Source organism: Leifsonia sp. 21MFCrub1.1, from assembly GCF_900107895.1.
Lineage (GTDB): Bacteria > Actinomycetota > Actinomycetes > Actinomycetales > Microbacteriaceae > Leifsonia > Leifsonia soli.
The window spans coordinates 1465045-1926417 of sequence record NZ_LT629867.1 but is presented as its reverse complement, the minus strand read 5'-3'; the positions used below and the strand labels follow the sequence as shown (position 1 = coordinate 1926417).

Annotated in this window: 432 protein-coding genes, 10 tRNA genes and 1 pseudogene (1 of these 443 only partly in view); 207 read left to right on the top strand and 236 right to left on the bottom strand. The window is 70.6% G+C overall.

Annotated elements, in window-relative coordinates; genetic code table 11:
• The 12 genes from obgE to BLW09_RS09040 all read left to right on the top strand — a co-directional run.
• Positions 1–1468 carry the 3' portion of a GTPase ObgE gene (gene obgE / locus BLW09_RS09095; protein WP_089911390.1) on the top strand. It extends 104 nt beyond the left edge of the window, so the window shows 1468 of its 1572 coding nt (coding positions 105–1572); the start codon falls outside the window, past its left edge; it ends in the stop codon at positions 1466–1468.
• Positions 1465–2328, top strand: coding sequence for a glutamate 5-kinase (gene proB / locus BLW09_RS09090; RefSeq protein ID WP_089911388.1), 864 nt, complete (start codon positions 1465–1467; stop codon positions 2326–2328). Before obgE ends, proB begins: the two co-directional genes overlap by 4 nt.
• Before the next feature lie 9 nt (positions 2329–2337).
• A complete protein-coding gene (locus BLW09_RS09085; RefSeq protein ID WP_089911385.1) occupies positions 2338–3618 on the top strand; it encodes a glutamate-5-semialdehyde dehydrogenase in 1281 nt (426 codons plus the stop codon).
• A 53-nt stretch (positions 3619–3671) separates the two neighbouring features.
• Positions 3672–3908 carry a hypothetical protein gene (locus BLW09_RS09080; RefSeq protein ID WP_089911383.1) on the top strand — a complete coding sequence of 79 codons (237 nt, stop codon included), beginning with the start codon at positions 3672–3674 and terminating at the stop codon, positions 3906–3908.
• Positions 3909–3920: 12 nt separating this feature from the next.
• The gene (gene nadD, locus BLW09_RS09075; RefSeq protein WP_020074894.1) at positions 3921–4523 is read left to right on the top strand and encodes a nicotinate-nucleotide adenylyltransferase; all 603 of its coding nucleotides are present in this window, start codon (positions 3921–3923) and stop codon (positions 4521–4523) included.
• A complete protein-coding gene (locus BLW09_RS09070; RefSeq protein ID WP_231947144.1) occupies positions 4520–5995 on the top strand; it encodes a hypothetical protein in 1476 nt (491 codons plus the stop codon). Before nadD ends, BLW09_RS09070 begins: the two co-directional genes overlap by 4 nt.
• 61 nt (positions 5996–6056) lie before the next feature.
• Positions 6057–6434, top strand: a complete 378-nt coding sequence (rsfS, locus tag BLW09_RS09065; protein WP_089911378.1) for a ribosome silencing factor — start codon at positions 6057–6059, stop codon at positions 6432–6434.
• Positions 6435–6515: 81 nt separating this feature from the next.
• Positions 6516–6833, top strand: coding sequence for a TFIIB-type zinc ribbon-containing protein (locus tag BLW09_RS09060; protein WP_089911375.1), 318 nt, complete (start codon positions 6516–6518; stop codon positions 6831–6833).
• Positions 6834–6927: 94 nt separating this feature from the next.
• A tRNA-Ala gene (locus BLW09_RS09055) sits at positions 6928–7003 on the top strand.
• A gap of 106 nt (positions 7004–7109) precedes the next feature.
• Positions 7110–7748 carry a GNAT family N-acetyltransferase gene (locus BLW09_RS09050; RefSeq protein ID WP_089911372.1) on the top strand — a complete coding sequence of 213 codons (639 nt, stop codon included), beginning with the start codon at positions 7110–7112 and terminating at the stop codon, positions 7746–7748.
• Between the two features lie 208 nt (positions 7749–7956).
• Positions 7957–8583 (top strand): MEDS domain-containing protein, encoded by a 627-nt coding sequence (locus tag BLW09_RS09045; RefSeq protein ID WP_089911370.1) that lies wholly within the window; start codon positions 7957–7959, stop codon positions 8581–8583.
• Positions 8576–9586 (top strand): helix-turn-helix transcriptional regulator, encoded by a 1011-nt coding sequence (locus BLW09_RS09040; RefSeq protein WP_089911367.1) that lies wholly within the window; start codon positions 8576–8578, stop codon positions 9584–9586. The genes BLW09_RS09045 and BLW09_RS09040 overlap by 8 nt, the downstream gene beginning before the upstream one ends.
• Before the next feature lie 4 nt (positions 9587–9590).
• Here the strand turns inward: BLW09_RS09040 and BLW09_RS09035 are convergent, their stop codons facing one another.
• The 3 genes from BLW09_RS09035 to BLW09_RS09025 all read right to left on the bottom strand — a co-directional run bounded on the left by BLW09_RS09035 (position 9591) and on the right by BLW09_RS09025 (position 12852).
• Complete coding sequence (locus BLW09_RS09035; protein WP_089911364.1) at positions 9591–10634, bottom strand: redoxin domain-containing protein; 1044 nt, start codon at positions 10632–10634, stop codon at positions 9591–9593.
• Entirely contained in the window at positions 10624–11574 is a 951-nt protein-coding gene (locus BLW09_RS09030) for an alpha/beta fold hydrolase (RefSeq protein ID WP_089911361.1), read from the bottom strand. The genes BLW09_RS09035 and BLW09_RS09030 overlap by 11 nt, the downstream gene beginning before the upstream one ends.
• A 63-nt stretch (positions 11575–11637) precedes the next feature.
• A complete protein-coding gene (locus tag BLW09_RS09025) occupies positions 11638–12852 on the bottom strand; it encodes an epoxide hydrolase family protein (protein WP_089911358.1) in 1215 nt (404 codons plus the stop codon).
• Between the two features lie 241 nt (positions 12853–13093).
• On the opposite strand from BLW09_RS09025, the gene BLW09_RS09020 reads away from it, so the two are divergent.
• On the top strand, positions 13094–14410 hold the full coding sequence (locus BLW09_RS09020; protein WP_231947142.1) for an LCP family protein: 1317 nt from the start codon (positions 13094–13096) through the stop codon (positions 14408–14410).
• Between the two features lie 220 nt (positions 14411–14630).
• Positions 14631–16028: an MFS transporter gene (locus tag BLW09_RS09015; RefSeq protein ID WP_089911352.1), complete on the top strand. Its 1398-nt coding sequence runs from the start codon at positions 14631–14633 to the stop codon at positions 16026–16028.
• On the opposite strand, the gene BLW09_RS09010 is transcribed toward BLW09_RS09015, so the two are convergent.
• Positions 16010–16843, bottom strand: a complete 834-nt coding sequence (locus BLW09_RS09010; protein WP_089911349.1) for a UbiA family prenyltransferase — start codon at positions 16841–16843, stop codon at positions 16010–16012. The two genes, BLW09_RS09015 and BLW09_RS09010, sit on opposite strands and share 19 nt — an antisense overlap.
• Before the next feature lie 73 nt (positions 16844–16916).
• Here BLW09_RS09010 and BLW09_RS09005 point away from each other — a divergent pair, with 73 nt between their 5' ends.
• The 7 genes from BLW09_RS09005 to BLW09_RS08975 all read left to right on the top strand — a co-directional run bounded on the left by BLW09_RS09005 (position 16917) and on the right by BLW09_RS08975 (position 25066).
• The gene (locus tag BLW09_RS09005) at positions 16917–17930 is read left to right on the top strand and encodes a LacI family DNA-binding transcriptional regulator (protein ID WP_089911346.1); all 1014 of its coding nucleotides are present in this window, start codon (positions 16917–16919) and stop codon (positions 17928–17930) included.
• A gap of 155 nt (positions 17931–18085) precedes the next feature.
• Positions 18086–19846, top strand: a complete 1761-nt coding sequence (locus tag BLW09_RS09000; protein WP_089916746.1) for a glycoside hydrolase family 13 protein — start codon at positions 18086–18088, stop codon at positions 19844–19846.
• A 45-nt stretch (positions 19847–19891) separates the two neighbouring features.
• A complete protein-coding gene (locus BLW09_RS08995) occupies positions 19892–21268 on the top strand; it encodes an extracellular solute-binding protein (protein WP_089911344.1) in 1377 nt (458 codons plus the stop codon).
• Positions 21265–22194 (top strand): carbohydrate ABC transporter permease, encoded by a 930-nt coding sequence (locus BLW09_RS08990; protein WP_231947140.1) that lies wholly within the window; start codon positions 21265–21267, stop codon positions 22192–22194. The genes BLW09_RS08995 and BLW09_RS08990 overlap by 4 nt, the downstream gene beginning before the upstream one ends.
• Complete coding sequence (locus BLW09_RS08985) at positions 22191–23186, top strand: carbohydrate ABC transporter permease (protein WP_089911340.1); 996 nt, start codon at positions 22191–22193, stop codon at positions 23184–23186. The genes BLW09_RS08990 and BLW09_RS08985 overlap by 4 nt, the downstream gene beginning before the upstream one ends.
• A 23-nt stretch (positions 23187–23209) precedes the next feature.
• Positions 23210–24409 carry a glycoside hydrolase family 3 N-terminal domain-containing protein gene (locus BLW09_RS08980; protein ID WP_089911338.1) on the top strand — a complete coding sequence of 400 codons (1200 nt, stop codon included), beginning with the start codon at positions 23210–23212 and terminating at the stop codon, positions 24407–24409.
• Between the two features lie 108 nt (positions 24410–24517).
• Positions 24518–25066: a YceI family protein gene (locus BLW09_RS08975; protein ID WP_089911333.1), complete on the top strand. Its 549-nt coding sequence runs from the start codon at positions 24518–24520 to the stop codon at positions 25064–25066.
• A 105-nt stretch (positions 25067–25171) separates the two neighbouring features.
• Here BLW09_RS08975 and BLW09_RS08970 read toward each other — a convergent pair whose 3' ends face one another.
• The 3 genes from BLW09_RS08970 to BLW09_RS08960 form a co-directional block, all read right to left on the bottom strand.
• Entirely contained in the window at positions 25172–26560 is a 1389-nt protein-coding gene (locus tag BLW09_RS08970) for an NAD(P)/FAD-dependent oxidoreductase (protein ID WP_089911330.1), read from the bottom strand.
• Positions 26561–26628: 68 nt separating this feature from the next.
• Positions 26629–28044 carry an aspartate aminotransferase family protein gene (locus tag BLW09_RS08965; protein ID WP_089911327.1) on the bottom strand — a complete coding sequence of 472 codons (1416 nt, stop codon included), beginning with the start codon at positions 28042–28044 and terminating at the stop codon, positions 26629–26631.
• Positions 28045–28046: 2 nt separating this feature from the next.
• A complete protein-coding gene (locus tag BLW09_RS08960; RefSeq protein ID WP_089911324.1) occupies positions 28047–28529 on the bottom strand; it encodes an Lrp/AsnC family transcriptional regulator in 483 nt (160 codons plus the stop codon).
• Positions 28530–28617: 88 nt separating this feature from the next.
• Between BLW09_RS08960 and BLW09_RS08955 the strand changes: the two genes are divergently transcribed.
• Positions 28618–30069: a gamma-aminobutyraldehyde dehydrogenase gene (locus BLW09_RS08955; protein ID WP_089911321.1), complete on the top strand. Its 1452-nt coding sequence runs from the start codon at positions 28618–28620 to the stop codon at positions 30067–30069.
• A gap of 114 nt (positions 30070–30183) precedes the next feature.
• Here BLW09_RS08955 and BLW09_RS08950 read toward each other — a convergent pair whose 3' ends face one another.
• The 3 genes from BLW09_RS08950 to BLW09_RS08940 all read right to left on the bottom strand — a co-directional run bounded on the left by BLW09_RS08950 (position 30184) and on the right by BLW09_RS08940 (position 34015).
• The gene (locus BLW09_RS08950; RefSeq protein ID WP_089911319.1) at positions 30184–31599 is read right to left on the bottom strand and encodes an aldehyde dehydrogenase family protein; all 1416 of its coding nucleotides are present in this window, start codon (positions 31597–31599) and stop codon (positions 30184–30186) included.
• The gene (locus tag BLW09_RS08945) at positions 31596–32759 is read right to left on the bottom strand and encodes an acyl-CoA dehydrogenase family protein (RefSeq protein WP_089911316.1); all 1164 of its coding nucleotides are present in this window, start codon (positions 32757–32759) and stop codon (positions 31596–31598) included. Before BLW09_RS08945 ends, BLW09_RS08950 begins: the two co-directional genes overlap by 4 nt.
• Positions 32760–32836: 77 nt before the next feature.
• Positions 32837–34015 (bottom strand): CaiB/BaiF CoA transferase family protein, encoded by a 1179-nt coding sequence (locus BLW09_RS08940; protein WP_089916740.1) that lies wholly within the window; start codon positions 34013–34015, stop codon positions 32837–32839.
• Between the two features lie 66 nt (positions 34016–34081).
• Between BLW09_RS08940 and BLW09_RS08935 the strand changes: the two genes are divergently transcribed.
• The 10 genes from BLW09_RS08935 (at position 34082) to BLW09_RS08890 (ending at position 50570) form a co-directional block, all read left to right on the top strand.
• On the top strand, positions 34082–34867 hold the full coding sequence (locus tag BLW09_RS08935; RefSeq protein WP_089911313.1) for a FadR/GntR family transcriptional regulator: 786 nt from the start codon (positions 34082–34084) through the stop codon (positions 34865–34867).
• Positions 34860–35576, top strand: coding sequence for a cache domain-containing protein (locus tag BLW09_RS08930; protein WP_089911311.1), 717 nt, complete (start codon positions 34860–34862; stop codon positions 35574–35576). The genes BLW09_RS08935 and BLW09_RS08930 overlap by 8 nt, the downstream gene beginning before the upstream one ends.
• Before the next feature lie 168 nt (positions 35577–35744).
• Positions 35745–36941, top strand: coding sequence for an FHA domain-containing protein (locus tag BLW09_RS08925; RefSeq protein ID WP_089911308.1), 1197 nt, complete (start codon positions 35745–35747; stop codon positions 36939–36941).
• Complete coding sequence (locus BLW09_RS08920; protein WP_089911299.1) at positions 36938–37774, top strand: protein phosphatase 2C domain-containing protein; 837 nt, start codon at positions 36938–36940, stop codon at positions 37772–37774. The genes BLW09_RS08925 and BLW09_RS08920 overlap by 4 nt, the downstream gene beginning before the upstream one ends.
• 136 nt (positions 37775–37910) lie before the next feature.
• Positions 37911–39338, top strand: a complete 1428-nt coding sequence (locus BLW09_RS08915; protein ID WP_089911297.1) for a serine/threonine-protein kinase — start codon at positions 37911–37913, stop codon at positions 39336–39338.
• Positions 39335–45247: an Ig-like domain-containing protein gene (locus BLW09_RS08910; protein WP_089911294.1), complete on the top strand. Its 5913-nt coding sequence runs from the start codon at positions 39335–39337 to the stop codon at positions 45245–45247. Before BLW09_RS08915 ends, BLW09_RS08910 begins: the two co-directional genes overlap by 4 nt.
• A gap of 100 nt (positions 45248–45347) precedes the next feature.
• Positions 45348–46319 carry an AAA family ATPase gene (locus BLW09_RS08905; protein ID WP_089911291.1) on the top strand — a complete coding sequence of 324 codons (972 nt, stop codon included), beginning with the start codon at positions 45348–45350 and terminating at the stop codon, positions 46317–46319.
• The gene (locus BLW09_RS08900; protein WP_089911286.1) at positions 46316–47656 is read left to right on the top strand and encodes a DUF58 domain-containing protein; all 1341 of its coding nucleotides are present in this window, start codon (positions 46316–46318) and stop codon (positions 47654–47656) included. Before BLW09_RS08905 ends, BLW09_RS08900 begins: the two co-directional genes overlap by 4 nt.
• Entirely contained in the window at positions 47656–49965 is a 2310-nt protein-coding gene (locus BLW09_RS08895) for a transglutaminase-like domain-containing protein (RefSeq protein ID WP_089911283.1), read from the top strand. Before BLW09_RS08900 ends, BLW09_RS08895 begins: the two co-directional genes overlap by 1 nt.
• Positions 49962–50570 (top strand): zinc-ribbon domain-containing protein, encoded by a 609-nt coding sequence (locus tag BLW09_RS08890; protein ID WP_172824190.1) that lies wholly within the window; start codon positions 49962–49964, stop codon positions 50568–50570. Before BLW09_RS08895 ends, BLW09_RS08890 begins: the two co-directional genes overlap by 4 nt.
• Positions 50571–50670: 100 nt before the next feature.
• Here BLW09_RS08890 and ald read toward each other — a convergent pair whose 3' ends face one another.
• On the bottom strand, positions 50671–51786 hold the full coding sequence (gene ald, locus BLW09_RS08885) for an alanine dehydrogenase (RefSeq protein WP_089911275.1): 1116 nt from the start codon (positions 51784–51786) through the stop codon (positions 50671–50673).
• Between the two features lie 386 nt (positions 51787–52172).
• Here ald and BLW09_RS08880 point away from each other — a divergent pair, with 386 nt between their 5' ends.
• Genes BLW09_RS08880 through BLW09_RS08865 form a run of 4 tightly spaced genes read left to right on the top strand, consistent with a single transcriptional unit; the run spans position 52173 to position 56355 of the window.
• On the top strand, positions 52173–53387 hold the full coding sequence (locus BLW09_RS08880; RefSeq protein ID WP_089911270.1) for an ABC transporter substrate-binding protein: 1215 nt from the start codon (positions 52173–52175) through the stop codon (positions 53385–53387).
• The gene (locus BLW09_RS08875; protein ID WP_089911267.1) at positions 53387–54586 is read left to right on the top strand and encodes an ABC transporter ATP-binding protein; all 1200 of its coding nucleotides are present in this window, start codon (positions 53387–53389) and stop codon (positions 54584–54586) included. The genes BLW09_RS08880 and BLW09_RS08875 overlap by 1 nt, the downstream gene beginning before the upstream one ends.
• Positions 54587–55507, top strand: a complete 921-nt coding sequence (locus tag BLW09_RS08870) for an ABC transporter permease (RefSeq protein WP_018190862.1) — start codon at positions 54587–54589, stop codon at positions 55505–55507.
• Positions 55504–56355, top strand: coding sequence for an ABC transporter permease (locus tag BLW09_RS08865; RefSeq protein WP_089911264.1), 852 nt, complete (start codon positions 55504–55506; stop codon positions 56353–56355). Before BLW09_RS08870 ends, BLW09_RS08865 begins: the two co-directional genes overlap by 4 nt.
• An 85-nt stretch (positions 56356–56440) precedes the next feature.
• Here the strand turns inward: BLW09_RS08865 and BLW09_RS08860 are convergent, their stop codons facing one another.
• Both BLW09_RS08860 and gabT read right to left on the bottom strand, forming a co-directional pair.
• The gene (locus BLW09_RS08860) at positions 56441–57466 is read right to left on the bottom strand and encodes an asparaginase (protein WP_089911261.1); all 1026 of its coding nucleotides are present in this window, start codon (positions 57464–57466) and stop codon (positions 56441–56443) included.
• Positions 57463–58824: a 4-aminobutyrate--2-oxoglutarate transaminase gene (gene gabT / locus BLW09_RS08855; protein ID WP_089911257.1), complete on the bottom strand. Its 1362-nt coding sequence runs from the start codon at positions 58822–58824 to the stop codon at positions 57463–57465. Before gabT ends, BLW09_RS08860 begins: the two co-directional genes overlap by 4 nt.
• Positions 58825–58861: 37 nt before the next feature.
• Between gabT and BLW09_RS08850 the strand changes: the two genes are divergently transcribed.
• Complete coding sequence (locus BLW09_RS08850; RefSeq protein WP_089911254.1) at positions 58862–59335, top strand: OsmC family protein; 474 nt, start codon at positions 58862–58864, stop codon at positions 59333–59335.
• Positions 59336–59432: 97 nt separating this feature from the next.
• Here BLW09_RS08850 and BLW09_RS08845 read toward each other — a convergent pair whose 3' ends face one another.
• Positions 59433–59660: a hypothetical protein gene (locus BLW09_RS08845; RefSeq protein ID WP_089911252.1), complete on the bottom strand. Its 228-nt coding sequence runs from the start codon at positions 59658–59660 to the stop codon at positions 59433–59435.
• Positions 59661–59727: 67 nt separating this feature from the next.
• Here BLW09_RS08845 and BLW09_RS08840 point away from each other — a divergent pair, with 67 nt between their 5' ends.
• Positions 59728–60201, top strand: a complete 474-nt coding sequence (locus BLW09_RS08840) for a CGNR zinc finger domain-containing protein (RefSeq protein ID WP_089911250.1) — start codon at positions 59728–59730, stop codon at positions 60199–60201.
• Positions 60202–60208: 7 nt separating this feature from the next.
• Here the strand turns inward: BLW09_RS08840 and BLW09_RS08835 are convergent, their stop codons facing one another.
• The 3 genes from BLW09_RS08835 to BLW09_RS08825 all read right to left on the bottom strand — a co-directional run bounded on the left by BLW09_RS08835 (position 60209) and on the right by BLW09_RS08825 (position 62883).
• A complete protein-coding gene (locus BLW09_RS08835; RefSeq protein ID WP_089911247.1) occupies positions 60209–60967 on the bottom strand; it encodes a lysophospholipid acyltransferase family protein in 759 nt (252 codons plus the stop codon).
• A 70-nt stretch (positions 60968–61037) separates the two neighbouring features.
• Positions 61038–61895, bottom strand: a complete 858-nt coding sequence (locus tag BLW09_RS08830; protein ID WP_089911245.1) for a hypothetical protein — start codon at positions 61893–61895, stop codon at positions 61038–61040.
• Between the two features lie 7 nt (positions 61896–61902).
• Positions 61903–62883, bottom strand: coding sequence for an FKBP-type peptidyl-prolyl cis-trans isomerase (locus BLW09_RS08825; RefSeq protein ID WP_089911243.1), 981 nt, complete (start codon positions 62881–62883; stop codon positions 61903–61905).
• 75 nt (positions 62884–62958) lie between these two features.
• Here BLW09_RS08825 and BLW09_RS08820 point away from each other — a divergent pair, with 75 nt between their 5' ends.
• The 4 genes from BLW09_RS08820 (at position 62959) to ispG (ending at position 68191) form a co-directional block, all read left to right on the top strand.
• Positions 62959–64305 carry an aminotransferase class III-fold pyridoxal phosphate-dependent enzyme gene (locus BLW09_RS08820; RefSeq protein ID WP_089911240.1) on the top strand — a complete coding sequence of 449 codons (1347 nt, stop codon included), beginning with the start codon at positions 62959–62961 and terminating at the stop codon, positions 64303–64305.
• 208 nt (positions 64306–64513) lie between these two features.
• Positions 64514–65608 (top strand): 1-deoxy-D-xylulose-5-phosphate reductoisomerase, encoded by a 1095-nt coding sequence (locus BLW09_RS08815; RefSeq protein WP_089911237.1) that lies wholly within the window; start codon positions 64514–64516, stop codon positions 65606–65608.
• Between the two features lie 65 nt (positions 65609–65673).
• Entirely contained in the window at positions 65674–66996 is a 1323-nt protein-coding gene (locus tag BLW09_RS08810) for a M50 family metallopeptidase (protein WP_089911233.1), read from the top strand.
• Positions 66997–67057: 61 nt separating this feature from the next.
• Positions 67058–68191: a flavodoxin-dependent (E)-4-hydroxy-3-methylbut-2-enyl-diphosphate synthase gene (gene ispG / locus BLW09_RS08805; RefSeq protein ID WP_089911230.1), complete on the top strand. Its 1134-nt coding sequence runs from the start codon at positions 67058–67060 to the stop codon at positions 68189–68191.
• Here the strand turns inward: ispG and BLW09_RS08800 are convergent.
• Complete coding sequence (locus tag BLW09_RS08800) at positions 68172–69647, bottom strand: RNB domain-containing ribonuclease (RefSeq protein WP_089911228.1); 1476 nt, start codon at positions 69645–69647, stop codon at positions 68172–68174. The two genes, ispG and BLW09_RS08800, sit on opposite strands and share 20 nt — an antisense overlap.
• 122 nt (positions 69648–69769) lie before the next feature.
• On the opposite strand from BLW09_RS08800, the gene BLW09_RS08795 reads away from it, so the two are divergent.
• A complete protein-coding gene (locus BLW09_RS08795) occupies positions 69770–71536 on the top strand; it encodes a proline--tRNA ligase (protein WP_172824189.1) in 1767 nt (588 codons plus the stop codon).
• 70 nt (positions 71537–71606) lie between these two features.
• Here BLW09_RS08795 and BLW09_RS08790 read toward each other — a convergent pair whose 3' ends face one another.
• From BLW09_RS08790 to BLW09_RS08780, 3 genes are read right to left on the bottom strand one after another with little or no spacing between them, the layout of a single operon-like run.
• Complete coding sequence (locus tag BLW09_RS08790) at positions 71607–72701, bottom strand: FUSC family protein (RefSeq protein WP_089911222.1); 1095 nt, start codon at positions 72699–72701, stop codon at positions 71607–71609.
• A 9-nt stretch (positions 72702–72710) separates the two neighbouring features.
• Positions 72711–73802, bottom strand: a complete 1092-nt coding sequence (locus BLW09_RS08785) for a winged helix DNA-binding domain-containing protein (protein WP_089911219.1) — start codon at positions 73800–73802, stop codon at positions 72711–72713.
• Positions 73803–73860: 58 nt separating this feature from the next.
• The gene (locus BLW09_RS08780; RefSeq protein WP_089911216.1) at positions 73861–74961 is read right to left on the bottom strand and encodes an App1 family protein; all 1101 of its coding nucleotides are present in this window, start codon (positions 74959–74961) and stop codon (positions 73861–73863) included.
• 201 nt (positions 74962–75162) lie between these two features.
• On the opposite strand from BLW09_RS08780, the gene BLW09_RS08775 reads away from it, so the two are divergent.
• The 5 genes from BLW09_RS08775 (at position 75163) to BLW09_RS08755 (ending at position 79415) form a co-directional block, all read left to right on the top strand.
• Positions 75163–75819, top strand: a complete 657-nt coding sequence (locus BLW09_RS08775) for a TetR/AcrR family transcriptional regulator (protein WP_089911212.1) — start codon at positions 75163–75165, stop codon at positions 75817–75819.
• 293 nt (positions 75820–76112) lie between these two features.
• A complete protein-coding gene (locus BLW09_RS08770; protein ID WP_089911209.1) occupies positions 76113–77012 on the top strand; it encodes an ABC transporter ATP-binding protein in 900 nt (299 codons plus the stop codon).
• Complete coding sequence (locus BLW09_RS08765) at positions 77009–77698, top strand: ABC transporter permease (RefSeq protein WP_089911206.1); 690 nt, start codon at positions 77009–77011, stop codon at positions 77696–77698. The genes BLW09_RS08770 and BLW09_RS08765 overlap by 4 nt, the downstream gene beginning before the upstream one ends.
• On the top strand, positions 77695–78435 hold the full coding sequence (locus tag BLW09_RS08760) for an ABC transporter permease (protein WP_089911203.1): 741 nt from the start codon (positions 77695–77697) through the stop codon (positions 78433–78435). Before BLW09_RS08765 ends, BLW09_RS08760 begins: the two co-directional genes overlap by 4 nt.
• A gap of 53 nt (positions 78436–78488) precedes the next feature.
• Positions 78489–79415: an ABC transporter substrate-binding protein gene (locus BLW09_RS08755; RefSeq protein WP_089911200.1), complete on the top strand. Its 927-nt coding sequence runs from the start codon at positions 78489–78491 to the stop codon at positions 79413–79415.
• On the opposite strand, the gene BLW09_RS08750 is transcribed toward BLW09_RS08755, so the two are convergent.
• The 3 genes from BLW09_RS08750 to BLW09_RS08740 all read right to left on the bottom strand — a co-directional run bounded on the left by BLW09_RS08750 (position 79408) and on the right by BLW09_RS08740 (position 81563).
• Complete coding sequence (locus BLW09_RS08750) at positions 79408–80097, bottom strand: DedA family protein (RefSeq protein WP_089911197.1); 690 nt, start codon at positions 80095–80097, stop codon at positions 79408–79410. The two genes, BLW09_RS08755 and BLW09_RS08750, sit on opposite strands and share 8 nt — an antisense overlap.
• Before the next feature lie 144 nt (positions 80098–80241).
• Positions 80242–81198, bottom strand: a complete 957-nt coding sequence (locus BLW09_RS08745; protein ID WP_089911195.1) for a M56 family metallopeptidase — start codon at positions 81196–81198, stop codon at positions 80242–80244.
• A complete protein-coding gene (locus BLW09_RS08740; protein ID WP_089911193.1) occupies positions 81195–81563 on the bottom strand; it encodes a BlaI/MecI/CopY family transcriptional regulator in 369 nt (122 codons plus the stop codon). Before BLW09_RS08740 ends, BLW09_RS08745 begins: the two co-directional genes overlap by 4 nt.
• Positions 81564–81653: 90 nt before the next feature.
• Between BLW09_RS08740 and BLW09_RS08735 the strand changes: the two genes are divergently transcribed.
• Genes BLW09_RS08735 through cydC form a run of 4 tightly spaced genes read left to right on the top strand, consistent with a single transcriptional unit; the run spans position 81654 to position 87545 of the window.
• Positions 81654–83066: a cytochrome ubiquinol oxidase subunit I gene (locus tag BLW09_RS08735; protein WP_089911191.1), complete on the top strand. Its 1413-nt coding sequence runs from the start codon at positions 81654–81656 to the stop codon at positions 83064–83066.
• 13 nt (positions 83067–83079) lie between these two features.
• Positions 83080–84108, top strand: coding sequence for a cytochrome d ubiquinol oxidase subunit II (cydB, locus tag BLW09_RS08730; RefSeq protein ID WP_089911188.1), 1029 nt, complete (start codon positions 83080–83082; stop codon positions 84106–84108).
• A gap of 1 nt (position 84109) precedes the next feature.
• Positions 84110–85804 carry a thiol reductant ABC exporter subunit CydD gene (gene cydD, locus BLW09_RS08725; protein WP_089911185.1) on the top strand — a complete coding sequence of 565 codons (1695 nt, stop codon included), beginning with the start codon at positions 84110–84112 and terminating at the stop codon, positions 85802–85804.
• Positions 85805–85820: 16 nt separating this feature from the next.
• On the top strand, positions 85821–87545 hold the full coding sequence (gene cydC / locus BLW09_RS08720; protein WP_089916738.1) for a thiol reductant ABC exporter subunit CydC: 1725 nt from the start codon (positions 85821–85823) through the stop codon (positions 87543–87545).
• 17 nt (positions 87546–87562) lie between these two features.
• Here the strand turns inward: cydC and BLW09_RS08715 are convergent, their stop codons facing one another.
• A complete protein-coding gene (locus tag BLW09_RS08715) occupies positions 87563–88363 on the bottom strand; it encodes an aminotransferase class IV (protein WP_089911182.1) in 801 nt (266 codons plus the stop codon).
• Positions 88364–88380: 17 nt separating this feature from the next.
• Here BLW09_RS08715 and pabB point away from each other — a divergent pair, with 17 nt between their 5' ends.
• The 5 genes and pseudogenes from pabB (at position 88381) to holA (ending at position 96811) form a co-directional block, all read left to right on the top strand.
• Entirely contained in the window at positions 88381–89784 is a 1404-nt protein-coding gene (gene pabB, locus BLW09_RS08710; protein WP_089911179.1) for an aminodeoxychorismate synthase component I, read from the top strand.
• A gap of 129 nt (positions 89785–89913) precedes the next feature.
• Positions 89914–92538 carry a leucine--tRNA ligase gene (leuS, locus tag BLW09_RS08705; protein ID WP_089911175.1) on the top strand — a complete coding sequence of 875 codons (2625 nt, stop codon included), beginning with the start codon at positions 89914–89916 and terminating at the stop codon, positions 92536–92538.
• 198 nt (positions 92539–92736) lie between these two features.
• A complete protein-coding gene (locus BLW09_RS08700) occupies positions 92737–93357 on the top strand; it encodes a ComEA family DNA-binding protein (protein ID WP_331712814.1) in 621 nt (206 codons plus the stop codon).
• A pseudogene (locus tag BLW09_RS19195) lies at positions 93357–95513 on the top strand (ComEC/Rec2 family competence protein); the annotation flags it as partial. The gene BLW09_RS08700 and the pseudogene BLW09_RS19195, both read left to right, overlap by 1 nt.
• Positions 95514–95770: 257 nt before the next feature.
• Entirely contained in the window at positions 95771–96811 is a 1041-nt protein-coding gene (gene holA / locus BLW09_RS08690) for a DNA polymerase III subunit delta (protein WP_231947138.1), read from the top strand.
• A gap of 94 nt (positions 96812–96905) precedes the next feature.
• Here the strand turns inward: holA and rpsT are convergent, their stop codons facing one another.
• Complete coding sequence (rpsT, locus tag BLW09_RS08685; protein ID WP_089911166.1) at positions 96906–97166, bottom strand: 30S ribosomal protein S20; 261 nt, start codon at positions 97164–97166, stop codon at positions 96906–96908.
• 150 nt (positions 97167–97316) lie between these two features.
• The gene (locus BLW09_RS08680) at positions 97317–98198 is read right to left on the bottom strand and encodes an NAD-dependent epimerase/dehydratase family protein (RefSeq protein WP_089911163.1); all 882 of its coding nucleotides are present in this window, start codon (positions 98196–98198) and stop codon (positions 97317–97319) included.
• 88 nt (positions 98199–98286) lie between these two features.
• Here BLW09_RS08680 and BLW09_RS08675 point away from each other — a divergent pair, with 88 nt between their 5' ends.
• The 4 genes from BLW09_RS08675 to hemW all read left to right on the top strand — a co-directional run bounded on the left by BLW09_RS08675 (position 98287) and on the right by hemW (position 103367).
• A complete protein-coding gene (locus BLW09_RS08675; RefSeq protein WP_089911161.1) occupies positions 98287–99507 on the top strand; it encodes an amidohydrolase in 1221 nt (406 codons plus the stop codon).
• 56 nt (positions 99508–99563) lie between these two features.
• Positions 99564–101414, top strand: coding sequence for a translation elongation factor 4 (lepA, locus tag BLW09_RS08670; protein ID WP_089911158.1), 1851 nt, complete (start codon positions 99564–99566; stop codon positions 101412–101414).
• Between the two features lie 70 nt (positions 101415–101484).
• A complete protein-coding gene (locus BLW09_RS08665; protein WP_089911155.1) occupies positions 101485–102132 on the top strand; it encodes a DUF1990 family protein in 648 nt (215 codons plus the stop codon).
• Positions 102132–103367: a radical SAM family heme chaperone HemW gene (gene hemW / locus BLW09_RS08660; RefSeq protein WP_089911154.1), complete on the top strand. Its 1236-nt coding sequence runs from the start codon at positions 102132–102134 to the stop codon at positions 103365–103367. Before BLW09_RS08665 ends, hemW begins: the two co-directional genes overlap by 1 nt.
• A 26-nt stretch (positions 103368–103393) precedes the next feature.
• Here hemW and BLW09_RS08655 read toward each other — a convergent pair whose 3' ends face one another.
• Complete coding sequence (locus tag BLW09_RS08655; RefSeq protein ID WP_089911153.1) at positions 103394–103780, bottom strand: DUF4870 domain-containing protein; 387 nt, start codon at positions 103778–103780, stop codon at positions 103394–103396.
• 114 nt (positions 103781–103894) lie between these two features.
• Positions 103895–104410, bottom strand: coding sequence for a DUF4870 domain-containing protein (locus BLW09_RS08650; RefSeq protein ID WP_089911151.1), 516 nt, complete (start codon positions 104408–104410; stop codon positions 103895–103897).
• Positions 104411–104570: 160 nt separating this feature from the next.
• Here BLW09_RS08650 and hrcA point away from each other — a divergent pair, with 160 nt between their 5' ends.
• From hrcA to leuA, 15 genes are all read left to right on the top strand, one after another.
• Positions 104571–105593, top strand: a complete 1023-nt coding sequence (gene hrcA / locus BLW09_RS08645; protein WP_089911149.1) for a heat-inducible transcriptional repressor HrcA — start codon at positions 104571–104573, stop codon at positions 105591–105593.
• A gap of 57 nt (positions 105594–105650) precedes the next feature.
• Positions 105651–106766 (top strand): molecular chaperone DnaJ, encoded by a 1116-nt coding sequence (gene dnaJ / locus BLW09_RS08640; protein ID WP_089911146.1) that lies wholly within the window; start codon positions 105651–105653, stop codon positions 106764–106766.
• A gap of 6 nt (positions 106767–106772) precedes the next feature.
• Positions 106773–107501 carry a 16S rRNA (uracil(1498)-N(3))-methyltransferase gene (locus BLW09_RS08635; protein WP_089911143.1) on the top strand — a complete coding sequence of 243 codons (729 nt, stop codon included), beginning with the start codon at positions 106773–106775 and terminating at the stop codon, positions 107499–107501.
• A gap of 141 nt (positions 107502–107642) precedes the next feature.
• A complete protein-coding gene (locus BLW09_RS08630) occupies positions 107643–108011 on the top strand; it encodes a histidine triad nucleotide-binding protein (protein WP_089911142.1) in 369 nt (122 codons plus the stop codon).
• Positions 108001–109092 (top strand): PhoH family protein, encoded by a 1092-nt coding sequence (locus tag BLW09_RS08625; protein ID WP_089911139.1) that lies wholly within the window; start codon positions 108001–108003, stop codon positions 109090–109092. Before BLW09_RS08630 ends, BLW09_RS08625 begins: the two co-directional genes overlap by 11 nt.
• A gap of 7 nt (positions 109093–109099) precedes the next feature.
• Positions 109100–109561, top strand: coding sequence for an rRNA maturation RNase YbeY (gene ybeY / locus BLW09_RS08620; RefSeq protein WP_089911136.1), 462 nt, complete (start codon positions 109100–109102; stop codon positions 109559–109561).
• A gap of 8 nt (positions 109562–109569) precedes the next feature.
• On the top strand, positions 109570–110991 hold the full coding sequence (locus BLW09_RS08615) for a hemolysin family protein (RefSeq protein WP_089911133.1): 1422 nt from the start codon (positions 109570–109572) through the stop codon (positions 110989–110991).
• Positions 110988–111881, top strand: a complete 894-nt coding sequence (era, locus tag BLW09_RS08610; protein ID WP_089911129.1) for a GTPase Era — start codon at positions 110988–110990, stop codon at positions 111879–111881. Before BLW09_RS08615 ends, era begins: the two co-directional genes overlap by 4 nt.
• 89 nt (positions 111882–111970) lie before the next feature.
• A complete protein-coding gene (locus BLW09_RS08605; protein WP_089911127.1) occupies positions 111971–113833 on the top strand; it encodes a sensor histidine kinase in 1863 nt (620 codons plus the stop codon).
• On the top strand, positions 113830–114522 hold the full coding sequence (locus BLW09_RS08600; RefSeq protein ID WP_089911123.1) for a response regulator: 693 nt from the start codon (positions 113830–113832) through the stop codon (positions 114520–114522). The genes BLW09_RS08605 and BLW09_RS08600 overlap by 4 nt, the downstream gene beginning before the upstream one ends.
• A gap of 129 nt (positions 114523–114651) precedes the next feature.
• Positions 114652–115407 (top strand): ABC transporter ATP-binding protein, encoded by a 756-nt coding sequence (locus tag BLW09_RS08595; protein WP_089911120.1) that lies wholly within the window; start codon positions 114652–114654, stop codon positions 115405–115407.
• Complete coding sequence (locus tag BLW09_RS08590) at positions 115404–116849, top strand: ABC transporter permease (RefSeq protein WP_089911118.1); 1446 nt, start codon at positions 115404–115406, stop codon at positions 116847–116849. The genes BLW09_RS08595 and BLW09_RS08590 overlap by 4 nt, the downstream gene beginning before the upstream one ends.
• A gap of 177 nt (positions 116850–117026) precedes the next feature.
• Positions 117027–118268, top strand: a complete 1242-nt coding sequence (locus BLW09_RS08585) for an alpha/beta hydrolase (RefSeq protein WP_089911114.1) — start codon at positions 117027–117029, stop codon at positions 118266–118268.
• Positions 118265–120751 (top strand): bifunctional lysylphosphatidylglycerol flippase/synthetase MprF, encoded by a 2487-nt coding sequence (locus BLW09_RS08580; RefSeq protein WP_089911111.1) that lies wholly within the window; start codon positions 118265–118267, stop codon positions 120749–120751. The genes BLW09_RS08585 and BLW09_RS08580 overlap by 4 nt, the downstream gene beginning before the upstream one ends.
• A 138-nt stretch (positions 120752–120889) precedes the next feature.
• The gene (leuA, locus tag BLW09_RS08575) at positions 120890–122662 is read left to right on the top strand and encodes a 2-isopropylmalate synthase (RefSeq protein ID WP_089911108.1); all 1773 of its coding nucleotides are present in this window, start codon (positions 120890–120892) and stop codon (positions 122660–122662) included.
• Between the two features lie 139 nt (positions 122663–122801).
• Here leuA and BLW09_RS08570 read toward each other — a convergent pair whose 3' ends face one another.
• Positions 122802–123563 (bottom strand): trimeric intracellular cation channel family protein, encoded by a 762-nt coding sequence (locus BLW09_RS08570; RefSeq protein ID WP_089911105.1) that lies wholly within the window; start codon positions 123561–123563, stop codon positions 122802–122804.
• 153 nt (positions 123564–123716) lie between these two features.
• Between BLW09_RS08570 and recO the strand changes: the two genes are divergently transcribed.
• From recO to BLW09_RS19265, 4 genes are read left to right on the top strand one after another with little or no spacing between them, the layout of a single operon-like run.
• Complete coding sequence (gene recO / locus BLW09_RS08565) at positions 123717–124457, top strand: DNA repair protein RecO (protein ID WP_089875707.1); 741 nt, start codon at positions 123717–123719, stop codon at positions 124455–124457.
• Positions 124454–125278 (top strand): isoprenyl transferase, encoded by an 825-nt coding sequence (locus BLW09_RS08560; RefSeq protein WP_089911103.1) that lies wholly within the window; start codon positions 124454–124456, stop codon positions 125276–125278. The genes recO and BLW09_RS08560 overlap by 4 nt, the downstream gene beginning before the upstream one ends.
• Before the next feature lie 29 nt (positions 125279–125307).
• A complete protein-coding gene (locus tag BLW09_RS08555; protein WP_089911100.1) occupies positions 125308–125979 on the top strand; it encodes a DsbA family oxidoreductase in 672 nt (223 codons plus the stop codon).
• Positions 125976–126098 carry a hypothetical protein gene (locus tag BLW09_RS19265; RefSeq protein ID WP_269457908.1) on the top strand — a complete coding sequence of 41 codons (123 nt, stop codon included), beginning with the start codon at positions 125976–125978 and terminating at the stop codon, positions 126096–126098. The genes BLW09_RS08555 and BLW09_RS19265 overlap by 4 nt, the downstream gene beginning before the upstream one ends.
• A gap of 51 nt (positions 126099–126149) precedes the next feature.
• On the opposite strand, the gene BLW09_RS18915 is transcribed toward BLW09_RS19265, so the two are convergent.
• Positions 126150–127031 (bottom strand): endonuclease domain-containing protein, encoded by an 882-nt coding sequence (locus tag BLW09_RS18915; RefSeq protein WP_157696921.1) that lies wholly within the window; start codon positions 127029–127031, stop codon positions 126150–126152.
• A gap of 118 nt (positions 127032–127149) precedes the next feature.
• Positions 127150–127668 carry an aminoacyl-tRNA deacylase gene (locus BLW09_RS08545; RefSeq protein ID WP_442911290.1) on the bottom strand — a complete coding sequence of 173 codons (519 nt, stop codon included), beginning with the start codon at positions 127666–127668 and terminating at the stop codon, positions 127150–127152.
• Positions 127669–127701: 33 nt separating this feature from the next.
• On the opposite strand from BLW09_RS08545, the gene dusB reads away from it, so the two are divergent.
• The 11 genes from dusB (at position 127702) to BLW09_RS08485 (ending at position 141586) form a co-directional block, all read left to right on the top strand.
• On the top strand, positions 127702–128892 hold the full coding sequence (gene dusB / locus BLW09_RS08540) for a tRNA dihydrouridine synthase DusB (RefSeq protein ID WP_089911090.1): 1191 nt from the start codon (positions 127702–127704) through the stop codon (positions 128890–128892).
• 1 nt (position 128893) lies between these two features.
• The gene (locus BLW09_RS08535) at positions 128894–130186 is read left to right on the top strand and encodes a deoxyguanosinetriphosphate triphosphohydrolase (protein WP_442911289.1); all 1293 of its coding nucleotides are present in this window, start codon (positions 128894–128896) and stop codon (positions 130184–130186) included.
• 118 nt (positions 130187–130304) lie between these two features.
• Positions 130305–131687, top strand: a complete 1383-nt coding sequence (locus tag BLW09_RS18910; RefSeq protein ID WP_157696920.1) for a DUF4282 domain-containing protein — start codon at positions 130305–130307, stop codon at positions 131685–131687.
• Between the two features lie 120 nt (positions 131688–131807).
• On the top strand, positions 131808–133676 hold the full coding sequence (gene dnaG, locus BLW09_RS08520; RefSeq protein ID WP_089911081.1) for a DNA primase: 1869 nt from the start codon (positions 131808–131810) through the stop codon (positions 133674–133676).
• Between the two features lie 208 nt (positions 133677–133884).
• Positions 133885–135513, top strand: a complete 1629-nt coding sequence (locus tag BLW09_RS08515) for an ABC transporter substrate-binding protein (RefSeq protein ID WP_089911078.1) — start codon at positions 133885–133887, stop codon at positions 135511–135513.
• A gap of 95 nt (positions 135514–135608) precedes the next feature.
• Positions 135609–136706 carry an ABC transporter permease gene (locus BLW09_RS08510; RefSeq protein ID WP_089911074.1) on the top strand — a complete coding sequence of 366 codons (1098 nt, stop codon included), beginning with the start codon at positions 135609–135611 and terminating at the stop codon, positions 136704–136706.
• 1 nt (position 136707) lies between these two features.
• Positions 136708–137778 (top strand): ABC transporter permease, encoded by a 1071-nt coding sequence (locus tag BLW09_RS08505; protein ID WP_089911072.1) that lies wholly within the window; start codon positions 136708–136710, stop codon positions 137776–137778.
• Positions 137775–139463, top strand: coding sequence for a dipeptide ABC transporter ATP-binding protein (locus tag BLW09_RS08500; protein WP_089911069.1), 1689 nt, complete (start codon positions 137775–137777; stop codon positions 139461–139463). Before BLW09_RS08505 ends, BLW09_RS08500 begins: the two co-directional genes overlap by 4 nt.
• 10 nt (positions 139464–139473) lie before the next feature.
• Complete coding sequence (locus tag BLW09_RS08495) at positions 139474–140406, top strand: ATP-binding cassette domain-containing protein (RefSeq protein WP_089911067.1); 933 nt, start codon at positions 139474–139476, stop codon at positions 140404–140406.
• Complete coding sequence (locus BLW09_RS08490) at positions 140403–141434, top strand: D-isomer specific 2-hydroxyacid dehydrogenase family protein (RefSeq protein WP_231947137.1); 1032 nt, start codon at positions 140403–140405, stop codon at positions 141432–141434. Before BLW09_RS08495 ends, BLW09_RS08490 begins: the two co-directional genes overlap by 4 nt.
• 79 nt (positions 141435–141513) lie before the next feature.
• A tRNA-Asn gene (locus BLW09_RS08485) sits at positions 141514–141586 on the top strand.
• Between the two features lie 85 nt (positions 141587–141671).
• Here the strand turns inward: BLW09_RS08485 and BLW09_RS08480 are convergent.
• The 3 genes from BLW09_RS08480 to BLW09_RS08470 all read right to left on the bottom strand — a co-directional run bounded on the left by BLW09_RS08480 (position 141672) and on the right by BLW09_RS08470 (position 143906).
• On the bottom strand, positions 141672–142334 hold the full coding sequence (locus BLW09_RS08480) for a response regulator (RefSeq protein WP_089911064.1): 663 nt from the start codon (positions 142332–142334) through the stop codon (positions 141672–141674).
• Positions 142331–143611 (bottom strand): histidine kinase, encoded by a 1281-nt coding sequence (locus tag BLW09_RS08475; protein WP_089911061.1) that lies wholly within the window; start codon positions 143609–143611, stop codon positions 142331–142333. The genes BLW09_RS08480 and BLW09_RS08475 overlap by 4 nt, the downstream gene beginning before the upstream one ends.
• 94 nt (positions 143612–143705) lie before the next feature.
• Entirely contained in the window at positions 143706–143906 is a 201-nt protein-coding gene (locus tag BLW09_RS08470) for a hypothetical protein (protein WP_089911058.1), read from the bottom strand.
• A 238-nt stretch (positions 143907–144144) separates the two neighbouring features.
• Between BLW09_RS08470 and BLW09_RS08465 the strand changes: the two genes are divergently transcribed.
• Entirely contained in the window at positions 144145–144456 is a 312-nt protein-coding gene (locus BLW09_RS08465) for an SHOCT domain-containing protein (protein WP_089911055.1), read from the top strand.
• A gap of 131 nt (positions 144457–144587) precedes the next feature.
• Entirely contained in the window at positions 144588–145463 is an 876-nt protein-coding gene (locus BLW09_RS08460; RefSeq protein WP_089911052.1) for a sensor histidine kinase, read from the top strand.
• A gap of 12 nt (positions 145464–145475) precedes the next feature.
• Here BLW09_RS08460 and def read toward each other — a convergent pair whose 3' ends face one another.
• Positions 145476–146042 carry a peptide deformylase gene (def, locus tag BLW09_RS08455; protein ID WP_089911049.1) on the bottom strand — a complete coding sequence of 189 codons (567 nt, stop codon included), beginning with the start codon at positions 146040–146042 and terminating at the stop codon, positions 145476–145478.
• 40 nt (positions 146043–146082) lie between these two features.
• Here def and BLW09_RS08450 point away from each other — a divergent pair, with 40 nt between their 5' ends.
• From BLW09_RS08450 to BLW09_RS08430, 5 genes are all read left to right on the top strand, one after another.
• A complete protein-coding gene (locus tag BLW09_RS08450; protein ID WP_089911046.1) occupies positions 146083–147048 on the top strand; it encodes a multidrug DMT transporter permease in 966 nt (321 codons plus the stop codon).
• Positions 147049–147141: 93 nt separating this feature from the next.
• Positions 147142–148395, top strand: a complete 1254-nt coding sequence (locus tag BLW09_RS08445; RefSeq protein WP_172824188.1) for a glycosyltransferase — start codon at positions 147142–147144, stop codon at positions 148393–148395.
• Positions 148396–148414: 19 nt separating this feature from the next.
• Positions 148415–148488 (top strand) — tRNA-Ile (locus tag BLW09_RS08440).
• A gap of 87 nt (positions 148489–148575) precedes the next feature.
• Positions 148576–149136 carry a hypothetical protein gene (locus BLW09_RS08435; protein ID WP_089911043.1) on the top strand — a complete coding sequence of 187 codons (561 nt, stop codon included), beginning with the start codon at positions 148576–148578 and terminating at the stop codon, positions 149134–149136.
• Between the two features lie 123 nt (positions 149137–149259).
• A complete protein-coding gene (locus BLW09_RS08430; protein WP_089916724.1) occupies positions 149260–149853 on the top strand; it encodes a 4'-phosphopantetheinyl transferase family protein in 594 nt (197 codons plus the stop codon).
• Between the two features lie 27 nt (positions 149854–149880).
• On the opposite strand, the gene BLW09_RS08425 is transcribed toward BLW09_RS08430, so the two are convergent.
• The 4 genes from BLW09_RS08425 to BLW09_RS08410 form a co-directional block, all read right to left on the bottom strand.
• Positions 149881–151185 (bottom strand): M1 family metallopeptidase, encoded by a 1305-nt coding sequence (locus BLW09_RS08425; protein WP_089911040.1) that lies wholly within the window; start codon positions 151183–151185, stop codon positions 149881–149883.
• A complete protein-coding gene (locus BLW09_RS08420; RefSeq protein WP_089916722.1) occupies positions 151182–155153 on the bottom strand; it encodes a Pls/PosA family non-ribosomal peptide synthetase in 3972 nt (1323 codons plus the stop codon). The genes BLW09_RS08425 and BLW09_RS08420 overlap by 4 nt, the downstream gene beginning before the upstream one ends.
• Positions 155154–155257: 104 nt before the next feature.
• On the bottom strand, positions 155258–155620 hold the full coding sequence (locus tag BLW09_RS08415) for a hypothetical protein (protein ID WP_089911037.1): 363 nt from the start codon (positions 155618–155620) through the stop codon (positions 155258–155260).
• Positions 155621–155684: 64 nt separating this feature from the next.
• Positions 155685–156164, bottom strand: coding sequence for an NUDIX domain-containing protein (locus tag BLW09_RS08410; protein ID WP_089911035.1), 480 nt, complete (start codon positions 156162–156164; stop codon positions 155685–155687).
• A gap of 76 nt (positions 156165–156240) precedes the next feature.
• Here BLW09_RS08410 and BLW09_RS08405 point away from each other — a divergent pair, with 76 nt between their 5' ends.
• Positions 156241–156699, top strand: a complete 459-nt coding sequence (locus BLW09_RS08405) for an NUDIX domain-containing protein (RefSeq protein ID WP_089911032.1) — start codon at positions 156241–156243, stop codon at positions 156697–156699.
• A gap of 83 nt (positions 156700–156782) precedes the next feature.
• Here BLW09_RS08405 and BLW09_RS08400 read toward each other — a convergent pair whose 3' ends face one another.
• Positions 156783–157118, bottom strand: coding sequence for a hypothetical protein (locus BLW09_RS08400; RefSeq protein ID WP_089911028.1), 336 nt, complete (start codon positions 157116–157118; stop codon positions 156783–156785).
• Between the two features lie 128 nt (positions 157119–157246).
• Between BLW09_RS08400 and BLW09_RS08395 the strand changes: the two genes are divergently transcribed.
• Together BLW09_RS08395 and BLW09_RS08390 are read left to right on the top strand one after the other, a co-directional pair.
• Positions 157247–158953: a bifunctional 3'-5' exonuclease/DNA polymerase gene (locus BLW09_RS08395; protein ID WP_089911025.1), complete on the top strand. Its 1707-nt coding sequence runs from the start codon at positions 157247–157249 to the stop codon at positions 158951–158953.
• A gap of 67 nt (positions 158954–159020) precedes the next feature.
• On the top strand, positions 159021–159869 hold the full coding sequence (locus BLW09_RS08390; RefSeq protein WP_089911022.1) for a DUF1684 domain-containing protein: 849 nt from the start codon (positions 159021–159023) through the stop codon (positions 159867–159869).
• A gap of 83 nt (positions 159870–159952) precedes the next feature.
• On the opposite strand, the gene BLW09_RS08385 is transcribed toward BLW09_RS08390, so the two are convergent.
• Entirely contained in the window at positions 159953–160534 is a 582-nt protein-coding gene (locus BLW09_RS08385; RefSeq protein ID WP_089911019.1) for a PadR family transcriptional regulator, read from the bottom strand.
• A gap of 186 nt (positions 160535–160720) precedes the next feature.
• Here BLW09_RS08385 and BLW09_RS08380 point away from each other — a divergent pair, with 186 nt between their 5' ends.
• Positions 160721–161224, top strand: a complete 504-nt coding sequence (locus BLW09_RS08380; protein ID WP_089911016.1) for a DUF3145 domain-containing protein — start codon at positions 160721–160723, stop codon at positions 161222–161224.
• A 114-nt stretch (positions 161225–161338) separates the two neighbouring features.
• Here the strand turns inward: BLW09_RS08380 and BLW09_RS08375 are convergent, their stop codons facing one another.
• From BLW09_RS08375 to aceE, 6 genes are all read right to left on the bottom strand, one after another.
• Positions 161339–162574, bottom strand: a complete 1236-nt coding sequence (locus tag BLW09_RS08375) for a beta-ketoacyl-[acyl-carrier-protein] synthase family protein (RefSeq protein ID WP_089911013.1) — start codon at positions 162572–162574, stop codon at positions 161339–161341.
• A 110-nt stretch (positions 162575–162684) separates the two neighbouring features.
• The gene (locus BLW09_RS08370; RefSeq protein WP_018190963.1) at positions 162685–162936 is read right to left on the bottom strand and encodes an acyl carrier protein; all 252 of its coding nucleotides are present in this window, start codon (positions 162934–162936) and stop codon (positions 162685–162687) included.
• 46 nt (positions 162937–162982) lie between these two features.
• A complete protein-coding gene (locus BLW09_RS08365) occupies positions 162983–163987 on the bottom strand; it encodes a beta-ketoacyl-ACP synthase III (protein ID WP_089911010.1) in 1005 nt (334 codons plus the stop codon).
• A 20-nt stretch (positions 163988–164007) separates the two neighbouring features.
• Positions 164008–164928 carry an ACP S-malonyltransferase gene (locus BLW09_RS08360; protein ID WP_089911007.1) on the bottom strand — a complete coding sequence of 307 codons (921 nt, stop codon included), beginning with the start codon at positions 164926–164928 and terminating at the stop codon, positions 164008–164010.
• 84 nt (positions 164929–165012) lie between these two features.
• Positions 165013–166212 carry a PucR family transcriptional regulator gene (locus BLW09_RS08355; protein WP_089916720.1) on the bottom strand — a complete coding sequence of 400 codons (1200 nt, stop codon included), beginning with the start codon at positions 166210–166212 and terminating at the stop codon, positions 165013–165015.
• Positions 166213–166235: 23 nt separating this feature from the next.
• Entirely contained in the window at positions 166236–168962 is a 2727-nt protein-coding gene (gene aceE, locus BLW09_RS08350) for a pyruvate dehydrogenase (acetyl-transferring), homodimeric type (RefSeq protein ID WP_089911004.1), read from the bottom strand.
• A 200-nt stretch (positions 168963–169162) separates the two neighbouring features.
• On the opposite strand from aceE, the gene BLW09_RS08345 reads away from it, so the two are divergent.
• Together BLW09_RS08345 and BLW09_RS08340 are read left to right on the top strand one after the other, a co-directional pair.
• On the top strand, positions 169163–169633 hold the full coding sequence (locus tag BLW09_RS08345; RefSeq protein ID WP_089911002.1) for a peroxiredoxin: 471 nt from the start codon (positions 169163–169165) through the stop codon (positions 169631–169633).
• 51 nt (positions 169634–169684) lie between these two features.
• Positions 169685–169757 (top strand) — tRNA-Val (locus BLW09_RS08340).
• 37 nt (positions 169758–169794) lie between these two features.
• Here the strand turns inward: BLW09_RS08340 and BLW09_RS08335 are convergent.
• Positions 169795–170406, bottom strand: coding sequence for a TetR/AcrR family transcriptional regulator (locus BLW09_RS08335; RefSeq protein ID WP_172824187.1), 612 nt, complete (start codon positions 170404–170406; stop codon positions 169795–169797).
• A gap of 99 nt (positions 170407–170505) precedes the next feature.
• Here BLW09_RS08335 and BLW09_RS08330 point away from each other — a divergent pair, with 99 nt between their 5' ends.
• The 7 genes from BLW09_RS08330 to BLW09_RS08300 all read left to right on the top strand — a co-directional run bounded on the left by BLW09_RS08330 (position 170506) and on the right by BLW09_RS08300 (position 177971).
• A complete protein-coding gene (locus BLW09_RS08330; protein ID WP_089910996.1) occupies positions 170506–171822 on the top strand; it encodes an MFS transporter in 1317 nt (438 codons plus the stop codon).
• A 53-nt stretch (positions 171823–171875) separates the two neighbouring features.
• The gene (locus BLW09_RS08325) at positions 171876–174164 is read left to right on the top strand and encodes a glycoside hydrolase family 3 C-terminal domain-containing protein (RefSeq protein ID WP_089910992.1); all 2289 of its coding nucleotides are present in this window, start codon (positions 171876–171878) and stop codon (positions 174162–174164) included.
• Positions 174165–174246: 82 nt separating this feature from the next.
• On the top strand, positions 174247–174999 hold the full coding sequence (locus tag BLW09_RS08320; RefSeq protein WP_089910988.1) for a methyltransferase: 753 nt from the start codon (positions 174247–174249) through the stop codon (positions 174997–174999).
• Between the two features lie 51 nt (positions 175000–175050).
• The gene (locus tag BLW09_RS08315) at positions 175051–176118 is read left to right on the top strand and encodes a zinc-ribbon domain-containing protein (protein WP_089910985.1); all 1068 of its coding nucleotides are present in this window, start codon (positions 175051–175053) and stop codon (positions 176116–176118) included.
• A 139-nt stretch (positions 176119–176257) separates the two neighbouring features.
• Positions 176258–176686 carry a VOC family protein gene (locus BLW09_RS08310; protein ID WP_089910982.1) on the top strand — a complete coding sequence of 143 codons (429 nt, stop codon included), beginning with the start codon at positions 176258–176260 and terminating at the stop codon, positions 176684–176686.
• A gap of 23 nt (positions 176687–176709) precedes the next feature.
• Entirely contained in the window at positions 176710–177264 is a 555-nt protein-coding gene (locus BLW09_RS08305) for a universal stress protein (protein ID WP_089910980.1), read from the top strand.
• Between the two features lie 50 nt (positions 177265–177314).
• Positions 177315–177971 carry a YrhK family protein gene (locus tag BLW09_RS08300; protein WP_089910977.1) on the top strand — a complete coding sequence of 219 codons (657 nt, stop codon included), beginning with the start codon at positions 177315–177317 and terminating at the stop codon, positions 177969–177971.
• A gap of 27 nt (positions 177972–177998) precedes the next feature.
• Here BLW09_RS08300 and BLW09_RS08295 read toward each other — a convergent pair whose 3' ends face one another.
• Positions 177999–178223, bottom strand: coding sequence for a hypothetical protein (locus BLW09_RS08295; RefSeq protein ID WP_231947136.1), 225 nt, complete (start codon positions 178221–178223; stop codon positions 177999–178001).
• 117 nt (positions 178224–178340) lie between these two features.
• On the opposite strand from BLW09_RS08295, the gene BLW09_RS08290 reads away from it, so the two are divergent.
• Positions 178341–179228, top strand: a complete 888-nt coding sequence (locus tag BLW09_RS08290) for a class II glutamine amidotransferase (protein WP_089910971.1) — start codon at positions 178341–178343, stop codon at positions 179226–179228.
• Between the two features lie 22 nt (positions 179229–179250).
• Here BLW09_RS08290 and BLW09_RS08285 read toward each other — a convergent pair whose 3' ends face one another.
• Together BLW09_RS08285 and BLW09_RS08280 are read right to left on the bottom strand one after the other, a co-directional pair.
• On the bottom strand, positions 179251–179739 hold the full coding sequence (locus tag BLW09_RS08285) for an FBP domain-containing protein (RefSeq protein ID WP_089910968.1): 489 nt from the start codon (positions 179737–179739) through the stop codon (positions 179251–179253).
• A gap of 252 nt (positions 179740–179991) precedes the next feature.
• Positions 179992–180402, bottom strand: a complete 411-nt coding sequence (locus BLW09_RS08280; RefSeq protein ID WP_089910965.1) for a hypothetical protein — start codon at positions 180400–180402, stop codon at positions 179992–179994.
• Positions 180403–180582: 180 nt separating this feature from the next.
• On the opposite strand from BLW09_RS08280, the gene BLW09_RS08275 reads away from it, so the two are divergent.
• On the top strand, positions 180583–180972 hold the full coding sequence (locus BLW09_RS08275; protein WP_089910963.1) for a RidA family protein: 390 nt from the start codon (positions 180583–180585) through the stop codon (positions 180970–180972).
• Between the two features lie 73 nt (positions 180973–181045).
• On the opposite strand, the gene BLW09_RS08270 is transcribed toward BLW09_RS08275, so the two are convergent.
• The gene (locus BLW09_RS08270) at positions 181046–181258 is read right to left on the bottom strand and encodes a hypothetical protein (RefSeq protein ID WP_089910960.1); all 213 of its coding nucleotides are present in this window, start codon (positions 181256–181258) and stop codon (positions 181046–181048) included.
• Positions 181259–181470: 212 nt separating this feature from the next.
• Between BLW09_RS08270 and BLW09_RS08265 the strand changes: the two genes are divergently transcribed.
• From BLW09_RS08265 to BLW09_RS08250, 4 genes are all read left to right on the top strand, one after another.
• Positions 181471–183336, top strand: a complete 1866-nt coding sequence (locus BLW09_RS08265) for a bifunctional diguanylate cyclase/phosphodiesterase (protein WP_089916717.1) — start codon at positions 181471–181473, stop codon at positions 183334–183336.
• A 193-nt stretch (positions 183337–183529) separates the two neighbouring features.
• A complete protein-coding gene (locus BLW09_RS08260; RefSeq protein ID WP_089916714.1) occupies positions 183530–184273 on the top strand; it encodes a class I SAM-dependent methyltransferase in 744 nt (247 codons plus the stop codon).
• Positions 184274–184364: 91 nt separating this feature from the next.
• A complete protein-coding gene (locus BLW09_RS08255) occupies positions 184365–184727 on the top strand; it encodes a YciI family protein (protein WP_089910958.1) in 363 nt (120 codons plus the stop codon).
• A gap of 315 nt (positions 184728–185042) precedes the next feature.
• Entirely contained in the window at positions 185043–185408 is a 366-nt protein-coding gene (locus tag BLW09_RS08250) for a VOC family protein (protein WP_089910955.1), read from the top strand.
• 16 nt (positions 185409–185424) lie between these two features.
• On the opposite strand, the gene BLW09_RS08245 is transcribed toward BLW09_RS08250, so the two are convergent.
• Genes BLW09_RS08245 through BLW09_RS08235 form a run of 3 tightly spaced genes read right to left on the bottom strand, consistent with a single transcriptional unit; the run spans position 185425 to position 189347 of the window.
• A complete protein-coding gene (locus BLW09_RS08245) occupies positions 185425–186663 on the bottom strand; it encodes an acyl-CoA dehydrogenase family protein (protein ID WP_089910953.1) in 1239 nt (412 codons plus the stop codon).
• Positions 186664–186720: 57 nt separating this feature from the next.
• Positions 186721–187929 carry an acyl-CoA dehydrogenase family protein gene (locus BLW09_RS08240; RefSeq protein WP_089910952.1) on the bottom strand — a complete coding sequence of 403 codons (1209 nt, stop codon included), beginning with the start codon at positions 187927–187929 and terminating at the stop codon, positions 186721–186723.
• Complete coding sequence (locus tag BLW09_RS08235; RefSeq protein ID WP_089910949.1) at positions 187926–189347, bottom strand: LLM class flavin-dependent oxidoreductase; 1422 nt, start codon at positions 189345–189347, stop codon at positions 187926–187928. The genes BLW09_RS08240 and BLW09_RS08235 overlap by 4 nt, the downstream gene beginning before the upstream one ends.
• 184 nt (positions 189348–189531) lie before the next feature.
• Here BLW09_RS08235 and BLW09_RS08230 point away from each other — a divergent pair, with 184 nt between their 5' ends.
• The 3 genes from BLW09_RS08230 to BLW09_RS08220 are packed head-to-tail and all read left to right on the top strand — an operon-like array spanning position 189532 to position 192630.
• Positions 189532–190866, top strand: a complete 1335-nt coding sequence (locus BLW09_RS08230) for an ABC transporter substrate-binding protein (RefSeq protein WP_089910947.1) — start codon at positions 189532–189534, stop codon at positions 190864–190866.
• Positions 190863–191804, top strand: coding sequence for a carbohydrate ABC transporter permease (locus tag BLW09_RS08225; RefSeq protein WP_089910944.1), 942 nt, complete (start codon positions 190863–190865; stop codon positions 191802–191804). Before BLW09_RS08230 ends, BLW09_RS08225 begins: the two co-directional genes overlap by 4 nt.
• Positions 191797–192630: a carbohydrate ABC transporter permease gene (locus tag BLW09_RS08220; RefSeq protein WP_089910940.1), complete on the top strand. Its 834-nt coding sequence runs from the start codon at positions 191797–191799 to the stop codon at positions 192628–192630. Before BLW09_RS08225 ends, BLW09_RS08220 begins: the two co-directional genes overlap by 8 nt.
• A 1-nt stretch (position 192631) precedes the next feature.
• On the opposite strand, the gene BLW09_RS08215 is transcribed toward BLW09_RS08220, so the two are convergent.
• A complete protein-coding gene (locus BLW09_RS08215; RefSeq protein ID WP_089910936.1) occupies positions 192632–193438 on the bottom strand; it encodes an SRPBCC domain-containing protein in 807 nt (268 codons plus the stop codon).
• 76 nt (positions 193439–193514) lie between these two features.
• Here BLW09_RS08215 and BLW09_RS08210 point away from each other — a divergent pair, with 76 nt between their 5' ends.
• Positions 193515–193982, top strand: coding sequence for an SRPBCC family protein (locus BLW09_RS08210; RefSeq protein WP_089910934.1), 468 nt, complete (start codon positions 193515–193517; stop codon positions 193980–193982).
• 24 nt (positions 193983–194006) lie between these two features.
• Here the strand turns inward: BLW09_RS08210 and BLW09_RS08205 are convergent, their stop codons facing one another.
• Positions 194007–194450, bottom strand: coding sequence for an ester cyclase (locus tag BLW09_RS08205; RefSeq protein ID WP_089910932.1), 444 nt, complete (start codon positions 194448–194450; stop codon positions 194007–194009).
• Positions 194451–194527: 77 nt separating this feature from the next.
• Between BLW09_RS08205 and BLW09_RS08200 the strand changes: the two genes are divergently transcribed.
• Positions 194528–195139 carry a TetR/AcrR family transcriptional regulator gene (locus tag BLW09_RS08200; protein WP_089910928.1) on the top strand — a complete coding sequence of 204 codons (612 nt, stop codon included), beginning with the start codon at positions 194528–194530 and terminating at the stop codon, positions 195137–195139.
• A gap of 25 nt (positions 195140–195164) precedes the next feature.
• On the opposite strand, the gene BLW09_RS08195 is transcribed toward BLW09_RS08200, so the two are convergent.
• The 10 genes from BLW09_RS08195 to BLW09_RS08150 form a co-directional block, all read right to left on the bottom strand.
• The gene (locus BLW09_RS08195; protein WP_089910925.1) at positions 195165–195407 is read right to left on the bottom strand and encodes a hypothetical protein; all 243 of its coding nucleotides are present in this window, start codon (positions 195405–195407) and stop codon (positions 195165–195167) included.
• A 276-nt stretch (positions 195408–195683) separates the two neighbouring features.
• A complete protein-coding gene (locus BLW09_RS08190) occupies positions 195684–196091 on the bottom strand; it encodes an arsenate reductase ArsC (protein ID WP_089910922.1) in 408 nt (135 codons plus the stop codon).
• 52 nt (positions 196092–196143) lie between these two features.
• Positions 196144–196941, bottom strand: coding sequence for an NAD(P)H-binding protein (locus tag BLW09_RS08185; protein ID WP_231947135.1), 798 nt, complete (start codon positions 196939–196941; stop codon positions 196144–196146).
• 161 nt (positions 196942–197102) lie between these two features.
• Positions 197103–198701, bottom strand: a complete 1599-nt coding sequence (locus tag BLW09_RS08180; protein WP_089916712.1) for an MFS transporter — start codon at positions 198699–198701, stop codon at positions 197103–197105.
• Positions 198698–199585 (bottom strand): DUF5996 family protein, encoded by an 888-nt coding sequence (locus BLW09_RS08175; RefSeq protein WP_231947134.1) that lies wholly within the window; start codon positions 199583–199585, stop codon positions 198698–198700. Before BLW09_RS08175 ends, BLW09_RS08180 begins: the two co-directional genes overlap by 4 nt.
• Positions 199586–199620: 35 nt before the next feature.
• On the bottom strand, positions 199621–200115 hold the full coding sequence (locus BLW09_RS08170) for a MaoC family dehydratase (RefSeq protein WP_089910917.1): 495 nt from the start codon (positions 200113–200115) through the stop codon (positions 199621–199623).
• Positions 200112–201077, bottom strand: a complete 966-nt coding sequence (locus BLW09_RS08165) for an alpha/beta hydrolase (RefSeq protein WP_089910915.1) — start codon at positions 201075–201077, stop codon at positions 200112–200114. Before BLW09_RS08165 ends, BLW09_RS08170 begins: the two co-directional genes overlap by 4 nt.
• An 18-nt stretch (positions 201078–201095) precedes the next feature.
• Entirely contained in the window at positions 201096–201809 is a 714-nt protein-coding gene (locus BLW09_RS08160; protein ID WP_089910913.1) for an alpha/beta hydrolase, read from the bottom strand.
• 76 nt (positions 201810–201885) lie between these two features.
• Positions 201886–202809, bottom strand: coding sequence for a helix-turn-helix domain-containing protein (locus BLW09_RS08155; protein ID WP_089910910.1), 924 nt, complete (start codon positions 202807–202809; stop codon positions 201886–201888).
• Positions 202810–202968: 159 nt separating this feature from the next.
• Entirely contained in the window at positions 202969–203553 is a 585-nt protein-coding gene (locus tag BLW09_RS08150; RefSeq protein WP_089910907.1) for a TetR/AcrR family transcriptional regulator, read from the bottom strand.
• Between the two features lie 84 nt (positions 203554–203637).
• On the opposite strand from BLW09_RS08150, the gene BLW09_RS08145 reads away from it, so the two are divergent.
• Entirely contained in the window at positions 203638–204564 is a 927-nt protein-coding gene (locus BLW09_RS08145; protein WP_089910905.1) for an AraC family transcriptional regulator, read from the top strand.
• A 58-nt stretch (positions 204565–204622) separates the two neighbouring features.
• Complete coding sequence (gene panD / locus BLW09_RS08140) at positions 204623–205033, top strand: aspartate 1-decarboxylase (protein WP_089910902.1); 411 nt, start codon at positions 204623–204625, stop codon at positions 205031–205033.
• Positions 205034–205060: 27 nt separating this feature from the next.
• Here the strand turns inward: panD and BLW09_RS08135 are convergent, their stop codons facing one another.
• From BLW09_RS08135 to BLW09_RS08125, 3 genes are all read right to left on the bottom strand, one after another.
• On the bottom strand, positions 205061–205303 hold the full coding sequence (locus tag BLW09_RS08135) for a hypothetical protein (protein WP_089910899.1): 243 nt from the start codon (positions 205301–205303) through the stop codon (positions 205061–205063).
• A 44-nt stretch (positions 205304–205347) separates the two neighbouring features.
• On the bottom strand, positions 205348–206574 hold the full coding sequence (locus BLW09_RS08130; RefSeq protein WP_089910897.1) for a hypothetical protein: 1227 nt from the start codon (positions 206572–206574) through the stop codon (positions 205348–205350).
• A gap of 99 nt (positions 206575–206673) precedes the next feature.
• Positions 206674–207342: a GAP family protein gene (locus BLW09_RS08125; protein WP_089910894.1), complete on the bottom strand. Its 669-nt coding sequence runs from the start codon at positions 207340–207342 to the stop codon at positions 206674–206676.
• Positions 207343–207493: 151 nt separating this feature from the next.
• Between BLW09_RS08125 and BLW09_RS08120 the strand changes: the two genes are divergently transcribed.
• Positions 207494–208009, top strand: coding sequence for an MBL fold metallo-hydrolase (locus BLW09_RS08120; protein WP_089910891.1), 516 nt, complete (start codon positions 207494–207496; stop codon positions 208007–208009).
• A gap of 75 nt (positions 208010–208084) precedes the next feature.
• Here BLW09_RS08120 and BLW09_RS08115 read toward each other — a convergent pair whose 3' ends face one another.
• Positions 208085–209749, bottom strand: a complete 1665-nt coding sequence (locus BLW09_RS08115; protein WP_089910888.1) for a SulP family inorganic anion transporter — start codon at positions 209747–209749, stop codon at positions 208085–208087.
• 171 nt (positions 209750–209920) lie between these two features.
• On the opposite strand from BLW09_RS08115, the gene BLW09_RS08110 reads away from it, so the two are divergent.
• Both BLW09_RS08110 and BLW09_RS08105 read left to right on the top strand, forming a co-directional pair.
• Entirely contained in the window at positions 209921–210484 is a 564-nt protein-coding gene (locus BLW09_RS08110; protein ID WP_089910886.1) for an ATPase, read from the top strand.
• Positions 210481–211344, top strand: coding sequence for an alpha/beta hydrolase (locus BLW09_RS08105; RefSeq protein ID WP_089910883.1), 864 nt, complete (start codon positions 210481–210483; stop codon positions 211342–211344). Before BLW09_RS08110 ends, BLW09_RS08105 begins: the two co-directional genes overlap by 4 nt.
• Positions 211345–211371: 27 nt before the next feature.
• On the opposite strand, the gene BLW09_RS08100 is transcribed toward BLW09_RS08105, so the two are convergent.
• Entirely contained in the window at positions 211372–212043 is a 672-nt protein-coding gene (locus BLW09_RS08100) for a GAP family protein (RefSeq protein WP_089910880.1), read from the bottom strand.
• 209 nt (positions 212044–212252) lie between these two features.
• On the opposite strand from BLW09_RS08100, the gene BLW09_RS08095 reads away from it, so the two are divergent.
• From BLW09_RS08095 to BLW09_RS08085, 3 genes are all read left to right on the top strand, one after another.
• Positions 212253–212582 (top strand): YciI family protein, encoded by a 330-nt coding sequence (locus tag BLW09_RS08095; RefSeq protein WP_089910877.1) that lies wholly within the window; start codon positions 212253–212255, stop codon positions 212580–212582.
• Positions 212579–213796 carry an RNA polymerase sigma factor gene (locus BLW09_RS08090; protein ID WP_172824186.1) on the top strand — a complete coding sequence of 406 codons (1218 nt, stop codon included), beginning with the start codon at positions 212579–212581 and terminating at the stop codon, positions 213794–213796. The genes BLW09_RS08095 and BLW09_RS08090 overlap by 4 nt, the downstream gene beginning before the upstream one ends.
• A 91-nt stretch (positions 213797–213887) precedes the next feature.
• Positions 213888–214331 carry a VOC family protein gene (locus tag BLW09_RS08085; protein ID WP_089910874.1) on the top strand — a complete coding sequence of 148 codons (444 nt, stop codon included), beginning with the start codon at positions 213888–213890 and terminating at the stop codon, positions 214329–214331.
• Positions 214332–214362: 31 nt separating this feature from the next.
• On the opposite strand, the gene BLW09_RS08080 is transcribed toward BLW09_RS08085, so the two are convergent.
• The 3 genes from BLW09_RS08080 to BLW09_RS08070 all read right to left on the bottom strand — a co-directional run bounded on the left by BLW09_RS08080 (position 214363) and on the right by BLW09_RS08070 (position 219038).
• The gene (locus tag BLW09_RS08080) at positions 214363–215004 is read right to left on the bottom strand and encodes a GNAT family N-acetyltransferase (RefSeq protein WP_089910871.1); all 642 of its coding nucleotides are present in this window, start codon (positions 215002–215004) and stop codon (positions 214363–214365) included.
• Between the two features lie 131 nt (positions 215005–215135).
• Positions 215136–216608 carry a cardiolipin synthase gene (gene cls, locus BLW09_RS08075; RefSeq protein ID WP_089910867.1) on the bottom strand — a complete coding sequence of 491 codons (1473 nt, stop codon included), beginning with the start codon at positions 216606–216608 and terminating at the stop codon, positions 215136–215138.
• An 84-nt stretch (positions 216609–216692) separates the two neighbouring features.
• The gene (locus tag BLW09_RS08070; protein ID WP_089910866.1) at positions 216693–219038 is read right to left on the bottom strand and encodes a HelD family protein; all 2346 of its coding nucleotides are present in this window, start codon (positions 219036–219038) and stop codon (positions 216693–216695) included.
• A gap of 214 nt (positions 219039–219252) precedes the next feature.
• Between BLW09_RS08070 and BLW09_RS08065 the strand changes: the two genes are divergently transcribed.
• The gene (locus tag BLW09_RS08065) at positions 219253–219867 is read left to right on the top strand and encodes an N-acyl homoserine lactonase family protein (protein ID WP_089910863.1); all 615 of its coding nucleotides are present in this window, start codon (positions 219253–219255) and stop codon (positions 219865–219867) included.
• A gap of 354 nt (positions 219868–220221) precedes the next feature.
• Here BLW09_RS08065 and BLW09_RS18905 read toward each other — a convergent pair whose 3' ends face one another.
• Positions 220222–220503 carry a hypothetical protein gene (locus tag BLW09_RS18905; RefSeq protein WP_157696919.1) on the bottom strand — a complete coding sequence of 94 codons (282 nt, stop codon included), beginning with the start codon at positions 220501–220503 and terminating at the stop codon, positions 220222–220224.
• Positions 220504–220829: 326 nt separating this feature from the next.
• Here BLW09_RS18905 and BLW09_RS08060 point away from each other — a divergent pair, with 326 nt between their 5' ends.
• On the top strand, positions 220830–221555 hold the full coding sequence (locus tag BLW09_RS08060; RefSeq protein ID WP_089910862.1) for an alpha/beta fold hydrolase: 726 nt from the start codon (positions 220830–220832) through the stop codon (positions 221553–221555).
• A 162-nt stretch (positions 221556–221717) separates the two neighbouring features.
• Entirely contained in the window at positions 221718–222359 is a 642-nt protein-coding gene (locus tag BLW09_RS08055) for an HdeD family acid-resistance protein (RefSeq protein ID WP_089910859.1), read from the top strand.
• Positions 222360–222473: 114 nt separating this feature from the next.
• Here the strand turns inward: BLW09_RS08055 and BLW09_RS08050 are convergent, their stop codons facing one another.
• Positions 222474–224468 (bottom strand): S9 family peptidase, encoded by a 1995-nt coding sequence (locus tag BLW09_RS08050; RefSeq protein ID WP_089910856.1) that lies wholly within the window; start codon positions 224466–224468, stop codon positions 222474–222476.
• Positions 224465–225235: an SDR family oxidoreductase gene (locus tag BLW09_RS08045; RefSeq protein ID WP_089910853.1), complete on the bottom strand. Its 771-nt coding sequence runs from the start codon at positions 225233–225235 to the stop codon at positions 224465–224467. Before BLW09_RS08045 ends, BLW09_RS08050 begins: the two co-directional genes overlap by 4 nt.
• A gap of 106 nt (positions 225236–225341) precedes the next feature.
• Between BLW09_RS08045 and BLW09_RS08040 the strand changes: the two genes are divergently transcribed.
• From BLW09_RS08040 to BLW09_RS08025, 4 genes are all read left to right on the top strand, one after another.
• On the top strand, positions 225342–225851 hold the full coding sequence (locus BLW09_RS08040) for an NfeD family protein (RefSeq protein WP_089910851.1): 510 nt from the start codon (positions 225342–225344) through the stop codon (positions 225849–225851).
• Complete coding sequence (locus tag BLW09_RS08035) at positions 225848–226840, top strand: SPFH domain-containing protein (protein ID WP_089910848.1); 993 nt, start codon at positions 225848–225850, stop codon at positions 226838–226840. Before BLW09_RS08040 ends, BLW09_RS08035 begins: the two co-directional genes overlap by 4 nt.
• Positions 226837–227586: a glycerophosphodiester phosphodiesterase family protein gene (locus BLW09_RS08030; RefSeq protein WP_089910845.1), complete on the top strand. Its 750-nt coding sequence runs from the start codon at positions 226837–226839 to the stop codon at positions 227584–227586. Before BLW09_RS08035 ends, BLW09_RS08030 begins: the two co-directional genes overlap by 4 nt.
• Before the next feature lie 110 nt (positions 227587–227696).
• Entirely contained in the window at positions 227697–228068 is a 372-nt protein-coding gene (locus tag BLW09_RS08025; RefSeq protein WP_089910842.1) for an RNA polymerase-binding protein RbpA, read from the top strand.
• A 37-nt stretch (positions 228069–228105) separates the two neighbouring features.
• Here the strand turns inward: BLW09_RS08025 and lnt are convergent, their stop codons facing one another.
• The 10 genes from lnt to BLW09_RS07975 all read right to left on the bottom strand — a co-directional run bounded on the left by lnt (position 228106) and on the right by BLW09_RS07975 (position 238451).
• Positions 228106–229674 carry an apolipoprotein N-acyltransferase gene (gene lnt, locus BLW09_RS08020; protein ID WP_089910839.1) on the bottom strand — a complete coding sequence of 523 codons (1569 nt, stop codon included), beginning with the start codon at positions 229672–229674 and terminating at the stop codon, positions 228106–228108.
• Between the two features lie 80 nt (positions 229675–229754).
• Positions 229755–232187 carry a DEAD/DEAH box helicase gene (locus BLW09_RS08015; RefSeq protein WP_089910836.1) on the bottom strand — a complete coding sequence of 811 codons (2433 nt, stop codon included), beginning with the start codon at positions 232185–232187 and terminating at the stop codon, positions 229755–229757.
• Between the two features lie 22 nt (positions 232188–232209).
• Positions 232210–232962: a twin-arginine translocase subunit TatC gene (tatC, locus tag BLW09_RS08010; protein WP_089910833.1), complete on the bottom strand. Its 753-nt coding sequence runs from the start codon at positions 232960–232962 to the stop codon at positions 232210–232212.
• 43 nt (positions 232963–233005) lie between these two features.
• Complete coding sequence (gene tatA / locus BLW09_RS08005; protein ID WP_089910830.1) at positions 233006–233302, bottom strand: Sec-independent protein translocase subunit TatA; 297 nt, start codon at positions 233300–233302, stop codon at positions 233006–233008.
• A 4-nt stretch (positions 233303–233306) separates the two neighbouring features.
• Entirely contained in the window at positions 233307–233666 is a 360-nt protein-coding gene (locus BLW09_RS08000; RefSeq protein WP_089910828.1) for a hypothetical protein, read from the bottom strand.
• A 29-nt stretch (positions 233667–233695) separates the two neighbouring features.
• Complete coding sequence (locus BLW09_RS07995) at positions 233696–234670, bottom strand: helix-turn-helix transcriptional regulator (protein WP_089910825.1); 975 nt, start codon at positions 234668–234670, stop codon at positions 233696–233698.
• Positions 234663–235739, bottom strand: coding sequence for a helix-turn-helix transcriptional regulator (locus BLW09_RS07990; protein ID WP_089910821.1), 1077 nt, complete (start codon positions 235737–235739; stop codon positions 234663–234665). The genes BLW09_RS07995 and BLW09_RS07990 overlap by 8 nt, the downstream gene beginning before the upstream one ends.
• Positions 235740–235760: 21 nt before the next feature.
• Entirely contained in the window at positions 235761–236678 is a 918-nt protein-coding gene (locus tag BLW09_RS07985; RefSeq protein ID WP_231947133.1) for an FKBP-type peptidyl-prolyl cis-trans isomerase, read from the bottom strand.
• 40 nt (positions 236679–236718) lie between these two features.
• Positions 236719–237729 carry a tRNA (adenine-N1)-methyltransferase gene (locus tag BLW09_RS07980; protein ID WP_089910815.1) on the bottom strand — a complete coding sequence of 337 codons (1011 nt, stop codon included), beginning with the start codon at positions 237727–237729 and terminating at the stop codon, positions 236719–236721.
• A complete protein-coding gene (locus BLW09_RS07975) occupies positions 237726–238451 on the bottom strand; it encodes an HAD family hydrolase (protein ID WP_089910813.1) in 726 nt (241 codons plus the stop codon). Before BLW09_RS07975 ends, BLW09_RS07980 begins: the two co-directional genes overlap by 4 nt.
• Positions 238452–238538: 87 nt before the next feature.
• Between BLW09_RS07975 and BLW09_RS07970 the strand changes: the two genes are divergently transcribed.
• Positions 238539–239474, top strand: a complete 936-nt coding sequence (locus BLW09_RS07970; protein ID WP_089910810.1) for a proteasome assembly chaperone family protein — start codon at positions 238539–238541, stop codon at positions 239472–239474.
• Positions 239475–239567: 93 nt separating this feature from the next.
• Here the strand turns inward: BLW09_RS07970 and BLW09_RS07965 are convergent, their stop codons facing one another.
• Both BLW09_RS07965 and BLW09_RS07960 read right to left on the bottom strand, forming a co-directional pair.
• A complete protein-coding gene (locus tag BLW09_RS07965) occupies positions 239568–240431 on the bottom strand; it encodes an undecaprenyl-diphosphate phosphatase (protein WP_089910807.1) in 864 nt (287 codons plus the stop codon).
• 21 nt (positions 240432–240452) lie between these two features.
• Positions 240453–241772, bottom strand: a complete 1320-nt coding sequence (locus BLW09_RS07960) for a M20/M25/M40 family metallo-hydrolase (protein ID WP_089910802.1) — start codon at positions 241770–241772, stop codon at positions 240453–240455.
• 133 nt (positions 241773–241905) lie between these two features.
• Here BLW09_RS07960 and BLW09_RS07955 point away from each other — a divergent pair.
• The 4 genes from BLW09_RS07955 (at position 241906) to BLW09_RS07940 (ending at position 245191) form a co-directional block, all read left to right on the top strand.
• Positions 241906–241990, top strand: a tRNA-Leu gene (locus BLW09_RS07955).
• Between the two features lie 77 nt (positions 241991–242067).
• Positions 242068–243051: a cation diffusion facilitator family transporter gene (locus BLW09_RS07950; RefSeq protein WP_089910799.1), complete on the top strand. Its 984-nt coding sequence runs from the start codon at positions 242068–242070 to the stop codon at positions 243049–243051.
• A 39-nt stretch (positions 243052–243090) separates the two neighbouring features.
• On the top strand, positions 243091–244092 hold the full coding sequence (locus BLW09_RS07945) for a helix-turn-helix transcriptional regulator (protein WP_089910797.1): 1002 nt from the start codon (positions 243091–243093) through the stop codon (positions 244090–244092).
• A gap of 10 nt (positions 244093–244102) precedes the next feature.
• Complete coding sequence (locus tag BLW09_RS07940) at positions 244103–245191, top strand: VIT1/CCC1 transporter family protein (protein ID WP_172824185.1); 1089 nt, start codon at positions 244103–244105, stop codon at positions 245189–245191.
• A gap of 9 nt (positions 245192–245200) precedes the next feature.
• Here the strand turns inward: BLW09_RS07940 and BLW09_RS07935 are convergent, their stop codons facing one another.
• Positions 245201–245707 (bottom strand): DUF1707 domain-containing protein, encoded by a 507-nt coding sequence (locus BLW09_RS07935; RefSeq protein ID WP_089910794.1) that lies wholly within the window; start codon positions 245705–245707, stop codon positions 245201–245203.
• Positions 245708–245824: 117 nt separating this feature from the next.
• On the opposite strand from BLW09_RS07935, the gene BLW09_RS07930 reads away from it, so the two are divergent.
• Complete coding sequence (locus tag BLW09_RS07930; RefSeq protein WP_089910792.1) at positions 245825–246115, top strand: DUF6504 family protein; 291 nt, start codon at positions 245825–245827, stop codon at positions 246113–246115.
• 54 nt (positions 246116–246169) lie between these two features.
• Entirely contained in the window at positions 246170–247012 is an 843-nt protein-coding gene (locus BLW09_RS07925; protein ID WP_089910789.1) for a DUF3097 domain-containing protein, read from the top strand.
• A gap of 16 nt (positions 247013–247028) precedes the next feature.
• Here the strand turns inward: BLW09_RS07925 and BLW09_RS07920 are convergent, their stop codons facing one another.
• Positions 247029–247460: an NUDIX hydrolase gene (locus BLW09_RS07920; RefSeq protein WP_089910786.1), complete on the bottom strand. Its 432-nt coding sequence runs from the start codon at positions 247458–247460 to the stop codon at positions 247029–247031.
• A gap of 123 nt (positions 247461–247583) precedes the next feature.
• Between BLW09_RS07920 and BLW09_RS07915 the strand changes: the two genes are divergently transcribed.
• The 5 genes from BLW09_RS07915 (at position 247584) to BLW09_RS07895 (ending at position 255414) form a co-directional block, all read left to right on the top strand.
• Positions 247584–248276, top strand: a complete 693-nt coding sequence (locus BLW09_RS07915) for a hypothetical protein (RefSeq protein WP_089910783.1) — start codon at positions 247584–247586, stop codon at positions 248274–248276.
• Positions 248277–249938 (top strand): DNA polymerase Y family protein, encoded by a 1662-nt coding sequence (locus BLW09_RS07910; protein ID WP_089910780.1) that lies wholly within the window; start codon positions 248277–248279, stop codon positions 249936–249938.
• Between the two features lie 15 nt (positions 249939–249953).
• Positions 249954–253346: an error-prone DNA polymerase gene (locus BLW09_RS07905; RefSeq protein ID WP_089910777.1), complete on the top strand. Its 3393-nt coding sequence runs from the start codon at positions 249954–249956 to the stop codon at positions 253344–253346.
• 147 nt (positions 253347–253493) lie between these two features.
• Positions 253494–254159 carry a 7-cyano-7-deazaguanine synthase gene (locus BLW09_RS07900; protein ID WP_157696918.1) on the top strand — a complete coding sequence of 222 codons (666 nt, stop codon included), beginning with the start codon at positions 253494–253496 and terminating at the stop codon, positions 254157–254159.
• A gap of 4 nt (positions 254160–254163) precedes the next feature.
• A complete protein-coding gene (locus BLW09_RS07895; protein ID WP_089910771.1) occupies positions 254164–255414 on the top strand; it encodes an MFS transporter in 1251 nt (416 codons plus the stop codon).
• Positions 255415–255436: 22 nt separating this feature from the next.
• On the opposite strand, the gene BLW09_RS07890 is transcribed toward BLW09_RS07895, so the two are convergent.
• From BLW09_RS07890 to BLW09_RS07880, 3 genes are read right to left on the bottom strand one after another with little or no spacing between them, the layout of a single operon-like run.
• Positions 255437–256270, bottom strand: coding sequence for an AMP nucleosidase (locus BLW09_RS07890; protein WP_089910768.1), 834 nt, complete (start codon positions 256268–256270; stop codon positions 255437–255439).
• 30 nt (positions 256271–256300) lie between these two features.
• Positions 256301–257056, bottom strand: coding sequence for a VIT1/CCC1 transporter family protein (locus BLW09_RS07885; protein ID WP_089910765.1), 756 nt, complete (start codon positions 257054–257056; stop codon positions 256301–256303).
• A 51-nt stretch (positions 257057–257107) separates the two neighbouring features.
• A complete protein-coding gene (locus BLW09_RS07880; protein WP_089910762.1) occupies positions 257108–258880 on the bottom strand; it encodes a DEAD/DEAH box helicase in 1773 nt (590 codons plus the stop codon).
• A 160-nt stretch (positions 258881–259040) separates the two neighbouring features.
• Here BLW09_RS07880 and BLW09_RS07875 point away from each other — a divergent pair, with 160 nt between their 5' ends.
• Positions 259041–259829, top strand: a complete 789-nt coding sequence (locus BLW09_RS07875) for an SGNH/GDSL hydrolase family protein (protein ID WP_089910759.1) — start codon at positions 259041–259043, stop codon at positions 259827–259829.
• Positions 259830–259862: 33 nt separating this feature from the next.
• Here BLW09_RS07875 and BLW09_RS07870 read toward each other — a convergent pair whose 3' ends face one another.
• On the bottom strand, positions 259863–261119 hold the full coding sequence (locus BLW09_RS07870; protein WP_231947132.1) for a D-alanyl-D-alanine carboxypeptidase family protein: 1257 nt from the start codon (positions 261117–261119) through the stop codon (positions 259863–259865).
• Positions 261120–261138: 19 nt separating this feature from the next.
• A complete protein-coding gene (locus BLW09_RS07865; RefSeq protein ID WP_089910753.1) occupies positions 261139–261963 on the bottom strand; it encodes a TrmH family RNA methyltransferase in 825 nt (274 codons plus the stop codon).
• Positions 261964–262039: 76 nt separating this feature from the next.
• Between BLW09_RS07865 and BLW09_RS07860 the strand changes: the two genes are divergently transcribed.
• Positions 262040–262885 (top strand): Sir2 family NAD-dependent protein deacetylase, encoded by an 846-nt coding sequence (locus BLW09_RS07860; protein WP_089910750.1) that lies wholly within the window; start codon positions 262040–262042, stop codon positions 262883–262885.
• Positions 262886–262921: 36 nt separating this feature from the next.
• The gene (locus BLW09_RS07855; RefSeq protein WP_089910748.1) at positions 262922–263521 is read left to right on the top strand and encodes a histidine phosphatase family protein; all 600 of its coding nucleotides are present in this window, start codon (positions 262922–262924) and stop codon (positions 263519–263521) included.
• A gap of 85 nt (positions 263522–263606) precedes the next feature.
• On the opposite strand, the gene BLW09_RS07850 is transcribed toward BLW09_RS07855, so the two are convergent.
• On the bottom strand, positions 263607–264680 hold the full coding sequence (locus BLW09_RS07850; RefSeq protein WP_089910745.1) for a glycosyltransferase family 4 protein: 1074 nt from the start codon (positions 264678–264680) through the stop codon (positions 263607–263609).
• The gene (locus BLW09_RS07845) at positions 264677–265600 is read right to left on the bottom strand and encodes an alpha/beta fold hydrolase (protein ID WP_089910742.1); all 924 of its coding nucleotides are present in this window, start codon (positions 265598–265600) and stop codon (positions 264677–264679) included. Before BLW09_RS07845 ends, BLW09_RS07850 begins: the two co-directional genes overlap by 4 nt.
• Before the next feature lie 198 nt (positions 265601–265798).
• Here BLW09_RS07845 and treS point away from each other — a divergent pair, with 198 nt between their 5' ends.
• The 3 genes from treS to BLW09_RS07830 all read left to right on the top strand — a co-directional run bounded on the left by treS (position 265799) and on the right by BLW09_RS07830 (position 268698).
• The gene (gene treS / locus BLW09_RS07840; protein ID WP_089910739.1) at positions 265799–267508 is read left to right on the top strand and encodes a maltose alpha-D-glucosyltransferase; all 1710 of its coding nucleotides are present in this window, start codon (positions 265799–265801) and stop codon (positions 267506–267508) included.
• A 116-nt stretch (positions 267509–267624) separates the two neighbouring features.
• Positions 267625–268311, top strand: a complete 687-nt coding sequence (locus tag BLW09_RS07835) for an exonuclease domain-containing protein (RefSeq protein ID WP_089910736.1) — start codon at positions 267625–267627, stop codon at positions 268309–268311.
• 69 nt (positions 268312–268380) lie between these two features.
• The gene (locus BLW09_RS07830) at positions 268381–268698 is read left to right on the top strand and encodes a DUF4190 domain-containing protein (RefSeq protein WP_089910733.1); all 318 of its coding nucleotides are present in this window, start codon (positions 268381–268383) and stop codon (positions 268696–268698) included.
• A 60-nt stretch (positions 268699–268758) separates the two neighbouring features.
• Here the strand turns inward: BLW09_RS07830 and BLW09_RS07825 are convergent, their stop codons facing one another.
• The 3 genes from BLW09_RS07825 to glgA all read right to left on the bottom strand — a co-directional run bounded on the left by BLW09_RS07825 (position 268759) and on the right by glgA (position 271187).
• Positions 268759–269010, bottom strand: coding sequence for a type B 50S ribosomal protein L31 (locus BLW09_RS07825; protein WP_089910730.1), 252 nt, complete (start codon positions 269008–269010; stop codon positions 268759–268761).
• A 155-nt stretch (positions 269011–269165) separates the two neighbouring features.
• Entirely contained in the window at positions 269166–269966 is an 801-nt protein-coding gene (locus tag BLW09_RS07820; protein ID WP_089910728.1) for an ABC transporter ATP-binding protein, read from the bottom strand.
• Positions 269967–269996: 30 nt separating this feature from the next.
• Complete coding sequence (glgA, locus tag BLW09_RS07815; protein ID WP_089910726.1) at positions 269997–271187, bottom strand: glycogen synthase; 1191 nt, start codon at positions 271185–271187, stop codon at positions 269997–269999.
• A gap of 47 nt (positions 271188–271234) precedes the next feature.
• Here glgA and BLW09_RS07810 point away from each other — a divergent pair, with 47 nt between their 5' ends.
• A complete protein-coding gene (locus BLW09_RS07810; RefSeq protein ID WP_089910722.1) occupies positions 271235–272479 on the top strand; it encodes a glucose-1-phosphate adenylyltransferase in 1245 nt (414 codons plus the stop codon).
• Complete coding sequence (serB, locus tag BLW09_RS07805; RefSeq protein ID WP_089910720.1) at positions 272476–273138, top strand: phosphoserine phosphatase SerB; 663 nt, start codon at positions 272476–272478, stop codon at positions 273136–273138. Before BLW09_RS07810 ends, serB begins: the two co-directional genes overlap by 4 nt.
• A gap of 80 nt (positions 273139–273218) precedes the next feature.
• Here the strand turns inward: serB and fabG are convergent, their stop codons facing one another.
• Entirely contained in the window at positions 273219–273929 is a 711-nt protein-coding gene (fabG, locus tag BLW09_RS07800; protein WP_089910718.1) for a 3-oxoacyl-ACP reductase FabG, read from the bottom strand.
• An 89-nt stretch (positions 273930–274018) separates the two neighbouring features.
• Between fabG and BLW09_RS07795 the strand changes: the two genes are divergently transcribed.
• From BLW09_RS07795 to BLW09_RS07785, 3 genes are read left to right on the top strand one after another with little or no spacing between them, the layout of a single operon-like run.
• The gene (locus BLW09_RS07795; protein ID WP_218857024.1) at positions 274019–274327 is read left to right on the top strand and encodes a DUF3099 domain-containing protein; all 309 of its coding nucleotides are present in this window, start codon (positions 274019–274021) and stop codon (positions 274325–274327) included.
• 5 nt (positions 274328–274332) lie between these two features.
• Positions 274333–274563 (top strand): hypothetical protein, encoded by a 231-nt coding sequence (locus BLW09_RS07790; protein WP_172824184.1) that lies wholly within the window; start codon positions 274333–274335, stop codon positions 274561–274563.
• Positions 274560–275423 carry an SURF1 family cytochrome oxidase biogenesis protein gene (locus tag BLW09_RS07785; protein WP_089910712.1) on the top strand — a complete coding sequence of 288 codons (864 nt, stop codon included), beginning with the start codon at positions 274560–274562 and terminating at the stop codon, positions 275421–275423. Before BLW09_RS07790 ends, BLW09_RS07785 begins: the two co-directional genes overlap by 4 nt.
• 98 nt (positions 275424–275521) lie before the next feature.
• Here the strand turns inward: BLW09_RS07785 and BLW09_RS07780 are convergent, their stop codons facing one another.
• The 6 genes from BLW09_RS07780 to sufB form a co-directional block, all read right to left on the bottom strand.
• Positions 275522–277120, bottom strand: a complete 1599-nt coding sequence (locus tag BLW09_RS07780) for an ABC-F family ATP-binding cassette domain-containing protein (RefSeq protein ID WP_089910709.1) — start codon at positions 277118–277120, stop codon at positions 275522–275524.
• Between the two features lie 102 nt (positions 277121–277222).
• The gene (locus BLW09_RS07775; protein ID WP_089910706.1) at positions 277223–277552 is read right to left on the bottom strand and encodes a metal-sulfur cluster assembly factor; all 330 of its coding nucleotides are present in this window, start codon (positions 277550–277552) and stop codon (positions 277223–277225) included.
• A gap of 23 nt (positions 277553–277575) precedes the next feature.
• The gene (gene sufC, locus BLW09_RS07770; protein WP_089910704.1) at positions 277576–278367 is read right to left on the bottom strand and encodes a Fe-S cluster assembly ATPase SufC; all 792 of its coding nucleotides are present in this window, start codon (positions 278365–278367) and stop codon (positions 277576–277578) included.
• Positions 278368–278369: 2 nt separating this feature from the next.
• A complete protein-coding gene (locus BLW09_RS07765; RefSeq protein WP_089910701.1) occupies positions 278370–278699 on the bottom strand; it encodes a non-heme iron oxygenase ferredoxin subunit in 330 nt (109 codons plus the stop codon).
• A complete protein-coding gene (gene sufD / locus BLW09_RS07760) occupies positions 278699–279925 on the bottom strand; it encodes a Fe-S cluster assembly protein SufD (RefSeq protein WP_089910698.1) in 1227 nt (408 codons plus the stop codon). Before sufD ends, BLW09_RS07765 begins: the two co-directional genes overlap by 1 nt.
• Positions 279922–281340 carry a Fe-S cluster assembly protein SufB gene (gene sufB / locus BLW09_RS07755; protein ID WP_089910696.1) on the bottom strand — a complete coding sequence of 473 codons (1419 nt, stop codon included), beginning with the start codon at positions 281338–281340 and terminating at the stop codon, positions 279922–279924. Before sufB ends, sufD begins: the two co-directional genes overlap by 4 nt.
• Positions 281341–281668: 328 nt before the next feature.
• On the opposite strand from sufB, the gene BLW09_RS07750 reads away from it, so the two are divergent.
• Positions 281669–282610 (top strand): COX15/CtaA family protein, encoded by a 942-nt coding sequence (locus BLW09_RS07750; protein WP_089910693.1) that lies wholly within the window; start codon positions 281669–281671, stop codon positions 282608–282610.
• Here BLW09_RS07750 and BLW09_RS07745 read toward each other — a convergent pair.
• Together BLW09_RS07745 and BLW09_RS07740 are read right to left on the bottom strand one after the other, a co-directional pair.
• Entirely contained in the window at positions 282584–283144 is a 561-nt protein-coding gene (locus tag BLW09_RS07745; protein WP_089910690.1) for a GNAT family N-acetyltransferase, read from the bottom strand. The genes BLW09_RS07750 and BLW09_RS07745 overlap by 27 nt on opposite strands.
• A gap of 86 nt (positions 283145–283230) precedes the next feature.
• The gene (locus BLW09_RS07740) at positions 283231–284151 is read right to left on the bottom strand and encodes a heme o synthase (protein WP_089910687.1); all 921 of its coding nucleotides are present in this window, start codon (positions 284149–284151) and stop codon (positions 283231–283233) included.
• A gap of 304 nt (positions 284152–284455) precedes the next feature.
• Here BLW09_RS07740 and tkt point away from each other — a divergent pair, with 304 nt between their 5' ends.
• Genes tkt through pgl form a run of 6 tightly spaced genes read left to right on the top strand, consistent with a single transcriptional unit; the run spans position 284456 to position 292605 of the window.
• On the top strand, positions 284456–286546 hold the full coding sequence (tkt, locus tag BLW09_RS07735; RefSeq protein WP_089910684.1) for a transketolase: 2091 nt from the start codon (positions 284456–284458) through the stop codon (positions 286544–286546).
• Positions 286547–286574: 28 nt separating this feature from the next.
• Positions 286575–287705, top strand: coding sequence for a transaldolase (gene tal, locus BLW09_RS07730; protein WP_089910681.1), 1131 nt, complete (start codon positions 286575–286577; stop codon positions 287703–287705).
• Positions 287702–289312, top strand: coding sequence for a glucose-6-phosphate isomerase (locus BLW09_RS07725; RefSeq protein WP_089910678.1), 1611 nt, complete (start codon positions 287702–287704; stop codon positions 289310–289312). Before tal ends, BLW09_RS07725 begins: the two co-directional genes overlap by 4 nt.
• A 25-nt stretch (positions 289313–289337) precedes the next feature.
• Positions 289338–290879: a glucose-6-phosphate dehydrogenase gene (zwf, locus tag BLW09_RS07720; RefSeq protein WP_089910676.1), complete on the top strand. Its 1542-nt coding sequence runs from the start codon at positions 289338–289340 to the stop codon at positions 290877–290879.
• The gene (locus BLW09_RS07715) at positions 290876–291838 is read left to right on the top strand and encodes a glucose-6-phosphate dehydrogenase assembly protein OpcA (RefSeq protein ID WP_089910673.1); all 963 of its coding nucleotides are present in this window, start codon (positions 290876–290878) and stop codon (positions 291836–291838) included. The genes zwf and BLW09_RS07715 overlap by 4 nt, the downstream gene beginning before the upstream one ends.
• On the top strand, positions 291835–292605 hold the full coding sequence (pgl, locus tag BLW09_RS07710; protein ID WP_089910670.1) for a 6-phosphogluconolactonase: 771 nt from the start codon (positions 291835–291837) through the stop codon (positions 292603–292605). The genes BLW09_RS07715 and pgl overlap by 4 nt, the downstream gene beginning before the upstream one ends.
• Here the strand turns inward: pgl and BLW09_RS07705 are convergent.
• From BLW09_RS07705 to polA, 23 genes are all read right to left on the bottom strand, one after another.
• Positions 292586–293020 carry a hypothetical protein gene (locus tag BLW09_RS07705; RefSeq protein ID WP_089910667.1) on the bottom strand — a complete coding sequence of 145 codons (435 nt, stop codon included), beginning with the start codon at positions 293018–293020 and terminating at the stop codon, positions 292586–292588. The two genes, pgl and BLW09_RS07705, sit on opposite strands and share 20 nt — an antisense overlap.
• A gap of 131 nt (positions 293021–293151) precedes the next feature.
• A complete protein-coding gene (locus BLW09_RS07700) occupies positions 293152–293517 on the bottom strand; it encodes an RNA polymerase-binding protein RbpA (RefSeq protein WP_018191138.1) in 366 nt (121 codons plus the stop codon).
• Between the two features lie 26 nt (positions 293518–293543).
• Positions 293544–293789, bottom strand: coding sequence for a preprotein translocase subunit SecG (secG, locus tag BLW09_RS07695; protein WP_018191139.1), 246 nt, complete (start codon positions 293787–293789; stop codon positions 293544–293546).
• A gap of 70 nt (positions 293790–293859) precedes the next feature.
• Complete coding sequence (gene tpiA, locus BLW09_RS07690; RefSeq protein WP_172824183.1) at positions 293860–294663, bottom strand: triose-phosphate isomerase; 804 nt, start codon at positions 294661–294663, stop codon at positions 293860–293862.
• On the bottom strand, positions 294651–295868 hold the full coding sequence (locus tag BLW09_RS07685; protein ID WP_089910661.1) for a phosphoglycerate kinase: 1218 nt from the start codon (positions 295866–295868) through the stop codon (positions 294651–294653). Before BLW09_RS07685 ends, tpiA begins: the two co-directional genes overlap by 13 nt.
• 15 nt (positions 295869–295883) lie before the next feature.
• Positions 295884–296888, bottom strand: a complete 1005-nt coding sequence (gene gap, locus BLW09_RS07680) for a type I glyceraldehyde-3-phosphate dehydrogenase (protein WP_089910658.1) — start codon at positions 296886–296888, stop codon at positions 295884–295886.
• 104 nt (positions 296889–296992) lie between these two features.
• Entirely contained in the window at positions 296993–297619 is a 627-nt protein-coding gene (locus tag BLW09_RS07675) for a superoxide dismutase (protein WP_089910655.1), read from the bottom strand.
• Between the two features lie 107 nt (positions 297620–297726).
• Positions 297727–298707, bottom strand: a complete 981-nt coding sequence (whiA, locus tag BLW09_RS07670; RefSeq protein WP_089910652.1) for a DNA-binding protein WhiA — start codon at positions 298705–298707, stop codon at positions 297727–297729.
• A 55-nt stretch (positions 298708–298762) separates the two neighbouring features.
• Positions 298763–299656, bottom strand: coding sequence for an RNase adapter RapZ (gene rapZ, locus BLW09_RS07665; protein WP_089910649.1), 894 nt, complete (start codon positions 299654–299656; stop codon positions 298763–298765).
• A gap of 34 nt (positions 299657–299690) precedes the next feature.
• Positions 299691–301682: an excinuclease ABC subunit UvrC gene (gene uvrC / locus BLW09_RS07660; protein WP_089910646.1), complete on the bottom strand. Its 1992-nt coding sequence runs from the start codon at positions 301680–301682 to the stop codon at positions 299691–299693.
• A gap of 8 nt (positions 301683–301690) precedes the next feature.
• Positions 301691–304603 (bottom strand): excinuclease ABC subunit UvrA, encoded by a 2913-nt coding sequence (gene uvrA, locus BLW09_RS07655; RefSeq protein ID WP_089910643.1) that lies wholly within the window; start codon positions 304601–304603, stop codon positions 301691–301693.
• A gap of 202 nt (positions 304604–304805) precedes the next feature.
• On the bottom strand, positions 304806–305390 hold the full coding sequence (locus BLW09_RS07650) for a hypothetical protein (RefSeq protein WP_231947130.1): 585 nt from the start codon (positions 305388–305390) through the stop codon (positions 304806–304808).
• Positions 305387–306793, bottom strand: a complete 1407-nt coding sequence (locus BLW09_RS07645; protein ID WP_089910640.1) for a DUF58 domain-containing protein — start codon at positions 306791–306793, stop codon at positions 305387–305389. Before BLW09_RS07645 ends, BLW09_RS07650 begins: the two co-directional genes overlap by 4 nt.
• The gene (locus BLW09_RS07640) at positions 306790–307875 is read right to left on the bottom strand and encodes an AAA family ATPase (RefSeq protein WP_231947128.1); all 1086 of its coding nucleotides are present in this window, start codon (positions 307873–307875) and stop codon (positions 306790–306792) included. Before BLW09_RS07640 ends, BLW09_RS07645 begins: the two co-directional genes overlap by 4 nt.
• Positions 307865–308518: a hypothetical protein gene (locus tag BLW09_RS07635; protein ID WP_231947126.1), complete on the bottom strand. Its 654-nt coding sequence runs from the start codon at positions 308516–308518 to the stop codon at positions 307865–307867. The genes BLW09_RS07640 and BLW09_RS07635 overlap by 11 nt, the downstream gene beginning before the upstream one ends.
• Positions 308515–309258, bottom strand: coding sequence for a DUF4129 domain-containing protein (locus BLW09_RS07630; protein ID WP_231947124.1), 744 nt, complete (start codon positions 309256–309258; stop codon positions 308515–308517). Before BLW09_RS07630 ends, BLW09_RS07635 begins: the two co-directional genes overlap by 4 nt.
• Before the next feature lie 75 nt (positions 309259–309333).
• Complete coding sequence (uvrB, locus tag BLW09_RS07625; RefSeq protein ID WP_089910635.1) at positions 309334–311400, bottom strand: excinuclease ABC subunit UvrB; 2067 nt, start codon at positions 311398–311400, stop codon at positions 309334–309336.
• A 61-nt stretch (positions 311401–311461) separates the two neighbouring features.
• Positions 311462–312067, bottom strand: a complete 606-nt coding sequence (gene coaE, locus BLW09_RS07620; RefSeq protein WP_089910632.1) for a dephospho-CoA kinase — start codon at positions 312065–312067, stop codon at positions 311462–311464.
• Between the two features lie 115 nt (positions 312068–312182).
• Positions 312183–313625: a 30S ribosomal protein S1 gene (rpsA, locus tag BLW09_RS07615; RefSeq protein ID WP_089910628.1), complete on the bottom strand. Its 1443-nt coding sequence runs from the start codon at positions 313623–313625 to the stop codon at positions 312183–312185.
• A 107-nt stretch (positions 313626–313732) separates the two neighbouring features.
• Positions 313733–314716: an epimerase gene (locus BLW09_RS07610; RefSeq protein ID WP_089910626.1), complete on the bottom strand. Its 984-nt coding sequence runs from the start codon at positions 314714–314716 to the stop codon at positions 313733–313735.
• On the bottom strand, positions 314713–315399 hold the full coding sequence (locus BLW09_RS07605; RefSeq protein WP_089910623.1) for a DUF4166 domain-containing protein: 687 nt from the start codon (positions 315397–315399) through the stop codon (positions 314713–314715). The genes BLW09_RS07610 and BLW09_RS07605 overlap by 4 nt, the downstream gene beginning before the upstream one ends.
• A gap of 19 nt (positions 315400–315418) precedes the next feature.
• Entirely contained in the window at positions 315419–317092 is a 1674-nt protein-coding gene (locus tag BLW09_RS07600; protein WP_089910620.1) for a DUF885 domain-containing protein, read from the bottom strand.
• Between the two features lie 118 nt (positions 317093–317210).
• Complete coding sequence (gene polA / locus BLW09_RS07595) at positions 317211–319889, bottom strand: DNA polymerase I (protein ID WP_089910617.1); 2679 nt, start codon at positions 319887–319889, stop codon at positions 317211–317213.
• A gap of 58 nt (positions 319890–319947) precedes the next feature.
• Between polA and BLW09_RS07590 the strand changes: the two genes are divergently transcribed.
• Positions 319948–320352 carry a hotdog fold thioesterase gene (locus BLW09_RS07590; RefSeq protein WP_089876069.1) on the top strand — a complete coding sequence of 135 codons (405 nt, stop codon included), beginning with the start codon at positions 319948–319950 and terminating at the stop codon, positions 320350–320352.
• A 68-nt stretch (positions 320353–320420) separates the two neighbouring features.
• Here the strand turns inward: BLW09_RS07590 and BLW09_RS07585 are convergent, their stop codons facing one another.
• Positions 320421–321026, bottom strand: a complete 606-nt coding sequence (locus BLW09_RS07585; RefSeq protein ID WP_089910612.1) for an ANTAR domain-containing response regulator — start codon at positions 321024–321026, stop codon at positions 320421–320423.
• A 38-nt stretch (positions 321027–321064) separates the two neighbouring features.
• Between BLW09_RS07585 and BLW09_RS07580 the strand changes: the two genes are divergently transcribed.
• Positions 321065–321147, top strand: a tRNA-Leu gene (locus tag BLW09_RS07580).
• Between the two features lie 5 nt (positions 321148–321152).
• Here BLW09_RS07580 and BLW09_RS07575 read toward each other — a convergent pair.
• Positions 321153–321653: an FBP domain-containing protein gene (locus tag BLW09_RS07575; RefSeq protein ID WP_089910608.1), complete on the bottom strand. Its 501-nt coding sequence runs from the start codon at positions 321651–321653 to the stop codon at positions 321153–321155.
• A gap of 84 nt (positions 321654–321737) precedes the next feature.
• Here BLW09_RS07575 and BLW09_RS07570 point away from each other — a divergent pair, with 84 nt between their 5' ends.
• Entirely contained in the window at positions 321738–322061 is a 324-nt protein-coding gene (locus tag BLW09_RS07570) for a thioredoxin family protein (protein ID WP_089910604.1), read from the top strand.
• A gap of 20 nt (positions 322062–322081) precedes the next feature.
• Here the strand turns inward: BLW09_RS07570 and BLW09_RS07565 are convergent, their stop codons facing one another.
• Positions 322082–322858: a hydrolase gene (locus BLW09_RS07565; RefSeq protein WP_089910601.1), complete on the bottom strand. Its 777-nt coding sequence runs from the start codon at positions 322856–322858 to the stop codon at positions 322082–322084.
• A 97-nt stretch (positions 322859–322955) separates the two neighbouring features.
• Here BLW09_RS07565 and BLW09_RS07560 point away from each other — a divergent pair, with 97 nt between their 5' ends.
• Together BLW09_RS07560 and BLW09_RS07555 are read left to right on the top strand one after the other, a co-directional pair.
• Positions 322956–323987 carry an LLM class flavin-dependent oxidoreductase gene (locus BLW09_RS07560; RefSeq protein WP_089910597.1) on the top strand — a complete coding sequence of 344 codons (1032 nt, stop codon included), beginning with the start codon at positions 322956–322958 and terminating at the stop codon, positions 323985–323987.
• 154 nt (positions 323988–324141) lie between these two features.
• Positions 324142–325080, top strand: a complete 939-nt coding sequence (locus tag BLW09_RS07555; protein WP_089910593.1) for a hypothetical protein — start codon at positions 324142–324144, stop codon at positions 325078–325080.
• Between the two features lie 128 nt (positions 325081–325208).
• Here BLW09_RS07555 and BLW09_RS07550 read toward each other — a convergent pair whose 3' ends face one another.
• The gene (locus BLW09_RS07550) at positions 325209–325676 is read right to left on the bottom strand and encodes a VOC family protein (protein WP_089910590.1); all 468 of its coding nucleotides are present in this window, start codon (positions 325674–325676) and stop codon (positions 325209–325211) included.
• Between the two features lie 109 nt (positions 325677–325785).
• Here BLW09_RS07550 and BLW09_RS07545 point away from each other — a divergent pair, with 109 nt between their 5' ends.
• Positions 325786–326574 carry an SGNH/GDSL hydrolase family protein gene (locus BLW09_RS07545; protein ID WP_089910587.1) on the top strand — a complete coding sequence of 263 codons (789 nt, stop codon included), beginning with the start codon at positions 325786–325788 and terminating at the stop codon, positions 326572–326574.
• Positions 326575–326674: 100 nt separating this feature from the next.
• Here the strand turns inward: BLW09_RS07545 and BLW09_RS07540 are convergent, their stop codons facing one another.
• Positions 326675–329107, bottom strand: a complete 2433-nt coding sequence (locus BLW09_RS07540; protein WP_089910584.1) for a phosphoketolase family protein — start codon at positions 329105–329107, stop codon at positions 326675–326677.
• 139 nt (positions 329108–329246) lie between these two features.
• Here BLW09_RS07540 and BLW09_RS07535 point away from each other — a divergent pair, with 139 nt between their 5' ends.
• The 4 genes from BLW09_RS07535 (at position 329247) to BLW09_RS07520 (ending at position 332194) form a co-directional block, all read left to right on the top strand.
• On the top strand, positions 329247–330131 hold the full coding sequence (locus tag BLW09_RS07535; protein WP_231947122.1) for a L,D-transpeptidase family protein: 885 nt from the start codon (positions 329247–329249) through the stop codon (positions 330129–330131).
• 25 nt (positions 330132–330156) lie between these two features.
• Positions 330157–330606: a hypothetical protein gene (locus BLW09_RS07530; protein WP_089910582.1), complete on the top strand. Its 450-nt coding sequence runs from the start codon at positions 330157–330159 to the stop codon at positions 330604–330606.
• A 72-nt stretch (positions 330607–330678) separates the two neighbouring features.
• Entirely contained in the window at positions 330679–331248 is a 570-nt protein-coding gene (locus BLW09_RS07525) for a GNAT family N-acetyltransferase (RefSeq protein ID WP_089910580.1), read from the top strand.
• 58 nt (positions 331249–331306) lie between these two features.
• The gene (locus BLW09_RS07520; RefSeq protein ID WP_089916698.1) at positions 331307–332194 is read left to right on the top strand and encodes an EamA family transporter; all 888 of its coding nucleotides are present in this window, start codon (positions 331307–331309) and stop codon (positions 332192–332194) included.
• 12 nt (positions 332195–332206) lie between these two features.
• Here the strand turns inward: BLW09_RS07520 and BLW09_RS07515 are convergent, their stop codons facing one another.
• The 11 genes from BLW09_RS07515 to BLW09_RS07465 all read right to left on the bottom strand — a co-directional run bounded on the left by BLW09_RS07515 (position 332207) and on the right by BLW09_RS07465 (position 347403).
• Positions 332207–333124 (bottom strand): ABC transporter permease, encoded by a 918-nt coding sequence (locus tag BLW09_RS07515; RefSeq protein ID WP_089910578.1) that lies wholly within the window; start codon positions 333122–333124, stop codon positions 332207–332209.
• Positions 333111–334046, bottom strand: a complete 936-nt coding sequence (locus tag BLW09_RS07510) for an ABC transporter ATP-binding protein (protein WP_089910575.1) — start codon at positions 334044–334046, stop codon at positions 333111–333113. Before BLW09_RS07510 ends, BLW09_RS07515 begins: the two co-directional genes overlap by 14 nt.
• A complete protein-coding gene (locus tag BLW09_RS07505) occupies positions 334043–335095 on the bottom strand; it encodes a LolA family protein (RefSeq protein WP_089910573.1) in 1053 nt (350 codons plus the stop codon). Before BLW09_RS07505 ends, BLW09_RS07510 begins: the two co-directional genes overlap by 4 nt.
• Positions 335096–335557: 462 nt before the next feature.
• Positions 335558–336973 carry a pyruvate kinase gene (gene pyk / locus BLW09_RS07500; protein ID WP_089910569.1) on the bottom strand — a complete coding sequence of 472 codons (1416 nt, stop codon included), beginning with the start codon at positions 336971–336973 and terminating at the stop codon, positions 335558–335560.
• Positions 336974–337053: 80 nt separating this feature from the next.
• Positions 337054–338511, bottom strand: coding sequence for a glutamate synthase subunit beta (locus tag BLW09_RS07495; protein WP_089910566.1), 1458 nt, complete (start codon positions 338509–338511; stop codon positions 337054–337056).
• A gap of 42 nt (positions 338512–338553) precedes the next feature.
• Positions 338554–343131: a glutamate synthase large subunit gene (gene gltB / locus BLW09_RS07490; RefSeq protein ID WP_089910563.1), complete on the bottom strand. Its 4578-nt coding sequence runs from the start codon at positions 343129–343131 to the stop codon at positions 338554–338556.
• 173 nt (positions 343132–343304) lie between these two features.
• Positions 343305–344306, bottom strand: coding sequence for a prolipoprotein diacylglyceryl transferase (gene lgt, locus BLW09_RS07485; RefSeq protein WP_089910560.1), 1002 nt, complete (start codon positions 344304–344306; stop codon positions 343305–343307).
• Between the two features lie 87 nt (positions 344307–344393).
• Positions 344394–345191: a tryptophan synthase subunit alpha gene (gene trpA / locus BLW09_RS07480; protein ID WP_089910557.1), complete on the bottom strand. Its 798-nt coding sequence runs from the start codon at positions 345189–345191 to the stop codon at positions 344394–344396.
• A complete protein-coding gene (trpB, locus tag BLW09_RS07475; RefSeq protein ID WP_089910555.1) occupies positions 345188–346399 on the bottom strand; it encodes a tryptophan synthase subunit beta in 1212 nt (403 codons plus the stop codon). Before trpB ends, trpA begins: the two co-directional genes overlap by 4 nt.
• Positions 346399–347169 (bottom strand): indole-3-glycerol phosphate synthase TrpC, encoded by a 771-nt coding sequence (gene trpC, locus BLW09_RS07470; protein WP_089910552.1) that lies wholly within the window; start codon positions 347167–347169, stop codon positions 346399–346401. The genes trpB and trpC overlap by 1 nt, the downstream gene beginning before the upstream one ends.
• Before the next feature lie 3 nt (positions 347170–347172).
• On the bottom strand, positions 347173–347403 hold the full coding sequence (locus BLW09_RS07465) for a DUF6704 family protein (protein ID WP_089910548.1): 231 nt from the start codon (positions 347401–347403) through the stop codon (positions 347173–347175).
• Between the two features lie 399 nt (positions 347404–347802).
• On the opposite strand from BLW09_RS07465, the gene BLW09_RS18900 reads away from it, so the two are divergent.
• From BLW09_RS18900 to BLW09_RS07455, 3 genes are all read left to right on the top strand, one after another.
• Complete coding sequence (locus tag BLW09_RS18900) at positions 347803–347967, top strand: hypothetical protein (protein WP_157696917.1); 165 nt, start codon at positions 347803–347805, stop codon at positions 347965–347967.
• A gap of 35 nt (positions 347968–348002) precedes the next feature.
• Complete coding sequence (locus tag BLW09_RS07460; RefSeq protein ID WP_089910545.1) at positions 348003–349838, top strand: alpha/beta hydrolase; 1836 nt, start codon at positions 348003–348005, stop codon at positions 349836–349838.
• An 83-nt stretch (positions 349839–349921) separates the two neighbouring features.
• On the top strand, positions 349922–350371 hold the full coding sequence (locus BLW09_RS07455) for a hypothetical protein (RefSeq protein WP_157696916.1): 450 nt from the start codon (positions 349922–349924) through the stop codon (positions 350369–350371).
• A 100-nt stretch (positions 350372–350471) separates the two neighbouring features.
• On the opposite strand, the gene BLW09_RS07450 is transcribed toward BLW09_RS07455, so the two are convergent.
• From BLW09_RS07450 to BLW09_RS18895, 38 genes are all read right to left on the bottom strand, one after another.
• Positions 350472–351185, bottom strand: coding sequence for a Trp biosynthesis-associated membrane protein (locus BLW09_RS07450; protein WP_231947120.1), 714 nt, complete (start codon positions 351183–351185; stop codon positions 350472–350474).
• Between the two features lie 11 nt (positions 351186–351196).
• Positions 351197–352729, bottom strand: a complete 1533-nt coding sequence (locus tag BLW09_RS07445; protein WP_089910536.1) for an anthranilate synthase component I — start codon at positions 352727–352729, stop codon at positions 351197–351199.
• On the bottom strand, positions 352726–353109 hold the full coding sequence (hisI, locus tag BLW09_RS07440; protein ID WP_089910533.1) for a phosphoribosyl-AMP cyclohydrolase: 384 nt from the start codon (positions 353107–353109) through the stop codon (positions 352726–352728). The genes BLW09_RS07445 and hisI overlap by 4 nt, the downstream gene beginning before the upstream one ends.
• A complete protein-coding gene (gene hisF, locus BLW09_RS07435) occupies positions 353106–353870 on the bottom strand; it encodes an imidazole glycerol phosphate synthase subunit HisF (protein ID WP_089910530.1) in 765 nt (254 codons plus the stop codon). The genes hisI and hisF overlap by 4 nt, the downstream gene beginning before the upstream one ends.
• On the bottom strand, positions 353870–354709 hold the full coding sequence (gene hisG, locus BLW09_RS07430; RefSeq protein WP_089910527.1) for an ATP phosphoribosyltransferase: 840 nt from the start codon (positions 354707–354709) through the stop codon (positions 353870–353872). Before hisG ends, hisF begins: the two co-directional genes overlap by 1 nt.
• Positions 354710–354773: 64 nt before the next feature.
• Entirely contained in the window at positions 354774–355037 is a 264-nt protein-coding gene (locus BLW09_RS07425; RefSeq protein ID WP_089910525.1) for a phosphoribosyl-ATP diphosphatase, read from the bottom strand.
• A gap of 56 nt (positions 355038–355093) precedes the next feature.
• Positions 355094–355783, bottom strand: a complete 690-nt coding sequence (rpe, locus tag BLW09_RS07420; protein WP_089910522.1) for a ribulose-phosphate 3-epimerase — start codon at positions 355781–355783, stop codon at positions 355094–355096.
• Positions 355784–355792: 9 nt separating this feature from the next.
• Positions 355793–357232, bottom strand: a complete 1440-nt coding sequence (locus tag BLW09_RS07415; RefSeq protein WP_089910519.1) for an RsmB/NOP family class I SAM-dependent RNA methyltransferase — start codon at positions 357230–357232, stop codon at positions 355793–355795.
• Positions 357229–358173 (bottom strand): methionyl-tRNA formyltransferase, encoded by a 945-nt coding sequence (fmt, locus tag BLW09_RS07410; RefSeq protein WP_089910516.1) that lies wholly within the window; start codon positions 358171–358173, stop codon positions 357229–357231. Before fmt ends, BLW09_RS07415 begins: the two co-directional genes overlap by 4 nt.
• Before the next feature lie 112 nt (positions 358174–358285).
• Positions 358286–360352: a hypothetical protein gene (locus BLW09_RS07405; RefSeq protein ID WP_089910514.1), complete on the bottom strand. Its 2067-nt coding sequence runs from the start codon at positions 360350–360352 to the stop codon at positions 358286–358288.
• A 2-nt stretch (positions 360353–360354) separates the two neighbouring features.
• Entirely contained in the window at positions 360355–361548 is a 1194-nt protein-coding gene (gene metK / locus BLW09_RS07400; RefSeq protein ID WP_089910511.1) for a methionine adenosyltransferase, read from the bottom strand.
• Between the two features lie 60 nt (positions 361549–361608).
• Positions 361609–362931 carry a bifunctional phosphopantothenoylcysteine decarboxylase/phosphopantothenate synthase gene (locus BLW09_RS07395; RefSeq protein ID WP_089910508.1) on the bottom strand — a complete coding sequence of 441 codons (1323 nt, stop codon included), beginning with the start codon at positions 362929–362931 and terminating at the stop codon, positions 361609–361611.
• Positions 362932–363013: 82 nt separating this feature from the next.
• Positions 363014–363277, bottom strand: a complete 264-nt coding sequence (gene rpoZ / locus BLW09_RS07390) for a DNA-directed RNA polymerase subunit omega (RefSeq protein ID WP_089910506.1) — start codon at positions 363275–363277, stop codon at positions 363014–363016.
• A gap of 103 nt (positions 363278–363380) precedes the next feature.
• Positions 363381–364325: a guanylate kinase gene (gmk, locus tag BLW09_RS07385; protein WP_089910503.1), complete on the bottom strand. Its 945-nt coding sequence runs from the start codon at positions 364323–364325 to the stop codon at positions 363381–363383.
• Positions 364318–365280, bottom strand: coding sequence for an orotidine-5'-phosphate decarboxylase (pyrF, locus tag BLW09_RS07380; RefSeq protein WP_442911288.1), 963 nt, complete (start codon positions 365278–365280; stop codon positions 364318–364320). The genes gmk and pyrF overlap by 8 nt, the downstream gene beginning before the upstream one ends.
• Positions 365277–368564: a carbamoyl-phosphate synthase large subunit gene (gene carB / locus BLW09_RS07375; protein WP_089910497.1), complete on the bottom strand. Its 3288-nt coding sequence runs from the start codon at positions 368562–368564 to the stop codon at positions 365277–365279. Before carB ends, pyrF begins: the two co-directional genes overlap by 4 nt.
• On the bottom strand, positions 368564–369742 hold the full coding sequence (carA, locus tag BLW09_RS07370; RefSeq protein ID WP_231947116.1) for a glutamine-hydrolyzing carbamoyl-phosphate synthase small subunit: 1179 nt from the start codon (positions 369740–369742) through the stop codon (positions 368564–368566). The genes carB and carA overlap by 1 nt, the downstream gene beginning before the upstream one ends.
• 1 nt (position 369743) lies before the next feature.
• Entirely contained in the window at positions 369744–370316 is a 573-nt protein-coding gene (locus BLW09_RS07365) for a PH-like domain-containing protein (RefSeq protein ID WP_231947115.1), read from the bottom strand.
• The gene (locus BLW09_RS07360; RefSeq protein WP_089910488.1) at positions 370309–371625 is read right to left on the bottom strand and encodes a dihydroorotase; all 1317 of its coding nucleotides are present in this window, start codon (positions 371623–371625) and stop codon (positions 370309–370311) included. Before BLW09_RS07360 ends, BLW09_RS07365 begins: the two co-directional genes overlap by 8 nt.
• Before the next feature lie 2 nt (positions 371626–371627).
• Entirely contained in the window at positions 371628–372599 is a 972-nt protein-coding gene (locus BLW09_RS07355) for an aspartate carbamoyltransferase catalytic subunit (RefSeq protein WP_089910485.1), read from the bottom strand.
• Complete coding sequence (gene pyrR / locus BLW09_RS07350; RefSeq protein ID WP_089910482.1) at positions 372596–373177, bottom strand: bifunctional pyr operon transcriptional regulator/uracil phosphoribosyltransferase PyrR; 582 nt, start codon at positions 373175–373177, stop codon at positions 372596–372598. Before pyrR ends, BLW09_RS07355 begins: the two co-directional genes overlap by 4 nt.
• Before the next feature lie 330 nt (positions 373178–373507).
• On the bottom strand, positions 373508–374263 hold the full coding sequence (locus BLW09_RS07345; protein ID WP_089910479.1) for a DsbA family protein: 756 nt from the start codon (positions 374261–374263) through the stop codon (positions 373508–373510).
• 14 nt (positions 374264–374277) lie between these two features.
• Positions 374278–374691: a transcription antitermination factor NusB gene (gene nusB, locus BLW09_RS07340; protein WP_089910477.1), complete on the bottom strand. Its 414-nt coding sequence runs from the start codon at positions 374689–374691 to the stop codon at positions 374278–374280.
• Positions 374692–375255 carry an elongation factor P gene (gene efp, locus BLW09_RS07335; RefSeq protein WP_089910474.1) on the bottom strand — a complete coding sequence of 188 codons (564 nt, stop codon included), beginning with the start codon at positions 375253–375255 and terminating at the stop codon, positions 374692–374694. It abuts the gene before it with no gap.
• A 106-nt stretch (positions 375256–375361) separates the two neighbouring features.
• Positions 375362–375799 (bottom strand): type II 3-dehydroquinate dehydratase, encoded by a 438-nt coding sequence (locus BLW09_RS07330; protein ID WP_089910471.1) that lies wholly within the window; start codon positions 375797–375799, stop codon positions 375362–375364.
• A 1-nt stretch (position 375800) separates the two neighbouring features.
• Positions 375801–376184, bottom strand: a complete 384-nt coding sequence (locus BLW09_RS07325) for a hypothetical protein (protein WP_089910468.1) — start codon at positions 376182–376184, stop codon at positions 375801–375803.
• Positions 376181–377260 (bottom strand): 3-dehydroquinate synthase, encoded by a 1080-nt coding sequence (aroB, locus tag BLW09_RS07320; protein ID WP_089910464.1) that lies wholly within the window; start codon positions 377258–377260, stop codon positions 376181–376183. The genes BLW09_RS07325 and aroB overlap by 4 nt, the downstream gene beginning before the upstream one ends.
• Positions 377257–377775, bottom strand: coding sequence for a shikimate kinase (locus tag BLW09_RS07315; RefSeq protein ID WP_089910461.1), 519 nt, complete (start codon positions 377773–377775; stop codon positions 377257–377259). The genes aroB and BLW09_RS07315 overlap by 4 nt, the downstream gene beginning before the upstream one ends.
• A gap of 4 nt (positions 377776–377779) precedes the next feature.
• Positions 377780–378988 (bottom strand): chorismate synthase, encoded by a 1209-nt coding sequence (gene aroC / locus BLW09_RS07310; RefSeq protein ID WP_089910458.1) that lies wholly within the window; start codon positions 378986–378988, stop codon positions 377780–377782.
• A gap of 39 nt (positions 378989–379027) precedes the next feature.
• Positions 379028–380281: a shikimate dehydrogenase gene (locus tag BLW09_RS07305; RefSeq protein ID WP_089910455.1), complete on the bottom strand. Its 1254-nt coding sequence runs from the start codon at positions 380279–380281 to the stop codon at positions 379028–379030.
• Positions 380274–381917, bottom strand: coding sequence for an endolytic transglycosylase MltG (mltG, locus tag BLW09_RS07300; protein ID WP_231947113.1), 1644 nt, complete (start codon positions 381915–381917; stop codon positions 380274–380276). The genes BLW09_RS07305 and mltG overlap by 8 nt, the downstream gene beginning before the upstream one ends.
• Before the next feature lie 2 nt (positions 381918–381919).
• Positions 381920–382387, bottom strand: coding sequence for a Holliday junction resolvase RuvX (gene ruvX / locus BLW09_RS07295; RefSeq protein ID WP_172824182.1), 468 nt, complete (start codon positions 382385–382387; stop codon positions 381920–381922).
• Between the two features lie 6 nt (positions 382388–382393).
• Positions 382394–385048, bottom strand: a complete 2655-nt coding sequence (gene alaS, locus BLW09_RS07290; protein WP_089910451.1) for an alanine--tRNA ligase — start codon at positions 385046–385048, stop codon at positions 382394–382396.
• Between the two features lie 45 nt (positions 385049–385093).
• On the bottom strand, positions 385094–385285 hold the full coding sequence (locus BLW09_RS07285; protein WP_089910448.1) for a hypothetical protein: 192 nt from the start codon (positions 385283–385285) through the stop codon (positions 385094–385096).
• 57 nt (positions 385286–385342) lie between these two features.
• Entirely contained in the window at positions 385343–385726 is a 384-nt protein-coding gene (locus BLW09_RS07280; RefSeq protein WP_089910445.1) for a DUF948 domain-containing protein, read from the bottom strand.
• A gap of 159 nt (positions 385727–385885) precedes the next feature.
• Positions 385886–386509, bottom strand: coding sequence for a 30S ribosomal protein S4 (gene rpsD / locus BLW09_RS07275; RefSeq protein WP_018191226.1), 624 nt, complete (start codon positions 386507–386509; stop codon positions 385886–385888).
• Between the two features lie 190 nt (positions 386510–386699).
• A complete protein-coding gene (locus BLW09_RS07270; protein WP_089910442.1) occupies positions 386700–388040 on the bottom strand; it encodes a replication-associated recombination protein A in 1341 nt (446 codons plus the stop codon).
• Between the two features lie 327 nt (positions 388041–388367).
• Complete coding sequence (locus tag BLW09_RS18895; RefSeq protein ID WP_157696915.1) at positions 388368–388883, bottom strand: hypothetical protein; 516 nt, start codon at positions 388881–388883, stop codon at positions 388368–388370.
• A gap of 234 nt (positions 388884–389117) precedes the next feature.
• Here BLW09_RS18895 and BLW09_RS07265 point away from each other — a divergent pair, with 234 nt between their 5' ends.
• The 3 genes from BLW09_RS07265 to BLW09_RS07255 all read left to right on the top strand — a co-directional run bounded on the left by BLW09_RS07265 (position 389118) and on the right by BLW09_RS07255 (position 391941).
• Complete coding sequence (locus BLW09_RS07265) at positions 389118–389891, top strand: peptidylprolyl isomerase (RefSeq protein ID WP_089910439.1); 774 nt, start codon at positions 389118–389120, stop codon at positions 389889–389891.
• Positions 389892–389969: 78 nt separating this feature from the next.
• Positions 389970–391199 (top strand): DUF349 domain-containing protein, encoded by a 1230-nt coding sequence (locus BLW09_RS07260; protein WP_172824181.1) that lies wholly within the window; start codon positions 389970–389972, stop codon positions 391197–391199.
• 127 nt (positions 391200–391326) lie between these two features.
• On the top strand, positions 391327–391941 hold the full coding sequence (locus BLW09_RS07255; protein ID WP_089910432.1) for a type IV toxin-antitoxin system AbiEi family antitoxin: 615 nt from the start codon (positions 391327–391329) through the stop codon (positions 391939–391941).
• Here BLW09_RS07255 and BLW09_RS07250 read toward each other — a convergent pair.
• The 11 genes from BLW09_RS07250 to pdxS form a co-directional block, all read right to left on the bottom strand.
• The gene (locus tag BLW09_RS07250; protein WP_089910429.1) at positions 391920–394169 is read right to left on the bottom strand and encodes a RelA/SpoT family protein; all 2250 of its coding nucleotides are present in this window, start codon (positions 394167–394169) and stop codon (positions 391920–391922) included. The two genes, BLW09_RS07255 and BLW09_RS07250, sit on opposite strands and share 22 nt — an antisense overlap.
• Before the next feature lie 69 nt (positions 394170–394238).
• Positions 394239–394607: a rhodanese-like domain-containing protein gene (locus BLW09_RS07245; RefSeq protein WP_089910426.1), complete on the bottom strand. Its 369-nt coding sequence runs from the start codon at positions 394605–394607 to the stop codon at positions 394239–394241.
• 9 nt (positions 394608–394616) lie between these two features.
• The gene (gene secF / locus BLW09_RS07240; protein ID WP_089910424.1) at positions 394617–395636 is read right to left on the bottom strand and encodes a protein translocase subunit SecF; all 1020 of its coding nucleotides are present in this window, start codon (positions 395634–395636) and stop codon (positions 394617–394619) included.
• A complete protein-coding gene (secD, locus tag BLW09_RS07235; protein WP_089910421.1) occupies positions 395636–397366 on the bottom strand; it encodes a protein translocase subunit SecD in 1731 nt (576 codons plus the stop codon). The genes secF and secD overlap by 1 nt, the downstream gene beginning before the upstream one ends.
• Positions 397367–397428: 62 nt before the next feature.
• Positions 397429–397827 carry a preprotein translocase subunit YajC gene (gene yajC, locus BLW09_RS07230; RefSeq protein WP_425561387.1) on the bottom strand — a complete coding sequence of 133 codons (399 nt, stop codon included), beginning with the start codon at positions 397825–397827 and terminating at the stop codon, positions 397429–397431.
• Positions 397828–397907: 80 nt separating this feature from the next.
• Entirely contained in the window at positions 397908–398945 is a 1038-nt protein-coding gene (gene ruvB, locus BLW09_RS07225) for a Holliday junction branch migration DNA helicase RuvB (RefSeq protein ID WP_089910414.1), read from the bottom strand.
• The gene (gene ruvA / locus BLW09_RS07220; RefSeq protein ID WP_089910411.1) at positions 398942–399550 is read right to left on the bottom strand and encodes a Holliday junction branch migration protein RuvA; all 609 of its coding nucleotides are present in this window, start codon (positions 399548–399550) and stop codon (positions 398942–398944) included. The genes ruvB and ruvA overlap by 4 nt, the downstream gene beginning before the upstream one ends.
• Positions 399547–400137 carry a crossover junction endodeoxyribonuclease RuvC gene (ruvC, locus tag BLW09_RS07215; protein WP_172824304.1) on the bottom strand — a complete coding sequence of 197 codons (591 nt, stop codon included), beginning with the start codon at positions 400135–400137 and terminating at the stop codon, positions 399547–399549. Before ruvC ends, ruvA begins: the two co-directional genes overlap by 4 nt.
• 15 nt (positions 400138–400152) lie before the next feature.
• Positions 400153–400917, bottom strand: a complete 765-nt coding sequence (locus BLW09_RS07210; RefSeq protein ID WP_089910407.1) for a YebC/PmpR family DNA-binding transcriptional regulator — start codon at positions 400915–400917, stop codon at positions 400153–400155.
• An 85-nt stretch (positions 400918–401002) separates the two neighbouring features.
• A complete protein-coding gene (pdxT, locus tag BLW09_RS07205) occupies positions 401003–401614 on the bottom strand; it encodes a pyridoxal 5'-phosphate synthase glutaminase subunit PdxT (RefSeq protein WP_089910404.1) in 612 nt (203 codons plus the stop codon).
• A 2-nt stretch (positions 401615–401616) separates the two neighbouring features.
• Positions 401617–402522, bottom strand: a complete 906-nt coding sequence (gene pdxS / locus BLW09_RS07200; protein ID WP_089910401.1) for a pyridoxal 5'-phosphate synthase lyase subunit PdxS — start codon at positions 402520–402522, stop codon at positions 401617–401619.
• 104 nt (positions 402523–402626) lie between these two features.
• Between pdxS and BLW09_RS07195 the strand changes: the two genes are divergently transcribed.
• Together BLW09_RS07195 and pdxY are read left to right on the top strand one after the other, a co-directional pair.
• Positions 402627–403937 carry an aminotransferase class I/II-fold pyridoxal phosphate-dependent enzyme gene (locus BLW09_RS07195; protein WP_089910398.1) on the top strand — a complete coding sequence of 437 codons (1311 nt, stop codon included), beginning with the start codon at positions 402627–402629 and terminating at the stop codon, positions 403935–403937.
• A gap of 28 nt (positions 403938–403965) precedes the next feature.
• A complete protein-coding gene (gene pdxY / locus BLW09_RS07190) occupies positions 403966–404817 on the top strand; it encodes a pyridoxal kinase PdxY (protein WP_089910395.1) in 852 nt (283 codons plus the stop codon).
• Positions 404818–404895: 78 nt separating this feature from the next.
• Here the strand turns inward: pdxY and BLW09_RS07185 are convergent, their stop codons facing one another.
• Together BLW09_RS07185 and thrS are read right to left on the bottom strand one after the other, a co-directional pair.
• Complete coding sequence (locus BLW09_RS07185) at positions 404896–405540, bottom strand: HIT family protein (RefSeq protein ID WP_089910393.1); 645 nt, start codon at positions 405538–405540, stop codon at positions 404896–404898.
• Complete coding sequence (thrS, locus tag BLW09_RS07180; RefSeq protein WP_089910390.1) at positions 405528–407510, bottom strand: threonine--tRNA ligase; 1983 nt, start codon at positions 407508–407510, stop codon at positions 405528–405530. Before thrS ends, BLW09_RS07185 begins: the two co-directional genes overlap by 13 nt.
• A gap of 174 nt (positions 407511–407684) precedes the next feature.
• On the opposite strand from thrS, the gene BLW09_RS07175 reads away from it, so the two are divergent.
• Positions 407685–408044 (top strand): hypothetical protein, encoded by a 360-nt coding sequence (locus BLW09_RS07175; protein ID WP_157696914.1) that lies wholly within the window; start codon positions 407685–407687, stop codon positions 408042–408044.
• Positions 408045–408066: 22 nt separating this feature from the next.
• On the opposite strand, the gene BLW09_RS07170 is transcribed toward BLW09_RS07175, so the two are convergent.
• Entirely contained in the window at positions 408067–409140 is a 1074-nt protein-coding gene (locus BLW09_RS07170; RefSeq protein ID WP_089910385.1) for an alkene reductase, read from the bottom strand.
• A 187-nt stretch (positions 409141–409327) separates the two neighbouring features.
• On the opposite strand from BLW09_RS07170, the gene BLW09_RS07165 reads away from it, so the two are divergent.
• Entirely contained in the window at positions 409328–409945 is a 618-nt protein-coding gene (locus tag BLW09_RS07165) for a GNAT family N-acetyltransferase (protein ID WP_089910382.1), read from the top strand.
• 3 nt (positions 409946–409948) lie between these two features.
• Here BLW09_RS07165 and BLW09_RS07160 read toward each other — a convergent pair whose 3' ends face one another.
• The gene (locus BLW09_RS07160; protein WP_089910379.1) at positions 409949–411271 is read right to left on the bottom strand and encodes a wax ester/triacylglycerol synthase domain-containing protein; all 1323 of its coding nucleotides are present in this window, start codon (positions 411269–411271) and stop codon (positions 409949–409951) included.
• An 84-nt stretch (positions 411272–411355) separates the two neighbouring features.
• Here BLW09_RS07160 and BLW09_RS07155 point away from each other — a divergent pair, with 84 nt between their 5' ends.
• A complete protein-coding gene (locus tag BLW09_RS07155; protein WP_089910376.1) occupies positions 411356–411814 on the top strand; it encodes a GyrI-like domain-containing protein in 459 nt (152 codons plus the stop codon).
• Between the two features lie 37 nt (positions 411815–411851).
• On the opposite strand, the gene BLW09_RS07150 is transcribed toward BLW09_RS07155, so the two are convergent.
• Both BLW09_RS07150 and BLW09_RS07145 read right to left on the bottom strand, forming a co-directional pair.
• Positions 411852–412538: a BON domain-containing protein gene (locus BLW09_RS07150; protein WP_089910373.1), complete on the bottom strand. Its 687-nt coding sequence runs from the start codon at positions 412536–412538 to the stop codon at positions 411852–411854.
• A gap of 172 nt (positions 412539–412710) precedes the next feature.
• Positions 412711–413142: an Hsp20/alpha crystallin family protein gene (locus BLW09_RS07145; RefSeq protein WP_157696913.1), complete on the bottom strand. Its 432-nt coding sequence runs from the start codon at positions 413140–413142 to the stop codon at positions 412711–412713.
• A 304-nt stretch (positions 413143–413446) separates the two neighbouring features.
• Between BLW09_RS07145 and BLW09_RS07140 the strand changes: the two genes are divergently transcribed.
• Together BLW09_RS07140 and BLW09_RS07135 are read left to right on the top strand one after the other, a co-directional pair.
• Complete coding sequence (locus BLW09_RS07140; protein WP_089910367.1) at positions 413447–413860, top strand: hypothetical protein; 414 nt, start codon at positions 413447–413449, stop codon at positions 413858–413860.
• Positions 413861–413862: 2 nt separating this feature from the next.
• Positions 413863–414306 carry a GNAT family N-acetyltransferase gene (locus tag BLW09_RS07135; protein WP_089916690.1) on the top strand — a complete coding sequence of 148 codons (444 nt, stop codon included), beginning with the start codon at positions 413863–413865 and terminating at the stop codon, positions 414304–414306.
• Positions 414307–414315: 9 nt separating this feature from the next.
• On the opposite strand, the gene BLW09_RS07130 is transcribed toward BLW09_RS07135, so the two are convergent.
• Positions 414316–414639 carry a hypothetical protein gene (locus BLW09_RS07130; RefSeq protein ID WP_231947112.1) on the bottom strand — a complete coding sequence of 108 codons (324 nt, stop codon included), beginning with the start codon at positions 414637–414639 and terminating at the stop codon, positions 414316–414318.
• Between the two features lie 86 nt (positions 414640–414725).
• On the opposite strand from BLW09_RS07130, the gene BLW09_RS07125 reads away from it, so the two are divergent.
• Both BLW09_RS07125 and BLW09_RS07120 read left to right on the top strand, forming a co-directional pair.
• Complete coding sequence (locus BLW09_RS07125; RefSeq protein WP_089910359.1) at positions 414726–415091, top strand: hypothetical protein; 366 nt, start codon at positions 414726–414728, stop codon at positions 415089–415091.
• A 91-nt stretch (positions 415092–415182) separates the two neighbouring features.
• Entirely contained in the window at positions 415183–415461 is a 279-nt protein-coding gene (locus BLW09_RS07120) for a hypothetical protein (RefSeq protein ID WP_089910357.1), read from the top strand.
• A gap of 120 nt (positions 415462–415581) precedes the next feature.
• Here the strand turns inward: BLW09_RS07120 and BLW09_RS07115 are convergent.
• The 3 genes from BLW09_RS07115 to BLW09_RS07105 all read right to left on the bottom strand — a co-directional run bounded on the left by BLW09_RS07115 (position 415582) and on the right by BLW09_RS07105 (position 415890).
• Positions 415582–415653 (bottom strand) — tRNA-Val (locus BLW09_RS07115).
• Positions 415654–415679: 26 nt separating this feature from the next.
• Positions 415680–415750, bottom strand: a tRNA-Cys gene (locus BLW09_RS07110).
• 67 nt (positions 415751–415817) lie between these two features.
• Positions 415818–415890: transfer RNA gene (locus BLW09_RS07105), tRNA-Gly, on the bottom strand.
• Between the two features lie 169 nt (positions 415891–416059).
• Between BLW09_RS07105 and BLW09_RS07100 the strand changes: the two genes are divergently transcribed.
• The 3 genes from BLW09_RS07100 (at position 416060) to BLW09_RS07090 (ending at position 417353) form a co-directional block, all read left to right on the top strand.
• Positions 416060–416135: transfer RNA gene (locus BLW09_RS07100), tRNA-Val, on the top strand.
• 156 nt (positions 416136–416291) lie between these two features.
• Entirely contained in the window at positions 416292–416696 is a 405-nt protein-coding gene (locus tag BLW09_RS07095) for a hypothetical protein (protein ID WP_089910354.1), read from the top strand.
• A 42-nt stretch (positions 416697–416738) separates the two neighbouring features.
• Positions 416739–417353, top strand: coding sequence for a hypothetical protein (locus BLW09_RS07090; protein ID WP_089910351.1), 615 nt, complete (start codon positions 416739–416741; stop codon positions 417351–417353).
• Between the two features lie 88 nt (positions 417354–417441).
• Here BLW09_RS07090 and BLW09_RS07085 read toward each other — a convergent pair whose 3' ends face one another.
• Positions 417442–418113, bottom strand: a complete 672-nt coding sequence (locus BLW09_RS07085; RefSeq protein ID WP_089910348.1) for a helix-turn-helix domain-containing protein — start codon at positions 418111–418113, stop codon at positions 417442–417444.
• Positions 418110–419609: an APC family permease gene (locus tag BLW09_RS07080; RefSeq protein WP_231947110.1), complete on the bottom strand. Its 1500-nt coding sequence runs from the start codon at positions 419607–419609 to the stop codon at positions 418110–418112. Before BLW09_RS07080 ends, BLW09_RS07085 begins: the two co-directional genes overlap by 4 nt.
• 195 nt (positions 419610–419804) lie before the next feature.
• Between BLW09_RS07080 and BLW09_RS07075 the strand changes: the two genes are divergently transcribed.
• The 3 genes from BLW09_RS07075 to BLW09_RS07065 are packed head-to-tail and all read left to right on the top strand — an operon-like array spanning position 419805 to position 423900.
• A complete protein-coding gene (locus tag BLW09_RS07075) occupies positions 419805–421307 on the top strand; it encodes an APC family permease (RefSeq protein WP_089910343.1) in 1503 nt (500 codons plus the stop codon).
• An 11-nt stretch (positions 421308–421318) separates the two neighbouring features.
• Positions 421319–423328 (top strand): primary-amine oxidase, encoded by a 2010-nt coding sequence (locus BLW09_RS07070; protein WP_089910340.1) that lies wholly within the window; start codon positions 421319–421321, stop codon positions 423326–423328.
• Positions 423325–423900, top strand: coding sequence for a hypothetical protein (locus tag BLW09_RS07065; protein ID WP_089910338.1), 576 nt, complete (start codon positions 423325–423327; stop codon positions 423898–423900). The genes BLW09_RS07070 and BLW09_RS07065 overlap by 4 nt, the downstream gene beginning before the upstream one ends.
• Before the next feature lie 103 nt (positions 423901–424003).
• Here BLW09_RS07065 and BLW09_RS07060 read toward each other — a convergent pair whose 3' ends face one another.
• Both BLW09_RS07060 and BLW09_RS07055 read right to left on the bottom strand, forming a co-directional pair.
• On the bottom strand, positions 424004–424840 hold the full coding sequence (locus tag BLW09_RS07060) for a hypothetical protein (protein ID WP_089910336.1): 837 nt from the start codon (positions 424838–424840) through the stop codon (positions 424004–424006).
• 11 nt (positions 424841–424851) lie between these two features.
• A complete protein-coding gene (locus tag BLW09_RS07055) occupies positions 424852–425085 on the bottom strand; it encodes a PLDc N-terminal domain-containing protein (RefSeq protein WP_089910333.1) in 234 nt (77 codons plus the stop codon).
• A 126-nt stretch (positions 425086–425211) separates the two neighbouring features.
• On the opposite strand from BLW09_RS07055, the gene BLW09_RS07050 reads away from it, so the two are divergent.
• Positions 425212–425559: a hypothetical protein gene (locus BLW09_RS07050; protein ID WP_089910330.1), complete on the top strand. Its 348-nt coding sequence runs from the start codon at positions 425212–425214 to the stop codon at positions 425557–425559.
• Between the two features lie 10 nt (positions 425560–425569).
• On the opposite strand, the gene BLW09_RS07045 is transcribed toward BLW09_RS07050, so the two are convergent.
• The 5 genes from BLW09_RS07045 to BLW09_RS07025 all read right to left on the bottom strand — a co-directional run bounded on the left by BLW09_RS07045 (position 425570) and on the right by BLW09_RS07025 (position 430202).
• Positions 425570–426052: a type II toxin-antitoxin system PemK/MazF family toxin gene (locus tag BLW09_RS07045; protein ID WP_425484713.1), complete on the bottom strand. Its 483-nt coding sequence runs from the start codon at positions 426050–426052 to the stop codon at positions 425570–425572.
• Positions 425967–427211: an ammonium transporter gene (locus tag BLW09_RS07040; protein WP_089910324.1), complete on the bottom strand. Its 1245-nt coding sequence runs from the start codon at positions 427209–427211 to the stop codon at positions 425967–425969. Before BLW09_RS07040 ends, BLW09_RS07045 begins: the two co-directional genes overlap by 86 nt.
• Positions 427212–427343: 132 nt before the next feature.
• Entirely contained in the window at positions 427344–428627 is a 1284-nt protein-coding gene (locus tag BLW09_RS07035; RefSeq protein ID WP_089910322.1) for an ammonium transporter, read from the bottom strand.
• A 206-nt stretch (positions 428628–428833) separates the two neighbouring features.
• Entirely contained in the window at positions 428834–429268 is a 435-nt protein-coding gene (locus BLW09_RS07030) for a SufE family protein (RefSeq protein ID WP_089910319.1), read from the bottom strand.
• A gap of 34 nt (positions 429269–429302) precedes the next feature.
• Complete coding sequence (locus BLW09_RS07025; protein WP_089910317.1) at positions 429303–430202, bottom strand: sulfurtransferase; 900 nt, start codon at positions 430200–430202, stop codon at positions 429303–429305.
• A 137-nt stretch (positions 430203–430339) separates the two neighbouring features.
• Between BLW09_RS07025 and zapE the strand changes: the two genes are divergently transcribed.
• Positions 430340–431395 (top strand): cell division protein ZapE, encoded by a 1056-nt coding sequence (zapE, locus tag BLW09_RS07020; RefSeq protein ID WP_089910314.1) that lies wholly within the window; start codon positions 430340–430342, stop codon positions 431393–431395.
• 58 nt (positions 431396–431453) lie between these two features.
• Here zapE and BLW09_RS07015 read toward each other — a convergent pair whose 3' ends face one another.
• On the bottom strand, positions 431454–432683 hold the full coding sequence (locus tag BLW09_RS07015; RefSeq protein WP_089910312.1) for an alpha/beta hydrolase family protein: 1230 nt from the start codon (positions 432681–432683) through the stop codon (positions 431454–431456).
• A gap of 100 nt (positions 432684–432783) precedes the next feature.
• Between BLW09_RS07015 and BLW09_RS07010 the strand changes: the two genes are divergently transcribed.
• From BLW09_RS07010 to BLW09_RS06995, 4 genes are all read left to right on the top strand, one after another.
• Entirely contained in the window at positions 432784–433395 is a 612-nt protein-coding gene (locus tag BLW09_RS07010; protein WP_089910308.1) for a DUF3000 domain-containing protein, read from the top strand.
• Entirely contained in the window at positions 433388–434584 is a 1197-nt protein-coding gene (locus BLW09_RS07005; RefSeq protein ID WP_089910305.1) for an HRDC domain-containing protein, read from the top strand. The genes BLW09_RS07010 and BLW09_RS07005 overlap by 8 nt, the downstream gene beginning before the upstream one ends.
• 73 nt (positions 434585–434657) lie before the next feature.
• Positions 434658–435866, top strand: coding sequence for a thiolase family protein (locus BLW09_RS07000; RefSeq protein ID WP_172824180.1), 1209 nt, complete (start codon positions 434658–434660; stop codon positions 435864–435866).
• 7 nt (positions 435867–435873) lie between these two features.
• Complete coding sequence (locus tag BLW09_RS06995; protein WP_089910299.1) at positions 435874–438012, top strand: 3-hydroxyacyl-CoA dehydrogenase NAD-binding domain-containing protein; 2139 nt, start codon at positions 435874–435876, stop codon at positions 438010–438012.
• A gap of 91 nt (positions 438013–438103) precedes the next feature.
• On the opposite strand, the gene BLW09_RS06990 is transcribed toward BLW09_RS06995, so the two are convergent.
• From BLW09_RS06990 to dut, 13 genes are all read right to left on the bottom strand, one after another.
• Positions 438104–439084 (bottom strand): aldo/keto reductase, encoded by a 981-nt coding sequence (locus BLW09_RS06990; RefSeq protein WP_089910296.1) that lies wholly within the window; start codon positions 439082–439084, stop codon positions 438104–438106.
• Positions 439081–439482, bottom strand: coding sequence for a MerR family transcriptional regulator (locus BLW09_RS06985; protein ID WP_089910293.1), 402 nt, complete (start codon positions 439480–439482; stop codon positions 439081–439083). Before BLW09_RS06985 ends, BLW09_RS06990 begins: the two co-directional genes overlap by 4 nt.
• Before the next feature lie 50 nt (positions 439483–439532).
• Positions 439533–440267 (bottom strand): ABC transporter permease, encoded by a 735-nt coding sequence (locus BLW09_RS06980; protein ID WP_089910290.1) that lies wholly within the window; start codon positions 440265–440267, stop codon positions 439533–439535.
• Positions 440264–440986 carry an ABC transporter ATP-binding protein gene (locus BLW09_RS06975; protein WP_089910287.1) on the bottom strand — a complete coding sequence of 241 codons (723 nt, stop codon included), beginning with the start codon at positions 440984–440986 and terminating at the stop codon, positions 440264–440266. Before BLW09_RS06975 ends, BLW09_RS06980 begins: the two co-directional genes overlap by 4 nt.
• Positions 440976–442616 carry a hypothetical protein gene (locus tag BLW09_RS06970; protein WP_157696912.1) on the bottom strand — a complete coding sequence of 547 codons (1641 nt, stop codon included), beginning with the start codon at positions 442614–442616 and terminating at the stop codon, positions 440976–440978. The genes BLW09_RS06975 and BLW09_RS06970 overlap by 11 nt, the downstream gene beginning before the upstream one ends.
• Positions 442591–443403, bottom strand: coding sequence for an SAM-dependent methyltransferase (locus BLW09_RS06965; RefSeq protein ID WP_157696911.1), 813 nt, complete (start codon positions 443401–443403; stop codon positions 442591–442593). The genes BLW09_RS06970 and BLW09_RS06965 overlap by 26 nt, the downstream gene beginning before the upstream one ends.
• Complete coding sequence (locus BLW09_RS18890; RefSeq protein WP_157696910.1) at positions 443403–443546, bottom strand: hypothetical protein; 144 nt, start codon at positions 443544–443546, stop codon at positions 443403–443405. Before BLW09_RS18890 ends, BLW09_RS06965 begins: the two co-directional genes overlap by 1 nt.
• A gap of 248 nt (positions 443547–443794) precedes the next feature.
• On the bottom strand, positions 443795–445747 hold the full coding sequence (dxs, locus tag BLW09_RS06960) for a 1-deoxy-D-xylulose-5-phosphate synthase (protein ID WP_089910278.1): 1953 nt from the start codon (positions 445745–445747) through the stop codon (positions 443795–443797).
• A 204-nt stretch (positions 445748–445951) separates the two neighbouring features.
• Positions 445952–448780 carry an aconitate hydratase AcnA gene (acnA, locus tag BLW09_RS06955; RefSeq protein ID WP_089910274.1) on the bottom strand — a complete coding sequence of 943 codons (2829 nt, stop codon included), beginning with the start codon at positions 448778–448780 and terminating at the stop codon, positions 445952–445954.
• A gap of 139 nt (positions 448781–448919) precedes the next feature.
• A complete protein-coding gene (locus BLW09_RS06950) occupies positions 448920–451301 on the bottom strand; it encodes an HAD-IC family P-type ATPase (protein WP_089910272.1) in 2382 nt (793 codons plus the stop codon).
• Positions 451302–451337: 36 nt separating this feature from the next.
• A complete protein-coding gene (locus BLW09_RS06945) occupies positions 451338–452135 on the bottom strand; it encodes a DUF3159 domain-containing protein (protein ID WP_089910269.1) in 798 nt (265 codons plus the stop codon).
• A 9-nt stretch (positions 452136–452144) separates the two neighbouring features.
• Positions 452145–452822, bottom strand: coding sequence for a DUF3710 domain-containing protein (locus tag BLW09_RS06940; protein ID WP_089910266.1), 678 nt, complete (start codon positions 452820–452822; stop codon positions 452145–452147).
• Positions 452819–453277 (bottom strand): dUTP diphosphatase, encoded by a 459-nt coding sequence (dut, locus tag BLW09_RS06935; protein ID WP_089910263.1) that lies wholly within the window; start codon positions 453275–453277, stop codon positions 452819–452821. Before dut ends, BLW09_RS06940 begins: the two co-directional genes overlap by 4 nt.
• A gap of 40 nt (positions 453278–453317) precedes the next feature.
• Between dut and BLW09_RS06930 the strand changes: the two genes are divergently transcribed.
• Complete coding sequence (locus tag BLW09_RS06930; RefSeq protein WP_089910261.1) at positions 453318–453764, top strand: DUF3093 domain-containing protein; 447 nt, start codon at positions 453318–453320, stop codon at positions 453762–453764.
• Positions 453765–453775: 11 nt separating this feature from the next.
• Here the strand turns inward: BLW09_RS06930 and BLW09_RS06925 are convergent, their stop codons facing one another.
• Positions 453776–454069, bottom strand: a complete 294-nt coding sequence (locus tag BLW09_RS06925; RefSeq protein WP_026307201.1) for a DUF4193 domain-containing protein — start codon at positions 454067–454069, stop codon at positions 453776–453778.
• A gap of 203 nt (positions 454070–454272) precedes the next feature.
• Between BLW09_RS06925 and sepH the strand changes: the two genes are divergently transcribed.
• Positions 454273–455421 carry a septation protein SepH gene (gene sepH / locus BLW09_RS06920; RefSeq protein WP_089910258.1) on the top strand — a complete coding sequence of 383 codons (1149 nt, stop codon included), beginning with the start codon at positions 454273–454275 and terminating at the stop codon, positions 455419–455421.
• A 27-nt stretch (positions 455422–455448) separates the two neighbouring features.
• Here sepH and BLW09_RS06915 read toward each other — a convergent pair whose 3' ends face one another.
• Positions 455449–456573 (bottom strand): alkaline phosphatase family protein, encoded by a 1125-nt coding sequence (locus BLW09_RS06915; protein WP_089910255.1) that lies wholly within the window; start codon positions 456571–456573, stop codon positions 455449–455451.
• A gap of 84 nt (positions 456574–456657) precedes the next feature.
• Between BLW09_RS06915 and BLW09_RS06910 the strand changes: the two genes are divergently transcribed.
• Positions 456658–459144: a DNA gyrase/topoisomerase IV subunit A gene (locus tag BLW09_RS06910; protein ID WP_089910252.1), complete on the top strand. Its 2487-nt coding sequence runs from the start codon at positions 456658–456660 to the stop codon at positions 459142–459144.
• 107 nt (positions 459145–459251) lie between these two features.
• Here BLW09_RS06910 and BLW09_RS06905 read toward each other — a convergent pair whose 3' ends face one another.
• Entirely contained in the window at positions 459252–461351 is a 2100-nt protein-coding gene (locus tag BLW09_RS06905) for a DNA gyrase/topoisomerase IV subunit B (protein ID WP_089910249.1), read from the bottom strand.
• Between the last annotated feature and the right edge of the window lie 22 nt (positions 461352–461373).

The following is a 461373-nucleotide window of genomic DNA, read 5'->3' as shown; positions in this document are numbered from 1 at the left end:
CGACGGCGGGAACGGCGGCAACGGCGGCGACATCGTCCTCGTCGCCGACCCGCAGGTGACCACCCTGCTCGGCTACCACCGCCACCCGCACCGCTCGAGCGACAACGGCGGCTTCGGCATGGGCGACCACCGCAGCGGCCACACCGGGGAGGACCTCGAGCTGCCCGTCCCCGTCGGCACCGTCGTCAAGGGCGCGGACGGCGAGGAGCTCGCCGACCTGACCGAGCCGGGGATGCGCTTCGTCGCGGCCCCCGGCGGCGTCGGCGGTCTCGGCAACGCCGCGCTGGCGAACCCGAAGCGCAAGGCGCCGGGTTTCGCCCTGCTGGGAACTCCCGGGTGGGAGGGCGACATCCAGCTCGAGCTGAAGACGGTCGCCGACATCGCGCTCGTCGGCTACCCGTCCGCGGGCAAGTCGAGCCTGATCGCCGCGATGTCCGCCGCGAAGCCCAAGATCGCGGACTACCCGTTCACCACGCTCCACCCGAACCTCGGCGTCGTGCAGGCGGGCGACGTCCGCTACACCGTCGCCGACGTGCCCGGCCTGATCGAGGGGGCGAGCGAGGGACGCGGTCTCGGCCTGGAGTTCCTCCGCCACGTCGAGCGCTGCTCCGCCCTCCTGCACGTGCTCGACTGCGCGACGCTGGAGCCCGGGCGCGACCCGCTGAGCGACCTCGACGTCATCCTCGGCGAGCTCGCCGCCTACCCGGTCCCCGAGGGTCAGACCCCGCTCCTGGAGCGCCCGCAGCTCATCGCCCTGAACAAGATCGACGTGCCGGACGCCCGCGAGCTCGCGGACTTCGTCCGCCCGGAGCTCGAACAGCGCGGCTACCGCGTCTTCGAGATCTCGACGGTCAGCCACGAAGGGCTCCGTCCGCTGTCGTTCGCGCTGGCCGAGATCGTCGAGCAGGCGCGTGCGGAGCAGGCCGCGCTGGAGCAGGCGCGTCCCCGCATCGTCATCCGCCCGAAGGCGGTCGACGACTCCGGATTCGTCGTCAAGGTCGAGGGCGGCACCGACGGACCGGTGTACCGCATCCTCGGCGCGAAGCCGGAGCGCTGGGTCGCGCAGACCGACTTCGCCAACGACGAGGCCGTCGGCTTCCTGGCGGACCGCCTCGCGAAGCTCGGCGTCGAGGACCAGCTGGTCCGCGCGGGCGCCGTGGCCGGATCCACCGTCGTCATCGGCCGCGACAACGGCGTGGTCTTCGACTGGGAGCCCACGCTCACGTCGACCGCCGAGCTGATCACGTCGCCGCGCGGAAGCGATGTCCGCCTCGACACGAACGCGCGCCCGACCCGTGCGCAGCGGCGCGAGGACTACTTCGAGCGGATGGACGCCAAGGCCGAGGCCCGCGAGGAGCTCCTGCGCGAGCGCGCGGCCGGCCTCTGGCAGGACGACAGCTACGACGACAACGTGGTGCACAGCGCGGCCGACCGCAGCCGTGGAGACGAGGAGACCGCAGAGGAATGACCATCGACGACCGCAGCCAGATCCCCTCCGCCCGACGGATCGTCGTCAAGGTGGGCTCTTCGTCCATCAGCGGCGAGAACGCGGGTCAGATCGTGCCGCTGGTCGACGCCCTCGCCGAGGCCCACGGCCGCGGCACGCAGGTAATCCTGGTCTCGTCCGGCGCCATCGCGACGGGCACCCCGTTCCTCTCGCTCTCCGAGCGCCCCACCGACCTCGCGACGCAGCAGGCGGCCGCCGCGGTCGGGCAGACGGTGCTCATCTACCGCTACCAGGACAGCTTCGACCGCTACGAGATCGTCGCCGGCCAGGTGCTGCTCACGGCGGGCGACATGGAGAACCCGACGCACCGCAGCAATGCGAAGCGCGCGATGGAGCGGCTGCTCGACCTGCGCATCCTGCCGATCGTGAACGAGAACGACACCGTCGCCACGCACGAGATCCGGTTCGGCGACAACGACCGCCTGGCCGCTCTGGTCGCCCTGCTCGTGGATGCGGACCTCCTGGTTCTGCTGTCCGACGTGGATGCGCTCTACACCCGTCCGCCGCACGAGCCGGGTGCCGAGCGCATCGAGGTCGTCGGCTGGGACGACGAGCTGGAGGGTGTGGAGATCGGGTCGACCGGCCTCTCCGGCGTCGGCAGCGGGGGAGCGGTCACCAAGGTCTCCGCCGCCCGGCAGGCCGCAGAACGCGGCACCGCCGTGGTGCTCACCGCCACCTCGCTGGTGTCGCAGGCGCTGCGCGGGGAGCGGGTCGGCACGTGGTTCGCCCCGGCGCCCGACGCGTCGGCCGCTTCCGTCCCCGGCTCCGGGCTCTCCACCGGTTCGACGGCGGCCGTCACCTCCGACGCCGCGGCGTCCTAGAATCGACGCATGTCCTCGCTGACCGGTGCGCTGCCCACGGCCGCGCTCTCCCTGCACGAACGTCTCGCCGCCGCCAAGACGGCGTCGCGCGACCTGGCGATCGCCGACACGGACCGCAAGAACCGCGCACTGCGCGCCATCGCCGACGGCGTGCTGGCCGCCTCTGCCGACATCCTCTCCGCCAACGAGCTCGACCTGGCGAACGGCCGCGAGAACGGCCTCACCACCGGTCTGCTCGACCGGCTGACCCTCACCCCGGCGCGCCTGCAGGGCCTGGCGGACGCGGTCCTCCAGATCGTCGGGCTGACGGACCCGGTCGGCGAGGCCGTCCGCGGCAGCTCGCTGCCCAACGGCGTCAAGATCACGCAGGTGCGCGTGCCGTTCGGCGTCGTCGGCGCGATCTACGAGGCGCGCCCGAACGTCACCATCGACATCGCCGCGCTCGCGATCAAGAGCGGCAACGCCGCGGTGCTGCGCGGTGGCAGCGCGGCCATCGAGACCAACCGCGTGCTCGTCCGGGTGATCCAGCAGGCGCTGGCGAGCGCCGGCCTCCCGGCCGACGCCGTCCAGACGATCGACGACTTCGGCCGAGAGGGCGCCGCCGAGCTGATGACGGCGCGCGGCTTCGTCGACGTGCTCATCCCGCGGGGGAGCGCCGACCTCATCCAGGCCGTCGTGACGCAGTCGACGGTCCCCGTGATCGAGACCGGAGCCGGGGTCGTCCACGTGGTGCTCGACGAGTCGGCCCGTGAGGACTGGGCCGTCGACATCGTCCGCAACGCCAAGGTGCAGCGGCCGAGCGTGTGCAACGCGGTCGAGACGCTGCTCGTGCACCGCGCGGCCGCCGAACGGCTGCTGCCTCCCGTGCTCTCCGCGCTCCGCGCCGAGGGCGTCACGATCCACGCCGACGAGCGCGCCCTGCCGTTCGCTCCGGACGCGGTGCCGGTGACGGACGAGGACTACGCCACCGAGCACATGAGCCTCGACATCTCGGTGAAGGTGGTCGACGACCTCGACGAGGCGATGGAGCACATCCGCCGCTACTCCACTCAGCACACGGAGTCGATCATCACGAACGACCTGCAGAACGCCGAGCGGTTCCTCGCCGAGGTCGACTCCGCGGTCGTGATGGTGAACGCGTCGACGCGCTTCACCGACGGCGGCGAGTTCGGGTTCGGCGCAGAGGTCGGCATCTCGACGCAGAAGCTGCACGCGCGCGGGCCGATGGGCCTCCCCGAGCTCACCAGCACCAAGTGGATCGTCCGCGGGTCCGGCCAGGTCCGGGCGTGACCGACCGCTAGACTTGACGACGGGCCGACGGCCCCGAGAAAGGATCACGCACGATGACATTCCTGACGACCGTCCTCGCCGAGGCGGAGACCCACGTCGAACTGCCGATGCCCACCTGGGCGTTCGGCGCGATCGCCATCGTCATCTTCATCGCACTCGTCTTCGTCGTGTGGAGCTTCCGGGATGTCGCCAACCGGCACAGCCACCGCTCCGCTCCCGACGCCGCCGCCCACGCGGGCGCTCCGGGCGCCACGCACCACGGCACCGGCCACCCGACGCAGGGGCACTGAGCCGACCCGGGCATGGAGCTGAAGGAGACGGGCCGGCCGCGGATCGGTGTGATGGGCGGCACGTTCGACCCCATCCACCACGGCCACCTGGTCGCCGCCAGCGAAGTCGCCCAGTCGTTCGACCTCGATGAGGTCATCTTTGTCCCGACCGGCCAGCCCTGGCAGAAGGGCGCGGTCACCCCGCCGGAGCACCGCTACCTGATGACGGTGATCGCAACCGCATCCAACCCGCGGTTCACCGTCAGCCGCGTCGACATCGACCGGGTCGGCCCCACCTACACCATCGACACGCTGCGCGATCTGCACCGCGAGCGGCCGGACGCCGAGCTGTTCTTCATCACCGGTGCCGACGCCATCGCGCAGATCCTCAGCTGGCGCGACGTCGCGGAGCTCTGGGAGCTCGCGCACTTCGTCGCTGTGAGTCGCCCGGGACATGACTTGAGTATTTCTGGATTGCCGGAGCAAGACGTAAGCTTGTTGGAAGTTCCGGCCCTGGCGATCTCGTCGACCGATTGCCGGAGCCGGGTGAGCAGGGGATTCCCGGTGTGGTACCTGGTGCCGGACGGGGTTGTTCAATACATCTCCAAACACCATCTGTATCGGAGCGTGGCATGACATCGTGGCCTGAACAGCCGCCGACGGGCCAGCCGCAGACGCGGCGACAGGCGAGGGAGTTCGAGCGCTCCGCTTCCCGACGTGCCGGAACGGCCGAGCCCACTCCCGGCGGCCAGATCCCCGAGATGACCACGACGGCGCCTGCGCGCCCGGCCGACGACGACGCGGCCCAGCGCGCTGACGGCCAGAAGCCGGACAACCAGAAGCCGGTTGACCAGAAGCCCGACGCCCAGAAGCCGGTCGACCAGAAGCCGGTCGAGCAGAAGCCCGAACTCGCGCAGTCCGACGCTCGCGCGTCCCAGCCGGAAACCCCGGCCATCCCGGCCAGCGCGTTCGCCGAGCCCGGGGTGTCGTCGCCGTCGCGCGACGCGTTCGACCTCTTCCGTCAGGGCCCGGACACCACGCAGCCCGAGCCCGTGACCCAGCCGATGGCCATCCTCCAGCCGACGACGCCGCCTCCCGCATCCGCTGCGGCGCCGAGCGCGCCCGCGGGCACGCCGGCCGCCGGTTCGGAGCGCACGCTGACGCGGCGTGAGCTCCGCGCGATGCTGCAGGCTCAGGAGGCGAACGCACAGGCCAACCACGCCCCCGTCCCGGGCGAGCAGGTGTTCCCGGTGTCGTTCACGTCCGGCCCCGAGGAGTCGGGCGCGGCGAAGCCCGGCACGGCGGACTCTTCCGCTGAGCGTCCCGCTCCGGCAGCCGCCGATCCGCTCTCCGCCGACCTCGCGACGCCCGCTCCGACCAGCGAGAAGTCGGCCTGGCCACTCGCTCCGCTCACGCCGTCGTCGGCGCCGGGCGCCTCGCGCTCCGGGCAGTCCGAGACCACGGTCACGCAGAGCTCGACGTCGCCGTTCGCCGCCTTCGGGTCGACCGCCGCGCCGAAGGCCGAGGTTCCCGTGCCGGAGGCTCCCGCGACGCCCGCTGCGGCGAACTCGTCTGCCGCACCGGTGAAGGACGCCGAGGCCTCGGACTCGGCTGCCCAGGAGCGTCGGCCGTTCACGCCGCCGACCGGGCACTGGTCGACGGCCGCCGAGCTCGACGACCAGAACCAGCCGATCATCTCGCGGAACGTCGCGCAGTCGACAGCCGCGACGACGACGAACGCGCTCATCCTGCCCGTCATCCCGCAGCCCGACACCCGGGCTCCGCTGACGAGCACGGGCGAGATCCTCGTCACCGGTTCGATCGACCTGCCCCGCGGGATGGGAGCCACCGGCGCCCACCCGGACCGCATCGACTCCGCCGATCTCGACCGTCTGCTCGACGGCGAGGAGAACGAGTTCAACACGTCGGAGGTGCAGCCGGTCCGTGCGTCGCGCGCGATCAGCACGCACACCTCCACCCGGGGCGTCATCGCCCCGCCCAAGAAGCGCGGCAACCTGTTGCCCGTGATCCTCATGGTGACGGCGGGCGTCCTGGCGGTCAGCGTGACCGCCCTGCTCGTGGCCGCGTATGTGCTGAAGGTGTTCTGATCATCCGCACCTGCACCGCTCTTCTCGCACCGACCGCGTATCCACGACCGGAGGACCTTCCGTGACCGCATCCCAGCACGCCCGGGAGATCCTGCAGGTGGCCGCCGCCGCCGCCGACTCCAAGGGCGGACAGGACCTCGTCGCCCTCGACGTCTCGGGCCCGCTGCCGCTGACCGACGCGTTCCTGCTGGTCAGCGGACGGGTCGAGCGCAACGTCATCGCCATCGCCTCCGAAGTGGAGGACCGCCTCAACGACGCGGGCGTGAAGACTCTGCGCCGTGAGGGCAAGGGTGAGGGGCGGTGGGTGCTCCTCGATTTCGGTGATCTCGTCGTGCACGTCTTCCACGAGGAGGACCGCATGTACTACGCGCTCGAGCGCCTCTGGAAGGACTGCCCGACGCTGCCGATCGAGCTCCCGGTCCACGAGAACGCGGAGTAGTCCTCCTGCCGGGAGCGGACTCCCAGCTTTCTGTCGGGTCCACCTGAGAGCTCTCTCATGGAGGCTCGCTTGGATGGACGCATGAAGTGTCCCACCGACAACGCGACCCTGGTCATGAGCGAACGCAACGGCATCGAGATCGACTACTGCCCGGAGTGCCGCGGCGTCTGGCTCGATCGTGGTGAGCTCGACAAGATCATCGACCGCGCCGGGACCTCGGCTCCGGCCGCGCCCGGTCCCGTGGCCGCCGCGCACCCGCAGGCCGCCCCACAGGCGTACGCGCCGCCGCAGCCGTACGCGGAGCCGCAGTACCGCGAGCCGCGCTACGGCGACGCGGGTTACGGCCAGCGCCCGTACCGGAAGAAGAAGGAGAACTGGCTCAGCGAGCTGTTCGACTGAGGCGAGCCGCGCTCAGTTTTTTCTGGCGGGCGCGATGTAGTAGTCTGAATGAGTTGTTCCGGGAGGTCCGAAAGGCCCGAACGGAGCGCACTCTGGGTCTGTGGCGCAGCTGGTAGCGCACCTGCATGGCATGCAGGGGGTCAGGGGTTCGAGTCCCCTCAGATCCACCAAAAACGTCATCGCGACGTGACAGAAGGCCGGCCTGAAAGGGCCGGCCTTCTGTGTTTCCGAGGCGGCTGATGCTGGGCAGCGCGGCGGCACGCTACAGTCGCCGTCATGGACACACGGATCGCCGGCCCGGCCGACGCGGACGCCATCACGACGACGGTCGCCCTGGCCTTCCGGGACGACCCGGTGTGGGGTCCGGCGCTGGAGGCGCCCGACGGCGGGACCGCGCACCTGGAGCGGTTCTGGCGGTACTTCGTGGAGGGTGCGATCGGTCAGGGAGCCGTGTCGATGCAGGACGGCCCGTCCGGGGAGGCGGCGACGGTCGCCGTGTGGCTCCCGCCCGGAGTGGACGAGCTGACCGACGAGCAGGAGGCGGAGGTGGATGCGCTCCTGGCGAGCACCCTCGCCCCCGAGCGGTTCGACGCCTACCAGCGGTTGTGGCAGCGGTTCGACGAGACGCATCCACATGGCGAGGCGCACATGTACCTGAGCCTGCTGGCGACGCATCCGGCCCATCGCGGACGGGGGATCGGTCAACGCCTGCTCGCCGAGAACCTGGCGCGGTTCGACGCGGAGGGCCTTCCGGCGTATCTCGAGTCGACGAACCCCGCCAACGATCATCGGTACCGGCGTGCGGGGTTCCGGCCGGTCGGCGGGTTCGTGTCCGTCATCGACGGGGCAGCCGTGACCACGATGTGGCGCGATGCGGGAGGCGGCGCCGACGCAGGCGTCGGCGCCGAGCGCTGAGACTCAGCGCAGGCGGCGCTCCTCCTCCTGCTCGAGGCGCTCCTTCTCGGCGTCCTTGGCCTCCTGCTCCTTCTGGATCTCTTCTTCGTGCGGCGTCTTGTTCGTCATGAGGCGAGCGTAGCCGCACCGGGAGGGTGCGCGGAACGGTCGGTGGTCGTTGTGCGGGCGAGCGCGGCTGGGCTATTCTCCCGGTCGGACGGAGTCGACGATGGCAGCGGAGATCCCAGGCGGACCGCACCCGGTCACCTTCGCGGGCGGGGTGCTCGACCGCTACCGACATGTCTGCGCGTTCGTGAACGGCCGGGCGGAGGCCGATGCCGTGCTCGACCCGTTCGTCCGGGACGGGGTGGATGCGGGGGACCGCCTGCTGTACCTGGTCGACTCCGCGGCTCCGGGTGCGCCGCTGCGCCGTCTCCGGCGCTTGGGCTTCGACACCGGCGCACTGCTCGAACAGCGGCGCTGCGAGGTGCGGACGTGGGCCGAGACGTACCTGCGCACCGGCGATTTCGACCAGATGGACATGCTGGAGCAGCTGGATGCCATGCTCGGGACCTCGCCGGCCCCGCGCATCCGGCTGCTCGCCGACATGGGCTGGGCCGCCCGGCGGGACGGCGTCGCCGGCACCCTGATCGAGTTCGAGGCGCGCGCGAACTTCCTGCACGCGCGCCACCAGCACGTGGTCATCTGCGCCTACGACACGTCGCTCTTCGACGGGGCGTTCATCGTCGACATCCTGCGCACGCATCCGATGGTGGTGATCGGCGGGATGCTGCAGGAGAACCCGTTCTTCGTCCCGCCTGACGACTTCCTGCAGGAGCAGGCGGCGCATGGCTGACGCACCCGGGTCCACGACGGTCGGCGCCGACGATCGGAGATGGATGCGCGACCTCGGGGCGATGCTCGCCCTGCCTTCGCTGTGGGTGGATCATGCGCCGTCCGAGATCGCCGACGGGCTGCTGAGCGTGCTGGTCGGTGTGCTGCGGCTGGAGGCGGCGTTCGCGCGGTTCGAGGTCCCCGGCGGCGGCGACCGGCTCGAGGCCTGGCGGCCGACCGGCCGACCCGCGCCGGACTCCCTCGTGGACGTCCTGCGGTCCGGCCGTGCGTTCCCGGAGAGCGGCGGGCCGGAGGCGGGCCCCACCGGCTTCGTCACGGCGGCCGTGCGGACCGCCGAGGTCGGCGCGACCGCGACCGGCAGGATCACCCGTGTCGCCGGGGTGACCCTCGCGCTGCCCTGGGAGTCGGCGCGCGTGCTGGTCGCCGCGGACCGATCCGACTTCCCGACGGAACGCGAAACGCACCTGCTGCGGGTCGCCGTCGGGCAGGCGGCGATCGCCCTGCACACGTCGCGGCGCCTGTCGGCCGAGCAGAGCGCCCGCCGGGCGGCCGAGCGGGCGCTCGACCGGCAGACGCGCTCGCTCCACGCACTGCTCGACGAGCTCGCACCGGCGCTCACGAACGCGACGCGGCGGGTCCGCCAGGCCGCGAAGGATGCGGCAGAGCGGGATGGGGCCGAGCGGGATGCGGCCGAGCGGGATGCGGACGCGCGTCCGCTGGTGGCGATGCGTGAGGGAGGCTCCGCGATCCTGCGCGGGTCGCCGCTCGATCCCGCCCCGCCGGTCGGCGGCGCGGACGACGCACCGCTCGACACGACACTGACGCGTCGGGAGCTCGAGGTGCTCGGCCTCCTGGCGCAGGGTCTCAGCAACAAGGAGATCGCGGGAGTGATGTGGCTGAGCGACCGCACGGTCGAACGCCACATCACGAGCCTCTACCGCAAGATCGGCGTCGTCCGGCGCAGCGAGGCGACGGCCTTCGCGCTCCGCCACGGGGTGGTCTGACGGATCAGCCGAAGGTGAAGCAGTAGGCCTCGAGCCCGGCGCGGTCGAACTCCAGCCGGAGCACCGCGTCCTGCACGCGTCCGGTCTGCCGGATCAGCTGGAAGGTGTCCTGGCGGTCGACGACGCCGCGCCCGTCCGCATCCACATCGGTCCCGTGCGCGTCGCCGGGCGGCCGGCCGTCGAGCAGCACGCGGAACGGGATGCTGCTGCCGGAGGGTGTCGGTCCCATCACGAGGTTGGCGTCGCGCGCGTGGAAGGCGAACGAGACGCTTCCACCCGCCCGATCGAGCACGGCCGCGTGCCGCGCGTGCGTCCAGCGACCGGTCAGATCCCAGCCGTTGAGCGGAAGCGCGCGTGAGTCCGCGTAGTCCTCGCTGCGGTCGTAAAGGTCGGCCGACTCCGAGACGAAGCCGCTGCTCTGGCCGTAGCCGAGGTACGTCTCGGGGGAGCGGAGGTCGCGCCAGTCGGCCGCCACCTCCAGACCGTGCGGCTCCACCATCACGAGGTTCAGGTCGAGGCCGGGCGCTCCTGCGGCGATCAGGAGGCGCTGGATCATCATCTCCGTTCGCTCGTACTCGCCCTCCCCGAAATGGTGGAACCGCAGCCTCCCCTCGGCGTCGGCCAGGTAGGCAGCGGGCCAGTAGTGGTTGGCGAAGTCGTCCCAGACGCCGTACTCGTCGTCCACCGCCACCGGGTACGCGACGTCGAGGGCGGCCGTGCGCGTGATCACGTTTGCGCGGTCGTGCTCGAAGCCGAACTCGGGGGTGTGCACGCCGACCACCGTCAGCCCGGAGGCGGCGTACTTCTCGTGCCAGGCCCGCAGGTAGGGGAGGGTGCGGAGCCAGTTGACGCAGGTGTACGTCCAGAAGCTCACCAGCACGACCCGCCCGCGCAGCGCCTCGGGCGTGAGCGGCTCGGTGTTCAGCCACCCGGTCGCGCGGGCGAAGGAGGGGAGCCGGCCCTCGTCGGGCAGGGGCTCCTCGTCGCCCGCGAGGCGGTGCGCGATGGTGCGGAACAGGCCGCGGTCCCGGTCCCCGTCAGCCGACATGACCGCTCGCCGTTCCCGTCCCCGATGCCCCGGCCGCGGGGACGTCGGCCATCCGCGCCACGTCGATCACGGCGTCGGCGAACGCGCGCGGCGCTTCCTGCGCCAGGTTGTGCCCGACGCCACCCGTGATCGCGCGGTGCTCGTACGGCCCGGTGAAGCGGTCGCGGTAGGCGGCGGGATCGAGGTGGAAGGCGCCGTTCGCGTCGCCCTCCAGGGTGATCGCGGGCACGGCGATCACCGGGCGGGCGGCGATGCGGGACTCCACCTCGTCGAAGCGCGGGACGCCATCGGCCAGTGCGAGCCTCCACCGGTAGTTGTGGATGACGATGTCGACGTGATCCGGGTTGGCGAACGCGGGTCTGCTGCGCTCGAAGGTCGCCGCGGCGAAGTCCCAGCGCGGCGATGCGGTTCGCCAGATCAGCCGCGCGAACTCGTCGCGATAGCGCTCGTAGCCGCGCCGGCCCCGCTCGGTGGCGAAGTAGAACTGGTACCACCAGGTCAGCTCGTCCACAGGAGGGAGCGGGTTCGCGTTCGCCGCCTGACCGGCGACGAGATAGCCGCTCGCCGTCACCTGGCCGGTTATGCGCTGCGGCCAGAGTGCCGCGAGGATGTTGGTCGTCCGCGCGCCCCAGTCGCAGCCTCCCACCAGCGCCCGCTCGATGCCCAGCGCATCCAGCAGGGCGATCGCGTCGGTGGCGAGGGCGGCGGGCTGGCCGCTCCGCACGGCGCCGGGATCGCGGAACGTCGTCGTGCCGTACCCGCGGAGGAACGGCACGACGACGCGGAACCCGGCGCCGGCGAGCACGGGGACGACCTCCTCGAAGCTGTGGATGTCGTACGGCCAGCCGTGCAGCAGCAGCACCGCCGGGCCGTCCGCCGGTCCGGTGTCGACGTATCCGACGTTCAGCTCGCCGGCATCCACCTGGCGGATATCGCCCATTCCGTCCATCGTCCCCGCTCCCGTCGTCTCGTGCGCCTGGTCCGATCCTGCTCCTTCCGCGGCTCAGCGCAGAGACCGGAACGTGGCGCGGACCTCCTGCGAGAACAGCTCCGGCTGCTCCCATGCGGCGAAGTGCCCGCCGCGGTCGAGCCGGTTGAAGTGGATCAGGTTCGGGTAGGCGGCCGTCGCCCAGCTGCGCGGCGCGGCATAGATCTCGTCCGGGAACACGCTGACGCCGGTCGGGAGGGTGACGCCCTTCGGTGCGAAGAACGCCAGCTTGCTCTCCCAGTAGAGCCGGGCGGAGGAGACCGCGGTGTTGGTGAGCCAGTACAGCGTGACGTTGTCGAGGATGTCGTCCCGCGTCAGCCCCTCCGTGCCGCCCGCGAACACCCGGGCGATCAGGTCGTAGCTGCGGGCGTCGTGGTCGAGCATCCACGCGGCGAGCCCGACGGGGGAGTCGGCGACCCCGTACAGGGTCTGCGGCCGGTTGCCCATCTCCTGGGCGTAGGCGAGGCCGTGCGCGTAGAAGAACGCGAGCTGGTCCCAGGCGCCGCGCTCCTCCGCATCGAGGTCCGCGGGCGGCGGCTCGTGGGCGTCGAGCGCCTCCTGGATGGCGGGCGGGATGGTCGCGGGCATGTTCGTGTGGATCCCGACGAGCCCGGGAGGGGCGAGCAGAGCCAGCTGCTCCGTCACGGCGTTGCCCCAGTCGCCGCCCTGGGCGACGTAGCGGTCGTAGCCGAGCCGGCGCATCAGCTCCGCCCAGGCCCGGGCGATGCGGATGGGGTCCCATCCCGTCGTCTCCGGCTTGCCGGAGAACCCGTGGCCGGGAAGCGACGGGATGACCAGGTGGAAGGCGTCGGCGGCGTCCGCTCCGTGGGCGGTCGGATCGGTGAGCGGTCCGACGATCTTCAGCTGCTCGATGACGGAGCCCGGCCAACCGTGCGTGACGATCATCGGAAGCGCGTCATCGTGCCGCGAGCGGATGTGCAGGAAGTGGATGTCGAGGCCGTCGATCTCGGTGACGAACTGGGGGATGTCGGCGAGCCGCGCCTCGACGGCCCGCCAGTCGTGCTGGTCGGCCCAGTAGTCGGCCAGGGCGCGGACGACCTCCAGCTGCACGCCCTGCGAGCTGTCGTCGACGGTCTCGCGCTCCGGCCAGCGGGTGGCTCGGATCCGCCTGCGGAGGTCGTCGAGCTCGCCGTCGGTGGCCGTGTAGTGGAAGGGCCGGATGTCCGCGCTCGCGCTCCCGGCGTCGCTGCGGTGTTCTGCGATGGTCATGGTGGCTCCTCGGAGGGGTTCTCGGCGGTCGAGCGGCCGTCGCGAGACGATGGTGACGCCGGGGGATCACGCCCGGCATCGGGGAGAACACCCAACGCGACGCGGCGGCGCCGCCGAGTGGCGGGAACCCCTCATCGGACGCGGGATGTGAACGTCCTCATCCCGTGTGCGCGCCTCGCAGCGGCCGGAAAGGCGGGGTCGCTAGGATTTCAGCAACGTTCACCGAGACCGAGGGATGCCGATGACCGATCTGCCGCGACGGCATCAGCGCGCCCGGGGGCCGGAGGGCGTCCGCCACGGTCGGCTGCCGCGACGGCGAGCGGGGATCGCCGTCCTCAAGATCCTCGCGGGTGCGCTGGTGGTCGCCGTCGTCAGCATCGGCTCCGTTGCGGCATACGCGGTGTGGGATGTGACGCGCTCGATCAAGACCGGTGTCCACCTCCAGGCGCTCCCCGGGCAGACGCCGATCCCGCAGGACATCCCGAACGTCGGGGCGCTGCCCGGCGGCGTCAACCTGCTGCTCGCGGGCACAGACAGCCGGAGCGATCTGGGCGGGATCTACAACAGCGCGGACGAGCAGGATGCCAGCAGCGGGGCCGGCAACAACGACGTCACGATGCTGTTGCACATCGCGCAGGACCACAAGAGCATGATGGTCGTCAGCTTCCCGCGCGACCTCATGGTGCGCATCCCGGACTGCCCCGGCCCGAACGGCGGGACGATCGACGGCAGCTCGTACGCCCAGTTCAACACAGCGCTGTCCCGCGGCGGCCTGAACTGCGTGGTGGCGACGGTCTCGAAGATGACCGGGCTGAGCATCCCGTTCGCCGCGGTCATCAACTTCAACGGGGTCAGTGCGATGTCCGACGCCGTCGGCGGTGTGACGGTGTGCCTGGCGTCGCCCGTCACGGACAAGTACACGAACCCGCCCCTCGACCTGCCGGCCGGTCAGAACACGATCGTCGGGGATGTGGCGCTCTCCTTCCTCCGCAGCCGTCACGGCGTCGGCGACGGCAGCGACCTGGGCCGCATCTCCAACCAGCAGGTCTTCCTGTCGGCCCTGGCCCGCAAGGTCGTCGACGGCGGAGTGCTCTCGAACCCGGTGCAGCTGTATGCGCTGGCCAAGGCGGCGGTGAGCAACATCACGCCGTCCGACACGCTCACGAACCCGACGACCCTTGTGCAGATCGCGCTGGCGCTGAAGGACACAGGACTGCAGAACATGGTGTTCGTGCAGTACCCGGCCGTGACCGACCCGGACAACCCCAACCGCGTGGTGCCGCAGGTGTCGGCGGCGAACGCGCTCAACCAGGCCCTGGTGAACGACCAGCCGGTGAAGCTGACCGGCTCGACGGGACGCGCCGCCGAGGACCCGACCGCGACGGCCTCGCCGCCGCCGACCACGGGAGGGCAGCCGTCCCCGGCCACGCCGGGAACCCCGGCGGCCCCGGCGACGCCGGGAGCAACGGATCCTGCTGCGGGCGCAGCGGTCGAGCTGCCGTCCACCATCACCGGTCAGACCGCCGCCCAGCAGACCTGCACCAAGGGCAACGACTAGCCGCGCCTTTTGACGCGAACGGAGGACTTCGCGTCCGCGACGGCCCCGGCCTCCTCCGTTCGTGGCGAAACGCCACCCCGGCCGCCGCATCCACCTCCCTTTCCCGCGGGCGAGCGCCGCCGGCCGATCGCGGAAACGGAGGATGTGCGCCCCTCCGTCCGCCGCGCGCGGGGGTCCGCCCGCGGTTGCCACGATCCCGGCGACGCCGTTGAATGAGTCCATGACCAACGTGCGGATCGAGCGGATGTCGTCGCTCCAGCTGAGAGTGCTCGTCATCGCGATCCTCGCGAGTTTCGTCGCCTTCCTCGACGGGGCCGTCATCAACGTCGCGCTCCCGGCGATCTCGCGGGAGCTCGGCGGCGGGCTCCCGCTGCAGCAGTGGGTCGTCGACGGCTATCTGGTGACGCTCGGCTCCCTCATACTCATCGCAGGCTCCCTCTCCGACGTCTTCGGCCGGAAGCGCGTGCTCTACGCGGGCCTGATCGGCTTCGGCGTGACGTCGCTGATGTGCGCGTTCGCGCCGACCGGCGTGTTCCTGGTGATCGCCCGCGCGCTGCAGGGCGTGGCCGGTGCACTGCTCGTGCCCAGCTCCCTCGCGATCATCATCTCCCGCTTCGACGGCGCGGCCCAGGCAAAGGCCATCGGCCGGTGGACGGCGTGGACCGGTGTCGCGATGATCGCCGGCCCAGTGGTCGGCGGCATCTTCGTCGACACGCTGTCGTGGCGGTGGGTGTTCGTCATCAACGTCATCCCGATCGCGATCACCCTGATCCTCATGATGACGCTGAAGGGCGAGGACAAGGGGATGGGCGGCCGGGTCGACTACGCCGGCGCGATCCTCGGGTCGGTCGGCCTCGCGGGAACGGTGTTCGCGCTGATCGAGCAGGGGACGTACGGCTGGGGGAGTCCGCGGGTCTGGATCCCGCTGGTCGTCGGCATCCTCAGCCTGGTGGCGTTCTTCATCGTGGAGACGCGCGTGAAGCAGCCGATGCTCCCGCTCGGGCTGTTCAGCGTCCACAACTTCTGGGTCGGCAATGTCTCGACGTTCTTCGTCTACGGGGCGCTCTCGTTCGGCCCGCTGATCGTCACGCTGTACCTGCAGCAGGTGGCCGGGTTCTCGGCGATCGCCGCCGGATTCGTGTTCATCCCGTCCACGTTGTGCATGCTGCTGCTCTCGGGCCTGTTCGGCGGGCTCGCCGGCCGCTACGGGCCGCGGCTGTTCATGGCGATCGGTCCGATCATCGCGTCCGCCGGCTTCCTCTGGCTGCTGATGATGGGCACGGACGTCGACTACTGGACGACCCTGCTCCCCGCGGTCCTGCTGTTCGGCGTCGGCCTGTCGATCACCGTCGCGCCTCTGACCAGCGCGATCCTGGGCGCCATCCACCCCGAGCAGGCGGGCATCGCATCGGCCGTCAACAACGCGGTGTCCCGCATCGCCGGGCTGCTCGCGGTCGCCGCCGCGGGCATGATCATCGGCGGCACGCTCGATACCGAGGGACTCCACCGGGCGATGATCGCAGCGGCCGCGCTGCTGCTCGTCGGCGGCGTGGTGTCGGCCATCGGCATCCGCAACAAGGCGCCGGTCGCGGACAAGATTCAGACCGTCACGGACTGACCGGACAGCGCCAGCATGGCGACGTCCACGATCGCGCACGTCATGATGAGCTTCATCAGCAGACGCGTTGGACTCCTCCGGAGCAGCAGCACGACGCCGGTGACGGACGCGGCGAGTCCGATGACCAGTCCCACGATCAGGAGCGGTCGCACCGGGAACCCCGGCCCGACGGTGATGAGCACGGTCGCGACGGCGAGGGCGGCGAAGGCGAGCAGTCCGCTGAGCCGTGCACCGAGTCGGTGCGGGAGGCCGCTGATGCCGGTGCGGGCGTCGTCCTCCAGGTCGGGCAGGACGTTGGTCACGTGCGCCGCGACCCCGAGCAAGGCGCCCGCTGCGAACACCCACCACTGCGGAAGCGCCGGCTGCTCCTGGCCCAGCGTGGCGATGGCGGGGAGCACGCCGAACGAGACGGCGAACGGGACGAACGAGGCCACCGTCGACTTGAGGCCCAGGTTGTAGGCCCAGCCGCCGGCGATGGCGACGACGTGGGCGACGAGCGCTCCGGGCCCGAGGGGGATGGTCAGCAGGACGGCAGCGGCCAGGGCGACGAAGGCCGACACCCGGACGGTCGCGATCGACACATCCCCGCGCGCGGCCGGCTTGTCGCTGCGCTCCACCGCGCGGTCGCGGGCCGCGTCGAGCCAGTCGTTGCTCCAGCCGATCGACAGCTGGCCGCAGAGGATGGCGAGGGCGAGGAGCAGGAGACGGCCGGGCGGATACCCCAGCCCGACGCCGAGCAGCGTTGCGATCACGGTGACGACGACGGTCGGCCCCGGATGGCTGGCGAGCAGGAGGGAGAGCACCTTCTTCGCCATGCCGTCATCGTATCCCGCAGCTCCCCTGCAAACTACTTGCGTTGATCTGCAAGCTTTTGCGTACACTGTCGTCATGTCGAAACGACTCGCCGAAGTGGCGCGCAAGGTCGGTGTCAGCGAAGCCACCGTCAGCCGCGTCCTCAACGACAAGCCCGGAGTGTCGGATGCCACCCGCCAGGCGGTGCTGACCGCTCTGGATGTGCTGGGCTACGAGCGGCCGACCAAGCTGCGGGGGGAGCGCGCCCGGCTCGTCGGCCTCGTGCTTCCCGAACTGCAGAACCCGATCTTCCCCGCCTTCGCCGAGATCATCGGAGGGGCGCTGGCGCAGAACGGCTACACGCCGGTGCTCTGCACCCAGACGGCCGGCGGGATCTCGGAGGCGGACTACGTGGAGCTCCTGCTGCAGCAGCAGGTCTCCGGCGTCGTCTTCGTCGGCGGCGCCTATGCCCAGCAGGATGCGGACCACAGCCACTACGGCCGGCTGACCGACCTGCATCTGCCGACCGTGCTCGTCAACGCGCCGGTCGACTCGCTGCGGTTCGCGACGGTGTCGTGCGATGACACGGTGGCGACGACGCAGGCGCTGACGCACCTGCGGTCCTTGGGGCACGAGCGGATCGGGCTGCTGCTCGGCCCGCGCGACCACATCCCCTCGCAGCGCAAGCTCGCGGCGGCCCGCCGGATCGCGGCCGAGCGGGGCGAGGAGCTGGACGGGTCGCTCGTGGTGCACTCGCTGTACTCGCTGGAGGCGGGGCAGGCGGCGGCGACGCGGCTGCTCGCCGCGGGCGTGACGGCGATCGTGTGCGCGAGTGATCCCATGGCCCTCGGCGCGATCCGGGCCGTCCGGCGTGCGGGGCTGTCGGTGCCGAGGGACGTGTCGGTGGTCGGCTACGACGACTCCGCGCTGATGAACTGCACCGAGCCGCCGCTGACCACGATCCGCCAGCCGATCGAGCCGATGGGACGAACCGTGATCGAGCTCCTGCTCCGCCAGATCTCGAGCGATTCGGCCATCCGGGACGAGCTGTTCTTCGAGCCGGAGCTGGTGGTGCGGGGGTCCACGGGGCCTGCTCCGCACTCCCACTGACCCGCAAGCGTACGCAAAAGTGCGCAAACCAATTACGTATTGTTGAGTTCTTGCGTCATTCTGTCGCACTAGCTACATTTCGGTGAACGACGACGGCGCCGCGGTGTCCGTCGCGACGACAGACGACCGAAGGACTCAGCGTGGACCTCACCGTGATGGACGGCGGCACCGCCGCACCCGGCGCCCCGGCCGCCGCCCGCGTCTCCGCCTCTCCCGAGCCGGCGATCTCCGGTGCGACGGCCGCCACCGGAGCGACGCCCCCGTCCGACGACCCGCAGTGGTGGCGCAGCGCGGTCATCTACCAGATCTACCCCCGCAGCTTCGCCGACGGGAACGGCGACGGCGTCGGCGACCTCGCCGGCGTGCGCGAGCACCTGCCGTATCTCGCCGACCTCGGGGTCGACGCGCTGTGGTTCACGCCCTGGTACGACTCGCCGCTGGCGGACGGCGGGTACGACGTGGCGGACTACCGCCGCATCCACCCGGCCTTCGGCGATCTGGCGGAGGCGGAGGCGCTGATCGCGGACGCGCTCGCCCTGGGCATCCGCACCATCGTCGACGTCGTGCCCAACCACGTGTCCGACCGGCATCGCTGGTTCCAGGAGGCCCTGGCGGCAGGGCCCGGATCGCCGGAGCGCGAGCGCTTCTGGTTCCGGCCCGGCCGCGGCGACGACGGCTCGCAGCTCCCGACGTCCTGGCCGTCCAACTTCTCGGGCGACACCTGGACGCGCACGATCAACCCCGACGGGACGCCCGGCGAGTGGTACCTGCACCTGTTCAGCCCGCAGCAGCCGGACCTCAACTGGGACCACCCGGACGTGCGGAGGGAGCACGAGGACATCCTGCGGTTCTGGTTCGACCGTGGCGTCGCCGGCGTGCGCATCGACTCGGCCGCGCTGCTGGTGAAGGACCCGGCCCTGCCCGAACTGCCCGAGCATCCGGGCGCGGGGGAGCACCCCACCCAGGACCGCGATGAGCTCCACGAGATCTACCGCGGCTGGCGCGCCCTCGCGGACGGCTATCCCGGGACGCGCGTGCTGGTGGGCGAGCTCTGGCTGCCCGACATCGACCGGTTCGCGCTCTACCTGCGGCCGGACGAGCTGCACACCGCCTTCAACTTCGACTTCCTGGCGCGACCGTGGGATGCCGCCGAGCTGCGCGCCTCGATCGACGAGACGCTCGCGGCGCACGCCCCCGTCGGCGCCCCGAGCACCTGGGTGCTCTCGAATCACGACGTCACCCGTGCCGTGACGCGATACGGGCGCGAGGACTCGTCGTTCGCCTTCGCCACGAAGCGCAAGGGCACCCCGACCGACCTCGCCCTCGGGACGCGCCGCGCCCGCGCCGCAGCGCTCCTCACCGCGGCGCTGCCCGGCTCGCTGTACATCTACCAGGGCGACGAGCTGGGACTGCCGGAGGTCGAGGACCTCCCCGACGAGCTCCGCGAGGATCCGATGCACGAACGCTCCGGCGGCGTCGACCCGGGCCGGGACGGCTGCCGCGTGCCCCTGCCGTGGCGCGGAACGCGGCCGCCGTTCGGTTTCAGTCCCGACGGCGCCTCGGCCGAGCCGTGGCTTCCGCAGCCGGCCGGCTGGGCGGGCCTCACGGTGCAGGCGCAGCAGAGCGACCCGGCGTCGATGCTCTGGCTCTACCGGCAGGCGCTCCGGATCCGCCGCGCGGAGCCCGGACTCGGCGACGGGCCGCTGACCTGGCTCGACGCGGCCGACGGCGTCCTGGCGTTCGCCCGCGGCTCGGCGTTCGTGAACGTCACCAACCTCTCCGCTGCTCCGGTCGACCTTCCGGAGCACCAGGCGATCCTCCTCAGCAGCCGTCCGCTCGTCGACGGCAAGCTGCCACCCGACTCGACGGCCTGGCTGCGGACGCAGCACCGGCCGGCGGGGCACCTCACCACCTGAACGCACCATCCACGCACTGCACCATCACTCGAAAGGGTCCAGACAATGAAGTCATCACTCAGGATCGCGGCCGTTGCCGCGGTCACCATCGCCGGAGCGGGGCTCCTGGCCGGATGCTCGTCCTCCGGCGGCGACTCCGGCGACGGGAAGGTCCACATCACCGTCGCCAGCCTCATCCCCGGCAGCGACAAGGCCGCCTTCAAGGCCTTCGACGACCGCGTCAAGGAGTTCGAGAAGGCCAACCCGACGATCGACATCACGTCGGAGGAGTACCAGTGGACGGGGCCGACGTTCGCGACGCAGCTCGCCGGCGGCACCCTCCCGGACGTCTTCAACGTGCCGTTCACCGACTCCCAGTCGCTGCTGCAGGCGGGTCAGCTCGCCGACATCACCGCCGAGGTGAAGAAGCTGCCGTACGCCGACAAGTTCAACGAGAACGTGCTCGCCGTGGCGAAGTCCGGCGACAAGATCTTCGGCATCCCGTACGGCCCCTACGCGATGGGTCTGTCGTACAACCGGGAGATCTTCCAGAAGGCCGGGCTCGACCCGGACAAGCCGCCGACGACCTGGGATGAGGTGCGCTCAGCGGCGAAGACCATCTCGGAGAAGGTGCCGGGCGTCGCCGGCTACATGCAGATGACGCAGGGCAACACCGGAGGCTGGGAGCTGACCACGACGGTGTACGCGCGCGGCGGCCGGATGGAGACCACGGACGGCGGCAAGACCACGGTCACGACCGACAACCCGGTTACCAAGGAGGCTCTGCAGTGGCTGCACGACCTCCGCTGGGAGGACAACTCGGTCGGGAGCAACTTCCTGCTCGACTGGAGCGGCATCAACCAGGCGTTCGGCGCCGGGCAGATCGCCATGTACCCGTCCGGCTCGGACGTGCTGACCTCGCTCGTGCAGCAGAACGCGGTCGACCCGAAGAACTACGGGCTGACCATGCTGCCGATCGACGCGTCGAACGCCGACGCCGGGGTGCTCGCGGGCGGCAACGTCGCGGCGGTCAGCCCGAAGTCGTCGCAGGCGCAGAAGGAGGCCGCGGTGAAGTGGATCGACTTCTACTACATGCAGAAGCTGCTCAACCAGGACCAGGCGGTCGCCGACGCGAAGGTGCTGGTGAAGTCCGGCCAGCCGGTCGGGGTCCCGACGCTGCCCGTGTTCGACAAGGCCACCTACGACCAGAACATGGAGTGGATCAAGGACGAGATCAACGTGCCGCAGCAGAATGTGGCTCCGTTCACCGACAAGATCTTCGACGCGAACCTGGTACCGGAGCCCAACAAGCACACACAGGAGCTGTACGGCGCCCTCGACTCGGTCGTCCAGGCCGTGCTGACGGACAAGAACGCGGACATCGACAAGCTGCTCAGCAAGGTGGACAGCGACATCCAGAAGCTCGTCGACGCCGACAAGTGACTACACACGATCGACAGCTGAGCCGTCCCCGCCGCACGCCCGTGACCTGGGTGCGCGGCGGGGGCCTCAGCTCGCTGCTCTTCCTGCTGCCGATGCTCGTGATCTTCGGCATCTTCTCCTGGTGGCCCATCGTGCGGAGCGTCGTGATGAGCTTCCAGCACACGAACCTGGTCAGCGCGCCCACCTGGGTCGGCTGGGACAACTTCGTGCAGGTGGTGAACGATCCGCTGTTCTGGACCGCTGCCGGCAACACCGCGTGGTTCGCCTTCCTCGCGCTGCTGCTCGGCTATCCGATCCCGCTGATCGCGGCGGTGCTGATGAGCGAGGTGAAGCGGGCGAAGGGGCTCTACAGCGCACTCGCCTACCTGCCGGTGGTCGTGCCGCCGGTGGTGGCGGTGCTGCTCTGGAAGTTCTTCTACGACGCGCGCCCGGACGGCGTGTTCAACACCATCCTCGGCTGGGTCGGCATCCCGCCGCAGCCGTGGATCCAGTCGGCAACGCAGGCGATGCCGTCGCTCGTGGTGGAGGCGACCTGGGCGGCCGCGGGAGGGACGATCATCATCTACCTCGCCGCGATCACCGGCGTGGCGCCCGAGCTGTACGACGCGGCCGAGGTCGACGGCGCAGGCATCTGGCGCAAGATCTGGCACGTCACGCTTCCGCAGCTGCGCAGCGTCCTGCTGATCACGCTCATCCTGCAGATCATCGGCACGGCGCAGGTGTTCCTGGAGCCGTTCCTCTTCACCGGGGGAGGCCCGGTCGACTCGACCGTCACCATCCTGCTGCTCATCTACCGGTACGCGTTCCAGAACTCGCTGGGCGGCGACTACGGCGCCGCCACCGCGCTCAGCCTGATGCTCGCGGCGTTCCTCGCCGTGCTGTCGCTCGTGTACTTCCGCCTCACCAAGTCCTGGAGCCAGAATTGACGACCTCGACCGAACTGCCGCGCGAGGCCGCGGCCGACGCGCAGGAACTCCTCGTGCCTGCTCCCCAGGAACGGGCGGGACGCCCGCGGCGGCCGCGGCGCGGACGGGAGGACGCGGGCGACCGCGGCATCCTCTCCCGCTCGGATCGGCGCAAGCCGGGCGTGCGGTGGAGCGCGCGCTTCATCCACGGCGCGCTGCTCGTCGTGCTCGTGGTCGTCGGCCTCGGTCCGCTGCTCTGGCTGGCGAAGTCGGCGATCACCCCGACGGAGGACACCCTCCGGACGCCGATGGCGCTGTTCCCGAACGGCGTGGACTGGGCCAACCTGTCGGCCGCGTGGTCCACCGTCCACATCGACGTGCAGTTCATGAACACGATCTGGGTCGCCGCCGGGTCCTGGGCCGCACAGATCATCGTGGCGACGACCGCCGGGTACGCGCTGAGCGTGCTGCGGCCGAAGTACGGCCGGGTGCTCTACGGCCTGATCCTGACGACGCTGTTCGTCCCGTCGGTGGTGCTGCTCGTTCCGCTGTACCTCACCATCCTGAACCCGCCGCTGCTCGGGCAGTCGCTCATCAACACGTTCTGGGCGGTGTGGCTGCCGGCCGGCGCCAGCGCCTTCAACGTCGTGCTGGTCAAGCGGTTCTTCGACAACCTCCCGCGCGAGATCTTCGAGGCGGCGCGGACGGACGGAGCCGGGCCGTTCCGCCTGTTCTGGTCGATCGTGCTTCCGATGTCGAAGCCCATCCTCGGCGTCGTCTCGGTGTTCGCGATCATCGCCGCATGGAAGGACTATCTGTGGCCGCTGCTCGTGCTGCGCGACCCGGCCATCCAGCCCCTGTCGGTGCGGCTGCCCACGCTGCAGGCGGCGATCCAGCTGGATGTGTACCTCGCCGCGCTGGCGATCTCGACACTCATCCCGATCGCCCTGTTCCTGGTGTTCCAAGGGCTGTTCCTGCGGAGCGCCGGGCTCGGCGGAGCCGTGAAGGGCTGACGTCGCTGGGTTAGCATCGAGGGATGCGCGCAGCCCGACGCCGGATGCCCGCGGCTCTCGCCGGGGTGATCTCGGCGACGCTCCTCGCGGGGGTGCTGAGCGGATGCGTGGGCCCGGCCCCGGCGCGCACGACGGCGGGGGCGACGGCGGGGACGCGCACCGCCGCCGCATCCCCGAGCCCGTCGCCTGCGGCGACCGTCGACCTGGTGGAGGCGTACGCCCGCCAGCGTCTCGCCAACCTCACCCTGCGGCAGAAGGCCGCGAGCCTCTTCATGCTGCACCTGCCGGGAACCGACCCGGCGGCACTCCGCGGATACGTCGACCGGTACGGCGTCGGCGGCATGATCCTGATGGGCGACAACATCCCGTCGACCCCCGCCGAGCTGGCCGCGCAGACGGCCGCGATGACGGCGTCCGACCCCGGCCTGCCTCCGCTCATCGCCGTGGACGAGGAGGGCGGCGACGTCACCCGGCTCGGCTGGGACGACCAGCCCGGCGCCGACACCCTCCGCGACCAGGACCCGGCCGCGACGCGCGCTGCCTTCGCCCGCCGTGCGACCCTCCTGAAGCAGGCCGGGATCTCGGTGAACTTCGGAACCGTGGCCGACGTCACGGCCGACCCCAACTCGTTCATCGCCGACCGGGTGCTCGGCACGGAGCCCGGCGGAGCCTCCGCCCGGGTCGCAGCCTCGGTGGCGGGGGAGCGCGGGACGGTGCTGAGCACCCTCAAGCACTTCCCCGGGCACGGCGAGAGCGAAGCGGACTCGCACCATGCGGTGCCGGCGACCGCGGTCGGCAAGGACGAGTGGTCGGCGCGCGACGCGCCTCCGTTCCGGGCCGGCATCTCCGCCGGCGCCGAGTTGGTCATGTTCGGGCACCTCGCCTACACGCAGGTGGATGCGGCGCCCGCCTCGCTCTCCGCCGCCTGGCACCGCATCCTGACCGACGACCTGGGTTTCCGTGGAGCGAGCATCACCGACGACCTGCGGATGCTGCAGGACACCGGGTTGCCGCAGTACCAGGACGCGGGGGCGAACGCGGTGCAGGCGATCGCGGCGGGCAACACGATGGTGCTCGACGTGCTGCCGGCCGGAAGCGATCCGGATGCGCTGATCGACGCGGTCGTCGCGGCCGTGCAGCAGGGCCGCATCCCGCTCGCCCAGCTCGATGCGGCCGCGCTGAAGCTGCTGGAGCTCCGCCGGTCGGTCGCCACGGAAGAGTGACGCGTCAACTTTTTTCGCGTTTCGCGGAATAGTCCGGAGATCAATGCGCTTGCATGTATTCGACGCGGGGCGGAAGGGCCGCCCGGCGCGCGACTTCTAGGAGACACCGTGACCATCGAGATCCCCGGCTACAAGGCAGGCACCTGGACCATCGACCCCGCGCACAGCGAGGTCGGCTTCAGCATCCGTCACCTGATGATCAGCAAGGTGAAGGGCGTCTTCGAGAACTTCGACGCCACCTTCGTGACCGCCGAGAACCCGCTCGAGTCGAAGGTCACCGCGAAGGCCGACGTCGCGTCCATCAACACCAAGGACAAGAACCGCGACGCCCACCTCCGCACCGGCGACTTCTTCCTCGCCGAGGAGCACCCGACGATCGACTTCGTCTCGACCGGCGTGCGCCACGAGAACGGCGAGTTCCTCGTCGACGGCGACCTGACGATCAAGGGCGTCACCAAGCCGGTCACCTTCGAGTTCGACTTCGGCGGCTTCGGCCAGGACCCGTACGGCAACTACAAGGCCGGCGCGACCGCGAAGACCAAGATCAACCGCGAGGACTTCGGCCTCACCTACAACGCTGCGCTCGAGACCGGCGGCATGCTGCTCGGCGACGAGGTCACCATCACCCTCGAGCTCCAGGCCGTCCTCGCCTCCTGACCCTGAGCTCCCAGCCGCCCACCGTCGAGTACGCATTCTTTGCACACGACACGCCGCGCGTGCGTGCAAAGTTCGCGGACTCGACGGTGGGGCGCAACCCGGGGGTCAGTGGCCGATGAGGGGGCCGAGGGTGCGGGAGACGACGGAGGGGCGACGCGTGACGGACTCCTCCAGGTCGGCGGACTCCATGGCGACGAGGCCGGCGTTCGCGCCCGCGAAGCGGAGCGGTTCCGGCTCCCAGCGCGGCGACCGGTGGCCCACCCACGGGAGCGCCGTCAGGTCCGTTCGCGACTCCGTGAGCAGGTCCGCCAGCGTGCGGCCGGCCAGGTTCGTGGTGCTCAGGCCGTCCCCCACGTACCCGCCCGCCCACGCCTCGCGCGCATCCCGGTCGTAGCCGACGCTCGCGTGCCAGTCCCGCGGCACCCCGAGCGGCCCGCCCCAGTGGTGCGTGATCCGCGCGCCCGCGGAGTCGGGGAAGAGGTCGTGGAGCGTGTGGATGAGGTGGCCGCGCACGCGCGCCGAACGGTCGTACTCCGGCCGGATGGCGCTCCCCAGGTGGTACCGTGCCCCGCGACCGCCGAAGGCGAACCGGTTGTCGGCGGTCCGCTGCCCGTAGACGATCAGGTTGCGGAAGTCGGTGAACGTCTGTCCGTGCTCGATGCCGATCCGCTCCCACGTGGAATCGGGCAGCGGCTCCGTCGCGATCATCAAAGAGTAGAGCGGCAGGATGCGCCTGCCGACCTGCGGCAGCTGCGAGCCGTAGCCTTCCGTCGCGTTGACGACGGTCCCGGCCCGGACCGTGCGCGCTGAGCCGCCCGAGCGCACCTGCACGTTCCCGGCGTCCCAGGAGAGCACCTCGGTGCCCTCCGCGATGGTCGCCCCGCGGCGTTCGACGACCCGGGCGAGGCCGCGCACCAGTTTCGCCGGGTGGATGCGCGCGCACGCGGGCGTGTACGTCGCCGCCAGCGCATCCCGCACGCCGAAGCGCGACCGGACGGTCTCGGTTCCCCAGAGCGCGACGCGGTCGACGCCGTAGCGCTCCGACTCCTCGAACTCGGCCCGAGCTGCGGTCAGCTGCGGCTTCGATCGCGCGAACGTCACCGTCCCGCCCCGGGCGAAGTCGATGTCGATGCCCTCGGCGTCGGCGACCCGGCCGACCTCGTCGACCGTGTCGACCATCGCCTGGCGCATCCCGACCGCGGCATCCCGGCCGTACCGCTTCTCGAGCTTGGAGGCGGACCAGGGGAAGAGCGAGGAGCACCAGCCGCCGTTGCGGCCGGACGCGCCGAAGCCGGCGACCTCCTTCTCCAGCAGCAGGATGCGCAGCGATGGATCGCGTTCTTGCAGGTAGTAGGCGGTCCAGAGACCGGTGAGCCCGGCGCCGACGATCGCCACATCCACGTCGGTGTCGGCGTCGAGACCCGGCCGCGGACGGAAGCCGTCCTCCTCGGCGGCGATGGAGTCGAACCAGAAGCCGACCGTGCGGTAGTCCATTGCGCTCCTCTCGTTAAGGCGCGAATCCGGGACCACGTGCGCGGTCCCGGATTCGTCCTTTGGGGGTCTTACAGGTGGTTCGAGGCCTCCGTGAGCACCGACTCCAGGATCTGGCGGATCTCGACGAACTCGCTCGGGCCGATGGTGAGCGGCGGGGCGAGCTGCACGACGGGGTCGCCGCGGTCGTCGGCGCGGCAGTACAGGCCGGCGTCGAAGAGGGCCTTCGACAGGAACCCGCGGAGCAGGCGCTCCGCCTCGTCGTCGTCGAACGTCTCCTTGGTGTTCTTGTCCTTCACCAGCTCGATGCCGAAGAAGTAGCCGGCGCCGCGGACGTCGCCGACGATCGGCAGGTCGAGCAGCTTCTCGAGCTCGGCGCGGAACAGCGGCGAGTTCTCGCGGACGCGCTCGTTGAGCTTCTCCTCCTCGAAGATGTCGAGGTTCTCCAGCGCCACCGCGGCCGAGACCGGGTGACCGCCGAAGGTGTAGCCGTGGTAGAACGACGTGTTGCCGTGCTTGAAGGGCTCGTAGATGCGGTCGCTGATGATGGTCGCGCCGATGGGGGAGTAACCGCTGGTCATGCCCTTGGCGCAGGTGATCATGTCCGGCACGTAGCCGTACTCGTCGCAGGCGAACATGTGGCCGATGCGTCCGAAGGCGCAGATGACCTCGTCGCTGACCATGAGGACGTCGTACTTGTCGCAGATCTCACGCACGCGCTGGAAGTAGCCGGGAGGCGGCGGGAAGCATCCGCCCGAGTTCTGCACGGGCTCGAGGAAGATCGCGGCGACGGTGTCAGGACCCTCGAACTGGATCATCTCCTCGATGCGGTTCGCCGCCCAGACGCCGAAGGCTTCGAAATCGTCGGTCGGCGCACCCATCTCGCCTGCGCGGTAGTAGTTGGTGTTCGGGACGCGGAACCCGCCGGGGGTGAGCGGCTCGAACATCTCCTTCATGGCCGGGATGCCGGTGATCGCGAGGGCGCCCTGCGGGGTGCCGTGGTAGGCGACGGCGCGCGAGAGCACCTTGTGCTTGGTCGGCTTGCCCTGCAGCTTCCAGTAGTACTTGGCGAGCTTGAACGCGGTCTCGACCGCCTCGCCGCCGCCGGTGGAGAAGAAGACGCGGTTGAGGTCGCCGGGTGCGTACGACGCCAGCCGGTCGGCCAGCTCGATCGCGTTCGGGTGGGCGTACGACCAGATCGGGAAGAACGCCAGCTGCTCGGCCTGCTTCGCCGCCGTCTCGGCGAGACGCTTGCGGCCGTGGCCCGCGTTCACCACGAACAGTCCGGAGAGCCCGTCGATGTACTGCTTGCCGTGCGAGTCCCAGATGTGGTGCCCCTCGCCGCGCGTGATGATGGGGACGCCGTGGCCCTCTTCCATCACCGACTGACGGGCGAAGTGCATCCAGAGGTGGTCGCGCGCCTTCGCCTGCAGCGCCGCCTCATCGGCCGTGATCGGCTCGCCGAACGTTTCTACGGTTGTCGTCATGGTTATCGCGTTCCCCAGTTGTAGAACTGTTTGTGGAGTTTCAGATACACGAACGTCTCGGTGGAGAGCACGCCCTCCAGCGTCCGGATCTCGGAGTTGAGCATCGTGATGAGGTCGAGGTCGTTCTCGCACACCACCTCGGCGAGGATGTCGAAGGTGCCGGCTGTCAGCACCACGTAGTCCACCGCCGGCATGGCCGCCAGCTTGTCGGCCACCGCACGCGTGTCGCCCGTGCAGCGCACGCCGATCATCGCCTGACGGTAGAAGCCGAGCTGCATGGGGTCGGTCACGGCCACGATCTGCATCACGCCCGACTCGGTCAGCTTCTGCACGCGCTGGCGCACGGCCGCCTCGCTGAGACCGACGGCCTTGCCGATCTCCGCGTACGACTTGCGGCCGTCGACCTGCAGTTGCTCGATGATCGCCTTGGAGACATCATCGATCGCCGCAGCCTTCTGGCCGTTCGCTGCCCGAGGGGTACTCATGGAGCGATTCTGTCAGTGGATTGGATGTCTGGCAAGCGATTCCGCACGAATTTGCCCGTTTCGCTGACGAAATCAGTAGGCTGCCGCCATGACAGCTCGTGAACGCTCACCACGTGAACTGAAGAACTTCATCGACGGCCGCTCCGTCGAAGCCCGCGGCACGGACGCCATCCCGCTTATCGATCCCGCGACCGAGGAGGTCTACGCCAGCGCGCCCGTCTCCACGGAGCAGGACGTCGCCGACGCATACACCGCCGCCGAGCGCGCCTTCCGCACCTGGGGCCAGACCACACCGGCCGAACGCCAGCTGGCCCTGTTCCGCATCGCCGATGCGATGGAGGCGCGGGCGGAGGAGTTCGCCGACGCCGAGTCGCAGGACACCGGCAAGCCGCGCGCCACCCTGGTGGAGGACGAGATCCTGCTGTCGGTGGATCAGATCCGCTTCTTCGCCGGGGCGGCGCGCAACCTGGAGGGGCGGTCGGCGGGGGAGTACATGCCGGAGCACACCTCGTTCATCCGCCGGGAGCCGATCGGTGTGGTCGGACAGGTCACGCCCTGGAATTACCCGCTGAACATGGCGGTGTGGAAGTTCGCGCCGGCTCTCGCCGCGGGCAACACGACCGTGCTGAAGCCGTCGGACACGACTCCCCTGTCGACCCTACTGCTGGCGGAGGTCGCCGCGGAGTTCCTGCCCGCCGGCGTGCTGAACGTCGTGCTGGGCGACCGGTCCACCGGCGCTGCGATGACCGCGCATCCCATCCCGCAGCTCATCTCGATCACCGGGTCGGTGCGGGCCGGGATGGAGGTGGCGCGCGCCGCGTCGTTCGACCTCAAGCGGGTGCACCTCGAGCTGGGCGGCAAGGCGCCCGTGATCGTGTTCGACGACGCCGACATCGAGAAGGCGGTCGCGGGGATCGTCGCGGCCGGGTACTTCAACGCCGGTCAGGACTGCACGGCTGCCACGCGCCTGCTGGTTCAGGATGGCATCCACGACGAGTTCGTCGCGGCGCTCGCGCAGTACGCCGGGGAGAACGCGCGCACCGGCGCGCCGCGCGAGGACGGCATCCTCTACGGTCCGCTGAACAACGCGAACCAGCTGGCGCAGGTGTCCGGGTTCGTCGACCGGCTGCCGGACCACGCCACCGTGGAGCTGGGCGGTCACCGCCAGGGCGACCGCGGCTACTTTTGGGAGGCCACGATCGTGTCGGGGCTGCGGCAGGACGACGAGGCCGTGCAGAACGAGATCTTCGGCCCGGTTCAGACCGTCCAGCGGTTCGCGGACGAGACGGAGGCGCTCGCGAACGCCAACGGCGTGAAGTACGGGCTCGCGTCGTCGGTCTGGACGAAGGACCACGGACGGGCGATGCGGTTCGCCAAGGGGCTCGACTTCGGCTGCGTCTGGATCAACACGCACATCCCGATCGTCGCCGAGATGCCGCACGGCGGGTTCAAGCACTCCGGCTACGGGAAGGACCTGTCGGCCTACGGCTTCGAGGACTACACGCGCATCAAGCACGTCATGTCGTACATCGGAAGCTAGGTCAGGTCGGCGGGACCGGAGGCGCCACATCCTGACCTCGCCATCAGCTCCGGACTTTTTCGCCCCTGCCGCGGCGTGTCGGGCGGAAAAAGTCCGGAGCTGTTCGCTGGGGGGTCAGGAGTCTCGACGGGGGATGCCGAGCGGGTTGCCGTCGCGGAGCTCGGGCGGGAGCACGTCCTGCGGGGCGTCCTGGTAGGCGATCGGCGTGAGCCAGCGGCGGATCGCCGTCGCGCCGACGGACGTGTGGATGCTCGCGGTCGTCGACGGCCATCCGCCGCCGTGGTGCTGCGCCCAGCCGATGGCGACGCCGGTCGGCCAGCCGTCGAACAGGAGGCGACCAGCGACGGCGCTGAGGGAGGCAGCGAGAGACGTCACATCCTCGCCGGCGCCGCGGTGGATGGTGGCGGTCAGGGAGGGCTCCAGCGCCCCCAGGAGCGCGGGCAGGTCGGCGTCGGCGAAGCGCACCAGCACGGTCACCGGGCCGAAGCACTCGGCCAGGAACGGTGCGGGGCCGGCCAGGAACGCATCCGCGTCGACGAGCACGACGGCAGGTGCGGATTCCCCGGGCGCGGCCTCCCCACGGAGCACCTCGACCGTGCTCCGGGCGGAGAACGCGGCGACGCCGGCGGAGAAGGCGTCCGTCATTCCCGGGGTGAGCTGGCGGCTCGCCGGCGCGTCGCCGAGAGAGCCGCGGACGGCCTCCTCGACCCCGCCGCCGGCCGGGACGAAGACGAGCCCCGGCTTCGTGCAGTACTGCCCGGCGTCGCGGGTGAACGAGCCGACCAGCCCCGCTCCGATCGCCTCGGCCCGTTCCGCGGCGGCGGCCCGTGTCACGACGACGGGGTTGATGCTGCCGAGCTCGCCGTAGAAGGGGATCGGGTCCGGCCGTGAGGCTGCCAGGTCGAACAGGGCACGGCCGCCGCGCGGCGAACCGGTGAACCCGGCCGCCCGCACCAGCGGGTGGCGCACCAGCGCGGTGCCCGCGTCCATCCCCTCGACGAGTGAGAACCAGCCGGGAGGCAGGATGCGCGCGGCGAGTGCCGCCGTCCGGCGGGAGAGCAGCGGGTGACCCGGATGCGCCTTGACGATCACCGGGCAGCCGGCGGCCAGCGCCGACGCCGTGTCGTTGCCCAGAACGGAGAAGGCGAACGGGAAGTTCGACGCCGCAAACACGGCGACCGGCCCCAGCGGGCGCAGGATGCGGCGGAGGTCCGGCCGCGGCGGGATCAGCGACGGGTCGGGCGACTCGACGACGGCCTCGAGGTACGCGCCCTCGCGGATCACACCCGCGAAGAAGCGCAACTGCGCCGCCGTCCGTGTGATCTCGCCGTCCAGCCGGGCGGGGGAGAGATGCGTCTCCTCGTGGGCGAGGCCCGCCAGTTCGGCGCGGTCGTCGTCCAGGGCGGCAGCCAGAGCGTCCAGCCACCCGGCCCTCTGCTCGCGGGTCGACGGCGTCGCCGCGGCACGGGCCGCGGCGACCGCCGCATCCGCCACGGCGGCGGCGCCGGCGGTGGAGGCATCCGTGCTCATGCGAACGCCGCCAGGCCGGTCAGCGCCCGGCCGAGGACGAGCGTGTGGATCTCGTCCGTGCCCTCGTAGGTGCGCACCGACTCCAGGTTGGCCATGTGCCGCATGACCGGGAATGCGTTCGTGATGCCGTCGCCGCCGAGGATCGTGCGGGCCTCGCGGGCGATGGCCAGCGCCTCGCGCACGCTGTTCAGCTTGCCGACGCTGATCTGCGTCGGGGTGAGCCGCCCGGCCTCCTTCAGGCGACCCAGGTGCAGCGCAAGCAGCATCCCCTTCTCGTACTCCACCAGCATGTTCGCCAGCTTCTCCTGGATCAGCTGGTTCGCACCGATGGGACGCCCGAACACCGCGCGCGTGGTCGCTCGCCGGATGGACACCTCCAGGCAGTCGCGGGCGGCCCCCATCGCTCCCCAGACGATGCCGTAGCGGGCCTCGTTGAGACAGGAGAACGGTCCGGAGAGGCCGCGTGCCCCGGGGAGGAGAGCAGAGGACGACAGGCGGACCTCGTCCAGCACGATGTCGCACTGCACCGAGGCGCGCATAGAGAGCTTGCCGTCGATCGCGGTCGCGGCGAACCCGGGAGTGGAGGTCGGAACGAGGAACCCGCGGACGCCGTCGTCCGTGGCCGCCCAGACCACCGCGACATCCGCGAGCGCGGCCAGACCGATCCACCGCTTTGCGCCGCTGAGCACCCAGTCGTCGCCGTCCCGCCGGGCCGTCGTGCGCATGGCGGCGGGGTCGCTGCCGCCCTCCGGCTCGGTCAGCGCGAAGCACCCGATGCGCTCCCCGCGCGCCATCGGCGGCAGCCACTCGGCCTTCTGCTCGTCGGAGCCGAACTTCGAGATCGCGCTCATCGCCAGGGAGCCCTGCACCGACACGAAGGTGCGCCAGCCGCTGTCGGCGGCCTCCAGCTCGTGGCAGACGAGCCCGTAGCTGACGGCGCCGGCTCCCGCGCATCCCTCGTCCTGCAGGTGCATGCCGAGCACGCCGAGCGCTCCCAGCTCCGCCACCAGTTCACGGCGGAAGTGCTTGTCCTCGAAGTCCTGCTCGATGACCGGCCGGATGCGCTCGGTCGCGAACGCGCGGGCGCGATCGCGCCAGCCGCGCTCCTCGTCGCTGAGCAGGTGGTCGATGCTGAACGCCTCGTCGAGCGTCGTCGTCACGGTGGGTCCTTTCGCCGGTCCATCGGGGTGGTGCGGGTAGTGCGGTGTGGTGTGGTGCGGCGCGGTGTGGTGCGGGGTCAGTCGGCCTCGTCCGCCCAGCGCGCGTCGTGCGCACCGAGGAGCGGGGGCGGGGTGCGGTGCGCGGCCGGCGCGGTGTCGAGCCGGATGGGCGTCGCGGGCTGCCTTGATGTCCGTCCCGTGCCCGGGTCGACGGTCGTCACGATCGGCTGCAGCCCCAGCGATTCGGCGAAGGCGAACGCCTCCCCGATGTCGTTGACGAGCCCGGCCGGAACCCGGGCGAGCGTGAGCGCATCCACCCAGTCGGCGGCGGTACGCGCGGCGAGCAGCGGTTCGAGGAGGCCGCGCAGCGCTTGCCGGTTGCGCACGCGCTGCTCGTTGGTGGCGAAGCGCTCGTCGTCGGCGAGTAGCGGCCGGCCGAGGGCGCCCGCGAATGCGGAGAACTGGCGGTCGTTGCCGACCGCGACGACGAACTCGCGATCCGCCGCGCGGAACAGTTCGTACGGCGCGATGCTCGGGTGCGCATTGCCCAGCCGGGCGGGGGAGCGGCCGGTCGCGAGCGTGCCGGACGCCTGGTTGGTGAGGGCGGCGAGCAGCGATCCGAGCAGGTCGACATCCACCCGGGAGCCGCGGCCCGTCGCGTCGCGCTGCCGCAGGGCGAGCAGGATGCCGGAGAACGCGTTGAGCCCGGTGAGCACATCCACCAGGGCGACGCCGACCTTGCTGGGCTCGCTGTCGGGCGCTCCGGTGATGCTCATCAGGCCGCCGACCGCCTGCACCAGCAGGTCGTAGCCGGGGAGGGCGGCTCCCGCCTCGCGGCCGAAACCGGTGATCGAGCAGAACACCAGGCGCGGGTTGGAGGGTCTGAGGCTCGCTTCGTCGAGGCCGAAGCGCTCCATGACGCCGGGCCGGAAGTTCTCGACCACGAGGTCGGCCGTGCGCGCGAGGCGGCGCGCGGTCGCGAGTCCGTCGGGCGTCGCGAGATCGCAAACGACGGAGCGCTTGTTGCGGTTGACCGCGCCGAAGTAGGTGGACTCGCCCGCGTCGTCCACCGGAGGCCGCCACGCACGCGTGTCGTCGCCGCCGGGGCTCTCGATCTTGATCACGTCGGCGCCGAAGTCGGCCAGCATCATGGTCGCGTACGGACCGGCCAGCACGCGCGAGAAGTCGGCGACGCGGATGCCCTGCAGGACGCCGGCGCCCGGCCGCTCGGGAGTGGGGATGCGGCCCTCGGGCATGCTGGCTTCTTCGCTCGACACGAATTCATCCTATAGCGAATGATTCACTCGCGATATCGTGGAGCCGTGACGATCTCGATGCGCGACGCAGCCCGCACGGGCCGTGCAGCGCCGGGCGCGCGCGACGCGGTGTTCGCGCAGCTGGACGACGCCGGGCGCGCGGAGCAGGTGGCGAGGCGGCTGACGGATGCGATCGTGCTCGGCGTGCTCTCCTCCGGCGAGCGGCTCCCCAGCGAGGCCGAGCTCGCCCGCCGGTTCGGTGTCGCACTCGTGACCGCGCGCGAGGGTCTCGGGATGCTGCGCAGGGCCGGGCTCGTGGAGACGCGCCGCGGGCGTGACGGCGGCAGCTTCGTCATGCGTCCCGGCGACGCGGACGACAGCCACGTGACCGCCCGGTTGCGCGGGGTGTCCCAGGTCGAGCTCGGCGATCTCGCGGTCTACGTGACGGCCATCGCGGCCGGCTGCGCCGATCGCGCGGCCGAGCGCTCGACCCCGTCCGACGACGCCCGGCTTCGCGCCTGGGTGGCGGATGCCGACTTCTCCCAGGCCGGCGAGGCGCGGAGGAACGCCGGCGGGTTCCTGCTCGAACTCGCCGTGCTCAGCCAGTCGGCCCGGCTGGTGCGCGAGCAGCTGCGACTGCAGGCCGAATTCGGTCCTCTGCTCTGGCTCGGGATGCGCGATCCGGCGATCCGGGCTTCCGCCGCTGCGGCCGCGACGGCCGTCGCCGAGGCCGTCGCCGCGCGCGACGGTGCGGCGGCACGGGCGCACATCAGCGACCTGCTCGGCGAGGTCGCCCGCTGGCTGCTCGCCGCGAAAGCCAGGATCGAGCGGGAGGGGACGATCGATGGCTGAGCGGACGACGATGGCCGTCACCGGGACTCCTGCTGCCGCCGGGCGCGTCTCGGAGCTCTTCGGCCGCATCCACGAGACCCTCTCGGGCTGGCGGGAGGCGATTCTCACCGGCGAACAGGACGGAGCGCTCTCGCTCGACGACCGGGTCGCAGCCCTGGTGCTCCCGGCCCTCGCGGAGGACGACCCGCTGCTCATCGGCGCGGGCTTCGTGGCGGCGCCCGAGCCGACCGGCGCAGGCGACGTCCGGTTCTCGTGGTGGCTCGGACCGCTCGACGACAACCCCGTGTTCGGCGCGACGCGCGCGCCATCGAAGTTCGACCTCGGCGCGCGCTCCTACTCCGATTACCTGCGCGACTTCGCGTCCCTGGAGTGGTTCAGCGTCCCGCAGTCGACCCACCGCACGCACATCACCGGCCCGTACGTCGATCACCTGTGCGCGTGCGACTACATCGTCACGGTCACGTCACCGGTCGAACGCGACGGGCGCATGCTCGGCGTCGTCGGCCTCGACCTCTCCGTGAAGCGTCTCGAGCGGGAGCTGCTGCCCGGGATGCTCGCGTGCAGCCGGCCGCTCGCCCTCGTCAACGAGCACGGGAGGGTGACGGTGTCCACGGATCCGGCCGTGCTGGTCGGGACGGTCCTGCCGGCCGCGCCCGATGCCGTCACGTGCCCCGGCACGACCTTCCGTCTCGTGGAGACCGGCGCCTGACCGGCCCCCGACCGCCGGCTGACCTGCCGCTGACGGGCCGCTGACCGGCGGCGTCCGGCCTCGGAGAGGCGGCCGGCGGGCTACACTCGCAACCACGCGCGCTTCGCGCGACCCCCGGCAGACGACGTCCGCCGGGACGACCCCGTGAGCCACCAGGAGGAGCCGACGATGACTGGCGGCTTCATCCGGTACGCGCCGACGGCCGGTCCGTCGCGGTGGCTGCTCATCGCGGGCCGCCGGTTCGTCGCAGCAGTCGAGAGCACGGCCTCCGACGAGATCGTGGATGCGGTGTACTGGCTGGCCGACTCGGAGTTCGCGACGATCGAATCCGTCGTCGGGGCGTTCCCGCTCGCCGGATCGGACAGCGTCCGATCGTTCGCCGTGGCGGAGATCGCCGAGCCGAACGCCGCGGGCGAGGTCACCGTGACAGCGGTGGTCCGGGGCTCGGCGGCTGTCGATGTGTTCTCGGTCGGCGGTGCACGCCGGTTCTCGGCGGGAGGCGTCCAGCCGTGGGTGCTGGCCGAGTTCCGCACGGTGACCGGCCTCGTGCTTCAGGGCGACGACGCGCCGACCGGCCCGGTCGCCCGCCTCTCCATCGGCTCGCTGCCGCTGCGCGTCGGCGTGACCGACGGCGAGCTGCTGACGTGGACGCTGCAGCCGATCGAGCGCGCGGAGCGCAGTCGTGAGGCCCCGGCTCCGGCCGCCGCGGTCTCCGGCCCTGCCGCGGAGGAGACCATCATCCGCGCCCGCAACCAGAGCTCGAGCCTGTTCGGGGGCGCGGACGCCCCGGCGGAGGTCGCTGCGGCGTCCGAGATCGTGCCGCCGCACGCCCATCCCGCCCCGCACGAGCTCCCGGGCGCCGTCGACATCGACGAGTCCGTGACCCCGCCCGCCGCAGCCGTCGCTCCGGCGCCCGAGCGCGACACGCCGATCGCGCCCGCTGGGCCGCTCACCGTCCGCACCGACGAGGTGTTCCCGCCGACCGAGCCCGTCGTGCTTCCCCCGCCGCGCGCGACCTTCGCCGCCCGGATCCCGTCGGGGGACACGATCGCGCTCGACGTCCCCGTCCTGATCGGCCGGCGGCCCGCTCCGCAGCGCGTCGATTCCGGCGCGGAGCCGCGGCTCGTCACGGTGCCGTCGCCCACCCAGGAGGTCTCTTCGACGCATGTCCGCATCGAGCAGTCGGGGGACGCGGTCGTCGTCACCGACCTCCGCTCCACGAACGGGACGCTCGTGACCGGTCCCGGCGGCGCCCGCCGGCTGCGTCCGGGGGAGTCGTCCGTGGTGCTCGCGGGGGCGAGGGTGGAGATCGGCGACGGTAATATCATCGAGATCACCGCCCGCAGAGACGAAGGACGCGAGTGACCCAGATCGGTCGCAGCAGCAGACGCCACACCGTGGCCGTCCCCGGCGATCCCGACGCACGCATCAGCCTCGCCTGGGCCGCTCTGAGCGACACCGGATACCGGCGGAGCGTGAACGAGGACAGCCTCCTCGCGCGTTCCCCGATCTTCGCGGTGGCCGACGGGATGGGCGGCCACACCGCAGGAGACTTCGCCAGCACGGCGGTGGTCACGCGCCTGGCCGAGAAGGTGAAGGCGGACTTCGTCGGAGAGATCGCCCTCACCGAGGCGCTGCGATCGGCGGTCGATGACATGACCCGGGGCGTCGGCCAGACCGACCTCGGGACGGGCACCACGGTCACCGGGATCGCCCTCACCCTGGTCGACGGCAACCCGTACTGGCTCGTGTTCAACATCGGCGACTCGCGGGTGTACAGCTACCGCGACGGGACGCTGGAGCAGCTGACCGTCGACCATTCGATCGTCCAGGAGCTGCTGGACGCCGGAGCCATCACCCCGGCGGAGGCCGAGGTGCACCCGCACAGCAACGTCATCACGCGCGCCGTCGGTTTCAACGAGGATCCGGTGCCCGACTACTTCCTCCTGCCGATCGTCGCAGGCTCCCGGCTGCTGGTGTGCTCGGACGGCCTGACGAAGGAGCTGACCGAGCACGGCATCCGCTACTTCCTCGGAGAGGGCTCCTCCCCGCTCGACGCCGCCCAGCAGCTGATGGATGCGGCGCTCGGCAACGGCGGGCGCGACAACGTGACCGTCGTGGTCGTCGACGTGCTGGCGACCCCGGAGTCCGGAGCACACCGCGAGGGCGTCTCCCGCCGGGCCGCTCGGCGCCACTGATTCTGTCCCCCGACTTGGGGGTGAGCGAGTTGTCCCCAGTGCGGGTCCCGGCCGGTCGGGGGCGGTATCCGGCTGCCTACAATTGTCAGACGCTTCGCACCGGCGAACGCGTCTCATCGACGAACGGGAGGAGCCGATGGCCCGGCGTTTGCCGTCCCAGCCGCCGAACCTCCCGGGTTTCTCCTACGTCCGGGTGCTGGGTTCCGGCGGCTTCGCCGACGTGTTCCTGTACGAGCAGAACATGCCGAGGCGCCAGGTCGCGGTCAAGGTGATGCTCGCCGAGGTGGTCACCAGCCAGGTCAAGCAGATGTTCCAGGCCGAGGCGAACCTCATGGCGCAGCTGAGCACCCATCCGTCGATCCTCACCGTCTATCAGGCGAGCGTCTCCTCCGACGGCCGGCCGTACCTGGTGATGGAGCTCTGCTCCGCCGCGATCGGACAGCGTTACCGCACGGAGCCGCTGTCGGTGCCGGAGGCGCTGAGCGTCGGCGTGCGCATCGCCAGCGCGGTCGAGACGGCCCATCGGGCCGGAGTGCTGCATCGCGACATCAAGCCGTCGAACATCCTGAGCACCGCCTACGGGCATCCGGTGCTGAGCGACTTCGGGATCGCCGCAACGCTGAGCGAGGCCGACGTCACCGAGGCGATCGGCCTGTCCATCCCCTGGTCGGCGCCCGAGGTCCTGCTCGACGAGACCAGCGGCACGATCGCCAGCGAGATCTGGTCGCTCGGGGCCACGCTGTACTCGCTGCTCGCCGGGCGGTCGCCGTTCGAGGTGCCCGGCAAGGAGAACACGTCCGCCGAGCTCATCCAGCGCATCACCAAGAGCCGGCCGCTGCCGATCGGGCGGGCCGATGTCCCGGCGCGGCTGGAGCAGGTGCTCATGCGGGCGATGTCGCGACGGCCCTCCCAGCGGCAGAGGAGCGTGCTGGAGTTCATCCGCGAGCTGCAGGCGGTGGAGACCGAGCTCGGCCTGCCGCAGACGCCGATCGAGGTCGCGATGGACGACTGGGCGCTGGCGACCGCCGGCGATCCGGAGGACAGGACCCGGGTGAAGGGCGTGGTCGCGGTCGACCCGGGTGCCCGCCGTCGCCGGCGCCGCGCGGCTCCCGTGTCCACGACGGTCACCCGCGCACCGACCCGCACCGTCGTGCGCGAGAGCGGGAGTGCGCAGACGCCGCAGCAGGCCGCGCCGGCGAAGACCTCCCGCGCGCTCGTGCTCTCCCTGGTCGCGTGCGCCGTGCTCGTCGTCGTGCTCGCCGTGACCGCATCGATCGTGCTCGTGCGAGCGGGGGCGAGCGACGACATCCCGACGGTCCGCGATCTCAGCGGCCGGGTGGCCGGCAGCACCATCGTGTTCACCTGGAGCGACCCGGGGCTGCAGGAGGGCGACACGTACCAGGTGACGGTCGACGACCAGCCGCCCAGCAGCCAGCACGCGACGGAGTTCCGCGTCGACGCGAAGTCGGGTGAGACCGTCTGCGTCACCGTGACGGTGAACCGCGACGGCAAGACGGGCACGCCGAGCGGCCAGAAGTGCGTCGAAGGGACGGGCGGGACGTGACCCGCCTCGGCGCCATCGGGTCGTGGCTCGCCGCGCACAAGTCCGTCGCGGCGACAGCCGTGAGCGGGACGGCGGTGGCCGCCCTGGTGACGACCCTCGCGGTCGTCTCGGGGGGCTACAGCGCGCAGCACCTCCGGCTCGACGACGCCTCGGTCTGGGTCGCGAGCGACGCCAAGAAGTCCCTCGGCCGGGCGAACACGGAGATCGACAAGCTCAACTCGGTGGTAGCCGGAACCGGCGAGGCCCTGGACGTCGTCCAGGACGGCACGGACGTCCTCCTCCTCGACCGCGAGGCGAACACGATCGCGGTCGTCGATCCGGCGACCGCGGAGGCGGGCAAGTCGGTGGCGCTGCCGCCGCGTTCTCCGCAGGTGTCGCTCGCGGACGGTCACGTCGCTCTGCTGTCGCAGACCACCGGGCAGCTGTGGCTGACCGGTGTCGACCAGCTGAAGGACTTCAACTCCGGCTCCGCGGCGACGATCGACCTCGGCGGCCGCGCCGTGTCCGCCATGGACCCGTCCGGCGTGCTGTTCGCGTACCAGCCGTCGACCAAGTCCCTGGTGCGCATCGGCCTCGACGCCGCCGAGCCCTCGACGACGACCGAGACGCTCCGCACCCGGGGCGACGGCGCCGACGTCTCCCTGACCTCCGTGGGAGGCCACTGGGCCCTGCTCGACCCGTCGCAGCGCACGCTGACGCTCGAGGACCGCACGGTGAACCTCGCCGCCTTCCTCCCCGAGGGGGACGAACCGGTGCTGCAGCAGCCGTCGGAGCACGGGGATGCCGTGTGGATCGCCTCCACCGCCGGGCTGATCCGCGTGCCGCTCGCCGGCGGCCCTGCCACGCGGGCGCTCGCTCGCGACTCCGGCGCCCCGGCCGCGCCCGTGACCGTCGACGGGTGCACCTACGCGGCCTGGAACGACGGAACGGCCTGGCGCACATGCTCGGCGTCGGGCGCGGGGGAGCGGTCGACGCTCGACGGCGTGCCGTCCGGTGCGGTGCTCGGCTTCCGCGTGAACGGGAACCGCGTCGTGCTCAACGACGGCCGCTCCGGTGTCTCCTGGGCGGTGCAGAGCGGCAACGCCCGCATCGACAACTGGGACGAGCTGGTCTCCAAGAAGACGACGCAGGAGCTCGTCGACCAGACCAAGCAGGACGATGCCCCGCAGTTCGAGAAGCAGGAGCAGCCTCCCGTCGCCGTCGACGACTCGTTCGGCGCCCGGCCGGGACGCGTGACGCCGCTGCCCGTCCTGCTCAACGACTACGACCCGAACGGCGACGTGCTGACGATCGACTCGTTCACGGCGGTGCCCGCGAGTCAGGGCTCGATCGAACTCACGAACGCCGACCAGCAGCTCCAGCTGTCGCTTCCGGACACGGCCACCGGCACGATCGCCTTCGACTACACGATCTCGGACGGCCGCGGCGGGACGGCGACGGCGCACGTGACCGTCGCGGTGCGGACCGCGGCCGAGAACAGCCCGCCGGTCTGCGTCCGCAACGCCAAGGCCGTCGTGCAGTCCGGCGGCCGCGTGTCCGCACCGGTGCTCGGCGACTGCTACGACCCGGACGGCGACTCCTTCTATCTCGCCGGCGCGTCCGTTCCCGCTCCCGACGCCGTCACGTTCACCCCGCAGGGTCAGATCGCCTACTCCGACCACGGCGACGGCGAAGGCGTGAAGGATGTGGCCCTCACCCTCTCGGACGGGCGGGCCGAGGCGGCCGGCCTGCTCGCGGTGACCGTGCGCGCGCCAGGACAGGTGCCGATCATCGCCGATCCGTTCGCCGTCGTGGCCTACCAGAGCCAGGAGGTGACGGTGTCGCCGCTCGACCACGTTCGCGGCGGCAACGGCACGGTGCGCCTCAGCACCGTCCCCACCAAGGCGGACGCGACGATCACCCCGGACTATCAAGGAGGCACGTTCCGCTTCGAGTCCGACCAGGCCGGAACGCACAACATCGAGTATTCGGTGACCGACGGCCTCGTGACGGCGACCGGCGTCGTCCGGGTCGAGGTCAAGGCGCCCCCGGGGGCGAAGACCGCGCCGATCGCGGTGCCGCACACCGCGTTCATCCGCGAGCAGTCGACGCAGGACGTCGACGTCCTCTCGACCGACATCGACCCGTCGGGCGGCGTGCTGCTGGTCACGGGCGTGACCGAGCCGGAGGCGGCGACCGGTGTCCGGGTCCAGGTGCTGCAGCAGCGCACCCTCCGCGTCACCCTGAGCCGGCCGCTCGAGGGTCCCGTCGACTTCCACTACCGGCTCAGCAACGGCCTGGCCGAGACGATCGGGACGGTCACCGTCGTCCAGCTCCCGCCGCTCACGGTCCATCAGCCGCCGATCGCCGCCCCCGACAGCGTCTCGGTCCGGGTGGGCGATGTGGTCGACATCCCGGTGCTGGCCAACGACGTGCAGCCCGACGGCGACAAGCTGACCCTCGACCCGACCCTGGCGACACCGCTCCCCAGCGGCGCCGGCCTCCTCTTCGCCAGCGGCGATCACCTCCGCTACCTCGCGCCATCGAAGCCCGGCAACTACACCGCGGCATACAAGGTGTACGGGGCGGACGGCCAGTGGGCGACGGCCGAGGTCACGATCGCCGTGCGCGAGCGCGACGCCGCGACCAACAACCCGCCCGTTCCGAAGACCGTGACCGCGCGCGTCCTCGCGGGAGACACCGTCCGCATCACCATCCCGCTGTCCGGCATCGACCCGGACGGCGACTCCGTGCAGTTCATCGGGCAGGAGACGAACCCGCAGAAGGGCGCCGTGATCGCCTCCGGTCCGGACTGGATGGACTTCCAGGCCGGCGACTACGCCGCAGGCACCGACACCTTCACCTACGCCGTGGTCGACGCGCTCGGCGCCCGCGCGACGGGCACGGTCCGGGTGGGCATCGCCGCCCGGGTCGAGGGCGCACGGAACCCGGTCGCGGTCGAGGACGACGTGACGGCGCGTCCGGGACGGACGCTGTCGGTGCAGGTCCTCGCCAACGACAGCGACCCCGACGGCAGCCCGCTCAGCGTGACCGCGGTCACGTCGCTCGACGGCAAGGCCAAGGCGAAGATCAGCGGCGACGTCGTCACCGTAACGGCGCCCCAGGCCGAGGGAGCCTACGGCTTCCTCTACACGATCCAGAACGAGCGCGGAGGCACCAGCCAGGCGTTCCTGCGGCTCACGGTCGACCCGAAGGCGCCGCCCGCGCGTCCGGTCGTCTCCGACACGACCCTCGGACTCTCCGACATCCTCGGCAAGGACCGTGTCGATGTGAACGTGCTGGCCAACGTGTTCTTCGCCGATGGCCCGGTCTCCAGCCTGAAGCTCTCGCTGGTGCCCGGTTACACGAGCGATGCGCAGGTCACGTCCTCGAAGCGGTTGCGGATCGCGATCGGCGCGAAGAGCCAGGTGGTGCCCTTCCGTGTCGCGAACCCGGAGGACGAGAGCGTCGTCGCCTACGGCTTCGTGCGGGTGCCCGGCTACGACGACGCCCTGCCCCAGCTGAAGCGGGGTGCGCCCAAGCTGACGGTGGTCAGCGAGAAGACCCTGACCATCCACCTCAACGACTACATCGTCGCGGTGGGCGACAGGAAGGTGCGGCTGACCGACGCGGCGACCGTGCGCGCCACCCACGCGAACGGCGACGACCTGGTGGCCGGGAGCGACACGCTCCAGTTCACGTCGTCGCCGCGCTACTTCGGGCCGGCCTCCATCTCGTTCCAGGTCACCGACGGAGCGAGCGCCAGCGACCCGAACGCCAACGTCGCGACCATCGTGCTCCCGATCGAGGTCACGCCTCGCGAGAATCAGCCGCCCGTGTTCACCGGCGCGCTCATCGACTTCGAGCCCGGCCAGACGAAGACGATCGACCTCACCAAGGTGACCAGGTACCCGTACGCCAAAGACGTCGGCGAGCTGGTCTACTCCATCCAGGATCCCCGTCCCGATGGCGTGTCCGCCTCCCTGAGCGGGCAGAAGCTGACGGTGAGCGTCGCCGCCGACGCGGTCAAGGGCACGCGCCCGTCGCTCTCGATCGGGGTGAAAGACGCCGTCAACGCCGGCCAGGCCGGTCGCATCGACATCTCGGTCGTCCCGTCGACGCGTCCGCTGGCCAGCCCCCAGCCGGACCGCGTGATCGCTCCGCGCGGGCAGACCTCGACAGTGGATGTGCTGGCCAACGACGGCGCGACCAACCCGTTCCCGGGCAAGCCTCTGCGGGTGGTCGCGGTCCGCGGTCTGGGGACCGGACTGCCGGACGGCGTCAGCATCACCCCGAGCGCCGACAACTCGGAGCTGCAGATCACGGTCTCCCAGACGGCTGCCGCGGCCGATACGACCCTGCAGTACGAGGTCGCGGACGCCACCGGGGATCCGGACCGCTATGTCTGGGGCACCGTGACGGTGTCGGTGCAGGATCGCCCGGCCCCGGTGTCCAATGTCCAGGTCGGCACGATCGCCGACCGCAGCCTCACGCTGACGTGGATCCCCGGCGCCTTCAACAACTCGCCGATCACCGGTTTCGAGGTGACCATGGCGTCCGCAGCGAGCGGCGCCGTGCTCTCCACCACCCCGTGCGCCACCACGACGTGCGCGATCACGACGCCGGGCAACGGGTCCTCCAACGCCGTCACCCTCAGCGTGCGCGCCAGGAACGCGCTCGGGCTCTCCGACCCGACGGCCTACGCCGAGGCGGTGTGGTCCGATGTGGTGCCGAACGCCCCTTCCGGCCTGTCGTCGACACCGCTCGACCAGGGGCTCCGCGTCACGTGGTCGAAGCCCGCGGACGCCGCGGGCGCGAGCCCGATCAGCTCCTACGTGGTGTCGGTGGGCGGCGTGACCAAGGCTCTGCAGGTCTCGGGGTCGGACCCGGTCGGCACCCGGTACGCGCTCAACGTCACCGATCCCGGCATCGCGAACGGAGCGTCGATCGGATACACGGTCGCCTCCCGCAACGACTTCTACCAGGGCCGGACGACGTGGAATCAGAGCCAGGGGAGCGGCATCCCCGCGGGAGCGCCGACCACGACGGGCATCGCCCCGGTGGCCACTCCGAACACGACCGACGGCACCAGCGTGACGCTCAGCTGGTCCAACGTCTTCGGCGACAACGGTGCGGCCGTCTCCGCCTACTACGTCGCGGTGTTCCAGGGCGGCAACCCCACCTTCTGCCGGGTCGACGGCGTCGAGGACGGGCAACCGGCGCTGAGCACCGGAGGACTCGGCCGCGTTCAGGGCGGTAGCACCACGTTCGACGGGCTCAGCCCGAACCGCAGCTACAACTTCATCGTCTACGCCTACAACGGCCAGGGCTGCACCCCGGCCGCGATCGTGAGCGCGACGCCGCGCCAGGCTCCGGGCGCGGTGAGCCAGATCGCGGTGAACGGGCGGGTGCAGAGCGGTGACACCGTCGACTTCCGGGTCTCCGTGTCCTACCGCGCGGGCGGCGGGTCCAGCCCGGTCTTCGACTACCAGCTGCTGAGCGGGACCGCCGTCGTCGACTCCGGTCAGCTCGCCGGCACCACCGGGATCCTCACCGGCTCCAACGGAAGCCACTACGGCGTACCGCTGACCGTGAAGATCACCCGCGTCTGCGAGAGCTACCCGGACAGCGCTCCGCTCTGCTCCGATCAGTCGGCCACGCAGGACCTGGGCGTCGCGGTGAGCCTCGCCATCGGCGGCGGCCGATACGACCCCGCGAGTCACGTGTTCACCTGGACCAGCTGGCCGACCGGTCAGTACGACGCCGTGACCTACAGCTGCGACGGGACCACTCAGCTGCCGATGCCGGCGGCGGGACAGACCGCATCCTGCACCGCCCCGGCGAACGACCCGTCGCCGACGCTGGTCGTGCGGGTCGTCAGCGGTTCCGACACGTACAGCCAGCCCTACCCGGGATCGAGTCTGCAATGAGTTCGGGACGCCATACTGATGAGATGTGCCGCTCCGTGCGGCCCGCATCCCCTTCCCAGCGGCCCGACCGGCCGCGCCCCGAACCGAAAGAGGCCGGAGCATGACGATGACCCCCGAGCAGGCAAGCTGGTTCTCCGGAGTCTTCGATCGTCTCGTCGGGAACATCGACCGGGTCCTGCTGGGCAAGACCCACGTGATCCGGCTGGCTCTCACCGCGCTGTTCAGCGAGGGCCACCTCCTCCTGGAGGACTTCCCGGGGACGGGCAAGACCTCGCTCGCGCGCGCGATCGCCGAGAGCGTGCGCGGGACGACCAACCGCGTCCAGTTCACTCCCGACCTGCTGCCGGGCGACATCACCGGCGTCAACATCTACGACCAGCGGAGCGGCGCCTTCGAGTTCCACCGCGGCCCGGTCTTCGCCAACATCGTCCTCGCCGACGAGATCAACCGCGCGAGCCCCAAGACCCAGTCCGCTCTGCTCGAGGTCATGGAGGAGCAGCAGGTCACGGTCGACGGCGTGCGCCATTCGGTGGGTGCGCCGTTCATGGTGATCGCGACCCAGAACCCGATCGAGCAGGCGGGCACCTACCGGCTCCCGGAGGCGCAGCTCGACCGCTTCCTGATGAAGGCGTCGATCGGCTACCCCGACCACGAGGCGACCCTGCGCATCCTGGAGGGGTCGGAGCGCCGCGCCCACGAGGTCGTCGTGCCGGAGGTGATCTCGGCCGCGACGGTGGTCGAGATGGCCACCATGGCCCGCGGCGTCCACGTCGACCCCACGATCAACGACTACGTGTCACGCCTGGTCGAGGCCAGCCGGACCGCCGACGAGATCAGGCTCGGCGTGAGCGTTCGCGGGGCGCTCGCCCTGCTGCGCGCCGCCAAGACCATGGCCGCCGCATCCGGTCGCTACTACGTCACCCCGGACGACGTGAAGGCTCTTGCAGAGCCCGTGCTCGCCCACCGCCTCGTGCTCGACCCGGAGGCCGAGTTCGAGGGCGTCAGCGCCTCGAGCCTCATCGGGCAGCTGTTGATCGAGACCCCGCCGCCGAGCGATCGGGCCGCCGTGTGACCACCGTCACCCGTTCGCAGACCGAGCTCACCAACGCGCGCGCCCGCATCGTCGGCGAGCGCGATGGCGTCCTGGCCGACGCGATCGTGTGGGTCGTCCGCACCTCGGCGACGGCAGCGCGCGCGGTCGCGACCGTCGCCCGGCGCATCAGCGCCGTCGTCACCGCGCTCGGCTGGTCGATGCTGCTGCTGGCAGCTCTCGCGCTGACCGTGGGATACGTCTTCGGCTGGGTCGAGGCGGTCGTGGCCGGGTGGACCGCCCTCGTGCTCCTCGTGGTGGCGTCCGGCTATCTCATCGGCCGCACCGCCTACGATGTCGGCCTCTCGCTCCCGGCCAACCGGGTCGTCGTGGGGGATAGGGCCCCCGGCGAGGTGGCGGTGCGCAACACCCTCCGCCGCGGGCTTCCCGGCGTGCGGGTCGAGGTGCCCGTCGGTCAGGGGCTCGCCGAGTTCGCCGCGCCGCCGCTCGCTGCGGGCGAGGAGCACTCGGACGTGTTCGTCGTGCCGACCACCCGGCGCGGCATCGTGCCGATCGGACCGGTCCGGACGGTCCGCGCCGACCCGATCGGGCTGCTCCGCCGCGAGGTCGTCTGGGCGGACTCACTCGACCTGTTCGTGCATCCCCGCACCATCGCCATTCCCAGCATGAGCACCGGGTTCGTCCGCGACCTCGAGGGATCGCCGACCCGCGACCTGACGGCCAGCGACATCGCCTTCCACGCGCTCCGCGAGTACGTCCCCGGCGACGAGCGGCGCTACATCCACTGGAAGTCGACCGCGAAGACCGGCAGCTACATGGTCCGCCAGTTCGAGGAGACCCGGAGGAGCCACCTGCTGGTGGCGCTCAGCCTGTCGGCGGCCGACTACGCCACCGAGGAGGAGTTCGAGCTGGCCGTGAGCGTCGCCGGGTCGCTCGGCGTCCGCGCCATGCAGGACTCCCGCACGGTCTCGGTCGTCGCCAGCGCGGAGACGCCCGACTTCGCCAAGCGTGTCGTGTTCAGCGCCCGACGCCTCAGCACGGTGAACAGAGGGCGGCTCCTCGACGATCTGGCGGGCGTCGAGACCGCGGTCTCGGCCCTGCGGCTTCCGGAGCTCGCGCAGGTGGCGTCCGATGGAGCGGCGGGCATCTCCATCGCGTTCCTGATCTGCGGTTCGACCCCGACGGCCGCGCAGCTGCGCGCCGCGGCCGGGCACTTCCCGCTCGGGGTGGACGTCGTCGCCATCGTCTGCGACGAGGGAGCCGTGCCGTCGATGCGCCGGGTCGCCGACCTCAGCGTGCTCACCATCGGCTACCTGGAGGACCTCCAGCGCAGCCTCGCCAAGAGGCTGGCGCTCTGATGCCCGCCCGCCGCTCCGCCGCCTCGCTGATCGACGTCGCCTTCGCCGTCGTCGCCGTGGCGCTCGGCGCCTGGTCGTTCTGGCCGATCCACCAGTCGCCCGAGTTCGTCCTGATGCTGGTGGTGACCCTGCTGGCCGGCACGGCGGTGGCCGTGGCGGGATGGGCGTTCCGGCTGCCGAGCATCGCGGTCGCCGGGCTGATCGCGCTGGTGTTCCTCGGGCTCGGGGTGCAGCTCGCGGTCCCGTCCGAATCGGCCGCGGGCGGGCTTCTGCCGACGGGGCCGGGTTTCGTCGATCTGGTCCAGGGCACCTGGCTGAGCTGGAAGCAGCTGGTGACCATCAGCATCCCTGTCGGGTCGTACCAGGCGCTCCTGGTGCCGGCGTTCCTGCTGACACTGCTGGCCACCGTCCTGACGGTCACGATCGCGCTCCGGTCGTCGCGGCCGGAGCTGGCCGCCGTCCCGCCGGTGCTGCTGTTCGTCGCGGGCATCGTGCTGGGCTCTTCGACGTCATCGCTGCCGCTCCCGCTGCTGTTCGCCCTCTTCGTCGTGCTCCTCTCGTGGCTGATCCGCTTCCGGCTGCGGCGCAGGGCGGCATCCCTCCGCACTCTGCGGGAGCAGAGCGGCCTGCTCGTCGAGACACGGCGTGAGCGGCGCTCGACAGCCCTGCTGACGACGGCGGGCGCGACCGTGATGCTGCTCACGGCGGCCGCGGCGGGGATCGCAGCGGCCGCGCTGATCCCGCCGGCCGGCGCGCGGCAGGTCGCGCGCACCGCGGTCGAGCAGCCGTTCGACCCGCGGGAGTACCCCAGCCCGCTGAGTGGATTCCGCTCCTACCTCGAGCCGGCGCGTGCCGACCGGGCCATGCTGACCGTCACGGGGCTCCCGGCCGACCGTCGGCTGCGGATCGCGACGCTCGACACCTACGACGGCGTCACCTACGCGGTGGGCAGCGGAGACGAGACCAGCGCATCCGGCTCGTTCACGCGCGTGCCGTACCGCATCGACCAGAGTGCGACCACGGGCAAGCGGACGACGACGAGTGTGGTGGTCCGCGACTACCGCGGCCCGTGGCTTCCCGGGAGCGGACAGCTGGAGCAGGTTCGCTTCAGCGGGGCGGACGCCCAGCGGCTCGCCGGAGCGTTCTTCTACAACGACGTGACCGGCACGGGCGCCGTCACCACGGCCCTCCGCAGCGGCGACATGTACACCGAGGAGACGGTCGTCAAACCGCAGCTGAAGCCCGACCAGCTGGAGAAGGTGCAACCGGGGACGGACTCCGTGCCGCGCCCCCGCGTCATCCCCGACGAGCTGGCGTCCGTGCTGCAGAAGTACACCTCCGGTGTCAGCGGCGCCGGGCCGAAGCTCGCGGCGGCGCTGCGCGGCCTCGCCCAGGACGGCTATATCAGCCACGGCATCGGCGCGGACGAGCCCGCCAGCAGGTCGGGACACGGCGCCGACCGGATCACCGAGCTGCTGACCGACGTCCCCATGCTCGGCGACCAGGAGCAGTACGCGGTCACCGCAGCGCTCATGGCCCGGCAGCTCGGCTTCCCCGCGCGAGTGGTCGTCGGATTCGTGGCGCCGGCGGACACCACCGGTCCGAACCTGACCTTCGTCGGCTCCGACATCTCCGCCTGGATCGAGGTGCAGACCACCTCCGGCTGGGTGACCGTCGACCCGACGCCTCCATTGCGTCCGGTCCCGCCGAAGCAGCCGGACCAGCCCACCCAGATCTCCCGGCCGCAGACCAACATCCAGCCCCCGGTAGACGAGAACCCGCAGCGCAACGACGAGCCACCGCAGGCGCAGGTCGACCCTTCCGACCAGCCGCAGCCGAACCCCGTGCTCGAAACGCTGCTCGCCGTCCTGGCGGTCGTGGGATGGACGCTGCTTGTCCTCGCACTCGTCGCCTCGCCGTTCCTGGCCGTCCTCGCCGCGAAGTGGCGTCGCCGCGCGCTGCGCCGATCGGCGCCGACCGCGCGCGAGCGCATCGTCGGCGGGTGGCGGGAGTTCGCCGATGCGGCCGTCGACCACGGCTACGAGCCGCCGCCCGCCGCGACGCGGGTGGAGTTCGCCGACACCATCGGCGGGTCGCGCGCCGGCGCGCTCGCCAAGGTCGCGGACCGCGCCACGTTCAGCGGCATCGCTCCGACGCCCGCGGAGGCAGAGACGGTCTGGAAGGCGGTCGACGAGCTCCGCTCGCAGCTCGCGAAGCGCGACACGCGCTGGAAGCGGCTGCTCGCTGCCGTCTCGCTGCGGTCGCTCGGCTACCGTGGGAGACGGAACCGGAAGGGGCGGGAACGATGAACTGTCGGGTGTGCGGAGCAGAGCTGGCCGAAGGCACGCTGTTCTGTCCGCTGTGCGGCAGCTCGGTCACCTCGTCACGGCTGCGTGCTCCGGAAGTCGCGGACCCGCGGCCATCGGACACCTCGATCATCTCCGACCGCCTCGCCGAGCCGCGGCCCGCTCCCGCGGTCGCCGGGCGGTTCCCGGAGGACGTCCTCCTCGATGAGGACGGCCTGCCGCCGACCCAGGCGATGACGATCGTGCCGGTCGAGGAGGCGCCGCCCGTCCACCCGCCTGCGCACCGGACGTACACGCTCAGCTTCTCCACCGGCGACGTCGTCGAGGTGTCCGGCTCCGGGCTCATCGGCCGGCGTCCGATCACGCAGCCGGGGGAGCACATCGACCAGCTCGTCGTCGTCTCGGACCCCGGCCGCAGCGTCTCCAAGACGCACCTCGAGTTCGGCCTCGAGGGCGACGAGCTGTGGATATGCGATCGCTACTCCGGAAACGGCACGGTCGCGCATCCGCTCGGCGGTGTGGCGCGCCAGTGCGAGGCCGGCCGGCGCTACCGCGTCACCCGTGGAACCCGCGTCGAGATCGGCGACCACTGGTTCGACGTCTCCTGACCTCGTCCGCCCCGCCCCGCTCCCTCCACCGTTGAGTACGCAAAAACTGCACGTCTCCCCGTGGGAATCCGTGCAGTTTTCGCGTACTCGACGGCGGAGGTCAGGCGAGGGCGTCCGCGATCGAGCTCGCGTCGAGGCCGTGCGCGGAGGCGACGCCCTCGTTCGTGACCTTCCCGTCGTGGACGTTGAGGCCGAGCGCGAGGGACGCATCCGCCCGCAGGGCCTCCTGCCAGCCGCGGTTCGCGATGGCGCGGGCGTAGGGGAGCGTCGCGTTGGTCAGCGCGTACGTGGAGGTGTGGGGGACCGCACCCGGCATGTTCGCAACGCAGTAGAACAGCGACTGGTGCACCGTGAAGGTGGGATCGGCGTGCGTGGTGGGGTGGGAGTCCTCGAAGCAGCCGCCCTGGTCGACGGCGATGTCCACGAGCACGCTGCCCGCCTTCATCCGCGACACCATCTCGTTGGTGACGAGCTTCGGCGCCTTCGCCCCGGGGACCAGCACGGAGCCGATCACGAGATCCGAGGCGACGACCGCCTTGTCGATCTCGAAGCTGTTCGAGGCGATGGTCTTGATCCGGCCGGCGTACAGGGCGTCGAGTTCGCGCAGGCGCTGGATGTTGGTGTCGAGCACCGTGACCTCCGCGCTGAGGCCGACGGCGACCGAGATGGCGTTCGTCCCGGCGACGCCGCCGCCCAGGACGGTCACGACGGCCGGGTGCGTGCCGGGGACGCCGGGGACGAGGAGGCCGGGGCCGCCGTTCGGCTTGAGCATCGTGTTCGCGCCGACGATGGGTGCGAGCCGGCCGGCGACCTCGCTCATCGGGGCGAGCAGGGGGAGCGCGCGGGTCGGCAGCTGCACCGTCTCGTACGCGATGGCGGTCACGCCGCCGTCGATCAGTGCCCGGGTGAGTGCTTCGTCCGCCGCGAGGTGCAGGTAGGTGAAGAGCACGAGGCCCGGCCGGAAGTGGCCGTACTCGCTCTCGATCGGCTCCTTGACCTTGAGGATGAGGTCGCCGGCCGCCCAGGTGGCCGCGGCATCCAGCACGATGGTCGCGCCGGCTCCGGCGTACAGCTCATCCGGGATCGACGACCCGACGCCCGCGCCGGATTCGACGAAGACCTCGTGACCGGCGCCGACCAGGTCGTGCACACCGGCCGGCGTGATCGCCACCCGGAACTCGTTGTTCTTGATCTCGCGGGGGATCGCGACCTTCATGGGGCTCCTTCGACACTTCGACGTGGTGGTTCGCTCTCACCATAGCGGGGTTCACGGAGGATTTCGACTGAATTCTGGATGAAGGAGTGCTGATTTCGCGGACAGGAGCCGTCCTCGCAGACGGTTTCCGCAGCGGGCGCGCAGCGGCGGTGGTCGACGATGCCCGCTCGAGGCGGCAGACCACCCCGTCTGCGGTTTCCCGGGCGATTCGACCGATCCGACACGGATTTCGTAAAGATTGTGTTTCCGAATAGATGATCCGGCCACTTTCTGATGCGGATCGCAACGGTTGTGTGCCAGGATCGGGTCCACCGCGACGGCACATCGGTGTGCCGCCGAAACGCCGTCGCCCGTGGTCCGAGTTCGATCCCCCAAGGAGCACTCCAGTGAAACCGAGCAACCTTCCGCAAGACCCGAAGATCCGCCAGCTCGTGCAATCGGCCCGTGCGTCGCAGCTCACGCGGCGCGGCCTCCTCGCCGGTGCGGGAGCCGGCGCGACGGCCCTCGCCCTCGCCGCCTGCTCCACGGGCGGAGGGAAGAGCAAGCCGACCCCGGCCAAGGACCAGTCGGCGACCGACAAGTCGCTCACCTGGGCGAACTGGCAGGCCTACCTCGACCAGGACGACGCGGGCAAATACCCGACGCTCGAGGCGTTCGAGAAGCAGAGCGGCCTCAAGGTCAAGTACGACGTGGCCGTCGACGACAACAACACCTACTACGCGAAGGTGAAGGACCAGCTCGCCCTCGGCAAGGACATCGGCGCCGACACCGTCTGTCTCACCGACTGGATGATCGCGCGGTGGATCCGCCTCGGCTACGTCCAGACGTTCGACGAGTCCGCGATCCCCAACAAGAAGAACCTGGTGTCGAACCTCCAGAACGTCGATTTCGACCCGGGACGCAAGAAGTCGCTGCCGTGGCAGAGCGGGTTCGCCGGCATCTGCTGGAACAAGGAGAAGCTCCCGGGCGGTCTGAAGTCGGTCGACGACCTCTGGAAGCCCGAGCTCAAGGGCAAGGTCGGCGTGCTCAGCGAGATGCGCGACACGATGGGCCTCATCCTCATGCAGCAGGGCGTCGACATCTCCAAGGACTTCAGCGACGCGGAGTTCGAGAAGGGGATCGAGAAGATCACCAAGGAGGTCAGCGACGGCCAGATCCGCAACATCAAGGGCAACTCGTACCTCAACGACCTCAAGTCGGGCGACACGCTCGCCGCGATCTGCTGGTCGGGCGACATCACCCAGCTGAACGCCGAGGCGGGCGACAACTGGCAGTTCGCCATCCCCGAGGCCGGCGGCACCCTGTGGAGCGACAACTTCGTCATTCCGATCGGCTCGTCGCAGAAGGCCAACGCCGAGAAGCTGATCGACTACTACTACCAGCCCGAGGTCGCCGCCGAGGTCGCCGCCTGGGTGAACTACATCACCCCGGTCGAGGGCGCAAAGGCGGAGGCCGCCAAGATCGACCCGAAGCTCGCGGAGAACCAGCTGATCTTCCCCGACGAGCAGACCCTGTCGAAGGTGAAGATCTTCCGGTCGCTGACCCCGGCCGAGGAGCAGAAGTACCAGGCGGCGTTCCAGAAAGTGATCCTGGGGGCCTGATGCCGAAGGGAGTGTTCGCCGAGTCCGGCGCCGACCTGCGCCTGGAGGGCATCAAGAAGAGGTTCCCCGGCTTCACCGCGATCGAGGAGCTCGACCTGACCATCCCGGCCGGTTCGTTCTTCGCTCTGCTCGGCCCGAGTGGATGCGGCAAGACGACGACCCTGCGCCTGGTCGCCGGCCTGGAGGAGCCGACCGAGGGGCGCATCCTCATCGGCGGTCAGGATGTGACGCGCACCAAGCCGTTCCAGCGGCCGGTGAACACCGTGTTCCAGAGCTACGCGCTGTTCCCGCACATGACCATCCTGGAGAACGTCGCGTTCGGGCTCCGGCGCCGCCGTATCGGCGACCCGGTGGCCAAGGCCCACGAGGCGCTCCGGCTGGTGGAGCTCGACCACCTGGCGGCCCGCCGCCCCGCGCAGCTGTCCGGCGGTCAGCAGCAGCGGGTCGCGCTCGCCCGCGCCGTGGTGAACCGGCCGGCGCTGCTGCTGCTCGACGAACCGCTCGGCGCGCTCGACCTCAAGCTCCGCAGGCAGATGCAGCTGGAGCTGAAGTCCATCCAGACCGAGGTCGGCCTGACCTTCGTCCACGTCACGCACGACCAGGAGGAGGCCATGACGATGGCCGACACCGTCGCCGTGATGAACAAGGGCAGGATCGAGCAGATGGGGTCTCCCGAGATCCTCTACGAGCTGCCCGCGACGGTGTTCGTCGCCAACTTCCTCGGGCAGTCGAACCTGTTCGCCGGCCCCGTGCAGGAGTCGAGCGGCGAGACCATCGGCGTCGACGTCGGCGGGGAGCGCATCCAGGTGCCGACGTCGCGCGCCCAGCGCACCAGCGGCTTCGTCACGGTCGGCGTGCGTCCCGAGAAGCTGACCCTGCACGAGACGCCGGAGACGATCCCGTCCGGAGCCAACCGCCTCGGCCCCGGCCGCGTCACCGACGTCTCGTTCAGCGGCGTGAGCACGCAGTACCTGGTGGACGTGCCCGGCCTCGGGACGATCGTGGTGTTCGCGCAGAACACCACGAGCGGACCCGTCGCCTCCCTCGGCGCCGAGGTCTGGGTTGCGTGGGACGCCGGGCACACCTTCGTGCTCGCCGACGAACCGCCGGCGGACGGCCGGTTCTCCGACGACGCAGACACACAGGCGATCGCCGCGCAGGCGCGCGAGCGGATGCTGACGGAGCTGGAGGAGGCGTAGATGGCCCTCGCCGCGTTCACGGGGGCGCCGCCGACGCAGGATCAGGAGCCTGCGGTCCGCCGCAAGAGCGGCATCGCGCTCGTCCTGCTGCTCCCCGGTGTCCTCTACCTCGTCCTGTTCTTCCTCACGCCGCTCATCTCGCTGATCATCACGTCCTTCCAGGCGCCGGTCGTCGACGGCGACATCGGGCAGTACCAGACCGCGTTCCAGTGGTCCAACTACACCGACTCGCTCGCCGAGTACTGGCCGCAGGTGCTGCGCTCGTTCGTGTACGCGCTGATCGCCACGGCGGCGGCGCTGCTGATCAGCTACCCGCTCGCCTACTTCATCGGCGTGAAGATGCGCGGCCGTCCCGTGCTGCAGAACCTGCTGATGACCCTGGTGATCGCGCCGTTCTTCATCAGCTTCCTGCTGCGGACTCTCGCCTGGAAGGCCATCCTGAGCGACGACGGCTGGATCGCCAGCTCGCTCAAGGCGGTCTCCATCCTCCCGCCGGACGCGCACATCACCGGGACGCCGTTCTCGGTGATCTTCGGTCTGACGTACAACTTCATCCCGTTCATGTGCCTCCCGCTGTACTCGACGCTGGAACGGCTCGACATCCGGCTCCTCGAAGCCGGACAGGACCTGTACGCCAGCCCGTGGACGACGTTCCGCAAGGTCACGGTGCCGCTGTCGATGCCGGGCATCGTCTCGGGGACGCTGCTCACCTTCATCCCCGCGGCCGGCGACTACATCAACGCGTCGCAGGACTTCCTCGGCGCCGCGGACACGTCGATGATCGGAAACGTCATCGAGAGCAACTTCCTAGTGCTGCAGAACTATCCGACGGCGGCGGCGATGTCGGTCGTGCTGATGGCCGTCATCCTGGTGATCGTCGGCGTCTACGTGCGGCGGAGCGGAACGGAGGAGCTGCTGTGACCACGATGGCGACGCCCACCGACACCAGCACGCCGCCGACCGCGGCGAATGGCCGGCGGCGGTACAAGGGGATCGGGCTCGGCGTCTACGCGTTCCTCGCCCTGGCGTTCCTGCTCATCCCGATCGTCTACACGTTCGTGTTCTCGTTCAACGACGCGATCAAGAACAACATCGCCTGGCGCGGGTTCACCCTCCGCAACTGGACGAACGTCTGCGACGCGGCCGGCATCTGCGACGCGTTCATGGCCAGCATCATCATCGGCATCATCTCGACCGTGGTCGCGACGGTGCTCGGCACGATGATCGCGATCGCGCTGATGCGCTACCGGTTCCGCTTCCGGTCGCAGACCAGCCTCCTGCTGTTCCTGCCCATGGCGAGCCCCGAGGTCGTGCTCGGCGCCGGCCTCGCCGCCCAGTTCCTGAGCCTCGGCGTCAACAAGGGCTTCATGACGATCATCATCGCCCACGTGATGTTCTGCATCAGCTTCGTCGTGGTGACGGTGAAGGCGCGCGTCGCGTCGCTCGACCCGGCGCTCGAGGAGGCCGGACGCGATTTGTACGGGTCGCCGAACGCCGTGTTCTGGCGCATCACCTTCCCGTTGCTGCTCCCGGGCATCGCGTCCGCGGCGCTGCTGTCGTTCTCGTTGAGCTTCGACGACTTCATCATCACGAACTTCAACGCGGGGGCGGTGACGACGTTCCCGATGTACATCTACATCGCGGCGTCCCGCGGCATCCCGGCGCAGGCCAACGTGATCGCGAGCGCGGTCTTCATCCTGACGATCCTCGTGGTGCTGATCTCGCAGCTCACGGCCGCCGCCCGAGCGAAGCGTCTCGCCCGCCAATAGCCCGCTCCCCACCGTCGAGTACGCAAAAACTGCACGCTTGTTCCCTCCAAAGCGTGCAGTTTTTGCGTACTCGACGGTGGGTGTCTCAGGCGTAGGAGGCGCGGATTGCGCCCACGGGCTCGCCGCGGCCGAGCACGGCGAGGTCGAGCTTCGGTGCGACCCGGTCGACGTCCTCGTGCGTGAGCGCGCCGGCGTCCGCCAGCAGCCGCAGCGCGACGATGGAGGCGGCGCGCAGGCTGCCGTCGAGCACCTTCAGCGTCACGGTCGTCCCGTCGGGAGCGGCCATGACCATCACGCCCTCCGCTCCGCCCTTGGCGAAGACCCCGAGCTCGTCGATGACGACCGTGTTCGCGCGTCCCGGTCCGTCGATCGCCCAGCCGTCAGCGAGCACCGCGTTCTTGAGCAGCGCGGCGTTGCGGAACAGCGCGAACGGCGATCCCTCCGACGCGGTCGCGATGCGCTGGATGCCGCGGGCCAGGGCGATCAGCGACATCGCGTGCACCGGGGCACCGCATCCGTCGATCCCGGTCGCGACGACCTTCTCGCCCGTGAAGCGCTCGACCGTGTCGCGGATGTGCTGCTGGATGGGATGCTGCGGGTCGAGGTAGCTCTCGGTCGGCCAGCCGTTCACCCGGCAGGCGAGCAGCATCGCGGCGTGCTTGCCCGAGCAGTTCATGTACAGGGGATGCCTGTGCTCGCCCGCGCGGACCAGGTCGTCGCGCGCGGCCGCATCGAGCGGCCAGTCGGCCGGGCAGCGGAGCGCGTCCTCCGTCAGCTGCGCCTGCGCGAGCAGCTTGCGCACCACCGAGAGGTGGGCCGGGGTGCCCGCGTGACTGGCGGTCGCGAGCACAGCGCTCGCTCCCTCCAGCGGCACGCCGGCGCCCATCACGGCCACCGCCTGGAACGGCTTCATGCTCGACCGGGGGAACACCGGTTTGTCCGGCGCTCCGAGGGTGCGGACGACGTCGCCCTCCGGCCCGAGCACGACCGCCGAGCCGGCGTGGCGCGACTCGACGAATCCACTGCGCTCGACGACCGCCAGCTCGACGGCCTCCGCCGTGCTGAACACCGCCGGCGACGCCGTTCCGGGAGTCTGCGGTTCGGCGCTCACAGTGCGGCGATGGCGTCGTCGATCACCGACACGGCGTCGGCGATGAGCTCGTCGGAGACGGCGAGGCTCGGGAGGAAGCGGAGCACGTTGCCCCAGGTGCCCGCGTTCAGGAAGAGGATGCCCTGCTGGGCCGCCGCCTGGATGATCGCATTGACGGCCTCGGGGTTGGGCTCCTTGGTCGTCTGCGCGGTGCCGGGCTTGACGAGCTCGACGGCGATCATCGCGCCGATGCCGCGGACGTCGCCGATGATGTCGTACTTCTGCTGCAGCTTCTCGAGCGCCGGCTTGAGCGCGTTCTCGATGCGCTTGCCCTCGGCGAGGAGGTCGTTGCGCTCGATGGTCTCGAAGACGGCGACGGCGGCCGCCGCGGCGACCGGGTTGCCGCCGAAGGTCCCGCCGAGACCGCCGGGCTGAGCGGAGTCCATGATCTCGGCGCGGCCGGTGACGGCGGCAAGCGGCAGGCCGCCGGCGATGCCCTTTGCGCTGAGGACGAGGTCGGGGACGACCCCGAAGTGCTCGCTGGCGTAGAACGCCCCGGTGCGCGCCATCCCGCTCTGGATCTCATCCGCGATGAAGACGACGCCGTTGGCCGTGCACCATTCCTGCAGGGCGGCGAGGTAGCCGTCGGCGGGGACGATGAAGCCGCCCTCGCCCTGGATCGGCTCGGCGACGAGGCAGGCGAGGTCGGAGGCTCCGACGACCTTCTCGAGGTACGCGATGGTGCGCGCTGCCGCCTCGGCGCCGCTCAGTCCGTCACGGTAGGGGTACGAGTTCGGCGCGTGGTAGACGTCGCCGGCGAACGGGCCGAAGCCGGTCGCGTACGGCATGGCCTTGTAGTTCATGGCCATCGTGAGGTTGGTGCGGCCGTGGTACGCGTGGTCCAGGACGGCGACGGCACGGCGGCCCGTGTGCTTGCGGGCGATCTTGACGCCGTTCTCGACGGCCTCCGCGCCGGAGTTGACCAAAACGGTCTTCTTCGCGTGGTCGCCGGGGGTGTGCTCGGCGAGGAGCTCGGCCACCCGCACGTACTCCTCGTACGGAGTGATCGTGAAGAGCGTGTGGATGACGTCCTGCAGCTGCCCGGCGGCGGCCTCCACGACCGCGGTCTCGGTGTGGCCGACGGTCGTGACCCCGATGCCCGCGCCGAAGTCGACGAACTGATTGCCGTCGACATCCACGAGGATGGCGCCGTTGGCGCGCGCGATGTACACCGGCAGGGCGGAGGAGACGCCGGTCGGCACGACGGCCAGGCGTCGCTGGTGCAGCTCCTGCGACTTGGGGCCGGGTACGGCCGTGACGATGCGGCGTTCTTGTGGAACGGAGTAGACGGGCGCGGGGGTGCTCACGGTGTCAGTCATGGTCTTCCGAGTCTAGCCGCGGTGCGAGAATCGGAGCATGAAGCTCGAGCACGCGTACGCGATCGACCTGCAGTGGACCGGCAACCGCGGGACGGGCACCAGCGGCTACAAGGACTACGGGCGCGACCATGTGGTGAGCGCCGAGGGCAAGCTGCCCATCGAGGGTTCGGCCGACCGCGTTTTCTTCGGCGACCGCGACCGCTGGAACCCGGAGGAGCTGCTGCTCGCCGCGCTCGCCCAGTGCCACATGCTGAGCTACCTCGCGGAGGCGGCGGGCGCCGGGGTGGTGGTCGTCGGATACACCGATGCCGCGACCGGCACCATGGAGCAGACCGGCAACGGGGGCGGCCACTTCACCGAGGTGACCCTGCGCCCGCGCGTGACGATCGAAGATCCTGCGCAGGCCGAGCTCGCCGCATCCCTCCACGCTCCTGCCTCGGAGAAGTGCTTCATCGCCGCGAGCGTGAACTTCCCCGTGCACCACCGCCCCGAGACCCTCACCCTCGCCTGAGCCTCCCGCCCCACCGTCGAGTCCGCGAATTTTGCACGCGGCACGCCGTGGGTGCGTGCAAAGATCGCGGACTCGACGGTGGGGGCGGGGACGAGGGTCAGGCGCAGCCGAGGCGCGGGGCGGGGGCGGCGGGTGCAGCGGGGGTGGCGGCCTGCGGCGGCTCTGCGGCCGCCCAGCGGCGGATCGCCGCGCGCCAGCGGTCGTCGCGCGTGAGCGGGGGCGGCTGGACGACGCCCGAGTCGCGCTGCGCCTGCAGCACAGCCTCCTCGCGCTGGCGCTCTGCGAGATCGGCGACGGAGATGGACCAGAAGAACAACGGATGCATGATAACCACCTATCTGCGTTGACAGGTTACAGGCTACCGTAACCCGCTATTCGGTTACAATGGTTACATGCGTACGAATGCTCCCGAGCTCGGAGCCGAGCTGCTGGTCTCCTTCCTCAACACGCTCGACGTGGAGGACGACGTCGACCAGCTGGCCGACGACGCGGGTCACCGCCGCTGGGCGGCCGAGCACGGCCTGGAGCCGGGCGACCGGACGACCGCCCAGAAAGCCCGGGATGCGCTCCGGGCCGTCGTGGACGGCGATGCCGCCGCCCTCCCGGCCCTCCGGCTCCCGGTCGTCGCCGCACCCGGCTCCGTCGACTTGAGCCCGCGCACCTCCGCGGACGCGGCCGTCGCGAGCGCCCTGGTCCTCAGCGTCCAGGGCAAGCTCGGCCGCGTGAAGCTCTGCGGGGGAGAGGACTGCCGCTGGGCGTTCTACGACGCCTCGCGGAACGGCTCGCGGCAGTGGTGCAGCATGGAGGTGTGCGGCAACCGGCAGAAGGCGCGCACCTACCGCTCGAAGGATCGCGACGGATCCTGACCCGACGCTAGAGGCGCTCGGGCCGCAGCGCGCGCTTGACCCGCTCGACGGTGTTCGCGGGAGGCGCCTCGTTGTACGCGTTGGCGAGCTCTTGCCCGGTGAGCTCGTGGATGGCCGCCATGATCGCATCCGTCGCCTGGCGCCGGGCGCGCCCCGAGTCGGCCGGACCGAAGTGCGACAGGTCGATGGGCGTACCGAATGTGACCGTGATGCGGTGCGGCTTCGGGAAGCGCGCCCCGACCGGCTGCATCTGATTGGTGCCGATCAGCCCGACCGGGACGACGACGGCGCCGGTGGTCAGCGCCAGCCAGCCGATCCCGGTGCGGCCGCGATAGAGCCGGCCGTCGAGCGACCGGGTGCCCTCCGGGTACAGCGCGAACGCGGCACCTGTCTCGATGATCTTGCGGGACTGGTCCAGGGCCTCCTGGGCGGCGGCGCCGGCACCGCGCTTCACACCGACGGCGCCGATCGCGGTGAAGAAGGCGCGGGAGACCCGTCCCTTCAGACCGGTGCCCTCGAAGTAGCTGGACTTCGCGAGGAACTGCACCCGCCGAGGCGCCGTCATCGGGATCACGACCGAGTCGATGAACGACAGATGGTTGCTGGCGAGGATCACCGCTCCGTGCTTGGGCACGTTGCGCTTGCCGATCACCCGCGGCCGGTACACCAGCTTCAGGAGGGGTGCCATCAGGACGCGGCCGAGGAAGTACAGTGCGCCGGGCCTCTTCACCTCGGCGGCACCGTCGTCCGGATCGTCGATGCTCACCTCTCGAGGTTAAGTGCGGCTGTATGCCGACGCAGGCATGTATCGGCCGTCCTCGCCGACGGCGTCCCGGTCACGGCATGATCGGGTTCTTCTCGGGGCAGCCGAAACCCGCGGTGTAGATCAGGCAGCCCTCGACGAACCCCGTGTACCGCACGGCCAGTGGGGTGCCGAACCACGAGGTGTAGATGCGCGAGAAGTTGAGGTTGCCATAGGCCGCGCACGTTCCGCCGTCGCCGCCGAACGAGGTCTTCAGCGTCTGCGCGTTCGGCTGGTACGGCGTGTAGTTGTACAGGTTGGCCGTGGCCTGGTTGAGGATGCTGACGCTGCCGGCGCCGCACGTCGCGTCCGGGTGGTACTGGATGCGGTTTCCGCCCACCTTGTAGCGCCAGTCGCCCGGATGCACGGTGTACTCGCGGAACTGCCAGGCGGCCCGGTAGACCTGGTTGAAGAATCCGAAGTAGCGCGCGTCGCAGTCGGCGGTGTCGGGGCAGCCGTACCCGGTGGCCTTCTGGTAGCCGGACGCGCTGGGCGCGGTGAGCAGGGACTGCTCCTTCTGCAGCAGCACGAGCAGCACCCGCGGGCTGATCGTGCACGCTTTCGCCACCCGCGCGATGATGCTGCTCGCCCGTTCGTTCGCGCGCGCCGGCATGGCCGTGCACCGGTCCTCCGAGGCCTTCTGCGCGGGCGCGTCCATCCGGAAGTCCGACAGGCAGGGCGAGTCGTCCTTCGGGCGGCAGGTGCGGTCTTCGAGGAACGTCTGGATCTGCCCGGCCGTCATCGCATCCGGGTTGTAGAAGCTGTCGTCGCTGATGATGTAGCCCGGATAGAACGGCGTCGGCGGCTCGGCGACCGCGGCAGCGGGCACCAGCGCGAGCGCCACCGCGGCGGCGGAGGCCGCGGCGATCACACGCAGGCGGGGGAGCCGCATGGTCGTCCTAGCGGGTGGTCTTCAGGATGTCGACGACGAACACCATGGTGTCGGTCGCGGTGATCTCGCCGGATCCCTGCGCGCCGTACCCGTCGGCCGGCGGGACGATCGCGATGACCTGCGAGCCGACCTTCTGGCCTTCGAGCGCCTTCTTGAAGCCCGCGACGACGCCGGTCGTCTGGAAGGTAGCGGGTGCGCCGCGGCTCCAGCTGGAGTCGAACATCTTGCCGTTCTTCCACAGCACGCCCTTATACTGCACGGTGACCGTGTCGCCCGGCTGCACCGTCTCGCCGTCGCCCTGCTTGAGCACTGCGACCTTGGTCTCCGTCGGCGGGTCCGCCTTCGGGATGGTGATGTCCGGCTCGCCGGTCTTGGCGTTCAGCTTGACGGTCGGGAAGCCCTCGGTCGGTGCGACGGCTTTGCCGTTCGCGCGCGTCGGCGGCAGGTCGACGACGTCCGCCACGAACACGACGCTGTCCTTGTCGGTGAGGCTGAGCTTGGAGAGGTCGGTGTTGCCGAAGGCGGCCTTCGCCGGGGAGGTCAGGACGACTCGCGATCCGACATGGAGGCACTCGACCGCGCGAACGAGGCCGGGGACGTATGCCTTGTCGTCGACCTGGATCGTCGCGGGGGCGGTCCCGTCGAAGCCCTGCGCGGCCGTGAGCTCCTTGCCGGTGGTGCCGTTGTAGGCGGCGAGCGCGATGTCGACGCTCGACCCTCCCTTCGCCTCGGCGCCCTTGCCGGTGATCACGACGGTGCGTTCCATGTCGGTCGCCTTGAGCGGCGAGGGGATGGTCACCTTCGGCGTCGCGCGGAAGTCGCCCGTCACCTTCACCGACTTCGACGCGTCGCCGGACTTCAGGTTCTGGCAGGCGTTTGCGGCGGGCGTCGATGTCGGCGCCGGTGAACCGGAGCTGCACGCGGCGAGCCCGGAGACGAGCAGGGCCGCCGTCGCGGTGGCGGTCAGGGCCTTGAGAGAGGTACGCACGGTCGTCCATCCTGCCCTATCCGCCTCCGCCGAAGCTGACAGCCGGTCATGGGAGTGCTGGATGCGCCACCTACGATGGACGACATGACCCGCGAATTCTCCGTGCCCCAGTCCCGTCATCTCGTCACCGAGCTGCCCGGCCCGCGCTCGGTCGAACTGCAGCAGCGCCGGGTCGCCGCGGTCAGCCGTGGCGCCGGAACGCTGGCCAACATCTACATGGAGTCCGGGTCCGGCGCGATCCTGGTGGACGTCGACGGCAACCGGCTCATCGACCTCGGGTGCGGGATCGGCGTGACCACGATCGGCCACGCGCATCCCGCCGTCGCCGCGGCCGCCGCAGAGCAGGCCGCCAAGCTGACCCACACGCTCTTCACGGTCACGCCCTACGAGAACTACGTCGCCGTCGCCGAGAAGCTGGCCGAGATCACGCCGGGCGACTTCGAGAAGCACAGCATCCTCGTCAACTCGGGTGCGGAGGCGGTCGAGAACGCCGTCAAGATCGCGCGCAAGTACACGGGCCGTCGCGCGATCGCGACGCTCGACCACGCCTTCCACGGCCGCACCAACCTGACCATGGCGATGACGTACCGCCCCTGGCCGGAGCGCGCGGGCATGGGGCCGTTCCCCGGCGAGATCTACAGCCTCCCGATCAGCTACCCGTTCCGCGACCCCGAGGGGATCACGGGCGAGGAGGCCGCGGAGCGCACGATCGACTACATCCGCACCCACATCGGTGCGACGGAGCTGGCCGCCCTGTTCGTCGAGCCCATCCAGGGCGACGGCGGCATCATCATCCCGGCGCCCGGCTACTTCGCGCGCCTGGCAGAGTTCTGCGCCGAGAACGGCATCGTGTTCGTCGCCGACGAGATCCAGGCAGGGATCGGCCGCACCGGCACGTGGTACTCGATCGAGCACCACGGCGTCGTGCCGGACCTCGTGACCAGCGCGAAGGGCATCGCCGGCGGTTTCCCGCTGGCAGCGGTGACCGGCCGTGCCGAGATCATGGATGCCGTCCAGCCCGGCGGGATCGGCGGCACCTTCGGCGGCAACCCGGTGTCGACCGCTGCCGCCCTCGCGGTGTTCCAGGCGTTCGAGGACGAGGACCTCCTCGCTGAGGCCCGGCGTGTCGAGAAGGCCCTGTGGTCGCGGATCGGCGACTGGGCCGACCGCTTCCCGGTCGTCGGCGAGGTGCGCGGCAAGGGCGCCATGTTCGGCATCGAGCTGGTGGTGCCGGGGACGAAGAAGCCCAACCCCGAAGCCCTCGCCGCGGTGCTCGGCCACGCGACCCGCAACGGCGTCATCCCGCTCGACGCGGGCAGCTGGGACAGCGTGCTCCGACTGCTCCCGTCGGTCGTCATCAGCGAGGAGCTCATCGACGACGCCGCGACGGTGCTCGAGGAGGCGCTCGGCCGGCTCGGCTGAGTCCCGCGGCGTCCGCCGGACGCTGCGGAACGGGGGGAGGCGTACCCGTTCTCCCCGAGGCTGGAAAGGGAGGCGGATCGAGCCGACACGCCGGTCGCGGGCGGTGAATGGAGGAGCCTCGGGCCGTGCCCGTGGCGTGCGTCCTCCGTTTTCGCACGGAGGCGGCTGACCGGGACGCGCGCAGCCCGCCGGCCGCACCGTGCGTACGATGTCCCTCGTGCGCAGAGTCATCATCCTCGGGTCCACCGGCTCCATCGGAACGCAGGCGCTCGACGTCGTCGCGGCGAACCCGGACCGGTTCCGCGTCGTCGGGCTGAGCGCCGGGCGCAATGCGGACGAGCTGGCCGCGCAGGCGGAGCGCTTCGGCGTGGTCGACACCGCGCTGGGCGCCGACGACTCCGAGCTGCTGGTGCGCTCGGTGGAGGCGGATGTCGTCCTGAACGGCATCACCGGCTCCGTCGGACTGGGACCCACCCTGGCGGCGCTCGAGGCGGGCGCGATGCTGGCCCTGGCGAACAAGGAGTCGCTGATCGTCGGCGGGGGACTGGTCAAGCGCGCGGCCGCGCCCGGCCAGATCGTCCCGGTCGACTCCGAGCACTCCGCGATCGCGCAGGCGCTCCGCTCCGGCACCCGCGAGGAGGTCCGGCGGCTCGTGCTCACGGCGTCCGGCGGCCCGTTCCGCGGTCGCTCGCGGGAGTCCTTGCGCGATGTGACCCCGCAGCAGGCGCTCGCGCATCCCACCTGGGACATGGGGCTCGTCGTGACGACCAACTCATCCACCCTCGTCAACAAGGGCCTGGAGGTCATCGAGGCGCACCTGCTGTTCGACGTGCCCTACGACCGGATCGACGTGACGGTGCACCCGCAATCCGTCATCCACTCGATGGTCGAGTTCGTCGACGGGTCGACGATCGCGCAGGCGTCGCCGCCCGACATGCGGCTTCCGATCTCGCTCGGTCTCGGCTGGCCCGACCGTGTTCCGGACGTTGGAACCCCGCTCGACTGGACCTCGGCGCACACCTGGTCGTTCGAGCCGCTCGACGACGAGGCGTTCCCCGCCGTGTCGCTGGCGAAGCGGGTCGGGCTGCAGGGCGGGACCTATCCCGCCGTCTTCAACGCCGCCAACGAGCAGGCGGTCGCCGCGTTCCACGCCGGCGCGATCGGCTATCTCGACATCGTGGGCACCGTGGAGCGCGTCGTCGATGCGCACGTGCCGTCAGGGGAGCTCACCCGCGAGTCGCTGGTCGAGACGGAGCGCTGGGCGCGGACCAAGGCCGACGCGCTGATCGCCGCGCGGTCATAGCCGTCACCGAGGCGGCTCGCGGCCTGTTCCAAGGCGGCCGCCGTTAGCCTGAGGTCGTGGATTCCGTGCTCCTCTTCGTCCTGGGCGTCGTCATCATTCTGATCGGCGTCGCTCTGTCGATCGCGCTGCACGAGATCGGGCACCTGGTTCCGGCCAAGCTCTTCGGCGTCAAGGTGACGCAGTACATGATCGGATTCGGCAAGACGCTCTTCTCGTTCCGCCGCGGCGAGACGGAGTACGGCGTGAAGGCCATCCCGCTCGGCGGCTACATCTCGATGATCGGGATGTTCCCTCCGGGGAAGGAGGGCGGCCGCGGGCGCAATGCCACCACCGGATTCATGCAGCAGATGGTTCAGGACGCCCGTGTCGCCAGCTCCGAGACGGTCGCCGTGGGCGAGGAGGAGCGCACCTTCTACCGGCTGCCGGTGTGGAAGCGCATCGTCATCATGTTCGGCGGCCCGTTCATGAACCTCCTCATCGGCGTGGTCTTGTTCGGTGTGCTCCTGATGGGCTTCGGCGCGCCGCAGAGCTCGACGACGGTCGCGACGGTGAGCCAGTGCGTGCTGCCGGCGTCGAGCACCGCCAAGACTTGCCCGGACGGCGCGCCGCAGGGTCCGGCGGCGGCTGCGGGTCTGAAGCCCGGCGACACGATCGTCAGCATCGACGGTCAGAAGATCAGCAGTTGGGACCAGTCCACGGCGATCATCCGCACGTCCGCCGGCCGCACCCTCACCGTCGTGCTCAGCCGCGACGGCGAGGAGCGCACGGTGCAGATCACACCGGTCGTGAACACGGTGGCCAAGACGGATGCGAACGGCGCCGTCGTGAAGGATGCAGCGGGCGGCATCGAGACGCTGAAGGTCGGGTTCGTCGGCATCGGACCCGTGGCGAAGCTCGTGCCGCAGCCGATCACGGCCGTGCTCCCGGCGGTCGGAGCCCAGACCGGCGCCGTGTTCAACGTCTTCCTCCACCTCCCGCAGCGCATGGTCGACGTCTGGAACGCCGCCTTCGGCTCCGGCGAGCGCGATCCGAACGGTCCCATCAGCGTGGTGGGCATCGGCCGCGCCGCGGGTGAGATCACCGCGCTGGACGGTGTACCAGTCACGGACAAGGTTTACGCGATGATCTCGATACTCGCGTCCCTCAACATCGCCCTGTTCGTCTTCAACCTCGTTCCGCTGCTTCCGCTCGACGGCGGTCACATCGCCGGAGCCCTCTGGGAGGGTCTGCGGCGCACCGTCGCGAAGGTGTTCCGTCGCCGCGACCCCGGTCCGGTCGACATGGCCAAGCTCATGCCGCTCACCTTCGCGGTCGTCATCGTGCTCGGCGGGATGAGTGTGCTGCTGATGTACGCGGACATCGTCAAGCCCGTCAACCTCTTCGGCTGACGTCCAGCCGGCTCTCACCCTGCCGCGTAGGATTGAGCGCGTGGCAGCAATCAATCTGGGGATGCCCAAGGTCCCCGAAACCCTCGCACCCCGTCGCAAGTCCCGTCAGATCCGTGTCGGCAAAGTGCTGGTCGGCGGCGACGCCCCGATCAGCGTCCAGTCGATGACGACGACGCCGACGACCAACATCAACGCCACCCTGCAGCAGATCGCCGAGCTCACGGCGTCCGGCTGCGACATCGTCCGTGTCGCCGTCCCGAGCCGCGACGACGCCGAGGCGCTGCCGATCATCGCCAAGAAGAGCCAGATCCCGGTCATCGCCGACATCCACTTCCAGCCGAACTACGTCTATGCGGCCATCGACGCCGGGTGCGCGGCCGTCCGCGTGAACCCCGGCAACATCCGCAAGTTCGACGACCAGGTGGGCGAGATCGCCCGCCGCGCGAAGGCCGCGGGCGTCTCGTTGCGCATCGGCGTCAACGCCGGCTCGCTCGACCGCCGCCTGCTCGAGAAGTACGGGAAGGCGACCCCGGAGGCTCTCGTCGAGTCGGCCGTCTGGGAGGCGAGCCTCTTCGAGGAGCACGACTTCCACGACTTCAAGATCTCGGTCAAGCACAACGACCCCATCGTGATGGTGAAGGCGTACCGGATGCTCGCCGAGCGCGGTGACTGGCCGCTCCACCTCGGCGTGACCGAGGCCGGCCCGGCGTTCCAGGGCACCATCAAGTCGGCGACCGCGTTCGGCATCCTGCTCGGCGAGGGCATCGGCGACACGATCCGTGTCTCGCTGTCCGCTCCTCCGGCCGAAGAGGTCAAGGTGGGCCTGCAGATCCTGCAGTCGCTGAACCTGCGCGAGCGCAAGCTCGAGATCGTCTCCTGCCCGAGCTGCGGCCGCGCCCAGGTCGACGTCTACTCGCTCGCGGACAGCGTCACCGAGGGTCTGCAGGGCATGAGCGTTCCGCTCCGCGTTGCCGTCATGGGCTGCGTCGTGAACGGCCCGGGCGAGGCCCGCGAGGCCGACCTCGGCGTCGCCAGCGGCAACGGCAAGGGCCAGATCTTCGTCAAGGGCGAGGTCATCAAGACCGTCCCCGAGTCGGAGATCGTCGCGACGCTCATCGAGGAGGCGAACCGCCTCGCCGAGGAGATGGAGGACCGCCCCTCGGGCGAGCCGACGGTCAGCGTCGGCGCGCACTGAGCGGCGGAGCCGCGGCGGACGGCGTCGCGTCCGCCGGCTCGAAGCCGACCTTCCCGGTGGGGATGTCGGCGGCCGTGACGCGCAGCCGCACACGGTCGCCCGGCGTCACGCCGTCCCAGCGGGGGACGGAAGCGGTGACGGCCGGGTCGTCGAGCTGAACGAGGACGGTTCCGTTGCGCACGGCGAGCACCGTCGCGTCGAGGACGGCGCCGATGCGCGAGCTGAGGAGCGCCGCCTCGACGCGGTCGACGGCCCCGGAGTCCAGCTGTGCGGCGAGCCGGTTCGACGCCCCCATGATCGACGGCAGCTCGCCGAGTGACGACCGCGCCCACTCCGGCACCGGCAGCCCGGCGCACAGCGCATCGCAGATGACGAGCCCCCAGCGGTCGACGAGCCGGCGGAGGGGAGCCGTGACGTGGGCGTACGGGGCGGCGATGGCGGACTGCTGCGGGTCGGCGGGCGGCTCGCCGTCCAGGACGACGTAGCCCGCCCCGCGGAACAGCGTGGTCGCGGCCTGCAGCACGGCGGCCGCGCGCGGCTCGGCACGATCGAGGGAACGGAGGTATTCGCCGTACGGCACGCGCTCCGCCCACGGCAGGCCGAGCGCGACGGTCTGCGTCCGGAACGCGGCGAACGCGTCCGGCGATGGCGCGGGCATCGTGCGCAGGATGCCGACCCCGGCCTCGAGCATCAGGGAGGCCGCCGCCATGCCGGTGAGCAGCGAGAGCTGCGCGTTCCACTCCTCGACCGGCAGCGTGGCACGGCGCTGCAGCGTGTAGGCCCCGTCGCGGAAGACGATCTCCTCGTCCGGGGTGTTGAGGCTCGCGCCTCCGCGCTCCCTCTCGCAGGCGATCCGGAGGGGGCCGAGCTCGCTCAGCAGGGCGAGCTCCTGCGGCGCGGAACCGTCGTCGATCGCGGCCTGCGCCTCCTCGTAGCTCCACTGACGACGCGAGCGGATGCGCGCGCGCGACACCTGCGCCGCGGTCGCGTGTCCGCCTCCATCGAGCGCGATGTCCCAGACGAACGCGCCGCGCACGACGTCGGGGAGCAGCGACCCCGCGTCCTCGCCGATCGCCGCCGGGTGCAGCGGGACGCGGCCGTCCGGCGCGTACAGGGTCTGCCCGCGGTGCCGCGCCTCCGTGTCCACTGCGCCGTCCGGACGGACGAGGGAGGGGACGTCGGCGATCGCGTAGAGCACCCGGAAGCCGCCGGGGGTGCGTGCGAGATGCAGGGCCTGGTCGAGGTCGGTGGACCCGGCGGGATCGATGGTGAGGAACGGCACATCGGTCAGATCCGCGTCCGGCAGGGGATGCGCGGCGGCGGCGGAACGCGCCTCGGCCTCGACCGGCTCGGGGAAGGCGTCCGGCAGGCCGAGCTCGTGCCGGAACGCCGCGAGCGAGGCGGCGAGGGGAGCGGCGGAAGCGGAATCGACGACGCGGGTCCGGCGGTCGGGCATGCCGCCACCCTAGCCTCCGCGCCCGACGGGACGGATCCGTCCACAGCTGCACACCTGCGCGGACTCTCCCCAGGCGCCGGCCACCGGCGTGCGCCCCGTCGCCCGCCCTCTAACATGGAACGGTGCCTACACGCTTGAGCAACTACTTCCTCCGCACCCTCCGTGAAGACCCCTCCGACGCCGAGGTCACCAGCCACCGCCTGCTGGTCCGCGCCGGATACATCCGCCGTCAGGCGCCGGGGATCTTCGCGTGGCTGCCGCTGGGGCTGCGCGTGAAGGAGAAGATCGAGCGCATCATCCGCGAGGAGATGGCGGCCGCCGGGGCGCACGAGGTGCACTTCCCCGCGCTGCTGCCCCGCGAGCCCTACGAGGCGACGGGCCGGTGGGAGGAGTACGGCGACGGCATCTTCCGGCTCAAAGACCGCAAGGACGCCGACTATCTGCTCGCTCCGACGCACGAAGAGGTCTTCACGCTGCTCGTGAAAGACCTGTACTCGTCGTACAAAGACCTCCCGCTGACGATCTTCCAGATCCAGGACAAGTACCGCGACGAGGCACGTCCGCGGGCCGGCCTGCTGCGCGGGCGCGAGTTCACGATGAAGGACGCCTACTCGTTCGACTACACCGACGCGGGCCTCGACACGAGCTACATGGCGCAGCGCGACGCCTACGAGCGCATCTTCACGCGGCTCGGGCTGTCGTATGTGATCGTCCAGGCCGACGCCGGCGCCATGGGCGGCTCGCGGTCGGAGGAGTTCCTGCACCCGACGGTGGTCGGCGAAGACACGTTCGTGCGCTCGCCCGGCGGCTACGCGGCCAACGTCGAGGCGTTCACCACGCTGGCGCCTCCCACCCGCTCCTACGAGAAGCTGACGCCCCAGGAGGTGCTCGACACCCCGGGCACGCCCACCATCCAGTCGCTCGTCGAGCTGGCCAACGAGAAGCACCCCCGGCCGGACGGCCGCTCGTGGACGGCCGCCGACACGCTCAAGAACGTCGTGCTCGCCCTGACGCACCTCGACGGAACGCGCGACCTGGTGGTCGTCGGGCTGCCCGGCGACCGCGAGGTCGACATGAAGCGTGCGGAGGTCGCCTTCGCGCCCGCCGAGGTCGAGGCCGCGACGGACGAGGACTTCGCCAGGCACCCCGGCCTCGTCAAGGGCTACATCGGCCCCTGGTCGCCCGAGGGCGCCGTTCTGGGCGAGGAGTCCGCGACCGGCATCCGCTACGTCGTCGACCCGCGCGTGGTGGACGGCTCCGGTTGGATCACCGGTGCGAACATCGACGGAAAGCACGTCTTCGGGCTCGTCGCGGGCCGCGACTTCGGCTGGGACGGCGTCGTCGAGGCCGCCGAGGTCAAGGCGGGCGATCCCGCGCCGGACGGCTCCGGCCCCGTCGAGCTCGCCCGCGGCATGGAGATCGGCCATGTCTTCCAGCTCGGCCGCAAGTACGCGGAGGCGCTCGGCCTCAAGGTGCTCGACGAGAACGGCAAGCTCGTCACCGTCACCATGGGCTCCTACGGCATCGGCGTGACGCGCATCCTCGCGATCATCGCGGAGGAGAACAACGACGAGCGCGGCCTGGTGTGGCCGGAGTCGGTCTCGCCGTTCGATGTGCACGTGGTCGCCACCGGCCGTGACCAGGTCGCCTACGACCTGGCGGAGGAGGTCATCGCGCAGCTGGAGGACGCCCGTCTCGACGTGCTCTACGACGACCGCCCGAAGGTGTCGCCGGGCGTGAAGTTCGGCGATGCCGAGCTGATCGGCGTCCCGCGGGTGCTGGTCGTCGGCCGCGGAGCAGCCGATGGGGAGGTCGAGCTGTGGAACCGCCGCACCGGCGACCGCCGCACGCTGCCCGTCGCGGAGGCCGTCGCCGAGCTCACGGCGTAGCGCACGCTGCGTCCCGGCTCACGCCGGGTCCCTCGGCTCCCGACGCCGAACCGCGCCGCGTCGCATCGGGTCAGCCGGTCGACGCGTCGTCGCCGGCGATCTCGACGTGGATGCGGCGGAGGTCCTCCACGAGCGAGCCGATCAGCACCCAGTGCCGGGGGTCCGGCGTCGCGACCGTCAGCGGCGCCGTGAGCACGGGGATGCCCGCCGTCTCGGTCCCCGGCTCGACGATCGGCTCGTCCGGGTCGCGCGCCAGCAGCCGGAGGTCGTGGGCGGCCCTGTGCAGCTCGTCGGCGATCGCGTGGATGGTCGGCTCGCCCGCCAGGCTGTCGTCGTAGTGGTCGTGGTAGGCGCGCGTCATCCCGAGCGTGCGGTTGATCAGCGGTCGCAGCCGATCGAAGAGCTCCTGGTCGTGCTGCAGGAACACCCGATGCTTGCGCTGTCGCGGGTTCAGCGACAGGCTCTCGTCGGCCGCGGTCAGCGCCGCCTGCGCCTTGGTCTCCATCGGGCGGAGCAGGCGCGCTTCGATGAGGAGCGCATCCAGCTCGGCGCGCGTCTGCTCCATGGTCAGCGCGGTGGCGAGCCGGTCCAGGGTGGATGCGATCTCACGACCGAGCGCGATGACCGCCTGGCGTGCCGGCGCCGTCAGCACCGGCGGGACGACGGCGACGTTGACGACGACGCCGATCACCGCGCCGATCACCGTCTCCACGATCCGGGCGAGCGCGTACTGCGGGTCGGAAGCGCCGATCGCGAGCACCAGCATCGCGGTGATGGGCACCTGGTTGGCCGTTCCGGGCGTCAGGCGGAGCGCCCAGGCGAGGAGGACGGAGACGACGACCGCGAGCAGCACGATCCAGCTGTTCGTCCCGAACGCCAGACCGATGAGGTAGGCGATCACGACCCCGACGATCACACCGATCGAGCGCTCGATCGCGCGCCCGACGGACTGGTTGACGCTCGGCTGGACGACGAGCAGCGCGGCGATGGTCGCGAAGACCGGCAGCTCGCCGTGCACGAAGATGCTCGCGACCGTCCAGGCCAGGATCATCGCGACAGCCGTCTTCACCACCTGCAGGAAGGGCGCGCGCGTCGAGGTGCGGATGGTGGCGGGGAGGGCGATCCCCGCCGGGAGCCGGCGTCCGGACGATCTGGTGCGTGCCACCCCTCAACGCTACCCGGCGGCGTACGTCGCGTACGCCCGCGCGGACCGCTGCAGCTGCGTCTCGCGGGCGGCGCTCAGCGACGAGAACGGCTGGGGCGTCACCCGGCCGCCCTCGCGTCGCCAGGTTCCGACGACCCGGCCGGCGGCCACGATGATCGGCTGGAAGATGCCGTTGTTACCGGGGACGATCAGCTCCCAGTGCTCGTCGTCGAGGATGGGCGTGCGGTCCTGATAGCCGAGCAGGTATTCGTCGAAGGCGGGCAGGAGGTGCACGGCATCCTTCTCGGAGCGTGTCGGCGGTGCGGAGGCGGCGCGGTCGGCCAGCTCCGCCGTCAGCAGGTACTCCACACCGTCGACCTCGAGTGTGGTCAGCGCGTCCCCGAGCACGGAACGCGCCGTCTTCGCGAGCGCGACCGTCCCCTTCGTCCACCACACGAAGTCCTTGACGGTGGCCGGACCGTGGCCCTCCAGGTACCGGAGGAGGAAGCGCGCAGCCGCCTCGTCCGGTTCGAGGGCGGGAGGCGGGGGAGCCCACTCGTCGAGCAGCACCAGCGCCTGCGTCGGATTGCCGTTGGCGGAGCGGACGACGGGACCCCAGCAGAGCAGGCCGGTCTGGGCGAGGAAGTAGATCAGGTGGTAGCCGCGCTGCCCTGTCGTCGTCAGCCCTGCGCCCTCCCACAATTGCATCAGCTCGGCGCGGCCGATGCTTCCTCCGCCGGTGAGCGCTGCCGTGACGACGTCGGCGGCGCGGGCGAAGTCCGCGGCGGTGAGCTCGAGTTGCTGCTGGCGCCGCGCGAGACCGGCCACGATGCGGTCGGTGGTCACCGAGAGCATCCAGCGCAGGTCCTCCGGCGGGACGAAGTGCAGGGTGCCGCGCATGGGCCAGGAGCGGATCACGAGTCCGGCGTCGAGCGCGGCGAGGACGTCGCTCTGGGTGGCGCCGGTCGTCCGCAGCGCGAGCGCCCAGCAGCCGGCGGCGAAGTCCTGGCCCTGGAGCGCGAGCAGCCGCCGGGCCACGGAAGCGGGGTCGGGTTCGCGCGGCCCGTCGATCGCCTGGGCGAGCCGGCGGAGGCGGAGCAGGTCGGAGCGGCGGGCGGGCATGGCAGCCAGCATGCCAGGGACCGCCGACGCGCGCGAACGGCCGCAGGCGCGCGAGCGCCTAGCGCAGGAGGCCGAGCTCGGTCAGCTGCTCGCTGAGACCGGCGCCGTCGGGCGAGTACACCCACGGCGTGCCGGACAGCTCCGCGTGCTTGTCCGCCTTGGACCGGCCACCGGCGAGCACAGCCTCGCCGCTCGACAGCTGGCGGATGGCAACGGCGGCGACGTTCTCCGGGTGCTCGGTGGTGAATTCGCCGTAGAGATCTTCGTCGTGCTGACCGTCGTCGCCGATGAGCAGCCACCGGAGGCCGGGGAACTCCTCGGCCAGGCGGGCGAGGCTGGTGCGCTTGTGCTCCCGCCCGCTGCGGAACCAGCGGTCGTGGGTGGGGCCCCAGTCCGTCAGAAGCAGCGGGCCGGCGGGGAACAGGTTGCGGTTCAGGAAGCGCGTGAGCGTCGGCGCGACGTTCCAGGCCCCCGTGGAGAGGTAGATAACGGGCGCACCGGGGTGGGAGGACGCCAGCCGCTCCAGCAGGACCGCCATGCCCGGCGTCGGCACGCGCGCGTGCTCGTCCAGCACGAAGGTGTTCCAGGCGGCGAGCAGCGGGCGGGGGAGCGCGGTGACCATCACCGTGTCGTCGACGTCGGAGATGATGCCGAAGGTCGCCTTCGGATCGACGATGAACACCGGCGCCTCGAAGACGCGGGCCGACTCCGCGGTCGACAGCGTGACGGTGTGCCAGCCGGGAGTGAGGTGGACGGGGATGACCGTGTCGATGACGCCGCCGCGGTCGGTGACGACCTCGTGCCGGTCGCCCTCGACCTCGACGGTCACCGTCGTCTGTGCGAGCGGGACGCTGACGAACGAGCGCCAGCCGCGGACCGACTCCTCGCGCTTGCGGTGCAGGCGTTCGGCACGGCTCCCCGGTCGCGGGTCCTTCGCGAGCACGACCCGGCCGAGGATGCGCACCCAGGTCGGCGCGCCGTAGCCGGTGTACGGCACGACGGTCGCCAGGAATCCGCGCTTGCGGGCCCGGCGGGCGCGGAACTCGTGGAAGGCGTCCTCGATGCGGGCGGCGCGGTGCATGATCGGCTCGACCGCTGCGCCGCGACGGACGACGGAGTCGCCGGAGACGTGCTCGGGGCGCGATTCGGGGGAGGGCATCTGAGTCATTTTCTCATGGAGTGAACGTGCACACGAATGCATCCCCCAGATCTGGGGGACTTTTCTGCGGCGCGTCGAAGGGTAATGCCCAGCGGAAGTGAGGTTTCCACGAATATGATCCCGTTAGTGCGACGGTGATAGCGTCGCCGGGCTGGGGACCCGCACCACCACCTTGTTCGAGAGAAAGAAGGAGCCGCCCTCGTGCCCATCAACGATCTGGTCGCCGGCCAGAACACCGTCGGAGCGCCGCTCGTGCGCACGGAGCCGATCCAGGAGCGCAGCGCCGCACGCATCGACGCCCTCCTGGACGCCGCCGCCGAAGTGGTCGACGAGATCGGCTTCGATCGACTCACCACCGCCATGGTGGCCGAACGGGCCGGCGCATCCATCGGGACCGTCTACCGCTATTTCCCCGACCGCATCGTGCTGCTGCAGGCGCTGCGCGACCGGGCTCTTCTCCGCTACCGCCGCTCCGTGGTCGAGGCGATCGACGCTCAGTCGCCGGAACACTGGTGGAACGCCGTCGAGTGCGCCATCGACGCGTTCGTCGAGATGTTCCGCACCGAGCGCGGCTTCCGCATCATCCGCTTCTCGGGCGCCGAGCGTTCCGGTGCCGGCGACGACGACGTCGTGCAGGACACCGGCTTCGCCCACCAGTTCGCCCAGATCCTCGCCGACGAGTACGGCTTGCCGGCCGGCGACGACCTGTCCTTCCGGCTCCAGGTCGTCGTCGAGATCATGGACTCCCTGATCACGCGGGCTTTCGTAGAGGACCCGAACGGCGACGAGCGGTACATCGCCGAGGCCAGGACCGTTGCCCGCGAGTACCTGGAGCGGCGGTTCGGCCCCGAGTCCTGACGCGGGGAACGCCCGCAGACACGGATCCGGTGATCCGCTCCCGCGGGAATGTCGGTGGTCGGTGGCAGGTTGCCATCCACACGGACGAGTGCTCCGAACAAGGAGCGCGCGAGCCGAACGGCCGTGACACCGACAGAAGGGGGGCCGGCAGTGCGACCGACCCTGAATGCCACAATTCGACGCATTCCATTGCGCAAACGGCCGGACGCTGTTTGGCTGGTTGAGATGGCAGCATCAGCCCCCGCATCCCGCGACTCCGACTTCGCAGCGACCCCGGCGACGGGAGCGCGCTCGTGATCGAGTTCCGCGACGTGACGAAGCGCTTCCCGGACGGGACGCTCGCCGTCGACCATTTCTCCCTGGTCATCCCGTCCCGCAAGATCACCGTGCTCGTCGGCTCCTCCGGGAGCGGCAAGACCACGATCCTCCGGATGATCAACCGGATGGTCGACCCGACCTCCGGGCAGGTCGAGATCGACGGCGAGGACGTGCTGTCCCTGAAGCCCGTCGCCCTGCGCCGGTCGATCGGCTACGTGATGCAGAACTCCGGCCTCCTGCCGCACCGCAAGGTCGTCGACAACATCGCCACCGTCCCGCTGCTCAAGGGCGTGAAGAAGAAGGATGCGCGCGAGCGCGCCCTCGAGCTGATGGACACCGTCGGTCTCGAGCGCTCACTCGCCGACCGGTATCCCAGCCAGCTCTCCGGCGGCCAGCAGCAGCGGGTCGGCGTCGCCCGCGGGCTCGCGGTCGACCCGAACATCCTGCTGATGGACGAGCCGTTCGGCGCGGTCGACCCGATCGTGCGCGACGATCTGCAGAACGAGCTGCTCCGCCTGCAGCGCGACCTGGACAAGACCGTGGTGTTCGTGACGCACGACATCGACGAGGCGTTCAAGCTCGGCGACCAGGTCGTGATCTTCCGGAAGGGCGGCATCGTCGCCCAGAAGGGCACCCCGGCCGAGATCTTGGCCGACCCGGCCGACGAGTTCGTCGCGTCGTTCGTCGGGGCCGACCGCGGTCGCCGGGCGCTGCACGTCGAGGAGACGCCGACCGGTTCGGTGCTCGTCGACAGCGACGGCCGCGCAGCGGGCGTCCTCTCCGGTTCGCCGCGTGGCGGTGCCGGTACCTTCGAGGCAAAGGCCGCGACCGTTCCGGTCGCGGGTGCTCCGGCGCAGGGTGAGGACGCGTCGTGAGCTTCTTGTGGTCGAACTTCGGCCAGGTCTGGAATCTCACGGTCTCCCACGTGTGGCTGAGCGCAATCCCGATCGTCGTCGGTCTGGTCGTGTCGCTGCCGATCGGCTGGGTCGCCAACCGCTACCGGCTGAGCCGTGGCGTGCTGCTGACGATCGGCGGCATCCTCTACGCCATCCCGTCGCTTCCGCTGTTCTTCGCCATGCCCGCGCTGATCGGCACGCAGATCCTGTCGCCGCTCAACGTGGTGGTGGCGCTGAGCATCTACGCCCTGGCGCTCATGGTCCGGACGACGGCGGATGCGCTCGGGTCCGTCCCGGGTGACGTCCTGCAGTCCGCGACCGCCGTCGGATTCTCGGGCTGGCGCCGGTTCTGGTCGGTGGAGCTCCCGCTCGCCGGCCCGGTGCTCCTGGCCGGGCTCCGGGTGGTGTCGGTCAGCACGGTCAGTCTGGTGAGCGTCGGCGCCCTGCTCGGCGTGCCGAACCTGGGCTTCCTGTTCACCGACAGCCTCAACCGCTACTACCCCGAGGAGGCGGTCGTCGGCATCGTCGCGATCATGATCCTCGCGCTGGTGTTCGACCTGATCCTGGTCGGTCTCGGCCGGCTGCTGCTGCCCTGGACGCGCGCCGACCGCCGCGCGGCCCGCCTCAGCCGTCGCGCGGCGATGAAGGCGGTGACCGGCGCATGACCGATATCGTCGCCGCCTTCGGGTGGATCTTCGACCCGGCGAACTGGGCCGGTGCCAGCGGCATCCCCGCCCGCCTCGGCGAGCACATCCTGTACTCCCTCCTGACGCTGCTGCTCGCCGCGGCGATCGCCCTGCCCATCGGCTTCGCGATCGGGCACACCGGGCGATTCCGCGGCCTGGCGGTCGGCGTCTCGGGAGCACTGCGCGCCCTCCCGACGCTCGGACTCGTCATCTACCTGGCGCTGATCACCACGAACCTGACGATCGTTCCGCCGCTGATCGCGTTGACCATCCTCGCCATCCCGCCGATCCTGGCGGGGGCGTACTCCGGACTCGAATCGGTCGACCGCGCGCCGATCGACGCCGCCCGCGCCATCGGGATGACCGGCTGGCAGGTGTTCACCAAGGTGGAGCTGCCGCTGGCGCTTCCCCTGGTGATCGGCGGCATCCGATCCGGAGCGCTGCAGGTGATAGCGACGTGGACGGTCGCGGCCATCCTGCCGGTGGGCGGTCTCGGCCGTTTCCTGTTCGACGGCATCGCCGTGCAGAACTATCCCGAGATGCTCGGCGGCTCGATCATCGTCGTGGCGCTCGCCCTGGTGTCCGACGGCCTGTTCGCCCTCACCCAGCGGCTCGTCGTGCCGCGCGGCGTCCTGGCCGGCCGGGTCCGCGACTCGGCGGAGGGCGATACGCGACACACCGCCCGCGTCGCTCCGGAGAGCGCCTCGGCCGCCTGACCAAGACTTTTCATCCCGCACACGAAGAGAAACACACCGAGAGAAGAGAGATCATGTTCGCATCGAAGAAGAGCCGCCTCGCAGCCGGCGTGCTCGCCGCCGGGGCGCTCCTTGCGCTCAGCGCGTGCTCGTCCGGTGGCGGCGCGTTCAGCAGCGACTCCGCCTCGTCCTCCAGCGACACCGTCACGGTCGGTTCGGCCGCGTTCGGCGAGTCCGAGATCCTCATGCAGATCTACGGCCAGGCGCTCGAGGCCAACGGCGTGAAGGTCGCATACAAGCCGAGCATCGGCCAGCGCGACGTCTACCTGAAGGCGCTGCAGGACGGCTCCATCGACCTCATCCCCGAGTACAGCGGCAACCTGCTCCAGTTCTACGACAAGAACAGCACCGCGACCTCGAGCGACGACGTCTACGCCGGGCTCAACGACGCCCTGCCGAAGGGCTTCGAGGTGCTCGACCAGTCCGAGGCGCAGGACGCCGACTCGTACAACGTCACCAAGGAGTTCTCCGAGAAGTGGGGCGTCACCAGCCTCGATGACCTCAAGAAGGTCACCGACCCGCTGACCGTCGGCGCGAACCCGGAGTTCGCGACGCGTCCGTACGGCATCCCCGGCCTGAAGTCGGCGTATGGCGTCACCGCGACGCTCAAGCCGATCAGCGACTCCGGCGGACCGCTGACCGTCGCCGCCCTCAAGAACGGCGATGTCCAGCTGGCCGACATCTACACGACGACCCCGGCCATCAAGGACAACGGCTTCGTCACCCTGAAGGACCCGAAGAGCCTGATCGCCGCGCAGAACATCGTGCCGCTGATCAACAGCTCCAAGGCGTCGGACAAGGTGAAGGAGGTCCTGAACAAGGTGTCGAAGGAACTCACCACCGCCGACCTCATCGACATGAACGGCGAGAACCAGGGGTCGAGCAAGACCCAGCCGGATGCGGTCGCCAAGAAGTGGCTGCAGGACCACCCGATCAAGTAGCGGATCGGTCAGCACCATCAAGCGGCGGCTCGGGTTCCCGGGCCGCCGCTTCCATGTGCCGGCCCTCGCGCCTGCCGAGCACTTTCTTGACGACGAAGACCGCGACGACGAAGAGGGCGATGACAGCGACGAACGCGTATCCGGCCCAGTGGAGCTCCCGCGACAGTTCGCGGTAGCCGCCGGCCGCCGCCGATCCGACGCTCACGTATGCGAAGGCCCAGAGCACGCACGCCGGGGCCGTCCAGGCCATGAAGGTGCGGTACCGCATCGGGCTCATACCCACCGTGAGCGGGATGAGCGAGTGCAGCACTGGCAGGAACCGCGACAGGAAGACGGCGATCCCGCCGCGACGCGCCAGATACGCCTCCGCCCGGTCGAAGTTGCGCGTGCCGATGCGGCGGCCGAGGCCGCTGCTGCGGATGCGGGGGCCGAACCAGCGCCCGAGCGCGAAGCCCAGGGATTCGCCGCACAGCGCCCCGACGACCACCACGACGACCAGGGCGATGTACTCGACCGGATTGGCGACGCCCGTGCTGGCGACGAGCACGATCGTGTCGCCCGGGACGATGAGCCCGATGAGGATCGAGGTCTCGAGCAGGATGCCGAGGCCGGCCAGCAGCGTCCGGAGGACCGGGTCGACGCTCTGCACGAGGTCGAGCACCCAGGTCAGTGCGTCGTTCATGTCGTCCCTCCGGGCTGCGGCATAGCGGAAGCGTAGCGGCGCGGCCTGGCTCCTCCCTGGATCGTCGCTGCACCCTCCCCGCACGAGCACCGAGATTTGGCGCAAATCTCGGCCAGGGTGGGCCGGGCGGGTGGGGCGGGGCGGTCAGGTGGTGAGGATGACGACCGGGGGGACGATCACCAGGAGCACGGTGGTGAGGATGACGGCGGCGCGGAGCGCGGGGCCGACGGTCCGCCGGCCGTCCGTCAGGCGGTTCTCGCGGGCGACCAGAGCCGCCCGTCGCTGCTCCGGCGTGCGGCGATCCTTCGGTGCGCCGAGAACGGCGCCCGCCTGTCCCGTCTCGTCGACGAGGCGGATCGCCCCGGCGAGCACACGGTCTCCCGCCTCGTGGCGAGCGGTGTCGTCGGCGAGCATCTCCAGGAGCAGTGCAACCGCGTCCTGCGCCCGGGTGGCGATCGGGAACCAGGGGAGGGCGCGCTTCCACGAGCGGAACGCATCGAGCAGCAGGTGGTGCTTCTGGCGCAGGTGGGCGCGCTCGTGGGCGACCACCGCATCCAGCTGATCGGGGGAGAGCAGCGCGATCATGCCCTCGGAGAGCACGGTGACGCTGCGCGCGCCCGGCAGGCAGTAGGCGGCGGGGGCCGGGTGGTCGATCACGCGCGTCGTCGGAGCGTCGGGCAGCGGGGAGGACAGCAGGCGCAGCAGCTCCATGTGCCGGTGCCGCTGATTGCGGCTGCGCACGGACGTGAGCGCGAGGTTCAGGAGGAGGTGCGCCGTCAGCAGGACGGCCGCGCTCAGCAGGAACGCGTTCAGGAGACTGGCATCGGCGGGAAGCGGCCCGTGGAAGAGCGACCCGGCGGCTCCCTGGATGCGCGACCAGAGGTCGTCTCCGAACGGCTGCAGGCCCGCGAGGAGCAGCGAGCCGATCATGGAGATGCCGCCCGCGAGCGCGATCGACTGCCAGAGGGCGACGGCGAGCACGGGCGCGGCCGACGGCCATTTGGCTCGCGCGAGCAGCAGCGGGACCGGCCACGCGAGCGCGATGGCCAGAGCGCCCAGGAAGATCGCGCCGGCGAGCCCGGCAGCGGGGTCGCTGCTCACACGCTGCGGGCGTCGAGCAGGCGGCGCAGCACCTCGGCTTCCGACTCGTCGACGGATCCGACGAAGTAGGCGAGCGCCTGGGTGCGGTCGGAGGACGACTCGAGCACTTCGCGCATCAGATCGGCGACGTGACCGGCGCGGGACAGAGCAGCGTGGTACACGTGCGGACGCGCGTCGCGGTCGCGGCTGACGAAGCCCTTGGCCTCGAGCCGGGAGAGCACCGTCAGGATCGTCGTGAGCGCCGGAGCCTTGCCCGTGTCGCGGGTGGCCGCTAGCTTGTCGCGTAGCTCACCCGCCGTGACGGGCGCGTCGCCGTCCCACAGGGCGTCCATGACGGCCCGTTCGAGTTCTCCGAGATTGGCCACGCATCCAGAGTAGCGCGAACAGGCTGAGAATGTTCTACACTTCGTAGAAGTTCAGTTCTACACTGTGTAGAAGAGGCGAAGGGAACTCACGTGAACGAACTGCTGGACCCGCTCCTACTGGCACGCTGGCAGTTCGGGCTCACCACGATCTACCACTTCCTGTTCGTGCCGCTGACGATCGGCCTGGTCACCTGCACCGCGATCTTCCAGACGGCCTGGTACCGCACCGGCAAGCCGCACTACCTGCAGCTCACCCACTTCTTCGGCAAGATCTTCCTCATCAACTTCGCGATGGGCGTGGTGACCGGCATCGTGCAGGAGTTCCAGTTCGGCATGAACTGGTCGGACTACTCCCGGTTCGTCGGCGACATCTTCGGCGCTCCGCTCGCCCTGGAGGGCCTGCTCGCGTTCTTCCTGGAGGCGACGTTCATCGGGCTGTGGATCTTCGGCTGGGACCGCCTCCCGAAGGGGCTGCACCTGGCGACGATCTGGATCGTGTCGGTGGGCAGCATCCTCTCGGCGTACTTCATCCTCGCGGCGAACGCGTTCATGCAGAACCCGGTCGGCTACCACATCAACGCGGCGAAGGGCCGGGCAGAGCTCACCGACCTGTGGGCCGTGCTGACGAACAAGGTGGCCCTGGCCGCCTTCCCGCACACGATCTTCGGCTGCTTCATGGTGTCCGCCGGCCTCATCATCGCCGTCGCTGCGTGGCACCTGTCGCGGAACAACCACCTGGAGACGATGCGGCCGGCGCTGAAGTTCGGCCTGTGGCTGATGATCGGCGCCGGGATCGGGACGGTCCTCAGCGGCGACCAGCTCGGCCTCGCGATGGTCGAGACGCAGCCGATGAAGATGGCGGCCGCGGAGGCGCTGTACAAGACATCGACAGGGGCCGACGCCTCGTTCTCGATCTTCACCCTCGGCACTCCGGACGGCGTGCACGAGCTGTTCTCCATCCGTGTGCCCTACCTGCTGTCGTTCCTGTCGACCCACAGTCTGAACGGCACGGTCGAGGGCATCAACGACCTGCAGGCGCAGTACACGCAGCTCTACGGCCTCGGCGACTACACGCCCACCATCTGGATCACCTACTGGGCCTTCCGCTGGATGATCGGCCTCGGGATGCTGCACGTCGCCATCGCGGTCGTCGGCCTCTGGCTCACCCGCAAGGGACGCATGCCGACCCGCGCCTGGCAGTGGCGGATCGCGATCTGGGCCATGCCGTTGTCGCTGCTGGCGATGATCGTCGGCTGGATCTTCACCGAGATGGGCCGCCAGCCCTGGATCGTGTTCAGCCTCATGAAGACGGCCGACGGCGTCTCGCCCGGGACGACGGGACTCGAGGTGCTGATCTCGCTCGTCGCCTTCACGGCCATCTACGGCACCCTCGCGGTGGTCGAGTTCAAGCTGATCAAGCGCGCCGCCCAGAAGGGTCCTGAGCCGATCGAGAAGCATCTCGACGACGCCGGCGAGCCCATCCCCGTCGCAACGGTCTACTAGGAGGAGCACGACAATGGATCTCGCAGTTCTCTGGTTCGGCATCGTCGCCTTCTTCTTCGTCGGCTACTTCGTGCTCGACGGCTTCGACTTCGGGGTGGGGATGGCGCTGCCGTTCCTCGGCCGCGACGACGTCGACCGCCGCGTGATGATCAACACGATCGGTCCGGTCTGGGACCTCAACGAGACGTGGGTCATCGTGGGCGGCGCCGCGCTCTTCGCCGCGTTCCCCGAGTGGTACGCCACCCTGTTCAGCGGCTTCTACCTGGCGCTGCTCCTCATCCTGCTCGCGCTGATCGTCCGCGGTGTGTCGTTCGAGTACCGGCACCAGCGGGCGGGCGCGCGGTGGAAGAAGTGGTTCGACGGGATGATCATCGTCGGCTCCGCCGTCCCGGCGTTCCTCTGGGGGGTCGCCTTCGCCAACATCGTCCAGGGCGTCGCGCTGAACGCGAACCACGACTACACCGGGACGCTGTTCGACCTCCTGAACGGTTACGCGATCGTCGGCGGCCTGACCACCCTCCTGCTGTTCTTCACCCACGGGGTCGTGTTCATCTCGCTGAAGACGGACGGCGACCTGCGGGCCAGGGCGCGCCGCCTCGCCACACGCTCGGGCGCCGTCGCGATCGTCGTCGCAGCGGTCTTCCTCGGCTGGACGGCGGTCTCGCACTTCTCGCCGGTGTTCCTCGCGCTCGCGATCTTCGCGGCCGTCGCGCTCGTCGCCTCGTGGATCGCCAACCTGCGCGGGGCGGAGGGGTGGTCGTTCGGCTTCATGGCCGCGACCATCGCTCTGGCCGTCGTTTCGCTGTTCGCCGCGCTGTTCCCGGACGTGATGCCCTCGTCGCCCAACCCGGAGAACAGCCTGACGATCGCGAACGCGTCCAGCTCGCAGACCACGCTCACGATCATGACCTGGGTCGCGGCGATCTTCCTCCCGCTGATCCTGGTGTATCAGGGCTGGACCTACTGGATCTTCCGCAAGCGCGTGACGCGCGACCACATCCCGCAGGAGGCCGCGGACGACCAGCGAACCGTGACGGCCTGACGTGCGCCCGCTCGACCCCCGCCTCCTGCGGTACGCGCAGGCGACCCGCGGCACGCTCGTCGCGGGGGCCGGACTCGCCGTGGTGCAGACCGCGTGCGTCATCGCGTTCGCCTGGCTGGTGACCCAGCTGGTGGTGCGGTCGATCGCGGGCGAGTCGCTGGCCGCGCTCGCCCCGACGATCGGCCTGCTCGGCCTCGTCGTGGTCGTGCGCGCGGCCGTGCTGTGGGCGGTCGAGTCGGTGTCGTCCCGTGGGGGCGCCCGCGCGGTGGGTCAACTGCGGGAGCGCCTGGTCGCCGCCGTCGGACGGCTCGGCCCCGGCTGGGTCGCACGCCGCAGCACGGCCGAGGTCACCCTCGTCGCCGGCCACGGCATGGATGCGCTCGACGGGTATTTCGCGAAGTACCTGCCGCAGCTCATCGGCACCGCCATCGCGACGCCGCTGCTCGTGCTCACCATCGGGTGGCGGGATCTCACCAGCGGGATCATCCTCGTGATCACCCTGCCGCTCATCCCCGTGTTCATGGTGCTCGTCGGCTGGGCGACGCAGGCTGCGCAGAAGCGGCAGTGGCGTGCGCTGTCGACGCTTTCCAGCGGATTCCTCGATGTCGTCGCCGGCCTCTCCACGCTGAAGCTGTTCGGGCGCCAGCATCGCCAGGAGGCGCGCATCCGCCAGGTGAGCGAGCAGTACCGCGTGCACACCATGCGGGTGCTGCGGATGTCGTTCCTCTCCGGCTTCGTGCTGGAGCTGGCCGCCAGCCTGTCCGTCGCGGTGATCGCCGTCACCATCGGTCTGCGCCTGCTGGGCGGCTCGATGGACCTCTCGGTCGGGTTGTTCGTGCTGCTGCTCGCTCCCGAGGCGTTCCTGCCCCTGCGCAACGTGGGCGCGAGCTACCACGCGGCGGCGGAGGGGATCGAGGCGGCGTCGAACGCGTTCGCCGTCATCGAGGCGGCGGAGGCCGTGCCCGAGGCCGCTCCGGGCGCGGACCCGGCCGCCGGCACCGGTCTGGTGCTCCAGGATGTGCGGATCGCCTACGACGGACGCACGGTCGTCGACGGCTTCGGTGCCGAGGTTCCCCCTGGCACCTTCGCCGTGCTGCGCGCGCCGAGCGGAGCGGGCAAGTCGAGCCTGATCTCCGGGGTGCTGGGGTTCACGGACGCCGAAGGACGCATCCTCGCGGGAGGAAGGACCGATGCCGCCGGGCGGCGCGAAGCGATCGCCTGGGCCGGACAGCGGCCCGGTCTGCTGGCCGGGAGCATCGCGGCGAACGTCGCGCTGGGCGACGCGCGCGCCGAACAGGCAGCCGCCGAGGACGTGCGCGTGGCGGAGGCGCTGCGGGATGCGGCCGCCGACGAGCTGGACCCGTCGTTCGTGCTCGGCCCGGGCGGCTCCGGTCTCTCCGGCGGGCAGGCGCAGCGGGTCGCGGTGGCGCGGGCGCTCTATCGCCTCCGCGCCCGCGGCTGCCCTGTGCTGATCCTGGACGAGCCGACCTCGGCGCTCGACGCCGAGACGGAGGCGCGCGTGCTGCGGTCGGTGCGGCACGCGGCCGACGACGGGGCGGCCGTCCTGGTCCTCAGCCACCGGCCCGCGGTGGCGGAGGCGGCGGATGTCGTCCTCACACTGCCGGCGAGGGACGCGGACGAGGTCCCAGGGGCCGGCGTCCCGGTCGAGACGAGCGAGGTGTCCCGTGTCCGCTGAGTCGTCGCAGATCCCGATGTCCGGACCGGGCGCCCGGGTCGCCGCGGACCCGGCCGAGGTGCGCCGCATCCTCCGGCTGGCGGTCCCGTCCCCGGGCCGGCTGTGGACGGCTATCGGGTTCGGTGTGCTGAGCGGCGGGAGCGCCGTCGCCCTGCTCGGCGTGTCGGCCTGGCTGATCACGCGCGCGTCGGAGCAGCCGGCGCTGATGTACCTGTCGGCGGCGATCGTCGGCGTCCGGGCGTTCGCGCTCGGGCGCGCCTTCTTCCGGTACCTGGAGCGGCTGGCCGGCCACGATGCGGCGTTCCGGCAGCTCGGGACGGTGCGGTCGCGTCTCTACGCCCGGCTCGAACCGCTGGCGCCCGACGGACTCCGGGGTGTGCGGTCGGGCGACCTGCTCGCCCGGTTGGCGGACGACGTGGACGAGCTCCAGAATCTGGCGCTGCGGGTCATCCAGCCCCTGGTCAGCGCCGGGCTCGTCGCTGTGGGGAGCGTGGTCGCGGCGTTCCTGATCCTGCCGGCGGCGGGCGTCGCGCTGCTGGTCACCCTCGCGGTGGCCCTGGTCGCCGGCCTGCTGGTGAACCGGTGGGTCGCCGGCGCCGCGGAGCGTCGCATCGCGCCCCTTCGGGCCGAGCTCAACGACGCCCTGCACGACCTGGTCGCCAACCTCGACGTGCTGACCGCTTTCGACGCGCTCCCCGCCGCGCAGGAGCGCGTCCGCGTGGCCGGCGAGCGGCTGACGACCGCGTCGCGCACCCGCGCCGTGGGGCTCGGCGCCACCGCGGGCGCGGTGTCCCTGCTCGCGGGCGCGGCGACCCTCTTCGGGCTCGCGGGAGGCATCCCCGCTCTGGCGGGCGGCTCGCTCAGCGCGCCAGGGCTGGCCGTGGTCGCGCTGCTCCCGCTCGCCGTGTTCGAGGTCTTCGGCACCGTCCCTCTGGCGTTCGGCGCCTGGCGGCGCGTGCGGGCGAGCGCCGAGCGGATCGCATCCGCGGCTCCGGTCGCGGTGCCGGACGGCGTACCCGTGGATGCGGCGGGCGCGCTCGACGCGGTCGCGATCGTCGGGGCGGACGCATCCGGCGGCGTCCCCGGCGTCCGGCTCGACGCCGTGTCGGCGCACTGGCCGGACGACGGCCGGGAGGTGCTGCGCGACCTCACGCTGCGGCTGAAGCCGGGGGAGCGCGTGCTGCTGACCGGCCCGACCGGCGCGGGCAAGACGGCGCTCGCCCACGTCCTGACGCGGCTGATCGACCACACCGGCGAGTACTCGATCGACGGCGTCCCGGCGCGCGACCTGCGACAGGACGACGTGCGGCGCATCGTCGGCCTGGTGGAGCAGCGTCCCTACCTGTTCCACTCCGATCTCCGCCAGAACCTCCTGTTCGCCCGCGAGACGGCGACCGATGACGACCTGCTCGCCGTGCTCGCCCGCGTCGGCCTGCGCGATTGGGCGCTCGCCCGGGGCGGGCTCTCGGAACCCGTCGGCGAGCGCGGCGCCCTCGTCTCGGGCGGCCAGGCGCAGCGCATCGCGCTCGCCCGGGCGCTGCTGGCCGACTTCCCGGTGCTGGTGGTCGACGAGCCGACGGCCAACGTCGACAGCGCCGTGGCGGACGCGATCGTGCGGGATGTCCTGCGGACGGCGGCGGAGGACGGCCGCACGGTGCTCCTGATCTCGCACACGGAGGTGCCGACCGACCTCGTGGATCGGGTGGTGCGGCTGGAGGACGGGGCCCTGGTCGGGGCGTGAGGCGGCAGGCCGCCCGCTCAGGGCAGCGGCCGCGCCAGCGCCACGAAGCGGGCGCGCCAGGCTTCGGTCCGTGCGGGATCCTGGGCGAGCGGAGGCCCGCCCACCCACGCGGTGACGGCCCGGATGCCGTGCAGGGCGTTCACGGCCCACAGCACCGCGCCCTCCAGCTCGGACGGCCGCACGGCCACATCCTCGACGGGGACGCCGAGCGCAGCGGCGATACCCCGCACGGTGCGCGCGGCGACGCTGTCGACCCGGGGCAGCGAGAACGGCGGGGCGAACAGCGCGTCCCCGCGCCACCAGAGCAGAGCGGTCGTCGTGCCGTCGGACACCCGGCCGTCGTCGAGGATCACCGCCTCCTGGGCGCCGCGCCGCTGCGCCCGCTGGCGGAGCGCGCTGAGCCGGTCGAGGTCCGGTCCCTTCAGGTGCGGGACGGTACGCGGGTCGGTGTCCGCGGTCACGACGACCAGCTCGGAGGTGAGCGGCGGCGCCGTGCGGAGCCGCAAGCGCAGCCGGAGGGCGTCGCGCGCCGTGACGAGTTCGAACCGGGGGAACCAGGCGCCGTCGCGCGGCAGGGAGCCGATGGCGGCATCCCAGAACGCATCCAGCTCCGCGCGGTCGGCGAATCCCTGCTCTCGTGCCGTCTCGGCGAACCGGGTGCGATGCAGCCCGAGCGCCAGCACCCGGCCGTCGCGCACCAGGAAGGAGTCGGCGGCCAGCAGCCCGGTCTCCGTCAGCTCGCAGTCGTCGCGCGGGCGGAGCTCACCGTCCGCCCAATCGGCGAGGGAGCTGACCGGTCCGGTGCTGCGCGCGTCCACTCGCCTAGGCTAGTCCGGTGCTCACCCCGCTCCGCGTGCAGCCGCTCGACACCTGGGTCGATCCGGCCGATGCCTTCGCGACGCTCTTCGGCGGGCCGGGCGGAGCGGATGCGGTCTGGCTCGACAGCGGACCGGACGCGGTCGCCGGCAGCTCTTTCATGGGCACCGGCCGGGTGCGGATGTCCGCATCCGTCGCCGACGGAACGGTGACCGTCGACGGCGTGACCCGGCCCGGTGAGGTGCTGGATGCGCTCCGCGCCGACCTCGCCGCGCGTCGCGGTGGCGTGCCGGTGTCCACGTCCGTGCCGATCGGCTGGTGGGGGCGGATCGGCTACGAGGCCGGTGCGGCGCAGGCCGGCGCCCCGATCGCCGCCCAGCGGGACGGGTCGCCCGCTGACGCATCCCTGCTGTTCGTCGATCGCGCGCTCGCCTTCGACCACGCCGCTCGCACCGTCACGGTCGTCGCGCCGGACGACGCCGACGGGACGGCCTGGATCGACGCAGCGGTCCGGGCGCTGGCCTGCGCCGGTGGTGCCGCGGATGTCTACGCGGCCGCGCATCCCGTCCCCTCCGCCGCAGCGCACTGGCGTCACGACGACGAGGCGTACCTGGCAGCGATCCGGGCGTGCCAGGACGCGATCCGCGCGGGGGACGCCTACCAGCTGTGCCTCACCAACAGCGCGACCGCGCGCAGTTCCGCCGACCCGCTCGCCGTGCACCTGCGGCTGCGGCGGGCGAGCCCCGCGCCGTTCGGCGGCTTCGTCCGGATCGGCGGTGAGTCGCTGGTGAGCTCGTCGCCGGAGGAGTTCCTGCGCGTCCACCCGGACGGCCGGGTGCGCACCAGGCCGATCAAGGGGACACGGCCGCGCGGCGCCACGGTCGCCGCCGACCTGGAGCTGCGCGGGGAGCTGGAGGCGAGCGAGAAGGAGCGCGCCGAGAACGTGATGATCGTCGACCTGATGCGCAACGACCTCGGGCGGGTGTGCCAGGTCGGTTCCGTGGAGGTCAGCCACCTGCTCGCGGTGGAGAGCTACGCGCAGGTGCACCAGCTGGTCTCGACCGTCGAGGGGCGGCTGCGGCCGGGGCTCGGCGCGGTGGATGCGGTGGCCGCGTGCTTCCCGGCCGGCTCGATGACCGGCGCCCCCAAGCTGAGCGCCATGCGCATCCTCCACCGGCTGGAGGAGGGTCCGCGCGGCGCGTTCGCCGGCTGCTTCGGCTTCTTCGGGGTCGAGGGGGATGCGCACCTGGCGATGGTGATCCGCAGCATCCACCTCGCCGGGGGCGGGGTCACGATCGGCGCGGGAGGCGGCATCACGGCGCTCTCCGTCCCGGAGGAGGAGCTCGCCGAAGTGCAGGTGAAGGCGGCCGCTCTGCTGGCGGCGGCCGGGCTGACCGCGGAGCGCACGCCCTCGGCGAACTGAGGGCGCGCTGGGAACGGACTGGACGCCTCCGACGTTTAGTAGTCTGGAGTACCGGGCGCGCGCCGCCCGTCCTCTTCCGTGCCGCCAGAAATCCCGACGCGGCACGACGGAACCGAGATTGAGAGTCACGTGGCACACGAGCACGACGCAGCCGGCACCACGGCAGCGAGCACACCCCAGCAGACCGGTCGCGCGCACGACGAGCGCGCCGCATACGATTTCGCCGCCATCCAAGACAAATGGCTCCCGGTCTGGGAAGAGCTCCGGCCGTTCGCGACGGACGACCCCGCTGACACCCGCCCGCGCAAGTACATCCTCGACATGTTCCCCTACCCGTCCGGTGACCTGCACATGGGTCACGCCGAGGCGTACGCGCTGGGCGATGTCATCGCGCGGTACTGGCGTCAGCAGGGCTTCAACGTGCTGCACCCGATCGGATGGGACTCCTTCGGCCTGCCCGCCGAGAACGCCGCCATCAAGCGCGGCCTCGACCCCGCGGGCTGGACGAACGACAACATCGCACAGCAGAAGGCGAGCATGCGCCGCTACGCGCCCAGCTTCGACTGGGACCGCGTGCTGCAGACCTCCGACCCGGCCTACTACCGCTGGAACCAGTGGCTGTTCCTGAAGCTGTACGAGAAGGGCCTGGCCTACCGCAAGGCGAGCCAGGTCAACTGGTGTCCGTTCGACCAGACCGTGCTGGCCAACGAGCAGGTCGTCGGCGGCCGCTGCGAGCGCTGCGACAACCTGGTCACCAAGAAGAAGCTGACCCAGTGGTACTTCCGCATCACGGACTACGCGGACCGCCTGCTGGACGACCTGAACCAGCTGGAGGGCGCCTGGCCGTCCAAGGTCATCTCCATGCAGCGCAACTGGATCGGGCGCTCGACGGGCGCCGACGTCACGTTCCGCATCGAGGGCCGTGACGAGCCGGTGACCGTGTACACCACGCGGCCGGACACGCTGTACGGCGTCACGTTCATGGTGGTCGCCCCGGACTCCGACCTGGCCTCCGAGCTGGTGGAGGGCGCACGGCCCGAGGTGCGCAAGCGCTTCGACGACTACCTGGACGTGGTGCGCGGCACCACCGAGATGGACCGTCTGAGCACGGAGCGCGAGAAGACCGGCGTGTTCCTGGAGCGTCACGCGATCAACCCGCTGACGGGGGAGCGCATCCCGATCTGGGCAGCCGACTACGTGCTGAGCGACTACGGGCACGGCGCGATCATGGCCGTCCCCGCGCACGACCAGCGCGACCTCGATTTCGCGCGCGCCTTCGATCTGCCGGTGCGCGTCGTCGTCGACACCACGCAGCCCGTCACCGGCGCGATCCCCGTCATCCACACCGACCCGGAGACCGGCGAGCCGATCTTGCCGGACGAGGCGGCGCTCGAGAACCCGTCCGAGACGGGTGTCGCGCTGACCGGCGAGGGGCGCCTGATCAACTCGGGTCCGTTCGACGGCCTGAGCAAGTCCAACGCCATCCGTCGCGTGACGGAGGCGCTGCAGGCGTCGAACCTGGGTGCGCCGGCGAAGAACTTCCGCCTGCGCGACTGGCTGATCTCGCGGCAGCGCTACTGGGGCACCCCCATCCCGATCATCCACTGCGAGCAGTGCGGCGAGGTTCCGGTGCCCGAGTCCGAGCTGCCCGTGCTGCTGCCGCCGGCCGAGGGTCTCGACCTGCAGCCGAAGGGCACCAGCCCGCTGGGCGCTGCGACCGACTGGGTCAACGTCTCCTGCCCGAACTGTGGCGGCCCCGCCACGCGCGACACGGACACCATGGACACGTTCGTGGACAGCTCGTGGTACTTCCTGCGGTTCCTGTCGGCGAACGACTCCACCCAGGCGTTCGACCCTCGCGAGGCGGAGAAGTGGGCGCCGGTCGACCAGTACGTCGGCGGCGTGACGCACGCCATCCTGCACCTGCTGTACGCACGGTTCATCACGAAGGTGCTGTTCGACCTGGGCTACATCAGCTTCACGGAGCCGTTCACGGCGCTGCTCAACCAGGGCCTGGTGCTGATGGACGGCTCGGCGATGTCGAAGTCCCGCGGCAACCTGGTGAAGCTGTCCGAGCAGCTCGACGAGCACGGTGTCGACGCGGTGCGTCTGACCATGGCGTTCGCCGGCCCGCCGGAGGACGACATCGACTGGGCGGACGTCTCGCCGTCGGGGAGCGCCAAGTTCCTGGCGCGCGCCTGGCGCATCGCGGACGACGTGACGAGTGCGCCGGACGTGGTCTGGAAGACGGGCGACCCGGCGCTGCGCCGTGCGACGCACCGGTTCCTGGCCGATGCCCCCGGCCTGATCGAGTCGTTCAAGTTCAACGTCGTCGTCGCCCGGCTGATGGAGCTGGTCAACGCGACGCGCAAGACGATCGACTCCGGTCCGGGCGCGGGAGACGCGGCCGTGCGCGAGGCCGCGGAGGTCATCGCGATGGCGCTGAACCTGTTCGCCCCGTACACCGCGGAGGACATGTGGTCGAAGCTCGGCTACGAGCCGTCGGTGGCGCTGGCGCAGTGGCGCAAGCCCGACCCGACGCTGCTGATCGAGGAGTCGGTGACCGCCGTGGTCCAGGTGGACGGCAAGGTGCGCGACCGCCTGGAGGTCTCGCCGAAGATCGCGGCGGACGATCTGGAGTCGCTGGCCCGCGATTCGGAGGCCGTGCAGCGATCGGTCGGCGACCGCGAGATCGTCAACGTGATCGTGCGCGCGCCTCGTCTCGTCAACATCGCCACGAAGCCGCGCGCCTGAGAGCTGCGCCCGCCTGAGCGGGCGCGACGACGGAAGCGCCGGGTTGTTCACAGCCCGGCGCTTCCGTCGTCTCTCCACGGAGTCGACGCGGGGCGACCCTCCGGCAGCGCTGCTTCCTAGCGTGGAGGCATGCGACACCGCGCCGACCCTTCCGCCGTCGGTCCTGCCGCGCCCGAGAGTGCCGACGACCGTCGCTCTGTGCGCATTCGCGTCGGGGTGGGGGCGGCGGTCGCGCTGGCGATCGTCGCTGCGGTGGTCGCCGTCCTGGTGTCGGCGACCGCCCAGCAGGGGAGCTCCGTCGATCTCGGAACGCCGGTGCCGTCGTCGGCGGGGGCGACGGATGCGGCGGCGACCGCGACCGCCGGCGGGCGTCTGCTCCTCCACGTCACCGGCGCGGTCCGCGATCCGGGCATCGTCGACCTCCCCGCCGGGTCCCGCGTGCTGGATGCGGTGGCCGCCGCCGGGGGAGCCGCCGACGGCGCCGACATCGCCGCCCTGAACCTCGCTCGGCCTGTCGCGGACGGCGAGCAGCTGGTGGTTCCCCGGGTCGGCGACCCTCCGTCGGCTGGTGGTGCTGGTGCGGGTGGCGTGCCATCGGGGTCGGGGCCGGCCGGTTCCGCATCCGGAGCGCCGCTGAATCTCAACACGGCCACACCGGCCGAGCTGGAGACGCTTCCCCGGATCGGTCCGGCGCTCGCCCAGCGGATCGTCGATTGGCGTGCCGCGAACGGGCGGTTCGGTGCGGTCTCCGACCTCATGAAGGTCTCGGGGATCGGCCAGAAGCTGTTCGACGGCCTCAAGGATCGCGTGGTGGTCTGATGCCCGACCTGCGACTCGCCCTGCCCGCCTGCGCGCTGTGGATCGCCGTGGCCGTGCTGGTCGGCGTGCCGGACGCGGCCGTCGGCGTCGCGCTGGCGTGTGCCGGGGGCGTCGTCGGTGCCGTGGCCGGGAGCGTCGGCGCGTCCGTCGTGCGCCGTCGGTGTGCTGCTGGTCCGCTTCGTCGCTCCCTTCCGCTCGTGGCCCTGGTGCTCGCAGCGGTCGCCGTCGGATCGGTGGCGGTCGCGGCTCAGTCGCCGTCACGGGCATCCGGCGGGCTGGATGCGGCCGTGGACGCATCGGAGACGGTCACACTCCTGGTGCGGATCGACCGGACGCCGCAGCGGGTCGCTGCGGGCTTCGACGGCGGCGCGCGCTGGAGCCTTCGGGGAAGGATGGACGGCGGTACGACGTCGCGGCCTGACGCAGTGCCCGTCACCGTGCTCTTCGGAGGCACCGAACGGGAGGCGCGCGCGTGCGCCTTCGGAGCGGTCGTGCGCGTGACCGGGGCGGTCACGAGCGCCGAGCCCGGTGAGCCGACGACCTATACGGTCAGCGCCCGTGACGATGTGGCCGTCGTCGCGCCGCCACCGCCCTGGCTGGGGTGGGCCGCGGTCGCCCGTGAGACGTTCGCCCTGGCCGCCGCGGCGACTCCCGGTGACGGCGGCGCCCTGCTGCCCGGGCTCGCGATCGGCGTCGAGACCGCCGTGTCCGTCGACCTCGACGATGCGATGAAGGCGGCATCGCTCAGCCATCTCACCGCGGTCTCCGGGGCGAACTGCGCCCTCGTCATCGCCCTGGTGTTCGGGCTGGCCCGGCTCGCCGGCCTGGGCAGGCGATCCCGGGTCGTGGTGGCCGCTGTCGCGCTGGCGGGGTTCATCGTGCTCGTCGGACCCGGAGCGAGCGTCATCCGCGCGGCCGTCATGGCGGCCGTTCTGCTGATCGGCCTGGCGCGCGGCCGGGCGGCGGACGGGGTACCCGCTCTGGCGTTCGCGATGATCGTGCTGCTGGTGCACGATCCCTGGATCGCGCGCGACTACGGCTTCGCGCTCTCGGTGCTCGCGACGGGCGGGTTGCTCGTCCTCGCCGGGCCGCTGAGCCGCGTCCTCGCACGCTGGATGCCACGGGCGGCGGCCGTCGCCGTCGCGGTTCCCACCGCGGCGCAGCTCGCCTGCCAGCCGGTGCTCCTCCTGCTGGCCCCGACGCTGCCGCTCTACGGCGTGCCCGCGAACCTGCTCGCCGAGCCCGCAGCGCCGGTGGCCACGATCCTCGGATGCATCGCGTGCGCCGTGCTCCCGTGGGCGCCCGGGCTCGGCCAGGTGGTCGTCTGGCTGGCATGGCTGCCCTCCGCGTGGATCGCGCAGGTCGCGGTGTTCACGAGCCGTCTCCCCGGCGTCGCAGCACCGTGGGCCCCCGGGCTTGCCGGGGTGCTGTTGAGTGCCGCGGTCGTCGTGGCGGTCGCCATCGTCGTCCTGGGGAGGAGGTCGTCGCGGGCAGCGTCGATCGCCTCGGTCGTCGCGGTCGTGGCCCTGTGCGTCGGTGCGGTGGCCTACGTCGGCGCTCTGGGAGGTGGTCTGGTCGGTCGTGCTCTTGCCCTTCCCTCGGACTGGCAGCTCGCCGCGTGCGATGTCGGGCAGGGGGACGCGCTGCTGATCCGGGACGGCGACGCCGTCGCCATGATCGATGTGGGGCGCGAACCGGAGCCCGCGGCCGCCTGCCTCGACCGCCTCGGAATCGGTCGGCTGGATCTCCTCGTACTGACCCATTTCGACGCCGACCACGTCGGAGGGCTGTCCGGCGTGGCCGACCGGGTCGGGCGGGCGATCGTCCAGCGGCCCGTGCGCGACGCGGACGAGCGCACGCTCGCCACCCTCCGGGCCAGCGGGGTGCCGACCGAGCAGGGTCGCACCGGACTGTCCGGTCGCCTGGGTGAGCTCACCTGGCGCGTGCTGTGGCCGCCCGCTGCCGCGAGCGGCGAAGCCGGCACCGGGAACGCGGGCAGCATCACGGTGGAGACCGACGGCCACGGGCTGCGCGCGCTCTTCCTCGGCGATCTGGGCGAAGAGGCACAGGATGCGCTGGTGGCGAGCGGCGCCGTGCGCGCAGTGGACGTCGTCAAGGTCGCGCATCACGGTTCCGCCGATCAGAGCGCCGACCTCTACCGGCGACTGCAGGCGAGGCTGGGACTGCTCTCGGTAGGCGCCCGAAACGGCTACGGACATCCCACAGCGACCGCGCTCCGCCTGCTGGCCGAGAACGGGTCCGCCGTCGCCCGCACAGACGACCAGGGGATGCTCCTGGTGTCGGCCGGATCATCCTCGGGATCGGGACAGTCGTCCATCCGGCTGTGGAGCGAGCGAACCCCGGACGGCACTGACAGTGGCCGCCCCTATCCTGGATACGGACGAGGAGGAACGTGGCCACACGAAGCAGCAGCAGAACCGGCGCAGGCAAGACCCGCGCCGCCGCGAGCGCGATCCCGCAGCTTCCGTGGAACCAGGTGCGGGCGGCGCCCGTCGTCCTCGTCACGGGGGCCGAGGGGTTCCTCGCCGACCGTGCGGTGCGCACGCTCCGGGATGCGCTCAAGGCCGAAGACCCCAGCCTCGAGGTCAGCGACCTCCATGCGGGCGACTACGCGCCCGGCGAGCTCCTCACGCTCGCGAGCCCCTCCCTGTTCGGCGAGCCGCGCATGATCCGCGTCGAGGCCGTCGAGAAGCTCAACGACGCCTTCCTCTCGGACATGCTGGCCTATCTCGAAGCGCCGGCCGACGGCACGGTCGTGACGTTGCGTCACGGCGGAGGGGTCCGCGGCAAGAAGCTGCTCGACGCGATCCGTTCCGGCACCGGCGGCGGCATCGAGGTGGTGTGCACCGAGCTGAAGAAGGACGCGGAGAAGTACGACTTCGCCCAGGCCGAGTTCGCGGCGGCGGGCCGGAAGGTGACCCCGGGCGCGCTTCGGGCGATCACCTCGGCGTTCTCCGACGACCTCGCCGAGCTCGCCGCCGCCTGCCAGCAGCTGCTCTCCGACTCGTCGGAGCAGATCACCGAGGCCACCGTCGACAAGTACTACGGCGGCCGGGTCGAGACGAACGCGTTCCAGGTCGCCGATGCGGCGATCGCCGGCCGCCATGGCGAGGCGCTCGTCACCATGCGGCACGCTCTCGCGTCGGGCGCGGACCCGGTGCCGATGGTGGCCGCGTTCGCGAGCAAGATCCGCACCATGGCCAAGATCTCCGGCGCCCGGGGCGGATCCGGCCAGCTGGCTCAGCAGTTCGGGCTCGCACCGTGGCAGGTCGACCGCGCCCGCCGCGACCTGCAGGGGTGGACGGAGGACGGGCTCGGGCGCTGCATCGAGCTCCTCGCCGAGACCGATGCCAACGTCAAGGGCGGCGGACGCGACCCGGTGTTCGCCCTCGAGCGGATGATCCGCATCGTGAGCGCGCGCGGGCGCGGCTGACCGCACCGCGCAGACGCAGAGAGCCCCCGCCCGGACCGAAGTCCAGGAGGGGGCTCTCTCGCGGCGCGGGACAGGTCCCGCTGGCGGTCGTCGCTTAGAGCGCGGCGACCTGCTTGGCGATGGCCGACTTGCGGTTCGCCGCCTGGTTCTTGTGGATGACGCCCTTGCTGGCCGCCTTGTCGATCTTCTTCGCAGCGACACGCAGCGCCGCGGTCGCCTTGTCCTTGTCGCCCGCCGTGACGGCCTCACGGGTGGCGCGGATGGCGGTCTTGAGCTCGCTCTTGACGGCCTTGTTGCGCTCCTGCGCCTTCTTGTTGGTGCGGTTGCGCTTGATCTGCGACTTGATGTTTGCCACGAATGGTCACTTTCGTTCTGAATGAGTTAGGGATGTGCCGCTCAGCGGAGAGGGCGCCTTGCGGCGTTTCGTGCGGACACATCCACACGCAAGCCAACAAACAACATTACCAGCGCGGACCGCCCTGCGGCAAAACGGTGCGGATCGCGGTCACACGCGCGCGGGTGCATACGACCCGACGAGCAGCTCCTCGAGCAAGGTCGGTCCGTTCGGCTCCCAGCCCAGGTCGATCCGCGGACGCGTCCCGCGCGCCTGCTGGTCGAGCAGCAGGGCGTCCGCGAGCGCCTCCCCGAGCCGGCCGCGCGACTCCTCGACGGACTCGGCGGCGACCCCTCCTGCGATCCCGGCCGCCTGCGCCGCCGCCTCGCCGAGCTCGCGCACGGTCGGGTTCTGCCCGCCCGCGCCGATGTAGGTCGCTCCCGCGGCGCCCTGCTCGAGCGCGAGGACGTACAGGGCGGCCAGATCGTCGACGTGCACGGTCGCCCAGTGCTGCGAGCCGTCGCCGATGAGCCGCAGAGCGGGCACGGCGCCGGAGCCGCGCGGCGCATCCACGATCACGTTGGCCAGGCCCTTGCCGTGACCGTAGACGATCGACGGGACGACCAGCGTGCCGCGCACGCCATCGGCCTCGCGGACGAGCTGCTCGGCCGTTGCGCGCCACGCCGTGAGAGCCGGCGGCTGCGCGGGGGAGTCCTCGGTGATGTCGTCGTTGTCGCCGTACGTCCAGATGCCGCCGGTGTGGACGAAGGGCTTCCCGGTGCCGGCGAGCCCCGCGAGCACGGCGGGCACGAGCACCGCGTCGACGTCCTTCGAGGAGGCCAGGTGGATGACGCCGTCGCTCTCGCGCGCCGCACGCTCCACGAGGCCGCTGTCGGCGGCGTCGCCGACGAGCGGGGTGGCGCCGGCAGCGCGCACGGTCTCCGCCTTCTCGTCGTCGCGGACGAGAGCGGTGACGCTGTGACCCTCGTCGAGGAGACGGGGGAGGACAGAGGATCCGATGAAGCCGGTCGCGCCGGTGAGCAGGATGTTCATATCGTCCACAACACGACCGTCGCGCGAACATTCCCCAGGCCGGTCGTCCCGGGCGGACCGCCCCGAGCGGCGCGCGTAGGCTCGTCGTATGACCACCTCTCGCATCGCCATCGTCAACGGTTACGTCGTCCCCGTCTCCCAGGAGCCGATCGAGAACGGGGTCGTCCTCGTGACGGACGGCGTGATCGAAGCGGTCGGAGCCGCCCCGGACGTCGCCGTGCCGGAGGGCGCGACCGTGGTCGATGCCGCAGGCAAATGGGTGCTTCCCGGGTTCATCGAATCCCACGGACACGTCGGCATCCACGAAGAGGCCAACGGTCCCGCCGGCGACGACACCAACGAGATGACGACGCCCAACACGGCGGCCGTCCGCGCCATCGACGCCATCAACATCGATGACGAGGGCTTCCGCGACGCTCTCTCGGGAGGGGTGACCTCGGTCGTCGTCAAGCCGGGATCGGGCAACCCCATCGGCGGCCAGACGGTCGCGATCAAGACATGGGGCGGCCGGATCATCGACGAGCAGGTCATCCACGAGGCGGTGAGCGTCAAGTCGGCCCTCGGCGAGAACCCGAAGCGGGTCTACGGCGCGAAGAACGCGACGCCGAGCACACGGCTCGGGGTCGCCATGATCATCCGCGAGGCGTTCATCGCCGCGCAGAACTACCGGGTGCAGCGCGAGAACGCCGACCTCGAGGGCAAGCCGTTCGAGCGCGACCTCGCGAAGGAGACGCTGGTGCGCGTGCTCGACGGCGAACTCGCCTGGGATCAGCACACGCACCGCCACGACGACATCGCGACGGCCCTCCGCCTCGCCGACGAGTTCGGCTACCGGCTGGTGGTCAACCACGGCACGGAGGCGCACAAGATCGCCGACGTGCTGGCCGAGCGCGACATCCCGGTCATCTTCGGTCCGATGTTCACCTCCCGCTCCAAGGTCGAGCTGCGCGACCGCGCCATCGCCAACCTGGCGACGCTGGCGCAGGCCGGCGTCCGGGTGGCGATCACCACCGATCACCCCGTGGTCCCGATCAACTTCCTCGTCTACCAGGCGGCACTCGCGGTGAAGGACGGCCTGCCGCGGCAGACCGCCCTGGAGGCGCTCACGGTCAACCCGGCAGCGTTCCTCCGCCTCGACGACCGCGTCGGCTCGCTCACGCCGGGCCTCGACGGCGATGTGGTGGTGTGGTCGGGCGATCCGCTCGACGTGAACTCGCGCGCCGAGCGCGTGTTCATCGGCGGTGCCGAGGTGTACCGGTTCGAAGACGGGCGCGGGCAGGTGGTGGAGCGCTCCGAGCGCTTCGCCTGACCGGACCGCCCACCGGTGCGTCGGTGGGCGGGGGTTCGTGGAAGAATGGCCGGACGATGTCACCACGAGCTCTCCAGGCCCTCGAGCCCGCCGCGACCGACCCGGCCTCCATCCGCAACTTCTGCATCATCGCGCACATCGACCACGGCAAGTCGACCCTGGCCGACCGGATGCTGCAGATCACCGGCGTCGTCGCCGAGCGGGACATGCGCGCCCAGTACCTCGACCGCATGGACATCGAGCGCGAGCGCGGGATCACGATCAAGAGCCAGGCGGTCCGCATGCCGTGGCAGGTCGACGGCGACACCTTCGCGCTCAACATGATCGACACCCCCGGGCACGTCGACTTCACCTATGAGGTCTCGCGCTCCCTCGCCGCCTGCGAGGGCGCCATCCTGCTCGTGGACGCCGCTCAGGGCATCGAGGCGCAGACGCTCGCGAACCTGTACCTGGCGCTGGAGAACGACCTCACCATCGTCCCCGTGCTCAACAAGATCGACCTTCCCGCTGCCGACCCGGACAAGTACGCGCAGGAGCTCGCCAGCCTCATCGGCGGCCGGCCCGAGGATGTCCTCCGTGTGTCCGGCAAGACCGGCATGGGCGTCGAGGCGCTGCTCGACCGCGTCGTCGCCGAGATCCCGGCCCCGGTCGGCAACGCGGATGCTCCGGCGCGCGCCATGATCTTCGACTCCGTCTACGACAGCTACCGCGGCGTCGTGACCTATGTCCGCATGGTCGACGGCAAGCTGCAGCCGCGCGAGCGCATCCAGATGATGTCCACGCGCGCCACCCACGAGATCCTCGAGATCGGCGTCTCCGCCCCGGAGCCGACGCCGTCGAAGGGCCTGGGCGTCGGCGAGGTGGGCTACCTGATCACCGGCGTGAAGGACGTGCGCCAGTCGAAGGTGGGCGACACGATCACCACCGCGTCGAAGCCGGCCACCCAGGCGCTCCCCGGCTACACGGAGCCGAAGCCGATGGTGTTCTCGGGGCTGTACCCGATCGACGGCAGCGACTACCCGGAGCTCCGCGAGGCCCTCGACAAGCTGAAGCTGTCGGACGCCGCGCTCGTCTACGAGCCCGAGACCTCTGTCGCTCTCGGCTTCGGCTTCCGCTGCGGCTTCCTCGGGCTCCTGCACCTGGAGATCATCACCGAGCGGCTGTCGCGCGAGTTCGGCCTCGACCTCATCACGACCGCGCCGAGCGTGATCTACGAGGTGACGACCGAGGACAAGAAGACGGTCACCGTCACCAACCCGAGCGAGTTCCCCGGCGGCAAGATCGAGAAGGTCGAGGAGCCGGTCGTCAAGGCGGCCATCCTCGCCCCCAAGGACTACGTCGGCGTCATCATGGAGCTCTGCCAGAGCCGCCGCGGCTCGTTGCTCGGCATGGAGTACCTGGGCGAGGACCGCGTCGAGATCCGCTACACCATGCCGCTCGGCGAGATCGTCTTCGACTTCTTCGACCAGCTCAAGTCGAAGACCGCCGGCTACGCTTCCCTCGACTACGAGCCGTTCGGCGAGCAGGAATCCGACCTGGTCAAGGTCGACATCCTGCTGCAGGGCGAGACGGTGGATGCGTTCAGCGCCATCGTGCACCGCGACAAGGCGTACGCCTACGGCACGATGATGGCGTCCCGCCTGCGCGAGCTGATCCCGCGCCAGCAGTTCGAGGTCCCGATCCAGGCCGCCATCGGCGCGCGCATCATCGCGCGCGAGAACATCCGCGCGATGCGCAAGGACGTGCTGGCCAAGTGCTACGGCGGTGACATCACCCGCAAGCGCAAGCTCCTCGAGAAGCAGAAGGAGGGCAAGAAGCGCATGAAGATGGTCGGCCGCGTCGAGGTCCCCCAGGAGGCCTTCATCGCCGCGCTCTCCGGCGACACGGAGAAGAAGGACAAGAAGTAGGGCGTCCGCGTCCGCCGGCCTCGCGAACACCCGTTTCGCGAACCCGCTCGGCATAGCGGATGATGAATCTATGCGCCGCTCGACGTTCACCGACCAGCCCGTCACGTACGGGGCGGTCGGCGGCACCCAGGCGGCGGATCTGCTGTACTACCCGCCGAAGGGCTACAAGCCGCTGGAGCGCAGCGTCCGCCTCGGCAGCGGGGACGAGCGGTTCGAGACCGCCGCGACCGCTCTCATGGCGTGGGGCGTCCAGAAGGGCAGCGGCATCCAGGTGACGGATGTGCACGAGGGCACCGGCGTCCAGTACGAGGGCGTCGAGTTCGGCCCGGACGGCACCCCGGTCCGCATGCGTGAGAACCGGACGGAGGAGGACGTGTTCTCCGACGACGGGACCCCCTTCGTGCGCAACGGGATGACCGCCGTTCTCAAGATCCCCTTCGGCCCGTTCCGGGTGTCCGCACCGGTCCGCGTCGTCTACGTCGTCGACGAGCCCCACCGGCGCGGGTTCGCCTACGGGACGCTGCACGGGCATCCCGAGAGCGGCGAGGAGATGTTCCTGGTCGAGCAGCGCGACGACGGGACGGTCTGGTTCGTGCTCCGTGCGCTGTCGCGGCCGTCGAACGCCTTCTACCGCGTCGTCGCGCCGGTGCTGGCCATGGTGCAGCGCCGCTACACGGCGAAGTACCTGCGCGCGCTCCACCCCGTGCGGTCCGCCTGATGCCGAGCATCCTGCCGGTCGGCGACCCCGCGCCCGCCGACGGCCTGCTGTCCGCGAGCGCAGCCGACGGTGCGGGCGAACGCGACTTCGGCGTGTACCTGCACGTGCCCTTCTGCCGGGTGCGCTGCGGGTACTGCGACTTCAACACCTACACGGCGACCGAGCTGCGCGGCGTATCCCAGTCGGACTACGCCGGCCATGCCGTCCGCGAGGTCGGCTTCGCAGCGGAGGCCCTGCGGGCGAGCGGAGTGCCGGAGCGCCGGGTGTCGACCGTGTTCTTCGGCGGCGGCACGCCCACGCTGCTCCCGCCCGGCGATCTGGCGGCGATGCTCGGTGCGGTGCGCGACGCCTGGGGACTCGCCGACGGCGCCGAGGTCACGACGGAGGCGAATCCCGACTCGGTCGACGCGGACGATCTGCAGCGCCTCGCCGACGCCGGATTCACCCGGGTGTCGTTCGGGATGCAGTCCGCCGTGCCGCACGTGCTCGAGACGCTCGAGCGCACGCACGACCCCGCGCGCATCCCGCTCGTGGTCGGCTGGGCGCGCGAGGCGGGCCTGCAGGTGAGCCTCGACCTGATCTACGGGACGCCAGGGGAGTCGCTCGACGACTGGTCGCGCAGCCTCGACACCGCGCTGGCCTGCGAGCCGGACCACCTCTCGGCGTACGCCCTGATTGTCGAGCCGGGCACGAAGCTGGCGCGACAGATCCGGTCGGGCCAGGTGCCGGAGCCCGACGACGATCTCGAAGCGGACATGTACGAGCTGGCCGACCAGCGCCTGTCCGACGCCGGCTACGACTGGTACGAGGTCAGCAACTGGGCGACCGACGCCTCCCATCGGTCGCGGCACAACCTCGCGTACTGGCTCGGCCACGACTGGTGGGGTGTCGGACCGGGCGCGCACAGCCACGTCGGCGGCGTCCGCTGGTGGAACGTGAAGCACCCCGCCGCGTACGCGCAGCGCGTGCTCGCGGGGGAGTCGCCGGCCGCCGGGCGGGAGACCCTCGACGCAGAGACCAGGCGGGTCGAGCGGGTGCTGCTGCTCTCGCGCATCCGCGACGGACTGCGCACGGCCGAACTGGGCGACGCCGGGCGGCACGAGGTCCCCGGCTTGATCGCCGACGGCCTCGTCGACGGAAGAGCCGCCCTCCGCGGGTCGATCGTGCTGACCCTGCGGGGGCGGCTCCTGGCCGACGCCGTGGTGCGCCGGCTGCTGGCGGACGAGGCCGCCTGACGGTCGCGTACCGCCGATGGTCCGCTCTAGCTGACGAACCGGATGGCGAGCGGGTACGTGTAGTACTCGCCCTGGTTGGCCTTCACGGCGGCGATGATGCTGAACACGATGTTGAGCACCCAGGCCGCGATGATCACGAAGATGCCGATGACCACGATCGTCAGGAGGCCGCCGACGACGTAGGCGATGAAGATGGTGATCTGGAAGTTGAGTGCTGTGGCGGTGTGGGCGCGGACGAACGGTCCGCGGTCCTTCAGCACCAGGTAGCCGATGAGCGCGGGGATCCAGTTGAACAGGATCCCGCCGATCTGGACCAGTGTCGCCCACAGCTTCTCGTCGGCGGGGCTCAGCTGCTGCGCGCCGCCTCCGTAGGGCTGCTGGGGCGGCGGCGGCGGCGGGGGTGTCGCGGACATGGCGCGGTTCTCCTCAGAAACGGGGGATGGACGTGTTCGGCCCCCAGCCTAGGGCGCGCGGCGCGGGGCTGAAAAGGGCCTGAACGCGCCGATGCCCCGGCTGGGGGCCGTCCGTCACTTGATGAAGCGGAAGTTCACCGGGTAGCGGTAGGTCCCGCCGCTGTTCACGCGGACGAAACCGAGGATCGAGAACACCAGGTTGATGATGTACAGCGCCCACGGGATGAGCAGCCCGAAGAGCAGGTAGCCGATGCCGTAGGTGAAGCTGCCGATGATGATCCCGATGATCTGCGAGGCGACCCAGGCGATGATCCAGGTGATCTGCCAGTTGAGGGCCTCCTTGGCCTCCTGGTTGGTGAGCCGTCCGCGATCCTTGAACACGAGCCAGATGATCAGGGACGGGAGGATCCAGAGGATGCCGCCGAGGTGGGCGAACGCTGCCCACTGCTTGTCCTGCGCGGCGTCGAGCGGGGCGGCGGGGGCAGCGGCGTACGGCTGCTGCGCTCCGGCGGGCTGAGCGTACGGCTGCTGGGGCGGGATGTTGGAGGAGGGCTGCTGGGGCGGAACGCCGCCGGGCTGCTGCGGGGGCACGCCACCCGCGGGGTCGGTGGGCTGGTTCGGGTCGGTCATTCGGCGGAACCCTTTCGTGATCGGCTGCGACGGTGCGTCGAACCGGTGTGCATACGGTACTGCTGCCGTGTCACAGGCAGCAATCATCCTCGCCGCGTTTCGACGCGGTAGGATTGGCACTCAAGAACAGCGAGTGCTAATCGGTCGACGGGAGGCGGAGATGGTCTCGGAACGCAGCCTCGAAGTGTTGCGCGTCATCGTCCAGGACTACGTGGCGTCGCGCGAGCCGGTCGGCTCGAAGAGCATCGTCGAGCGCCACTCCTTCGGGGTGTCCGCCGCGACCATCCGCAACGACATGGCGCTGCTCGAGGAGGAGGAGCTCATCGCGGCTCCGCACACGTCCTCTGGACGCGTCCCCACCGACAAGGGCTACCGCCTCTTCGTCGACCATCTGGCGGAGATGCGGCCGCTCACGTCGGCGCAGCGCACGGCCATCGAGACGTTCCTCGGCCAGTCGGTCGACCTCGACGACGTGCTCTCCCGCACGGTCCGGCTGCTCTCGCAGCTGACCAACCAGGTCGCTCTCGTGCAGTACCCGTCGGTGGCGCGCTCGCGCATCCGTCACATCGAACTGGTGGCGCTCGCGCCCCACCGCCTGCTCAGCGTGCTCATCACCGACTCCGGCGCCGTCGAGCAGCGCGTGATCGAGCTCCCGGCCGACCTGAGCGACGAGGATGTGGCCGAGATCCGCGGGGCGATCAACGGCGCTGCGGCCGGCCTGACGCTGTCGGAGGCGGCCAACCGGCTGCGCGACCTGCCCGACGCGCTCACCGAGCGCACGCGCGCTCTCGTCGAGCCCGTCGCCGGCGCCCTGCTCGACCAGATCGCGGCCAATCGGCAGGAGAAGCTGGTGATGGCGGGCGCCGCGAACCTGGTGCGCACCGAGCTCGACTTCCCCGGCACCATCACCCCAGTGCTCGAGGCGATCGAGGAGCAGGTCGTCCTGCTCCGGCTGTTCGACGAGATGGCCACCGACCAGCACGGCGTCGCGGTCAGCATCGGCCGCGAGAACGCCGGTTTCGGGCTGACGGAAGCATCCGTGCTCTCCAGCGGTTACAGTGCGGCGGGATCGGATGTGGCCCGCGTCGGCCTCCTCGGTCCGCTCCGCATGGACTACTCGGGCAACATGGCCGCGGTCCGCGCGGTCGCCCGCTACCTCTCCCGGCTGCTCGGCGACCAGTAGGCCGCCGCCGCATCCGGCGATCACCACACGCGACGAAAGAAGAAGGAACAGCCCCACGTGGCCGACCACTACGAAGTCCTCGGCGTCGAGCGCGACGCCAGCCCCGACGAGATCAAGAAGGCGTACCGCCGGCTGGCGCGCGAGCTCCACCCGGACGTGAACCCCAGCGCCGAGGCGCAGGAGCGCTTCAAGCTCGTGACGCACGCCTACGACGTGCTCAGCGACCCGCAGCAGCGGCAGCAGTACGACCTGGGCGGCTCCGGCGGCTTCGGCGGCGGCGCCGGCGCGGGCGATTTCGCCGGGTTCAGCGACATCTTCGAGACGTTCTTCGGCGGGGGAGGCGGCGCCACGCGCGGTCCGCGTTCGCGCCGGGAGCGCGGACAGGACGCCCTGCTGCGCGTCGAGGTGGACCTCGACGAGGTCATCTTCGGCACGCACCGCGACCTGGAGGTCGACACGGCCGTCGTCTGCGAGACCTGCAACGGCTCCTGCTGCCAGCCGGGCACGCAGCCGGTGACGTGCGACATCTGCCACGGCACGGGCAGCATCCAGCGCTCGGTCCGATCGCTGCTCGGCAACGTGATGACCTCGAGCCCGTGCGGCACCTGCCGCGGGTACGGCACCGTCATCGCGACGCCCTGCGTCACCTGCCAGGGCCAGGGCCGCGTTCGCGCCCGTCGCACCGTTCCCGTCGACATCCCCGCGGGCGTCGACACCGGCCTCCGTCTCCAGATGCCCGGCAGCGGAGAGGCCGGCCCCGCCGGCGGCCCGAACGGCGACCTCTACCTCGAGATCAAGGTCAAGCACCACGACGTGTTCAGCCGCGACGGCGACGACCTGCTCTGCACGCTGGAGCTGTCGATGACGGATGCGATCCTCGGCACGACGGCGACCGTGAAGGCCCTGGACGGCGACATCCGCCTCGAGCTCAAGCCCGGCACGCAGTCCGCCGACATCGTCACGGTCAAGGACCGCGGGATCACGCACCTGCGCGGCACGGGCCGTGGCGACCTGCGCGTCGGCATCCAGGTCGTGACCCCGACGAAACTCGACCACAAGGAGAAGGACCTGATCAAGAAGTTCGCGGCCGTCCACAAGGGACCGGAGCCGTCGCTGGCCCGCTTCCAGCAGGGGCTGTTCGCGAAGCTGCGCGACCGGTTCCTGAACCTCTAGCCGGCGATGGCCTCCCTGTACCTGCGCGAGGATCTCGACGATGTCGAGGTCGGCGCCCGGCTGTCGCTCAGCGGTGCCGAGGCGAAGCACGCGGCGACGGTCAACCGCACGCGCCCGGGCGAGTCGGTGCTGATCGGCAACGGGCGGGGGCTCGTGGCCTCGGGCGAAGTGCTGGTGTCGACGAACACCGAGCTGACCATCGACGTCGACTCGGTGTCACGAGTCGAGCGCGCGACGCCGACGATCACGCTGGTGCAGGCGCTCGCCAAGGGCGACAGGGACGAGCTCGCGATCCAGGCCGCGACGGAGCTCGGTGTGGATGCGGTGGTGCCGTGGGCCGCATCCCGTTCGGTCTCGCGCTGGGAGGGCGCCAAGGTCGCGAAGGGCCGCGAGCGCTGGGCCGCGATCGTGCGGGAGGCGTCGAAGCAGTCCATCCGCGCCTGGACGCCCGAGGTGCGCGAGCTCGCGACCACGAAGCAGGTGGCCGCCCTGGCCGCGGACGCGCGCGTGCTCGTCCTGGAGCCGGACGCCGACGCTCCCTTGACGGGGGTCGAACCGGACGGGCGCGACCTCGTCCTCGTCGTCGGTCCCGAGGGCGGGATCGCGCCGCACGAGCTGGCCGCGTTCCGCGACGCGGGCGCCGAGCTCGTCCGCCTCGGCTCCACGGTGCTCCGCACCTCCACCGCGGGCCCCGCCGCCCTCGCGGTGCTCAACGCATCCCTCCGCCGCTGGTGACCCCCACCGTCGAGTCCGCGATCTTTGCACGCTCAGACCGCAGTTCGCGTGCAAAGTTTGCGGACTCGACGGTGGGCGGAGAGTCGACGGTGGGCGGACAGAGCTCGGTGGGGCGTCGGAGGGGGCGAATAGGATAGGGGTATGGCAGAGACGGAGCGTTCGATCTTCTCCCGCATCATCGCGGGCGAGATCCCGGCCGACGTGGTGTACGACTCGGAGCGCCTGATCGCGTTCCGCGACATCGCGCCGAAAGCCCCCGTGCACCTCCTCGTCGTGCCCAAGACGGAGCAGTACCGCGATGTCGTCGAGCTCGCGGCCGGCGACCCCGAGCTGCTGGCCGAACTGGTCGCGACGGCGAAGCGCCTCGCCGACGAGCACGGAGACGGCGACTTCCGCCTGATCTTCAACACGGGCGAGCGCGCGGGTCAGACCGTGTTCCACGTCCACGCACACGTACTGAGCGCCCCGGCCGGCAGCCCGGGCCTCGAGGAAGGAAGCCTTGCCCTCTAGCGAATCCACCGCCTCCGGAGCGACTCCGGGCGACGGCGCCGAGGTGCGCCTGAGCGTCGACGGCGTGCAGATGGTCCGCCTTCTCGGACCGCAGGATCGCCTGCTCACCACGCTGGAACGGCAGTACCCGCTCGTCAGCGTCCACGTGCGCGGCAACGAGATCGCACTGAGCGGCGACGCCGGGCAGGTGGCCGAGGCGCGCCGCCTCGTGGAGGAGCTGCTCCAGATGGTGCGCAACGGCCAGGACCTCTCCCCGGCCGAGGTGACGAGCTCGGCGCGGATGATCGGAACCGACCTCAACCTCAGCCCGTCCGACGTGCTCGGCCAGGCCATCCTGACCGCCCGCGGCAAGAGCATCCGGCCGAAGACGCTGGGTCAGAGCCAGTACGTCGACGCGATCGACCGCAACACGATCGTCTTCGGCATCGGCCCCGCCGGCACCGGGAAGACGTACCTGGCCATGGCGAAGGCCGTTCAGGCGCTGCAGCGCAAGGAGGTCAACCGGATCATCCTGACGCGCCCGGCCGTGGAGGCGGGGGAGCGCCTCGGCTACCTGCCGGGCACGCTGACCGACAAGATCGACCCGTACCTGCGCCCGCTCTACGACGCGCTCAACGAGATGATGGACCCGGAGCTCGTCCCGAAGCTGCTCGCGGCGGGGACGATCGAGGTCGCACCGCTCGCGTACATGCGCGGCCGCACCCTCAACGACTCGTTCATCGTTCTCGACGAGGCCCAGAACACCACGCCGGAGCAGATGAAGATGTTCCTGACCCGTCTGGGCTTCAACTCCAAGATGGTGGTCACGGGCGACATCACCCAGATCGACCTGCCGAACTCGGCGAGCGGCCTGCGCCTGGTGACGCGTGTGCTCAACGACATCGACGACATCCACTTCGCCCGCCTGACGAGCGAGGACGTCGTCCGGCACAGCCTGGTCGGGCGGATCGTCGACGCGTACACCGAGTACGACGCGCGCCAGCAGGCGCGCCACTACGAGCGCGAGCAGGCGGCCGAGTTCGCCAACCGCGCCGAACGCCGCTCCGGCGGACCCCGCGACCACCTCCCGAAGCGACGATAGGCCCGCAGTGAGCATCGAGATCAACAACGAGTCGACCATCGAGGTGGACGAGGCCGCCCTGCAGCGCCTCGCCGGCTACGCGTTCGACATCCTCCACGTCCACCCCGACGCAGAGCTCGCGATCGTGCTGGTCGACGAGGCCGCCATGGAGCAGCTGCACGTGCAGTGGATGGACGAGCCGGGCCCCACCGACGTGCTCAGCTTCCCGATGGACGAGCTGCGACCGGGAACCGAGGAGGAGCCGTCGCCGGCCGGCCTCCTCGGCGACGTCGTGCTGTGCCCGCAGGTCGCCCAGGTGCAGGCGGAGACCGCCGGGCACTCGCTGATGGACGAGCTGCTGCTGCTCACGACGCACGGCATCCTGCACCTGCTCGGCTTCGACCACGCGGAGCCGGCCGAGGAGCGCGAGATGTTCGCCATCCAGCGCGACATCCTCGTCGGCTTCGCGCGCTACGACCGACAGCGGTAGGGGGCGGGATGCTGCAGGCGCTGTTCTTCATCGTCGCGTTCCTGCTGGTGGCCTTCGGCGGCCTGATGGCCGCTGTCGACTCGGCTCTCGCGGTGCAGTCGCGCGCCGACATCGCCGACCTGGCCGAGACGTCGCGGGCGAAGAAGTCGCTGCGGGCGATCGCGGAGGACCCCGGCGCGTACTTCAACGCGATCAGCTTCACGCGCATCATCGCCGAGACGACCGCCGCGGTGCTGGTCACCCTCGCCTTCGAGCAGATCTTCGAGCAGTGGTGGATCTCCCTGATCCTCGCAGCCCTGATCATGACGGCGGTGTCGTTCGTGCTCGTCGGCGTCAGCCCGCGCAGCGTCGGCCGGGCGAACTCCACGCTGCTGCTGCGCCTGACCGCGCCGATCGTCCGTTTCGTGCGCGTCGTGCTCGGCCCCATCCCGGGCGGCCTGGTGGCGCTCGGCAACCGCGTCACGCCGTCCCGCGCGCGCTCCGCGCCGGTGACGAGCGAGGAGCAGCTGCTCTCGATCGTCGACGAGGCGACCGAGTTCGACGTGCTCGAAGAGGATGACCGCGAGCTCATCCACTCGATCTTCGAGTTCAACGCGACGGTGGTGCGCGAGGTGATGATCCCGCGCACGGACATGGTCACGGTGGACTCGACCGCCGGACTCGGCACCGCGATGGGGCTGTTCTTCAGCACCGGCGTCTCCCGGATGCCGGTGATCGACGGCGGCGACCCGGACGAGGTGGTCGGCATCCTCTACCTGCGGGACGCCGCAAAGCTGAGCTTCGAGCGCCCCCTCGGCGCCGACGAGCTCACCGTGCGCGACCTGGCGCGCCCGGCGCTGTTCGTGCCGGAGTCGCAGAAGGCCGACGCCCTGCTCGCCCAGATGCAGCGCGAGTCGAACCACCTGGCGATGGTCGTGGACGAGTACGGCGGCATCGCCGGACTGGTCACCCTCGAAGACCTCATCGAAGAGCTGGTCGGCGACATCTCCGACGAGTACGACCACGAGGTCGCACTGATCCAGGCGATCGGCGAGGGGCGCTACCGCATCGCGACGCGCCTGCCCATCGACGACCTCGCCGAGCTGTTCGACACCGAGATCGAGGAGGAGGACGTCGACAGCGTCGGCGGCCTCGTCACCAAGGCGCTCGGCCGGCTGCCCGAGGTCGGCTCGGCGGTCACGGTCCACGGGCTGCGCTTCACCGTCGACCGCATCGAGGGCAGGCACAAGCACGTCGCCACCGTGATCGTCGAGCGGGATGCCGCGCTCCTTCCCGCGGCGGACGACGAGACCGCAGGCTCCCGCGACGACGACCGCCGCGGTGGGCGCCACGACCGGCACGGCGACACGCGACACGGCGAGAACCGCCACGGCGACGCCGGCGATTCCCGCCGCAGCGACACACGACACACCCAGGAGAGCAGATCGTGACCGAGTACCACGCCGGATTCGTCTCGTTCGTCGGCCGCCCCAACGTGGGCAAGTCGACGCTGACCAACGCGCTCGTCGGCGAGAAGGTCGCCATCACGAGCTCGAAGCCGCAGACCACGCGACGCGCGATCCGCGGCATCGTCCACCAGAAGGACGGCCAGCTCATCCTGGTCGACACCCCGGGCATCCACCGGCCGCGGACGCTCCTGGGCGAGCGGCTGAACACGCTCGTGCAGTCGACCCTGGGCGACGTCGACGTGATCGGCTTCTGCGTCCCCGCCGACGAGAAGATCGGCCCGGGCGACCGGTTCATCAACGAGCAGCTGGATGCGTTCCCGCGCGCCAAGAAGGTCGCGATCGTGACCAAGGTGGATGCGGCGGGCAAGGCCCAGGTCGCCGAGCAGCTGCTCGCGGTGTCGGCGCTGCGCGAGTGGGAGGCGATCGTCCCCGTCTCCGCCGTCAGCCACATCCAGCTGGAGACGCTGACCTCCGAGCTGATGAAGCTGCTGCCGGAGTCGCCGGCGCCGCTGTATCCGGACGAGGCCATCACGGACGAGGGTCTCGAGGACCGCATCTCCGAGTACATCCGCGAGGCCGTGCTGGAGGGCGTCGAGGACGAGCTGCCGCACTCGCTCGCTGTCACCATCGACGACATCGTGGAGCGCGACGACAAAGACCTGGTCGAGGTCTACGCCAACCTCTTCGTGGAGCGCGACAGCCAGAAGGCGATCGTCATCGGCAAGGGCGGCAGCCGCATCCGCGACGTCGGGGCCGCCGCGCGGGTGCCCATCGAGAAGCTGCTCGGACGCCACGTGTTCCTGTCGATCCGGGTGAAGGTCGCGAAGGACTGGCAGCGCGACCCGAAGCAGCTGGGGCGGCTCGGGTTCTAGAGGCGGCTCGCCCGGGCCGCCGTACATCCCGAGGATGATTCCGGTGCACGGATGCGCGACCGCGCGGGCGCTGACCGTACGGTAGAAGCATGCCCGACCGCCGCCGACTGCTGAGCGCGCTCGCCCCGCACCGCTGGGTGCTGGAGCCCGCGCTGGCCGTCGTGCTGTTCGCGGCGTGGCTGCTGACCGGCCTGCCGTACGACCTCTCGGCGGGGCTCGCCCTCGTGTTCTACTGCGGCGCCGTTGCGCTGTCGCGCATCCTGCCCGGTGTCGCGCTCGGGCTGCTGTGGGTCGCCGTGCTGCTGGAGCTGACCGAGCAGGAGTCGCTGGATGGCGCCTTCCGCGTGATCTCGGCGGTCGCCGTGGTCGCCGCGCTGGTCGGTGCCGCTGCGCACGGCGGGCGGGTGCTCCGCTGGCTGGACTTCTCGTCCGCCATCCTGCTCGCCCCGGCGGTCGCGTACCTGTTCACGGTCCGCGGCGACCTGAAGTTCCCGCGGTTCGGACCGGTCATCGGCGGCTACTACACCAGCCAGGGCGTCGGGTTCCTGCTGATGAGCCTGCTGCTGGCGGTCATCTTCGTCGCCGCGTGGCTGCTCGGATTCCTGGTCGCACGACAGCGGGCGGCGAACGTGGTCGCCTCGGGCGCGCGCGGGCCCTCCGTCCTGGTCTGGCTGGCCTCCAACGGCGGCATCGAGTCCGCCGAGGACGATCCGACGCGGCCGGAGCTCGTGCGGCGCCTCACGCGCGCGCAGCTGACGACCGACGTCGCCGGTGCCATCGTCTTCGCCGTGTTCGCCCTGGTCGTCGCCGGCGGCGACCGTGCGGCCTTCCTGGTGACGATCGCCTTCGCCGTGGCGGTGGCGCTCCGGCGGATGTCGCCGGCCGTCGCGCTCTCCATCGCCTGGCTGGCCGCTGTCCTGCAGATGACCACCGGCCACAGCATCCTGGTCAGCAACCTCGGCGTGCTGATCGTGCTGTACGCCACCGCCGCGTACGGCGACCGGATCGTCCGCGCGGCGGGCCTCATCTCGGCCGGTATCGGAGCGCTGGTCGCCGCCCTGTACCTGACCGTGACGGCCGCCGTCGCCCAGGGGTACTACGACCTGCTCTCCAGCGCGATCGCCAGCGTCGCGCTGCAGTTCGCGTTCCTATTCGTGGTCAGCATCACCGTGCTCGGGCTGTCGTGGGTGCTCGGTCTGCTCATGCGCACGTGGCGCAACGCCCGCGTCGCGCGCCGCGCCAGGGCCGAGGCCGAGCTCGACCGCAACCGCGCGGTCGAGGACGTGGTGGTCGAGCAGGAGCGCACGCGCATCGCCCGCGACATGCACGACGTGGTCGCCCACTCGCTCGCGGTCGTCATCGCGCAGGCGGACGGAGCGCGCTACGCCCGGCGCACCGACCCGGAGGCAGTGGACGAGGCGCTGGCGACCATCGCATCCACCGCCCGGTCCGCGCTCGGGGACGTGCGGGTGCTGCTCGCGGAGCTGCGCCAGTCGCATCCCGCCGCTCGTGAACCGGGCGCGCACGACGGACCGCAGCCCACGTTGGCCGACCTCGACCAGACGGTCGAGCACATCCGCTCGGCGGGGCTCGACGTCGAACTGGAACGGCGGGGGAGCGTCGCGACCCTCGGCTCGGCGCAGCAGCTCGCCGCGTTCCGCATCGTGCAGGAGGCGCTGACGAACGCCCTCCGCCACGGCGACACCAGCCGGCCGGCGAGTGTGCTGCTCGCCGAGTCGTCCGCCGACCGCAACCCCGGAATCGTCATCACCGTGAGGAACACCATGAGAGACACCGCCCTCGAACCGACCGCGACGGGCTCGCTGCCCCGGATCGGGCACGGACTGCCCGGGATGCGCGAGCGCGCCTCCCTCGCCGGAGGATCGCTCACCGCGGGGCCGATCGACGGGGAGTTCGTCGTCACCGCCTTCCTCCCAGGGGCGGCCGCGTGAGCGGCGCGACGCTCGAGGCGGCGCCCATCCGGGTGCTGCTGGTCGACGATCAGCCGCTCTTCCGCGCGGGCGTGCGGATGCTGCTCAGCTCGCAGGACGATCTGGAGTTCGCCGGCGAGGCGGGCAACGGGCAGGAGGGGGTGCGCCTGGCCGCGGAGACCCGTCCCGATGTGGTGCTGATGGACATCCGGATGCCGGTGATGGACGGCATCGCCGCGACCAGCGCGATCATCGCGGATGCGGAGCGCGCCGGCCGGTCGGCGCCCCGCATCGTGGTGCTGACGACGTTCGACCTCGACGAGGCGGCGGCGCGGGCGATCCGCGGAGGCGCGAGCGGGTTCGTGCTGAAGGATGCGGAGCCCGAGTTCCTGCTCGCCGCGATCCGGACCGTCCACGCGGGCAGCGCCGTGATCGCCGCGGGGGCGACGCGGGAGCTGTTCGAGTACTTCTCGTCCGCGCAGCCGGTGCGTCCCGAACCGCCGGAGTTCGCCTCCCTGACGTCACGGGAACGCGAGATCTTCGTTCTCGCCGCGCGCGGCCTGAGCAACGCCGAGATCGCCGGGTCGGAGTTCCTGAGCGAGGCGACGGTCAAGACGCACATCTCGCGCATCCTCGCGAAGCTCGGGCTGCGCGACCGCGTGCAGATGGTCGTCTACGCCTTCGAGCACGGGCTGACCGCGGCCGAATAGCCGGCTCCCGGCCGGGACGCCGCAGCGCGCGGGCGCGCCCGGGTGCCATCCCGCGTCATCCTCAGGGAGGACACAGGATCGCTCCACCGCCCGATCCGGGCGCGGAGACGCGTCCCTAGCGTTGAGGGCATGGAGCTGACTCTCACAGAAACGGTGGCGCGCGTCGAAGCGGCCACGAAGACCTACGGCACGGGCGCTGGCCGGGTGAACGCGCTCGACGGCGTCACCTTAGGGATCCCGGCAGGCCGGTTCACGGCCGTCATGGGGCCGAGCGGCTCCGGCAAGTCGACCCTCATGCACGTCATGGCCGGACTCGACTCCGTGACCGGCGGCCGCGTGTTCCTCGGCGACACCGAGATCACGCACATGGGGGATGCGGAGCTCACCCTGCTGCGCCGCCGTCGGATCGGCTTCGTCTTCCAGTCCTTCAACCTCGTGCCGACCCTCGACGTGCGGGGCAACATCCTGCTGCCGTTCGAGCTCGACGGCCGCCGGCCGACCCGCGAGCAGAGCGAGTGGATCGACCACCTGGTCGACACCCTCGGCCTCGGCGGCCGCCTGACCCACCGACCGCACGAGCTGTCCGGCGGTCAGCAGCAGCGCGCGGCGATCGTCCGCGCCCTCGCGACGCGGCCCGACCTCGTCTTCGCGGACGAGCCGACCGGCAACCTCGACTCCCGGACGGGCCGCGAGGTGCTCGGGGTGCTCCAGGAGGCCGCGCGGACGTTCGGGCAGAGCATCGCCATGGTGACCCACGACCCGGTGGCGGCGAGCTACGCCGACCACATCGTCTTCCTGGCCGACGGCCGGGTCGCGGCCGAACGCGCGCAGTCGCCGGCCGAGGAGATCTCGTCGTTCATGCTCGGGATGGAGGCTCACGCGTGAGCCGGCCCTTCTCGGCCTTCCGGGCGAATGCGCGCGACCACCGCGCGGGCATCCTGGTCGCAGCGCTCAGCTCGGCTTTCGGCGTCGCCCTCGTCGGCGGGGTGGATGTGCTGGCGGCGTTCATCGGCGGATCGTCGATGGGGGAGCGAGCCAGCGTCCAGCTCGCCCTCGCGATCGTCGCGGGCATCTTCTTCGTGGTCGCGGTCTACGTCGGCGCCATCGTCACGACGAACACCTTCGCCACTGTGATCGCCGGCCGCACCCGCACCATCGCCCTGCTGCGGCTGATCGGCTCCAGCGCCCGGGCCCAGCGTCGCTCGGTCGCCGGCGAGGGTCTCGCGGTCGGCCTGATCGGCGCCGCCGTCGGCGGGGCGGCCGCCGCCGTGCTCTCGCTGCTCGCGGTGCGCCTGCTCGTCATGACCGGCGTGCTGCCCGAGGCGCAGTACCCCGTGCTCAGCCTCCTGATGGTGCCTCCCGCGGTGGTGGTCGTGCTCACCACCTGGCTCGCCTCGTGGGTGGGCAGCCGCCGGGTGCTCGCGGTGACGCCGGTGCAGGCGCTGGGCGCCGCCCAGGAGCGTCCCGCCGCCGCTGTGCGCAGCCGCGGACGGCTCGCGGTGTCGCTCGTCCTCATCCTGTCCGGAACGGCCCTGCTGGTCCTCGGGTTGCTCCTCGGCACGGGCACCTTCGTGCGCGTCAGCGCGGCGCTCGCCCAGCTGTCGTCCTACGGTGTGCTCGTCGCGCTGCCCGGCGGCATCCTCTCCTTCACGGGGATCGTGCTGGCCGCGCCGTTCTTCCTGCCGGCGGTGCTGCGCGCGATCGGACTGCTCCTCGGCCGCGGCGCCGCCGGACGTCTGGCCGCGGCCAATGCCGTGCGCAACCCCGAGCGGAGCTCCCGCACCGCGATCGGTCTCGTCATCGGGGTGACGCTGATCACGATGTTCGTCGTCGCGGCATCCACCTGGCAGCAGTTGATCCGCGATGCCCAGGCGAACGAGCCGGGGATGTACCAGGGGGCCGACGAGATCATCGGCGGCACGATGACGGTGTTCACCGTCCTCGTCGGATTCTCCGCGATGATCGCGGCGTGCGGCGTCGTCAACACGCTCTCGCTGAGCGTCCTGCAGAGGGGCCGGGAGCTCGGGCTCCTGCGGGCACTCGGCTTCACTGCCGCCCAGGTGCGTCGGATGGTGCTCGCCGAAAGCGCGCAGCTGACCGTCGCCTCTGTGCTGACTGGGCTCGCGCTGGGAACCGTCTACGGCTGGATCGGCGCGCAGTCCCTGCTCGGGATGATCCCCGGCGGAGGCGTCCTCGCGCCCGTCCTTCCCTGGCCGTTCCTGGCCGCGATCGTCCTCGGGGCGGCTGTCCTCGCCGTGGTCGCCGCGCTCGCGCCGACCCGCCGGGCCACCCGCGTGTCGCCCGTCGCGGCCCTCGCCGTGGAGTGACACACCCTGGTGGTTGCCTGAACTCTCACAGAGCTTCAGCTATCGATGAACTGATACCGGAATAATGAGGCGTCCGCCCCGTCCCGCTCCCCGGGCCGCCCCCGAGAGGATCCCTCCCTGAACTGGCTGAACACGCTGAGGATCGACAAGCCGCCGTTCCTCATCACGCTGGATGTCGTGGCGGCACTCCTCGCGCTCTACCTTCTCGCACGGCCCACCTGGCGCCGGACCCTGGCCGGGCTGATCGCCGCGCTGGCCGGGGGCCTGGCCGGATGGTTCCTGGTGTGGCTGGTCACCGACGTCTTCGACGTGTTCGGCGTCGCCCTGACGCCGGTGACGACGCTGTGGACCGCGCTCGGCTTCGGCGGCGTCAGCCTCGCGGTGGCGAACCTGTTCCGCTCCCGCTGGTGGCGCAAGGTGGTCGCGATCGTGAGCATCCCGGTGTTCCTCGCGGCGGCCTTCTGCGGCATCAACGCGGACTTCGGCGCGTACCGCGATCTCAACGACGTGCTCGGGGTGGTGCCGTACGGCGCTCTCCAGCTGCACGCGGAGAAGGGGGAGGTCGTTGCCGGGACCGACTGGAAGGCGACCACGACTCCGGCCGCCGCGGGCGAGCTCCCGGCGAAGGGCGAGGTCGGCACCGTCCGCATCCCGGCGACCGAGTCGCGGTTCCCCGCCCGAAAGGCCGTCGTCTACCTCCCGCCCGTCGCGTTGACGGCGAACCCGCCGGCGCTGCCGGTGATGTACGCGCTCTCGGGCCAGCCGGGCGCCCCGGCCGACATGTTCACCGCCGGGGGACTGGCGCGGGCGATGGATGCATTCGCCGCCCAGCACGACGGTTACGCCCCGATCGTGGTCGCCGCCGACCAGCTGGGGGGACCCGGTCGCAATCCGATGTGCGTCGACTCCGCGGATTACGGGAACTCGGCGACGTATCTGCTGACGGATGTGCGGAATTGGGTGCGTTCTCACCTGCGAGTGAGCAGTGACCCGGCAGGATGGAGCGTGTTCGGCTACTCGCAGGGGGCGACCTGCGCGGTGCAGTTCGCGAGCGGGCGGCCGGACCTGTTCGGATCGGCGCTCGCGTCGTCGAGCGAGCTGGGACCGACACTGGGGAATGAGGCACTGACCATCAGCACGGGATTCGGTGGTTCGAAGCAGGCGTACGAGAAGGCGCAGCCGGCCGCGATGATGAAGGCGAACACGCCGTATCGCGACTCGGTGATGGTCTTCGGCGCAGGAGCCGACGACGCGAAGTACTCCGGGTTCGCCCGCACGCTGTACGAGGACGCACAGCGGGCGGGGATCCGCGCCGAGCTGCTCAGTTCGCCGGGCACGGCGCACGACTGGAAGACGGTGCGCTACGTGCTGGCGCACGGCTTCCCGGCGATCGCGCGGCAGCTGGGGCTGGGGTCGTGAAACCGGCCGCTCTCGCCCAGCGCGCCGGCCGCCTCATCGCGAGCCACCCGTTCACGACCGGGGTGACGCTGCTCATCCTCGTGCTCGCGCTCATCACCGGGCCCGTGCGCGGGCCGCACCGCCCGCTCCGCGGCTGGCTGGGTGCCGGAGCCGTTCAGCTGCTCGACGGCCACTGGTGGTCGCCGTTCACGGCCGTGCTCTTCACCGACGACCTGCTGGAGCTGATCGTCGTCCTGGTGCTGACCGTCCTGCTGGTCGGCGTGTCCGAACGGCTGATGGGCACCTGGCGCACGGCCCTCGCGTTCTTCGGCACCGCCGCCGTCGGCATCGTCGTCGGCGCGCTGGTGCAGGTGGCCGCGAACGACATCGGCGAGCTGTGGGCGCGGAACGTCCACGGACTGCTCGTGCTCGACGCGTTCACGGCGATCGGCGGGACGATCATGACCGCGAGCGCGTTCGCCGGGACGCTCTGGCGGCGCCGCATCCGCGTGATCACGCTGCTCGTCGCGATCATGTACCTCCTGTACTCCGGGATGCCGTCGGACCTCTACCGTCTGCTCGCCGTGCTCACCGGACTCGCGCTCGGTCCGCTGCTGCGGCAGACGAAGGTCACGGGCGGATGGCTGCGCAGCTCGCACCACGAGGTCCGGGTGCTGCTCGCCTCCGCTCTGACCATCACCGCCGTCGGACCGGTGATCGGACTCCTCGGCTCGACGCGGTACGGGCTGCTGTCACCGGTCGGCCTGCTGTTCAGCAACGAGGCCCCGAGCGCGACATCGGTGGTCGAGCGCTGCCAGGCGTTCGCCGTGACCCGGGAGTGCTTCCGCGAGCTGACCCTGGAGCGGATCAACGGTCTCGGCCCGGTGCTGCTCTCGGTGCTCCCGCTGCTCGTCCTGCTCGTTGCGGCGTACGGGCTCCTCCGCGGACGCCGGTTCGCGGTGTGGCTCGCGGTCGCCGTGAACGGACTGCTCGCGCTGCTCTCCGCCCTGTACTACGGCATCCTGCCCATCGCGTCCGCCCGGCCGTCGGTGTCGCCGCGGTACTGGGAGGTCACGTTCATCCTCGCGCTGTCGACGCTCGTGCCGCTCGCGATGGCGGTGCTGCTCGTGGTCTTCCGCCGTCACTTCACCGTGATGCCGTCGGCGAAGGCGGTGCGGAGATACCTGCTCCTGCTGCTCGGCACCGGTGTCGGCCTGGTCGCGATCTACGTCTTCGTGGGGTGGCTGCAGCGCGACACCGGCTTCACGCGTCCCATCGACGTCAGCGACCTCCTGGCGGATGTGCTCGAGCGCTTCGTGCCGGTGAGCTTCCTGCGGCGCGAGCCGGTCCAGTACCTGCCGACGACCCCCCTCGCCACCATCGTCTACCACAACATCGGAACGGTGTTCTGGCTCGTCGCCATCATCGGTGCCATCCCCGCCATGCTCGGGCGCGGGCTCCGGCGGCGCGGCACGACGGAGGATGCGCACGTGCGCGAGCTGCTGCACCGCGGCGGAGGCGACGCGATCTCCTTCATGGCGACGTGGCCGGGCAACTCGTACTGGTTCGACCCGATCGGCGGCGGCGCGATCGCCTACCGGGTGGAGGGGCGCGTCGCGCTGACCACGGGCGGGCCCTTCGGAGCGCTCGGCCCGCACGACGGCGCCATCCAGGGCTTCGCGCGCTTCTGCGACGACAACGGCTGGATCCCGGTGTTCTACAGCGTGGAGGCGCGCTACACGTCCCTGTTCGAACGCCTCGGCTGGTCCACGATGACCGTCGCGGAGGAGACCGTCATCCGTCCGCAGCTGTGGGCGACGACGGGCAAGAAGTGGCAGGACGTCCGGTCGTCGATCAACCGTGCCCAGCGTGCGGGCATCCGGGCGGAGTGGACGACGTTCGCCGCCCTCCCGCTCACGTCGGCCGTCCAGCTGTCCGACATCTCCGAGCAGTGGGTGGCCGAGAAGGACCTCCCGGAGATGGGGTTCACCCTCGGCGGGCTCGACGAGCTCCGCGACCCGGAGGTGCGGCTGATGCTGGCGGTGGACGAGAACGGCCGGATCGAGGCCGTCACCAGCTGGCTGCCGAGCTACCGCGCCGGTGTGGTCGTCGGCTGGACGCTCGACTTCATGCGGAGGCGCCCCGACAGCATCAACGGCGTGATGGAGTTCCTCATCGCCGAGGCCGCGACACGGATGAAGGACGACGGCATCGAGTTCATGTCGCTCTCCGCCGCGCCGCTCGCCCACACCGCGGCCACCCCGGACGGCGGCAAGGACACGATGGACCGGGTGCTCGGCTACCTCAGCTCCTCCCTCGAGCCGGTGTACGGTTTCCGGTCGCTGCTCAAGTTCAAGCAGAAGTTCCAGCCGGAGCTTCACCCGCTGATCATGGCCTATCCGGATCCGGTCGCGCTGCCCGCGATCGGCATCGCGCTGGTGCGCGCGTACCTGCCGGAGCTGTCCGTCCGGCAGGCCGCGACGTTCGTTCGGGGGCGCGGCTGAGCCGCGCGTGGTACCCTCGACCCTGTGTACGGTCTGCTCCTCCTTAGCTGCCGCGACGAGTCCTAGATCCGGGCCTCACTCGTCGCGGAGTTCGTCGTCGGCTCTCCACACCACACGAGCAGAGGATTCCTGAAGACCATGAAGAACACACAGGCGCCGAGCGCCATGCCGATCCACCGATACCGGCCGTTCCACGAGCAGATCCGCGTCGACCTGCCGGACCGCACCTGGCCGTCGAAGCGCATCACCCAGGCGCCCCGCTGGTGCGCCGTCGACCTGCGGGACGGCAACCAGGCGCTCATCGACCCGATGAGCCCCGAGCGCAAGCGCATCATGTTCGACCTGCTGGTGCGGCTGGGCTACAAGGAGATCGAGGTCGGCTTCCCGTCCGCGAGCCAGACCGACTTCGACTTCGTGCGCAGCCTGATCGAAGAGGGCGCCATCCCGGACGACGTGACGATCCAGGTGCTGACGCAGTCGCGCGAGCACCTGATCAAGCGCACGTACGAGTCGCTGGTCGGGGCGAAGCAGGCCATCGTCCACCTCTACAACTCCACGAGCATCCTGCAGCGGGACGTGGTGTTCCGCACCGACCAGCAGGGCATCATCGACATCGCGCTGAACGGCGCGCGGCTCTGCCGCCAGTTCGAAGAGCTGGTGCCCGGAACGACCATCTACTACGAATACTCGCCCGAGAGCTACACCGGCACCGAGCTGGAGTTCGCGGCCGACATCTGCAACCAGGTGCTGGAGGTGTTCGAGCCGACGCCGGAGCGGAAGGTCATCATCAACCTGCCGGCGACGGTCGAGATGGCGACGCCCAACGTCTACGCCGACTCGATCGAGTGGATGTCGCGGCACCTGAACCACCGCGAGAACGTCATCCTGTCGCTCCACCCGCACAACGACCGCGGCACGGCCGTGGCCGCCGCCGAGCTCGGGTACATGGCCGGAGCGGACCGCATCGAGGGGTGCCTGTTCGGCAACGGCGAGCGCACCGGCAACGTCGACCTGGTCACCCTGGGCGTCAACCTGTTCACGCAGGGCATCGACCCGCAGATCGACTTCAGCGACATCGACCAGATCAAGCGCACCGTCGAGCACTGCAACCAGCTGCCCGTCGGCGAGCGCAGCCCGTGGGGCGGCGACCTGGTCTTCACCGCGTTCAGCGGATCGCACCAGGACGCCATCAAGAAGGGCTTCGAGGCCATGGAGGCCGAAGCTGAGCGCACCGGCACGCCGGTCGACGACCTGGTCTGGGCCGTGCCGTACCTGCCGGTGGACCCGAAGGACCTGGGCCGCAGCTACGAGGCCGTCATCCGCGTCAACTCGCAGTCCGGCAAGGGCGGCGTCGCCTACCTGCTGAAGACGGACCACTCGCTCGACCTGCCGCGCAAGCTGCAGATCGAGTTCTCCGGAGTCGTTCAGGCGAAGACGGACGCCGAAGGCGGCGAGGTCACGAGCGACCAGATCTGGGCCGTGTTCCAGGACGAGTACCTGCCCGCGCCGGCCTCCGACCCGGACGCCAAGTGGGGCCGCTTCGAGCTGGGCAGCACGACGACCTCGAACGAGACGGGCGAGCATGTGGTGCTCACGGTGACCCTGCGCGACGGGGACACCGTCTCGAAGGCCACCGGTGAGGGCAACGGTCCGATCGCGGCCTTCTTCGACATCCTGCACCAGCACGGCGTCGACGCCCACCTGTACGACTACTCGCAGCACACGCTGTCGGCGAGCGAGTCCGCCCTCGCGGCGGCCTACGTCGAGGTGGATGTGGACGGCCAGCGCCGCTGGGGCGTCGGCATCGACGCGGACACCACGACGGCGTCGTTCAAGGCGGTCGTGTCCGCGGTGAACCGCGCGGTGCGTTCGACCGCTGGTCACGAGGCTCAGGAGCTCGTCTCCGCCTGACGCGCGTCCTCACGGAACCCGACATCCGCACCGGATGTCGGGTTCCGTCGCATCCGGGTCCGTGAGATTTGCGCCACATCGCGCGAAAGACGCCCCGATTCCCGAGATTTGCGCCAAATCGCGGGAGGAGGAGGGGCGTTCAGTCGCCCTTGTCGATGCGGTAGCGCGGGATCGCGCCGGTCTCGGTGCGCTCGTCCGTCTGTGCCGCGGTCTGACGGCGGGTGAACCGTGGCCACCGCATCCGGGGGATCCGGCCCAGCTCGCGCTGCTCCGGCAGACTCCAGCCGAAACGGACGGCCAGCAGCCGGATCACGAGCGTCACCACGACGCAGACGACCGCCGACGGGATCAGCGGGACGCCGACGTCGACCATCACCACCAGGACGATCGTCCCGGCTCCCGCCGCGACCGCGTACAGCGAGCCGACGTGCATCAGCGCGATCGGGAGGTTCAGCAGCATGTCGCGGAGGATCGAGCCGCCCACTGCCGAGACGACCCCGACGAAGACCGCAGGCACCTCGGGCAGACCGAGCGACAGCGCCTTGCTGGCGCCGATCGCGCCGAACAGCCCGATCGTCAACGCGTCGAGGAAGGTGATCAGGGGATCGAGCCGGCGGAAGAGCCGCACCAGCAGCATCCCGAGCAGCGCCGCGACCACGGTGATCGGCAGGTACCAGTTCGACTGCAGGGCGACCGGGGTGACGTTGAGCAGGATGTCGCGGAGGAGTCCGCCGCCGACGCCCGTGGCGACGCCGATGATGGCGACGCCGAGCAGATCGAGCCGGCGGTCGCGGAAGCCGGAGGCGAACATCGCGCCCTGCAGACTGCCAACGCCGACGGCGATGAGGTCGCCCCACAGCGGGATCGACAGGGCGCCGATGTCGACGGGGGTCGTGGTCACCCCCCATGTGTATCACGCGCGCGCGGTGGAGCTCAGGGGCAGCGCGGAGCGATGCCGCGACCCCAGCGCCGAGGGAGCCTGCGACCGAGGTAACCGTAAGTGCCGCGCCCGCCGCATCCGCCGCACTGTCAGCCGGGCGCGCGATACTGGAGTGTGCCTGTCTACCGTGATGAAGCCGTCGTGCTCCGAACCCACAAGCTGGGCGAAGCCGACCGCATCGTCACCATGCTCAGCAGGCAGCACGGCAAGATCCGTGCGGTCGCGAAAGGCGTGCGGCGCACGGCCTCCCGGTTCGGATCCCGGCTGGAGCCGTTCATGGTGGCCGACGTCCAGCTCTACGAGGGGCGCAGCCTCGACGTGATCACGCAGGCCGAGACTCTGGGCGCGTACGGAGCGCTCATCGCCGACGACTACGCCAGCTACACCGCGGCGAATGCCATGGTCGAGACGGCAGACCGGCTGACGGACGCCGAGCCGTCCATCCAGCAGTACCTCCTGCTCGTCGGCGCGTTGCGGTCGCTCTCCCGGCGGGAGCACGGCGCAGGCCTGACCCTCGACTCCTACCTGCTCCGCGCGCTGTCCCTCGCCGGATGGGCGCCCAGTTTCCAGGACTGCTCGCGCTGCGGCGCGCCCGGCCCGCACACGTCCGTCGTCGTCCAGCTCGGCGGGGTGGTCTGCGCGGACTGCGCTCCGCAGGGAGCCCCCAAGGTCGACGCCGACACGATCGCCCTGCTCGGCGCACTGCTGTCGGGCGACTGGGAGGCGGCGGAGGCGGCGCCCGACATCACGCGGAACCGGGCGAACGGCGTCGTCGCCGCGTACACCCAGTGGCATCTCGAACGCGGGCTGCGCTCGCTCCAGCACGTTCAGCACGACCAGAAGGCGAGTGGATGAGCCCCAAGCCGTACACGCACAAGGACGCGGTCGAGTACCGCCCGCTCGACTGGACCGGCGTGTATCCGCCCGCGTTCCCGGCCGGGAGCGTGCCGTCGCACGTCGCGATCGTCATGGACGGCAACGGCCGCTGGGCGAACCGCCGGGGCCTCACGCGCATCGAAGGGCACCGGGCGGGGGAGGCCGCGCTGCTGGATGTGGTGGCCGGCGCCATCCAGGCGGGCATCAAGCATTTGAGCGTCTACGCGTTCTCGACCGAGAACTGGAAGCGGTCGCCCGACGAGGTGCGCTTCCTGATGGGATTCAACCGGGACGTCCTGCACCGCCGCCGCGACCAGCTCAACGAGTGGGGCGTGCGGGTGCGCTGGGCGGGGCGGAAGCCGCGGCTGTGGTCGTCGGTCATCAAGGAGCTGCAGTTCGCCGAGCAGCTGACTGCGGGCAACGACGTGCTGACGCTGACGATGTGCGTCAACTACGGCGGCCGGACGGAGATCGCCGACGCCGTGCGCTCGATCGCCGACGAGGTGGCGGCCGGGCGGATGCGGCCGTCCGCGGTGAGCGAGAAGACCATCCAGCGTCACCTCTACCTGCCGGACATGCCGGACGTCGACCTCTTCGTGCGGAGCTCGGGGGAGCAGCGCACCAGCAATTTCCTGCTGTGGCAGAGCGCGTACGCCGAGATGGTGTTCCTCGACACGCTCTGGCCGGACTTCAGCCGCACCGATCTGTGGGATGCGGTGGAGCTGTACCTGCGCCGCAACCGCCGGTTCGGCGGGGCGGTGGACGCCCCGACGGCCGAATCCGCATCCACCGCGGAATAGACCGCAGCGGCGTGCGCGTTGCCTCTGAGGTGAGCGAACCCATCAAGATCGACATCTGGTCCGACATCGCGTGCCCCTGGTGCTACATCGGGAAGCGGAAGTTCGAGGCAGGGAGCGGCCTGTTCGCCGGCGCGGGCGACGGACGCGACGTCGAAGTCGAGTACCACTCCTTCGAACTGTCCCCGGACACGCCCGTCGACTTCGACGGAAGCGAGATCGACTTCCTCTCCGGCCACAAGGGTCTCCCCGCCGAGCAGGTGGAGCAGATGCTGGAGCGCGTGACGGGCATCGCCTCGTCGGTCGGGCTCGACTACGACTTCGACCACCTCAAGCACACCAACACCGTCAAGGCCCATGAGCTGCTGCACTTCGCCAAGGCGAACGGCAAGCAGCTGGAGCTGGCCGAGCGCCTGTTCCGCGCGTACTTCGTCGAGGGGCGTCACGTCGGTCGCATCGCCGACCTCGCCGATCTGGCGGCCGAGGTTGGCCTGGACCGGGAGGCGGCCCTCCAGGCTCTCGAATCGGAGCAGTACTTGGAGGACGTGCGCGCCGACCAGGCGACGGCCGGCGAGTACGGCATCAACGGCGTCCCGTTCTTCGTCATCGACGGGAAGTACGGCGTGTCGGGTGCGCAGGACGCGCAGACCTTCGCGCAGGTGCTCGAGCAGGTCTGGTCGGAGCGCGCGGCGGTGACCGCGTGACCGGCGCGGAGCCGGCCGCCGCCCCGGCCGCGGCGGCCGCGACCCCTGCGCGCCCCACGCTCATCCCGCTGGGCGGCGACGCCGCCCTCTGCGAGGGCGACACCTGCGTCCTCCCGTGATCTTGTTGACGCAACACGCCGTCGGAGCGTGATCCGCGACGGCGAGTCGTGTCATGTGGATGCCAGGGCGAGCCGGATACGGCGGATTGCCTCCACGGCGTTGCTGGACATGTGGGATTTGTTGATCCGCACGACCTCCCATCCGAGCGAGCGGATGCGCCACAGACGATCCACGTCGATGTAGTACTGCCGCGCATCCGTCCGGTGGTGGTCGCCGTCGTACTCCACGACGACGCGAGCGCTCGGAAATACCAGGTCGCCGTGCGCGGCGGCCTCCCCGTTCGCCCCGAGGATCCGGTAATCGACCGCGGGCTCGGGAAGCCCGGCGTCGACGATGGCGAGGCGAAGGATCGTCTCCATCGGAGACTCGGTGCGCGGCCGCACCCGCGACGTCGCCGAGCGGAGCCGGCGTATCCCCGGCCGACAGGGGCTCGCATCCACGGCGAGGACGAGATCGTCCACCGTCGCGAGCGGGTTCCGCTTCGCCAGCAGCGCATCGCCGAGCACGACCAGGTCGCGCTCCTGCAGCACGGACGCCATCTGACACCAGGTCTCGACCGGAGAGGAGACGGGGAGTCCGTGCAATGACACGATCGCGTCATCCGGCTGGCGAGTCTGGTGACCTCGTACTCCGACGTGGCGAGGAGCGCGCATCGGCGCTCGCGCCGACACATGCAGGGGGTCGGCATCCGTCATCGCGGCCGGCAGAGGGAGCCCGTGCAACAGTGCTGCCGTCACATGGCTGAAGAGCATCCGGGGGCCCATGGCGGGCAGGAAAGCGCGACACCGATCGATCAGATCCGTGGCCGGAGTCATGGCCCTGACGCCATGGTGCGGCTTCAGCAGGTCCGATCGGCGCAGGCGCGATCGCGAGACGCCCGCGACGCGAGCGTCCCAGGTCGAGAAGTTGTCGCCGAGTTGGAGGTCGTGCATGACGTCATGCTGTCAGCGGCCGGTCCCCGGCGTCCGGAACTCTCCACAGCCCACCCACCTGGTTGACGCAACACGCCGTCTCAGCCCTGGCCGCAACGGCGTGTTGCGTCAACCAGGGTTACTCGGGGTCGGTGATGTCGGCGACGGTCGCGTCGAAGCCGGCGATGAGGGCGTCCGCGTCGACGAAGAGGGAGTAGCCGTGCTCGCCTGCGCCCATGGAGACCCGGCGGCCGGGGATGGTGGCGTCGGCGATGACGGGCCAGGCGGTCGTGCTGCCGAACGGGGTGATGGTGCCGCGCTCGTAACCGGTGGCCGCGAACGCGACCGAGGCGTCCGGGAGCTGGAGCTTGTTGACCTGCAGCACGGAGCGCAGCTTTGGCCACGCGATCTTGCGCCCGCCGGGCACGAGTGCGAACACGAAGGTGTCGTCGCTGCGCTTCACCACGAGGGTCTTGACGATGTCGCCCGGCTGGATGCCGAGCAGCTCTGCGGCCTCCTCGAGGCTCCGTGCGGCGGGACGCTCCACGATGTCGACGTCGATGCCGCGGGCCCGCGCGTCGACGGAGACGCGCTCCCGTCCGGTGCTCACAGTTTCGCCAACGGGGGAGTTGTCCACGGATTCGGGGCTCTCGGCCATAGCTCAGCACGCTTTCTGGGAGAATCGAGTGAGATGTCTACCACTGCCACCCTAAGCCACGCGCCTCAGCTGACCATCGGTCCGCTGGGGCTCGACGTGCCGGTCGTCCTCGCGCCGATGGCCGGGATCACCAACACGGCGTTCCGCCGTCTCTGCCGCGAGTTCGGCGCCGGTCTCTACGTCAGCGAGATGATCACGTCGCGCGCGCTCGTCGAACGCACCCCGGAGTCGCTGCGCCTCATCACGCACCACGAGTCGGAGACTCCGCGCTCCATCCAGCTCTACGGGGTCGACCCGGTGACTGTGCGCGAAGCGGTGACGATGCTCGTCGCCGAAGACCGCGCCGACCACATCGACCTCAACTTCGGCTGCCCGGTGCCCAAGGTCACCCGCAAAGGCGGCGGCGCCGCGCTTCCCTGGAAGCTCGGGCTGTTCCGCGAGATCGTCGAGGGCGCCGTGCAGGCTGCCGGCGACATCCCGCTCACGATCAAGATGCGCAAGGGCATCGACAGCGACCATCTGACCTACCTGGAGGCAGGGCGCATCGCCGAAGGGGCGGGCGTCGCCTCGATGGCGCTGCACGCCCGCACGGCGGCGGAGTTCTACTCCGGCCACGCCGACTGGTCGGCGATCGCGAAGCTCAAGGAGACGGTGACCTCGACGCCGGTGCTCGGCAACGGCGACATCTGGTCGGCCGCCGACGCGATCCGGATGGTGGAGGAGACGGGCTGCGACGGCGTCGTGGTCGGCCGCGGCTGCCTCGGGCGGCCCTGGCTGTTCGGCGATCTCGCCGCCGCCTTCCGCGCGCGCGCAGGCGAGATCTCCGAGGCGGAGGCGCAGGCGGCGCAGGCCCACCCGACGCTCGGCCAGGTGGCCCAGACCTTCCGGCGCCACGCGGAGCTGCTCGTCGAGTTCTTCGACAGCGAGGAGCGCGGCTGCCGCGACATCCGCAAGCACGTCGCCTGGTACTTCAAGGGCTACCCGGTCGGCGGCGACCTGCGCGCGAGCCTCGCGACCGTCGACACGCTGGAGCACCTCGACGAACTGCTCGCCACGCTCGATGCCGACCAGGAGTACCCGGGCGAAGCGGCCGAGGGTCAGCGCGGCCGGGCCGGCTCGCCGAAGCGGCCCGCTCTGCCGGACGGCTGGCTGCAGAGCCGCGAGCTCGACGGTGCGCAGCGCGCCGAGGTCGCCGACGCGGAGGTGCACAACAGTGGTGGATGACGTGGCAGCGAGCACGGGCGCACCCGCCGTGCCGACCGCGGAGGCCTCCGCAGAAGACGGGTATTCCGAGCACGACCGGGAGCGCTGGCTGCCCGAGCAGCACTCGAACCGGCGCAGCGACTTCGCCCGCGACCGGGCCCGTCTGCTGCACTCCAGCGCGCTCCGCCGTCTCGCGGCGAAGACCCAGGTGCTCAGCCCGACGGCCGGGCTCGACTTCGCGCGCAACCGGCTGACCCACTCGCTCGAGGTCGCGCAGGTCGGCCGCGAGCTCGCCAACAGCCTCGGCCTCGACCCCGACATCGTCGACACCGCCTGCCTCGCCCACGACATCGGGCATCCGCCCTTCGGCCACAACGGCGAACGCGCGCTCAACTCCTGGGCCGACGACATCGGCGGCTTCGAGGGCAACGCGCAGACGCTGCGGCTGCTCAGCCGGCTCGAGCCGAAGGTGTTCGGGCGGGACGGCCGGCCGTACGGGCTCAACCTGACACGCGCCAGCCTCGACGCGAGCTGCAAGTATCCGTGGCCTGCGGCGTCCTCCGTCGCCGATCCGAGCGGGCGGGCCAAGTTCGGCTTCTACGCCGACGACCGCGCCGTCTTCGAGTGGATGCGCCAGGGCGCTCCCGAGCGCCAGCGCTGCATCGAGGCCCAGGTCATGGACCTCTCCGACGACATCGCCTATTCGGTGCACGACTTCGAGGACGCCGTGGTCAACGGCTACATCGACGTCGCAGCGCTCGGCAGCCGGGTCGATCACGAAGACCTCGTCCAGTCCATGCACGAGTGGATCGGCGGCGAGGTGAGCCACCAGGAGCTCATCGAGGCGTTCGACCGCCTCGACAGCATGGACATCTGGCTCGACGGCTGGGACGGTTCGCGCCGGTCGCAGGCCCGGCTGAAGAACCTCACCAGCCAGCTGATCGGCCGCTTCGCCCACGCCGCCGTCCACGCGACCAAGGAGGCCGCGGGCCGCGTCGACCTCATCCGGTTCGGCGCCGACGTCGTCGTCCCGACGGGAATCCAGGCCGAGATCGCGGTGCTGAAGGGCATCGTCGCGACCTTCGTGATGTCGCGCAACACGCGGCAGCCGATCTATGCACAGCAGCGTCAGATCCTGACAACGCTCGCCGACCTGCTCTACCAGCGCGGTCCGGCGGAGCTTGATCCGGGATTCGCCGAGGACTGGCGCGCGGCCGGCACGGACGAGGAGCGCAGACGCGTCGTCGTCGACCAGGTGGCCAGCCTCACGGACCAGTCCGCTCTCAGCTGGTACGAGCGTCTCGTGCAGCACTGACGCCGCATGAGCGGGCAGCGGCGCGGAACCGCTGTGAAGGGCACCATGCGCCGCGCGCCGGGCTTGTATACGGAGGCGCAGTGCAGAATGCTGGGAGTCAGGCTTCGGGAGGAGACGAATGAGCACCGCACTACCACCGTCCGACGGCGACCGCCCCGCAGAGGGGGAGTCTCCGGAGACGGCCGGCACCCCTCCGGAAGGGGCCGGGACCGCAACGCCCAGGGCGCGCGGGGGTGCGACTGCGGGTGCGGCCAGGACGCCGCGGGCGAACGGATCCTCCACCGCCCGGGCGGCGAAGACCTCGGCCAAGACGACCCCGAGGGCCTCGGCGACCCCGAGGGCCTCGACGGCGGCGAAGGCCTCGACGCCGGCGAAGTCTCCTGCGGGTAAGGCGGCCCCGGCGAAGACGACACCCGCCGAAGACGCTCCGGCGAAGACGACATCGGCCGGTGCGCGCAACGCGGGCAGCGCCAGTCCGGCCGCTGAGCCGAGTGAATCGACCGCCGCGGCGACCGGGCGCTCCGCGGGTTCGACCGCACGAACGCCCGCTGCCAAGAAGCCCACCACTTCGCGGACCCGCCGGACGACGGCGAAGTCCGCGCCGATCGCGCCAGAGGGCGAGGCTCCCGACATCATGGACGCGACCCTCGGCGCCCGCGAGCCGCTGGCGCGCACCACGGGCGCGGGCAGGAGCCGGAGCACATCGGCGCGCGACACCTCCACCTCGCCGGCCGAACCGCTGATCGAGGAGACTGCCGAGGGTACGCCGAGCACCGACAGCACCGACACATCCGGAGCCGCGGAGACCAAGCGTCTCCCGACCGCCGAGGAGCTCTACGCGCGTCCCGCGACCGCCGACACGGTGGCGGAGGCGCCCGCCGGCGCCGCGGTCGCATCCGCTGATGCCCCGACCGAGCGGATCGCCGCCGACACGACCGACACGAATCAGGAGGCCGCTGTGGACACGACAAAGGCAGCTGCGACGGACGTCCAGGCCACCGGCGCTGCTGGATCGCCGGCTGCGCCGTCCGAGGCACCCGCGCCGCCCGCCGCCGACGCATCCGCTCCTGTCGACGAAACGGCACCGACCGCACCCGACGCCGCACCCGGCGACCCCGCTGCCGGCCCCACCGCCGCCCAGCAGGCGGGCCGAGGCCGCACGGTCGGCTCCCTCGCCGACCGGCTCGACGACTCCCGGTTCTTCTCGTCGCTGTTCGATTTCACGTTCACCAACTACGTCACGCGCAAGCTCGCCGGTCCGGTGTACGTCGTCGGCCTGGTGCTCATCGCGCTCGGCATCATCGTCGGCTTCGCCAACTCGCTCACGTCCGCGATCGCGACGCACGCGCCGATCGGCGCATTCGTGTTCCTGTTCGGGGTGCTCATCACCCTGGTCGGGGCCATGCTGAGCGTGCTGCTGCTGCGCGTGGGCATCGAAGTGTTCTGCGCCATCATCGAGATCGCCCAGAACACGCGGCGTCGCCGTCCGCCGGGGGAGTGATCCCGTCCTCGGGCGAATCGCCCGCTCGATCGTCGTCGGATGATCGCCGCCGGATGATGGTCGGCGTCGGGTTTCGCCGTTCGGGCCGGAGCGTCGGTCCGGCTCACTAGAATCGAGAGCATGGCCGGCCGGATTCGACAGAGTGACATCGAAGAGGTCAAAGCCCGCACCAACATCGGCGACATCGTCGGCGACTACGTCAGCTTGAAGACCGGCGGCGTCGGCGCGCTCAAGGGGCTCTGCCCGTTCCACGACGAGAAGAGCCCCAGCTTCTACGTGCGGCCGGGGGTCGGCCGCTACCACTGCTTCGGCTGCGGCGAGGGCGGCGACGTCTACGAGTTCCTGCTCAAGATGGACCACGTCTCGTTCACCGACGCGGTCGAGCGGCTCGCGGCCCGCATCGGCTACCAGCTCCACTACGAGGAGGGCGGCGGCGGTCCGTCCGAGAACTCCGGCAACCGGGCCCGCCTGCTCGCGGCGAACGCCGCGGCGGAGGAGTTCTTCCGCGACCGGCTGTCCGCTCCGGACGCCGACCCCGGCCGCCGCTTCCTCGGCGAGCGCGGCTTCGACGCTGCGGCCGCCGCGCACTTCGGTGTCGGATTCGCCCCGAAGAGCTGGGACGAGCTGACCAAGCACCTGCGCGGGAAGGGCTTCAGCCAGGAGGAGCTGCTGACGGCCGGTCTGGTCACCCAGGGCGACCGCGGCGTCTACGACCGGTTCCGCGGCCGGCTGATCTGGCCCATCCGCGACGTCACCGGGCAGACGATCGGATTCGGAGCCCGCCGCCTGCTCGACGACGACAAGGGCCCCAAGTACCTGAACACCCCCGAGACGCCCGTGTACAAGAAGGCGCAGGTGCTCTACGGCCTGGATCTCGCCAAGCGCGACATCTCGCGACAGGACCAGGTCGTGGTGGTCGAGGGCTACACCGACGTCATGGCCTGCCATCTGGCCGGCATCACGACGGCCGTCGCCACCTGCGGCACCTCCTTCGGCGTCGACCACATCAAGGTCATCCGCCGGGTGATGGGCGACGACAACAGCCAGGGTTCCGTCATCTTCACCTTCGACCCGGATGCCGCAGGGCAGAAGGCCGCATCGCGGGCGTTCGGCGAGGAGCAGCGGTTCTCCGCGCAGACCTACGTCGCCGTCGGGCCGGACGGCCTCGACCCCTGCGACCTGCGACTGGCCCAGGGGGATGTGGCGGTGCGCCGGATGATCGACGCGCGCAAGCCGATGTTCGAGTTCATGATCCGCCGCACGGTCGAGCGGTTCGACCTCGACTCGGTCGAGGGCCGCGCCGCGGCGCTGCGCGCGGGGGCTCCGATCGTCGCGACGATCCGCGACCCCGCCTCCCAGAACGGCTACACGCGCGAGCTCGCACGGCTCTCCGGCGCTGACCTGCAGGATGCGATCCGCGCCGTCCGCGCCGCCCAGCGGGGGTCAGGGTCGCGCGACGGCTCCCGCGACGACAGCCGCGGCCGCTCGTATGCCGGCGACGGCGGGTCCGGCGCCGCGGAGCAGCCGCGCCCTCTGGCGCAGGCCGATCTCACCGACCCGACGCAGCGGACCGAGCGGGAGAGCCTCATGGTGCTGCTGCAGCTCCCGGGCGAGGTGGGCCGCGATCGCGCAGCCCGCGCCGTCCAGGTCCCGTTCGTGAATCCCACCCACGCCGTCGTGCGCGACGCGATCGCCAGCCAGCTCGCGACCCTCGAACAGCCGGGATGGGTGGACCGCGTGCTCGCCGAGGTCCCGCAGGCGTACGCGCCGACGGTGAACGCCCTGGCGGTGGCCGAGCTCCCGCAGGGCGGCGACCCCGGCCCGTATGCGCGGTCCATCGTCGACGGCCTGATCGACCGCGATCTGCTGCGGGAGAAGGCGGAGCTGACGTCGCGCCTGGGCCGTACGGAGGACCCGGAGCTGCGGCGCCAGATCTCGCTCGCCATGGTCGCGATCGAGACCGAGCGGCGCCGCCTGCGCGGCGAATAGCCGCGCGGAACGGCCGTCTGCGGAATCCGCTGATGAATGCCGGCATAAGCGCTCTTTTGTTGCGTCCGTGTAAAGATCGCGCCCGGATCCGCATCCGAATGCAGGAACAACGAGCATTCCGTGCTAGGAAAGTTCTCACGCGAACGGCGATCCCGCACGCCTGCGACGACGCCGCTCCGCATCCCACACCAGGAAGAGGTATTCGGATATGACATCCGCACACAACGGCGGTCGGCGCCTGCTCGCCGTATCCGCCGCGTTCGCGGCCGCGGCACTGGTGCTCGCCGGCTGCGACGGGAGCAACAACGGCTCGGGCGGCGGCGGTGGCGCCATCACCATCGGCACCACCGACAAGATCACGTCGATCGACCCCGCCGGTTCCTACGACAACGGCTCCTTCGCCGTGATGAACCAGGTGTACCCGTTCCTCCTGAACACCCCGTACGGCAGCCCCGACGTCAAGCCGGACATCGCCGAGAGCGCGGACTTCACCTCGCCGACCGAGTACACGGTCAAGCTCAAGCCGGGCCTGAAGTTCGCGAACGGCCACGACCTGACCTCGTCGGACGTGAAGTTCACCTTCGACCGCCAGATCAAGATCAACGACCCCAACGGCCCGGCATCGCTGCTGGCCAACCTGGACAGCGTCTCGGCTCCGGACAAGACGACCGTCGTGTTCAAGCTCAAGGTGCCGAACGACCAGACCTTCCCGCAGGTGCTCTCCAGCCCCGCCGGTCCGATCGTCGACGAGCAGGTCTTCTCGGCCGACAAGGTCACGCCCGACAACACCATCGTCAAGGGCCACCCGTTCGCCGGCCAGTACGACATCACGAGCTACGACTTCAACAACCTGATCGCCTACAAGGCCTACTCGGGCTACAAGGGCCTCCTCGGCAAGCCGGCGACCGACAAGGTCAACGTCAAGTACTACGCGGAGTCGTCGAACCTCAAGCTCGACATCCAGAAGACCGCCATCGACGTCGCCTACCGCAGCCTCTCGGCCACGGACATCGCGAGCCTCGAGGGCAACAACAAGGTGAAGGTCGTCAAGGGCCCGGGTGGCGAGATCCGCTACATCGTGTTCAACTTCAACACCCAGCCGTTCGGCGCGACCACCCCGGAGGCCGACGCGAAGAAGGCCCTCGCGGTGCGCCAGGCGGCCGCCGACCTGGTCGACCGCGCGGCGATCGCGGACCAGGTCTACAAGGGCACCTACACCCCGCTGTACTCGTTCGTCCCGGACGGCCTGACCGGCGCCACCACGGTGCTCAAGGACCTCTACGGCGACGGCAACGGCGGACCGAGCCTCGACAAGGCCAAGCAGGCCCTGCAGGCGGCCGGTGTCACCACCCCGGTGTCGCTGAACCTCCAGTACAACCCCGACCACTACGGCCCGTCCTCCGGTGACGAGTACGCGCTGGTCAAGGAGCAGCTGGAGAACGGCGGCCTGTTCAAGGTGAACCTGCAGTCCACCGAGTGGGTGCAGTACTCGAAGGACCGCACCGCCGACGTCTACCCCGCGTACCAGCTCGGCTGGTTCCCGGACTACTCGGACGCCGACAACTACCTGTCCCCGTTCTTCATCAAGGACAACTTCCTGGCGAACCACTACGACAACCCGGAAGTCCAGGACCTCATCGCCCAGCAGGCGGGCACGACCGACAAGGCCGAGCGCACCAAGCTGATCGAGGAGATCCAGGCCAAGGTCGGGGCGGACCTCAGCACGCTGCCGCTGCTGCAGGGCTCGCAGGTCGCGATCGTCGCGAAGGGCGTCTCCGGCGCCGACAAGACGCTCGACCCGTCCTTCAAGTTCCGCTACGCGGCGCTCTCGAAGTAACGCGGCCCTGAGCCACCAGCTCTGAGCCGAACCGGGGGGTGGCTCGCTCACGGAGCGAGCCGCCCCCTTTCCACGAACCACCACGATTGGCTTCCATGACAGCGACTGTCAGCGCTCCGGCGGCCGGGACCGCCCCGGGTCCCGACCGGACGAAGGCGAAGCGGCGATCGGGAGGCGGCCTCGGCCGCTACATCCTGGTGCGCGCCGTCCTCATCATTCCCACCATCTTCATCCTCGTCACCACCGTCTTCTTCCTGATGCGGTCGACGGGCGACCCGATCACCGCGGCCCTCGGCGGCAAGCTGCCTCCGGCGCAGCTGGCGCAGCGGGTCCACGAGGCCGGCTACGACCGGCCGATCCTCGTCCAGTACTTCGAGTACCTCGGGCAGATCCTCCGCGGCGACTTCGGCACCACCTTCACCGACAACCAGCCCGTCACGCAGGTCCTGCTGACGTACGGCGCCGCCACGCTGGAGCTCGCGTTCTACGCGCTCGTCGTCGCGTTCATCGTCGGCATCCCGTTCGGGCTCATGGCCGCGTACTTCCGTGACAAGGCCCAGGATGCGACCCTCCGCGTGCTCGCGATCCTCTGCTACGCGACGCCGGTGTTCTTCGTCGGCCTCGTGCTGAAGCTGGTGTTCTCGATCTGGCTGGGCTGGCTCCCGGTCTCCGGCCGTGCGTCCACCAGCTCCGAGCTCGAGATGCAGACGCTCGACAACAAGACGGGCATCTACCTCATCGACGCGTTCCAGACCGGCGACCCGGCCGTCATCGGCGACGTCCTGCTGCACGCCATCCTCCCGGCCATCGCGCTCGGCCTGCTCACCGCCGGGGTCTTCCTCCGGCTGGTGCGCACCAACGTGATCGGGACGCTCTCCACCGACTATGTCGACGCCGCCCGCTCGCGCGGTGTGCGCGAGTCCCGGCTGCTGCGCAAGCACGCCTACCGGCCGGCGCTCATCCCGATCATCACCGTCATCGGCCTGCAGATCGCGCTGCTCCTGGGCGGCGCGGTGCTGACCGAGACCACGTTCGAGTGGAAGGGCCTCGGCTTCCAGCTGGTGCACTACCTGCAGGCGCGCGACTTCGTCGCCGTGCAGGGCATGGTCGTGCTGCTGGCGATCGTGGTCACCCTCACCAACTTCATCGTCGACGTCATCGCGGCGCTCATCGACCCGAGAGTGAGGTACTGAGATGTCGACAGCGGCTCTCACCACCCGCAAGCGCTCGCTCTGGGAGCGCCTCCCCGTCGTCCACCAGCTGCGCCAGAGCGTCGGCCTGCAGCGCGGGATGCTCGTCGTCGGCCTCGTCATCACGGCGCTGTTCATCCTGCTCTCGGTCTTCGCCCCGCTGATCGCGCCGTACGGGTTCGCCCAGCTCCGCGCGGACGGCATGCCGTTCGGCGCGCAGCAGCCGCCGAGCGCCGCGCACATCTGGGGAACGACCTCCGGCGGCTACGACGTGTTCTCGCGCGTGATCTGGGGAACGCAGACGGCGATCCTCGTCATCATCGTCGCGGTCATCCTGTCGATCTTCGCCGGCGTCCTGCTCGGGCTCGTCTCGGGATACTTCGGCGGCTGGCTCGACCGCGTGCTCGTCGTCATCTGCGATGCGATCTACGCGTTCCCGTCGCTGCTGCTCGCGATCGTGATGGCCATCGCGATCAGTGGCGGCCAGTCCAGCCTGTGGGGCGGCATCCTCGCGGCGGCGATCTCGATCACGGTCGTGTACATCCCGCAGTACTTCCGGGTGATCCGCTCGGAGGTCGTCCGGATCAAGGCCGAGGCGTACGTGGAGTCGGCGCGCGTCGTCGGCGCGAGCAACAGCCGGATCATGTTCCGTCACGTGCTGCGCAACTCGACCAGGACGCTACCGCTGATCTTCACCTTGAACTCGTCGGAGGCCATCCTCACCCTGGCGGGCCTCGGCTTCCTGGGCTTCGGCATCGAGCCGACCGCCGCGGCCGAGTGGGGCTACGACCTGAACAAGGCCGTGGACGACGTGACGAGCGGGATCTGGTGGACCTCCATCTATCCCGGCCTCGCGATCGTGCTGGTCGTGCTGGGCATCACCCTGGTGGGCGAGAGCCTCAACGACCTGGCCGACCCGCGCCTGCGCGGGCGGCGTCGGGCGGCGGCCGCGTCGGGCGAGGTCGCCGAGACCTCGGTCGTGCCCGGCGGAACCCTCACGGCGGGACCCGGCGGGGTCGACGGCCTCGAGGGCGGGGAATCGTTCGACGAGCACGGAATCGAGGTGCGTCCATGAGCGACGTGGTACAGATCAAGGACCTCTCGGTCTCCTTCTCCACCGACGCGGGCGCCGTGAAAGCGGTCGACGGGGTGAGCCTCAGCGTCGCTCCCGGCGAGGTGCTGGCGATCGTCGGGGAGTCCGGGTCGGGCAAGACCGTCACCGCGAAGACCATCCTCGGGCTGCTGCCCGAGACAGCGACGGCGTCCGGCGCCGTCATCCTCCGCAGCCGCGACGGCCAGACCGAGGCGGACATCATCTCGATCGGCAAGAACAAGCTGCGGGAGGTGCGTGGGACCGATGTCGCCATGGTGTTCCAGGAGCCGTCGACGGCCCTGAACCCGGTGTATCCCGTCGGCTGGCAGATCGCCGAGGGCCTGCGGGCCCACGGGAAGCTGTCGAAGAAGGAGGCCCGCGAGCGTGCGGTCGAGATCCTCGGCCGCGTCGGCATCCCCGAGCCGGAGAAGCGGGTCAAGTACTACCCGCACCAGTTCTCGGGCGGCCAGAAGCAGCGCATCGTCATCGCCATGGCACTCGTGCTCAACCCCGGCCTCATCGTCGCGGACGAGCCGACCACGGCCCTGGATGTGACGGTGCAGGCCGAGATCCTCGACCTGCTGCGCCGGTGCCGCGACGAGTTCGGCGCCGCCATCGTGCTGATCACGCACAACATGGGCGTCGTCGCCGACCTCGCCGACCGCGTCGCGGTCATGTACCAGGGCAAGCTGGTCGAGCAGGCGGATGTGCGGACGCTGTTCTCGTCGCCGCAGGCCGAGTACACGCGCGCTCTGCTCGCCGCCGTGCCCAAGATCGGCCAGGGCCTGGTGGCAACGCAGGATCGTGCCATCGCGCGGGCCGAACGGCCGATCGAGGCGCCCGTTGTGCGGGCGCGCGACCTGCGCATCCAGTATCCGGGCCGGCTCGGCCGCCCTGGCTTCGTGGCCGTCGACGGCGTCTCGTTCGAGATCCGCCCGGGCGAAGTGCTCGGTCTGGTCGGCGAGTCTGGGTCGGGCAAGACGACCATCGGGCGGGCGATCGCGGGGCTCAACCGGGTCACGGGCGGGTCGCTCGAGGTGCTCGGCCTGGAGATGAACGGCGTCCGCGAGCGGCGCTTCCGCAAGGTGCGCAGCGAGATCGGCTTCGTCTTCCAGGACCCGGCATCGAGCTTCAACCCGCTGCTCACCATCGCCGAGTGCGTGGCAGAGCCGCTGGTCGTGCACGGCCGGGCGAGCTCCGCCGGAGAGGCCCGGCGTCGCGTCGACGAGCTGCTGGAGGCGGTGCAGCTGCCCCGTGCCTACGGCGATCGCTACCCGCACGAGCTGTCCGGCGGCCAGCGTCAGCGTGCCAGCCTGGCGCGGGCGCTCGCGCTCGAGCCCAGCCTCCTCATCGCCGACGAGCCGACCTCCGCGCTGGACGTGTCGGTGCAGGCGCGCGTGCTGGAGCTGTTCGCCGATCTTCAACGGGAATTCGGATTCGCGTCGCTGTTCATCAGTCACGACCTGGCGGTCGTCGACCTGCTCGCCGACCGGATCGCGGTGCTGCACCGCGGGAAGCTCGTCGAGGAGGGGACCGGCGTCGAGGTGCTCGGCAGCCCGCGCGAGGCGTACACCCAGCGGCTGCTCGCCTCCTTGCCTGTTCCCGATCCGATCGAACAGGCCGACCGGCGCGAGGCGCTGCGACAGTTGCAGGGGGAGAGCGCCTAGGGTCGAAGACGTGAGTCCCGTCCCCGCCATCGTCGTCAGCGACCTGTCCGTCGAATATCCAGCGCGGGGGCCCAGTGCGTCGTGCGTGGCCCTGCGCGGGGTGAGCTTCCATCTCGAGCAGGGCCAGGTGCTCGGTGTGCTGGGCGAGACCGGTTCCGGGAAGAGCACGCTCGCGCAGGTGCTCGCCGGCCGGGTGCTCCCCGCACGCGCGTCCGACCCAGGGCCGCGGATCAGCGGGGGTGAGGCGTCCGTCCTCGGCCACCCGTTGCGGAAGGCGCGCAAGCGCGACCTGGCCGAGGTGACCTTCCACGTCGGGTACCTGCCGCAGGAGGCCGCGGCGACGTTGGAGCCGTCGCTGAGCGTGCAGGACAACGTCACCCTCCCGATCTTCGAGCGCGACGAGCGCTACCCGCGGCGCACGGCGGGAGCCCGAGCGGCGACCATGCTCGACACCGTTCACCTGCCGCTCAGCGTGCTCAACAAGTACCCGTACGAGCTGAGCTCCGGGCAGCGGCAGCGCGTCGCCCTGGCGCGTGCGCTCGTGCTCGGCCCCAGCATCCTGGTCGCCGACGAGCCGACGGCCGGGATCGACGCGACGGTGCGCGACGCGGTGATCGACCTGCTCGGCCAGCTGCGCGGGCATCCCGACTTCTCGGCGGTCGTGGTGAGTCACGACCTCGCGGTGCTGCGCCGTGCCACCGACGTCTCGCTCGTGCTGCAGGGCGGTCGTCCCGTCGGCTACGGGCCGATCGAGGAGGTGCTCGCCGACCCGACGCATCCGTTCGTCGCCGGTCTGGCGCGGGCGTTGAAGCCCCCGGCTCGGCGCACCGAGCGGCGTCTGCAGCGCGGAGCGGCCCGCCGGGCTGCGGTGGCGTCGGAGAGCGCGGGAGCGACGGAGCAGACCGGAACGGTCGACGAGCGCGGAGGGGTGGAGACGCGATGAGCGCGGACGGAATGGACGAGACGGAGCTGGGCGAGTCCCGCTCGCATCACACCGCGGTGCTGGCGGTGGAGGCGACCGCGCTCCCGGAGGATCAGCGGCCGGAACCCGGGCCGATCGCGGTGCTGCCGCAGCCGTCGCAGCGGTTCGTGGATGCCGTGGAGTCGGCCGGCGGGACGGTCGAGCCGCTCTCCGCCCGAACGCGCGGCGTGGTCTGGTTGTCCAACACGCAGGCGGCGGACTTCCCGGCGGTGCTGCACGCGCATCCCGGCATCGGCTGGGTGCAACTGCCCTGGGCGGGTGTCGACGCGTTCGCCGACGTGCTGGCGACGGAGGATCGCCCCGGCCTGATCTGGACCAGCGCGAAGGGGGCGTACGCCCAGCCGGTCGCCGAGCACGCCCTGGTGCTGAGCCTCGCGCTGCTGCGGGTGATCCCGAAGCGGGTGCGCGCGCGGTCGTGGGCGACGGAGCAGGAGGGCCGGTCGCTCTACGGCCTCGACGTCGCGATCGTCGGCGCCGGGGGCATCGCCATCGAGCTGATGCGGCTGCTGGAGCCGTTCGGCGTGCGCGTGACGATCGTGCGGCGCAGCGCGTCCCCGGTCGAGGGCGCCGTCCGCACGGTCACGGCCGACCGGTTGACCGAGGTGCTGCCGTCGGCGGATCTCGTGGTGGTCGCCGCCGCCCTCACCGGCGGAACGCGTCACCTGTTCGGCGCGGAGCAGTTCGCCGCGATGAAGGACACCGCCTACCTCGTCAACATCGCCCGCGGCGGACTGGTCGACACGGATGCGCTGCTCGCCGCGCTCCGCTCCGGCACGATCGCGGGGGCGGGCATCGACGTGACGGACCCGGAGCCGCTGCCCGACGGGCACCCGCTGTGGGACGAGCCGAACGTCATCATCACGCCGCACCAGGCGGACACCCCCGAGATGACAGCCCCGCTGCTCGCCGAGCGCATCCGTCTGAACGTCCGTGCCTTCCTCGACGACGGCCGTTTCGTGGGCGTCGTGGACCCCGCGGCGGGGTACTGAGCCTGGACGCGCGCGGGATGCAGCCCCGATTTCTCCCGCGGCCGCGACTCTTGCTAGAGTAGCTTCGCTGATCAAGCATTCCTCGATAGCTCAATTGGCAGAGCAGCCGGCTGTTAACCGGCAGGTTCTTGGTTCGAGTCCAAGTCGGGGAGCGTTGTGAACCCCCGGCCTTCTTCGGAAGGCCGGGGGTTTTCGTCGCTGCCGGTGGCTGTCCCGCCGGCCGGATCTCCCGCTGGCCTACTGCCAGCCGGGCTGGACCAGGCCGGTCTCGTAGGCGAGGACGACGAGGTGCACGCGGTCGCGCGCATCCAGCTTGGTCATGATCCGTGAGACGTGGGTCTTGGCGGTGAGCGGGCTGAGGAAGAGCCGTTCGCCGATCTCGGTGTTCGTCAGGCCGTGCGCGACGAGCGTCAGCACCTCGCGCTCGCGCTCGGTGAGCTGTGGCAGCGCCGCGGCGTCCGGTGCGGGCCGCAGGCCGCTCGACACGCGCTCGATGAGCCGGCGCGTCACACCGGGCGAGAGCAGCGCGTCGCCGTCGGCGACGACGTGCACGGCGCGGATGAGCTCGACGGGCTCGGTGTCCTTCACCAGGAACCCGCTCGCGCCCGCGATGATCGCCTGGGCGACGTACTCGTCCAGCTCGAAGGTCGTCACGATGACGATGCGGGTGCCGGACAGCGCGGGATCGGCGACGATCTCGCCGGTCGCCCACAGCCCGTCGCCGTCGGGCATCCGGATGTCCATGAGCACGACGTCGGGATGGGTCTGCCGCACGAGGTCCACCGCCGCGCGGCCGGTCCCGGCCTCTCCGACGATCTCGACATCGTCCTCGGCCTCCAGCAGGGCGCGGAAGCCGGCACGGACCAGCAACTGGTCGTCCGCGAGCAGCACCCGGATCACGACGCGGCCGCCGTCGGCGCGGTGCGCGGGGAGGAGACGGGGATGCGCGCCTCCACGAGAAGCCCTCCGCCCTCGGCCGGTCGCACGTCGAACCGGCCGCCGAGCAGCTCGGCGCGCTCGCGCATCCCGACCATGCCCCGGCCGCCGCGACCGACGCCGGCCGCCGCGAACTCAGCGGAGGTGCGGCCGTCGCCGCTCGCGGTCGGCAGCCCGCGGCCGTCGTCGCGGATCGTCAGCACATACCAGCCGCCGGTCTCGGTGAGGCTGATCGCGACGTTCGCCGCCTGCGCGTGCCGGCCGACGTTCGTGAGCGACTCCTGCACGATCCGGTACAGCGCGAGCTGGGTGGCCGCGGACGGCGTCGAGGTCAGGTCGGTGCTGTACGCGACCTGCAGGCCGGCCTTGCGGTAGGTCTTCACCAGCTCGGGGATGCGGGCGAGGTCGGGCTCGGGGGATCGCGCGGCCTGCTCCTCGGTGCCGCGGAGGAAGCCGAGGACGCCGCGCACCTCCTCGAGGGCCTGGCTGCTGGTCGTCTTGATCGCCTCCAGGCTCTCCCTGGCCTTCTCCGGCCGCGCGTCGAACAGGTGGAGGCCGACCCCGGCCTGGACGCTGATCTGCGAGAGGGAATGAGCCAGCACGTCGTGCAGTTCGCGGGCGATGCGGAGTCGCTCGGCCTCCGCGGCGGCCTCGCGTCGCGAGGCGATCTGGCGCGCCACCTCGCGGTAGCGCTCCCGCCGGTTGCGCAGCGCCTCGCCGACGCCGAGCAGCAGGCACAGGATGAGCGTGATGATGAGGGGCCGCAGCATCGCGGCCGGATCCCCGCGCAGCAGGTACGCGGCAACGGGGCCGACGATCGCGAAGCCGGCCAGCGTCCACCAGACCCACACCCGCGCGCCGCGCACCACGGCGGTCACGACGGCGAAGGCGAGCGGGACGGCCGAGAACGGCGGTCCGGTGGTCACTGCGATCGCGGGGGCGCAGAGCACGGCGATCGCGACGACGGAGGGCCCGGGATGACGGCGCGCGACGAGCAGGACGAAGGAGGCGGCGAAGGCGAGAACCGAGAACGCGAGGGTCAGCGGGTCGTGCGGGGCGTCGCGGGCCGCGATGGCGATGCCGGGCAGCTGGAGAAGCGCGGCGACGACGACGGCGAACCAGCGGGCGCCGCGCGGGCGTCCGCGCTCCGTCCAGGGCGTGCGCTCCCAGCCGGGCGGCTCGGCGGGGGTGTCGCCGAAGCGCGCGCTCGCGCCCGGATCCGGGGGCGCGTTCCAGGGCATCTCCTCATGCTAGCCAGGGCACCCCGGTGCAGCGTCCCCCGCCGGGAGTCTCGCGGCTACTCCGCGGGGAGTACGCGGCCGGCGCGGAGCCCGCTCACGGGTTGTGCTCGGCGTCGAACCCGCCGTCGTCCGGCTGCTGGTCGAACAGGTGGCCGAAAGTCGGGCCGCCGAACGCCGTCAGCCCCGCCTCGCGCTCCAGCGACTCGCGGTTCTGCGCTTGATCGTTCTCGTAGTCGTCGACCGCGTCGTCCGGCCGTTCGTCGTCGCCTGCGTGGCGGCCGTCCTCGTGCACCATGCGGGCATCGTACGGCCGCGAACCGTCTCCGCGACAGAGTGCGTCTCTCGTCCTGAGGTCGCGAGATTCGTGCCGAATGTGCGCTTCGGATGCCGCTGAGCGCACATTCGGCACGACTGTGCTCCCGGGGGAGTAGGCCGGAACGCACCCCGGGGCGGATTCGGGCGAGGGGCGAGGCGGCGAGGCTGTGGGTGTCGGTCCGCGACAGGCGCGGATCACTCACGATTGGACACGCATCATGCTCAGCTCACTGGCCACCGTCGTCGCCGCCGCACCGTGCGCCGTCGCCTACGGCCCGCCGTTCGTCGGCTGGTGGTGGATCTTCATCCCGATCTTCTGGATCCTCGTCTTCGTCCTCCTCTTCGGGTTCGCCGGCCGACGCTGGCGCCGCGCCGCCGCCGCACGCGGCGGATACGACGGCTGGGGCCCGAACGGAGGCGTCCGCTCCGCCGAGAAGACCCTCGCGCAGCGCTATGCCAACGGCGACATCGACGAGCAGGAGTACCGGGCGCGGCTGGAGGTGCTGCGCGCGAACCGCGACGGCGCCTGACCGAGACCCAGCTCTCCCCAGACGGGCCCGACGCGGAGTTCTCCACAGCCGCGTCGGAGCCCCGTCCGTCGTCGTGCGCGGCCCGGTAGTATCGACCGGGCCGCGCAGCCGCGCGGCGGAAAGGACGGGCGATGGACCCCATGCTGCTCGCGGCCGTCGTGCTCGGCATCGGAGCGCTCGTCTTCCTCGGTCTCTGGCTGTGGGAGCGGCGCCGCCGGATGCGCCTGCGCGACACCCGCCAGGAGTCGGAGTGGGACCGCATCGACCGCGAACTCGACCTCGCCGAGCAGGCCGGCCGGTTCCGCATCATCGGCGACCTGGGGGATGTGGCGATCCAGTCCGTCTCCCGGCTCGTGACCCAGGCCGAGGGTGTCCGCTATTCGGCCGCGGCCGACCCCGCCGCGGCGGTCCGCTCCGCCGGGGTGCTCGAGACGTCCGCGCGCGACGCGCTGGCCGACCTCCGCCGCATCCAGGCCGTCGCGCGCGAGGCGCAGGACGCCGCATCGCCCCAGCCCAGCCTCCACTCGGCGCGCGACCTGTTCCGCGTGATGCGGGACGCCGGGCTCGCCGTCACCTTCACGGAGAGCGGTGAGCGCTTCGAGCTGCGGCCGGGCGCGGAGCTCGCCGTCTTCCGCATCCTGCAGACCAGTCTCGAGAACGCCCTCAAGCACGGCGGAGCGGGGACGAACGCGGCGGTCGCCTTCGCCTGGACGCCGGAGGGTCTGGCCGTCAGCGTCGAGGACGACGGCATCCGCGCGGCGGCCCGCCGGCTCGGGCTCGACCGGGAGGGCGTCGACCAGGCGACCGCCTACACGATCGCCGACGACGTGCGCGCGCTCACCGAGCACTACGAGGGCGCCGGCATCATGGAGATGCGCGACCGTGCGGCGCTCTTCGGCGGGACGCTGAACGCGCAGACCGTCGCCGGTGTCGGGTTCACGCTGTCCGTCGTCTTCCCTGCGCTGCGCCACCACAACGGCATCCACGGGGTCGACCTGCGGCGCTGACCGCGTCCGGCGTCAGTCCTCCAGGTGGTCGCGCCCCGGCAGCCAGCTCAGTCCGGGAACGCCCCAGCTGTTCTTGCGCTGCGTCTTCAGCGCCGCCTTGCCGTAGGGATGCGTCAGCCGGTCCACGTAGAGCACGCCGTCGAGGTGGTCGTACTCGTGCTGGAAGATCCGGGCGAGCCAGCCCTCGGCGTGCACCTCGTACTCGGCGCCGTCCAGGTCGGTCGCCTGCAGGATCGCGCGCTCGGCCCTCCGCAGCGGGAAGCGCTCGCCCGGGAACGACAGGCACCCCTCCGACTCGGTGTCCTCATCCAGCTCGCCGACCGGCAGCGGGCTCAGCCACAGCGTCGGGTTGATCGCGACGCCGCGGTGCAGGACGTCGTCGTCGTCCGCCCACCCGTAGACGAACAGGCGGAGCGGCACACCGACCTGCGGTGCGGCGAGCCCGACGCCGGGGGCCTCGTCCATCGTCTCGAACATGTCCGCGACCAGGGTGCGCAGTTCGTCGTCGATCTCGGCGACGGGAAGGGCGGGGGAGTGGAGGACGGGGTCACCGGTGATTCGGATGGGGATGACGGCCATTCAGCAAGACTATCCGGATCATTCCCGGTAGGGTCGTGGGGTGGGAACGGAACTGATGGACGCGTTCGACCTGTCGTATCAGCCCAGCCAGCTCCTGGGCATCCCGGTCGCGCTCGTCGGTGCCTGCTTCCTCTCCGTTGGCGCGCAGCTGCAGCACCACGGCGTCGCAAAGGTCGAGTCGATCGCCGGCCACGCGGACGGCGGTCTCAGCGGCCGTCAGATGGGTCGCCTGCTCGCCCGCCCGTCGTGGGTGATCGGCACGCTGCTCCTCGGTCTCGCCATCGTCTTCCAGCTCGTCAGCCTGAAGCTGTCGCCGATCATCCTGGTGCAGCCGCTCGGCGTCGTCGGGCTCGTCATCACCAGCATCCTCAACGCCCGGGTGAGCGGGGTGAAGCTGAATCACCAATCCGTGATCGCCGTCACCCTCTGCGTCAGCGGGGTGGGGGCGTTCGTTCTGCTGGCCGCCGTGTTCGCGCGGGATCTGCCGGTCACCAGCCAGGCGCTGGTCGTCATCCTGATCATCCTTGCCGTCGTGCTGATCGCGTTCGGCACGCTGTTCTGGTTCCTGCGCCACCGGTTCAAGGCGATCATCTACATCGTCGGCGCCGGCGTGCTCTACGGCTTCGTCGCCACCCTGGCGAAGGTCGCGATCGACCGCATCTCGAACCAGGAGTGGGACTGGCTCCTGGTCGCCTGCATCGTCGCTCTGCTGCTCGCGGCGGTGCTCGGCGCCTACTTCGTGCAGAACGCCTACTCGTCCGGCCCGCCGGACCTCGTCATCGCCGGTCTCACCGTCATCGACCCGCTCGTGGCCGTCACCATCGGCATCCTCGTCCTGAACGAGGCGGCCGGTGCTCCGTGGTGGGCCATGGTCGGCTTCGCGCTGACGGGAGCCGTCGCCATCCTCGGCGTGTTCCAGCTCGCGAAGTACCACCCGCAGAGCGCGACGGACGCGCCGGTGGCCGACCGCATTGCGGACGTCGCAGAGCAAAGCCGCTTAGACTAGGGCGTTGAACGACCGGGCGCGACCATCTGCCCGGGCCGCGAACACCGTCGCCGGATTCGCCATCCGAAGCCCACGACCGAGGGAACGAACCACGTGCCTGACTCGAGCGGACCGCATCCGACCCCTGCCGCCCCGGCCGAGAAGAAGCCGCTGACCATCGTGATGGGGTGCGACACCTTCGCCCCCGACGTGAACGGCGCCGCCCGTTTCGCCGAGCGCCTCGCCGCCGGCCTGGTGGAGCACGGCCACGACGTGCACGTCGTCGCCCCGGCCGCGAGCCGCAGGCACGGCACCTGGATCGAAGAGCACGAGGGCCAGAAGATGACGGCCCACCGTCTCCGCAGCTGGCGCTGGTATCCGCACGACTGGCTGCGCTTCGCCCTTCCGTGGATGAGCAAGGCCAACGCCCGCCGCATCCTCGACGAGGTGAAGCCGGATGTCGTCCACTTCCAGTCGCACATCGTCGTCGGCCGCGGGCTCGCTGCGGAGGCCGAGAAGCGCGGCATCCGCATCGTCGCGACCAATCACGTCATGGCCGACAACATCGTCGAGTTCACGCTTCTGCCGAAGTTCCTGCGCAAGACCTTCGTGAAGCTCGCGTGGGCGGACGCCCGCAAGAGCTTCGACCGCGCCGAGTCGGTGACGACGCCGACCCGCAAGGCGGCGGAGTTCCTGGAGGCGTCGACGGGTCTGCGCGGCGTGCACGCCGTGTCGTGCGGCATCGACGCCCACAACTACACCCCCGACTTCACGCCGCGCACGGGCAACCGCATCCTCTTCGTCGGCAGGGTCACCGGCGAGAAGCAGATCGATGTGCTGCTCAACGCGGTCAAGCTGCTGCCGGAGAGCCTGGATGCTCGCCTGCAGATCGTCGGCGGCGGCGACCAGCTCAAGAACCTGCAGTCCATGGCCGAGACCCTCGGCATCGCCGACCGCGTCGACTTCCTGGGCTATGTGAGCGACGAGGAGCTGCGCCAGGCGTATACGCGGGCGACCGTCTTCGCGATGCCGTCGATCGCCGAGCTCCAGTCGATCGCGACGATGGAGGCGATGGCCTCGGCCCTTCCCGTCGTCGCCGCCGACGCCATGGCCCTCCCGCACCTCGTGCACGAGGGGGAGAACGGGCACCTGTTCCGCCCGGGCGACGCACAGGATCTCGCGGACAAGCTGGAGAGCGTGCTCACCCTGCCGCAGGAGGAGCTCGATGTGCTCAAGCGCGCCTCCCTCCGCATCGTCGCCGCTCACGACATCCAGACCACGATCAGCACCTTCGAAAGCCTGTATCGTGGGGAGCCGGTGGCCGAGCCGGTGACGGATGCGGCCCCCAGCGTGCCCGCTCCCGAGTGACCGGAGCCGGCGCACGATCGGGGCGGTAGCTCAGCTGGTCAGAGCAGGGAACTCATAATTCCTCGGTCACGGGTTCAAGTCCCGTCCGCCCTACGTCCGCGAGGCCGTTGCATCGCCCGCAGGCACCCGAATGGTTCAATCCCCTAGCTATTCCGGGAGCCGGGGGTACCGTGACACGGCATGAACACAACCGGATGGATCGTCCTCATCGTCGTCGTGGTGGTCGTGATCGTCGTGATCGCCATCGTCGCCGCCACGGTGGGCCGCAACCGCAAGCGCGAAGCCGATCGGCACAAGGCGGAGGAGATGCGGCAGTCGGCCGCCCAGACCGAGCTCGAAGCGCGCGAGCGCGAGGCGAAGGCCGCACGGGCCGCCGCCGACGCGAAGCAGGCAGAGGTCGACGCCGAACGTCTGCGGCGTGAGGCGGAGGAGCGGCAGAGTGCCGCAGCTGAGGCCCGCACCGAGTCGGAGGAGGCGCTGCGCCGCGCCGACCACGTCGACCCGGACGTGCGGACGGACCGCAACGGCAACCGCATCGACGACGGGTCGCGCGCCGACGCTGCGGCACCGCCCGCGGCCGCTCCGGCTCCCGCATCCGGGACCACCGCCGCTCCGGCAGCTCCGGCTCCGGAGGCGGCCCCGGTCCAGGACCCAAACGCTGCAGCCGACGACTCCCCGCGCCGGGCGGCGCGGCACGAGGCTCCCCGATTCGACGACGGCACCGGCGGCCCCGCCCGCTGATCCCGTCACCAGGCTGCGGGCCGTCGGAAGCGAGACCGGCGGCCCGCACTCCCATCCCGGCATGCGCGGACGAACGGTGCCGAGCGCGCTAGCATCGTGACGACCCGACGGGAGGGAGGCATCGTGCCCGCTCTCGTCGTCGTCCCGCACCGGTCAGTGGACGCCGCCCTCGTCACGAGCGTCGCCTCCCGGCTGTCCACGGGCGACTGCGACCGCCTTTCGTCGTTGCACGCCGACCTCGACGGGCTGGCCGCGTTCGTGGCCGGCCGTTCCGCCCTTCAGCAGGCGCTGGACCAGGCGGGTGCCGATGGCGCCGCGATCGACGCGACGTGCCCGGACTGCGGGCTGTCGCATGGCCGTCCGGTCGTCGCGGGGGCACGACGGCCGTGGTTCGTGTCGCTGTCGCACGCCGGCGGGCGCGCGTTCGCGGTCGCCTCCCGGCGTCCCGTCGGGATCGACGCCGAGACGCTCGACGAGCTGCGTCGCCGCGCCGACGCGATCGACGACCTCGCTCCCGGTGGTGGCGACCCCGGCCGCCGGTGGACGGCCGTCGAGGCCGTGCTCAAGGCCGAGGGGAGCGGACTGCGCCTTGGTCCGGATGCGGTGCGCGTCGCGCGCCTCTCCGCACGGCTGGACGGCCGTCGCTACGCCCTGCGGACCGCGCAGGTGGACGACTGCCTGGTCACGGTGGCGACGGGTCGTCGGCGCGGCGCCTGATCGCTCGGCCGCTCGGCGTCCAGCCGCTCAGTGCCCCAGCGCGGGCAGCTGCGGCCGCCGCAGCCAGGCGTCGAAGAATGCGGCGAGCGGCTCCTCCGAGAACCGCTCCGCGAGCGCCTCGAAGTCCGCGCTGGTGACCGTCCGGAAGCGGTTCTCGCGCGTCCACGTCCGCAGCAGGCCGAAGAACATCTCGTCGCCCAGCCGCATCCGCAACGCGTGCAGCAGGCACGCCCCGCGCTTGTAGACCCGGTCGTCGAACATCGAGTCCGGGCCGGGGTCGCCGAGGACGAGCGCGCCCGGCTTGAGCCGGAGCGCGGCGTGGTGGATGCGCGCGTGCGCCGCCGCCGACATGCCGCCGGAGACCTCCGACCACAGCCACTCCGCGTAGCAGGCGAAGCCCTCGTTGAGCCAGATGTCGCGCCAGGAGGCGAGACCGACGCTGTTGCCGAACCACTGGTGCGCCAGCTCGTGCGCGACGAGCCGCTCCGACCCGCTGCGGCCGTCCGCGTGGGAGGAGCCGAAGGTCGCCATCGCCTGCGCTTCGAGCGGGATCTCGAGCGGGTCCTCCGTGACCACAACCGTGTAGGACGGGAACGGGTACGGGCCGAACAGGTCCTGGAAGCTCTCCAGCATCCGGCCGACGGGCTCGAAGTCGTGCAGCACGCGCTGCGCAAGGGCCGGCGGGTACGCCACCACCCACTCCACTCCGGCGGACCGGCGCGGTTCGAGCGTGTAGCGGCCGATCTGGACGGCGGCGAGGTAGGTCGCCGTCGGCTCCTCGCGCTCGAAGGTCCAGGTTCCACGGCCGCCGCTCACGCTGTGCCCCGTCGGTTCGCCCGTCGCGAGGACGGTGTACGCCTGCTCCGTCGTCACGCGGATGCCGTACGCGGCACGGTCGGAGGGCCGGTCGTTGCACGGGAACCAGCTCGGCGCTCCCGACGGCTGCGATGCCACGATCACGCCGTCGGTGAGCTCCTCCCAGCCCAGCGCTCCCCACCGGCTGCGGCGCGGCACGGGCGAACCGTCGTAGGCGATCTCGACCACGAACTCCGTGCCGGCCGCGATGGGCGCGGCCGGGGTGATCCGCAGATGCGTCGGACTCTGGGTGAAGCGGGCGCGCTTCTGACCGTCGACGCGCACCTTCTTCGCCTTCAGGTGGACGAGGTCGAGGACGATCGCGGCGAGCGGCACCTCGGCGCGCGCGCGGATCGTCGCCGTCGCATCCAATCGGTTCGTCGCCACCCGGTAGTCGAGGTCCAGGTCGTACCGGAGGACCGAGAAGTCGTCGGTGCCGGAGCGCGGGAGGTAGACGTGCGGTGATCCGTCGGTCATCCGCCGGCCCGCGCCCGGTACTCGCGCACGACGACCTCGCGCCACGGACCGATCGGGTTGCCGCTCCAGCGGCTGCCCGCGGGCACCGTCTCTCCGCGCATCACGAGAGAGGCGGGCCCGACGGTCGCGTCGGCGCCGATGTCGGCGGCGGGCAGGATGACGCTGTGCGGCCCGAGCGTTCCGCCGCGTTCGATGGTGACCTGGTCCATGCTCATGATTCGATCATGGAACAGGTGCGTCTGCACGACGCAGCCCCGATTGACGGTGGATGCGTCGCCCAGCGTCACCAGATCGGCCTCCGGCAGCCAGTAGCTGTCGATCCACACGCCGGAGCCGATGCGGGCGCCGAGGCTGCGCAGCCACCAGACCAGGGCGGGAGTTCCGGAGGCCGCCCAGGCGAACCAGGGCGCCGCCACCATCTCGGTGAAGGTGTCCGACACCTCGCTGCGCCACACGAACGACGACCAGAGCGGATGCTCGCCCGGCTTCAGCCTCCCGATCAGCGCCCACTTGGCCGCGGTGCTGAGCGCGGCCGCGACGGCGCCGGCGGCGAGCAGCACGGGTCCGCCGAGCACGATCGCCCAGACCGGACCCCAGGCCGCCTCCGCGGCGCCCAGTGCGATCACGACCGCCAGCCCGATGGCGTAGGTCACGATGACGGGAACGATGCGCAGGAGCTCCCAGGCGGTGCGCGCGACGCGCAGCCGCGTCGGCGGATCGAAGGTGCGCGTGAGGTCGGCGTCCTGCGTCTGGCGGCGCAGCTTCACCGGCGGCGAGCCGAGCCACGAGGTCCCGGCCTTCGCCTTCCGCGGGGCGAACGACAGCACGGCGACCAGACCGTCGCGCGGCACGCGATTCCCTGCGCCGGCCATGCCCGAGTTGCCGAGGAAGGCGCGGGCGCCGATGTCCACCGCGGCGATGCGGACGTAGCCGCCGCCGAGCTCGTACGAGGCCACCAGGGTGTCGTCCGCGAGGAAGGCGCCGTCGCGGATGCGCGTCATGCGGGGGAGGAGCAGCACGGTCGACGCCTCGACGTCGCCGCCCACCCGCGCTCCGAGCATCCGCAGCCAGACCGGGGTGAACAGGCTGGAGTACAGCGGGAACAACACCGTGCGCGCCTGGTCGAGCAGGCGCTCCGTCGACCACGCCTGCCACCCCGTGCGGCTGCGGACGGGGAATACGCCCTCGCGCATCCCGATGCCGAGCAGGCGGACGAGCACGACGACCAGCGCCGCCAGCACCACGCCGGAGACGAGCGTCGCGGGGACCAGCCCGGCGGCGGCGCCCCCGATCACGTCGCCCCAGCCGGTCGCGCCGCGGAGGAACGCGGCGACGACCGCCGCCCCCGCCGCGAGCGCCACGACCGGCACCAGGGACACCACGACGGACGACAGGGCGTAGGCGGCGAGCCATCTGGTCCGGCGCTGCGGGCGCTCCTGCGGCCACCAGTCGTGCGCCCGCCCGATACGCACGGCCGGGGAGCCGGACCAGTTCTGGCCGGCCGGCACGCGCCCGAACACCGCGGAGCCCGGGGCGACGGTCGCATTGCGTCCGATCTTCGTCCCCGGCATGAGGGAGCTCCTGGCTCCGACCGAACTGCCCGCTCCGATGCGGATCTCACCGATCCGCACGACGTCGCCGTCGATCCAGTACCCGGCCAGGTCGACCTCCGGCTCGATGGAGGCGCCCGCTCCGATGCGGAGCATCCCGGTCACCGGCGGCAGCGCGTGCAGGTCGACCCCGCGGTCGATCGTCGCACCGAGCGCGCGGGCGTAGTAGAGGATCCACGGGGCGCCGGCGAGGCTCGCGGCGCCGATCTGGTGGGCGACCTGCTCGGCCAGCCACAGCCGGAGGTGGACACCGCCGCCGCGGGGATGATCGCCGGCCCGCACCCCGAGGAGGAGCAGCCGGGATGCGACCACCGAGATCGCCATGCGGCCCCACGGCGTCACGAACACGAGCAGGCCGGCGACGAGCCACACCGGGTCCGCCGCCGGGAGCACGTCGAAGCCGCCGAGCGGCCGAAGCAGGGCGGAGGCGGTCAGCAGGTACAGCAGCCAGCGGATGCCGCCCAGGATGAACAGCGGGATGCCCAGAACGGTCTGCAGCGCGCGCATCCGCAGCGGAGTCGGCGGCACCACGTGCGTGGATGCGGCGGACGACGACGGCGAGCTCTCCGCCAGCGCCTGCGCCATCGCGCCGAAGCGCGGCGTCGCATACACATCCGCGACGGTGATGTCCGGATGCCGGCGTCGGATCAGCGACACCAGCTGCGCCGCGGCCAGCGAACCGCCGCCGAGGTCGAAGAAGTTGTCGTCGGAGCCGGTGACCGGGAGCCCCAGGACGCTGCGCCAGTCCGCTGCGAGGGCCGAGGCGACGGGATCGTCGGTGGTCACGCCATCGGAGCCGGTGTCCTCCAGCGGCCACGGCAGAGCGGCCTTGTCGACCTTGCCGGAGGTGCGCACCGGCAGCTCGTCCACCACGGCGAGGAGGGGCACGAGAGCGGCAGGCAACGTCTCGCGCAGGTGGGCGAGCGAGGCCGCACGGTCGAAGACGGCGGTGTCCGGCACCGCGAGATAGCCGACCAGGACATCGTTCCCGGCGGCCGACCGCCGAACGGCTGCGGCGGCCCCGGACACTCCGGGGAGCTGCTGCAGTGCGGCCTCCACCTCGCCCAGCTCGATCCGCCGCCCGCCGACCTTGACCTGGTCGTCTGCGCGGCCCAGGTAGAACAGCCCGGCCGGGTCGAACCGCACCAGGTCGCCGCTGCGGTACGCCCGATCCCAGCCGAGGGTCGGCATCGGCGCGTACTTCTCCGCGTCCTTGGCCGGATCGAGATAGCGGGCGAGGCCGACCCCGCCGATCACGAGCTCTCCGCTCTCGCCGTCGGCGACCGGGCGGCCCTCCGCATCGACGACCGCGAGGTCCCAGCCGTCGAGGGGCAGCCCGATCCGCACCGGCTCCCCGGCGGTCAGCGTGGCCGCGCAGGCGACGACGGTCGCCTCCGTCGGGCCGTAGGTGTTCCAGACCTCGCGGCCGGCGACGGCCAGCCGGCTCACCAGTTCGGGAGGGCAGGCCTCGCCGCCGAAGATGAGCAGCCGGACGCTGTCCAGCGCATCCACCGGCCAGAGCGCGGCCAGGGTGGGGACGGTGGAGACGACGGTGATCCGGCGGGCGGACAGCCACGGGCCCAGGTCCATGCCGGTCCTCACAAGCGCACGGGGAGCAGGCACCAGGCAGGCGCCGTGCGCCCAGGCCAGCCACATCTCCTCGCAGGAGGCGTCGAACGCCACCGAGAGACCCGCGAGCACGCGGTCCTGCGGGCCCACCGGCTCGTCCTGCAGGAACAGCCGCGACTCGGCATCCACGAAAGCGGCAGCGGACCGGTGACGGACAGCGACGCCCTTCGGGGTGCCGGTCGAGCCGGAAGTGAAGATGATCCAGGCGTCGTCCTCCGGCCCGGGCGGGGCGACGACCGGAAGCGCGGCCGTCGAGGGATGCGGCGCGTCGCGGAGCACCTGCCGCGGCTGATCCTCGCCCGCCAGCACGAGGCCGCCGTCCGTCAGGACCGCACGGACGGCGGCCTCGCCGAACACCAGATCGGCGCGCTCCTGCGGGTCGTCGGCATCCACGGGGACGTATGCCGCGCCGGCGGCGAGCACGCTCAGGATCGCGAGGTACAGTTCGCGGCTGCCCGAGCTCATCCTCACGCCCACCCGGTCCCCCGGCGAGACGCCGTTCTCGTGCAGGCGCGCGGCGCCCGCGGCGACCCGGGCGAGGAGTTCGCGGTAGCTCAGCGCGCCGGTCGCGTCCTCCAGCGCGGAGGCGTCGGGGAAGCGGCGCGCGGTCTCGGTCAGGATGTCGATCAGCGTCCGCGCGGGAGGCGCGTCCTCCGACCGCAGCAGCAGGCCGGTCCGGGGCAGCCCGGCGGCCGGCACCTCGCTGCCGGGCACGTCGCTGGCAGGCACGTCGCTGTCGGGCACGTCGCTGTCGGGCACGTCGGTCAGGGGATCATCGGCCACGGCCGCACGCTACGGGCGCCGGGTAAAGCGCCGGTGAACGGACGCCGCGATCATCCCTCGCCCAGCGCGTGCAGCAGCTGGGCCTTGTTCATCCGCGAGTACCCCTGGATGCCGCGCGCCTTCGCCCGGTCGCGCAGCTCACGGAACGTCGGGATGCCGGTGCTCGACGCGGGCGCCGCGACATGCTCGACGATCTGCTTCGCCGAGGTGCGGGCGTCGTCCGCGGTCTTCTTCGCCCGGCGGACGGCCTTCTTGGCGTCCTTCGCGGCCTGCTGGAGGCGGTCGGCCAGGTCCTCCGCATCCCGCCGTGTCTTCTTGTCGAGCTTCTTGACCGCCTGCTCCGCTTCGCCGACGGCGACCCGCGCCGCGTCGAGCGCCTTCTCGGCTGCCTTCTCGGCCTTGCTCTTCGCCACAGCCCCTCCTTCGGGTTCCGCCCCCTGATGGGGCCTACCCTACGGCGCGCGGAGCCTGCGCTGACTAGTGGATTTCCGCGTCGTCGTCGAGGTGGGCGAGCAGCGCGTCCAGAATGGGCCGCTGGGCTTTCGTCAGCTTCGTGCGGGCGTCGTCCACCGAGAACCAGCGCGCGTCGTCGACCTCGGGGAACGTGCGCATCCGGCCGGAACGCGGAGGCCATTCCAGCTCGAACGTGTTGCTCCGGACGGCCTCCGGGTCGAACTCCGCTTCAGCCGCGAACACGACGATCGTCTTGCCGGATCCGCGGAAATCGCCGAGCGCGACATAGTCGGCGTCCGGAGCGGGGGAGCCGATCTCCTCGGCGAACTCCCGGCGGGCGGCGGACAGCTCGTCGCCCCGGTCGTCGGCCTCCACGATGCCCTTCGGCAGCGACCACGCGCCCTCGTCCTTGCTCGCCCAGAACGGACCGCCCATGTGGGCGATCCAGACCTCGACGGCGGCGCGGCGACGGTACAGCAGGAGGGCGGCGCTGCGGACGGGCATGCCTCCAGCCTCCCACGCCGCGTCGCCGGATGACAGCGCGGTGAAAGCGGCGCCGCGCGGCGACTAACGTGGAGACGTGGACTCGGGAGACGCGTGGGTGGAAGGGCCGGACGGCCAGCGGTTCTGGGGCCGGTTCGGCGCCGCCGGGCTGCTCGTGCACGACCTGCGGCGCGGGATCCTGCTGCAGCACAGGGCCGACTGGAGCCACTTCGGCGGCACCTGGGGCCTGCCCGGCGGTGCACGTCACGCGGGGGAGAGCGCCGTCGAGGGCGCGCTGCGCGAGGCGGCGGAGGAGGCGGCGGTGCCGCCCGACGCCGTTCACGTGCTGTTCGAGAGCGTGCTCGACCTCGGATTCTGGTCGTACACGACCGTCGTCGGCCAGGCGGTGCGGCCGTTCGAGCCGCACATGGCGGACGTCGAGAGCATCGAGCTGCGCTGGGTGCCGGTGAACGAGGTCACGGCGCTGCCGCTGCATCCCGGCTTCGCTGACGCGTGGCCGCAGCTGCGCGCGCGGCTCACCGCCCTCTCGGACTGATCGCCCCGCCAACGGCTCCTGAGTTTTTCGGGTCGACACGCGGGCGCGTGGCGTAAAAACTCAGGAGCTGTCGGCTGCGGGGCTCAGGAGGCGACGCGCGGCCAGAGCAGGGAGGAGGCGACGTCGTCGCAGCCGTCCGGCAGGCCCGAGTACGGCGCAGCGCCCGGATACGGGACGGTGCCGGCGTAGGCCGGCGCTCCGGGATACCCCGGCCGCCCGCGATACGGGACGTCCGCTCGGGCGAACAGCCGGTCGCCGCGGACGGTCCCCAGATAGTCGCCGTCGGGCGTGACGGCGTCGTGGTCCCCCCAGGGGAACCAGCCGATCCACTCGCCATCGGGGTTGAAGAGGTCGCGGGAGGTCAGGTCGCTTCGGAACGCGATCCAGACCCCCTGGCTGTCGTGCAGGTAGACGGTCATCGTCGATCATGCCTTTCGGGTCGGCATCGTCGTTCCGTGAATTATCCTCAGATACGCACGCGCACGCAAGCATTCGGCGTCGGCCCGTGTCGGCGGTCCGTGTCGGCGGTCGCAGCGAGAATGGGAGGGTGCACATCCTCCTCGAGCGCGTCGGGCGCGGCGACGTCCGCGCGACGTGGCTCGACCCGTCGCGGGAGGGTGTGCTGGAGCGGACGGAGACGCTCGCCCTCGCCGGACTGCCGGCGCTTGTCCGAGCGGAGGAGGCCGGGGCCCCGGGCTCCGCCGACCGGCCGCGGTGGGTCTGGGACGACACGCGAGCCTGGTACCCCGCTCTGCTGTCGGCCGGTGTGCGGGTGGAGCGCTGCGTCGATCTGCGACTGTGCCACGTCATCCTCCGGGGCTCCACGCTGACGGCGGCGACGCCCCTGGCCCGCGCCGACCCCGGCCCGTGGGATGCGGTGGTCGAGCCGGAGGCGGAGGCGCCGGCAGTGCACACCGCGCTCTTCGACCTCGACGAACCCGCGGAGGCGACTGTCGCGTCCCCGGCCTCCGTCCGCGACGAGTTCGCCGCGCAGGAGGAGGCCGTCGCCTCCAGCGCCGACCCGCGCCGCCTGCGGCTGCTGCTCGCCGCGGAGTCCGCCGGGGCGCTGATCGGCGTCGAGCTGCAGTATGCGGGCCTCCCGTACAGCGCCGAGCGGCACGACGCGCTGCTGACCGGGCTGCTGGGCCCGCGGCCCGCGTACGGCCGCCCCGCCGTGCTGGAGGGCCTCGTGCGCGAGCTGCGGGAGCAGCTGGAGGCGCCCGACCTCAATCCCGACAGTCCGCCCGACCTGCTCAAGGCCCTGCAGCGCGCCGGCATCCTGGCGACCTCCACCCGGTCGTGGGAGCTCCGCCGGATCGAGCATCCCGTGATCGACCCGCTGCTCCGCTACAAGAAGCTGTCGCGGCTGCTCACCGCGAACGGCTGGACGTGGCTCGACGCCTGGGTGCACGACGGCCGCTTCCGGCCGGACTACGTGCCGGGCGGGGTGGTGACCGGTCGCTGGGCGACCCGGGGCGGAGGCGCCCTGCAGCTGCCCCGGCAGGTGCGCGGAGCCGTCGTCGCCGACCCGGGCTGGAAGCTGGTGGTGGCGGATGCGGCGCAGCTCGAGCCGCGCGTCCTGACCGGCCTCTCCGGCGACGAGGCGATGGCCGCCGCCGGCCGCGGCAAAGACCTGTACGAGGGCATCGTCGCGTCGGGTGCCGTCGACGCGCGCGCCCAGGCGAAGGTCGCCATGCTCGGAGCGATGTACGGGGCGACGACGGGGGAGAGCGGCCGGTTGATGCCGCGGCTCACCCGCGCTTTCCCGCGTGCAGTGCGACTGGTGGAGGATGCGGCGCGCGCCGGGGAGCGCGGCGAGAAGGTCACGTCCCGGCTCGGTCGCAGCTCGCCTTTCCCCGGCGGCCGGTGGGCGGAGGTGCAGTCGGCGGCATCCGCGGCCGATGCGACCGAGGCCGACGAGCGTCGTGCCCGGGGCCTGGGCCGAGACTGGGGCCGATTCACCCGCAATTTCGTTGTCCAGGCCAGCGCTGCGGAGTGGGCGCTGTGCTGGATGGCCGAGCTCCGCAACCGGCTGACCGCCCTCGCGCCGGGCGCCGCGCTCACCGCTTCATCGCACCTCGTGTATTTCCTGCACGACGAGGTCATCGTCCACACCCCCGAGGAGCTGGCAGACGAGGTGGCGGCGGCCGTGCGCGCGTCGGCCGAGCAGGCAGGGCGGCTGCTGTTCGGCGCGTTCCCGGTGGAGTTCCCCGTCACGGCCGCGATCGTCGACAGCTACGCTGAGGCGAAATGACCTCCGCCCCGGAATGCCCGAGTGTCGGAGTTGGTTGTCACCTCCGACCTGACCGAGGATGGAGACCATGACCGACACCGCCGCAGCCGCCCCGACCGATCCGAACGCCGTCCTCGCCCGCTACCGCGCCCGCCGCGAGCAGGCCGTGACCGCGCCGCAGGGCAACCTGGCGCTGGTCAACACCCAGTGGATCACCGGAGAGCCGGACTCGGAGCAGCCGATCTGGGGCGTCCCCGGGCTCTGGTCCCCGCTTCCCGCCGGCCAGTCGGGTCTGAAGGTCACCGCGGCGGCGACCGACAACATCTTCGTCGACGACGTGCTGGTCGACGGCTCGGCGATCGTCCGAGGCAAGGACGACCCCAACCCGGGGAAGATCCGGTTCAGCGACACGGTCAGCGGCTTCGTCATCGCCAGCGAGGACGGCGACTACGCCCTGCGCGTGTGGGACGCGAACTCGGAGGCGATCCAGGAGTTCGGCTCCATCGACGCCTTCCCGTTCAACCCGGAGTGGATCATCACCGCATCCTTCACGCCGATCGAGGGCGGCAAGACGGTCGGCTTCGAGCACCTCAAGGACGACGGTGCGACCCGCGACATGGTCATCCCCGGCGAGATCACCTTCACGAAGGACGGCGTCGACTACAACCTCGCCGCCTTCAAGGCCGGGCGCGCCCTGCAGCTCGTCTTCGCCGACACGACGAACGGCGACAGCACCTACTCGGTCGGCCGGTTCCTGTTCGTGGTGCCGAACGAGGACGGCACGGTGACGCTCGACTTCAACCTCGCCGTCCTGCCGCCGTGCGCGTTCAGCTACAACTTCAACTGCCCGCTCCCGCCGGCGCAGAACCGCTTCGCGGTGCCGATCGAGGCCGGCGAGAAGAACGTCCTGAACAAGCAGGGCGAGCTGCTCCACTGATCGACGGCTCCGGCCGCTGCCGCTGCGTGCGTCAGGGGGCGAATCTCCGACGGTGGCGATGACGTGGCGGGCCGGGCGGCCGGCTACTCGGTAGCGCGAGCGGCCGACTCGGCGGCCGGCCTGCGGCCGCGGCGGGGGCGTTCGGGGGAGCGGGGCTGAACCAGTGCGCCGGGATGTGCGCGCAGCGCGGTCGCGACCTCGTCCAGCCACTCGATCGCCGCTCGTGCGCCCAGCTCGGCGGCGCGGTTCGCCGCGAGGAGCGCGCGCGAGTCGGCCTCGTGGGTGAGGTAGCGGATCTTCTCGGCGTATGCGGCGCGGTAGCCGTCGACGACCGCCAGCGCATCCACGCCGTCGAGCGACGCGGCGATCAGCACCTGGTCCTGCATCTCGTCCCAGTCGGGCCGGCTGTCGGCCGGCGCGCCGCTGAGCCAGGCGGCCGCCGCCTCCCGGCCCGCTTCCGTCAGCTCGTACAGGGGCAGGCCGTCGTCGGTCGAGCCCGCCGAGGCGACGAGTCCCTGATCCGTCATCCGGTCGAGGGTCGAGTACACCTGCCCGGGGTTCAGCTGCCGACGGTGCGCAGCGCGGCACAGGAACTCGCTCTGCAGCTGCGAGCCGTACGCCGCGCCCTGCGTGAGGAGCGCCAGGAAACCGTTCTGGACCGACATACTCGGTATGCTATTCGGTCCGGTGTTCGCCGGGCGAGCGAATCGCCGAATCACAATCTTGTAACTCCCCGCGGTTCTCGGGCATAATCGTGGCAACGCGCGCGAGCGCTGACGCAACTTCACACGCCGAAGATTCCATCCGTTCCTGGTCGTAGGGGAAGACGCACCAACGAACGGAGGAGAACCATGTCGGCACACGTCGCTCGAGGGGTGCTCTACGTGCACTCCTCTCCCAGCGCGCTCTGCCCCCACATCGAGTGGGCGGCGGGTCGCGCTCTCGGTCGTGCGGTGAACTTCACCTGGGAGACGCAGCCCGTGCTGAAGGGCTCCCAGCGCACGGAGTTCTTCTGGGACGGCCCTCCCGGCACCGGCGCGCGCCTCGCGTCCGCCCTGCGCGGCTGGGAGCACCTGCGCTACGAGGTCACCGAGGACGCCGGGCACGGCACCGACGGCGGCCGGTGGATGCACACGCCCGATCTCGGGATCTTCTTCGCCCAGGTCGACACGGCCGGCAACATGGTCGTGCCGGAGGACCGCATCCGCTACGCCATGGAGATCGCCGGAGCCAACGCGCTGGAGTTGCACCGCGAGCTCCGGCTGGCCCTCGGCCAGGCGTGGGACGACGAGCTGGAGCCGTTCCGGCACGCGCATGACGACACGTCGGTCATCTGGCTGCACAACGTCGGCTGACCGCGCACCGGCTCCCGCGGCGGGCCCGGCATGGCCGCCCGCCCGCGGTGACACAGAGAAGGCCCCGCTCGTGAGAGCGGGGCCTCCTCTTCTATCCGGTGTGCGAAGCGCGGCTCAGTAGCTGCGGAACGCGGCGACGGCGTTGTGGCCGCCGAAGCCGAACGAGTTGCTGATGACGAGCTGGGCTCCGTCGCCGAGGGGCTGGGGCTCGCTCTTCACCTGCAGCGGGATGGCCGGGTCCATCTCGGTGATGTTGATGGTCGGCGGGGCCTGACGGTCGCGGATCGCGAGGATGCTGAACACGGCCTCCAGCGCTCCGGTGCCGCCGAGGAGGTGTCCCGTGGAGGCCTTGGTCGCCGACACCGGGATGGTGTGGACGCGCTCACCGAACACCTCGCGGAGGGCGACGTACTCGGACGGATCGCCGACCGGGGTGCTGGTCGCGTGGGCGTTGATGTGGGTGACGTCGTCCGGAACCGCACCGGCCCGCTCGAGCGCGATGTGCACGGCACGGCTGGCGCCGCGGCCCTCGGGGTCGTTCGCGGTGATGTGGTACGAGTCGGCGGTCACACCGCCGCCGGCGAGCTCGGCGTAGATCCGGGCGCCGCGCGCGAGGGCGTGCTCCTCGGTCTCGAGCACGAGGCTGGCCGCGCCCTCGCCCATGACGAAGCCGTCGCGGTCGACGCTGTACGGCCGGGAGGCGTGCGCCGGGTCGTCGTTACGGCGCGAGAGCGCCTGCATCGACGAGAAGGATGCGACGGTGATCGGGTGGATGGCGGACTCGGTTCCACCGGCGATGACCACGTCCGCCAGACCCTGCTGCAGGTGCTCGTAGGCGTTGACGATCGACTCGGTGCTGGAGGCGCACGCGGAGGCGACCGTGCGGGCATAGGCGCGTGCCTCGAAGTGCATCGAGACCGCGGCGGACGCCGCGTTCGGCATGAGCATGGGGACGGTCATCGGCAGGACGCGGCGCGGGCCGCGCTCACGCAGCGTGTCCCAGGCGTCGAGCAGCGTCCACACGCCGCCGATGCCGGTGGCGTAGTCGACGCCGAGGCGCTCGGGAGCGACATCCGGACGGCCGGCGTCCTCCCAGGCCTCCATGGCGGAGATCAGGGCGAACTGGCTGGACGGGTCGAGGCGCTTGGCGACGGGTCGTTCCAGCACCTCCTCCGGCCGCACGATCGCCTCGGCGGCGAACGTGACGGGGAGCTCGTACTGGGCGACCCAGTCGTGCTCGAGGGTGCGGGCGCCCGAGACGCCGGCGAGCAGAGCGCTCCAACTCTCGGGGGCGGTGCCACCGAGGGGCGACGACGCGCCCATCCCGGTGACGACGATCTTCTTGGTCATAACGGCAACTCTCCTGAATGAGGATCGCGGCGAACGGTCAGAGCGCTGCCGCACGCGCGGGCGGCGACACGGTCGTGCGCCGCCCGCGCGGAAGAATCCTGGCTCTGCGCCTAGGCGTTCTGCGCCTTGACGATGAACTCGACCGCGTCTCCGACGGTCTTGAGGTTCTTGACCTCCTCGTCGGGGATCTTCACGTCGAACTTGTCCTCGGCGTTGACCACGATGGTCATCATCGAGATCGAGTCGATGTCGAGGTCGTCGGTGAACGACTTGTCCAGCTCAACCGTGTCGGTCGCGATGCCGGTCTCGTCGTTGATGAGCTCGGCCAGGCCGGCAAGAACTTCTTCGGTGGACAATGCCATGGTTTTTCTCTCCTTGAGGGGGGTGTCGTTGTGACCGGGAAACAGTCTAGGGCAGCACGACGACCTGCGCGCCGAACACCAGACCGGCCCCGAAGCCGATCTGGAGCGCCAGGCCGCCGCTCAGCTCCGGGTGTTCCTGGAGCAGTCGGTGGGTCGCGAGCGGGATGGATGCGGCGGAGGTGTTGCCCGTCGTCTCGATGTCGCGTGCGATCGCGACGGTGTCCGGCAGCTTGAGCTGCTTGGCGAACTCGTCGACGATCCGCATGTTGGCCTGGTGCGGGATGAACGCGGCCAGCTGGTCGGGGGAGACCCCGGCCTCGTCGAGCGCCTGCTTGGCGACCTTGGCCATCTCCCAGACCGCCCAGCGGAAGACCGTCTGACCTTCCTGGCGGAGCGTCGGCCAGGGCTTCTCGCCGTCGCGGAACTGGGTGAGCGTGCCGTCCATCCCCACCGCGTCGGCCTTGGAGCCGTCGGAGCCCCACACGGTCCTCGCGATGCCGGGGTAGTCGCTCGGGCCGATGACGACGGCGCCGGCGCCGTCGCCGAGCAGGAAGGAGATGGTGCGGTCCGTCGGGTCGACGACATCGGACAGCTTCTCGGCGCCGACCACGAGCGCGTAGTGGGCCGCGCCCGTGCGGATCAGCGCATCCGCCTGGGCCACCGCGTAGGCGTAGCCCGCGCACGCCGCGTTCATGTCGTACGCGGCAGCCGGGTTCGCGCCGACGCGGTCGGCGAGGACGGCCGCGAGCGAGGGGGTCTGCTGCGCGTTCGAGATGGTGGCGACGATCACCACGTCGATGAGCGCCGGGTCGACGCCGGACTTCTCGATCGCCTCCTTCGAGGCCTCGGTGGCGAGGTCGACGGCGAGGAGGTCGTGGCTCGCGCGGGTGCGGGTGACGATGCCGGTGCGCTGCCGGATCCACTCGTCGGACGAGTTGATGGGACCGACGAGGTCGTCGTTCGGCACGACGAGGTCGCCGCGCGCCGCGCCGATCGAGAGGATGCGGGTGTACTGCGGGCCGTGCGACTGCTGCAGGGTGGGGTGGGTCATCGGGGGAGCTCCTTGCGTCCTTACGCGGCCTGGTCGATGAGGTCGAAGGCGGCCGGCAGGTCGTCGGGTGTCTTGATCGCGACGGTCGGAACGCCCTTCAGCCCGCGCTTGGCGAGGCCGACGAGGGCTCCGGCCGGTGCGACCTCGATCAGGCCGGTGACGCCGGCCTCCTCGAAGGCCTTCATGTCGAGGTCCCAGCGCACCGGCGACGACACCTGGCCGACCAGGAGGCGCAGGAACTCGGCGCCGTCGGTCACCTCGGATCCGTCCTTGTTGGTCCAGAGCCGCAGGGTGGGGTCGTTCGTGCGCAGGGTGGAGGCGAACTGCTCCAGCGCCGGGACGGCGGACGCCATGTAGCGGGTGTGGAACGCGCCGGCGACCTGCAGCGGGATGACGCGGGCGCGGGCCGGCGGGTTCTCCGCCAGCTGGGCCAGTGCATCCAGAGCGCCGGCGACAACGATCTGGCCGCCGCCGTTGTAGTTCGCGGGGGAGAGGCCCAGCTCGTCGAGCCGGGCGAGCAGCTCGGCCTCGTCGGCGCCGATCACGGCGCTCATGCCGGTCTGCGTCTCGGCGGCCGCACGGGCCATGGCGGCTCCGCGCTCGCGCACGAACGCGACGGCGTCGGTCTCGCTGAGGACGCCGGCGCCCGCGGCAGCGGTGAGCTCTCCGACGGAGTGGCCGGCGATCCCGCCGACACGATCGCGGCGCCCGTCGGCAAGCAGCGCGGAGAGCGTCAGCAGTCCGGCGGAGACGATGAGCGGCTGCGCGACCGCGGTGTCGCGGATGGTGTCGGCGTCGCTGACGGTTCCGTGCGCCACCAGGTCGATGCCGACCGCGTCGGAGATGCCGGTGAGCTGGTCGCGGAACGAGGACTCGCTGAGCCAGGGGTCCAGGAAGCCGGGGGTCTGGGATCCCTGACCCGGGCACACGATGACGATCACGGTTTCCAGTCTGCCAATCTTCCGCCAGGCGGATGTGTCGGATGGATACGAACTATTCGAAGATGCTTTGTGGTTGTCTACAACTCAGCCGCCGCGGCGGGGCGAGTCGGGCTCGTTGATCGAGCCGACGATCAGCGCCGCCTGCAGGATGAGGGCCTCGCGGGCGCCGGTGGCATCCCAGCCGATGACCTCGGAGACGCGCTTCAGGCGGTAGCGGACGGTGTTCGGGTGCACGAACAGCTCGCGGGCCGTCGCCTCGAGCGACCGGCCGTTGTCGAGGTAGCACCAGAGCGTCGTCAGCAGCTCGGTCGAGTAGCCCTGGAGCGGCCGGTAGATGCGGCTGATCAGGGTCGCGCGGGCCAGCCCGTCGCCGGCGAGGGCGCGCTCCGGGAGCAGGTCGTCCGCATGCACCGGGCGCGGGCAGTTGCGCCAGGCGCGGGCCACCGCGAAGCCGGCCAGGGCGGCCTTCGCGCTCTTGGACGCATCCACCAGGCTCGGGACCTCGTGGCCGAGCACCAGGTGGCCGGGGCCGAAGCCGGGCTCGAGCTGCTGGGCGATCTCCATGAACGACACGATGGGCGCCGGGCCGATCGCATCCTCCGGCGTACTGTTGCTCGGCCAGGCGCGGCCGATCACGAGCACGAGCCGGCTGCCCTGCACGCCGATCAGCACGTCGGCCGACATGTGGCGGGCGGTGCGGCGCAGCTGGTCGACGTCGAGCATCTTCGGCGCCGTCCCGACGAGGACGCTGACCTCGCCGTGGCCGTGCCAGCCGAGCGCGGCGATCCGGCTGGGCAGCTCGTCGTCGTACTCGCCGGTCAGGATGCTGTCGACGACCAGCGCCTCCAGACGCGCGTCCCACAGCCCACGGGCCTCGGCGGCACGCGCGTAGACATCGGCCGCCGCGAACGCGATCTCGCGGGAGTACAGCAGGATGGCCTCCCGCAGATCCTCCCCGCCGCCGCTCTTCACGCGCTCCTCGACCACCTCGACGGTGATCTTGATGAGCTGGAGCGTCTGCTGCAGGCTCACGCTGCGCAGCAGCTCGCGCGGGGCCGCGCCGAACACGTCGGCGGCGATCCACGGTGTGGAGCGCGGATCGTCGTACCAGGAGATGAACGACGAGATGCCCGCCTGCGCCACCAGGCCGACGGCGCTGCGCCGGCCCGGTGGCATGTCGCGGTACCAGGGAAGGGTGTCCTCGAGCCGCTTGAGCGTGGTCGTCGCCAGCTCACCCGAGATCTTGCGCAGCCACGCGAGCGTCTCGGGCTTCGTCCTCTCCACCTGGCCGCCTGCCACGGGAGCCGTTACGCCTCGCCGCCCGCGCTGCCGGTGGTGCCGGCGTTGACGTCGTGCAGGAGGTACTTCTCGATCGCCCAGGCGGGTGCGTTGGGGTCGACCTTGCCCTGCGCGGCGAGGAGCTCCAGCGTCCGTACCACCATCGACGGTCCGTCGATCTTGAAGAACCGGCGGGCGGCGGGGCGGGTGTCGGAGAAGCCGAAGCTGTCGGCGCCCAGGGTCGCGTACTCGCCGGGGACGAACTGACGGATCATGTCCGGCACGGCGTGCGAGTAGTCGGTCACCGCGACGAACGGGCCCTCCGCCTCCTGCAGCTTGCGGGTGACGTACGGCACCTGCTTCTCCTGCTGCGGGTAGAGGAAGTTGTGCTCCTCGGCGGCCAGGCCGTCGCGGCGCAGCTCGCCCCACGAGGTGACGCTCCACACATCGGCCGAGACGCCCCAGTCCTGCGCGAGCAGGTGCTGCGCCTCCAGCGCCCACGGCACCGACACGCCCGACGCGAGCAGCTGGGCCTTCGGGCCTTCGCCCGCGCCGGCGCGCAGCTTGTAGACGCCGCGGACGATGCCGTCCACGTCGACGCCCTCCGGCTCGGCCGGCTGGACGATCGGCTCGTTGTACACCGTGAGGTAGTACATGACGTTCGGGTCCGGGTGGTTGCCGCCGTACATCCGCTCGAGGCCGGCGCGCACGATGTGGCCGATCTCGTAGCCGTACGCCGGGTCGTACTGGACGACCGCCGGGTTCGTGGAGGCGAGCAGCGGCGAGTGGCCGTCGGCGTGCTGCAGGCCCTCGCCGGTGAGCGTGGTGCGGCCGGCGGTGGCGCCGATCAGGAAGCCGCGCGCCATCTGGTCGCCCGCCGCCCACAGGGCGTCGCCCGTGCGCTGGAAGCCGAACATCGAGTAGAAGACGTAGACCGGGATGAGCGGCTCGCCCTGCGTGGAGTACGACGATCCCACGTTGGTGAACGCGGCGAGAGCGCCCGCCTCGTTGATGCCGACGTGGATGATCTGGCCCTGCGGGCTCTCCTTGTAGGCCAGAAGCAGTTCGCGGTCGACCGAGGTGTAGTGCTGGCCGTTCGGGTTGTAGATCTTCGCGTTCGGGAAGAAGGCGTCCATGCCGAAGGTGCGCGCCTCGTCCGGGATGATCGGGACGATGCGGTGGCCGAAGTCCTTCGAGCGGAGCAGGTCCTTCAGCAGGCGGACGAACGCCATGGTGGTGGCGACCTCCTGCGTTCCCGAGCCCTTCTTGGAGATGGCGTACGCGGAGTCGTCCGGCAGGTTCAGCTGGGTGTACTTCGCGCGGCGCTCCGGAACGTAGCCGCCGAGCGCGCGGCGCCGGTCGTGCAGGTACTGGATCGCCTCGTCGTCCGCGCCGGGGTTGTAGTACGGCGGCAGGTACGGGTTCTCCTCGAGCTGGGCGTCCGTGATCGGGATGCGCATCGCATCCCGGAACGTCTTCAGGTTGTCCAGCGTCATCTTCTTCATCTGGTGGGTCGCGTTGCGGCCCTCGAACGACGGACCGAGCCCGTAGCCCTTGATGGTCTTGGCGATGATGACGGTGGGCTGGCCCTTGTGCTCGGCGGCCGCCTTGAACGCCGCGTACACCTTGCGGTAGTCGTGGCCGCCGCGCTTGAGGTTCCAGATCTGGTCGTCGCTGTAGTCCTTGACGAGCTCCAGCGTCCGCGGGTCGCGGCCGAAGAAGTTCTCGCGGACGTAGGCGCCGCTCTCGGTCTTGTACGTCTGGTAGTCGCCGTCCGGCGTCTCGTTCATGAGGTTGACGAGGGCGCCGTCGGCGTCGCGGGCGAGCAGGTCGTCCCACTCGCGGCCCCAGATGACCTTGATGACGTTCCAGCCGGCTCCGCGGAAGAAGCTCTCCAGCTCCTGGATGATCTTGCCGTTGCCGCGGACGGGCCCGTCGAGGCGCTGCAGGTTGGCGTTGATGACGAACGTGAGGTTGTCGAGCTTCTCGTTGGCCGCGACCTGCAGCTGACCGCGCGACTCGACCTCGTCCATCTCGCCGTCGCCGAGGAACGCCCAGACGTGCTGGTCGGAGGCGTCCTTGATGCCGCGGTTGGTGAGGTACTTGTTGAGCTGCGCCTGGTAGATCGCGTTGATCGGGCCGAGACCCATCGACACCGTCGGGAACTGCCAGAACTCAGGCATGAGCCGCGGGTGCGGATAGCTGGAGAGACCGCCGCCCGCGTGCGACTTCTCCTGGCGGAAGCCGTCGAGCTGGTCGGCGCTCAGGCGCCCCTCGAGGAAGGCGCGGGCGTAGGTGCCGGGGGAGGCGTGGCCCTGGATGAAGATCTGGTCGCCGCCGCCCGGGTGGTCCTGGCCGCGGAAGAAGTGGTTGAAGCCGACCTCGTAGAGCGCGGCGCTCGACGCGTAGGTCGAGATGTGGCCGCCGACGGCGATGCCGGGGCGCTGCGCACGGTGGACGAGCACGGCGGCGTTCCAGCGGATCCACGCCCGGTAGCGGCGCTCGATCTCCTCGTCGCCGGGGAATTCGGGCTCGTTCTCCGGAGAGATGGTGTTGATGTAGTCCGTCGTCGGGACCATCGGCACACCGACGTGCAGTTCCTTCGAGCGCTTGAGCAGGCTGAGCATGATCTCGCGAGCACGCTCATGGCCATGGGCCGCAACCAGTTGGTCGAGGGATTCGCGCCACTCGGCGGTCTCCTCCGGGTCCGAATCGATGTTATTCATCGAGTACGGGTCCTGGTCGTTTACAGTCACCCTCGACCTCTTTCTTGTGTCGGATGGATCGTGGACAAGCCGGAGCGCTGTCGGGTCTCGACAAGCGCGGGCACCATCGACCAGCCTAGCCTCACTCCGCCGGTGTGCGTGACCGTCGCTTGGCACTCCCGGGAGGCCGGTCTATGCTGTGTGCTCGTGCCTGCGCGCGAGCCACGTCGCGCCGGCGGGAAAGGACTTCGATGGCACTCGAGAACGACACCCAGGCTCCCGACTTCGAGCTGCTCAACCAGTACGGCGAGACCGTCCGGCTGAGCGACTTCCGGGGACGGAAGGCGGTGGCGCTGGTCTTCTTCCCGCTCGCGTTCTCCGGCACCTGCACGGGGGAGCTGTGCGCACTGCGCGACAACCTCTCGCTGTTCGAGGACCACCGCGTCGAGCTGCTGGGCATCTCCGTCGACTCCAAGTTCACGCTGCGCGCCTGGGCCGAGCAGGAGGGCTACTCGTTCTCTCTGCTTGCCGACTTCTGGCCGCACGGCGAGATCGCCAAGGAGTACGGCGTCTTCCTGCGCGAGAAGGGTTTCGCGAACCGCGCGACCTTCCTCATCGACGAGCGCGGCATCATCCGCGCGTCGTTCATCACCGCGCCGGGCGAGGCCCGCTCGATCGACGCCTACCGCGCGGCGCTCGACCACCTCCCCGCCCACGTCTGACGCCCTCCGCTCTCGCTTGGTGAGGGGTTCGGTAGGGTGGAAGAGCGTCACGGGCCTTTAGCTCAGCTGGTAGAGCGCCACGTTTACACCGTGGATGTCGTCGGTTCGAACCCGGCAGGGCCCACCGTTTCCGCGTCGAGCGTCGGTTCGAAGCTGAGCCCTCAGGCAGGGCCCACTCCCGCGGACGTGGGGGCCAGCAGCTCGAAGAGGGCGTCGACCGTCGCGGCCATGTCGACCGAGGGGTCCTGCATCCACTGCAGCTGCATCCCGTCGGAGACCGCCTGCAGGATGCGCGCGAGCGTGTCCGCGTCGACGGCCGGAGTCGTCGCGCCCTCCGCGCGCCGACGCTCCAGCGCGGTGGCGAAGGTGCTCCGCAGCGCCGCGCTGCGTTCGACGAAGTAGTCGTGGGCGGGATGCTGCGGATCGGCGGCGTCGACCGCGAGCCGGGAGAACAGCTGGACGAGCCCCGGCACTTCCGCGTTGTGCCGCACGATTGCGACGTATCCCGCGCGGATATCCTCCAGCGGACCATCCCCGTCCGCCTCGCCGAAGCGGCGGCTGTCGACCTCGTCGCGCTTGCGGAGGATGGCCGTGAACAGCTCCTCTTTGCTGTCGAAGTAGTGGAGGAGGCCGGCCTGACTGAGGCCCACCGCATCCGCCAGCTCCTTCACCGACGCTCCGCGGATGCCCTCGCGAGCGATCACCTCGAGCGCACGCTCCAGGATCTCGTCCCGCTTCGCCACGCCTTTCGCGTAGGAACCTCGTCGTGCCATGCCTCCACCATAAACCGAACAGCGCTTGCTTTCTGAAAACCGAGTGACGTATGGTTTTCCCACCGTCCACGGTGGATGGTGAGAGGAACCCCTTCGACAATGACGTCAGACACCTCCGTTCCGCTCGGCGAACCCGCCGCCGAGCCGACACCGATCACGACCAACACCTTCGTCGGCACCGCCTCCGGCAACGACGACCCGCCCGCGCCCATCACAGGCCTCCGCCGGCTGATGGTGTGGATCATCCCAGCCAACCTCGGCATCTATCTGATCTGGGGCGCACTGCCCGGCATCCTCCTCCCGCAGCAGATCACGCAGCTGTTCGGCGAGCAGGACAAGGTCGCCAACCTCACGATCGTTGCGACCATCGGTGCGTTCGCGGCCATGATCGCCCAGCCCATCGCCGGCCAGATCTCGGACCGCACGCGCTCGCGCTTCGGGCGCAGAGCGCCGTGGATCCTCCTCGGCTCGCTCGCGGGCGGCCTGTCGCTGATCGGCCTCGCGTTCGCGAACTCGCTCGTCGGCGTGATCATTGCCTGGACCCTCGTCCAGGTCTGCTACAACTTCGCCCAGGGCCCGCTCACGGCGGTCATGCCCGACCGGGTGCCGCTGAAGCGCCGCGGCACGTTCGCCGCCCTCTCCGGAATCGGCCTGATGGTGGGCGCACTCGGCGGCCAGATCGTCGGTTCGCTGTTCTTCAACAGCATCGCGGTCGGGTATGTCTTCTTCGCCGTGTTCTCGCTGGTCGTCCTGACGCTCTTCGTGGTGGCGAACCCCGACTACTCGAGCCGGGCACTCGAGCGGGAGCCGTTCACCCTGGGCGAGTTCCTCCGGACCTTCTGGGTCAACCCGATCGCGCATCCCGACTTCTTCTGGGCGTTCACGGGGCGGCTGCTGCTCTACACCGGGTACTTCGCCGTCACGGGGTACCAGCTGTTCCTGCTCACCGACTACTTCCATGTCGCACACCCGGAGCAGGTCATCCCGCTGCTCGGGTTGATCAGCCTCGCCGGCATCATCGTCTCGACCGTGATCTCCGGCCCGCTCTCCGACCGCTTCGGTCGTCGCAAGCCCTTCGTGTTCGCCTCTGCCGCCGTCGTCAGCGTCGCCTTCCTGCTGCCCTGGCTCTGGCCCGACCTGACCGCCTGGTTCATCATGACGGCCATCTCGGGATTCGGCTTCGGGATGTTCCAGGCAGTGGATACGGCGCTGATGAGCGAGGTGCTGCCGTCGGCGAAGTCCTTCGCCAAGGACCTCGGGGTCGTCAACATCGCAGCGACGCTGCCGCAGACCCTCGCGCCCGGTGTCGCGGGCGCGATCGTGCTCGCGTTCGGATACGCCGGGCTCTTCCCCATTGGGATCGTCCTCGGCATCCTGGGGGCATTGGCCGTCTGGCCCATCAGGGCGACCCGCTGACCTCGACCGACTTCTCTGCCTCACTGCTCCACGCATCACACGGAAGGAAACCCATGACAGACACGACCACGGCGGCCACCACCGCCGACATCTCCGGGCTCAGCGTCCAGGAGAAGGCCTCGCTCACCAGCGGGGAGGGCTTCTGGCGCACGAAGGCCGTCGGCGACATCCCGTCCGTCATGCTCACGGACGGGCCGCACGGGCTCCGCAAGCAGCGCGAGGGCGGCGACCACCTCGGGATCGGCGACAGCGTCCCGGCGACCTGCTTCCCTCCGGCCGTCGCCCTCGGCTCCTCCTGGGACGTGGAGCTGGTCGAGCGGGTCGGCACCGCGCTCGGCGTCGAGTCGTCCATCGAGGACGTCGCCGTCATCCTGGGCCCCGGCATCAACATCAAGCGATCCCCGCTGTGCGGCCGCAACTTCGAGTACCTCAGCGAGGATCCCATCGTGTCCGGTGTGCTGGGCGCCGCCCTGGTGCGCGGCATCCAGTCGCAGGGCGTCGGCGCGTCGCTCAAGCACTTCGCGGCCAACAACCAGGAGGACGACCGGATGCGCTCCTCGTCCGATGTCGACCCCCGGCCGCTGCGGGAGATCTACCTTCGCGGCTTCCAGCGGGTGGTGGAGGATGCGCAGCCGTACACCGTGATGTGCTCGTACAACCGCATCAACGGCGTGTTCGCATCCGAGAACCGGTGGCTGCTCACCGACGTGCTGCGCGGCGAGTGGGGCTTCGAGGGCCTGGTCGTCTCGGACTGGGGAGCGGTCGTCGACCGCGTCGCCGCCCTCCGCGCCGGTCTCGACCTGGAGATGCCCGGGAACGCCGGCCTGAGCGACGCCGCGGTCGTCGCGGCGGTCGGCGACGGGACCCTCGACGCGTCGGTGCTGGATGCGTCCGCAGCCCGGGTGGCGGCGCTCGCGACCCGCTGGGCGGCGACCGGCCGCGTGGAGGGTCCGCTCGACGTGGACGCCCACCACGCCCTCGCCCGCGAGGCGGCCGCGCGCTCCATCGTCCTGCTGAAGAACGACGCCCCGGCCACCGGCGACGCGCCGCTTCTGCCGCTCGCCGCCGGCCGCTCGATCGCGGTCATCGGCGCGTTCGCCGAGAAGCCGCGGTACCAGGGCGCCGGTTCGTCGATGATCCACCCGACCCGCCTGGACGACGCGCTCACCGCGATCCGTGCGGCGGCCGGCGATGTCGCCTACGCCCCCGGCTTCTCGCTCGCAGCCGAGGTGGACGCGGAGGAGTCGACGCGGCTGCGCGACGAAGCGGTCGCCGCGGCGTCCGCGGCCGACATCGCGGTGGTGTTCGCCGGCCTGCCCGCCCGGCTGGAGTCGGAAGGCTACGACCGTGACGACATCGACCTTCCGGCGGACCAGCTGGCCGTCATCGACGCGGTCGTCGCCGCCAATCCGCGAACCGTGGTCGTGCTGTCCAACGGCGGTGTCGTGACGCTCCCGTTCTCGCAACGGGTGCCGGCCATCGTCGAGGGCTGGCTGCTCGGCCAGGCGGGCGGCTCAGCCACCGCCGACGTGCTGTTCGGCGCTGTGAACCCGTCGGGCAAGCTCACCGAGACCGTCCCCCTAAGGCTGGAGGACACCCCCGCCTTCCTGAACTTCCCCGGGGAGGAGGGGCACGTCCGCTACGGCGAGGGACTGTTCGTGGGCTACCGCTGGTACGACGCGCGCCGGATGCCGGTGGAGTACCCGTTCGGGCACGGGCTCTCGTACACGGCCTTCCGCTATGGCGATGCGAGCGCTTCGGTCACGGCCCGGGGCGACATCCGGGTGCGGGTCACCGTGACCAACACGGGGGAGCGGTCCGGACGCGAGGTCGTCCAGGTGTACACAGCGCTGCCGGGATCGCGCGTGCAGCGTCCGCCGCGCGAGCTGAAGGGCTTCGGCTCGATCGAGCTCGAGCCGGGGGCGACGGGCGAGGTCGCCGTGACGATCCGGCGGGAGGATCTCGCGTACTGGGACGTGCGAGCCGACCGCTGGGTGGTCGAGGGCGGCGAGTACGCGATCGAGGTGGGCGCGTCGAGCCGCGATCTCCGCGCGACCGTGACCGCCGCGGTGGACGGAGACGAGGTGCGGCTGCCGCTGACCCGCGAGTCGTCGCTCGGCGAGGTGCTCGCGCATCCTGTCGCCGGGCCGATGGTCCAGGGCGCGCTGGCCGGTATGTCCGAGCTGTTCGACGGCGCGTCGTCCATCATGCCGGAAGGTGTGTCGATGGAGCGGATGATGGCGTCGTTCCCGATCGGACGCGTCGGCATGATGTCCGGCGGCCAGGTGACGCCCGAGATGATCGACGGGCTGCTCGCTGCGGCGAACGCTCAGCAGCAGTGACCTCGCGCCCCGGCCCGTCGAGTGCGCTCGGCGGACCGGGGCGTCGCGGTGCCCGGGGGCCGGGCGTGGATAGGCTGGCCGCATGCCCGAGGGACCGTACCGCTGGTTCGTCTACGCCGAGATCGCGCTTGCCGTCGTGACCTTCGTCGCACTCCTCTTCATCGTCGCGCCGTACGGCGGCCGGCACGGGCGCGCCGGTTGGGGGCCGACGGTGCCTGCGCGGGTCGGCTGGGTCGTCATGGAGGCGCCCGCGTCCATCCTCTTCGTGGTGTTCTACCTGCTCGGATCGCACCGCTTCGATCTCGTGCCGCTGCTGTTCCTCGCGCTCTGGCTGGTGCACTACGTCTACCGGGCGTTCGTCTACCCGTTCTTGATGCGCTCGGGGTCGCGCATGCCGGTGCTCGTGATGCTGCTGGCGATCGGGTTCAACCTCCTGAACGCGTGGGTCAATGCGCGCTGGATCTCCGAGTACGGGAGCTATCCCGTGTCGTGGCTGGGGGATGGGCGGTTCTGGCTCGGCGTCGTCCTGTTCGCGGCCGGGTTGACGCTGAATGCGCGCTCGGACCGCACGCTGCGGCTGCTGCGGCGGTCGGGAGGCGGGTACCGCATCCCGCAGGGAGGCGGGTTCCGCTACGTCTCCAGCCCGAACTACCTCGGCGAGATGGTCGAGTGGACGGGATGGGCGATCGCCACGTGGTCGCTCGCCGGCACCGCGTTCGCGCTGTACACGTTCGCGAACCTCGCGCCGCGGGCGTTCGCGAACCACCGCTGGTACCGGGAGACCTTCCCCGACTATCCCCCCGAGCGCCGCGCGCTCCTCCCGTTCGTGCTCTGAGCCCCCGCAATGACGGTGGTGCGTCCTACCCTCGGGGTGAGGAGGGATGCCGTGCCGGAGAGCGTCGAGCAGTGGTGGGCGCGCCGCCAGTGGTCGAAGGGCGTCGCCGTGCCCTACGAGGTCGGGCGCTACCGCACCGACTGGGAGCGGTACCCGGTGCTGGTCCGGCAGTACCATCCCGACCTCAACCACGGGATCACCCTCACGCAGGTTCCGCCCGCGGCCGACGTCTACCTGGTGTGGGAGTGCGACTCCGGCCACCGGTTCGTGGCCACCCCCGAGGAGCAGCGTGGCCGCCCCGGCGGCACGCGGCGCCGCTCGGCGTGGTGCCCGCGATGCGCCGAGGCCGCCGTCGCGAAACCGGTGCGGGCGGCGGAGCCGGATGCCGGACTCCACCCGTGCGGTCACGCCCGCGACCTGCGACGCATCGAGAACGACCCGCAGGATGATCGTTGCTACCTCTGCCGCCGGCTCGATCGCGAAGCGCTGACGCGAGAGCAGCTGGTGAGCATGGCCGCCCCCGGATCGCGCGTCGCCGTGTCGAACGCGAACAGCACCGCCGGCACGTACGCCTGGCAGTGCACGGCGGGGCATCCGTCGTACCAGACCAGCATCGAGCGCATCCTCGGCGGCCGGAGGTGCCCGATCTGCCGCCATGCCCGGGCCGGAGCGGATGCGGTGCCGGTGGGCGAGGCGTTCGTCAGCCGCTGGGCCCCTGCGCCGGCATCGGCAGCGGAACCCGAGCTCAAGAGACGGCTCGGCGAGCGGCTGGACATCGACCTCTCCCCGAACGCGGTTCGCGTCGCGAAGCCCTTCCACTCGCACCTCGAAGTGTGGCCCGACATCCTGCTGCCGGAGCTCCGCGTCGCCATCGAGTACGACACCACGGGCCGGCACGGCCTCGAGCACGTCGGCCCGCGCGAGGCCTCGGACCGCCGCAAGGACCGGCTGCTCCGCGCCGCCGGGTGGGAGGTTGTGCGCGTCCGCTGCGGAGCGCTGCGGCCGATCGGCCCCTACGACGTGCACGCGGGCGGAATCACCGACGCGCTGGTGGAGCGGATCGTCACCCGGCTCGGCGAGATCCGGGGCGACCTGTTCGTGGCGGCGTACCTGCGCTGAGGGCCTGCGCTGAGTACCTGCGCGGAGTACGCATGCCTTCTCGCGCGCGAAGGCTCTGGTATCCGGCTGCGGCTGCTCGCTACGCTGGGCGGCGAACCGGCAGCCACCGGCTCTCCGGAGCTCTCACGAGGAGGACACCATGCCGTCGACACTCAACCCGTACCTCAACTTCCGTGCGTCCGCGCGCGAGGCGATGGACTTCTACCAGTCCGTCTTCGGCGGAGAGGTGCAGCGCAGCACCTTCGCCGATTTCCAGATGGCGCAGGACCCGGCCGACAACGACCTGATCATGCATTCGCAGCTGCAGACCCCGGGCGGCTTCACGCTCATGGCTGCTGACGTGCCCGCGCACATGGACTTCACGCCAGGCAGCGCGATCAGCATCTCGCTGAGCGGCGACGACGAGGCCGAGCTCACCGGCTACTGGGAGAAGCTCGTGGACGGCGGCACGGTGGTCGAACCGCTCAACAAGGCGCCGTGGGGGGACAGCTTCGGGATGGCTGTCGACCGCTTCGGCGTTCAGTGGCTCGTCAACATCGCCGGGGCGCCGCAGGCGGCGGGAGCCTAGGCGCGCGGCGGGCGGAGGCCGAGATGGCGGAGCCGGGCGGCCCGGACGCGGGTGCCGGGCCCGAAACGGAGAGCGATGCCCCGGACCTCCAGGGTGCGGTCATCGTCGGTGTGCACCGGGGGCAGGACCGGGCCGTGCTGGATGAGGCGGCGCGGCTGGCGGTGGAGTTCGGGCGTCCGCTGCTGTGCGCGTACATCTCGGAGGACAGCTACCTGACCGAGTGGGACCCGTCCGATGTCGCACAGGAGTCGCTGCATCCCACCGAGGTCGGGGCCGGAGAGGGCGAGGCGGTGCTGGCGCTGTCTGCCGCGATCGGCTCGGCGCTCGACGAGAAACCCGAACGGCCATCGAGCTGGGCCCTCCGGCTGCTCGCCGGCGACCCGGCCAAGGCGCTGGGGAGGCTGGCGGCCGAGGTCGACGCCCGTATCATCGTGGTCGGCACCCACCGGCGCGGCTTCTCGCACACCCTCGAGAACTGGCTGGCCGGGTCGGTCGGAGCCCACCTTATGCACGATCAAACGGTCCCGGTGGTCGTGGTCCCCGTGTCGAAGGACCGCAGCGAGCCGACGCTCGCGTGAGTCGAACGATGCCCTGCCGCCGCGTGCCCCTCGGGTCCTAGGCTTCGACCATGTCGGCAGAGCGTGCCATCCGACTCCGGCGGGAGGCCTGGGGATTCGCGATCGGGTCGTTGTTCTTCCTGGTCGGCGCGGTGCCGTACTACCAGAAGGCGGTGGGGCCGGTGGCCGCCGCCGTCACCTTCTTCGTCGGCGCCCTGTTCTTCACGGCTGCCGCTTTCATCCAGCTCGCGCTCAGCGGGCGCAAGCCTCCGCGGAGCGGGGGCGAACGTCCCGACCTGTTCGACTGGTGGGCCGCCGCCATCCAGTTCGCCGGCACGCTGTTCTTCAACGTCAGCACGACCGAGGCGCTCATCACCGCGGTCAGAGATGCGGCCCGCGTGGGGGACGGCTGGAGACCGGACGCCTTCGGCTCTATCTGCTTCCTCGTCGCGAGCGCTCTGGCCGTCGTCGCGACCGTCGACCGCGACCGCCTCTGGGATCCACGCGCCCGCACCTGGCACGGCACCTGGCTGAACCTGATCGGCTCGGTGCTGTTCGCGTTCTCCGCCGTCGGGGCCTACGTCATCCCGTCGACCGGCACGCTGGTCAGCCTGTTCTGGGCGAACGCCGGCACATTCCTCGGCGCCGCCTGCTTCCTCGTGGCGGCGGTGCTCAGCCGGCGGTCGATCCCGGTGCGGCAGCGGCGTCGTGCGGTCGCCGCGCGATGACTTCCGCCGCGCCATAAGCGCCGCCGTTCAGGAGCGCAGGGCGTCGAGAGCGGCCTCGAAGGAGCGGAAGTACGTGCGCTGCCCGGGCCGGCCGATCCGCGTCACCTCGAACATCCCGTCCAGCTGCAGGATGAAGCCGACAACGGTCGGAGCGCCCAGTTCGGCGGACCGGGTGTCGCTCACCCGCCACTCGCGGCTCGAGATCTCCGTCGCCTCCAGCGCCTGGCGGACGAGGCGTGCGCGCGTCTTCATGGCACCAGCCACGTGGACCGGGCGTTCCACGACCATCCCTTGACAGCTCCTGGGCGCCGTGATCAGCCTGCGCACCGGGCCGAAGTGGTGTATTCCCGCGGGCGCGGGAGCGGGGCTATGGTCAAGCCGTCCGCAGGGCCCACCACGTTCGAGGAGGTCGTCATGTGCCGCTGGCTCGCATACTCGGGGGAGCCCCTGAAACCCGCCGTCCTCATCCTGGACGCGCAGCATTCGCTGGTCGCCCAGTCGCTCAACTCCCCGCTCGGGGCGGAGACGGTGAACGGGGACGGGTTCGGCTTCGGCTGGTACCCGGAGGACGCGGGCAACGGGAACATCCCCGCGCTGTTCCACAGCATCGAGCCCGCCTGGCATGACGAGAACCTCCGCGAGCTGACCAACGCCATCGCCAGTCCGCTCTTCTTCGGTCACGTGCGGGCCGCGGCCGGACCGCCCATCCAGCAGTCGAACTGCCACCCGTTCCGCCACGAGAACTGGCTGTTCATGCACAACGGCTTCCTCGACGGTTTCTCGGTCATGAAGCGCGATCTCGCGTTCGCCGTCGATCCCGAGCTGTTCCCGCTCATCCAGGGCACGACCGACACCGAGACCCTGTTCTATGTCGCACTGACGATGGGGCTGATGGACGACCCGGTCGCCGCGCTCGGACGGGCACTGCGGTTCGTGGAGGAGACCGGGCGCAAGCACGGCATCCGATTCCCGGTGCAGGGGACCTTCGCGGTCTCCGACGGGTCGCGGATGTGGGCCTTCCGCTACTCGACCTCTCAGCGCAGCCGGTCGCTGTTCCACTCGGTCGCCGTGCCGGAGCTGCGGGAGATGTTCCCGGACGCCGCGCGGCTGGAGCTGTTCGGCGACCACGCCAAGGTCGTGGTCTCGGAGCCGCTCAACGACATGCCCGGCGCCTTCGTGGAGGTGCCGGAGAACACCGTCGCGGTGCTCGACGACGACGGCTACCGGCACGAGCCGTTCCTGAGCGAGGCGGCCTGACGGGGCCGCCTCGCTCAGGCCGTCACTCGTTGACCATCACCTTCCGGACGAACGCGTCGACGTGCTCGCGGAGCGCCTCGATGCGCGCCTGGCGGGCCGCCTCGACGTCGAAGCCGACGTAGGCGGTCGGCGGCCGCTTGCGCACGTTGGCCGAGCACTGGAACTCGGCACAGACCAGCGTGCCCAGGGTGTTGCCGTTGCGGCCGGCCTTCCCGGCGCGCTTCGCGATGAAGAAGAGCACGTCGTTGGGCAGGTGCACGTCGTCGCACCAGGAGCACTGCGGGCGCGACCGGACGCGGCCCTCCGCCTGCCGGAGGAGGACGCCGACGGGTGCGCCGTCGACCTCGGCGACGACGTACCCGAAGGCCGGGAGCCTGCGGTCGCGCCAGCCGAGGAAGTCGATGTCGTCCCAGGCAACCTGCGCCAGGTCGGGAAGGGTGAGTTCCTTGCGCTCGCGCTGGGACGCGTTGACGAAGGAGGAACGGAGCTGCTGCTCGGTCAATGGATGCATGAATGAACGCCTGACATGTCGTGGAATCGTCATCGGTCGAACCGATGGGAAGGGTCCGCTCCGCGGGCATGCCGCAGCAGCGGTACGCGCCGACGGCGCGCAGGATCACCGAAACAGGGTCAGAACGCTCTGACGCCGGCGCTCAGCGCGCCGACGACCTCCAGACGCCCGGTGGCCGCGGAGGCGGCGAGGGGCAGCGAGACGAGCGGGTTCACGCCTCCACTCTATCGAAGGCTGTCAACCCGGCGCCGGTCAGGCCCGACGGAAGTGCGGGCGCGCCGCCGGCAGCCACATGAGCACACCGGCCGCGATGACGATGAGCACGACGAGGATCCCGAGCAGGTCGCCGGTCAGCAGCGATGAGATGAGGCTGAGCAGGACGACCGCGCCGATGACGGTGAGCACGATGCGCGCCCAGTTCGCGCCCTTGAGGAGGAACACGGCGAGGAAGACGCGGAGCGCGGCACCGATGAGGGCGCCTCCGACCGCGCCGGCCACGACTCCCGCCGCATACGGGGTGTCGGAGGTCGGCCCGGCGAACAGGCCGGGTGCCATCAGCGCGAACGCGATCAGGCTCACGACCGTGCTGGCGATCCAGAGCCAGAAGGACGCGGTGACGACGGTCGGGGCGGTGCGGGCGGCGGCGGAGAGCGGCTGAGACACGGTGGTTCCTCGGGGTCGGGACGGTTGCGGCGGAGCGCGTCGTCCGCCGTTCTTCTTTCCTATCGGCAGGCGCGCCGTCTCCGTCAGCAGAGGGGGAACACCCGTACCCGACGGGAGAGGCGGCATCCCCGGTGTCGGGCGTCGGCGTCAGACTGGAGACCTCACCGGAGAGGACGCGCCATGACCGAGACACCGACCCCCGTCGACCCGCCCGGGCTGTACCGCAGCCCGGCTTTCGCTCAGGGGATGATCGTCCCGCCGGGCCCGCTGCTGTTCGTCGGCGGACAGAACGGGGTGGATGCGGAGGGCGCCCTGCTCGACGGCCTCGCCGCGCAGACGGAGCAGGCGCTGCGCAACCTCCTGGCCGTCCTCGCCGAGGCGGGAAGCGGTCCGGAGCAGGTGGCGAAGCTCACCATCCATCTGGCCCCGGGAATCGACCCGACCGATGCGTACGGGGCGACGCGGGCCGTCTGGGGCGACCACCGGACGGCGGTGACGGTCCTGGCCGTCGCTCCCGCCCGGCCGGGGGCGCTGGTGGAGATCGACGCGGTCGCAGCCGTTCCGCGCTAGCTCGGCTACTGGCCCCGCTCGGCTACTGGCCCCGCTCGGCTACTGGCCCCGCTCGGTTACTGGCCCCGCTCGGCTACTGACCCCGTTCGTCTGGGCCGTCGAACTCGGACAGCTCCTCGACGACCACGTCGCCCTCGAGCGCGGTGTCGTCACGGCCCTCGTCGGCCGCGTCGTCGCCGGTCGGGCCGCGGAAGGCGCCGGTCCCTTCGTCGAGGGTGCCCTGGCCGTCGGGGTAGCCCGCGTCGTCCGGGTACTCGGAGCGGTCGGTGTTCGCTGTCTCGTCCATGTCGTCCTTCCGTGTCGTGTAGGTATCATCCACCGCCGGGGCTCCCCGGCACACCCCCGGACGGCGCGTCGCGCGACGTCGGAACGGAGGGGAGGTGCGGCGGGTCTGCGCCCACCTGGGTCACGGGCCGGCCGGGACTGGGTTAGGGTCGTGTGGTGGTGGATGGTGGTGTGGTTCCCGACGCGTCGGAGCTTCGGCGGCTCGAAGAGTGCGTGAAGGAGCCGATCCGTACGCCGGGCCGCATCCAGTCGTTCGGGATGCTGCTGGTCGTCAACGTCGCGACCTACGAGATCGTGACCGCGAGCGAGAACGCGGCGCACTGGCTGGGCCGTTCCGTCTCGGAGCTCGGCAGCCCCACCCTCGAATGGAGCATCGCCGCGGAGACGCACGGCGACCCGGTGCGCGTCGACCTGCAGGGCGAGCCGTACGACGCGGTGACGCACCGCCTCGGCACGCAGGTCGTCATCGAGCTGGAGCCGGCGACCGGCACCCCGGACCTCCCGACCGCCTCCGTCGTCGGTGCCATCCGGTCGCTGGGGCTCGTCGCGAGCGCGGAGGAGCTGCGCCAGGCAGCGGCCGAGGAGGTCAAGCGGATCAGCGGGTTCGACCGCGTCATGGTCTACCGCTTCTTCGACGACGGCCACGGCGAGGTCGCCGGTGAGGCGTCCGAGGCCGACATGGAGTCGTACCGCGGCCTGCACTTCCCGGCATCCGACATCCCGCAGCAGGCGCGCTCGCTCTACCTGACCAAGCTGTCACGGCAGATCGTGAGCACGGAGGACCCGGGAACGCCGCTGGTCTCCGTCGACGAGAACGTGCCGCCGCTCGACCTCAGCTGCGGGGAGCTGCGAGCCGTGTCGCCGCATCACCTGCAGTTCATGCGGAACATGGGGCAGGCGTCCACGGTCTCCTTCTCGCTCATCGAGGACGACCGGCTGACCGGCATGATCACCTGTGCGCACCGCACCGAGCGACGGATGCCCATCCTGCTCCGCCGCGCTCTGGAGGTGCTGGCCACGCAGCTGACCCTGCAGCTGACCGCGCTCGAGTCGATCGCCCGGCTGCGCCGCGACCTCACCATCCGCGAGCAGCGGGCGGCGGTGCTCGCGGGCATCCCGTCGTCCGACGACGCTCTTCTGACCCTGGTCGATGGCGGCGCCGAGCTGTGCCGGCTGGTGGGCGCCGACGGCGCCGTGCTGGCTCTGGACGGCGTCAGCCGCAGCATCGGCGATGTCCCGCAGATCGACCGCAGTCTGCTGCTCTCCGCCGTCGGCATCGAGCCCTTCCACACGAGCGAACTGCAGCGCACCCATCCCGCTCTCGCCGCGCTGATGCCCGGGTTCGCCGGACTCCTGGTCGTCCCGGTCGGAGCCCACGGCGTCCTGCTGTTCTTCCGCCACGAGGTCACGCAGGTGATCCGCTGGCTCGGCGACCAGACCCCGGAGAACCGCGACACCGCGCTCTCGCCCCGCAACTCCTTCTCGGAGTGGCGGCAGAGTGTGGAGGGCACCGCGCTGGCCTGGGGGTCGATCCCCGAGGAGGGGCGCGAACTCGGGCGCGACCTGGCCAGGGCACTCGACCGCCGCCAGGAGGCGCGACTCGCCCAGCTGGCGCTGATCGACCACCTGACGGGGCTGCACAACCGCCGTTCCCTGGAGCACCGCCTCGAGTCGGCGGTCGTGGATGGGCAGGACGGCGTGCTGCTCTTCCTCGATCTCGACGGTTTCAAGGCCGTCAACGACCGGCACGGCCACGAGACCGGCGACGCCGTGCTGCGGGCGGTCGCCGAGCGTCTCACGGGCGGCAGCCGGGCGTCGGACGTGATCTCGCGTCTTGCGGGCGACGAGTTCGTGGTGCTCAGCGTCGGGGTCGCCCAGGAGGACGGCGAGCGTTTCGCGGCGCGGCTGGTGCGCGAGATCGCCCAGCCCATCGACACCGCTCGCGGTCCGATGACCGTCACGGCGTCGTGCGGTGTGCTCCCGCTCGGAGCGGGGCTGACGGCGAAGCAGCTGCTCGACGCGGCCGACGCCGCCATGTACCGCGCGAAGAAGCAGGGACGCAACCGCGTCTCCCTCTGATCCGTGGCCGGAGCGGCGCCGGCGCGTGCCCCGGCACTGCCGCATCCGCCGTCTTTCGCGGTCGCCCGCGCATCCGGCACGATGACCGTGCGCATGGTGGGGGAGACGGGATCCGTGCGCAGAGGTGCCCGGCGCTCTCCGTCGCGGCGGGCACCTCGCCACCTCGGCGCTGCGCGCGGGTATCGTCGGGCGCATGCCCGACCCGATGCACTTCGATCGGCACGCCGACCTGTATGAACGCGCCCGGCCGCCGTACCCCGCTGCGTTGTGGGAGCGGCTCGATGCGCTCGGGCTGCTCGTGCCCGGCGCTCCCGCGCTCGACCTGGGCGCCGGAAGCGGGCAGGCCACGCGGGGTCTGGTCCGGTCCGGGATGGAGGTGACCGCGGTCGAGCCGGGCGCGGCTCTGGCGGCACGGTTGCGGGAGCGGCTTCCGAACGTGCGGGTGATCGTGGCGTCGGCGGAGGAGACGGTCCTCCCCACCGCCGCCTTCGAGCTGGCGACCGTCGCGACCGCGGTCCACTGGTTCGATCTCGGCGTGGTGCTGCCGAAGCTGCACGCCGCGCTGAGGCCGGGTGGCCGCCTCGCCGTATGGCGCAACGCGTACGGGGACGCCTCGGTGCCGCAGACGGCCTTCCGTGAGCGCGTGCAGGCGATCGTCGATCGGCGAAGCGCTCCGCCGCGGCCGGGACCCGATGAGTCGCAGACGTCGGAGTGGGCACGACTGCTGGAGGCGGGAGGGCTGTTCCGGGCAGCGCACGTCGAGGAGTTCGCCTGGGCGGTCGAGCTGGACGAGGAGGGCGTCCGCAGCCTGTTCACCACCTTCAGCGACTGGTCGGAGAGCGAGGCGGACCAGGCCGCGCGCGCGGTCCGCGATCTCGGCGGCACGGTCATCGAGCACTACCGGACGCCGCTGATCGTCCTCGACCGCGTCGCCTGACGCCGAGCGGATCCGCTCGATGCTGTCGATTTCGGGCGCACCCGTTCGACGCCTGGTTGGAAGATGATCCGAGAACAAGGAGGCAGGGCAGATGAGCCAGTTCATCATTCTCATCCAGGGGGACGCGAACCGCTGGAAGACGATGTCCGCGCAGGAGCGCGACGAGATCGACACCGCGCACCGGGAGTTCTGGCAGAAGGCCGGGGATGCCGTCGTGGCGTCCGGAGAGCTCCAAGGGCCGGAGACGGCGGTGACCGTGCGACGCGGCGACGACGGGCAGCCGGTGGCGGTCGACGGTCCGTTCACCGAGGCGAAGGAGGTCGTCGGCGGGTTCTACGTCATCGACGTCGCGGACCGGGAGGCCGCCGTCGCGCTGGCAGCCGGTCTCGCCGAGGCCCGGCACGACCACAGCGGAGTCCAGGTGCAGCCCCTCGTCGACCACAGCGCGGGCTGAGCGCCGCACGCGCCGGGTGAATCGCGCCGGGTGAATCGCACTGTCCGCATCGCGCTGCGCGCTTCGAGGGGGGAGAGGGGTTTCCCGGGATGCCGTTCCTGCCGCGTCGGGTTGAGACGTCTTCGCTAAGAATTCGTTTCCGCGTCGGTCCGGCATCCCCGGGCCTCGACAACGCTAACCCGCGGGCACTTCTGTCCTCAATTCGGAGGACAGAAACCGTCAAGAGTTGACGGGGGACGGCTGTTCCGGGTGGGGGCGGGCGTCGCATCCGGCTGTTCGGTTGCTAGCCTGAACGCCGAGAGCGAGGAGGTCGCGATGGGCGTCGAAGGCATCGGCGGGCTGTTCATCCGCAGCCGGGATCCGGAGGCGCGCGCGGAGTGGTACCGCCGGCATCTGGGCATCGCGGCAGGCTCGGACAGCGTGTGGGAGCAGCAGGCCGGGATGACGGTGTTCGCGCCGTTCCCCGCCGACTCCGACTACTTCGCGGCCGATCAGCCGTTCCTGCTCAACCTGCGCGTCACCGGGCTGGACGAGCTGGTGGCGGCACTGGAGTCCGACGGGATCGCGGTCGAACGCAGAGCCGAGTGGGACGGCGAGTACGGCAGGTTCGCCCGGCTGCACGACCCGGAGGGTCTGCCCATCGAACTGTGGGAGGCGCCGGCGGAGGACGCCGGCGCCTGATCGTGCGGGCCGCGCGTCAGCTCGCGGTGCCGATCTGCCAGATGTACGGCGGGACCGTGCCGTTGACGCTCCAGTCGCCGACGATGCGCGCTTTGTAGACCCACGGGTTGTGCGAGGCGACGGTGCGGGCGTTGCGCCAGTGCCGGTCGAGTCCGGCCGCGCGGCTGACCGCGGAGGCGCCCAGCGTGTCGAAGAGGCGGGTCGCGGCGAGCGGGACCGACTGGCTGAGCACGATCTGCGCCTGCGCAGAGGCGATCTCCGCACGCACATTGGCCGCGTCGTCCTCCGCGCTGCCACGCAGGGATGCGGTGGCGGCTGCGGCGTCGAGGGCGTCGCCCACGGAACGGACGAGCGACCGGGCGGTGAACGCGACGGCCGAGATCTCGCCGATCACGGCCTGCAGCTGCCCGTCGTCCTTCGCCAGCGGCGCGAGGCCGTGGCTGTACACCCGCGTGCGGGCGCGCAGCGCTTCGCCGGCCTCCCGCTCGGTCGCCTGGGCGATCCCGGCCAGGACCGTCACGAGCACCCACTGGTAGAGAGCCGTCTGGTAGCGGAACCGATCGGCGAACCGGAAGACGTCGCCCGCTTCGGCGACGGCGTCGTCGAAGACGGCGGTCCCGGTGCCGGTCAGCTGCTGGCCGAAGCCGTCCCAGTCGTCGCGCACCGACACTCCCGGCTGGTCGACCCGCAGGAGGACCGTCGCGTCGGAGCCGTCGGCGTCCTTCGCGGTCGCGTCGATCCAGTCGGCGTACAGGCTGCCGGTCGTGTAGAACTTGCGGCCGTCGACGCGGGGGCCGTGCGGGGTGCGGCGGATGCGGGTGCCGGAGTCGCCGAGCCCGACCGAACCGGTCTCGCTCCACGCGTTCCCCACGATCTCGCCCGCCGCGAACCGCGCAAGCCAGGTGTCGCGCGCCGGGGACGCGGGAGCGGTGAGGCGGTCCTCCACGAACGCGAGGTGTCCGCGGAAGATCTGCGGCAGGTTGGAGTCCGCGGCCGCCAGCTCCACCAGCACCTCGCCGAGCTCGGCGAACGACAGCCCGGCGCCGCCGTGCTCGCGGGGCACGCGCAGGGCGCCGAATCCCGCGTCAGCGAGCTCGCGCACGACGCCGGTCGGCAGCTCGTGCTCCCGCTCCCGGCGCGATGCCGTGCTCCGCAAGCGCTCCAGGATCGGCTCCAGCCGTTCGAGAGCCCCGGCGGCGGTCGCGGGCGGGGCGAGCCGAGAGCCGGCCGGTGCGGTGGTCGTCGTGTCGGTCATGTCGCTCCGTTCAGGTGCGGGTGGATCAGGTGCAGGGCGGATCAGGTGCGGTACGGATCAGGTGTACAGGGAGATCGGCTGCAGGTCGCCGTTGACGTAGTACGCGCCGACCTCGAGCTTCTTGTAGTCGACCGGGTCGTGGAGCGTGTGGGTGCGCACATTGCGCCACCACAGGTCGAGTCCGACCGAGGCACGAGCGGAGCTGGAGCCGGTGACCTCGAACACCCGCGTCGTGACCTCGATCGAGACTTCGGTGGAGACCACCTTCAGCCGCGCGATGCGCTGGGCGAGGCGGCCGCGGTCCTCCGCCGTGACGTTCTCGCCCGCGTCCACGACGGCGTCGAACTCGCGGCCGACGGCGTCGGCGAGGGCCTCGACGGCTTCGATCCGGGACAGCAGCTCGCCGAAGACACGGAGGACGAACGGGTCCTCCGCGTAGCGGTCCACCCCGGAGAGGAACCACGAGTTCGTCCGCGCGAGGGTGAGCTCGCGTGCTTTCGCGAGCGCGCCCTCCGCGATGCCGAGGTAGAGGTTGCCGAAGGCCAGCTGGATGCCCGGCGTGATCAGGGTGGAGAACGGCTCGTCGCTCAGCTCCCCGAGGATGTCGGCCTCGGCCACCGCGACGCCGTCGAAGCTGACCGACCCGCTCGCCGACAGCCGCTGGCCGAGCGCATCCCAGTCGCCGTGGTACCGGATGCCGGGCCGGTCGTGGTCGAGCAGCACGAACACCGGCGTGCCCGCCCGGTCGCCGCCCGCGATCGTCGCGGCAGCGAGCACGATGTCGCCGGCGGAGGCGCCCGTCGAGAAGCGCTTGGTGCCGTCGAGCCGGTAGCGGCCGTCGCCGAGATCGGTGAGGGTGAGGTCCGGGTCGACGGGGTTCACCGAGTCGCCCCACACCCAGCGTCCGTCGATCGTCCGGCGATAGAGCTCCGGTTGCCGCTCCGGGGCGACCGCGAAGCCGATGTTGCCCGAGTTGATGTAGTGGTACGCGAGCACCTGCGCCACCGAGGCGTCGGCGCGCGACAGGATGCGGATGACCCGGAAGGCCGTCTCCCAGTGCGCTCCGCCACCGCCGAACTCCGCCGGGTCGAGCAGGTTGACGAGACCCGCATCGCGCAGGAGCTCCAGCTCGGCCGTCGGGTCGAGATTGGCGCGGTCCCGGTCGAGGGCGTCGACGGCGAGCCGCGCTGCGGCCTCGGTCGCGACGGCCTCCCAGTGGGCGAGCTCGGCGGCGTCGGCCTGGCCGGTCCAATAGCTGCGGGTCATGCTGCTCCTTCGGTCACGCGCCCGCGTCGGTCCGCGGCGCTCGGGCGGTCGCGGTAGGCACCGCGGTAGGCGTGCGCGGGATGCCAGGCGGGCACGACGGCGTCGCCGGTGCCGTTGAGGCGCCCCCGCAGGGTCGATCCGGGCTGGTCGTCGAGACGGCCGCGGGCGCGGAGCTCCGGGACCACCAGCTCGACGAACTCCTCGAAGCTCCCGGGCGTGACCACGTACGCCAGGTTGAATCCGTCGATGCCGCCGACGTCGATCCACCGTTCGAGCTCGTCGGCCACGCTCGACGGGCTGCCGACGATCACCGGGCCGATGCCGCCGATGCCGACGTACTCCGCGATGTCCCGCGCGGTCCACCGGCGATCCGGGTCGGCCGTCGTGAAGATCGACAGCGCGGAGCGGGCCGCGTCGGTGTCGATGTACTGCAGCGGCTCGTCGAGGGGGAGCTGCGACAGGTCGAGCCCGGACCAGCCACCGTAGAGCGCGAACGCGCCCTCCGTGGAGACGTACGTGCGGTACTCGGCCAGCTTCGCCTGCGCCTCCTCGTCGGTCGGCGCGACGATCACGGTCGCCAGCGTGAGGATCTTGACGGTGTCGGCCGGACGGCCGATCGCGGCGGCGCGGGCGCGGATGTCATCCGTCGCCTTCCTGGTCAGCTCCGGCGTGAGCCCGTTGATGAAGATCGCCTCGCCGTGCTTGGCCGCGAACTCCCGCCCCTTCGGCGACGCGCCGGCCTGGAACACGACGGGCGTGCGCTGCGGACTCGGTTCGCTCAGGTGGATGCCGGGCACCCGGTAGTGCTCGCCATCGTGCTCGATCGGGTGCACCAGGGCCGGGTCGGTGTAGACGCCGGATGCGCGGTCGCGGAGCACCGCGCCGTCCTCCCACGACCCCTCCCACAGCTTGTACGTGACGTCGAGGAATTCCTCGGCGATCCCGTACCGGTCGTCGTGCGCGATCTGCGTACGCAGACCCAGGTTGCGCGCAGCGGAGTCGAGGTACGAGGTGACGACGTTCCAGCCGATCCGGCCCTTCGTCAGATGGTCGAGCGTCGAGAACCGGCGAGCGAGCAGGTAGGGCTGCTCGTAGGTGGTCGCGACGGTCACTCCGAAACCGAGCCGCTCGGTGACGGCGGCCATCGCGCTGATCTGCGCGACCGGGTCGCCGAGCGGCACCTGCGCCGCGTCGAGCAGGGCGGGGGCGGCGGAGTCGCGGTAGACGTCGTACACGCCGAGCACGTCGGCGAGGAAGAGCGCGTCGAAGCCGCCGCGCTCGAGCGTCCTGGCCAGCGAGGTCCAGTAGTCGAGGTCGGTGTAGCGGTGCGCTTGATTGTCGGGGTGGCGCCACAGCCCGGGTGCCTGGTGGGTGACGCAGCTCATATCGAACGCGTTGAGGATGATTCGCTCGGCCATAGGTGCGGAACGCTAGCGGTTCGCACGGCAGCGGGCCAGCGCATGTGACGCCAGGTTGCGGCGCCGTAGCACGGCGTCACACTCGCTTGCGGCAAGGCCGGGGGAGTCCCTACCGTGACGACCCCCGGCATCCGGTACCCACCCTGCGATTCCCCCGTTCGATTTCCCCTCCCGAGGAGCATCCATGACATCCCGACGACGTTCCGCAGCCGCGGTCGCCGCCCTCGCCGCCGCAACGCTCGTGCTGGCGGGCTGCGCCGGCGCCTCGAGCGGCTCCGACGCCTCCACCGCATCCGGTGGCAAGAAGTTCGCCGGTCAGACGCTGACCGTCGAGATGATCTCGTCGCACGAGGGCGCGGCCAAGTGGCTCGCCGCCGAGTTCAAGAAGGAGACCGGCGCCACGGTCAAGACCGTCATCGTCCCCTACGACGAGATCGGATCGAAGATCGCGCTCGACCAGCAGTCCGGCGCGAACACGATCGACGCGGCCGCGCCCTGGTACGTATCGCTCGGCGATCTCGCCGCGGACGGCGCCATCCAGGACCTGTCGTCCTGGATCAAGGACGATAAAGCGCTGGACACCTCCGACTTCATCCCGTCGATCTACGACGCGTACAGCAAGGTCGGCGACAAGCGCTACGGCCTCCCGTTCGACGGAGACACGCACGTGCTCTTCTACAACACCGAGATCCTGGCCAGGAACGGCATCCAGGCGCCGCCGAAGACCTGGGACGAGTACCTGCAGGACGTCAAGACGATCACGGCCAACGAGTCGGCGCAGGGCGTGTACGGCGCCGCCGTCTTCGGGCAGAAGTCCCCGCTCATCCTCGGCGCGAGCTACGCCAACCGGCTGGCGGGGTTCGGCGGCGAGTTCCTCGACGACACGGGGAAGCCCGCCCTCGACTCCGCGGCCGCGGTCCAGGCCGCGCAGGCGCTGGTGGACGTCGACAAGTACGCCCTCCCGACGCCGGCCGAGACCGACTTCGGTGCGGGAAACAGCGCCTGGTTCGCCGGAAAGGTCGGCTTCATCGAGAACTGGACCGACCTCGGCGTCCGCTCGGAGGACCCGGCGAGCGACTCGAAGGTCGCGGGCAAGTGGGGTGTCGTGGCTCTGCCGACCGGTGGATCCAACACGACCTCCCGCGCATCGCTGGTCGCCGGCTTCACCTGGGTGATCACCGCGAACACGAAGAAGGCCGACCTCGCCAAGGCGTTCATCCAGTTCGCGACCTCGTCCAAGGTCAACGCCCAGCTGCTCGTCGCATCGCCGCCCACCGGGATCGACCCGAACCGGAAGAGCTCGCTGAACGACGCGACCTACGGCAAGGACTTCCCGACCATCCAGAACGTCAACAAGGCGACCCTGACGGGCTCGCTCGCCTGGCCGACCGGGAAGCACGCGACCGAGCTGGCGCAGGTGCTGACGGACGGCCTCGCCAAGCTGCTCGCCGGGCAGGGCGGCACGGCGAAGCAGACGATGGACGACATCCAGAAGAAGTGGGAGAGCATCCTTCAGTGACCGAGGTCACACTCGTCACCGACGCCGCCCCCCGGGCCGCCACGCGCACACCCGCGCGGCGCGGCCGGGCGGGCGGCGCCTGGGTGCGCCGGACGATGGTCGCCCCGACCGTGCTCGCAACGCTCGTGCTCGGGGCGTACCCGCTCGTCTTCATCGTGCTGACCGCGCTGTCGGAGTCGTCGCTCGGCCGTCCGCTGCAGAGCTGGGTCGGAACGGCCAACCTGACGGACGCGCTCACCGACGGCGACGTGACCGCATCGCTCGCGCGCAACGTCGTCTACGCCGTCGTGGTCTCGGTGGCGAGCGCCGTGCTCGGTGTCGTCACGGCGCTCGCGCTGCGCAGCGCGACGAGCCGCGGCTCGCTCAGCCGCACCCTCCTGCTGCTGCCGCTGATCACCCCGCCCGTGATCGTCGGGGTGCTCTGGAAGCTGATCTTCAACCCGTCGGGCGGCCTGCTCAACACGCTGCTGAGCCTGCTCGGGTACCACGGGGCGCCCGTCGCCGTTCTCTCGTCGCCGGGCTGGGCGCTCGTCGGGATCGGCGTCGCGGATGTGTGGGAGTGGACGCCGCTGATCGCGCTCCTCGTCTTCGCAGCCCTCCTCGGACAGGACCGCGAGGTCGCCGAGGCCGCGGCACTCGACGGCGCGCACGGGTTCCGCTTCTTCCGCAGCATCACGCTGCCCGCCATCGCGGGCACTATCGCCGCGGCCTTCCTCATCCGGCTGGTGCTCGCGTTCAAGGTGTTCGACCTCGTCTTCGTGCTGACCTCGGGAGGACCCGGCACTTCTACGAGCATGCCCGCCTACCTGATCTACCAGGCCGCCCTGCAGCAATTCGACCTCGGAAGGTCGTCGGCGATCACCCTGCTGCTCGCGGTGGTCGTGACCGTCGTGACCCTGCCCGTCATCCTCATCGCCCGGAGGCTCCACCGTGACTGACCGACTGCTCGCCGGCTCCCGCGACCGCCGTCCCGTCGCCGCGGTCGTCGTGCTCGTCCTGGTGCTCGCCGGGACCCTCGTCCCGATCGCCTACTTGGTGTCGGTGTCGCTGATGTCGCGCGCGGACGTGGGAGCCGGTCTCCTCGTCCCGGCGCATCCGCAGCCGCAGAACTGGGCGAACGCCCTCTCCGGCGGCCTGCTGCAGGGGGTCGCCAACTCGCTCGTGGCGGCTCTCGCCGGGGCCGCGCTGACGCTCGTGATCGCGGTCCCTGCGGCGTGGGCGATCACCCGCTATCGGGCGGGAGGGCGGACCCTGGCCGCGACCGTGCTGAGCCCGTGGCTGCTGCCGCCGATCGTCGCCGTCATCCCGCTGTTCACGCTGTTGCGGACGCTGTCGCTGAACAACACGCTTCCTGGGCTGACCCTGGTCTACGCCCTCTCGAACGTCGCGGTCGCCGTCTGGCTGCTCGAAGGCTTCACCCGGCGCATCCCCGCCGAACTCGACGAGGCCGCCCAGCTGGACGGCGCGGGAGGCTTCCGCGTGCTGGTCAGCATCGTCACCCCGCTGCTCGCCCCGGCGCTCGTCGCGGTCGGGATCATCGTCGCGGTGCTCAACTACAACGAGTTCCTGCTTGCCGCATTCCTCACCCAGTCGCCGGACTCCCAGACGCTGCCGGTCGTGCTGACGCTCATGCTGGGGGAGCGGATCACCGACTACGGCAAGCTCGCGGCGGCCTCGGTGATCGGGCTCATCCCCGTGTTCGCGGCCGCCGCGTTCTTCCAGCGCAGGCTGGTCTCGGGGCTGACCGCCGGGTCCACCCGGTGAGTCACGCGCGGCGCGCCACCACGTCCGCCAGGGCGTCGAGCAGCTGCGTCCACCCCGGTTCGAGGCCGGCGATCATGGGGGCGGCTGCAGCATCCGCGCGGGCGACCCGGATGGTGAGCTCCATCCGGCAACGCGTCCGGCCCGACAGGGTCAGCTCGTGCACTGCGTCGAACAGCGGCTCTCCGTCGGCACCCAGGGGCGCGAGCGTGAACTCCAGGCGGCGTCCCGGCTCTGCGGCGCTGACCGTGCCGGCCGAGGCGTAACGCGCGCCGTCGGCCTCGCGCAGCCGGAGCTCGACATGGCCGCCGGGAATCGCATCCAATCGGCTGTGCTCCACCTCGAAGTGGCGGGGAGCCCACCACTGGGCGAGGAGACGGGGATCGGTCCACGCCTCCCAGACCCGTGCCGGCGGAGCGGGGATGGTGCGACGGAAGCGCAGGATGGTCGCGTGACCGGCCGGGTCGTCGGAGATCCGCGCCTCGGTTGCCGCTATCGCGTCTGCATATCGCTCGAGGGCGACGTCGTCCGGAGTCGCCACCGACAGACCGCCGAGCCAGGCGGCGACCTCGTCGAGGGCGGCGCGGTTCAGGTATGCGAGTTTGCGCCGGCCCAGCCGGTGGATACGCACCACGCCGGCTGCTTCGAGTGCCTGGAGGTGCTTGGTCGTCTGAGGCTGGAGGGCGCCGAGGACGGCGGCGACCTCGCCGATCGTGTGCGGGCGGATGGCCAGCGTCTCGACGATCCGGAACCGCGTCGGTTCTGCGAGCACCGCGAGGATCGCGTGCACTCGGTCGCTTTCGACCGCCATCCGTTCCTCCGATCGATCAGTGCTTGACACATTCGTCGGCACGAATATATCGTGCGATCAAACGAAGGAGCAAATCATGGAAGCGATCGAACGGATCATCGCAGCACCAACAGAGACGGTCTGGGAACTGTGGACCACCCCGCAGGGCATCGGGCGCTGGTGGGCGCCGGACGGCTTCCGCACCGACGTGTCCGCACTCGACCTGCGGCCCGGGGGTGAACTCGTCTACACGATGACGGCGACGGCGCCCGAGCAGGTGGCTTTCATGGAACAGAACGGGCTGCCGCTGAGTACGGAGTCCCGCAAGACCTTCACGACTATCGAGCGGCCGACGCGGCTCGGGTATCGCTCCCTGATCGACTTCGTGCCCGGCCATGAGCCCTACGAACAGCTGACCGAGATCGAGCTCGAGCCCGTCGACGGCGGGACGCGCGTGATCATGAGGGTCGAGCCGCTGCACGACGATGTGTGGACCGAGCGCCTCCTGGCCGGCCGGGCGAACGAGCTGGACAACCTCGCACGCCTGGTTGACGCGGGGGAGTAGGTCGCCGGGCGAACGCGGCGCTGTTCACTGAGGCTGAGGGACCTCGATACGGCCGAGCTGGAGTAGGATCGCGAAGCGGTCGGGCACGCCCCAGTGTTCGACGATCCGCCCCTCAGCGACCCGTGCGACGTCGATGACGGTGAAGTGCACCGGCCGCGCGGTCGGCGCTCCGAGGAAGGGCCCCGTGTTGGTTCCGGAACCTTCGGCGCGCACCCAGACGATGTCGTCACGTTGAGCCCAGTCCCCGATGGTGAATCGGAGGTCCGGGAATGCCGTGTGTACGTCGGTCATGCCCTTCTTGACCTTGGCGATGGCTTCGGCGCCGGTCCCGGACAACCCGAGCTGGTGCTCGATCAGGTCGGGGGAGCACAGCTCGTCGACGATGTCGGTGCGGCCCTGGGCGAATCCCTCGTGGAGCATCCGCTCCAGGAGGACGACCGCGGCGGGTTCTGCGTGTGTGGTGATCATGGGAGACTCCCTCGTCTGCATGGATGCTGCGTTCACTGCAGTAGTACTGCATTGACTGCACCATTAGTATCGATCTCGTGAACGCCGAGGTCAAGACCGCATCCTCCTACCGTCAGGAGCAGGCGCAGCAGACGCGCTTCCGCATCGCGTCGGCCGCCCAGTCGCTGTTCGCACGCGACGGCTACGCCGTGACCAGCATCGAGGCGATCGCGAAGGAGGCCGGCGTCGGCACCCGCACCGTCTACGCCGCGTACGGGGCGAAGCGCGAGATCCTCAATGTGATCTGCGAGCTCTGGCTGGAGCGGGCGCGCGCCCGCGAGCTCGCGCGCGAGATCCTCGAGCTCACCAAGCCGGGGGAGCGGGTTGCGGGGGCGGCCCGCTGGTTGACGGTGCTGTACTCGACCGATTTCGACGTCGTGCGCATCCTCGACTCCGCTCTGGACGAGGATGCGGAGACTCAGGCCCTCCTGCGCTCGAAGCTCCGCGCGCGCAACCGCGTGATGGACGGCCTGATCGCCTCCGTGGAGGACGCGTTGGTCGTTCCCCTGGCCGAGGCCCAGGCGGTGTACCGCGCGTTCGCCGCGAGCGGCGTCTACCTCGAGCTGGTTGTCAACGCCGGGTGGACGCCGGAGCACTTCGAGCACTGGCTGGCGGCCACGCTCGCCGGTCAGCTGCTCGGAATGCGGTAACCGAGTCCGGTCGTCGCCCGCGCAGTCAGCGGTTGCGCGGGTCGCTCGGGCCGCCGCGCGTCCCCTTGTGCCCTTCCTCGATGATCCGCACGTCGTGCACGGTGACGCTCTCGGTCATGAGCAGGTCGAGCGAGGTGACGAACAGCCGCCCGATCTCCTCGGGCGTCACGTCCGGTCCGGGGACGTCGACGCGGAACCCCTGCGCCTGCAATCCGCCCTCATTCGAGAACGTCACCTCGGCGTCGAACACCGCGCGATACTGCGTCATCGTCCCCTCATCCCTCTCGTCGAGGCGAGCCTAGCCTCCGCCGATGCGCGGAAAACGGAGGACATCCCGCCTCCTGGACGGGCGGACGTCCTCCGTTCCGGCATCTCGGCGGCGTGTCGCCGCGGCATCCCCTCCGTTGAGGTTCGAGTGCGGGAACGGAGGAGATTCGGCAGCCAGACCCCGTGAAACGCCGGAAACGGAGGGGATGCGGGCGAGCGTGCTCGGCATCCCCTCCGTTTCCGACCGCGCCGGTCGCGGCACGGCGGGGATGCCGGCTCAGGCGACGGGCAGCAGCTCCGCGATGAGGGCCTCGACGCGTCGCTTGATCTCGTCGCGCACCGGACGCACCTGCTCCACGGGGAGCCCGGCCGGGTCGGTCAGGTCCCAGTCCTCGTAGCGCTTGCCGGGGAAGATCGGGCAGGTGTCGCCGCATCCCATCGTGATCACCACGTCCGACTCGCGCACGGCGTCCGTCGTCAGGATCTGCGGAGTGTTCCCCGCGATGTCGATGCCCTCCTCGGCCATCACGGCCACGGCGGCGGGATTGAGCCGGTCGGCGGGCTCGGAGCCGGCGGACAGCACCTCCACCCGGCCGCCCGACAGCTCACGGAGGTAGCCGGCGGCCATCTGGGAGCGACCGGCGTTGTGGACGCAGACGAACAGGACGGTGGGGCGGTCGGACACGGCGCTCTCGCAATCTCTCGGTCACCGTAATCATAGATGACCATCGATGCTTTCAACCAGAATGCACGGCCGCAGCGGCGACCGAGGCGACCCCGCGCGGTTCGCGTCCGAGGAGCCGGCGCAGGTCGTCCGTCTCGTGCCCGAGCACGCCCGCGGCCGCTGCCGCGTGCAGCGGCCCGAGGGGGCCCACCGCGTCCGGAGTGACCTCCCCGCTCTCGACCGGGCGTCCGAGCAGGCCGCTCAAGATCGCGGCGAGGGCGGGGTAGGTCCAGGCCGGTCCGCGCAGCTCCCAGAGGGCCTGTACCGGCGGAGCGGCGACCACGCGCGCGGCGGCCTCGGCGAGGTCGGCGATGGATGCGGTCGCCAGCGGGCGGGATGCGGTGGCCGACAGGATCACCCCGTTCCGCGCGTGCTGCAGGGCCGTCGTCACGAACGGATCGGTATAGAAACCGTTCCGGAGGATCGTCGCCCCGCCGCGCTCGCGCAGGGCCGCTTCCGTCGCCGCGTGGGCGGGGTCGTGATCGGCTCCGTGGACGCTCGTGTAGACGATGTGCTCGATGGATCGGGAGGCCGCGATCACGTCGCGGTGCTGCCGGAGGCGTTGCTCGGGGTCCAGCGTCGGACTGGAGATGAACAGCAGACGGTCGATGCCGCGGAATGCCGCGGCGAGGGCGGCGGGATCCGCGTAGTCGGCGAGCCGGGCATCCACCCCGGTCCGCCGCAGCCGGGCGGCCGCGCCGGGTGTCCGGACGAGAGCATGCACGCTCCCGGCGGGGTGGAGGGCGAGCAGGGATCGGACGGCCGCGCCGCCGAGGCGGCCGGACGCGCCGGTGATCAGGATGTGGGTCATGACGTGCTCCTTCACGAGACGACGAAACAGGGTGGCGGGGGAGGGAGTCGGGGACTCCCGGCCGTCACGAGACCGTCGTCGCGCGCACGCGCGGGCAGAGGACCGTCAGGCGCCTGCGGGGATCACGGTGTGAAGAATCATCCGCTGCCGAGGCTAGCGCATCACAGGATGTGGAAGTAGTGCCGCTCGACCGGATCGCTGCTGCTCAACGCCCGGGCGGCCTCCCACAGCTCCCGGTCGCGGCCGGTGAACCGCTGCGTCCTCTGGCGGGTGAATTCGCCCCAGGAGGGCACCAGGAACGTCTCGAGCATCGTGCCGGGATGGTCGCCGCTGCGGTAGAGCCGCCAGCGGTACCCGCCGGTGCGTCGCCGGGAGTCGGCCACCTGACGGATGGCCTTCTCGAATGCGGGGCGATCGGCGTCGCTCACGCTGTACGAGACCTCGATCAGCACCGGGCCGTCGGTCGGGTCGGGCTCGAAGACCAACGCGGGCTCCGGCCAGGAGTTCGCGAGGGTCCGGTCGACCGTCGCCGTGCCAGGGAGGAGCGGGAGCGCACGGACACTGACCGCCACGACGACCAGCAGGACGGCCGAGACCACGAGCGCGGTGGTGGTGCCCGTCAGCTGCGCCAGCACGCCGAACAGGTACGACCCGACCGCCATCGCGCCCATGAAGAACAGGATGTACACAGCGACCGCGCGCGAACGCACCCACTGCGGGAGGGTCAGCTGCAGAGCGGCGTTCAGCACGGTGAGCGTGCCGATCCAGGCGAGCCCCGCCACCGTCAGCACGATCAGCGCCAGGACGAACGGCGCGAACGCGGCGGCGACCGTTCCCAGCGCGAAGAGGAAGGCACTCGCGGCGATCACCACGTTGTCGCTGAAGCGCTTGCGCGCGAGCGGCAGCAGGAAGACACCGGCGACGGCACCGACACCGAGTGCGCCGAGCAGCAGACCGTATCCGCTGGAGTCGAGTCCCAGGCGGGTCGCCGTGAGGGGGAGCAGCGCCCACAAGGCGCTCGCGGGGAAGGCGAACAGCACCGAACGGAGCAGGATGCGTCGAACGAGGTGCGCCGACAGCGTGTACCGGACGCCCGCGCGCAGGGCCGGGCCGAACCGCTCCCGGTCGTCGAGCCCCGGCTGCGGCGGGCGCCGCCACCAGATCAGCGCCGCGACGGCGCCCAGGAAGCTCACCGCGTTGATCCCGAACACCACCGGCGTGCCGAACAGCGACAGCACGACGCCGGCGAGCGCCGGACCGATCGCGCGAGCGCCGTTCACCGTCACACCTCCGAGCGCGGCGGCCGCCACCACCTGCTCGCGCGGGACGAGCTCGGGCTGGATGGCCTGCCAGGCCGGAGAGGTCAGCGTCGACGCAACCCCGAGGAGCAGCGTGAAGCCGAGCAGCACGGGAGCATTGAGCGTGCCCGCCGCGGCGACCACGGTCAGGGCGATGGCCAGCACCGCGCTGACCGCCGATCCCCAGATCAGCAGCTTGCGGCGGTCGAAGGAGTCCGCGAGCACCCCGGCGGGGAGCGAGAACACGACGGCGGGGATCAGGCTCGCCGTCTGCACCAGCGCGATCACCAGGCTGTCCGCGTGCGACTCGACCAGGAACCACTGAGCGCCGACGGTCTGCATCCAGGTGCCGATGTTGCTGCCGAGCTGCGCGAACCACAGCACGCGGAACACCGAGATCGCCATGGGCGCCCAGGGCGACAGGGATGCGGGGGGCGCCGTCCTGCTCGCCGACGACGTCATCGGACGGTCACGGGAGACGCGACCGTGGCATCCGGCGCCGGCCACTGCCCGAGGTCGGCCGCCGCCTGGTACGTCGCCTCGAGAAAGGCGCGGACCAGGCCGTCGGGGTCGGCGGAGCGCCGGACGTTCTCGTACGGCAGCAGGAACTCGCCCAGCTCGTCGCTGTAGAAGGCGCCGTCGGGCATCGGCGTGCGCTCGAATCCCACCGGAGCGGGATACGCGTACGAGTAGAACGCCCCCTCGGCGCCGCCGCCCGGCCAGAACCCGGCGCTGCTGAGCTCGTGCGAGTACCCCTCCAGCATCACGCTGTCCGGGCAGTTCGGCGCACCGCCGGGATGCGGCGGCGCGACCCGGCCGGAGAACCGGGTGACCGCCAGATCCATCGCCCCCCAGAAGTAGTGCACCGGGCTGACCTTGCCCGTGAAACCCGAGCGGAACTCCAGCAGCATCCGCTGGGCGTCGATCAGCTGCCGCCAGAACGCCCGCGCCTGCTCCGGCTCGTAGGTGCAGTGCTGGGTGTCGTCGGCGAAGGGGATGGCGACGGCCACCTCGTTCGGGACCGCGTGGATGTCGACGGCCACCCCGAGGTCGGCGAGCGCCTCGCGCGTCGCGGCGTAGAACGAGGCGACCGAGTTTCCGGCGAGCGCGAAGCGGCGGAAGCCGCCGTCGCTAGTGCGCAGCACGAGCTCGTGCTCCACGAAGTCGAATTCGATGTCGAGGATCCCCGACGGGATCGGGATGGGGCCGGTGCCGAGTCCGCGGGCGCTCAGGTAGAGCGTGACGTGCCACCAGTGGTTGACCGGCGGGGTCAGCGCCATCCGGATCTTGCCGACGATCTGCGTCCACATGTGGATGGTGTCGCGCGTGGCGGTCCAGCTGTCCACGGGAAGCTGCACCCGCGGCTCGGCGACCGGCCCCATCATGCCTCCGCCGGCTGCGGGCTGCGCCGCAACAGGTAGGTGTGCTCGCCGGAGAGGACGACCTCCGACCGTTGATTGTGCACGGTCACCGCTGCGGTGACGATTCCGTTGGGGCCATCCGGTGTCAAGGCGGTGATCTCCAGTTGCGAGTAGAGGGTGTCGCCGGCGTGGACCTCCTGGAGGAAGCGCGCCGAGAGCCCGGTGAACGCGATGAATACCTCTCCGATGATATGCGGGAACAGGGTCGCTCCGGGCGCGGTGAACGCGAGCACCTGCAGGCCGTGGACGACGGGCGCGCTGTGGCCGTGCGCCTTCGCCCACACCTCGTCGTAGTGCACGGGGTGGTTGTCCGCCGACACCGCCTGGAACGCCGACGCATGGGCGTCGGTGAGGGTGCGGCTCGGCGCGCGGAACACCTCGCCGACCGCCAGCTGCTCGAACGTGCGCGGCTCGACGATGGCGAAGTCGAGCGGGTCGAACGTCCCGCCGCTCATGCCGCGAGCCGTTCGCTCAGGAAGTCGACCGCCTGGGCGACGGCGGCGCGCGCCTGCGGTGTGTCGTGCATGCTGTTCACCATCACGAAGTCGTGGATGATGCCCTCGTACCGCACGCCGGTGACCGTGACGCCCGCGCGGCGGAGCTTCGCCGCGTACGCCTCGCCCTCGTCGCGGAGCACGTCGCACTCGGCGGTGACGACGAGGGCGGGCGGCAGCCCGGCGAGCTGCTGCTCCGTCGCCCGCAGGGGAGACGCGGTGATGCTCGCGCGCTCCTCGTCGTCCGTCGTGTACTGGTCCCAGTACCAGCGCATCGCATCCCGGGTCAGCCAATAGCCGTCGGCGAACTCGCGATACGACCCGTCGTCGAACGCGGCGTCCGTCACCGGATAGAACAGCACCTGGCCACGGAATGCGACATCGCCGCGCTCCTTCGCCATCAGCGTGACGGCGATGGCCATGTTGCCCCCGGCCGAGTCGCCGGCGATCGCGACGCGGGAGCCGTCCAGCCGCTCGTCCGCGCCATGCTCCACGACCCAGGTCGCCACGGCGTACGCCTGCTCGTTCGCGACCGGGTAGTGGACGTCGGGGGAGCGCGTGTACTCGGGGAACACGATCGCCGCTCCCGTTCCGACCGCGAGGTCGCGCACCAGCCGGTCGTGGGTGTGGGCGTCGCCGAACACCCAGCCGGCGCCGTGCGTGTAGACGACGACCGGGAGGGGGCCGGCCGAGGCCGGCGGCCGGACGATCCGGACCGGCACCGAGCCGGTCGGGCCGCCTGCGACGGTGATCCACGTCTCGTCGACCGCGGGCTTCGCGATCTCCGAATCCTGCACGTGGTCGACCGCTGTCCGTCCCTCCTCGGGAGAGAGCTGGTACAGGAACGGCGGTGAGACGGTGGCCTCGCAGAACGCCTGAGCCGCCGGTTCGAGCGCGTAGCCGTGCGGGTTCGCGGTGGTCATACTGATCGCGGCTGTCGCTCAGGCCAGCTCTGCGGCGGCGTCGGAGATGACCTTCGCCACCTCGGCGGGGTGCGAGCGCATCACGAGGTGCGGGGCGTCGATCTCGATCACCGAGCGCAGACCGGCGCGCTGGTAGCCGAAGCGCTCGACGTCGGGGTTGATCGTGTGGTCGGCCGACGAGACGATGCCCCAGCCCGGCTTCGTCTTCCAGGCAGCGACCGGCGCCGTCTCGCTGAAGGCCAGCGCAGCGAGCGGTCGCTGCGACGCGGCGAGCACCTCGCTGACCTCTCGGTCGACGCCGGCGGCGAAGACGTCGGGGAACGCCTCCACCTTCACCGACACGTCGTTGCCGGGCTCGGAGCCCTCGATGGGGAACGGCGTGTAGACCAGGTTGGCGGCGAGGTCGGAGTCGGGGAAGCCGCCCTGCAGCTGCCCGAGGCTCTCGCCCTCGTCGAGCGCATATCCGGAGATGTAGACGAGCCCGACCACGTTCTCGGCCGCGCCGGCGACGGTGATCACGGCACCGCCGTAGGAGTGGCCGGCGAGGAGGACCGGGCCATCGATCTGCTCGACGACCGAGCGGATGTACGCGGAGTCTCCGAGGAGGCTGCGGTTCGGCACGGCGGGAACGCGCACCGTGTAGCCCTGATCGAGCAGGATGCGGGTGACGGGAGCGAAGCTCGCCGCATCGGCGAAGGCTCCGTGGACGAGGACGATGGTGGGTGCGGTCATGGCGACGATCCTTCCGTTGGGGGGTTCGAGCGCCACGCTAGGGCGGCCCTGCCGGCCTGTCGTGGCCCTCTCGGGGTCACGGTCGCGGCAGCGGGTCCTCCTCGATGAGCTCCTCCGGAGTCGGATCGTCGCCGTCGGCGGCGGCCAGCGCGCGATCGACGCCCAGCTTCGCCTGGAGGTACGCGATCGCCGCGGCCGCCGGGGAGGCGGGGTCGCCGAAGAAGGTGGTCAGGTACTGCCCGCCGCCCGGGACCTCGAACGTCTGCCAGCGGAACGGGATGTAGCCGAACGGCTCGACCTGGACGAGCGCCACGCCGCGCCGCTGCGGGCGCGCCTCGTGGCTCGCCCACACCTCCCGGAACGCGCGGGACCGCGAGGACAGCGCCGCGACGAGGAGCTGGAGCCGCGGATCGTCGGGCTCCGCGTGGTAGCGGAGGCTCGCGACCGCGGCCCGCACGGCCCGCTCCCAGTAGTCGCGCCGGTCGTCTCCGGCGGCCAGCGCTGCATCCACGATCGCCTCGACCATGTTCGCGCCGGGCCGCAGAGACAGCGGGATGAACGCGCGGCCCAGTGGGTTGACCGCCAGGACGTCCTGGTTGCGGTCCACCACGTACGCGGGCGCGACCGTCCACTGATCGAGCAGCACGGTCACGCTGTCCAGCACGTCCTCCGCGCTGTCGCCCCTGGCCGGCGGGCACTGGTCGGTGCGCCCGGGCGGCACCGTCTGGCCGGCGAGCCGGAACAGGTACACCGTGGCATCGGCGTCCAGCTGCAGGGCGCGCCCCAGGGCGAGCAGCACCTGCGGCGACGGCTGGTGGTCGCGGCCCTGCTCCAGCCGCAGGTAGTAGTCGGGACTGATGCCGGCCATCCCCGCGACCTCCTGACGGCGGAGGCCCCGCACTCTGCGGCGCGCGTCCGCACGGAGGCCCGCGTCCTCCGGTGTCAGAGCGTCACGGCGGGCACGGAGGTAGGCGCCGAGGGCGGCGTGGGAGTCGCTCATGCGCGGAGGCTCCTGTCGGGGATGCACCGTACTGGATTCACCACTCCAGATTGTCCCAGACGGGCGGCTCCGGGCGCCAGGTCTGCGCGATGGGCCGATTCCTCTTGGCCCGAACCGCAGCGGCGAAGGGGCCGGCCGGGTCGAAACAGACGGCCCGGATCAGGCCGCCTGCAGCGCGGGGGACAGGTGGGCCAGCGACGACGCGGCGATGCTCTCCAGCCGCTCCGGGGCACCGTCGACTCGGCTGAACTGGATGAGGCCCTGCGAGACGAGGACGATCTCAGCGGCGAGCGTCGCCCGGCCGGCCTCTGGGACGCCCTCCCGCGCGAGACGATCGTCGACGATGGCCTCCATCGCCGCGATGGTGCGTGCGCAGGCGGCGGCCACCTCCGGCCAGTCGCGGCCGAGCTCGGCGAGGCTGTTGAGCATCAGGCATCCCCAGCTCGGCTGGTGGGCGGCGCAGTCCTCCACCACGGCGCGGAAGAACCGCCCGACGGCCTCCTCGGCCGTGCTGCCCTCGGCCATCGCGCAACGGACCAGGTCGACCCGGCCATCGCAGTAGCGCTCGAACAGCAGCAGGAACAGCTCGGGCTTCGAGCCGTACGCGGCATAGATGCTGCCGTTGCCGACGCCCGCCGCCTCCGCCAGATCGGACATCGAGGTCGCGGTGTAGCCCTTTCGCCAGAAGACGGCCGTGCTGCGCGCCAGAAACGCATCCTCGTCAAACTCTCGACGGCGAGCCATTGCTCGAGCCTAGCAATCGGGGTCGTCCGGGGCGGAATCGCGGCGGACATGCGATCCTGGGTGCGACGATCTCGCGGAGGGACGATGCGACTGCCGACCGACCCGACGTGCGTGCTCGTGCAGATGCACGCGACCACGCACGCGGAGACTGCCGTCTATCGACGCATGCACCGGCACTCGTTCGGTCACGTCGGCCTGTCGCAGATCGCCTCCGTGGCGCAGAGCGTCGAGGCACGGCTGGACGAGGTGCCGGCGCGGGCGATGGAGAGCACTCAGCTGCAGCTCGTGCACAGCGGGAGCCTCATCCTGGAGCAGGGCGGGACGCAGACCCGATTCCGGGCGGGGGAGGTGGCGCTGTACGACGCCAGCCGGCCGTTCTCCTTCATCTACCCGGAAGAGTTCCGGACGACCATCGTGCAGGTTCCGACCGTCCTGCTCTCCGCGGGCGGCGTGCTCCCCGGCTCCCTCGACGCTCGGAGCATCAGCGCGGGATCGCGCGGCCGCCGGATGCTCGAAGGACTCCTGCTCGGCGCTCTGGAGCGGGGTCCGGGCCGCTCTCCGGGCCCGGCGGGCGACGCGACGGCGCTGTCGTCCGAACTCGTCCGGGCTGCGCGGCTGCTGGTCCACGAGGAGCTCGGTACGACGGCCGACCGGCACCCGTCCTCGGCCGATCTGCGCCGTGAGGCGACGGAGCTCCTGCACCGCCGGTACACCGAGCCGGGACTGACGGCGGCCGCCATCGCGGCTGACCTCCACGTCTCGCTCCGCACGCTGTTCGCCGCCTACGAAGGCGCGGACGAGTCGCTGGCGTCGACACTGCGCAGCATCCGCCTCGCCGCTGCCGAGCGGGTGCTGCTCACCACGCGGCTGCCCGTCTCCGATGTCGCCCGCGGCGTCGGCTACGCGGACGTCACGGCGTTCATCCGCGCCTGGAAGGCCGCAACCGGGCTCACGCCCGCCCGCTGGCGGCGGCTGCGCACCGGCTGGGACCGCGCGGACGGGCGCGGCTGATCCGTCGCGGGAATGCCGCCGCCCGGACCTGGTTGGCCGGATCTGATTGGATGGGCACGTGCTCCGAACGATGTTCAAGTCGAAGATCCATCGCGCCACCGTGACGCACGCCGACCTCCACTACGTCGGTTCGCTGACGGTCGACAGCGATCTGCTGGCCGCCGCCGATCTGCTGCCGGGGGAGCAGGTCGCCGTGGTGGATGTGACCAACGGCGCGCGCTTCGAGACCTACCTGATCGCGGGGGAGGCCGGCAGCGGCGTCATCGGCGTGAACGGCGCGGCGGCGCACCTGGCGGAGGTCGGCGACACGGTCATCGTCATCTCGTACGCACAGCTCGAGGACGCCGAAGCTCGCGTCTTCGTCCCGACCGTCGTGCACGTGGATGCGGACAACCGGATCGTCGCGATCGGCGACGACCCCGCAGAGGCCCTCACGCCCGGAGCCGCGCGGCCGCCGCTTGCGCTCTGACCGCGCTCAGCGAGGGTCCGGCCCGCTTCACGGCTCGTCGTCGACAGGGTCGCCGTCGTCGTCCATCCGGTCCACCAGCCGATAGACCGCGCGGCGCGGCCAGTCGGTGCTGTCATCGAGGACGAAGACCTCCCAGACCTCGACGTCCCGGTAGCGCGCTCTGCCCCGCAGCGCCGCCGGCGGCTCACCGGGGCCGGCCGTCAGCCGGATCACCGCGTCGACCAGGCCCGGCCGCTGCATCACCGCTTCGAACGTGACGTCGCCATCCATGTCTGCACCCTAGGGATGCGGATCGGTTCCGGAAAGCCAGTCGCTCAGCGGCACTGCCCGGCGACGGCGATCTGCTGGTCGGATGGGCGGCCGTACGCCTCGATGCCCGAGCCGGGCACGTCGAATCCCATCGCGATCGCCCAGGCGGTCGCCCACATCTCGTCGTCGCGGTGGAACGTCGGTCCGTCGAACAGGGTCTTGCACTCCGGGCGGACCACCTGGGCGTGGCCGACCTCGTGCGTGATCAGCGCCTTGGCGTTGACATCGCCGTCGGCCCAGCCCTCCTGCAGGCTGAAGTTGAGGTCGATGGTCGCGCACCCGCCGTCGTCCTCGTGGTACAGCGTCGTTCCGGAGTACCAGCCCTCGCCGAGGCCACTGACCTTCTCGTGCCACTCGACATCGAGCGTGACCCCGTGAGCGATGGAGCGGGCGTAGGCCTCCATCTGCGCGCGCACCGGATAGGCCGGGTCCTGTTTCGCGGCCTCGCCGGCGGCCTGCGTCGCGTTGACCCCGTCGATCGCAGAGATCACCCGCAGGAGGCGGGTGCCGTCGACGACCGCTGCTCCCGACCCGTCCGCTTTCCCGTCGTCGATGGCGTGCCGCAGGGCGACCTTGCTCTCGTAGGTCGCGGAGGTGTCCGCCGTGAGGACCTGCTCGCCGTGCGCGGCGAGGTCGCCCGAGACGGCCAGCGCGCTCGCCGTCAGCGCCTTCTGCGCCGAGGTCAGCGTTTTCAGCTCCGCAGCCCTGGCGCGCTGGGTCGCCCGCTCCTGTTTGGCGAGCTCAAGCGTGTGCTGGACGTCGGCGGAGACGCTCCACGGCATCAGGTCCGGACTGCCCACCGGCACGTCGGGAGCATCGAACGGCGTGTAGGTCAGGCCTTTCGATGTCTTCGTCAGCGTCGCCTGCGCGTCGGACAGGGCTGTGGCGGTGGCCTCCGGGAGGTAGTCGGGCCGCGGCTGCGCACTGAACCCGGACAGCGACTGCAAGGTGGCACGCGCCTTGTCGATCGCCGCTCCCCGGCGGTCCGTGACATCGCCCAGCGAGGTGGAGGCCGCGACCAGCTCACGGTGCGCCTGCGACTCGGCCTCCGCGGCGAGCGCGCGCCAGCCCCATCCCGCCCCCGCCGTCGCTCCGGAGATGAGCAGCAGGGCCGCTGTCGCGACCACCCAGAACCGACCGCGACGGGGAGCGTGAGGGGCCGTCGGCGGTTCGCTCTCCGCCTGCGGCGGAACGTCCTGGGGGAGGGGGCGGCTCTGTCGGTCGTCGCTCACGGGGGTCCTCTCGCCTCCGGCCAGAATGCATGCATAAATGCACGCGCCACTCTACGGGGGATGTGCGCCTCCGGCACGACCGGATGCCGCCGGCCCGGCTCAGAAGCGCGAGAGACCGTTGCCGATGATGACCGTGCCGATGACGGTCGCCACGATGATCGCGACCGTTGTGTCGTTGCGCAGCAGCCAGCGCTCCGTCGCGGCGAGCGCCGGCCGGGCCGTGTCCGGCCGGATCAGCGCGAACAGCGCGGGGCCGCCGACGGTGCTCCCGCCGATCAGCACGTAGATCGCGATCACGACGATGTCCTCCGGCAGCGGCAGCTGCGCCGGGCCGATCGCGAGGCCGGCGGCGATGGCGAGCAGCACGGACTTCGGGCGGAGGTTGAGCGCGAACCCGAGGCCCAGGGCGGGCAGGGAGCGCATCCTGCCGAGCGCCACCATCCAGCGCGGCGGGGTGTCGCGTTCCGTCGCCTGCGGGTGCCGCCGCACCTCGATGACCGCGTACACCAGCAGTGCCGCGCCGACCAGGATCTCCAGGACGCCGACGACCGGTTGCGGCCCCACGGACGTGGTGCCCGGAATGGCGTGCAGGAAGATCGCGAAGAGCGACGTGATCGCGATGAGACCGACGACGTATCCGACGACGAACAGCGTCGGCACCCACGGGCGGTCGGCGGCGAGGAGGAGCACCAAGACGGCCAGGATCGGGACGGAACTCAGCGCGACCGCGACGGCCAGCGGCAGCAGTTGCCCGATGACGCCCAGCATGCGACTCCTTTCACCGGAGAGCCCGCCGCGAGCCGGCTGCCTCTGCGCCGTGCCGCACCGCCGAGGGTACGGCAGCGGGCATCCCCGTGGACAGTCACGCGTGGTCCGGGATCGCAGCGGGAACACCGCTCCGGCGTGCGAAGCTGAGCGCATGGACCTTCTCACCGACGGCGTGTACCGCCTCCGGAAGGCGACGGGAGCCAACGCCTACCTCATCCACACGGGCGACGCCTCCGTGGTCGTCGACACCGGAACGCCGGGCGGAGCGGACGCCCTCGTCGCGGAGGTCCGGGAGCAGCACGGTCTCGGCTCCGTGTCCGACATCGTCCTCACCCACTACGACCCGGACCATGCCGGTTCGGCCGCGGCTCTGCAGCGGGAGACCGGCGCGCGGGTCTGGATCGGTGCGCGGGATGCGGACATCCTGCGCGGCCGGACGGCGGCGCCCACGCGGTTCCGCCGCTTCCTGGCGCGCATGTGGCGCCGCAGCGCTGTGCCGGAGAACCTGCGCGAGCTGCCGGACTCGGGGGAGACGGAGATCGTCCCCGGCGTGCGGGCGATCGCCGCGCCCGGTCACACGCCCGGTCACGTCATCGTCGAGTACCGCGGCGTCGTGTTCGCCGGCGACGCCGTGCTCGTCTCGAAGGGCCGCCTCACCACCCCCTGACCCACCGTCGAGTACGCACAAATTGCACATCGTGGCGTGCGAAAGCGTGCAGTTTGTGCGTACTCGACGGTGGGGTCAGTCGCGGGCGACGGTGCGCCGGGCATCGGACCAGGCTTGCTGGACGGTTTTGCCGATCCACTCGGTGCCCTGGTAGACGTTCTCCTCGCCCAGTTCGTGGAGGAGGCCGCTGGCGTCCAGTTGCCGATGCACGGCGGCCTCGCTGACGACCAGTTTCAGCTGGGACCCGGATGCGGCCAGGCTGCGCGCATAGCGGCGGAGGGAGTCGATGAGGGCGAGATCGAGCTCGTCCGTTCCGCGCAGCCGGATGATCACCACCGAGCCGGCCGTCGCGTCGTCGACGCTCGGCAGTTGCCGCTCGAAGGACGGGGCGCTCGCGAAGAACAGACTCCCGTACGGCTGCAGCACGATGACCTGCCGGACGCCGACGGTGGCCGGCGGGTCCGACTCTCGCATCCGGCCGCTCTCGTCGAGGTGCACCTGCCGCACCCGCAGGCGGTTCGACTGACGGGCGACGAAGAGGATGATGCCCAGGCCGACACCGGCCAGCACGGCGAACTGCAGCGGGATGACCAGGGTCAGCACGAAGGTGACCGTCATGACCGCGGTCGGCAGCACGCCGCTCCTGACCACGGAGTAGACGCGGCTCGGCTTGATCGCCGCGAAGCCGATCATGATGAGCAGCCCGGCGAGCGCCGGCATCGCCGTGAGCGCGACGATGCCCGATGCGAACACGATCACCAGCGCCATGGTCGCGCCGGCGACGAACAGCGCGAGCTTCGACCGCGCGCCGGCGGCGACCAGCAGCGCGGAGCCCGACATCGAGCCGCCGACCGGCATGCCCCGGAACAGCCCGGAGACGATGTTGCCGACGCCCTGCCCGATGAAGTCGCGTGATGAGTTCGCCGGGCGTCCGCTCGCCGTCGGGATGCCCGCGGACACGCCGGCGCCCTGGATGAGTCCGACGAGCGCCAGCGATACCGCGGGGATGAGCAGGTACGGGATGTCCTCGATCGACGGGAGCGTCGGGAGCGGCAGCCCGGCCGGCACCGCGACGATGTCGCCGAGCAGCGGCACGCGGGCATCCACCCACAGGTTGAGCAGGGCGGCCGTCAGCGATCCGACCACCACGGCGATGACGAGTCCGAACCCGCCGACGGGCGTCCGCTGCAGGACGACGATGGTGAGGATCGTGACCGCGCCGACCACAACGGTCGGGATGCTCCACTGCGGGATGTGCCTCAGCAGGTCGATCGAGCGCGTCACCCGGTTGGCGCCCTCGCCGGAGTACCCGGTGAAGGCCGACAGCTGGCCGAGGACGATGTTGACGCCCACCGCCGTGATGAACCCGGTCATGACGTCGGCCGGGACGAAGCGGATCAGCCGGCCGCCCTTCAGCAGCCCGGCGATGCACATCACCAGCCCGGTCAGCAGGGCGAGCGTGAAGAGCGCCCGGTCCGGGTCGGGCCGTGACGCGAGGTCCGCATCCTGGATGACGAGGGCCATCGCGCCGGTCGCCTGCACCGCCATGAACGTGCTGCTGGTGAGCACCGCCGCTCCGACCATCCCGTACAGGTAGGCGTAGAGGCCGGCGAGAGGATTGACGCCCGCGAGCAGTCCGGACGCGAGGCCGTCCGGCACGCTCTCGATGCCGAGGACGATCCCGGCGATGGCGTCCTTGACGATGTCACGGCGACGCAGCCGTCGCTTCTTGGCGCGCACAGGCCACAGGGTAGCGACGGCGGGCGCTCACGGCTGGACAGCAGTTGGGCGGGTGGATGCGCGCCAGGGCCAGCGGCTGGGGTAGATTCCCAGGGTGCCGACCACCGCTGCGCTCGAACCGGAGACCACGACCGCCCCGGCGCTGGGTGGCGGGATGCGGTGGCTCAGCCGATGACGACGTCCGCGCTGCTGATCGGCGGCCGCTCCGGCGTCGGGAAGTCGACCGTCGCTCTGGCCATTCACGACCTCCTGTCCGCTGCCGACGTCGCACACGCGATCATCGAGGGCGACAACCTCGATCTGGCGCATCCGGCGCCGTGGACCACCTATCCGGAGGCGGAGCTCGCCGAGCGCAACCTCGCCGCCATGTGGTCCAACTACCGGGCGCTGGGATACCGCAGGGTCGTGTACACGAACACCGCGGCGCCGGTCACCATCCCGCAGCTGCACGCTGCGCTCGGGGAGGACGCGGAGGTCGCTGCGGTTCTCCTGCAGGGGAGTGACGAGGCGGTCAGGGTGAGGTTGACGCAGCGCGAGCGCGGCGCATCCCTCAATGCGCACCTCGCGCGCAGCGCGACCGCCGCGGTCCGGCTGGAGGCGGACGCCCCCGCGAGCGTCGTGCGCATCGACACGACGGGACGGACGCCGGAGGAGGTCGCGATCGACGTTCTCCGCGCCGCGGGCTGGATTCCGTCCGATGCGACGGCGCAACGCCGGGGAGGCGGTCAGCCGTGACGACGGACGTTCCGTACCGCTCGCTTCCCGTCGACCAGGGTGACGTCCGCTACCTCCCCGGTCCGGACTCGTCACGCCGGGACGACGTCCCTGCGGGGGCCACGACTCGTCTCGAGCTGCAGGGTGCGAGCAGCTTCCCCGGCACCCGCCGCAGCATCTGGGTCCATGTCCCGCAGGCGGTCGACCCGGATGCCCCCGCTCGCGTCATGGTGTTCAACGACGGCTGGTGGTATCTGGACCCGGACGGTGATGTGCGCGGCGGCGTCGTCCTGGACAACCTCGTCCATGAGGGAGCGATCCCACCTCTGATCGGGGTCTTCGTCGACCCCGGGATCAGGGAGGACGGCGAGAAGAACCGCAACCGGGAGTACGACGCCTTCGACGCCCGCTACGCCGACTTCCTGGCGGAGGAGGTCCTCCCGGCGGTGGGAGAGCATCACCTGCTGTCCGAGCGCGCCGCCGACCGGGGCATCTGCGGCGGGAGCTCGGGTGGAAACGCAGCGTTCACGGCGGCCTGGTCGCGGCCGGACCGGTTCGGCCGGGTGATCGCCTTCAACGCCAGCTTCGCGCAGATGCCCGGCGGCAATCCGTATCCCGCCCTGCTCGCAAGCGAGCCGCCGCGGCCGCTGCGCATCCTGCTGCAGGCCGCGCACCGCGATCTCGGCTGGAACGAGCGGACCGGCAACTGGTTCGCCGAGAACCTGCGCGTCGCGGCCGCCCTCGCCGAGGCGGGATACGACATGCGCCTGGTCGTGGGCGACGGCGGCCACAGCGCGAATCACGGGGGAGTCCTGCTGCCCGATGCGCTCCGCTGGCTGTGGAGGCCGGCGGGTCAGCCGTCTAAGGTCCTGCCGCACTGATGAACGGGCGGTGCCGAGCCGCGGAGGTCAGAACCGTCCGAGCCCCTTGCCGATCAGCACGACGCCGATCACCAGGAGCAGCACCGCCATGATGGTGGCGTTGTTGTGGAGCAACCACGTGCGGAGGGCGTCGAGCGGCCGGGCCATCCGCGCCGAGGCGGCCAGGTAGGCGATGACCGGGACCGCAACGGTGGATGCCGCGATCACGGTGTACACGATCACGGCGACGACGGACTCGGCCGTCGTGTCCGCATCCGACCCGATGGCGACGCCCGCGGCCGCTCCCATCAGGAGGTTCTTCGGGTTGAGGGCGGAGAGCAGGAACCCCAGCCAGAGCGCACGGCCGGCCGTCAGCGTGTCGATGGCCGCCATCCACTTCGGCAGTGCCGGATCGGCGCCGGGCGCGGGCCGGGAGCGCCACTGCCGGACCGCGAGCACGAGCAGCAGCAGGCCGAGGACGATCGTGATCGTTCCCGCGATCGGCTTGGATTGGTCCCCGTCGCCGCGGGGGAGCACCGCGGAGAGGAGGGTGAACACGACGACCGCGACGACGATGCCGACCACCCAGCCGACGAGGAAGCCGACGCTCGTTCCCCGCGCTCTGGGGGAGAGCAGCATGAGGATCGCCGCGATGATCGGGATGGGGCTGATCGCCACACCAAGCGCGAGGGGGATGACGTCGCCGATCACCGGTCCCATGGATCTCCCGCCTTCCCGGCGCGTCGTCGGACGGAGGGTGCCACGCGCCGTTGCTCCACAGTGTGGGGGATGCGGGGGCACCGCAGCTAGCCGGAAGAACTGCGCCGCTGTGAGGCAACGCGCTGTCGAAACACGCCGCGCACGTTCGTCGCAGGGGTGACACCGCCCGCACCAGGATGGGCGGAACACAGCAGGGAGAGGATAGGCGCATGCAGTATCTCGTGAACGTCATCGACAGCCGAAGCAATTCGGGCACAGAGGAGGAGGCGGTCGCCATCGACGCCTTCAACGACACGCTGCGCGCGGGCGGCCACTGGGTGTTCGCCGGTGGACTCGCCGATCCGTCCGTCTCGACCGTCATCGACGGCCGCGGCGACGAACCGGTCTTCACCGACGGCCCGTTCGTCGAGGCGAAGGAGTGGGCGGCCGGCTTCTGGCTCATCGAAGCACCCGACCTGGATGTCGCCCTCGCGCTGATGGCGGAGGGCTCGAGGGCCTGCAACCGCCGGCTCGAGGTGCGACCCCTTCTCGTCGTGTGACCACCGCGCACGACGCCCTCACCCGGGCCCACCGCGACGAGTGGGCGCGGGTTGTCGCCACCCTCGCGAAACGGTTCGGCAGCCTCGACCTCGCCGAGGATTCGGCCGCGGAGGCCTACGCGACCGCCGCCGAGCGGTGGCCGGCGGACGGCATCCCCCCGAATCCCGGCGCCTGGCTCACCACCACCGCCACGCGCAAGGCGATCGATCGCATCCGCCGCGAGAGCACCCGCGACGCCCGTCACAGGGAGGCGCACCTCGTGCACGACACCCGGCCGGAGCCCGTCGGCCCGGTCGACGACGACCGGCTACGGCTGATCTTCACGTGCTGTCATCCGGCTCTGGCCCCGGAGGCGCGCGTCGCGCTCACGTTGCGCATGGTCGGCGGCCTCAGCGTGCCGGAGATCGCCCGGGCGTTCCTCGTCCAGGACACGACGATGGGCGCGCGCATCACCCGGGCCAAGGCGAAGATCGCGGCGGCGAACATCCCGTATCGCCTGCCGACGGCGGAGGATCTGCCGCGGCGCGTGGCCGGGGTGCTCACGGTGCTGTTCCTCATCTTCAACGAGGGATACCTCGCCTCGGGTCCCGACACCGCCCCCGTGCGGCGGGAGCTCACGCGGGAGGCGATCCGGCTCGCCCGCCTCGTCCACGAGCTGCTGCCCGACGACGGCGAGGCGACCGGCATGCTGGCACTGATGCTGCTGATCGAGGCGCGCAGCGATGCCCGCGTCTCCTCGACCGGGGAGCTCGTGCCGCTGGGGGAGCAGGACCGCGGCACATGGGATGCGTCGCTGATCGCCGAGGGCCACGCGCTGGTGCGCGAGCGGCTGGCCTCCGGTCAGGCGCCCGGCCGGTACCAGCTTCTCGCCGCGATCAACGCCGTGCACACCGACGGCGAGGCGCCGGACTGGTCGCAGGTCGTCGCGCTGTACGACCAGCTGGCCGTGCTGGACCCGTCGCCCATCGTCGGGCTGAACCGCGCGGTCGCCGTCGGGGAGAGGGACGGTCCCGCCGCCGGTCTGGCCCTCGTGGACGCACTCGATCCGCTGCTGTCGGGCTACCACCCGTTCCACGCGGCGCGGGCGAGCCTGCTCGTGCGGCTGGGACGGGAGGGGGATGCGCGCGCCGCGTACGAAGCCGCACGGGCGCTCACCGAGAACTCGGCCGAGCGCGCCTACCTGACCCGCCAGCTGGCCCGGCTCTCGACCTGACCTCGCTGCCCACCCGCCCGTATCTCCATCCGCACCCCGGTACCATGGCGCGACATCCGCATCCCATCGATCGACCTCCCGAGGAGACCCCATGCCCATCGCCCTGGACAACGTCGGCATCGCCGTGGACGACATCGAAGCGGCGATCGCCTTCTTCACCGACCTCGGCCTGACCGTGCTCGGCCGCGACACGGTGAGCGGGGAGTGGGCGGACACGGCCGTCGGCCTCGACGGCAACCACGCCAAGATCGCGGTTCTGCAGACCCCGGACGGCCACGGCCGTCTGGAGTTCTTCGAGTACCTGCACCCGGATGCGATCGCGACCCGTCCGACGCTCCCGAATGAGATCGGGATGCACCGCGTCGCGTTCTCCGTCGACGACATCGACGAGTCCCTGGCGATCGCCGCGCGGCACGGCTACCACCCGCTCCGCGGCGTCGCCACGTACGAGGACATCTACAAGCTCACCTACCTGCGCGGCCCGAGCGGCATCCTGCTGATGCTCGCGCAGAAGCTCACGCCCGCCGGCGACTGAGCAGTACGGCGATCCGCCGACTCGCCGGGCGCTACGTCCCCTGGCGGAGTCGAGCGGTCGGCACCTCGGGAATTCCGGCGCTCACCGCCGTCAGGACGACGGTCACCCTCCGCCCGGTCTCGTGCGCGGCAACGAAGCCGAGGCGCGCCGCGAGGGCGGCGGACGTCTCGTTCGTGCGGTCGATCACAGCCGTCACGATCGCGGCTCGCAGCTCACGGAAGGCGAGTCCGAGCATCGCCCTCGCCGCCTCCGTTGCGTAGCCGTGGCCACACGCGCTGGTCAGCTGAAGCCAGCCGATCTCCGCCGTCCGCGTCTCCGCCGCGGTCGTCCGCAGATGCAGGGAGACGTCGCCGATGACGTGGCCATCGCGTTCGACCGCGAGCACGAGGAGGTCGCCGGGCACCGAGAGCGACACATGGCGCGTGCGATCCCGGAGGTGCCGGAGCGCTTCCCTTTCCGTGCGGAGCGGCCAGCCGAGTCCGCACCGGATCCTCGCGTCCGCTTCGATGCGCATCCAGTCGGCGACGTCCGTCAGCCGATACGGGCGGAGCAGCAGTCGCGGTGTCCGCAGCTCCCGCGCGACGACCGGCGCCCGGAGGACGGGAGGCTCGCGCAGCGCGCGGAGGGACGCCAGCAGCCGTCCACCCGACGGATCGTGCGACAGGGCGATCATCGGCCGCCTCCTCTCGGATGCGACGCTACGACGCGAGTCGATGACGCGGCTGCGAGACCCCGGTCCTCGCCTGAGAGCGCCACCAGTCGTTCATAGCGCGGACGCAGGCGGGCACCCCGCGGAGGTCGCACCTACTGCAGCGCGGAGGTGAGCCGGGCGACCCCGTCCAGGAAGGTGGCCGACCTCGGCTCCCGCTTCCACTCCTCGAGCGTCAGCTGCCTGCCGGCGTCGCGGTAGCCCTGCTCGACAGCCCGCATCTGCTCGACGAACGACCGGCCGTACACGAGCAGCGTCACCTCCGAGTTCAGCGCGAACGAACGGATGTCCATGTTGCTCGACCCGATCACGGCGACGTCGTCGTCGATCGAGAGGTGCTTCGAGTGCAGGATGTACGGCGCCGGGTACAGCCAGATCTGCACACCCGCGCGCAGCAGCGGCTCGTAGTACGACCGTTGTGCGTGCCACACAGCGCCCTGGTCGCCGACCTCGGAGACGAAGAGCTGCACCTCCAGCCCGCGCTGGCACGCCGTCGTAATGGCATACATCATCGCCTCGTCGGGCACGAAGTAGGGGCTCGTGATGATGACCTTCCGCTGTGCCGACGTGACCAGCGTCAGGAATTGGCGCAGGTTGTTCTCCTCGCCGTATCCCGGTCCGCTCGGGACCACCTGGCAGACGAGCGCGTCGGGGGAGGGGTCGGCAGGCACATCAACGGCCCTCACCTGCGCATCCGCGCCGAGCAGCTCGCCGGTCTCGAGGTACCAGTCGGAGAGGAACACGGCGTTCGTCTCGGCGACGACCGGCCCGGTGACCCGTGTCATCAGCTCCTGCCACTGCAGACCGCGCTTCAGGTTCTTGGGGGTGTTGTAGCTGCGGTCGATGAGGTTCTGCGACCCCATGTGGGCGACGAGGCCGTCGACGACCACGAGCTTGCGGTGGTTGCGCAGATCGGGCCGCTGGTATTCGCCGGAGAACGGGCGGACCGGGAGCATCCAGCTCCACGTCACGCCGATCCGGTCGAGCTCGGCGAACGTCTTGTCGCTGTCGACGGCCCGGCGGGAGGCGACGTAGTCGGCGAGGAGGCGGACCGTCACCCCGCGCTGCACCGCGCGTTCCATCGCCGCGAAGAACGGCTTCGTCGTCGCATCCCACGACACGATGAAGAACTCGACGTGGACGAAATGTGCGGCCCTCTCGATATCCGCGGTCATCGCGTCGATCGACGCGCGGTAGTCGCCGATCAGCGTCGCCGCGTTGCCGCCCACCGCCGGAAGGGCGCCGAGCGCGCGGTTCTGCCGCACGAGCGACGCGAACCAGTCCGGCCAGGAGCCGCGCCCGTCGACGAGCTCGATTCCCTGAGCGCGGTCCGTGATGATGCGGTTCAGCTCATCCTGCTTCTCTCGCCGCTTCTTCGGCAGACGAGGATTGCCGATGAGCAGGAACAGCAGGATGCCGATGAACGGGATGAGGAAGATCGCCAGCAGCCACGCCATCGCAGCCGTCGGCTTCCGGTCGCGCGGCACGATGATGAGGGCCGCGATGCGGATGGCGAGGTCGGCGAGGATCAGGATGCCGCCGAGCAACGAGAGCTGATCACCGTTCATTCGGCCGCCTTCCTGATCCGGGCCGGCACGGCGGCCGGCCGGATGGTCGTCCGAAGTATCGCAGCGGGGGAGCGGGGCGGGAAGTCAGCGGTCGGACGGATCCAGGATGACGAGTTCGCCGGTCGTCCGCGTCATGGCCACGTAGCGGTCGACCGCCGACTCGATGTCCGTCGCGCGATCGCGCGGGATGCCGCGATGACGTTGACCGGATTCCACGAGGAGCACGAGGTCGAATTCGAGCCCCTTCGCCTCGACGGCGCTGAGCGATCGGACACGCGGCATCCCCGCGTAGGCGTCGTCCCCGATGACGCAGGCGGTGCCCTCCGCGTGGGCATCGAGCCACTCCCGGAGGATGCGGTCGCGGTCGGTCGCCGGCTCATGCCGCACGGGGATGCCGTTGTCGCGGACCGATGTGGGGACGTTGGCGTCGGGCAGCACGGCGCGGATCACCGGTGCGGCGTGCTCCATGACGGCGACCGGTGTCCGGTAGTTGACGGACAGCGTCGCCACCGTCGCACCTGGCAGCCCGACCTCGGCGAGGCGCTCGGTCCAGCTTTCCGGGAAACCGTGCCGTGCCTGCGCACGATCGCCGACGACCGTGATGCTGTGCGAAGGAACGCGCCGGGTGACCATCGCCCACTCCGCCGGCGTCAGCTCCTGCGCCTCGTCCACGATGATGTGCGCGAACGGGCCGGCGAGGAGCTCCGTCGATGACGCGGCCGGGCCGTTGTTCGTGTCCAGCGCACTGCGGAGGTCCTGACTGCGCAGCATGGACATCGTCTTGAGGTCGGAGTCGTCGGTCGCGATGAGGTCGTGGATGACATCGTCCATCACCGCACGGTCGGCGGCCGCCCGCGCTGCGTCCGCGCGGCGGCGGCGATCCCGCTCGGGATCACCCGCGCGTTGCACGGCCGCATCGAGCAGCGGGAGGTCGGACACCGTCCACGGGTCGGCCGGCGATCTCTGGAGCAGTGCGGCCTGGTCGGTGGTCAGCCACGGCGCGCAGCGCAGCAGCAGGGCGTGGGAGTTCCACAGCCTCCGGACGATCGCAGCCGGGTCGAGGAGCGGCCACACCGTGTCGAACACCGCAGGGAGGTCAGTGTCGTCGGTCAGCGCGCGACGGATCGCGTCGGCGTTCGTCCGTCCGCCGGCCTGTCCGTAGGCGTCGAACTCCTCCTCGTCGTCGAACCCCCAGCGCAGGGCGTCGTCTTCCCGGGCGGCGGTTGCCGCGTCGTCCCATCCCGCATCGCCCCATCCAGCGTCGCCCCAGCGTTCGCCGCTCCACCGGCCGGGACGCCCGGTGTCGTCCTCGCCGTTCCGGTTCGAGACGATGTCGACGAGGATGTCGAGCAGTGCCTCCCAGATCTCCGCCCGAGCGTCGTTGTGCGGCGCGGCCGGGTCGGCCGCGCCGAGCGCCTCGGCCCACTCCCTCTGACCGATGCGGAGCTCGCCCCACGGAGTGTCGAGCACGGTCGGACGCGATGGCGGGCGCTCGGCGAGCCTGATCGCGGCCTCGACGGCCCCGGGCATCCGGCGGTCGCCCTTGAGCAGCGCGACGCGGCGGTCCGGCTCCGGCACGGCTTGTGCCCCCTCCGGCACGAGGTCGGTGAGCGTGCAGGTTCGCACGCCCTCCTCGCCGAGGCCCGGCAGGATGTCGGCGACATAGTCCGTGTAGGCGTGCGACGGGCCGACGAACAGCACGCCCCCGTGCCCGCTCTGCAGCCGCGGCTCGGAGTAGAGGAGATAGGCGGCGCGGTGCAGCGCGACCACCGTTTTTCCCGTGCCCGGCCCGCCGTCGACCACGAGGACGCCCTGCCCGTCGGCGCGGATGATCGCATCCTGGTCCGCTTGGATGGTGCCCAGTACATCCCGCATCCGGGGCGTGCGACTCGCACCGAGGCTGGCGATGAAGGCGGACTGGTCGTCGAGCGCCGCGGGGGAGGAGGCGTCGGACTCCGTGAACGTCTCATCCCAGTAGTCCGTCACACACCGGTCGCTCCAGCGATAGCGGCGCCGGGAGGTCAGCCCCATCGGTTGCGCGAGCGTGGCACCGAAGAACGGCTCGGCCGCCGGGGTGCGCCAGTCGACCAGCAGCCGCTCGCCGTCGGCGTCCGCCAAGCCCACGCGACCGATGTAGATCGTTCCCGTGCCGGTCAGCACCCGCCCGATACAGAGGTCGGCCCCGAACCGGCGCAGCAACCGTGACCGCCGGTTCAGCCGGACGATCTCCACCTCGCGCTCGTTGGCCTCCTGCCCGTTGCCGCCGGGTGTCGCCAGCAGCTCGGCGAGGCGCCCGCCGACCTCCTCGCGTTCGGCTGCCAGGCGCGCCTCGATCCGGGCGAACCGGCGCACGTCGTCGGCGATCAGCTCGGGTGCGGCCTTGGCCGGATGTGCGTCGAGGCAGAAGGGGGTCGGGAGGGCACGGGTCATCGCGGTCCAATCGAGGGAAACGGGAGAGGGGAGCGTCACCGGGACGACGACGGTGCTCGTCGCACTGTGCCTGCCGTCCCGTGGGTATCGGTTGCGAGACTGCATTCTGCCCGACAGGGGGTCTCTTGCGGCAAGCCCCCTGGCGTGATATATTCTGGAATTGCGAGGTGATATTCCTCGGCTTTTTTGTGCCCGATCACGGTACTGTGACCGCATGACACCGTCCGTCACCGTCACTCCGGTCCGCGTCGCCAGCCTTCTGGTGGGGGAGGACGAGCGGCTTCCGGTGTTCGTCCACCTCATCGACCACCCGGACGGCCGCATCCTGGTCGACACCGGGCTGACCGCCCTGCACCCCGCCGTCGCCGACATGGACCCGCAGCTGGAGCCGTTGAGCGAGAACTCGGCCGTCGACCTCGACAGCATCAGCGCGGTCGTCAACACGCACCTGCATTTCGACCACTGCGGCGGCAACCACCTCTTCCCGGGCCGCCCGATCCATGTGCAGCGCACGGAACTCGAGGATGCCCGCACCCAGGACGACTACACGATCCCGGAGTGGGTGGATGCGCCCGGCGTCGCGTACGCGCCGGTCGACGGCGAATGGGAACTGCTGCCCGGCATCCGGCTCGTCCCGGCACCCGGGCACACCCGCGGCTCGCAGATCGTCGTCGTGGAGACGGGGGAGCGCCCCATCGTCATCGCCGGCGACACGGCCGTCTGGTTCGGCGAGCTCGACGCCCCGGAGACCGAAGGTCAGCTCCTCATCCGCTCGCTCGACCCGCAGCAGGTGTGGCTCGCGCACGCGACGGAGCCGTGGTCCGCGTGACGCGGTGACCAGGGGAGAAGTGCGGCGGCACCTGTCGCCTCGGCTGCTCGTTTCCGATGATGCGTGAGGTGCGGCGTGCACCGACGCGGGTCTGCGAGCGCGACCTGGGACCTAGGTCTTCAGTGATGGGCGTGAAAACTTCGCCCGCGTGCTCCCAGAGCGGCCACGGGTTCGTTCCATCCAAGTAGAAGCGAACGTGTCGCCTGAGCGCTTCACCGTGCGCGGCCCATTCGCGTTCCTGCTATGCCTGTCGCAGGTCGTGGAGACGCAAGCGCATCCGACTCGGCGGCCTGCCCGCCGCACGCGAGTGAGGCCCGGCGAAAACCACCCGGCCTCACTCTTGGGCGTCGAGGGCTAGACCTGCTCAACCCGAGCGGACAGCGTCTCCCGTTGTCCGTCGAGTTCAGTGCTTCGGCGCAACCCCACGCGCGCCAGGTAGTGATCGATGTAGCCAGTGAGTTCTCCTGGTTCTTCACTCAGTGCAGGAGACTCGTGTGCGAGCGGCCGGTCGTGAGCCAAGGAGTAGAGGAACACGTCCCAGTGCTGGTACCCATCTCCAGCGAAGGACCTCTGTGCCTCGACTCGGGCGATGGCGGCAATTTCCGCTGCATCGAGTTCGAGGATCGGCTTGACCACGAACTAACCTTACGCTCAGAACCGGATCACGTCGGTCGGGTTGCCGGAAGAGCAGTACCCGTTGGTTGTGAGCACGTTTCCGGACGCCATGGCGGTGAGGTTTGTGCCCGGAAGCGCCTGCCCGATCACAGGCTTCACAACGGACCAGGTCTGGCTACCCCAGGGTGCAAGGCCAGTCGTGTCCGTGCGGATCGAGATCCGCGTCGCCCATTCGGAGACGGACGATTCAGAGAGAATTCGCTTGCCGCCCAGGATTAGCGCAGGCTAGCCTGCCGCCAATCGCAGGCCAACCTGCTGACCAACGACAGAGCGAATAGGAGAATGTCATGCCGTCACCAACGATCGTCCTCGTCCACGGAGCGTTCGCCGACGCCGCCAGCTGGGCGCCCGTCACCCGCCTTCTGCTCGATCGAGGCCACACCGTGATCGCACCACCTTTGTACATGCGCAGCCTCGCTGCCGACGCCGCATCCTTGCGGGCTCTCGTCGAGCACATCGACGGACCCGTCCTCCTCGCGGGCCACTCGTACGGGGGAGCGGTCATCACGATCGCCGGTGAGGCGGCCAACGTCGTCGGGCTCGTCTACGTATCCGGCTACGCCCTCGATACCGGAGAGACGATCTCGAAGCTGCAGGGAGGATTCCCCGATTCGGAGCTCATCGCGAACCTCGTCTTCACGCCGTTCCCCATTCCAGGCCAGGAGGACGGCTCCGACGTCTCCGTGAAGATCGACGCGTTCCCGCACATCTTCGCCGCGGGCCTCGACCCGCGTGTCAGCGAGGTCCTCGCTGTGTCCCAGCGACCGCTGGCGGCATCCGTGTTCGCCGAAGAGGCGTCCGCGGCCGCATGGAAGACCAAGCCGGCGTGGGGGATCGTCTCGGCTGATGACCACACCATCAACCCGGACGTCGAACGCTTCGGCTACACCCGGGCCGGCATCGCCGACGTCACCGAATTGAAAGCGCCGCACCTGGTCATGCAGACGAACCCGCAGGACGTCGTGGATGTCATCGAACGCGCCGTGGGCGGCAGTGGCGGTGCGCAGGGCTGAGCGAGCACTCCGTCGTCCTCTACCTGACATAATGTGCATTATCAGCGCAACGATATCCGAAGCGACACGGCGCATCCGTACTCCTGACACCGCCCATGCGGCGCGCTAGTGTCAGCAGCGAACGGCCAGGAGAACGGCCGCCTCTCTCGAAGGGATGACGCGATGAGCGCTACAGATCCGACCGACCCGCTGCTGCACGAATTCTCGCTGGACGCCCGGCAGATGACCCGTTCTGCCATCAACGCCATCCGCACGGCGCTCGGCGTCAGCGGCGCCGTTGCACTGATCCTCGGCATCGTCCTGCTGTTCTGGCCCGAGAAGACTTTGTCCGTGCTGGCGATCTTCCTGGGGATCTATTTCCTGGTCGCGGGCATCATGCGGCTCGGGATCGGCATCTTCAGCCGCGGGATGCGCGGCGGCTCCCGAGCGCTCAACATCATTCTCGGAGTCCTGCTCATCTTCGCGGGAATCGTCGCCCTGAAGAACGTGACCGCTGCGGCCGTCACACTGGTGATCTTCGCCATCGCGTTCATCGGCGTCGGCTGGATCATCGACGGCGTCATGGCGCTGGCCGAAGCCGGCCGCGCCGCGTCGTCCGGATGGGCCATCGCGTTCGGCATCCTCAGCATCATCGCCGGGATCGTCGTGCTGGTGCTGCCGGCGTCGTCCGCGGTGTTCCTGCTGTTCTTCGCGGCCTTCTCGCTGATCGTCCTCGGCGTCATCGGGATCGTGCGGGCGTTCACGTTCGGCCGCGAGGTGCTCAAGGAGACCGACTCCCCTGCCGCGACTCCGCGCGTCGCCTGATCGTATACGATCCAGCGCGTTAGTTTCGGCACGAATGTGCGGAAAGGCGCGCCCAGAACGCACATTCGGCACGAATCGCGCCCCGGAAACGGGGTGCGATTCGTGCCGACGTGGTCAGTGGTGGTTGCTGCGGCTCGGCAGGTGCTCCGCCCACCAGTCGAGGATGATCTCGAAGCGCTCCCGGCGGTGGCGCGGGCGGCCGCTGCGGCTCAGCTCGTGGTCTTCGCCCGGGAAGACCACGAGCTCCGTCTCCACTCCCCTGCGCTTGAGCGCCGCGTAGTAGCGCTCGGCCTGCCCCAGCGGGCAGCGCAGGTCGTGGGATGAGTGCAGCACGAGCGTCGGCGTCCGCACCTGATCGACCAGGGCCTGCGGGCTCTGCGACCGCATCAGCTCCGGGTCGGTCCCGGTGTACTCGTCACCGAAGAAGCTGCCGATGTCGCTGGTGCCGACGAACGCCTCCGGATCGAGGAATCCCCGCTCCACGATCGCCGCGGCGAAGCGGTGGTCGTGCGCGATGGTCCACGCCGTCAGGTAGCCGCCGTAGGAGCCGCCCATGATCCCGACGCGCTCGGCGTCGAGGCCGGGCACCTGGGCGATCGCGCCGTCGAGGAAGTCGAGGACGTCCGTCAGGTCGACCGTGCCCATCCGCTGGCGGATCACCCGGCCGTGCTCCTGCCCGTACCCGGCGGAGCCGCGCGGATTGGACATGACGACCGAGTACCCCGCCGCGGCGTACACCTGCGCCTCGTCGAACAAGGCGTGCGTGTATGCGGCGAACGGGCCGCCGTGGATGGTCAGGAGCACGGGATGCGGCCCATCGCCCTCCGGGACGAGCACCCAGCCGTGAACGGGGTAGCCGTCGCGGCCGGTGATCGTCAGCTCACGCGGCTCGATGACGCCGGCTGAGCGGAGCGGCGCCGAGAAGTCGGTCAGCCGGCGCAGGCCGGCCGCCTCCACCACGGCGACATCTCCCGTGGTCAGAGCGTCGGCGAACGCGACGACGACGGTGTCGCCCGCCGCATCCACGCCGCTCACGACCGTGTGATCGTCGGTCAGCCGGCGGCTCTCCCCCGCGGCCGTCACCTCGGTCAGCACCAGGGCCCCGTGGCGGCGGTCGAGGACGAGCACCGCGTCGTCTCCGCTCGGTGCGATGTCGGACTCGGTGAAGTCGACGGACTCCGGGTCGGTCAGACGTCGCGGCGCCGCGCCCGCGGCGTCGATCACGTAGAGGGCGGCGTTCTTGGCGACGAAGTCACGGCCGGTCTGGCCGACATCCTGAGCGGTGAAGAACAGCGCGCCGCCCGGAGCGTAGTGCGCCGCGATCACGCTGTACGAGCCGTGGGAGCCGGTCAGGTCGCGCGGCTCTCCCCCGTCGGCCGGGACGACGAAGACGTTCGACCGCAGGTCGAGGTCGCGGCTGGCGTGCCGTTCCGAGACGAAGGCGATGCTCCGCCCGTCGGGCGAGAACGAGATCGCGCCGTCGTCCCACGGGCCGTCGGTCACCTGACGCGGCTCCGCGACCGCGGGTGCGGGGTCCGTCGAGCCGTCGGGGTTCGGTGCGGGAGACGGGACGGGCGCCGCCCAGACGTCCGGAACCGGCACGGTGAAGACGTGGGCGCGCCGGTCGGTGATGTAGCCGAGGCCGTTCGCCTGATATTTCAGCGTGTCGAAGCGGCGAGCGGGCTCGCCGTTCGGGTCGATGCCGTCGACCGTGCCGTACCGGCCCTGCTCGGGCACGCGGCTCACGAAGGCGATGGTGCTGCCATCGGGCGACCAGGCGAACTCCGAGACGCCGAGCGTGCGGTCGGTGACCGCGACGGGTTCTCCGCCCGCGGCGTCCACGACGTACAGCTGCGCCGGCTTCTTCGGCGCTGCGCGCAGGAACGCGAGCAGGCGCCCGTCCGGCGAGAACCGCGGAGCCGTGTCGCGGAACCCGCGGGTCAGCAGCCGCGGGGCGGCGTGACCGGTGAGAGGGATGCTCCACAGCTGCCCGACGGTGGCGTCGGCTTCCAGCGATGGCCGGGTCACCGACACGACGGCTCGCGTGCCGCCGGGGTGGACGGTCGGCGTCGAGACGCCGGTCAGCAGACCGAGATCGGCGGGCTTCACTCGACGACCGGCGTGAAGCTCGACACGTCGCCGACGAGGCGCGTGTGGTCGGCCGGGATGGGATCGACGACGGCGGAGGCGACCTCGGCCGCGAACTCGCTGACGTTGTACAGGCGCCCGGCGGCCTCCTTGCGGGCGTCGATGGCGCCCGGGTTGAGGCGGTTGAGGAGGGTCGCCGTGATGGTGCCCTCGATCATGTCGCCCGAGACGACGACGAACTCGACGCCCTTCTCGGTGAGCGACGGCAGCAGCTCCCGCAGCGCGTCCTCCCCCGCCCGCTTGCTCAGCGCGACGGCCTCGTACTCGGGCATGGTCGGCGTCGTCCGGATGAAGTGCGCCTGGTGGCTGGTGACGAACACGACGCGTGCGCCGTCGCCGAGCAGCGGGAGGGCCGCGGTGAGAGTGTTCACCTGGGCGTCGCGGTTGAGCTGCATCGCGTAGTCCTCGGCCATGCCGGACTCCATGCCGCCCGAGGCGTTGAGCACCAGGATGTCGAGGCCGCCCCAGGCGTCGGCGACGGTCCGGAACATGGCCGCGACGGACTCGGGGTCCGTGAGGTCGGCGCCGACCGCGATGGCCGTCCCGCCGCTCTCCACGATCGAGTCGACGAGCTTCAGAGCCCGCGCCTCCTTGTTGCGGTAGTTGATGACGACACTCGCGCCCGCCTCGGCGAGGTACTGCGCGGTGTCCGCGCCGATCCCGCGCGACGAGCCGGTGACGAGGGCGCGCTTGCCCGTCAGCGAACCAGGTGAAAGGGGGTTTGCCACGAAAACTCCTCGGCGTCGATGTCTGCACCCTGAGACTACCAAGCGGGTTGGAATCGGCGTGGGCCGCACCTGATACGGTCGGAGAAAGCAGTGAAAGGGGGACGTCATGGACATCACGTCCTTCGCCTGGATCGTCTGGCTCGTCCTCATCCTGATCTTCGTGATCATCGAGATGCTGACGCTCGACTTCGTCTTCCTGATGATCGCCGTCGGCAGCTTCGGCGGCCTCGTCTCCGGCCTCGCCGGAGCACCCTGGTGGCTGCAGCTGATCATCGCGGCGATCCTCTCCGTCGTGCTCATCTTCTTCATCCGTCCACCGCTCCTCCGCGCGCTGAAGCGCGGGGGCGACCCGGCGAAGAGCAACATCGACCGCCTGATCGGGATGGGCGGCGTCGTCGTCTCGACCGTCACCCGCACCACCGGCCTGGTGAAGCTGCAGATCGGCGAGACCTGGACTTCCCGGCTCGCCGGCGCGCCCCTCCCGGGCGATGGCCGGGAGGAGCTCGTCCCCGGGGAGCATGTGGTCGTGGTCTCGATCGAGGGTGCGACCGCCGTCGTCGCCCCCGCACCGGTCTCCGCAGGCAGCGACGGCCTCACCGAGAGGATCACCCCGTGAACGATCCGAGCCAGCTGGTCCTGACCATCGTGGTCAGCGTCATCGTCCTGATCATCGCGATCTTCGTGCTGGTCACGCTGTTCCGTGCGATCCGCATCATCCCGCAGGCGCGGGCCGGCGTGGTCGAGCGGCTCGGCCGGTACCACAAGACGCTGATGCCGGGGCTCAACGTCGTCGTGCCGTTCATCGACAAGGTGCGACCGCTGATCGACATGCGCGAGCAGGTGGTCTCCTTCCCGCCGCAGCCGGTCATCACCGAGGACAACCTGGTGGTCTCGATCGACACGGTCGTCTACTTCCAGGTGAACGATGCGCGCGCCGCGACCTATGAGATCGCCAACTACCTGGGCGCGGTCGAGCAGCTGACCACCACGACACTGCGTAACGTCGTCGGCGGCCTGAACCTCGAGGAGGCGCTCACCAGCCGCGACAACATCAACGGACAGCTGCGCGTCGTGCTCGACGAGGCCACCGGCAAGTGGGGCATCCGGGTGGCGCGCGTGGAACTCAAGGCGATCGAGCCGCCGCTCTCCATCCAGGACTCCATGGAGAAGCAGATGCGCGCGGAACGTGACCGCCGCGCTGTCATCCTGACGGCCGAGGGCACGAAGCAGTCCGAGATCCTCAACGCGGAGGGTCTGCGGCAGGCCGCGATCCTCAAGGCGGAGGGTGACGCCAAGGCGGCGGTGCTCCGCGCCGAGGGCGAGGCGCAGGCGATCACGACGGTCTTCGGGGCGATCCACCAGGGCAACCCGGACAACCTGCTGCTCGCCTACCAGTACCTCCAGACGCTGCCCAAGCTCGCGGAAGGCCCGGCGAACAAGCTGTGGATCATCCCGAGCGAGCTGACAGAGGCCCTCAAGGGCATCGGCCAGGCCTTCGGGCCCGGAGCCGGGACGCCGCGCCCGGACGCGGCCGGAAGCACGGATTCCGCCGGCGCGCCCGGCCCGGCCGCACCGACCGGGCCGGCGGCACCGACCGCGCCGTGACGTTCCTCGACGGGGCCGGGACGCGCATCATCGCGCATCGCGGCCTGGCCCTCGATGCGCCCGAGAACACGCTCCTCGCCTTCCTGCGCGCGCTCTCGGCGGGCGCGACGCACCTCGAGACCGATATCCACGCCTCGGCGGACGGCGAGGCCGTCATCGCGCACGACCCGGACCTCGCCCGGGTCGCCGGGCGGAGCGTCGCGGTCGGCCAGCTGACGATGCGGGAGCTGCGGCGCATCGACCTCGGGCACGGGCAGGGCTTCTGCTCGCTCGCCGAGGCGCTCGACGCCTTCCCGCACGCGCGGTTCAACATCGACGTGAAGGATGCGCGCGCCGCCGAGCCGGCCGTCGCCGCGATCCGGGACGCCCGGGCGACGGAGCGCGTGCTGATCACCAGTTTCTCGACCGAGAGGAGGCGGGCCGTCGCCGACGCCCTTCCTGGAGTGGCCTCCTCCCCCGCCGTCCCCGAGTTCGCCCCTGCGCTGGTGGGCGCCCGGCTCGGCATCGCTCCCCTGGTCCGGCGCGCCCTGCGCGGCTTCGTCGCCGTCCAGGTCCCCGAGCGTCGCGGACCCGTCCGGATCGTCACCCGGCGCACGGTCGAACGGTTCCATGCCGCCGGAGCCGAGGTGCACGTCTGGACGGTGAACGACCCCGCCGACATGCGACGGCTGCTCGACTTGGGGGTCGACGGCATCGTCACCGACCGCTGCGACCTCCTCAAGACCGTGGTCGCGTCGCGGCGCTGAAACCCGGCGACTCTGAGAGGCCACTGGGAGAAACGCTCCCCTGGAAAGAGAATCCCCAGCTTGACCGTTTATAACAGTGAGGATTCGCGCGCACTAGAGGAGACCACACAATGGCAGATCGAAGCTTGCGCGGCATGAGAATCGGCGCCCAGAGCCTACAGAGTGAAGAAGGCGTCGTCTACTCTCCGCGTTCCCGTTACAACTACCTGTGCCCGACCTGCGGCAAGGAGACCGATGTCGTCTTCTCGGCCGAGGCCGAGGCCCCCGAGACCTGGGAGTGCAAGCACTGCGGCCAGGAGGCTCGCCTGCTGATCGGCGACACCCCCGTCGAGGTCGACCACTCCGACGTCAAGACGCCCCGCAGCCACTGGGACATGCTGCTGGAGCGCCGCACCCGCGCCGAGCTCGAGGAACTCCTCGAGGAGCGCCTGCAGTACCTGCGCTCGCGTCGCGGAACGAGCGAGCACAAGCACACCGCCTGACCGTCAGCACCACCTGACTCAGGACACCGGGCCGTTCTCACCTTCGCGGTGGGAGCGGCCTTCTCGTTGCCGGGAGCGGGCTGCGCCGCCCCGTGAATGCGGCCGCCAGCCCGAACAGACCGAGGCCGGCGACGAGGAACTCGATCCCCCGGCTGAGCAGCGTCGCCGGCGTCGTGGTCGTGCCGAGCGGTACGTCCGCGACCATGTGTCCCGGTTTGAACGGCGGGATCGAGCTGATCGTTCGTCCATCGGGTCCGATGATCTGGCTGCTGCCGACCGTCGAGATGTTCACCAGCGAGCGTCCCGCCTCGATCGCGCGCAGCCGGGCGATCGCGAGCTGCTGCTGGTTCTCGTCCGTCTCGCCGAAGTCCGCGTTGTTCGTCTGGGCGAGGATCACCTGCGCTCCCCCGTTCATCATGTCGGTGAGCAGCTGGTCGTCGACGATGTCGAAGCAGATGGAGATCCCGGCCCGGACGCCGCCGACGTCGAAGACGTTGTCGCGCGTCCCCGGGGTGTAGTCACGCCCGATCAGGTCGATCAGAGCGGGGGCGAATGGACGCCAGAACGCGCGGTCGGGGACGTACTCGCCGAACGGCACCGGGTGCTTCTTGTCGTAGTAGTCGACGGCGCCGTGCCCGGCCACCCACTGCAGCGACGTGTTGTAGAAGCGGTCGTCGCGCGACGTGATCGTGCCGACGACGAACGGGGCGCCGAACTTCCGGCTGAGCGCATCCAGGATGGCCGCGTTGTCCGGGTCGCGCGTCGGGTCGGGCAGCGCAGACCCCTCCGGCCAGACCACCATGTCGACCTTGTTCGCGCCGGAGACCTGCGACGACGGGATGCGCAGCGTCTCCGCCACCTGGGAGGCGAACACCGCACCGACGGGAGCGTCGTCGAAGTATCCCGCCGGGCCGTTGCCCTGCACGGCGGCGATCCGCGTCGTCCCGTCGGTCGTCGCGGGCCAGGCGGGGATCGCGAACACGAGCGCGACAGCCACACCGGCGAGCAGCCAGCGCTGCACCGCACGTACGTCCAGAGCCCCGGGCAGCTCCACCAGGAGGGCGACCAGCCACACCATCACGAAGCTCACCCCGGAGATGCCGATCCAGGCCACCATCGGAGCCAGCGGGCTCTGCGACTGCGACTCGGCCACCCGCCCCCAGGAGAAGCCGCCGTACGGCCAGTTTCCCGTGACGTACTCGCGCAGCACCCAGAGGCCGCCCACGATCACCGGCAGCAGACCGAGCCGCCCGAGCAGCGTCGGGAAGGACCGCGGCACCCATCGGTACGCGAGCGTGATCAGGATGCCGCCGACGCCCCAGAACAGCGCCTCGAGCGTCGAGAGCGCGACCCAGGGCACCGGGCCCAGGTAGAGCGCCGTCCAGGAGACGTGGACGAGGTAGAACGCCTCCCCCGCGACCCAGCCGATCAGGAAGGCCGGCCCGGCGCGGCGTCCACGTTGCGCGAGCAGCACCATCGCGATGCCGACGAAGGTCAGCGGCCACCAGTCCTTGTCCGGGAAGCCCGCATCGAGCACCGGGCCGGCGGCCGCAGCGAGCAGCACCGCGAGCCAGAGCGGGAACGGGGCTCGCGGGACGGTCTGCACGAAGGGAGAGCCTAAAGCATCCGCGTGTGGGGTCTGCTCAGGAAGCGCGGCCCCGACGACGGGGCCGCCGGCGAGCCGTGTCACGCGACCGACGAGTACGCCACGATGCCGCGGCGGATGGACTCCAGCGCCTGCCGGGCCACCCGCCCGACGTTGCCCTGGGCCACGAGCGACAGCTGATCGAGGAGGTCGATCGTCTGCTTCGCCCAGCGGACGAAGTCGCCCGCCGCCATGTCGGCCTCGCTGAGCACCGCATCCAACCCGGAGCCGCGGGACCACATCCACATCGCCAGCGACAGCGCGGTCGACGGAGGTTCGCTGCCGGGGAGCCGGTTGTCCTGCTCCAGGTCGTCGAGGGTGCTCCACAGCGTCGTCGTCTTCTCGAGCGCCGGGCGGAACGCTCCGCGCGGCAGGGTGCGGTCATTGGCCAGGCCGTCGTCGCGCCGGGGCTCGAAGACCAGAGCGCAGGCCATGGCCGCGAGTCCGGGGGCGTCGAGGTCCTTCCAGGCGTTCCTGCGCAGGCACTCGGCGACGAGCAGATCCCGCTCGCCGTAGATGCGCTTGAGCGTGCGGCCGTGGACCGTCAGCTCGGTCTCGCCGTTCTCCTTGGTCAGGTAGCCGAGCTCGAGGAGCACCTCGGACACCCGGTCGAAGACCTTCGCGACGGCGCCGGTGCGCGATTGGATCTGCGACCGCAGCCGATCGGTGTCGCGCTTCAGCTTCCACCAGCGCTCGGCCCAGCGTGCGTGCGCCTCACGTTCCGGGCAGCGGTGGCAGGGGTGGTCCTTCATGCGTTTGCGCAGCGCCGCCAGCTGCCTCTGCCGCTTCTCCCGCTCGCTGTTCGACGCCGACTCGATGCGGGAGCCGGAGCGCTCCAGGTCGGTCAGCTCGCGCCGGATGGCGAAGTACTCGCGGAAGTCTCCGAGGTGGCAGGTCATCGCCTCCTCGTAGCCGGCGAGCGACTGCTCTTGCTGCAGAGCCTTCCGCGCCAGGTCGACCACCGCGCGGTCGGCCTGGAACTGGGCGAACGACGACTCGAGGATCTCGCGGGTGCGGGGCCGCCCGAACTGGTCGATGAGGTTGACGGCCATGTTGTAGGTCGGGCGGAAGCTGGAGTTCAGCGGATAGCTGCGGCGGGAGGCGAGGGACGCGACCGACTGCGGATCGAGGCCGTCCTCCCACTGGATGACGGAGTGACCCTCGACGTCGATTCCGCGTCGGCCGGCGCGCCCGGTCAGCTGCGTGTACTCGCCCGGCGTGATCGGCACCCGGGCCTCGCCGTTGAACTTCTCCAGCTTCTCCAGCACGACCGTCCGGGCGGGCATGTTGATCCCGAGCGCCAGCGTCTCGGTCGCGAACACCACCTTGACGAGCTTCCGGCGGAACAGCTCCTCGACGACCTCCTTGAAGGCGGGAAGAAGACCAGCGTGGTGCGCGGCGACGCCGCGCTCCAGCCCTTCCAGCCACTCCCAGTACCCCAGGACCGCGAGGTCTTCGTCGAGCAGCGTCCGGCACCGGTCCTCGACGATCTCGCGGATCTCGTCGCGCTCGTGCTTCTCGGTCAGGCGCACCCCGGCCCGGAGCACCTGCCGCACGGCCTGGTCGCAGCCGTTGCGGCTGAAGATGAAGAAGATCGCAGGCAGCAGGTTGCGGTCGTCGAGCAAGGCGACGAGTTCCGACCGGCTCATCCGGAAGGAGTCGGGACGGCCGCCCTTCGAGTGGTACCGGCCGACATCCCGCATCTGCCGGCTGCTGAGCACCCGGCCGCCGTAGCGCGCCATCTGCACGAGCTCCGGGTTGACGCGGTTCGTGGTGGCGAGCCCCGACGAGTCGAACAGGTCGATCAGCTTCGACCGCATCAGGATGTGCTGCTCCAGCGGCACCGGACGCTCCTCCGACACCACGACGTCCGTGTCGCCGCGGACCGCCTGCAGCCAGTCGCCGAACTCCTCCGCGTTCGAGACGGTGGCGCTGAGCGACACCATCCGGACCTCGGACGGCAGGTGGATGATGACCTCCTCCCAGACGGCGCCGCGGAACCGGTCGGCCAAGTAGTGCACCTCGTCCATCACGACGTAGGCGAGGTCGGTGAGCAGGTCGGAGTCCGCGTAGAGCATGTTGCGGAGCACCTCGGTCGTCATGACAACGATGCGGGCGTGGGAGTTGATGTTGGTGTCGCCGGTGAGGAGCCCGACCGACTCCGCACCGTACGCCTCGACGAACTCCTGGAACTTCTGGTTCGAGAGCGCCTTCATCGGCGTCGTATAGAAGACCTTGGCGTTGGCCTCGCGCATGGCGAGGAACACGGCGAACTCCGCCACGATCGTCTTGCCTGCGCCGGTCGGGGCGGCGACGAGAACGCTGCGCCCGCGCTCCAGAGCCCCGCACGCCTCGCGCTGGAACGGGTCGAGGTCGAACCGGAGGCCCTCGCGGAAGGTCTCGAGCAGCGGCTGGCGGGCCCGGTCGCGCGAGGCGGCGAACCGCTCCGCCGGTGAGAGCGTCTGGTCGGTCACTCCCCCAGCCTATGCCCGTGCGTCAGGCGGCGAGCTCGGCCTCGAGCCGCAGCTCCCGCTTCGCGGCACGGCGGTCGTGCAGCCACGCGACGCCGTAGGCCGCGAAGTACAGCGCGACCATCGGGATGGCCAGCAAGAACATCGAGAGCACGTCGGCCGCGGGCGTCGCGATCGCGGTGAACAGCGCGATCAGGATGAGCGCCCACCGCCACGAGGCGATGATCGACTTCGCGCTGAGCACGCCGACGAAATTCAGCAGCACGAGGAACACCGGGAGCACGAACGCGATGCCCACGGCGATCACCAGCTTCAGGATGAAGTCGAAGTAGGTCTTCGCCTGGATGATCGCGGAGTCGGGCTCCGGCGCGAAGCTCGTCAGCAGGCTCACGATGTGCGGGACCAGCAGCCAGCCCGTCACGCCGCCCGCGATGAAGAGCGGGACAGCGGTGAAGAAGAAGCCGAAGCCGTAGCGGAGCTCCTTACGGGTCATCGCCGGCACGAAGAACGCCCAGATCTGGTAGAGCCAGACCGGGCTGGAGATGATCGCACCGATGGTGATCGCGACCTGCATCTTGAGGTCGAACGCGCCGGTGATGCTGTCGTAGTTGAGCATGGCCTCGCGGCCCTGCTGCTTCGCGATGTCCGTGATCGGACCGCGGAGCGCATCCATCACGTAACCGCTGAGGAACCAGCCGACGACGGCACCGCCGACCAGCGCCAGAGCGGAACGGAAGAGGCGTTTGCGAAGCTCGATGAAGTGCTCGGCGAGCGTCATCCGTCCTTCGCGGCTCTTGCCTCGCTTCGTGGAGGCCACCGGACTAGGACTTCGGGTTCGACTCGGTCGAGGGGTCGACCGGCGTCGGAGCCGGGGTGCTCTGAGCAGCCGTGTTCTGGACCGCCGTGTTCTGGGCGGTCGTGTTCGTCGGGGTGCCGTCGGCGGCCTGGTCGGACTTGCCGTCCTTGCCGTCCTTCTTCAGCTCGTCGACCTCGCCCTTGAAGATCCGCATCGACTGGCCGATGCTCTTGGCGAGCGCCGGAAGCTTCGGCGCACCGAAGAGCAGCAGGATCACGGCGAGGATGATGAGCAGATGCCATCCGGTCAGTCCTGCGAACATGAGATCAGGTCCTTCTCAAAAGGTGGGCGAAGCGAGCGGGCACCGTCTCCGGGTCCACACTGACGAGTAGTCTACCGCGCCGGACGCGGGCGTCCCTGCGAGCTTGCCGGGCATAGGCGCGCTCGATGAGGTGCTCCTGCCGCTCCGCACGGAGCTCGTCGGCGTCCGCCAGCACGGCCGGCGCGAAGGTCTCGTGGAGCTCCTCCGCGCGGCGCGACAGCACCTCCGTCTTCTCCAGGAGGGCGGCGGCTTCGCGGCCGGCGGCGACCACCTTGCGGAACAGCCACCAGGCGAAGAACGCGAGCATGCCGAGGAGACCGAGCACGAGCACGATCCAGATCACCAGCCACGACCACCAGGGCACGGCCTCAGCCTACCCGCCTCGGCCGGCGGTCAGAGGTAGCGTTCGACGCCCGCACGGGCCCAGCCGGCGACGACCTGGCGCGCCTCGGGCGGGTCGAGGACCGTCAGAACGCCCGACAGCCCGGCGACCAGCCGCTTGAGGCCGTGGAAGTGCGCGACCCGGACGCTCGTGCGGATGATGCCGTCGCGCTCCTCGCGCACGGCGCCCTCGGGGATGTAGTCCTCGATCAGCGGGATGGCGGAGGCGGACACCTCCACCGTCACCAGCTGGTCCTCCGGCGTCCCGGTGAACAGCGTCTCGGGGAGCTTCACGTCGCCCGGCCGGTAGGTGATGGCCTCCTCCGTCGCGACCAGATCGTCGATCCGATCGAGGCGGAAGGTGCGGATGGCCGTCCGCAGGTGATCCCAGCCGCGCAGGTACCAGTCCTGGTCGACGGACTCGATGCGCAGCGGGTCGACGCGACGCCGTTCGCGTTCTCCGCGCGAGCTGAGGTAGTCGAACTCGAGCTGCACGCCCGCGATCACCGCATCCCGGATCGTGGCGAGGGTCTCGTCGGTCTCGGACCGCGCGACGGCCAGCTGGCTCGGCGCGGCTGATGCACCGCGGGCGAGCTTCGCCATGAGCGAGCCGATGGCGTCGCGGTCGGCGTTCTCCGGCAGGGCGGTCAGATACTGCAGCCCGGCGATGAGGGCGGCCGCCTCCCGCGCCGAGAAGCGCGGCGAGTCGTCGATCGCGACCTGGTGGGTCAGGACGATCTGGTCGTTCTCCTCGAAGTCGTCCCAGGCGATGTCGAAGAGGTCGCCCGGCTGGTACGCGTTGGTCTCGCCCGGGATGCCGGAGACCGCGATCAGGCGGACCGCGTCGCGCAATTGCTCCTGATCGACGCCGAAGTGCTCGGCCGCCTCCGCGACGCTCACGCGATCGCGGTCCATCAGGTAGGGCACGAGGGCGAGCAGGAAGGCCAGCTTGTCCTGCGCCTGCATGGGCTTCCGGCGCTCAGCCATCGTGCGCCTCCCCCTGCTGTCCCTGTGCGGCGTCGGCCGGAGCCGTGTGCGCGGCGACCGTCGCCTGGAGCCGCTGCAGCACCTGCTCGCGCAGCTCCGGCGGAGAGAGGACGAGCACCTCTGGCCCGAACGACGCCAGCTGGTCGGCGAGGATGTTGATGTCGGAGAAGTTCACGGTGAGCCGGACGGGCTCCCCCTCGGCGCCGACGGGGACGGCGTCGCCGTACCGCTTTCCGAGGCGGGTGGCCGCATCCGTGCCGGCCGTCACCTCGATCTCGGCGACGTTCGACTCCCAGATGCGCTCGAGCTCCAGGAGCGCCCGCTCGGCGAACGCCTCGCCGTCGACCCGGTACTGCTCCGGATCGAACACGCGGGAGGTCAGCCTGACCGGCCCGACGATCCGCGACAGCAGGAAGGTCCGCGAGCCGTTCGCATCCTGGTCGATGCCCTGCAGATGCCACCGGCCCTGGTGCTGGACGAGCGACAGCGGCGCGACCGTGCGCTGGCGGGAGGCGCTCTCGCCCGGCTTGAGGTACGGGAACTGGACCATGGCGTGCCGTTCCAGCGCCTGGCTGAGCGGCTCGAAGGCGCTCTCGCGCACGCGCAGCCGCGGCGCGTAGCCGACGACTGGGTCGTCCGCCTCGACGCCCAGCGACCGCAGTTTCATGAGCGCGCGCCGGGACTCCCCCGACAGCGACCCCTCGCGCCACACGGCAGCGGCCAGTCCGAGGAGCGTCAGCTCCTCCGGCGAGAAGCTGACGTCGGCCGGGAGGTCGTATGCCCCTTTGGGAATGCGATAGCGGAGCAGCTGGTTGTTGCCGGACGCCTCGGGGGCCTCCACCGTCTCCAGCGGGACGCCGAGCTCGCGGATGTCGTCCTTGTCGCGCTCGAACTGCCGCTCCAGGCTGCTGTTGTCGCCGTGCGGCTCATAGCGCTGGCGATAGCCCTGGACGGTCGACAGGATCTCGCTCTTGGTCAGGCCGTTCTCGGTCGCGAGCAGCGCGAGCACTAGGCTGAACAGACGCTCCTCGACCGGGACGCGCGCGGGCGAAGAGGAGGAACGGGACACCCGTCCATCCTAGTCCGCGCGCTAGCGGATCCCGAGGATGTCGACCACCCAGGCGGAGGCCGCGACCTGTCCCTCTGCGGGGGCCTCGATGACCACCTGCGAGCCGACCTTCTTGCCCACCAGCTCGGCGAGGACCTTCTGCGGAAGGGCCTGGTTGAGCTGGCTGGCACCGGTGTCGAGCTTCACGAAGTCCGGCGACCCCGACTGCCAGCTCGAGACGATGACGTTCTTGTCCTCCCAGCCCACGGCCGTGTACTGGAGGATGGCGAACGAGTCCTTCTTGACCGTCGCTCCCGACCCGGCCTTCAGCTCCTCGCTGCGGACCTTCGTCGGCGCCGAGCCGGAGGACGGGATCGTGATGCCCGGCTGCCCGGTCGGCGCCAGCACGACGGTCGGGAATCCGGACACCGACGGACGGACGGCGCCGTCGGCCTTCGCCAGGTACGCCTTCAGGATGTCGACCACGATCACACCGGAGCTGGTCGCCCCGGTGCCGCCCGCGTCCTTGGGCGAGATGACCACGGCGACGCGCGAACCGACGGGGGCGCACTGGAGGCCCTTGCTCAGCGCGGCGTTGCCGGAGCCGAGGGCGAGCGGGTAGGTGTCGCCGCTGCCGTAGGACGTCTGCTGCACCTGACCGGTCTTGCCGTCGAGGATCGTGTACTGCATCTCGATGACCTGGCCCTTGTGGACCTGCTCGCCGGTGCCCTCGGTGATGATGGTGCGCTCGGACTTCGTCGTGTCGAGCGGAGTCGGAACCGTGATCTTCGGCTTCGAGCCGATCTTCCCCGTCGCCTCCACGAGTTGGGAGGCCTTGCCGGAGGGCAGAGCGGTCGAGCAGTCGTTGTTCGGGTCGGTCGAGCATCCCGTGAGGACAGCGGCCACGAGGCCGACGGCGACCACGACAGCGGACGTTCTTCCGATGGTGACTCTGCGCACGTGTTCTCTTTCGGTCGGGGCGTTGGAGGGCCAATTCATGCTAGCCGACGCCCGGAGCGTCCTCGTCCGTGTCCCGGCCCTTCGCGAGTTCCGCGCTCGTGGCGGCCTCGCGCATCCGCTTGCGGAGGCTCTTCGGGCTGGACTGCCGCTCACCGAGGGCGCCGGGGGTCCAGGCCTCGACATCCTCGTCGGAGTAGTCCGACTTGGACGGACGGCGCTTCAGCTCGGGCAGGACCGTCCCCGGCGCGAGCCGGCGGGCGGTGATGAGGAACCCGGTGTGGGCGATCATGCGGTGGTCGGGACGGACGGCCAGCCCCTCGACGTGCCAGCCGCGGACCATCGTCTCGTTCGACTGTGGATGCGTGTAGTCGCCGGAGGCGCGGATGGCCTCGGCCACGCGGGACAGCTGGGTCACCGTGGCGACGTAGCAGATCACGACGCCGCCGGGCTTGAGAGCGGCGGTCACCGCATCGAGCGTCTCCCACGGCGCCAGCATGTCGAGCACCACGCGGTCCACCGTTCCCGGCTCGACCGCGGCGGGAAGCGCATCCTGCAGGTCGCCGACGGTCAGCGTCCAGTTGCCGGGATCGCCGCCGAGGAACGTGGCCGCATTGTCGCGAGCGACGTCGGCGAACTCCTCGCGGCGCTCGAACGAGAGCAGGCGCCCCTCCGGTCCGATCGCGCGGAGCAGCCACAGCGAGAGCGCGCCGGAGCCGACACCGGCCTCCACCACCGTCGCCCCGGGGAAGATGTCCGCCAGCGCCAGGATCTGCGCCGCGTCCTTCGGATAGACGATGGCGGCGCCGCGCGGCATGGACATGACGAAGTCGGTGAGGAGCGGGCGGAGCGCCAGGTGCTCGACGCCCGCGTTGTTCGTGACGACGGAGCCGTCGGGCAGCCCGATGATGGCGTCGTGCGGGAGGACGCCGCGGTGGCTGTGGAAGAGTTTCCCCGGCTCCAGCGTGATGGTGTTCATCCGGCCCTTCGGACCGGTGAGCTGCACGCGGTCGCCCGCGCGGAACGGTCCGGAGCTGCGCCGTGTCTCGTTCATCGGGTGGCCGCCCCACGGCGGGCGCGGGCGACGGAGAACAGATCGTCCGCGGTGCGTCCGTCGAGCGTCGGCCACAGCGTGTGCTCCTCCGATTCGGGCAGCGGCACGATGTGCGGCACTCCGATGGTGGTCGCCCCCGCAGCCACGGCCGAGGCCAGGCCCACCAACGAGTCCTCGACGGCCACGGTCTGGCGGATGTCCACCCCGAGCAGCTCGGCGGCGCGCAGGTACGGTTCCGGAGCCGGCTTCGGCTCGTCCACCTCGTCACCGCTCACGATCACGTCGAACGCGTCGAACGGCATCTGCGCGACGATCTGCTCCGCCATCCTGCGGACCGACATGGTCACCAGGGCCGTCGGGACGCCGCGCTCGCGCAGCGCCTCCAGCAGCTCGCGGGCACCCGGGCGCCACGGCACGCCGTCGGCGTCCAGCTTCTGCTGGACGCGGTCGGTCAGCCACTCCACGATCTCGTCCGGCTCCATCGCCACACCGCGGGAGCGGAGGATCTCGGCGGAGTTCCAGAGGCCGAGGCCGACGAGCAGCAGACCGTCGTCGTGCGTCCAGGTGCCGCCGAACGAGTGCACCAGCTCCACCTCCGACGCCATCCAGTACGGCTCGGTGTCGACGAGGGTGCCATCCATGTCCCACAGCACGGCGGCGGGCACGTCGCCGGAGCCGGTGTCGGTACGGGTATGTTCGCTGCGGGGGGAAGACGCGGTCACAACGGGCAAGTCTATCGGGAGAGCCGCGGGCCTATCCTGGATGGATGGCGCCCCGACCGGACGCCGGGAAGGACGAGGGACAGCTTCGTGACAGACGGACAGAACATCCTCGGCGGGCGCATCCTCGTGGTGGCCTTCGAGGGATGGAACGACGCGGGCGAGGCGGCCAGCGGCGCAGTCAAGACGCTCAAGGAGCAGCTCGACGTCGTTCCGATCGCCGAGGTCGACCCCGAGCTCTACTTCGACTTCCAGTTCAACCGACCGGTGGTGACCGACGACGACGGCCGCAGGCGCCTCATCTGGCCCTCTGCGGTCATCTACGGTCCGTCGCTCCCCGGGCGGGTCGGAGAGGACCTCGCCGGCGACGCGGAGCTCACCGTCACGGGCGACAACGCGGGCAACATCTTCCTGCTGCTCGGCACGGAGCCGTCGCGCAGCTGGCGCAGCTTCACGGCCGAGATCATGGACGTGGCGCTCGCCGCCGACATCGGAGCCGTCGTCTTCCTCGGCGCGATGCTCGCCGACGTCCCGCACACCCGGCCCATCTCCGTCTTCGCGTCCAGCGACAATGCGGCGGTGCGGGCGGAGCTCGGCCTCGAGCGCTCCACGTACGAGGGGCCGGTCGGCATCCTGAGTGCGCTCGCCGAGGGAGCGGAGGACGTCGGCATCCCGACCATGATGATCTGGGCGTCCGTGCCGCACTACGTGCACAACGCGCCCAGCCCGAAGGCCGTGCTCGCGCTGATCGACAAGCTCGAGGAGCTCGTGGATGTGACCATCCCCCGCGGCACGCTCGTCGACGAGGCCGCGGCCTGGGAGTCCGGGATCGACGCGCTCGCCGCCGACGACGAGGAGATGGCCTCCTACATCCAGCAGCTCGAGCAGGCGCGCGACACCGTCGACTCGCCCGAGGCGAGCGGCGAGGCGATCGCGCAGGAGTTCGAGCGGTACCTGCGCCGCCGCGGCGACGGCCGCGACGGCGGCACGGCCGGGCGCGCGCCCGACGACCCGCGCCGCGGCTGAGGCGCCGGGGCGTCCCGGCTCAGACCTCGCCGGTCGTGAGCACCGCGCTCGTGAGCGCCGCGCTCGTGAGCCCCGCGCTCGTGAGCACCGGGGTCACGCCTGCAGCACGCCGGTGGCCAGCAGGATCATCAGCAGGACGCCGAGGGCGATGCGGTAGATCACGAACGGCAGGAAGCTGCGGCGCGAGATGTAGCCCATGAAGAACGCGATCACCAGCAGGCCGACGACGAACGCGACGACCGTCGCGGCCGCGGTCTCCACCGGACCGAACACCTCGGGCGTGCAGGTTCCTGCCTTCGCGAGCGCCTCGGTGCACGGCTCCTTGACGGCCTTGTAGAGCTGGTAGAAGCCGCTGCCGAACACCGCGGGGAGCGCCAGCAGGAACGAGTACCGTGCCGCGGCGCGGCGCTGGTAGCCCATGAACAGCCCGGCCGTGATGGTGCCGCCGGAGCGGGAGACGCCCGGGATGAGCGCGAGCGCCTGGGCGAGACCGAAGACGATGCCGTCGATCCAGGTCAGGTCGCGCAGCCTCTTGCGCTTCGCCCCCACCCAGTCGGCGATGCCGAGCAGGATGCCGAACACGATGAGCGTCGTCGCGACGATCCACAGCGAGCGGAAGACCGTCTCGATCTGGTCCTGGAAGAACAGGCCGAGGACCACGATCGGAACGCTGCCCAGGATGACGAGCCAGCCCATCCGCGCGTCGGGGTCGTTGCGCGGGATGCGCCCGAACAGCGCCCGGAACCACTGCGCGATGATGCGCGTGATGTCGCGCCAGAAGTAGAGCAGTACCGCCGCTTCCGTTCCCAGCTGGATGATCGCGGTGAAGCGGGCGCCGGGGTCGGCCCCGGTTCCGAGCAGCTCGCCGACGATGCGGATGTGCGCCGACGACGAGATGGGGAGGAACTCGGTGAGCCCCTGCACGAGGCCGAGGATCAGGGCGTTGATGAAGTCCATACGTTGCGTCGAATCCCGGGGTCAGTAGGCGCGGAGCAGGTCGCGGAGCACGGTCCTACCGAACACTAGCGCGTCGAGCGGGACGCGCTCGTCCACCCCGTGGAACATGCCGGGGAAGTCGAGGTCGGCGGGCAGCCGGAGCGGCGCGAAGCCGTACCCGGTGATGCCGAGCCGGCTGAGTGCCTTGTTGTCGGTGCCGCCGGAGAGGAGGTACGGGAGCACGGGCGCGCCCGGGTCGTGCTGCTCCAGCGTGCCGGTGATGGCGTCCACCAGTCCGCCGTCGAACTCGGCCTCGAGCCCGATGTCGCGGTGCATCACCTGGATCTCGATGTCGTCGCCGATGAGCTCGCGGACCCGGGAGAGCACGGCATCCTCCTCGCCGGGGAGCGTGCGGATGTCGATCAGCGCCTCCGCCGTGTCCGGGATGACGTTGTGCTTGTAGCCGGCCTCGAGCAGGGTCGGGTTCGTCGTCGTCCGGAGCGTCGCGAGGATGAAACCGGCGGCCGTCCCCGTGCGGATCACGACCTCGTCCGGCCCGATCCGCTGCGGGTCGACGTCCAGCAGCCGGCCGAGCTCGCCGATCAGCCGGCTCGTCGTCGCCGTCAGCTGGACCGGCCAGTCCTCGCGGCCGAGCGCCACGACGGCCTCCGCGAGCTTCGTGATGGCGTTGTCGCGGATGAGCCGCGACCCGTGCGCGGCGCGGCCGCGCGCGATCAGCTTGATCCAGACGAGCGACTTCTCCCCCGTCTGCAGCAGGTACGCGCGCCGGCCCGCGAGGTCGATCGAATAGCCGCCGACCTCGCTGATCGCCTCGGTCGCGCCCGCGAACAGCTCGGGATGCGTGTCGACCAGGTGGTGCGACCCGCGGCGGCCGCCGTCCTCCTCGTCGGCGAAGAACGCGACGACGAGGTCGCGCGCCGGGCGCTCCCCCGCGCGCAGGATGTCGCCGACCGCGGTCAGGATCATCGCATCCATGTTCTTCATGTCGACGGCGCCACGGCCCCAGAGCAGGCCGTCCTTGATCTCGCCGCCGAACGGGTCGACCGACCAGTTGCGCGGATCGGCCGGCACCACGTCGAGGTGACCGTGCACGACGAGAGCGGGCTTGCCCGGATCGGCGCCGGCGACGCGGGCCACCACACTCGCGCGGCCCGGGTCGGACTCGAACACCCGCGGCTGCAGGCCGAGCTCGACCAGCTTCGCCTCGACGTACGCGGCGGCCTCAGCTTCGCCGTTCGAGCGGCCCTCGCCGTAGTTCGTCGTGTCGAACCGGATGAGGTCTCTGGCGATGATCGCGGTCTCGTCGAGGTCGGGCTCGGTCGCGCGGAGTTCGTCGGTCATCCCACCACGCTACCGGGCGCATCCGGTCGCCGCCCCGCCACGCCCGAGGTGTGTGGACGAGTGATCCTGTGTGGAGAATCCGTGCTATCGTCTTTCTTCGGCAGCCGGAGAAGTTCGGCGGCCGTCTCACCTCGTCCGGGTGGCGGAAATGGCAGACGCGCTAGCTTGAGGTGCTAGTGCCCGTATAGGGCGTGGGGGTTCAAGTCCCCCCTCGGACACAGAACCGCGGAAGCGGACGGAAGGCCCCGGTCACAGCGACCGGGGCCTTCCGCATACCCGGGACTATGGTGTCGCCATGCCCCGCAGCAAACGATCGTCGAGCCTCTTCACGGTGCTGCTCGCCTTCGCGGCGAACATCCTGGTCGCGATCGCCAAGACCATCGCGGCCGTGATCACGGGGTCGGCATCCCTGGTGGCCGAGGCCGCGCACTCGTGGGCCGACGCCGGCAACGAGATCTTCCTCATCCAGGCCGAACGCTCCGCCGTGCGCCCGCGCGACGCGTCGCACCCCGGCGGGTACGGCCGCGACGCCTACGTCTGGAGCCTGTTCGCCGCCGTCGGCCTGTTCACCGCAGGCGCCGTCGTCTCCGTCATGCACGGCGTGCAGGCCCTCGGCTCGACGGAAGCGGATTCGGACTACCTCGTCGGCTATCTCGTGCTCGCGGCGGCCTTCGTCTTCGAAGGCATCTCGTTCCTCCAGTCGTACCGGCAGGCGCACGCGAAGGCCGACTCCTCCGGCACCGGGACGTTCGAGCACGTGTTCAGAACGTCGAACCCGACCCTGCGCGCGGTGTTCGCGGAGGACTCCGCCGCTCTCGTCGGTCTCGTGATCGCCTTCCTCGGGCTTCTGCTGCACGAGCTCACGGGCAATCCGTTCTGGGACGCGCTCGGATCCATCCTGATCGGCGTGCTCCTGGCGGTCGTCGCGGTCGTCCTCATCGAGCGCAACCGCCGGTTCCTGCTCGGGCAACCCGGCTCGGACCGCGCGTGGCAGGTCGCGCTCGGCGCGCTGCTCGCACACCCCGAGGTCGAGACCGTGACGTACCTGCACCTCGAGTACGTCGGCCCGGAGCGCTTCTATCTCGTCGCCGCTGTCGATCTCGTCGGCAACGACCGCGAGTCCGACGTCGCCGTCGACCTCCAGGCCGTCGAGGCGGCCCTGGAGAGCTCCGAGTGGGTCACGGAAGCCGTCATCACGCTGTCCCGGCCCGGTGCCGTGCCCCTCAGCGTCACGTCCTCCGGAACCGGAGCCGAGGCGGACGTGGCCGCAAATAGCTAGCGGTCAGTTTCCGACCGCAAGCCTGTGCAGAATGGGGGCATGGCAAGTACCGGCTCCCGCTCGCTCCAGCTCCTCTCTCTCCTCCAGTCCCATCGGTACTGGCCCGGCCAGGAGCTCGCCGACCGTCTCGGCATCTCGCCGCGCACCCTGCGCCGCGACATCGAGCGCCTGCGCGACCTGGGATACCCGGTCGACGCCACCCGCGGCGTGTCCGGCGGATACCAGCTCGCCGCCGGCGCGTCCCTGCCTCCGCTGGTCGTCGACGACGACGAGGCCGTTGCGCTCGCCGTCGGCCTGCGGACCGCCGCGCAGAGCGGAATCGCGGGCGTCGACGAGGCCTCGGTGCGGGCCCTCGCCAAGGTCGTCCAGGTGATGCCGCCGCGGCTGCGGCGCCGGGTCGACGCGCTCCGGATGACGACGCTGTCCACCACGTTCGGGCCGACGCCGCAGACCGACCCCGGCATCCTCACCGCCTTCGCCCAGGCGTGCCGCGACGAGGAGCGGATCGAGTTCGCCTACGTCGCCCGCGACGGCCAGGCCTCCAGGCGCACCGTCGAGCCGCACCGGCTCGTCTCCGTCGAGCGCCGCTGGTACCTGGTCGCCTACGACCTCACCCGCTTCGACTGGCGCAGCTTCCGCCTCGACCGCATCGCCGATCCGCACCCGACCGGCGCCCGATTCCGACCGCGGGCCCTCCCTGCGGAGGATGCGGTCGAGTACGTCCGGCAGTCGCTGCACAGCGCGGTGGAGCCGATGATCGTCGACGCCGTCGTCGATGCGCCCAACGACCGCGTCGTCGACGTGCTCGGGCGATGGGCGACGGTCGACGACCGCGGCGACGGCACCTGCGCCGTCAAGATCACGGCGGACAGCGCGGAGTGGGCCCTCTTCGGGCTCGCGGCTGTGGACGCGCCGTTCCACATCCTCGGCCCGGAGGAGGCGGTGATCGCCGCGGCCGACTGGGGCGAGCGCTTCACCCGCTCCGCACTGGCGCTCACCGCCGAGGCAGCCACCCCGACCGGCCCCGCCACCACCTCGTAGACTGGAGGGGATGACGACAACAGCCCGAACCCCGAGCCCCGCCGACATCAGGCGGTGGCGCCGCTACCTGGCCGACGAGCGCGCGGAGGCCTCCGTGTACCGCGATCTCGCCAGCCGCCGACAGGGCGAGGAGCGCGAGATCCTGCTCGCGCTGGCCGAGGCGGAACGCCGGCACGAGCAGCACTGGGTCGACCTGCTCGGGACGCAGGCCGGCCGGCCGCTGAAGGGCGACATCCGCACCCGTCTGCTCGGCTGGCTCGCCCGCCGGTTCGGCTCCGTCTTCGTGCTCGCCCTGGCGCAGCGCGCCGAGGCCCGCTCTCCGTACGCGGCAGACTCCGACGCCACGCCGCAGATGGCGGCCGACGAGCAGGTGCACGAAGAGGTCGTCCGCGCCCTCGCGGCCCGCGGCAGGCAGCGGCTCTCCGGAACATTCCGCGCCGCCGTCTTCGGCGCGAACGACGGCCTCGTCAGCAACCTGGCCCTCGTGCTCGGCGTGAGCGCGAGCGGGGTCCCCACCCAGGTCGTGCTCCTGACCGGCATTTCCGGCCTCCTCGCCGGAGCGCTCAGCATGGGCGCGGGAGAGTACGTGTCGGTGCGGTCGCAGCGTGAGCTGCTGGAGGCATCCACCCCGAACCCCGCGACAGGCTCGGCCCTGCCCCACCTCGATGTCGACGCGAACGAGCTCACGCTGGTCTACCGCGCGCGCGGCATGACGCCGGAGGCGGCGGCGGACCACGCACGCGAGGTGCTGTCGACCCTCCAGGCGGTCACCTCCCCCATTCCCCTCGGCCCGGCGGTCGACGAGGACGAGCACGAGGCGATCGGCACGGGATGGAACGCGGCCCTCTCGAGCTTCTGCTTCTTCGCCTCCGGGGCGCTCATCCCGATCCTGCCGTTCCTGTTCGGGCTGACGGGGACCGCGGCGATCGTCGTCTCCGCACTGCTCGTCGGGATCGTGCTGCTCGGCACGGGAGCGGTCGTCGGGCTGCTCTCCGGTGCTTCCCCGTTGAAGCGGGCGATCCGTCAGCTGCTCATCGGCTACGGAGCGGCCGCGGCCACCTATCTCCTCGGTCTGCTGTTCGGCGCCACCGTCGGCTGAGCCGGCCGGCTAGCGCCGACGGCCGCCGTCGGTGCCGTAGGCGACGGCGCCGACCAGCGGGATGAGCAGGAACCAGAGCCACGAGTACTGGTACCCCCATGCCATCCCGGTGAGGAAGAACAGGATCACCGACACGAACGGGATGATCGAGACCGCCAGGAGTCCCCAGCGGGAGGACGGCTCGCGGCCGCCCTGGCCGTACGGCTGCGGCTGAGCGGGATACGACGGAGCCGGATACGGCTGACCCGGATAGGGCTGGCCCGGCTGTGCACCCGCGGGGGCGGCGCCCCCGGGCTCGGCGGGCCCGTCCAGCCGCAGACCGCCGGGGAGGTCCGCGAAGAGCGGAGCCAGGTCGCCCCGCGTCACCGCGGAGCGGGCCGCGGCGGAACGCGTCTGCAACTCCTGATCGGTGAGCCGCCCCTGGGCGGCATGGGCCTGCAGGGCTGCGACCGCGCGCTCGCGCTCATCGTGGCTGAGGCGCAGTGACGCGCCGGAGGGATCCGTGATGTCCGACATAGACGCCAGTATGGCAGCGACGCGTCGCATCCACGATGGTCATCGCGGGGGGTGCGATGTCGCGGACCGCGGGTACACTCTCTTTCGAACATACGTTCGACAGACGAGGTGAGCAGCATGACCGAGATCGACGAGACGGTCGCCGTCTGGACGACCGACGAGGGCGTCCCCACCCGGCTCGTGTGGAGATCCACGCGGTACCGGGTCTCCGACACGCCGACGGTGTGGGCGGAGGTCTGCACCTGGTGGCGGCCGTTCGGCGAGCACCGCTACCCGATCGGCAGCGTCCCGCGGTCGATCGGCGGCTGGCGGTTCCAGGGCACGAGCGAGGACGGCGTGGCGCACGTGTTCGACGTGCGCCACGATGCGACCGGGCGGTCGTGGCGGCTGGTCCGCGTTTTCGACTGATCGCAGCGTGGCTCGCACGCCCTGCGCATCCCGTCGCATAGCCTCCATCGGGTGATGGACGACCGCTACGGATCCGATGTGCTCGCCGGCGACTGGCGGCAGGCCGGGAGGAAGCCCGTCCCGACCGTCGAGGCCGTGAAGGATCTGGTGCTGGAAGATGCGGCATCCGGCTTCTGCGGCGCCGTCACGCGGCTCGAAGCGCAGACTGTCGAGCTCGAGGACTACTTCGGCAAGAAGCGCGTCTTCCCGCTGTCCGGCTCGTTCCTCATCGACGGGGAGCCGGTGCGCCTGGTCGTCCCGTCACGTGCGCCCGCCGGTCCGACGCGGACGGCATCCGGATCGTTCGCGGTCGGCGACCAGAAGGCGCGGGTCGCCCGCGCCAGCCGGATCTTCGTCGAGGGCCGCCACGACGCCGAACTGGTCGAACGGGTCTGGGGCGACGACCTTCGCGTGGAAGGCGTCGTCGTCGAGTACCTCGAAGGCGTCGACGATCTCGACGCGATCGTCCGCGAGTTCCAGCCGGATCGTGGCCGGCGCATCGGCGTCCTGGTGGACCACCTGGTCCCCGGATCGAAGGAGAGCAGGATCGCGGAACAGGTGGCGCGCGGACCGTACGGCGCCCACGTCCTCGTCGTCGGCCATCCGTACATCGACATCTGGCAGGCGGTGAAGCCGCAGCGGGTCGGCCTCGAAGCCTGGCCGAGCATCCCGCGGTCGGTCTCCTGGAAGCACGGCATCTGCGCCGCCCTCGGTCTCCCGCACGAGACGCAGGCCGACATCGCGCGCGCCTGGAAGCGCATCCTCGGCCGGGTCCGCTCCTACACCGACCTCGAGCCGGAGCTGCTCGGCCGCGTCGAGCAGCTGATCGACTTCGTCACCGAGCCGCCGGGGCGGTAGGCGCGACCCGCACTGCTCACCAGCCGTATTCGGTGTACGACTCCCCGCGCACGAGCGCGTCGATGCCGTGCCGGATCACCGGGATGACGTCGTCCGGCAGCGCGCGCACCGGCGCCCAGACCAGTTCGGATGCCTTCTCCGGCTCTCCGATCGCCGGCGTCGCACCCGGCGGGAGCGCGGCGGTGAAGAAGAAGTCGATGTAGGCGTCGCCGTCCGCGCGGCCGTGCTGGACGAGAGCGAGCCGCACGTCGCCGCGGGCGAAGGCGATTCCGATCTCCTCTCGCGCCTCACGGAGCACGGCGGCGGTCGCCGACTCCCCCGGCTCGATGTGGCCCGCGGGGAGCGAGAGCTCGCCGTCGCGATAGCCGGTGCCCGCACGGCGCTGGAGCAGGATGCGGTCGACGTCGAACAGGCACAGGTACACGGCTGCGGGGTAGGTCGGGCGCATGTGCCCAGTGTGCGCCGTCGGCTGTCGGTCGGGTGGCGTACTGTTCTTCTCCACAGGTGGCGCTCGTCCACACACCCGAAATTTCCATTTGCGTTGTTCGAACATACGTTCGAAAATAGACGTATGTCCCTCGCAGCTCCGCACCTCGCCGAACCGGTCGCCGACCGGGCGCAGGTGCACGAGCTGCAGACCCGCATCCGGCAGATGCAGGCGACCAAGCTCGAGAGCCGGACCCTGCAGACGCACCCGGCGCTCTCCCCCCTCCTGCCGGGAGGCTCGCTCAAGGCCGGGGCCGCGTACTCGGTCCGCGGGTCGACGACGCTGCTGATGGCCATGCTGGCCGGTCCCAGCGCGGCCGGGGCGTGGTGCGGCGTCGTCGGGATGCCCGATTTCGGCGCAGAGGCTGCCGGGCGGTTCGGCATCGACCTCGAGCGCCTCGTGCTGGTGCCGCATCCCGGGGAGCATTGGCTGACCGTGACCGCGGCGGTCGTCGATGTGCTCAGCGTCGTGGTCGTCGCGCCGCCCGCCCGCGCGAAGGACGGCGACGTCGCCCGGCTCACCGCCCGGCTGCGGCAGCGCGAGGCGACCCTCATCGTCGCCGGCGACTGGCCCCAGGTCGAGACAACCCTCACCGTCGCGCGCAGCGGGTGGGACGGACTCGGCACCGGCAACGGCTATCTCTCGTCCCGGCGGGTCACCGTGGAGTCGGCGCCCCGCGGCGGGACCGGTCCCCGCCGTACCGCCGAGCTGTGGCTGCCGGCCGTCGACGAGAGCTTCCGCACCTCCGGGCCGACGCGGCTCGAGGCGGTGAGCTAGATGGCGAGCGGAGCACGCGAAGCCGTCGTCACCCGGGCGATCGTGCTCTGGTGTCCCGACTGGCCGGTCATCGCTGCGCAGCAGGCGCTCGAGCTGGCGGTCGATCAGCCGCTCGCCCTGGTCGAGAAGGGCGTGGTCTTCGCGTGCTCTCCCGCAGCGCGTGCCGACGGGGTGAAGCGCGGACTGCGGATGCGCGAGGCGCAGGCGCGCTGCCCTCAGCTGGAGGTGCTGCCCTACGATCCGGTGCTCGATGCGCGTGCGTTCGAGCCGGTGCTCGCCGCGATCGAGGAGATCACCCCCGGTGTGCAGCCGGTCCGCCCGGGCACGTGCGTGCTCCGGGCCCGCGGGCCCGCACGCTATTACGGCGGCGAGGAGCAGGCGGCCGCTGAACTGCTGCGCTGCCTGGAGGGGCTCGGGCTCCCGGACGCGCGGGTCGGGATCGCCGACGGTCCTTTCGCCGCCGAGCAGGCCGCCCGCTCGACCGGGGCCGCCCGGCCGCTCGGCGGCGCTCCCTCCGCCGGCGCTCCGACGACCGGTGCCGCCGACGCCGCGCACGACCCGGTCCCGCACTTCTGGGCCCGCAGCCGCGTTCGCATCATCCCGTCCGGCGACTCCCCCGCGTTCCTGGCACCGCTCCCGGTCGCCCACCTGGGCTTCGCCGAGCTCACACCGCTGCTGCGCCGGCTGGGGCTGCACACGCTCGGCGACATCGCCGCGCTCTCGCGCGTAGACATGCGGGAGCGGTTCGGCGAGCGGGGAGAACTCGCGCACACCCTGGCCAGCGGGCTCGACGGAACGGCGGTGGTGCCGCGCACCCCGCCGAAGCAGCTCGACCGCTCCATCGATTTCGAGCCTCCCCTCGACCGCGTCGACCAGGTGACCTTCGCCGTGCGCGGCACGGCCGAGCAGTTCATCGGCGGGCTCACCAAGGCCGGGCTGGTGTGCACCTCGCTCCGGGTGGAGGTGACCGACGAGTCCGGCCGGGTCAGCGAGCGCATCTGGCTCCATCCCCGGCTGTTCTCCCCGCCCGACGTGGTCGACCGGGTCCGCTGGCAGCTGCAGGGCTCCGGCGCGATCGACTCCGGACTGGCGTCGCCGATCTCCCGGGTGGTCCTCGAGCCGGAGGCGGTCGACGACATCGGCCACCACGAGGACGGGCTGTGGGGCGGTGGAGCCGACGAGCGCATCCACCACGGCCTCACCCGCGTGCAGAGCATGCTCGGCCACGAAGCGGTGGTCACGGCGACGATCGGCGGCGGCCGCGCCCCCGGCGAACGGCAGGTGCTGGTGCCCTGGGGCGACCGGCCGGTGGGGGTCGCCCGGGCCGACCAGCCGTGGCCGGGATCCCTGCCGGCACCCGCGCCGTCGACGGTGTTCGAGGTCCCGCGTCCCGTCGCGGTGCTCACCGAGCAGGGGGCGCCCGTCGAGGTGACCGACCGCGGAGACGTGACCGCGCCGATCGCCCGGTTCTCCCCCACCGGCCAGGCGCGGGACGCCCGGCCGGTCGACTCCTGGGCCGGCCCCTGGCCGGTGCGGGAACGCTGGTGGGACGCCACGCTCTCGCGAGCGATGCACCGGTTCCAGCTGGTCGACGCCGACGGCACCGCCTGGCTGCTCGCGCTGGCCGGGTCCGGCTGGTTCGCGGAGGCACGCTATGACTGAGCGAGGCGATGCCTGATGGGGTGGAACAACCCTCCGATCCCGTGGGCCGAGTTCGAGCGTCGGCTCTCCGGGCGGCGCACCGCGCAGCAGGCCGACGAACGCCCGTCCTCCCGCAAGCGGCAGAAGTACGTTCCGCAGGCGATCCCGGAGACGCCGGAGGACGCGGTCCCCTACGCCGAGCTGCACGCGCACAGCAACTTCAGCTTCCTCGACGGCGCGTCCTCTCCCGAGGAGCTGCTGGAGGAGGCGACGCGGCTGAACCTGCACGCGCTCGCCCTCACCGACCACGACGGCATGTACGGCGTGGTGCACCTGGCCGAGGCGGCCGAAGCGTACGACCGCGTGAAGACCGTGTTCGGGGCCGAGCTGTCGCTGTCGCTCACCAAGCCGCAGAACGGCGAGCCCGATCCGGAGGGCAGCCACCTGGTCGTGCTCGGCCGCCGGCAGGAGGGCTACCACCGGCTCGCCGCCGCGATCACCGCAGGGCAATTGGCCGGTGAGGAGAAGGGGCGGCCGGTGTACCGGCTCGACGAGCTCGCCGAGCAGTCCGGCGGTGAGTGGATGGTGCTGACCGGATGCCGCAAGGGCGAGGTCCGGCTGACCCTCGCCGAGCACGGGGAACGCGCAGCGGAGCGCGAGGTCTCCCGGCTCGCCGAGCTGTTCGGCCGCGACAACGTCCTCGTCGAGCTGATCGACCAGGGGGCCCCGCGCGACTCGACCGACAACGACATCCTCACCCGCATCGCCGGGCGGCTCGGGCTGCCGACGGTGGCGACCAACAACGTCCACTACGCGAGCCCCGCGCAGTACCCGCTGGCGACCGCCGTCGCGGCGGTGCGCGCCCGGCGCAGCCTCGACGAGCTCGACGGCTGGCTCCCGGCCGCCGGCGCCGCCCACCTGCGCAGCGGGGCGGAGATGGCCCGCCGGTTCGCGCGCTACCCCGGTGCCGTCGAACGGACCGTCGAGATCGCCGACGACCTCTCCTTCCGCCTCCGCAGCGCCCGTCCCCGGCTGCCGAAACAGGACGTCCCGGAGGGCCACACGCCGATGAGCTGGCTGCGCGAACTCACCTGGCGGGGCGCGGCCGAACGCTATCCCGACCTCGACCGCAACCCGGCGAAGCGCGAGCGCATCGAGCGCGAGCTGGATGTGATCGAGGCGAAGGACTTCCCCGGCTACTTCCTCATCGTCCACGACATCGTCCGGTTCGCCCGCAGCCGAGGCATCCTCTGCCAGGGCCGGGGGTCGGCGGCGAACTCGGCCGTCGTCTACCTGCTCGGGATCACCGCCGTCGACTCGATCAAGTACGACCTGCCGTTCGAGCGGTTCCTGTCCAGCATGCGCGAGGAGGAGCCCGACATCGACGTCGACTTCGACTCCGACCGCCGGGAGGAGGTCATCCAGTACGTCTACGCCAAGTACGGCAGGCACAACGCGGCGCAGGTCGCCAACGTGATCACCTACCGCCCCAAGAACGCGGTGCGCGACATGGCGAAGGCGCTCGGCTACTCCACCGGCCAGCAGGACGCCTGGAGCAAGCAGATCGACGCGTGGGGAACGGTCCAGACCAGCGACGACCACGACATCCCGGACGACGTGGTCGGGCTCGCACAGCAGGTGCTCAAATTCCCCCGGCATCTCGGCATCCACTCGGGCGGAATGGTCCTCACCGACCGGCCCGTCGGCGAGGTCTGCCCGATCGAGCACGCGCGCATGGAGGGCCGCACGGTGCTGCAGTGGGACAAGGACGACTGTGCGTGGATGGGCCTGGTCAAGTTCGACCTCCTCGGCCTCGGGATGCTGTCGGCGCTCGACTACTCGATGCGCACCATCGAGGCATCGCTGGGCGAGAAGTGGACGCTGGAGAGCATCCCGAAAGAGGAGCAGGGCGTGTACGACATGCTCTGCCGGGCCGACTCGATCGGCGTCTTCCAGGTGGAGAGCCGCGCCCAGATCGGAACCCTGCCGCGTCTGCAGCCGCGCAGCTTCTACGACCTCGTGATCGAGATCGCGCTCATCCGCCCCGGTCCCATCCAGGGCGGAGCGGTGCACCCGTACATCCGCCGGAAGCTGGGCAAGGAGCCGGTCACCTACCTGCACCCCGCGCTCGTTCCCGTGCTGGAGCGAACGATGGGCGTCCCGCTGTTCCAGGAGCAGCTGATGCAGATGGCCGTCGCGGTCGGCGACTGCACGGCGGAGGACGCCGACCTGCTGCGCCGCGCGATGGGATCCAAGCGCGGGGTGGAGAAGATCGAGGCGCTCAAGGCGAAGCTGTACGACGGGATGGCGAACAACGGCATCACCGGAGCCGATGCCGACGCCATCTACGAGAAGATCGAAGCGTTCGCCAACTTCGGCTTCGCCGAGAGCCACGCGATCAGCTTCGCGCTGCTCGTCTACGTCAGCTCCTGGATGAAGCTGCACTACCCCGGCGCCTTCCTGGCCGGGCTGTTGCGCGCCCAGCCGATGGGCTTCTACTCGCCGCGCACCCTCACCGCCGACGCGCGACGGCACGGCGTCGTCGTGCACCGCCCGGACATCCAGCGCTCCGGCGTCTTCCCGCTCCTCGAGCCGCTCGACGACCCGGATGCGCGGCGGGGGCCGACCGGCTCCGATCCGTGCCTGCAGACGGAGCAGCCGCCGATCGATCCCTTCGACCCGGCCGTCCCGCTCGACTTCGCCGCGCACCGCCGCGACGCCGGCCACGCGGTCCGGCTGGGCCTGGCGGCGGTCACCTCGATCGGCGAGAAGGTGGCGGAGCGCATCGTCGCCGAGCGGGAGGCGTACGGCCCCTACCGCGACCTCGGCGACCTCGCCCGGCGCACCGGCCTCACCACCGGCCAGCTGGAGGCGCTCGCCGCCGCCGGCGCCTTCGACGGCTTCGACCTGAGCAGGCGGCAGGCGATCTGGGAGGCGGGCAACGCCGCCCAGGAGCGGCCGGAGTACCTGGCCGGCACGGCGATCACCGTCCAGCCGCCGCTGCTGCCGATGCTGTCCCCCGCCGAGCAGCTCGCCAGCGACCTCTGGGCGACGGGGATCTCGACCGACGACCATCCCATCCGCTTCCTGCGTCCGGCGCTCGCCGCCCGCGGCGTCCGCCCGGCCGACACGCTCGCCGCCGGCGAGTCCGGTCGCCGCATCGAGGTGGGCGGCGTGGTGACCCACCGGCAGCGACCCGCCACGGCGGCGGGGGTCACGTTCCTCAACATCGAGGACGAGACCGGGATGGTGAACGTCGTGTGCCCGGTCGGCGTCTGGAACCGCTACCGCCGCGTGGCCCGCCAGGCGCCGGCGATGATCATCCGCGGCATCCTGGAGCGCAGCGAGGAAGGCGTCGTCAACGTGATCGCCGACCGCCTCGAAGCACTCGACACCGGAATCCGCACCGTCTCGAGGGACTTCCGGTGACCACCTCACGCCCGGCACGACCTGACCACGACACTATGAACGCAACATAATACATTTATAGGTCGCATCATGCATTGCAGTGAGTGCGCGAATCATGCGAACGTCTCCTTGCCGGTAACGGCGCCTACTACGCAAGGAGACCAACATATGACAGCTGTGATGCTTTCCGGTGGCCCAGACTCCACCGTCCTGACTTACGAACTCGTCCGAGCCGGTACGCGGCCATTGGCCATCGTGTTCGACCTCGGAGATGAGGAGGCGCCCCGAAGCGTCATCTTCGCTCGGCGCATTGCTGCAGACCTCGACCTGGAGATCCTGGAGGTCGACCTCGCCGCCGGCATGCGCGACGCCTACCGGAAGCCCTTCCCGCAGTTCTTGCGGGCGGCGCAGGTGATGTCCCATGAGATCGAGCCCTTCGGCTCGGGTGTAGCGCTCAGCATCGCGGCGTCGCTCGCCGCTTCCCGAGGCCATTCCGAACTCCACTACGGCGTCCACCGCGACGACACGATGTACCGCGACAACAACGCGGAGTACTTCTCGCTGTTGAGCCGTGCGATCTCCATCGAGACCGGCCGTCGGTTCGACATTCGTGCACCATTCCTCAACAGGACGAAAGCCGAGGTCCTTCAGCACGGCGCGCGCCTCGGCGTTGACCTTTCAGGAACCTGGAGCTGCGCTCACGCGGGCGCCATCCAATGCGGCACATGCCTCCCGTGCACCCTGCGGCAGGAGGCCTTCTCCGCCGCCGGGCTCACCGATCGGACCGCGTACTCCCACGAGCGCCTCACCCCGCCGACGCTCGTCACGACGTGAGATCATGGCGCTCACGCTCTCTCCACTGCGGAACAGGCGCTTTCGACGGCTCCTCTGCGCACAGGCATTTCCCTGGCTGACGGCGAACGGCGCCACCATAGCCGTCGTCTTCGCCGTGCTGGACGGGAGCGACGGAGCGGTCGGGGCTGGGCTCGTGCTGGCCGCACGGGCCCTCCCCGCCCTCCTTCTCGGTTTGGTCGGCGGAGTCATCGCGGACCGCTGGAGCAGGCGGACGGTCGCCGCCGTGTGCGCCGCGGGCATGGCTGTCGCTCAATCCGCGGTGGCAGCGCTGATCTGGACGGGCGGCACGGGAATGCTCATCCCGCTGCTCCTCGTCGTGTTCGCGGCAGGGTCGGCGCAGTCGCTCGGCGCCTCCGCTCTCTTCGCGATGCCGCGCGAGTGCCTCCGCGACGACGAGCTCGCTCCTGCGCAAGGCATCCTGCGCTCCCTACGGAACGCCCTCGGAATCATCGGACCGGCAATCGCCGGCATCGTGATCGCATCGGGAGGGACGATCGGGATCCTGCTCGCTGACGCATGCGCATCCGTGCTCTCGGCGATCCTGCTCGCATCGCTCCCCGCACGGGCGACCGCAGGCCCCCCTGGGCCGCAGAACGCCGGAAGGCCGAGCGCCATCGCTCAACTCGCCCACGGATGGCACGCGTTCGTCGGACGGCGGTGGCTCGTGATCAGCGTTGCGGCCTTCGGGGCAGCCATGTTCGCGTGGTCCGGAGGCTATGCCGTCCTCGGTCCGCTGAGTCTCCGGCGCCTGGACGATGCGGCCGGCGTCTGGGGTCTCATCGCTGCGGGGCTCGCCGGAGGGTATGTGACGGGCTCCGTCCTGGCCATCACCTACCGTCCCAGCAGGCCCGTCTCGTGGAGCCTCTCCTGGCAGGCCGCGTCTGCACTCCCCCTCGTGCTCCTGGCCGCCGACGCCGAGCCCTTCCTGCTCGTGATCAGCGCACTGATCGCGGGATTCGGTCTCGAGCAAGCCGGGGCCGTCTGGGCGGCGGCGATGCAGGAGCACGTCCCTCCCGAAGAGCTCGGTCGGGTGTCCTCCTACGATTACGTCGCCTCATTCGGGCTGGTGCCGTTCGGCTATGCCCTCGCCGCCCCCTTCGCAGAGCTCGTGTCGGCGCCCGTCGCCCTCGGAGCGGCCGCACTCCTCATCGCCGCCCCGTGCATTGCGGCCGCCCTGTCACCCTCCACCCGCGCTGTACGCCACGGCAGCGCGGAGTTGACGCGCGCGTCCTGACAACCAGCGCAGGCGGATCCCGTCACTCGTCGAATCGCAGGTGCCGGACGCTGCGGCCGTTCCTCCGCACCAGCCGGAGGGCCTCGACGCCGATCCGGATGTGGCGCTCGACGAAGTCGCGCGACACGCCCTGGTCGCTCTCCGCGGTCTTCACGCCCTCCGGGGTCATCGGCTGATCCGAGATGAGCAGCAGCGCCCCGCTCGGGATGCGGTTGGCGAAACCCGCCGCGAACACGGTCGCCGTCTCCATGTCGACGGCCATGCAGCGCGTCCGCTTGAGGTACTCCTTGAACGTGTCGTCGTGCTCCCACACCCGCCTGTTCGTGGTGAACACGGTGCCCGTCCAGTAGTCCTGCTGGAAGTCGCGGATGGTCGACGACACGGCGCGCTGCAGCTGGAAGGCCGGAAGGGCGGGCACCTCCGGTGGCAGGTAGTCGTTCGAGGTGCCCTCGCCGCGGATGGCCGCGATCGGAAGCACGAGGTCGCCGAGCTTGTTCTTGCGCTTCACCCCGCCGCACTTTCCGAGGAACAGCGCCGCCTTCGGACACGCAGCGGTGAGCAGGTCCATGATCGTCGCCGCGTTCGGGCTGCCCATCCCGAAGTCGACCATCGTGATCCCGTCGGCCGTCGCGTTCGGCATCGACCGGTCGAGCCCGCGCACCTCTGCTCCGTACCACTCGGCGAAGCGCTGCACGTAGTCGCTGAAATTCGTCAGCAGGATGTACTCCCCGAACTCCTCCACCGGAGTGCCCGTGTAGCGCGGAAGCCAATCGCGGACGATCGCCTCCTTGTCCTTCATGCCGCCCTCGCCGGGCATCACGTTCGCCGCAGCCTCGCGGTCCTGCGCATCCACCATCCTGTGTCCCCCTCCGTCGTGCGGCGTCGGTCAGCCGGCGACGTTCGTGCCGAGCAGCGAACCGACGATGAAGGTGGCGGCCAGGGCCAGCGCACCGCCCACCACCACCCGGACCATGGCGCGACCGCGGGAGCTGCCCCCGATCCATGCCGCCACGTATCCCGTGACCGCCAGCGCCACGAGCACCGCAACGAACGTGACCGGGATGCGCAGCGTCGCGGGAAGCAGGATGGTCAGCATCGGCAGGATGGCGCCGCAGGTGAACGCCACGGCCGACGCGAGCGCCGCATGCCACGGGCTGACCACGTCGTCCTGGTCGATCCCGAGCTCGGCGGACAGGTGGGCGGCGAGGGCGTCGTGCGCGGTCAGCTCGACGGCGACCTGACGCGCCGTCGCCGGGGTCAGCCCCCGCTGCTCGTACAGGCCCGTCAGCTCCTCCAGCTCCTGCTCCGGCATCTCCGCCAGCTCCCGGCGCTCCTTCGCGATGAGCGATCGCTCGCTGTCGCGCTGGCTGCTCACGGAGACGTATTCGCCCAGAGCCATCGAGATCGCCCCGCCGACGAGCGCCGCCAGCCCCGCCGTGACGATCGCCGGGACGGAACTCGTCGCGCCGGCGACGCCGACCACCACCGCGGCGACCGAGACGATCCCGTCATTCGCCCCGAGGACGCCCGCGCGCAGCCAGTTCAGCCGCTGCGCCATGCCTCCGCGGTGCGGCTCGTCCGGATGCGCACCCTCCGGCGCCGTACCCTCCGGACTCCGGTCACCCGCTCCTGTATCGCTCATGGGCTCAGCCTAGGAACCCCGACGGGCGACCGCCAGCAAGGTTCGGCGACCCTAATGAGCGCCCAGCCGCTTCCGCAGGAAGTCGATCCTCGCCTGAAGCTGGGTGACACTGGCCTGCGCGACCGCCGGTCCGCCGCAGACCCGCCGCAGCTCGGCGTGGATGAGGCCGTGCGGCTCCCCCGAGTTCTTCGAATACAGCCCGACGAGGCTGTTCAGCAGCTGGCGCTGCTCCTTCAGCGTCCGGTGCAGCGTCGGCGGCGGATGCCCCTCCGCGGTCGGCGGCCGGGACGAGTGCCGGCGCGCCTGTCGTTGCTGCCGCTGCAGCAGAAGCTCGTGCACCTGCTCCGGCTCCAGGATGCCGGGGAGGCCGATGAAGTCGAGCTCCTCGTCCGTGCCCGGTACCGCGAAGCTGCCGAACTCCTTGCCGTCGTACAGCACGCGGTCGAAGTTGGCCTCCGACCCCAGCGCCTCGAACGCGAACTCCTCCGTCAGCGCCTCCGACGCGCGTTCCTCGCGATTCGCGTCGGCCACCATCGCGTCCTCGGGGTTCCACAGGTCGCCCTCGGTGTTCTCCTCGACGCGGTCGAGCGCGTGGTCGCGTTCCAGCTCCATCGCGTTCGCCAACGCCATCAGCGTCGGCACGTTCGGCAGGAACACGGATGCCGTCTCGCCGCGGCGCCGGGCGCGCACGAAGCGGCCGATCGCCTGCGCGAAGAACAGCGGGGTGGATGCGCTGGTCGCGTACACGCCGACGGCCAGCCGCGGCACGTCGACGCCCTCCGACACCATGCGCACCGCGACCATCCACCGCGAGTCGCCCTGCGCGAACTCGGCGATCCGGTCGCTGGCCTCCTTCTCGTCGGAGAGCACGACCGTGACCGGCTCTCCGCTGATCTGCTGCAGCAGGTCGGCATACGCCCGCGCCGCGTAGTGGTCCGTCGCGATCACCAGACCGCCGGCGTCGGGAATGGAGTTGCGCACCTCGGTGAGACGGCGGTCGGCCGCGGCCAGCACGGCCGGGATCCACTCGCCGCGCGGATCGAGCGCCGTCCGCCACGCCTGCGATGTGATGTCCTTCGTGTTGCCCTCGCCGAGCCGCGCCTCCATCTCGTCGCCTGTCTTGGTGCGCCAGCGCATGTGCCCGGCGTAGACCATGAAGATGACGGGACGGACGACGCCGTCCTCGAGCGCGCGGCCGTAGCCGTAGTTGTAGTCGGTGACCGACGTCCGGATGCCCTGGCGGTCGGGCAGGTAGGTCACGAACGGGATGGGCGCCGTGTCCGAGCGGAACGGCGTACCGGTGAGCGAGAGCCGCCGCGTCGCGCGCTCGAAGGCGTCGCGGATGCCGTCTCCCCAGCTCAGGGCGTCACCGCCGTGATGCACCTCGTCGAGGATCACCAGCGTCTTGTACGCCTCGGTGATGTCCTTGTGCAGGCTCGGCCGCATGGCCACCTGCGCGTAGGTCACCGCGGCTCCCCGGTAGTGCCGTGCATAGCGGCCATCGGAGTTCTTGAAGTCCGGATCGAGGTGGAGGCCGACCCGGGCCGCCGCCTCCGCCCACTGGCGCTTGAGGTGCTCGGTCGGCGCGACGACGGTGACGCGCTCGACGACCCGGCGCGACAGGAGCTCCGTCGCGAGCCTCAGCGCGAAGGTCGTCTTACCGGCGCCCGGCGTCGCCGCCGCGAGGAAGTCGCGCGGCTCGTGGACGAAGTACGCATCGAGCGCCTCCGCCTGCCAGGCACGCAGCTTGCCCGCGGTCCCCCAGGCGGCGCGCTCCGGGAAGGACGGCGACAGGTGCTCCGCGGCGAAGCTTCCCGCGTGCACGCCCGGGCGTTCGATATCTCCGCGCTCGATATCACCGCGCTCGAGACCACTGAGTTCGGGGTCACCGGAGGCCTCTTCCGGCTGGGGTGCTGCTGACGTCTCCACTTGGATCAAATCTACCGGAGCCCGCCGACACCGCCGTCCGATGCAGAATGGAGCAATGGCGGAAGCACAGCATCCCTGGTCCCGGTACGTCGCCCTCGGAGACTCGTTCACCGAAGGCATCGGCGATCCGGAGCCGGGGAGCCCAGGCGGCCACCGCGGCTGGGCGGATCGCGTGGCCGAGGTCCTGAGCAGGCAGACCGACGACTTCGCGTACGCGAACCTCGCGGTCCGCGGCAAGCTGATCCGCCAGATCCTGGACGAGCAGGTGGATGCGGCGGTCGCCCTCCGGCCCGACCTCATCACGATCTCGGCGGGCGGCAACGACGTCATCCGGCCGGGGACCGACCCCGACCAGATCGCGCTCCTGTTCGACGAGGCCGTCTCGCGGCTGAGCGTCGACGGCGCGACGATCGTGGTGTTCACCGGAGTCGACGTCGGCTTCTCGCCCGTCTTCCGCGGCATCCGCGGCAAGGTCGCGATCTACAACGAGAACGTCCGCGCCATCGCGGCGCGCTACGACTGCATCGTCGCCGACCAGTGGTCGCTGACCGAGATCCAGGACCAGCGGATGTGGGCGCCCGACCGCCTGCACCTCGCGCCGCTCGGCCACCACACCGTGGCGCGGATGGTCCTCGCCGCGCTCAACGTGGAGAACGACCTGCAGCCGCTGCAGCCGGAACCGCTCCCTCCGCGCACCTGGCGGCGTGCCCGCGCCGAGGACCTCTCGTGGGCGCGCGAGTACCTCGTGCCGTGGGTCCTGCGCCGCATCCGGCACCAGTCGTCCGGCGACCATGTCACGCCGAAGCGGCCGCAGGCGGGTCCCTTCCTGATCAGCGGCGACTGACCCGGCGTTCCGAGGCGGTGCTCCGGTCAGCGGCTAGGTGCCGAGGCCGCCCGGGTGCGCCAGCCGCCAGCCGAATCCCGGGTCCGGCACATCGCGCGCCAGCGCGAGCGGCACCGTGGCGGTGGTCCCGTTCAGGGTGAACGTGCCCTGTCCGAGGATGTCGCCCTTGAATCCGGACGACAGCGGTCGGGTCTGCAGGTCCACCCCGATCGGCGTGTCCGACCACACCAGGAACGACTTCGTCTCGGTCGCGACCAGCTTCGATGTCGCTCCCCAAGCGGTGGTGTACGTCCCGAACACCTGGCCCTTCTCGACCGGCGTCACCTGGTGGAAGCCGTTCTTCATGCTGGTGAGGAGCGCCTGGACACCCGCCCACAGGTCGTCGTGGGTGGGCGCGCCGAGCACGACGCCGAGCACCCGCACCTTCGTCGCACCGACCGGGAGCTCCGCCGAGAAGAGCAGGCAGTTGCCCGCCTCGTCCGTGTTGCCGGTCTTGATGCCGTCCATCCCCTCGAATCCGAGGAGGGTGTTCGTGTTGTCCTGCGACCCGGCTCCCGGCAGGTTCGCGTTCTTCTGCGAAACGATCGACGACAGCGCGGGCGACGCCAGCACGAGTTTCCCGATGCCGATGAGGTCCTTCGTCGTGCTCACGTTGCCGGGGTCGAGGCCGTCCGGGGTCGTGATCTTCGTTCCGCTGAAGCCGTTCTTCGCGAGCCAGTCGTTCGCGGCGGAGACGTAGGCGCTCGTCGAGCCGTACGCCCAGTTCGCCAGCGAGATCGCGTAGTTGTTCGCGGAGGGCAGGAGCATCGCCTCCAGCGCCTGCTTCTCGGTCATCGAGGTGCCCGCGACCACCGGCGCCCACGAACCGCCGGCCGCGACGACGTCGTGCCAGATGTTCACGTCGCGCTGCGTGAACGCGATGTCCGGACCCTGCTCGTCGCCGTTCAGCGGCTTCTTCTCCAGCACCACGAGTGCGGTGATGGTCTTCGTGACGCTGGCGATCGGCACGCTCGCGTCGCTGCCGTGCGACGCCGAGGCGCCCGGGTAGTCGGGGGCGACGATCGCGGACGAGCCGTACCCGGGCCACGCCAGCTGAGCGGCCGGCTGGACCAGCTGCTTGCCGTGCGCGGTGACGGCGGCTGTCGCCGGGACCGGTGCGACCAGCGACCCGACAACGTAGACGAACGCGAGGAGGACGGCGATCACGGTTCCGAAGACGACGATCCGGCGCCGGCGGTACACCGTCCGCGAGACACGGCGCGGCGGATCGACGAGAACTTGCTGGGGCACCCTCGGATTTTAGCGGCGGCTATCCCTGCTGCGGCTGAGAACGCGCGCGGAGCGCCCACAACGCAACCGCGGATGCCGACGCCACGTTGAGCGAGTCGACGCCGTGCAGCATCGGGATGGTGACGACGGTGTCCGCCGCCGCCAGGGCCCGGCGGCTCAGCCCGTCCCCCTCGGCTCCGAACACCATCGCGACGCGCTCCGGCGGGTCGGCCGCATAGGCGTCGAGCGTCACCGCATCGTCGGACAGCGCCAGCGCTGCGATGTCGAACCCCGCATGGTGCAGCAGCGGAACGGCGTCGTCCCACTCGGGCAGCCGGGTCCACGGCACCTGCAGCACCGTGCCCATCGACACGCGGACGCTCCGGCGGTACAGCGGATCGGCGCACCGCGGAGTGACCAGCACGGCGTCCGCGCCGAGGCCTGCGACCGAGCGGAAGATCGCGCCGACGTTGGTGTGGTCGACGATGTCCTCCAGCACCACGACGCGCCGCGCATCCCGCAGCAGGTCGGCGGGATCGGGCAGCGCCGGGCGGTGCATCGCCGCGAGGGCGCCGCGGTGCAGGTGGTAGCCGGTGAGCCGCTCCAGCACGGCCGCGTCGCCGACGAAGACCGGGACGTCGGGGTACGGAGCGAGCAGCGGCTCCAGGTCCGCAAGCCACTGCTCCTGCAGCAGCACGGACCGCGGACGGTGCCCGGCGGCCAGCGCGCGGGTGATCACCTTCGTCGACTCGGCGATGTACAGGCCGCCCTCCGGCTCGGTCACCCGCCGCAGAGCGACATCGGTGAGGCGCGAGTAGTCGGCGAGACCGTCGGCCTCCAGGTCGTCGATGCGGTGCAGGAGCATGGCTCTACACTGCCAGCCGCACGAAACAAATCGGAAAACTGGGGTGTTTAGACTCAGAGAGGATCTGGAGGTGCCTGTGACCACGCTGACGACCGAGCTCCCGCCGGAGCTCGCCCGCGGGATCGACCAGACCGTCGAGCTGCTCTCCGGCCGCCGTTTCGCCGTTCTGACCGGTGCCGGCGTGTCCACCGACTCCGGCATCCCGGACTACCGCGGCGAGGGCGCACCGCAGCGCACGCCGATGACGTTCCAGCAGTTCCTCGCCGACGACCGCTTCCGCAAGCGCTACTGGGCGGGCAGCCACCTCGGCTACCGCCGCTTCGCCGCCGCGCAGCCCAACGACGGCCACCGCGCCCTGGCGGCTCTGGAGTCGTCGGGCGCCGCGAACGGCGTCATCACGCAGAACGTCGACGGCCTGCACAAGCAGGCGGGGTCGCGCAAGGTCGTCGACCTGCACGGCGCGATGGACCGCGTCCTCTGCCTCGTCTGCGGCCAGATCTTCGCGCGCGAGGCGATCACCTCCCGCATCGACGCCGCGAACCCGTGGCTCGACACGGAGGGCGCCGTCGAGATCGCGCCGGACGGCGATGCCGTCGTCACCGATATCGACGCCTTCGTCGTCCCGGACTGCACCGTGTGCGGCGGACGCCTGAAGCCGGACGTCGTGTTCTTCGGCGAGTTCGTGCCCGCCGAGAAGTACCGCGAGGCCAGCGCGCTGGTCCGCTCGGCGGAGGCCCTCGTGATCGCCGGGTCGTCGCTTGTCGTCAACTCCGGCATCCGCCTGCTCGAGGAGGCCAGGCGCCGCCGCCTCCCGATCGTCATCGTCAACCGCGGCGCGACCAAGGGCGACGGTCGCGCGACCATTAAGCTGGACGGTGGGACGACGGAGACACTGGTCGAATTGGCCGAACGGCTGGCCTGAGCCGACGGCGCGCGTCCCGGTGACGAAAGGACGCGTGTGACCTTCATCTCGCTGGTGCGGCACGGCCAGACCGACTGGAACCTCGCGAAGCGCATCCAGGGCTCCAGCGACATTCCGCTCAATGCGACGGGCCGGGACCAGGCGGAGGCGACGGGACGCGCGCTCGCGGGCGGACGGTTCGACGCGATCTACGCCAGCCCCCTCTCGCGGGCGCTCGACACGGCGCGCATCATCGCCGGCCACGTCGGGCTGGGCGAGCCGGAACGCCTGCCGGCCGTCGCCGAGCGGCAGTACGGAGAGGCCGAGGGGCTGACCGGCGAGCAGATCCTGGCCCGCTGGCCGGACGGCATGCCCGTGCCGGGTCGCGAGACCCGCGACGAGGTCGTCGCCCGCGCCCTTCCCGCGCTCCGCGAGCTCGGGGAGCGGCACCCCGGCGAGAATCTCATCGTGGTCAGCCACGGCGGCGTCATCTCGTCGCTCGTGCGCCACGTCACCGACCACGCGCTGCCCGGACCGGGCGAGCTCATCCCGAACGGCTCCGTGCACCGCTTCCGCTACGACGACGGCGATCTGACGCTCGACCGCTTCAACCTCGGTCCGGAGGACCGCGACCTGTTCACCGCCTCCGTCATGTGACGGAACGCCACCCGGCCGCATCCAGGGGTCGCAACACGCCGTTCTGACCCGCCGATTACGGCGCGCCGCGACCCACAGACGACCGTCAGCGCGACGCGACGCCCTCGAGCACCGTGAGCAGCCGCTCCGCCGACGCGTCCCAGGTGTACCGGGCGGCCTGGGCGCGCGCGGCCGCCGACCGCGCCGCCCACACGCCGTCGTCCTCCAGGTGCCGGATGCGCGCGGCGAGCTGCTCCGGTGCGTCCGCGTCGAAGTACAGCGCGGCCTCCCCGCCGATCTCGCGGAAGATCGGGATGTCACTGACGACCACCGGCGTTCCGAGCGTCATCGACTCCACGAGCGGGATGCCGAACCCCTCGTCGTGCGACGCGGTCACGAGAGCGGTCGCCGCGGCGAGCGTCTCCGCGTAGTCCTCGTCGCTGGCGCCGTCGTGGAAGACGATCCGCGCCCCCGGGGCGAGCTCCGTCAGGCGCCGCCGTTCCGCATCCGTCACCCGGCTCATCAGGTGGAGCGTGTAGTCCGGTAGCAGCGCGGTGGCGCGCACCAGCGTGTCCACGTTCTTGTACGGCATGAACGAGCCCATGTAGACCAGGCTCCTGCTCTCCGCCGCCGTGCGCTCCGCCCGCCCTGGCGCGAGCTCGGGCATGTCGGCGGCGTTCGGGACGACGTGCACCGGCCGCTTGGTCAGACGGTGCTCGGCGATCAGCCCCTTCGTCGTCTCCGACACCGTGACGACGGCGTCCGATCGGTTCAGCAGGAGGCGCTGCGGCCACCAGGCCAGGTGGTACAGCCGCCAGAGTCCCCGAACGAACGCCGGCAGGTCGCGCGGCGGCGTCGGGTGCCGGTAGTAGATCAGGTCGTGGACGGTCAGCACGAGCCGGTACTTCCGGCCGAAGCCGCCCATCGTCTGCATCGGCGTGAAGACCACGTCCGGCCTGAGGCGGTTGACCGTCCGGGCGACCCACGGCTCCCCCACCGACGTGGGTGCGGGGATGATCTCCCAGGGCAGATCGGGCAGCAGGTCCAGCTGGCGGTGGTCGCTGATGAGCATGGTCACCGGGTGCAGCTTCGCCAGGGCCGTCACGAGCCCGGCGGTGTAGCGGCTGATGCCGTCGTGCCGGCCGATGCGGGTGTAGCGGCAGTCGAACAGGATCCTCACGGTCGCTCCTCCGCGAGCTCGGCGACGAACCGCTGGATGGCGCGGGCCGCGGCCGCCGGGGTCTCGTAGTGGATGAGGTGGCCGACCTCCGGGATGACGACGAGCTCCGCCGCCGGGAACACCGTCTGCAGGCGGTACTCGGCGATGATGGGCGTGATGTCGTCCTTCTCGGCGGCGACGAGCAGGGTGCGCTCCGGGATACGCGCCGCGTACTCGCTGACGTCGTGCGCGACGGAGGCGCGGAACGCCTCGAGCACGACGCGCCGGTCGCTGAACGCGGAGAAGTAACGGTCGTGCTGGTCGTGGATCCAGCGCCGCAGCGCCGGCTCCCTCGTCTTCGCCATGGCCATGCTCATCACGCGGACGATCACGCGGTTGCGCAGCAGCGCGAACCCGAGCCGCTCGGGGAGCACCGAGGCGAGCCAGTAGTAGAACACCGCGAGCCGCGTGAACACACCGCGCGGGCCCTCCAGGGCGGGCTGGCCGATCGGGTTCACCAGCACGACGCCGGCGGGACGGTCGGCGTCCGCTGCGGTGTCCGCATCCGCCAGCGCACCGGCGACGACGATGGACCCGAAGGAGTGGCCGAGCAGCACCACCCGGCCGCTCAGCCCCGACGCGTCGACGAAGGCGCGCAGCCAGCGGCCGTAGCCGGCGATGTCGTGCGCCGCCTCGGTCATCGGCGTCGACGCACCGAAGCCCGGGAGGTCGGGCGAGATCATGCGGATGCCGTGCAGTTGCGCGACCACCGGCTCCAAGCCGTGGTGATCGCCTCGGAAGCCGTGCACGAGCACCAGGGTGGTCGTCGCATCCCGGTCGCCGTAGTCCCAGCACCGCGTGGTCGAGCCCAGGACCGGGACCGCCTCTTCGCGCACGGGCACCCGCTCCAGAGCGGCGGCGTAGGGTGAGGAGACAGTCATCGCTCCCCAGTCTAGGCAGGACTGGACAGGGCACCGCTCGCACGCCCTAGACTTCACTGGATGTAATCGCTTGCACCGGATGCCGCTCCCCCGGCGGCCCGTCCGGCACCACTCGATGCATCACGCACCGTCCATGCACCGCCCCCGCTTCATCCCGCTCCGGCACCGCCCCCGAACCACCCCGCCAGAAGGAGAACCGTGAGTTTCACCGCGCCCATCACGCTGCCCGGGCTCGCCCTCGATCGGCAGTGGTACCGCCGGTCGGTCTTCTACGAGGTCATGGTCCGCTCGTTCGTCGACAGCAACGGCGACGGGTCCGGCGACATCGCGGGACTGACCTCGAAGCTCGACTACCTGCAGTGGCTCGGGATCGATGCGCTCTGGCTCCCGCCGTTCTTCCAGTCGCCCCTGCGCGACGGCGGCTACGACGTCTCCGACTTCACGTCGATCCTCCCGGAGTTCGGCACGATCGACGAGTTCCGCGAGCTCGTCACCAAAGCCCACGAGCGCAACATGCGCATCATCATCGACCTGCCCATCAACCACACCTCCGACCAGCACGAGTGGTTCCAGCAGTCGCGCTCCGACCCGGAGGGGCCGTACGGCGACTTCTACGTGTGGAACGACACGGACGACAAGTGGCCGGACATCCGCATCATCTTCGTCGACACCGAGGACTCCAACTGGGCGTTCGACGAAGCCAGGCGGCAGTTCTACTTCCACCGCTTCTTCTCGCACCAGCCGGACCTCAACTTCGAGAACCCGGCCGTGCACGAGGCGATGTACGACGTCGTCCGGTTCTGGCTCGATCTCGGCGTCGACGGCTTCCGGCTCGACGCCATCCCCTACCTCTACGAGTCCGACGAGGGCAACGGCGAGGGCGAGCCGAAGACCCACGAGTTCATCATCAAGCTGCGCGAATGGGTCGACCGCGAGTACCCCGGCCGCATCATGATCGCCGAGGCCAACCAGTGGCCGCGCGAGGTGGCGGCGTTCTTCGGCAGCGAGGAGGAGCCGGAGTGCCACATGGCCTTCGACTTCCCGGTGATGCCGCGCATCTTCTACGCGCTCCGGTCGCAGCAGGCCAGCGAGCTCGTCCGGGTGCTGTCCGAGACGACAGACGTGCCCGACGGTGCCGCCTGGGGCGTGTTCCTGCGCAACCACGACGAGCTGACGCTCGAGATGGTCAGCGAGGAGTACCGGCAGGCGATGTACGGCTGGTACGCCTACGACCCGCGGATGCGCGCCAACATCGGCATCCGGCGCCGCCTCGCGCCGCTGCTCGACAACTCCCGGGCGGAGCTGGAGCTGGCCCACGCGCTGCTGTTCTCGCTGCCGGGCAGCCCGTTCCTGTACTACGGCGACGAGATCGGGATGGGCGACAACATCTGGCTGCCGGATCGCGACAGCTCGCGCACGCCGATGCAGTGGACGCCCGACCGCAACGCCGGCTTCTCCAGCGCCGACCCGGGCAAGCTGTACCTTCCGGTGGTCCAGTCGCTGGTGTTCCACTACAACCAGGTCAACGTCGAGGCGCAGCTCGCGCAGTCGCGGTCGCTGCTGCACTGGATCCGCAACGTGATCCACGTGCGGAAGGCGCATCCCGTGTTCGGGCTGGGCGACATCCGCGTGCTGCCGACGGACCACGAGTCCGTTCTGGCGTTCGTGCGCTCGTACGAGGGCAGCGGCACGCACTTCGGCGACCAGCCGGAGGACGTGCTGTGCGTGTTCTCGTTCGCGCACAATCCCGTGTCGGTCACGCTGGAGGCGCCCGAGTTCGCCGGCCGCACGCTGTACGACCTGTTCGGAGGCGCGGAGTTCCCGACCGTCGCCGACGACGGCCGCTTCACGCTGACCCTCGGCACCCAGAACTTCTACTGGCTGCACATGGAGCCGCGCCGCGACTGACCCGTCCCCCTCCCGAGCTGCGACATCACGTCACCACTCGACCCGGATACCGGCAACGACTCACGACTCGGCGCGCCATCCACGGGGATGACGGTGGGTCGGCTTAGCGTGAGGGCATGAGCACGTGGCACCAGCGACTCGGGGTGTTCGACCTCGAGACCACCGGAATCGACGTCGAATCGGCCCGGATCGTCACCGCCCACGTCGGCCTCCTCGACGAGACCGGTGAGGTGCTGCACCGCCGCGACTGGCTGATCGACCCGCAGGTCGAGATCCCGGCCGAGGCGACGGCCGTCCACGGCATCACGACCGAGCGCGCCCGCGAGCACGGGATGGATGCGGCCAGGGCGGTCGCGGCGATCGTCGCGCAGCTGCGCAGCCTGTTCGATCGCGGCATCCCCGTCGTCGCCTACAACGCGCCGTACGACTTCACGCTGCTCGACCGCGAGGCCCGCCGCCACAGCGTCGCCCCGCTCGTCTCCCCCGGCCCCATCATCGACCCGCTGGTCATCGACAAGGCGGTGGACAAATACCGCCGCGGCAAGCGGACGCTCACGGTCACCGCGACCCACTACGGCGTCGACCTCCTCGCCGCCCACGACGCCGGAGCCGACGCCATCGCGGCCGGCCGGGTCGCGCAGGCGCTCGCCCGCATCCACGCCGAGGCCCTCGCCCTGGAGGCCGCTGAGCTGCACCGCCGCCAGGTGGACTGGTGCCGCGAGCAGGCCGCCGACTTCCAGGAGTACATGCGCCGGGAGCGCGACCCCGGGTTCACGACCTCGGGCGCCTGGCCCATCCGCTGAACCCCGGCTGAGCTGCCACCCGCATGCGGGGGCTTCTGCACGCGCCGCTGGGCCGCTAGATTGTGCCGCATGAGCGACTCCAACCTGAACCCGCAGCCCCTCCCGCCGCAGCAGCCCGCCGGCTACCAGCAGCAGTACCAGGGCGCGCAGCCCGGCTGGAACACCATGTCGATCGTGGCCTTCATCCTGTCCTTCTTCGTCAACATCGTGGGCATCATCCTGGGCTTCATCGCCCTCAACCAGATCAAGCGCACCGGCGAGCAGGGCCGCGGCCTCGCGATCGCCGCCATCATCATCGGCTTCGTCTCGGTGGCCTTCGGCATCATTTTCGCCATCATCTTCTTCGCGTCGCTCGGCGCCGCGATGAGCAACTACAACTACAACTGACCGCCCGCCGCGGAACGACGAAGGCCCCCGTCCAGAGGACGGGGGCCTTCGCGGTGCGGCTTACTTGCCGAAGCTCTTGTAGCGCGAGTTGAACTTCTCGACGCGGCCGGCCGAGTCCATGATGCGCTGCTTGCCCGTGTAGAACGGGTGCGACTCGGAGGAGATCTCGACGTCGATCACCGGGTAGGTGTTGCCGTCCTCCCACTTGATGGTCTTGTCGCTCGAGACGGTGGAGCGGGTGAGGAACGTCGCACCCGAGGCCAGGTCGCGGAAAACCACCGGGGCGTAGTCGGGGTGGATGCCAGTCTTCATCAGGACTTCCTTGTTGCAGCTAGTAGTCGGTTCGGTCGTGTCCGCGCAGACCGCGTGGACGGGAAGCTTCAGACCCGCGAGCCCGGGATCGCAGCCATGACGGCGCGAACGGTTCGGGGACCAGCTATCGAGTCTAGCAGATCGCGGGCGGGCGATCAGCCCTCGACGCCCTGGCGCGCCCGGGCGGTGTAGCGGCCGTCCGACTCCGTGATCTCCACGTCGATGTCGAAGGTCGCACTGAGGTTCTCGCTCGTCAGCACATCGCCGATCGGGCCCTGGGCGGTGATCTCGCCGTCCTTGAGCAGCAGCGCGCGGTTGAACGCCTGCGGGATCTCCTCGACGTGGTGCGTGACCATCACGATCGCGGGTGACTTGGGGTCGCTGGCGTACCCGCCGAGCAGCTGAAGCAGCTCCTCGCGACCGCCGAGGTCGAGGCTCGCCGCCGGTTCGTCGAGCAGCAGGATCTCCGGATCCGTCATCACCGACCGGGCGATCTGCACCCGCTTCTGCTCGCCGTCGGACAGGCTGCCGAAGGTGCGCTCGGCGAGGTGGTCGAGGTGCCATTCGGAGAGCACCCGGTGGGCACGGCGCTCGTCGATGTCCTCATACAGCTCGTTCCAGCGGCCGGTCACCGCGTACGCGGCGGTCATCACGACATCCAGCACGCGCTCGTTCCGCGGGATGCGCCGGGCGAGCGCGCTCGAGGCGAAGCCCAGCAGCGGTCGCAGCTCGGCGAGGTCGGTGTGGCCGACCGACTCCCCCAGCACGACGGCCTCTCCCGAGCTCGGGTGCAGAGCCGCCGCGGCGATCTGCAGCAGGGTCGTCTTCCCCGCGCCGTTCCTGCCCAGGATGACCCACCGCTCGTCCGGTTCGACCGTCCAGTCGATACCCTTCAGGACGGGGTTGCCGTCCCGCACAACGGACACGTCGGAAAGTCGGAGAACGCTGTCGGCCATAACCTCCAGCCTAGCGTCGCCGGGCGCCCCTCAGTGACGACCGGCGAGGGAGCGGTACACGTCCCGGGTCTGCTCCGCGATGGCCGTCCAGCTGAACGAGGTCTCCGCCCGCTCACGCCCTGCGCGGCCCATCTCGGCCGCTCGCGCCGGGTCGGAGGCCACCTCGGTGAGTGCCGCCGCGAGGTCGGCGACGAAGGCGTCCGGGTCGGTCGGGGTGCCCGTGCCGTCCTGCAGCTGCCGGATCGGCACGAGTCGTCCCGTCACGCCGTCCACGATGACCTCGGGGATGCCGCCGGTGGCCGTGCCGACCACGGGCAGCCCGCAGGCCATCGCCTCCAGGTTGACGATCCCCAGCGGCTCGTAGATCGACGGGCAGACGAAGACGGTGGATGCGGTCAGCGCGATGCGGAGCTCGTCGTTCGGGAGCAGGCGGTCGATCCAGACCACGCCGTCGCGCTCACGCTGCAGCTCCTCCACGAGCCCGGTCACCTCGGCCAGGATCTCCGGCGTGTCCGGAGCGCCGGCGCACAGGATGACCTGCACCTCGGGCGGCAGCATCCTGGCCGCCCGCAGCAGGTAAGGCAGCCCCTTCTGGCGTGTGATGCGGCCGACGAAGATGACGGCCGGGCGGTCGGGGTCGATCCCGAGGGCTCGCGCGCGGTCGTCGTCGCGCAGCGGCTGCCAGCGCTCGAGGTCGATGCCGTTGTAGATGGTGACGACCTTGGTCGGGTCGAGCTCCGGATACGAGGCGAGGATGTCGCGGCGCATCCCGTCGCTGACCGCGATCACGGTGTCGGCGGCCTCGAACGCGGTCTTCTCGATCCAGCTGGACACGCGGTAGCCGCCGCCGAGCTGCTCGGCCTTCCACGGCCGGAGCGGCTCCAGGCTGTGCGCCGTGACGACGTGCGGGACGCCGTGCAGCAGCTTCGCCAGGTGGCCGGCGCCGTTCGCATACCAGGTGTGCGAGTGGACGACATCCGCTCCCCCGCAGTCCTGCGCCATCTGCAGATCGACGCCGAGCGTGGCGATCGCCCCGTTGGCGTCGGCGAGTTCGGCGGGCACGCGGTAGGAGGCCGTATCCGGCTCGTCCCGCGGCTCGCCGAAGGCGCGGACGATCACCTCGGTGTCGGTCCGCAGAGCCTTCACGAGCTCGGTCACATGGACCCCGGCCCCGCCGTAGATGTCCGGCGGATACTCCCGGGTGAGCAGATCGACGCGCATGTCCGAAACGCTAGTACAGCGATCAGTTCGCCTCTACTGTTGTGGACATGGCATCAGGCAAGAAGATCTTCGGCATCGTCCTCGCGGGCGGAGAGGGAAAGCGGCTGATGCCGTTGACGGCGGACCGGGCGAAGCCCGCCGTCCCGTTCGGCGGGCAGTACCGCCTCATCGATTTCGCCCTGTCGAACCTGATCAACTCGCAACTGCGCCAGATCGTCGTCCTCACCCAGTACAAGTCGCACAGCCTCGACCGCCACGTGTCGCAGACCTGGCGCCTCGACGGCATCACCAACTCGTACATCGCGTCCGTCCCCGCTCAGCAGCGGCTCGGCAAGCGCTGGTTCTCCGGGTCGGCGGACGCCATCCTGCAGAGCCTCAACCTGCTGCGCGACGAGAAGCCGGACATCGTGGTCGTCGTCGGCGCCGACCACGTGTACCGGATGGACTTCGCCCAGATGATCGAGGCGCACATCGCCTCCGGGGCCCCGGCGACGGTGGCCGCGATCCGCCAGCCGATCGGGCTCGCGGACCAGTTCGGCGTCATCGAGGTCGAGCCGGAGCGCACCGACCGCATCGGCGCGTTCCGCGAGAAGCCGCGCGACCCGATCGGCCTGCCCGACTCGCCCGACGAGGTCCTCGCCTCCATGGGCAACTACGTCTTCGACGCCGATGCGCTCATCGACGCCGTGGTGCGCGACGGCGACCGCCCCGACTCCAACCACGACATGGGCGGCGACATCATCCCCGACTTCGTGGCGCGCGGCGAGGCGGCGGTCTACGACTTCAACAACAACGACGTCCCCGGATCGACCGACCGCGACCGCTACTACTGGCGCGATGTCGGGACGATCGACTCGTTCTTCGAGGCCCACCAGGACCTCATCTCGGCCCTGCCGGTGTTCAACCTGTACAACCGGTCCTGGCCGATCTTCAGCCAGGTGCTCAACTCCCCGCCGGCGAAGATCGTGCGCGACGGACGCGGCGCCCTCGGCACGACCATCGACTCCATCGTCTCGCTCGGCTCGGTGATCTCCGGCGCCCACCTCGAGCGCAGCGTCCTCGGCCCGTGGGCGAAGGTCGACTCCGGCGCGAAGGTCGTCGACTCGGTCGTCTTCGAGCGCGCGATCATCGAGCCGAACGCGTTCGTCGGCCGCGCCATCCTGGACAAGGACGTGGTGGTCGCCGAGGGCGCCCAGATCGGCGTGGATGCGGATCGCGACCGCGCCAGGGGCTTCACCGTGACCGACTCGGGCATCACCGTGGTCGGCAAGGGCGTCCACGTCGTTCCATGACGACCGAACAGCACCCCAGGTCCGCCTCCGTCCTCGTCGTCCTCGACGCCGACTCCACGCTGCTCCAGGACGAGGTCATCGAGCTGCTCGCCGATGAGGCGGGCTCCCGTCCGGAGGTCGCCGAGATCACCGAGCGCGCCATGCGCGGCGAGCTCGACTTCGAAGAGAGCCTGCGCGAACGCGTCCGCACCCTCGCGGGCCTGCCCGCCGCCGTGTTCCAGCACGTCGGTGAGCGCATCCGGGTGACCGAGGGCGTCCCGGAGCTCATCGCCGGGGTCCAGGCGGCGGGCGGCGTCGTCGGCGTGGTGTCCGGCGGCTTCCACGAGCTGCTCGACCCGATCGGCGAACGCCTCGGGCTCGACCACTGGCGCGCCAACCGGCTCGTGGTCGAGGACGGTCGGCTCACCGGCGAGGTCGACGGACCGGTGGTGGATGCGGCGGCCAAGGCTCAGGCGCTGCTGCTCTGGGCCGCCGACGCCGGCGTGCACCTGCGGCAGACGGTGGCCATCGGCGACGGAGCGAACGACCTGCGGATGATGGCGGAGGCCGGCCTCTCCGTCGCCTTCAACGCGAAGCCGCGGGTGCGGGCGGAGGCCGACCTGGTCATCGACCGGCCGGACCTCTCGCAGGTGCTCCCCCTCCTCGGCCTCCGCGGCTGAGCTCCCAGCCGACAGCTCCTGAGTTTTTCGGCCCGACACGCCGGTCGTGGGCCGAAAAACTCAGGAGCTGTGTGCGTGGGTCAGTGCCCCATCCCGAGACCGCCGTCGACGGGGATGACCGCGCCGGAGATGTAGCCGGCGTCGTCTCCGGCGATCCACGTCACGACCTTCGCGACCTCCGAGGCCGACGCGAAGCGGCCGGCCGGGATGCTCTTCTTGTACTCTGCCTGCTGCGCTTCGGGGAGCGCCGCCGTCATGTCGGTCTCGATGAACCCGGGCGCGACGACGTTCGCGGTGATGCCGCGCGCGCCCAGCTCCCGGGTGATGGACCGCGCCATGCCGACCAGCCCGGCCTTCGACGACGCGTAGTTGACCTGCCCGGCGCCGCCCAACAGGCCGACGACGCTGGAGATCAGGACGATCCGGCCGAACCGCGCCTTCAGCATCCCCTTGTTCGCCCGCTTCACGACACGGAACGCGCCGCCGAGGTTCGTCTCGACGACCGAGTCGAACTCCTCGTCCGTCATCCGCATCAGCAGCGTGTCCTTGGTGATGCCCGCGTTCGCGACGACGACCTCCACCGGACCGAGCTTCTCCTCCACCTCGGCGAAAGCGGCATCCACGGAGGCGGTGTCCGTGACGTCCGCGCGCACCGTCAGCGCGCCGGCCGGGCCCTCGCCGGACCGCGCGGTGACCGCCACCCGGTGGCCCTGGGCGACGAACTCCTCGGCGATGGCGTAGCCGATCCCCCGGTTGCCTCCGGTGACGAGGACGGTGCGTGGCGTGGTCATGCGATTCCCTTCAGGAAGACGGCTTTCTGCAGATTCGACCCCAGCAGGGCCGAACCCAAGTTTATGGACGTACGCTGGAGGCAACGCACATGAAGAAGCCCTCAGCACCGTCGATCACGAGTCTCCCCCTCTCTCCCGATGAGGAGCGACGGCACCGGATGATCAAGTATTCGGTCGCCATGGGCGTCCGCGTGCTCTGCCTCGTCGCCGCTGTGATCGTCCCCGGCTGGTGGGCCGCCATCCCGCTCGTCGGAGCGATCTTCCTGCCCTACTTCGCCGTGGTCATCGCCAACGTCTCGGTGGAGCAGGGTCGAGTCGCCGTTCAGCGTCCAGGCAGTATCGTTCCAGTTGCGCCCACTCCGCAGGCGCCGAAGGACGAGCCGCGGGAGGGCCAGTGATCGGGATGGGCGAGCCGGAGCCCCTGACGTGCTCGCGCGCCGGCTGCCGGGAGACCGCATCGTGGCGCATCGAGTGGCGCAACCCCCGCATCCACTCGGCCGACCGGGTGAAGGTGTGGCTGGCCTGCGACGAGCACGTCGACTACCTGCGCGAGTTCCTGGCCGCACGCGACTTCCCGCTGCGCGTCGTGCCGGCCGAGGGATCCGAGGTCGCCGCCGAGAGGCCGATCGCGTGACCGGATCGACGACCGGAGGGTGGCGCTTCGCGTTCTCCCGCCGCTGGCTCGGGTACCTGGCGTTCGCGATCGTGTTCGCCATCGCGTGCGGCTTCCTCTCCAACTGGCAGCTCGCGCGCAGCAAAGAGGCCGCTGCCGCGAACGCCCTCGTGACGGCGAACTTCGACCAGGCTCCCGTTCCGCTCGCCGACGAGCTGCCGACGCTCGGCTCGTACTCGCCGAAGCAGGAGTGGAAGCGCGTCACCGTGACGGGCACGTACGAACGCGACAAGCAGCTGCTCGTCCGCAACCGCCCCTTCAACGGCAACCCCGGATTCGAGGTCCTGACGCCGCTCCGCACAGCCGACGGCTCGCTGTTCATCGTGGACCGCGGCTGGGTCCCCACCGGCAACACCACGGACTCCCCCGACCACGTTCCGGCCGCGCCGCCCGGCACCGTGACCGTTGTGGCGCGGTTGAAGGCCAGCGAACCGGCCATCGCCGGGCGCACGGCGACGGGCGATCAGGTGGGCACCATCCAGCTCTCCGTCGTCGAGCAGAAGCTCGGAGGGGCCGACGTCTACACCGGCGCCTACGGGCTGCTCGACAGCGAGGACCCGGCCCCCGCCACCGCGCCGACGCCGACCGTGACCAGCCCGCCGACGCAGGATGAGGGCCTGCACTGGTCGTACATGATCCAGTGGATCATCTTCGCCCTGATCGGATTCTTCGGCCTCGGCTACGCACTGGTCACGGAGTACCGCAAGCGCAACTCCGAAGACCCCGCAGAACGCGAGCGCGCTGCGGCCCGCGAGCGGCGCCGCCGCGCGAAGCGCACCGACGCCGACGTGGAGGACGAACTCCTCGACGCCGCGCGCTGACCCTCCCCACCGCACGCCGCCGTCGAGTACGCACAAATTGCACGCCCCAGGGCCTCTGGGCGTGCAATTTTTGTGTACTCGACGGGGGCGCGGAGGGGTCAGGCGAGAGAGATGAGGTCGAGGTAGTCGCGCGACCAGTGGTCCTCGACGCCGTCGGGGAGGATGAGGACGCGCTCCGGGTTCAGCGCCTCCACCGCTCCCTCGTCGTGGCTGACCAGGACGACCGCGCCCTCGTAGTGCGCCAGCGCATCCAGGATCTCCTCGCGGCTCGCCGGGTCGAGGTTGTTGGTCGGCTCGTCGAGCAGCAGCACGTTCGCGCCGGAGACGACGATCATCGCCAGGGCGAGCCGGGTCTTCTCGCCGCCGGAGAGCACGCCCGCCGGCTTGTGCGCGTCGTCCCCCGTGAACAGGAACGAGCCGAGCACCCTGCGGGCCTCCGTCTCGGTGAGCGACGGCGATGACGACACCATGTTCTGGAGCACGCTGCGCTCGACGTCGATCGTCTCGTGCTCCTGGGCGTAGTAGCCGACCCGCAGTCCGTGGCCGGGCTCGACCTGCCCGGTGTCGGGCTTGTCGACGCCCGCGAGCATCCGGAGGAGCGTGGTCTTGCCCGCACCGTTCAGCCCGAGCACCACGACCTTCGAGCCGCGGTCGATGGCCAGATCGACGGCGGTGAAGATCTCCAGCGAGCCGTAGCTCTTGGACAGGTCGCTCGCCTGCAGCGGCGTGCGGCCGCACGGCGCCGGTGTCGGGAACCGCAGCTTGGCGACCCGGTCGACCTGGCGCACGTCCTCCAGCCCGGCGAGCAGCTTCTCGGCACGCGCGACCATCTGGTGCGCCGCCGCGGCCTTCGTCGCCTTCGCGCCGAACTTGGCGGCCTGCAGCTGCAGGGCGCCCGCCTTCTTCTCGGCGTTAGCGCGCTCCTTCTTGCGGCGCTCCTCGTCGGCGGCGCGCTGACGCTGGTAGTTCTTCCAGCCCATGTTGTAGATGTCGATGACCTGGCGGTTCGCATCCAGGTAGAAGACCCGGTTGACCGTCTCGCCGACCAGTTCGACATCGTGCGAGATGACGATGAAGCCACCGGTGTAGTTCTTCAGGAACTCACGCAGCCAGATCACCGAGTCGGCGTCCAGGTGGTTCGTCGGCTCGTCCAGGATCATCGTGCGGGCATCGGAGAACAGGATGCGCGCCAGCTCGATGCGCCGGCGCTGGCCGCCCGACAGCGTCTTCAGCGGCTGGTCGAGGATGCGGTCGGGCAGGTTGAGATTGGAGGCGATGGATGCGGCCTCGGCCTCGGCGGCGTACCCGCCGAGCAGGTGGAAGCGCTCCTCCAGCCGTCCGTACTTCTTCATCGCCGCTTCGGACACGGCGGAGTCGGTGCTCGCCATGTCGACGGTGGCCTGCTGCATCCCGAGGACGATCGAGCCGAGGCCCCGGGCGTCGAGGATGCGCGTGCGAGCCAGGTCGTCGAGGTTGCCGGAGCGGGGATCCTGCGGCAGGTAGCCGAGCTCGCCGGAGCGGTCGACCTTTCCGGCGGTCGGCAGCAGGTCGCCGGCGAGGACCTTGGTGAGCGTCGTCTTGCCGGCGCCGTTGCGGCCGACGAGTCCGATCTTGTCGCCGTCGGCGACGCGGAAGCTCACGTCCTCCATCAGAAGGCGTGCGCCAACGCGCAGCTCCAGCCCCTGCACGGCAAGCACGTCGTTCTCTTCTCTACTCGGTTCTCAGCAAACAGTTCCGGACTTTTCGGCCCGACACGCCACGGCGCGGTCGAAAAAGTCCGGAACTGTTGGAAGGGGGGTTCAGATGGCGAAGCCGAGGGCGCGCATCATGTCGCGCCCGTCGTCGCTGATCCGCTCGGGACCCCACGGCGGCATCCACACCCAGTTGATGCGGAAGGCCTCGACGATCCCGTCGAGCGCCTCAGCCGTCTGCTCTTCGAGCACGTCGGTCAGCGGGCAGCCGGCACTGGTGAGCGTCATCGAGATGATGAGCGCGTTGTTCTCGTCGTCCCAGGCCAGATCGTAGATGAGGCCCAGGTCGACGACGTTGATCCCGAGCTCGGGATCCATGACGTCCTTCAGCGCCTCTTCGACCTGGTCGAAGAGCGCGGGACTCAGAGTGGCGGGCATGGTGGGATTCTACCTCTCGAAGCTCAGGAACCGACCTCGGCCGCCGATGCGGCCGCGGGCTCGGGGGCGTCGACGTAGCGGTCGTAGCCCTCCTCCTCCAGGCGGTCGGCCAGCTCGGGGCCGCCCTGCTCGGCGACGCGGCCGGCGACGAACACGTGCACGAAGTCCGGCTTGATGTAGCGGAGGATGCGTGTGTAGTGCGTGATCAGCAGGATGCCGAGCCCGGTGTTGGCCTTCGCCCGGTTGACGCCCTCCGACACGATCTTGAGCGCGTCGACGTCGAGGCCGGAGTCGGTCTCGTCGAGCACGGCGAACTTCGGCTTGAGCAGCTCCAGCTGGAGGATCTCGTTGCGCTTCTTCTCGCCACCCGAGAAGCCCTCGTTGACGTTGCGCTCGGCGAACGACGAGTCCATGCGCAGCGCGCCCATCGACTCCCGGACGTCCTTCACCCAGGTGCGGATGGACGGCGCCTGGCCGTCGATCGCCGTCTTCGCGGTGCGGAGGAAGTTGGTGTTGGTCACGCCGGGGATCTCGACCGGGTACTGCATGGCGAGGAAGAGCCCGGCGCGGGCGCGCTCGTCGACGGTCATCGCGAGGACGTCCTCGCCGTCGAGCGTGATGCTGCCCTGGGTCACCGTGTACTTCGGGTGACCGGCGATCGTGTAGGCGAGGGTGGACTTGCCGGAGCCGTTCGGGCCCATGATCGCGTGGATCTCACCTTCGTTGATGGTGAGGTCGACGCCGTTCAGGATGGGCTTGGTGCCCTGGTCCGTCTCGACGGTGACGTGGAGGTCGCGGATCTCGAGGACTGACATGGTTACTTGTTCACTTTCGGGGCGCTGGGGTCGATGAAGACGTCTCCGTCGATGATCTCGACGGGAAACACGGGGACCGGCTCGTAGGCCGGGAGGTTGAGGGGCTTGCCGGTGACCAGGGAGAACTGGGAGCCGTGGGCCCAGCACTCCAGGGTCTCGTCCTCGACGAAGCCCTCGGAGAGCGAGATCTCGCCGTGGGTGCAGGTGTCGCCGATGGCGTGCACCGCACCGGACGAGTCCTTGACGACGGCGATGGGGACGCCATCGAGCACGACGCGGGTGGCCTGGTTCTCGACCAGCTCCGCGACGGCCGCGACGCGCTGACCCGCCATCAGTTCTCGGCCCCGGCGTTCGGCGCGGACGGCGTCGACGCGGTGACCGTCGCCGACTCCAGCTCGTCCTCGATCTTGGCCTGCAGGCGCTCCTGGAGCGCCGGCGAGCCGATCTGCTGGACGATCTCGGCGAGGAAGCCGCGCACGACCAGACGGCGCGCCTCCTCCTCCGGGATGCCGCGGGACTGCAGGTAGAACAGCTGCTCGTCGTCGAACCGGCCGGTGGCGCTCGCGTGACCGGCCCCGAGGATGTCGCCGGTCTCGATCTCGAGGTTCGGCACGGAGTCGGCGCGGGCGCCGTCGGTCAGGACGAGGTTGCGGTTCTGCTCGTAGGTGTCGGTGCCGACGGCCGACGGGCCGATCAGCACGTCGCCGATCCAGACCGTGCGCGCGCCGGCGCCTTGCAGCGCACCCTTGTAGGTCACGCGGCTGCGGGTCTCGGGGCCGTCGTGGAAGACGTACACCTGCTGCTCGAGGTGCTGGCCGGCGTCGGCGAAGTAGGCGCCGAGGAGTTCGGCGTCCGACCGGGCGCCCGCCAGGTGGGCGGACGGGTTGAGCCGGACGACCCCGCCGCCGAGCGTGACGGCCACGTGCTTGATGCGCGCGCCCTCGCCCAGTTCGGCGAAGTGGGCGGCGACGTGGAGGGAGTCGTCGTCCCACTCCTGGAGCGACACGACGGTGAGGTCGGCGTCCTTCCCCAGCAGGAACTCGACGTTCTCGGTCAGGTGCGCCGATCCGGTGTTCTGCAGGATCAGCGTCGCGACCGCTCCGGGGGCCACCTCGACGACCGTGTGCGCTGCGCGCGCCGGTCCGCCGAGGGCGGAACGGGTGAGCGTCACCTCGCGGCGGTCGCCGCTGAGGTCGGCTCCGATGGTCACGAGCAGGGCCTGCTCGAAGGCCGTCCAGGCGTTGGCGGACGCGCGGTCCTCCGGCTTCCCGCCTGCGCCGATCCTTGCGTCGTCCCGCGTGATCCACGCGGTGGTCACGCCGGGAGCGGCGGTCACGTCGTACACATACGGCGAGCCGTCCAGCTCACCCGTGATGAGCTCCTGGAGCCGCGCGACGGGCGTGTACTTCCACATCGGCTCGCGACCGGTCACCGCGGGGAAGTCGGAGACCTCCGTCGAGGTGAACCGCTCGGCACGGCTCTGGACGGGGACGGGCGCGCGCAGGTGCTTCGGGGCGGGGGCGGCCGTGTCGGTCGTCGTCGTCTCGATCTGCGTCATCCGACAGAGCCTTCCATGCCCATCTCGATGAGCTTGTTGAGTTCCAGTGCGTACTCCATCGGGAGCTCGCGGGCGATCGGCTCGATGAAGCCGCGGACGATCATCGCCATGGCCTCGTCCTCCGGGAGCCCGCGCGACATCAGGTAGAACAGCTGCTCCTCGCTCACGCGCGACACGGTCGCCTCGTGGCCGAGCTGCACGTCGTCGACGCGGATGTCGATGGCCGGATAGGTGTCGGACCGCGAGATCGTGTCGACGAGCAGCGCGTCGCAGCGCACAGTGTTGGCGGAGTGGTGCGCGTTCGCGTCCACCCGCACCTCTCCGCGGTAGCCCGCGCGCCCGCCGCCGCGTGCGATCGACTTGGAGACGATCGACGACTGCGTGTACGGAGCCATGTGGATCATCTTGGCGCCGGCGTCCTGGTGCTGACCGGGGCCGGCGAAGGCGACGGACAGCGTCTCGCCCTTGGCGTGCTCGCCCATCAGGTAGATCGACGGGTACTTCATCGTCACCTTGGAGCCGATGTTGCCGTCGATCCACTCCATCGTCGCGCCCTCGGCCGCGGTCGCCCGCTTGGTGACGAGGTTGTAGACGTTGTTGGACCAGTTCTGGATGGTCGTGTAGCGGACCCGCGCGTTCTTCTTGACGATGATCTCCACGACCGCGGAGTGCAGCGAGTCCGACTTGTAGATCGGCGCCGTGCAGCCCTCGATGTAGTGGACGTAGCTGCCCTCGTCCGCGATGATCAGGGTCCGCTCGAACTGGCCCATGTTCTCCGTGTTGATGCGGAAGTAGGCCTGCAGCGGGATCTCGACGTGGACGCCCTTCGGCACGTAGACGAACGAGCCGCCCGACCACACAGCGGTGTTCAGCGCGGCGAACTTGTTGTCGCCCGCCGGGATGACCGTCCCGAAGTACTCCTCGAAGATCTCGGGGTGCTCGCGGAGCGCGGTATCGGTGTCGAGGAAGATGACGCCCTGCTGCTCGAGGTCTTCGCGGATCTGGTGGTAGACGACCTCGGACTCGTACTGCGCGGCGACACCGGCGACGAGACGCTGGCGCTCCGCCTCCGGGATGCCGAGCTTCTCGTAGGTGTTCCGGATGTCCTCCGGGAGGTCTTCCCAGCTCTGCGCCTGCTTCTCGGTGGAGCGGACGAAGTACTTGATGTTGTCGAAGTCGATCTCCGACAGGTCGGCGCCCCAGGTCGGCATGGGCTTGCGCTCGAACAGCTGGAGGGCCTTGAGGCGGCGTTGCAGCATCCACTCGGGCTCCTTCTTGAGCGCCGAGATGTCTTTCACCACCTCGGGCGAGAGACCGCGACGAGCGGTGGACCCCGCGGCGTCGGAATCCGACCAGCCGAACTCGTACTGCCCCAAAGAGGCGAGCTCAGGCCGATCGATCAGGATGTCTGACATATCTACCTCGTTTCCTTCCACTCGTAACCGGATATCAGTCCGGCTCATTCCCCTCGGAGAACACGGCTCACGCCGGTCGCCCCTGAGCGTCCTGATTGTGCGGGTGGCGGTGACTGCGTACCAACACGTGCGTACCTAGACTGTTCGGAGAGACGGGCCACGATGCCCCGGCGATGGACGGAGAAACCGGCCGCGCCACGCGCTGGGATGCGCGTTCCTCGAACCCACCAATTCTACAGGTGCGGCGCGGTATTAGTAGAGGCGCGCCTGCGCATTGCCCGAGTATCCGCAACCGGCCCCGCCGATCCGACCGAGAGAGTCCCGAACCATGAAGCGCATCATCGCCTGGCTGCCGGATCGTGTCGACGGACGGCTGAAGGCGATCGCCTGGGTGTATCTGGTCGGCCAGGTCGTCCTGGTCGGGACCGGCGGCCTCGTGCGGCTCACGGCCAGCGGCCTCGGCTGCCCCACCTGGCCCAAGTGCACGAGCGACTCTCTCGTGAACACGCCGGAGATGGGCGTCCACGGCTTCATCGAGTTCGGCAACCGCGTCCTCAGCGCTCTGCTCGCGGTGGTCGCCATCGTCGCGTTCCTGGCCATCCTCCGGATGCGGAAGCAGCGCCCCGACCTGTTCTGGCTGACCCTCATCGCCGGCCTCGCCATCCCCGCGCAGGCGGTCATCGGCGGGCTCAGCGTCCTGAGCGGCCTGAACCCCTACGTGGTCGGGCTGCACTTCGTCGTCTCGATCGCGCTGGTCGCGACCTGCACCGCCTTCGTCTTCCGCGTCTACGCCGTCCCGGGCCCGCGCGTCCGTGCCGTCCCCGGGTGGTTCGCGGGCGTCGCCCACCTCACCAGCGCCGTCGTCGCCGTCACGATCCTGGTCGGCATCCTCACCACCGGCAGCGGTCCGCATGCCGGAGACGCGAACGCCCCGCGGAACGGGCTGAACCCCGAGATCCTGCAGCATGTCCACGCGATCCCCGCGTACGTCACCTTCGCGCTGACCCTGGTGCTCGTCGTGGGGTCCTTCCGGTCTCGCACCACCCAGGTGCACCGCTTCACGCAATACCTGCTCGCCGTCGAGCTGGTGCAGATCGTCGTCGGGCTCATCCAGGCGAGCACGGGGCTGCCGGGCATCCTGGTCGGCATCCACATGACCCTCGCCGCGCTGCTGGCCTCAGCGATGACCGCGGTCATCCTCTCGCTCAAGGCTCCGGCGGCGGCGCTGGACGTGCCGGAGGGGTCAGCGGCCGACGCCGTCGCGGCTTAGCCGGCCGACGCGCGCCTCGCGCGTCTCTCCGTTCAGGCTGACGACCGAGCGCATCCCGTCGCCGAAGCCGAAGCCGACGGCCTCCGCGAGCCGCCTGCTGGACTCGTTGCCGGGCACGTACTCCCAGTTCAGGCGGTCGAATCCCAGCCCATCGGGGTCGAGCGCGTAGCGGGCGACGGCGCCGAGCGCCTCCCGCATGTAGCCCTGCCCGCGCGCCCACGGCCCGGACCAGCAGCCGAGCGAGGCCGAGCCGGGGTGCTCGTCTTTGCGCACCTCGAGCGCGCCGAGGAGGCGGCCGTCGCCGCGTGCCCGAACAGCCCACACGGTGTACTGGCGGCTCGCCAGCCCGTGCGGGCAGTAGCTGCGCACGAAGAACTCCGCGCTCTCGCGGGTGTATGGCGACGGCAACGGCACCCAGCGCTGGGTCTCGGGGTCCTGACAGGCGGCCAGCACGTCCGGGACGTCGTCGTCCGTCGGGGCGTCGAGCACGAGGCGGGGCGTCGCCAGACGCATGGTCAGCACCGGTGCCGTCATGCGCACATGCTAGAGCCAGGCGGACCTTCGTGGCACGGGTTTTCGCGTACGGACTCCCCGGCGGGCGCTGTCAGCCGCGGCCGCGCTCAGAACGGCAGCAGCGGGTCGATCGCGACGGCGAGGAAGATCAGCGTCAGGTAGGCGATCGAGCCGTGGAAGACGCGCATCGGCGACACCGTCTCGTGACGGATCGCGAGGTTGTACAGACGGTGCGACTCGTAGATGAACCAGCCGCCGGCGACCAGGGATACGGCCGTGTACAGCAGCCCCATCCCGGCGACCGGGATGAGCAGGAGCGAGCACGCCACCATGGCCCACGCGTACAGGATGACCTGGAGGCCAACCACGGCGCGCCCGCGGACCACCGCGAGCATCGGCACGCCGGCCTCCTGGTAGTCCGACCGGTACTTCATCGACAGCGGCCAGTAGTGCGGCGGCGTCCAGAGGAAGATGATGCCGAACAGGATGACGGGCGCCCAGTCCAGCGAGCCGGTCACGGCCGCCCAGCCGATCAGCACGGGCATGCAGCCGGCGACGCCGCCCCAGACGATGTTCTGCGGCGTGCGGCGCTTGAGGATGAGCGTGTAGAAGACGACGTAGAGCAGGATGGCCGCGACCGAGAGCGCGGCGGCGAGCCAGTTCGTGAAGAATCCGAGCACCAGCACCGAGGCGATGCCCAGCGCCCAGGCGAAGACGAGAGCCTCGCGGTCGGACAGCTCGCCGGTGACGAGCGGGCGGTTCTTCGTGCGCCGCATGACGCGGTCGATGTCACGGTCGATGTAGCAGTTGAAGGCGCCGGCGGACCCGGCGCTCATGTAGCCGCCGACGACCGTGGCGAGCACCAGCCACAGGTTCGGGATGCCGTGCGCGGCGAGGATCATCGTCGGGACGGTCGTGACCAGGAGCAGTTCGACGACCCGCGGTTTGGTGAGGGCGACGTACGCCTTCACCTTGCGAGCGACGCCGATGCGGCCCGGTTCGACACGGCTCTCTACAGCGACGTCCATTGCTCCTCGTGATGTGTCGGCGGATGTACTCAGACGGTATCCGATTCTACGTCACGTCGAGGACCGGCCGACCGGGTACCCCGTGTACGCCCCTGGCACAACCGGCTGGGGGAACACCCCACGTTTCGTGCGCGTTACCTATACTTGGAGGTGCTCGCCAGCCGAAGCCCTGTTCCGGCCGCACTCTTTGTAGGACGGTGACGGAGGAATGGCTCGGCGCCGATGACGTCCACGGCGCGCACTACCTCAACCGGTGCGGGTTCCACGACGACCCTCACCACATCGACGAAGGGTCAGTTTTCACGTGGCAGCACTGCAGTGGGATCCCATTGACAACAAGGCAGTAGACACGGCGCGCGTCCTCGCGGCCGACGCGGTGGAGAAGGTGGGCAACGGGCATCCCGGCACCGCCATGAGCCTCGCCCCCGCGGCCTACCTGCTGTTCCAGAAGGTGATGCGCCGCGACCCGCGCGACCAGCACTGGCTCGGCCGCGACCGCTTCATCCTCTCGGCGGGCCACTCGTCCCTGACCCAGTACATCCAGCTCTATCTGGGCGGATACGGTCTCGAACTCGACGACCTGAAGAAGCTCCGCACCTGGGGCTCCCTCACCCCCGGCCACCCCGAGTACGGACACACCGACGGCGTGGAGATCACCACAGGACCTCTCGGTCAGGGCATCTCCTCCGCCGTCGGTTTCGCTTATGCGGAGCGGTTCGAGCGCGGTCTGTTCGACCCGGACGCCGCTCCCGGCACCAGCCCGTTCGACCACTACGTCTACGTGATCGCCTCCGACGGCGACCTCGAGGAGGGCGTCAGCTCCGAGGCGTCGTCGCTCGCCGGCCACCAGGAGCTCGGCAACCTGATCGCGATCTACGACAGCAACCAGATCTCGATCGAGGACGACACCGACATCGCGTTCACCGAGGATGTCAAGGCGCGGTACGAGGCGTACCACTGGGACGTCCAGGTGGTCGACTGGAAGAAGACCGGCGTCTACCGGGAGGACGTGCAGGAGCTCTACACGGCCATCGAGAACGCCAAGGCGGTCACCGACAAGCCGTCGCTGATCATCCTCAAGACGATCATCGGCTGGCCTGCGCCGAAGAAGCAGAACACCGGCAAGATCCACGGTTCCGCGCTGGGCGCCGACGAGCTGCGTGCGGTCAAGGAGGTGCTCGGCTTCGACCCGGAGCAGACCTTCGAGGTCGCCGACGAGGTCATCGAGCACACCCGCAAGGCGATCGAGCGGGGAGCCGCCGAGCGCGCCGAGTGGCAGAAGGGCTTCGACGCCTGGGCCGAGGCGAACCCCGAGCGCAAACAGCTGCTCGACCGCCTCCTGTCGGGCGAGGCGCCCGACCTCGAGAGCGTCATCCCCGTCTTCGAGCCGGGCAAGGACGTCTCGACCCGCGCCGCGAGCGGCAAGGTGCTGAACGCCATCGCTCCTGCCATGCCGGAGCTGTGGGGCGGTTCCGCCGACCTCGCCGAGTCGAACAACACCACCATCGAGGGCGCCCCCTCGTTCGTGCCGAGCGAGCGCTCGACCCACGAGTGGACGGGCAACCCGTACGGCCGCGTGCTGCACTTCGGCATCCGCGAGCACGCGATGGCCGCGATCATCAACGGCATCGTGCTGCACGGACCGACGCGTCCGTTCGGCGGCACGTTCCTGATCTTCAGCGACTACCAGCGCCCGTCGCTGCGTCTGTCTGCCCTGATGGACATCCCGTCGATCTTCGTCTGGACCCACGACTCCGTGGCGCTGGGCGAGGACGGCCCGACGCACCAGCCGATCGAGCAGCTCTCGACACTGCGCGCCATCCCCAACTTCACGGTCGTCCGCCCCGGCGACGCCAACGAGGTGGCCTGGGCCTGGAAGACCATGCTGGAGCGCCGTCAGGGCCCGGCCGGCATCGCGCTGACCCGCCAGAACATCCCGGTGTTCGAGCGCGGAGAGGGCGAAGCAGAGGGCGACACCCTGGCGTCGGCGAAGAACGTCGCGAAGGGCGCGTACATCCTGGCCGAGGCGCCGGGCGGCACGCCGGACGTGATCTTCATCGCGACCGGCTCCGAGGTCCAGATCGCACTGGAGGCCCGCGAGGAGCTGCGCGGCGAGGGCATCAACGCCCGCGTCGTCTCCGCCCCGAGCCTCGAGTGGTTCGCCGAGCAGCCCGCCGAGTACCGCGAGAAGGTGCTCCCCGAGGCCGTCAAGGCCCGCGTCTCGATCGAGGCCGGTCTGGCGCTCGCCTGGGACAAGATCGTCGGCGACCACGGCCGCAGCGTGTCGATCGAGCACTTCGGTGCGTCGGCCGACTACAAGACGCTGTTCCGCGAGTTCGGCATGACCACCGAGCACGCCGTGTCCGCAGCGAAGGAATCGCTCGCGTCGCTCTGAGCGCGGGCACAAGAGGAGATAAGAGAACATGACCGACACAACCGCCACCGCCGCGACCCCCACGGCCGCACTGTCCGCAGCGGGCGTCAGCATCTGGCTGGACGACCTGTCGCGTGAGCGCATCAACACGGGCAACCTGGAGAAGCTCATCGCCGAGAAGAACGTGGTCGGAGTGACCACGAACCCGACGATCTTCGCCGCCGCCCTCTCCAAGGGAGAGGCCTACGACGAGCAGGTCCGCCAGCTCGCCGCCGCCGGCCTGGACGTCGACGACGCGATCTTCGAGATCACCACGGACGACGTCGCGAAGGCGAGCGACATCTTCCACAGCGTCTACGAGCGCTCCAACGGCGTCGACGGCCGCGTCTCCATCGAGGTCGCCCCGGCGCTCGCCCACGACGCGAAGGCCACCATCGCGGCCGCGAAGAAGCTCTCGGACAAGATCCAGAAGCCGAACGTCATGATCAAGATCCCGGCGACGGTCGAGGGTCTCGAGGCCATCACGGAGACCACCGCGGCCGGCATCAGCGTCAACGTGACCCTGATCTTCAGCCTCGAGCGCTACCGCGCCGTCATCGACGCCTACCTCACCGGCCTCGAGAAGGCCAAGGAGGCGGGCATCGACCTCTCCGGCATCCACTCGGTCGCCTCGTTCTTCGTCTCCCGCGTCGACACCGAGGTGGACAAGCGCCTCAGCGCGATCGGCACGGACGAGGCCGAGGGCCTGAAGAGCAAGGCGGGCATCGCCAACGCCCGCCTCGCGTACGAGGTGTACGAGCAGCAGTTCGCCACCGAGCGCGCGAAGCTCCTCGTCCAGGCCGGCGCGAACGAGCAGCGTCCGCTGTGGGCCTCCACCGGTGTGAAGGACCCGAACCTGCCCGACACGCTGTACGTCGAGGCGCTCGTCGCCCCGAACGTCGTGAACACGATGCCCGAGAAGACGCTCGACGCGACCTTCGACCACGGCCACATCACCGGCGACACCGTCACCGGCACCTACGCCGAGTCGAACGACGTGCTCAACAAGCTCGCCGACCTCGGCATCAGCTACGACGACGTCACCGAGACCCTCGAGCGCGAAGGCGTCGAGAAGTTCAACGTCTCGTGGGGCGAGCTCGTCGAGACCGTGAAGACCGCCCTCGAGGGAGCCGCCAAGTGACGTTCCGCATCCACGTCACCGGTCCGGCGGCGGAGGCCGTCCGCACGGTGGTGCCGCAGCTCGTCGCCGACAAGGTGGCGTCCGGCATCACGGCGCTCGACCCGGCCCTCTGGGGCCCCGCCGCCGAGGCCGAGGCGAGCAAGCGCCTCGGCTGGACCGAAGCCGTCGCGATCTCGCGCCCCCTGGTCCCCGAGATCGTCGCCCTGCGCGACGAGCTGCATGCGAAGGGCGTGAACCACATCGTCCTCGCCGGCATGGGCGGATCCTCGCTCGCTCCCGAGGTCATCACGCGCACCGCCGAGGCCGAGCTCACCGTGCTCGACTCGACCGACCCCGGCCAGGTGCTCTCCGCCCTCCGCGACCGGCTGGAGGCCACCGCCCTGGTCGTGTCGTCCAAGTCGGGCTCGACGCTCGAGACGGACAGCCAGCGCCGCGTGTACGAGAAGTGGTTCCAGGACGCCGGCATCGACCCGCGCGAGCGGATCGTCGTCGTCACGGACCCCGGCTCGCCGCTCGACCAGTCGGCCCGTGAGGCCGGCTACCGCGTGTTCAACGCCGATCCGAACGTGGGCGGCCGCTACTCGGCGCTCACCGCGTTCGGCCTCGTCCCCTCCGGCCTCGCCGGCGTGGACATCTCCGAGCTCCTCGACGAGGCCGACGCCACGTCGATCGAGCTCGCGGTCGACAACGAGCAGAACCCGGGCCTCGTGCTCGGCGCCGCGATCGCCGGCACGAGCCCGCTCAAGGACAAGCTCGGCATCGTCTCCGACGGCACCCACATCGTGGGCTTCGCCGACTGGGCCGAGCAACTGATCGCTGAGTCCACGGGCAAGGAGGGCACCGGACTGCTTCCGGTCGTGCTCGACAAGCTCGCCCCCGAGCTCGAGTCGAAGCCGGCCGACCTGCAGGTCGTGCGTCTCGTCTCGAACGCCGAGGCCCACCACCTCTTCCCGGCCGACCGTCACGAGGGCGAGATCCTCGTCTCGGGCAGCCTCGGCGCCCAGATCCTGGTCTGGGAGTACGCGGTCGCGGTCGCCGGGCGCCTGCTCGGCATCAACCCGTTCGATCAGCCGGATGTGGAGGCGGCGAAGGCCGCCGCGCGCTCGCTGCTCGACAACCGCCCGGAGCCCGCCGCCCCCGCGTTCACCGCGGGCGGCATCGAAGTCCGCAGCACCGGTTCCTTCCTCGGCGGCGCCGGGACCCTGGACGCCGCGGTGGATGCGCTCCTCGCCCAGCTCGGACCGGACGGCTACGTCGCGGTCCAGGCCTACGTCGACCGTCTCGCCCTCCCCCAGCTCGCGGGCATCCGCGACCTCCTGGCGGCGAAGGCGAACCGGCCGGTCACCTTCGGCTGGGGACCGCGCTTCCTGCACTCGACGGGTCAGTTCCACAAGGGCGGTCCGGCGGTCGGCGTGTTCCTGCAGATCACGGCGACGCCCTCCGAGGACCTCGAGATCCCCGGCCGTCCCTTCACCTTCGGGCAGCTCATCCAGGCCCAGGCCGCCGGCGACGCCAGCGTCCTCGGCGACCACGGACGCCCGGTGCTGACGTTGACGCTCACGAACCCCGAGGCGGATGTCGTCTCGCTGTTCGAGGCCGTCAACTGAGCCGTCGATAAAGGAGATCACCCACGTGTCACCGGTGGAAATCACCCCGGAGTTCAACCCGTTGCGGTTGCCCTCCGACCGCCGCCTGAACCGCATCGCCGGGCCCAGCAGCCTCATCATCTTCGGCGTGACAGGCGACCTGTCGCGCAAGAAGCTGATGCCGGCCGTGTACGACCTCGCGAACCGCGGCCTGCTGCCGCCCGGGTTCTCGCTCGTCGGGTTCGCCCGGCGTGACTGGGAGGACCAGGACTTCGAGAAGGTCGTGTACGACGCGGTCAAGCAGTACGCCCGCACGCCGTTCGACGACGACGTATGGCAGCAGCTCGCACAGGGCATCCGCTTCGTGCCGGGCGAGTTCGACGACGACGAGGCGTTCCAGCGCCTCAAGCAGACCGTCGAGGAGCTGGACAAGGAGCGCGGGACCATGGGCAACCATGCGTTCTACCTGTCCATCCCGCCGAAGGCGTTCCCGATCGTCACCGAGCAGCTGAAGCGCTCCGGCCTCGCCGACCAGTCCGGCGACGGCTGGCGGCGCGTCGTCATCGAGAAGCCGTTCGGTCACGACCTGCAGTCGGCGCGCGAGCTCAACGCGGTCGTCGAGACGGTGTTCCCGCCGGACTCGGTGTTCCGGATCGACCACTACCTCGGCAAGGAGACGGTCCAGAACATCCTGGCGCTGCGCTTCGCGAACGAGCTGTACGAGCCGATCTGGAACGCCAACTACGTCGACCACGTGCAGATCACCATGGCCGAGGACATCGGCGTCGGCGGCCGTGCCGGCTACTACGACGGCATCGGCGCTGCCCGCGACGTCATCCAGAACCACCTGCTCCAGCTCCTCGCCCTCACGGCGATGGAGGAGCCCATCTCGTTCAACGCCACAGACCTGCGCGCCGAGAAGGAGAAGGTGCTCGCCGCCGTCCGGCTGCCCAAGGACCTCGCGAAGTCGACGGCCCGCGGACAGTACGGGCCCGGCTGGCAGGGCGGCGAGAAGGTCCCTGGCTTCCTGGAGGAGGACGGGATGAACCCGCACTCCACCACGGAGACCTATGCGGCCATCAAGCTGGAGATCGGCACCCGCCGCTGGGCGGGCGTCCCGTTCTACCTGCGCGCAGGCAAGCGCCTCGGCCGCCGCGTCACCGAGATCGCCGTGGTCTTCAAGCGTGCACCGCAGCAGCTCTTCGCGGAGTCGCAGACCAGCGCGCTCGGCCAGAACGCGCTCGTGATCCGCGTGCAGCCGGACGAGGGTGTGACCATCCGCTTCGGCTCGAAGGTGCCCGGCGCCGGCATGCAGGTGCGCGACGTCAGCATGGACTTCGGCTACGGCCACGCCTTCACCGAGGCCAGCCCCGAGGCGTACGAGCGGCTCATCCTGGATGTGCTCCTCGGCGACCCGCCGCTGTTCCCCCGCCACGAGGAGGTCGAGCTCTCCTGGAAGATCCTCGACCCGATCGAGGACTTCTGGGCCACGCAGGGCCAGCCCGAGCAGTACCGCCCCGGAACCTGGGGCCCGAAATCGGCCGACGAGCTCCTCGCCCGCGACGGCCGCGTCTGGAGGCGTCCATGATCGTCGACCTTCCCGCGACGACCGTCAGCAATATCTCGAAGGCGCTCGTCAAGATCCGTGAGGAGGGCGGCGCCGTCGCCCTCGGCCGCGTGCTGACCCTCATCATCGCGACCCACCTCGGGCAGGAGGAGGAGGCCATCGAGGCCGCCAACGACGCCTCCCGCGAGCACCCCATGCGCGTGATCGTGGTGTCGACCGAGGAGGAGCGGACCCACAACGGCGACGGCCGGCTCGACGCGCAGATCCGCGTCGGCGGCGACGCCGGGGCCAGCGAGGTCATCGTGCTCCGCGCCTACGGCGAGACGGCGAGCGACGAGGAGGGACTGGTCACCGGCCTTCTCCTCCCCGACGCCCCCGTCGTCGTCTGGTGGCCGGGGATCGCTCCCGAGAAGGCGTCCACCTCTCCCCTGGGCCGCATCGCGACCCGGCGGATCACGGACGCCTCCGCGCAGCCGAACCCGCAGGAGTTCCTGTTCCACCTGGGGAAGACCTATGCCCCCGGCGACACGGACTTCGCCTGGACCCGGCTGACGCTGTGGCGCGCTCAGCTCGCCGCAGTGCTCGACCAGCCGCCGTTCGAGCCCATCATCGGCGTCGACGTGGCCGGAGCGGCCGACTCGCCGTCCACGCTGCTGCTGGCCGCCTGGCTGCGACTGCAGCTGCAGGTGCCCGTGAAGTACGACCTCGCCTCGCGCGCGATCGGCTCCGGCGGCATCCACGGCGTCACGATGGAGCGCGCCTCCGGCGTGATCGAGCTGCGACGCGAGGTGCCCAACGTGGCACGTCTGTCGCAGCCCGGCCAGCCGTCGCACGACCTCTCCCTGCCACGCCGCAGCCTGCGGGACTGCCTGGCGGAAGAACTGCGTAGGCTGGACCCGGACGACCTCTACGGCGAGGTCATCACCAAGGGTCTCGCACTGCTGGAGACCTCCGACGAAGGAGCAGGCGCCAGGGCATGACGAACGAACGGCGGGTGCTCGTCCACCCCGACAAGGAAGCACTCACCGCGTCTGTCGCGGCGCGCTTCCTCACCAAGACGATCGACATCGTCGACGACCAGGGGGCGGCGAACATCGCGCTCACCGGCGGCACGATGGGCATCGCGGTGCTGGAGGCGGTCAACGCCTCCCCCGCCCGCGACACCATCGACTGGTCGAAGGTGCACTTCTGGTGGGGAGACGAGCGGTTCGTGCCGCGGGACAGCCCCGACCGCAACGAGCGCCAGGCCCGCGAGGCCCTGCTCGACCACATCGCGGTCCCGCCGGAGAACGTGCACCCCTTCCCGTCGTCGGATGAGACCCCGGACATCGACGAGGCCGCCCGCCTGTACGCGGCGGAGCTCGAGGCGTTCGCCCACGAGGGCTGGCCGGTTCCGAAGTTCGACATCACGTTCCTCGGTGTCGGGCCGGACGGCCACATCGCGTCGCTGTTCCCCGACCGTCCGGGGATCCGCGAGGAGAAGGCGTCGGTCATCGCCGAGCGCGACTCGCCGAAGCCGCCGCCGCAGCGGCTGAGCCTCACCCGCCCGGTGATCAACTCCTCCGACCGGATCTGGCTCGTGCTGTCCGGCACAGACAAGGCCAGCGCCCTCGGCCTCGCCCTCGCCGGCGCCAGCTACACCGAGGTCCCGGTCGCGGGGGCGAAGGGTCGCAAGCGCACCGTGTTCTTCGTGGACAAGGATGCGGCGGTCGACGTTCCCGAGAACCTCATCGCACCCAGCTACTGACCCGCTCCCGCAGCGCGTCCAGCCGCGCGCAGGGCGCTCCGGTCAGCGGTCCGCGACGTCGGATCGCACGCCGGTCGTGCCCTGCCGCGGCGATGCGACGATCGAACGCGTGCGTCAGCAGGTGCAGGTAGAACGCGAGGAGCCGCGCCGCCTCGTCCCGCACCTCCGCCTCCCGGCCGGCGAGGTCGAGTTCGTCGATCCAGCGCTGCAGTTCCGCGAACGACACCCGCAGCCGAAGCGCCAGACGCGCATCCGCCGCCGTCGTCGCGTCGATGTCGTCGCAGCGCGCGAGCAGGACGTCCGCCTTCTCGGCGGCGTCCACGGCCTCTCCCAGGAGCGCCAGCAGGCTCAACCGGCCGACCTCGTCACCGAGGGCGCGCGGCGTGTCCGCCTGCTCGTCCCGTGCTCCCCGCATGCCCCGCAGTCTAGTCCCGGGATGTGCGCCGCATCGCGGCTCTGCACGGCAGCGTGAGAACCGCGATCCGCCGACGGGCAGTGAACGACGAAGGCCGCCCACCCGCAGGTGGACGGCCTTCCTGAGATGACTCAGTTCGTGGTCGGACGACCCCGGCGGGCGCGCAGCTGGTTGAGGGCGTCCTCGAGCAGCTGCTCGGCCTCCTCCTCGCTGCGGCGCTCCTTCACGTACGCGAGGTGCGTCTTGTAGGGCTCCGTCTTGGCGACCGACGGCGGGTTCTCCTTGTCGCGGCCGGCGGGCAGGCCCGTCGACGGCGAGTCGATGATGTCGGGGATCTCCTCCTCGGGGAGGTTCGCCGCGAAGTACCGGACCGTCTCGTTGCCGAGCGCGTCCCAGTACGAGATCGCGACGCGGTCCGCGTGGAAACCGCGGTCCTGCTCGCCCATGGGGCCTGCGCCGACGCGCGAGCCGCGGATTGCACTGCCTCCGGATGCCATGCAGTCTCTCCTTCTTCAGTGTGCGCTTACGCGCTGAACTTCGTGATCAGACCGAGCACGACGATGCAGGTGATCCAGATCAGGCCCAGGATCACGGTGATGCGGTTCAGGTTGCGCTCGGCGACACCGGACGCACCCAGGTTGGACGTCACACCACCGCCGAACATGTCGGACAGACCGCCGCCGCGACCCTTGTGCAGCAGGATGAGCAGTGTCAGCAGGAGGCTGGTGATGCCGAGCAGCACCTGCAGGACGACCTGGAGAATCAGCACGTGGAACCTTTCGGGGAGCGTCCGGGCCGCGCCCGGGAAGACCAACGACCAGTATAACCGGCGGGAGCCGTCAGAGGCCGACGTGCTTCTGGTACCGGACGATCGCGGCGAACTCGTTCACGTCGAGGCTCGCGCCGCCCACCAGGGCGCCGTCCACGTTCGGCTCGCGCATGAAGCCGGCGATGTTGCCCGACTTCACCGAACCGCCGTAGAGGATTCGCGTCTTGCCCGCGACATCGTCGCCCAGGACCTCGGCGATCACCGCTCGCAGCGCAGCGGCGACCTGCTCCGCCTGCTCGGGCGTGGCGGCCTGGCCGGAGCCGATGGCCCAGACCGGCTCGTACGCCACCACGAAGTCGGCGGCCGAGTCGACTCGCGACAGCGCTGCACGGAGCTGGGCGACCGGGACGGCGCTCGCGCCGTGGGTCTCCAGGTCTTCCGCGGTCTCCCCCACGCAGATGATCGGGGCGATGTTGTGCGCGATCGCCGCAGCCACCTTGCCGGCGACCTGCTCGTCGGTCTCGGCGTGCAGCGTACGGCGCTCCGAGTGCCCGATGATGACGTACCGCGACTCCAGCGCCTCGAGGAACGCCGCCGAGATCTCGCCCGTGTATGCGCCGGACTCGTGCTCCGAGACGTCCTGCCCGCCGAACGCGAGCGGCAGCTTGTCGGCCGCCACCAGCGTCTGGACGCTCCGCAGGTCGGTGAACGGCGGGAACACCGCCACCTCCACGGCCGAGAAGTCGTGGTTCGCATCCTTCAGCGTCCACGCGAGCTTCTGCACGAACGCGATCGCCTGGAGGTGGTCCAGGTTCATCTTCCAGTTGCCGGCGATGAGCGGCACGCGCCGCACCGTTGGGCTCACTGCTGCCATCCGAGGACCTCCAGTCCGGGGAGTCGCTTGCCTTCGAGGAACTCGAGGCTCGCGCCTCCGCCCGTCGAGATGTGACCGAACTGGTCGTCGCGGAAGCCGAGCGCACGCACGGCCGCTGCCGAGTCGCCGCCGCCGACGACGCTGAGGCCGTCCACCTCGGTGAGCGCCTGCGCGACCGCCTTCGTGCCCGCCGCGAACGGCGCCAGCTCGAACACGCCCATCGGGCCGTTCCAGAACACGGTGCGCGCTGCGCGGACGTACTCCGAGAACAGCTCGGCCGTCTCCGGTCCGATGTCGAGGCCGAGGCCCTTTTCGCCCCAGTCGGTGTCCTCGATCGCGTCCACCGGGCGCACCACGTGCTCCGCGTCGGCGCCGAACTTCGAGGCCACCACCACATCGCGCGGGAGCACCAGCTCGACGCCGAGCTCCTCGGCCTTCGCCAGGTAGCCCTTCACGGTGTCGATCTGGTCGGCCTCGAGCAGGCTCGATCCGACCTTCATGCCCTTCGCCGCGAGGAAGGTGAACAGCATCCCGCCGCCGATGAGGAGCGAATCGACCTTCGGCAGCAGGTGACCGATGACACCGAGCTTGTCGGAGACCTTCGAGCCGCCGAGGACGACCGCGTACGGCCGCTCCGGGTTCTCGGTCAGCCGGTCGAGCACCTCGAGCTCGGCCTGGATCAGCGTCCCGGCCGCGCTCGGCAGCAGCTGGGCGAGCTCGTAGACGCTCGCCTGCTTGCGGTGCACGACGCCGAAGCCGTCCGAGACGAAGGCATCGCCGAAGGCGGCCAGCTTCTCGGCGAAGGCGCGGCGCTCTGCCTCGTCCTTCGAGGTCTCCCCCTGGTTGAAGCGGAGGTTCTCCAGCAGGGCGACGTCGCCGTCCTTCAGGCCGTCCACGGCCTCCTGGGCCCCGCCGCCGACGGTGTCCTTGGCGAAGGTCACTGGCGCGCCCAGCAGCTCGGAGAGCCGCTGGGCCACCGGCGCCAGGCTGTACTTCGCATCGGGGGCGCCCTCCGGGCGTCCCAGGTGGGAGATGACGACCACCTTCGCGCCCTGGTTGATCAGGGCGTTCAGCGTGGGAATCGACGCTCGCACGCGACCGTCGTCCGTGATCTTCGACCCCTCGAGGGGGACGTTGAGATCACAGCGGACGACGACCCGCTTGCCGGCGAGCGAACCGAGTGAGTCGAGAGTGCGGAGCGTCACGTCGGTTCCCTGCGCTTAGAGGCGCTCGGCGACGTACTCGGTCAGGTCGACGAGACGGTTGGAGTAGCCCCACTCGTTGTCGTACCAGCTCGAGAGCTTCACCTGGTCGCCGATGACGCGCAGCAGACCCGAATCGAAGATCGAGGAGTGCGGGTCGGACACGATGTCGGTGGAGACGATCTCGTCCTCGGTGTACTTGAGGATGCCCTTGAGCGGGCCCTCTGCGGCCTTCTTGTACGCCGCCTTGACCTCGTCGACCGTGACCGGGCGAGAGGCGGTGACCGTCAGGTCGGTGATGGAGCCGGTGGGGACGGGGACGCGCAGCGCGAAGCCGTCGAGCTTGCCCTTCAGCTCCGGGAGGACGAGGCCGATGGCCTTCGCCGCACCGGTGGAGGTCGGGACGATGTTGATCGCGGCGGCGCGGGCACGGCGCAGGTCGGAGTGCGGGCCGTCCTGCAGGTTCTGGTCGGCGGTGTAGGCGTGGACCGTGGTCATCAGACCGCGCTCGATGCCGAACTCGTCGTTGAACACCTTGGCGAGCGGCGCGAGGCAGTTCGTGGTGCAGGACGCGTTGGAGATGATGTTGTGCGACGCGGGGTCGTAGAGGTGCTCGTTCACACCCATGACGAACGTGGCGTCCTCGCCCGTCGCCGGCGCGGAGATGATGACCTTCTTGGCGCCCGCCTCGATGTGCTTGCGCGCGTCGTCCGCCTTGGTGAAGCGGCCGGTCGACTCGATGACGATGTCGACGCCCAGGTCGCCCCAGCCGAGGTTGGCAGGGTCGCGCTCGGCGAGGACCTTGATCGGCTTGCCGTTGACGACGATGTTGTCGCCATCGAGCTCCACGGTGGCGTCGAGCCGGCCCGTGATGGAGTCGTACTTGAGCAGGTGCGCGAGCGTCTTGTTGTCGGTGAGGTCGTTCACCGCGACGATCTCGAGGTCGCTGCCCTTCGCCAGGGCCGCGCGCAGGTAGTTACGACCAATGCGACCGAACCCGTTGATTCCGATCTTTACGGACACAGATGTCTCCAGTTACTCGATGGGCGCCGGACGGCGCACTTTGTCAGGTGTTGATTGCGGACGGCGGCGTCCCGGGAGGGTTCCCTCCCGGGACGCCCACCCGCCTACGACAGTAGCAGCAGACCCGCGGTCTTCTCACGCGCCCGGACGAAGCGGGCGTCGACATCGCCCCAGTTGGTGATGTTCCAGAACGCCTTCACGTAGTCGGCCTTCACGTTGACGTAGTCGAGGTAGAAGGCGTGCTCCCACATGTCGAGCATCAGGAGCGGGACGGTCGCAGCGGCGAGGTTGCCCTGGTGGTCGTACAGCTGCTCGATGATGAGCTTCTGGCCGAGCGAGTCCCAGGCGAGGATCGACCAGCCGGAGCCCTGGATGCCGAGCGCCGACGCCGTGAAGTGGGCGCGGAACTTGTCGAACGATCCGAAGAACTCGTCGATCGCGGCGGCCAGCTCGCCGGTCGGCTTGTCGCCGCCGTCCGGGGAGAGGTTGTTCCAGAACACGGTGTGGTTGACGTGGCCGGCGAGGTTGAACGCGAGGTCCTTCTCGAGCTTGTTGACGTAGGTCAGGTCGTCGGCGTCGCGCGCCTCGGCCAGCTTGGCGATCGCGGTGTTCGCACCGTCCACGTACGTCTTGTGGTGCTTGTCGTGATGCAGCTCCATGATCCGTCCGCTGATGTTCGGCTCAAGAGCCGAGTAGTCGTACGGAAGGTCCGGCAGCGTGTAGTCAGCCATTACTCATCTCCACTGTTGTTGTGATTCGAGCGACTCGTCGAGTCTGGTAAGGGCAACCCGGGCGGCCGTCGGATGCTTCCTTCCGGCCGCACGTTCCCTGTCGAAACTTACACCTCGTCCAGATCGGCGGGGAGGCTCGCCTCCGTGCCGGGGATGCCGAGGTCGCTTGCGCGCTTGTCCGCCATGGCCAGCAGGCGGCGGATGCGGCCGGCCACCGCGTCCTTCGTCATCGGCGGGTCGGCGTGGTGGCCGAGCTCGTCGAGGCTGGCGTCGCGGTGCGCGAGGCGCAGCTCCCCCGCGTAGCGCAGGTGCTGCGGAACCTCGGGGCCGAGGATCTCGAGGGCGCGCTCCACCCGGGCGCACGCGGCGACGGCGGCCTGGGCCGACCGCCGCAGGTTCGCGTCGTCGAAGTTGACCAGCCGGTTGGCGTTGGCGCGCACCTCGCGGCGCTGCCGCAGCTCCTCCCAGTTGGCGACGGTCTGCGCCGCGCCCATCGCGACGAGCATGGCGCTGATCGCCTCGCCGTCGCGGATGACGACACGGTGCACACCGCGCACCTCGCGGGCCTTGGCCGAGATGCCGAGGCGACCGGCCGCGCCGACGAGGGCCATGGCGGCCTCGTTGCCGGGGCAGGTCACCTCGAGGGCGGCGGAGCGGCCGGGATCGGTCAGCGAGCCGTGCGCGAGGAAGGCTCCGCGCCACACGGCGGCGAGCTCGTCGCGCGAGCCGGTGGTCAGACGGTTCGGGAGGCCGCGGATCGGCCGGCGCCGCGCATCCAGCAGGCCGGTCTGGCGGGCGAGCGTCTCGCCGCCGTCGAGCACGCGCACCAGGTACTGGCTGCTGCGGCGCAGGCCCGACGCGGAGATGACGGACACCTCACTGCGGACGCCGTACAGCTCGGCGAGGTCCTTGCGCACCCGCCGGGCGAGCTCGGGGGTGTCGAGCTCGCTCTCGACCGCGATGCGGCCGCCGATCAGGTGCAGACCGCCCGAGAACCGGAGGATGGTGGCCAGTTCTGCTGCCCGGACCGTGGTCTTGCTGACCTCGACCTTCGTGAGCTCGTCCTTGACGTCGGCGGTGAGAGCCAATCGGATTCCTTACTGTCTCAAGGCAGGGGTGATGCCGTGGAGGGGAAGGCCGTGATCATTCACGGCCGAGGTCGCGGTGCTTGGTGTTGACCGACAGACCGGGGAAACTCCGCAACCGCGCCGCGAGCTCTTCCGCAATCGCGACGGACCGGTGCTTTCCGCCAGTGCAGCCTATCGCGATCAGAGCGTGACGTTTGTTCTCGCGCTGGTATCCGGACATGATCGGGCGGAGCGCGGAGACGTACCCCTGGACGAACTCCTCGGCCCCGTCCTGCGCCAGCACGTAGTCGCGGACGACCTCCTCCAGCCCCGTGTGCGGCCGCAGCTCGGGGTTCCAGAACGGGTTGGGGAGGAAGCGCGCGTCGGCCACCATGTCGGCGTCGGCCGGCAGCCCGTACTTGAACCCGAAGCTCATGACCGTCACCTGCACGTCGGCCGTGTCCTCCGCCGCGAACGTGTCGGTGATGTTGGTCGCCAGCTGGTGGATGTTGAGATCCGTGGTGTCGACGATGATGTCGCTCGACTCCCGGATCTCGCGCAGCCGCGTCCGTTCCGCGGAGATGCCGTCGAGGATGGTGCCGTCGCCCTGCAGCGGGTGCGGCCGGCGCACCTGCTCGAACCGGCGGACCAGCACCGCGTCCGAGGCCTCGAGGAACAGCACGCGCACCTTGGTGCCCTCGCGGAGGCTCTGGATCATCTCCCGCAGGTCGGAGAAGAAGTTGCGTCCGCGCACGTCGACGACCGCGGCGATGCGCGGAAGACCCGACTCCGCGCGGTTCGCGAGTTCGATCAGCGGGCGCAGCATCTGCGGAGGGAGGTTGTCCACGACGTACCAGTCGAGGTCCTCCAGCGCATTGGCGACCGTCGAGCGGCCGGCGCCCGACATCCCGGTGACGATGAGGACTTCCTGCTGCTCGGCGTTTGCGACTGTGTCGCCGTCGGTGGCCATCGTCCGGTCTCCTCCGTTGTGGTGTGCCCCCAGCCTAGCGACTGCCGCCCTCGGAGAGTCGCTCGAAGATCGCCGTCGCGAGGGTCGGGCCGACCCCGCGCACCTCGGCGATCTGCTCGGGCGTCGCCTTCCGCAGCTGGGTCACGGAGCCGAAGTGCTTCAGCAGCTCCTTGACCCGCGACGGGCCGAGGCCGGGGATCTCGCCGAGCACCGTCCCGATGTCGCGCTTCCGGCGTGCCCGCTGGTAGGTGATCGCGAACCGGTGTGCCTCGTCGCGCAAGCGCTGGATGAGGAACAGCGCGTCGCTGTTGCGCGGAAGGATCACCGGGAAGTCGGAATCCGGCAGCCAGATCTCCTCCAGGCGCTTCGCGATGCCCGCGAGCTGGATGCCGGTGACCCCGGACTCGTCCAGCGCGCGCTTGGCCGCGGCGACCTGGGGCTGCCCTCCGTCCACGATGAGCAGGTTCGGCGGGTAGGAGAACTTGCGGCGGCGGCCCTCGGCCGCGTCCACGATCTGGTCGGCGCCGGCCGCGCCCTCCGCGTCGAGCGCCGTCTCCTCGTCGGCCGCGGAGTCCTCGATCACCGGTGAGCCCGCGCCGGCGGGCGCATCCTTCAGATAGGCCAGCCGGCGCGTGATGACCTGGTAGATCGACTCCGTGTCGTCCGTCGACTCGGGGATGCTGAACCGCCGGTACTGGTCCTTGCGGGGCAGGCCGTCCTCGAAGACGACCATCGACGCGACGATGTTCGTTCCGCTGAGGTGCGACACGTCGTAGCACTCCATCCGGAGCGGGGCGTGGTCCATGCCGAGGGCGTCCTGGATGTCGTTGAGCGCCTTCGACCGCGCCACGAAGTCGGAGCTGCGCCGGGTCTTGTAGAGGATGAGCGCGTTCTTCGCGTTCATCTCGACCGTCTGCGCGATCGCGGCCTTGTCGCCGCGCTGCGCGGTGCGCAGTTCGACGCGGCCCGTCAGGCGGCCCCGGGCGGCGGACGGGTCGGGCGTCTCCCGGCGTCGCTGGGTGAGCCACTGCTCGAGCTCCGCGGTGTCCTCCGGCAGCTCGGGCACGATGATCTCGCGCGGTGGCGCGTCCGGCCCGTCGTACGCGTTCTGGACGACGGTCTCGACTAGCTCGCCGAGCTCCATGTCGAGCTCCTTGTCGACCACCCAGCTGCGCACACCGCGGACGCGGCCCGCGCGCACGATGAACTGCTGCACGGCCGCGGCGAGCTCGTCGTGCGCGATGCCGAAGACGTCGGCGTCGATGTTCTCCGGAAGGACGACGGCGCTCTTGCCGAGCACGCCCTCGAGAGCCTGGATGGCGTCCCGGTGACGAGCGGCGGCCTCGTAGTCCATCGTGCCGGCCGCCTGCTTCATCTTCTCGTTCAGATCGCGCAGGTAGCCGCTGTCGTTCCCGGCCATGAACGAGGCGAAGTCGATGGCGAGCGACTTGTGGTCGCCCGGCGAGATCCGGCCGACGCAGGGAGCAGCGCACTTGCCGATGTCGCCGAGGAGGCACGGCCTCCCGGTGAGCTCGGCGCGGCGGTACACGCCGTCGGAGCAGCTCCGCATCGGGAAGGCCTTGAGCATCAGGTCGACCGTCTCGCGGATCGCCCAGACCTTGGTGTACGGCCCGAAGTAGCGCGCATCCTTGATGTTGCGGTTGCGCGTGATCATGACCCGCGGGATGCGGTCGCCCAGCGTCACGGCCAGGTACGGGTACGTCTTGTCGTCCCGGAACTTGACGTTGAAGGGCGGGTTGAACTCCTTGATCCAGGTGTACTCCAGCTGGAGGGCCTCGTACTCGGTGCCCACGACCGTCCACTCGACGCTCGCCGCGGTGGTGACCATGCGGCGGGTGCGCTCGTGGAGGCTGCGGAGCGGCTGGAAGTAGTTGCTCAGCCGCGCGCGCAGGTTCTTCGCCTTGCCCACGTAGAGCACCCGCCGGTTCTTGTCGCGGAACCGGTACACCCCGGGCTGCGTCGGGATCTCGCCGGCCTTCGGCCGGTAGCTGACGGTGTCTGCCATCGCGCCTCTTACGCGGCGCCCCGGGCGGACTCGCCCTGCAGGATCTCCTTGAGGAAGAAGCCGGTGTGGCTGCCCGGGGTCTCCGCGACCTTCTCGGGGGTCCCCGTCGCGATGACCTCGCCGCCGCCGGCGCCGCCCTCCGGACCCATGTCGATGATCCAGTCGGCCGACTTGATGACGTCGAGGTTGTGCTCGATGACGATCACCGTGTTGCCCTTGTCGAGCAGCCCGTTCAGCACCAGCAGCAGCTTGCGGACGTCCTCGAAGTGGAGCCCGGTGGTCGGCTCGTCGAGCACGTACACGCTGCGGCCGTTGGAGCGCCGCTGCAGCTCGGTCGCGAGCTTCACGCGCTGCGCCTCTCCGCCGGAGAGGGTCGTCGCGCTCTGCCCGAGCCGGACGTAGCCGAGGCCGACGTCGACGAGGGTCTGCAGGAAGCGGTGGATGGCCGAGATCGGCTTGAAGAACTCCGCCGCCTCGCTGATCGGCATGTCGAGCACCTCGGCGATGTTCTTGCCCTTGTAATGCACGGAGAGGGTGTCGCGGTTGTACCGGGCTCCCCCGCACACCTCGCACGCCACATAGACGTCGGGCAGGAAGTTCATCTCGATCTTGATCGTGCCGTCGCCCGAGCACGCCTCACAGCGTCCGCCCTTGACGTTGAAGCTGAACCGGCCGGGCAGGTAGCCGCGGGCCTTCGCCTCCGGCGTCTCGGCGAACAGGGTGCGGATGCGGTCGAACACGCCCGTGTAGGTGGCCGGGTTCGACCGCGGCGTCCGGCCGATCGGCGCCTGATCGACATGCACGACCTTGTCGAGGTTCTCGAGCCCCGTGACGGTGCGGTGCTTGCCCGGCACCTTGCGGGCGCCGTTGAGCTTGTTGGCCATCACCCGGTACAGGATGTCGTTGACGAGCGACGACTTGCCGGAGCCGGAGACGCCGGTCACCGCCACGAACGTGCCGAGCGGGAAGTCGACCGTCACCTTCTTCAGGTTGTTGGCCTCCGCATCCACCACGCGGATCATCCGCTTCTTGTCGATCTTGCGTCGCTTCGACGGGATCGGGATCTCGCGTCGCCCGGCGAGGTAGTCGCCGGTCAGCGAGTCGGTGTTGGCGAGCAGGTCGTCGTACGAGCCGGAGTGCACGACGTGGCCGCCGTTGACGCCGGCGCCCGGGCCGATGTCGACGATCCAGTCGGCGGTGCGGATGGTGTCCTCGTCGTGCTCGACGACGATCAGGGTGTTGCCGAGGTCGCGCAGGGCGACCAGCGTGTCGATGAGCCGCCGGTTGTCGCGCTGGTGCAGGCCGATGCTCGGCTCGTCGAGCACGTACAGCACGCCGGTCAGGCCGGAGCCGATCTGGGTCGCCAGACGGATGCGCTGCGCCTCGCCGCCCGAGAGCGTTCCCGCGGCGCGCGCCAGATCGAGGTAGCTGAGGCCGACCTGGATGAGGAAGTCGAGGCGGACCTTGATCTCGCGCAGCACCTGCGCGCCGATCTTCTGCTCGCGCTCCGTCAGGTGCAGCTTCTCCATGAACGAGCGGGCGTCGCTCAGGCTCAGCAGGGAGGCGTCCGCGATGCTCTTGCCGTGCACGAGCACGGCGAGGACCTCGGGCTTGAGCCGCTTGCCGCCGCAGACCGGGCAGGGGACCTCGCGCAGGTACTCGGACCAGCGGGCACGCTGCGTGTCCGTCTCGGCCTGCAGGTACTGGCGCTCGATGTAGGGCACGACACCCTCGAAGCCGGAGGTGTAGGACATCTCGCGGCCGTAGCGGTTCTTCCACCGCACCTTGACCTCGAAGTTGTCGCCGCGCAGAACGGCCTCCCGCACGTTGGCCGGAAGCTTCTTCCACGGCGTCTTGAGCGAGAACTTGAGGTCGCGGGCGAGGCCGTCGAGCAGCTTCTCGTAGTAGTTGAAGAGGCCCTTGCCCTGCGTGGTCCACGGGACGATGACGCCCTCGGCGATGCTGAGCTCGTCGTCGCCGAGCAGGAGCTCCTCGTCGACCGACATGCGGGTTCCGAGGCCGGAGCACTCGGGGCACGCGCCGAACGGGGCGTTGAACGAGAAGGTGCGCGGCTCGATCTCCGTCAGCTGGATCGGGTGACCGTTGGGGCACGACAGCTTCTCGCTGAAATTCTGCCAGGCGGCCGGGCCCTCGCGGTCGACGTAGTTGACCTGCACGAGGCCGTCGGTCAGGCGGAGCGCGGTCTCCAGCGAGTCCGTCAGCCGGCCCAGGATGTCCGGCCCGGCGACGAGGCGGTCGACGACGACCGAGATGTCGTGCTTGTACTGCTTCTTCAGCGTCGGCGGGTCGGAGAGCTGCACCTGCTCGCCGTCGACGAGGGCGCGGGAGTACCCGCTCGCCGCCAGCTCCTTGAAGAGGTCGACGAACTCGCCCTTCTTCTGCGAGACGACGGGGCTGACGACCATGTACCGGGTGCCGGCCTCCAGCTCCATGAGCTGGTCGGCGATCTGCTGGACGGTCTGGCGCTGGATGCGCTCACCGCAGATCGGACAGTGCGGGACGCCGATGCGCGCCCACAGCAGGCGCATGTAGTCGTAGATCTCGGTGATCGTGCCGACCGTCGACCGCGGGTTGCGGTTGGTCGACTTCTGGTCGATGGACACCGCCGGGCTCAAGCCCTCGATGAAGTCGACGTCCGGCCGGTCGACCTGGCCGAGGAACTGACGCGCATAGGCCGACAGCGACTCGACGTAGCGGCGCTGCCCCTCCGCGAAGATCGTGTCGAACGCGAGCGACGATTTGCCCGAACCCGACAGACCGGTGAAGACGACCATCGAGTCGCGCGGGATCTCGAGGTCGACGTTGTGCAGGTTGTGCACGCGCGCTCCACGCACGCTGAGGTGCGACCCCGTCACTCTGCTGATGTTGCCGGACTCCCCGTCGACCCGATCGCTGTTCACTCGTCCGCTGCTCACTCGCTCTATTCTCCGCCATCCGTGCTGGGAAATCGGGGCTGTTCGCCCACCGCGCACCCGTTCGCCAGGTCGAACGTGTGTTCGATTCTACCCTGGACGGCACCGTGATCCCGTGCAGGCGCGAGTCTAGGCGCGACCACCGACATTCCAACCCTCCACGGCGGATGCGACGGTCGCGGGCCGTCGCTCAGCGCGGTGCGCGCCGGAGGAGCGCGGGGAGCAGGAGTCCGACGAGCGCCGCGAGAGCGAGCCCGGAGACGACCGCGAGGATCGGGACGTCCGGGCCGGCGGCTCCACCGCCCGCACCGCCGCGGAGAAGGAGCAGCACGACCGTGGCGAGCTGGACCGGCGCCTGGACGATGGCGAACCGGCGGAGCGAGGGAAGCAGCACCGTCGGCTGCAGGCGCGCCGCGGCGGGCAGCGCGAGCATCCACCCGGCCAGCAGATGCATGGCGTGCGCTCCGGCGATCACGGCGAGCAGCCGGGGCGTCAGCGTGCCGGGCCCCGCCAGGGATGACAGCAGCAGCGCGCCGATCAGCACCCACGCGGTGAGCCAGCGCGGTCGCCACACCGAGACGCCGACGAGGACGGCCGCGATGACCGTCCACGGGCCCTCGGGCACACCCACCAGCACGAGGGGCAGCGCGATCGCGGCGAACAGCGCGCGCACCGACCAGGCGGGGACCGTGAACAGTCCGAGCACCGGAGCCGGGGCCGACGGCTCCTCCGCTGTGGTGGAGCCGGCCGGCAGCCGACCGCCGTCGCGGCTCACCGTCTCCCCCGCCCCGAGACGCGCCCCGGCCCGGAGGCCAGCGCGCGCAGGGCCGCCTCGCGCAGCGCCGGATCCTGCCAGACGAGCAGCTCGACGCCGCCCGCCTGCAGCTGTTCGAGCCGCAGAGCGCGCTCCAGCTCGATGGCGCGCAGGGCCAGACGGTCGCGCGCAGGCAGTTCCCGCCCATCCCGCGCGGGAAGCACGTCGACGGCGATCACCCGGTGCCCGGCGGCGCGCCAGGTGAGGGCGAGCGCGACGGGCTGGTCGTCGAGGAAGGTCGACAGCACGAACACGATCGACCCTGGCGCCAGCCGCGGGGAACGGACCCGCGTGAACGGCGCCCCGTTCGCCGCGGTCGCCTCGATCGCACGCAGCACACGCTCCCTGTGGCGCGCCCCGGGCCGCGGAGGGAGGACGCGTCGCGGCTCCCCCAGGTCGTCGAAGCCGACCCGGTCCGCCGCACCGGCGTATGCGGCGGCGAGCGAGGAGGCGGCCTCCCGGGCGAGATCGAGCGACGACACGGACGGCCGGGGGTAGGCACGCGGCCAGTCGGCGACGACGGCGCTGACGTCGTCGCGCGCGTCCAGCACCAGGTGCACGGCCGCGTCGGAGGTCGCCGTCGTGCGCCGGACGTACAGGTCGGCACCGCGCCCGGCACGCGCCGTCGCCTTCCAGTCGATGCGCCGCAGACGGTCGCCGGGATGGAACAGGTCGATGTCGCGGAACTCGCCCCCGTCCCCGGGGCGGGTGGAGATGTGCTGGCCGGTCAGCCCGAGCAGCCGCGCGGGCAGCGGCAGGCTGCGCAGCGGCGCGCGCCGCGGGCGCACCACCCGCTCGACCCCGGCCTCGTCGGAGGGGAGGCTCACCCAGGCCGCATCCGCTCCGATGGCCCGCACCTCCACCGCCGCGACGCGCTGCGGCCCGGAGTGGACGATCGGGACCGCGCTCCGCAGCTCGGCGGCGGCCCGCGGAGTGACCACCGCATCCACGGGCGCGGCGCCGCCGAGGCCCAGCCGCAGGTGCAGGGCGTCCGGGCGCTGCGTCGCGGAGGCGGCGACGAGGATGTCGATGGCCGTGCCACCGACGCGCCCGGCTGCATCGCCGTCACCGCCTGCGTGCGTCGTCACCGCGGTGGTGATGTCCACGGCGTCGTCCCGTGCCTCCGTCGGCGCGGGAGCCGCACCCTCCGTGGTCTCGGGCCGTCCGGGGGTCTCGACCGCCGCCGGCCTGCGGTCCCAGTCCCAGGCCGCGCAGAGCAGCAGTGGGATGCCGACAAGCGCCGGCTCGAACCGCGACATCACGAAGGCGGCGGCGACACCCACCACTCCGACCACGATGGCGCCGGCGACAGCCGGGCTCGGCATCCACCGGGCCCGCGTCGTCGTGGCGGCGCGCTCGATCACCGCACGCTGCCGTCCTGCGCCGGCTCGGACGCGTCCGCGCCTCCGCGCACGGCCGTGCCGACGGCCGGAGGCCCCGGCACGGTGTTGACCACCTCGGCGACGACCTGCTCCGCCCGCACGCCGCCCGTCCACGCCTGCACGGTCAGGGTGAGCCGGTGGGCGAGCACCGGGACGGCGACGGCCTTGACGTCGTCGGGGATGACGAAGTCGCGCCCGTCGAGGACGGCCAGGGCCCGCGCGACGAGGAGGAGCCCCTGCGACCCGCGCGGCGACGCGCCCACTTCGACGGACCGGTGCCTGCGGGTGGCCGCGGCGAGGCGGACGCAGTACGCGGCGATGTCCGCATCCACGTCCACCGACTCCACCCCCGCCTGCATCGCCGCGAGCGTCGCGGAGTCGATCACGGCCTCGACCGTTGCGACCTCGTGCCGCCGGGCCACGCGGGACAGCAGGACGCGCGACTCGCCCGCCTCGTCCGGGTAGCCGACGGCGAGACGCACCATGAACCGGTCGAGCTGCGCCTCGGGTAGTGCGTAGGTGCCCTCCGACTCGATCGGATTCGCCGTCGCGACGACGTGGAAGGGCGTCGGGAGCGGGAAGCTGCGGCCCTCGACCGAGACCTGCCCCTCGGCCATCGCCTCCAGCAGAGCCGACTGCGTCTTCGGCGACGTGCGGTTGATCTCGTCGGCGAGGAACAGCCCGGTGAAGACGGGACCGGGACGGAACTCGAAGTCGCCGCTGCTCGGAACGTAGACGAACGACCCGGTGATGTCGGACGGCAGCAGGTCCGGCGTGCACTGCAGCCGGCGGAAGTCCAGCCCGACGGCCGCGGCGATGCTCCGCGCGGCGAGGGTCTTGCCGAGGCCGGGGACGTCCTCGAACAGCACGTGGCCGCCCGCGAGGATCGTGGCGAACGCGATCCGCAGCGGGCCGCGCATCCCGACCACGACGCTGCCGACCCGCTCCAGGACGTCTGCGCCCAGCCGTGCGACCTCGGCCACGGGCAGCGGGGCCGGAGGCGGGGTGGGTGCGGACGTCGTGAAGGCAGACGGCGTGGATGCGGCGTTGTGATCAGCGGGCACGGGGCGGCTCCTCGAGCGAGTGGGCGGTGGACGAGCGGGCGGTGGACAGGCCGGCGGTGGACGAGCCGGCGGTGGACGAGCGGGTGGCGGAGACCAGGCGTTCGAGCCGGTCCAGGACGGCGGCGATCTGAGCGGTCCGAGGCGAGGTGACCGCCGAGCCCCGACGGAGGAGGGCGAGCACGTCCGCGCCGAGGAGCGCCTCGATCTGCGCATCCGCCGCCCGATCCTCCAGGTCGAGTCCGCGCAGGCTGAGCGCACGTTCGGCGACCGCCCGCAGCGCGCGCAGGCCCTCGGGCGATGCGCGTCCTCCGCGGGAGCCGAACGACCAGCCGAGGGCGACGATGTCGCGCCGCGATCCCGGCCGGGGTGGCGGCGCCGACTGCTCCCAGGTCAGGTCCGCGGCTTCGCCCAGGGCCGAGAGACAGGCCGAGAAGGCGAAAGCGGCGACGCCGAGGCCGGCGGCGTGGGCCTCGTCCATCCCCAGCGACCACGCCGTCAGGCCGATCGCGAGACCCAGCAGCGCACTGAGGATGAGACGGCGCAGCATCCGCGGCGGCAACCGCCTCCCGCGCGGCACGGGCGCCGGCCGGTCGTCCCGGCGCTGTGCGGCGCGCTCGGCGCGGCCCGACACGCGCGCGTTCATCCGCGGCCGCCGTCCCGAGCGCGCGACCCGGCGGCGGAGCCGACGCTCCAGGACGCGCGCAGCGCCTCGACCGCCGCGCGGGCGGCTGCGACATCGGCGGCGGTCACCGGTGCGCTGCTGAACCGTGCTCGGAGGTACAGGGCGAGGAACCGGGACGCCGCGTCGCGGTCGGCCGCGACGCGCGCGACGACGCGGGCGGCGAACTCCGCGGGCGTCTCGGCGGGGAGGCGGCGGACGCCCGAGTCGGCTGCGCCCTCCTCCAGCCCCACCCAGGCGGCCTCGATCGCGTCACGCGGCTCGCGCGGCTCGGCGAGCACCTCGGCGGCTCGCTCCAGCCCGCGGCGCACCTGCTCGGGCTCCGGCTCCGGGCCCTGGTCCGCGTGCGTCTCGGACGTCTCGGCCACCCCGACCGTCTCGAGCGGCGGCAGCTCGAGCGGCGGTGCCGCTCGTCGCCGGAGGCGCCACAGCAGGGCCAGGCCGATCACGACGGCGAGGATCACCAGCGCGACCAGCAGCCAGGACAGGTCGATCCGGACCTCGTGCGGCACGCCGCGCGGCTCCGGACTGCCCGACTGCTGGGGTGCGGGAGCCTGGGAGCGGACGGGCGCGGGCGGCAGGAACATCCGCGGGCCGCTGAACCGGGGCGCACCCTGGAACGCCACCGCCACGAGCACGACCGCCGCGAGCACGACGCCCACGGCGAGCGTCCACCGCCGCCGTCCGCCCGTCTTCGTGGTCACCCTGCCACCGTAACCCGCACGGACGACCGACGGCGCCTCCTGACCGCGCCTTCCGGCCGTGCGGCCGGGCGCCGGTCAGCCCAGGTGCCCGGCCTTCTCCATCTGCCGCAGGTCGCGCTTCAGATCGGAGAGCTCGTCGCGCAGGCGTGCGGCCAGCTCGAACTTCAGCTCGCCCGCCGCGGCCAGCATCTGCTGGTTGAGGTCGGCGATCAGGCCCTCGAGCTCCGCCGCTCCCTGTGCCGCGATGCCGCCGTTGCGGAGATTCGGCGTCGGGCTCTTGCGCTTCTGCTCCCGGCCGGCGAGCATCCGGGCGGTGTCCGCCTCCTCGCGCGCCAGCACGTCGGTGATGTCGGCGATCCGCTTGCGCAGCGGCGTCGGATCGATGCCGTTGACCCGGTTGTACTCGATCTGCTTCTCGCGCCGCCGGTCGGTCTCCTCGATCGCGCTCTTCATGGAGTCGGTGAGCACGTCCGCGTACATGTGCACCTGGCCGGACACGTTGCGGGCCGCACGCCCGATCGTCTGCACCAGCGACGTCGAGGATCGCAGGAAGCCCTCCTTGTCGGCGTCGAGGATGGCGACGAGCGACACCTCCGGAAGGTCGAGGCCTTCGCGCAGCAGGTTGATGCCGACCAGCACGTCGTACACGCCCGCGCGGAGCTCGGTCAGCAACTCCACCCGGCGCAGCGTGTCGACATCCGAGTGCAGGTATCGCACTCTGACCCCGGCCTCGGCCAGGAAGTCCGTCAGCTCCTCCGCCATCTTCTTGGTCAGCGTCGTGACCAGCACGCGCTCGTCGCGCTCCACCCGCAGGCGGATCTCCTCCAGCAGATCGTCGATCTGGCCCTTCGTCGGCTTGACCACGATCTCGGGATCGATGAGGCCGGTGGGGCGGATGATCTGCTCGACCACGCCGTCGGCGATGCCGAGCTCGTACTTGCCGGGCGTCGCGGAGAGGTACACGGTCTGCCCGACCCTGTCCTTGAACTCGTTCCACTTCAGCGGGCGGTTGTCGAGCGCGCTCGGCAGCCGGAACCCGTGCTCGACCAGCGTGCGCTTGCGGGACGCGTCGCCCTCGTACATGGCGCCGATCTGCGGAACCGTGACGTGCGACTCGTCGATTACGACGAGGAAGTCGTCCGGGAAGTAGTCGAGCAGGCAGTGCGGGGCTTCGCCCGGTGCGCGGCCGTCGATGTGGCGCGAGTAGTTCTCGATCCCCGAGCAGAAGCCGATCTGCTCCATCATCTCGAGGTCGAACTGGGTGCGCATCCGCAGGCGCTGTGCCTCGAGCAGCTTGCCCTCGCGCTCCAGCTCCTGCAGCCGCTCGTGCAGCTCCTCCTGGATGGTGCCGATCGCGCGCTGCATCGTGGCCGGGCTCGCGGCGTAGTGCGTCGCGGGGAACACGGACACCGCATCCATCTTCGTGATCACGTTGCCGGTCAACGGGTGCAGCGAGTAGAGCGCTTCGATCTCGTCGCCGAACAGCTCGATGCGGATCGCGTTCTCTTCGTAGACCGGGATGATCTCGATCGTGTCGCCGCGCACGCGGAACTTGCCGCGCGAGAAGTCGACGTCGTTGCGCTCGTACTGCATGTTCACGAACCGGCGGATCAGGGCGTCGCGGCCGACGTTCTGCCCCACCTGCAGCGCGACCATCGCCTCCAGATACTCCTCCGCCGCACCGAGGCCGTAGATGCACGAGACCGTCGACACCACGACCACGTCGCGCCGGCTCAGCAGCGAGTTGGTGGTGGAGTGCCGCAGCCGCTCGACCTCGGCGTTGATCGACGAGTCCTTCTCGATGAAGGTGTCCGTCTGCGGCACGTACGCCTCGGGCTGGTAATAGTCGTAGTACGAGACGAAGTACTCGACGGCGTTGTTGGGCAGGAGCTCGCGGAACTCGTTGGCGAGCTGAGCCGCCAGCGTCTTGTTGTGCGCGAGGACCAGCGTCGGGCGCTGCACCTGCTCGATGAGCCACGCTGTGGTCGCCGACTTTCCGGTACCCGTCGCGCCCAGCAGCACCACATCGGTCTCACCCGCGTTGATGCGGGCCGACAACTCGGCGATCGCCTGCGGCTGGTCGCCGCTCGGTGTGTATTCGCTGACGACCTCGAAGGGACGGACGGAGCGCGTGGGAAGCATGTCCCCAGTCTAGGAAGGACCACCGACACTGCGGCCCGCTCTCGCTCACAGCGGAACGGCGTCAGCCCGCCGGCCGGCGCAGCTCGTCCCAGAGCGCGTCGACCTGCTCGATGGTGTGCTCCAGCGTCCCGCCGGTGTCGATCACGACGTCGGCGACGGCGAGGCGCTCGGCGTCGGAGGCCTGCGAGCGGATGCGGCGCTCGGCCTCGGCGCGATCCATCCCGCGGAGCCGGACGAGCCGGTCGACGCGCGTCTGCTCGTCGGCATGGGCGACGACGACACGGTCGAAGGGGTACGCGTTGGCCGACTCCACCAGCAGCGGGACGTCGTAGACCACGATCGCGTCCGGGTCGCGCTCGGCGGCCGCCCGGAACCGTGCGGTCGACTCCTTCAGCACGGCCGGGTGCGTGATGCCGTTGAGGGCCGCGAGGGCCTCCGGGTCGCCGAAGACGATCGCGCCGAGCGCCGGGCGGTCGAGACGGCCGTCGGCGTCGATCACCCCGTCGCCGAACCGGCGCGCGATCTCCGCCAGAGCCGGGGTGCCCGGCTCGACCACCTCGCGGGCGATGCGGTCGGCGTCCACCACGACGGCGCCGTGCGACGCGAGACGGGAGGCGATGGTCGATTTTCCGGACGCGATCCCGCCCGTGAGTCCGATCAGCTGCACGTGCCCAGCCTAGCCAGGCCGACGCAGGGCGACCGCATGCGCGCGTCATGCATCCGGATCACCGGAAACGACGAAGCGGCCGGCCCCGAAGGACCGGCCGCTCGTCAGAGGATGCTCAGTTGTTGGAGCTGAGCTTCTCGCGCAGAGCCGCGAGCGACTCGTCGTCGGCGAGGGTTCCGCCGGTGCCCGAGTCGGAGGTGTAGGTCGACGTGCCGCTGTCGGCGGCAGCCTCCTCGAGGCCCTTCGCAACCTGGCGCTTGTGCGCCTCCCAACGAGCCTGGGCGGCAGCGTACTGCTGCTCCCACTCGTCGCGCTGCGACTCGAAGCCTTCCTTCCACTCGTTGGTCTCCGGGTCGAAGCCCTCCGGGTACTTGTAGTTGCCCTGGTCGTCGTACTCGGTGACCATGCCGTAGAGGGCCGGGTCGAACTCGGTGCCCTCGGGGTCGACGCCCTCGTTGGCCTGCTTGAGGCTCAGCGAGATGCGGCGGCGCTCCAGGTCGATGTCGATGACCTTGACGAACACCTCGTCGCCCACCGAGACGACCTGCTCGGCCAGCTCGACGTGCTTGCCGGACAGCTCCGAGATGTGCACGAGGCCCTCGATGCCGTCCGCGACGCGGACGAACGCACCGAACGGAACCAGCTTGGTGACCTTACCCGGTGCGACCTGACCGATCGCGTGGGTGCGGGCGAAGACCTGCCACGGGTCCTCCTGCGTCGCCTTGAGCGACAGCGAGACGCGCTCGCGGTCCAGGTCGACCTCGAGGATCTCGACGGTGACCTCCTGGCCCACCTCGACGACCTCGGAGGCGTGCTCGATGTGCTTCCAGGAGAGCTCCGACACGTGGACGAGACCGTCGACGCCGCCGAGGTCGACGAACGCACCGAAGTTGACGATCGACGAGACGACGCCCTTGCGGACCTGGCCCTTGTGCAGGTTGTTGAGGAACGTGGTGCGGGACTCCGACTGGGTCTGCTCCAGCAGCGCGCGGCGCGAGAGCACCACGTTGTTGCGGTTCTTGTCGAGCTCGAGGATCTTGGCCTCGATCTCCTGACCCAGGTACGGGGTGAGGTCGCGGACGCGGCGCAGCTCGATGAGCGACGCCGGCAGGAAGCCGCGCAGGCCGATGTCGACGATCAGGCCGCCCTTGACGACCTCGATGACCGTACCGGTGACGACACCGTCGGCCTCCTTGATCTTCTCCACATCGCCCCAGGCGCGCTCGTACTGCGCACGCTTCTTGGACAGGATGAGGCGACCCTCCTTGTCCTCCTTCTGGAGAACGAGTGCCTCGACGGTGTCGCCGACCTCGACGACCTCGCTGGGGTCGACGTCGTGCTTGATGGAAAGCTCACGGGAGGGGATGACGCCCTCCGTCTTGTAACCGACGTCGAGGAGGACCTCGTCGCGGTCGATCTTGACGACGGTGCCTTCGATGAGGTCTCCGTCGTTGAAGAACTTCAGCGTCTTTTCGACCGCGGCAAGAAAGTCCTCAGCAGATCCGATGTCGTTGACGGCGACCTGCTTGGGTGCCTTGTCGGTCGTTGCGGTTGTCATGTAGTGGGTGCTCCGTAATGGACAGGAATCAGGCCGTCGCGGTGTTCTTCTGATGTGTTTCCGCGAACGGCAGGCGGATAGGGATGTCACACAAGTGACGTTCTAGTCTACCGGGCTGCGGACGCGTGCAGCAAGCCGCGGTCGGAGAGGATGTCGCGGAGCGCCGGCGCGAGGTCCGGGTAGGCGAAGGTGTAACCCGCGTCGAGCAGGCGTTCGGGCACGACCCAGCGGCTTTTCAGCACCAGCTCGGTCTCCGTCCGGATCGCGATGGAGCCGAGTTCGAGCATCCACCGGTGGGCCGGCAGCCCGATCGGACGGCCGAGCAGGCGGCGCAGCTCGGCCATCAGCGTGCGGTTGTCCGTCGGGTTCGGCGCGGAGATGTTGACCGGTCCGTCGAGGTCGGACCGCCCGCGCAGGAACTCGATCGCCCCGAGCACGTCGGCGATGTGGACCCAGCTGAAGCGCTGGCGGCCGCCACGCGCCCGGAACTCGTGGAACGTCCCGGCATTGCGGCGCGCGGTCGTGGCGAACCACGGCCCGTCGATCTGGGGACCGCCCAGCCCGAACCGGGTCAGATTGACCAGCGGCGTGAGCGCGCTGCCGTCGCCGAGCACGATCGCCATCCGCAGGGCGACGCGTCGGGTTCCGGGGAGATCCCCCTCGAACAGCTCGCGCTCCCAGGCCTTCGCGACCTCGACCGAGAAGCCCGTCCCGAGCTCCCCCGTCGACTCGGTCATCGGGCGGTCCTCGGCGTGACGGTAGATGGTCGCGGTGGAGGCGTTGAACCAGACCGGCGGCGGCGCGTCGCTCTGCGCGATCGCCTCCCGCACGGCGCGGGTCGTGGCGAGCCGCGACCGGAAGATCTCCGCACGATTGGCATCGCCGTAGCGGCAGTTGACGCTCTTCCCGGCGAGGTTGATCACCGCGGCGGCGCCGGAGACCGCCGCGCGCAGACCCGCCGCGTCGTCCCACCGCACGTCGGGGCCGGAGCGGCCGATGAGGACCACCTCGGCTCCCGCAGAACGGTAGTGCTCCTCCAGGTAGCGCCCGACGAAACCGGACGCCCCCGCGATGACGATGCGCTCTTTCACTCCGATGACTCCCCCGATTGTGTGCGTGCCCGTCTGTGTTCCTGTGTCGCGCTGTGTTCCCGCGTCGCGGCTGCCCGCTCGATGCTGTACCGGAACCGCCCCCGGTACTGGTAGATCCTGCCGATCAGCGGCGCGCGGACGACGATGGACACCCGTTGCTGCTCGTGCTGGTCGTCCCACTGCTCGGTCAGCGCGACGACCGGGGCGAGCGGATCCGGGATGCGCACCCGCCGGCCGCGGACGACGAGCCACACGGCGGTCGAGCGCAGCCGCAGACCGCCGTCCCTCACCGTCGCCGCGAAGCGCGCCTCCGCCCGGACCGGATCGCCGAGGCGGTCGACGATCGCGCCACCGTCGACGCGGATCACGTCCGACATGGTCGCGTGGCCGGAGCGCAGCAGGAACGTGCGCGCCGCCGCGACCGCGGGCTGCCCGAACGGTGCGCCGACGGAGCGGTTCTCGACGGTGAATGGCACCTCGCGCTCCCAGACCGGGAACATGACGTGCGATCGAGCGAACACGGCGAGCACCGGCCACAGCCACCGCCGCGGCGTTCCGACCGTCTCGAACACGCCCGTCCCCCGGCCGACCGCGCCGGCCGGGATGGCGTCGAAGTACGCCCGCAGTCGCGGATGCAGCTCGTCGAACGCCGCGCCCAGCGCGGCGCGGTACGGGGAGGTCACCGAGAAGAGGGTGCGCCGCTCAGTCGAGCAGCGCCGCCTTCAGCGTGTCGAGGCCGACGCCGCCGATGTCGAGGGCCTTCTTGTGGAACGCCTTGATGTCGAACGACGCGCCCTCGCGGCGGGCGTACTCGTCGCGCAGCTGCTCCCAGATGCGCTGGCCGATCTTGTACGACGGCGCCTGCCCGGGCCAGCCCAGGTAGCGGTTGACCTCGAAGCGGACGAAGCCGTCGTTCATGTTGACGTTCTCGCGGAGGAACGGGAACGCGTCCTCTCCCGTCCACGCCCGCGAGCCGTCCGGCAGCGGCTTCTCGAGGTGCACGCCGATGTCGAGCACGACGCGCGCCGCGCGCATGCGCTGCCCGTCGAGCATCCCGAGCCGGTCGGCCGGGTCGTCGAGGTAGCCCAGCTGCTCCATCAGCCGCTCGGCATAGAGCGCCCAGCCCTCGGCGTGCCCGGACGTGCCTGCGATGCGGCGCCACGAGTTGAGCTGTGCCTTGTTGTAGGTCGCCTGCGCGATCTGCAGGTGGTGGCCGGGGACGCCCTCGTGGTACACGGTCGTCAGCTCGCGCCAGGTGTCGAATTCGGTCACGCCCTCGGGGACGCTCCACCACATCCGGCCCGCTCGCGAGAAGTCGTCGCTCGGTCCGGTGTAGTAGATGCCGCCTTCCTGCGTCGGCGCGATCATGCACTCGAGGCGGCGGATCTCGGCGGGGATGTCGAAGTGCGACTTCCCGAGCTCTTCGATCGCGCGGTCGCTGGTCTCCTGCATCCAGCGCTGCAGCGCATCGGTGCCGTGCAGCTTGCGGCTCGCGTCGCCGTCGAGGAACTCGATCGCCTCGAGGACGGTCGCTCCCGGCTTGATCTCGCGCGCGATCGACTCCTGCTCCGCACGCATGCGGGCGAGCTCCTCGATGCCCCACTCGTACGTCTCGTCGAGGTCGACGGTGGCGCCGAGGAAGCTCCGGGAGGCCAGCGCGTACAGCTCGCGGCCCACGGCGTCCTTCTCGGGGGCGTGCGGGGCCAGCTCGTTCTCGAAGAAGTCGGCCAGCGTGGCGTACGCCTGCGCGGCCTCCTTCGCGCCGTCCGCCAGATCGCCCTTCAGCGACCCGGGAAGCGTGCCGTTGAGCGGCTTCGCGTCGCCGGTGAACTCGAAGAAGAAGCCCGTGTCGGCGACCTGCTTCCGAGCCTGCGCGAGCACCTCGCGCACCTGACGGATCGCCGGGACGTTACCCGCTGCGATGCCGCTGCGCAGGGTCTCGATGTAGCCGTTCATCGCGGCCGGGAGGTTGTGGAGGCGCTTGGCGACGTTGGCCCAGTCGTCTTCGGTGTCGGTCGGCACGAGGTCGAAGATGTCGCGCAGCTCCTGCGGCGGCGACGCGATGACGTTGAGGTCGCGCTGGGCGAAGCCCGCCTCGTGCTTCTCGACGGTGAGCTGCAGCTCACGCATGAGATCCATCTTCGTGACGCGGTCGATGTCGTCGACCGGCTCGGCCGCTTCGATGCGGGCGAGGGTCTCTCTGACTTTGCCGATGGTGTGCTCAGCACCGGCCGGCGAATAATCGGCGTACTCGCCCTCGCGGCCTGGGCGGCCGAGCCAGACGTGGAACTCCGGGTACAACTCGAGCTGGGTGTCGACCCACTCCTCGGCGATCGTGTCGACCGGAGTGGGTTCGCGCTTCTGATCGTTGGTCATGATCCGACCCTATCGAGGAGGCGGCGGCCCGGTCACGGTGTGATCGAGTGCGCACCTCGCCGAGTCGTGAGTAGATGCGCGAATTCGGGACGAGTTGCGACATGATGTCGCAACTCGATCAGTGCGCGGCGGCGTCCCAGTTCGAGCCGCGGCCGACCTGCACGTCGAGCGGCACGCGGAGGTCGGCGGCGCCCGCCATGCGGGCGCGCACGATCGCCTCCAGGGCGTCCCACTCCCCCGGAGCCACCTCGAAGATGAGCTCGTCGTGCACCTGCAGCAGCATGTGAGACTCGAGGCTCTGGTCGATGATGTCGCCGGCGATCCCGAGCATGGCGACTTTCATGATGTCGGCCGCCGAGCCCTGGATGGGCGCGTTCAGCGCCTGCCGCTCCGCGTTCTCCCGGAGCACCCGGTTGGTCGACGTCAGGTCGGCGAACGGGCGACGGCGGCCGAAGATGGTCTCGGTGAAACCGTCGACACGCGCCTGCTCCACGACGTTGCGCAGGTAGTCGCGCACCGCGCCGAACCGCTCGAAGTAGTCGGTCATCAGCTGGCGCGCCTCGGAGGTCTCGATGCGCAGCTGCTTCGAGAGGCCGAACGCGCTCAGGCCGTAGGCCAGACCGTAGGACATCGCCTTCACCTTGGTGCGCATGGCGGACGTGACCTCGGACGGGTCGACACCGAACACGCGGGCGCCGACGAACCGGTGAAGGTCCTCCCCCGCGTTGAACGCCTCGATCAGACCGGGGTCTTCCGACAGGTGCGCCATGATCCGCATCTCGATCTGCGAGTAGTCGGCCGTGAGCAGCGTCTCGAAGCCATCGCCGTGGCGGAACGCCGAGCGGATCTCGCGCCCCTCCTCCGTGCGGATCGGGATGTTCTGCAGGTTCGGGTCGTTCGACGAGATACGGCCGGTGCTCGTGCCGGTCTGGTCGTACGTCGTGTGGATGCGGCCGTCGCCCTCGACGGAGCGCTCCAGCGTCTCCACGATCTGCTTCAGCTTGGTGGCGTCGCGGTGCTGCAGCAGCAGGCCGAGGAAGGGATGCGGGTTCTTCTCCTGCAGGTCGGCGAGCGATCCGGCGTCGGTCGAATAGCCGGTCTTCGTCGCGCGCGTCTTCGGCATCCCGAGCTCCTCGAACAGCACCTGCTGGAGCTGCTTCGGCGAGCCGAGATTGATCTCGTGGCCGATCTGCGCGTACGCCTGCGCGGCGTAGTCGTTGGCCTTGTCGGTGAGCTCTCCGCGGAGCCGGGCGAGCACCTCGGAGTCCATGGCGACGCCGGTGAGCTCCATCTCGGCGAGCACGGCGACGAGCGGCAGCTCGATGTCGTCGAGCACCGCGCGCGTGCCATCGTCGAGGGCGATCATCTGCCCCTCGGCGACCCGGCGGATGTACCACGCCTCGGTCGCGGGGCTCACGGCGTCGTTGATCGGGACGAGCTGGTTCGGGTCCGAGACCGGGAGCGTCTCGCCGAGGACCTCGTACACCTGCTCGGCCAGCGACTGCGGGGCGGCACCGGGCTTCACGAGCCAGGAGGCGATGCGCGTGTCGAACGCCAGCCCGTCGACCACGAAACCGGCCCGGCTGAGCGCCTTGAACTGCGGCTTCGCGTGGAAGAAGTACTTGGGCGCGCTGCTCGCGAGCCACTGCTCGAGCGCTTCGTAGTCCTTCCGGCCGGCGACCCACGGCACATACACCGTGTCGGCGGCGGCGGCGGCGGCCAGGCCGAAGCCCGTGATGCCCGCAGGCCCGAGCTCCAGCTGGACGGCGACCGCCGCACCGTCGGCGGACGCGCGGGACAGCCAGTTCGCGAGCTCCTCGTCGACCATCGTGCGGACGGCCGGGGCGCTCACGGCGCCGGCGTCGCCGACCTCGACGGCGGACGCGGCGCCGTCGAGCATGCCCTCTTCGGCCGCGGTCTTCATCAGGCGGTCGAGCAGGGTCTTGAACTGGAGCCGCGCGAAGATGTCGCGCACCGCGTTCTCGTTCAGCGGCTTGCGCTCCAGGTCGTCAAGCGCGACGGGGAGCTCCACGTCGTCGAGCAGCTGGTTGAGCCGGCGGTTGCGGAGCGCGTTCTCCTTCTGGTCGCGGAGGTTCTGCCCGACCACGCCCGTGATCTCGTCGGCGTGCTCGACGATGTTCGCGACCGTTCCGTACTTCTGCACCCACTTGACGGCGGTCTTCTCGCCGACCTTGTCGATGCCGATCAGGTTGTCGCTCGTCTCGCCGACCAGGGCGGCGATCTCGGGGTACTGGTGCGGTTCGATGCCGTACTTCTCGCGCACGGCCGCCGGGTCGTACACCTTCAGCTCGGAGACTCCGCGCACATTCGGGTACAGCAGGGTCACGTCGTCGTTGACCAGCTGGATGGTGTCGCGGTCGCCCGAGACGAGGAGAACGCGGTACCCCTCATCCACCCCGCGGCGGGCGAGCGTCGCGAGGATGTCGTCGGCCTCGTAGTCCTCCTTCGCGATGGTCGTGACGTTCATCGCGTGGAGCGCCTCTTCGAGCAGCGGGACCTGGCCGGCGAACTCCGACGGCGTCTCGCCGCGCGTGCCCTTGTACTCCGGGTACTCGCGCGTGCGGAACGAGTAGCGGGAGATGTCGAACGCGACCGCGATGTGCGTCGGCTTCTGCTGCTGGAGCAGGTTGATGAACATCGCGATGAAGCCGTGGATCGCGTTCGTGTGCTGACCCTCGCGGTTGACGAAGCTGTCCACCGGAAGCGCGTAGAAGGCCCGGAAAGCGAGCGAATGGCCGTCGATCACGAGGAGGGTAGGCTTTTCGGAGTCTGACACCAGGCAAGCCTACAAGGGGCCGGTGACACTCCAGACGACCCGTCGAGAGAGGCCGAGGATGACCGAAGACGCGCTCGCGTACGTGCAGCAGAGAGGGCTCGGCCGGCTGGCCGAGAAGATGGGCATCGAGATCATCGAGTTCAGCGTTGAGCGCTCCGTCGCGCGCATGCCCGTCGAGGGGAACACCCAGCCTGCTGACCTCCTGCACGGCGGCGCGTACGTCGTCCTCGGCGAGTCGCTCGGCTCGATGTCGGCCAACCTCTACGCCGGCGAAGGGCGCCTGGCAGTCGGCATCGAGATCAACGCATCGCACACCCGGTCGGCCACGAGCGGCTACGTCACCGGCGTGTGCACGCCCATCCACCTGGGCCGGACGCTGACGACGCACGAGATCGCGGTCACCGACGATCAGGGGCGCCGCTGCTCCACGATCCGCATCACGAACCTGATCAAGGACCTGTGACAGGATTCGTCACGAATGGTCGCCATTCGTGACGAATGGCGACCATTCGTGACGAACCGCGGCGCGCCTTACTTCTTGGGCGCGAGCTGCTCGATGATCGCCTGGGCGACGTCGTGCATGGTGAGGCGGCGGTCCATCGACGCCTTCTGGATCCAGCGGAACGCCTCCGGCTCGCTGAGGCCCATCTTCTCGTTGAGCAGGCCCTTGGCGCGGTCGACGAGCTTGCGGGTCTCGAAGCGCTGCACCATGTCGGATACCTCGGCCTCCAGCGCGATGATCTGCTGGTAGCGGGCGAGAGCGATCTCGATGGCGGGCAGGAGGTCGTTCGGCGTGAACGGCTTCACAACGTAGGCGAGCGCTCCGGCCTCGGTCGCGCGCTCGACGAGCTCCTTCTGGCTGAACGCGGTCAGCAGCACGACGGGCGCGATGTGGTCCTTGGACAGGCGCTCCGCGGCGGAGATGCCGTCGAGCTGCGGCATCTTGACGTCCATGATGACCAGGTCGGGCCGCAGCTCGGTCGCGAGCGCGACCGCCGTCTCGCCGTCACCGGCCTCTCCGACGACCTCGAAACCGTTGTCGCGCAGGATCTCGACGATGTCGAGGCGGATGAGCGATTCGTCCTCCGCCACGACGACGCGACGGGGTGCGGTGGGGGTGGATTCCTGGTCAGTCACGTCCGAAAGCCTACGGTATTCTTCAGGGGTTGTTGTGCGCCGCTGTGGCGGAATGGCAGACGCGGAGCACTCAAAATGCTTTGTCCGGAAGGGCGTGTGGGTTCGAGTCCCACCAGCGGCACGACTTCAGATGCGGGCGCCGACCACGGTCGCGGCGAACCGCCTGGCACGGTCGGCGAGGCCGGAGATGCGGTCCTCGACCACCCGGTCGGCGTCGAACCCGACATACGACGGAGGCGGCGTGCGCCGCACGTTGGCGCTGCACTCGAACGCACCGCAGACCAGCGTGCCGACCGTGTCGCCGTTGCGGCCGGGCTGACCGGCGCGGCGCGCCGACCAGAACCAGACGTCGTTGGTGAGGTGCACATCCTGGCACCAGCCGCACATCGATGGCGCATGAGACCGCATGGAGGCCTCTGACGCGCGCAGCACGATCCCGACGGGGCCGTCCGCTGTCGGGATGACGACGTAGCCGCGCTGCGGGAGCCGCGGGTCGCGCCATCCGAGGTACTCGCGTCTGGCCCAGTCCACCTCGTGCAACCCGGGCGGGAGCGGAAGCTCTTCCGCTTCGCTGCGGGAGCAGTTGACGAACGACTCGCGGATCTGCTGCGGGCTCAGGATCTCCATGCGCACCTCCTCCTCCCATGCTCGCACAGGATCGGCGCGTCTCCGCTTGACCCTGCCCCTGTGGTCAGGGCTTAGCGTGCTCGCATGACCACGATCGAGAGCGTCACTGACGCCACTTTCCCGGAGGCCGTGCTCGCCGCGCCCGGCACCACCGTCGTCGAGTTCTGGGCGGAATGGTGCGGTCCGTGCCGCGCGCTGGGCCCCATCCTGCAGCAGCTGCAGGACGAGCACGCCGACCGCATCCGCATCGTCAAGATCAACGCGGACGAGAACATGGAGAGCACGGTCGCCTACAAGGCGCTGGCCCTCCCGGTGATGAAGGTGTTCCGCGACGGCGAGGTGGTGAAGACCATCATCGGGGCGAAGCCGAAGCCCGCGATGGAGCTGGAGCTCGCGCCGTTCCTCTGAGCGGCGTGCTCCGGCCGACGTCAGGTGAGGTGGTCGAACGCCCCGCTGACCCACCCGATGTAGCGGTCGGCCGAGCGCAGCACCGCGTCGCGCGCCTCCCGCGGGATGACGTTGCCCAGGTTGCCGTACATCCGGTCGAAGGGGCGGTCGCAGACCGCGTCGGCGATCCGCCGGACGACGGCGGCGGACAGCGGGATGTCGTTGGGGAAGCTGCGCTGGAAGGTCACCCACCGCTGCGACGGTCCGGGGAAGACCGTGTCGCCGCTGAGCACGACGCCGCGGTCCCAGTGCACGACAGCGCTCCCGGGGAAGTGCCCTCCGACCGTGCGCAGCAGGACGCCGGGGAGCACCTCCTCCTCTCCCGTCCACGACTGGATGGCCGGGTCGTCGCGCTGCACCCAGTGGCGGTCGGCCGCGTTGACGAGCACCGGCGGGTCGCCGAGCATCCGCGACCAGGTCACCTGCGCGCCGAACATGTGCGGGTGGCTGGTCGCGATGACGGCGACCCCGCCGAGGTCCTGCACCGCCGCGGCCGCGGCTTCGTCGACGTACCCGGGCGGGTCCCAGAGCAGGTTGCCGTCCGAGGTGCGCAGCAGCAGGCCCTGCTGGCCGATGCCCACCTTCGGCTCGCTGCGCAGCCCATACAGATCGGGCTCGAGCTCGGCGACCACGATGTGCTCGCCCTCGCGCTGCAAGCGCTGCAGCGTCGTCCACTCCTGACCCGTCGGCGGCACGTACTGCCGCTCGTCCTCGCAGATCGGGCAGCGCTCGGGAGGCTCCTCCCCCGACGCCGTCATCCGGGGCACCGTCTCCACGGCACAGGTCGCACACAGCCACTCCGCCACACCCGGGACTCTAACCCGACGGAATAGGCTGCGACCAGGACCGATTGGAGTGGATGTGAAACGCATCGGGTTCCTCAGCTTCGGGCACTACCAGCCCATCCCCGGCTCCGTGTCGCGCACCGCCGCGGACGCCCTCCACCAGGCGATCGACCTCGCCGTCGCCGCGGAGGAGCTCGGAGCCGACGGCGCGTTCTTCCGCGTGCACCACTTCGCGCCGCAGCTCGCGTCGCCGTTCCCGCTGCTCGCCGCCATCGGCGCGCGCACCTCGCGCATCGAGATCGGCACGGCCGTCATCGACATGCGCTACGAGAACCCGCTCTACATGGCGGAGGATGCGGCGGCGGCCGACCTGATCTCCGACGGCAGGCTGCAGCTCGGCGTCAGCCGCGGCTCACCCGAGACGGCGCTGCGCGGCTCCGAGTCGTTCGGCTACGTGCCCGCAGACGGCGAGACGGATGCGGACATGGCCCGGCGGCACACCGAGCTGTTCCGCGCGGCGATCGCCGGGGCGGGCGTCGCGGAGGCGAACCCGGCGATGACCGGCGGGCAGCGCGGCGCGCTGGCGATCGAGCCGCAGTCCCCCGGCCTCGCCGACCGGATCTGGTGGGGCGCGGGCACCCGCGCGACGGCCGTGTGGGCGGCGGAGCAGGGCATGAACCTGATGAGCTCGACGCTGCTGACGGAGGACACGGGCGTTCCGTTCTCCGACCTCCAGGCGGAGCAGCTGCAGCAGTACCGCGACGCCTGGGCGGCGGCCGGCTGGGAGCGCGAGCCCCGGGTGTCGGTCAGCCGCAGCATCCTGCCGATCACGACCGACCTCGACCGCCGCTACTTCGGAGCCTCCGCCCTCGCGGAGCGGCACGACCAGGTCGGCCACCTCGACGGCGGGCTGGCGCGCTTCGGCAAGAGCTACGTGGGCGAGCCGGAGCGGATCGTGGAGGAGCTGCGCGAGGATGCCGCGGTCGCGGACGCGGACACGCTGCTGGTGACGGTCCCCAACCAGCTGGGCGTCGAATACAACGCCCACCTGCTGGAGACGATCGTCACCCAGATCGCTCCTGCGCTGGGCTGGCGCGACTGAGAGGCGTCACGGCGCCGGCACGCGCAACGCGACACACCACGCGGATCGTGTACCCCGAATGCGGCATAGACGTATTCCGGGATACTGCGATGATGGTCGTACCGCACACCCGAATCTGCGGTGACCGTTCCGTTCCGCGATCTAAGGGTGTGCCATGCGAGCTCCGACTCTCCGCTCAGCGATCACCTCTGCCGCGCTCGCACTCGTGGTGGGCGGCTCCCTCGTCGCCGCAGCCCCGGCGACCGCGGTGACGCAGCGCGTCGACGCGACGTCGCCGACCTCGGCGATCAGCGGGATGTGGGCGTGGGGCAACCCGATCGACCCGGCGGAGGATGCGCGCGGCGAGGGGCTGCCGCAGTTCGAGCCGCAGGCGCTCGCCGAGTTCGCTGCGGCACACCACCTGCGCACCGTCTTCCTGTCCGTGCCGTGGGCGGCGGACGAGGGCCCCTTCGGCGTGTGGCTGACGGATGCCGTCGACGCCCTGCACGCCGCCGGCGTGACCAAGGTGGCGGCCCTCGGCGGCGACCCCGCGTGGGCGGGCGACCCGTCCCTCGCGGCGACGTGGACCTCCGCGGCCCTGCGCGCGGCTCCCTTCGACGCGGTGCAGTTCGATGTCGAACCGTGGGTGGTCTCGTCCGACGACGAACTCCCCGCCGTGGTCGCCCAGCTCCAGGCCATGTACGACGCGGCCCGCACGGCCGCGGGGTCCGTTCCGATCGGCGCCGACCTGCCCTGGTGGCTCGCGGCGAAGCCGCAGCCGGGAGGCGGTACGGCGTTCGACGCGCTGCTCCCCCACCTGAAGTCGGTCGCGATCGTGGCGTTCAGCGACCACGCGGCGGGGACCGACGGGATCGTGGCGCTCGCGAAGCCCGCGGCGACCGCGGCAGCCGCCAAGCGCATCCCGTTCAGCATCGGCGTCGAGACGGACACCCCCGAGGTCGCCGGCGGACCAGCCGCGACCTTCGGGGACGACAGCGCGGCCCTGCTCGAGGCCGAGACGGCGAAGGTGCGAACGGCCCTCGGCGGCCTGCGCGGCTACGGCGGCGTCACGGTCGAGCACCTCCTCAGCTGGCAGACCCTGCTCGCCCCCTGACCTGACCCTCACCCCTCGCCCTCACCCCGCCCACACCCCGCCCACACCGCGAGCGAGGTGCTCATAGGTGCGGCGGACACGCCGTGCAAGAGGGCAGGTGCGAGCACCTCACGGGATGCGAGCGTGCGTCAGCGGCCGTCGGCGGCGGCCTCCAGCGCGGCGATGTCGAGCTTCCGCATCCCGAGCATCGCCTGGTTCGCCCGGGCCGCGCGCGCCGGGTCCGGGTCGGACTGCAGTTCGAGCAGCCGCTTCGGCACGATCTGCCAGCTGACGCCCCAGGGGTCCTTCAGCCAGCCGCACATGCTCTCCTCGCCGCCGTCCGCGGTGAGCGCCTCCCACAATCGGTCGACCTCGGCCTGGTCGTCGCACAGCACCGAGAGCGAGAACGCCTCGGTGAAGCCTCCGGCGGGCCCGGTGTTCATGGCCTGGTACTCGACGCCGGCGAGGGTGAAGCGCAGCACAACGAGGCCGTCCGGCATGCCCTCCCCGAAGCGCTGGACCTCCAGTATCTCGGAGCCGGGGATCAATGACGTGTACAGCCGGGCCGCCTCCTCCACCCCCTTCTCGAACCACAGGAACGAACTGACCTTCTGCATGGGTCCCCCTCCATCGCCTCGTGCGCGGGCCGCATCGTCCGCGGGCCGCGCCCTCCGTCGGACGCGGTCGATGCGGCCCATGGTAGCCGCGCGGAGTAGCGTTGCACCCGTGTCCAGCACCGCATTCGCCAGCTACATCGCCATCGGAGACAGCTTCACGGAGGGCGTCGGCGACGAGCTGCCGGACGGCCGCGTCCGGGGCTGGGCGGACTTCGTCGCTCTCGGGATGGCCGCTGCCGCCGACGGGCCGTTCCGGTATGCGAACCTCGCGGTGCGCGGCCGCAAGCTGGGGCCGATCGTCGCCGAGCAGGTCGATCCGGCGATCGCGCAGCATCCCGACCTCGTCAGCCTCAACGGCGGCGGCAACGACATCATGCGACCCCGCGTCTCGATCGACGCCGTCGCGCAGACACTGATGGATGCGGCGGACCGCGTCGTGGCGTCCGGCAGCCACATGCTGCTGCTGAGCGGCGCGAACCCGAGCGCGCACCTGCCCCTCGGCGGTCTCATCCGTCGCCGCGGCGAGGAGCTCGCGGCGGCCGTCCGGGCGATGCTCCCCCGCGAGGGCATCACCTTCGTCGACAACTGGGCCGATGAAGGCCTGGAGGACATCCGGTACTGGTCGGAGGACCGCCTGCACCTGGGCCCGCTCGGCCACGCGCGGGTGGCGAGCAACGTGCTGACGGCGTTCGGCATCCCGGTGCCGGGCGAGTGGGGCGTCGAGGAGGTCGCCGCCGCGCCGCCGGGCGAGCGCACCCGCCGCACGGCCGACTACTACCGCCGTCACGTGCTGCCGTGGATCGGCCGCCGGCTCACCGGGCGCTCCTCCGGAGACGGCCGCGCCGCGAAAATCGCCGAGCTGACCGTGGTCGACCCGGAGACCCTCCGCCCGCTCTGACCTCCGCGCCGCCTACGGCCACGTCGAGTGGACACGACACGCCGTCCGGCGACTGGCGCGGACGGCGTGTCGTGTCCACCTAGTGCACGGGGGACCCGGGTCAGTCGTTGTCGCCGCCGGTCGTGTCGAACCGGGTGGTGCGGTCGCCGCCGGCCCAGGTCCACTCCGCGACCTCGGGGATGTCCTCCCCGTGCTCGCGCGTGTACTGACGCGCCCGCAGGCGGGCGTCCTGCATTTCCTGACGCAGCTCGGCCTCGCGGGCGGCCAGTCCGGGTACGCGGTCGATCACGTCGATCACCAGGTGGTAGCGGTCGAGGTCGTTGAGCATCACCATGTCGAACGGCGTCGTCGTCGTGCCCTCCTCCTTGTAGCCGCGCACGTGCAGGTTCGCGTGCCCGTTGCGGCGGTAGGTGAGCCGGTGGATGAGCCACGGGTAGCCGTGGTACGCGAAGATGACGGGCTTGTCCGCGGTGAACAGCGCGTCGTACTCGCGGTCGTTCAGCCCGTGCGGATGCTCCCCCTCGCTCTGCAGCCGCATCAGGTCGACGACGTTCACCACGCGCACCTTCAGGTCCGGCAGCCGGCGGCGCAGGATGTCGGCCGCGGCGAGCGTCTCGAGCGTCGGGATGTCGCCCGCGCAGCCGAGCACCACATCCGGCTCCTCCCCCTCCACCTCGGTCCCGGCCCACGGGAAGATGCCGATGCCGCGCGTGCAGTGCGCGATGGCCTCCTCCATGGTCAGCCAGTTCGGAGCGGGCTGCTTGCCGGCGACGACCACGTTCACGTAGTCGACCGACCGGAGGCAGTGGTCGTAGGTCGACAGCAGCGTGTTGGCGTCGAACGGCAGGTAGACGCGCACAACGTCGGCCTTCTTGTTGACCACGTGATCGATGAAGCCCGGGTCCTGGTGCGACGCGCCGTTGTGGTCCTGCCGCCAGACATGCGAGCTGAGCAGGTAGTTGAGGGAGGCGACCGGTCGACGCCAGGAGACCTCGCCGGCCGACTTCAGCCACTTGGCGTGCTGGTTGAACATCGAGTCGACGATGTGGATGAACGCCTCGTACGACGTGAACACGCCGTGGCGGCCGGTCAGCAGGTAACCCTCCAGCCAGCCCTGGCACTGGTGCTCGCTGAGCACCTCCATCGCGCGGCCTGTCGGCGCGAGGTGGTTGTCGTCGTCGATCGGCAGGTAGCCGGCGTTCCACTGCTTGCTGGTCGTCTCGAACACGGCCTGGAGCCGGTTGGATGCGATCTCGTCCGGCCCGAACAGCCGGAAGTCGTGCGGGTTGGCGATCATCACATCCCGCAGCCACTCGCCCAGGACGCGGGTCGCCTCCGCGACGGTCTCGCCGGGCGCGGGCACGTCGACGGCGTAGTCGCGGAAGTCGGGCAGCCGCAGGTCGCGCCGCAGCAGGCCGCCGTTCGACACGGGGTTGGCGCTCATCCGCCGTTCGCCCTCGGGGGCGAGGCCGGTGATCAGCTCGATCGGGCGTCCCTGCTCGTCGAACAGCTCCTCCGGGCGGTACGACGCGAGCCAGCTCTCCAGCAGCCGCGTGTGCGCCTCGGTGTCGCGGGCGTTCGCGAGCGGGACCTGGTGCGAGCGCCAGTTGTTCTCGGCGGGGTGCCCGTCGATCTCGGCAGGGCAGGTCCATCCCTTCGGGGTGCGGAGGATGAGCATCGGCCACGCGGGACGGCCGTCCAGCTCTCCGGCCGCCGCTGCCGCCTTGATCTCCGCGATCCGGTCGAGGATCTCGTCCAGCGTCGCCGCCATCCGCTCATGCACCGCGCGGGGGTCCTCGCCGTCGAACCCGCCGGAGACGATGTAGGGCGTGTAGCCGTAGCCGCGCATCAGATCGAGCAGCTCGGACTCGGGGATGCGCGCGAGCACGGTCGGGTTGGCGATCTTGTATCCGTTGAGGTGCAGGATCGGCAGGACGACGCCGTCCTGCTCCGGGTTCAGGAACTTGTTGGAGTGCCAGGCGGTCGCGAGCGGTCCGGTCTCGGCCTCGCCGTCGCCGACGACAGCCGCCACCAGAAGGTCCGGGTTGTCGAACGCGGCGCCGTACGCGTGCGAGAGGGCGTAGCCGAGCTCGCCGCCCTCGTGAATCGAGCCGGGCGTCTGGGGAGCCGCATGGCTCGGGATGCCGCCGGGGAAGGAGAACTGGCGGAACAGGCGGCGCAGGCCGTCCTCGCTCCGGTCGATCGCGCTGTACAGCTCGCTGTACGTCCCGTCGAGGTAGGCGCCGGCGACGACGCCCGGCCCGCCGTGGCCGGGGCCGGCGACGAAGAGGGTGTTCAGGTCGCGCTCGCGGATGACGCGGTTCAGGTGCGCGTAGATGAAGTTGAGCCCCGGAGTCGTCCCCCAGTGGCCGAGCAGCCGCGGCTTGATGTCGTCGCGCGAGAGCGGCCGCCGCAGCAACGGGTTGTCGAGCAGGTAGATCTGCCCCACGGACAGGTAGTTCGCCGCGCGCCACCAGGCGTCGATGCGGTCGAGGGTGTGTTCATCCAGGGTGCGCTCCGCGGCCGTCGTCATATCGCGATCCTACGGGGGACCCCGGGGGTGCGACAGGTCCGACAGCTGCCTTTCGGACCGCCGCGGCGCCTGACACAGTCGGCAGCACGGCGGGTCTGACAGGGTCCCCGGGCGGTGACGGGAAGAGGGCGGAGGAGCCATGAGCAGCACAGCGCAGCGCGCAGCGGCTCTCGGACTGCTCGTCCTCCTCGCCGCCGCTGTCGCCGTGGCGGGGAGCGTGGCATTCGGGCCGCCACGCCTCCCCGCCATCGGATCCGGCGCGATGTCGCAGCGGAGCTCGCCGCTCGCCGGGCCCGGTGGCGACGCATCCCCCGTCGGCCCGGCGACTCTCGCAACCCTGCCCGCCGCCACCTTCGATGCGGTGATCCCCCGGCTGTTCGCGTACGACGGGACGGCGGACACGATCACCACGCGCTACAGCATCGAGACGGACATCGCCCTGTACGGGCGCGACCGTCGCACGCCGGTCGCCCGGCTGCTGGCGGCCGACTTCCTCGGTGCAGCGACCACGGTCGTCGGCGCCGCTCCGGAGGGCGACTGGACGCTGATCCTCACGCCGGCGCGGGTGACCCTTCCGTCGCAGTCCGGAGGAACGGCGCCGGCGCAGAGCGCCGCCTGGGTCCGGACGGCGGACGTGCACGGCCCGAAGCAGCTCGCCGACCGCGTCCTGATCTCGGTGGGCCGGCAGTCGCTCACCATCCTGCAGGACGGCACGGCGCGACAGACCTTTCCCGTCGGCGTCGGCACCCCGGGCACGCCGACGCCGACGAACACGACCGGATACCTCCAGCAGCGCTACCTCGACCCGCGCCAGGGCGAGACCGTCCACCCGATCCAGCTCACGTCCCTCCACGCCACCGCCGCCGACGAGCCGTACACCGGTGGCGACGGCGGACTGATCGGGATCCACTACGCCGGCGTCAGCACGGGGGCTGTCTCGCACGGCTGCATCCGCGTCGACGCCGACGCCATCGGTGCGGTGGACGAGCTGCCGCTCGGCACCCCCGTGACCATCGTCCCGTGAATCCGCCGCCGGAAAGGAACCGACCATGAGCCACCCCCGAATCCGCATCGCCGCGCTCGCGGCCGTCGCGATCGCCGTCTCCCTGCTCATAACCGCCTGCACCGGGACGCCGGCGCCCGGTCCGACGACCGCGCGGCCGACCGCGACCAGCGTCGCCGGCCTCCCCACCGGCGTGCAGCAGGCGACGGACGTGCCGACCGATGTCCCCAACACCCCGGAGCTCCGGAAGAACGTGGCGCTCGCCTCCTGCGAGAAGGCGGACGGAGGATGGCGCGCGGGCGGAACGGCCTCCAATCCCACGGACACGGCCGTCGACTACACGATCACGGTCTTCTTCACCACCGACACGGGAACCGTGCTCGGAACGGCGGACACGACCGTCTCCGTCGGTGCGAAGGAGAAGAAGGACTGGACGGCGACCGCAGCGCTCACGCCCGCGCCCAAGACGGTGTGCGTGCTCCGCGGGGTGGGGTGAGCGCACCTCCTCGCCGCGCGGCGAGGCGCCGGGGCCCTAGCCCGTTCCACGACGGCGCGCTAGCGTCGAGGTATGAGCGACACTGTGGTCCGGCCGGTCGACGATGCCGTCTGGGGCGACCTGGAGACCGTGTTCAGCACCCCGGGCGACCCGTCGGGATGCTGGTGCCAGTGGTTCAAGGTGCCCCGGGCGCAGAACGACCGGATCTCGGTGGACGAGCGCCGCGAGCTGCTGCACGAGCAGGTGCGGTCCGGTTCACCGGGAGTCATCGCCTGGATCGACGGACAGCCCGTCGGCTGGGCCGCGGTGGAGCCGTACTCGGCCTACCCGACACTCGCCCGCTCCCCCATCACCCGCAGGCGCGACGACGACCCCGCCGACCCGTGGGCGGTGACGTGCTTCGTGGTCCGGTCCGAGTTCCGCCGGCAGGGCGTCGCCCGTGCGCTGCTGGACGGCGCGGTCGCGCATGCCCGCACGCAGGGCGCCGAGGTCGTCGAGGGGTATCCGGTCGACCCGGAGGTCCGGCCCTCGCTGTCCACGGCGGAGCGCTATCACGGCACCGTCGCGCTGTTCCGCGACGGCGGGTTCGAGGTGGTGCGCCGCCCGAGCGCGACGCGCGCCATCATGCGGCGCACGGTCTGAACCCCTCCGCTGTCCGGCGGCGCGTTCGACGGTGCCGCCGGCCGGTAAGCTCGACCGGGTGAGCTCCACCCGTCGCGACCGCCTCGTCGGCGCGGGCACCCAGGTGGCGACGGAAGTGAGCATCAACTACGGGTCGGCGCTCGCCGGTCTCCTCATCCCGATCGTCGGATCCATCGTCGTCGTCGCCGCGCGACAGGTCGTGACGGCCGTGGCGGTCCTGCCGTTCTACCGGCCGCGCCGTGCGGAGCTGACCTGGCGGCGGCTGTGGCCGGCCCTCGCGCTCGGCGTCGTGCTCGCCGCCATGAACCTGAGCTTCTACGAAGCCGTCGGGCGGCTCGGGCTCGGCATCGCCGCCACCATCGAGTTCCTCGGGCCGTTCGCCCTCGCCCTGGCCGGTTCGCGGCGTCTGCTCGATGCAGGATGCGCGGTGGCCGCGGCGGCGGGCGTCCTGCTCCTGACGGCCACCGAGGGGACGGTCGACCCGCTCGGCGTCGCCCTCGCCCTCACCGCTGCCGCCGCCTGGGCCGCCTACATCCTGCTCACCCGTCAGGTCGCGATGCGCCTCCCGGGGCTCGAGGGCCTGAGCGTGGCGAGCGTCGTCTCGACCGTCCTGACCGTGCCGCTCGCCCTCGCCGTCATCGACTACAGCCGGGTGGATGCGCGGGTGCTGCTCCTGCTGCTCGCCCTCGGCGTCCTGTCGTCGGCCGTCCCCTACAGCCTCGACACGTTCATCCTGCGTCGCATCACGCCACGGCTGTACGCCGTCATCACGAGCTTCGGACCGGTGGTCGCGACCGTGTTCGGCGTGATCGTCCTGGGCGAGCGCTTCACGCTCATCCAACTGATCGGCATCGTCGTGGTCTGCCTCGCAGCGGGGATCACCATCGCCACGCAGCGCGACCATCCCCGGTCCGAGCTGGAGAAGACCGCCGAGTCCGTTCCCTGACCATCCGGCGGGTCAGCTCAGGATGTCCTTCGTGGTGAAGCGGCCGACGGCCAGCGCACCGAAGACGACGATGTAGCCGAGCTGCAGCAGCGCGTTGTCGCCGAACGAGTCCCACGAGATCGGGTCGCGCAGGAAGTCGCCGAACCCGAGCCAGTAGTGGCTGAACAGCCACGGGTGGAGCCCGTCCAGCTGCGGCAGCTGGTCGAGCACCTGCGAGACGACGGCGAGCACCGCGGTCGCGGCCATGGCGCCCACCGGCACGTCCGTCAGCGTCGAGAGGAACAGCCCGATCGCGCACAGCCCGAGCAGCGACACCACGATGTAGAGGGCGATCAGCAGGAGCCGCAGGTACGCATCGCCCATGCTCACCTGGACGCCGGACAGCAGCGTGACCGGCCCGATCGGGAAGAGCAGCATCCCGATCAGGGTTCCCGCCAACCCCACGACCAGGGCGGCCGCGATGCAGAACACGGCACAGCCCGCATACTTGACCGCCAGCAGCCGGAGGCGCCCGGCCGGCGCGATCACGAGGTAACGGAGGGTGCCGTGGCTCGCCTCACCGGCGATCGTGTCGCCCGCCACCACCCCGATCGTCAGCGGCAGGAACAGCGGAACGCACACGACGAGGGCGGTGAACGCGACGAACAGCCCGTTCGACGTGATCTCGCTGAGGAACGCGGGACCGCGCGAACTGCCGCCGGTGACCCGCACCGCGATCGCGATCAGCAGCGGGATGGCCGCGAGAGCCCCCAGCATCGCCCAGGTGCGCCAGCGCCGGAACATGACCGAGATCTCCGACCCGAGCAGCGCCCAGCCTCCGCTCGCGCGCTCCCTCCGCGCCGCGATGCCCCCGGCCGCGCGGGCCACCGTGGGCGGCCCGGCACGGTCGATCGGGACCTGAGCGGCGTCCGACAGCTCACTGCTCGACATCGAAGCCCTCCCCGGTGAGCTCCACGAAACGCTCCTCCAGGCTGGACGAGCGCACGGCGAATCCGCGCAGCCGGACGCCGTCGCCGACGAGCGCCGCCGACAGGTCCTCCGCCGCAGGCGCCGGCGCGCCGAGCGAGGCCTCCACGCCGTCCCCGGTCGCGACCGGCTCCAGGCCGAACCGCGCGAGCACCCCGGATGCCAGGGCGGTGTCCGGGGTCTCGATGGCGACCCGTGGGCCGGAAGCGCTGCGGAGCTCGTCGAGCGACCCCTGCGCCACCAGCCGGCCGGTGCGCATGATCGCCGCGTGGGTGCAGACCTGCTCGATCTCGGCCAGCAGGTGGCTGGAGACGAACACGGTCGTCCCCTCGTCGGCGAGCGACCGCACCAGGGCGCGGACTTCGCGGGTGCCCTGCGGGTCCAGCCCGTTCGTCGGTTCGTCGAGCACCAGGAGATCGCGGTCGGTGAGCAGGGCGCCGGCGATGCCGAGCCGCTGCTTCATCCCGAGCGAATAGGCGCGGACGTGCTTGCCGGCCGCGTGCGAGAGACCGACGCGCTCGAGAGCCGCCTCGACCCGCGCCCGCCGTGTCGCGCCCGGCGCGTACCGGTCGGCGGTGTCGCGCCGCATCAGGTTCGCAGCACCCGACAGGTACGGAGCGAACGCCGGCCCCTCGACCAGGGCGCCGACGCGCGGCAGCACGCGCGCGCCGCGGTCGGGCATGGGCTCCCCTAGCACCCGGATCGAGCCGGCGGACGGGGACACGAGACCCAGCAGCATCCGGATCGTCGTGGTCTTCCCCGACCCGTTCGGGCCGAGGAACCCGAACACCGAGCCGCGCGGCACGTCGAGGTCGAGGCCGTCGACGACCGCCCGCGACCGGAAGCGCTTGGTGAGCCCGCTGGTCGCGATCGCCGCGTCGGTCACTGCCCCGTCGCCTGCGCGGCCGCGGTCTGCAAGGCCGAGACCGGCACGGACCCGGCCAGGACGCGGCCGTCCGCGGTGATCAGCACCGACACCAGCGAGGAGCTCAGCGCCCGGCCGCCGTCGACGGGCTGCGTCAGCTGCGCGAACAGCGGATCGTCGGCCACCCCGGCCGGAGCGGATCCCGCGGGCAGGGAGACGACGGTCGCCCAGCCCTCGCCGGAGACCGCCGGCTTGTGGTGCGCACCCGCGGCGTCCTTCGCCTGCGCGCCGGTCGGCAGCTTCTGCTCGGACACGCTCGCGCCCTTCGGCGGCGTGAATGCGAAGACGCCGGCATCCGGCTTCTGGTCGCTGAACGCGGTGAACCCGGCCTCGAACGCGGGCGCGCTGGCACCGCGGGCGGTGACGGCCACCTTCAGCGGGATGCCGGTCCTGCCGTCGACGGCGATGGAGACGGAACCGATCAGGGTCGCGTCGGTGCGCGGCGTGAGCACGAGGTCGTAGGCGTCGCGCCCGGCCACCGTGGTGGCGTCGCCGAGGGACACCTTCGTGGACGGATCGACCGCGGCGAGGAAGCGCTGCGCCAGCTGCGACGGGGTCAGCGCGGTGGCGTCGGGCGTCGGCGTCGCCTTTCGGCCGGAGTCGGGGATGGTGGCGTGCGCGACCTTCTCGCCGTTCGACTGGTACAGCCACAGGTCCGTGCCGTTGCGGATCGCATCCCGCTCGGCCAGCTTGTCGAGCACCTGGACGCGCACGTGCGTCGGGCCGTCGACCCACACCTTGGCGGTGTGGTCGGAGAGGGCCAGCTCGAGCAGGTTCGCGGCGTCGCCGTCGTCCATGCCCTTGGAGGTGGTCGCGGGGAGGTCGGGAAGCCCGAGATCGGAGCTCTGCTCGACCGTGCCGGAGAACGAGCGGGTGTCGCTCGCGGCGACCAGTCGCAGCACATCGGCCGGTGACTTCACGGGAAGGTCGGACGCTCCCGCGGCGAGGGGCGAGACGATGACGGCGGCGGCGATCGCCACGGGGGCGACGACGGCGGGCGCCCAGCGCATCCAACGGTGTTCCATAGTCCGAGGGTACGCGCGAGCCACCCCATCCGACCCTGCGGATTGCATGGGAAAGCCGGAGTTCATCCCCCGGTCGTACCCGGCGTCATCCCGCAGGACGATGCCAGCGGGGACGGGCCCCGCGCCACCCCTCGGCGACCGAACGGAGGAGCCGCGCGCGACTGCCGCCGCCATCCCCTCCGTCTCCCGTCCGTCGCCGGTGCGGCGATCCCGACCGCCTCCGTTTCGGTCCGTCCCCTCCGTCAGGGAACCGCCGCGGCCGCCGCTCCGGACCGGCCGCTGCCGCCGTCGGAATGGGAGGAGAAACGGTGCCGACGCGCCGGCGGACGCGGTGAACGGAGGTGGATGCGGGTGGGCGCGACAGGAACGCCTCCGTTTTTCGCGGCCCCAGGCGCGCGGCCGGGAACGCAGAAGGGCCCCGCCGCAGCGGGGCCCTTCCGACCGGTGCTACAGGACGTCGCCGACCCGGTGCACGCGGATGTCGTTGGTGGTTCCGGGGATCCCGGGAGGGGAACCGGAGATGATGATCACCTTGTCGCCGTCCACGGCGCGGCCGGTCGACTTCAGGGCCTCGTCCACCTGCGCGACCATCTGGTCGGTGTGGGTGACGCGGCCGACGACGAAGGACTGAACACCCCAGAACAGCGACATGCGGCGGCGCACCGACTCCTCCGGCGTGAACGCCAGGATGGGGATGCGGCTGCGCAGCCGGGCCATTCTGCGAGCCGACTCGCCCGACTCCGTGAACACGCAGAGGAACTTCGCCTCGACGAAGTCCGCGACCTCGACCGCGGCGAGCGTGATCGCGCCCGACTGGGTGCGCGGACGGGTGCCGAGCGGCAGGATGCGCTCGAGTCCGTGCTCCTCGGTCGAGGTGACGATGCGCGCCATGGTCTGAACGGTGACCGTCGGGTACTCGCCGACGCTGGTCTCGCCCGAGAGCATGACCGCGTCCGCGCCGTCGAGGACGGCGTTCGCGACGTCGGAGGTCTCGGCGCGGGTGGGCACCGGGCTCGAGATCATCGACTCCAGCATCTGGGTCGCCACGATGACCGGCTTGGCCGCGCGGCGGGCCAGCTCGACCGCACGCTTCTGCACGATCGGCACGGCCTCCAGCGGCAGCTCGACGCCCAGGTCGCCGCGGGCGACCATGATGGCGTCGAACGCCTCGATGATCTCCTCCAGCGCATCCACGGCCTGCGGCTTCTCGATCTTGGCGACGACGGGGACCTTGCGGCCCTCCTCCGCCATGATCTCGTGCACGCGCTCGATGTCCTTGGCGTTCCGCACGAACGAGAGGGCGATCAGGTCGGCGCCCAGCTTGAGGCCCCAGCGCAGGTCGGCCTCGTCCTTGTCGGACAGTGCCGGGACGTTCACGGCGACGCCCGGCAGGTTGATGCCCTTGTTGTTGGAGACCGGACCGGCAACGATGACCTCGGTCGTGACGACCGGGCCCTCGACCTCGATGACGCGTACGCGCACCTTGCCGTCGTCGATGAGGAGGAAGTCGCCCGGCTTGACGTCGTTGGGGAGGCCCTTGAACGTCGTCGAGGAGATCTCCTTGGTGCCGATGATGTCCTCGGTGGTGATCTTGAAGATGTCGCCCTCGGCGAGCTCGTACGGCCCGGCCTCGAACTTGCCGAGACGGATCTTGGGGCCCTGGAGGTCGACGAGGACGGCGACCGGCTTCCCGGCGTCGTCGGCGGCCTTGCGCACGTTGGCGTAGACCCCCTCGTGCACCTCGTAGCTGCCGTGGCTCAGGTTCATGCGAGCCACGTCCACACCCGCGTCGATGATCGCGCGGATGTTGTCGTAGCTGGAGGTCGCCGGCCCGAGGGTCGCGACGATTTTGGCCCTTCTCATGCTTTTCTGTTCGCTCCGTGATTCTGCGCCGACGGCGCGTGATTTCTTGGTGGCGCCCGGTCGTGCGGGCATCGCCTCGCTCAGACGAGGATGCCGCGGTCGGTGGGACGGATCGGAGACGGCAACTGCGTCTCCCCTTCAAGATACCGGTCAACAGCGGCCGCCGCTGCCCGGCCCTCTGCGATAGCCCACACGATGAGGGACTGACCGCGGCCGGCGTCGCCGGCGACGAACACGCCCTCCTGCTCCGTCTGGTAGTCGGAATCGCGCGCCACGTTGCCGCGGCCGTCGAACGGGAGACCCAGCTGCGAGGACAGATCCTGCTGCTCGGGGCCGGTGAATCCGAGGGCGAGAAGCACCAGGTCGGCGGGGATCTCGCGCTCGGTGCCCGCCTTGGGCACCCGGCGTCCGTCCAGGAACTCGGTCTCGGCGACGCGCAGGGCGCGCACCTCGCCGAACTCGTTGGAGACGAACTCGACGGTCGACGCCAGGTACTCGCGGCGTCCGCCCTCCTCGTGCGCCGACTGGACCTCGAACAGCGTCGGCGTGGTCGGCCACGGCTGGTGCTCGGGGCGCTCCGCCGGCGGCTGCTTGCCGATGGCGAGGTTGGTGACGCTCGCGGCGCCCTGGCGGTGGGCGGTGCCGATGCAGTCCGCGCCGGTGTCGCCGCCGCCGAGGACGACGACGTGCTTGCCGTCCGCGGTGATCTGGTCGGAGATCTGGTCGCCAGCGCCCGCCTTGTTCTGCTGGACGAGGTACTCCATGGCGAAGTGCACGCCCGAGAGCTCCCGGCCCGGGATGGGCAGGTCGCGCGGGACCATGGCGCCGGTGGCGACGACGACCGCGTCGTACCGGGCGCGCAGGTCGTCCCAGCTGATGTCCGTGCCGATGTCGACGCCCGCGCGGAATCGGGTGCCCTCGGCCATCATCTGGTTGAGACGCGCCTCGAGGTGCTTCTTCTCCATCTTGAAGTCCGGGATGCCGTACCGCAGCAGGCCGCCGATCCGGTCGTCGCGCTCGTAGACGGCGACGGTGTGACCGGCGCGCGTCAGCTGCTGCGCGGCGGCGAGGCCGGCCGGGCCCGAGCCGACGACGGCGACCGTCTTGCCCGTGAGGCGCTCCGGCGGCTGCGGCTGCACCCAGCCGTTCTGCCAGGCCTGGTCGATGATCGAGACCTCGACCTGCTTGATCGTGACGGCCGGCTGGTTGATGCCGAGCACGCAGGACGACTCGCACGGCGCCGGGCACAGCCGCCCGGTGAACTCCGGGAAGTTGTTCGTCGCGTGGAGGCGCTCGATCGCCTGGCGGCCCTCGCCGCGCCACATGAGGTCGTTCCACTCGGGGATCAGGTTGCCCAGCGGGCAGCCCGAGTGGCAGAACGGCACGCCGCAGTCCATGCAGCGGCCGGCCTGTCGGCGCAGCTGCGCCGGGTCCTGGGCCTCGTAGACCTCTTTCCAGTCCATCAGCCGGACCGAGACGGGGCGGCGCTTGGGCAGCTCCCGCTCGGTCACCTTCAAGAATCCCTTGGGATCAGCCACCGGTCACCTCCACTTCAACGGAACCCTTAGGATCAGGCAGCATCATCCGCCGGTCACCTCCAGAATCCGGTTCCACACGATGTCGCCGTCGGGATCGAGTCCCTCGTCGACGGCCTCCTGGCGCATCTGCATCACCGCGGCGTAGTCGCGGGGCAGCACCTTGACGAACTTCGCGACGGTCGCGTCGAAGTCCTCCAGCATCCGGGAGGCGAGCTCGGAGCCCGTCTCGGTGGCGTGCTGCTCCAGCAGGTCGCGGACGATCTCGATGTCCGCGCTGCCGAGCGGCAGGAGCTCCAGCTCGCCGGTCGCGAGCGCGTCGCGGTTGACCCGCTCGCGCTTCAGGTCGTAGACGTACGCGGTGCCCCCGGACATGCCGGCGCCGAGGTTGCGCCCGGTGCCGCCGAGGATCACGGCGAGTCCGCCGGTCATGTACTCGAGCGCGTGGTCGCCCACGCCCTCGACCACCGCGGTCGCTCCGGAGTTGCGCACCAGGAAGCGCTCGCCCACGATGCCGCGGATGAACATGCTCCCCTGCGTCGCGCCGTACCCGATCACGTTGCCCGCGATCACGTTGCGCTCGGCGGCGAACACGCTGTCGCGCGGCGGCTTCACGACGATCTGGCCGCCGGAGAGGCCCTTGCCCACGTAGTCGTTCGAGTCGCCCTCCAGGCGCAGCGTGATGCCGGAGGGGAGGAACGCGCCGAGCGACTGCCCGGCCGAACCTGTCAGCGTGATGTCGATCGAGCCGGCGGGAAGGCCGTTCTCGCCGTGCCGGACGGTCACCTCGTGGCCGAGCATCGTGCCGACGGCCCGCTCCGTGTTGCGGATCGGGAGGCTCAGCTCGATGCGGCCGCCGTTCTCGAGCACGTCGCGCGCAGCGTCGATCAGCTGGACGTCGAAGTGGTGCTCCAGCTCGTGGTCCTGCGCCCGGCCGTTGCGCCGCGGCGCCTCCGGACCGAAGGCCGGTCCGTGCAGGATGGGCGTGAGGTCGAGACCGGACGCCTTCCAGTGGTCGATGGCGCGGTCGACGTCGAGCAGCTCGGCGTGGCCGATCGCCTCGTCCAGCGTCCGGAAGCCGAGGGCCGCGAGGTACTCGCGCACCTCCTCGGCGATGAACTCGAAGAAGTTGACGACGAACTCCGGCTTGCCGGAGAACCGCGCCCGGAGCTCCGGGTTCTGCGTTGCGACGCCGACCGGGCAGGTGTCGAGGTGGCAGACGCGCATCATGACGCAGCCGGAGACCACGAGCGGAGCCGTCGCGAAGCCGAACTCCTCGGCGCCGAGCAGCGCGCCGACGATGACGTCGCGGCCGGTCTTCAGCTGACCGTCGACCTGCACGACGACGCGCTCGCGCATCCCGTTCAGCATCAGGGTCTGCTGCGTCTCCGCGAGCCCGAGCTCCCACGGCGTGCCCGCGTGCTTCAGCGAGTTGACCGGCGAGGCGCCAGTCCCGCCGTCGTGGCCGGAGACCAGGATGACGTCGGCCAGCGCCTTGGCGGTACCGGCCGCGACCGCGCCGATGCCCGACTCGGAGACGAGCTTGACGTGGACGCGGGCGCCCGGGTTGGCGCGCTTCAGGTCGAAGATCAGCTGCTTGAGGTCTTCGATCGAGTAGATGTCGTGGTGCGGGGGCGGCGAGATGAGGCCGACGCCGGCGGTCGCGTGACGGGTGCGCGCGACCCACGGGTACACCTTGGTCGGCGGCAGCTGGCCGCCCTCGCCGGGCTTCGCGCCCTGCGCGAGCTTGATCTGGATGTCGTCGGCGTGCGTGAGGTACATCGACGTCACGCCGAACCGGCCGGACGCCACCTGCTTGATGGCGCTGCGCCGCTCCGGGTCGAGCAGGCGGTCGAGGTCCTCGCCGCCCTCGCCGGTGTTCGACTTCGCGCCGAGCCGGTTCATGGCGATCGCGAGCGTCTCGTGCGCCTCCTGCGAGATGGAGCCGTAGCTCATCGCACCCGTGGAGAACCGCTTGACGATGGACGAGACGGACTCGACCTCCTCCAGCGGCACCGGCGGACGCTCCCCCTCCTTGAGCGAGAACATCCCGCGCAGGGTCATCAGCGACTCGGACTGGTCGTCGACGAGCTTCGTGTACTCGCGGAACACGTCGTAGCGCCGGGTGCGCGTCGAGTGCTGCAGGCGGAACACGGTCTCCGGGTTGAACAGGTGAGGAGAGCCGTCGCGACGCCACTGGTACTCGCCGCCGGTCGCGAGGCGCTCGTGCGCGAGCGCCGCGCCCTCTGCGGGGTACGCGCTGTCGTGGCGGGCGAGGTTCTCGGCCGCGATCACGTCGATCCCGACGCCGCCCAGCTTGCTGGTCGTGCCGGTGAAGTACTGGTCGACGAACTCCTGGCTGAGCCCGACGGCCTCGAACGCCTGGGCGCCCGCGTAGGAGGACACCGTGGAGATGCCCATCTTCGACATGATCTTCAGGACGCCCTTGCCGAGCGCCTTGATGACGTTCTTGACCGCCTTCTCGGGGCTGACGCCGGTGATCATCCCGCTGCGGACGAGCTCCTCGCAGGTCTCCATCGCGAGGTACGGGTTGATCGCCGAGGCGCCGTACCCGATCAGCAGGGCGACGTGGTGCACTTCGCGCACATCCCCCGCCTCCACGATCAGACCCACCTTCATGCGGGTCTCCGAGCGGATGAGGTGGTGGTGGACGGCGGCGAGCATCAGTAGCGACGGGATGGGCGCGAGGTCCTTCGTCGAGTCGCGGTCGCTGAGCACGATGAACTGCGCACCCGACGCGATCGCCTCGTCGACCTCGTCGCACATCTCGGCCAGACGGCGCTCCAGGGCGTCGGGACCGGCGTCGGAGCGGTACAGGCCGCGCACGGTCGTGGTCAGCGTGCTGCCCGGCCGCGGGTCGATGTGCTGGATCTTCGCCAGCTCGTCGTTGTCGATCACCGGGAAGTCGAGCACGACCTGCTTCGCGTGCTCCGGGCCCGCCGACAGCAGGTTGCGCTCCGGCCCGAGGCCGAGCTTCAGGGAGGTGACGACCTCCTCGCGGATCGAGTCGAGCGGCGGGTTGGTCACCTGCGCGAACTGCTGCGTGAAGTAGTCGAACAGCAGGCGCGGGCGCTCCGAGAGCACGGCGACGGGCGTGTCCGATCCCATCGCGCCGAGCGGCTCCGCGCCGGTGGTCGCCATCGGGCGGAGGAGGATGCGGACCTCCTCCTCGGTGTAGCCGAACGTCCGCTGGCGGCGCGTGATCGATGCCGGGGTGTGCACGATGTGCTCGCGCTCGGGGAGGTCCTTCAGGTTGATCCGGCCCTCGTCCAGCCACTCCCCATAGGGGGCGCCGGCCGCGAGCTCCGACTTGATCTCCTCGTCCTCGATGAGACGGCCGGCGACCGTGTCCACGAGGAACATCCGTCCGGGACGCAGGCGGCCCTTGCGGACGACGCGGCTCGGCTCGAAGTCGAGGACGCCGATCTCGGAGGCGAGCACGACCAGGCCGTCGTTCGTGACGACGTAGCGTCCGGGACGCAGGCCGTTGCGGTCGAGCGTCGCGCCGACGACGGAGCCGTCGGTGAAGACGATCGCGGCCGGGCCGTCCCACGGCTCCATGAGCATCGAGTGGTACTCGTAGAACGCGCGCCGGACCGGGTCGATCTCGGTCTGGTTCTCCCAGGCCTCCGGCACCATCATCATGACGGCATGCGGGAGCGACCGGCCGCTCAGCGACAGCAGTTCGACGACCTCGTCGAACGAGGCGGAGTCGGATGCGCCGGGCGTCACGATCGGGAACACCGGCTTCAGGTCGCCGAGCAGTTCGTTCTCCAGCTGCGACTGGCGGGCGCGCATCCAGTTGCGGTTGCCCTGCACCGTGTTGATCTCGCCGTTGTGCGCGATCATGCGGAACGGCTGCGCGAGCGGCCACGACGGGAACGTGTTCGTCGAGTAGCGGGAGTGGACGAGCGCCAGCTTCGAGGCGAAGCGCTCGTCGGAGAGGTCCGGGTAGAACGGCTCCAGCTGGAGCGTGGTGACCATGCCCTTGTAGACCAGGGTGCGGCTCGACAGCGACGAGAAGTACAGGTCGAGCTCGCGCTCCGCCCGCTTGCGCAGGAAGAAGGTCTGCCGGTCGAGCGCGATGCCGGAGACGGCCTCGCCGCTCTCGTCGACGCGGGTCGACGCGACGTACAGCTGCTCGATCACGGGCATGGCCTGGCGGGCCAGCGTCCCGAGTTCGTCCGGGCGCACCGGAACGGCACGCCAGCCGAGGACGGTCAGCTCGTGCTCGGCCGCGATGGACTCCAGCGCCGCCTTGACCTCGGCGCGCTCGTCCTCGGCGTTCGGAAGGAACGCGTTGCCGACCGCGTACCGCCCGGCCGCCGGGAGCTCGAAGCCCGCGACGGCGCGCAGGAACGCGTCGGGCACCTGGGTGATGATGCCGGCGCCGTCGCCGGTGCCGGCGTCCGACCCGACCGCGCCGCGGTGCTCGAGGTGACGCAGCGCCTCGAGCGCGGCGTCGATGATGTCGTGCCCGGCCGTGCCGCGAAGGGTCGCGACCATGGCGAGGCCGCAGGCGTCCTTCTCGTGGGCAGGGTCGTACAGGCCCTGCGGGCCAGGCACGGTCCCGAAGCGGGAATGGGGAGGCGTGAGCGCCATCTGTCGACCGTCCTCACAGTGTCGTGGATGTGGGGATGTTGGGTGCGGGGACGCCATCGGCCCGGTGCGTATGGATTCCGCCGCATCCTCCGGGCCGTGTGCGGCTCGGACTCGTGGAGCGGTCAGGTGCGTGGGATCGCCTCGACGGTTTTCGTACTTCGAGCCGTCGGGTGTTATCCGTTCGTGGGGCTTGTGGCCTTGGCCGAAGCGGACCCGGCAGGCACACCGTCTGCGTCGGCGGCGTCCTCGTCCTCCAGGTCCGTGTCGTCCGAGTCTACCTCAGCATCCGGGTTGACCCATTCACGACCCGGCCGGTAGGGGCTGGGCTCGAGACCCGGGTGCCTGTTCGACTGGACGAAGAAGATGATGAGGCCCAGCACCACGGCGCCGAACGCGGCCCAGACGTTGCTCGGGATGCCGAGCAGCGTGAACTCGCTCGGGTCGATGCGGATCGACTCCAGGTAGGAGCGGCCGGCGCCGTACCAGATCAGGTAGACGGCGAAGACCTTGCCCCACTGCAGGGTGAAGCGGCGCTGCAGCCAGACGATGACGACGACGCCGATGACGTTCCAGATCATCTCGTACAGGAAGAGCGGCTGGAACAGCGTGCCGTCGGGCAGTCCGACCGGGATCGCCTTGTTGCCCGCATCGATCTGCAGGCCCCAGGGCAGGTCGGTCGGCAGGCCGAAGAGCTCCTGGTTGAAGTAGTTGCCGAAGCGGCCGATGGCCTGCGCGAGCAGGAGGCCCGGAGCGAGGGCGTCCGCGAACGTCCAGAACCGCAGCCCGGTCCAGCGGCAGCCGATGAGCACACCGATCGCACCGCCGATCAGGGCGCCGAAGATGGCGCCGCCGCCCTCCCAGATCGCCCAGATGCTGCCCGGCTGGAACGGGTTGAAGATGTTGGCGCCCGGGTAGAAGAAGTCCTTCGGGTGCGTGACGACGTGGTACAGACGTGCGCCGACGATCCCGAGGGGGACGGCGCACAGCAGGATGTCGAGCACGACGCCCGGCTCGGCACCGCGCTTGGTCAGGCGGCGCGACGTCCACATGGCGGCGACGACGATGCCGACCAGGATGATCAGCGCGTACATCTGGATGCGGTACGGCCAGAAAGGCAGCGGGATCTGCGCCCACTCGGGCCCAGGACTCGGGATGCTGGCCATCCAGCCGCTCATCGTCGCAAACACCCGATGACTCACCTTTCGTGTCGATCATTCCGCGGCGCGGAGAGGCGCGCGGCCACCATAGTCTAGAACGCCCGGCTAGGCCGTCGTGCCGCGGGCGAGCTCGGCCGCGACGCGCCCGGCCTCCGCCACGCCGCCGTCGCCCAGCGCCTTGACGAGCGCGGAGCCGACGATCGCGCCGTCCGCGTACTCGAGCACCTCGGCCACCTGCGCGGCCGACGAGATGCCGAGGCCGACGCACGTGCTCGTCGCGCCCGCCTCGCGGAGGCGGCCGACGAGCGTGCGCGCCGCCGCATCCACATCGGTGCGCGCGCCCGTGATGCCCATGGTCGAGACGGCGTAGACGAACCCGCGGCTCGCCTCCACCGCCTGCTTCAGGCGCACATCGGTCGAGCTGGGGGCGGCGAGGAAGACGCGGTCGAGGCCGACCCGGTCGGAGGCGGCGAGCCATTCGGCGCCCTCGTCCGGGATCAGATCGGGCGTGATCAGCCCCGCTCCCCCGGCGGCGGCCAGGTCGTCCGCGAAGCGGTCGACGCCGTACTGCAGCACCGGGTTCCAGTACGTCATCACGAGGACGGGGATGTCGACCTGCGCGGTGATCTCGCGGACGGCCGTGAAGCCGTCGCGCAGGCGGAATCCGGCGCCGAGCGCCTGCTGCGTCGCCGCCTGGATGACCGCGCCGTCCATGACGGGGTCGGAGTACGGCAGTCCGAGCTCGATGACGTCGACGCCGTTCTGCGCGAGCGCCACCGCGGCATCCACGCTCGTCGCCAGGTCGGGGAAGCCTGCGGGGAGGTAGCCGATCAGGGCGCCGGAGGCCTCGGCGTTGCGCCGGGCGATCGCGTCGGCGACGCGGCTCGTGACCACGCCGCTCACGACTGCACCGCGTCGGCGTCGATCAGGTCGAAGTACCGCCCGGCGGTCTCCATGTCCTTATCGCCACGGCCGCTGAGGTTCACCAGGATGATGCCATCCGGCCCCAGCTCGCGCCCGAGCGCGATCGCGCCGGCCAGCGCGTGCGACGACTCGATGGCGGGGATGATTCCCTCGGTGCGGCTCAGCAGGCGGAGGGCCTCCATCGCGTCCGCGTCCGACACGGGCCGGTACTCGGCGCGGCCGATCTTCGCGAGCCAGGCGTGCTCCGGGCCGACGCCCGGGTAGTCGAGGCCGGCGGAGATCGAGTGCGACTCGATGGTCTGGCCGTCCTCGTCCTGCAGCAGCATGGACCGAGCGCCGTGCAGCACGCCGGGGCGGCCCTTGGTGATGGTCGCGGCGTGGCGCGGGGTGTCCGCACCCTCACCGCCCGCCTCGAAGCCGACCAGGCGCACATCCTCGTCGTCGAGGAAGGCGTGGAAGATGCCCATGGCGTTCGAGCCGCCGCCGACGCACGCGACGACCGCATCGGGCAGGCGGCCGGTGAGCTCCTGCACCTGCTCGCGGGCCTCCTCGCCGATGATCTTCTGGAGGTCGCGCACCATCGCAGGGAACGGGTGCGGGCCCGCCACCGTGCCGAAGATGTAGTTGGTGTGCTCGACGTTCGTGACCCAGTCGCGCATGGCGTCGTTGATGGCGTCCTTGAGCGTGCGGGAACCGGTCTTCACGGCAACGACCTCGGCGCCCAGCAGACGCATGCGGGCGACATTGAGCGCCTGGCGCTCGGTGTCGACCTCGCCCATGTAGATGGTGCACTCGAGGCCGAAGAGCGCGGCGGCCGTCGCCGTGGCGACGCCGTGCTGCCCCGCTCCGGTCTCGGCGATCACGCGGGTCTTGCCGATGCGCTTGGTGAGGATGGCCTGCCCGAGCACGTTGTTGATCTTGTGCGATCCGGTGTGGTTGAGGTCTTCGCGCTTCAGAATGATGCGCGCGCCTCCCGCATGCGCGGCGAAACGAGGCACCTCGGTGATGATCGACGGGCGCCCGGTGTAGCTGCGGTGCAGCTCGTCCAGCTCGGCGTGGAACGCGGGATCGGCCTTAGCCTCCTCCCACGCCGCCGACAGCTCGTCGAGCGCTGCGACCAGCGACTCGGGGACGAACCGCCCGCCGAAGTCGCCGAAATACGGACCCTGCTCAGTGCGGAGGGACATCAGACTCCCAGAAACTCTTCGAGCGTGGCGAGGGGGTCGCTCGTGACGAGCGCCTCGCCGACGAGCACGACATCCGCGCCCGCCGCCCGGTAGTGCGCGACATCGTCGGCCGACTTCACGGCAGACTCCGCCACGCGGATGACGCCGGAGGGGATGCTGCCGGCCAGGCGGCCGAACAGGTCCCGATCCAGCTCGAACGTCGTCAGGTCGCGGGCGTTGACGCCCACGAGGCCCGCGCCGGTGTCGAGGGCGCGGCTCAGCTCGTCGGCCGAGTGCGCCTCCACCAGCGAGGTCATGCCCAGCTCGGTGATCAGCTCGTGCAGCTCGACCAGGCGCTTCTGGTCGAGGGCGGCGACGATCAGCAGCACCAGGTCGGCGCCCGCGGCGCGGGCCTCGAACACCTGGTACGGATCGGCCACGAACTCCTTGCGCAGCACCGGGATCGAGACGGCATCGCGGACCGCCTCGAGGTCGGCGAGCGACCCGTGGAAGCGGCGCTCCTCGGTGAGGACGCTGATCGCGCTGGCGCCGCCGGTCTCGTACGAGACCGCCAGCGCGGCCGGGTCGGGGATGGCGGCGAGCGACCCGCGGGACGGGCTCGCGCGCTTCACCTCGGCGATGATCTTCACGCGCTCCGCCGGGGCGAGGGCGGTGAGGGCGTCGAGGGCGGCCGGCCGGGCGAGCGCCGCGGCCTCCACCTCGGCGAGCGGACGCTCTCCGCGTCTCCGCTCAGCGTCTTCGAGCGCGCCGGCGACGAGGTCGGCGAGCACGGATCAGTGACCCTTCGGGGTGTACTTGTCGCCGCCGACGCCGTACCCGGCGCGCTTCATGACCCAGCCGACGATGAGACCGATCACCGCGAGTCCTGCGGCCGCCCAGACGATGATGGGGAGGTCGAAGAAGAAGGCGATGGCGCCGATGGTGAACGCGACCAGCATGATGATCACGGCCGTCCATGCCGCCGGCGAGTGACCGTGGCCTGGCTCGACTGACTCGCTGCTCATGGGACTCCTGCACGTCGGGTGCGCGCCGCCGGGCGCGCACGGGGATGTGGAACGCATCCAGTCTAGTGGGCGCTCCTCCCCCTCGCCTTCCACCCGCCCCGCCGTCGAGTCCGCGATTTTTGCACGCTTCTGCGGGCCTGGGCGTGCAAAGTTTGCGGACTCGACGGTGGGGGGTGTGGGTCAGCGGGTGGGATTGCGGACAGGAGTCTGAGATGTTCGGTACAGACTCGATATATTGCGCTTGGTCGGTGATCGTCGGGTGGACCGAGAGGGTGGCGGGTGAAAGTCTCTTCAAGCAGTGGTGCTGCGCGGGATGCGGTCTCGGAGTTCGCGCGGATCGATCGGGAACGGCATCCCGGTTCCGCGGAGGTCAGCGCGGGCGCGAGCACAGTAGCGGGCATGCACGCCGCAGCAGGCGCCGCGGATCGGGTTCTGCGCGATCTGTCCGCATTGGTCTCCAGCGTCGCGGAGCAGGCCGGGAAGGTCAGCACACTCGCCGCGCTGATCGAAGACCGTGACGCTGAGGACGCGGGAGCCATAGGCCGCGCACGGGAGAGTGCCTGATAGGGCTGGTCTACGACTCGCGTGACTCGATCACGGTGAAGAGTGCGCTCGCCGACAGTCTTGCGACCGCAGAGTCGGTGATCGCCGATGTGAAGCGGGCATGCGGTCGCCTGACAGCGGCTCTTCATACGGGGGATCTCTCCGGGAAGGCGTATGCGGCGGTCGATGCCCTGTTCACGGGGGTGATCGTGCCATCGCTCGGCGATGCCGAGGCCGACATCGCTGCCCTGCGCAGAGATCTTGAACGCTATGAGTGGGAGGACGCGAAGGTCAGCCCGTTCGGAGTGCTCAAGGAAGTCGAGCTGACGATTCAACTCCGGGCGGTCACGACGCAGCGCGATGCGACCGTCCTCTTGATGGAGCGCACTGAGGAGACCGCTACGGCCCTCTCCGCTCTGCCCATGGTGAGCGAAGGGTTGCAGCTCGCGAACCGGCGCCTGGAGCTCGTGCTGGCTCAGCTCGAGAAGGACATGCGTGAGATCGAGGACCGCCTGCGCGCTCTGCAGCACTTCGACGCGGCCACACGAGGGCTCTTCCAGAGCGGGCTGACCACGACCACGGTAGCGGCGATGCTCGCGGCATCCGTGTCGAAGAGGCGCCAGGGGGCCGGGAGCGGGTCGACGGACTGGACCTCCTCTGAGCTGATGAACCTGCTCTCCCTCCTCAAGCCGGAGGAGGTGAAGCGGATGCTCGCCCGCAATCCGGGCCTGGTGCAGCGCTTCTGGGACGCGCCGCCGGCCGCGGACACGGTGGCGACCTGGTGGAAAGTCCTCACCCCCGCCGAACGGGAGAAGTGGTGTCAGGCCGCGCCCTCGATCATCGGGAACCTGCCCGGGCTGGATGCGGACACCCGCATCCACGCCAATATGATCCAGTTCCAGCGCGACCTGCACGACCGAAGCATCGACCCGAAGTCCCCGCGTGGGATCGTGATCAGAGACATCCTCAAAGCGCTCGGGGTCGACAGGATATCCGGGCCAGGTCTGGACTACGAAGAGCTGGCGCGAGCGTCAGACCCGTCCCGTGGATTGCTGGCTTACAACTCGTCCCATCAGCCCCCGCTGGCAGCGATCGCGGTCGGTGAGACCCGTGCGGAGAAGTCGGGGAAGGTGACGTGGACGGTCCCTGGTATGAACAGCGGCCTCGGCGAACCCGACCGCCTGTCCGGATGGACCCACGCTGCCGCAAACCTGTACCAAGAGCAGCAAACGGTCGAGCGCGGGGTTGCGCACCTGGTCGTCGCATGGATCGGGTACGAACCTCCGACCCAGGACGCGTCGGTGCTGCAGGGGGATCGAGCGCGAGAGGGCGCCGGCCGGCTGTCGAAGGAGTTGGACGGGCAGTGGGCCGCGGACAGGATCCTGGGCGGAAACCGACATCCGTTCACCGCGGTGGTGGCGCACTCGTACGGCACCACCGTGGCCGCCAACGCCCTCAGCGCCGACAACGCCATGAGCTACAACGTGCAGTCGGTCGTGCTCCTGGCATCCGCGGGATTGGAGCGGACCATTCCGCACGCAGACACGCTGAGCGTGGACGGCGGCGCGGGACGGGTGTACGTGTCCCAGTCGTCACAAGACCACGTCGCGGACGCGGGCCGGACGTTCTCCCGACGTCCCGACCCGCGGGATGCGGAATTCGGCGCGAAAGTGTTCTCCTCCGAAGGGGACACCGCTCGCGATCTGGAACCGACCGACGGCCATGACACCACCGGCCACGGCACCGACACGGGCGGCCTCTTCACCCCGCACGCCACCAAAGGACACGGCTACCTCGACCCCGGCACCGAGTCCATCCGCAACTCGGCCGCCGCTGCGCTTGGCCTGGATGGAAAGATCAACGGCGGCACCCATTGGGGAAAGAACCGATGACCGTCCGCGGCCGTATCATCGCAGCCACCACCACAATCACACTGGCCCTCACCCTCACCGGGTGCGCGCTCTCAGGAGGAGCCATGACCGATCCCGCCGACCAAGCGATCGTCCCACCCGGCGAATTCTCTGCCAAGACCGAGCAGCAGACCCTGGAGGAAGCTCTCGCCCACACGAACGATCTCGTCCAACTCCTCGCCGGAGAGTGGCTCGACAGCCACGATCGTCCCTTCGTCGTACCCAACAACGAGAGGTGGAGCTACGGCCCGTGCGGCGCGCCAAGCACCAACCAGTACTCGATCCATGTTCAGCAGGTCGCCCCGGTCGCGGACCCTCTGGCGAAGATCGAGCAGGTCCGGGAACACTGGAGAAGCCTCGGCTACCAGGTCCGCCAAATCGGTCCCGCCGACACCGACGATGAGAAGCTCACCGAGATCTTCGTCGACCTCCCCTACGGCGCCCTCCTCAAATTCGACGCGAGCACAACCGGGATGGGCATCTCCACGCAAAGCGAATGCGTCAAAGAGGAATGACACCCGGCGCCGGCACCAACCCTGCAACGATCACGGAGGAAGCGTTCGCGGCCGATTTCTCAGAACGCTGAGAACTCGCCGGCTCACGTGAGCTGGCTACTCACCGCGTCGGGTCGTCGCCGCGGGTGAGGTCGTCCCAGTTGTCGATCGCTGTGTCGCGGTCGAGGGTGATGGAGGTCGCGGAGTCGGGCGCGTCGGTGGTCGGCGCTTCCGCGGCGGGAGCGGCGGCGGCGCGGGCCTCGTCGTCGTCTGCGAGCTCCTCGCGGCCGAAGACCTCCTCGGCGGAACGGCCGTCCTCTCCGGCGAAGCGGGTCTGGTACTTGCGCGACGGACCGGGCCAGAGACGCGAGAAGACGACGACGGCCGCACTGGCCAGGATGATGAGCGCGCCCGCGACGACGGCCACCCACGGCCACAGCTCGATCGCGGTCGAATGCACCAGGCGGCGGATCGAGGAGTCGCCGGCGACCCCGGTCGCGGTGGTGATGGCGGAGGACGACGCGCCCACCGCATCCGACACCGCGCTGATGGCCGAGATGAGCACCGAGACGCCGAGCAGGAGCCCGAGCAGCGCGAGCACGATGCGGAAGACGGGACCGGCGATGGCCAGTGCCGCCGTCAGCGCCAGCCCGGCGAGCGACAGCGCGGTCAGCGCGGGCGCCGCCACCGACCCCGCGACGCTGATCGTGCTGGAGTGCTCGGCCGTGTCGGTCAGCCGGATGGTGAACCAGGGTTGCGTCGCCGCCAGCAGCGCGAGCCCGCTCCCCACGAGGAGGAGCAGCATCGTGGAGTACTTGACGCGGCGGCCGTTCACGTCCCCGGTCCTCACAGCACGCGCTTCATGGCGTTCGCCACGGCGACGGCGCGCAGCGGAGCCGCCGCCTTGTTCTGCGACTCCTGGAACTCGTTCTCCGGGATCGAGTCGGCCACCAGTCCCCCGCCGGCCTGCACCCGGGCGACCCCGTCCATGATCGTGGCGGTGCGGATCGCGATGGCGAGGTCCGCATCCCCCGCGAAATCGAAGTAGCCGATCACGCCGCCGTAGACGCCGCGCTGGACGGGCTCCAGCTCGTCGATGATCCGCAGCGCCATGGGCTTCGGCGCGCCCGAGAGCGTTCCGGCCGGGAACGTCGCCCGGAACACGTCGATCGCGGTCGCATCCGGCAGGAGGTCGCCCTCCACCGACGAGACGATGTGCATGATGTGGCTGAACCGCTCGATGCGCATGAACTCCGTCACCTCGACGGTGCCCGCCTCGCACACCTTGAGCAGATCGTTGCGGGCGAGGTCGACGAGCATCAGGTGCTCGGCGCGCTCCTTGTCGTCGGCGAGCAGCGAGGCCTCGAGGTCGAGGTCCTGCTCCGGCGTCGCGCCACGCGGACGGGAGCCCGCGATGGGATGCGTGAACGCGCGTCCCTCCTGCACCTTCACCAGCGCCTCGGGCGAGGATCCGACGATCTGGTACGGCTGTCCATCCGGCTTCTCGAGCGACAGCAGGTACATGTACGGGCTCGGATTGAGCGCGCGGAGGACGCGGTACACATCGAGCGCCGGAGCGGTGCACTCCAGTTCGAAGCGCTGCGAGATGACGACCTGGAAGATGTCGCCGTCGACGATGCGCTCTTTCGCCGTGACGACGGACGCGAGGAAGTCCTCCCGGCGCGTGCGGGAGATCGGGTCGGCCGGGATGCCGAGGTCGACGTCCTCCAGCCACGCCTCGGAGGGCTGCGCCAGCTCGCGCTGCATGCGCTCGAGGCGCTCCTGCGCATCCGCCCACAGAGCATCCGCGTCGGCGACGCCGTCGGCCAGCGCATTGGCGACCAGCTTGACGGTTCCGGTGCGGTGGTCCAGCACGACGAGATCGGCCACGAAGGCGAGCGCCTGGCCCGGCACGTCGACATCGGCGGGCGGGGCGTCCGGAAGCCGCTCGATCTGGCGGATCGCCTCCCAGCCGATGAACCCGACGAGACCGCCGGTGAGCGGCGGGAGCCCGGGGATGCGGTCGGTCTGCCAGCGGGCGTGCAGCGCGGCGAGGGCATCGAGCGGCCCGAGCGACGCCGCGGTGCCGAGCGCGCGCTCGGCGGGCAGCCCGTAGTCGAGCCAGTGCACGGCGTCGCCGACCTGGGTGAGCACGCCGAAGGACGACGCGCCGACGAACGAGAAGCGCGACCAGATGCCGCCCTGCTCGGCCGACTCCAGCAGGAACGTGCCCGGCCGGCCCGCCGCTAGCTTGCGGTAGATACCGACCGGCGTCTCCCCGTCGGCGAAGAGCTCGCGGATCACCGGGACCACGCGATGATCCGCGACGAGCGCGTCGAACGCGCTGCGCGTCGTCGTACCGCCCACCGTGTCGATCACAGGTCGGCCGCCTCGATCTCGGGGCTCGCGCCGACCACGGGCTCCAGCACATCCCCGTCGAAGCAGGTGCGCGTGCCGGTGTGGCAGGCCGCGCCGACCTGCTCGACGGTGATCAGCAGGGTGTCGCCGTCGCAGTCGAGCGCCGCGCCCTTCACGTACTGCACGTGCCCGGACGTGTCGCCCTTCCGCCAGTACTCCTGGCGGGAGCGCGACCAGAACGTCACCCGGCCCTCGCCCATGGTGCGGCGGAACGCCTCCGCGTCCATCCAGCCCATCATGAGCACCTCGCGGGTGTCCCACTGCTGGATGATCGCCGGCACCAGCCCGGTGTCGGTGAAGCGGATGCGCTCCAGCACCGCATCGGTCGTCGTCGCGTTCATCGGCGGACCTCCATCCCGGCCGCGGCCAGTTCGTCCTTCACCTGCTCGATCGTCAGCTCGCCCTGGTGGAACACGCTCGCCGCGAGCACGGCGTCGGCTCCCGCCTGGATGGCCGGAACGAAATGCTCCAGCGCCCCGGCGCCGCCCGAGGCGATCACGGGCACGCTGCTCAGCGCGCGCATCTCGCGGATGAGCTCCAGATCGAAACCCTCCTTGGTGCCGTCGGCGTCGATGGAGTTGACCAGCAGCTCCCCCGCGCCCAGCTCGATCGCGCGCGCGGCCCACTCCAGGGCGTCGAGGTCGGTCTCCGTCCGCCCGCCGTGGGTGGTGACCACGAAACCGGAGGGTGTCGCGGCCGAGCGCTTCACATCCAGCGACAGCACCAGCACCTGCGCTCCGAACCGGGCGGCGATCTCCGAGATCAGCTCCGGGCGCGCGATGGCGGCCGAGTTGACGCCCACCTTGTCCGCGCCGTGGCCGAGCAGCTTCGCCACGTCCTCCGGGCTGCGAACGCCGCCGCCGACGGTGAGCGGGATGAACACCTGCTCGGCGGTCGCCCGCACCACGTCGTATGTGGTGGCGCGGTCGTCGACGGTCGCCGTCACATCGAGGAAGGTCAGCTCGTCCGCACCCTGCTCGAAGTACCGCCTCGCGAGCTCGACCGGGTCGCCCTGATCGCGCAGGTTCTGGAAGTTGACGCCCTTCACCACGCGGCCGGCGGCCACGTCGAGACAGGGGATCACCCGGACCGCGACGCCCATCAGATCCGCGCAGCGTGGATGGAGGTGACCAGGATGGCGCGGGCGCCCAGCTCGTACAGGTCGTCCATGATGTGGTTGGTCTGCTCGCGCTTGATCATCACGCGGACGGCCACCCACTCCGGCTCGCCCAGCGGTGACACGGTCGGCGACTCGACGCCCGGGGTCAGCGCGACGGCCTTCTCCAGCAGTGCGACCGGCAGGTTGTAGTCGATCAGCACGTACTGGCGGGCGACCATGACGCCCTCCAGCCGGCGCACGAGCGTGTCGACGCCGGCGGCCGGCGTCGTGGACGAGACGAGCACGGCCTCCGACTCGAGGATGACCGGGCCGAAGATCTCCAGGCCCTGCTTGCGGAGGGTGGAGCCGGTCTCGACGACGTCGGCGACCGCGTCGGCGACGCCGAGCCGCACGGCCGACTCGACGGCCCCGTCCAGCTTGATCAGGGAGGTGCTGACGCCGTTCTCGCCGAGGAACGCGCCGACCAGGCCCGGGTAGCTCGTCGCGACGCGCTTTCCCTCCAGGTCGGCCAGCTCGGTGAACACGCCGGCCGGGCCGGCGAACCGGAACGTCGACGCGGCGAAGTCGAGGGCGGTGATCTCGGCGGCGGGCGAGCCGGAGTCGAGCAGCAGGTCGCGGCCGGTGATGCCGACATCGAGCGCGCCGGAGCCGACGTAGGTGGCGATGTCGCGCGGGCGCAGGTAGAAGAACTCGACGCCGTTGCGGGCGTCGGTGACGATGAGCTCCTTCGGATCGCGGCGGCCGACGTAGCCGGCCTCGTGCAGCATCTGCGCCGCGGTCTCGGAGAGGGAACCCTTGTTGGGGACGGCGATCTTCAGCATTCGCAGGTCTTTCGTGACGTGATCGGACGAGTGGATGGCCTCGTTGCGGTGAGAGGCGGGACCATCACAGATGTCGGTACACGTCGGCCGGTGTCAGGCCCTTCGCGAGCAGCAGGACCTGCAGGTGGTAGAGCAGCTGCGAGATCTCCTCGGCGGTCGCCTCGTCGGATTCGTACTCGGCGGCCATCCAGACCTCGGCGGCCTCCTCGACGATCTTCTTGCCGATGGCGTGCACGCCGGCGTCGAGCTCGCGGACCGTTCCGGAGCCCTCCGGGCGGTCCTGCGCCTTCCGCTCGAGTTCGGCGAAGAGGTCGTCGAAGGTTTTCACCCCTCCAGCGTACCGGTCCGCCCGAGGGGCGGTGCGCCACGGGTCCCGGCGGCGGGTCAGTGGATGTGCGGGAGGGCCGCGGCGCGGAGGGCCGCGATGCGGTCCGCCGGCTCGCCGCGGAACACACTGGAGCCCGCCACGAAGGTGTCCGCCCCGGCTGCCGCAGCCGTGACGATCGTCTCCTCGGTGATGCCGCCGTCCACCTGCAGCCATACGTCGAGACCGCGGGCCGCGACGGCCTGGCGCAGCGCGTGAAGCTTCGGCATGGTCTCCGGCATGAACGACTGGCCGCCGAATCCCGGCTCGACCGTCATGACGAGCACCTGGTCGAACTCCTCCAGCAGGTCGAGGTAGGGCTCGACCCCGGTGCCGGGCTTCACCGCGATGCCCGCCCGCGCTCCGATCGCCCGCAGTCGCCGTGCCAGCGCGACCGGGTCGTGTGCGGCCTCCGCGTGGAAGGTCACCGAGTACGCGCCGAGCTCCGCGTAGCCGGGCGCCCAGCGGTCCGGGTCGTCGATCATCAGGTGCACGTCCAGCGGCACGGGGCTCACGTCCTGGATGCGCCCCACCATCTGAGGTCCGAAGGTCAGGTTCGGGACGAAGTGGTTGTCCATCACGTCGACGTGCACCAGGTCGGCGGTCGCGATGCGCTCCACCTCGCTCTGCATGTTGACGAAGTCGGCGGCCAGGATGCTGGGGTTGATGCGGACGCGCGGGTCGATCCGGTCGGCGGGGGTCGAAGCCATGACTCCAGCCTAGGCGGAGCGCTTGCGGAGCAGCGCGATGAACATCGCATCGGTGAGGTGCCGGTGCGGCCACAGCTGGACCGTCTGACCGTCGCCCGCGAGATCGAGCCGCTCGACGGTCAGCGACTGCAACGCGTCGGCGGTCGCCTGCGGTTCGAGCAGGTCGCCGTGCCGCTCGCGCGCGTCGGCGATGACCCCGCGGGTCTCGGCGAGGTGCGGCGAGCACGTCACGTAGGCCAGCAGTCCCCCGGGCTTCAGCGCGGCGATCGCGGAGTCGAGCAGGGCCGACTGGAGCGCCGTCAGCTCGGCGACGTCGCGCGGGCTCTTCCGCCAGCGCGCCTCCGGCCGGCGGCGGAGCGCGCCGAGCCCGGTGCACGGGGCGTCGAGCAGGATGCGGTCGAACTCCTCGGGATGCTCGGCGCCGACGACCGTTCCGTCCTGTTCCCACACCGGTACCTCCAGCGGAACCGGGGCGAGCGCACGGCGCACGAGGTCGGCGCGGGCCGGGACGAGCTCGTTCGCGACCAGGGTCGCGCCACCGGCCAGCGCCTCGGCGGCCAGCAGCGCGGCCTTCCCGCCGGGACCCGCGCACAGATCGAGCCAGCGCTCGCCCGGCCGCACCGGCTCCGCGCGCGTCAGCGCGAGCGCGGCCAGCTGCGAGCCCTCGTCCTGCACGCGGATGCGACCGCCGGTCCTCTCCACGATGCCGAACGGGTCGCCCCCGCCGACGGTGAAGCCGGGAGGCGAGAACCGGTCGTCGCGCGCGTCGTCCGGCTTGTCGACCAGGCCGGGCAGCGCGATGAGGTTGACCCGCGGCGCGGTGTTGTCGGCCTCCAGCAGCTGCTCCAGCTCGTCCGCGCGCCCCTCGGCGTCGAGCGACCGGCGCAGCGCTCGCACCACCCAGACGGGATGCGAGTACAGCGCCGACAGGCGGTCGTCGTCGTTCTTCGCCCGCGCGGCCACCTCGTCCCGCCACTCGTCGGGGGTGTGGCGGCCGATCTCGCGCAGCACGCCGTTCACGAAGCCGCTGCCCGACCGGCTGCCGACGGCGCGCGCCAGCCCGACAGACTCGTTCACGGCCGCGTGCGACGGAACGCGCATCGACAGCAGCTGGTGCGCGCCGAGGCGCAGCACGTCGAGCAGCGGAGGGTCGATGCGGTCGACGGTGCGGCCCGCGGCGATCGCGATGACCCGGTCGTAGTAGCCCTGCATGCGCAGGGTGCCGTAGGTCAGCTCCGTGGCGAGGCCGGCGTCCGCCGCGGAGAGCCCGGCGCGCGCGATGCGCGTCGGCAGCAGGAGGTTGGCGTAGGCGTCCGACTCGCGGACGGCCTGCAGGACGTCGAGCGCGACCTGCCGCGCGGGCTGCACGCGGGTCTGCGGCGGGCCGGAACGCGGACGGTTCCTGTCGTCACGGCGGTCACGGCTCCGGTCTCCCTGCGGCGCGTTCATGCGAACACCACCCCGGTCGATCCGGCAGTGGATGCCGTCGCGGCGGAGGAGGCGATCCCACGCATCCAGTCGGCGGCAGGCATCGCGCGCCTCCCGGCCGGCTGGACGGTGACGAGCTCCAGCGGCGCCGTCCCGGTTCCGGCGAGCACACGCTTGCCGCGCAGCTCCACCGCGCCCGGCGGCAGCGGCTCCTCGTCGTCGGTCCTCCGCGCTGCGAGCACCTTGAACCGCTCCCCCTCCAGCAGCACGAACGCGCCCGGCTCCGGCGTCACTCCGCGCAGCCGTGCGTACACGCGCTCGGCGGGTTCGGTCAGGTCGAGCCGGGCGTCGTCGAGGGCGAGCTTCGGCGCGAGGGTGACCTCGCCGGTCTGCGGTGTGGCGACGGCCGTTCCGGCGGAGAGGGCGTCCACGGTGTCGGCCAGCAGGGTCGCGCCCTCGTCGGCCAGGGCGCCGAGCAGTTCGCCCGCCGTCTCATCCTGTCCGATCGGACGCCGCAGCTCGGCATAGACGTCGCCCGCGTCGAGCTCCGGCACCAGGTGGAAGACCGCAGCGCCGGTCTCGGTGTCGCCCGCGATCACCGCTCGCTGCACCGGCGCGGCACCACGCCAGCGCGGGAGCAGCGAGAAGTGGAGGTTGACCCAGCCGAGGCGCGGAAGCGACAGCAGCGGCTCGCGCACCAGGCCGCCGTAGGCGACGACGACGCCGAGGTCCGGCCGCAGCGCGGCTATCCGTGCCGTCACGTCCTCCCCGAGCCGGTTCGCCTTGACGACCGGCAGACCGAGCCGTTCGGCGGCCTCGGCCACCGGCGACGGCGTCAGCACGCGCTTGCGGCCGAGCGGCGCGTCCTCCCTGGTCACGACGGCGACCACCTCGTGCCGGGCCGCCACGGCCTCCAGGGACGGGATGGCGACGGCCGGCGTTCCGGCGAAGACGATGCGCATGGGAAAGGTTCTTTCGGTTCGGGACGGCGATCCAGCCTACTCCGCGGAGGTCCGGACCCACCGCGAACGGCGTCCCCGCCACAGGATCGCCGCTGCAACAGGATCGCCGCTGCTACAGGATTTCGGGGTCGTCGAAGCGCACCCGCAGGGTCGGCGCCGGACGGTACCCGGGTCGTCCTGCCGGGGCGCGGCGACGACGGGTCGCGTTCCTTACCACGGCGGCACGGACGGATGCGGCGACTTCGGCGCCGTGCGCATACTCGAAGCGCAGCACGGCCCGGACCAGGTCGGGCCCGGCCCGGGCGACGCGCGCCGACGGGCCGTCCGCCTCCACCGGTGCCGGCCCGAGAACGTCGATGAGCCGGCTGCGGTCCACCGCATCCAGCACTTCGGTCACGGTCGCCTCCGATCCGGTCACCGAGGCGAGCCGCACTGCGGGCGGGAAGCGCAGCTCGCGGCGGTCCGCCAGCTCCTCGCGGGCGAACTCCACCAGGCGACCGGTCGCGAAGTCGCGCGCCAGAGGTCCCCCGACGCCGACCAGCACGGTGGGAGCGCCGGGCGCCGCGAGCCCGGCGGCGCTCTGCCACCAGCGCAGGCAGTCCTCCGCGACGTGCAGGCTCTCGCGCGCCAGCATCCGCTCGCCGTCGAGCAGCAGCACCGCCTGGTAGCCGCCCTCGGCGATCGGCTCGGCGCCGCGTGTCGCGACGACGAGCGCCGGGGCGGAGCCGACGCGCTGCACCGGGTGATCGCCGTCGGCGAGGATGACGCGTGTGCCGGGGAACGCGCGCCCCAGCTCCTCCGCGGTGCGGCCGGAGCCGACCGTCACCAGCCGGAACCGCCGGTGCTCGCAGTGCTCGCACTGCCAGTCGGTCGCGAGCCGCCCGCAGACGGTGCACGACGGCGGCGAGCCGGCCCTGGTCTGGTGCAGCGCACCCTTGCAGTTCATGCAGCGGGCCGCCTGGCCGCAGTTCGCGCACGCGATCACCGGCGCGTAGCCCGGCCGGCCCACCTGCACGAGGACGGGGCCGCGCGGACGTCCGCTCTCGCCGTTCAGCGCTTCGCGGGCGGCGCGCCACGCGGTGGACGGGATGCGCGCGGCGCGGGCCATGGGCTCCGGCGCCTGCTGGTTGGCGGTGAGCACGACCTTCGGCGTCTGGAAGCGCTCCGGCGCGATGTCGCGCAGCCAGCCGAGTTCCACCAGGCGCTGCGCCTCGACGCTGCGGATGTTGCCGCTCAGCACCAGCGCGCAGCCTTCGAGCTCCTGCCGGACGAGGGCGGCATCGCGGGTGTGCACGTACGGGCTCAGCGGTTCGGCGTGGAGCGGGTCGCTGTCCTCCCAGACCGCGATGAGCCCCAGCCGCTCGGCCGGCGCGTACACGACGGAGCGGTTGCCGATCACGATGCGGGGGCCGGAGAGCGCCTCCAGGAAGCCGCGGTACCGGTCCGGGTTCGCCTGCCCGGCGTCGGCGCGGACGATCGCGTGCTCCGGCGCGGTCACGGCCAGGGCTGCGGCGAGCTGCTCCAGGTCGCGGTGGTCGGGAACGGCGACGATCGCGGTCCGGCCGCCGCGCCAGCAGTCGGCGGCCAGCGCCGCCAGAGTGACCGCCCACTCCCCGACCCAGGTCCCGTCGGGCAGCGGCACCAGGCGCGGGATGGCGCGGAGGGCGATGCGCTCGTCGCGCGCGACCGCATCCTCCAGCACTCGCTCTCCGTACCCCCGGACGGGCACGGCCGTCCCCGACAGCTCCTGAGTTTTTCGCCCCTCCGATGGCGTGTCGGGGCGAAAAACTCCGGAACTGTCGGCTTGAGCGGCCAGCCACGCCTTCTCGACGCGCACCATCCGGCCCGGGACAGCGAGGCGCAGGATGTCGCTCGCCGTTCCCGCGCTCCGATCGGCGAGCCGCCGCGCGAGCCGCCACACGCCCGGCGTGAGCACCCGCGCGGGCGAGACGACGGCCTCCAGCGGGCTCAGCGTCCCCTCGTACCCGTCGTCCGGGTCGCCGACCTCGACCAGGTAGCCGTCCGCCACCCGGCCGGCGGAGCGCAGCGGAACGCGCACGCGCACGCCCGGCTGCGCGTCGGCGGCCAGCTCCTCGGGGATGCTGTAGTCGAAGAGGTGGTCGAGCTGCGGGAGCGGCGAGTCGAGGACCACCCGGGCGACCCGTCCGGCCGCCGCCACCGCTAGATCCCCGCGGCCGAGCGCAGGTCGTCGACGCGGTCGAGCCGCTCCCAGGTGAACTCGGGGAGCTCGCGGCCGAAGTGGCCGTAGGTCGCCGTGCGGGCGTAGATCGGACGCAGCAGGTCGAGGTCGCGGATGATCGCAGCGGGCCGCAGGTCGAACACCTCGCGGATCGCGCCGATGATGCGCTCCTCGGGCACCTTCGCCGTGCCGAACGTCTCGACGTAGAGCCCGACCGGCGCCGCCTTGCCGATCGCGTACGCGATCTGCACCTCGAGCCGGTCGGCGAGACCGGCCGCGACCGCGTTCTTCGCCACCCACCGCATGGCGTACGCCGCCGAGCGGTCGACCTTCGACGGATCCTTGCCGGAGAACGCGCCGCCGCCGTGGCGCGACGCCCCTCCGTAGGTGTCGACGATGATCTTGCGGCCGGTGAGGCCCGCGTCGCCCTTCGGGCCGCCGATCTCGAAGCGACCGGTGGGGTTGATCAGTGTGCGGATGTGGGAGGTCTCGAGCCCTGCCGCGTGCAGCACCGGGTTGATGACCTCCTCGATGACCTCCGCCTGCAGCTGCTCGTTGGAGACCTGCGGAGCGTGCTGCGTCGAGAGCACGACGGTCTGCACCGACTTCGGCACGGCGCCCTCGTACCCGACGGTCACCTGCGTCTTGCCGTCCGGGCGGAGGTAGTCGAGCGTTCCGTCCTTCCGGACCGCGGCGAGGCGCTCCGCCAGGCGGTGCGCCAGCCAGATCGGCAGCGGCATGTACTGCGGGGTCTCGGTGGTCGCGTAGCCGAACATGATGCCCTGGTCGCCTGCGCCCTGCCGGTCGAGGTCGTCGTGGCTCTGCTCCGCGCGGGTCTCCAGAGCGTTGTCGACGCCCTGCGCGATGTCGGGCGACTGCGCGCCGATCGACACGGACACGCCGCACTGGGTGCCGTCGAAGCTGACATCGGAGGAGTCGTACCCGATCTCCACGAGCTTGTTGCGCACCAGGGCCGGGATCTCGACGTAGCCGCTCGAGGTGACCTCGCCGGCGACATGGACGAGACCGGTGGTGACGAGGGTCTCCACGGCGGCGCGGCTGTGCGGGTCGACGGTGAGCAGCGCATCCAGGATGCTGTCGGAGACCTGGTCGCAGATCTTGTCCGGGTGCCCTTCGGTGACGGACTCGGACGTGAAGAGACGCAGATCTGCCATTGTTCTCCCTGGTCGACGGGGCGCTTGTCTCACGACCGGATGCCTCCGGCGTGCGCGTGCTTACGCGATGACGTCGAGGATACGGTCGGCCACCGACAGCTTGCTGCCCGAGGCCTCCATCACTATATCGCCGCCCTTGCGCAGGACCACGACCTCGTTGCTCTCCGTTGCGAAGCCCTGCGACCAGCCCACCTGGTTGAGCACGAGGAAGTCGCTGCCCTTGGCGGCGAGCTTCGTCCGGCCCAGCTCGATGAGGGCCTGCGGGTCCGGCTCGGTCTCCGCCGCGAACCCGACGACGACCTGGTCGTCGCGCTTGTGCGCGGACAGCCCGGCGAGGATGTCGGGGTTGGCCACCAGCTCCAGCGTCAGCGTGTCGCCGTGGTCCGACTTCTTGATCTTCGCCTCGCGGGTCTCGGCCGGACGGTAGTCGGCGACCGCGGCGGTCATGACGACGACGTCGGCGGCGCGCGCGGCCTCCTCGACCGCCTCCTGCAGTTCGAGCGCGGTCTGCACCTCGATCAGCTCGACGCCCTCCGGCGGATCGACCTCCAGGTGCGCCGCGATCAGGACCACGTCGGCACCGCGCGCCTGCGCGGCGCTCGCGATGGCGACGCCCTGCCGGCCGCTCGAGCGGTTGCCGAGGAAGCGAACGGGATCGAGCGGCTCACGCGTCCCGCCCGCGGTCACGACGACGCGCTTCCCCGCGAGGTCGACACCACCGCGCGGACGACGCGCCGCCTCGTTGGCGCGGCGGCGCTCCGACAGCACGACCACATCGTTGACGGCGGTCGCCTCGGCCGGCGAGCCCGCGGGAAGGGCGACGGGCGCGTGCGCGGGCGCCTCGACCGCGCGTGGCATCGCGCCGGCGGCCCGCAGAGCCGCCCGCACGATCACCTCCGGCTCCTCCATGCGGCCCGGGCCGGAGTCGGCTCCGGTCAGCTGGCCGCTCGCGGGGCCGACGACCGTGACGCCGCGGCTGCGGAGGGTGGCGATGTTCGCGACCGTCGCGGGGTTCCGCCACATCTCGGTGTGCATCGCCGGGGCGATGACGAGAGGAGCGGTGGAGGCGAGGACGGTGTTGCCGAGCAGGTCGTCGGCCAGCCCGGCAGCGAGCTTGGCGATCGTGTTCGCGGTCGCCGGGGCGATGACGATCAGGTCGGCGGACTGCCCGATCGCGACGTGACGCACCTCGGCCACGCCTTCGTAGAGATCGGTCGCGACGGGATTGCGGCTGATCGCCTCGAGCGTCGGCCTGCCCACGAACCGCAGGGCGGCCTCCGTGGCGACGACGTGCACCGAGTGGCCCTCGAGGACCAGGGCGCGGATGACACCGACGGCCTTGTACGCGGCGATGCCGCCGGTCACTCCGACGACGATGGTCAATCGTGGGCTCAACGGCGGCACCTCTCCTCGGCCGGGCCCTCCCGGCTGCGGTCGTCCTGCGGTGTTGTCTTCTGCCTGGGTCCTACTCGGCGGCGGCGATCGGCTTCAGGACGAGCTTGTCCTCGTTGATCTCGTGCAGCGCGACCGACAGCGGCTTGTCGTCGACGGACGAGTCGACCAGCGGGCCGACGTTGTCGAACAGGCTGCCCTCGTGGAGGTCGGCGTAGTAGTCGTTGATCTGACGTGCCCGCTTGGACGCGAAGATCACGAGCGCGTACTTGGACTCGACTCGGGAGAGGAGGTCGTCGATGGGCGGGTCGATGATGCCGTTGTTGCTGGTGGCCATGCGGGGTGCTCCTTGTTCTGGGCGATCGCGCGCTGGGCGGGATCGGACGGCCGCGAGGGGCGACCGAGGACGGTGGGCGCGCCGGCGACGGCGCGGAGAGAGGTCATGGACGCGCTGGCGCCGCACGGACCTTCATCAAGTCTACGACCTCGCGGGCCGCCTCGGCGACGTCGTGGTTGACGACCTTGTAGTCGAACTCGTCCTGTGCCGCCAACTCGACCTTCGCCGTCTCGAGGCGGCGCTGCTGCTCGGCCGCGTCCTCCGTGCCGCGCCCGATGAGGCGGCGCACGAGCTCCTCCCACGTCGGCGGGAGCAGGAAGATCAGGCGGGCCTCCGGCATCGACTCACGCACCTGGCGGGCGCCCTGGAGGTCGATCTCGAGCAGGACGCTGCGTCCGGCCGCGAGGGCCTTCTCGATCGGGGCGCGCGGCGTCCCGTAGCGGTAGGCGTTGTGGACCGTGGCGTGCTCCAGCAGTTCGCCTGCGTCGATCATCCGGTCGAATTCGGCGTCGTCCACGAAGTAGTAGTTGACCCCGTCGACCTCGCCGGGCCGCGGCGCACGCGTGGTCGCCGACACCGACAGCAGGACATCGGGATAGTGCTCCCGGATGTACGTGGAGACGGTGCCCTTGCCGACCGCGGTCGGTCCGGCGAGCACGACCAGCCGGTTGCGCTGGCGCGCGCTGCGGTTCTCGCGCTCGATGAGGTACTGCCGCAGGCGCAGCCGCTGGTGCCGCCCCAGGCCGCCGAGGCGCTTCGCCGGCGAGATGGCGAGACGGTCGAGCGCCTCCTGCATCTTGGTGGTGCCGATGGCGGGGACGCTGAGCAGGAACTCGGTCACCCGCAACCGCCCCTCGACGCCGTCCGGGTCGGCCGTCGCGCGGTCCAGCACGACGAGCGGCGACACCTCACGCGATGCGATCGACGCCTTCACCACCGCGCGGGCGCGCCGTGCGGCGACGGCGGCCTGCGACGCCGCCTGGCGGTCGACGTCGGGCGGAGCCGGGCGCGTGGGAGCAGAATCCCGGGTGGATGCGGCCTCAGACATACGCGGACCGCACCTCGTCGGCGCGGCGGCCGATCGCCTCGGCCAGCCCGTCCGGTCCGGCACCCAGGAGTCCCCGGGACTCGCTGACGATCACACCGGTCGCGAGCGAGCCGAACAGCCGGGGAGCGTCCTCGACCCGGGCGCCCTGGTGGCCGAACCCCGGCGCGAGCACCGGGAGGGCGGGCGTCCGCTCTCCCGCCGTCGCGACGTCGATCCCGTAGTCCGCCAGCTCGACGGTCGCGCCGAGCACCAGCCCGACCGACCCGAACGGCGCGCCGTCCTGCTGCTCCTGATTGAACGAATGCACGTCTTCGATGATCGCACGAGCGACGGACTGTCCCGCCCGCGGCCCGGAGCGGACGATCGCCTGCTGCACGTCCGCGGCCTCGGGATTCGAGGTCGCCGCCAGCACGAACAGGCCCTTGCCGGCCCTCTCGCCGAGCGCCATGGCGTCCGCGAGCGACCCGACGCCCTGGTAGGCGGCAACGGTCATCGCGTCGGCCTCCAGCGGAGATCCCGGGGTCAGCCACGCCTCCGCGTATGCCGTCACGCTCGTCCCGATGTCCCCGCGCTTCACGTCGGCGATCACCAGGAGGTCGGCGGCGCGCGCGGCGGCGAGCACTTCTTCGAGCGCGCGGTAGCCCGCCGAGCCGAAGCGCTCGAAGAAAGCCACCTGCGGCTTGACGATCCCCGCCTGCCCGGCGGCGGCCTCCACCACCGTCAGCCCGAAGGAGCGGAGGCCGTCGGCGGACGCCGGCAACCCCCACGCCTCGAGCAGGTGCGCGTGCGGGTCGATGCCGACGCACAGCCGCCCCTGCTCGGCGAACACCGCCGCGAGCCTGTCCCCGAACCGTGCCCCGCGCCCCGCCGACGGCTCCTGAGTTTTTCGGCCCGCCAACGGCGTGTCGGACGGAAAAACTCCGGAATCGCCGGGTTCGAGAGCGGGCGTCGTCATGCGCGGGCGAGCCGCTCGATCGCGTACTGCTGCAGCGACTTCACGTCGAAGCCCTCGCGGATGGCGTCCAGCGACGCGACCGCAGCGCTCAGTTCGGCAATGGTCGTGAACAGCGGCTTGTCGGCCGCGACCGCCGCCGCGCGGATCTCGTACCCGTCGGCGCGCGCCGAGCGCCCGCTCGGGGTGTTGATCACCACATCCACCTCTGCGCGGTTGATGATGTCGACGATCGAGTCGCCTCCGCTCTCCTGGGCCTCGCTGTGCTTGCGCACGATGCGCGCCGCGATGCCGTTGCGGTTCAGCACCTCGGCCGTCCCCTCGGTCGCGACGATCTCGAAGCCGAGCTGGTGCAGCCGGAGCACCGGAAGCACCACCGCGCGCTTGTCGCGGTCGGAGACCGAGACGAAGGCCGTGCCGCCCAGCGGCATGCCGCCGTACGCGGCCGACTGGCTCTTCGCGAAGGCCGTCGGGAAGTCCTTGTCGATGCCCATGACCTCGCCGGTGGAGCGCATCTCCGGGCCGAGCACCGAGTCGACGACCGTGCCCTCCTTCGTGCGGAACCGCTTGAACGGCAGCACGGCCTCCTTCACGGCGACCGGCGAGTCCATCGGGATGCGCGAGCCGTCCTGCTCGGGGAGCAGCCCCTCGGCGACCAGGTCGGCGATCGTCTCGCCGACCATGATCCGCGACGCGGCCTTGGCGAGCGGGATGCCGAGCGCCTTGGACACGAACGGCACGGTGCGCGAGGCGCGCGGGTTGGCCTCGAGCACGTAGAGCACGCCGGCCCCGATCGCGAACTGCACGTTCAGCAGACCACGGACGCCGATCCCTTCGGCGATCTTCCTGGTCGCGTCGCGCACCCGGTCGATCTCGCGGCGGCCGAGCGTGATCGGCGGCAGGGTGCACGACGAGTCGCCGGAGTGCACACCGGCCTCCTCGATGTGCTCCATCACGCCGCCGATGTACAGCCGATCTCCGTCGAACAGGGCGTCGACGTCGATCTCGATCGCGTCGTCAAGGAACCGGTCGACCAGCAGCGGATGCGACGGGCCGACGATCCCCTGGCCGGCGACGCGCTCGAAGTAGTCCGCGAGCGATGCGCTGTCGTAGACGATCTCCATGCCGCGGCCGCCGAGCACGAAGCTCGGGCGCACCAGCACCGGGTAGCCGATCTGCTCCGCGACATGGGAGGCGCTCGGGAAGTCGACGGCCGTGCCGTTGCGCGGCGCGACGAGGCCGGCCTCGTCGAGGATGCCCGAGAACAGTCCGCGCTCCTCCGCCAGGTCGATGGCCTCCGGCGTCGTGCCGAGGATCGGGACGCCTGCGGCCTCCAGACCCTTCGCCAGCCCGAGCGCCGTCTGGCCGCCCAGCTGCACGACGACGCCGACGAGCTCGCCGGACTGCGACTCCGCGTGGATGATCTCCAGCACGTCCTCCAGCGTCAGCGGCTCGAAGTAGAGCCGGTCGCTGGTGTCGTAGTCGGTCGACACCGTCTCCGGGTTGCAGTTGATCATGATCGTCTCGAACCCGGCGTCGTGCAGCGCGAACGACGCGTGCACGCACGAGTAGTCGAACTCGACGCCCTGGCCGATGCGGTTCGGGCCGGAGCCCAGGATGACGACCTTGCGCTTGTCGCTCGGCTCCACTTCGGTCTCCAGGTCGTAGCTGGAGTAGTGGTACGGCGTGAGCGCCGGGAACTCGCCGGCACAGGTGTCGACCGTCTTGTAGACCGGGCGGACACCGAGGATGTGGCGCACCTCGCGCACATCCGCCTCGCCGAAGCCGCGCAGCTCGCCGATCTGCGCGTCCGAGAACCCGTGGTCCTTCGCATAGCGCAGGGTGTCGGTGTCGAGCGTCGGGGCGTCGCGGATCTGGTCGGCGACCTCGTTGATCAGGACGATCTGGTCGATGAACCAGGGGTCGATCTTGGTGGCCTCGAACACCTGCTCCGGGGTCGCACCGAGCCGCAGCGCCTGCTGCACGTCGACGATGCGCCCGTCGGTCGGAGTCGCGATCGAGGCGAGCAGCTCGTCCACCGTCCGGGTCTGCTGGCCCCAGTGGAACGACGAACCGCGCTTCTCGAGCGAGCGGAGCGCCTTCTGCAGCGCCGAGCTGAAGCTGCGGCCGATCGCCATCGCCTCGCCGACGGACTTCATGGTGGTCGTCAGCGTCGGGTCGGCGGCCGGGAACTTCTCGAACGCGAACCGCGGCACCTTGACGACGATGTAGTCGAGCGTCGGCTCGAAGCTCGCCGGCGTCACCTTGGTGATGTCGTTCGGGATCTCGTCCAGGCGGTAGCCGATGGCGAGCTTCGCGGCGATCTTCGCGATCGGGAAGCCGGTCGCCTTCGACGCCAGCGCCGACGAGCGCGAGACGCGCGGGTTCATCTCGATGACGATGATCCGGCCGTTCTCCGGATTCACCGCGAACTGGATGTTGCAGCCGCCGGTGTCGACGCCGACCGCGCGGATGATGTCGATGCCGATATCGCGCATCCGCTGGTACTCGCGGTCCGTCAGCGTGAGCGCCGGGGCGACCGTGATCGAGTCGCCGGTGTGCACGCCGACCGGGTCGACGTTCTCGATGGAGCAGACGACCACCGTGTTGTCGGCGGTGTCGCGCATGAGCTCGAGCTCGTACTCCTTCCAGCCGAGGATGGACTCCTCCAGGAGCACCTCGCTGGTCGGGCTCTGGTGGATGCCGTCCCCGGCGATCCGGCGGAGCTCGTCGGGCGTGTGGGCGAAGCCGGAGCCCAGTCCGCCCATCGTGAACGACGGCCGGACGACGAGCGGGTAGCCGAGGTCCTCGGCGAACTCGAGCGCCTCATCCACCGTGTGCGCGATGTGCGAGCGCGCGACCTCGGCGCCCGCCTCCACGACGAGCTCCTTGAAGATCTGGCGGTCCTCGCCCTTCTGGATCGCCTCGAACTTCGCGCCGATCAGCTCCACGCCGTACTTCTCGAGGATGCCGTGCTCGTGCAGCTGCATGGCCGCGTTGAGCGCCGTCTGCCCGCCCAGGGTCGGCAGGATCGCGTCCGGGCGCTCCTTCGCGATGATCGTCTCGATGACCTGCCAGGTGATCGGCTCGACATAGGTGGCATCGGCGAAGTCGGGGTCGGTCATGATCGTCGCCGGGTTGGAGTTGACGAGGATGACGCGGACGCCCTCCGCCTTCAGCACGCGGCACGCCTGGGTGCCGGAGTAGTCGAACTCGACCGCCTGGCCGATGACGATCGGCCCGGAGCCGATGACCAGCACCGACTGGATGTCGTCACGTTTGGGCATCAGGCGTTCTCCTGGTTCTCGGTGCGGGCTGACGGGTCGGCGGGCGCGGTGTGCTGCGCCTTGACCATGTCGAGGAAGCGGTCGAAGAGGTAGTTGGCGTCGTGCGGGCCGGCGGCCGCCTCCGGGTGGTACTGCACGCTGAACGCGTTCAGGTCGAGGCAGTTCAGTCCCTCGACGACGTTGTCGTTGAGCGAGAAGTGGCTCACCTCGACGCGGCCGAAACCGGCGGGCGAGTCGAAGGACGCGTCGATCGGCGCCTTCACCGCGAAGCCGTGGTTCTGCGCGGTGATCTCGACCCGGCCGGTGCGCTTGTCGAGCACCGGCTGGTTGATCCCGCGGTGGCCGAACGGCAGCTTGTAGGTGTCGAGGCCGAGCGCGCGGCCGAGCAGCTGGTTGCCGAAGCAGATGCCGAAGTACGGCAGGCCCGCCCGCAGTGTCTCCTGGAGCAGCGCGACGTGCTTGTCGGAGGCCTGCGGGTCACCGGGCCCGTTCGAGAAGAACAGGGCGGAGACGCCGAGGTCGAGCACATCCTGCGCGGTCACCTGCTGCGGGAGGACGTGGATGTCGAGCCCGCGGGCGGCCAGGTTCTCCAGGGTGGACTTCTTGACGCCGAGATCGAGCACGGCGACCGAGCCGACCTTCTCGCCCACCGCCGGGACGGTGTACGGCTCAACCGTCGACACCTCTGCCGACAGGTTGCGGCCCTTCATCGGTGCGCCGGCGAGGACGAGGTCGAGCTGCTCGCTGTCGCTCAGCGCGAAGTCGTCTCCCGAGAAGATGCCGGCGCGCATGGCTCCGGCCGAGCGGATGTGACGGGTCACGGCGCGCGTGTCGATGCCGCTGATCCCGACGACGCCCTGAGCGACCAGGTCGTCGTCGAGGCTCCGCTGGGCGCGGAAGTTGGAAACGACACGGCTGGGCTCGCGGACGACGTACCCGGCGACCCAGATCTGACGGGACTCCATGTCCTCGTCGTTCGTCCCGGTGTTGCCGATGTGCGGCGCCGTCATGAGGACGATCTGGCCCGCGTACGACGGGTCGGTCAGCGTCTCCTGGTAGCCGGTCATGCCGGTGGCGAACACGGCCTCGCCGAGCGTGCGCCCGCGGGCGCCGTACGCCCGGCCGACGTACCGTTTTCCGTCTTCGAGGACGAGCACTGCGGGTTCTGCAGCGAGCACGTCACACCTCCTTGTCGTTCGGGCGGTCGACGCCCGTCGTGTCGGCGCCGGGCGTCTCCGCACCGGCCGTGCCCGCGGAGTCCGTCCGGGGCACGAGATCTTCGATGGCCGCTGCGAGCTGCGCGCGGCCGGCCGGGTCGACGACCCGGACGTAGCTGTCGGCGGCGGTGCCGCCGCTGGTGGTCCAGCCGAGGCGGAGAAGGCCGTCCTTCTCGACGACGCGGTCGATGGCGACGCTCGCCGCGCCGACGCCGGTGACGACGGCCGCCGGGACGAACACCGGCTGCTCGCCCGTCACCGCGAGCTCGACGCCCTCGGGCCGGACGGTCACCGTCGCCGTCCCGCGGAACGCCAGACCGGGCAGGGCGAGCCGCTCCAGGGGCTGCCCGGCGCGGGTCGTCGCGACGTACAGCGCCTCGATGGAGGCGGTCGGCGCACTCAGCGTTCCCGGGATCGAGTAGCCGCCGCCGGATGCGGTGTCGCGCTGCACGCGCCGGCGCCAGCCGACGACCGCGAGGGCGATCACGATGACGACGACCGCGAGGATCCCGAGGGTGGGCAGCACCTTATCCACGCGCCCCCACCTCCTCCACGTCGACGACCCTGCCGTCGAGAACGGTCGGCCGGCCCTGGTGGAAGGTCGCCACCACGCGGCCGGGCAGCGTCAGCCCCAGGTAGGGCGAGTTGACGCCCTTCCCGGCGAGGTCGCCGGTCGAGAAGGTGCGCGACGCGGTCGGGTCGTAGAGGAAGAGGTTCGCGGCGGCGCCGGCGGCGAGCGGAGCGCCGTGGCCGTCCAGCCGTCCGATCCGCGCCGGAGCGGCGGACAGCACCCGGGCGATGTCGGCCCAGCCGAGCATCCCGTTGTCCACGACCGAGGCCTGCACGACGGGCAGGGCGGACTCGAGTCCGACCATGCCGAAGGCGGCCGCATCCCACTCGCAGTCCTTGGACTCGACCGGATGCGGAGCATGGTCGGTCGCCACGATGTCGATCGTGCCGTCGGCGAGGCCGGCGCGGAGCGCCTCCACGTCCTCGCGGCGGCGGAGCGGCGGGTTGACCTTGTACCGCGCGTCGTACCCGGTCGCCAGCTCCTCGGTGAGGGCCAGGTGGTGCGGGGTGACCTCGGCCGTCACGTCGATGCCGCGGGCCTTCGCCCAGCGGATGACGTCGACGCTGCCCGCCGTCGAGACGTGGCAGACGTGCAGGCGCGATCCGACGTGCTCGGCGAGCAGCACATCCCGCGCGATGATCGACTCCTCGGCCACCGCGGGCCAGCCCGCCAAGCCGAGCTCGCCGGAGAGAGCGCCCTCGTTCATCTGGGCGCCCTCGGTCAGCCGCGGCTCCTGCGCGTGCTGCGCGATCACGCCGTCGAACGCCTTCACGTACTCCAGCGCCCGGCGCATCAGCAGCGGGTCGGAGACGCATTTGCCGTCGTCCGAGAACACCCGGACGCGGGCGCGGGACTCCGCCATCGCCCCCAGCTCGGCGAGACGCTCGCCGGCGAGGCCGACCGTCACAGCGCCGATCGGGCGCACGGTCGCATAGCCGGCCGCCTCGCCCAGGCTCAGCACCTGCTCCACGACACCGGCGGTGTCGGCGACCGGCGACGTGTTCGCCATGGCGAACACGGCCGTGAATCCGCCGGCGGCTGCGGCGCGCGTGCCGGTCAGGACGGTCTCGCTCTGCTCGTAGCCGGGCTCGCGCAGGTGCGTGTGCAGGTCGACCAGCCCGGGCAGCGCGAGCAGCCCGTCCGCGTCGATCGCCGTCGCGCCCGCCGCGCTCACCCCCGAGCCGGTCTCGACGATCCGGCCGCCCTCGACCAGCAGGTCGGTCCGGGTGCCGTCGGCCAGCGTCGCGCCGCCGATCAGGAATCTCTCGTCCACACTCACCTCACACCGCCTGGCCGTACCTGTTCGGGACCTGCACCCGACAGCAGCAGGTACAGGGCTGCCATCCGCACGGAGACGCCGTTCGCGACCTGCTCCCGGACCGTCGAGCGCGGCGAGTCCGCGGCCGCGGCCGAGATCTCCAGCCCGCGGTTCATCGGTCCCGGGTGCATCACAATGCTATCGGCCCGCAGCCGGCCCAAACGCTCCTCGTCCAGCCCCCAGCGCCGCGAGTACTCGCGCGTGTTGGGGAAGAACGCCGCATTCATCCGCTCCGCCTGGATGCGCAGCATCATCACGACGTCGGGACCGGCGGCGATGGCGGCGTCGAGGTCGTACCCGACGGTGGCGGGCCAGCCGGACACATCCACCGGCAGTAGGGTCGGGGGCGCGACCAGGGTGACGTGCGCGCCGAGCGTCCGCAGCAGCCACACGTTGGAGCGCGCGACGCGCGAGTGCAGGATGTCGCCGACGATCGCGACGCTCACCCCGTCGAGGTCCTTGCCGCGCGACGCCGTGCCGTGGAGGCGGCGACGCATGGTGAACGCGTCCAGGAGCGCCTGCGTCGGGTGCTCGTGGGTGCCGTCGCCGGCGTTCACGATGCCGGCGTCGATCCAGCCACTCGTCGCCAGGGTCTGCGGGGCGCCCGACGACCCGTGCCGGATCACCACGGCGTCCGCGCCCATGGCCTGCAGGGTCTGGGCGGTGTCCTTGAGGCTCTCGCCCTTGGAGACGCTCGACCCCTTCGCGGAGAAGTTGATCACATCGGCCGAGAGGCGCTTCGCGGCGGCCTCGAACGAGATGCGCGTGCGGGTGGAGTCCTCGAAGAACAGGTTCACGACGGTCTTGCCGCGCAGCGTCGGGAGCTTCTTGACCTCGCGGTCCTGCACATCCGCCATGTCCTCAGCGATGTCGAGCAGCCGGATGGCGTCCTCGCGCGGCAGGTCGCGGGTGGAGAGCAGATGCCTCATGCGTCGCTCCCCTGCCCGGCGCCGGTGTCCGTGCCCGGCTCCTCGATCGTGACCGACTCGTCGCCGTCGACGTCGGTGAGGCGGACGTAGATGCGCTCCGCTGCGGCCGACGGCAGGTTCTTCCCGACGAAGTCGGCGCGGATCGGCAGCTCGCGGTGGCCGCGGTCGACGAGCACGGCGAGGCGGACGGCCCGCGGGCGTCCGAGGTCGCTCACCGCGTCGAGCGCCGCGCGGATGGTGCGGCCGGAGAAGAGCACGTCGTCGACCAGCACGACGGTCTTTCCGTCGATCGGCCCGGGCAGCGATGTCGGCTGCGGCGTGCGGGTGGGATGCCGCGAGAGGTCGTCGCGGTACATGGTCACGTCGAGCGCGCCGACGATGTCCGCAGGCGACGCGACGGCCGCCGGTTCGATGCGCTGGATGTTCTCGGCGATCCGCCGCGCGAGCACGACGCCGCGGGTCGGGATCCCGAGGATCACCAGATCGTCCGTTCCCCGGTTGGACTCCAGGATCTCGTGAGAGATCCGAGTCAACGCCCGGGCGATGTCAGCTTGATGCAGCACGGTGCGCGCCGTCATGCCGACCTCCTTCCCCGCCTCACAGGACGGCTCTTAAAGGATGCCTACCTGCCCCACCCTACCAGCCTCCCGCCGTCCGCTCCCGCAGGCCGCTCCCGCCGCATCCACCCGCTGCAAACGGAGGAGTCCGCAGGCATCCGCCCTCGAATCCCCTCCCTTTCCCGCCGACACGCCGGCGAGGCGGCCGGAAGTCCTCCGTTTCTCCGCGACGCCCACCCGTCGGCGCGGACGCGCGAAACGGAGGAGGTGGGACGCGACACGCCGAGGGGATGCACGAAACGGAGGAACCGGCGGACGCGCGCTCGGCGATGTCCTCCGATTCGGACGGGGTCAGTGGTCGGCGAGGAACGCCGTGAACGCCTTCTTGTCGGAGATGCCGCCGGGATACTGCTTCCCGTTCACGAGCACGGTCGGGGTGCCCTTGATGGTGTCGAGCACCTTCCGGCCGTCCACCTCGATCGGGCCCTTCTGCGAGTGCGCGGTGTTCGCCTGCGCCCACGCCTGGTATGGACCGCTGTCCGCAAGGCACGAGGCGATGTCGCCGGCGCCGGCGTCGCTCGCGCGCTTGGCCAGCTGCTTGTCGGTGAGCCCGTCGGAGTTCTCCTCCGGCTGGTCCGTGAACAGCGCCTGGTAGAACGGCAGCACCGCGCGCTGGTCGCTCACGGCGACGCAGGTCAGCGCTGCGGCCGCCCTGGTCGAGTACCCCGTGCCGTTGGAGGCGGCGTCGAGGAACGTGAGCGGGTGCAGCCGGAGCGTGATCGAGCCGTCGTCGACCGCGTTCGCCAGCGTCGTGCCGTTCGCCTGCTCGAACGCGCCGCACACCGGGCACATCGCGTCGAACCAGATGTCGACCTTCTTCGCCCCGTCGCCCGCGGTGATGAAGCCGCCGTCGAAGTCCACCGCCCCGTCGGTCCCCGTCGGCGGCTTGTCGGTCGCCACCGGGACGTTGGATGCTCCGCCGAGCAGCGAGCACGCCGCGACCCCGGCGACCACGCCGACGGCCAGTGCGGCGGCCGCGGCCATCCGGACGATCCGGCGGCGCACACCCGTGCGCGCGCCGGCGATGCGATCTTCGGCAGTCCTCATGCGGTCCTCGGTGTTCAGGCCCGGGTGTGGGCGATCTTGGCGAGCAGGCCGTTCACGAAGCCGGCCGAGTCGTCCGTCGACAGCACCGTGGCCGCCTCGACCGCCTCGGAGATCGCGACGCCCTCTGGCACCTCGTCGTTGAACAGCACCTCCCAGACGCCGATGCGCAGGATCGCGCGATCGACGGCGGGCATGCGGGCCAGGGTCCAGCCCTGGGCGTAGGTCTCGATCAGCTCGTCGATCTCGTCCTGGTGCTCGATGACGCCGTCGAGGATCTCGCGCGCGTAGAGCCAGGACGCCTCACGCGCCGGCTCGTTCGCGGCGCGCTCCGCCTCGGTGGCCAGCGCCTGCCGGAGAGGCGTCTGCCGCAGGTCCGCGCTGTAGAGCACGTCGAGCGCGCGTTTGCGCGCCTTGGTCCGAGCGCTCATTCAGTCGTTGACGCGGCCGAGGTAGTCGCCCGTGCGAGTGTCGACCTTGACCTTGGTGCCGGTCTCGAGGAACAGCGGGACCTGAATCTGGTAGCCGGTCTCGACCGTCGCGGGCTTGGTGCCGCCGGTGGAGCGGTCGCCCTGCAGGCCCGGCTCGGTGTAGGTGATCTCCAGCACGACGGAGGCCGGGAGCTCGACGTAGAGCGGGGAGCCCTCGTGCAGCGCGACGGTGACGTTCTGGTTCTCGAGCATGAAGTTGGCGGCCTCGCCGACGACCGGGCCTGGGATGGTGATCTGGTCGTAGTCCGACGTGTCCATGAACACGAAGTCGGCGCCGTCCTGGTACAGGTACTGGTAGTCGCGGCGGTCGACGTTGGTGATGTCGATCTTGGCACCGGCGTTGTAGGTGCGGTCGACGGTCTTGCCAGTCGTGACGTTCTTCAGCTTGGTCCGGACGAAGGCGCCGCCCTTGCCCGGCTTGACGTGCTGGAACTCGATCACGGTCCAGAGCTGTCCGTCGATGCTGAGGACGACGCCGTTCTTGATGTCAGCGGTAGAGGCCAAGGGGATGTTTCCGTTCGCTCGGTGTGAAGATTCGGGTGGTGCCGCGCTTCGCTCCGGAGGCGGCCCACAGTCGGCCGCGCACGGCGGCCCCCAGAGATTCTAGACGTCAGCGGGCGTTTCGGCGAATGAAGGCGAGCGCCAGCCGGTACGACTCGAACCCGAACCCGGCGATGACGCCCGTGGCCACGGCGGTGAGGACGCTGGTGTGCCGGAACTCCTCGCGGGCGTGCGGATTCGACAGGTGCACCTCGACCACGGTGCCTCCGGCGGTCGTCACGAGGGACACCGCGTCCCGCACGGCGTACGAGTAGTGCGTCCACGCGCCGGCGTTCAGGATGACGGGAGCGCCCGTGTCCGCCGCCTCGTGCAGCCAGCGCAGCAGCTCGCCTTCGTCGTCCGTCTGGCGCAGGTCGATCGTGTCATCTCCGGCGTCCTCCACGAGGACGGCGCGCAGGTCCTCGAGGGTGCCAGAGCCGTAGACGTCGGGCTCGCGGGTGCCCAGGCGCCCGAGATTGGGTCCGTTCAGGACGAGGATGCTCGTCACGTCACTCCTCCCCGTCCTTCAGCGGGCGCACGCGCACCGCCGACCAGGTGTCGTCCACCGCGATGTTGCTGACACCGCGCCAGCCGTAGGCACGGGCTTCGCCCGCGACGACGTCACGGTTGACGTCGGCACGGCCGCCCTTCGGGTACACCACCCAGACCGCTCGTGCCCCCGCGGCGACCGGCAGCTGTTCTGCGTAGCGCGCCAGCAGCTCGTCGCGGGTCCGGATCACCGTCGCGACGATCGCGGCCGACGCCACCGGCGCCTCCGTCGCGCCGTCGGGCAGAGCACCGAGCAGGGCACGGTCGTCGTCGCCGGCGACCACCAGGGCGATCCCGTCGCCGGGCTTGGCCTGGAATCTCTGCAGCACGGTCTTCTCGCTCACGAGCCCACCTCCTGGTATGCGGCGAACAGCAGGCTCTGGTCCGGCCCGGCCAGCACGGTGGGCCGGGCGACGTCGTCGAGCACGATGAACCGCAGCATACTGCCCCGCGCCTTCTTGTCGCGCTGCATCGAGGCGAGGAGGGTCTGCCAGCGGCCCAGTGGGTACGACACCGGCAGGGTCAGCGACTCGAGGATGCGCCGGTGCCGGTCGACCACCTCGTCGCTCAGCCGCCCGCTCAGCCGCGCCAGCTCCGCCGCGAACACCATCCCGACGGAGACGGCAGCGCCGTGACGCCACTGGTACCGCTCGGCGTGCTCGATCGCGTGTCCGAGCGTGTGGCCGTAGTTGAGGATCTCGCGCAGGCCCTGCTCGGTGAAGTCCTCCCCCACGACGCGCGCCTTGATGCCGATGGACAGCTCCACCAGCCGGCGCAGCTCCGGCGTCTCCGGGTCGGTCGCCCGGTCGACGTCCGCCTCGATGATGTCGAGGATCTCCGGCTCGGCGATGAAGCCGTACTTCACGACCTCCGCGAACCCGGCGAGGATCTCGTTCTTCGGCAGCGACGTGAGGGTGTCGAGGTCGCAGATCACCGCGTCCGGTGCGTAGAACGCGCCGACGAGGTTCTTGCCCTCCGCGGTGTTGATGCCGGTCTTGCCGCCGACCGCCGCATCCACCATGCCGAGCAGCGTCGTCGGCACCTGGATCAGCTTGACGCCGCGCAGCCAGGTCGCGGCGACGAAGCCGGCCAGGTCGGTCACGGCGCCGCCTCCGAACCCGATCACGGCGTCGGACCGCGTGAAGTCGGCCTGCCCCATGATCCCCCACAGGAACGACGCGACCTCGACGCGCTTGGCGGCCTCCGCATCCGGGACCTCGGCGAGAAGCACCTCGTAGCGGTCGACGAGGGACTCGCGCAGTTCGGCCGCAGCGGCGCCGAGGGTCGGCGGGTGCACGACGAGCACCTTGGCGACCGCGTTCCCGAGGTGCGGTGCGAGCTCCAGCCGGAGCCCGCGGCCCACGATCACCGGGTACGGGTGCGCACCGGGGACCAGGATCTCGGTGGGGGCGTCGGTCATGCGTGTCCTTCCTTCTGCGACTCGACCCACGCCGCGATCTCCTCGACGATGGTGTCGATGGGACGCGACGAGGTGTCGGCCGTGTAGTCGGCGAGCGAGTGGTAGAGGTCGCTCCGGGCCGCGACGAGGCGCTTCCAGGACTCGAGGTCGGTGACGAGCGGCCGTTTGGCGTTGTCGATGCGGCGGGCGATCGCCTCCGGCCGCACCGTCAGCAGCACGACGCGGGTCTCGGCGAGGTCGGCCTGGGTCGCCGGGTCGAGCACGGCTCCCCCGCCGAGCGACACGACGCCGGGCTCGCGCACCGCCTCGGCGACCGCCGCGCGCTCGAGCTGCCGGAAGTACGGCTCGCCGTGCTCGGCGAACAGAGCCGGGATGGGGCCGTGCTGCGCGACGACGACGGCGTCGGTGTCGACGAACGGCAGGTGCAGCCGGCGCGCCAGGCGCTTGCCGACCCGCGTCTTGCCGGCCGCGGGCGGACCGATCAGGACGACGGGCGTCGAGAGCTCGGACGACACGGCGTCAGGCGTAGGGTGCGCTGACGCGCTCGGTCGTGAGGTTCTCCGGGATGCTGGCCAGGTACGCGTGGAGGTTGCGGGCCGTCTCGCCGATCGAGTCGCCGCCGAACTTCTCCAGCACGGCGTTCGCGAGCACGAGCGCGACCATGGCCTCGGCGACCACCCCGGCGGCGGGAACCGCGCAGACGTCGGAGCGCTGGTGGTGCGCCGGTGCGGCCTCGCTCGTGGCCACATCCACCGTGCGCAGCGCGTGCGGGACGGTCGCGATCGGCTTCATCCCCGCGCGGACGCGCAGGACGCCGCCGGTGCTCATGCCGCCCTCGGTTCCGCCGGCCTTGTCGCTGGTGCGCGCGATCGCGCCGTCGCCCGCGACGAGCTCGTCGTGGGCCTCGGAGCCGCGGCGCCTGGTCGTGAGGAACCCGTCGCCGATCTCGACGCCCTTGATCGCCTGGATGCCCATCAGAGCGGCGGCGAGCTGCGCGTCCAGCTTGCGGTCCCAGTGGACGTGCGAGCCGAGCCCCGGCGGGACGCCGTACGCGAGCACCTCGACGACGCCGCCGAGGGTGTCGCCGTCCTTGTGCGCCGCATCCACCTCGGCGACCATCCGCTCGGAGGTGGCCGGGTCGAAGCAGCGCAGCGGGTCGGCGTCGAGCGTGTCGACGTCCGACGGTCGGGGCAGCGGCGCGCCTTCCGGCACCCGGACGGGGCCGATGGAGAGGGTGTGGCTCACGAGCGTGATGCCCAGCTCGTTGAGGAACGAGCGGGCGACCGCTCCCAGCGAGACGCGGGCGGCGGTCTCCCGGGCGCTCGCGCGCTCCAGGATCGGGCGCGCCTCGTCGAAGCCGTACTTCTGCATGCCGACGAGATCGGCGTGGCCGGGGCGCGGGCGGGTCAGCGCCGCACCGCGACCGGACTTCAGCACCTCCGGGTCGACCGGCTCCGGGCTCATCACGTCGACCCACTTCGGCCACTCGGTGTTGCCGATGCGCAGAGCGATCGGGCTGCCCAGGCTGAGGCCGTGACGGACGCCTCCGGAGACCGCCAGCGCGTCCTGCTCGAACTTCATGCGCGCGCCGCGGCCGTACCCGAGCTTGCGGCGTGCCAGATCGGCACGGATCGCATCGAGCGAGACCGGGACCCCGGCGGGAAGACCCTCCAGGACGGCGATGAGTTCGGGACCGTGGGATTCCCCGGCCGTGAGCCAACGAAGCATGCTTCGATTCTGGCACAGCGCAGTGGTGCGACCGCGCGCTCAGTCCTCCAGCGGGGAGCCCTGCTCGTCGATGCCGACGGCGTCCAGCATGGCCGAGAGCACGGCCTCCTCGTCCTCCAGCGGCTGCAGCGGATCGCCCGAGACGAACACGCGCACCTGCAGAAGGGCCTGGTGCGCGAGCATGGCGAGGCCGGACACGACCCGGCCGCCCACCGCCTCCCACTGACGGGCCAGCGGCGTCGGCCACGGCTCGTACGCGACGTCGAACAGCACGGACCGGCGCCGGGTGGAGTCGGTGTAGACCGCCTCGGTGGTGGTTCCGCCCGGCAGGGTGCTGATCACGAGGTCCGGCACGTCGAGCGAGCGGTCCGCCTGCGCGAACGGTCGGATGCGGACACGGAGGCCGAGCTCGTTCGCGAGCGGTTCGATCCACGCGCTGCGCTCGAGGTCGCGCACGTGCGCGTCGACCCTGTCCGCACCGAGCTCGGCCGCGGCGACGAGCGCGGACGCCGCCGTGGCTCCCCCGCCCAGGATGTGCACATAGTGCGCCTGCTCGAGTCCGGCCGCCTGCAGGGCGCGGACGATGCCGGCGACGTCGGTGTTGAAGCCGCGGACGGCCTCGCCGTCGAGGAGCACGGTGTTCGCGCCGCCGGTCTGCTCCGCGATGCGGTCGGTCTCCGTCAGAAGCGGGAGCACGGCCTTCTTCAACGGCATCGTGAGCGAGAGCCCGCGCCACTCCGGGCCGAGGTTCGCGAGGAACTCCGGCAGGGCGTCCTCCGTGACGTCGACGGCCTCGTAGGACCAGTCCAGCCCGAGCGCGTCGTACGCGGCCCGGTGGAGTTGCGGCGACCGGGAGTGGCCGATCGGCGACCCGAGCACCGCGAGCCGGCGGCTGGGTGCCTTCGGGGTGCGGGGCTTGGATGCCGTCGGCTTCGAGCCGGACTTGGCCGTGCCCTTCGCTGCCGTCTTCGCGGGTGCCTTCGCGGCGGCGCGTTCCGGCGCGGGCTGCGGGGCGGGCTCCTGCTCCTGCTCGGCCGGCGCCTCCGGCGCGTCGTGCGGAGCCTCCCGCTCGACGGCGTCCTCCGCCTCCTCGACCGCCGACTCCTCGGCCTCGCGCTCGAGCTCCGCCTCCACGAGTGCGGCGATCGACGTCTCCGCCGACGCCTCCGACACGCCGTCCTCGACGGCGGCCCGCTCATCGGCGTCGGACGGCGACTCGTCGACCGCGTCGTCCTCGAGCACCGCGGGCTCCGCCACGTCCTCGTCGCGCCGCTGCTTGCTCGTGTCATCCATAGCCGGGGTTGTCCTTCATCCACTGCTGCCATTTCTCCACAGCGGCATCGTGCTCCGCCTGCGTTGTGGAGAAGATCGTCTCTCCGGTCTGGAGGTTCCAGGTCACGAAGTACATCCAGGTGCCGTCCGCGGGATGCTGCACCGCGTTGATCGCCAGGTCGCCGGGGTTCGAGATCGGTCCGACCGGCAGGCCCGAGTGCACGTACGTGTTGTACGGGTTCGCGGCGTCCTCGCGTTCTGCGTCGGTCGTCTCCACCCGGTCGGTGTGACCGGTGCCGTACGCGACCGTCGCGTCCGACTGGAGGTCCCAGCCCTGCGCCAGGCGGTTCAGGAAGACGCGGGCCACCTTCGGGTAGTCGTCCTTCAGCCCCGCCTCCCGCTGCACGATCGACGCGAGCACGATGGTGTTCCACCGGTTCTGCGGGGCGACACCGGCCTCGTCGAGCGCCTGGAACATCCGGTCGACCATCGTCTTGATCGCCTGCTGCGCCGTGGTCCCCGGGGCGAAGGTGTACGTCGCAGGGAACAGGAAGCCCTCGAGCGACTTCGCCTCCGGCGGGAGGCCGTACGCCGCGGGGTTCGCCGCGGCGGTCTGGAGGTCGGCGAGCGGGATCTTCGCCGCGTCCGACACCGTCTGCAGGATGTCCTTCTCCGCCGTCCCCTCGGGGATGACCGCCGTGTTCTCCACGCGCGACGCCGGGTCCTTCAGGGCGGCCAGCGCGGCGGCCGCGCTCATCTGCTTCGCCAGCTTGAACACGCCGGGCTGGAACTCGACATCCGGCTTCTGGCGCAGCAGCAGCGAATAGAACGCGTCATACGTCTTGACCACGCCGGCCTTCGCGAGGTTCTCGGAGATCGTGGAGCCGTCGTCGCCGGATGCGATGGTGAACATCACCTCGCCCGTCCCGTTGCCCTTGTAGTCGTTCTCGGGCGGGAAGAGCGCGTTCTGCACCTTGGCGATCTGCGGCTGGAAGATGGCGTACGCGGCGCCGGCCATGCCGCCCAGGATCCCCAGCACGACGATCGTCACGATCAGCCGCTTGACCCAGCGGCGCTTCTTCGGCGGCTCGTCGTGGGACAGGTAGTTCTGCTGACGCCAGACCAGCGGATGCGCGTCGTCCACGGTCTCGTCCTCGGTATCCTCCAGCACGCCGAACACAGTACGCGCAGGGTGGTCGTGGGGCGACGGCGCGTGATCGTCCGCTCCGTGCCGCGCGGCGACGGCGACCGTCTCCGGCTCCTCGACGTGGGTGATCGGTCCGGTGATCACGGCGTCGAAGTCGAGGCCCGCGAGGGCCGCACGATCGGCCGACGTCTCCTGGGCCGGAGTGGGGGACGAGATCGGCGTGCTGTCGTCGAACATCGACCAGGGCGTCGCGGAGGGCGACTGCGCGGCCGAGACCGGGGCGGTGCCAGGTGCGGGCGGTTCCTGAGGCTCTGGCTGCTCCCGCTGCTCGTGCGAGTCCGGCGCCCCCTCGGCCCTGCGCTCCTGCGCCTCACGGGCGGCCCGCGCCTCGCGGCGCGTCATCGGCGGACGCTCGCCGCTGTCCGTCGCCGGCGTCTGCGGCGGCGACGGCGGCCGGTTCACGGCCGGGAAGGCGGGCGGCTCCGGCCGCTCGGGGGGGTTCTGAGCCAAAACTAGTGTCCAATGCTCGATTCGACGGGGTCACCCGGCGGACGGCCGGTGGCCCGCTCCGCGTCGAGGGCGTGCTGCAAAATTATCGTGGCAGCGACCTGATCCACCACCGGACGCGCCTTCTTCGCATTTCTGCCCGACGCCCGGAGCGCCGAGGCCGCCGACACGGTCGACAGGCGTTCGTCGACCAGCCGCACCGGGATCCCGACCTCCACGGCCAGGGCCTCGGCGAAACCGATCGCGTCCGCCGTGGATGCGGTGTGCGCGCCCGAGAGCGCCAACGGCAGACCGACGATAACCTCGAAGGCTCCGAGTTCGCCGACGATCTCGGCGATCCGCCGCCGATCCGCAGCATCCTCTGAGCGAGGAACCGTCTCCACCGGGGTGGCCAGCATCCCGTGGAGGTCGGACCGGCTCACGCCGATCCTGACCTTGCCGACGTCGATGCCGATCCGCACCCCGCTGCGCACCCGGTGCTATCCGATCGCCGAGACGACGGCGCTCAGCGCCGCGGGGATCGCATCGGCGTCGGTCCCGCCGCCCTGCGCGAGGTCGGCCTTTCCGCCGCCGCCGCCACCGAGCACACCCGCCGCCGTCTTCGCGAGCGCTCCCGCGTTGACGCCGGCATCGCGCGCCGCCTGGTTGGTGCCGACGATCACGACCGGCTTGCCGCCGGCGCGGGCCGCGAGGGCGACCGCCGCCGCGTCGGAGCCGAGCCGATCGCGCACGGTGGTGACGAGCATCCGCAGGTCGTCCGGGCTGTTCAGGGAGCCGGCGTCCTCGGCCACGACCGTGACCGCTCCGCGGCGCGTCGCCGACTCGAGCAGGGCCGGGACCTTGTCGAGCACCGCGCGGGCCTCGAACGCCTGGATGCGCTTCTCCGCCGCCTTCAGGCTCGCCATCAGGTCCGCGATCTTCTCGGGCAGCTGCTCGCGCGGAGTCTTGAGCGAGCTGGAGAGCTGCGACACGATCGTGCGCTCCACCGCGAGATCCTTGAACGCCTCCAGGCCGACCAGCGACTCGACGCGCCGATTGGTGGAGCCGACCGACGACTCGCTGACCAGGTTGATCATCCCGATCTCGGAGCTCGTCGAGACATGGGTGCCCGCGCAGAGCTCGCGCGACCACGGGCCGCCGATGTCGACGACGCGCACCACGTCGCCGTACTTCTCGCCGAACAGCGCCATGGCGCCGAGGGCCTTCGCCTCGCTGAGCGGGAGCTCGCGAGTGGTGACCTCGAGGTTCTGCCGGATGGCGTTGTTCGAGATCTCCTCGATCTCGCTGCGCGTCTCGGCCGAGAGCGCCTGGTTCCAGGAGAAGTCGAGACGCAGGTAGCCGGCCTTGTTGTACGAGCCGGACTGGTGCGCGTTCGAGCCGAGCACCTGGCGGAGCGCGGCGTGGATGATGTGCGTGCCCGAGTGCGCCTGGCGCGCGCCGCGGCGGTAGTCCGCATCCACGATGCTCGTCGCGGGCGCGCCGGTGCCGACCTCGCCGCTGCGGACCAGCACCTTGTGGCTGATCAGGCCCTTCACGGGCTTCTGCACGTCGAGGACGTCGAGTTCGTAGCCGGGTCCGACGATCGCGCCGGCGTCCGCATCCTGTCCGCCCGACTCCGCGTAGAGCGCGGTCGCGCCGAGGATGACCTCGGCGACCTGGCCCTCGCGGGCGCGGTCGACCGCATGGCCGTCGACGATGATGCCGAGGATGCTCGATTCCGTCTGGAGCTCGGTGTATCCGGTGAAAACGGTCTCGCCGAGCGAGCGGAAGCTGCTGTACACCGACAGGTCGGCCAGCGCCGTCTTCTTCGCCTTCGCGTCCGCCTTCGCCCGGGAGCGCTGGTCGGCCATGAGCTTGTCGAACGCGCCCCGGTCGACGGTGAGACCCGCCTCCTCCGCCATCTCCAGCGTCAGGTCGATCGGGAAGCCGTAGGTGTCGTGCAGGAGGAACGCGGTGTCGCCCGCGAGCTGCTTCCGCCCCTCCTTCTGCGTCGTTGCGACCGCGGTGTCGAGGATGCTCGTGCCCGCCGTCAGGGTGCGGAGGAACGTCTCCTCCTCCGCGTAGGCGAGCTGCGAGATGCGGTCGAACTCGGTCGCGACCTCGGGGTAGGCCGCCTTCATCGCGTCGCGCGAGACGGGGAAGAGCTCGGGGAAGGTCGCCGTCTCGACGCCGAGCAGGCGCATCGCGCGCACGGTGCGGCGGAGCAGGCGGCGCAGCACGTAGCCGCGGCCCTCGTTCGACGGGGTCACCCCGTCGGCCATCAGCATCAGGGCACTGCGGACGTGGTCGGCGACGACGCGCAGGCGCACGTCGTCCTCGTGCGCCTCGTTGCCGTACGGCTTCTCGGCGAGCTCGGCCGCGCGGTCGAGCACCGGGCGCACCTGGTCGATCTCGTACATGTTGTCGACGCCCTGCTTGAGGAACGCGACGCGCTCGAGGCCCATGCCGGTGTCGATGTTCTTCTTCGGCAGGTCGCCGAGGATCTCGAACTCCTTGCCGTCTCCCTCGCCCCGCAGGTACTGCATGAAGACGAGGTTCCAGATCTCGACGTAGCGGTCGTCGTCGGTCGCAGGACCGCCGTCGGCGCCGTAGGCGGGGCCGCGGTCGAAGAAGATCTCCGAGCAGGGGCCCGCCGGGCCGGGCTGGCCGGTCGACCAGTAGTTGGTGTCCTTGCCGAGGCCCTGGATGCGGTCGGCCGGCAGGGTCGAGACGCGCTGCCAGATCTCGCGCGCCTCGTCGTCCTCTTCGTAGACCGTGACCCACAGGTCCTTCGGGTCGAAGCCGAGGCCGCCGTCGTCCTCCGACGTGGTCAGCAGCTCCCAGGCGAAGGTGATCGCCTGCTCCTTGAAGTAGTCGCCGAAGGAGAAGTTGCCGCACATCTGGAAGAACGTGCCGTGCCGCGGCGTCTTGCCGACCTCGTCGATGTCGAGGGTGCGGATGCACTTCTGCACACTGGTCGCCCGCGGGAAGGGCGCGGGCACCACACCGGTCAGGTAGGGGACGAAGGGCACCATCCCGGCCACCGTGAAGAGCAGCGACGGGTCGTCGCTGACCAGCGAGGCGGAGGGGACGACGGTGTGGCCGCGCTGCGCGAAGAAGTCGAGCCAGCGGCGGTGGATTTCAGCGGTCTGCATGGGGTCCGGTCGATCGAGGTCTGCGGGTGGTGAGGGGAAGGGGCGTCAGTCGCCCTGGATGGCCGAGCGGATCTCGGCCTCGCGCTGACGGTACCCGTCGGTGACGGCCTCCCCGAAGTCGCGCGCCTTCCGGTCGATGGTGCTGAAGAATTCGCGACCCTTGGGGGTCTCGTTGACCTTGTGGGCGACGGCGAAGCCGATGGCCACGCCGATGAGCAGCCACAGGAAACTCTTCATGCTGATCCTCCCTCTCTGGATGCCGCCGCGCGCGGGCGCGGCAGACGAGAGTCCAGTCTAGTGCGAGCTGCCGCGTGCCTTCCGGGAGCCGAATCCGCCGGCGGCGCGGAAGGCCGCCCTGGCCGCAGCGCTGAAGCCGGCGAGCTTGATCAGCGGACCGCCGACCGTCGCGGCGAACAGCGCGACGAGTGCCGAGACGTTTCCGGTCACGTCGGCGACGTTCTTGGTGATCACGTCCACGCGCGCGAGCTGCTTGTTGGTCTCCTGCAGCGTCGTCGCGGTCTCGTCGAGGATCGGCGTGATGCCGTCGCTCGCCTCCTTGATCGCGTCGCGCGTCGAGTCGAGCACGCGCCCCAGCTTGATCAGCGGGATGGCGATGAAGCCGACGAGGATCGCGAACACGACCGCCGCGATCAACCCTGCGATGTCTCCTCCGGACACGTGGGCTCCTTCCATTCCGTCTCAGGCATACGGGTCAAGCGTAGTCGCACCCGGGCGCAGCGGGAACGGCGGGAACGGCGGGAACGGGAAAGACGGGGCGGAGACGACGAACGGGGCCGCGGCGAGAAGCCGCGACCCCGTCCGGAGTGATGCTGGTGCTCAGCGAGCCGCGTAGTACTCGACGACCAGCTGGACCTCGCAGGTCACGGGGACCTCGGCGCGCTTCGGGCGGCGCACGAGGCGCGCCTGCAGCTTGTCGATCTCGACATCCAGGTAGCCCGGGGTCTTCGGCAGGACGTCGAGGTGACCGCCGGCGGCCGCGACCTGGAAGGGCTCGGTGCCCTCGGAGCGGGCCTTGACGTGGATGAGCTGGCCCGGCTTCACGCGGAACGACGGGCGGTCGACGAGCTGGCCGTCGACGAGGATGTGACGGTGCACGACGAACTGGCGCGCCTGCGTGATGGTGCGGGCGAAGCCGGCGCGGAGCACGAGGGCGTCCAGGCGCATCTCGAGGAGCTCGACCAGGTTCTCACCGGTCAGGCCCTGCGTACGGCGGGCCTCCTCGAAGGCGATCCGGAGCTGCTTCTCGCGGATGCCGTACTGGGCGCGCAGACGCTGCTTCTCGCGCAGACGCACGGCGTAGTCCGAGTCGGCCTTGCGCTTGGTGCGGCCGTGCTCACCCGGAGCGTAGGGGCGCTTCTCCATGTAGCGCGCCGCCTTCGGGGTGAGCGGGATGCCCAGGGCCCGCGACTCGCGGGTCTTGCTGCGGGAACGTGAAGACACGGTTTCCTTTCGAAATTTTCTCTCTAGAAGTAGTGGATGCGGGCATACACGCTTGTATGGGCACTGCCGCCCGCAGAGAGAGGGATTGTCGCCAGGGAGGCCCGGCTACAGGGCCATTCCCGTCGAATCGTGAACGCGGCAGCCGCACCCCGGACACGCTTCTAGGCGCAGAAAGTCTAACAGATCGCGGTCAGCGCCCGCGCACGATGCGGCGCAGCTTCGCCAGGCGTGCGGAGACGTCCCGTTCGTTGCCGTGCTCGGTGGGCGTGTAGTAGGTCGTTCCGGACAGTTCGTCGGGCAGATACTGCTGCTCCAGCACCCCGAGCGCATCGTCGTGCGGGTACTTGTAGCCCTTGCCGTGCCCGAGCCGTTTCGCGCCGGGATAGTGGGCGTCGCGCAGGTGCTTCGGGACGCGCCCGATCTTCCCGGCCCGAACGTCGGCGATCGCCGCGTCGAGCGCCATGTATGCGGCGTTCGACTTGGGGGCGGTGGCCAGGTGGACGACCGCCTGGGCGAGCGGGATGCGCCCCTCCGGCATCCCGATGTACTGAACGGCGTCGGCCGCCGCGATGGCGACGCCGAGGGCCTGCGGGTCGGCCATGCCGATGTCCTCCGACGCGAGCACGATGATCCGGCGGGCGATGAACCGCGGGTCCTCCCCCGCCTCGATCATCCGCGCGAGGTAGTGGAGCGACGCGTCGACGTCGGAGCCCCTCACCGACTTGATGAAGGCGCTGATGACGTCGTAGTGCTCGTCGCCGTTGCGGTCGTACCGCAGCAGCGCCCGGTCGACGGCCTGCGCGACGAGCTCTGCGGTGATCACCGGCTTCTTCTTCGCGGTCGCCGGCGTGGACGACGCGGCGGTGACCGACGCCGCCTCCAGAGCGGTCAGCGCCCGCCGCGCGTCCCCCGACGCCAGCCGGATGAGGGCGGCGCGCGCCTCCTGGTCGAGCGTGTACTGGCCGCCGAGACCGCGATCATCGGTCACAGCGCGGTCGATGACGACGCCGAGGTCGTCGTCGCTCAGGGTCTCGAGCGTGAGCAGGAGGCTCCGGGAGAGCAGCGGAGAGATCACGGAGAACGACGGGTTCTCGGTCGTGGCGGCGACCAGGATGACCCAGCCGTTCTCGACGCCCGGGAGCAGCGCATCCTGCTGGGCCTTGGTGAAGCGGTGGATCTCGTCGAGGAAGAGGACGGTGGAGACGCCGTAGAGATCGCGCGTCGACAGCGCTTCGTCCATCACCAGGCGGACGTCCTTCACCCCGGCGGTCACGGCCGACAGTTCGACGAAACGACGGCCGGACGAATGCGCGATCGCCTGCGCGAGCGTCGTCTTTCCCGTGCCGGGCGGGCCCCAGAGGATGACGGAGACCGATCCCGACTGCCCCTCTTTATCGGAGGCGAGGGCGACCAGCGGCGAACCCGGCTTGAGGAGGTGACGCTGACCGGCGACCTCGTCGAGCGACTTCGGGCGCATGCGCACCGCAAGAGGAGTCGCTCCGGTGCGGAGCCCAGGTTGCACGTCGACCACCTGTCCAGGGTAGTCGCGACCGCCGACAGTCCGCCTGGGAGCGGCGAGTTTGTCGTCCATAGGGGCGCCGGAGCCGGAGCCGACACGTGGGAAACCGCACATCGACTCCGGCTAGAGCGCTACTCAGCTGGTATATCTCCCCCGCGCCTTGTGTGATGCTGCCAGGGCAGCGAATGTGGCGACAGCTGCCCCCCCGACGAACCAAAGCCAAGAGTTCGGCTGCCCCAGCAAGCCCCCGACTCCTGACCCCACCAGGCCTGAACCGAGTACCGTCAGCGGCGCCCATTGACGGACGCGCACGCGTCGATGTTTCATCTCAGCTCCGTTCTACAGCGACAGCTGACAATAGGAATTGGTGCAGTAGAACTCCGGGCCTCGCTGCGGCCCGATGAACCCGGCACGGTATGCGTAGTAGTTGATCTTGAACGTCTCGCCGTAGGAACAGAGCGGTGAGACCTGGGTAGGAACGCACAGCTTCATGGTCGCGGTAGAAACCCACGCGGCGTTGTCGGGGCCGGTGCTGATTCTCTGCGTCGTGTTGTTGTCGAATCGCCATCCGCCGGCCGCTCCCGCCGGCGACGCACTCCATGTCATGCTGGCACTGGACGATTCCATGGCGCTTCCATTCATGCACACGTAGGTGTTGAGCGTAATCGTTCCAAGTGAGAAAGGCACCGATGCCTCGTATATCTGCAATTGGCGCTGTACCGGATTGCACGTTGCCGCCTGCGCTGGAGACGCGATGGCCAATGTTCCAAACGCAAACGCGATCACAGCAAGGATTGAAGTCATCAACCGTGTCCGCGTCCTCTTCGGCCCGGACACCCCTGCTCCTACCGTCATTTTGAAACTCCTTTCACAACCGATTTGGTTATTCGAACATAAATTCCGGAGTTGTAAATTTCGCCTCTATATTTACAGGTAAAGCTCTGGTATTTGAGAGCGCGCGCCGGTGCGGGCGACGTGGATGCTCGCGTGTGGCCTCGTTTGCCCGTCATAGCTCACTACAGGTAGCTTTGATCGCTGCCGTAACGGCGAGCGAAGACAGCCTGACCCGACCCGCGCCGGAGGACATACGTGGCACCGAAGCAGAACGACCGCGAAGCGCGACAAGCCCGCGAGCGGCTGCGCGCCTACCAGGCGCGGCAGACCGTCCACGAACACAAGGTGAAGCGCCGCAAGCGTGACAACTGGGTGGCCGGAATCGCGGCCGTCGTGATCGTCGCCCTCGCGGTCGGCACGCAACTCCTCTATTTCTCCGCCGGACCCGGTGCTGCCAAGGCCTCGTCCTCCGCGTCGCCGTCGGCATCCCCGTCCGCGGGCGGCGTCCCGCCGAAGACCCTCGCCAAGGACCGCACCTGGACGGGTACCATGACGATCAACGGCATCCCGCTGGGGGTCTCCCTCGACGGTGCCGCTGCGCCTCAGGCCGTCTCGTCGACGGTCTCGCTCGTGCAGAAGAAGTTCTACGACGGGCTGACCTGCCATCGCTTGACTATGTCCGACATCTACGTGCTGCAGTGCGGCGACCCCCAGGGCAACGGCAAGGGCGGACCGGGCTACGAGTATGGGCCGATCGAGAACGCGCCTGCCGACGACGTCTACAAGGCGGGCACCATCGCGATGGCCCGTCAGGGCAACAACGCCGAGAGCCAGGGTAGCCAGTTCTTCATCGTCTACGAGGACACGAAGATCCCCTCGGACGACGCCGGCGGCTACACGGTGATCGGCTCGGTGACCAGCGGCCTGGACCAGCTCAAGGCGCAGGTGACCGACAAGGGCGTCGAAGGCGGGAAGACCGACGGAACGCCCGCGGTGAAGACCACCATCGACAGCTTCACCCTGCAGTGACCACGGCACGTGCAATAGGCTGATTCCCAAACGTTGGGCGGGCATCCCGCCCGATCGCGCAGCAGCAAGGTGAGGCTCTTGGCTACTTCTGAACAGCACCCCTGGGGACGTGTCGACGACACGGGAACCGTGTACGTCCGCGAGGGCGACGGCGAACGCGTCGTCGGCGAGTACCCCGACGGAACGGCGGAGGAGGCGCTCGCGTACTTCGAGCGCAAGTACACCGACCTCGCCGGACAGGTCGGCCTGCTGGAGCAGCGCGCACGGCGGGGAGCCCCCGCGAACGACATCGCCAAGTCCGTCGCCAACCTGCGCTCGGCCGTCGAAGGCGCGAACGCCGTCGGCGACCTCGCCTCCCTGCTGACGCGGCTGGATGCGCTGGGCGGCACGGTCGAGGAGCTCACCGAGCAGCAGAGCGCCGAGGCGAAGGCCGCACTCGATGCCGCCATCGCCGCGCGCACCGCGATCGTGGAGCAGGCGGAGGCCCTCGCGGCCCAGGACCCGGCCCGCACGCAGTGGAAGACGACGAGCGCCGAGCTCGACGCCCTCTTCGCGCAGTGGCAGGCGCACCAGCACGACGGTCCCCGCATCCCCAAGAACGAGGCCAACGAGCTGTGGAAGCGGTTCCGTGCCGCGCGCTCGACGATCGAGCACAACCGCAAGGCCTTCTTCGCGGAGCTCGACACGCAGCACCGCGACGTGCGCAACCGCAAGAACGCTCTGATCGAGGAGGCCGAGAAGCTCATCCCCCTCGGTGCGGACGGAGTGCCGGAGTACCGCCGGCTGCTCGACCAGTGGAAGGCCGCCGGACGCGCAGGCAAGAAGAACGACGACGCCCTGTGGGCGCGGTTCAAGGCCGCCGGCGATGCGATCTACTCGGCGAAGGCCGAGGTGGATGCGCGCGACAGTGCCGAGTACGAGGCCAACCTGCAGCAGAAGCTGGCCCTCCTCGACGAGGCTGAGCCGCTGCTGAAGGCCACCGACCGGGAGACCGCGCGCGCGCAGCTCCTGTCGATCCAGGAGCGCTGGGACCAGATCGGCCGAGTGCCCCGCGACCAGGTGCGTCCGATCGAGGACCGCCTCCGTCGCGTCGAAGCCGCGGTCCGCCGCCTCGACGAAGAGCACTGGGAGAAGAACAATCCCGAGAAGAAGGCGCGCTCGGAGGGGCTCGCCAGCCAGCTCAACGCGGCGATCGCGAAGCTCGAGCAGGAGCTCGCCGACGCGCAGGCGACGGGTGACAGCGCAAAGGTGAAGGCGGCGCAGGAGGCGCTCGACGCCCGCAAGATCTGGCTCGACGCGCTGGGCTGAGCCGGGGACGCGACGGCGCTGACCGCGTCGTCGCGCCGTCGTTCTCCACAGGGCGCCTGACGCGGACGTTCTCCACTGTTCCGATGTCTCCGACCCGCTCCGGGCCTCCCCGGACGAGGCTGGAGGCATGAACACGACCTCCGCTCCCCTGCTCGACGCCGACATCCTCCCGGTCGTCGAGCTGCTTGCCCTCTGTCTCGACGGTCACCTGTTCCGGGTCGGAGACGCATTCGCGCCGGCCGGGGCGGTCGACGGGCCTGCCCTGCGGTCGCAGGCCTTCGCACGCACCGCCCCGGGGTGGGCGGTGGCGGATCGCGGCTCGGCCGCGTGGATCCACGGCACGCGGTCGATGCCCCCTCCCGTCCCTCAGGTATGCGTCCCTCCCCGTCGCCGAGGTGGGGCGCTCTCCCCCGCCGTCGACACCTCGCATCGGGTGATCGCCGATGAGGAGACCGTCGTCTTCGATGGCGTGCGGGTCACGAGTCCGCTGCGGACGGCGATCGACCTGCTCTGCTCCGGCACACCTTTCGGCGAGGGCGATGCCCTCGAGATCCGCCACCTGCTGCTGCTCGCGGGTGTCTCGCCTGCGCAACTGGACGACCGGCTGCGGACGAGCCGGCAGAAGGGGTGCGGTGTCGCGAGGCAACGGCTGCCTGCCGTCGCGCGGGCGCGGCTCCCTGGCGTGGCCGACGCGGAGTTCGGGCGTCGGGACGCGGCGGGTCAGCCGCCGCTGACGCGGTAGACGTCGTAGACGGCGTCGATACGGCGCACCGCGTTGAGCACCCGGTCGAGGTGGGTGGTGTCCCCCATCTCGAAGACGAATCGGCTGAGGGCCAGCCGGTCGCTGGAGGTCGTGACCGTGGCGGAGAGGATGTTGACGTGATGCTCGGACAGCACGCGTGTGACGTCGCTGAGCAGGCCGGAGCGGTCGAGGGCTTCGACCTGGATCTGCACCAGGAAGACGCTCTTCGAGCTGGGCGCCCACTCGACCTCGATCATGCGATCGGGCTCCTGCAGCAGCGACTGCACGTTGTGACAGTTCGCCTGGTGCACCGAGACACCCTGACCGCGGGTGATGAACCCGACGATCGGGTCACCCGGCACCGGGGTGCAGCACTTGGCGAGCTTCACGAGGATGTCGGGAGCACCGCGCACGAGGACACCGGAGTCGCTGTTGCGCAGCTGACGGCGGCCCTTGACGGGGATCTCGAGCTCGCCGTCGGACTCGACCTCGGTCTGCAGCGACGCCACGATCTTCTCGATGACGGACTGGGTGGAGACGTGCCCTTCACCGACGGCCGCGTAGAGGGCCGAGACGTCCGGGTACTTGAGCGAGGACGCGACCTCGACCAAGGCATCCTGTGTCATCAGCTTCTGCAGCGGCAGGTTCTGCTTGCGCATCGCCCGCGCGATCGCATCCTTGCCCTGCTCGATCGCCTCGTCGCGGCGCTCCTTGGTGAACCACTGGCGGATCTTGTTGCGCGCGCGGGGGCTCTTGACGAAGTTGAGCCAGTCCTGGCTGGGGCCGGAGTCCGGATTCTTCGAGGTGAAGATCTCGACGACGTCACCCGTGTTCAGGCTGCTCTCCAGCGGGACGAGGCGGCCGTTGACCTTGGCGCCCATCGTGCGGTGGCCGACCTCGGTGTGCACCGCGTACGCGAAGTCGACTGGCGTCGCACCGGCCGGGAGGCCGATCACCCGCCCCTTCGGGGTGAAGACGTAGACCTCCTTCGCGCCGATCTCGAAGCGGAGCGAGTCGAGGAACTCGCTCGGGTCGGCCGTCTCCGCCTGCCAGTCGGAGATGTGGGCGAGCCACGCCAGGTCGGTATCCACCTTCGCCGGTCCGCCCGAGCTCTTGCCGGTCGTCTGCTCCTTGTACTTCCAGTGCGCCGCGACACCGAACTCGGCCCGCTGGTGCATCTCCTCCGTGCGGATCTGGATCTCGACCGGGCGGCCCTGCGGGCCGATCACGGTCGTGTGCAGCGACTGGTAGAGGTTGAACTTCGGCGTCGCGATGTAGTCCTTGAAGCGGCCGGGCATCGGGGTCCAGCGCGCGTGGATCTGGCCCAGCACGGCGTAACAGTCGCGCACCGTGTTGACGAGTACGCGGATGCCGACGAGGTCGTAGATGTCGTCGAACTCGCGGCCGCGCACGACCATCTTCTGGTAGATCGAGTAGTACTGCTTCGGGCGCCCGACGACCTTGCCGCGGATCTTCGCCGACTTCAGGTCGTCGTTGATCGCGTCGATGACCTGCTGCACCAGCCGCTCGCGCTCCGGCGTGCGCTGCTTCACGAGACTCTCGATCTCCGCATACAGCTTGGGGTAGAGCACCGCGAACGAGAGGTCCTCGAGCTCCCACTTGATCGCCTGGATGCCGAGGCGGTGCGCGAGCGGCGCGTAGATCTCCAGGGTCTCGGTCGCCTTGCGCGTCGCCGACGCGGCAGGCACGAACCCCCAGGTGCGCGCGTTGTGCAGGCGGTCGGCGAGCTTGATGATCAGCACGCGGATGTCCTTCGACATCGCCACGATCATCTTGCGGACGGTCTCGGCCTGCGCACTGTCGCCGTACTTGACCTTGTCGAGCTTCGTCACGCCATCGACCAGCATCGCGATCTCGTCGCCGAACTGGTCACGCAGCTCGTCGAGCGTGAACTCGGTGTCCTCGACCGTGTCGTGCAGGAGGGCGGCCGCGATCGTCTTGGCTCCGATGCCCAGGTCCGCGATGATCTGCGCGACGGCCACCGGATGCGTGATGTACGGCTCGCCCGACCGCCGCTTCTGCCCGCGGTGGGCCCGCTCGGCGACCGAGTAGGCGCGCTCGATGAGCGAGAGGTCGGCCTTCGGGTGGTGCATCCGCACCGTGCGCATCAGGGTCTCGACGGCACCTCCGGACGGCTGCGCGCGCGAGAAGATGCGCGGCACCAGACGGCGCAGGGAAGCGCTCTGCGATGTCGTCGTGTCAACCATTCGCGCGCCTCCTGAGCTCTATTATGACCGCTCCCGGACACCGTTCCGTCACGGTGGGAGACGTCGGGCCTAGACGATCGCTCCTGGCGTACCGTCGTCGCGCAGCACGGGCCCGCCGTCGGCATGCCAGGCGCTCATCCCGCCCGCGACATTGGCGGCCGGATAGTTCGCCTCGATGAGAGCGTCGGTGACCCGGCGCGACCGGGCCCCGCTGCGGCAGATGATCAGCAGCTGCTGGTCCTCCGGGAGCTCGTGCTGGCGCTCCCCCAGCTCGCCGAGCGGGATGTGGTGCGCACCGGGCGCGTGACCGGCCTCCCACTCGAACGGCTCACGCACGTCGAGCAGCCACGCGTCCCCTGCGTCGGTCAGCTCTCGGGCGCGCGAGACCGAGATCTCGTCCTCGGGAAGGAAAGGGCTCTGCGGGGCGGCGTCGGTCATCCGGCCAGGCTACTCCGCGGCCGTCGCGACTGCGTCCGCCTTGACCTCGGCCTTCGGACGGATCGACAGCACCTTCTGGTCGTGCTTCCGGATCGCCGGCTCCTTCTCGCGGAACTGCGAGTACATCGGCGCCGCGAGGAAGATCGTCGAATAGGTACCGACGATGATGCCGATCAGCAGTGCGAGCGAGATGTCGCGGAGCGTCGCCGCACCGAGCGCATAGGCGCCGATGAAGAGGATGGACGCGACGGGGAGCACCGCGACCACGGCCGTGTTGATCGACCGGACCAGGGTCTGGTTGACGGCGAGGTTGACCGACTCGGCGAACGTCCGCCTGGTCAGCTCCATCTCCTCCTTCGTGTTCTCGCGGATCTTGTCGAACACCACGACGGTGTCGTACAGCGAGTACCCGAGGATGGTGAGGAAGCCGATCATGGTCGCCGGCGACACCTCGAAGCCGACCAGGGCGTACACGCCCGCCGTGATGATGAGGTCGTGGAACAGCGAGACGATCGCGGCCGCGGACATCTTCCAGGTGCGGAAGTAGAGCGCCATGGCGATGAACGCCAGCAGCAGGAACACCACGAGGCCCTGGATGGACTGCTGCGTGACGTCCGCGCCCCAGGACGGGCCGATGAACGTCGCAGACACCTCCGAGGCGTCCACATCGTAGGCCTTCGCCAGTGCGTCGGACACCTCGCGCGTCTGCGTCTCGGACAGCTGGTCGGTCTGCACGCGCACCGCGTTGTCGCCGACCACGCTCACGTGCGACACGGCGCTCGGCACGACGCTGGTGACGGCGCTCTGCGCCTTCGAGGTGTCGGTGCTCGACACGTCGCTCACCTGGAACTGCGAACCGCCGCGGAACTCGATCGAGAAGTTGAACCCGCCCCGGACGACCGGGACGAGGATCGACAGCACGACCATCACGGCCGCGATCGAGTACCAGATCTTGCGCCGGCCGACGAAGTCGATCGACCGCGCCCCGGTGTAGAGGTCGTTACCGAATTTCACGAGACGGCTGGCCATCAGGAGTCCTTCCCCTCGGTCGATCGATCCGAGGACGTCGAGGCGCCGGCGAGCTCTGCCGCCTTGCGCTCGGCGATCGTCTGGCGGCGAGCCGCCTCCTTGCCCGCGCGTGCGGCCGTCCCCGCCTTCACCGACGGCGTCGGCGCGCGGAACTGCGCCGCCCCGCGGTACACGGCGCCGAGCGCCTGCGGGTCGAGACCGGAGAGCGGGTGGCCGGAGCTGAAGAAGCGCGTCCGCGCGAGCAGCTGCAGCGTCGGGTGGGTGAAGAGCAGCACGACGATCACGTCGATGATGGTGGTGAGTCCGAGAGTGAACGCGAACCCGCGGACGTTCGCCGCCGCGAGCACGTACAGCACGACGGCCGCGAGGAGGTTGGTGGCCTTCGACGCGTAGATCGTCCGGCGGGCACGTCCCCAGCCGGCCTCCACGGCGGATTCGAGACCTCGCCCATCGCGGAGCTCGTCTCGGATGCGTTCGAAGTACACGATGAACGAGTCGGCCGTGAAGCCGATCGCGACGATCAGACCGGCGACGCCCGCGAGGGACAGCCGGTAGTCGTAGTGCCACGACAGCAGCGAGATCGTCAGCCAGGTCAAGACGCCGGCGACGACGAGCGAGAAGATCGTCACGAGACCGAGCAAGCGGTACTGGAAGAACGTGTAGATGGCGACCAGGATGAGGCCGATCAGGCCCGCGATCAGACCGGCGAGCAGCTGCGCGGTACCGAGGGTCGCCGAGATGGTGTCCTGGCTCTGCACCTTGAAACTGAACGGCAGCGCGCCGAACTTCAGCTGATCGGCCAGGGCCTTCGCGGTCGTCTCGGTGAAGTTGCCGGTGATCTGCGGCTTGCCGTCGGTGATCGCGGCCTGCGTCGTCGGCGCGGAGATAACCTTGCCGTCGAGCACGATCGCGAACTGGTTCTGCGAGCCCTGGAGGCCGACGAGGCGCGTCGTGACGTCGGCGAACGCCTTCGTGCCCGCGCCGTTGAAGACGATGTTGACGGCCCACTGGCCCGTCGTCACGCCCTGCGAGCTCTGCACGAGCCCGGCGTTGGCGTCGCTGATGTCCTGACCCTTGACCTCCACCGGACCCAGCAGGTACTTGACCGTGTTCTGGTCGTCACAGGTGATCAGCGGCTGATCCGTCGGAGCGGAACTCGTCGTCTTGTTCGCGTTCGCCTTGCAGTCGTAGGCGTTGAACTCGGCCTGGAGCTTCGGCGTCACCCAGGCGAGGTCGCTGCCGTTGGTCGGCTTCGCCGACGGCGTGGCCTGCAGATCGGGCGCCGGCGACGGGGCCGGGGTCGACTTGCCGTCGGCGCCGACGACCTCGTTGGTCGGACCGCCCGCGATGAGCACCGGGCGGAAGTCGAGGCGTGCGCTCGACTTGACGCGGTCGAGCGTCGCCTGGTCCGGCTTGCCCGGCAGCGACACGACGATGTTCTTCGAGCCCTCTGTCGAGATCTGCGCCTCGGAGACGCCCGACGCGTCGATGCGCTGGCGGATGATCGACACCGCCTGGTCCAGCTGCTGCTGCTGCACGGACTGGCCGTTCTCGACCTGCGGGGCGAGGATGATCTGGGTTCCCCCCTCGAGGTCGAGGGCGAGCTTCGGCAGCCACGTCGCGTTGCTGAACAGGACGCCGGCCGTGAGGGTGCCGAGAAGCACCACCACGAGGACGCCGAGCCACGTCAGCGAACGCCAGGCTTTCTTGACCGGGGTCGACTTTGCCACCAGGAACTCAGCTTTCTACGAGCGCTCCGGTGCCGCATGGACGCCGGAGCACAGGGGATGTGTCAGTCGTCGCTCTTCGAGCCGGGCTTCTTGGGCGAGTCGTCGAGACGCTCGCCGTACTCCGGCGTCGTGGAGTCGGACGCATCGTGGGTGATCGCGTGGTCCTCATTGAGCTCGACGCCCGAGGTCTCGGCGTCGTCGCCCGTCGCCTCCGCGGTCGTGGGCTCGACGACACGGGCGAGCACCTGGCGGTGCACCTTGACGACGTGGCCGGGGCTGGTCTCGATGGTGGCGGTGTTGTCGTCCTCGTTCACGGACACGAGCGTGCCGTACAGACCGAAGTTGGTCATCACCTCGGCGCCCGGCACCATCTTCGAACGGGTCTCCTCCTGCTCCTTGCGCCGCTTGCGGCTGTTCCGGAACATGAAGAAGACGAGGGCCGCCAGAATGACGACCATCACGATGGTCAACGGGTCAAATCCCATGGAGCTGCCGAACCTTTCAATGGGGGCAAGGGGGTTGGCCGAACGGCCAGCTTGGATTATATGTCATCGACGAGCGTCGGAGGCTGGGAGGAATCCCGCCGCGGGCTCGGAAGGCCGAGATGTCGCCACGCCGCTGCTGTCGCCATGCGGCCGCGCGGCGTCCGGGAGAGCAGTCCGATGCGCACGAGGAACGGCTCGACGACCGACTCGATCGTCTCCGCCTCCTCCCCGACGGAGACCGCGAGCGTGTTGAGCCCGACCGGGCCGCCGTCGAATCGCTCGAGCAGGATCTGCAGCACTGCGCGGTCGAGGCGGTCGAGCCCCAGCGGGTCGACATCGTAGAGCTCGAGCGCCGCGCGCACCGCATCCACATCGGCCCGGCCGCCGTGGACGAGGGCGTAGTCGCGCACCCGGCGCAGCAGCCGGTTGGCGATGCGCGGCGTTCCGCGGCAGCGCCCGGCGATCTCGGCCAGCGCCTCGCGGTCGATCTCGAACTCGAGCATCGTGGCCGCGCGCGTGAGCACCTGCGTCAGCTCCGCCTCGTCATAGAACTCGAGGTGGGCCGTGAACCCGAAGCGGTCGCGCAGGGGGTTGGGCAGCAGACCCGACCGCGTCGTCGCGCCGACCAGCGTGAACGGCGCGAGGTCGAGCGGGATGGACGTCGCACCCGCTCCCTTGCCGACCATGATGTCGATGCGGAAGTCCTCCATCGCGAGGTACAGCATCTCCTCCGCCGACCGCGCCATCCGGTGGATCTCGTCAATGAACAGCACCTCGCCCGGCGTCAGCGACGACAGCAGGGCTGCCAGGTCGCCTGCGTGCTGGATGGCCGGACCACTGGAGAGCCGGAGCGGGCGCTCGCTCTCGTGCGCGACGATCATCGCCAGCGTGGTCTTGCCGAGGCCCGGAGGGCCGGCGAGCAGGATGTGGTCGGCCGTCCGCTCCTGCATCCGCGCCGCGGTGAGCAGCAGCTGCAGCTGGCCGCGCACCTTCGCCTGGCCGACGAACTCGGAGAGCGTCCGCGGCCGGAGTGCGCCCTCGAAGGCGAGCTCGGTCTCCGACTCGAGCTCGGGCGCCGTCAGGTCGTCGCTCATCGGGCCGGTCCGAGCCGGGAGAGGGTGAGCCGAAGGAGGGCCTGGACGCTGTCGCGCTCCTTCTCCTCCGTCTCCGCCGTGACCTCCGCGACGGCCTCGGCGGCGACGCGCTCGGGCCAGCCGAGCCCGACGAGGGCGACGAGCACGCTGTCGCCGACCGATGACGGCGCCCTGGTGGCCTTCACCGCGGGAGCCGGACGCCGGACGGCGGTGAGCTTGCCCGCGAGGGAGACGACGATGAGCTTCGCGGTCTTCGGGCCGATACCGGACACCTTGCGGAACGGGGCGTCGTCGTCCGCGGCGACCGCGGCGGCGATGTCGTCGGGCGCCAGCACGGACAGCACGCCGATCGCCGATTTGGGGCCGACTCCCGAGACGCCGTTGAGCAGCTCGAACACCTCCAGCTGCTCCCGGTCGGCGAACCCGAACAGCTGCAGGGCGTCCTCCCGCACGATCAGCGAGGTGTGCAGGAAGGTCTCCTCACCCACCCGCAACGACAGCACGTGGTCGGGCGTCAGCTGCAGGGCGAAGCCGACGCCGCCCACCTCGACGACGGCGGTGCCGCCGCTCGCCGAGAGCACGGTACCGCGGAGGGAGGAGATCACCGTGCAAGCCTACGGGGCGCCGCCGACGTCCGGCTGGAGCGCTCGGCGGCGCGCCACGCCTGCTGCGCGGGCGTCAGCGCGGTGTCCGTCCCTCCCCCGGCGTCGGCGGCCACCGGGCCGCCGCGCCAGGCATGGCAGATGGCGATCGCCAGGGCGTCCGCGGCGTCCGCGGGCTTCGGCGCCTCGGCGAGCCCGAGGATGCGCGCGACCATCGTCTGCACCTGCTTCTTGTCCGCCGAGCCGTACCCGGTGACCGCCGCCTTCACCTCGCTCGGCGTGTGCAGGGCGACGGGGAGTCCGCGCTTGGCCGCCAAGTGCAGGGCGACCCCGCTGACCTGCGCCGTTCCCATCACGGTGCGGAGGTTGTGCTGGGCGAACACGCGCTCGATCGCGACGACGGCGGGGCCGAACTCGTCGAGCAGCCGCTCGATACCGGTGCCCACCGCGAGCAGCCGCTCCTCCAGGGCCATGCCGGGCGGAGTGCGGATGACCGTCACATCCACCAGCGTGGCGCGGCGGTCGGCGCGCACGTCGACGATCCCGACGCCGCAGCGCGTCAGACCCGGGTCGATGCCGAGCACCCGGATCGTCATGGCCGCGGCCTACTCGTCGTCTTCGTCGAGCTGCGCCTGCACCTCAGGGCTGATGTCGAGGTTCGTGTAGACGTTCTGCACGTCGTCGGAGTCCTCGAGGGCGTCGATCAGGCGGAACACCTTCCGCGCCACCTCGGCGTCGGCCTCGACGTTCACGGTCGCCACGAACTCCGCGTCGGCGGAGTCGTAGTCGATGCCGGCCTCCTGCAGCGCGGTGCGCGCGGCGACCAGGTCGGAGGCCTCGGTCAGCACCTCGAAGCTCTCGCCGCGGTCGGTGACCTCCTCCGCGCCCGCGTCGAGGACGGCGGCGAGCACCGAGTCCTCATCGACGCCGTCGGCGTGGGGCACCACGATGACGCCCTTGCGGTGGAAGTTGTACGCGACGCTGCCCGGGTCGGCCATGGTGCCGCCGTTGCGGGTCATCGCGGTCCGGACCTCGGCCGCAGCGCGGTTCTTGTTCTCGGTGAGGCACTCGATCAGCAGGGCGACGCCGCCGGGGCCGTAGCCCTCGTACATGATCGTCGTGTAGTCGATCGACTCGCCGGTGAGGCCCGCGCCGCGCTTGATGGCGCGGTCGATGTTGTCGTTCGGGACGGAGGTCTTCTTGGCCTTCTGCACCGCGTCGACGAGCGTGGGGTTACCCGACAGGTCGGCACCGCCGGTCTTCGCCGCCACCTCGATGTTCTTGATCAGCTTTGCGAAGGACTTCGCGCGGCGGGCGTCGATCACCGCCTTCTTGTGCTTGGTCGTTGCCCACTTGGAATGCCCGGACACTGGTGCTCCCTCGTCTCACGTCTGAAGATCCTGACCATTGTAGGACGACTGGCCGCCCCGCTTCCGCGCGACCCACCCGGCGGCGTCAGGCGGCGCGCCGGGCGGCGGCCCGCACCTTGCCGAGGAAGTACTCGTGGAAGCGGGTGTCCCCGGTGATCTCAGGATGGAAGGACGTCCCGAGCAGGTCGCCCTGCTCGACGGCGACCACGCGGCCGTCGGCGACCCGGGCGAGCGGCGTCGCCGCGGGCCCCACGCTCTCGACGATGGGCGCGCGGATGAACACCGCGTGCATCGGCTCGTCGCCGACGGCCGGGATGTCGAGGTCGGTCTCGAACGAGTCCACCTGCGAGCCGAACGCGTTGCGCCGCACCGACACATCCAGGCCGCCGAGGCTCTCCTGGCCCGCAATCCCGTCGAGGATGCGGTCGGCGAGCATGATCAGCCCGGCGCACGTCCCGTAGACGGGCAGGCCGCCGGCGATCGCCCGGCGCAGCGGCTCGGCCAGGCCGAACGCGCGGGAGAGCTTGTCCATGACGCTGGACTCGCCGCCCGGGATCACCAGGCCGTCGATCTCGTCCAGCTCGGCCGGACGGCGCACGGGGACGGCGTCGGCGCCCAGCCCGCGGAGGACCGCGATGTGCTCGCGGAAGTCCCCCTGCAGGGCGAGGACGCCGACCCGCGTCGTCGTTCCCGCCACTCTTACCAGCCGCGCTCGGCGAGACGGTGCGGCGCGGGGAGGTCGCCGACGTTGATGCCGACCATGGCCTCGCCCAGTCCGCGGGAGACCTCGGCGATGACCTTCGGGTCGTCGTAGAACGTCGTCGCCTTGACGATGGCCGCTGCGCGCTGCTCCGGATTGCCGGACTTGAAGATGCCGGAGCCGACGAAGACGCCGTCGGCGCCGAGCTGCATCATCATCGCCGCGTCGGCCGGGGTGGCGACGCCGCCCGCGGTGAACAGCACGACGGGGAGCGTGCCGGTCTCGGCAATCTCGGCGACCAGCTCGTAGGGGGCCTGGAGCTCCTTGGCCGCGACGTACAGCTCGTCCTTCGTCATGGACTTCAGGGCGTTGATCTCGGAGGTGATCTTGCGGATGTGCTTGGTCGCCTCGGAGACGTCGCCGGTGCCGGCCTCGCCCTTCGAGCGGATCATCGCCGCGCCCTCGTTGATGCGGCGGAGCGCCTCGCCGAGGTTCGTCGCACCGCAGACGAAGGGGACGGTGAAGCGCCACTTGTCGATGTGGTTGACGTAGTCCGCGGGCGAGAGCACCTCGGACTCGTCGATGTAGTCGACGTCGAGCGCCTCGAGCACCTGCGCCTCGACGAAGTGGCCGATACGGGCCTTCGCCATGACCGGGATGGAGACCTCGGCGATGATGGCCTCGATCAGGTCGGGGTCGCTCATCCGGGCGACGCCGCCCTGCGCGCGGATGTCGGCGGGGACACGCTCGAGCGCCATGACGGCGACGGCTCCGGCGTCCTCGGCGATGCGGGCCTGCTCCGGGGTGACGACGTCCATGATGACGCCGCCCTTCAGCATCTCTGCGAGGCCGCGCTTGACCCGGCTCGATCCGGTCGCCGTGCCCTGTACGTTGTCTGTCATCATCGCCCTCTCGTGCGGAACAAAGAATGTTTTGACCTATGCCGAACGATAGCATCCTGTCCCCTGCTCGATAGACTCGAACGCGGGACGAGCGCGCGAGGAGCGTCATGGACGGACACGGCATCACCGGCGCCACGGCGTCGGAGATCGCGGCGAGCGTGCGCGCGCTGCACGAACGCGGTGCGCTGCGCCGCGGCGACGCCCTGCCGCCGGTGCGGGAGCTCGCCGCCCAGCTGCAGGTCAACCGCAACACCGCCGTCGCCGCGTACCGCCTGCTCGCGCAGGCCGGCGTCGTCACGGCCCGCGGCCGGGCCGGCACCGTCATCGCCGGCGTCGAAGCGGTCGCCCAGGAGGGCTACGCGGCGGACAGCGTCCTCCGCGACATCGGGACGGGCAACCCGGACCCGCAGCGCATCCCCGCGCCGTCCGCCGCGCTCGCCGGCGCCATCGGCCGGCCCGTCCTCTACGGCGAGCCCGTCATCGACCCTGCCCTCGAGGAGCGCGCCCTCGCCTGGGTGCGCGACGACCTCCCCGACCAGCCGCTGCGCATCACCGTGACCAACGGCGCGGTGGATGCGGTCGAGCGTCTGCTCGCCCAGGCGCTGCTGCGCGACGACGCGGTCGCTCTCGAAGACCCGTGCTTCCTGGCGAGCATCCACACCGTCCGGCTCGGCGGGTACCGGGCCGTCCCCGTGGCGGTGGACGCGGAGGGCATGACCGTGGACGGCCTGCGCGCTGCGCTCGCCGCCGGAGTCCGTGCGGTCATCTGCACGCCGCGGGCGCAGAATCCCACCGGAGCGACCCTCTCCCCCGCGCGCGCCGCCGAGCTGCGCGCGGTGCTGGCCGACCATCCCTACGTGCTCGTCATTGAGGACGACCACTTCTCCATGCTGTCGCAGCGCCGCTACGAGACGCTGATCGGGCCTGGTCACCGACGGTTCGCCCTCATCCGCTCTGTGTCGAAGTTCCTCGGGCCGGACATGTGCCTCGCCGTCGCCGCCACCGACCCGGAGACGGCCGAGCGCCTGGCCTTCCGGTTGAGCCCCGGCACGACGTGGGTCAGCCACATCCTGCAGCGCCTCGTGCTCGCCCAGCTGACCGACGAGACCGCCCTCGCCGAGATCGCCGACGCCGGCCGCCACTACGCCGAGCGGAACAGCGCCTTCGCGGCGCGACTGACCGCCCGCGGGCTCCCCGCCGAGGCGGCCGACGGCCTCAACCTGTGGGTCGAGCTTCCCGTGCCCGCGCGATCGGTGGCGGAGCGCCTCATGCGACGCGGGTGGCTGGCCCGCACGGGCGACGAGTTCCAGCTGGCCGAGCATCCCGCGCCGTCCCATCACCTCCGTCTCACGGTGCACGATCTCACCGACGAGGAGAGCGCACGACTCATCGACGACCTGGTGGACGCGGCGCGCTGAGCCCGGCACGGGATGAGAGGATCGAGGGATGAAGATCCTCTCGATCCAGTCCGCGGTCGCCTACGGTCACGTCGGCAACTCCGCCGCCGTCTTCCCGCTGCAGCGCATCGGCGTCGAGGTCCTGCCGGTCTACACCGTGAACTTCTCCAACCACACCGGCTACGGCGCGTGGCGCGGACCGCTCATCTCCCCCGGCGACGTGCGCGAGGTGATCACCGGCATCGAGGAGCGCGGCGTGCTCGGTCAGATCGACGCCGTCCTCTCCGGGTACCAGGGCAGCGAGGGCATCGGCGACGTCATCATCGACGCGGTCGCCCGCGTGAAGGCCGCCAACCCGGACGCCGTCTACGCCTGCGACCCGGTGATGGGCAACGCGAAGTCCGGCTGCTTCGTCGCCCCGGCCATCCCGGTGCTGCTGCGCGAGCGCGTCGTCCCCGTCGCCGACATCATCACGCCCAACCAGTTCGAGCTGGGGTTCCTCACCGAGACCTCGCCCGACACCCTCGAGTCGACGCTGGAGTCGGTGGATGCGGCGCGCGCGATGGGTCCGAAGACGGTCCTGGTCACCAGCGTCGAGCGGCCGGATGCGCCGGCCGACACCATCGAGATGCTCGCGGTCGACGACGCCGGCGCGTGGATCGTGCAGACCCCGCGCCTCCCGATGAAGGCAAACGGCTCGGGCGACGTCACGGCGGCGCTGTTCACGGCGCACTACGTGCGGACCGGGGACGCCGAGCTCGCGCTGCGGAAGACGGTGTCCAGCGTGTTCGACCTGCTCACCCGGACGCTGGAGTCGGGCGAACGCGAGCTGCAGCTGGTCGAGTCGCAGGACTCCTACGCGAACCCGCGCGAGCAATTCGCGGTCACCCGCGTGCGCTGAGCCTCCTTCCACACCATCAGCTCCTGAGTTTTTCCGCCAAATCGTCGCGAATCGGGCGAAAAACTCAGGAGCTGATCGCTAGGCGGGACGCGGCCAGGCGTCGGCGATCGCGGTGCGGACCTCGCCGAGCAGCTGAGGGAGCGCCTTCGTCTTGGCGATGATGGGCAGGAAGTTCGCATCCTGAGCCCACCGCGGGACCACGTGCTGGTGCAGGTGCGCCGCGATCCCGGCTCCCGCGACCTCGCCCTGGTTCATGCCGATGTTGAACCCGTCGTTCTTCGACACCTCGCGGATGACGCGCATCGCCGTCTGGGTGAGGCTGCCGATCTCGGCGACCTCCTCCGGCGTCGCCTCGTCGTACGTGGCGATGTGGCGGTACGGGCAGACCAGGAGGTGGCCGCTGTTGTACGGGAAGAGGTTCAGCAGCGCGTACGCGTGCGTCCCGCGCGCGACGATCAGTGCATCCTCGTCACTCATGCTCGGTGCGACGCAGAACGGGCAGTCGTCCTTGCCGGGCTGCTGGCCGTGCTGGATGTAGACCATCCGGTGCGGCGTCCACAGCCGCTGGAACTCGTCCGGCACGCCGACGAGGTACGACGGGTCGTCGACGCGGACGCGCTCGGCGTCGACGCTGTCCCGGATCGCGCCGTCCGGCACAGGACCCTCGCCGTTCAGCCCCTCGTCGTCCTGACTCCCGTACGAGTCGAGGTTCAGTCGTGCCATGCCGTGTCGACCAGCTCGTGCGAGCGGATGCTCTCGACGATGCGCTCGATCGCCTCGTCGACGGTCACGCCGTTGCGCTGCGTGCCGTCGCGGAAGCGGAAGCTGACCGTGCCGGCCGACGCGTCCTCTTCTCCGACGATCAGCTGGAAGGGGACCTTCGCCTTGGTGTGGGTGCGGATCTTCTTCTGCATGCGGTCGTCGGAATGGTCGACCTCGGCGCGGACACCGCGTGCGCGGAGCCGGGAGATCACGTCGTCGAGGAACGGCGCGTACTGGTCGGCGACCGGGATGCCCACGACCTGCACCGGCGACAGCCACACCGGGAACGCCCCGGCGTAGTGCTCCAGCAGGATCGCGAAGAACCGCTCGATCGAGCCGAGCAGCGCCCGGTGGATCATGGCCGGCTGCTTGCGCGTTCCGTCCGCCGCGTTGTACTCCAGCTCGAACAGCTCCGGCTGGTTGAAGTCCAGCTGGACGGTCGAGAGCTGCCAGGTACGGCCGATCGCGTCGCGCGCCTGCACCGAGATCTTCGGTCCGTAGAACGCCGCTCCGCCCGGATCGTCCACCAGCTCCAGACCGGACTCGATCGCGACCTCGCGCAGGGTCTCCGTCGCGGTCTCCCAGCTCTCGTCGCTTCCGACGTACTTGTCCGGGTCCTTCGTGGAGAGCTCCAGGTAGAAGTCGGTGAGCCCGTAGCCGCGCAGGGTCTCGAGCACGAACTCGAGCTGACGGGCGACCTCGTCCTTGATCTGGTCTTCGGTCACGTAGATGTGGGCGTCGTCCTGGGTGAGCCCGCGGACGCGCGTCAGACCGGACAGGGTGCCCGACTTCTCGTACCGGTACACCGTGCCGAACTCGGCGAAGCGGAGCGGGAGCTCGCGGTAGCTGCGGCCGCGCGCACGGAAGATCAGGTTGTGCATCGGGCAGTTCATGGGCTTCAGGTAGTAGTCCTGGCCCTGCCGGGTGATGTTTCCGTCCGCGTCGCGCTCCTCGTCGAGGTGCATCGGCGGGAACATGCCCTCCTTGTACCAGTTGAGGTGCTGGCTGGTCTCGAAGAGGTGCGCCTTGGTGATGTGCGGCGTGTTGACGAGCTCATAGCCGTTGGCGATGAGCCGGTCGCGCATGTAGTCCTCGATCTCCTTGCGGATGATCCCGCCCTTCGGGTGGAACACCGCCAGGCCCGAGCCGATCTCCTCGGGGAAGCTGAACAGGTCCATCTCGGCGCCGAGCTTGCGGTGGTCGCGCTTGGCGGCCTCCTCCATGCGCGTCTGGTAGGCGCGCAGCTCCTCCTTGCTCGCCCACGCGGTGCCGTAGATGCGCTGCAGCTGCTTGTTCTTCTCGTTGCCGCGCCAGTAGGCGGCCGCGACGCGGGTCAGCGCCCAGCCGTTGCCGATCATGCGCGTGTTCGGGAGGTGCGGGCCGCGGCAGAGGTCCTTCCAGACCGTCTCCCCCGTCTTCGGGTCGACGTTGTCGTAGATGGTGAGCTCGCCGGAGCCGACCTCCACGGACTCGCTCTCGTCGAAGGCGGCGGTGTCGCCGTGCTGCACTCCGCCCTTGAGGCCGATGAGCTCCAGCTTGTACGGCTCGCCGGCGAGCTCCGCGCGCGCCTCCTCGTCGGTGACGACGCGGCGGACGAACCGCTGCCCCGCACGCTGGATGCGCGACATCTCCTTCTCGAGGGCCTTGAGGTCCTCCGGGGTGAACGCCTCGAGCACGTCGAAGTCGTAGTAGAAGCCGTCCGTGATGGGCGGCCCGATGCCGAGCTTCGCCTCCGGGTTGACGGCCTGCACGGCCTGCGCCAGGACGTGCGCCGTCGAGTGGCGCAGGATGCTGAGGCCGTCGGGCGAGTCGATGGTGACCGGCTCGACCTCGTCGGTCGTCGTGACGGTGGTCGCGAGGTCCTTCAGCTCACCGTTGACGCGCATCGCGACAACGGAACGGTCGGTGAAGAGCTCGAAGCCGTCGGCCACCTGTCCACTCCTTGTTCGTGGGTCGTTTGGGGAACCCTCCAACTCTAGCCGGACCGGGGATGCCGGTCGGCGCGGGTGGCGATGGCTCGGCGACCTGCCGGCGATGGCCCGGCGACGGGACATCATCCGAGCGACCGATGAGCGGCGGGTGTGAGCCTCGGTAGCGTGAACGCCATGACCACGACGCGCACGCCGCTGCGTCGCCGTCGCCCGGTCCTCACGACCCTCCTGCTGCTCGCTGCCCACGGGGTCGCCGTCGTCGTGCTGGTCATGCTCGCCCTGAGCGTCGCTCTCGCCATCGGCGGCCCCACCGTCGGCCGAGACGAGCTCTACCGCATGGGACCGGCGCTGCAGCTCGCCGTCGCCGGCGCTGTGCTGCCGTTCGGGGTCGCCGTGCTGCTGGCCTCGCTGGTGGGGCTCGCGGCGCCGCGACGCGCGTGGCTGGTGCCGGCCTTCGGGATCTGCACCAGCGTCGTCTTCTGCGCCACGGCGATGCTCTTCCTCCACCCGCCGGCTCCCCTCCTCGGAGGATGACGGCCGGCGCGACATGGGACGCCTACGCGCTGAGTCGGGGGTAGTCCGTGTATCCCTCCGCGCCGTCCCCGTAGAACGTGACCGGGTCGGGCCGGTTCTCGGGGTGCTCGCCCTTCCACCGCTCCACGAGGTCCGGGTTGGCGATAACGAGACGGCCGACGGCGACCGCGTCCGCGTGCGCGTCCTCGACCAGCGTGATCGCCTCGTCGCGGGTCGTGACCGAGCCGAATCCGCTGTTCACGATGAACGGGCCGCCGAAGCGCTCGCGCAGGTCCTGCACCAGAGCGCCGGTCGGCTCGCTGTGGAGCACGCTGACATACGCCAGCCCGAGCGGCGCGATCCCGTCGACGACGGCCCGGTAGGTGGCGGTGGCATCGGCGAGATCGGTCTCGACCACATCCTGGATGTTGTGCATAGGCGACAGGCGGATGCCCACCCGCCCGGCGCCGACAGCGGCGGCGATCGCGCTGGTCACCTCGACCGCGAACCGGGCGCGCGCCTCCGGGGAACCGCCGTACTCGTCGTCGCGGACGTTCGACACCGGCGAGAGGAACTGGTGCAGCAGGTAGCCGTTGGCGCCGTGCACCTCGACCCCGTCGAAACCGGCCGCGATGGCGTTCTCCGCCGCGGCGACGAACTCGGCGCGGACCGTCGCGAGCTCCTCGGCGGTGAGCGCGTGGGGCACCGGGTAGGCGACCTTCCCCACGGGCGTGCGCGCCTCCCCCTCGATCGCGACGGCGCTCGGTGCGACGATGCGCTCGGTGCCGGTGATCAGGGGATGCGAGACCCGCCCGCCGTGCATCAGCTGCATGACGATGCGGCCGCCCTCGGCGTGGACCGCGTCCGCGACCGCGCGCCAGCCGGCGATCTGCTCGTCCGTGACGATGCCCGGCTGGCCCGGGTAGGCACGGGATTCGTGGCTCGGGTAGGTGCCCTCGGAGATGATCAGACCGACGCTCGCCCGCTGCGCGTAGTGCTCCGCCACCAACGGCCCGGGGATGCCGGCCTCGCCCGAGCGTGTTCGCGTGAGCGGCGCCATCACGACGCGGTTGGGAAGGTGGAGGTCGCCGAGCGAGACGGGAGAGAACAGATCCATCGAGGGGATGCCTTTCGGAGTTCGGATGCCGCGGCCGGTCGGGGCCGCGGGCGCAGCGCTGTCGGAGCGCAACCTCGACGGTAACGGGCCGCGCCCGCGTCGTATTCCGTCGAGGCGTGGACGCGGCCGCCTCTGGCGCACCGGAATCGAGGTCGGCACACTGGAGGAGGTGGGGTGAAAGGGGGCGATGAGCGTGACTTCTGAGCATGTGATCAAGCCGCTGACCCTGGAGACCTTCCCGGGGTGGCTGGCGCTCGCGGAGAAGCACAACGGCGTCTGGGGCGGGTGCTACTGCTCGTACTTCCACGGCGATACGGCGGACACCGTGAAACGCGAGTACGACGGCCCGACCTTCAAGCGGCGGCTCGTGGCGGAGGGCGTCGCTCATGCCGCGCTCGTCTTCGACGGTGACGATGCGATCGCCTGGTGCGAGTACGGGAGTCCCGCCGAACTGCCGAACATCTACCACCGCAGGCAGTACGACGCGGGCGAGACGCGGCCGGCTCCGTGGCGCATCACGTGCTTCTTCGTCGACCGCGACCACCGCCGCGAAGGGGTGGCGCGGGAGGCGCTGGACGGGGCGCTCGACCTGATCAGGCAGGCGGGCGGAGGCGAGGTGGTCTCGTTCCCGAACGAACTCGTCCCCGGAAAGAGGACATCGTCATCGTTTCTCCACAACGGCACGAGGACGATGTTCGAGAAGGCCGGATTCACGTTCGAGCGTCATATCGGGAAGAGCAAGACGGTGATGCGCATCACGGTCCCGCCACCCGACGGACGCGCGACTGTCGATCCGGCCCGGTGATCGCTAGCCTGTGCGATCCGCCCGCCTTTCGCCCTGCGCGGCGATGCGGTCGAGCGCGTCCGCCATGGCATCGGCGAGCACGCGGGCCGGCGGCACGTGCTCTCCGTCGGTCTGCACGCTGACGCGGAACCGGTCGGCGTAGGACACGGCGAGCGCACCGACCCGGACGTTGCCGGACAGCAGTGCCAGCGGCCAGGCTGCGGCCAGTTCCGCCCCGGCCAGTCGGAGAGCGTGCGCAGGTCCGGTCAGCTCGGACGCGATCGCCGCGACGGCCCGCTGGCGGCGAGCGAAGCGCATGAGGAACCGCGCGGCGCGGGGACTCCGCATCAACCGGAACGTCCCGACGGCCCGCGCCCTGGCCTTCTCGGAGCGCGTCACGGCGGCCACCCGGGCGACGGAGCCATCGGAGGGCGGATCGCCCAGCGCACTGCCGACCGGGATCTCGACCAGCATGACACCGGTCGCGTTCCCCTCGCCCGCGGACCGGGCAAGGCGCACGGGACTCGAGACCGGGAGCGTGGCGGGCGGCACCTCCCCCGCGGCGACGAGCATCGCGTGGATGCCACGGCCGAACGCGGCGAGGAAGGCGTCGTTGATCGTGCCGCCGAGGCGTCGGGCGCCCTCGTGCAGGGACGCGAGGTCGACCTCCAGGAACGCGACGTCGCGCGTCGCACCGAGCGGCCCCAGCAGGACCTTCGAGTGGACGCGGCGGCGGAAGACCGCGAGCGTCTGGTCCACCAGGTCCCCCAGCCGCAGGACGAACGGCCTCCGAGCGGGCGCGGCACGATCCGCCGGCCCGGGGCCGGCCGCGACGGGTGTCTCCGCCGGAAGCGGGTCGGACAGGGCGGCGACCACTGCCTCGGCCCCCAGGCCGTCGGCGACCGCGTGGTGCAGGCGGAACAGCATCCCGCACCGATCCCCGGCCACGCGGGGCACGAGCAGCACCTCCCAGAGCGGGCGTCGGGTGTCGAGCGGAGTCATGACGACCCGGGCGCACGTCCGCTCGAGCGCGGTGGACGCCTCCCCGTCCGCGGCGGGAGGTTCCGGCCGGATCACGCGGATGTGCTGCGCCAGGTCCGGATCGACCGACCGCCAGCTCCATTCGCCGCCGGATTCGACGGGCACCCGGTGCAGGGCCGCCAACCGCTCGACCCGCGGGGCGAGCACCTCGAGGAGTGCGTCGACATCGGGGTCGCCTGCGCCGTCCACGAAACCGCCGGGAGCGAGGAGGCCGACCAGTGTGACGACGTTGGGCTGGCCCTGCTCCACGATGAAGTTGGCCGCATCCACCGCCGCCATCGGCGTCGCCGCTCGAACGGTCTTCATGGCCTCACGCTACGGCGGCCGAGGTGCACGCCGCCGGGACGTTCGACCCTCGCCGGGCGGCATCGCCCGATTCATCATTGCCGCATGACCGAGATCGCCATCGTCCAGCATTCGGAGCAGCCGACCGCCGTCGTGCACGAGCGCGTCCCCCTCGCCGACCTCCCCGCGTTCTTCGCCCGGGCGTTCCAGGAGACCGCCGCGGCGCTGCAGGCCCAGGGGCAGCATCCGGCGGGGCCTCCGTTCGGCAAGTACTCCGGGATGCCTACCGACACCGTCGACGTCGAGGCGGGCTTCCCCGCCTCCGCGCCGATCACGGCATCGGGTGAGGTCGTGCCCGGCACGCTGCCCGGCGGCCGGGTGGTCGAAGCCACGCACATCGGACCGTACGACACGATCCAGCAGACCTACGACGAGATCCAGCGCTTCGTCGCCGACGCGGGCCTGACTCCCGGCGAGGTCATGTGGGAGTGCTACCTGAGCGATCCGCAGAGCCAGCCCGATCCGTCCACCTGGAGGACGACGATCTGCTGGTCCGTGCCCTGACGTCTCGGGTGCGGAGACGGCTTCGGGCGGGAGCGCGTCAGCCGCGCCCCAGGTCGACGATGAGCAGGTTGTGCACCCGGGTGACGTTCGGGGACGACCACGCCGAGAGCTCCGCCTCGTGCTTCTCGATCCACGACCGAACGGTGCCTTTCAGGGTCAGCTCGGTGCCGTCGACGGTGACCACGATGTTGCGGGCGTCGAGCGCGGCGTTGCGGATGATCGCCTCGCGCACCCGATGGGTGACGTCTTCGGCGTCCGGCCGTCCGGTGAGCTGGATGCGGTCGACGACGGCATGGACGCCGTCGATGCGCCGGACCGCCTTGACCGCGGCCGTCCGCTGGTAGTTCCAGTCCACGAGCCCGCTCAGGGTCACCGTGTGGTCCATGACCTCCAGGTGGATCCTCTCCTCAGGGATGCCGGACGTCCAGCGCAGAACGTCGTTCACCGCCTTCGCCAGTTCGAGCCCCTCCGGCTCGCCTCCGAGCGCTCGCGCGCGGAGTTCGTCGTTGACGGCGAGCACGCCCGCGACGCGCTGCGCGGCCATCACGGCCGCAGCGCGCTGGCTGAGTGACGGGACCTCGCCGCTGAGGGTGACGATGCCGCCGTCGACCGCGACGCCGATGTGCGCCGGCTCGTCGATGCCGGGCTGCCAGCCGAGTTCGGACTGGACGTCGTGACGGACCTTCAGGTCCGCGGCTGCATGCGTGCCGGTGGTGGTGTCCATGCCGACATGGTGCCGCCGTGCCGTTGCCGGCAGGAGGGGCGAAGGTCCCGTGACGCCCGGAACGTCCCGCCGGCGAACGCGTGCCGCGCTGCTCCCCCGGAGCACCGCGGCACGCCTGGTCGGGATTCGAGCCTCCCGGCCGTCCCCCTTCTTCCCCCGTCCTCGTCGCCGATCAGGCCTTCGTCCCTGCTGTGATGGGGATCTTCGTCGGCGCCGGAAGCGCCGCGAACGGCACGTCGACCCGGAGGACGCCCTTGTCGAAGGTGGCGGCGATCTTCGCCTGGTCGGACTGCTGCGGGAGCGCGATGCGGCGGTAGAAGCTCTGGCTGGATTCGCGGACGACGTACTTCTTGTCCTTGTCCTCCTCCTTCTCGTGCTTCTCGGCCTGGATGACCAGCGCGCCCTCGTCGATGTTCACCGAGATGTCGTTCTCGTCGAAGTCGGGAAGGTGCACCTCGACGATGAGCTCGTTGTCGTCCTTCGTGTAGATGTCGGTCGTGGGCAGCTTGGTGCGGCGCGACGCGAGCATGCCGTCCTCGAAGAAGTCCCGCTGCAGCCGGTCGAGCTCCGCGAACGGGTCGAAACGGACCAGATTGCGTGCCATGACGGTGTCCCCTCTCTCGTCGGTGTCCGTGGTGACGCCGATACGGTACGTCCGGCGGGGCGCGACGGCGCGGGCCGAAGGTCCCACGAGGGGTACGGCGACCGCCCAGGTCGGAGATCCGGTCCTTTTCGGCCGGGATCTCCATCCGCACCGCGGTACGTCGGAGATTCGAGAGGCTTTCCCCGGACGGTAGCGCCAGCGGCGGTCCAGAAACGACGAACAGACTATGCCGACCGGACGACGCCCGACTCAGCACCGTCTGTAGGATCGCCGCAGATGTCATCGTTGACAGGGGGAATGCACCATGAACAAGCGCGCTCGCGCTATCCGCACCATCGCCATCGCCGCTGCTGCGCTAGCCATCGGCCTGGTGGGCTGCTCCACGATTCCGGACCACGGAGCAGCGGCGTCCGGCGTAGCGTGCCTGAACGTGCGCTCGGCGGTCACCAATCTGGAGGCGCTCCGCGCGTGGTGCCTCGATCATCACGACGCGGCCGGCGCGGCGGGATGGGTGACCGGGATCGAGAACGCCTTGAGGACTGACGCCTCGGCCAGCACAGCGACGTCTTCGCGAATCCGCGACGCTGCCTCTCGACTCGACGCACAGGTCCAGCTGTTGTCGGGCACGGGCGGCGAAGCGGCGGTCGCGCAGCTTCCGGGCGTCATCACTGATGTCCTGGACGAGCTGAAGCCCGCTCGCGCTGAGATGTGCGCCTGATCGTGGCTGATCCGATCACCGTCCAGGTCGCCGATGTGCTCAGCGACGAGGACCTCGCTGCCATCGAGCGGCTGCTCCCTCAACTGTCGTCGACGGCCACCTTCGACCGTGCACGCGTCCTCTCGATGCTGACGCATGACGGCACCGACCTCATCGTCGCCCGCGGCGACGGCCGCCTCGTCGGAATGGCGACGCTCGCATCGTTCCCGCTGCCGACCGGAGTGCGCGGCCACCTCGACGACGTCGTGGTGGCTCACGAGCTCCGCGGCCGCGGTATCGCCCGGATCATGCTCGAGGCAGTCGTCGAGCTGGCTCGCGCGCGAGGGATGAGGACGCTCGACCTCACATCACGGCCCAGCCGCGAGTCGGCGATCCGCCTCTACGAGTCCGTCGGCTTCCGACGACGCGATTCGATGCTGATGCGGTACGCCGGCGAGCTGGGGTGACCGGCGGGGTCAGTCGATCGTGCGGATGAGCACCTCGACGCTCACACCGTCGTTCGGATCGGTCCCGGTCAGGCGGATCAGGTCCGCGCGACGCGGAGTCTGGAAGTCGTGGACAGCCTCATCCTCGATCTCGACGAACAGCTCGAACCGGCGCCCACGCGAGTGCTCGTCCGCCCACGCCATCGCTTCGGCGACATCGTTCGCCTCGGTTAGCGCGAACGCGTCGAGCTGCCAGCCGGTGTCCGGCCCGGGACGTTCCCAGAAGTTCACTCGATAGGTCGGGTGGCCGAGAATGCGTCCCGGTTCGGCGTGGACTGTCTCGTGTGCTCTCACAGCGCGAGCTTAGCCATCACGCTTCGTGGCGCCGGCGGCTTCGCCTGCGAAGATGAGAGCCGGCGAAGGACGATCGGGGGGATCGGATGACGGTATCGGAGCGGGGGCTCGCTTTCGAGCAGGCGACGGCGCGGTACCGCCGGCGGAGTGTCGCGGCGAACATCCTTGCCGCGATCGCGGTTCTGGTGCTGCTGCTCATGGCAGCGGTCGACTGGTACCTGATCATTCAATTGAACTTCGTCGCGCGGATGTTCCTGCTCGCCGCACTGGCCTTCGTCGGCTGGCTCCCCGTCACCCTCGTCATCACCGCCGTATGCCTGCGCCCGTACTGGGTGACCTTCATCGCGCTCGGCGTCGTCGGCGCCGCGGTGCTTGCGACGCTGGCCATCGTCTGGGCGGTCCCGGACGCGCCACAGCCGTACCCGACGATCTCCTGGCCGCGACGCGGTTAGCGACCCTGGGGCCACGAAGCTGAGCTTGCTACGATCCCGCCTGGGTGGAGGGGACTCGATGAAAAGACATGCTGGTCCACATGCTGGCGTCTTGCCAGCCCTGGTGATCGTGCTCGTCGTCGCCGGGTACGTTGCGTGCTTCGCCGGAGTGATCGTCAGCCCCGCTCTCGTGCCTGAGCCCGACCGCTGGTTCGGCGGCTCGCTGTCCATGGAGCACCCGTGGCTGACGGCGACCGTCGTGCATGCGATGTACTGGCTGCTCGTCTTGTTGGCCGCGTCTGCCTGCATCGCCGCGACCACCCTGGCCGGGAGCGCTGCCTTGCGGCAGCTCGCCGACGCCGATCGTGTCGCAGATGAAGACCTGGCCTGACGCGGCTAGTGCAGGAAGAAACGAACCCCGTCGCCACATCGCGACCCCGCGACCGAGCCCATCGCTTTCCGATCACGTCAGAAACGACGAAACCCCCGGTTTCCCGGGGGCTTCTCTCTGTGGGCGATACTGGGATCGAACCAGTGACCTCTTCCGTGTCAGGGAAGCGCGCTACCGCTGCGCCAATCGCCCGAACCTGAACGCGAAGCTCAGGATCGAGGTGGATACGGGATTCGAACCCGTGTATACGGCTTTGCAGGCCGCTGCCTCGCCTCTCGGCCAATCCACCGAACGCCACAACACGGAAAAAACCGTACCGTACCTGAGAGGCCCGATCCGTAGACCGGGCCGACTCGAGCGGATGACGAGACTCGAACTCGCGACCCTCACCTTGGCAAGGTGATGCGCTACCAACTGCGCTACATCCGCATTTCGCCCCGCAGTTCCCTGCGGCACTTGAAAGACTCTAGCCGATCAGAACGCGCATGACAAAACCGATTACGCCCGCCGGGTGTGTCGCCTGCGGTCGCGTTCGGGTCCCCCGCGTCGATGTGCATCGGGGCCCCGGAGTCGGCTAGTATCGAATCTCGCAGCACACGGGCGATTGGCGCAGTTGGTAGCGCGCTTCCTTCACACGGAAGAGGTCATCAGTTCGAGTCTGGTATCGCCCACCAGAGAAAGACCCCGGTCAGCCAGGGGTTTTTCGTTTGTCAGGGATGCAGAGATGTGGGTCGCGAATCTCGGCGGCGCCCGCGTCCGGCTTTCTCCGCGTCGGTGAGCTTACGTCCGTGATCTCACCGGTCGTGATCGCCGCGAGTAGAGTCCGACCCGTGACCGTCCCGAACACCCGCAGCCGCAACCACCCGCGCACGCAAACGGAACGGAACCGCGCCGCCCTTCCGGTGATCGTCTACGGCGCGACCGCCATCCTTCTCCTCGCCCCGGGCGCCTCAGTCGTCGGCGAATGGCAGCACCTTCTCCGGTACGGCTGGCCGGGGCCCTACGACGCGGTCATTGCCGAGCTGAACGCTGGCGAGACCCTGTTCAGGGTGCAGCTCTCGGCGATCGCGTCCGCGATCGTCCTGGTCGCAGGCGCTGTCACCGCGGGCGTCGCCGCACGCTCCGCGCGCCAACGGGTGTGGCTGGTCACCCTCGTCGGGGTTGTATCGACCGTGCTCCTCGTCTTGGTGGTCGGGTTCCTGCTGACCCCGCCGTTGGCGTCCTCATCGAACTGAACGCGGCCGCAGTAGACGACGCTGTCCGCTAGGGTTTCCGGCGTGAAGCTCGTCACGTCAGCGGTCATCTGTCTCATTGCGCTCTCCCTCGCAGGCTGCACCGCGTCAGCCACCAGCGCGCCCAGCCAGTCCGCAACGCACCAGGCAACGCATTCGCCCGTTGCGTCAGCGACTCCGGCCGTCGCCGACGGGTTGCCCACCAGCTGCAAGGCGTTCTACTCCGTACTCACCACGTTCATGTCGCCGGACGGGTCGCTCGTCCTCAACCCCGCATGGAAGTCCGGTCCGGGCGTGGTTCGGGCGGAAGTGGGCGGCTACGGCAGCTACGACCCGACACTCGCGCCCCTGCTGGCGCACAACCCCGGGGTCATCTGCGACTGGGCCCCGTCGGCCGGGCCGAGCGACACATTCCTCACCACCCAATTCCGCCACGTCGACGACACGACCGCACAAACCGCGATCGCCCACCTGGAACAACTCAACTGGGGATGCAGCCCGGTTTACGACGGCATGTGGTGCCTGACCGACGACTCCCACACCGGCCGGTCTATCGGCGAATCGCAGTACTTCGGTCACGGCGACTGGATCGCCTCAGACTGGAACAATGCCGGCCCGGAAACCTACACACCGAGACTGCTGCAGTCGCTCTTCGGGTGAACCGGAGGAGGCGACGAGCGGAGTCCGACCCGTGACCACTGCGCCGCCGAAAAAGCGGTGGTCGGGTGATCGCATACAACTCGACCTTTCATCGGCCGAGCAGCGGCCCCAGCCGGACCGCGGTGTCCGCGACCAGCGACACCAGCCCGTCGCGGTCGGCCAAGCGGGCGGCGGGGAGAGCCAGCGCCAGCCCGGCGACCAGGCGCTGGTCGCCGCCGCGCACGGGAACCGCGAGGCAGCCGAAGCCGGGCACGAGCTCCCCCTCCTGCGTCGTGAACCGCGTCGGCGACGGCACGGCACGCGCGGCCTGCTCCGCGAGCAGGAGGCGGCCGAGGGCCGAGACGCTCAGATCCGAGCCGATGCGCTTGGGGTCCGAGAGCGGGAAATCGGGGTCGACATCGACAGGCACGACGCGGTCGTCGCGGTAGACGGCGAGATGCACGCCGCCCCGGATGCGCGCGCGGAGCTCCGCGACCGCCTCCCGCGCCGTGGCGGCCGCATCCTGTGCCTGGGCGACATCGGCGAGCTCGGCCACCTTGCGGCCGAGGGCGAAGCCGCGCAGGTCGGGCATGCGCACCAGGTACTCGTCCTGCACCAGGAGGTTCAGGATGCGGTAGGCCGTCGCACGCGGAAGCCCCAGCCGGGCCGAGAGCTGCTGCGCGGTGATCCCGGGCCCGGCGCGCGCGACCTCCTCCAGCACCGCGAACGCACTGTGCACCGCGCCCGGCTGCCGCCCGCTCAGCTCCGGGATGGCGTTCATGGCGCCCCGCCGAGCACGTCCCCCGTCGTCGGCTCGTCGTAGAGGCCGATGCGGAGCAGCGCGTCCGCCCTCCGCCGTCGGCATAGCACCCACAGCCCGAAGGCGACCGCCGCCACCCCCGCCAGCAGCAGCACCGCGACGGCCCGGTCGCCCGAGACCTCGAGCCAGAGGTCGAGTGCGAGCGCCATCACGAGACCGACCGCGGCCGTCGCCGCCGCGATCGCGGGACCGACGGTCAGCTCCCCGATCCGCCGCAGGAAGAACGGCGTCGCGACGCAGACGAGCGCATACGCCGTCATGTAGCCGGCCGCCGCACACACCACGACGACGCCCATCGCCTGCCACGGCCCCATCCCGGCCACCACCAGCACCGCAGGCACGGCGACCTCGGCCACGATCGCGACCGTCAATGCGATGTGCGGGGTGCGGAACCGGCGATGCGCGCGTCCGAGGGCACGCGGCGCGATCCCCTCGCGGCCGAGGGAGAACAGCACGCGCGCGAGCGCCGTGGTCGAGGCCAGGGCGCACGCCAGGAACGAGCACGCGAGCGCCGCATCCAGCAGCAGGCCGATCCACTCGACGCCCGCACGCGCGGCGAGGTCGTTGACCGGGGTGTGGCTGGCGACGAGATCCCCTCCGAGCGCCTGGAAGCCCGCCAGCTGCGTGTACGCGGAGAGCAGATAGAGCAGCCCGGCAGCGATCACGGTCCAGCGGATGGTGCGCGGGATGGTCGCGAACGGCCGCCGCGATTCCACACCGAGCGTCGCCGCGCTCTCGAACCCGACGAAGGCGGTCACCGCGACGGTCGTGCCCGCCGCGAGCTCCGGGATGCCGACCGACCGGGGCACCGCGACGCTCGCGAACGAGGAGCCAGGAACCCGGACGAGCAGCACCGCGATCAGCACCAGGATGCCCACGATCGACAGCAGCTCGACGACCAGCGTGACACGCGTGGAGAGCCGGATGCCGCGCCAGAGCACCAGCAGGCAGAGCGCACCGGATCCGGCGAGCAGCAGAAGCACGAGCCCGCGGGAGCCGGTGACGCCGGGCTCCGCGTGCGCCAGCAGCGTCAGGCCGTAGTAGGCGGCCCCGAGCAGGGCGAACATCGCGACGAACCCGTAGCCGACGATCATCGCGGCGCTGGTCGCGAAGCCGGCCCGCACGCCCAGGCCGCGCGCCGCGAACGTGTAAAGGGATCCGGTCGCCGCCATCCGGCGCGTGAACTGGTTGACCGCGTAGGCGACGAGCGCCATCAGCACGCCGGCGAGCAGGAAGGCCAGCAGGGTGCCCGATCCGGCGCGCGCGGCGACCAGCACCGGGCAGGTGGCCGCCGCGGCCGACGGGGCGACGGCCCCGACCGACTGGGCCAGCACATCCACGAAACCGAGACTGCGGCGGTCGAGGCCGGCCATCGGCGAGCGCGCGGGGAGGCCGTCGACCGGCGTCGGATCGGCGATCGCCCGGCTCAGGGCCGTCACGGGGGGCTGTGCTGTCACGGTGTGCTCCTCGCCCGCGAGGCTACGGCGGGCGTGTTGCGGCCGGGTTTCGTCGGCGTCACGGGCGCGTGACCCCGAATGCGACGCGGGTCGTCCCATTCGGCGAGCGCCGACTCTTCACGCCGGCGGAACGGACGTGCAACACCCCCTCGCGAGACTGACGGCACCACCACCCCTCACCCCCAGGAGGAACCCATGACGGCTGCACAGGAGCCACAGGCTCTGCTCGGCGATCCGATCGCCATCCGAGGTCCCGGCGCCGCGCGCCAGCTCTCCGGCCGGCTCGGCGTCGGTTCGATCGTGTTCATGGTGGTCGCCGCCGCGGCGCCGCTCACCGTGATCGGCGGCGGCTTCCCGGTCGCCGTGCTGCTCGGCAACGGAGCGGGCGTGCCGAGCATGTTCGCGATCGGCGCCGTCATCCTGCTGTTCTTCGCCGTCGGGCTGAGTGCCATGAGCCGGTTCATCCCCCGGCCCGGCGCCTTCTTCACCTATGTCGGCTACGGGATGGGACGCCCGCTCGGTCTCGCGGCCGCCTACCTGGCGCTCCTGACCTACACGACCGTGCAGGTGGCGGTCTACGGCTACCTGGGGGCGACGCTCGAGTCGTCGGTCGTCGCGCTGCACGGCCCGGACATCCCCTGGTACGTGTACTCGCTCGCGATGATCGCCCTGGTCGGCGTGCTCGGGTACCGGCACATCGAGCTGAGCTCGCGCGTGCTCGGCATCCTGCTGATCGCCGAGGTCGGCATCGTCATCGTCCTGAGCTTCGTCATCATCGGGACGGGCGGGGCCGAGGGGCTCTCGCTCGCTCCGTTCGAGCCGAGCACCGTGCTGTCGGGCTCCCCCGGCATCGGGCTCATGTTCGCCCTCGCCGGGTTCATCGGATTCGAGTCGACCGCCATCTTCCGCGACGAGGCCAAGGAGCCGGAGAAGACCATCCCGCGGGCGACCTACATCGCCGTCATCGCCATCGGCGTCTTCTACACGTTCGCGTCCTGGGCGCTGGTGATGGGATGGGGCCCCGCGAAGATCGTGGACGTCGTCGCCTCCGACACCGGCGGATTCATTGTGAACACGGCCGTCCACTACCTGGGATCGGTCGGCGGCGTCATCGTGAACGTGCTGCTGATCACGAGCCTCTTCGCGTGCGTCCTCTCCTTCCACAACGTCGTCACCCGCTACCAGCACTCGATGTCGAACGCGTCGGTGTTCCCGGCGGCGATCGGACGCGTCCACGGCAAGCACTCCTCGCCGTACGTGTCGTCACTGGTGCAGACCGCCACCGCGGCGGTGCTGATCGCGGTCTTCGCGTTGTTCCGCCTCGACCCCGTGCTGCAGGTGTTCACCTGGTTCAGCGGCATCGCAACGCTGGCCATCGTCGTGCTGATGGCGCTGACCTGCCTGGCCGTGATCGTCTACTTCGCCCGCACGAAGACCGGCGCAGGCCTCTGGCGCACGGTGATCGCCCCCGTCATCGGCCTGCTCGGCCTGATCGGGGTGACGCTCATCATCGTCGACAACTTCCCGCTGCTCATCGGCGATGTGGATGCGAAGGGCACCCCGGTGGTCGGCCCGCTCTCCATCGCCTTCTTCGCCGCCATGCTCGCCGTTCCCGTGATCGGCGTGGTGCAGGCCCTCGTCCTGCGCCGCAGCAAGCGCGCCGCCTACGAGAACATCATCGACACCATCAGCGCCTAGGAGACCTGCACATGACGACCGAACTCCCCCTCACCCTCCCCCACGACGACACGGCGGCACCCGGACCGCTCTCCAGCCTGACCGCCGCCGAGATCGAGTCGGCGACACGCATCCTCCGCAGCGCCGGCGTCGTGACGGACACCACCCGCTTCGTCTATGTGGGGCTGCTGGAGCCCGACAAGGCGGATGTGCTGGCCGCGCTCGCCGGCGAGGCCCCCGCGCCGGACCGCGAGGCGCGCATCCTGCTGCTCGACGTCGCCACCGGCGCAAGCGCCGACGCCGCCGTCTCCCTCACCCGGGGCGAGGTCATCGCGCTGGTTCCGATCGACGGCTCGCGCGGCCAGGTCCCCATCCTGGAGGAGGAGTTCGAGGCGATCGGCGGCATCCTCGCCGCGGACTCCGGCTGGCTCGCAGCGCTCGGGAAGCGCGGACTGGTGAGCGAGCAGGTCGTCTACGCACCGCTCTCCCCCGGCTCCTACGACATCCCGGGCGAGGAAGGCCGCCGGATCATCCGGGTCTTCGCGTTCCGGATGGACCACGCCGAGGACCACCCGTGGGCGCACCCGGTCGACGGCCTCTGCGCGTACGTCGACGTCATCGCGCGCGAGGTCACGCAGGTCGTCGACGCGTTCGAGCTGCCCGTGCCGGAGGAGCCGGGCAATTTCCACCTGGAGTCGGAGCGGCCTGCGCCGCTCGACACGCTGAAGCCGATCTCGATCACCCAGCCGGAGGGACCGAGCTTCGCCGTCGACGGCGACCGGGTCACCTGGGCCAACTGGTCGTTCTCGCTCGGCTTCGACGCGCGGGAGGGGCTCATCCTGCGGAACCTCGGATTCGCCGACCCCGACCAGGGAGGCGAGGTGCGTCCGGTGGTCTACCGCGCCTCCATCGCCGAGATGGTCGTGCCGTACGCGGACCCGTCGCCGACCCGGTACTGGCAGAACTACTTCGACACCGGCGAGTACCTGTTCGGCCGCTTCGCGAACTCGCTCACGCTGGGCTGCGACTGCCTCGGCGAGATCCGCTACTTCGACGCCGTGCTGTCCGACGAGTTCGGCCGGCCGAAGACGATCGAGAACGCGATCTGCATGCACGAGGAGGACTACGGGACGCTGTGGAAGCACACCGACCTGTTCACCTCGGCCAACGAGGTGCGGCGGTCGCGGAGGCTCGTGATCTCCTTCTTCACCACGGTCGGCAACTACGACTACGGCTTCTACTGGTACCTGTACCTCGACGGCACCATCGAGTGCGAGGCCAAGCTCACCGGCATCCTGTTCACCTCGTCGTACGTCGAGGGCTCCGCGACGGCGAGCGAGGTGGCGCCGGGTCTCGGTGCGCCCTACCACCAGCACCTGTTCTCGGCGCGGCTCGACATGATGGTGGACGGGCTGGCCAACGCGGTCGAGGAGGTGGACGCGGTGCGCCTGCCGGTCAGCGAGACGAACCCGTACGGCAACGCGTTCACGAAGCGCGCGACCCGCATCCTGAGCGAGGCGGAGGGAGCGCGCGAGGCCGACGCGTCCGTCGGGCGCACCTGGCACATCGTCAACACCGAGAAGACCAACCGGCTCGGCCGCCCCACCGGGTACGTGCTCCACGCGGAGCAGAACCCGACGCTGATGGCGGACCCCTCCGCCACGGTCACCGCCCGGGCGGCGTTCACCACCAAGCAGCTGTGGGTGACGCAGTACGCCAGCGACGAGCGCTATCCGGCCGGGGAGTTCGTCAACCAGAACCCGGGCGGCGACGGCCTCCCCGCCTACATGGCGGCGGACCGGCCCCTGGACGGTGAGGACATCGTGCTCTGGCACACGTTCGGGCCGACGCACTTCCCGCGCGTGGAGGACTGGCCGGTCATGCCGGTCGACTACGCGAAGTTCACGCTCAAGCCCTACGGCTTCTTCGGCCGCAACCCCGCCCTCAACGTCCCGGCCGAAGCTCCGGCGCACTGCGCGCCGGGGCACCACGGCCACGCCGACGGCGGCCACGGGCACGGCGAGCACACGCACCACGGATGATCGAGACCCTGCACCTCGGCAGCATGCTCCCGGCGACGCTGGGGGCATGCTGCGTCGCCGGGAGCACCGACCGCCGCTCCCCGCTCGCCTGGTTCGGGATGCTGGCCATGCTCGCGGCGATGGCGGACACGATGCTGCTGCCGCATCCCGTCGTCGCTCCGGTCGTCTGGGCGGCGCTGCTGGTGGCGACGGGGGTCGCGACCGCGATGGCGCAGCGGCTGCGGCGGGTGGGGCGGAGCGGCGCGGCGGGCGCGCATTCCGCCCATCCCGCCGATCCCGCCCATCCCGCCCATCCCGCCCATCCCGCCCGGACGATGGCACTGCACCGCGCGCTGCAGGCGATCCTGATGGGCGGGCTGATCGTCGCGGCGGGCGCGCACCACGGCGCGGCGGGCGGCGGACACTCAGCCCACGGGGTGAACATGGTCGCGGCATTGGGGCTCGCCGCGCTCGCCTTCGCGGTAGCGTCCGGGCTCCTGGCGCTCCGGCGACCGCTCCCGCGCCTCCTGCGCGCAGAGGCGTCACTCGGGGCGGCCTCCGTCGCGCTGATGTCGCTACCGCTGCTCGTGTAGCGCGCCGCCCGCGCCACATTCGTGCCGAATGCGCGGAAAGGCGCCGCTAGAGAGCGCACATTCGGCACGAATGCCGCCGCGCTTCGCGCTCAACGTCAGGCCGTCAGTGGGTCGTCACCGGGTGCAGGGCGTTGCTGAGCGTGCATCCCGCTTCGCCGGACTGCAGAGTGATGTCGGCCGGGTGCCACACGTGCACGGAGCCGTCGGCGTCCCGCTTCCCCACCAGGCAGTCGGTGCTGCCCGAGATGCCGACGGCGACGCCGAGGACGGTGCCTTCCGCACCGCTGTCGCGGGTGAGGCGGGCGCCGGTGACGGGGTCGTGCCGGACGGAGTCGTCCGGGAACGCGACCGTCAGATCGTCGGCCAGGCTCGTCGCCGTGGCCGCGGCCAGCACTGCGGAGAGCCGGTCGGCGGTGTCGGCCGGCAGGCTCGGCTTCGGAAGCGGCGTCGGCGGCGGCGAAGCCGGAGCGGGTGGACAGATCACGCTCTTCGGCTTCGTCGCGCTCCACTGGAAGAACGGGCGGACGCGGAAGGCGAAGCAACCCGACCAGTCCCCCTCCGGCCAGCCCTTCCGCGCCAGGGAACCGGACCGGCTCGGCGCGTGTGCGGTGATGCGGAGGGTGAAACGGGCACCGCCGAGATCGCGGGTCATCCCCTTCCATGACATCGCCTGAACCGACAGCTCGACGTCGTCGGCGGGAACGGCCGGCGCCTCACCGCTCGATTCGCGGGACGGGTCGGAGTAGCGGTAGGCGAGGTCGGACGCGAGCACGTTCCGCGGGCGGGAGTCGTCGATCGCCGCCGCGATGCGCTCCGCCTCGTGTCGGGCGGCATTCTGCGCCACCGCGTCTCCGGTGCGCACGTCGGACGGTCCCGTGCACGCGGCGAGCGCCGACGCGAGGAGGACCGCGGCCGCCACGGTCGCGACGGTGCGTCTCATCGGTTCCCCGCTCAGCCCGCCTGCGTGGGCGGTGTCTCCCGTCGCAGCGAGCTGCGGCCGATCGTGAACCAGAGGATCGCGCCGAGGAAAGGCGCCAGCGTCACCAGGATGAGCCACCCGACGGTCGGTCCTGCTGCGGCGCGGGCCGCGGCGATCTGGATGACGGCGATCAGCCACAGGATGAACGGGACGACGAACATCCCGAACACGATCAGCGCATGCCACCCGGCGAGGCCACTGAACATGAATCCCCCATTCGTTCGGTGCCACGACCCTACCGGACGACCGATTCTGTCTGACGAACCACCGGGACTCTGCGGAGATCCGCGCGTCATCCACTACGCTGATCGCATCGACGATCGGGGGATATCGTGCCGACACTCATCGAGGAGTACGACAGGGACCGCGCCATCCGCCTGCGGGCCCGCTGGCTCATGGTGGGCGTGGTCGTGGCGATCGCCGGCGTCTTCCTCACCGGACCTCTCGGCGTGCTGCGCCTCGTCGACGGAGACGGCCTCGGCTGGCTGCTCGTCGCCGCAGCGATCGTGTTCGCCGTGGCGGCGATCCTGCTGTTCCGCGCCAGCCGCCGTGCGGTCCCAGCACAGGACTACCGCATCACCGCGGACGCCTCGCAGCAGCCGGACCCGGAGGGCGCGCCCATCTGGACGCGCAAGGAGATCGGCTGGTCGGCCAACGCGATCCGCCAATGGAACCCGTGACCGGACGACCTCAGCTCCAGCCGTAGCGCGCCGCCAGCGCCCGTCGCACGGTGTCGAACCGGCGCGCGTCGAGCGCGGCCCCCTCGCGACGCAGGCCGCCCGGCGCGACCCGGAACACGCGGTCGAGCCGGACGAAACTCGGGCGACCGCGCCCGTCCCACTCCCCCGAGCCGATCGGAAGGTACTCCGCCCGGCCGGGATGCTCCTGGCTGGTCAGCGCGACGGCGAGCACCGAACCCGACGGCTCGGCGGCGACCACGAGCACCGGGCGGTCCTTGCCGCGGCCGTCCGCCTCCTCGTAGGGAACCCACGTCCAGACGATCTCGCCCGGGTCGGCGTCGCCGTCGAGGCTGGGGTTGTACGACGTCCGGATGCGACCCAGCCGGGACGGATCGACCTGGACGGTCTCAGCGGGCCGGCTCGGAGTCCGGGCCGTCCGCGACGGACGGAACAGTGCTCCCAGAGCCGACAGGACGCTTCTCACGGATGCCACGAACGGCACCATAGCGGACGCGCGTCAGGCCCACGGTGAACCGCAGGGCGAGGGCGAGCAGCAGGGAGACGGTGGTCGCGTAGAGCAGCACGGACATTCCGGCGATTCCCTGGGCGATGAACAGGTCGAAGTTGCCGCTGTCGACCATCCCGCCGCCGATCGCGAACAGCCCGGGGAACAGCAGCCCCACCAGGCTGCCGACGATCGTCACGACGGAGATCGTCAGCGCCGGGCCGAACCGGGCGCGCGCGGCGAGGTCCACCATCGTGGCGCAGGCCAGGGCGGACAGCGCGCCGACCAGCATCGACCAGCCCAGTGTCAGGACTCCGGACGCCGCCGTCGCACCGACCAGGCCGGCCAGCGCGCCGCACACGGCGCTGGTCAGGGTCGGCCGGCGCAGGACCACCGCATCCACCAGCATCCACATCAGGACCCCGGTCGCGGAGGCGAGGAAGCCGCCGAAGGCCATGAGGGGCGCGTACGCGTCGAGGGCTCCCTCCGAGCCGACGATGAGCCCGAGCCACCCCACCCACACCAGGGCGCCGCCGATCGCGACGAGCGACGGACGGCTCGCGTGCGTCGGCAGGTGCTCGCCCCGGCCGCAGGCCAGCAGGATGCCGACGGCGCTGCCGCCCGCGGCCAGCACCGCGAGCGAACCGCCGAAGTCGACGACGGAGAGGCCGGCCACCGCCCACCCGTCGTCGAGCGCGAACACCCCGTAGGCGACCGGGACCAGGACGAGCGGGAACCAGAGCACCGTGAACACGATCCACGCCCGCAGGGTCAGCCGCGAGGCGACCGCCACCCCCACGACCGCCGTGCAGAGCGCCAGGAGCGCGACGAGGTAGCCGGCGCGGGCGAGCCGATACGGTGAGGACGCCGCTGCATCGGGGCCGGCGATCGACGCCATGCCGAGATCGGGGCGACCGACCAGATGCGGGATCAGCGGGCGGCCGACGATCATGCCGTACCCGCCGAGCACCGCCAGGAGCACGACGACGGCCACCCCGACGAGCGCGAAGCGCAGCGCCCGGGCGGCACGCGCCCGCCCGGCCATGCCGCCGGCGAAGAACGCCAGCCCGAACGCGGCCAGCAGCACCAGCGCGCCGCAGACGAAGAGCAGCAGCGCATCCACCTGGTCCGGCGTGGCGTGTGCCATGGGCTCCCTCGGTCGTCAATGCCTGCACTCACCCTAGCGACGGCGCACCCGGCGCCGCGCAGCCCCGCGGACGACGGAACGGGGCGCCGCCTTCCGGCGACGCCCCGTCCGTTGCGGTCGAGAGACGGTCGATCAGACCGTCTCGAGCGAGTAGCCCTCCTCGCCGTGCACGACGGTGTCGACGCCGGCCAGCTCGTCCTCGTTCTTGATCCGGAAGCCCATGGTCTTCTGGATGACCCAGCCGATCGCGTAGGCCAGGACGAAGGAGTAGATCAGCACCGCGAAGGCGCCGATGGCCTGGACGCCCAGCTGGTAGAAGCTTCCGCCGTACAGCAGGCTCGAGAACTGCGAGGTCGCCTCGCCCTTGCTGTTGTACATGTGGGTGAAGCCGAAGAAGCCGATCCACAGGGTACCGATGAGACCGCCGACGAGGTGGATGCCGACCACGTCGAGCGAGTCGTCGAACCCGAGACGGAACTTGAGGTCGATCGCCAGGGCGCAGACCGCACCGGCGACGAGGCCAAGAAGGATGGCGAAGCCCGGGGTGAGGATGTTACAGGCCGGGGTGATCGCGACCAGACCGGCCACGGCGCCCGACGCGGCACCGATGGAGGTCGGCTTGCCGTCTTTCAGCTTCTCGACGATCAGCCAGCCGATGGTGGCGGCGGCCGGAGCGGCCAGGGTGTTCACCCAGGCGATGGCGGCGACACCGTCGACCGCGGCCTCCGAGCCGGCGTTGAAGCCGAACCAGCCGAACCACAGCAGCGCGGCGCCGAGGAGCGTCAGCGGAACGTTGTGCGGCTTGCTCATGCCCTTCTGGAACCCGACGCGCTTGCCCAGGACCAGGGCGAGAGCGAGGCCCGCCGCACCGGCGTTGATGTGGACGGCGGTGCCACCGGCGAAGTCGTTCACGTGGAGGACGGCCGGGGCCCAGCCGTCGGCGAGGTTGAACACCCAGTAGGCGACCGGGAAGTAGACGATGGTCACCCAGATGCCGGCGAACACCATCCACGAGCCGAACTTGGCGCGGTCGGCGATCGCACCGGAGATCAGCGCGACGGTGATGATGGCGAAGGTGGCCTGGAAGCCGGCGAACGCGAGGCCGCCGAGGTCGGGGGTGATGCCGTCCTTGCCCATCAGGCTCGACAGGAACCAGTCGGGGGTTCCGAGGAAGTGAGGGATGGAAGCGGGACCGAACGCGAGACCGTAGCCGTAGAGCACCCAGAGGACGCCGACCAGGGCCATCGCTCCGAAGCTCATCATCATCATGCTGATGACGCTCTTGGCCCGAACCATGCCGCCGTAGAAGAAGGCGACACCGGGGGTCATCAGCAGGACGAGGGCTGCGGCGACAAGGAGCCAGAGGGCGTTGACCGTCCCTGCCTCCGCGTAGTCCGCTGCTGTGTGGAGCACCATGCGAATTGTCTACCTCTCTGTGCATAGCCCCGCGGGGTGACGCGATCCCGATCCGGGTGGGGGGCGCTTTCGGGGTGGAGCCAGTCTCGATGCGAGAGGTTTCGTGAGAGGGATGCTCGTGTTTCGCGAGTGTTACGCATCCCCCCGGCGTGTAAACACTGTGTTTCGGGATGCTGCCGATGTGCTCGGCGGGTGCTGCGACCCTCCTAGGCGGCGAGCTTCGCGCGCACCTGCCGCTTGGCGCGGCCGAGGAGGGCGGACATCCCGCGCAGCCGGAGCGGCGAGACCGCCTGTGCGAGGCCGAGGGTCTGCGGGAAGTCGTCCGGCACGGCGAGGACCTCGTCGGCGGTGAGGCCGGCGAGGCCCTGCACGAGGATGGATGCGAAGCCGCGGGTCGTCGGAGCCTCCGCAGGCGCGGTCGCGTACAGGTGCACGATCCCGTCGCCGTCGACCTCCACGAAGATGTACACCGGCGCCTGGCACTCCTCGACGCGCTCCAGCAGGTCCGGGTGGTCGCGGTAGCGCTCGGGCAGTTCGGGCAGCTCGTCCGAGAACTCCAGCAGCAGCTGCAGGCGGTCGTTCTGCTCCAGCGCCTGGAAGTCGTCGCGGATCTCGGCGAGCGTTCCCGTCAGTTCGGTCATCCCTTAAGGCTACGTCCGATTCCGGCGTGACCGGTCAGCGCGCCGGAACCTCGCCTGGCTCGGAGCCGGTGACGATCGGGACGCGGACGGCCGAGCCCCACTCCGTCCACGAGCCGTCGTAGTTCTTGACGTTCTCGAAGCCGAGCAGGTGCGTGAGCACGAACCAGGTGTGGCTGGAGCGCTCGCCGATGCGGCAGTACGCGATCACGTCGTCCCCCGGCTTCAGGCCGGCTCCGTCGAGGTAGACCTCCTCGAGCTCCGCACGCCGCTTGAAGGTGGCGTCGGGAGCCGCGGCGCGGGCCCACGGCACCGACTTCGCCGACGGGATGTGACCGGCGCGCAGGGCGCCCTCGGTCGGGTACCCGGGGATCTCGGTGCGCTCGCCGCTGTACTCCTCGGGCGACCGGACGTCGATCAGCGGCTGTCCGAGGTGGGCGAGCACGTCCTCCTTGAAGGCGCGGACGACGGTGTCGTCGCGCTCGACGACGGGGTACTCGACCGGTGTCGGCTGCGGCACATCGCGCGTGAGCTCGCGGCCTTCCGCGATCCACTTGTCCCGCCCGCCGTCGAGCAGCCGGACGTCCTGGTGGCCGAACAGGGTGAACACCCACAGCGCGTAGGCGGCCCACCAGTTGTTCTTGTCGCCGTAGATCACCACGGTCGTGTCGCGGGCGATGCCCTTCGACCCGAGCAGCTCGGCGAAGCGCTCCGAACTCACGTAGTCGCGGATGACCGGGTCGTTGAGGTCGGTGTGCCAGTCGATCTTCACCGACCCGGGGATGTGCCCGGTGTCGTACAGCAGCACGTCCTCGTCCGACTCGACCACCGCGAGTCCGGGTTCGCCCAGGTGCGCGGCGAGCCAGTCGGTGCTCACGAGGCGCTCGGGGTGCGCGTAGCCGGAGAACTCGGGCGACGGGTCGGTCTCGATGGTCATGTCTGTGATGCCCTCCAGGGAATCGGTCGGTGGCGCAGGACTAGGCTGGGAAGCCTGCGACAGCTGGAATCTACGTCCAGCGTAAGCGGCTCGGAACGGCCGCGGTAAGACTTCGACACAAAGGTGCAGAACCCGCCATGACCCTCGAACAGACCGGCGCCCTCCCCCGTCTCGCCGACCGCTCGCCCGCGATCACGGGCGCGGAGATCGCCGAGAGCCTGGTGCCGCCGTCGCAGTTCGAGCACGCGACCTTCGACTCCTACCGGCCCGACCACGACTACCCGTCGCAGTCGGAGGCCGTCGCGACGCTGAAGCTGTTCGCCAAGACCTGGGAGCCGCAGCGGCCGGCCGGCCTGTTCAGCCGCAGCCGCAAGAAGGTGGAGGCGATGAAGCCGGGCGTCTACCTCGACGGCGGCTTCGGCGTCGGCAAGACGCACCTCCTCGCTGCGCTCTGGCACGAGGCGCCCGGCCCGAAGTACTTCGGAACGTTCATCGAGTACACCGCCCTGGTCGGCGCGCTCGGCTATGCCGGAGCGGTCAACCTGCTGCGCGGATCCACGCTGATCTGCATCGACGAGTTCGAGCTCGACGACCCGGGCGACACCATGATGATGACCCGGATGCTCGGCGAGCTCGTCGCCTCCGGCACCCGCATCGCGGCGACCAGCAACACGCCGCCGAACGCCCTCGGCGAGGGACGGTTCGCGGCGAGCGACTTCCTGCGCGAGATCCAGTCGCTGTCGTCGAACTTCCAGACCATCCGCATCGACGGCCTCGACTACCGCCGCCGCGACACCACAGGCAGCGCGATCACGGTCGAGCCGGCGGAGTACGAGCGTGTCGTGACCGCCCTCGCCGGCCGCGGCGAGACGGTGACGAGCGACTCCTTCCAGGACCTCATCGCGCACCTCGCGACCGTCCACCCCTCGCGCTACATCAAGATCATCGACGGCGTGGATGTGATCGGCCTCCGGGATGTGGAGGTGCTCCACGACCAGATGGCCGCCCTGCGCCTCGTCGCCTTCATCGACCGCGTGTACGACGCGGAGATCCCGATCGTGCAGTCCGGCGTTCCGCTCAGCGACGTCTTCGACGAGGAGATGCTCGGCGGCGGCTACCGCAAGAAGTACCTGCGCTCCACGTCGCGCATGATCGCGCTCACCGCGGGTGAGCTGCCGCCGCACGACGACTGAGGCTCCGCCTCCCGCCGAGTTCCGGCATCACGTCACCACTCGGCCCGGGAACCGGCAGCTACTCACGACTCGTCGCACCGGGTGCGGAGGTCGCGGGAGCGTGGGCGGGGATCGTGGCGGCGAGCCAGTCGGCGATGGCGCCGGTCCACTTCGCCTCGTCGTAGTTCCACAGCTTGGTGTGGAGGGCGACATCGAACGACACCAGCGTGACGATGTCGCTTCGCGCCTCGGCGAGCGCCCGGGAGCCGGTCGACGGGACGAACCCGTCGTCGTCGCTGTGCAGGATGAGCATCGGAAGGCTGAGCTCGGAGGCACGCGCCACGAAGTCCATGCTGCGCAGGTCGATCGGCGCCCCCTGGCCGGTGATGGGCCCGCTCCACTCCGACTCGATGAGGCGCATCGCTGCGCGGGTCATCATGTCCGGCAGGTGCAGGAGGTTGCCCTGGTAGCCGAGGGTGTCGATCCAGTCGATGACCGGGGATTCGAGAACGATCCCGGCCACGTGCCCCACCGAGGTGGACCGGGTGACCGTCTGGAGCACGACGGCGCCGCCCATGGACCAGCCCATCAGCACGACCGACCGGGCGCCCTGCGACACCGCGTAGTCGATCGCGGCCTCGATGTCGCGCCACTCGGTGCCTCCCAGGCCGTAGCGGCGGTCGGCGCTCTCCGGCGCATCCCCGTCGTTGCGGTACGAGGCGAGCAGGCAGGTGAAGCCGGCGTCGTGGAACACCCGGACCGCACGGAGGCCCTCCTGGCGGCTGGCCCCCCAGCCGTGCACCTGGATGACCCACCGCTCGTCGCCCGCACCGTCCGGCGCCGGGAACACCCAGGCGGGCGCCTGGCCGAGGTCCGTCGCGATCTCGACCGACCGGACGGGAAGCCCGAGCTCCCCGGGCTGGAGGTAGTAGTAGCCGCTGATGCGGGAGCGTCCCGCGCGCAGTTCGCCGAACTCCACCCGCTCCAGCTCACGGGTGACCGAGCCGTCGGCGCGCTCGATCAGTCCGCCGAGCTTGGCGTAGCCGGTGTCGCCGCCCCACCAGAGGCCCAGCCGGCCGGGCATCGTCGCATCCGGCGACTCACGCAGGGTCACCGTGCCGACGCTCTCGTCGAACGAGCGGATGGTCTGGTTCTGCGGGCGCCGGCGCACCGGCGTGATCACGGTGCGCGCCACGCGGGCCGTCGCCCACCCGGCGATGAGCGCGGTACCGACGACCAGTCCGCCCGCGACGAAGGCCGCCGTTCCGAGTGCCTTGCCCCACGCCGATCCCGAGCCGCCTGCCGCCATAGTGGCAGCGTACCGGCGGCGGCTCCGGTACGCCCTCAGGAGTTCCCCAGGCGGCGTGCCTTACTGACGCCGGACGCCAAAGGCTTCTAGTGTTCGAAGCGTGCCGACACCGACATCCCCACCGCAGCACCCGGCGGAGTTCGCCACGGCGCTGCAGTCCATCCGCACCGCAGTGTCGCGTCCGGAGCTCGTGATCGAGGAGATCCCCGCGCCCGCGCAGCTGGCGCCGTACTCCGTCGCGCTCGCCGCCGACGTCCGGCCCGCGCGCCACGGAAGCGATTCGGATCTCGGCACGGGCCGCTTCATCCTGCTCTACGACCCCGAGGAGCCGGAGGCGTGGGGCGGCCCCTTCCGGATCGTCTGCTTCGCGCAGGCCCCGCTGGAGACCGACATCGGCCTCGACCCGTTCCTCGCCGACGTCGCCTGGTCGTGGCTGGTGGACGCCCTCGACGCGCGTCACGCGCGCTACACGGCCGCGAGCGGGACGGCCACCAAGATCATCTCCACCGGCTTCGGCGAGCTCGCCGCCCAGGGCGACGGCTCCCAGATCGAGCTGCGCGCCTCCTGGAGCCCGCTCGAGGCGGACGTCTCCGCACATGTCGAGGGTTGGGGCGAGCTGCTGTGCATGCTCGCCGGCCTCCCCCCGACCGGCGAGGGGGTGAGCCTGCTCAGCGCCCGGGCGGCCGCGCCCAGGAAGGCGCCGCGTGGCTGAGTACACGGTCATCGAGACCCGTGCCGACTACCTGGATGCGGTCGAGCGCATCGCCGCGGGGACGGGGCCGATCGCGGTCGACGCCGAGCGGGCCAGCGGCTTCCGGTATTCGCAGAGGGCCTACCTCATCCAGGTCTTCCGGCGAGAGGCCGGCACCTTCCTCTTCGACCCGCCGGCGGTCGGCCGCTTCGACGAGCTGAACGAGGCCATCCACGACGACGAGTGGGTGCTGCACGCGGCGACGCAGGATCTGACCTGCCTGCGCGAGGTCGGGCTCGACCCGTCCATCGTGTTCGACACGGAGCTCGCAGCACGCCTGCTCGGGATGCCGCGCGTCGGCCTCGGCACGGTCGTGGAGGAGCTCCTCGGCATCCACCTGGCGAAGGAGCACAGCGCGGCCGACTGGTCGACTCGTCCCCTCCCGCAGCCGTGGCTCGACTACGCCGCCCTCGACGTGCAGCTGCTCCCCGACCTGCGGGACGCCATCGCCGCGCTCCTCGACGAGGCGGGCAAGTCCGACATCGCGCATCAGGAGTTCGCCGACGAGCTCGTCCGCGACCTGGTCCCGGTGCGCAGTGAGCCCTGGCGGCGCCTGTCGGGCATCCACTCGATCCGCGGCGTCCGCAACCTCGCCGTCGCCCGTGAGCTGTGGCAGGCCAGGGACGCCCTGGCCCGGGAGATCGACACCGCGCCCGGCCGTCTGGTCCCCGACGCGTCGCTCACCGCCGCCGCCAAGGCGATGCCGGAGTCGAAGCGCGCGCTCGCGGCGATGCGGGAGTTCACCGGGCGCGCCAGCCGCACGGAGATCGACCGCTGGTGGGCGGCCATCGAAACGGGACGCACCACCGACGACCTCCCTGTGCTGCGCGGCAACGGCGACACCCTGCCTCCGCCCCGGGCGTGGTCCGACCGCAATCCGGATGCGGATGCCCGCCTCAAGGCGGCGCGCACGGCGCTCACGGCCGTGTCCGAGGAGCGCAGCATCCCGCTGGAGAACCTGCTCACCCCCGACACGCTGCGCCGCGTCGCCTGGACTCCCCCCGCCGAGATCACGCCGGAGAGCGTCGCGGAGGCCCTCGCCGCGCACGGTGCACGGCCGTGGCAGGTTGCCGCAACCTCACAGGTGATCGCCCAGGCATTTGTGGAAAGCAGCCAAAGCGCCGACGAGGGGTCGGAGCCCGCTTCGTAGGAAGGATCAAACGATTCTTTTCGTGCACAACGGTGTACCTAGGATCGTTTCCGACCTTGATTTGGGAGGCACTGTGGCCGATAGGAACGATGTCGTGTTCGTCGACGGAGTCCGTACTCCGTTCGGACGGGCCGGCGAAAAAGGGCAGTACTGGAACACCCGCGCGGACGACCTCGTCGTGAAGGCGATGATCGGACTGCTGGAGCGGAACCCCCAGGTGCCCAAGGACCGGATCGACGACGTGGCGATCGCCGCGACGACGCAGCAGGGCGACCAGGGTCTCACCCTCGGCCGTACCGCCGCACTCCTCGCCGGACTGCCCAAGTCCGTCCCCGGATTCGCGATCGACCGGATGTGCGCCGGCGCGATGACCAGCGTCACCACTCTCGGCTCCGGCATCGCGTTCGGCGCGTACGACCTGGTGATCGCGGGCGGCGTCGAGCACATGGGCCGTCATCCGATGGGCTTCGGAGCCGACCCGAACCCGCGCTTCCTCTCCGAGAAGATGGTCGCGGAGGACGCGCTCAACATGGGCATGACGGCCGAGCGCATCCACGACCGGTTCCCCGCGCTCACCAAGGAGCGCTCCGACCGCTTCGCCATGCGCAGCCAGCAGAAGCTGGCCGCGGCGTACGAGGCCGGCAAGATCCAGCCGGACCTCGTGCCTGTCGCGATCCGCTCCGAGTCCGGCTGGGGCCTCGCCACGCAGGACGAGGGCATGCGTCCCCAGACCACGATGGAGGGGCTCGCCACTCTGAAGACCCCGTTCCGGCCGCACGGCCGCGTCACGGCGGGCAACTCGTCGCCGCTGACCGACGGCGCCACGGCCTCCCTCCTCGCGTCCACCGACGCGGTGAAGGAGCTGGGTCTCACCCCCAAGATGCGCATGGTGAGCTTCGCGTTCGCGGGCGTCGAGCCGGAGATCATGGGCCTCGGGCCCGTCCCGTCGACCGAGAAGGCGCTCCGCAAGGCGGGCCTCCGCATCGACGACATCGGGCTGTTCGAGCTGAACGAGGCGTTCGCCATCCAGGTGCTGTCGTTCCTCGACCACTTCGGCATCGCCGACGACGACCCGCGCGTCAACCTGTGGGGCGGCGCGATCGCGATCGGCCACCCGCTCGCCGCGAGCGGCGTCCGCCTGATGATCCAGCTGGCGCGCCAGTTCGAGGAGCACCCGGAGGTGCGCTACGGCATCACCGCGATGTGCGTGGGCCTCGGCCAGGGCGGAACCGTCATCTGGGAGAACCCGAACTACGACAAGCGCGCCGCGCGGAAGGGCTGACACGCACGTGACCGACTACAGCACGATCGACTTCTCCCCCCTCGCCGACCTCACCGACGACGAGGTCGTCACCCACTCCTTCGTCCGCGACGTCCCGCTCCCCAGCGGCAAGACGCTCGCTCTGGTCACCCTCGACAACGGCCGCGACCACACCCGCCCCAACACCATGGGGCCGGCGACGCTGCTGGAGCTCGGGAAGACCTTCGACGAGCTGACCGAGCGCGCGAAGCGCGGCGAGATCGACGCGGTCGCCGTCACCGGCAAGCCGTTCATCCTCGCCGCAGGAGCCGACCTCAGCCGCGTCAGCGAGATCCCCAGCGTCGAGGTGGCGAAGCTGCTCCCGCAGCTGGGCCACTACGTTCTCGGCAAGCAGGCGACCTTCGGCGTCCCGTCGTTCGTGTTCACGAACGGCCTGGCGCTGGGCGGCGGCGTGGAGATCGGCCTCAACGCCGACTACCGCACCATCGACCGCAATGCGGCCGCTTTCGCCCTGCCCGAGGTCTTCCTGGGCCTCATCCCCGGCTGGGGCGGCGCGACCATCCTGCCGAACCTGATCGGCATCGAGAACGCCCTCAAGGTGATCGTCGAGAACCCGCTGAAGCAGAACAGGATGCTGAAGCCGCAGGAGGTCTTCGACCTCGGGATCGCGGACGCGATCTTCGACTCGGCCAACTTCCTCGAGGACTCGCTGCGGTGGGCCGACAAGGTCCTCACCGGCGACGTCGTCGTCAAGCGCCCGAACGAGCCGGGCAAGATCGAGCGCATGGTGAAGTGGGATGCCGCCATCGGCATCGCGCGGAAGATGCTCGAGTCGCGCATCGGCACCGTCCCGAAGTCGCCGTACAAGGCACTCGAGCTGCTCAAGGCCGCGAAGGCGAACGACCGGGAGGCCGGGTTCGCCCTCGAGGACGACGCGCTCGCGGAGCTCATCGCGGGCGACCAGTTCCAGGCGAGCATCTACGCGTTCAACCTCGTGCAGAAGCGCGCGAAGCGCCCGGCCGGCGCCCCGGACAAGAAGGTCGCGAAGAAGGTCACCAAGATCGGCGTCATCGGCGCCGGCTACATGGCCAGCCAGTTCGCGCTGCTCTTCGTCCGCCGCCTCCGGGTGCCCGTCGTCATCACCGACCTCGACCAGGCGCACGTCGACAAGGGCGTCGCCTACATCCACGACGAGATCGGCAAACTGCAGGAGAAGGGCCGCATCTCCCCCGATGAGGCCAACCGCCTGCGCGCACTGGTCACCGGCACCACCGACAAGGCCGACTTCGCCGACTGCGACTGGGTCATCGAGGCGGTGTTCGAGGAGCTCGGCGTGAAGCAGGACGTCTTCGAGCAGGTGGAGCAGTTCGTCTCCGACGACGCGGTGCTCGCGACGAACACCTCCTCCCTGTCGGTGGAGCAGATCGGCGCCAAGCTGAAGCATCCCGAGCGCCTGGTGGGCTTCCACTTCTTCACCCCGGTCGCGGTCATGCCGCTGATCGAGGTCGTGAACACGCCGCTCACGGATGAGGCGACGCTGTCGACCGCGATGGTGACGGCGGCAGCGCTCAAGAAGAACGCGGTCATCACGGCCGACACCCCCGGGTTCGTCGTGAACCGCATCCTCGCGAAGATCCTCGGCGACGCGATGCACGCGGTCGACGACGGCACGCCGTTCGACGTCGTCGACGAGGCCATCGCGCCGCTCGGCCTCCCGATGGCGCCGTCCGCCCTGCTCGACCTGGTGGGGCTCAAGGTCGGCGCACACGTGCTCGACACCCACCATGCGGCCTTCCCCGACCGGTTCTACCGGTCGGAGAACCTCCACAAGCTGGCCGAGTACGGCACGCTGCTGGAGAAGGATGCCAAGGGCAAGGTGAAGGGCCTCGACAAGGGAGCGGCGAAGATCGTCTCCGGCGGCACGAACCCGTGGACGAAGGAGCAGATCCTGCGGACCCTCGAAGACGGCCTGGCCGACGAGATCCACCGCATGCTCGCCGACGACCACGTGGTCGAAGCACCCGAGGACATCGACCTGTGCATGATCCTCGGCGCGGGCTTCCCGTTCCAGATGGGCGGCATCACCCCCTACCTGGATCGCGTCGGAGCGTCCGAGCGCGTGTTCGGGGACACGTTCCACCACCCGCCGGTCAAGGGCGTCGCCTGACGCGCTGCCGAGTTGACGCGCTGCCGAGTTGACGCGACACGCCGTCCGCCCGATCGGGCGGACGGCGTGTCGCGTCAGGCAGGGTCGGCTGTCAGCGGTTGACCGTCGACATGTCCGGGTAGCGGTCGCCGACGGGGGCCGCGACCGCATCCAGCCGCGCCAGCTGCTCCGGGGTGAGTTGCAGGTCGGCGGCGGCGACGTTCTGCTCCAGGTTGGCGACCTTGGTCGTTCCCGGGATCGGCGCGATGTCGTCGCCCTTCGACAGCAGCCACGCGAGGGCCACCTGGCCGGGCTTCGCGCCGACCTCCCGCGCGACCTCGTCCACCTGCTCCACGATCCGGATGTTGGCCTCCAGGTTGTCTCCCTCGAACCGCGGGTTGAAGCGGCGGAAGTCGTCGTCCGACAGCTGCTCGAGCGAGCGGATCGTCCCGGTGAGGAAGCCGCGGCCGAGCGGCGAGTACGGCACGAAGCCGATGCCGAGCTCGCGAACCGTCGGCAGCACCTCGGCCTCCGGGTCGCGCGTCCACAGCGAGTACTCCGTCTGAATGGCGGTCACCGGGTGGACGGCGTTGGCGCGGCGGATGGTCGCAGGCGACGCTTCCGACAGTCCGTAGTGCCGGATCTTGCCCTCCTCGATCAGCTCCTTCAGTGCCCCGACGGTCTCCTCGATGGGCGTGTCCGGGTCCATCCGGTGCTGGTAGTAGAGGTCGATGTGGTCGGTCTGCAGACGACGCAGCGAGCCTTCGACGGAGAGCCGCACGTTCTCGGCCGAGCCGTCCATCCCGCGCTCGTCGTTCTGGCGGTGCTTGATGGTGCCGAACTTGGTGGCGATGACGACGCGGTCGCGGCGGCCGTCGGCGAACGCCTTCGCGAGCAGCTCCTCGTTCGTGTACGGCCCATAGATCTCGGCCGTGTCGAAGAACGTCACGCCCAGCTCCATCGCGCGGTGGATGGTGCGGATCGAGCCCGCCTCGTCGCTTCCCGCGCCGGTGTAGAACGCGGACATCCCCATGCAGCCCAGGCCCAGCTGCGAGACCTCCAGCTTCTCGCTTCCCAGTGCGATCGTCTTCATGCGTCGTTCCCTTCCGTGACCTGGCCGACGCTCTGCCGGTACAGGTCGATCTTGTAGTCGATGGCCGCCAGGCTCGCCGACATCTCCTCCAGCTGCCGCACGACGGCCATGCGGTGCAGGAGCAGCAGCTCCAGTCGCTCCGCCTGCGTGTCGTCGCCCTGCCGCGCGAGCACGACGTACTGCCGCATCGTCGCGATCGGCATGGCGGTCGAGCGCAGCTTCGTGAGGAACGTCACCCAGGTGACGTCCGCGTCGGTGTAGCGCCGGTGGGTGGAGGATGCGCGCTCGACCGGGGTCAGCATCAGCCCCTCGCGCTCGTAATAGCGCAAGGTGTGGGTGGTGAGCCCGGTCCGCTCGGCGACGTCGGAGATCGACATCGCCGTCCGTGTGTCGGTCATATCGCCACAGTAGAACTTCGAGCGCACTCCAAGTCAACCGGGGTCGGCAGTCACCGTTCGCGAGATACGCGCTCCGCGTTGCGCAGAAGAAGAATGCCTACGGCCAGCAGAAGGCCGGCCCAGGCGGTGGCCAACACGAGATGAACGATCCCTTCCTCTCGTAACCACACCACCTGATAGCTGAGTGGATTCACCGCCGATACCACCCTGAGAAGCGGCGGCGAGGAATCGAGAGAGTAGAACAGCGGCGCCGACAGGACGACGGGCAACGAGGTGACGACCACGATCATGTCGCGCTTGGCGTACGACTGAATGCGGGAGCCCACGGCCGCTCCCGCGCCGATCCATCCGCTGGCCACGAGGGCCGCCACTGCAAGCTGCCAGAGCGTTCCGGCGCCGAAGACGCCTGGACCGAAGATCAGGATGGCGCACACGGCAACAAGCGAGAGCTGGACGAAGAAGACAGCCCAGGTGAAGAGGAGGACGCTCAGCAGATACCCCGATGTCGACCCGCCCTGAAGCGTGTACAGCGCGAAGACACCCCATTTGCGGTCGTTGGCGACGTCGCTCATAGCGTTGGTCGCCGCACGGAAAGCGAGGAAGCAGCACATGCCGGAGAACGCGAAGCGCGCATAGCCCACGGGGTCACCCATCCCACCCGCGAGCCCGGTGACCAGGAACGCGAAATACGCGAGCGGCTCGATGAACTTCGCCAGATAGGAGAACCGCCAGTTCCACAGTGAGAAGAAATGGTACTTGGCCAGGCGAAATGGGCGCGGATTCATGCCTCGCCCCCCAACGCCTCGTACGCGTCCCAGAGGTCGTCGGATCCTCCCGCGCGGGCCGTGAACCGGGCGATAGGCTCGTCGGCCACCACACGTCCGTCTCTCAGAGCCACGACCCGCGTGCAGTACGTCGCGAACCGTGACGTCTCATGTGTGCTGATGAGAGCGGATGCCCCCTGCGCTCGCCGGCGCTCGAGGTAGTCGAACACGATGCGAATGCCGGCAGGGTCGAGCCCGGTCGTCGGCTCGTCCAGGATCATCAGGGTCGGTGCACCGATCATCGCCCGTGCGATCTGTGTACGCCTCAGCTCTCCTCCTGAGAGGGTCTCCGCCGTCCTGTCCGCGTACTCGCTCAGGTGAAGCGCATCCGCCAACTCGTCGAAGTGGCCGCGGAGCCTCGCCCGTGGCACTGACGTGCGCATCTCCAGCCCCAACGTGACGTTCTGCCGGACCGTCAAGGACCAGTCGATGATCTCGCGCTGGGGACACCACCCGATATCGCCCGCCCCGACGACCTGCTCCACCCTCCCCCGGTCGGGACGCATGAGTCCGCCGAGAAGTTCGAAGAGCGTCGACTTCCCCGCGCCGTTGTGACCGACGACCGCGATCAACTCACCGGGAAGCACGTCGAGGGAGGCCTCCGCAAGAGCCGGCCGGGCGCGGCCTCGGTAGGACTTTTCGATGCCTGCGGCACGAAGAAGTCGTCGGTCACGGTCCATCGATGGCCTCCAGAATGGTTGACGCGATATCGGCAGGGCGGCTTCCAGCGGGGGTCGATACCGTGATCGTCCTGGTCGGGAGGATCCTCGTCGGATCAAACGACTCCGCTCGCGAGAACCAGGGGACGCGGAGTCGCTTCTCCGTGACTGTCACCGTGACGCGCTCTCCCCAGCGGAGCGCGACGACAGCGTGCAACGCCGCACCATCCGTATTCCTCTTCCCCAGAACGTGCCGCGGGGAGACCAGAACGACGAGGCCCGTATCAGGCGACACTGTCAAGCGATGGTCTGTTTCGTCGAGCATCTCCGTCCGCGTCAGTAGAGAGGCCCGTCGGAAGCCGAGCGGTGACTCGAAGGCGAGAGCGCGCCCAGAATCGACATCGAAGACGGCCGTCGAGTCGCTGACGAGTTGTCCCCCGCAGTCACAGATCGCGAGGGCCGTCGCCGTCTTTCCCACATAGTGAGGACCCGTCAGCATGATCACCCGCCCACGCGGCGTGCGCACGACCGCAGCAGGCGTCACCGCGAGGCGGTTGACCAGTGGGGCATATGCGAATGGCGGCAAGGGTGAGGGATCGTCCGACCAGTCCGTGAAGGTTCGATCGTCGAGCAAGGTGGAACCGTCTCCTGAGCGGACTCGAATCGTCTTCCTCAGCCCGTCCTTGGCGAGAAGACTCGCGAAGAATCCTCGCACCGGCCAGTCGGAGCACTCGAGCTCGACGTCGAGGTCAGCAGCACCACATTCGTCCTCCTCCATGAAGTGCCCGTAAAAGAAGCGGAGATCCTCGACATCTGCATGCCGAACACGGACACGAACCTTCGCCCCGAAGAAGTCGAATGGCAGTGTCACCCAGGATGCTGAGCTCGTCATCCCGCGATCTCCTGCTCCAGGCTGGTCGGCCAGCGCGACGACGTCGGCCGGGAGATCACCGGACAGCTCAAACGTCTGGGGAGTCTGGCGCCGGAAATCGCGTTCGCCCGCGCGGCGCAGGATGGCAGTCCAATACCACGGCGCTGCTGCGGCTATGTCAGCGAACGCTGCCGCTCGCACCATGCGAGTGATTCCGGTCGGTGTTGTGAACGCGGGAGCTTTGCGAAGCACATCCGCGAGCCAGGGGAAGGATTGAGCCGTGCGCTCCCGCACGCCGATAGGACGGGTGAACGGCACGATGTTCCGCGCCGAGTCCAGAATCGTGGTGTCGTCCGACAGGAAACCCCACCCGCGATGGAGTAATTCGAGAGCCAGGGTGGATTTGCCTGCCGTGGAGTCGCCGACGATCACCAGGGCCCGGTTCTGAGCGGGAGGCACCAGGGCACTGGCATGCAAAGCGGCCCACCCGCGCTGAGCCAGCGCACCCAAAGGAGGCAGCACTGTGTCTGCCGACGGCTCCATGTCCCGCCACTCGGCGTCGCGCCGGTCAGACCCGCTGCACTGGTAGGTGACCGGGCGGTCGCCCGTGACGTCGCCTCGGATCACGAGAGAGTAGGCAGGACAGGGCAGCTGCCGAGCGACCTCGTAGTCGGCGAAGTAGAAGCGGAGGTGTTCCGCCGTCGGCGCAGAACAGACCACGGCCACTTCCACTCCCCAGAAATCCAGGACGAGCTCAGTCGTCGATGTCGAAGTATTCAAGGTTCTCGTCTCCCGCGATGAAGAGGCTCGACGCGATGTGGACACTGGTCGCCAGAGCCGGAAGGTCGCGCACCACGGTCCATTGGACGGCGGGCGCCATGTCACGCCGCCATGGCAGAAGAAAGAGGGCGCAGCGGCGCTCCGGCGGGTATGCGGATTGAAGTCGGTCGAGAAGCGGAGCTACCCTCGATGCGGATCTGTCCGTGTCACGGAGGCGTGTCGTCCCGAAGTCGCCGACCTCGGCGAGCATGAGCGGCATCCGAGTGTCGATAGCCACCCGCCATCGGTAGAAGAAGCGAGCCTCGTAGCACTGGTAGCCGACATCGAAGCGCGCTCCCAGGTCAGACAGAGCCTGATCGACGAAAGTCGGTGCGATGAGAGCTTTGACTCGATAGCCTCGCTCGCTGCAGTATCGCCGAAGCTGCCAGCCGGTGTCGACCAGATACAGCGGATGGCCGTAGGTCACGAAAGCCACAGGCCCGAGGAACGCCGACCGTTCGAGGTAGCTGAAAGCGATCTCCGTCATCCGCGCGTACACATCGATCGCATCGTCGGACGCCTGGTACGCCTCGGCGAGGTCGACGACCTGGCCAGAATAACGATCTCGCAGTTCATCGTCGAAGGCCGTGAGGTGCAGGATGACGGCGCAGTCCCGGAGAGCTTCATCCGCCTCGACAGAGCGGCGGTCGAAACCTCCGATGCCAAGGCCGACCAGGTACAGGTCGGCCTTGGCATCCGGCACCCGGACATCGTCGCGCAGGTTGCGCTTGGCCGAGTGCGTGCTCACTAGCCCTCGAACTCGGGAGCAGCCTCGCACATCATCTGCTGATGCCCGCCGCTGGCCTTGATGGTCTCCTCGATCGTCGGGACGTACGTCGGCACGAACGTCACACCGTCAGGCGCAATTACTTCATCCTTGGTGATCACCATGTCTCCTCCTTTGATATGTCACACCCCTGTGGTCAGGGGCATAACAACAGAAGGTATTACAAAGCGCGCATCGGCCGCCGCGCGGGACCTCCTGCGGCGATCTCCGATGAGCGTCCTCTCCGCATCGCCGCCTCTAGCCCGTCAGCCTGGAATCGGCTGTCTGCCTGGCGAGGACGGGTATGCTCCGGGCGCGCGCAGGAAGGCGCGGCCGCGGACAGAATGCGGACACCGATCGGACGTACTGTTTGCTAGGCGGGACGCTTCTTCGCGGGGGCGGCGTCGGCGGCGGTCTCGTCGTCGGGCAGCGGGCGGGCGATCGGGACGCGGCTGCCGAGCACCTGCGCCACCAGGTCGCGCGCGATCTTCTGCGGGGTGAGCCCGGCGTCCTCGAGGATCTGGTCACGCGAGGCGTGGTCGATGAAGGCGTCCGGGAGGCCCAGCTCGTCGACCGCCGTGTCGATGCCCGCTTCGCGGAGGTCTTGGCGGACGCGCGTGCCGATGCCGCCGACGCGGATGCCGTCCTCGATCGTGACGACGATCCTGTGCTCCGCCGCGAGGGAGAGGATGCTCTTCGGTACCGGGACGACCCAGCGCGGGTCCACGACGGTCGCGCCGATCCCCTGCGCCGCCAGACGGTCGGCGACCTTCAGCCCGAGGTCGGCCATCGGGCCGACGGTGACGAGCAGCACGTCCTTCCTGTCGCCCTCTCGGAGCACGTCCACGCCGTCGTCGAGCCGGCGGAGCGCCTCGATGTCGGGCTGGACGGACCCCTTCGGAAAGCGCAGGACGGTGGGACCGTCATCCACGGCGACGGCCTCCGCCAGCTCCTCCCGGAACCGCGTTCCGTCGCGCGGCGCGGCCAGCCGGATGCTCGGCACGACCTGCAGGATCGCGAGATCCCAGATGCCGTGGTGGCTCGGGCCGTCCGGCCCGGTCACGCCCGCCCGGTCGAGAACGAAGGTGACGCCCGCCTTGTGGAGTCCGACATCCATCAGAACCTGGTCGAAGGCGCGGTTCATGAACGTGGCGTAGATGGCGACGACGGGATGCAGCCCGCCGAACGCGAGACCGGCGGCGCTGGTCGCGGCGTGCTGCTCGGCGATGCCGACGTCGTGCACGCGCTCGGGGAAGCGCTCGGCGAACTTGTGCAGCCCGGTGGGGCGCAGCATCGCGGCGGTGATGCCGACGATCTTCGGGTCCTTCTCGGCGAGGCGGACGATCTCATCCGCGAACACGCCCGTCCAGGAGGGCTTGCTCGACCCCTCCATCGGCTCGCCGGTCTCCGGGTCGATCTGCCCGACCGAGTGGAATTGGTCGGCGGCGTCGCGCAGCGCGGGCTCGTATCCCCGGCCCTTCTGCGTGATGGCGTGGACGATGACCGGGGCGCCGTAGTTCTTCGCCTGGCGCAGCGCCTCCTCCATCGCCTCGATGTCGTGACCGTGGATGGGGCCGATGTACTTGATGTCGAGGTTCGAGTACAGCGCCTCGTTGTTGGAGAAGCGGCTCAGGAAGCCGTGCAGGCCGCCGCGCACGCCACGGTAGAACGACCGCCCGGGCGTACCCAGCTTGTCGAACGCCTTGCGCGACGTGAGGTACAGGTTGCGGTAGCTCTTGCGCGTCCGCACCGTGTTGAGGAAGCGCGCCATGCCGCCGATGGTCGGCGCGTACGAGCGGCCGTTGTCGTTGACGACGATGATCAGCTTGCGGTTGTTGTCGTCGGAGATGTTGTTGAGGGCCTCCCACGTCATCCCGCCCGTGAGGGCGCCGTCGCCCACGACGGCCACAACGTGCCGGTCCTGCTGGCCGGTGAGCTCGAAGGCGCGGGAGATGCCGTCCGCCCAGGAGAGGGACGAGGAGGCGTGCGAGCTCTCCACGATGTCGTGCTCCGACTCCGACCGCTGCGGGTAGCCGGCCATGCCGCCGCGCTGCCGGAGCCGCGAGAAGTCCTGACGACCGGTGAGCAGCTTGTGCACGTACGACTGGTGCCCCGTGTCGAACACGATGGCATCGCGCGGGGAGTCGAAAACGCGGTGGATGGCGATGGTCGTCTCGACGACACCCAGGTTCGGGCCGAGGTGTCCACCGGTCTTCGCCACGTTGGCCACCAGGAACGCGCGCACCTCGGCCGCCAGCTGGACGAGTTCCCGCTCGGTCAGCCGGTCGAGGTCACGGGGACCGTGGATGGTCTCGAGGATTCCCATGGATTCGAGTCTAGGCGCGTCCTGGTGGACAGAGGCTCGGAACGTGCCGTACGAGGGTCCCCTTGACAATGCGTGCTCCCTCCGGCAAGGCGTCGGACCGGTGTATAGAACGGAGGCGTCCGGCGAGCGACACGCCCGTGGACGCGGAAAACGGAGGCGCCGGCGGCCGTGCGGGCCGTCGACGCCTCCGTTCGCGCGAGGTGCTCAGACCAGGCTGCGCAGCACGTACTGCAGGATGCCGCCGTTGCGGTAGTAGTCCGCCTCACCGGGGGTGTCGATGCGGACGACCGCGTCGAACTCGACGGTCTGCTTGCCCGCGGGCGAGTTGTCGCTCGGCTCCGCGACCACGTGCACCGTCTTCGGCGTCGTGCCCTCGTTCAGCTGCTCGAGACCCGTGATCGAGAAGACCTCGGTGCCGTCGAGCCCCAGCGAGTCGGCCGACTCGCCGGCCGGGAACTGCAGCGGAACGACGCCCATGCCGATCAGGTTCGAGCGGTGGATGCGCTCGAAGCTCTCGGTGATGACCGCGCGGACGCCGAGCAGGCTGGTTCCCTTCGCCGCCCAGTCGCGCGACGAACCGGAGCCGTACTCCTTGCCGCCGAGGATGACGAGCGGGGTGCCCTGCGCCTGGTAGTTCTGCGACGCGTCGTAGATGAACGACTGCGGGGCGCCCTCCTGGGTGAAGTCGCGGGTGTAGCCGCCCTCGACGCCGTCCAGCAGCTGGTTCTTCAGGCGGATGTTCGCGAAGGTTCCGCGGATCATCACCTCGTGGTTGCCGCGGCGCGACCCGTAGGAGTTGAAGTCCTTGCGGTCGATGCCGTGCTCGGTGAGGTACTGGCCGGCCGGGCTGTCCGCCTTGATCGAGCCGGCGGGCGAGATGTGGTCGGTGGTGACCGAGTCGCCCAGCTTGGCGAGCACGCGGGCGCCGAGGATGTCGGAGACCGGCGTGGTGTCGAGCGTCATGCCCTCGAAGTACGGGGGCTTCCGGACGTAGGTCGACTTCTCGTCCCACTCGAAGATCGAGCCGGTCGGGGTCGGCAGCGACTTCCAGCGCTCGTCGCCCTCGAAGACGGACGCGTACTGGTGGACGAACATCCCCTCGTTGATCGACGAGTCGATGGTCTGCTGCACCTCGGCCGCGTCGGGCCAGATGTCCTTCAGGAAGACGTCGTTGCCCTCGGTGTCGGTGCCGAGCGGGTCGACCTCGAAGTCGAAGTTCATCGAACCGGCGAGGGCGTACGCGATGACCAGCGGCGGGCTCGCCAGGTAGTTCATCTTGACGTCCGGGTTGATGCGGCCCTCGAAGTTGCGGTTGCCCGAGAGCACCGCGGTGACGGCGAGGTCGTTGTCGTTGACGGCCTGCGAGATCTCTTCGGGCAGCGGGCCCGAGTTGCCGATGCAGGTGGTGCAGCCGTAGCCGACCGTGTAGAAGCCGAGGGCCTCCAGGTCGTGCGTGAGGCCGGCCTTCTCGTAGTAGTCGGTGACGACCTTGGAGCCAGGGGCGAGGGTCGTCTTGACCCACGGCTTCGCCTTGAGGCCCTTCTTCGCCGCGTTGCGGGCGAGGAGGCCGGCGGCGAGCATGACCGACGGGTTGGAGGTGTTGGTGCACGACGTGATGGCCGCGATGGCGACGGCGCCGTGATCGAGGATGAAGTCCTCGCCGTTCTCGGACAGGCGGACCGGCGTCGGGTTGGATGCGGTCTTCGGCGCGTGGCTGTGGTGGCTGTGCTGGTGGGTGCTGCGCGCATCCTCCGGCTGGAGCTCGCCCGGGTCGGACGCGGGGAACGACTCGGAGATGGTCAGGTCGACCAGGTCATGGGAGACGTCCGCGTAGTCGACGAGGTCCTTCTCGAACTGGTCCTTGGCGTGGCTCAGCTCGATACGGTCCTGCGGGCGCTTCGGGCCGGCGATCGAGGGGACGACCGTGGAGAGGTCGAGCTCGAGGTACTCGCTGAAGACCGGCTCGACCGCGGGGTCGTGCCAGAGGCTCTGCGCCTTGGAGTACTCCTCGACCAGCTTCACCTGCTCCTCGCTGCGGCCGGTGAGGCGCAGGTAGTCGAGGGTGACGTCGTCGATCGGGAACATCGCGGCGGTCGAGCCGAACTCCGGGCTCATGTTGCCGATGGTCGCGCGGTTCGCGAGCGGCACCTCGGCGACGCCCGCTCCGTAGAACTCGACGAACTTGCCGACGACGCCGTGCTTGCGCAGCATCTGCGTGATGGTGAGCACCACGTCGGTCGCGGTGACGCCGGTCGGGATCGCGCCCGTGAGCTTGAAGCCGACGACCTTGGGGATGAGCATGGAGACGGGCTGGCCGAGCATGGCGGCCTCCGCCTCGATGCCGCCGACGCCCCAGCCGAGCACGCCGAGGCCGTTGACCATGGTGGTGTGCGAGTCGGTGCCGACGCAGGTGTCCGGGTAGGCGAGCAGCTCGCCGTTCACCTCGCGGGTCATGGTGACCCGCGCCAGGTACTCGATGTTGACCTGGTGGACGATGCCGGTGCCCGGCGGGACGACCTTGAAGTCGTCGAACGCGGTCTGGCCCCAGCGGAGGAACTGGTATCGCTCGCCGTTGCGCTCGTACTCCAGGTCGGTGTTCCGCTCCAGCGCGTCCGGCTGGCCGAACAGGTCGGCGATGACGGAGTGGTCGATGACCATCTCGGCCGGGGCGAGCGGGTTGATCTTCTTGGGGTCGCCGCCGAGGGCGGAGACGGCCTCGCGCATGGTGGCGAGGTCGACGATGCAGGGGACGCCGGTGAAGTCCTGCATGATGACGCGGGCCGGCGTGTACTGGATCTCGGTGTCCGGCTCTGCGGCCGGGTCCCAGCCGCCGATGGCCCGGATGTGGTCGGCGGTGATGTTCGCGCCGTCTTCCGTGCGGAGCAGGTTCTCGAGCAGGATCTTGAGGCTGAACGGCAGCCGCTCGTACCCCTCGACCGTGTCGATTCCGAAGATCGTGTAGTCCTTCGACCCGACCGTCAGTGTCCGCTTCGCACCGAAGCTGCCGTGTCCTGCGTTCTCGGTTGCAGTCACAATGCCCTCTCCTTCATCGGCAGGCGATGTCCACGCACGCCTCGTCCATCTTCCTCGTCCGTCGAAGCGCCTTTCCAGCAAGGTAACCCTAAATCGCCGAACCGGAAAGTATCTTGACGTCGAGATAAATCTAGCACGCTCAGAGCCGGTCGAAGACCAGCGAGCGGCGCTTCGCGAAGTGGTAGAAGAGCTCGACCCCGACGGCTCCGACCGCCCCGACCGCGATGCCCCACGCGAGTGCCCCGTCCGCCTTCAGGTGCATCTCGAAGAAGGAGGCGGTGAACGGGATGAGGCACACCAGAGCGAAGGCCGCGGCCACCGCGACGAGCAGCAGCCAGCGCATCCCGGTGAGCGGACGGGTGAGCACGCACAGGATCCACATCGACACGCAGAACAGCGCGACGGTGGTCACGCTGCGCGCCTCGTGCAGCGGGATGCTGCGGTACAGCGGAGCGTAGGCGACGATCGCGGTCACGCCGGCGATGAGGCCGGTCGGGACGGAGTACCGCAGCACCCGTCCGAGCACGCCCGGCGTGTAGATGCGCTTGTTGGGCGCCAGCGCGAGGAAGAAGGAGGGGATGCCGATGGCGAGCGTCGAGACCAGCGTCAGCTGGCGCGGCAGGAAGGGGAACGGCCACAGCAGGATCGCGCTGATCAGCGCCAGCAGGATGCCGTAGGTGGTCTTCGCGAGGAAGATGTTGGAGACGCGCTCGACGTTGGCGATGACGCGCCGCCCGGACGCGAGCACGTCGGGCAGGCGGTCGAAGCGGTCGTCGAGCAGCACGACGCGCGACACCGCCTTCGTCGCGGCCGTGCCGGTGCCCATCGCGATGCCGAGGTCGGCATCCTTGACCGCCATCGCGTCGTTCACGCCGTCGCCGGTCATCGCGACCGTGCGCCCGCGTTCTTTGAGCAGCCGGACCGCCGTGCGCTTCTGGTCCGGGCTGACCCGCCCCAGCACGCTCGCGGTGTCCAGCGCCTCGGCGAGCGCGTCGTCGGACGTCAGGGTGGACGCATCCACCGCAGCGCCCTCCAGCTCGAGCTCGCGGGCGATGGCAGCGACGGTGACCGGGTTGTCGCCGGACATGACGACGACGCGCACCGCCTGCTCCCGGAAGTAGCGCAGGGTGTCGCGCGCCTCGGGCCGCAGGGTCTCGGCGAGGAGCACGAGCAGGGCCGGCTCGACGCGCATCCCGGTCAGCGGCCGGTGGACGTCATCGGGCAGCGGGTCGACCGCCCGCGCCAGCGCCAGCGTCCGCAGGCCGGTCGCCGCCAGCTCGGTCGCGCGGGCGAGCGCGACGGGGTGCGCCTCGAGCACCCGCTCCGGAGCGCCGAGCACCCACGAGCTCTCCTCGTCGTCGACGGTCATGGTGAGCGCGCTGTACTTGGTCGCAGAGCTGAACGGGATGCGGCGGGCCACCCGGAAGCGGTCGCTGCGGAATCGCGACCCCAGCAGGCCGGACGTCGCGTTGCCCGCCTCGTCCGATCCGAAGGCGGCCAGCGCCGTCTCGGCCAGCTGCGTTCCGTCCGGAGCCGCGGCCCCGACGACCTCCGTCCCGTGCAACGCGAGCTCCCCGGTCGTCAGCGTCCCGGTCTTGTCGAGGCAGAGCACGTCGACGCGGGCGAGCACCTCGACGGCCGCGAGCTCCTGAACGAGCACCTTCTTGGTGGCCAGCTGGATGGCGGCGACGCCGAACGCGAGGCTGGTCAGCAGCACGAGCCCCTCGGGGATCATGCCGACGACGGCGGCGACGGCGTCGACCAGCGCGCGCCGCCAGCGGGCGTCGACGAAGATCTCCGAGAACCCGCCGTAGGTGAGCACGCGCCCGATCAGCGTCACGACGATGAGCGGGCCGAGGATCCACGACAGGTACACCAGGATGCGGTTGGTCGCCTCGCGCAGCTCCGAGCGGACGAGCGAGTGCTTGCGGATCTCGCTGGTCAGACGGCTGGCGTAGGAGTCCGCCCCGACGGCGGTCACGAGGGCGATGCCCGTGCCGGTGACGACGTGGGAGCCGGAGAGGAGCGGCGCATCCGCATCCTTGAAGACGGGGTCGGACTCCCCCGTCAGCATCGACTCGTCGAGCGACAGCCCGGTGCTCTCCACTACCAGGGCGTCCGCCGGGATCTGGTCGCCCGGCCGCAGCACGAGCAGGTCGTCGATCACGACGTCCTCGAGGGCGACCGTCGCCACGTCCCCGTCGCGGCGCACGCGGCTGTGCGGCGCCGCCAGCAGGGCGGCCCGGTCGAGAACCCGCTTGGCGCGGTACTCCTGCACGATGCCGATCAGGGCGTTGACGACGACGATGCCGAAGAAGAACCCGTCGCGCAGGTCGCCGAGCAGCACGACGGCGACGAAGCAGGCGGTGAGGATGCCGTTGAACAGCGTGAAGATGTTCTCGCGGAGGATGTCGCCGAGCGACCGCGAACTCGGCTGCGTCTGCGTGTTCGCCCGGCCCGCGGCGACGCGCTCCGCCACCTGGGCGGCCGTCAGCCCCGTGCGTGCCCCCGCGTCCAGCATCCGTCCCCCTCCGTCGCCCGCGAGCCCGCCGCCGTCCTAGCGGCCCGAGGCCGCGCCGCGGGGCGCCGCCGCCTTCTGAGGGAACTGGGCCTTGACCACGAACCACGTCACCAGCAGCAGCGGGGCATAGAGCGGGACGCCCATGAGGAGCTTGGTGAGCGCGAGCGCGCTGGTCGCCGCGTCCGTGTGCGCCAGATAGAGAGGGACCTGGACCACGAGCCGCGCGACGAAGAGCAGCAGCCAGAGGAAGGTGAGCGCCTGCATCACCCGGAACTTCCGCTTGTCGCTCCGCCAGGCGACCCCGTCGCCCATGAGGTAGCCAGCGGCCAGCCCGATGATCGGCCAGCGCACCAGCATGGAGATCAGGATGCCGGCGGCGTACGCGGCGTTGGTCCAGATCCCGAACAGGAAGTTGTCCTCGCCCCGCCCGGTGATGAGGGCGAGGATCGCCGAGACGCCAACGCCGATCAGTCCGGCCAGCGCCTGCGTGAGCGGCGTCCTCCCGATCACGCGCAGCACGGTGAAGACGATCGCGACGGCGACGGAGCAGCCGATCGACAGCGGGACGTTCTGCGTGAAGGTGAACAGGACGAGGAAGACGAGCCCCGGGAGGATCGTCTCGCAGAGCCCGCGGATGCCGCCCAGCGCGCCGAGCAGCGCCGCGCCGGTCGAGGCGTCGGTCTCCGCCAGCTGCCCGAGGCCCGAGCGGCGGGCGGCGGCCGCGATGCTGTCGCCCAGTGCGGGGGCCGGCGCGCCGGCGCCCGTCTCCGCGTTCTCCGCCGCGGTGGGCTCGGCCGGCGTGCTGTTCCGGTCGGGCCGGTCCTGATCGGTCATGCGTGCGCCCTAAAGAGAGGAGTAGTCGTTCTCGTTGCCGGTCGTCGGCGCGGCCGGCATCCGGAGCGGGATGAGGTCGCGCGGAGGCATCGGCACCGAGCCGCGGACCACGACGATGCTGCGGAACAGGTCTTCGACGAGCGCGGCCGCCTCCGGCTGCACCGCGGCATCCCCCGCGATCACGCCGCGGAGGAACCAGCGAGGGCCGTCGACGCCGACGAAGCGGGCGACGCGGGTCTCGACCGGGCCGCCGTCCGGGGCCGCCACAGGGATCTCGGCCACGAGCTCCGGGCCGAACGCGCCGTCGCGCTCGGTGACCCGTCCGCCCTGACGCTGGATCTGGTCGGTGATCTGGTCGCGGATCTCATGCCACAGGCCGCTCGAGCGCGGCGCGGCGAACGGCTGAACCTGAAGCGTGGAACCGGCGTAGTCCAAGCCGACCGCGACGACGCGCTGGGACTCCTCCTCGACCTCGAGGCGCAGGTGCAGGCCCTCGCGCGGGAGGATCTTCACCCCGCCGAGGTCGACGTACGGCCGGACGGGGTTGGCCTCGCTCTCGTCGAGCGGCCCATCGGTCTCGCGGCCCGGCGGGGCCGACTTCTCGAACTCCGCCTCCAGGCCGTCGTCCTGCTGCTCGAGCTCTGCGCCCTCCTCGGCTCCGCGAGGGGTGTCGCTGATGTCGCTCACGCGTGTTCTCCTGACTCGGTCACGGTGTACCCGGACGAGCCGAAGCCCGCGGTGCCGCGGTGGCTGTCCGGGAGGGTGTCGACGGGGATGAACCGGGCCCGCGTGACCGGCATGACGATCAGCTGGGCGATCCGGTCGCCGACGGCGATATCGTACGGCATCGACCTGTCGGTATTGAGAAGGGTCACCCGGATCTCGCCGCGGTAGCCGGCATCCACCGTCCCCGGCGCATTGACGATCGTCAGCCCGTGCCGCATGGCGAGGCCGCTGCGCGGCACGACGAAGCCGGCGTACCCGTCGGGCAGGGCGATCGAGGCGCCGGTCGGCATGGTGAAGCGCTCCCCCGGACCGAGGCGCACCGCCTCCGCGGCGCACAGGTCGGCGCCGGCGTCGCCCGGGTGCGCGTACGCGGGCAGGGACGAGGCGATGATCGGGACGTCGACGGTATCGGTCACGTGTCAGAGGCTAGTGCAGAAGTCTGATCGAATAGAGGTCATGGACCTGTACCGAGAGCGACTCTGGGCGACGCCCTGGCTGTTCATCTCCACCCTGCTCGTCATCCCCGCGGTCATGCTCGTCTTCGCGCCGATCAACCTCACCGTCGGCGTCGTCCTCGCCATCGCGATCTACGTCGCCTGGGCGATCTTCCTCATCGCGACCGCGCCCGTCATCCGCGTGACGAAGGACGAGCTGGCGGCCGGCAACGCGCGCATCCCGCTCGAGCTCGTCGGCGAGCCGACGGCGTACCGCGGCGACGACGCGACCCTGGAGCGCGGCCGGCGTCTCGATGCCCGGGCGTGGCTGCTCATCCGCGGCTGGATCAAGCCGGTCGTGAAGGTCCCGGTCCTCGACCAGGACGACCCGGCGCCCTACTGGCTCCTCTCAACAAGAAACCCGGACCAGCTGGTCCGGGTTCTCGATGAGGCTCGCCTCAGTTCCTAGTTCGTCCGACGTCAGGCGGCGCACTCCACGCAGATCGGTCCGAGCTTGGTCTCGTGATCGATCTGGGAGCGGTGCTTCACCAGGAAGCAGTTCACGCAGGTGAACTCGTCCGCCTGGGGAGGCAGCACGACGACGTCGAGGTCGAGGTCGGAGAGGTCGGCACCGGGGAGCTCGTATCCGCCGGGGTTGTCAGCGTCTTCGACGTCGACGACCCCCGACATCTTGTCCGGGACACGCTCCTTGAGGGCCTCGATCGACTCGGAGTCGTCCTCGGTCTTCCGCGGTGCGTCGTAATCCGTTGCCATGCCCATCCACTTCTCGTCGTAACGGCCGATTCTCGCAATCGGCGGCCATAGTTTGCATCAATCGCCCCTGAATAGCAAAACCAATCAGGAGCCTCTCAGCATTGCTCGGTGTGCAACTTCCGGCACGCCCGCGGTATTCCCCGGAATGCCTTCTGCTCCGTGGCATCCTGGGGCCGTACGAACGAGCTCGGAAGGCAATCCACATGCAGGATCTGAAGGTCATCGGGGTCGAGAACGGCGCGCTGGTCGCCGTCGGCGACGACGGTGAGCGTTTCCGCATCGCCGTGGACGAGGCGTTGCAGTCGAAGGTGCGCCAGGTGCGGCAGGAGACGCCCGCCGACGCGCCGAAGCTCTCACCGCGCGAAGTGCAGGCCCACATCCGTTCCGGCATGTCCGCAGAGGACGTCGCAGCGGTCACCGGAGCGCCCCTGGAGTACGTCCAGCGCTTCGAGGGACCGATCATCGCCGAGCGCGAGCACATCGTGGCGAGCGCCCTCAGCGTCCCCGTGCACACCTCCGACGCCGTCGACCCGCTGGGCGAGGCCGAGACGTTCGGTTCGGTCATCCGCGACCGGCTGGCGTCGCTCGGCGTCGCCGGCGAGCGCTGGGCGAGCTGGAAGGACAGCGAGACCGGCTGGATCGTCAAGCTGGAGTTCACCGCCGACACCATCGACCACGACGCGCGCTGGTCGTACGACGCGCGCAAGCACGCCCTCGCGCCGCTGAACTCGGAGGCGACGACGCTCTCCCAGGCGGGCGAGCTGCGCGGCGGGGCGCTCATCCCCCGTCTCCGCGCCGTCCTGCCGCACGAGGGCGAGCCGGACAGCTCCCGCTTCGACAGCGGGGCCTTCACCTTCCCGGCCCCCGCCCCGGCCGCCGACCTGATGGGCCCGGAGATCACGGCGCCCATCGAGCCGCTGCCCCAGGGCCGCACGCCCGGCGCCAACAACTCGATCAGCGTCTCGGCCATCAAGCGCGCCGACGACGCTCCGCGCGATCTGCACCAGACCGCCGATCTGCTGGAGGCCCTCCGTCGCCGCCGCGGCGAGCGGGAGGCCGCCGGGTACGAGGACCGGCCGACGCCGGCCGACGCGTCCCCGGTGGATGTCGTTCCGACCCCGCCGAGCGAGGCCCCGCTCGCGCCGACGCCCGGCCCGACGCCGTTCCGCCTGATCGATGAGCGTCCGCCCGCGGCCGAGCAGCCCCCGCTCCCCCTCGACGTGCCGGCTCCGCCGAGCGCTCCGTCGAACGACTCCGGTCCGCAGCCGTCGTCGCGGAAGAAGGGCCGGGCGGCCATGCCGAGCTGGGACGAGATCGTCTTCGGCGCGCGGACGGACGACGATCTGGCCTGAGCGGCAGGTCCTTCCTGATCGGTGCGCCTACGCGGCCGCGCCGAACCGCAGCAGTGGGACCCGCGTCTCCTCCGGCGTGAGCGACCCGTGCTGGCCGACCATGTTGCGGCCGGTGCGCTGCGGGTCCCGGCCGTCGTAGTAGGCGATGCGCTTGCGCGCGGCGACGAGCACATCCCCGATCCGCGGGGCGACCTCGGGGGCGACCCGCTCGCCGAACCAGCCGGCGTCGACGGCCTCGGCGCGCGTCGCCACCCACGACCGGTCGCCCTCGGCGTCGCGCCAGCGCTCGGCGACCGCCGCAGGCGACGCGCCGTCCTCGAGATAGAGGTGCAGGAGGCGCGGTTCGCCGGCGATGTCCGCCACGTCCTGCAGCAGCTCCGGCGCGGTGTCGTAGAGGATGTGGCCGCTTTCGGGCACGTCGACGACGCCGTGGTCGGCGGTCAGCAGCGCGCCGCGTCCGGGACCGAGGCGACGGGCGAAGGCGGCGACCAGCGCATCCAGGGTCTCCAGCGCCGTGGTCCAGTCCGGTGACTCCCAGCCGCGCGCGTGCGCCAGCTGGTCGAGCTCCGCGACGTAGAGGTAGGTGAGCCCCGGTCCGGCGGTCGCGACGACATCGGCGGCCGCCGCGAAGCGGTCGGCCATCGACTGCACGCCGACGAACTCGGCTCCGCGCAGCACCGCGGCGGTGAAGCCGGTGCCGGCGAACTTGGGCAGTGCGATCGCGCGCGGCGTCACGCCCCGCTCCGCCGCCGCCTCGAAGACCGTGCGCGAGCGCTGCCAGCTCGCCGGGTCCATCCGCTCGTCCCAGCCGGTGAGCTGGTTCGTCAGGCGGCCCGCGCCGTCGCGCACCCGGTAGCCGACCAGACCGTGCTCGCCGGGCGTCGTCCCGGTGGTCAGCGTGGCCAGAGCGGCGGCCGTGGTCGTCGGGAAGCCGGAGTCGATCGTCGTCGCCTTGCCGAGCAGCGGGGCGAGCGTCCTGGCATGGCCTGCACGTGCCCGCAGGGCGGCCGCGCCGAGGCCGTCCACCACGATGACGACCACGTGCTCCATCGCCGGGAGGCCCAGGTCGTTGGTCTCGCCGGAAAGCGCGGCGAGCGAACTCGGAAGAACCGTGGCGAGGCTCGCTCTCGTCGTGAACGCGGCCGGTAGCATGGGGGGCATCCGGCCCAGTCTGGCACAGCGATCCCGCCGCCCGATAAGCCGCCCCCGCCCCTTCGCACCGCACAGAATGCCCGAATGACACCTGCAGACGACAAGCCCGCCGCCGGAACGACGGAACGCATCGAAGACGTCGACGTCACGACCGAGATGCAGGGCTCGTTCCTCGAATACGCCTACTCGGTGATCTACTCGCGGGCCCTCCCGGACGCCCGCGACGGCCTCAAGCCCGTGCAGCGCCGCATCCTCTACATGATGACCGAGATGGGCCTGCGCCCCGACCGCGGGCACGTCAAGTCGGCGCGCGTCACCGGCGAGGTCATGGGCAAGCTGCACCCGCACGGCGACAGCGCCATCTACGACGCCCTGGTGCGCATGGCGCAGGACTTCACCCTCCGCGTCCCGCTGGTCGACGGGCACGGCAACTTCGGGTCGCTCGACGACGGCCCCGCCGCCGCCCGGTACACCGAGGCGCGCCTGGCCGCCGCGGCCCTCGCGATGACGGAGGACCTCGACGAGGACGTCGTCGACTTCGTCCCCAACTACGACAACCAGCTGATGCAGCCGGATGTGCTGCCCGCCGCGTTCCCCAACCTGCTCGTCAACGGCGCCAGCGGCATCGCGGTCGGCATGGCCACCAACATGGCCCCCCACAACCTCATCGAGGTCGTCGGCGCCGCCCGGCACCTGCTCGAGAACCCGGATGCGACGCTCGACGACCTGATGGCGTACGTCCCCGGCCCCGACCTCCCCGGCGGCGGCACCATCGCCGGTCTGGCCGGCGTGCGCGACGCCTACGCGACCGGACGCGGCAGCTTCCGGATGCGTGCCAAGGTGACGGTCGAGTCCATCACGGCGCGCAAGAGCGGCCTCGTCGTCACCGAACTCCCCTACCTGGTGGGCCCGGAGAAGGTGATCGAGAAGATCAAGGACGGCGTCAACTCCAAGAAGCTCAACGGCATCTCCGACGTCACCGATCTCTCCGACCGCCAGCACGGACTCCGGCTGGTCATCGGCCTCAAGACGGGGTTCAGCCCGGAGGCGGTGCTCGAGCAGCTGTACCGCTACACGCCGCTCGAAGAGGGCTTCGCGATCAACAACGTGGCCCTGGTCGCCGGCGGACCGCAGACGCTCGGCCTGCGCGACCTGCTCCAGGTGTACCTCGACCACCGCATCAGCGTGGTCACGCGCCGGTCGCAGTTCCGCCTGGCACGCCGCAAGGAACGGCTCCACCTGGTCGAGGGCCTGCTCGTCGCGATCCTCGACATCGACGAGGTCATCCAGGTCATCCGCACCTCCGACGACACGGAGCAGGCACGCGGGCGCCTGATGCAGGTGTTCGACCTGAGCACCCTGCAGGCCGACTACATCCTCGAGCTGCGGCTGCGCCGCCTCACCAAGTTCAGCCGGATCGAGCTCGAGACCGAGCGCGATCAGCTCCGCCGCGAGATCGAGGAGCTCGAGGCGCTCCTCGCCTCGCGCCAGCGCATCAACGACCTGGTGTCGGACGAGCTGGAGCGGGTGGCCGCGACCTTCGGCACGCCGCGGCGGACGCTGCTCACCGAGGCGAAGCCGTCGATCGCCGGGGCCTCGCGCAGCAAGGCCGCGACCGTGCAGCTCGAGGTCGCCGATGTGCCGACGCGCGTGTACCTCTCGACGACCGGGCGCATCCTGCGCGTGGACGCTGTGGCGGGCGCGGACGGAGCGGAGGGCGGCCTCGACCGCATCCAGCCGCCGGCCCGGCGCAGCAAGCACGACGCCATCCTGTCGCAGCTGGACACCACCAGCCGCAGCGAGATCGGCGCCGTCACGAACCGCGGCCGGCTCATCCGCTTCTCCCCCGTCGACCTTCCGGCGGTGCCGGCGAACTCCATCCAGCCGGCCGCCGGGGTCAAGATCGGCGACTACCTCGCACTGGCGGACAAGAAGGAGCGGGTCCTCGCCCTCGTGTCGCTCGACTCGGAGCGCACGATCGCGCTCGGCACCGCGCAGGGCGTCGTGAAGCGCGTCGCGGCGGGCGACTGGGCCAACAAGCCGGAGTTCGAGGTCATCGGCCTCAAGCAGGGCGACGAGGTCGTGGGCGCCACCACGGTCACCGACGCGGACGAGCTCGTGTTCGTCGCCAGCGATGCGCAGCTGCTGCGGTTCGCCGCGTCGAGCGTGCGCCCGCAGGGCCGCGCGGCAGGCGGCATGGCGGGCATCAACCTCGGCGCGGGCGCGCACGTCATCTACTTCGGCGCGGTCTCGGCCGAGGAGGCGGACGGCGCGGTCGTCGCGACCATCGCCGCCAGCGACGCCACCCTTCCCGGCGCCGACCCTGGTTCGGCGAAGGTCAGCGACTTCGCCGAGTTCCCGGCGAAGGGCCGCGCCACCGGCGGTGTGCGCGCGCAGCGGTTCCTCAAGGGCGAGAACGAGCTGGTGCTCGCGTGGGCCGGTCCGGCCCCCGCTCAGGCGGTCGCGCCGGACGGCGCTGCGCGGACGCTCCCCGAGGGCGGCTCCCGCCGCGACGGCTCGGGCACCCCGCTCGACACCGTCGTCGGCTCCATCGGCCGCCGCATCGGCTGACCCTCCCGCCCGTCGCTCCCCTACCGTCGAGTCCGCGATCTTTGCACGTCCGCACGGCGTGTCGCGTGCAAAGTTTGCGGACTCGACGGTGGGGCGGCGGGGCTTCGTCAGGCGTCGATGCGCGCGCGGCTGAGGTCGTCGGCCCCGGCGATGATGAACTCCTTGCGCGGGGCGACGTCGTTGCCCATCAGGAGCTCGAAGACACGGTTCGCGGCCTCGGCGTCGGGGACGCGCACGCGGCGCAGCGTGCGGTGCGCGCGGTCCATCGTCGTGGTCGCCAGCTGGTCCGCATCCATCTCGCCCAGTCCCTTGTAGCGTTGGATGGGCTCCTGGTACTTCCTGCCGCGCTTCTTGAGGTCGGCGAGGACGGCCTGCAGCTCCGCCTCCGAGTACGTGTAGATCGTCTCGTTCGGCTTCGATCCCGGGTTCACCACGACGACGCGGTGCAGCGGCGGGACGGCGGCGAAGACGCGGCCCTCCTCGATCATCGGCCGCATGTAGCGGAAGAACAGCGTCAGCAGCAGCGTCCGGATGTGGGCGCCGTCGACATCCGCATCCGACATGATGATGACCTTGCCGTACCGCGCCACCGACAGGTCGAAGCTGCGGCCGGAGCCGGCGCCGATCACCTGGATGATCGCCGCGCACTCGGCATTCGACAGCATGTCCGAGATGGACGCCTTCTGCACGTTGAGGATCTTGCCGCGGATGGGCAGCAGCGCCTGGTACTCGCTGTCACGTGCACGGCGGGCCGTGCCGAGCGCCGAGTCCCCCTCGACGATGAACAGCTCGCTGTTGGCGACGTCGTTGGAGCGGCAGTCGACCAGCTTCGCCGGGAGGGACGAGGTCTCCAGCGCGTTCTTCCTGCGCTGAGTCTCCTTGTGGGCGCGGGCCGAGATGCGGGACTTCATCTCGGCCACGACCTTGTCGAGCACGAGAGCCGACTGCGCCTTGTCGTCGCGCTTCGACGAGCCGAACCGCTCGGCCATGGCCTTCTGGACGACGTTGGCGACGATCGCACGCACAGCGGGCGTGCCGAGGATCTCCTTCGTCTGCCCTTCGAACTGCGGCTCGGGGAGGCGGACCGTGAGCACGGCGGTGAGACCGGCCATCACGTCGTCCTTCTCGAGCTTGTCCGTCCCCACCTTGAGCCGGCGGGCGTTCTGCTCCACCTGCTGGCGGAGGAACTTGAGCATCCCCTGGTCGAACCCGGCCTGGTGGCTTCCGCCTTTCGGCGTCGCGATGATGTTGACGAAGCTGCGCATGACCGTGTCGTACCCGGTGCCCCAGCGCAGCGCGATGTCGACCTGGCAGTCGCGCTTCAGCTCGGTGGGGAGCATGGCTCCCGTGTCCGACAGCACCGGGACGGTCTCGGTGAAGTGCCCCTCCCCGGTGAGGCGCCAGGTGTCGGTGATCGGGCTGTCCGGTGCGAGGAAGTCGACGAACTCGGAGATGCCGCCCTCGTAGCGGAAGGTGGTCCGCCCGGCCGGCCCGGCGCCGTCCGCGGCCGGTCGCTTGTCGTCGATCGAGATGGCGAGCCCCGGGACGAGGAACGCCGTCTGCCGGGCGCGGCCGACGAGGTCGTCCGTCGAGAACTCGGCGCCCTTCGTGAAGATCTGCCGGTCGGCCCAGTAGCGGATGCGCGTGCCGGTCACGCCCTTCGCGACCTTGCCGACGACGCGCAGCTCGCTGCCGCTGACGAACGGGGCGAACGGGCTGTCCGGCCCCGGCTCGCCCTTCTTGTCGTCGAAGATGCCGGGCTCGCCGCGGTGGAAGGACATGGCCCAGGTCTTGCCGTCGCGGTCGACCTCGACATCGAGACGCTCGGAGAGGGCGTTCACGACGGAGGCGCCGACGCCGTGCAGTCCGCCGGAGGCCGCGTACGATCCGCTGCCGAACTTGCCGCCGGCGTGCAGCTTGGTGAAGACCACCTCGACGCCAGAAAGGCCCGTCTTCGGCTCGATGTCGACGGGGATGCCGCGGGCGCGGTCGCGCACCTCGACGCTGTCGTCGGCGTGCAGGATGACCTCGATGTCGGCCCCGTGCCCGGCGAGGGCCTCGTCGACCGAGTTGTCGATGATCTCCCACAGGCAGTGCATCAGGCCGCGGGAGTCGGTGGAGCCGATGTACATGCCCGGTCGCTTGCGCACGGCCTCCAGCCCCTCGAGCACCGAGAGGTGCCTGGCCGAATAGTCCGAACTCGCCACGGGTGCTCCTTGTGGTTCCGGC

Bases quoted from the DNA above. Each gene is read 5' to 3' on its own strand.
- proB (WP_089911388.1), top strand. From the start codon at position 1,465: ATGACCATCGACGACCGCAGCCAGATCCCCTCCGCCCGACGGATCGTC.
- BLW09_RS09085 (WP_089911385.1), top strand. From the start codon at position 2,338: ATGTCCTCGCTGACCGGTGCGCTGCCCACGGCCGCGCTCTCCCTGCAC.
- BLW09_RS09080 (WP_089911383.1), top strand. From the start codon at position 3,672: ATGACATTCCTGACGACCGTCCTCGCCGAGGCGGAGACCCACGTCGAA.
- nadD (WP_020074894.1), top strand. From the start codon at position 3,921: ATGGAGCTGAAGGAGACGGGCCGGCCGCGGATCGGTGTGATGGGCGGC.
- BLW09_RS09070 (WP_231947144.1), top strand. From the start codon at position 4,520: ATGACATCGTGGCCTGAACAGCCGCCGACGGGCCAGCCGCAGACGCGG.
- BLW09_RS09060 (WP_089911375.1), top strand. From the start codon at position 6,516: ATGAAGTGTCCCACCGACAACGCGACCCTGGTCATGAGCGAACGCAAC.
- BLW09_RS09050 (WP_089911372.1), top strand. From the start codon at position 7,110: ATGGACACACGGATCGCCGGCCCGGCCGACGCGGACGCCATCACGACG.
- BLW09_RS09045 (WP_089911370.1), top strand. From the start codon at position 7,957: ATGGCAGCGGAGATCCCAGGCGGACCGCACCCGGTCACCTTCGCGGGC.
- BLW09_RS09040 (WP_089911367.1), top strand. From the start codon at position 8,576: ATGGCTGACGCACCCGGGTCCACGACGGTCGGCGCCGACGATCGGAGA.
- BLW09_RS09035 (WP_089911364.1), bottom strand. From the start codon at position 10,634: ATGTCGGCTGACGGGGACCGGGACCGCGGCCTGTTCCGCACCATCGCG.
- BLW09_RS09030 (WP_089911361.1), bottom strand. From the start codon at position 11,574: ATGGGCGATATCCGCCAGGTGGATGCCGGCGAGCTGAACGTCGGATAC.
- BLW09_RS09025 (WP_089911358.1), bottom strand. From the start codon at position 12,852: ATGACCATCGCAGAACACCGCAGCGACGCCGGGAGCGCGAGCGCGGAC.
- BLW09_RS09020 (WP_231947142.1), top strand. From the start codon at position 13,094: ATGACCGATCTGCCGCGACGGCATCAGCGCGCCCGGGGGCCGGAGGGC.
- BLW09_RS09015 (WP_089911352.1), top strand. From the start codon at position 14,631: ATGACCAACGTGCGGATCGAGCGGATGTCGTCGCTCCAGCTGAGAGTG.
- BLW09_RS09010 (WP_089911349.1), bottom strand. From the start codon at position 16,843: ATGGCGAAGAAGGTGCTCTCCCTCCTGCTCGCCAGCCATCCGGGGCCG.
- BLW09_RS09005 (WP_089911346.1), top strand. From the start codon at position 16,917: ATGTCGAAACGACTCGCCGAAGTGGCGCGCAAGGTCGGTGTCAGCGAA.
- BLW09_RS09000 (WP_089916746.1), top strand. From the start codon at position 18,086: ATGGACGGCGGCACCGCCGCACCCGGCGCCCCGGCCGCCGCCCGCGTC.
- BLW09_RS08995 (WP_089911344.1), top strand. From the start codon at position 19,892: ATGAAGTCATCACTCAGGATCGCGGCCGTTGCCGCGGTCACCATCGCC.
- BLW09_RS08980 (WP_089911338.1), top strand. From the start codon at position 23,210: ATGCGCGCAGCCCGACGCCGGATGCCCGCGGCTCTCGCCGGGGTGATC.
- BLW09_RS08970 (WP_089911330.1), bottom strand. From the start codon at position 26,560: ATGGACTACCGCACGGTCGGCTTCTGGTTCGACTCCATCGCCGCCGAG.
- BLW09_RS08965 (WP_089911327.1), bottom strand. From the start codon at position 28,044: ATGACGACAACCGTAGAAACGTTCGGCGAGCCGATCACGGCCGATGAG.
- BLW09_RS08960 (WP_089911324.1), bottom strand. From the start codon at position 28,529: ATGAGTACCCCTCGGGCAGCGAACGGCCAGAAGGCTGCGGCGATCGAT.
- BLW09_RS08955 (WP_089911321.1), top strand. From the start codon at position 28,618: ATGACAGCTCGTGAACGCTCACCACGTGAACTGAAGAACTTCATCGAC.
- BLW09_RS08950 (WP_089911319.1), bottom strand. From the start codon at position 31,599: ATGAGCACGGATGCCTCCACCGCCGGCGCCGCCGCCGTGGCGGATGCG.
- BLW09_RS08940 (WP_089916740.1), bottom strand. From the start codon at position 34,015: ATGCCCGAGGGCCGCATCCCCACTCCCGAGCGGCCGGGCGCCGGCGTC.
- BLW09_RS08930 (WP_089911311.1), top strand. From the start codon at position 34,860: ATGGCTGAGCGGACGACGATGGCCGTCACCGGGACTCCTGCTGCCGCC.
- BLW09_RS08925 (WP_089911308.1), top strand. From the start codon at position 35,745: ATGACTGGCGGCTTCATCCGGTACGCGCCGACGGCCGGTCCGTCGCGG.
- BLW09_RS08915 (WP_089911297.1), top strand. From the start codon at position 37,911: ATGGCCCGGCGTTTGCCGTCCCAGCCGCCGAACCTCCCGGGTTTCTCC.
- BLW09_RS08905 (WP_089911291.1), top strand. From the start codon at position 45,348: ATGACGATGACCCCCGAGCAGGCAAGCTGGTTCTCCGGAGTCTTCGAT.
- BLW09_RS08895 (WP_089911283.1), top strand. From the start codon at position 47,656: ATGCCCGCCCGCCGCTCCGCCGCCTCGCTGATCGACGTCGCCTTCGCC.
- BLW09_RS08890 (WP_172824190.1), top strand. From the start codon at position 49,962: ATGAACTGTCGGGTGTGCGGAGCAGAGCTGGCCGAAGGCACGCTGTTC.
- ald (WP_089911275.1), bottom strand. From the start codon at position 51,786: ATGAAGGTCGCGATCCCCCGCGAGATCAAGAACAACGAGTTCCGGGTG.
- BLW09_RS08875 (WP_089911267.1), top strand. From the start codon at position 53,387: ATGCCGAAGGGAGTGTTCGCCGAGTCCGGCGCCGACCTGCGCCTGGAG.
- BLW09_RS08870 (WP_018190862.1), top strand. From the start codon at position 54,587: ATGGCCCTCGCCGCGTTCACGGGGGCGCCGCCGACGCAGGATCAGGAG.
- gabT (WP_089911257.1), bottom strand. From the start codon at position 58,824: ATGACTGACACCGTGAGCACCCCCGCGCCCGTCTACTCCGTTCCACAA.
- BLW09_RS08850 (WP_089911254.1), top strand. From the start codon at position 58,862: ATGAAGCTCGAGCACGCGTACGCGATCGACCTGCAGTGGACCGGCAAC.
- BLW09_RS08845 (WP_089911252.1), bottom strand. From the start codon at position 59,660: ATGCATCCGTTGTTCTTCTGGTCCATCTCCGTCGCCGATCTCGCAGAG.
- BLW09_RS08840 (WP_089911250.1), top strand. From the start codon at position 59,728: ATGCGTACGAATGCTCCCGAGCTCGGAGCCGAGCTGCTGGTCTCCTTC.
- BLW09_RS08830 (WP_089911245.1), bottom strand. From the start codon at position 61,895: ATGCGGCTCCCCCGCCTGCGTGTGATCGCCGCGGCCTCCGCCGCCGCG.
- BLW09_RS08820 (WP_089911240.1), top strand. From the start codon at position 62,959: ATGGACGACATGACCCGCGAATTCTCCGTGCCCCAGTCCCGTCATCTC.
- BLW09_RS08815 (WP_089911237.1), top strand. From the start codon at position 64,514: ATGTCCCTCGTGCGCAGAGTCATCATCCTCGGGTCCACCGGCTCCATC.
- ispG (WP_089911230.1), top strand. From the start codon at position 67,058: ATGCCCAAGGTCCCCGAAACCCTCGCACCCCGTCGCAAGTCCCGTCAG.
- BLW09_RS08800 (WP_089911228.1), bottom strand. From the start codon at position 69,647: ATGCCCGACCGCCGGACCCGCGTCGTCGATTCCGCTTCCGCCGCTCCC.
- BLW09_RS08785 (WP_089911219.1), bottom strand. From the start codon at position 73,802: ATGCCCGCCCGCCGCTCCGACCTGCTCCGCCTCCGCCGGCTCGCCCAG.
- BLW09_RS08780 (WP_089911216.1), bottom strand. From the start codon at position 74,961: ATGCCCTCCCCCGAATCGCGCCCCGAGCACGTCTCCGGCGACTCCGTC.
- BLW09_RS08760 (WP_089911203.1), top strand. From the start codon at position 77,695: ATGACCGATATCGTCGCCGCCTTCGGGTGGATCTTCGACCCGGCGAAC.
- BLW09_RS08755 (WP_089911200.1), top strand. From the start codon at position 78,489: ATGTTCGCATCGAAGAAGAGCCGCCTCGCAGCCGGCGTGCTCGCCGCC.
- BLW09_RS08750 (WP_089911197.1), bottom strand. From the start codon at position 80,097: ATGAACGACGCACTGACCTGGGTGCTCGACCTCGTGCAGAGCGTCGAC.
- cydB (WP_089911188.1), top strand. From the start codon at position 83,080: ATGGATCTCGCAGTTCTCTGGTTCGGCATCGTCGCCTTCTTCTTCGTC.
- cydC (WP_089916738.1), top strand. From the start codon at position 85,821: ATGTCCGGACCGGGCGCCCGGGTCGCCGCGGACCCGGCCGAGGTGCGC.
- BLW09_RS08680 (WP_089911163.1), bottom strand. From the start codon at position 98,198: ATGAACATCCTGCTCACCGGCGCGACCGGCTTCATCGGATCCTCTGTC.
- BLW09_RS08675 (WP_089911161.1), top strand. From the start codon at position 98,287: ATGACCACCTCTCGCATCGCCATCGTCAACGGTTACGTCGTCCCCGTC.
- lepA (WP_089911158.1), top strand. From the start codon at position 99,564: ATGTCACCACGAGCTCTCCAGGCCCTCGAGCCCGCCGCGACCGACCCG.
- BLW09_RS08665 (WP_089911155.1), top strand. From the start codon at position 101,485: ATGCGCCGCTCGACGTTCACCGACCAGCCCGTCACGTACGGGGCGGTC.
- hemW (WP_089911154.1), top strand. From the start codon at position 102,132: ATGCCGAGCATCCTGCCGGTCGGCGACCCCGCGCCCGCCGACGGCCTG.
- BLW09_RS08655 (WP_089911153.1), bottom strand. From the start codon at position 103,780: ATGTCCGCGACACCCCCGCCGCCGCCGCCGCCCCAGCAGCCCTACGGA.
- BLW09_RS08650 (WP_089911151.1), bottom strand. From the start codon at position 104,410: ATGACCGACCCGAACCAGCCCACCGACCCCGCGGGTGGCGTGCCCCCG.
- hrcA (WP_089911149.1), top strand. From the start codon at position 104,571: ATGGTCTCGGAACGCAGCCTCGAAGTGTTGCGCGTCATCGTCCAGGAC.
- BLW09_RS08635 (WP_089911143.1), top strand. From the start codon at position 106,773: ATGGCCTCCCTGTACCTGCGCGAGGATCTCGACGATGTCGAGGTCGGC.
- BLW09_RS08630 (WP_089911142.1), top strand. From the start codon at position 107,643: ATGGCAGAGACGGAGCGTTCGATCTTCTCCCGCATCATCGCGGGCGAG.
- BLW09_RS08615 (WP_089911133.1), top strand. From the start codon at position 109,570: ATGCTGCAGGCGCTGTTCTTCATCGTCGCGTTCCTGCTGGTGGCCTTC.
- BLW09_RS08605 (WP_089911127.1), top strand. From the start codon at position 111,971: ATGCCCGACCGCCGCCGACTGCTGAGCGCGCTCGCCCCGCACCGCTGG.
- BLW09_RS08595 (WP_089911120.1), top strand. From the start codon at position 114,652: ATGGAGCTGACTCTCACAGAAACGGTGGCGCGCGTCGAAGCGGCCACG.
- leuA (WP_089911108.1), top strand. From the start codon at position 120,890: ATGAAGAACACACAGGCGCCGAGCGCCATGCCGATCCACCGATACCGG.
- BLW09_RS08560 (WP_089911103.1), top strand. From the start codon at position 124,454: ATGAGCCCCAAGCCGTACACGCACAAGGACGCGGTCGAGTACCGCCCG.
- BLW09_RS18915 (WP_157696921.1), bottom strand. From the start codon at position 127,031: ATGCACGACCTCCAACTCGGCGACAACTTCTCGACCTGGGACGCTCGC.
- BLW09_RS08545 (WP_442911290.1), bottom strand. From the start codon at position 127,668: ATGGCCGAGAGCCCCGAATCCGTGGACAACTCCCCCGTTGGCGAAACT.
- dusB (WP_089911090.1), top strand. From the start codon at position 127,702: ATGTCTACCACTGCCACCCTAAGCCACGCGCCTCAGCTGACCATCGGT.
- BLW09_RS18910 (WP_157696920.1), top strand. From the start codon at position 130,305: ATGAGCACCGCACTACCACCGTCCGACGGCGACCGCCCCGCAGAGGGG.
- dnaG (WP_089911081.1), top strand. From the start codon at position 131,808: ATGGCCGGCCGGATTCGACAGAGTGACATCGAAGAGGTCAAAGCCCGC.
- BLW09_RS08515 (WP_089911078.1), top strand. From the start codon at position 133,885: ATGACATCCGCACACAACGGCGGTCGGCGCCTGCTCGCCGTATCCGCC.
- BLW09_RS08510 (WP_089911074.1), top strand. From the start codon at position 135,609: ATGACAGCGACTGTCAGCGCTCCGGCGGCCGGGACCGCCCCGGGTCCC.
- BLW09_RS08505 (WP_089911072.1), top strand. From the start codon at position 136,708: ATGTCGACAGCGGCTCTCACCACCCGCAAGCGCTCGCTCTGGGAGCGC.
- BLW09_RS08500 (WP_089911069.1), top strand. From the start codon at position 137,775: ATGAGCGACGTGGTACAGATCAAGGACCTCTCGGTCTCCTTCTCCACC.
- BLW09_RS08490 (WP_231947137.1), top strand. From the start codon at position 140,403: ATGAGCGCGGACGGAATGGACGAGACGGAGCTGGGCGAGTCCCGCTCG.
- BLW09_RS08475 (WP_089911061.1), bottom strand. From the start codon at position 143,611: ATGCCCTGGAACGCGCCCCCGGATCCGGGCGCGAGCGCGCGCTTCGGC.
- BLW09_RS08470 (WP_089911058.1), bottom strand. From the start codon at position 143,906: ATGGTGCACGAGGACGGCCGCCACGCAGGCGACGACGAACGGCCGGAC.
- BLW09_RS08465 (WP_089911055.1), top strand. From the start codon at position 144,145: ATGCTCAGCTCACTGGCCACCGTCGTCGCCGCCGCACCGTGCGCCGTC.
- BLW09_RS08460 (WP_089911052.1), top strand. From the start codon at position 144,588: ATGGACCCCATGCTGCTCGCGGCCGTCGTGCTCGGCATCGGAGCGCTC.
- def (WP_089911049.1), bottom strand. From the start codon at position 146,042: ATGGCCGTCATCCCCATCCGAATCACCGGTGACCCCGTCCTCCACTCC.
- BLW09_RS08435 (WP_089911043.1), top strand. From the start codon at position 148,576: ATGAACACAACCGGATGGATCGTCCTCATCGTCGTCGTGGTGGTCGTG.
- BLW09_RS08425 (WP_089911040.1), bottom strand. From the start codon at position 151,185: ATGACCGACGGATCACCGCACGTCTACCTCCCGCGCTCCGGCACCGAC.
- BLW09_RS08410 (WP_089911035.1), bottom strand. From the start codon at position 156,164: ATGCCCGTCCGCAGCGCCGCCCTCCTGCTGTACCGTCGCCGCGCCGCC.
- BLW09_RS08400 (WP_089911028.1), bottom strand. From the start codon at position 157,118: ATGACCGTCTACCTGCACGACAGCCAGGGGGTCTGGATCGCGTTCCGA.
- BLW09_RS08390 (WP_089911022.1), top strand. From the start codon at position 159,021: ATGACCGACACCGCCGCAGCCGCCCCGACCGATCCGAACGCCGTCCTC.
- BLW09_RS08385 (WP_089911019.1), bottom strand. From the start codon at position 160,534: ATGTCGGTCCAGAACGGTTTCCTGGCGCTCCTCACGCAGGGCGCGGCG.
- BLW09_RS08380 (WP_089911016.1), top strand. From the start codon at position 160,721: ATGTCGGCACACGTCGCTCGAGGGGTGCTCTACGTGCACTCCTCTCCC.
- BLW09_RS08375 (WP_089911013.1), bottom strand. From the start codon at position 162,574: ATGACCAAGAAGATCGTCGTCACCGGGATGGGCGCGTCGTCGCCCCTC.
- BLW09_RS08370 (WP_018190963.1), bottom strand. From the start codon at position 162,936: ATGGCATTGTCCACCGAAGAAGTTCTTGCCGGCCTGGCCGAGCTCATC.
- BLW09_RS08365 (WP_089911010.1), bottom strand. From the start codon at position 163,987: ATGACCCACCCCACCCTGCAGCAGTCGCACGGCCCGCAGTACACCCGC.
- BLW09_RS08345 (WP_089911002.1), top strand. From the start codon at position 169,163: ATGGCACTCGAGAACGACACCCAGGCTCCCGACTTCGAGCTGCTCAAC.
- BLW09_RS08335 (WP_172824187.1), bottom strand. From the start codon at position 170,406: ATGGCACGACGAGGTTCCTACGCGAAAGGCGTGGCGAAGCGGGACGAG.
- BLW09_RS08330 (WP_089910996.1), top strand. From the start codon at position 170,506: ATGACGTCAGACACCTCCGTTCCGCTCGGCGAACCCGCCGCCGAGCCG.
- BLW09_RS08325 (WP_089910992.1), top strand. From the start codon at position 171,876: ATGACAGACACGACCACGGCGGCCACCACCGCCGACATCTCCGGGCTC.
- BLW09_RS08320 (WP_089910988.1), top strand. From the start codon at position 174,247: ATGCCCGAGGGACCGTACCGCTGGTTCGTCTACGCCGAGATCGCGCTT.
- BLW09_RS08310 (WP_089910982.1), top strand. From the start codon at position 176,258: ATGCCGTCGACACTCAACCCGTACCTCAACTTCCGTGCGTCCGCGCGC.
- BLW09_RS08305 (WP_089910980.1), top strand. From the start codon at position 176,710: ATGGCGGAGCCGGGCGGCCCGGACGCGGGTGCCGGGCCCGAAACGGAG.
- BLW09_RS08300 (WP_089910977.1), top strand. From the start codon at position 177,315: ATGTCGGCAGAGCGTGCCATCCGACTCCGGCGGGAGGCCTGGGGATTC.
- BLW09_RS08295 (WP_231947136.1), bottom strand. From the start codon at position 178,223: ATGAAGACGCGCGCACGCCTCGTCCGCCAGGCGCTGGAGGCGACGGAG.
- BLW09_RS08290 (WP_089910971.1), top strand. From the start codon at position 178,341: ATGGTCAAGCCGTCCGCAGGGCCCACCACGTTCGAGGAGGTCGTCATG.
- BLW09_RS08285 (WP_089910968.1), bottom strand. From the start codon at position 179,739: ATGCATCCATTGACCGAGCAGCAGCTCCGTTCCTCCTTCGTCAACGCG.
- BLW09_RS08275 (WP_089910963.1), top strand. From the start codon at position 180,583: ATGACCGAGACACCGACCCCCGTCGACCCGCCCGGGCTGTACCGCAGC.
- BLW09_RS08270 (WP_089910960.1), bottom strand. From the start codon at position 181,258: ATGGACGAGACAGCGAACACCGACCGCTCCGAGTACCCGGACGACGCG.
- BLW09_RS08260 (WP_089916714.1), top strand. From the start codon at position 183,530: ATGCCCGACCCGATGCACTTCGATCGGCACGCCGACCTGTATGAACGC.
- BLW09_RS08255 (WP_089910958.1), top strand. From the start codon at position 184,365: ATGAGCCAGTTCATCATTCTCATCCAGGGGGACGCGAACCGCTGGAAG.
- BLW09_RS08250 (WP_089910955.1), top strand. From the start codon at position 185,043: ATGGGCGTCGAAGGCATCGGCGGGCTGTTCATCCGCAGCCGGGATCCG.
- BLW09_RS08245 (WP_089910953.1), bottom strand. From the start codon at position 186,663: ATGACCGACACGACGACCACCGCACCGGCCGGCTCTCGGCTCGCCCCG.
- BLW09_RS08240 (WP_089910952.1), bottom strand. From the start codon at position 187,929: ATGACCCGCAGCTATTGGACCGGCCAGGCCGACGCCGCCGAGCTCGCC.
- BLW09_RS08235 (WP_089910949.1), bottom strand. From the start codon at position 189,347: ATGGCCGAGCGAATCATCCTCAACGCGTTCGATATGAGCTGCGTCACC.
- BLW09_RS08230 (WP_089910947.1), top strand. From the start codon at position 189,532: ATGACATCCCGACGACGTTCCGCAGCCGCGGTCGCCGCCCTCGCCGCC.
- BLW09_RS08215 (WP_089910936.1), bottom strand. From the start codon at position 193,438: ATGGCGGTCGAAAGCGACCGAGTGCACGCGATCCTCGCGGTGCTCGCA.
- BLW09_RS08210 (WP_089910934.1), top strand. From the start codon at position 193,515: ATGGAAGCGATCGAACGGATCATCGCAGCACCAACAGAGACGGTCTGG.
- BLW09_RS08205 (WP_089910932.1), bottom strand. From the start codon at position 194,450: ATGATCACCACACACGCAGAACCCGCCGCGGTCGTCCTCCTGGAGCGG.
- BLW09_RS08195 (WP_089910925.1), bottom strand. From the start codon at position 195,407: ATGACGCAGTATCGCGCGGTGTTCGACGCCGAGGTGACGTTCTCGAAT.
- BLW09_RS08185 (WP_231947135.1), bottom strand. From the start codon at position 196,941: ATGACCCACATCCTGATCACCGGCGCGTCCGGCCGCCTCGGCGGCGCG.
- BLW09_RS08180 (WP_089916712.1), bottom strand. From the start codon at position 198,701: ATGACGTCGTCGGCGAGCAGGACGGCGCCCCCCGCATCCCTGTCGCCC.
- BLW09_RS08170 (WP_089910917.1), bottom strand. From the start codon at position 200,115: ATGAGCGGCGGGACGTTCGACCCGCTCGACTTCGCCATCGTCGAGCCG.
- BLW09_RS08165 (WP_089910915.1), bottom strand. From the start codon at position 201,077: ATGACCACCGCGAACCCGCACGGCTACGCGCTCGAACCGGCGGCTCAG.
- BLW09_RS08160 (WP_089910913.1), bottom strand. From the start codon at position 201,809: ATGACCGCACCCACCATCGTCCTCGTCCACGGAGCCTTCGCCGATGCG.
- BLW09_RS08155 (WP_089910910.1), bottom strand. From the start codon at position 202,809: ATGAGCGACTCCCACGCCGCCCTCGGCGCCTACCTCCGTGCCCGCCGT.
- BLW09_RS08150 (WP_089910907.1), bottom strand. From the start codon at position 203,553: ATGGCTCGCCGTCGAGAGTTTGACGAGGATGCGTTTCTGGCGCGCAGC.
- BLW09_RS08145 (WP_089910905.1), top strand. From the start codon at position 203,638: ATGCGACTGCCGACCGACCCGACGTGCGTGCTCGTGCAGATGCACGCG.
- BLW09_RS08135 (WP_089910899.1), bottom strand. From the start codon at position 205,303: ATGGATGGCGACGTCACGTTCGAAGCGGTGATGCAGCGGCCGGGCCTG.
- BLW09_RS08125 (WP_089910894.1), bottom strand. From the start codon at position 207,342: ATGCTGGGCGTCATCGGGCAACTGCTGCCGCTGGCCGTCGCGGTCGCG.
- BLW09_RS08120 (WP_089910891.1), top strand. From the start codon at position 207,494: ATGGACCTTCTCACCGACGGCGTGTACCGCCTCCGGAAGGCGACGGGA.
- BLW09_RS08110 (WP_089910886.1), top strand. From the start codon at position 209,921: ATGACGACGTCCGCGCTGCTGATCGGCGGCCGCTCCGGCGTCGGGAAG.
- BLW09_RS08100 (WP_089910880.1), bottom strand. From the start codon at position 212,043: ATGGGACCGGTGATCGGCGACGTCATCCCCCTCGCGCTTGGTGTGGCG.
- BLW09_RS08095 (WP_089910877.1), top strand. From the start codon at position 212,253: ATGCAGTATCTCGTGAACGTCATCGACAGCCGAAGCAATTCGGGCACA.
- BLW09_RS08085 (WP_089910874.1), top strand. From the start codon at position 213,888: ATGCCCATCGCCCTGGACAACGTCGGCATCGCCGTGGACGACATCGAA.
- BLW09_RS08080 (WP_089910871.1), bottom strand. From the start codon at position 215,004: ATGATCGCCCTGTCGCACGATCCGTCGGGTGGACGGCTGCTGGCGTCC.
- cls (WP_089910867.1), bottom strand. From the start codon at position 216,608: ATGAACGGTGATCAGCTCTCGTTGCTCGGCGGCATCCTGATCCTCGCC.
- BLW09_RS08070 (WP_089910866.1), bottom strand. From the start codon at position 219,038: ATGACCCGTGCCCTCCCGACCCCCTTCTGCCTCGACGCACATCCGGCC.
- BLW09_RS08065 (WP_089910863.1), top strand. From the start codon at position 219,253: ATGACACCGTCCGTCACCGTCACTCCGGTCCGCGTCGCCAGCCTTCTG.
- BLW09_RS08060 (WP_089910862.1), top strand. From the start codon at position 220,830: ATGCCGTCACCAACGATCGTCCTCGTCCACGGAGCGTTCGCCGACGCC.
- BLW09_RS08055 (WP_089910859.1), top strand. From the start codon at position 221,718: ATGAGCGCTACAGATCCGACCGACCCGCTGCTGCACGAATTCTCGCTG.
- BLW09_RS08040 (WP_089910851.1), top strand. From the start codon at position 225,342: ATGGACATCACGTCCTTCGCCTGGATCGTCTGGCTCGTCCTCATCCTG.
- BLW09_RS08025 (WP_089910842.1), top strand. From the start codon at position 227,697: ATGGCAGATCGAAGCTTGCGCGGCATGAGAATCGGCGCCCAGAGCCTA.
- tatC (WP_089910833.1), bottom strand. From the start codon at position 232,962: ATGACGCTCGCCGAGCACTTCATCGAGCTTCGCAAACGCCTCTTCCGT.
- tatA (WP_089910830.1), bottom strand. From the start codon at position 233,302: ATGTTCGCAGGACTGACCGGATGGCATCTGCTCATCATCCTCGCCGTG.
- BLW09_RS07995 (WP_089910825.1), bottom strand. From the start codon at position 234,670: ATGGCTGAGCGCCGGAAGCCCATGCAGGCGCAGGACAAGCTGGCCTTC.
- BLW09_RS07980 (WP_089910815.1), bottom strand. From the start codon at position 237,729: ATGAACGAGACACGGCGCAGCTCCGGACCGTTCCGCGCGGGCGACCGC.
- BLW09_RS07965 (WP_089910807.1), bottom strand. From the start codon at position 240,431: ATGGACTTCATCAACGCCCTGATCCTCGGCCTCGTGCAGGGGCTCACC.
- BLW09_RS07960 (WP_089910802.1), bottom strand. From the start codon at position 241,772: ATGACCGACGAACTCCGCGCGACCGAGCCCGACCTCGACGAGACCGCG.
- BLW09_RS07950 (WP_089910799.1), top strand. From the start codon at position 242,068: ATGCCCCGCAGCAAACGATCGTCGAGCCTCTTCACGGTGCTGCTCGCC.
- BLW09_RS07945 (WP_089910797.1), top strand. From the start codon at position 243,091: ATGGCAAGTACCGGCTCCCGCTCGCTCCAGCTCCTCTCTCTCCTCCAG.
- BLW09_RS07940 (WP_172824185.1), top strand. From the start codon at position 244,103: ATGACGACAACAGCCCGAACCCCGAGCCCCGCCGACATCAGGCGGTGG.
- BLW09_RS07935 (WP_089910794.1), bottom strand. From the start codon at position 245,707: ATGTCGGACATCACGGATCCCTCCGGCGCGTCACTGCGCCTCAGCCAC.
- BLW09_RS07930 (WP_089910792.1), top strand. From the start codon at position 245,825: ATGACCGAGATCGACGAGACGGTCGCCGTCTGGACGACCGACGAGGGC.
- BLW09_RS07925 (WP_089910789.1), top strand. From the start codon at position 246,170: ATGGACGACCGCTACGGATCCGATGTGCTCGCCGGCGACTGGCGGCAG.
- BLW09_RS07920 (WP_089910786.1), bottom strand. From the start codon at position 247,460: ATGCGCCCGACCTACCCCGCAGCCGTGTACCTGTGCCTGTTCGACGTC.
- BLW09_RS07915 (WP_089910783.1), top strand. From the start codon at position 247,584: ATGTCCCTCGCAGCTCCGCACCTCGCCGAACCGGTCGCCGACCGGGCG.
- BLW09_RS07910 (WP_089910780.1), top strand. From the start codon at position 248,277: ATGGCGAGCGGAGCACGCGAAGCCGTCGTCACCCGGGCGATCGTGCTC.
- BLW09_RS07905 (WP_089910777.1), top strand. From the start codon at position 249,954: ATGGGGTGGAACAACCCTCCGATCCCGTGGGCCGAGTTCGAGCGTCGG.
- BLW09_RS07900 (WP_157696918.1), top strand. From the start codon at position 253,494: ATGACAGCTGTGATGCTTTCCGGTGGCCCAGACTCCACCGTCCTGACT.
- BLW09_RS07895 (WP_089910771.1), top strand. From the start codon at position 254,164: ATGGCGCTCACGCTCTCTCCACTGCGGAACAGGCGCTTTCGACGGCTC.
- BLW09_RS07890 (WP_089910768.1), bottom strand. From the start codon at position 256,270: ATGGTGGATGCGCAGGACCGCGAGGCTGCGGCGAACGTGATGCCCGGC.
- BLW09_RS07885 (WP_089910765.1), bottom strand. From the start codon at position 257,056: ATGAGCGATACAGGAGCGGGTGACCGGAGTCCGGAGGGTACGGCGCCG.
- BLW09_RS07875 (WP_089910759.1), top strand. From the start codon at position 259,041: ATGGCGGAAGCACAGCATCCCTGGTCCCGGTACGTCGCCCTCGGAGAC.
- BLW09_RS07865 (WP_089910753.1), bottom strand. From the start codon at position 261,963: ATGCTCCTGCACCGCATCGACGACCTGGAGGCCGACGGTCTCGCCGAC.
- BLW09_RS07845 (WP_089910742.1), bottom strand. From the start codon at position 265,600: ATGACTGTCTCCTCACCCTACGCCGCCGCTCTGGAGCGGGTGCCCGTG.
- BLW09_RS07835 (WP_089910736.1), top strand. From the start codon at position 267,625: ATGAGCACGTGGCACCAGCGACTCGGGGTGTTCGACCTCGAGACCACC.
- BLW09_RS07830 (WP_089910733.1), top strand. From the start codon at position 268,381: ATGAGCGACTCCAACCTGAACCCGCAGCCCCTCCCGCCGCAGCAGCCC.
- BLW09_RS07825 (WP_089910730.1), bottom strand. From the start codon at position 269,010: ATGAAGACTGGCATCCACCCCGACTACGCCCCGGTGGTTTTCCGCGAC.
- BLW09_RS07820 (WP_089910728.1), bottom strand. From the start codon at position 269,966: ATGGCCGACAGCGTTCTCCGACTTTCCGACGTGTCCGTTGTGCGGGAC.
- glgA (WP_089910726.1), bottom strand. From the start codon at position 271,187: ATGCGCGTCGATCTGCTCACCCGGGAGTATCCGCCGGACATCTACGGC.
- BLW09_RS07810 (WP_089910722.1), top strand. From the start codon at position 271,235: ATGGCATCAGGCAAGAAGATCTTCGGCATCGTCCTCGCGGGCGGAGAG.
- serB (WP_089910720.1), top strand. From the start codon at position 272,476: ATGACGACCGAACAGCACCCCAGGTCCGCCTCCGTCCTCGTCGTCCTC.
- fabG (WP_089910718.1), bottom strand. From the start codon at position 273,929: ATGACCACGCCACGCACCGTCCTCGTCACCGGAGGCAACCGGGGGATC.
- BLW09_RS07795 (WP_218857024.1), top strand. From the start codon at position 274,019: ATGAAGAAGCCCTCAGCACCGTCGATCACGAGTCTCCCCCTCTCTCCC.
- BLW09_RS07790 (WP_172824184.1), top strand. From the start codon at position 274,333: ATGGGCGAGCCGGAGCCCCTGACGTGCTCGCGCGCCGGCTGCCGGGAG.
- BLW09_RS07775 (WP_089910706.1), bottom strand. From the start codon at position 277,552: ATGCCCGCCACTCTGAGTCCCGCGCTCTTCGACCAGGTCGAAGAGGCG.
- sufC (WP_089910704.1), bottom strand. From the start codon at position 278,367: ATGTCAGTCCTCGAGATCCGCGACCTCCACGTCACCGTCGAGACGGAC.
- BLW09_RS07765 (WP_089910701.1), bottom strand. From the start codon at position 278,699: ATGGCGGGTCAGCGCGTCGCGGCCGTCGCGGAGCTGGTCGAGAACCAG.
- sufD (WP_089910698.1), bottom strand. From the start codon at position 279,925: ATGACGCAGATCGAGACGACGACGACCGACACGGCCGCCCCCGCCCCG.
- sufB (WP_089910696.1), bottom strand. From the start codon at position 281,340: ATGTCAGACATCCTGATCGATCGGCCTGAGCTCGCCTCTTTGGGGCAG.
- BLW09_RS07750 (WP_089910693.1), top strand. From the start codon at position 281,669: ATGAAGCGCATCATCGCCTGGCTGCCGGATCGTGTCGACGGACGGCTG.
- BLW09_RS07745 (WP_089910690.1), bottom strand. From the start codon at position 283,144: ATGACGGCACCGGTGCTGACCATGCGTCTGGCGACGCCCCGCCTCGTG.
- BLW09_RS07740 (WP_089910687.1), bottom strand. From the start codon at position 284,151: ATGGACGTCGCTGTAGAGAGCCGTGTCGAACCGGGCCGCATCGGCGTC.
- tal (WP_089910681.1), top strand. From the start codon at position 286,575: ATGACCGACACAACCGCCACCGCCGCGACCCCCACGGCCGCACTGTCC.
- BLW09_RS07715 (WP_089910673.1), top strand. From the start codon at position 290,876: ATGATCGTCGACCTTCCCGCGACGACCGTCAGCAATATCTCGAAGGCG.
- pgl (WP_089910670.1), top strand. From the start codon at position 291,835: ATGACGAACGAACGGCGGGTGCTCGTCCACCCCGACAAGGAAGCACTC.
- BLW09_RS07705 (WP_089910667.1), bottom strand. From the start codon at position 293,020: ATGCGGGGAGCACGGGACGAGCAGGCGGACACGCCGCGCGCCCTCGGT.
- BLW09_RS07700 (WP_018191138.1), bottom strand. From the start codon at position 293,517: ATGGCATCCGGAGGCAGTGCAATCCGCGGCTCGCGCGTCGGCGCAGGC.
- tpiA (WP_172824183.1), bottom strand. From the start codon at position 294,663: ATGGCAGCAGTGAGCCCAACGGTGCGGCGCGTGCCGCTCATCGCCGGC.
- BLW09_RS07675 (WP_089910655.1), bottom strand. From the start codon at position 297,619: ATGGCTGACTACACGCTGCCGGACCTTCCGTACGACTACTCGGCTCTT.
- rapZ (WP_089910649.1), bottom strand. From the start codon at position 299,656: ATGGCCACCGACGGCGACACAGTCGCAAACGCCGAGCAGCAGGAAGTC.
- uvrC (WP_089910646.1), bottom strand. From the start codon at position 301,682: ATGGCAGACACCGTCAGCTACCGGCCGAAGGCCGGCGAGATCCCGACG.
- BLW09_RS07635 (WP_231947126.1), bottom strand. From the start codon at position 308,518: ATGAACGCGCGCGTGTCGGGCCGCGCCGAGCGCGCCGCACAGCGCCGG.
- uvrB (WP_089910635.1), bottom strand. From the start codon at position 311,400: ATGCTTCCCACGCGCTCCGTCCGTCCCTTCGAGGTCGTCAGCGAATAC.
- rpsA (WP_089910628.1), bottom strand. From the start codon at position 313,625: ATGACAACCGCAACGACCGACAAGGCACCCAAGCAGGTCGCCGTCAAC.
- BLW09_RS07600 (WP_089910620.1), bottom strand. From the start codon at position 317,092: ATGACCAACGATCAGAAGCGCGAACCCACTCCGGTCGACACGATCGCC.
- BLW09_RS07590 (WP_089876069.1), top strand. From the start codon at position 319,948: ATGACCGAAGACGCGCTCGCGTACGTGCAGCAGAGAGGGCTCGGCCGG.
- BLW09_RS07575 (WP_089910608.1), bottom strand. From the start codon at position 321,653: ATGGAGATCCTGAGCCCGCAGCAGATCCGCGAGTCGTTCGTCAACTGC.
- BLW09_RS07570 (WP_089910604.1), top strand. From the start codon at position 321,738: ATGACCACGATCGAGAGCGTCACTGACGCCACTTTCCCGGAGGCCGTG.
- BLW09_RS07565 (WP_089910601.1), bottom strand. From the start codon at position 322,858: ATGACGGCGTCGGGGGAGGAGCCTCCCGAGCGCTGCCCGATCTGCGAG.
- BLW09_RS07555 (WP_089910593.1), top strand. From the start codon at position 324,142: ATGCGAGCTCCGACTCTCCGCTCAGCGATCACCTCTGCCGCGCTCGCA.
- BLW09_RS07550 (WP_089910590.1), bottom strand. From the start codon at position 325,676: ATGCAGAAGGTCAGTTCGTTCCTGTGGTTCGAGAAGGGGGTGGAGGAG.
- BLW09_RS07540 (WP_089910584.1), bottom strand. From the start codon at position 329,107: ATGACGACGGCCGCGGAGCGCACCCTGGATGAACACACCCTCGACCGC.
- BLW09_RS07535 (WP_231947122.1), top strand. From the start codon at position 329,247: ATGAGCAGCACAGCGCAGCGCGCAGCGGCTCTCGGACTGCTCGTCCTC.
- BLW09_RS07530 (WP_089910582.1), top strand. From the start codon at position 330,157: ATGAGCCACCCCCGAATCCGCATCGCCGCGCTCGCGGCCGTCGCGATC.
- BLW09_RS07525 (WP_089910580.1), top strand. From the start codon at position 330,679: ATGAGCGACACTGTGGTCCGGCCGGTCGACGATGCCGTCTGGGGCGAC.
- BLW09_RS07515 (WP_089910578.1), bottom strand. From the start codon at position 333,124: ATGTCGAGCAGTGAGCTGTCGGACGCCGCTCAGGTCCCGATCGACCGT.
- BLW09_RS07505 (WP_089910573.1), bottom strand. From the start codon at position 335,095: ATGCGCTGGGCGCCCGCCGTCGTCGCCCCCGTGGCGATCGCCGCCGCC.
- pyk (WP_089910569.1), bottom strand. From the start codon at position 336,973: ATGAGAAGGGCCAAAATCGTCGCGACCCTCGGGCCGGCGACCTCCAGC.
- gltB (WP_089910563.1), bottom strand. From the start codon at position 343,131: ATGGCGCTCACGCCTCCCCATTCCCGCTTCGGGACCGTGCCTGGCCCG.
- lgt (WP_089910560.1), bottom strand. From the start codon at position 344,306: ATGAGCGGCTGGATGGCCAGCATCCCGAGTCCTGGGCCCGAGTGGGCG.
- trpB (WP_089910555.1), bottom strand. From the start codon at position 346,399: ATGTCCCTCCGCACTGAGCAGGGTCCGTATTTCGGCGACTTCGGCGGG.
- BLW09_RS07465 (WP_089910548.1), bottom strand. From the start codon at position 347,403: ATGAGCAGCGAGTCAGTCGAGCCAGGCCACGGTCACTCGCCGGCGGCA.
- BLW09_RS18900 (WP_157696917.1), top strand. From the start codon at position 347,803: ATGCACGCCGCAGCAGGCGCCGCGGATCGGGTTCTGCGCGATCTGTCC.
- BLW09_RS07455 (WP_157696916.1), top strand. From the start codon at position 349,922: ATGACCGATCCCGCCGACCAAGCGATCGTCCCACCCGGCGAATTCTCT.
- hisI (WP_089910533.1), bottom strand. From the start codon at position 353,109: ATGAACGCGACGACGACCGATGCGGTGCTGGAGCGCATCCGCTTCACC.
- hisF (WP_089910530.1), bottom strand. From the start codon at position 353,870: ATGGGCGTCGCGGTCCGGGTGATCCCCTGTCTCGACGTGGCCGCCGGC.
- hisG (WP_089910527.1), bottom strand. From the start codon at position 354,709: ATGCTGAAGATCGCCGTCCCCAACAAGGGTTCCCTCTCCGAGACCGCG.
- rpe (WP_089910522.1), bottom strand. From the start codon at position 355,783: ATGGCTTCGACCCCCGCCGACCGGATCGACCCGCGCGTCCGCATCAAC.
- BLW09_RS07415 (WP_089910519.1), bottom strand. From the start codon at position 357,232: ATGAACGCGCCGCAGGGAGACCGGAGCCGTGACCGCCGTGACGACAGG.
- fmt (WP_089910516.1), bottom strand. From the start codon at position 358,173: ATGCGCATCGTCTTCGCCGGAACGCCGGCCGTCGCCATCCCGTCCCTG.
- metK (WP_089910511.1), bottom strand. From the start codon at position 361,548: ATGGCAGATCTGCGTCTCTTCACGTCCGAGTCCGTCACCGAAGGGCAC.
- rpoZ (WP_089910506.1), bottom strand. From the start codon at position 363,277: ATGGCCACCAGCAACAACGGCATCATCGACCCGCCCATCGACGACCTC.
- gmk (WP_089910503.1), bottom strand. From the start codon at position 364,325: ATGTCTGAGGCCGCATCCACCCGGGATTCTGCTCCCACGCGCCCGGCT.
- pyrF (WP_442911288.1), bottom strand. From the start codon at position 365,280: ATGACGACGCCCGCTCTCGAACCCGGCGATTCCGGAGTTTTTCCGTCC.
- carB (WP_089910497.1), bottom strand. From the start codon at position 368,564: ATGCCCAAACGTGACGACATCCAGTCGGTGCTGGTCATCGGCTCCGGG.
- BLW09_RS07355 (WP_089910485.1), bottom strand. From the start codon at position 372,599: ATGAGGCATCTGCTCTCCACCCGCGACCTGCCGCGCGAGGACGCCATC.
- pyrR (WP_089910482.1), bottom strand. From the start codon at position 373,177: ATGACGGCGCGCACCGTGCTGCATCAAGCTGACATCGCCCGGGCGTTG.
- BLW09_RS07345 (WP_089910479.1), bottom strand. From the start codon at position 374,263: ATGAGGACTGCCGAAGATCGCATCGCCGGCGCGCGCACGGGTGTGCGC.
- nusB (WP_089910477.1), bottom strand. From the start codon at position 374,691: ATGAGCGCTCGGACCAAGGCGCGCAAACGCGCGCTCGACGTGCTCTAC.
- aroB (WP_089910464.1), bottom strand. From the start codon at position 377,260: ATGACCGACGCCCCCACCGAGATCCTGGTCCCCGGTGCGCACCCGTAC.
- aroC (WP_089910458.1), bottom strand. From the start codon at position 378,988: ATGCTTCGTTGGCTCACGGCCGGGGAATCCCACGGTCCCGAACTCATC.
- BLW09_RS07305 (WP_089910455.1), bottom strand. From the start codon at position 380,281: ATGGATGACACGAGCAAGCAGCGGCGCGACGAGGACGTGGCGGAGCCC.
- alaS (WP_089910451.1), bottom strand. From the start codon at position 385,048: ATGCAGACCGCTGAAATCCACCGCCGCTGGCTCGACTTCTTCGCGCAG.
- BLW09_RS07285 (WP_089910448.1), bottom strand. From the start codon at position 385,285: ATGAAGAGTTTCCTGTGGCTGCTCATCGGCGTGGCCATCGGCTTCGCC.
- BLW09_RS18895 (WP_157696915.1), bottom strand. From the start codon at position 388,883: ATGACGGTAGGAGCAGGGGTGTCCGGGCCGAAGAGGACGCGGACACGG.
- BLW09_RS07255 (WP_089910432.1), top strand. From the start codon at position 391,327: ATGAACACGACCTCCGCTCCCCTGCTCGACGCCGACATCCTCCCGGTC.
- BLW09_RS07250 (WP_089910429.1), bottom strand. From the start codon at position 394,169: ATGGTTGACACGACGACATCGCAGAGCGCTTCCCTGCGCCGTCTGGTG.
- BLW09_RS07245 (WP_089910426.1), bottom strand. From the start codon at position 394,607: ATGACCGACGCCGCCCCGCAGAGCCCTTTCCTTCCCGAGGACGAGATC.
- secF (WP_089910424.1), bottom strand. From the start codon at position 395,636: ATGGCCAGCCGTCTCGTGAAATTCGGTAACGACCTCTACACCGGGGCG.
- ruvB (WP_089910414.1), bottom strand. From the start codon at position 398,945: ATGAGCGACGACCTGACGGCGCCCGAGCTCGAGTCGGAGACCGAGCTC.
- pdxS (WP_089910401.1), bottom strand. From the start codon at position 402,522: ATGATGACAGACAACGTACAGGGCACGGCGACCGGATCGAGCCGGGTC.
- BLW09_RS07195 (WP_089910398.1), top strand. From the start codon at position 402,627: ATGGACGGACACGGCATCACCGGCGCCACGGCGTCGGAGATCGCGGCG.
- pdxY (WP_089910395.1), top strand. From the start codon at position 403,966: ATGAAGATCCTCTCGATCCAGTCCGCGGTCGCCTACGGTCACGTCGGC.
- BLW09_RS07185 (WP_089910393.1), bottom strand. From the start codon at position 405,540: ATGGCACGACTGAACCTCGACTCGTACGGGAGTCAGGACGACGAGGGG.
- BLW09_RS07175 (WP_157696914.1), top strand. From the start codon at position 407,685: ATGACCACGACGCGCACGCCGCTGCGTCGCCGTCGCCCGGTCCTCACG.
- BLW09_RS07170 (WP_089910385.1), bottom strand. From the start codon at position 409,140: ATGGATCTGTTCTCTCCCGTCTCGCTCGGCGACCTCCACCTTCCCAAC.
- BLW09_RS07165 (WP_089910382.1), top strand. From the start codon at position 409,328: ATGAGCGTGACTTCTGAGCATGTGATCAAGCCGCTGACCCTGGAGACC.
- BLW09_RS07160 (WP_089910379.1), bottom strand. From the start codon at position 411,271: ATGAAGACCGTTCGAGCGGCGACGCCGATGGCGGCGGTGGATGCGGCC.
- BLW09_RS07155 (WP_089910376.1), top strand. From the start codon at position 411,356: ATGACCGAGATCGCCATCGTCCAGCATTCGGAGCAGCCGACCGCCGTC.
- BLW09_RS07150 (WP_089910373.1), bottom strand. From the start codon at position 412,538: ATGGACACCACCACCGGCACGCATGCAGCCGCGGACCTGAAGGTCCGT.
- BLW09_RS07145 (WP_157696913.1), bottom strand. From the start codon at position 413,142: ATGGCACGCAATCTGGTCCGTTTCGACCCGTTCGCGGAGCTCGACCGG.
- BLW09_RS07140 (WP_089910367.1), top strand. From the start codon at position 413,447: ATGAACAAGCGCGCTCGCGCTATCCGCACCATCGCCATCGCCGCTGCT.
- BLW09_RS07125 (WP_089910359.1), top strand. From the start codon at position 414,726: ATGACGGTATCGGAGCGGGGGCTCGCTTTCGAGCAGGCGACGGCGCGG.
- BLW09_RS07085 (WP_089910348.1), bottom strand. From the start codon at position 418,113: ATGAACGCCATCCCGGAGCTGAGCGGGCGGCAGCCGGGCGCGGTGCAC.
- BLW09_RS07075 (WP_089910343.1), top strand. From the start codon at position 419,805: ATGACGGCTGCACAGGAGCCACAGGCTCTGCTCGGCGATCCGATCGCC.
- BLW09_RS07070 (WP_089910340.1), top strand. From the start codon at position 421,319: ATGACGACCGAACTCCCCCTCACCCTCCCCCACGACGACACGGCGGCA.
- BLW09_RS07065 (WP_089910338.1), top strand. From the start codon at position 423,325: ATGATCGAGACCCTGCACCTCGGCAGCATGCTCCCGGCGACGCTGGGG.
- BLW09_RS07060 (WP_089910336.1), bottom strand. From the start codon at position 424,840: ATGAGACGCACCGTCGCGACCGTGGCGGCCGCGGTCCTCCTCGCGTCG.
- BLW09_RS07055 (WP_089910333.1), bottom strand. From the start codon at position 425,085: ATGTTCAGTGGCCTCGCCGGGTGGCATGCGCTGATCGTGTTCGGGATG.
- BLW09_RS07040 (WP_089910324.1), bottom strand. From the start codon at position 427,211: ATGGCACACGCCACGCCGGACCAGGTGGATGCGCTGCTGCTCTTCGTC.
- BLW09_RS07035 (WP_089910322.1), bottom strand. From the start codon at position 428,627: ATGGTGCTCCACACAGCAGCGGACTACGCGGAGGCAGGGACGGTCAAC.
- BLW09_RS07030 (WP_089910319.1), bottom strand. From the start codon at position 429,268: ATGACCGAACTGACGGGAACGCTCGCCGAGATCCGCGACGACTTCCAG.
- BLW09_RS07025 (WP_089910317.1), bottom strand. From the start codon at position 430,202: ATGACCATCGAGACCGACCCGTCGCCCGAGTTCTCCGGCTACGCGCAC.
- zapE (WP_089910314.1), top strand. From the start codon at position 430,340: ATGACCCTCGAACAGACCGGCGCCCTCCCCCGTCTCGCCGACCGCTCG.
- BLW09_RS07015 (WP_089910312.1), bottom strand. From the start codon at position 432,683: ATGGCGGCAGGCGGCTCGGGATCGGCGTGGGGCAAGGCACTCGGAACG.
- BLW09_RS06990 (WP_089910296.1), bottom strand. From the start codon at position 439,084: ATGAAGACGATCGCACTGGGAAGCGAGAAGCTGGAGGTCTCGCAGCTG.
- BLW09_RS06985 (WP_089910293.1), bottom strand. From the start codon at position 439,482: ATGACCGACACACGGACGGCGATGTCGATCTCCGACGTCGCCGAGCGG.
- BLW09_RS06980 (WP_089910290.1), bottom strand. From the start codon at position 440,267: ATGAATCCGCGCCCATTTCGCCTGGCCAAGTACCATTTCTTCTCACTG.
- BLW09_RS06975 (WP_089910287.1), bottom strand. From the start codon at position 440,986: ATGGACCGTGACCGACGACTTCTTCGTGCCGCAGGCATCGAAAAGTCC.
- BLW09_RS18890 (WP_157696910.1), bottom strand. From the start codon at position 443,546: ATGGTGATCACCAAGGATGAAGTAATTGCGCCTGACGGTGTGACGTTC.
- dxs (WP_089910278.1), bottom strand. From the start codon at position 445,747: ATGGGAATCCTCGAGACCATCCACGGTCCCCGTGACCTCGACCGGCTG.
- BLW09_RS06950 (WP_089910272.1), bottom strand. From the start codon at position 451,301: ATGCTGGACGCGGGGGCACGCACGGGGCTGACGGCCGCCCAGGTGGCG.
- BLW09_RS06945 (WP_089910269.1), bottom strand. From the start codon at position 452,135: ATGACCGATCAGGACCGGCCCGACCGGAACAGCACGCCGGCCGAGCCC.
- BLW09_RS06930 (WP_089910261.1), top strand. From the start codon at position 453,318: ATGGACCTGTACCGAGAGCGACTCTGGGCGACGCCCTGGCTGTTCATC.
- BLW09_RS06925 (WP_026307201.1), bottom strand. From the start codon at position 454,069: ATGGCAACGGATTACGACGCACCGCGGAAGACCGAGGACGACTCCGAG.
- sepH (WP_089910258.1), top strand. From the start codon at position 454,273: ATGCAGGATCTGAAGGTCATCGGGGTCGAGAACGGCGCGCTGGTCGCC.
- BLW09_RS06915 (WP_089910255.1), bottom strand. From the start codon at position 456,573: ATGCTACCGGCCGCGTTCACGACGAGAGCGAGCCTCGCCACGGTTCTT.
- BLW09_RS06910 (WP_089910252.1), top strand. From the start codon at position 456,658: ATGACACCTGCAGACGACAAGCCCGCCGCCGGAACGACGGAACGCATC.